This window comes from Aerococcaceae bacterium DSM 111021 (assembly GCA_020112395.1).
In the GTDB taxonomy this organism is placed as follows: domain Bacteria; phylum Bacillota; class Bacilli; order Lactobacillales; family Aerococcaceae; genus Ruoffia.
In genome coordinates this window covers 57,672-519,044 of sequence record JACCEK010000002.1, presented here as the reverse complement: position 1 = coordinate 519,044, position 461,373 = coordinate 57,672, and the positions used below count along the sequence as shown (strand labels likewise).

Genomic DNA, 461,373 nt, shown 5'->3' with positions numbered 1-461,373 from the left:
ATACAAAGATATCATCAACTTTAAGTAGAGGCTCGTCGTAAGTCGTTTCTTTACTGAACTCAACCGCTTCGCCAGGTTGTGCAGCCAAGTCTACAACGAGTGTTCCTTTTTTCATGTTTTTAACATGGTCACGAGTCAACATATGGTTTGTCGGATCAGATACCGCAATTCCGTTAATAATCACATCATACTCGTCATAGGATGCATAGAACTCATCCATGTTACTACGGTAAAACATACGGATATTATCAATGGCACCAAGTTTCGACGCTGCGTTCATTGCACCTTGCGATACGTTACCTGAACCAAGAATCGCAATATTAGTAGTTGAGCTGAATAATTTTCCATAACTCAACATCGAGTGAATCGTACCAACATAGCCAGCAGTGACACTATTTTTGTAAGTGAAATTACTTCGGATGAATGGAATAGGTTCAATCTTATCTTCAAAAGCAATCGTCGGATTTGTATTATCAATATTTAAGATAAGCAGATGTTTATCAGTTGCGACTCCTTCCATAAACGCTTTCCCTTTAGCTTGTGGATGGACCCAACCAATAATAATTTGGTTGTCTTGTAATAACTCATATTCCTCTTCAGGTATACCTTTCATCGAGTAGATCGCATCGGCTTGTGCATAAACCTCTTCTCGCGAAAGGACAGTACATCCTTTATCCTCATATTCTTTATCTGTTACTTCAAGACTTTCACCAAAACCAGCCTCGACTAATATGTCATTTTCAAAGCCTTCAATATGTTCTGGTAGTAGTGTTAATCTTTTCTCACCAGGATTGCTTGGTTTTAATATCCCTAATTTCATATAATACCTCCTATTTAAATACTCAAATCTATTATAACCTTTTTTCGAAAAAATTATAGATTACACTTTATAAGTATTATTAAAATAGATATCAAAAGTGGTTACATCAACATATTACTTAGTTAAATAAATAATATCAGATGGAACTTACTATTAAATAGTTAGGATAGTGTTGACAAAACATACAAATAGATGGTATACTTCTTTTTGTCGTTGTCACGACCAACCACTTTTTACCGACATGCCGGGGTGGCGGAACTGGCAGACGCACAGGACTTAAAATCCTGCGGTGGGTGACTACCGTGCCGGTTCGATTCCGGCCCTCGGCATAACAGTACATCAGTTTAAAATAATCCTTACTCTTAACGAGTGAGGGTTATTTTTTTGCCATAACTTATTTCAGATAAATAAAAAGCAGAACAAACTAAACTGAATGAGTTTGTCCTGCTTTATTTATTTAATTAGTTCCCATCAACTTCAAATACTTCAGCAACTTCACCATCTATATAATGTAACATTGGTGCAGATTCTACCGCATTATGGTATTCATCATATTGAAAAGCACCTGTAATTCCTTCGAATTGAATTTGTTCCATTGCATCGCGAATCGCAGCGGGATCATCTGAACCTGCTTCTTCAATCGCTTGGAAAATTAAGTGAGCAGCATCGTAACTTAAAGCATCAAACGTATCTGGTGAGTTTCCATAACGCTCTTCAAACTTGGCAACATACTCTTGTGCACCTGGATTCTCGCTCCCAGTATGGAAATGAGATGTAATATATAATTCAGTCGCATTTTGAGGGCCAGCAATTTCAATTAACGTATCACTCGCAAAACCATGACCACTTAAAATAGGTTGTGTAATCCCCATCTCGCGAGCTTGACGAACGATGATTCCTCCTTCACTGAAGAAGCCAGGAATGTATAAAACATCAAAATCCATTGCAGCTAATGACGTTAAAATACCCATAAAGTCTTGCTCGCCACCGTTATAAGAAAGTTCATCGACAATTGTTCCGCCTAAAGCTTCAAATTCAGCCTTGAAAGGATTCGCTAAACCAACCGAATAATCATTTGATTGGTCTGTAATCACAGCTGCGTTGGTTGCGCCTAATTCATCTACCGCAAATCTTGCGGCTGCTTGCCCTTGGAATGAGTAAGTAAAGGCTAAGCGGAAAATATTACTTAATACATCCCCATTATCATCTATTGTTAAATCATCTGAAGTTCCTACTGGATACATTGTTGGCAATTGACTATCTATAGCAGAAGGACGCGATGCATAAATCATATCAGAGGTTGCTGGGCCAATTACTGCTGATACATCTTCTTCTGCTAAGCGAGTAGCGATAGAAGTTGCTTCGGTTTTATTTGATGTATTATCATAATCGATGATTTCAATCATTCGTCCACCTAATAATCCTCCGGCTTCATTAATTTCTTCAGCAGCTAAAGTAAGATTATCAATAATAGGCACGCCATAAGCTGATCCATAGCCCGATAGTTCTAAGTTAGCACCAATACGAATAGGTTCTTGATCTTGAGCATTTGCAGTTGTCATAGCCGATGAGAAGCTTGTACCTAAAGTCAACATTGATAATAAAGTAATTCCAATTTTTCTTAGTTTCATAATAATAATCTCCCTTTTATAATTCAATAGAAAAAATAAAAAGCCCTATTCTATCTTGTTGGATAGAATAGGGCTTTTAAAAAGAAAACGCCTATTCTGTCAACAAACACGAATAGGACTTGGCGTATACTCGAAATTTACTCGAATAAGCTAAGTCCTGACAGCGTCGACGACGACGTTGTTTTGTTTTGTGTTTGTTAACAGATACATACGAATTCTCCTTAAAGCTTCATTGTTTTCTAATGTGAATTTAAGATAACACATAAAAAAAAGATGTGCAAGTAATATTATATAAAATATAAAAGGTCACTCTACGAACGATTTCACTTAATATTATAAATATTCATAGAAAAATCATTTCCAAACCCTCAAGTGGATGTTATAATGAACAAGTGTGGTAATCGATTACAATTACATGGGATTAATAATGTATGCCCTTTACATAATTGTAACAGAAACTTTATATATATTACACGTCTTACCAAGTAAGCTGTTTTATACTAACTTAAAGTAATAATTAAAAGAAAGAGAATATAATGAGTGAAAATATAATTAAACAAACAAAAAATGATAAAAAGTTTTTAATCATGTCCCATCGTGGATTTTGGGGTGGTAACGTAATTCAAAATACTCGCCAAGCTGCGATAACGGCTAAAAAAGCAGGTGCAGATATTATTGAAGTCGATGTATGCCGGTCATCTGACGGTGTATATTATCTGTTCCATAAACTCAGCGTAAGAATGTTATTAAACGTTGACAAAGAATTCGAAGAGATGACTTCTGAAGAGATCGATTCTTTAGTTTTACTTAATTCGAATGCGGAAAGATCAGGGTACCGAGTAGAGAAATTAAAAGATTTTTTAGACTGGCTTCCATTAAATTATATCGTCAACATTGATCGGTCGTCGGACTACTGGGAAGATGAAGCTTTTTTCGAGATGCTTGTAAGATCAGGCAAGAAAGATTTATTATTCCTTAAGGCCCCTGCAGAGCCAAAGTATTTAGAACAGTTGAATAAGGCTAATCTGAATATACCATTCGTTGCGATTGCTTACGAACAAGCAGATTTTGAACGTGTAAAAGCCTACGATAACATTCGGTTAATTGGAGTAGACTTGCGAATTGATGATTTAAATAATCATTCACTATTAGAAAGCAATTGGCTAAACAAGATGATTAATCAAGATATGATGATTATTGCGAATTCAGAACATTTAGGTAGAGAATATAAATTATTCGATGTGCTGGATGACACAGCGGCAATATTAGGTAGTGAGACCTATGTATGGAGCATTATGCGAAAATACGGGGTGAATGTTATTAAGACGGATTGGCCTAACTTCGTCAATGATTACCGCAACCGAATTAGAGAAACTAATTAGAAAAACCGCTAAAGTATTTACAACTTTAGCGGTTTTTTGCGTATTTTTGAGAATTATCGGCACAATCAGTAGCTATTGTTCCCAACCTATCAAAAAAGATTAGTTATAGTCATTAATTATTCAAATCACGTCGGTTATAAGCAACAAAACCAAGCGACGAAAGTACAATAGCTAATACGCTAATGGCCAATAAAGGGTATACATCAAATTCCACCGGAGTGTGGTGAAAGATAGATAAGTTATTTAACCATTCTGGAAACTCCATTAGATTACCTAAATAACTCACGATGAAAGAGAACGTTAAGTAAAGCCAAATCAATTGTAGGACTTTAGGAACGAATCCTAGTATGAAAGTAGTTAAACTTAATAGAAACCAAATGGCAGGGATATATAACAAGGCTATTTCTACAAAAGTTACGAGTGATAAAGGCTCATCCATCATAAAACTCGCAGAATAGTAAATACCAACTGCCATTAAAAGTTGCATCATTGCAATAAATACTAAACCGATTAAATAATAGGTCAGTAGCAACTTAGTCCTCGAAACGGATCGACTGTAAATAATGTCTAATCGTCCAACATCTTCCTCGTGTTTCAGACTCGTTATCATAGTCACAGCAGGAATACTGGTAAATAGGGACATAATTGCGAACAATAGTCGAATAAATTCCTCAGTCAAAGAGGCAGTGTCCAAATTTGGTAGAAAAGCTTGCAAAATATCCATGTCAGCAAAATATGTTTCAAGATCACCTAAAATCGCACCGAAGGCCGTTGCTATAAGGAAGACTCCTAAAGACCATGAAATTAATTTTACTTTTTCTTGACTCCAGACAAAACCAGGTAAAGTTTTCAAGAACCAAGAAGCATTTTTCTTACCAGGATATTGGGGCAACAAACCTTGGAAAATATCGCGACGATGATTTAATATAAAACCGACTCCAATCAAAAGCGCCGCCCCAACAATCAATCCAATAATTGGCCACCATTCATTAGTAGCAAATACTTCTGTTCGTACTGTCCAACCTAAAGGAGAAAAAAGGGACAATGTTTCATTACTAACGTCTCCAAAAGCACGAATAATATATGAAAGAATGAGCACAGAGAATGCGATGCTACGCGTTCCTCGAGTTGTCTCACTCAATTGAGCAGCAATAAAGGTGACACCTGAAAAGAATAATCCAGTAGCTCCAAGGACCGCCCCATATAAAAATGAAGCTTCCCAAGTAAAATCAGCATTGCCCATGAGACCCAGGCCAATAGCAATTGCTAATGTAATGGCTGCATTGAGTAAAAACATTAATAAAGTTGCAGCAGTTGCATAAGATAATTTCCCAACGGGTAATGATTGAACGAGCTCTAGTCTACCTTCCTCTTCATCCAACCGTGTTGTCGTGCTAGCCAATAAAATGTTCATAACGGCCATTCCAACTGCTGTAAATAACAACATCTCTCCAGCAAAAGCAATAGCAGCTGTGTAGTCCGCTGGTAATTGTGCAGGACCTAACATCGCAGTCATGGCAGGGTTTTGCATTGTAATTCCTAAGCCCATCAAGTCACTTTGGTTTTCGTAAATCATAGGGTAAACGTAAGCCACGCCTAAAGTCAGTCCAACAATCCCAATTAGCCAAAGAATAATATTTAGCCGATGTTGACGCAATAGCAAACTAAAAATTCGGTTAGTCTCTTTAAAAAGCTGTGTGAGCATAGACTACTGACCTCCTTGCGGATTCTCATAATGATGTAAGAATAGATCTTCCAAAGTAGGCGGTTGGCTTTCTAAATTTATCAGATTAAAATTTGAGAAATGTTGCATAATTTTATTAAGTTTAGGGCTATCAATCTGCATCTGATAGCGATTCCCATCCATTTCAATTAATTCATGAACACCCTCTAATTGAGCTAAATTATTCATCGGTTTTTCAGTTTGAACTGTTAATTTATTTCGAGTTAAATGACGCAACTCATCTAGCGTACCTGACTCAATTATTTGGCCTTTACCAATAATGGAAACACTGTCACACAGACGCTCCACTTCAGATAAAATATGACTTGATAAGAGAACACTTTTTCCATTTTCTTTAGCTTCAAAGATAAGTTCTTGGAAAAGACGTTCCATTAACGGGTCCAGACCAGAAGTAGGCTCGTCTAAAATATATAAATCCACATCTGCTGCAAAAGCGGCAATCAAGACAACTTTCTGGCGGTTTCCTTTAGAATAAGTCCGACTCTTTTTTGTAGGGTCAAGTTCGAAGCGTTGTATCAAATCCTCTAAACGTTCTTGATTCACTTGACCACCGTGCATCTTCAGCAATAAATCAATGATTTGCCCACCGGTTAGATTTGGCCAAAGATTAGTGTCTCCTGGTACGTAAGCAATGCGTCTATGAATATCTACTGATTGTTGCCAAGCATCTTGATCAAATACTTTAACCAGACCTGAATTAGCTTTTAACATACCTAATAAAACACGAATGGTAGTTGATTTACCGGCACCATTTGGCCCAATAAATCCATGGACTTCGCCTTTATTAACATTAAGATTGACCTTATCTAATGCTGTGAACTTACCAAATCTTTTCGTTAAATTTTGTACTTCAATTACGTTTGACATTTTGTCCTCCTTATTTAGAACCGTCAGTAACATATATTGGTTTGTAATATACCGTCTTCAATAAATGAATATAAGCAAAAAATTCATCATAAAGTGGTGTTAAGTCTGAGGGATTTATTTCTGTAAAATCCTTATCAGAAAAATGCGTCACAAGATTGCTGCGATAACCTTCTATCGACCAATAAATTAGATTCAATGCTTTCTCAGCATCAATATCCTCACGAAATTTTGTTAAATCAATATCTTTATTTAATACATTATCAACTTGTTGCTTAATTGTTTGATGTGCCTGTGCTAAGCCTTCATAAATAGTTGTATAACGTGAAATATTTACAAAAATATGACCTAGAAAATCAAACGTATCTTTATATCTAGGATATCCTTGACTTTTAATTTGTGAAAAATGAATAATCCGATCGAAAATATCAGTAATGTCATAATTAACCTTCTGAAAATACATTGTATTAATGCGTTTTAAAGATAATTCAATTAAATACTTAAACAAGTCTTCCTTGTTATTGAAATAATTAAACAAGCTTCCTTTACTAATATTCGCTTCCTTAGCAATCCGATTTGTTGAAGCGTCATCAAAGCCTTTTTCAGCAAATTCTTTAAAAGCTGCATTTAAAATGCGTTCTTTCTTTGCATCATCAAGTCGATTAAATTGTTGGTTTTCTAACAAGAAGCACCCACTTTCGATAAATGACCACTCTGGTCAATTTACTCACACCCTAACACACATGACCACTCTGGTCAATTATTTTACGAAGTATTATTAAGTGAAAATTGTCCATTAATTTCTTGATTTTCATTAACAATGGTCAATCTTAGTTCTTTATTATATTCTTTTCCCATATAAAAACCCCCTAAATCCTTGTCCGGATTTAAGGGGTCACTACAGTAGTGGGTTTGTTTTGGAAACAGTTTAAACAGGTGATTAAACTGATTAAACTGATTAATCGATTAGTAAGCAATTAATTGAATCGATTGTATGAGTGTAAAAAGCTTGTTGTCATTGTTTGAAGAGAAGAATTGGTAGTGTTTACTTTCTGAGAATTTATTCAAGCACAATATCCACTGGTTTTAAGTTAACATGTCCAAGTGAGTCAGGGACCATATTCAGGACGTGATCTTGCACAACATACGGATTACTGTAGTAGTAGATTGGAATAACGGGCATTTCTTCGATAAAGAGAGCCTCTGCTTCCTTTAATAGATCAATTCGTTTTTCCGAATCTAATTCACTATCTGCTTGTTCAAGTAGTCTACGATATTCTTCACTATCCCATCCTGTATAATTGTTCCCAGTAGTCGGAGTTAAGTACATGTTTAATAGTGATGTTCCATCATTATATCTTGAAGACCAACCTAAACGAGCTACTTGGTAATTTTGCGAGCCTAGATTATCGAGATGTACTTGCCACTCTGCATTCGAAAGTTCAACGTTTATACCTAAATTATCGATCCAATTATTTTGAATAAATTGAGCAACAGCTGAATGCGCTTCACTCGTATTAAAATCGAGTGAAAGGGTCAACTCACTCGGATCAGATAGACCTAATTCTTCTAAAGCTTGACTCAAAAACTCTCTTGCGGCTTCTGGGTCATTGTCTGAGAAGTAAGGTTCTTTATTTTCAAACCCATTAATTGAAGGAGGAACAAGTCCCATAGCAGGATTCTCTCCACCTTTTAATACGTTATCAATTAAACTCTGACGGTCAATGGCTAAAGCTAGTGCTTTACGCATGTTTAAGTTAGACATAATCTCGTCTTGAGTATTGATAGTGTAGTAGTAGACAGAACCTTCATCCGCAATCGTTAACTGACCATTCTCCCGGTATATCTCTAACGCATCTAAAGAAACGTAGGTAAATGGATTACCGACATAGTCAATCTCACCAGCTTGAAAGGCGTTGTTCGCTGTAGATTGTGATTCGATAATTTGCATATTTACTTGATCCAAATGAACGTTTTCACTATCCCAGTAAGTATCATTTTTACCTAATGTAATATGTCCATTATGAACCCATTCAATCAAAGTGAATGGACCATTTGATACATATCCATCACCCGCTTCGGTTGCCCAACCTGGATCCGCTTCTACCACAGATTGAAGTACAGGTGAGAAAGCTTGTCCGTTAATTAAATCTAAAAAATAAGGAGCAGGGTTAATTAAAGTCACTTCTAAAGTGTAATCATCTAAAGCTGTTACACCCACATCTTCAGCAGATCCATCACCAACATTATATTCTTCTGCACCTTCTATAATATAAAATAAAGCAGCAGATTGAGATAGAGTTTCTGGATTCAATGTCCGTTTCCAACTATACTCAAAATCATGAGCCGTTACAGGTTTACCGTTGGTCCATTGAGAACCTTCTCTTAAGTGAAACGTGTAAGTTAAACCATCTTCGCTTGCTTCCCATGATTCTGCAACCGCAGGTTGAGGAACACCTTCGGTGTCTAACCATGTTAATCGTTCAAAGGTATTACGGATAACAGCCCCAGATATATTCTCATTCCCTAAAGCTGGATCAATTGATGGAGGTTCTGAGGCGATCGCTACATTCAGAATTTTTTCTTCTTGTGCATAAGACACACTGACTGGAGTAATGAGACCGATGGATAATAAGGCGAAGGCTAATATTAAAAACGCTTTCATTTTCATCATGAATGTTCTCCTTTGTACGAGGTCATCCCAAATATGGAAGGATTATGTCGATACGTTTATTTTAAGTTAATAATTTCTTTATTCAAAATATAAGTCAATAAAATATAAAATTATAGATTGAAAGTGGTAAATATAGTAGGTATATATTAATGAAAAGTCTCCATGAAAAAACTTTTTTTCATGGAGAAAAAAGTCAGTAGTTAGATAAGTTTTTGTCGTTTTGCTTCTTTAATTAATTTCAAAGCCCGTTTACGTGTTTTAATATTGGGACTCTTTAAATCACGATAAGCGCTAGAAACAGTCATTTTTACCATAGTTAGTTTGCTCCTTTAATTGTTTTACCAGCTCGCTTTATGCACACCGGGAATTTGACCTAAATGAGCAAATTTCCGGAAATTGACACGGGACATACCAAATTTACGCATATATCCTCTTGGTCTCCCATCGATATTATCGCGTAACCGTAAGCGATTTGGATTGGAATCGAGGGGTAATTTGTTTAACGCTTCGTAATCGCCGGCTGCTTTTAACTCATGACGTAATGTAGCATAATGCTCGACAAGTGCGAGTTGTTTTTCGTATTTTGCAATTTTTGATTTTTTTGCCAAGTGTGTGTCCTCCTTATTTTTTTACTTCTGCGAATAAAGTACGTCGTCTTAATTTAGGTGAATATTTCTTCAATTCAAGACGATCAGGGTTATTACGGTGATTTTTCGTTGTTAAGTATAAACGTTCGCCAGTTTCTTTGCATTCCATTAAAATGTTGTTACGCATTGTTTACTCCTTTAAAAGATATGATCGCAAATAGTAATCGTTACTATTTAGGTATAGTATCAAGAAGGGTTAGAGATGTCAATAAAATAATTAGAATTCGAGGTAATAAAATGATTTATTTTCAAACTGAACGATTAATATTGAGAGATTGGAAGCAAGCGGATATCGAACCGTTTATCTGTATGAATCAAAATGAAGAGGTCATGCGTTATTTTCCAAAGACTTTAACAAAAGAACAATCATTACACTTTATTGAGAAAATTCAAGCTGAATTCGACGAGAGGGGTCATGGTTTATATGCGGTTGAGGAGAGAGAATCCGAGGAATTCATTGGCTATATAGGTCTTCATCAAGCTACGTTTGATGCTGATTTTACATCATGTACAGAGATAGGTTGGCGTCTCAAACGTGATGCTTGGGGGAAAGGGTATGCAACTGAAGCGGCTAAAGCTTGCTTATCATATGGATTTGACGTTTTAGATCTGAAAACAATATATAGTTTCACCGCAAAAATAAATCAGCCATCAAGAAATGTCATGAATAAAATCGGTATGAGCTTTATCAAGGAATTTAATCACCCTAATCTTTCTAGTGGGCACAGCTTAGAAAGACATGTGCTATTTAGCAAATCATCAACGGACGAGTTCATATCAAATGCACAATCTTCCTAAATCCAGTAGAATAAAGGTTACAAGGAGGCGACGTTTATGAAAGTAACTGCAGATATGATACATCCAGAACTGCGACGAAAAGGAAAATGGATACAACGATTACAACCTAAAATGAATCAATGGGCAATGAAAAAATTAGGAAAACAATCTCAACGGTCATTACGAGGTAAATATAGTGGCCCGAATCGCTTACGAGAAGTTTGGATTCCTAGAGAAGATGGAACACAACTAAGACTATGTGTTTTTCGACCGCGTCAGCGTGTGCATTCAGATAAAGAAATCTTCCTCACACAGTCTAAGAATCAGTGGGATTCAACAGATCAAGGCGTACCCGGTCTTCTTTGGTTGCATGGTGGGGGGTATTCTTTAGGTGCGCCTGAGCAAGATGCAATTTTTATTGATAGCTTTATTGAAGTGAGTGGGTGCGTCGTTGTTGCTCCCGATTATACATTATCAGGTGAAACACCTTATCCCACAGCTGTTGAAGACTCATACTTGGCGCTAAAATGGTTAAAAGATCATGCGGATGACTATGGAGTAAGAGCAGATCAACTTTTTGTCGGCGGAAATAGTGCTGGTGGAGGTTTGACTGCAGCTTTATCTCTTTTAGCAAGAGACCGTGAAGAGGTGAATATAGCTTTTCAGATGCCTTTATACCCAATGTTGGACGCGAGTATGCAGACTACTTCTGCTCAAAATAATAATGGGCCGATTTGGAATAGTCATTATAATGAATTAGCATGGAAGATGTACTTAGGTCCATTGTATCAAACCGACCAGGTACCCATCTATGCTTCACCAATAAAAGCAAAAGACTATTCAAAATTACCTCCAACTTACACACATGCCGGAACAATCGAACCGTTCTTTGATGAGACGGTAAATTATATTGGTTACTTACTTGATGCAGGTGTGCCAGTGCATTTCAAATTATTCGAAGGGGCTTATCATGCCTTCGATATTATTCAACCGAACACACTGATCGCCCAAGAGGCTCGAGCGCATCTTCTTGCAACTTTTAAATATGCAGTAAAAAATTATTTCGCAAAACAACCAGATTAATTAAGAACAACTTCGATTACTATATCGGAGTTGTTTTTTTTATTGAAATGAGACAACGTTGCCCATTTACTTTTATGATTGACTTTAAAAAGTGAGGTTGATACAATACTTATAAATTTAATTAAATCAAAGCAACTAGTTTATCACCGGATAAATTAGTCAGGCTCTTTTCCTTTTGTGTAGGTCGTAGAAACAAAAGGGAGGGGGCCTTTTTTGTTTGAGGAGGAAAATAAAATGATACAAGTTGAAGATCAAAAGACTACACAAAGATTATTTATTCAATACACTTCACTAGCCATGTTGAGTATGTTAGGGCAATCATTATTTATATTCGCTGATACATTTTTTATTGCTAACGGTGTAGGGGCACACGGTATCGCAGCTTTGAATATTGTTCTTCCAATGATTAATGTCTTTAACGGAATCGGTTGGATGTTTGGTATTGGAGGCGCAACGCTGTTTGCGATTGCCTTAGGCAAGGAGCAAGAGGATGATGCGAACCGGTTATTTAATATGACCTTATTATTCACACTAATTGTTTCGGTGATTTTTGCTGCTATCACAACGCTTTTCTCGGATTCCATATTGAGCTTTTTAGGTGCGAACGAAGAAATATTCCATCTGTCGAAAAGTTATTATGATATTTTAATGTTTTTCTCTCCTTTATTTATGCTTAATTTTGTGTTCATTTCATTTTTGCGTAATGATAACAATCCGCGCTTAGCGATGATTGCGATGTTGGCTGGGGGACTTGTGAATATTGTCTTGGATTATATCTTTATCTTCCCGCTACAGATGGAACTGCGTGGAGCTGCTATTGCGACAGTTTGTTCACCGATTACATCGATTCTAATTGCTGGGTTGCATTGGCGACGTCCAGATCATCGACTACAATTTAATAAAGTTGCACTGACATTCAATAAGTTAAAAGAGATAGTGAATTTAGGTTTTTCGTCATTTTTCAATGAGTTTTCATCCGCAGTTGTGATGTTTTTATTCAATATTGTTCTCTTGCAATTAGTGGGAAATATTGCTGTATCAGCCTATGCGATTATTGCAAATATTAATATAATTGTGATTGCGTTGTTCACTGGTCTCGGCCAAGGTTTTCAACCACTGGCAAGTAAGTATTTTGGACGAAACAAATCTAAAGAGTTGAAACATGTACTTAAATTAGCACTAATTGCTGCAAGTATCCTAAGTGTAATCATTTTTATAATAGGATTTTTCTTTCCAGATGCTTTAGTTATGATTTTCAATCGTGAACAAAATCATGAATTAGCGGCGATTGCTGTTCAGGGAATTCCTTTATACTTTGTGTCATTTTTATTGACAGGTATTAATTTTATGGTGATTTACTTTTTAGCAGCGATTAATGAAGCAAGATCATCTTTAATATTATCTGCTTTACGTGGATTCATACTCATTATTCCGGTATTACTTGTGATGTCATTGTGGTTTAATCTGCTTGGTGTATGGTTAACTTTAGTGATTGTTGAAGCGATAACTTGTGTCTTTGCTATCTATATCTTGCGAAAATCATTAAAACGATTTAGTTAATTGAAGCAAAAAATCCCCGTCAATTGTGAAATTGACAGGGATTTTTATATAATTATTTAATTAATTGAACTTGTACGTCTGAATCGATATATTCTTTTTCGCCAGCAGCTTGTTCGATTGAACCGAATGGCATTTGAGCTACTAATTCAAATGATTCTGGTAAGTTGAACATTTCACGAACTGCTTTATCGAAGCCTTGTTCGTAGCCAACGTTAAAGTGTTGTAATGATCCGCCTAAGTTCATTTCAGCTAAAGCTAACCAAGTAGCGTATTGAGAGTTAGCTGAGTTGTTTTGTTTGTATGCTTCAGTACGTTGACCTTGAGTAGGCATTGTTGCTATTGCATCGCGGTCTTCGAAGAATAGTACAGTACCGATACCATTTTTAGCACCGTGCATGATTGGTGACATGAAGTCCCAAGTGCCTTGGTCTAAAACTTCTTCTTGAACTTTTAAGATTAAATCCCAAAATTTAATGTTAGCTTCACCATTTAATACAACTAAACGTGAAGTTTGGCTGTTGAAAGCTGAAGGTACATCTTTTTGAGTTTCTTTAATTGTCGCAACAATCTCTTCGATTGAATAGTCACTGTTGTTACCTAATGCATAGATTGAACGACGATTTTTGATTACATTTTTAAATTCTGCCATGTTAAAAATTCTCCTCTTTGTTTAAAATTATTAACTTACTTAATTATTATAAGGTGTATTTGAATGAATGTAAACCTCTGATTCGAGATAATAGACACAATAGCGAAATTGTTGTTTAGTTGCATATAGAGAAGATGCTTTTTGTGTTTCTTCGAAAAGACAGAACGTTTTCCGATTAGGGAATTCATTCTGTCTCCTTGGTTTATTATTTGAAATTAATACTCTGCATTATGATACACATCAGTGACGTCATCGTCATCTTCAATGATATCAATCATTGCTTCGAATTCTTCAACTAAAGATTCATCAAGCGGAACTAATATATTTGGTTTCATTGTTAATTCTGCTTGAGAGATCGTGTAAAGTTGACTTAAAGCATCACGAACAGCTGTGAAATCAGTTGCAGCAGTGTATACTTCAACGACCTCCTCAGATATGTCCATATCTTCTGCACCAGATTCAAGGATATTCATCATTAGAGTATCTTCATCGTCTTCCAAACCTTTACGTTCAATCGCAATATAACCTTTACGTTCGAATTGAAAAGCTACCGAGCCTTTCTCTCCAAGGTTACCACCGTTGTGGTTGAAAGCCGTTCGCACGTTTGTTCCAGTACGGTTAAGATTATCTGTCAGGCCATAGACAAGTACACCAATACCGCCGGGTCCGTAACCTTCATATACGACTTCATCATAATTCGCTCCATCAGCTGAATCTGTCGCTCGTTTAATCGCACGATCTATGTTGTCATTCGGCATATTTGCACTTTTTGCTTTATCAAGCACTAATCGAAGTGCGGGATTCATATCCGGGTCCCCTCCACCTTTTGCAGCTACATAGATTTCACGTGATAATTTCTGAAATACCTTTCCTCTTTTAGAATCTTGTGCATTTTTTCGTTTTTGAATATTCTTCCACTTTGAATGTCCAGCCATCTACTCACTCCCTTTGTCATAGTCATCTAAGTAATCATATAATGAAACCCCTTAATTGTAAAATCCCATTAACCACAAAATGAACAAGAGAATCTGTTAGAATAGAATATATGTTAAATGGAAGAGGGATGAAATGAATTTAGATTTATATGACGAAGTGAATTTACTAGACAACAAAGATTTGATAAAGAAGATTAATCTATGGAGCATTGGTGTGTTACTAGCCAGTGTGCCTGTTTTTTGGCTTATATCCTATCTATATTTAGGTTTGGCTGAAGCAGACTTAAGTACAAGTGACTTCTTCGTTTCAAGTATATTATGCTTCGGAATCCTGTTTATTCATGAAGGAATTCATGGACTTTTTTTCAAAATATTCAAACCCGGTGCAAAAGTGGTGTACGGTTTTAAAGCTGGGATGGCATATGCGGGTAGTTTTGGGAATAAATATCCGGCCAATCAGTTTATTTGGATTTTATTAGCACCATTCACGCTCATTACTTTCGGTATGCTTATTTTGACACTCGTTGATGTCATGTCTGTCTATATATTTCTTTTCGTAGGAGTTATTCATACAGCCGGATGTATTGGTGATTTCTACTTTACATATCTTATATTAAATACGCCGGGTAATGTCATTGTAGAAGATACTGACAAAGGAATAAATATTTATCAAAAACTCAATATATAAACTCAAACTGATCAATATAATAAATATTTCTTTTAGACAACCGAAAAAGTGGTTGTCTATTTTTTTAGTAAGAAAAAGCATAAAACAATCATTTTACGGCTTCACTTGTTACAATAGAGATAAGAATATGCATTATGAGAGGACGATATATAAATGGAATTAGGAGTACATGATTTAGTTACAATGAATGATGGGGAAACGCCGGAGGCTGCTTTTGAGCGAACAACACGTTTCGTAAAAGAAATAGAAAAACTAAATTTTAAACGTTATTGGTTTGCAGAGCATCATAATTCACCGACACATGCGAGTTCATCACCTGAGTTATTAGCAGCCTATATGTCTGCTATAACGTCAAAGATTCGCTTAGGTACTGGTGGAACGATGATTATGCATTATTCGCCACTTAAAATCGCAGAGAATTTTAAAACGTTAACAGCCTTAGCGCCAGACCGTATTGATATAGGCCTGGGACGTGCGCCAGGTAGTGGACCCAATGAAATTGTTGCACTTGCACAAGGCAAGCCGAATTCGTTTGATGATCAATATGAAAAGATTGAAGTGATTTTAGACTATCTATCAGATCAGCAAGCAGACGGTTATTATGGTCGTACAAATGCGATGCCACAAGGAACCTTGACATTGACACAACCGTGGATGCTTGGGTCATCTGGTCAATCAGCAAGTAAAGCAGGTGAAATGGGTCTAGGGTATAGTTTTGCGAAATTCTTTGGATTAGAAACGGATCCAAAAGTATTCAAGCAATACCGTGATGAATTCCAACCGAGTCGATTCTTTGAAAAACCATCGGTTATGGTGAGTTATTCAGTAATTGTCGCAGATACTGAAGAAGAAGCAGATTACCTTGCTAAACCAACCGAATTATCACAATTAGCTTTATCACGAGGGCGTATGATTAAAAACGTGAGTCCAGAAGAATTGAAAGATTATACATACTCAGAGCAAGAACAAAACTTTTTAGATAACCACTACAATAAGCGCTTCTTAATTAAAGGAACACCCGAAAAGGTTCAAGCAATTTTAGAAGATGAGCGACAATTACTAGGCATTGATGAGTTAATGGTGTATGCGCCGATTCATGGTGAAAAGGAACGATTGAATTCATATAAACACCTAGCGAAAATGTTCAACAAAATCTAAGGCAATCTAACATGGAGGTATGTGTTAATGAATCAACAATACGAACGATTATTTAGTTCTGTTGAATTTTCGAATGGGATTAAGCTTGAATCTCGTTTTGCGATGGCCCCGATGGTAGCTGTGGGGTCGAGTTATGATGGTCAAGTTGGTGCCGACGATATTAAGTACTTTAAACGCCGAGCGAATACAGGTTCGATGTTAATAACAGGTGCAGCAAATATCGGACCTTATGGAAATGCGTTTGGTTATGGGTTGGGTATACAATCGGATAATCATACGGCTGGTATGAAGGATTTGGCAGCTAGCATGAAATCTAAAGGTGCAAAAGCGATACTTCAGATTTTCCATCCTGGTCGCCAGGCGAAGTATTCTTACAAAGATGAGGGAGCCGTATATGGACCTAGTGAGAAGCAATTCGAATTTTTAGACTATCCTGTTACGGGCTTTACGAATCAAGAAGTCTATGACTATATACAATATTTTGCAGAAGCAACACGTCGTGCGATTGAAGCGGGCTTCGATGGAGTAGAAATTCACGGAGCGAATCATTACTTACTCCAACAATTCTTCTCTGAATTGTCCAACGAACGAGAGGATGAGTGGGGTGGAACGCGAGAAAAACGAGCATCATTTCCTTTAGCAGTTGTTAAAGCTGTGCAAGACGAGGTTGAGAAACAAGCTGCTAATGACTTTATTATTGGCTACCGCTTGAGCCCAGAAGAGGTTCATGGTGATGTAGTAGGTTATACATTCGACGATGCTTTATATTTAATTGATCAAGTAGCTGAGTTAGGCGTGGATTATATTCATCTATCGCAATTTGGCCCAGAAGGCTATAAGAACAGAGTGCAATTAGGTGAACATGAAGGAGAAGTCATCAATTCCATCGTAAGAGATCTATTGGATGGTCGTACTTTGCTCATGGGTGCCGGAGACTTAACAAGTCCGGACAAATTACTTGATGCTTTGAATTACGTAGATATTCTTGCGATGGGTTCAGCTGCAATTGTAGAACCGGACTTAATGCAAAAACTCAAAGATGGCAAAGAAGATTCGATATCTTTAGATATTACAGGTCGTGTCGATGACTTAGCCTTGCCTGAACGATTCTATATGATGGTCGGGGCATTAAAGGGAAGTGGCTCTATTCCTAAAGCAACGATTGAACTGATTGAACAGTAATACAAGATAGCACTTGAATTATTTAGAGCATCACTAGCTAACAAATAGAAAAACGGCACCTAGTTAAAGGGTGCCGTTTTTTGGTGGAATTAAAGTGATGAGTCTACTCTGTTTTTATAATTATTTTCAAACTCAACCAATCGTTCAAGCAATGTTTTCAAATGATCCATACTTGAAACATAACTGATTCTGAAGTATCCTCGGCCAGCCTCACCAAATATTTGAGCAGGAGTTAAAGCAATCTTCGCTTGGTATGCTAAGTCTAGACAAAATTGATAATCGTCTTCATTATACCAATCAGGCACTTTAGCAAATAGATAAAAGGCACCTTCTGGGGTAACGAAATCGTATTGCATCTGAGTTAGGCCTTCAATCAAAAAGTCGCGACGTGCTTGATAATCTGTCAACATCATTTGGATGGATTCATCACTATGATCATACGCTTCTATGCTGGCGTACTGTACTTGGGTCGTAATGGTGGTTAAAACGGCTTGATGCATTGGGTATAATAAGTCCATTAACGCCGTAGGTCCTGCTAAGAAGGCTGAACGCCATCCAGTCATTGCGTGCGATTTTGATGTACCATTAATCAACAATGTCAGTTCTGGAATGAATTTTGCGACCGGCGTATGTTTATAGCCATAACTAAATTCTGAATAGACTTCGTCTGAAATCACATAAATTTGATGTTCTTTAATCACTTCTGCGAGTGCTTTAATTTCTTTTGAGGTATACGTTGTACCAGTTGGATTGGTTGGATGGTTTAAAATAATGGCTTTCGTTTTATCTGTAATAGCTTCACTTAAAAGTTCCGGAGTGAGTTTGAAGCCGTTCGAACTAACATCAATTGCGACAGCTTTTCCTCCAGCTAAAATAATTTGACTATTATAGATAACATAGTTTGGATCAACGACTAAAACTTCATCGCCGGGATTAACTAATCCCGTTATAGCGAGAAATAAAGCTTGAGTCGCACCAGCAGTGACGATGATTTCACTTTCTGGAGAATAGTCTAATTGATATTTGCGTTTTAGATAACGATGAATTGCTTCACGTAGTTCATACACACCACGCGAGTGGGAATAGAAACTTTGGTCGTCATTGATTGACTGGATGGCAGCTTGCTTAATATTCTCAGGTGTCGGAAAATCTGGCTCACCGATATTAAAATATAATAGATTCTCAATATGGCTAATTTCATCGTTGAAAACTCGGATTAGATTCTCCGGCGTTTTTAGTAAGTGTTTATTAATGTTTTTATAATCCATTCTCATCAACTCCTCTAATAGTATTTAACATTTTAACACAAAATTTTAAAAAATGTTTGACAAACAAAAAAGTATGTACTATTATAGTTTCAACAGATAAATAAAACGCGTTGACGTGGAAAGTAAACAAATCAAACTTTTTAGAGAGCTCATGGTTGGTGAAAATGAGTAAGTGACGATAGGTTGAAAATGGCCACTGAGCGGTCATTCTGAATGCTTTTAGCAATAAGGATGAACGGATGCACCCGTTAGAGATGCCACAGTATATGATTCGTTTAGTTTAAAATCTGTACTGGTAGAGGTTGTTTCAGTGATGGAATAACAAATTAAGGTGGTAACACGAAGTTTATACTCTCGTCCTTTTCATAGGACGGGAGTTTTTTTGTAGGCAAATGTAGATAACAATCAGGTTTATAAGTTTAAATTGAGTGGTAAATATACATACATAAAGGAGAAAATGAAAATGAGAAAATGGTTAAATGGTTTAAGTGTTGTCGGTTTAGCGGCGAGTTTATTAGTCGGTGTGAGTTCTTCAGTACAAGCGCAAGGTGAGTTTGAAGGCGAAGAAGTAACGGTCGGAATCGTTCCAGGACCAGCTGAAGAAGTTTGGGATGTTGTGGTTGAAAAAGCTGAAGCAGATGGTATCTCGGTTGAGTTAGTATTATTCAGTGACTACATCCAACCAAATATTGCCCTGCAAGATGGATCATTAGACTTGAATGCTTTCCAACACGTGGCATTCTTGGAAGATTGGAATGATGCCAATGATGGAAGCTTAACAGGACTAGGTTACACATTCGTGTCACCAATGGGTGCATACTCTGAAAACATTGCTTCATTTGATGAATTACAAGAAGGTGATAAGATTGCGATTCCAAATGACCCAACAAATGGTGGACGTGCTTTACTAGGATTAGAGTTGGCTGGAGTGATTGAAGTAGACGATGAAGCAGGTCCTTTAGCAACGGTGAATGATATTACAGATAACCCATTAAACTTAGAGTTTGAAGAATTAGATGCAGCTCAATTAGCTTTATCATTACCAGATGTGGCAGCAGCGTTTATTAATCTAAACTTTGCAACAGATGCAGGTCTTAAATTAGAAGAAGCAATCTTTGTGGATGCTGATTATCCAGAGGAATTAAATGAAGCATACAGAAATGTGATTGCTGGCCTTGAAGAAAATCAAGATAACCCACTATACTTACAAATTGTTGAGTACTATCAATCAGAAGAAGTTGCACAAGCTTTATATGACACAACAAACAATGGAGACAAACCAGCATGGGAGAATGCTCCCGTAATTGGTGAAGATGCTGAGTCAGAAGAAACAAGTGAAGAAGCAGATAGTGAAGAGTCAACTGAAGACGCTGAATAGTCAAAGATAAGAGGAGAAAAAGACATGTTAAAATTCATTAAAAAAATAGGACAAGTTGCATTAGCCAGTTCATTAATTTTAGCATCAGCTACTCAAATTGCATTCGCTGAAGATACTGCCGGTGAGTTTGAAGGAGAGACAGTAAGTATCGGAGTTGTAGGAGATAATGGTGCTGAAGTTTGGGAATATGTCGCCGACAAAGCGTTAGAACAAGAAGGTATTGAAATTGATGTCACGTTATTAACAGACTATAATCAACCTAATGAAGCTTTAGCCAATGGTTCTCTAGATTTAAACTCATTCCAACACGTTGCTTTTTTAGAGGAATGGAACGAGTCTAATGGTGAAGATTTAGCAAATATTGGCTTTACTTTAGTGACGCCAATGGGCTTATACTCAGATAAGATTACGTCTGTAGAGGAGATCGTAGAAGGCGACAGCATAGCTGTTCCTAATGATCCAACGAATGGTGGACGTGCTTTACTTGCTTTAGAAATTGCTGGGATTATTGAAGTGGATGATGCAGCTGGAGTATTGCCGACTGTAGATGATATTACAGACAACCCATTAAATATTGAAGTCGTTGAATTAGACGCAGCCCAGATTCCCCAGTCATTACCAGACGTAGCAGCTGCTGTAATTAATACAGGACACGCAGAAGATGCAGGTCTATCAGTAACTGAAGATGCTATCTTCGTTGATACAGATACACCAGAAGAATTAAGTGATACATACCGTAACATTATTGCGGCACGTTCAGAAGACGCAGAGAGCCCATTACTATTAAAAGTGGTAGAATTATACCAAACAGCAGATGTTGCAGAAGTCATTATCGAGTCAAGTAACGGTGGAAGCATACCAGCTTGGGAAGATTACGAGCCGGCAGAAGAAGGCAGTGAATCAGAAGAGTTAGAAGAATCAACTGAAGAAGACGCAGAATAATTCAAATAAAAGGAGAAAATTACAATGAAAAAATTTATTAAATCATTAGGTGTATTAACATTAGCAGGTAGTTTATTAGTTGGCGCAAGTTCAGCCGTTCAAGCCCAAGGCGAATTTGAAGGTGAAAAAGTTACGGTTGGTGTTGTAAGTGAAGCAGAAGAACAAGTTTGGGAATTTGTTGCTGAACAAGCATTAGAACAAGAAGGTATCGAGCTTGAATTAGTCTTATTTACAGATTACGTCCAACCAAACGTCGCTTTACAAGATGGCTCAACAGATTTAAATGCTTTCCAACACGTTGCTTTCTTAAATGAATGGAATGAAGCAAACGATGGTAATCTCGAATCGTTAGGCTTTTCATATGTGACACCATTAGGTGTATACTCTGAAACGATTGCATCGATAGAAGAAATTCCTGAAGATGCAGTTATCGCAATTCCAAATGATCCTACAAACGGTGGGCGTGCTTTATTAGGCTTAGAATTGGCTGGTTTAATTGAAGTGGATGATGCTGCTGGAATTTTACCTACGGTTAATGATGTAACGGATAACCCATTAAATATTCAATTCGAAGAATTAGAAGCAGCGCAAATTGCTCAAGCATTACCAGATGTGGATGCAGCAGTGATTAACAACACATTCGCATTAGATGCTGGTTTAAGTGTTGAAGATGCTATCTTCTTAGATGCTGAGAACCCAGCTGACTTGCCAGATGATTACAAAAACATCATCGCAGTGCATGGTGATAATGTAGATAATGCTTTATTCACTAAAGTCGTTGAATTATACCAAACAGATGCGGTAGCTGATCAATTAGCTGAAGCAAGTAACGGTGGAGACGTTCCAGCGTGGACTGAAGATGAAGAAGCAACAGAAGATGTGGAAACTGATTCAGAGGAAACAACTGAAGAGTCAGAAGAATCTGAGGAATCAGCTGAATAACACGTCGTTATAAAAAAAGACAAAGCTTAAAGCGTAAGTGAATTCTACATTTTAGAAAGTTATTGTAGAGTTTACTTGCGCTCTTTTTATAAAATAAGGGGGAATACAATGAAAAAGATTTTATATTCAATTATCGTTGCTGTTGTTACTTTAGTTAGCATTTTACCTACAAGTGCATTTGCCCAAGGTGAATTTGAAGGAGAGAAGGTTACAATCGGACTTGCGAGCGCGAATGCCTATGATTACTGGGACGTTGTCGTCGCGAATGCGTTGGAGCAAGAAGGAATTGAAATTGAGTTAGTTTTATTCTCAGATTACAACCAACCAAATGAAGCCTTACAAAATGGTTCATTAGACTTGAATGCAACTCAAGGTTACCCATTTTTATTCTCATGGAATGATGAAAACGACGGAACGATTACACCGATTGGTAACACATTAATTACTCCCTTAGGTTTATATTCTGATAAATATGAATCTGTTGAAGATATTCCAGAAGGCGGAACGATTGCGATTCCCAACGATCCATCAACGTATGGGCGTGCACTACAAGCTTTAGAAATTGCTGGTTTAATTGATGTTGACGAAGCGGCAGGTATCTTCCCAGAAGATAAAGATATCTTAGATAACCCAAAGAATCTTCAATTTGAATTATTAGATCCATCTATGACAGCTGTTATGTTACAAGATGTGGATGCTTCTATTATTAACACAGGGTTTGCGACAGATGCTGGTTTAACAATTGATGATGCAATCTTTGTGGATGCATCAGATTTAGACAGCGTTAACCCAATGTATATTAACGTGATTGCGTCACGTGAAGAAGACAAAGATAATCCATTATATCTAAAGATTGTAGAATTATTCCAAACAGACGAAATAGCTAAAATCATCGAAGAATCAAGTAAAGGTTCGTTGATACCAGTGTTTGAAGACTACGATATTGATATCGAAAATCAAACAGTTGGCTAAGATTCAGAGTGAAGGTTAGAATAAGAGATAAAGGTATTAGAAAGTAGGAACTAAATTGGTACAAGTTATTCCAGAAATTCAAGCAAATAAAGAAAAAATTATAAAATGGCGTCGTCATTTTCATCAACATCCAGAGCCAAGTTTAAAAGAGTATAAAACGGCTGAGAAGATTCAAGAAGTTTTAACGAGCTTAGGTGTCCCTTTTGAAAAAGTAGGCGAGACCGGAACGTTAGGTACAATTACTGGAACAAAAAATGATGCGTCTGAAACTCAACGCAATCGCAAAGTACTGCTGCGTGCAGACATTGATGCGTTAGAGATTACTGAAGCGACCGATCATGAGTTTCCTTCATTAAACAAAGGGATTATGCATGCGTGTGGTCATGATGCACACAACTCAGGACTTCTCGGTGCGGTTGAGTATTTAGCGAAACACAAGGACCAGTTTGCTGGAACAGTGTTGGTTGCTTTCCAACAAGCAGAAGAAATCGGAAGTGGAGCATACCAATTTATCGAAAGTGGTTTATTAGATGGCGTTGAACAAGCCTTTGGTATGCACGTGGAACCAGCTTTACCAGTTGGTACGGTTCAAGCAGTACCTGGTCCAACGATGGCATCGTGTGATATCTTTACAATTACCGTCACAGGTAAAAGTGCCCATGTAGCGCGGCCACATGATGGTATTGACGCCTTAGCAGCAGGAGCGAATATCGTAACAGAGCTACAAAACCTAGTCGCACGTCTATTGAATCCACTAGAACCAGCAGTAATAGGTATTGGGAAGTTCACATCTGGTACGCGTTATAATATCGTATCTAACCATGCGAAAATCGAAGGGACGTTACGAACATTAAGCCACGAAACGCGCGAACGCTTCTTAGCTAAAATTGAAGAGACAGCTCATAATGTCGCTCAGTTATTTGGAGCAACCATTGAATTTGAAAATTATCCCGCAGCCGCGCCTAACATCAATGATATTGAAGCAACTGAACGCGCACAACGTGCTGGAGCGAAAGTAGTTGGTGAGTCGAATGTTATCAAGCAAGGTGAACCAAGTATGGGCTCTGATGATTTCGCTGACTTCTTAACAACGATTCCGGGAACATACGCTAGGGTTGGAGTAAGTAGCTCTGATGATACTTCATATGGGTTGCACCATGAGAAATTCAACTTGGACGAAGACGCTTTGCCAATTATGGCGTCATTACACGTAGAGTTCGCTTTAGATTACTTGAACCAAGATTAAATAATAAAAACACGTCTTAAATGACGTGTTTTTTTTGTAATTCTGTATCCCCGTCATATGAAAATTGGTATGGGAGTTAAGAGCCTGTTTCCAGTCATATAAAAACTGGTATGGGAGTTAAGAGCGGTATTCCTATCATATGAAAACTGGTATGGTAGGCAAGAGCCGTATTCCTACCATATGAAAACTGGTATGGGAGTTAAGAGCTGTATCCCTATCATATGAAAACTGGTATGGGAGTCAAGAGTCTGTTTCCAATCATATGAAAACTGGTATGGGAGTTAAGGTCCGTATTCCTACCATATGAGATTTGGTATGGGAGTTAAGATCCGTATTCCTATCATATGAAAAAAGAAGAGGCAGAAGCCTCTTCTCTTGTTAAAACAGTCTTTGTTGAATATTAAACGTTACATCATTTGTTTCTTCGTTATAAGCTGCAATGATTTTTTCTTGATCAGGTGTTAAATCCTCATTAGGAATCTTCAGGACACTATGCAATACCTCACGAGGGTAATACAGGCGCTGTTCGCCTCTTGGAACTCCTGTTAAAGATTGCACTAGTGAGCTGACTTGTGAAAGTTCGACGACTTGATTTTGCTTAGTCACAAAGTCAATTTGCGTTCGTGTACTTGTTGCATCAGGACGGTAGAAATCATATGGCAAGTCAAAAGAACTGTTCTCCCCAAAGTAAAACTCGGGATCATAACCTTCGGCACGCATTTCATTTTGGATTGAAGAAGTTAATTCATCTCGTTGATCATCGCTAGATAACAGTGACTTAAATGGTTTTCTATTTAAGAACCTATAAGCTAAATCCCTTAGAATCTCATCGTCTTCTAGCAACCAATGTGAGAAGTAGCTACTCAGAACGTAATCATCTAGACGTAAGTAATCTTTCAAGTCCCATTTACCTTCTAAAAAAGGGATGAGTAACCCAATTGAATGTTTCATAGTATCTGGCTTGTTCTCATAGCAAAACTTTACTCGTGCTAATAAGTTGCGAAGGACTTCTTCCATACCCCGAGAAACTGGGTGGAAGTAGACTTGCATGTACATTTGATAACGACTCACGATATAATGTTCAACTGCATGCATTCCAGAGAAATCAAAGACAATCTGCTTGTTGAAAGGACGAATCACACGCAGAATACGTGTGATATCAAACGTTCCATAGCTCACACCCGCATAGTAAGCATCCCGAATTAAATAATCCATTCTGTCAGCATCGATTTGACTGGATATTAATTGAACAACTTGTTGATTTGGGTAAGTCTTATTAATGACACTCGATACTTTTTCTGGGAAATCATCGCCCATTAACTTTAATACGTGATTAATTTCAGTATCGGGTGACGTTATAATCTGTTGAGATACGAGTTCATGATCTGTATCGAACAAACCTTCGAACGTATGGGAAAAAGGTCCGTGTCCGATATCATGAAGAAGCGCAGCACATAGAGCAACAAGACGCTCACTATCATCCCATAATCCGTCACCTGGCGTTACACTAGGGTAATTTCGGACAAAATTATTAATGATGCGACGTGTGATTTCATAAACACCTAAAGAGTGATTGAAACGACTGTGTTCAGCACCGTGAAAGGTATATGAAGCTGTTCCGAGCTGACGAATACGACGTAAACGCTGGAATTCAACCGTATCAATCAACTTTAATATAATCGAATCCTGAATATGGATATAATCGTGGACTGGGTCGCGAAATACTTTCTCGCGAGGTAATATTTGTAGCTGGTATCTTTCATTATAAGTAGCCATAGTAAACTCCTTAAGGTAATTGATCAGGTTGGATTTTATCTGAACGAACTGCGGTCTTTTCAAAGGCTTTTGTATATAACGCTTTTAATTCTGGGTTTTCATAATCACCTTGGATAACCGAACCAAATTGTTCCATTGTCGAGATCAGCAGTTTTTGATAGGCATCAACAGTGATAGACTCACCGATAACGGCTTCAACCGTTGTCATAGAATTAGGATTGACCAAAGGATAATCATCGCCTGCTTCTCCAGTGCGGTAATAAGCTTGAATTAACTCAGCCCGAGCTTGTTGATTCCCGTCAACACTAATATAAGCAGCAGTTGTTACACCAGATTTGAAACGGCGTTGAGCAATCCCACCAATCTTTTGGCCATTAACAACTAAATCGAATTTCCCAGGGCAATATGAATCCGGAACTTCGTAACTTTCGACTTTAACGCCGAAAGGCTCTAAAGATTTAGCGACGAGGGCAACCATTTGTTCATAAGCTGTATCGATAGATAAGTCAAAATGACGGTTGTCGCTAACGAGTCCAAAATTGAGTACTCCTGAATCGTTAACGACAGCTAAGCCACCATGAGGACGTTGAACGAGTGTATAACCGAGATCGACTAAATATTTATTCGCATTACCTAACTCCGGAAGGCGTGTATCTTTAGCCCCAAGTAAAATGGCTGGGTAATCAAAAGGATAAAAGTGCAAGACACCATATGGAGTTGTAGAATCATCATTAAGGGCAGGAACCCAACGAATGAAACTATCTTGGTAACTGAGCGCACTGTTTGGATTCCCTTTAGCTGGATTGTCTTGTTCTGAGAACACGATCCATTGTTGGGATGATAAATATTCTTGATTTGATAGCATAGAATCCTTCCTTCATCTAGTAATAAATTTTTATGTTATGTTTAATTATAGCAAAGAATCGATTATAATAGTAATATCTATAGAATGTGTGGTGAAAATGTGCAGAGAAAAAATATACAACTTGAAGTTAGTCAAAAGATTCGCTATCATGAGCAAGCTCATACAGACGAATGGAAGCTAGAGACTAAGGGAGAATTGATTGATCTAAATACGTATTCAAAAATTTCATATATAGATCGTGAAGATATTCAAATCGAGGTCAAGTGGTACACTAATCGCGAAGCGGGTCATTTAATCGCTGAGATTAAACAACCACAGTATACTTTAACGTTCAACCCATCTAAACAAACGCGTACGTCCTATATGACACCGCAAGGTTTATGGGAGTTAGCGGTTGAGACAGATAAGATTCAATTTACTGAGACGGATACAGGTATTAAGTTAATCGTTCATTATCAAGTATTAATTAACGCAGAACCGCTAGGAGACTATGAATTTCAATTGCATTATAGCAATTAAATAGGTAATATATAAAAGAATACGAGGAAGGAAGTGGAAAGTTTGATTTTAAAACAATTCGAAAACGAAAACATTGAAGAACTTTCTTCGATTGAAGTTGCGCATGCAATTCTTGAAGAGACAGGTGATGTCTATGATTTCACTGCATTAATGGTTGCTATTCAAAATTATTTAGACTTAAGTGATGAAGATATCGAAGCGAAAATGACTCGCTTTTATACAGATATCAATATTGATGGACGCTTCATTTCATTAGGAGACAATCGTTGGGGACTACGTGCTTGGTATCCAATCGATTCAATTGATGAAGAAATCGTTAGTTCAATTGATGACGATGACTTACCACGCCGTCGTAGACGCAAGAAAAAACGTAAGTTAAACGCGTTTGATGAAGGCGATGATATGATTGATTACAACGATGACGATCCAGAGGACTTAGACGACATCTATGACGATGAAGAAGAGTTCGATGAAGAGGAAGAAGAAGTCGAAGCAGTTGTTCCAATCGCTAAAGATGAAGACGATGACGATGATGATAACCAAGAACTTGGTGTATACGCACGTGATTTATCTGAATTAGGCGACGATGATCTTGAACTTGACGAAGAAGATGAAGACTTTGATGAGGACATTGATGACGACGATTTTGATGATGACGACGAAGAAGAGTTCGACGAGGAAGAAGACGAAAAATAAAGTTTTTATTGACGAAAGCAAATAATTATCGTATTATCTAACTTGGGCACCTTTCAAGAAGAAAGGTCAATCTACTTAATTAGCACCCCTATTCCACCGGAATAGGGGGCTTTTCTATTTTATCCCGAAATATATAAAAAAGGAGCTTACAATAATGGCAAAATATATATTTGTTACTGGTGGCGTTGTGTCATCAATTGGTAAAGGAATCGTTGCGGCATCATTAGGACGATTACTGAAGAACAGAGGATTAAAAGTTAATATTCAGAAATTTGATCCGTACTTAAATATTGACCCAGGTACAATGAGTCCGTACCAACATGGTGAAGTATTTGTAACAGATGATGGGGCTGAGACTGATTTAGACTTAGGCCATTATGAAAGGTTCATCGATATTAACGTCAACGAATACTCAAGTGTAACAGCAGGTAAGATTTACGATCAAGTACTTCGTAAAGAACGTCAAGGAGACTACGATGGTGCAACTGTTCAAGTTATTCCGCACGTTACGAATGAAATTAAAGACAAAATTATGCGTGCAGCTGAAACAACGGATGCTGATATTGTTATCACTGAAGTAGGGGGAACGGTAGGAGATATTGAAGGACTGCCATTCTTAGAGGCTTTACGTCAGATGCGTACGCAAGTAGGGCATGATAATGTATTGTATATACATACAACATTAATTCCTTATTTAAAAGCAGCTGGTGAATTAAAAACAAAACCAACACAACACAGTGTAAAAGAATTACGGTCATTAGGTATTCAACCAAACATTCTTGTGGTTAGAACAGAAGAAGCACTTCCTCAAACGATTAAAGATAAGTTAGCTTTATTTTGTGATGTGACAACAGATGCGGTCATTGAATCGCGTGACGTTGAAACACTTTATACGATTCCATTAAGCTTACAAGAGCAAAAAATGGATCAATTAGTCTTAGATCACTTTGGAATTGACTTACCAGCAGCGGATATGACAGGCTGGAAAGGATTAGAACAACGCGTATTGCATCTAGAAAACAAAGTGAAAATTGGTTTAGTTGGTAAATATGTAGAATTACCAGACGCGTATCTATCGGTTGTCGAAGCATTGAAACATGCTGGTTTCGACCACAATAGTGATATTGAAATTGACTGGATTAATGCAGAAGAAATTGACGAAAACACTGTAGAAGCACGTCTTAAAGAGGTTGACGGTATATTAGTTCCTGGCGGCTTCGGAGAACGTGGTGTTGAGGGTAAAATTGAAGCCATTCGTTATGCACGTGAGAACAATGTACCATTCTTTGGTATTTGTTTAGGTATGCAATTAGCAGCGGTTGAATTCGCGCGTAATGTTGTTGGTTTAAAAGGAGCTCATTCAGCTGAATTAGATCCAGAATCACCACACAAAATTATTGCATTATTAGCAGACCAAACTGAAGAAACTGTTCTAGGTGGAACATTACGTCTTGGTTTATACCCAGCAAGATTGTCAGAAGGGTCACTTATTCGTGAATTATATGACGGAAAAGAATTAATTGAAGAACGTCACCGTCACCGCTATGAGTTCAATAATGAGTACCGTGAGGCATTAAGTGAACACGGCATGTCATTCTCAGGTTTGAGTCCAGACGGACGATTAGTTGAAATCATTGAATTGAAAGACCACCCATTCTTTGTGGCTCCTCAATTCCACCCAGAGTTCACATCGCGTCCAAATCGTCCTCAAGCAATCTTTAAAGGATTTATTAAAGCGAGTTTAGATCACCAAAATAAACGTAAATAATATTTGACATTGGAGTGAATAATCACTATAATCTCATAAAAGTAGTTAAACTTTAATCGTGTTCCGTGAGACTCGAAAGTGTTGCTAACTGATTTGTTTATATGTAATTAATATAAAGAATAATCGTCTGTCCTTTTTACAAAAGAAGGATCAGACTATAGTTATGCGCTCCTTCAAGTCGTAAACACCCGGTAACATGATATGTTATCGGGTGTTTTTTTGTACGATCAATTCAGAATAAACAGCGAAGGATGAGGATATGGATAAACAAAAACCAATTATTGCACTGGATTTCCCTGATAAAGAAGCAGTGGAAAATTTTCTAAAACCATTCGCAAATGAAACTTTAAATGTCAAAGTCGGCATGGAGTTGTTCTACGCAACTGGCATGGAACTTGTACACCTATTAAAAGAGGGTGGACATAGTGTATTTCTAGATTTAAAACTTCATGATATTCCTAATACAGTGAAAAGTGCGATGAAAGTACTGGCTCAAAGTGGTGTGGATATGGTGAATGTCCATGCAAGCGGCGGATTGAAAATGATGCAACAAGCAAAAGCAGGCTTAAAAGAAGGTGCATTAAATGGACAACAACCGTTACTAATCGCTGTTACTCAGCTAACATCCACATCGCAAGCGCAGATGAATGATGAGCAAAAAATTCAAGGGTTGATTCAAGAAAGTGTCCAAAATTATGCAACATTAACGCAATCAGCCGGCTTAGATGGGGTTGTTTGCTCGCCATTAGAAGCGCAATTAATCAAAGAAAATATATCAGGTGACTTCTTAACAATTACGCCGGGTATTCGCCTCACAGCTAAATCAACCGATGATCAAACGCGAATTATGACACCGAGAGATGCCGCACAAAATGGGAGCGATTATATTGTAGTAGGGCGACCGATTACACAAGCTGACAATCCTATTGAAACCTACAAATATATCTTAAACGAATGGCAAACAGGATTAAAAGAAACGAAGGAGAGGATATAAAGTGACTATGTCTGTATCACAACAAGTAGCTGAGAAATTGCTAGAAATTAAAGCAGTAAATTTAAAACCAAATCAACCATTTACTTGGGCGAGTGGTTTGAAATCACCTATCTATTGCGACAACCGCTTAATCATGAGTTTCCCAGAAACACGTGACTTTATTGAACAAGCACTAGCTGACTTAATAAAAAGTCAGTTTAAAGGAGTGGAAGTGATTGCTGGAACAGCTACAGCAGGCATTCCCCATGCAGCTTTTGTAGCAAATATACTGAACCTTCCAATGATTTACGTGCGTTCAAGTGCTAAAGAGCACGGTAAAAATAACGCCATCGAAGGTTACCTTAAACCAGGTAGTAAAGTCGTCATGGTTGAAGATTTAATTAGTACGGGTGGAAGTGTACTGGATGCGGCATCTAAAGTGGAACAAGCAGGCGGAGAAGTGATTGGTTGCGCAGCGATCTTCAATTACTTACTTGAAAGTGGTCAAAAAGCCTTTGACGATGTGGCTTTCCCGTTAGCAACATTAACCAACTACCGAGAATTAGTTGAACATGCTGTGAGCGATCCGGAGTTAAAAGCTTATTACGATACACTTGTTGAGTGGTATAAAGACCCAGTAAAATGGTCAAACCAATTCTAATAAGAAGAAATACAATTGACTCTTGAGTCACGATCATTATTTTAATAAAGAATGCCGAGAGCATTCATTAAAGGAGACTATACAATATGGAAAACTTAAATAAATCACAACGCAACGCGTTATTATCAGCCATCGTCGCTTCAGGAACGGATGACTTAAATGTCATGTTTCTAGCTTTTTCGATGTCTACAATTATCTCACAACTAGGCATTTCAGGTACACAAGCAGGTTGGATCGCAACGATTACGAACTTCGGAATGTTGTTTGGTGGAATTCTATTCGGAATACTAGCGGACCGCTACAGTAAATTCAAAGTATTCAAATGGACAATTTTAATCTTTTCGATTGCAACAGGTTTAATCTTCTTTACAGATAATATTTACTACTTATACGTTATGCGTTTTATCGCAGGGATTGGTGTAGGAGGAGAGTATGGTGTAGCCATTTCGATTATGGCAGGGCTTGTTCCAAGAGAGAAGATGGGACGAATTAGTTCGCTCAACGGGATTGTGGGACAAATTGGTTCAATCACGTCAGCTTTATTAGCGGGTCTGATTACTCCGATATTTGGCTGGAGAGGCTTATTCTTATTCGGTCTACTACCTATCTTGATCGTTTTCTGGGTGAGTCGTACAGTTAACGAAGAAGAATTACACATTGAAAGCAATTCCGATAGTGAGAATAAAAGTAAACAAGGAAGCATTCGAGACTTATTCAAAGACCGTCAAACGTCATATCAAACAATCGTCTTAATGGTTATGACGACGGTACAAATTGCCGGTTACTTTGGAATGATGAACTGGTTACCCACAATGATGCAACAAAACATTGGCGTAAGTGTCAGTGGATCATCAACATGGATGATTGCAACGATTATCGGAATGTGTATCGGTATGTTCGTTTTCGGTCAAATCTTAGACCGTATTGGCCCACGTTTAGCGTATGGAATGTTTTTACTGAGTTCAGCTGTATCAGTATACTTATTCACTTTTGCCAATAGCTCAGCGTCAATATTAATTGGTGGAGCAATCGTCGGATTCTTTGTGAACGGGATGTTTGCTGGGTACGGCGCTGTTATTACACGCTTATACTCTTACAAAATTAGTGCCATCGCTAACAATACTATTCTGAACGTAGGACGTGCTGTAGGTGGATTCTCATCAGTGATTATTGGATATATTCTAGATATGTCTGGAGTTCCTTTAGTCATGCTATTCTTAAGTGGATTGTATATTATCAGTTTCGTCTTTATGATTACACTCCCTCAATTAAAAGCAGATAATTATCGTACAATTAATCATGATAAATCTGAGAGTGATCCAGTTGAAGCAAAGATAAAGTATAATGATAAATTAGTTGAAGCATAAATTGAATTCAGAAGTCCGCCTTGACAGGTGGACTTTTTTTCAATAAAAGTAAAGTATCAGCGAATACAAAGTCCCCTAAAGCAGGAATTTTGTTATTTACTAGCAATAGCGCGGTTTTTGGAGTATAATAAACGTATAAAATAACATTATAGGGGGAATTTTAAGTATGACTCGTTTAGTAAGTATGACAGATATGTTAAACAAAGCAAAAGAAGAAGGGTACGCTGTAGGACAATTCAACATTAACAACCTTGAGTGGACTCAAGCAGTATTAACAGCTGCAAAAGAAAATAACTCTCCGGCTATTTTAGGTGTATCAGAAGGTGCAGCTAAATATATGGGTGGTACTAAAGTAGTAGCAGCAATGGTTAACGCTTTAATGGAAACAATGGACATTACAGTACCAGTTGCTCTACACTTAGACCACGGATCTTCATTTGACACATGTAAAGACGCAATTGACGCTGGTTTCTCATCAGTAATGATTGACGGATCTCATCACCCAATCGATGACAATATCGCAATGACTAAACAAGTTGTTGAATATGCTCACGAGCGTGGCGCTTCAGTTGAAGGTGAAGTTGGAACTGTTGGTGGAGAAGAAGACGGTGTTGTTGGTGGAGTTTCATATGCTGACTTAGCTGAATGTGTACGTATCGTTCAAGAAGCTAAAGTTGATGCATTAGCAGCTGCTTTAGGATCAGTTCACGGAACTTACGATGGTGAGCCTCAATTAGGTTTCAAAGAGATGGAAGAAATCTCTGAAGCTACAGGTACTCCATTAGTATTACATGGTGGATCAGGAATTCCAGAGCACCAAGTTAAAAAAGCAATTGGCTTTGGACATGCTAAGATTAACGTTAACACTGAATTGCAACAACAATGGACGAAAGCTGTTCGTGAAAAATTAAACACGGATGATAAAGTTTATGATCCACGTAAAGTAATCGCACCTGGTAAAGATGCAATTACTGCGACAACTAAAGAAACAATGGATATGTTTGGTTCAACGAACAAAGCTTAATTAATCATTCCCATCGATTAAATATGTACGTTTAAAATAACCGTTCTAATGGAGTTTATCTCTGTTAAAACGGTTTTTTTATTTGACTAATGAATGGAATTTGCCCTTGCCACTCCAATAGGCAGAGTGTCGTAATTAAGTCTCAAGTGCTTCTCACTGGAATTAAGCGATTAACCCCAAATAAAAACACTGTCTTGAAGACAGTGCTTAGATTACTTAGTAACCAGGTTTTGTTGGATGTTTATCAATAACAAATTGGTTGTTTGCTAAAGCTTTTTTACCCGATTCACTCAAACGCGTACCTCGAACATCAAAATACTCGCCTAATTCTTCATCAGAGTAATGTTTTTTAACTTCTTCGACAAGATCCGTTTTATTTAATTTAGAATAGCCTTTTACTTGTTTAAGTTTTAATAAACTTTTTAGTAGTGCGGCTGTAACGTGATCCATCGATTCATAGGCCGATTCCTCAATGACGTAACCTTCAATGATTAAGTCTGTTAATGATTGATGCGCATGAATACCGTAATCATACTCGAAGTATTTTGGCATAACTGATTCATTTGTGAACGTACCCAAAGAAATACGCCACAAAAGAATGATATCTCCAGGAAGTAAGCCTTCGTGAGTACGTTGCATATTACGTAGAGGTACGCGAGTTTCACTCGTTAAGCTTAAGTCGCGAATCCACTTTTTGAGATTACGCTCGGGCGAGATATAAGGCAATTCAGGATAGCCTTCATAAATGACTTCTATTTGTTTAATTTCTTCCTCTGTTCCATTGATTGGATAATTAATTTTCATAATAACCTCCTAAGATATTAAAAAATAAGCAATAAGCGAATATAATAATAAATGCACGGGATAGAACCAATAGAATGCTTTGGAGCTAAGACTTCCCTTTAATCCATTATAAAAATAGGTGATGATAAACGCTGGCATCGCAAACCAACTTCCGATAAAGGCAAAGGCACCAAGCAGTGATTGGAATAAGCGGAAATCACGGAGCACGTATAGAATAATAAGCACCGATACACCGAGTGATGAATAGTCAGTGTTTAATACGGTTACGATGATTAAGGATAAAGCCACACCGATTAATCGGTAAAATAGATTATCGAAGTGTTTAATACACCATATCGCAATCAAACCAAAGAGTAGAGTGAACATCACGTTTTGACCTGAAAAATCAAAAAAAGTATGTGATCTCGCTAAATCAAACGGAATTTCTGAGATGAGAGCGAATATCCCAAGACGCATCATGTATTTTTTCACATCGCTCGTATGTTTAAATCCTTCAACAATTAAAAAACAAAATAAAGGGAAGGCTAAACGCCCAATTGAACGGCTTGTCGTATATACGGTGCTCCATGTGTCGATATGCGCTTGTCCATTACCTGCTTGTAGCCAAGGTAAAAGAACGAATGCACCTAAATGGTCAATCATCATTGAAACCATCGCGATGATCTTTATTGTCGCACTATTTATGAATGTTGTTTGAGGCTTATTTAAAGCTTCCATAAATAAATTATCCTTTCCGAGTCAGTTCATTAGTTTTGACATATAACTATTACATAACAGTAATTAAGTTATGGTATTGTATAGACAATCTTTTTCTAAGTAAAAATCGAATTATATATATTTTAACAAGAAAAAAACGTATATAGTAGTCCTTTCTTTAAAGGGCGTGAAGCTTATGTTAGAATCATAGATGTTTATAGAGTGAATTGACCAAACAAGAGTGTTAATTAATATGAATCATTGTGATATACTCTTACTATATAAATTTTAAGGAGAATTAAGCCGTGGCACAGTCTTCCCCAAAAATAGATAAAACTCAAGTGGCGCTAATTGATCATATGTTGGAATATCGTCAATACCGCCCATTATTAACATACTTGAAAGAAAAAACCGCACTGAAAGAACCATACCTACTACACTCAATTCAGCTTGCTCAAGCGTTTATCGATGTAAACATTCGAGAGATTGAGCACCTTGCCCCAAAAGTAGAGCGACACTATTTACTCAAACCAACATTTCTAGAGCGTCGTGCTTATAGCTATTCACATTATATGAATATCCAATTTGAACGACGGGAATATATGGACTATTTTCGTGCGCTCAGTCCGTTATTGGTTGATTTGTTGCGTTTAATTATTGAGCATGATTTTATGCCAGAATTAAATGAATACATCGAACCGATAGTGAAAGAAAATGCTGAGGGTAAACCTATCTATCGTGGTCTACAATGGAAGCAGTCTGTTATCGAAAGCAAGAAGAATATGGTTTTTGAGACGTTTAATAAATACTACGGCGATCGCTTTAACTACAAGCATTATGTGAGTTCGAGTCATTTACTCAAACTGATTGATGATCATAGTAAAAATGATGAAGTCAGAGCTAAATCAGTTTCTTTACGACATATTGAAAAGTATGTTCGAAATATTGTTGCTCATGAAGTTATTTATGTGAGTGATGAATTAGTAGAGCGCAGAACGGGTATGTCAATGAAGCAAATTCATCGTCTACTCCAAGAAGCATTACTATTAGCTGATCTTAATGACAAACGTCAATGGGCGATTTTGAATGAATTAAATAAAGCAATTAAAAATAACATACAGGATATTATGAATTAAGGAGATAATCATGAAAAAATTAGTTATTCGTGGAGGAAAGCCTCTTAACGGGGAAATTACAATCAATGGTGCAAAGAACAGTACGGTGGCTTTAATACCAGCCGCAATTATTGCTGATTCACCCGTTGTATTAGAGGGAGTTCCTGACATTCAAGATGTTCATTCTTTACTTGAAATCCTTGCTGACTTTAATGTAAAGACTGAATTTAAAGATAATACACTAATGATTGACCCAACAAATATGGTGTCAATTCCTATGCCAACAGGTAAGATCCAAAGTTTACGTGCATCGTATTACTTTATGGGAGCAACATTATCTAAATTTGGTGAAGGTGTTATCGGTTTACCTGGTGGTTGTTTCTTAGGGCCTCGTCCAATTGACCAACATATTAAAGCGTTCCGTTCGTTAGGAGCAAATGTTGAAGATGAATTTGGTGTGATTACATTATCAACGCCAAATGGTTTAGAAGGATCACGTATCTACATGGACGTTGTTTCAGTTGGAGCAACAATTAATGCAATCCTTGCTTCAGTACGTGCAAAGGGTAAGACAATTATCGAAAATGCTGCGCGTGAACCAGAAATTATTGATGTTGTTACATTGCTGAACAAGATGGGAGCGAATATCCGTGGTGCTGGAACGAGCATTATCCGTATCGAAGGTGTTGATGAGATTCACGGAACAAACCATACAATTATTCCTGACCGTATTGAAGCAGGGACATATATCACTGCTGCGGTAGCGATGGGTGAGAATGTTCGTGTGACGAATGTTATCTACGAGCATATCGAAAGTTATATTGCTAAATTAGATGAGATGGGCGCTATGATGGAGATTGGTGAAGATTCAATCGATATTAAAAAATCAGATAATTTAAACATGGTGAATATTAAAACATTACCGTATCCTGGTTTTGCGACAGACTTACAACAACCATTTACACCATTACTTCTAAAAGCAATTGGTGAAGGAACAATCATGGACACAATTTATCCACAACGTGTTAAACATATTCCAGAATTAAACCGTATGGGGGCCAACATCAAAGTAGATGGCGACATTATTCGTATTAGTGGACCGTTGAAACTTTCAGGTGCACCTGTTCGTGCAAGCGATTTACGTGCCGGAGCTTGTCTAGTTATCGCTGCTTTAATTGCTGACGGTGAAACTGAGATTTCTGGAGTAGAAAATATCTTAAGAGGTTATACAGATATCGTAGGTAAACTCCGTGCTATTGGTGCAGATATTGAAATGATTGAAGACGATTCAATCGAAGAATAAGTCACGCAATGTTACTAATATTTGGGCAGAATGGATTTAAGTTCTGCCCAAATTTATTTTTATATTTACTTTTAGTCTCCATACTTACCCACTTAGTTATCTCCCCTAGTGAATTCAAGCAAAGAAAAGGAACTGATAAAATGACAGATGCATTTTCATTACCGACATTATTAAATAAAGATGTAAAAGAATTATATGGCTACGCGCGTGAACTGAAAATTCCTAATTATAGTGAATTAAGTAAAAAAGAGCTCGCTTTAGCTATTATGCGAACACAAGAAGAAAAACAAGGCTTCTTCCAAGTTGAAGGAGTTTTAGATATTTTACCCGGCGATGGTTTCGGGTTTCTACGTCCAATTAACTATTCCCCTAGTCAAGAAGATATTTACATATCAAATTCACAGATTCGTCGATTTGATTTAAGGAACGGGGATAAAGTGGCTGGACCAGCCCGTCCGCCAAAATCAAATGAACGTTATTACGGCTTGATGCAAATCTCGACTGTTAACGGTAAAGATCCAGAAGAAGCTAAGCAACGTGACCACTTCCCTAGTTTAACGCCTCTATATCCAGAGGAACAAATTAAATTAGAGTATAAGCAAAATGCCATCAGTAATCGTTTAATCGATGTGTTTTCACCGATTGGTTTTGGTCAAAGGGGCTTAATCGTCTCGCCTCCTAAAGCAGGAAAGACTTCAACGCTGAAAAGCATTGCGAACGGTGTTTCAGAAAATTATCCCGATGCTGAATTAATTGTGATGTTAATTGATGAGCGTCCAGAAGAAGTAACGGATATTGAACGAAGTGTTAAAGGTGAAGTTGTGTCATCAACTTTTGATCAAAAACCAGAGAACCATATTCGAATTGCAGAACTTGTGTTAGACCGTGCGATGCGCCTTGTTGAAGATGGACGTGATGTTGTTATCTTAATGGATAGTATTACGCGTCTGGCTCGTGCTTACAACTTAGTTGTAAAACCAAGTGGCCGTACGTTAAGTGGGGGATTAGACCCAGCATCATTTTACTTCCCAAAACGTTTCTTCGGAGCTGCGCGTAATATCGAAGACGGTGGTTCATTAACAATTTTAGCGACTGCTTTAGTTGATACAGGTAGCCGTATGGATGATTTAATCTATGAAGAGTTCAAAGGGACAGGTAATATGGAAATTCATTTATCGCGTCAACTTGCAGAACGTCGTATCTTCCCAGCGATTGACATTCAGCGTTCGGGTACACGTAAAGAGGAGTTATTAATTCCAGAATCAGAATTAGATAAGATTTGGAAGTTCCGTAAGATGATGGTAGGCAACTCACTAGAGTATACAGATCAATTAATTGGTGTGTTGCGCCATACGGATAATAATGAAGAATTCTTAGGGCAAATTGAAAAATTAGTCCAAAAATAAAATATTTGAAACAAGTAGGCGACATCATGAAAGTGATGTCGTTTTTTATGTGGGATAAATGGATTATTTCGAGGAATGGAAGCAGTTGTTCCAGTTATCTTTTATTAAATTGACTGATAGTCGAATTTAGATAAGAATAGAAGTGACATAAATGTTAAAGAGGTGCAAGATGAATGAGATAATAAAGAAACTTCAAGAAGCTTATCCTATGGGTTCAATAATCGATATAGAAAGATTAGCAAGCGGGAATAGTTCGCAAGCCCAACTCGTGAAGACACAAGAGCGACATTATATTTTGAGACAGTTAATGTCAAATGACCAAGCTGAAGCGGAGTATGAAGTGACACGGAGGTTAGCGGGTACTCATATTTCGCCTGAGATATTACTAACAAAAAATGGGGAACCGTGTATACAAGTAGGTAAATACGTTTATAACTTACAAGTATTTCTTCCAAACGAAGTCAATCATGATCAAGGCATAGACTATAGCTACTTAGGTAGAATCATTGGACTTTTTCATAAGCAAATATCGGATATGAATCCATCTTTAGGTCAACCTGATAGATTCAACTTGATAAAAGAGTGGACTAAGTTGCAAGAAACGAATGTGAGTTTACCTAAGCAAGTGGTTGATTTGATTAATGATGCGATTGAGAATCAACTACCAGTGACTGGTTATATTCATGGTGACTTAGGTAAGTGGAACTTGCTCTTTAACCATAATCGTATCCATATTATTGATTTTGGAGAAGTTCGTCAAGGAAATCTGCATTTTGATATTGCTGCTATCATGTTGACAACGTTTAATTGGCAACTACCAGATGTGCACTTAATCAATCAATTACGGTCATTCGCTGAAGGCTATCTACTCACCAACCAGCCTATCATTTGGTCGCAACTAATTACGTCTATCAATCTATGGATAGCGAGAGGGATTGTGGTGATTATTAATCAATTTGGACAGACAAATGATGTTGATGATTACATAAAAGCAGAGCTATCCAAACAAATTAGAATCCTACAATTGATAAATACATTAAAAAACGAGCAGTCTGTCATTTAACAGCTGCCCGTTTTTTTGTGGGTTTTATTCGGTAATTGATACAGAGACAAATTCGAATTTAGTTACATCAACTAAGCCCATATCGGTTATTTTAAGTGTGGGAATGACCGAAAGGGGCATGAAACTTAAGGTCATAATCGGGTCAACACGGTGAGAAATCTCCAGTTCCTCGTGTGCGACTTTGTTTAAAGCATCTTGTTGCTTCATGACTTCTTCAGCTGTTAAATCACTCATCAATCCACCAACGGGTAATGGGAGATCAGCGATAACTTGGCCGTCTTTAACAAGCACAACCCCGCCTTGGAGACGTTCCAGCTCTTCTACAGCGAATGCCATGTCAGAGTCATTCGTTCCAGCGACTACAACGTTATGATTATCGTGAGCAATGGATTGGGCGATAGCACCGTGTTTAATGCCGTAGTCTTTTAATAAAGCGACACAGACATTGCCTGTCAAGTGATGGCGCTCAATAACGGCGATTTTAACGACAGGAATTTCTGAATTATATTGGAAGTTCCCTTCGCTATCTCGGTCTACTTTTAAGATAGCTTCGTTGGTAATAACTTCTTGTTCTACGACTTCAATCGCACGAACGGTATTAGATTCTAAAGGTAAAGCTAAGCGCTCTTCACTGAAATCTTTATATTGTACGCTTGATTCAACCTCTTCGTAGCTTGTGCGTTCTAGTGGGATTAAGTACTCACCATCTTTAGCAACCAATTGTCCTTCAACATAAGTACGTCGAACAGTTAAATTATCGAGCGTATCGAATACGATTAGATCAGCTCGTAACCCTGGTGCAACAGCCCCGCGGTCACGAAGACGCGTAGCTTCAGCGGTGTTAAGTGTGGCCATTTGAATCGCAGTAATCGGGTTAATCCCTTCTTCAACACAAATGCGTAAACTATTATCTAGATGACCTAATTCTAATAGCGTCTTCGCTTGAACATCATCTCCTGATAAGAGGCACCGGCGGCTATTGTGAGCTGTTACGCCCTTAAGTAACATACGTAAGTTCTGAGTAACAGAACCTTCACGTAAGAAGACATACATCCCGCGACTTAGACGTTCATGCATTTCTTCTATTGATGTACATTCATGGTCATTTTCAACTCCAGCTGCTATATAAGCATTCAAATCTTTACCAGCGACCATCGGACTATGGCCGTCAATACGTTTGCCGTATTGACGAGCTACCATAATTTTATCAATCACACTATCTTCATTATTAATAATGCCCGGAAAATTCATAAATTCAGCTAATCCATCTACTTGGCCGGTGGCAAGTGGCTGAATCATATCATCAGCGGTAATAACTGCCCCTGAATTTTCCATATTTGTTGCTGGGACACAGGATGGCATCATGTACCGGATGTCAATCCCAACATCTTTTGATGCATTAATCATATAGTTTAATCCATTCATTCCCGCCACGTTAACAATCTCATGAGGATCAGCCAATGCCGTTGTTGTTCCATGTATTGCTAATAAACGCGCAAATTCTTCGGGAGTAACGTATGACGATTCAACATGAATGTGTGGTTCGATTAAGCCAGGTGCGACAATTTTACCAGCTAAATCATGCACCATTTTCCCGTCGTAATTGCCACCAATTCCCGCAATGATTCCATCCGTAATTGCAATATCTCCATCAATTAATTGACCTTGGTATACATCGACAATGCGTGCATTTTTAATAACGAGATCGGCAGTTTTTCGTCCTGCAGCGACGTCGATTAAATGTTTTAGTGATGCTTTATTCATGATATCCTCCTTTGAAAAAATAGCTTTCATCTATAATAGTAGAACATAGTTATTGCTTCCATTGTTATGCGGACAATGTGTATAGTATAGAGATGATTGTTCGTGTTTATTTAAGAGAGAGCTCTTATTTTGAGGTAACTTGTATTTCGGTTATAATACATAGTGTAAAGAAGGTTAAGACAGGTGATGAAAGATGGCGAAAAGGGATAAAACGAATGTTATGCGTGTTCTAGAGCAGAAAAAAGTTGAATACGCGGGGTATCAATGGGAAGATGTTGGCGAATTACAAGTTGCTTCACCGATTTTTAAAACGCTTGTCACACAGGGGAAATCAGGTGAACATTACGTATTTGTTATCCCAGTTACACATGAACTCAATTTGAAAAAAGCAGCAAAAGTAGTAGCAGAGAAAAATATTCAGATGATTAAAGAGAAGGATTTACTTCCATTAACAGGTTACATGCACGGAGGTTGTTCACCGATTGGAATGAAGAAGCAATTTGAAACCGTCTTGGATGAATCTGCAAGAGAGTATGACAAGATTTTATTCAGTGGCGGGAAAGTGGGCTTTTCTGTTGAAGTGAACCCTAGAGATTTAGTAGAAATGATTGATTTTAAACTCGCAGATATTAAGACAGAAAATTAAAGGAGAGATAACATGGCAGATTTTAAATATGAAATTATCGAACATTACGGACAATTAGGTGAGAACGCTAAAGGTTGGTCAAAAGAATTAACGAAAGTAAGCTGGAACGAGCGTGAACCAAAATATGATATTCGTGATTGGAGTCCAGAATACGACAAGATGGGGAAAGGACTAACCTTTACTCAAGAGGAATTAATATTACTTCGAGATGTATTAAACAAGATGGATCTCTAAAGATGATTGAGTATAATCGGAATCAATCTATTACTCACGAAGCATTACTTAACTTATATGAAAGTGTTGGTTGGAGTGCGTATACGAAAGACAATACTGATTTAACGAGTTTACTCAAAGGTGCGAGACACTATCTAGCAGCTTGGGATGATGACCGGTTAATTGGGTTGATTCGAGTTGTAGGTGACGGTGTTTATATTGCTTATATCCAAGATATACTCGTTCACCCAGATTACCACCGTCAAGGAATTGGTCGGCAATTAATGGAGCAAATGTTAAACGAGATTAGCTATGCAAAGCAAATCATACTAACAACAGAAGATACGCCCAAAACAAAAGCATTTTACCAGACGATGGGAATGGATGCTTTTACCGACTTAGGCACACTAGGTTTTTCAAAAAATGATAATTAATTAACGTAGAATAAAAAAAGATCAGCGTGGAGTTTATAATTGAAACAGCAAACCGAGGAGGACTGTTCAATGAGTAAGCGGAACAAAAAAGGAAATAATAGCACAGAAATAGGTATGGGTGTAGGTATAGCCCTCGGGGCAGTAATTGGTCTGATGATGGACAATCTTGCAATAGGGATGGCTATTGGTATAGCTCTAGGAGCGGGTATAGGCACTAGCGGTGCTTTTAATCAAGAGGAGAATGAAGGCGAGAAGGATGACGAAGAATAAGACTAAAATTATTATATAAAAAGTAAAAATAGTCTTTGCATTCAAATAACAATCGTGGTATTATACTGATGTTGCACGCAGATGCATAATAACTAACTGTGATTTAGCAAATAGATCACGGCAGAAAGGAAGTAGACATATGAAATCAGGAATTCATCCAGAATATACTCAAGTAGTATTCCGTGATACAACGACAGGTTTTGAATTTTTATCAGGTTCTACTAGAACATCAAACGAAACAGTAGAGTGGGAAGATGGAAACTCATATCCATTAATCCGTATCGAGATCTCTTCAGATTCTCATCCATTCTATACTGGACGTCAAAAATTCACGCAAGCCGATGGACGTGTGGACCGTTTCAACAAAAAATTCGGTTTCGCAGACAAGAACGCAAAACAAGAAGACTAATAGCATAGAAACGTTGTTAATACAACATTCAAGAGGTTTACTGTTCATAGCAGTAGACCTCTTTTTTGTTTAATGGCTAACTTTTGGCTAACTTTCACTCTAATTAGCTAAGAAATTAGCAAATTCTACAGCTGTTTTATCCTTCTGATCTTTGTTGATGTGGTTATAAATATCCATAGTCGTTTTATAATCTTCATGCCCAACTCTATCTTGAACTTCTTTAATTGGTGTTCCCATTTCAAAAAGAATAGATATGTGAGTGTGTCGAAGCTGATGAACAGTAATGTGTCTAAGTTTATTAATCTTGATGATTTTACTCATATAATAGTTTATAAAATCACTGTAGAGCAGCTCATTCTCTTCACTAGAAAAAACGAGTTGCTTCTTTCCTTTATCTTTAAGACCCCGCATGAACAGAGTTTTCTTTTGATCTAGTCTATGTTTTTTGAGTGCATTCATGGTGTTAGAATCAATCGAAATAATACGGTTTCCCGCTTTTGTCTTAGCTCCTTCACCTTCTACCTTATAACCTTCTTCAGTGCGCCCTACAGTCTTAGTAATGCTGATTGTGTTGTTATTAAAGTCTATATCAGTCCACAATAAGGCAAGGGCTTCCCCTTTGCGCATACCCGTAAAAGCAAGTAATTGTAATTGTGTTTTCACATTAGAATCAAAATCAGATTCTTGTACGCATGTTAAGAATGTGTTTAATTCTTGTTTAGTCCACCAATTAGGAACATATTCTGATTTTTTAGGCTTAGGACGAATGATATTCATCGCTGGATTATCTTTTATATATCCGAGATGAACACCATGCTGAAGAATACGATATGCCAAGTTCACGCTATTGTGGTACTTCACTAATTTATCACGTTGTTGATTAGCGTATTTTTGGCAGTGTGGGAGCTTAATTTTATCCACATACATATTCCCATAATAAGGCAATACGTGCTTCTGAATGACTGTTTTTTGTGTTTTAAACGTGCTTCCTTTTACAGTTGTCTTATAAAGTTCTAACCACTCATCGCACAATTCTTTGAATTTTATCTTCTTGTTAGCATTCTGTGAATATTCTTCATCTTCAAGCTGCACTTTAAATCTAGCTTCAGCAAGTTTAGCTTCTTTACGAGATTTAAAACCTCTTTTCTTAGTGATAATTTTTTTACCAGTTAGTGGGTTAGTCCCATAATAACCTGTGTACATGAACCGTTTAGATCCATCTTTTAAATAATATTCTTTAATCATTTTTTATCCCTTCCACCACCGCACACACCACATGTTTTTAGGTTGGGGGAAGACGTGATATTAGAGAACAGTAATAAAGTCTAGACTATTGCCTTCATTGAATATAGCAAACCCAGAGGGGAAGTCTAATGTTATAACAGAACCGTTTTTCAAGGTCACTTTACGTTCATTCGTTTTGATATATTCTGATAAAAACGCAAAGATTCTGCCTTGATAAAAGGAAAAGAAACTAGAATAAATTTCATTATAAAAATTGTTTTCTAAATCAGGCAAAAAGCTTTTTGTTGGATTACATTCCTCTCCCTCTTTAAGATAAAATGAAAAATAATAGTTCACTGCTAATTTTGTCTCGATATCAATAGGGAAAATTTTGTTAGCCACTATGTCATTTAAAAGATCAAATTCAAAATTGCACTTTAACCAGTATTTTTCATTATACTCAAATTCTAATTTTAATTCGTCATATTTTATACTCGAACCTGTGAGTTCGAAGTGTTTATAATCTTCACCTTCAAATAGGTAACGCATTGACACCCCAATATTTTTTGCTAACTTTTCGATCGTTTCTACACTAGGGCTTTTTCTATTATTTTCTAAATCACCTAAATACGAGCGTGATAATCCAACTTGTTTAGCAAATTCGGCTTGAGTTTTATTTTGTTCGAGCCTTATTTTCTTAATATTCTCTCCTATATTATACATATTTTCACCTCCGCTAAAGCTATTATACAAAAAAAGACGCCGATAGTAAATAACTATTGACGCCGTTAGAATCAAAGTGTATACTATAATTATTAAGACGCCGATAGAAAGAGGGTGAGGATCATGGATCGTGAAAAAATTATTCAAAACATAAGCGAATCGATGTTAATAGGGCGAAAAAGAAAAAAATGGACACAAAAACAATGTGCAGATGCTATTGGAATATCCAGAACGTATTATTCAGACATAGAAAACGGTAGAACGTTACCAAGTTTTAATGTGTTGTTAAAAATAAATCAATTGTTCCCCTTTTTTTTAATCAATAAAGACGCCGATAGTGAGAGGGTGATGTAAATGGCAGAAAAAACAGAAACAAAATATTTATTCGAATTACTATCCCCAGAAGTTGTGGCTACTATTCGTGATGTGGTTAGAGATACAAATTTTGAAACGATACAAGAGTTGAGTCGAAATATTGATCCGGGCAACAAATTCGTCAATCAAACAACATTAAAAAGTATGTTGGGTATAGGACAACAAGTTCTAGATGATATGTTAGCTAGTGGATTACCTTGCTATAAGGTGGGGCGACAATTGTTATTTAGATTAGAAGATGTAGAGGAAATTATTGTAAGTAAATATAAAATTTAAAACCGCTGCACACACCACGCAGTAAAAGGGAGAGATTATAGAATGGAAAAAGTTGTGAAAGTACAATTAAGCGAGGCAATTAGCAAAGTATCAAATGTTATGAATTTGATTGAGCTTTATCAAGTGGTAATGAATCTTGAAAGTATCGCAGACAAAGAAACAGATCCAAAATACCATATGCATGTGGTAGATGGAATTTTTGAATTAATGTTCGAAACAAATCAAACTTTATTAGATGATTTAGAAAAAGTGGCTTCAACATTATACGAGTTACGTGACGATGAAGAATAAAAAAGAACATAAAAAAAGACCATAGGAAGCGGCAACTAACTATGGCAGGGTTTGACAAGATAACCACGAGCGTAGGTATTTTGTCTTTCCCTAATTGTAACATAAATTGCAAATAATTAACAGCAAGCATACAAGAGGGAGAAAATAAAATGAAAAAAACAAATAAAATGACAGCGAACTTGTTGGCTTATGAGTTAGGTAGAGTGGTTTCTCAATTGATAGCAATAAATTATACGAATCGAAGTGTAATGCGAAAAATTCAAGATGATATATCAAATGGGCATGTTGATTCAGATGAAATAAATGCGGAACTTTTCACGCTAGAGCAACTGGAATTAATTGCTAATGACATTCTACATGACTTAGAGGACAGTACCTTTAGTTATGAAAATACACTCGATGGTGGAGATAACTAATTAATTAATTTCGTGAAGAAAGGAGGCGGTTTAGTGGAACTAATAGAAGAAATAACAGGTTATGAAGCTATTCCAGATGAAATGAAAACTTATCCTAATTGGGTAGTTTATAAAAAAGAAATTGCAACTGATTCGGCAAATAATCCGAAAGTAAATGAACATGGGGAGCCCAAGTACACAAAGGTACCCTATGACCCGAAAACAAAGCGCTTGGCTTCAAGTACAGACAAAAATACATGGGGCACTTTTGACAGTGCTTTAGCAGTTGAGACGGAGTTTGACGGTTTGGGCTTCATGTTTTCGGAATCGCCTTTCATGGGTGTGGATCTTGACGATGTTAGAGAACAAATTGCAGATTTTGAATCCGGCAATGAAAATAATATAGTTGGTGAGTTCCACAATCAACTCAAAACTTATATGGAGGTATCACCATCTGGGAACGGAATCCATTTTATCTTAAAGGGAACATTGCCAGATGGTAAGCGTAAGATTGGTGATGTTGAGATGTACGATAAAGCAAGATACTTTACGGTAACAGGAGAACAGATGGGTGATTATGACGAAATTAACCCTAATGGAACAGAAACTGTAAAATCTTTACATTCCAAGTATTTAGGCGCAGAAAATAATATAAGCAGCAACTTCAACAATCTCGAAGCGATACCTTCATATGGGAATGGATTGAGTGCGGACGAAGTAATACAAGCTTTGACTAAAGATCCACGAGCGGGTGAGTTTTTAGGTTTAATATTTACGGGAGACTATCGTTTATACGGTAATTATCCAAGTCGTTCAGAAGCAGAATTAGCCCTTGTGGGCAAGTTAGGTTTTTACTCTAACTATGACAAAAACGTTATGGATGAGATATATTCATCCACACAGTTGTGTGATTCGAAATGGGGGCGCACTAAAATTTATACACTTGGGCGTGTTATAGCAAATCGCCCAAAAAAAGGTGGCTACAACCCGAAGAATAAAGCTATAACAACGTTTAAAGAGAAAAAGGTATACCTATATCAACTCAAACAACATGCCCAACCCCCGAGGGCGACTGACTTTAAAAAAGTAGGTAAGTCTGTATTACCAGATGGTAATGGTGTTTTATGGTATTTGAAAGAATATAAATCCGGCGGAGACCCCGAAGTCCTTTTAGTAGAGAAGTATTATAACTATGAAAATATGGCTAAGCTTGTTACGGATATGGTTTATAACGAGTTTTCAGAAGTCGTTGAATACAAAAGTGGCGAAAAGAATGAATTGGTAGATGACGCCTATATATCCGAAATGTATCGCGATGTCAGCCGAATATATAAGGATATCCCACAACGAGATTTGTTTCATATCGTAAATAACATAGGTCGGGAACACAGTTACCACCCTATTAAACAATTAATTGGATCAGTGGAATGGGATAAGCAGCATAGGATTGACACTTTTTTCATTGATTATTTTGGTTTAGAGGATACTTTTTACCACAGAGAAGCTACACGAAAATGGTTTATAGGTGCTATTGCAAGGATCTATGACCCAGGAGTTAAGTTTGACATGGTACCTATTATAAGAGGTGCGCAAGGTGTGGGGAAAACAACAGCGATTGAACGATTATCTTTTGCGTTAGATTATTACTTATCTTTAAATGGGGAAAAGGTTAATGATAAAGACACCATGCAGTTATTGCGTGATAGCTGGTTAGTTGAATTAGAGGAACTAGAGTTCTTAAGCAATAATACCGATGGTTCGATTAAAAAGTTCTTTTCTTCTCGTGATGATAAATACAGAGAGCCTTATGGCAAAAGTCAGCGTAATTATAAGCGTCATAGCGTGTTTATTGGAACAGTGAACAATAAGTCATTCTTGAGAGATAAAACTGGGAATCGCCGCTATTATCCGCTTGTGATTAATGACAACTCACAAGGTAAGTATGAAGTGTTTAGTGATTTAACAAAAGATATTGTTCATCAAATATGGGCAGAAGGATTAACCTACTATAAAGCTAAAGAATCTTTAATTTGTTCGGTAGAAACAGAAAATGCCTTTGATGTTATCCGAGGAAATGCAATGGAAGAAGATGTTACCGAACAAGCTTTATTAGAATTTTTAGACTTAGAAATACCTCAAGAATATTATGAAGCCCCACTTGAGGAGAAACGACTTTATTTAACTGGTGTAGGTAATAGAAATTGGCACCAAGAACCAGCACTTAGACCAGATATAACCACACGAGAAATATTAACTGAATGCTTTGGGCGAGAAATTGACGCAGATTGGCGAGGGGATCAATCATCTAAAAAAATCAGCTCCATTATGGAGAATTTATCTGATTGGGCGAAAAGCAATAACATTATACGAATTGGTGTAGATGGTAAAACAAAAACTCAAAGAGGGTTTAAGAGAAAAGAATAAGACACGTAGACACTAAAAACACACGTGTGTGCGGACGTGTCTACCCTTGAAAACATTGATATATGGCTGTTTGTTTGAATGATAAGACACGTAGACACTAAAAGCATTAATAAACTTTTGGAAGTATAAGTATTGAAAATAATGTATATATAGTTTATGAGCCTATATGTGTCTGGTGTCTGAAATTGTGTATAAAGCTAATAGCAGCAAGGTTTTTAATGGGTAGACATGTCATACAGCACGTGTCTTAAAAGAAAAGGAGTAAGCTAATGTTAGAAAAATTAGAGAAACGAATTTTTAAGTTAGAAAAGGAAAATAAACAACTGTTTCATATAGTGAGTGAGATTAGTTATGACTTGTTTAAGGCGAACCAAAAGATTGATGAATTACAGGGTAATCTAGATTATTATCAAGGCGAAGTCGAACAGCTATGTGATTGAAGGAGGAATAGGCTAGTGCTAGAAAAATATAAGAATTTACCTATCCCATTTAGAGCAGGGTATCGTAAAGAAAAAAACGCTAGGAAATACTTTGAAGAAAATGATAGTCCGCTATTGTTTTATGAATTGACGAATGAACAACAAAAATCAGTAGTTGATTGGTGTAAGCAATTTGATCAGATAAAAGGGTTCCAACACCATGTAACCTCTTATGGAATGAAACACGATTTTGAACGAAGTCGTGGTGGATTCTATATGACAAACGGGGCATTTAAAGGAGCAATGGTTATAGCTGGCTTTAAAGTCGAAGATGAAACGGAACTTAATTGGTTTTTTAATATCTCGAAGAGAAGTTATTATAAAATGCGACAAGAAACATATGACTAGATTTTCAGTCTAAATATGAAGAGGAGTAGTGCTATGACTGAAGATGATTTAAGTCAATTATTGACTTTGTTGTCCTCTAGATATGTTGCCGTAACGAAAGTGAGTTGATTGTGTGGCTAACGAAACTATTGAAGATATTAAATCAGAGATTGAGTTATATATTACAATCGATGATCAGATTCAACAATTGACGGGACGGAAAAACAAAATCAGCCCCACCTTTTACGCCATGAACTCACTTACAGGTGGGATGCTTATTAGTAACGATGTGGAACAAATCTACCATAGAGCAGACACACCCGAACATATTGCTTTGACGCTATGGTCCAAAGATATCGCATTACAGCGAAGAATTGACCGCTTAAAGCAGAAACAGAGGTTATTCCATCAATGTATGGGTTGTGTGGACTTACCGAAACTACAGCGTGATTTACAGTTGTGCTATGTCACAGAACTGGAGCAGCAAGCTTATGAAGCGATTGGCGAAGTGGCTTATTACTTAGATGAACATCGTAAAACTGAAGAACGATTAAAAGGTTTTGGCTTGAATGAAGAACAACAGGCGCAGATGGCAGATGTTGGCAGTCAATTATTAAATCGAATAAAGGAGTTAGCATTATGAAAGATAGAATTTATGCGTGTAATCGAATTATGCGCCCTCTTAAATCCTATATCGAACGTGGCGAAAGTAATGAAAATGTATTGAACCTTGTCGGAGTATTGAATCAGTTGAATGATAACGAACTAGCTTTTGTGATGGCGAAGTATGTCACTTTAGCAACTTTCAGAGAAGATGGAAGAATGATTAATCAAGCGAGTTCTGCCGAGCTGAAAGAACACCTTAATTTAAAAGGCAAAGCATTTAGCAAGTTAGAGCATAGCGTTTATACAAAAGTTTATGAATTGTATTTTGCCGAAAGAATTGAAAAATATAATCAAGAAAATGCGGAGTTAGAGCGCAAGATAGCAGAGCGTGAAGCTGAAAAAGAACGTTGGAATCAGTTGAAAAAAGCTGTGTTAGGTGTCAATTAACGGACAAATCGAAGCAAAATTGTTGTAAATAATCAAAAATCATAGTTAGAAAGGAGCGGACAGCGATTAGTGAACTAACACATAAGCAAGAGAAATTCTTATTAGCCTTAATATCAACCCCAACCACACAGACAGCGAGCGAAAAGGCAGGTATTACTGAATCAACCGCTTATCGTTATATGAGGTTACCAGCATTTAAAGAAGCCCACCGTAAGCTGATGCGTGAATTAATGGCAACAGTTACAGGCAGGCTACAATATGAAGCCACCGCTTCTGTTAACGTATTGGCAGAATTGCGTGATAACCCAGAAACACCGCCATATTCACGAGTGGAGGCTTCTAAAATATTATTAGAAATGGCATACAAAACTTATGAATTAGATGATGTATTGCAACGAATCGAACAATTGGAGGAGAAATCTAAATGAAACAACTAGCTAAACGAGTACGTCTATTAGAAGAACGTGCTGGATATACAGGTTTAGAAGTCTATTTTATTGAATCAAAAGATTTAACCGAAGCGGAAATCGATAAAGAAGCACAACGAATAAAGGAAAATAACCCTAATGCGATGATATTCATTGACGATATAACAATGTGAGGTGAAGCAGTTGAATATTAAAGGCAGATTGAAAAAATTGGAAGAAACATTGTCCGTCATGGATCAAGACGAAAAAATAATCAATTTGGTTAATGCGTTAGATTATTACATTGAAGAAGATACAGAGGAAGCGGAAGAATTGTATCGTGAAGCAGTTAAGAACATGAAAAGGTGGTAACAGATGAACATTAAAAATAGGCTTAAAAAGCTTGAGGAAATGACGTTTACCGTTAATCAAGAGGATAAGATTATATCATTCTTAGATGCGGTAGAAGCTTATATTTCGGAAGATTCAAGCGGTGTTGTGAGTGCTGAAACAGCCCAACGTTTAGAAGATTCAGCAAGTGAGTTCAATTTTGGAAAAAACTTAATTAAAGGAGAGAAATAAAAATGGAATTAGAGAAACTGATGAAACGTGTGATTAGGTATGCAGAAGAAAGTATGCAAAATGTTGAAATTTATAATAATGCTTTTTCAGATATTAATATGAAAGAGCAAAGTCAAGATATTACACCTAAAAGAGCAGACGAAATGAGAGCCGAACTTCAAGCGAAAATTGCCGAAAAACGTGACACCGCCACACAGTCTATTGTGGAAATGCTGAATCAAGTTAGAGAATCAGAATTAAAGCGTATTGAGGGCAACCGCCAAACGGTCACGCAGGAAGTAATGAATGAATTGAGTTTGCTAAGTCAAATTGATGTGGATCATGATGAATTATTAGAGTATGCAGAAAAACACTCAAATAGCCCGCTGGTGTTAAGACGTATTGCTGATATTGCAAAGCAGAAAGAGATTCCCTTTGCTTTACCAGATAGCCAAGAAGTTAAACTTGAAAAAATATTAGACCGCATAAATGGGGATGTTGATTATATTGCCAAACAAATCAATGGCGGAGATTTAAAACTAGCAAGCGGTAAGTTAGCATTTCTAAACGATGGTACGGCTGAAAGTTATGATAGTATGCTTACTGATTATAGCGGTAGCAGTAAACTACTAAAGAATCACACTATTATTCAAGAAGCGAAGAAGCTTTCTGAATCGAACAATAACAAAGTACCCGTTAATGAAAATAATATTCCCGATGCTGATTCAGTTGTGGCTAAAATGCGCCTAGCTTTTGCAGAGTCGAAGTTAGAGAATGGTGAATGGGATTAAATAAATAGCAATCTTGCCTAATCTTTATTTACTTAATTAACCTATACTACATAATGTAGTGTATAATTAAGTAAATAAAGATTAGGAGGAGATTGCATGTTCGGGAAGAATTTAAAAAGTCACAGAGTTTCACGAGGAATGACACAAAAAGATGTAGCTGATAAATTGGGCGTATCTCCTAAGACAATTGGAAGTTGGGAGCGTGACAGGACGGAACCGAGCTATGATATGCAAGTAGACTTAGCTAAAATGTTTGAAACAACAGTTGATGATCTATTGGGCGCTGATTCAAATGGTAGGGTTGATTTAAAACAGTTGCTTAAATCAGGAACGATGACTTACGGTGGCGAAGAAATATCAGAACGTGACCTGAAGGTATTGGCTAAAGTAGTTGAGTCATTCTTAGATGAGGATGATGACTAATGAACCTAGTCCAGCGAACAATACACAGACTGGTTAAAGAATGCAGAACCAGCAACCCATACCGAATTGCAGAACATCTAAACATCGCAATACGCTATGCAGATACAAGCGATGCGTTTAATGGTGTGTATATTCCTGTTGATGGGAAGAAGTTAATCATATTAAATGTAGAGTTGCGACATGACCCAAAGGGTGCTTTTGTCCTAGCGCATGAGTTATATCACGCTATCAATCATGCAGAGATGGCTTACTTCTATCATAAGGGGCATAATGCCAAAGGAAAGCATGAACGAGAAGCGAATGAATTTGCAACGTATCTATTGTTAGTTGGTAAGTCGATTTATGAAGGTCAAACAGTTTTTGAAATACTTAGGAGAAATTATATACCTTATGAAATGGAGGAATTTTTATGAAAAAGTTAGTTTTGCTTGCGAGTTTGTTGCTGTTGGGCAGCTCTCCTGTGTCCGCTAAAGATAGTTTATACACTAAAGAAGATTTCAGTATATTTGAAAAGGCAGATACAAGTGTTATTGGTGTCGATGAACATGACACTGGACTATTAACCGTTGATATGGAGATGGTTAATATCATTAGTGACAAAAGCGCTATTGAAGGTTTTGGATTAGGAATATATATGTTTCTTACTTCGGACGACTTACCTGACATTCCTAACGGTGTAGTATTTAGAGGTTACCCTACCGAAGGTACGCACCAAGACACAGCAGTTGCGGTTTACTATTATAATGAAGAAACAGCTAATCGAGATTGGAACAAAGTAAATATTTCAGGGAAAGACATTTATAAATTAACAGATTATATCAGTGTTGTTTCGCCATTCTCTAGTTATCTTGAAAATTACTCAAGCACAATGACGGTAGATGAAGATGACCCTATCGACAATGCCCTAATGAGAATGACAACCATGCCTAAACCACAGGAGTGATAACATGGCTTATGCACGAGAATATAAAGGGAGATGGTACTACCGAATCAAGTATACCGATAGCGATGGTAAGAAACGAGATTTAGAACGTGGTACATACAAGACGAGAGAACTTGCTATCAGTGCAGGCGAAAAGATGGAAGAAATTCTGAGGAAAAGACCCGATGTTCTCAAAGGTGAGATGTTAGTGAGTGATTACTTTAAAGAGTGGTACGAGTTGAAGAAGAAAGGAAACATTTCGCCACGCACACAAGATAGTTACAGAAATAGCCACTCAATCATAACCGCTAAATTAAACCGAAAAATGGCGCAAGTAGACGATATTATATATCAATCACTTTTGGATGACTACTCGCAGGAGCGCACAAAAAACACTGTGGCTAAACTACATTCTCATGTCTCTGCTTGTTTTAAGTACGCCTTTAATAAAGGTCACATTCAAACAGATCCGACTTATAAAGCTATTGTTAGAGGTGCGGTTAAACCAAAATCAATAAATAGTAAGTACCTGAACTTAGGTCAGCTATCTCAGTTACTAACCGTTACATATGATGGCTTAAACCCCGATATGGGGGTTTTTGTTTTAAAAGTGGATAAATATCAAATAAAAATATTTATTTTATTCTGGTTATGTCAAATAAGTTAAAAGAGATTAAAAATAATAAAGGGGGAAATAGGGGGTGAAAAAATATATAAAAAATAACCCTCCGTCCTAATTAAGGATAGAGGGTTTTATTGTTTGAATTAAACTAATTTTTCATAAAGAGGGGCATTTTTTATCTACTATTAAATACACTCTTTGAACACATATTCGCCACCAGTTCTATCAAAAATAAAATAATGACTTTTTAGATCGCTCGATTTATGCGCAGGCAACTTAAAAAAGTTGACGTTGCTTTGTGTCATCAATCTTTCGAAGCTGCCTATCAATGAATAAAGCGGTTCTATGCCAGTGTAGTATTTTTCAAAAGCCTTTTCGAACTTGTCGAATTCTGGACCTATCATATTTATTTCCACGCTATCACCTCGTTCGTAATTATACGAACAAATGTTCTGTTTGTAAATAAATGATTGCGTAAAAAATAACCCCACTACCAATTGGCGGTGGGGTTAAAATTTAAAAAATTATACACTAACAAAATACGGGTTTTTATCATTAAATTTATTGAAATATTCTGTAATTTTCTCTAACAATGATTTTTTCTTCTCAAACACTTGTTCCTCTACTATCACTTTAGTAATCATAGCCATAATATCCATGCTCAAATTGAATTTAATTAGCATTTTGCTTGGAGAAACATTTGTTTCATAATCATGAAACTTTTTTTTGAGAGCTATACGTGCAATTATAACAATTGTAATGATGGGTAAGTAAAAATAAAAGTAATTATGACCTTCAGGGTAAATATCTAACTCTTCCATCCTGTATTTTGCTACCATAGCTTTAAAAAAATAAACACTTAAAAAGAAAATAAGAATAACAAAAAATATATATAGAATATTCATTTTTCTCACTACTTTCTACTTTTTTTCTTTACAAACTTACTCATTTTTTTACGATTTATGTTATTATCTTTAAGAGGAGAATCGGACTTCTTGTCCATATTTCTAATAAAATCAGTAATCTCGCTAGATTGCTTTTTATCGCTATTAGAAACTTCCCTATCAACTTTATAGAGTAGAAATGTGTAATACGCTCCGGAAAAAATCGTCCAAACCTTTAATAATAAAAGTATTGAATTTTTTACAATTGCAATATCTATTTGGTTAAGAAGTAATAGAATAAATGAAATGGCAGATCCCCAAAATGTTCCTTTAACTAATATGTACCTTGATTTTTTACCTTCTTTTGTTTTAGGTGTCAGAGAATATGATGTGATGCAATTAGACGTGAAAAACATAAATGATTCTGGAAAAAAAGACATCATGTTTGGAGCATTAAAAGCTGCAACAAACAAAATTATATAATTTGCGATGTGCGCAAATATAACTGCATGTTTTAGTAGGTCAATATTTTTTTCCAACGTAATTCATCCTTCTGACATTAATTACTGTAATTTTATCATTACATTCTAAAATGTAAACCATTTTGATTATTGTTACAAAAATTTAATACTCTTATTACTCCAAAAAACTAAGTACATCCTTCATATTCTAAATCAACCCCACCACCATTATAGGCAGTGGGGTTATTTCGTGGGCAAGAATAGATAATCATTTTTCTTGTCCTTATTATACCATACTATTTATTCTCTTTCAACTCGACATCATACACTGTTCCATCAATCTCAACTTGACCCTTGCCAACTTTTGGTGTGTTGCCACAACTGGTTGGTTTTCTGATACCTTATCTTGTAATTACTAAAAACATCTGGTGTGTACGGTGATTTATTTGGCTAACCGTCTGGCTAACTTTTATATAATTGTAGGCACTCACGAGAAACTAAATCGCTTCTAAAAACCGTTATATAAGCAATTGTAAATCTACAGAATATAACAGAATTTAGGCAATCAAAAAATTCGGTTTCGCAGACAAGAACGCAAAACAAGAAGACTAATAGCATAGAAACGTTGTTAATACAACATTCAAGAGGTTTACTGTTCATAGCAGTAGACCTCTTTTTTTGTTTGTTAGATAAATAACTTAAAAAATTTAAGGATGGTATTGTATTAAATTCACTATCGTGTCTATTTGTAAAACATTAAGCACGCTGGACAAACTACTTTTCATTTGGTGCGTAAAGGTGAGTTGATAACCTATCAACCGTGTTTATCTAAAAAGTGAGTCACAATTAGTCTACGGTACGTGGATTGTTAATAGAGTCAGTAAGGATTAAAATAGTCTAGAGGTGGGTATATGGATAAAAAGAGTAGAAAACAATTAATAAATGAGTATAAAAATAGAAAACCAGAGATGGGTATCATCTCCATTAAAAATAATTCAACTAAAGAACGTTTTTTAGACATATCTAAAAGTATACAAGCAGATTTAAATAGTCACCGCTTTAAGCTAAAGGCAAACTGGCACCCTAATCATAGAATACAAGTGTTATGGAATGAACATAGTGAAGCAGACTTTGAGTTCTCAGTCATTAAAGAATTAGAATATGAAGATTCGACGGTAGATTATACAGAAAAATTGGAAGCCATTTTAATGGAATGCTTGGAAGCTGATCATTATGCAAGCAGATTAAATAAAGAATAGAAGAAGGGGTAAGGAAGCGAACCATGGATAATATTAAGATAGGTAATTTGATTGCTCAATTACGACAGGAAAGAGGATTGACTCAACAAGACATTGCGAATGCGTTAAGTATTAGTAATAAGACAATATCAAAGTGGGAGTGTGGTTTAGGAGCGCCCAATATTTCACTCTGGGCAGATTTATCCACCATTTTAGGAGCAGATGTCGTTGATTTAATGGAGGGTGAAATGACTCTAAACGAACCTGATGGTGGGAATATAAATAAAATCCGCTTTTACGTCTGTCCGACATGTCACAATGTTCTAGTCAGTACAGGGAGTGCATCAATCTTTTGCTGTGGAAGAAAGTTGACTCAACTTGAAGTGGTAGAAGATGAACATGCTCCAAATATAAAGACTGAAGTGGTTGATATTGATTATTTTATAACCATTGATCATGAAATGACAAGAAATCATCACATTCTTTTTGCAGCTTATGTTAAAGGGGATAAGTATTTCTTGAACCGTCTTTATCCCGAACAAGATCCGACAGTGCGTATGCCATATATGGCAAATGGTCAGTTATATTTATATTGTATCCAACATGGATTAACTAAGTATTCTATATAAAATATCTAAGCAAACTTGGCTACCTAGTTTAATAGCAGAAACACCTGACGACCGATTTATGCGTCTAACCCAGATAGCTTAACATTTGCATCACAAGTTTTTGCGATTAATTTCCAAACTGCGACAGAGACAAATGAGTATTGAAGCTGTACTACCCATCAGAGAAGTTTAGTTCTTGATGGGTATTTTTGTATTTTCAAAACTGTATTACAAATAACTCAATACTAGCTTTCGCTTTATTGTAGCCCATTTCATTAGAATTTCATGAGCCGAAATGTTGACTTTATCATACAAAAGCGATACCATTCTGATAGATATTTGAGTGAAAAATTAACTATTATTATAGGAGGCTTTATATATGTTATTTGAAAATGTGGTTGATGCAATTGGGTATACACCAACAGTGAAGATTAATGGATTGGACGACTCATATGCAGATGTTTATGTGAAATTAGAAAAAAATAATCCAAGTGGTTCGGTAAAAGACCGTCCAGTAAAGTATATTATTCAAGATTTATTAGATAAAGGTGAATTAAAACCAGGCGGAACGATTGTGGAATCAACAAGTGGAAACACAGGTGTGGGTCTTGCGATGGTTGGAGCAGCTTTAGGAATTAAAGTGATTATCGTTATGCCAGATTCAATGAGTGTTGAGCGTCGGAAGTTAATGCAAGCTTATGGAGCAGAGTTAGTCTTGACACCAGCTTCGGGAGGAATGAGCTTAGCGGGAGAGAAAGCGGATGAGATTGCTAAAGAGAAAAATGCACCAGTCTTTGGTCAATTCATTAACGAAGCGAACGTGAAATCACATCAAGAAACGACAGCACGAGAAGTATTGGAAGACGTGCCTGACGTAGATGGTTTCGTAGCAGGAATTGGTACAGGTGGAACGATTACGGGTGTAGGACGTGTTCTAAAAGAGAACAATCCAGATACAGTGATTTGGTCAGTGGAGCCAGCAGGTTCGCCTATATTAACAAAAGGTGAAGCAGGTTCGCACAAGATTCAAGGGCTAGGAGCAAACTTTATTCCAGATATTCTAGATCAATCCGTTATCGACAAAATCGAAACAGTAACCAATGATGAAGCCATTGATACAGCTGTTGAATTAGCTAAGTCACAAGGGATTTTAGCAGGATTTTCTTCTGGAGCTAACTATGCTGTAGCATTACGTTTAGCAAAAGAATTAGGGAAAGGTAAGAAAGTAGTCGTTGTATTACCAGATAGTGGAGAACGTTACTTATCTTCAGGGTTCTTTGGCGATGGACAAGCAGAATAATTATAGCAAAGAAGCACTTGAACTGGCGCAGTATATCTATGAGAATGACCCTGCTGCAACAAGTGTCGAAGAAGTAACCGATTTATATCCCGGCTTTAAAGCTGTTGCGAATCATTTAAAAGCTCATGAACTTTACTTAGAAGGTGAAATGTATGAAGCGCGTAAATTATCTGAAGAGTCACGTACAGCAACGGGTATCGAAATTCATCCTGGGGCAAAATTAGGGAATAATATCTTTATCGACCACGGGATGGGTGTAGTTATTGGTGAAACGGCAGTTCTTGGAGACAGGGCAAAATTATATCATGGTGTAACATTAGGCGGCGCGGGTAATGAAAAAGGCAAAAAGCGACATCCAACGATTCAACATGATGTTGAAATTGGAGCGAATGCAACATTACTAGGTAATATTACTGTAGGTCATCACGCTAAAGTTGGTGCTGGAGCTGTCGTCTTAAAAGACGTCCCTCCTTATGCGACAGCAGTTGGTGTTCCAGCACGTATTATCCTCCATGATAAAAATTGGAACCGAATCGGAGAATATCAAATTTAATCGAAAAAAGACGTTTAGTTTCTTCTTTAAAAGAAGACTAAACGTCTTTTTATTTATCGTCTTTGATAATTTGAATAAATCGGTCGGTTAAATTTGCTGTGAATCCCCACAATACTTCATCTGGGATATGATAAAAAGGAATCTTCTGTCTGATTTCATTAAATGGATAGTTTGTTCCTTTATTAATCAGATGAAATGGAAATGACTTACTTTCATCATCTTTGTGTTCAAACTTTAATTGGTATAAAGTTGGGCCATTTTCCAACAAGTGGTTCAGAGGTATAGTAAACAATCTTTCGACTTCAATATTTGGATAGATGTCTTCAAAATCAATGCCGGTAACCTCTCCGACATAACAATAAATAATACGATTAGCAGCAATAATATAATCTATTTCTCCATAGACTTTAATATTTTCCTGCTTTATATTTAACTCTTCCATTGTCTCGCGAATAGCCGCCTCTTTAGGCGATTCACCTGGTTCTATACGCCCCCCAGGAAAAGATGTATCACCTGGTTGTGAGATATGTTGGCTACGGACTTCGTATAAAACATGCCATTCGCCCTCTCTTTTTATAAGAGGTAGCAAGACAGCATAGCCTCGTTGAACACCTAATGCTTGAGCATCATAATGTTGAATAATTTTTTGAATATTTTTCATATTTCATTCCCTTTACGCTTTAAAATATAGTGTTAAAACAGTGTGATTAACGGTATACTATAACTAATATCTGAAAATGAGGTGAGAGTTATGTCTTTTGGTAACGATAATAACATTTTTCGCGCGTTACAGCAATTCATTGATGAACATGGAAATGAATTCGAGAATATAGAAGAAGCAATTGAAGCATTTATGTCATTCTATCATCAAGAAGGGCTGGATGACGAAGATGAGATGGAAATGACACCAGAACTTGAATCGACTGAATTATTAGAGCTCTCAATGAGAGTAACAGATGAGGACCAACGTAAGGCCTTATTACAAGAAGCTATTGAAATTTGGCCAGAGAATTGGAATGCACATCTAGAACTAGTTGAAGGGTCATTTACAGAACAAATTGAACAAATTCGAGAATTAGAAGAGAAAGCCTTTGAAACTTGGGAAGAAACAGACCAAGTCGGCTGGCTTGATTATGAAGAGCGTCCCTACTTAAGTTTAAAATATATGTTCTCCGTGATTTTATTTAAACAGGGCTTATTACTAGAAGCACTTGAGCACTTTGAGATTCTCTATGAGATTGATGAGATGGATAGTTTAGGCGCAAGGTATTATTTAATGGCGATTTATTGCCGGACGTATGATTGGGAAAGTGCCTATGAACTGTTCTCTGATGTACCTTATCCAGCAAGTACCGATGACCGTATGATTATTCCGATGCTTATCTTATCAATTTTAACGGATAATATAACTTACGCAAAAGACTTATTTCTAGATTTAGAGGAGTCAAATAAAGAGTTATATATGTTATTTGATGATGATACTTGGCCAGTAGATTTAATCTTAAGTTATGCAGATGTTGATCAATATCAAGTGGACTCTTTTGAATCGATTGCTTTGGCGCTCAATGACATTTTGCCGGTAATTGTGAGTTCTGAGTATCTATACGAATGGATGTTAAATGAATTTGAAACAGCTGAGCCACATGAGCGTGTCAATGTGAATGAGAAAGTTATCTCATTCAAAGGGGCATCACAACACTACCGAAATCAAGAAGACGTATATGACCGTAAACCATACCTTGAAATACCCGTTCTAGATGGAGTTGTACATAACGCCGCTGTAGCCCTTCAAGCGATGGGTCTTGTATCCATTGAAGACTTCGCTGTTTACACAGAAAAAGAACTATTAGCCATAAAGAATGTCGGTCCAAAATCGATTCAACAGTTGAAAGATAATGGCGTGATATTTAAAGATTAAGTTAATGTGAGCATTTCCTACGAAAGAGTGAGTCTTTTATGGAAATGCTCTTTCTGTACCAATAAAAATATAACAGAATTTATAAGCTGTATTCATTGCTGAATAAACGAACATTCGTTGATAGTATAATTGTTTTTCGTGAGTAAAACCCTTTCAGATCCTTCTAGGATATGATACAGTAGTAATTATAAAAGAATACAGAATTTAGTAGACATAAAGCGTTGAATATAAAGGAGATTATTATGGAAAAAATCGGGAATTTCTTATTAATTACTAAAGAGGGCGACACTTATACACTTAGCATGTCGGCTGAATTACAAGATGATGTTGGAACGGTTGGATTTGTTGAATTTAACCAAGATGCTGACTTAGCTGTTGATGATGCGATTTTAAACTTAGAAGCATCGAAAACGGTCTTAGAAATCGCATCACCCATTGCTGGTACTGTTGTAGAGCGCAATACAAAAGCAGAAGATAACCCTCAATTATTAAACTCTGCTAAAGCAGACGAGAATTGGCTAGTTAAATTAACGAACGTTGATGAAGCAGCTTTCAATGCTTTAGAAGAAGCGTAAACTAAACGACGCATTTAAGTAAAAGGGCCCCCCCTTAGCTTAAGTGCGTCAACTTTATATAAGGCTTTTAATGTTAGGAGGAATGAATAGATGGCATCTATTGCAGAATTGGAATGGATGGTTCAGTATTTATCAAAAGAAGCGGATGCACCTGTTCTTGATAAAGCGGCAAAGACATTTGACGAGTGGCGACACCTAGTAAATGTTCGTCCTCCGGAAGCGATAACAGAAGAATATTTGGCGCATGAAGACCATTTTTTACAAGCTTATAATACTCAAGAAGAGTGGACAGCTTTACGTCATTTAACACCAGTTGAAAGTGAGAATATCTATTTGTGGCAAGGGGATATGACGTTACTTCAAGTAGATAGCATCGTCAATGCGGCGAACTCAGAGTTATTGGGATGTTTTATTCCAAACCACAATTGTATCGACAATATTATTCATACGAAGGCAGGTATCCGATTGCGGTTAGCTTGTCATGATATGATGATTGAGCAGGGTAAGAAAGAGCCGGTAGGAAAAGCAAAGTTGACCCCAGCTTATAATTTACCAGCGAATTATATTATTCATACAGTTGGACCCACAGCAAGTGGGCGAGTGACACGTATCAACCAAAAGCTACTGGCTCAAACATATCAAGCTTGCTTAGAAATGGCAGATCGTAACCAACTTAAAAGTATCGCTTTTTGTTGTATTTCAACCGGCGTCTTTGGTTTTCCAAATGAACCAGCAGCTGATATTGCGATTAAAACAGTACGTGATTATTTAGCCAAACATGATACAGATTTAAAAGTAATATTTAATGTTTTTGAAGATGAGGATTATACTATCTATAAAGAGAAGTTAGGAAAAGGAGACGCATGATGACAGAAATTTGGAAGACATTAGCTCAAACTACAGGAGACTTGGATGATGCGAAAGTATTACAAGGACTTATTGACGAATCCGACGCCATTGTTGTAGGTATTGGGGCAGGTATGTCAGCGGCTGATGGGTTTAAATATATTGGTGAGCGTTTTAATGATGCGTTTCCTGATTTTATTCAAAAATACGGTTTGTTAGATATGTTACAAGCAAGTCTATTTGACTTTGAAAGTGTTGAAGAATATTGGGCTTTCCAAAGTCGATTTGTCGTTTTAAATTATTTAGATCAACCGGTAGGGCAATCTTACTTAGATTTACGTGATATGTTAAAAGGCCGTAATTATCATATTATTACAACGAATGCCGACAATGCCTTCGATGTTGCGAATTATAATATGGAGAAAGTCTTCCACATCCAAGGTGAGTACGGCTTATGGCAATGTTCAAAACACTGTCACCAACAAACGTACCGTAATGACGCAATCATTCGTGAGATGGTTGATCAACAAGCAAATATGAAAGTGCCATCTGAATTAGTTCCGCATTGTCCAAAATGTGGTGCACCTTTTGAAATTAATAAACGTAATGAAGAAAAAGGGATGGTTGAAGACGGTGACTTCCACGCACAGAAAGACCGATACGAAACATTCTTAAAAGAGAATGATGGTAAGAAAATTATCTTTTTAGAAATAGGAGTTGGACACACAACCCCTCAATTTATTAAACACCCATTCCAAAAAATGACAGAAGAAAATGAGCACGCACTATTTGTCACGATGAATGAGAAAAATTATCGTATACCAAAAGCGATTCGCCCGCAAACAGTTCACTTAGCGAGCGATATTGCAACAACGATCCAAAAAGCAAAAGAGTTAGATGCAGTAAATTAATATATGAGAATTAGAAAAGCACTCAAGTGATGGGGATCAACCATCACTTGAGTGCTCTTTATTATTTACCCGAAGATGGGTGTCCTGATGGAACTCAAACTCTAATACCCATCGAGATTCGTATTAAGTATTTTTTTCGCGTTTACTATCAACAAAGCGTTTTAAACGAGCCATCGCTTCTTTAATATCTTCCATACTCGCTGCATAACTTAGGCGCACATGTCCCTCGCCGCCAATACCAAAAGCGGAACCTGGCACAAATGCAACCGCAGCTGATTCAGCTAAGTCTAAACAGAAAGCCATACTATTTTGTTCCAAATCCCAAGGAATATGAGCGAACATATAGAACGCCCCGTTTGGCTTAACAATACGAAAACCTAAGTCGGTCATAAAATTATAAATATAATCACGGCGAATAACGTATTCTTCTCGCATTGGTTGTGCATCATCCACACCGTTCTCTAGAGCTTCTCGCGCTGCTAATTGTGAGATCGTTGAATTTGTTGTTACGAGATTTTGGTGAACTTTTACTAATTGCCCCATAATATTAGCAGGTGCATAAAGTAATCCCACGCGCCAACCAGTCATCGCATGTGACTTTGACACGCCGTTGACAACAATAGTTTGCTCACGTAAATACTTAGCAATCGATACATGTTCACCTTCATAAACTAATTCACTATACACCTCATCACTAATGACAAAAATTGGCCGGTCACGTAATGCATCCGCAAAGGCTTTAGCGTCTTCTTCAGCCCACGTTACTCCTGTTGGATTCGTTGGATAATTTAATATAACGCCTTTAACGGCTGAACCGTGTTCCTCAAGCACGTCGATTAACATATCTGCCGACATAATGAAATCATTCGATGAGGTATCTACTTCGATGGGTTCACCACCTGCAAGGTAGATGATTGACGAATAAAGCGTAAAATAAGGAGAAGGGATGATAATCTTGTCTCCAGGGTTAATAATTGCTTGGAAAGCTGTTGTGATTGCTTCTGTGGCTCCAACAGTCACAATCACTTCGTCTTGCCAATGATAGTCTAAATCGTATTTTGTCTTTACAAATTTGGAAGCGGCCTGGCGAAGGCGGTTGTCTCCCGGAGTTGATAAGTATCCTGTTTGATTCTCTTTGATTGCGGCAATCCCTGCTTCTTTAATATGTTCGGGTGTATTGAAATCTGGTTGTCCTAACGTTAGTTTAATAATACCTTCAACTTTTGATGCTCGCTCATCGAAGGCGCGAATCGCGTTTGGTTTAATTTTAGTTAGATTTGTATTGAATAAGTTACTTAATTTCATTTTAATAATTCCCTCATCTAAAATTCATTTTCACATAGTTTATCATATTCGGTAGGAAGTTTAAATGACTATTTTTGCGCTATAGCCGTACGCAAAGGTTTTTTATGCTATAATGGGTAGGAATATTTTAGAGACAACAAAGGAGAATGTGTAATGATTTCTGCAGTAGACTTAAAAGCAGGTATGACATTTATTCAAGATGGAAAATTAATTCGTGTTTTAAGCGCGAGTCACCATAAACCAGGTAAAGGGAACACAGTTATGCGTATGAAATTACGTGATGTTCGCACTGGTGCGACTTATGATACAACATTCCGCCCGGAAGAAAAATTTGAACGTGCATTCCTAGAAACAAAGGATGTTCAATTCTTATACAGTATGGACGAAACAGCTTTCTTCATGGACTTAGAATCATATGAACAATATGAACTACCGACAGATACTATTGAAGACGAATTACTTTACTTATTAGAGAATATGGAAGTAAAAATCCAATTCTACGGTTCTGAAGTAATCGGTGTTGAAGTGCCTCAAACGGTGACTTTAAAAGTTAAAGAAACGCAACCTTCTATCAAAGGTGCAACGGTAACTGGATCTGGTAAACCAGCAACAATGGAAACTGGTTTAGTTGTCAACGTTCCTGACTTTATCGAAGCAGGCGAAGCATTAATCATCAGTACATCAGAAGGTACTTACCAAAAACGTGCATAATATCAAAAACTCCTTCAGCATTTTTTGCTGAAGGAGTTTTCTTTATTTCTGATTCTCATACGCCCGCTCAAACGCCGCTAATATCTCCGGATGCGTCTTCTTCAGGGAAGTTGGCCGCCCAGTTTCTGCATTGATAAAGCAATGCTCTGAAGAGCCCGTTGTCGTTAACTTACCTGTTTCTTTATTGTATATCTCATAAGCTAAATTTAAACGCATCGGTGTGAACATCTCTACTTTAACATGTACCTCAGCTGTATCGCCATAAGCTAGGGGCTTTTTGTATTTACAGTCAACAGCTAGAACAGGAATGCTGATACCTTCGTCTTCCATTCGTTTGTAGCTATAGCCAAAGTCGTCAAGCCATCCTACACGAGCCTCTTCAAACCAGCGTATGTAGTTTGAATGATGGACAATCTTCATGGCATCCGTTTCATAAAATTGAACAAGATGATTGTATGTATAAGTCAATATTAAGCACCTCTCCTATATATAATTACTCACAGATGTTATTATATATGAAAGAATAAAAAATGTAACGGAGGTGCCAATTTGCCACTTGGTCTTAGAACAATTAAAATTACTTTAGCAGCTGTCGTTGCAATATATATTGCGCAATTTATTGGATTAGAGAATTCACTTGCGACAGGTATTATTACAATACTGACATTACTAGACACACGTAAAGCATCAAGAGAGATTTCTTTGACATACTTATTGGCGACTGTTTTAGCATTTGGGATTGCGGCTGTTATTTTTCTAGTCTTTGGTTACCAAGTTTGGGCGTTTGGTCTTTATCTACTCATCTTTGTGGCCTTAGCCTATAGATTAAAGCTGTCAGCAGCCATTGCGCCGGTTTCGGTACTAGTCACACATTTTGTTATTGCAGAAAGTGTTGTATGGCAGTGGCAATTGAATGGTCTGTTGATCATGGTTATTGGAGCCGGAGTGGCAATTTTATTCAATCTCTGGATGCCCAATCAAAAGCCGGAATTACAAAAAGCAGTCGGTGACATTGAAGATAATTTTAGAATCGTATTAGAACTTATTAGTCAAAGGTTGCTGGAGAATGACTTTGATATTCCGTTAATACGGACAGAAGTTGATATTGTTAATGAATCAATTGAAAAGATGCGAAAAATCGCTGTCGATGACTATGAAAATCAATTATTCAATAAAGATGACTATTATATTCGTTACGCGGACATGCGCTTAAAGCAGCTCGGTGTTCTATCTCGCATGGTCGATTCATTGCAGCACGTTAGTTTAAAAACGGAACAAAATAAAACATTAGGAAATATGTTCAAGCTCACTTCTGATGAATTTGACCAAAGTAATAGTGGGCACAGTTTGTTGAAAAGCATTAATGAGTTGTACACATTCTACCGTAGTAGTGACTTGCCAAGAGACCGAGAAGAGTTTGAGTCTCGTGCCATTCTCTACCACATCCTAATTGAATTCGAACGCTTTCTAGAGATAAAAAGGGAATTCTACTTAGACAAACATATCCGAAAGTTTTAAAAAGAAGCGACACATTCAATGTGTCGGTTCTTTTTTAATGACTATGAATAAAGGTCTCAATTTCTTTCAATGAATCAGAGAAGAGGAACATGTCTCGGATGTCTTCTTTTAAAAAATCTTCCAGAACCATTTGGTCAAATAATGCTTTCATCGGTTCGTAATAGCCGTCAATATTGTAGAAAATTGTTGGTTTGTTAATGATGCCAATGCGAATTAGCGAGGCTATCTCAGAAATTTCTTCCAAGGTTCCAACACCACCTGGTAGTGCAATAAACGCATCACCCAGTTCAATCATGCGATTTTTACGGTCTGACATGGTCGCAACAATTTCCATATTTTTTACAAGAGGATGCTTGGCTTCAATTCCTCGAAGCACTTCTGGAATAACACCATAAACTTCGCCGTCTTGTTTCAATACTTCATCGGCAACGATTCCCATCAGCCCATTCATACTCCCACCATAGACTAGTGCATAGTTGTTTTGACCAATCCATTCCCCTAAACCCTGGGCAGCAAAGGAGAAATTCGGGTTATTTCCTGGATTTGATCCACAATAAACAGTAATATTCATTCAAACAATCCTTTCTAGTTTATATTCATGGTGTTTATTATAACGAACGAAATCCAAAAGGTTTAGTAAAAGTAGGTTTCAAGGATATTTTATTACATTACTATTACGAGTGTTTTTTTAGTGTTGTAGTATTGCACATTGGCTTCGAGGTTGGTAATATATTTAAACGAGAATATTCTAGGAGGCACCTATGAAAGAAGAGATTAATACAACAAAAATAAAATCAAAATTTGCTGCATTCTTTTTTACAGAGGATTCTGTAAAGGGAAACTTTTTATACTTAATCGCGTTTATATTTATATTATTTGGTTTATCAGTCGATCCATGGATCGAGATATGGGAAGGGTTTATAGCGATACTGCTTTCTCCAAGTAATTTAATTACTGATTATTTTGAAGTAGGTGGAATTGGGGCAACCTTTGTGAATGCTGGCTTATTAATGCTCATTAATGCCGTCGCAATCAATCGATTTGCTCCCAAAATTACGGGTCCATTAGTCGCAGCACTCTTTACGGTCATGGGTTTTGCTTTTTTTGGTAAAAACTTATATAACTCGATTCCGATTACGGTTGGAACACTTTTATATAGCAAGTATAGAAATCTACCTATTTCGGCATTTTTACTTACGTCATTATTTGCAACGACGCTTGCGCCTGTTGTGAGTATCATTACGTTCGGACAAGGCTTACCTTACTTGATAAGTGTACCCATTGCTATATTGGTTGGGATTTTTATTGGGTTTGCAATTCATCCGATGGGATCAAGTTTTTTACGTTTCCATCAGGGGTATAATCTATATAACATGGGCTTCACGGCAGGTGTATTAGGGATGATTATTGCAAGTGTTATGCGTGTATTTGACTTGACAACTACTTACGTCCCGCTTGATCATGCTTATTCAATCATTGAAGTCGAGATTTTCTTTGTGCTTTTTTCACTCTTTTTACTAATTGTTGGCTTTATTTTAAATGGTTATACATTTAAAGGCTATAAACAATTCAAAGACGATTCTGGGCGCTTAATCTCAGACTTTGTAACGGACTATGGCGTTGGGTTAACGTTTATAAATATGGGAATACTCGGACTAGCATCCTTAGCATATGTGTGGTTAGTCGGCGGTACACTAGAAGGTGCGGTAATTGGTGGTGTGTTAACTGTCGTTGGTTTTGGTACGTTTGGTAAACATATCTTTAACGTCACACCGATTGTCATTGGGGTTTTCATTATGCAAGTATTGATGGCAGTCGACGGACCGAGTTCCACAGCATCTTTACTTTCCGCACTTTTTGGTACAACTTTAGCACCAATAGCAGGTCACTATGGATGGAAGGCTGGAATTCTGGTAGGATTACTACATGCAGGATTAGTACCTAATACAGGTATTACTCATGCTGGATTGAACTTGTATAACAATGGCTTCGCTGGCGGATTCGTAGCAGCTACAGTTGTACCTATCCTAGATGGAATTAGGGAAAGGAATGAGATGCATGAGGGAATATCGAAAGATTAAGATGATTATGAATGAGTTACTGGACTACTTTTATAATAATGGTATGACGGAAGCGGATATTCATTTTGTTATCCTAGCTCACCATAGTGAAATTACAATCAAAGGGCAGCTTGATACGGAACCATCTGATATCGATCATGTCATAGAGAAGTTACGTGCAACACAACAACCAGAACTGGAAGAGTATTATGAGGACTTATTAGGATTAAGGGATGATGAATTTCATGTCGACATTTTGTCCGCATTAATTGATCAGGTCGAATATTCTTTCAAAGATAATATTTTAATGTTAAAAGTCATTCGTGACCATTGATTATAAGGAGCCATGTGCTCCTTTTTTTGTACAAAAAAAGTGCCAGTGAACGATTGCTCACTAACACTTAAACACCATTTTATTCAAAATGATAGACGATTAAGTCATCGGCTTGATGGAGTACTTTGTAGTCTGTTAATTGATATTTTGCTAGAATAGATTCGATTAAATCCTCTTGGTTGAGTAACGTGTTATTTGTATAAATAGTTAAAGGATCACCTAAATTAATCGCGTCACGTTCAGGCATCGAACTTGCTTCAGTACTTTGAAGTACCATCGGGTAGATATCATCATGAAGAGCGAGTTGCGGTGCGTATTCAGCGATTTGCCAACGCGTTGCGCTAAAAACCATGGCGGAATCAGTTGGGTTTTCAAGGATTTGTTGAGTTAGCTCACCTTGTTCTAAGTATTGAAAATCAACCGTTTCTCGTTGGAAACCGACTAGAAGAATCCCACTTAAACTAATTATCGTGACAACTGTACTCCAATTCTTATGTAAGACCGCTCGGAACGCAAAGTAAAGGATCAAAATTATCGCAGTGGCTACCACGGAGTAGATTGGGTAAATATAACGCGAAGTATGGTAATGTGATAAGTCTTGCACAAGAAAAATGTATAAGCCCATCGGAACGATTATGATAAAAATTTCTAACAAAGTGATTCGATTCAGCAATGTTTTGCTTTGAACTAAGAGGAGTAGTACTGATATAAACAAGACTCCAAAAAATATTGGCAGAGAAACATCTGCTAGCAAGTCTTCTTGCACAAAACTTAGATACAGTTTCAAATTCTCAGTGAAGTTCGCATTATTGGCGTTATTCAATACTTCTACTCCGCGATTCGATTCAAAGATATGAGAAAAGACCGCTGGGAAAATTGCCCAAGCAACGCCAATTGCCCCAACTTCAACTAAGCCAAGTAAGAAAGCTTTTTTTATTTCTTTTAAGAAAAGGAGCCCAATGCAGGTGACTGCTACAATAAAGAATGCATACAAGTAGAAATAATAATGGGTTAAAGCGCCTAATAACGTCGCAACAAAAATCGGAACAAGTAGTATTAACATGCGAGATTTCCCAGAACGACTATAGCGCAGTAGTAGGTATAACAAGCTTATAACGAAAAAGCCCATTAAATGATACATGCGAATAAACAACATAGAACTTAACCCACCCATACTAAGTCCCCAAAATAATCCAGCAAAGATGCTAACATAGAAGTTCTTTGTTAAGTAATGAATCAGAAAGGCAATCACAATAACTGTCGCAATATGCACAATTAAATTCAGAGCCAAGCCAACTAAAGGTGAAAATCCACCTTGCCAGAATGAAGCGATTGTATGAAATAATAAGTAGTATAGTGGAGGGTGAACGTCATTCACTTGATTGGACATAACCGATCCATATTCAAACTGTGTTGCATGATTAGGCATTAAATAATTTTGGTAATAAATTCCTGGCATCCATTCATTAGCTGCGGTAGGAAAGGGGTTATAGTAACTATTACTGAGCCCGTAGGAATATATTTCATCAATATGAAATCCTTGTTTGGCAAATGCAAAATTAAGCATGGCATAAACTAAAATGGCTAAAGCTGTTAATGCAACAGCTGTGCGAAATACATAATGTGTCTTGCTGATAAGAATAGCCTCCCATCAATCTTGTTTTCAAATGCAGTTATTATAAAATACTTGAAATCCTTATGCAATATAATATTGAAAGTAATGCGTGAACTTGAACTGGACCTATAATCCTTCGCAATTCTGGCGAGGGCTTATTGATTGATCAATGGGCCTTCGCTATCTTGGCGAAGGTCTGTTTGAAGCTGCTTTAATAAATGAAGCTGGTCCGAGCTCAATTATTCCAGTATATAAAGTCGTTATTCCTACCATACGAGAATCCATATGGGAGTTAAAGGAGCCATTCCTCTCATACGAGAATCCATATGGGAGTTAAAGGAGCCATTCCTCTCATATGAGAATCCATATGGGAGTTAAAGGAGCCATTCCAGTCATACGAGAATCCATATGGGAGTTAAAGGAGCCATTCCTCTCATATGAGAATCCATATGGGAGTTAAAGGAGCCATTCCTCTCATACGAGAATACATATGAGAGTTAAAGGAGCTATTCCTCTCATACGAGAATCCATATGAGAGTTAAAGGAGCCATTCCAGTCATAAGAGAATCCATATGGGAGTTAAAGGAGCCATTCCAGTCATAAGAGAATCCATATGGGAGTTAAAGGAGCCATTCCTCTCATACGAGAATCCATATGGGAGTTAAAGGAGCTATTCCTCTCATACGAGAATCCATATGGGAGTTAAAGGAGCCATTCCTCTCATATGAGAATCCATATGCCAGAGAAGAATTTATAGTCAACAAAAAAGCGCAGAAATTGGGCTAGCTACCCAAGTTCTACGCTTAAAAGCTTATTCACTCACTAATTCTATAATAACACCTAGACCTGAAGCGTCTTTGAAGCTCAATTCATTATCTTCTTGAGTATACTCAACACCTAGTGAATCTAAGTTTGCCATCACTTCATTGAAGAAGTTTTCAGACTGAGTTTGCCAAACAGCGGCTCTCAGTCCTTGTTGCCCTTCTTCAGGATGAGACATATTTTGATCAGCGAACCAATTATTATTGGCGATATGGTGATGGTAATTTCCGGAAGCTTGGAAGAATGAGTCGCCTTCAACGTAACTACGCGTATTTAAACCAAGTACTTGACTGTAAAAATCACCAGCAGCATCAAAGTCGTCTGATACCATATGGAAATGGCCAATTTTAGTGCGTTCATCTAATTGAGAGAAATCCTCTGTTGCTGATTCCATTAATTCCACATAATCTAGAGCTTCGTTTAGCATCTGCACATCCCCGTCGCCTTCGCCTTGAGGCCAGTCTTCTTCAGGGTAGTCCCAATATAACTCGATTCCATTGCCTTCAATATCAGCAGCATAGATAGCGTCACTGACACCGTGGTACGTAAAACCTTCGATGGGCGATTGAGTTTTCATTAAATGGTTCAACGCGCTCCCCATATATTCTCGGTCATTGAATAAAAAAGCCGTATGGTAAAGTCCTGTGGACAGCGTTTCTCCACGAGGGATGTCAGTCGGGAAGATTTCCAATAAAGTACGTTCATCCGAAGTTCCTAATCGATAGTAGCCGTCAGCTTCATCTAGAACCTTCATCCCCATGTTACTTTCATAAAAACCAGATAATCTATCTGAATCCAGCGCATTTAATTGGTAACGGGCTGGGTACACAATGGCTTCGTCTTGAGCCTGTACTTTAAAGGGACTGGTTACTAAAGCAAGTAAAAATAGAGCGACTATCGTTTTTAATGTTTTGTTTTTCAAATAAGTATTCCTTTCAATGGTGACTTTGGGATGCGTAAACAAGCAAAGGGCATACAAGCAAAAGCTTATATCCCCATAAGGTATAAATTATTTTACAGGTGTTAAAATAATACCTGTTCCAGCTGGATCTTTAAAGTAAAGAGTCTCGCCGTCTTTAGTGAAGTCATATGCTTTTTCTGTTAAATTTGCTTGAATTGAATTTAAATCTTCGGCTGAGCCTGACCAGATTGAGTTACGTAAACCTTGTGTTCCGTCTTGAGCAGCTGGAATATTGCGGCCATTCCAAAGATTGGCACCTAAATGGTGATGATAGTTTTGTGTCGCCATAAATAATGCAGCTTCGTTCATAATGAATTTAAGTCCTAAGCCCATTACTTCGTGGTAGAAGCTTAAAGTTGTTTCGATATCATTCACGTGTAGGTGGATGTGCCCCATAGTCGTTCCGTTAGGTACGCCAGTAAATGGTGCAGTTTGTGAAGCAAGTACGCCTTCAGCATCCATTGCTTCAACGATACCACCGATAAGTCCATTTTCTTTCATGTCCCATTTGCTTGTATCTTTATCTGCGTAGATTTCGATACCGTTACCTTCAGGGTCAGATAAATATAGTGCTTCACTGTATCCGTGATCAGATGCACCTTCAACGTTCGCTTTATTTTCAATTAAGTGACGTAACATTCCACCTAAGTCACCACGTGTTGGTAATAATAAAGCTAAGTGATAAAGCCCAGTTGTTCTTTGAGTTTTTTCTGTTGTAGTTGGGTAGATTGAGATTAATACAGTTCCATCTGGTGTACCTAGGTTATAGATTTTTTCACTTTCATCTTTGTTGATTAAAGTTAAACCAATTTTTACCTCATAAAAATTCGCTAATTCAGTAGGTTTAATTGCATTCAGTTGGATCCCAGTTGTATGTATAGTTGTTGATGATTGTGTAATTGCTTCGATAGTCATATATATCTTCCTTTCGAGTTCTGTTTTTTTGTTTGTTTAATTCATTCAAACGACAACTTGATAATAACACGGAAAAAAGATGACATCAATACGTATTCGAGATAATCAACACTTGAAGTCACATTGACGATTAACTTTTTATAACACTAGCGAATCAATATGTCATGCATAAAGCATGTGGTAAAATGAAGATATTAAAGTGAAAAAGGGAGGGATTAATGATGCGCCGAGTCGCAATTATCGGAATGGGAGTCGCAGGGGCGGCTGTACTTTTAGCTTATGGAAAAAAATATTCAATGCAAGAGCCTAAGGATTTGCGGATAGATTGTTTCGATGAGCCTGAGACATTTGGTCGGGGTGTTCCATTCAGTGAACAATCTCCTGAAGCCTTGATTAATTCAAGAAGTTTTAAGATTAGTTTTGATTATGAAAATTTAACTGAATTCCATGAATGGTTACAAAAAAACCATTCAGATGATGCGCCGGCTGATTATGTTCCTCGGTCATTATATGGGGATTATAGCTATGAACGAACAATGGATTTAATCGAAAAGCTGGGCGCAAACCCAATTTACAGCAAAGTCTCTGCGGTTGATCATATAGAAGAAACTGGTCAATGGATGGTTAAATACACGGATTCAAACGAGCCTTCTGAGACCATATATGATGAAGTTCATATTTGTGTGGGGGTAGAGGGTTATATTGACCCCTATGATTTAAAGGGTCAAGCGAATTATTTACATTATCCGTACCCACTCGATAAAGTGTGCCAACCAATAGACAAGGCGGACTCCGTGGTGATTATTGGTACGGGTTTAACAGCAATTGATTGTGCTAAGCATCTATTGAATCAAAGTGGCATTCGTGATATATCCATGTTCTCGCGGTCAAATTTTTTTCCAACAGTACGAGGTGATGATTTAGTAGAATTGGATTTTCAGCACTTAACCGATGAAGTAATTGATGAAGTAAAAGCGAATAACAATGGCAAGTTCACGTTTGACGCATTTGACCGTTTATTTAAAAAAGAGGTTAAGCATTTAAATATCGATTACCAATATTTTAAAGAGAAGCAAATGGCTCCAGGGGAACAAGGAATGCAAAACGGCTTAAAGAATCGCGATCAGTTCGGAATTATGGCATCTTTAATGAACCGAGTCAGTGAAATAATGACGATTGGTTGGGAAGCTATGCCGTTAGACGATCGTAAACAGTTTGATGAGGTTTATCAAAAAGTAGTTGAACTCACTCGCAATCCGATGCCAGACACTTCGGCAGAAGAGCTAATATCTTTTGTAGATGAAGGAAAACTTCATATACTCGACAACGTAAAAGAGATAGAATTGGCACTTGAAGGTGGATTTATCTTAAGCAATGAAGATAAAGAAGTCGTTAAAAAAGTGGATTGGGTATTGAATGCGACTGGATTAGATATGAAGTTTCAAGACTTGAATGAATTCCCTTTGCATCAGCAGTTACTAAATGACCGCTATACTCAAGTAGATTCAGCGGGTGGCTATAGCATTGTTCGTAAGACCGCATCATTAATCTCGCCACGTTACGGACAGTGGAATAACTTATATGCACATGGGTTGATTGTGAATGGTCCTATTTATCAAAACAACGCTTCGATAAAAATTCAACAACATGCAGATATGTTAGTTCGTAGAACGCCAGAGCTCGTTGCATTTTATATATAAGGCGGATTGAGGGGAGTTAATTTTCGACAAAGGACTTAATTTCTCATATAATATAATATAGAATAGAAACAAATAAAATGTCTCGGAAGGAGCATGAATATGATTTGGATAATTGTAGCAATTATTGCTGTTATCGCAATTGTTTGGGTACTTATTTATAATAACTTAATTAAACGTCGTAACTGGGTAGATGAATCATTCAGCCAAATTGACGTACAACTACAACGTCGTAATGATTTAATCCCTAATCTTGTTAACACAGTAAAAGGTTACGCTAGTCACGAAAGAGAAACGTTAGAATCGGTAACGCAAGCAAGGCAACAGTTGGTTAACTTGCCAAGTAACGCTGACCCGTCAGAGGTTAATGCGAAATCGAATGAACTATCAGGTGCACTGTCACGTTTATTAGCAGTAGCAGAACAATACCCTGATTTGAAAGCCAATACGAACTTCACGCAGTTGCAATCAACATTAGAAAAAACAGAGCAACAAATTGCAACAGCACGTCAATTGTACAATTCGACTGCAACGCAATATAATACAACTGTAGAAACTGTGCCAACCAACATTGTTGCGGGTGTGCATGGATTTAGCCGTCGAAACTTATTAGAAACGCCAGAAGAAGCACGCCAAGTACCAGAAGTACAATTTTAATTACAGTAAAGAAAGAAGAGCGACATGTCCAAATGGGACAACGTCGCTCTTTTGTTATCATCAAATTCATAAAGAGATGGTAAGCTAATAAGTATTATGAAGGATTATTGAAATGTTTCGCGTATTTCATTCTATCAATACCGAAACGAATTAAAATAATTACTAGTTACTCAAAGTCACATGCGTATCTCTAGCAATTCATTTGAGATTGATATAAAGTATTTTTATGAGAGTAAGATAATAGGGTATCATCACATTAAGATTCAAGTCGAGTGGATTTGTGTTAATTGTATAAAAATGACGAGTGATTATTATACTTATTCGTGAGTTAGCAATTAAAACAGCAAAAAAATAATTAAAATTAAACTTGTAATATAAATGTCACATAAACCGATGCTTTGATACTATTAATTTGTGAAAAAAATGGGTAGAATGAAGTGTATTAAGTTAAGAGATAAAATTGAAAGAAAGGGGGCCGCGAGTGTGAGTCGTGTAAATCTGTATGTTCATTATGATTCAGTCACCAACCACATTATGACCCGAGGCATTAATCTGGTTCATGAGGACTTTGAACCACGTTATTTACCAACTAATATGATACTTGCTCAAGCGCCTCCAGAAGTTGGGCGTTTTGATGCGCAAACAAACTTTAAGATATTGAGAAACCAAGTTGAAGTAGCGAACTACTTCGAGTCTAGTAGCAATGCAGAGCTCCGTATGTCGAATTGGATTGACTTTGAAAATATGGAGTCAATGCATCAATTGACAGCTAATGAGATTGCTGAGATTTTATATTTGTTTCATGCTAATAAAGGTTTAAAGTCAGCGTTTTTCTATAAACTTCAAAACAACTACGTATTTCTAACATTACCTAATGGATTATTGAAAGTCTTCTATCGATTCGTCACACACTTCTATGCACGTTTTCAAAGAGTCATCCAAGCAAGAATGGCCGATTTAGTGAATGAATCGCGTTCACTCTTTTTTATGCGCAAAGAGAAAGTAAATCCAATTCCACTGAATATTGTAGAACAAATTGCGCCACTATTTTCTAGTGGGCTAAAAATTAATTTTGTTCAGGCGATTCAGACAGGTTCATATTGGAAAGTGCCGCTAAATATTATTGAGGATGAGTTAACATTATTAACTCAAGACCAAATGCATAAAAATCATGTTGGTTATATAGTCTATGATACAAATGCACAACGTTGGTCGTTAGAACTCGAGTTGATTGAAGACTCTGAAGACTTAGATGATTTTGATTTGCGTAGTCAAGGGATTATGACCTCATTTGACGAGACTTGATCATCTTGATTTATTCCAATACATAAATTACAATACTGTATTATGAATTGAGGATTAAAAAAACACTATTTTTATAGTGGAAATATGGTATATTTACTATTGTTAAAAATAAAACAATTTAAATAGCATGATGAGTTTATTATTGGAGGTTTAGACTATGAAAATCACAATGCTTTATGGAGGACAAAGCGCTGAACATGATATATCTATATTATCGGCACATAATATCGTTCAACAAATTATGTTTGATATATATACTGTTCAGCCAATATATATTACCCGCCAAGGTAAATGGATTAAAGGGCCTTTGTTGGAAGGACCGAGCGAATTCTCGGAGCAATTACGCTTAGCACCAGCACAAGTAGAATCGTGGTGTGATATTGAAGAGGGATCATCTACGGGCGTTTATATTAATCCTGGTGAAATTGCGACAGAAGAAACGATTGTTTTTCCAATTCTTCACGGACCAAACGGTGAAGATGGAACAATTCAAGGGTTCTTAGAAATATTAAATCTACCATATGTAGGTGCAGGTGTTGCAGCAAGTGCAGCCGGTATGGATAAAATCATCAGTAAAAACTTATTCGAACGCGCAGGCATTCCACAAGTACCTTATATTGCGTTCGACCAGAGGGAATGGACACAAGATAAAGATAATTTAATTGCACGTTGTGAAGGAAGTCTGTTGTATCCTTTATTCGTGAAACCAGCAAACTTAGGTTCAAGTGTTGGAATATCACGTGTAGTTGATAGTACAGAATTAGTTGAAGCTGTTGAACTGGCTTTACAATTTGACCGGCGTATCGTCGTTGAGCAAGGTATTCGCGCTGAAGAGTGTGAAGTTGCTGTGCTTGGTAACGATGACGCACACGTGAGTGTCGTAGGTCAGCTTGTGAAGCAGTCTGATTTCTATAATTATGATGAGAAGTACGTCAACAACACGGTGGAAATGCAAATTCCTGCTGAAATTCCTGAACACATTGCGAATCAAGTTCAAGAATATGCACTTGATGCCTACCGAGCGATTGATGGATCAGGTTTAGCACGAGTGGATTTCTTCCTTACAAGCAATGGAGATATCTATATTAATGAGATTAATACGATGCCTGGCTTTACGCAGTATAGTATGTATCCAAATTTATGGCATGGTACTGGCTTAAGCCAACGCGATTTAATTGAAGAATTACTCCAATTAGCACTTCGACGTCATGAGAGAGACAAACAGTTAAAATTAGAATTTTAAAACGATACGAATCATTAATTTGCATTGCAATGATGATTCGTATTTTATTTTGGGGAAAATATGATATATTTAACAAGATATGATTTATAACTAGAAACGTATGGTGGGTGAAAAAATGAAAAACATTAAATTAATGGATGTTGTTAAAGCAGTTTATGCAATTGATTATACAGCACCAAACAGAGATATTGAAATGAACAATGTCGAGTTTGACTCCCGTAAGATAACACCGGATAGTTTATTTGTTCCACTGACAAGCGGACAAACTGACGGGCATGATTACATTCAAAAAGCAATTGAAAATGGTGCAACAGCAACGTTTTGGTCGAAAGAACCAACTGAAGCTCCTTCTGACAAAATTGCCTGTATTTTCGTTGATGATACACTTGATGCGATGCAACGGTTAGCTAAATATTACCGGGAGATTTTAGATCCAATTGTAATTGGAATTACCGGAAGTAATGGAAAGACAACAACGAAAGATATGACCGCTAATGCTTTAACAGCTAAGTATCATGTACATAAGACACAAGGAAACTATAATAATGAAATTGGTTTACCATATACATTACTACAGATGCCAGAAACAACTGAGGTGGTTGTCTGCGAGATGGGTATGAGTAATTTTGGTGAGATTAAAGAATTAAGCGAGATCGCTCAACCAGATATTGCTGTGATTACTTTAATTGGAGAGAGCCATCTTGAGTTCTTGGGGTCGCGAGCAGGAATTGCTAAAGCAAAATTAGAAATTCTATCTGGCTTAAAAGAATCAGGACTATTCATTTATCCAGGTGATGAGCCTTTAATCCAAAGTGAAATGCCTGAATTAAACAAAGCAATCGATACACTGAGTATCGGATTCGATGAGACGAGCGATGTTTATGCAAAGGAATTAATTGAAGAGCAAAGCAAAACGTACTTTAGAACGAACTTAGATGAGAGTGTCTTATGTATGATTCCAGTTATGGGTGCATACAATGTATCGAATGCTCTAATTGCTTTAAGTATTGCGAAAAGTATTAACGTACCAATCGAACAAGCTATCTTCCAATTGTCTCAGTTTAAATTGACAGCTAATCGTTTAGAGTGGTTAAAGACCAAAAATGGTGCACAGTTATTAAATGATGCCTATAATGCAAGTCCAACATCAATGCGAGCTGTTTTACAAGCTTTCTCAACGCTACAGATTAATGAAAAAGGACGAAAAATCGCAGTGCTAGGAGATATCCGCGAATTAGGACCTCATAGTGAACAGTTCCACCGTGAGATAGCTAATGATATTGAAACGGATAAAATTGATACAATCTATCTATTTGGCGATCAAATGCAATATTTGTACGAAGAATTAAAAGAAAGATATGATGATACACATCTCATATACGAACCAGAAAATCACCAAAAACTCATTGAATCACTAGAGAAAACGGTTAACCCCGACGATATCCTATTAGTAAAATCAAGTTTCGGGGTCGATTTATTAAAAGTCGTGACAGAGTTAACAAACAAGGAAACGCAATCATAAACAAAACAGTTGTTACGCGGGGACTATCATGTTACACTAACAAAGGTTAAAGTGAAAAATTACATAGCATCGCCTATTGACACATGCCCATTTACTGATATCGCGTAGTGTCTAGGCGTTTTTTCTTTTTAAACAAACATATAACAATAGGCAAAACAGAAAGAGGTAATACCTTAGTGAAATTTAACGAATTTAATTTAAAACCCGAACTCATCAAGACTTTAGACGAGATGGGATTCGAGGAACCAACACCGATTCAACAACAAGCTATCCCTTACGCAATTGATGGACGCGACGTAATTGGTCAAGCTCAAACAGGTACTGGTAAAACAGCTGCGTTTGGTCTTCCAATGTTGAATAAAGTACATAATAATAACAAAGGAATTCAAGGAATTGTAATTGCACCAACACGTGAATTAGCAATTCAAGTTCAAGAAGAAATATTCCGTCTAGGTAAAGATGTTCGCGCACGTGTTTTCACTGTGTACGGTGGAACATCTATCCAAAAACAAATCGAACGTATTAAACGTAACCATCCACAAATTATTGTTGGAACACCTGGTCGTGTTCTTGACTTAATTAACCGTCGTGTCTTAGACTTAAAAGACATTGAAACAGTTGTATTGGATGAAGCTGACGAGATGTTAAACATGGGATTCATCGATGATATTAAATCAATCATCCAAAAAACGCCATCAACTCGCCAAACGCTTTTATTCTCGGCTACAATGCCACCAGCAATTAAAAAGCTTGGAGAGCAATTTTTAACAGACCCAGTTCATGTTAAAATCGAAGCAAAACAAATGACAGCTGATTTAATCGAGCAGTACTTTGTTAAAATAAACGATAACGAGAAGTTCGATGTGTTAACGCGCTTTATGGATGTACAAAACCCAGATCAAGCGATTATCTTCTGTCGTACGAAAAAACGTGTTGACGAAGTTGGGCGTGGTTTAACATTACGTGGTTATAACTCAGAATTAATTCATGGGGATGTAACTCAACAAAAACGTTCAAGTGTTATTAACGAATTCCGTCAAGGACGCGTTGAAATCTTAGTTGCAACAGACGTTGCAGCACGTGGATTAGATATCTCAGGTGTAACACATGTTTATAACTACGATATCCCACAAGATCCAGAAAGTTATGTTCACCGTATTGGTCGTACAGGACGTGCTGGTAAAGATGGTATGTCACTATCATTTATTACACATAATGAAATGTCATACTTAAAAACAATTGAAAACTTAACACGTAAACAAATGAAACCATTAAGCCCTCCTACTTCAGAAGAAGTAGAAAGCGGACAAGTACAACAATTAATTGATCAAATTAATGAGGTTTTAGAATCGAATGATGCGACTAAACACCGTAACACAGCTAAAATGTTATTAACTCATTATGAGGCAAATGATCTAGTTGCTGCACTACTTAAAGAAGTTTTATCTGAAAACAACGATGTTAAAGTTGTTATCTCTCCACAAAAACCATTACCAAATGCTGGTGGAAAGAAAACAAACAACAACAAGAAATACAGCAGACGCCGTAGCAACAACCGTAATGACCGTGGTGGAAGCAGCCGTGGAGAACGTAGCGGAAGTAGTCGCGGAGAACGCGGTGGAAGTAGCCGTGGTAAACAAGGCAACAATTCCGATCGTAAAAGCAAAAACTTTAAAATTAAGTCTAAAAACGACTAATTAGCACATTCAACTGAAGTGTTTGTTAAAAAAGCAACAAATTCATTTTAACGGATTAAATTTAGGACTGTCTAAAAGTGTGAAGTAAACACACTGATAGTAAACGTATTTAATCTTTTGTTCAGCTTTTCGATGTTATAAGCTGACTTTTAACCATTATTAATCTATGATTAATACATATATATAAATATAATATAAAGTAAAGCAATGGCGGAAGCTAACGCATTTTGCTGCAGAAGCCGTATGGAACTATGTTCATACGGCTTTTGTTGTATAATAAAGAATATATGAATATTGAAGGAGAGCTAGAATGCAATTAGGTACAGATATTATAGAAATTGAACGTATTGTAGAAGCATCTGTGAGGCAACCGCGTTTTGCAGCAAAGATTCTGACAGAGCTAGAGTTAGAAATTTACAATAAGTACTCACAAATACGACAAGCTAGTTTTTTGGCAGGGCGTTTTAGTGCGAAAGAAGCTTATGGTAAGGCTTTGGGAACAGGTGTGGGAAGTAAACTAAAGTTCACAGATATAACGATCTTACCTGATGAACGTGGAGTGCCAGTTGTTACTAACGCTCCATTTACTCATCCTGTGGCAAAAGTATCGATTAGTCATTCGCGCTTTCATGCGACAGCGACTGTGATTGTTGATTTGGATGATGATGAATTAAGAAGCCGATTAAAAGAGTATTTTGATAACGAGAAGGAGACCAATAAATGATAGATTATAGCGACCATAGACCAACTCAAGCGATTGTGGATTTAACTGCAATTCGACACAATATTAAGTTAGTTGAAAGTCATTTAAAAGACGGCCAACAAATTTATGCGACAGTGAAAGCGAATGGTTATGGCCATGGTGCGGTACCAATCGCACGTGCAGCACTTCAAGCAGGAGCAACCGGTTTAGCTGTTGCGACAGTTGATGAAGGGATTGAACTACGTAGCCAAGGATTCTCACAAGTGCCGATTTTAATTTTAGGTTTAACGGATCCACGTGGTATTGCAGAAATTTTACATTATAATTTAACGATTACAGTGAGCCACTTAGACTTTTTCAAGCTCGCTTATGAACAATTGGAAGAGACAAACCAACTTGGTTTGTTAAACTTATCAAAGTTAACATTTCACTTAGCTTTAGATACAGGGATGGGTCGAATTGGCTTACGTTCTGTTGAAGAGGTAGAAACATTTAAAGAGGGAATTAAAGCTTACCCGTGGACAAATTGGGAAGGGGTGTTCACTCATTTTGCAACGGCTGGTGGTGGGCCGGTTGATTATATCGAAGAACAATATAATCGCTGGGTGGAATTAACTCAAGCAATCCCAACAGAAGTGAATATCCGTCATATTGCTAATTCTGGCATGGGAATATGGCACCTGAATTACCCAACGGATATCATTCGTTTAGGTATCTCTATGTACGGCATTGACCCTAAAGACGAATTTGATAACCCGACGACAAAAGATTTACATCCTGCTTTACAATTAGTTTCGGAATTAATTTATGTGAAAAAAGTTGAGAAGGGCGCTAAAATAAGTTACGGAGCGACTTACGAAACAGTGGAAGATGAGTGGATTGCGACGATTCCAATTGGTTATGCAGATGGTTGGTTGCGTCGTTATCAAACAATATCATTGAATGTTGATGGGCAAGCGTGCCCAGTTGTAGGGACGATTAATATGGATCAAATGATGATTCGTTTACCTCGTGAGTATCCAATCGGTACGAATGTAACGTTGATTGGAACGGATTATAAAGGGGCTAATCATGCTTCGACAATCGCTAAAGAAGTAGATACGATTGGCTACGAAGTACTGACTTCAATTGGACCACGAGTTCCTAGAGTTTATTTAGATGAGTGATTTTAGAATAATCAGGGAGGTTCAATGATATGTTAAACGTTGAAAAATTAGTTGTGGGCTTAGTTCAAGAAAATACTTATGTTATTTATAATGAAGCAAATGAAGCTTTAATTATTGATCCAGGTGATGATGCTGACCGTATTATTGCGTGGGTTAAAGAAAACGACTGGAATCCCCAAGCTGTCTTGATTACTCATGCGCACTTTGATCATGTCTTAGCTGTGGATGCGGTGCGTGATGAGTTTGGTATTGAAGCCTATGTGCATGAGATTGAAGCAGAGTTTTTTCAGCATCCTGACTTTAACATGCTGCCAAGTTTGAGTAGGGAAAACCGACCTGCCGAGCATTTATGGACAGATATTGGAGAACATACTGTAGGCTCTTTTACCTTTGATATCGCCTTAGTTCCGGGTCATAGTTTGGGTCACGTTATATATATATTCAAAGAAGATGAATTTGTAATTTGTGGTGATACGGTGTTCAGTGGTTCGATTGGTCGTACCGACTTACCGGGTGGGGATTTAAATATCTTATTAGAAGGTATCGCCCGCGATATCCTAACTCTTCCAGCAAATTATGTCTTGTTTCCAGGCCATGGAGGTTCCACCACTGTTTCGCAAGAGATTCAATCGAATCCCTTCCTACAAGGCTTCCGTGCTTAAAGATCGAATACATACGAATACAAAAATGCCCAAGTTCGATTTTGAACTTGGGCATTTTATATTTCTATTGAGAGACAACTACATAGTGAATACATTTACTTCGTACTTCCGGCGATTAAGGTCGCTCACTAATGCACGTACCGTTGAAGCGTCCAAATAATCTGGTAGCGTTACCATTAGGTAAGTTGATGTGTCATAAGACGTTTTCTCAAAAGTAATCGCCGAATTAATATCTGTTTTTCGATTGATTAGGCGAGCAAGTTTATTGAGCTCTCCTTTTTCACCTCGGGTTTGAATGGCAAGGATGTAACCAGATTTATCTGCGACCCATGCTTGGGCCAAATAATTAACCATTGTATCATGTTGAATTGTTCCAGTGAATACATTTTCGTTATTCAAGACAGCGATATATGGTAAATCATGGATAGCGAAAATTAACTGATAGAAAGTATCATTCTCATTAACAACTCGTGTCGTGTTTTTGAGAAATTGTGTTACTTTCACTTGACTAAGATCAGCGTCAGGATGATGAAATTTATATTTATAAATATGATAGCGATATATGTTCCCACGGTATAAAGTGTTTGTCGCATCAACGACAGGTGCATTACGTAATGAATGCTTTTCTAAGACTTCGATGGCCTCCAGACAATTCATTGTTTCATTAATAGTTACAATATTGTCTTTATGTTGCACGAGGTTTTTTATCATAAAGCTAAGCTCCTTGTAATAAAATTAACTGTATTTTGATAGATTCATATTAGCAAAACTAGATTAAGAATGCAAAGGTTTTCTAATTAATTTTTAATATTAAACTAATGTTAAATCGCTAATTTTAATTAGAACAACATGTTATTCTAACATATTTGGTATAAGTTATCTAGTAGTTATCAAATATAATATTGGCTAAGAGAGGTTGTAAGCTTGCATTTTAACTTCAAGAATAAATTCAGAATGTTCTAGTTAATCGCCGCAGCCGGAACAATTTTTTAATATTGTTTCAGTTAATCGTTTGGATAGATAAATTTGCTCAAATCTGACAAAAAATACAGGATACATGCATGTGTTTGAATGACAGAAACACTGAAAATAGTACAAAATTTGCTTATACAATTTAGAGCAATGATATTCAAATGTAAATATATAAGGAAAAGTGAAAAAGACTCGAGATATTCATCGTTTTTATCTTGCAATTTGGTCGTTTTTTTCTTATATTTATAAGTAAAGAAAAAAATGAATTTTCAAAAGGAGAGAAAATAATGGGTTCCTCGGGGTCCTTGTGGACACAAGTTATAGTAATTATAGTATTGACGGCAATCAATGCGTTTTTCGCAGCAAGTGAAATTGCCTTCGTATCAGTCAACCAGTCAAAGATGAGATCATTAGCAGAAGATGGGAATAAGAAAGCGCAAAAGGTATTGGATTTATTGGAGAATTCTGATGATTTCCTAGCTACGATTCAAGTGGCAATTACGTTAGCGGGATTCTTATCGAGTGCATCTGCTGCAACATCATTTGCTGACAGATTCTCAGCGATGCTGCCTACTTTTCCAGGAGCATCGACTGTAGCAATTGTTGCCGTTACGTTAGTTTTGTCATATATTACTTTAGTGTTCGGTGAGCTTTTCCCGAAACAAGTGGCTTTACAAATGCCTGAAAAAATTGCAATGGGTACAAGTGGTGTCATTGGAACGATTCAGAAGTTTTTCCGTCCCTTTATCATCCTATTATCAGCTTCAACAGGCTTATTACAACGCTTAACACCGTTGGATTTCTCAGAGAAAGATGAGCAATTCACTCGTGATGAGATGAAAGCAATCTTGGCTGAAAGTAGAAAAGAAGGTTCAATTGATCTAGCTGAGTTTTCAATGCTTCAAGGTGTATTATCTCTAGATGATAAGATGGCTAGAGAGATTATGGTTCCGCGTACGGACACAATCATGGTAGATATTGAAGACGACTATAATGAAAACATTGAAGCATTGCTAAGCACACCTTACTCACGTATTCCGATTTATAAAGGTGAAAAGGATAATGTTATTGGTGTTGTGCATATGAAGAATTTATTAAAACATGCTCGTCATGTCGGTTTTGACAATATTGATATTATTGACATTTCGAGTGAACCATTATTCGTTCCGTCAACCGTATTCGTCGACGATTTGTTAGTAGAATTCCGTCGCGAAGAGACTCACTTGGCAATTTTGCGAGATGAGTATGGTGGAGTTGAAGGGATTGTGACGCTTGAAGATGTTTTAGAAGAGATTGTTGGGGATATCGAGGATGAGACAGATATTACAACAGCAGGTGATATTCGCAAGATTGATGATAATAACTATTATGTGAATGGTATTTTACCCATTGACAAGTTTAATCATTATTTTGATGTTGAATTAGAAAATGACGAAGTTGATACGATTGCTGGGTTAATTATATATCATCTAGGTTATGTGCCTGATGATGATGAGCGTATTATATTGCGTGCAAATGATTATGTCATTACGACAAGTCATATTGATAACGGACGTATACGTGGAATCCATGTGGAGATTGATGACGATCATAAGATTCAAAGTGAATATAACCTTTACCAAGATGTTACCGCAGATGCGAGTGATATGACTGTAGAGGAATTATTAGATTTAGATATCGTAGAAGACAACTAGAAGACGAGTTAAGTAACGAACTTTCGGTACCATTTGAGTCGGCCAATTTGGACTGATCAATAGCCAAAAGTTCGTTTTTTTTTGAAAAAGTATAAAAACAGAGGAGCTTTTTAAATGTTAAACGAAATGATGCACCGCCCGATAGTTATGCAAAAGGTAGTTGATTTTATGCGTGAGGGCCAATTGGGCTTTGAAGGTGCTTTAGGTGAGATTGAAGCTTATGCTAATGAGCGTGGTATTCCAGTTGTTCCCCATGAAACAGCAACGTTTATTGATTTCTTTACAGCAACGATGCAACCAAAATATATTCTAGAAATCGGTACAGCAATTGGATTTTCAGCAAGTTTGATGGCACAACATTTACAGGCAGATGGACACTTAACAACCATCGATCGCTATGCGAAAATGTATGAACGTGCAAAAGAAAACTTTAAGAAAATGGGCTTGGAAGATAGTATTACCCTTATTGAAGGTGATGCGGCAGATGTTTTACCTACCTTAGATGGAGAGTTTGATTTAATCTTTATGGATAGTGCTAAAGCGAAATATATCGAGTTTTATCCTGAGTGTATGCGACTTCTCCGCCAAGGTGGCGTCTTAATCATTGACGATGTATTTCAAGGAGGTACAGTATTAGATGATGAGTCGGAAATTCCTAAGCGAGTGAGAAAAATTCACCGCAAGTTAAACGAATTATTCGATACAATCTTAAATGATAAAACAAACCGTTCTACGATTGTTCCGCTTGGCGATGGCCTTTTAATGGTCAGAAAGGAATCAAACTAAATGACACGAGATATTCAACTTATTGCGATTGATTTAGATGGTACATTATTAAGAGACGATAAAACGATGTCAAAAGAAAATGCAAAAGCTTTAGAAGAAGCAATCCAACAAGGGGTTCAAGTTGTTATTTGTACAGGCCGTACATTACCAAGTATTGAATACTTGTTCGATCAGCTACCTAAAGGACATGGCGATGAGTATTTAGTCTTACAAAACGGTGCTGTGGTCCACCAATTGCCTGATTTTAATATTGTGCATGAGACAAGCTTGAGCCAATCTGACCGTCAAGCCATTTATGATGTATTTAAAGAGCACCGTAGTGATGAAGTACAAATTGTTGGTTTTGACGCAGATAAGTTGTATTTAGTAGATGATACAATGGCGAATGTAACCGTTGAAAATGATGCCAAAATATTAAGCACTGAGATTACAAAAGCGAGTTTTGAAGAGATTCTCCAGTTAGAAACCTTGTATAAATTTGTGGCTTTCTCAGAGATAAAATATATTGATGAATTTTTAGCAAAGATTCCGACCACGTTATACGATGAAGTGCATATCGTACGATCATTGCCTGTAGCCATTGAATTTATTCCAAAATTAGCCAATAAAGCGAACGGCTTAAAAGCTTTGTTGAAGCAATTAGATATTAAAGCTGAAAATATTATGACCATTGGTGATGAGTTGAATGACTTAGAAATGGTTGATATGGCCGGGTTAGGAGTGGCTATGGAAAATGGGCATCCAGATGTTAGAGCCGTTGCGGACGAAATCACATTATCAAATAATAACGATGGTGTAGCTCATGCTATTAGACGTTTTGTCACACAACCGCCACACAATAGTTAAATAAAATTTATACTTTATTCACATTTGTATGCTAAAGTATATATTTGAATGAGACGTTACAGCTAAAAAATATAGATATAAAAATTTGAGGTGAACTGATGAAAAAACTAATTATCTCTGTGGTAGCAGTTCTAGCGATTATTATGGTCGCATATAGTGCTGGTATCGGTTATTACGCTGAGAAATTCCAAGCGAACACGACTTTCGGAAGTGTTGATATCAGTAACTTAACACTAACAGAAGCAGAAGCAAAAATTGAAGAAGATATTAACAGCAAAACATTCCAAATTACTGAGAATGGCCAAGAAATTGGAAGTATTCAATTAGGTGACTTAAACCCAGAATTACAAACGGGGGAAGTTTTAACGCAAACGTATAATAGTCAAAATCCTAATGAGTGGCTTACTGGTTATTTCCAATCAGAAGAATATGATAATGCATTGATGGATAATATGGACTTAGATCCACAATTATTAAATCAACATCTAGCTGATATGGGCTTAAGTAATGAAGATCGTACACCAGCTCAAGATGCATCGATTGACTATACTGAAGCTGAAGGTTACTTTGTAACGGAAGCAGAAGAAGGTAATCAATTAGATGTTGAGAAAGTTCAAGATTTAATTGTAACTGGAATTCAAAACGGTGAAGAAACGATTGAAGTGAATTCAGCATACTTACAACCAGAGGTTGCTGGTAATGACGAGAAAATTGATTCAATTATGGAACAAATTGAATCAGCTAAAAATACAACAATCAATCTAGAAATCGCGGGTAACGTTGTAACAATCCCTCAAGAAAAGATTGAAGAGTGGATTTATTTTGATTCAAACAATGATATTGTTTTTGATCAAGAATTAATCTATGAATACCTTGGAACATTAAATGATGAGTATGCGACATATGATAAACCACGTCAATTCCAAAGTACTTCTGAAGGTGAAGTTACTGTTGAACCTGGAACACTAGGTTGGTCAATTGATCGTGAATCTGAGACACAAAATATTTTAGCTGACCTCCAAGCTGGTGGAGATATTACGCGTCAGCCATCTATTGTTGGAACAGGTTATAACGCAGTAGACGGTAACGACATTGGTAATAGCTATGTTGAAATTAGTGTTGATTTACAAACAATGTGGGTGTATGTTGATGGAGAAATCGCAGTAGAAACACCCATTGTGACAGGCCAAATTGGTACAGATACTGTGCCAGGTGCTTATTCTATCTGGGATAAAGAGGAAAATGCAGAATTAAAAGGATATAACCCACGTACAGAAAGAGAATATACTCAACCTGTAAATTATTGGATGCCTTTTGATGATACAGGCCAAGGAATTCATGATGCAAATTGGCAAAGTAACTTTGGTGGAAATACGTATCAAGTATCTGGTTCATTAGGTTGTATCAATACACCACCAGAAGTAATGTCACAAGTATTTGCGGTTGCATATGAAGGTATGCCAGTTGTTATTCACTAATCCAAAAGGTTAAGATATGACTTTTTTAATAAATTAGGTTAATATGCAAAGTAGGGAATAACTTATTCAGCTACTTTGCATTTGTTGTTTATCCGGAAAAAGTTAAGAAAACCTTAATATAAGGTGTCAATTTTGACTATATCTAATAAAACTGTATAATTAGTATGATATATATTAAATTAATATTTGACACGTATGAATATTAATCCTTTATGTAAGGAGGAAGAAAACTATATGAAGAAGATACTCGTTGTCGACGATGAGAAGCCAATCTCGGATATAATTACTTTTAATTTATCGAATGAGGGATATGAGATCGTTACAAGTTTTGATGGCGAAGATGCTATTGAAAAATTTAACGAAACCAAACCTGATTTGGTTATATTAGACTTAATGTTACCTAAAAAAGATGGGCTTGAAGTGTGTCGTGAAATCAGAAAAGAGAGTGCTGTTCCGATTATTATGCTAACGGCTAAAGATTCAGAGATTGATAAAGTTCTCGGTCTTGAATTAGGAGCAGATGATTATGTCACTAAGCCATTCTCTAATCGTGAATTAATGGCACGTGTGAAAGCAAACCTTCGCCGTAATGCGTTAAGGGAAGTGGACGAAAATGAAAATAACGCCAATGAAATTAAAGTTGGAGAATTAATCGTTCACCAAGATGCTTACATTGCATCGAAATTAGGCAGAGAAATTGAATTAACACACCGTGAGTTCGAATTACTTCACTACTTAGCGAGACATATTGGACAAGTTATGACGCGCGAGCATTTATTAGAGACTGTTTGGGGATACGATTACTTTGGGGATGTCCGTACAGTTGATGTAACGATTCGCCGTTTGCGTGAAAAAATCGAAGATCAACCAAGCCACCCGACTTATATTATTACGCGTCGTGGTGTAGGATACTTTTTGAAGAATCCTGAGCAAGAATAATCTATCTATACTATATAAGCGCCTGTCGTTCAAAGATTCATTTCTTTGGATGACAGGCTTTTGTTATGCTTCTAGAGCTCATACATCGCTTACCATTTTCACTTTCATAAGCCGTACTTGAGAATTTACATTTAATTCGCATTTACCATTGCTGATAAGTGTGAAAAATGCTTAATTCGCATTTACCAGAGTTGATAAGTGTGAATAATGGTTAATTCGCATTTACCATTGCTGATAAGTGTGAATAATACTTAATTCGCATTTACCATTGCAGATAAGTGTGAATAATACTTAATTCGCATTTACCATTGCTGATAAGTGTGAAAAATGGTTAATACGCATTTACCTGAATAAATAAGTGCGAATAGTGATAATATGTCATAATAAATTAAGTTTGATTCTGGGTTGTAATTATAGCGGAAAATCAATAAACTGGGTCTATATGTATTTTAGAATCAAATTTTTGAATTAAGGAGAAACTCACATGTTATTACTGTGTTTAAAACAAAAAAATAAAGAGAGATTGGAGCAGATACGACGATGAAGCAAAGACCATTTCGCTTTTTCCAGTCTATATACTTTAAGATACCATTACTATTCGTCTTTATCTTAGTGATTACATTCCAGTTTATTGGGGTATTCTTTATTGACCAATTAGAGACACAGACGGTAGATAATTTTAAAGTTCAAATTAATACCCAGGCGGATTTTTTAACGAATAATATTACACCGATTTTATCAAACTCAGAACAAGAGTCACAAAGTGTACTCAATCAATTGAATCAGACGTTAGACACGTTTAGTTCGACCGCACCTGCAAGGCTTGAGATAATTAATAATGCACAAACAATTATCGCAACGAATCAAGGTTTAGATCAAAGTTCAATCGGGAATCAAACGACGGATTCGGATGCACGGAATGTGCTTTTATATCAAAATGAGATGCGAAGCGAGTATACAGATCCTGAAACAGCTGCACCGATTTATAAATTGATTAAGCCAATTTTTGGTGCAACACAGTCGAATTTACTTGGTGTACTAGTTATTGAAGCTAATATGGAACAGATTTATAGTCAGAATAATAATATTATTGATCTCTTTTTGCAGTCGTCTATTTTTGCGATAGGTGTTGCGTTGTTAATTTCTTTTGTGCTTAGTCAAGGGGTAACGCGTCCGATTGAGAATATGCGACAACAAGCATTGCGGATTTCTGAAGGGGTCTATAATTATCCAGCGGAAGTCTATGGTTATGATGAGTTAGGCGAACTAACGATGACGATTAATGAGCTGGCAGTGAAAGTAAAAGATGCACAAGAGTCAACAGAGTCTGAACGTCAGCGATTAGATGGTATTCTTCGTCATATGACTGATGGAGTGATTGGGACAGATCAACGTGGGCGCGTCTTATTGGTGAACGACCGAGCACTTCAATTGTTAAATATTCGTCAAGAACAGGCGATAGGGCATTCAATTTTACGATTACTTAACATTGAGTCACAAGTCTCATTAAAAGGGCTCTTGCAAAGAGATACTGAGATTATGATTAACCATCGTGACAAAGATGTGGATTCAATTCTAAAAGGGGAATTCTCAATTATCCGTCGTGAGACCGGCTTTGTGACTGGAGTTGTGTGTGTCTTAACAGATATTACTGAACAAGAAAAAACAGAACAAGAACAACGTGATTTCGTATCAAATGTATCACATGAGTTACGCACACCTTTAACAAGTATTAAAAGTTATAGTGAAGCATTATCCGACGGAGCTTGGCGTGATGAAGCCATTGCACCTCAATTTCTAGAAGTGATTCAATCTGAAAGTAACCGTATGATTCGTATGATTGCGAATTTACTGGATTTATCTAAGATGGATGGCGGACAAATTATGTTGCAGACGGATTATGTCGATTTGAAGCGAGTTATGAATCATATTTTAGATCGTTTAGAGTTTACGTTGGAATCTGATCAGACGAGTGATAATTATAATATTGTTCGTGAGTTTACGACGCGTGATATTTATGTTGATATTGATCAGGATAGAATGACGCAAGTGATTGATAATATCTTGAATAATGCTGTAAAGTATTCGCCTGATGGGGGAACGATTGGGATCAAGATGGAGGATAATCACCGAAGCGTTATTGTTCGTATTAGTGATCAGGGGCTTGGAATATCCAAGCAAGATGCTGAAAAACTATTTGACCGATTCTACCGAGTGGATAAAGCACGTTCACGTGAACAAGGTGGAAGTGGTTTAGGTCTTGCGATTTCTAAAGAAGTAATTGAACTGCATGGTGGTTCAATTTGGGTAGACAGTGTGGAAGGTAAGGGGTCAACCTTTAACTTTGAATTACCATACACTGAATTCACAGATATAGATGGAGAGTGGGGCTAATTGATGAGAAAACAAAATTCATGGATTACAGTTGTCCTAGTGTTTTTAGTGGCGCTTAGTTTTCTATTCTCATACTTTATTCTTTACAACATGGTGACTTTCGAGCGATTGATTAGTGATGAAGCAAGAGTAAGCGAGGAAGAGAGAGTCACTGATCCGATTCAAGCAACTGCAAATTATTATTCACCGACTCGGTTGAGTTTTCAAGATGTCGTTTCATCGGATCAATATATCATTCGCTTAGGACAACAATCTTATTTTATTCGTGATAAAGCAACGATTAATACATTGCGGTCCTTGATTGAAAGTAGGCCAATAACAGTGGAAGATGTGACGTTGATAGATAATCCCATGATGTTGAATAATTTATTAGACATTGATCACTTACAACTACAACTTCCAACACGGATGCCGTTGGGTGTCTATTCAAGAGTCTTATCAGTTCAAGATGATGTTCCGACAGATGTATTAATCGATCGGATTATTATCCCGCTAGCTTCACAAGAAGAACAAACCGTTTACTTAATCGATTCTACAACAGAGCGTTATATCGAAGCCCAATTATCATCAAATCTTAGAAAAGAAGAATTGCGTAATGCGGTCACGTTGGACCGATCTGATTTGATAGAAGTTATTCGTTATGATGGTGCAAATAAACCGATTTATCTTCCGGTTAATACTGTGACACTTGAGTCTGAGTTGTTTACACTTGATGTATTGCCTGAAAATATTTACGTGAGTGACTTATTTGATAATAGTGGGTTTAACACGACTGAAGTATCGAGTCGTAATGATGAAGAGATATTCCGTTATCAAAACTATATTAATACGCTTGATGTGAACCGTACAACGCAACAATTTGATTTGACAATTAGTCGTGCGGATCCAAGTGATCCACGTACAACGGTTGAGAAATACCGAAATGCATTCACGATGGTACAGAAGTTTGAGTACTGGGACGGGGATATCCGTTTATTCTCTGAAGACAATAATTATATAACTTTCAGACGATATCTTAACAATATGCCAATCTTAACGAGTTCATCAATGACTGATTATGGTGCGAATATTGTTCAAATGCGCGGGGATTTAAGTGGGGATATCTATCGATATCACCAACCTATGCTGACGTTTTACACGCATGTTGACACTGCTTCTCAAGAGTATGAATTAATGAGTCATAATGAATTGTTAATTGAGTTTCAAGAACGTGGTTATACAGTGAATGGTTTTGATGATATCTTTATAGGCTATGAATGGCAAGAGGACATGGAGATGTTTAGAAAAGCAGAACTCATACCGACTTGGTTCTTCAAATTAGGTGGAGAATACTATACATTAGAAGAAGTGCAAAGCGATTCATTTGTTGAAATATGGAATAATGAAATGCTAAATGAAGGAGGAAATGACTAATGGACTTTAAACGTATCCAAATTGTGTTAGTTTTTTTCTTCTTAGTGTTTGATGTTTACTTATTATTTATGTTATTTAGTCGAGCTGAAGTTGCGGGTACGCCTTCTGAGGAGATTGAATTAACAATTGAGGAAAATTTATCCAACCGAGGTGTATCTTTTAGCGAATTATCGACGGATAAATATCAATTGCCTTTTGTTGTATCAGAGACAAGTAATCATTTAGCTGAAAATATTTCACAACTTGAATTTCCAGAGGTGTCTGTTAACCAAGAGGGGGTATTAACGACGACCTTGTCAGAACCAATGGATTTAGGTTTAGGCTTAACGACTGAAATAACAGGTTTATCAACAGAACAACGTCAAAGTTTGCAAGATATATTGGAAGACCCAGCCTTATTCATCTCTGGAGAGATGTACCGTAATATTTGGTATGTTAACTCTGAGAAAGTAATCTATGCTCGAATGACAGCTTACGATGGGAGTCCGATAGTAGATGGAACAGCTGAAATCCGAATTAATCTTAATGATAATTTTATGATGACAGGATATTCTCAAACGTATCAGGGTAATATTGTGGAGCTTGAGAAAGAACGGTCGATATTGTCAGAGCGAGAAGCGTTGGAGATTATTGACCGACGGGTAGAAACATTAATACCTGACGATTCAACGATTCATTATTCAATTTTAGTTTATTATCGTCAGACGGAATTAGATGGATTGAATGTCTACTCACCTGCTTGGCAAATCGTTTATGATAATGCTAATGGTCGTTTCACTTTATTAGTAGATGGAATTCGGGGTAATACCGTCAATCGTAATCAATTTAATTAAATAAGTGTAACTTGAAGAACTGTTTTAGTCGTAGTGCTAAGACGGTTCTTTTTGACTATTTATTCAAAGAGAGACTTTTAGATCTATTTCACTCTTTGGTGTGCTTCTACACTATATACATGTTAAAATAAGACTATAATTAATGGAAAGTAAGGTGAGCCAAATGAAGTTAAATCGTTTGAGCCGAATTATGTTGAGCATGTTGTTCACGCTCTTTATGCTTGTGCCACTGAGTAGTCTTGAGAACGTTAGCGCACAAGATATTAGTTTTGATATAACCGAAGCAGATATTACAGGAGAAATTTCGTCGAATGGTGATGTTTCTTTTAAAGAAATTTATACATTTGACGTAGACTTTATGAATGGTGCTTACCACAATATTGACTATGGTGGATACAATATAACTGATTATCGTGTAGGGATACTTGATAAAGAAACGGGTGATATTGAATATTTAACTGAAAGTTTTGATGAATCACCGGGGACGTACCGAGTTTCAGACAATGGAGAAATCTTTAAACTGCAAGTCTTTAATCCAGCGGAAGATGAGACGGTTCATTTTGTCTTCGAATATACTCTGGTAGAGTTAATTACTAATTACAATGATACTGCTGAGATTAACCGAAAGATTGTACCTGAGAATACGGATGATAATTTTTCAGTGGATGCACGAATTTACTTGCCGGGTAATGTATCTAATCAAGAAGATTTCAGAGCTTGGGGATATGGGCCGTATGATGCCCACATTGAACCTGTGATGGAAGGCGAGAGAAGTTACGTCGAAATAACGGTACCAAATAATCCGCCTAATCAATTCGTCGAAGTCAATGCGATTTTCCCAACGGCACTCACTCCAAATAATACCAATATCGTTCAAGCTAACATGAAAGATGAAATTATTGAGCGCTCTAATGCAACGGTTGAGGCAGATGCAGAGGCTCATGAAAGCTCTAAGCAACGTCGTTGGTTATGGGTAACTTTAGCTTTAATTGGCTTTCCTTTAGTGACTGCTTTTGCTTGGGTGTACTACTTCCGTAATCACCGTAAACTTAATCCAAAGCCTGCTCAAATACCTGATCACATCTATTCGTTACCTGAAGATTTAACGCCAGCTATCATGGCAACAACAGTGTTGCGAGATAAACCAATTGCGGATGATTTCTCAGCAACGATTATTGATTTAGCGCGAAAAGGGTATATTCAAGTCGAAGAAGTGAGTCGTGAAAAACGGGGTCTCTTGAAGCGTAAAAGTGCTTCAACGATTTTAGTATCTCCTATTGAAGGTGGAGCAGATTTGTTTGACTTACAAAAGCATGAACGTTACGTGTATGAATATTTACTGCCAAATGATGAGCCGATTACGTTAAGCCAGATTGAAGAAAATATTGAAAATAATCGTAATTTTAAAAAGCAAAAATACCGTAAGTGGACACAATTTGCCAACTATGTCGCAGTAAAAGGGGAGCAAGTTAAGAATCAGCCCAGTCAATATAATACATCTGTGGGCTACGCTGTCCTTGCTATTATAGCAAGTGTTGTGATGTTGTTTGCTGTCTTATTCCTAACACTTGATTCGCCTCTTGAAGAGCATTTAGTGCCGATTCTATTGGCCTTTGCTTTGAATCTAACGCTCGCTATCGTTGTTTTATTGTTCACATTACTGCGACCAATTCGTACTTATGAACAAGACAAGATGATTAAAGAGTGGAAAGGCTTCGCGAATATGTTAGACGACATAGGGAATTTTAACATGCGGGAAGTTGCTTCATTACCACTTTGGGAAGAGTTTTTGGTTTATGCGATATCTTTAGACGTTGCGGATAAAGTCATCGAAGCAATGAATGATGAATACGGTATTGAAGAGTTAAGCCATATGAGCATGCCGATGGTTCTGTATAGTAATCCTTACTGGATTAATCAAGTTGTAAGGCCTTCGATTAGCCAATCGGTAACAAGCAGTGCGCCAGCACAAAGCAGTTACTCTGGCTCTAATACAGGCGGTTTCGGAGGGGGCTTCTCTAGCGGTTCATCAGGTGGATCTGGTGGAGGCGGAGGAACCGGCGGGTTCTAAAGCTCATACATCTGTCAGGCAACTTTTGCTTGATAGATGTTTTTAATTTGTAAGGCAATAAGCATTGCCATTGACTAATCGGAGTGATAAGCTATTAAATACGTTAAAATGAATGTAAAGAGTGATTAAATGACTGAAATAATTATACCTGGTTCAACGGCAGGTAAAGAAGATAACAATAACGTTCAAGGAGCATTTGATACGTTACAATATTCGATTCTAGCAAGTGGAAGTAGCGGAAATTGTACGTATGTCGAATCAATGAACAGCCGCATTATGATAGATGCAGGGTTAAGTGGGAAGCGAATTGAAGCTTTATTCGAACAGGTTGATCGTAAGGTTAGTGACCTTGATGCAATTCTAGTAACCCATGAACACAAAGACCATATCCACGGTGTTGGTGTTCTGTCACGTAAATACAATATTCCAATCTATGCCAATGCCAAAACATGGAGCGCCATGGAAAATATGCTTGGGAAAATTGCGCCTGAGAATCGCCAATATATCGAGCCAGATACATTAGTATCCATTGGTGATATTGATGTATTAAGTTATGGTGTGAGTCATGATGCGATTCAACCGCAATTTTATGCTTTCCAAAAAGGTAAACAGAATTTCGCAATGTTAACTGATACAGGGTATGTGAGCGACCGCTTACGTAGCCAATTGAAAAACATGTCAGCTTACTTAATTGAAAGTAATCACGAGATTGAATTACTTCGCTACGGTAAGTATCCTTGGTCTGTCAAGCAACGTATTCTAAGCGACCGCGGACATTTAAGTAATGAAGATGGTGCTTTGGCAATGAAAGACTTAATTGGTAACAAGACTAAAGATATTTATCTTGGACATTTAAGTCGTGATAACAATACGAAGCAGTTCGCAATGGCTTCTATGGAAGATATATTACGTTACAATAACTTTGCTGTTAATGAAGATTTTCTATTGCACATGACTGACCCGGCAGAAGCAACGCCATTGAAACGATTATAGAAAAAATGATACCTGTTTATTTTAGCGCAAGCTAGAGTAGATAGGTATTTTTTTGTATAGGGGAGTTATAAATAGGAAATGTGGATTTGAGTTAGGTTTCAAATCCATAAAAGAGCCAAAGATGGATTTGAGTTTGGTTTCAAATCCACAAAAGAGTAAAAGATGGATTTGAGTTTGGTTTCAAATCCATAAAAGAGCCAAAGATGGATTTGAGTTTGGTTTCAAATCCACAAAAGAGTAAAAGATGGATTTGAGTTTGGTTTCAAATCCATAAAAGAGCCAAAGATGGATTTGAGTTGGGTTTCAAATCCATAAAAGGGTAAAAAATGGATTTGAGTTGGGTTTCAAATCCACAAAAGAGTAAAAGAGGGATTTGACCTGTTTTATTAACTCAATGTCATAAAGATTAAGGTATCTTAAGGTTATAATCCAAATTTAAGTGATAAATTTTCATAAATGATTCACAAATGCTTGGTAATATATAATATGTAATATAAATATGAAAGGAAGATGCTAATGAAAAAGAATAACCAACCTACCGAAACTCAATCGTCACACTTTTGGCGAAGCGTATTTGGCGGAATTATGGGAACTGTGCTTGTATTATCATTAGTCAGTGTCCTAGGTTTTGGTCTATTACGGAATAATCAACCAACAGCTTACTCTCAAGAAGACTTAATTGAATTTGAATCGACTATAACCCAAACTGTTCAAGAAACCCAAGAGGCGGTTGTATCCGTTGGGAATTATCAAACAATCCAATCGAACCCATTTGGCCAACGCGGTTATATTGAGGGGCAAGGATTACAACTTGAAGATATACAACAAGAACCCGTTTTAGTTGGGACAGGGAGTGGCGTAGTTTATAAGGTAGATGGTGACACAGCGTATGTTGTCACAAACAATCATGTAATTGCTGGCCATGACTCACTAGAAGTAACGCTAGCTGACGGAACACAAATTGAAGCGACAGAAGTAGGATCAGATTTATTAAGTGATTTAGCTGTATTACAAATCTCATCTGAAAGCGTAACGGATGTGATTGAATTCGCAAACTCTGATGATACACAAGTTGGTAGTATTGCAATCGCAATCGGATCACCATTAGATTCATCAACGTTTGCTTCGACCGTAACACAAGGAATTGTCTCAGGGCTAAACCGTTTATTACCAATTGATACTGATGGTGACGGAACTGAAGACTGGGAAATGACATTACTACAAACCGATGCAGCGATTAACCCAGGAAACTCTGGTGGAGCACTTGTTAATTCGAATGGTCAATTAATTGGAATTAACTCAAGCAAGATTGCAACGTCAACTGTAGAAGGTATGGGCTTTGCGATTCCAAGTAATGATGTTCAACAAATTATCGAGCAGTTGGAAGCGAATGGTGAAGTCGTTCGTCCAGTACTTGGAACAACGACTGTAAACTTAAATTACTTTGCATTAGAAACGCGTGTTCAAGACCTCGGTCTAGCGGAAGATATGACTGATGGAACTGTAGTAGTTGATGTAATGGCGAATTCATCAGCTGCAGCAGCGGGCGTTGAACAATTTGATGTCATTACAGCAATCAATGACGAACCTGTCACTGATGGACAAGTTTTACGTCAATTGTTATATAAATACCAAGTTGGAGATACAGTGACGCTGACTGTTATCCGTGGTGGTGAAGAGCAACAAGTTGAAGTGACCCTAGATGCAGCGCCTACTGCGAACACTCAACCAGCACAAGAGTCACAACCACAAGATTAATACAGTAAATAAATTGAATGAACTTACCCCTCATTCAAAAATTAATTCCTATTATCACTTCTCCTAAGCGTTAGTGATATAAATAAACGAAAATAAACGGTTTAGCAATAATGCTAGACCGTTTATTTTGTGCACACTTAAATATTTTAGAATAGCTATAGGATTCTTCTTGTGAAAAGTATAAATGAGTATAAATTCATAATAGCGAGTTATCAACAAGAAAAACAGTTATAAACAGAAAACACCCCGATTATTGTGTATAACTGTTAAAAAGTGTGGATAAGTGAATAAATATATATTTAAGTAGTGAATAACTATAAAAAATATAAAATAAATATGAAAATTATACGAGTTGTCCACAGAAAAATGAGTTATACACAGAGTTATGCACAACCGGCCAGTGGATAACTCAAAAAAGAGCGCTTTATTAAATAAACCGAAATCTAATACACAAAATTCAAAATAATATTTATTTATTCCTGTTGATAACTTTAAGTGAAAATAAAAAACTCACTTCACAAAGTATGAAGTGAGTTTTTTTAAATTAAAGTTGACCCAGATAATCAAATTTTTCAAATGTATGCGTGTTAGCAATTCCAACTAGAATCACTTCTTCCGGAAGAGGCTCTGAAACATTTATCCCCGTTAAATTCTCTCCACGCTCAGAACGTTGTCCAATCAAGTTAATTTCGTATTTACGACGTAAATCAAGATCAGGGAGCAACTTACCAATCCAAGCTTCAGGTATTTCAAATTCAATAATCGACGTATCATCATCAAGACGTAGGACTTCATCGATTTTGTTGCGTAAGATTTTTGAAGCAAGACGATGTCCTGAATCCCGTTCTGGTGCAACAACTGCACTAACACCAACTTCATATAATACATCTTCAAACATTAAACTACGTGCTTTAGCTACAATCTGAGGAACGCCTAATCTCTTGCAGTGCATCACAGCTAGAACAGCACTTTCAAGGTGAGTACCGGTCGCAATCACGACGACATCACAGTTATTAATCCCAACGTTTCGCAACAAATCAATATCAGTAAAATCACCAATCGTTGCGTTAGTGACACGTTCTGCTATTTTTTGAACTTTGGCTGCGTCTGAATCAATCGCAATAACTTCACAACCGTACTCACTGAGTTCCGTTGCGACGCGCTCACCGAATATACCTAAACCAAGTACACCGACTATTTTTTTCTTCATTATGACACTCCTCCAATATTAACCAAGGAAAATATTTGTTTCTGCGTAATGTATTTCTTGATTACGTCTTTGTAGAATACCTAATAATAAGGTAATCGGTCCAACTCGCCCAGCAATCATTAAAATAACCATAATAGATACACCAATCGGATTTAAATGGACAATCGTATTGAAAGAAATACCCGCTGATCCTAGAGCATTCGCTGTCTCAAAAAGAATATCTAACGAATCGAGATGCGGATGCAGTAGTAATATCGTACCATATCCTGTAAATAATAATATGACAAAGAATAATACGATAATAACGGCTTGCTTAACCAGTCTCGAAGGGATAATACGTTTGAATGCGACAACATGATTGTAACTTTGAATCTCAGATTTAAATAAGAGAACTAAGATCGCAAAAGATGTCACTTTAATCCCACCAGCTGTCCCACCCGGTGCACCACCAATAATTGTCTGTATCATTGAGCTAAGTTTGGTAAAAGGATTCAGCTCAAAATAATTCACGGATGTATATCCAGCAGTACGAGTATTAGTTGTATTAAAGAAAGCATTCAAGAATTTTAAGCTAGGAGACATTTCTCCAATTGTATTCGGATTTGTCCATTCCGCAGCTAAAAACAACACAGTTCCCAAAATTAGAATGGCACTTGTAAACATCAAAACCACCCGCGTGTGAACCGAGAGATGTTGAAATGCCAAGCGAAATGATCGTGGATGACTTTTGAAAAAGCGAGTGACTCGCTCTACAAGTTCAAACCAAACAGAGAACCCAATCCCACCGGCAATAACCAAGGCAGACACAGTGAGTAGTATCAAAGGATTATTATAAAAACCTTCTAAACTATCTGTATATAAATTATGAAACCCGGAATTACTGAACGATGAGATTGATAGGAATAGAGCATTAAATGCCCCACGAGCAAGTCCAAAACGTGGCACAAAGTCATACATAATAATCAAAGCGCCAATAATTTCAGTTGCGATTGTGAATTTATAAATCGATAACAGAAAATCTAATAAATTTTTGTTCGTATCCCGACTTAAAGACTGTTGCAGTAAATACTGATCTTGTAATGAAAGACGCCGGTTAATATAAAAGATTCCGACGTTCAAAATCGTAATCACTCCCAACCCGCCAACTTGAATCAATAAGAGAGCTACAACTTGACCAGCGAGATTATATGTCTCAGCAATCGGTAACGCGGCCATTCCAGACACACAGACAAGCGAGATGGCTGTCAATAAGTGATCGAAATAATCCGCATCGGTTGAAGGTTGATGAAAAAATGGGAAAGACAAGATTAGGCTCCCAATAAATGCGACAAGCACAAAGCTTAATGTAAGTTGAAGAGAAGTCGAAATTTTTCGGTTCCCTATAGTAATAGCCAAACCTTTCCGCTCCTTTCGATAATTTATTCAATGTAAATATAATACAAAATATATCTGATAAATGCTATGATAATTCAGACAAAGGAGTGAAGCAATGAATATCGAAGTGATTGTTGTTGGTAAACTGAAAGAAAAGTACTTAAAGATGGGTATTGCAGAATACTTGAAACGACTCGATGCTTACGCAAATGTAAAGGTTATTGAATTAGCCGACGAGCCTACGAAAGAGAATATGAGTCAAGCAGAGGAAGAGGCTGTCTTAGCCAAAGAAGCCGACCGAATTAAGGCCAAATTAGACCCTAGTCGCAAAGTTATTGTCCTAGCAATCGAAGGTAAGCTTATCTCCTCAGAAGAGCTAGCAAGCCAGTTAAACGACTATGCAGTCTATGGACAAAGCAAAGTAACCTTCATTATCGGAGGCTCACTAGGTTTACACAAAACCCTGAAACAATCAGCTGACCTCTCCATTAGTTTTGGACGAATTACATTGCCACATCAATTGATGCGTTTGGTGTTGTTCGAGCAGATTTACCGTGCGTTTCGAATTATGAAGGGACATGCGTATCATAAATGATGATAAAATTAAAAACAATTTACAGACAAATGTTAGCGAGACCTTTACGAATCTAGCTTTTTTGTCTTCCGGTTAGGAGCAGACAAGATAGTTGCCTGGAACACAAAATTAACGTCATGTTTAGTAACAAAACTAAACAGAAAAAGTGAAATGGATCGACATGAGGGGGGTAACATGGCCTTTGATTATGAACTGGATTTCGCTCAGATAAACTTCCAGGACCAGCCTGAATTGTATCGAGTGGGCCGAGGAGAACAAGGGGTGCTTCTGGTAGAACCTTATAAAAGCGAGATACTACCACATTGGCGTTTTAAGACTCCAGAAATTGCTAAAGTATCTTCTGACAAAATCTACCAGCTGTTTTTGGATTACCAGGCAGCCGGTGATTTTGTGGGTATGGATATGAGTCGGAAGTTTCTTCAAATGGGCTACACTAGATCTAGACGTTACGCCAATTACAAAGGTGGTCGCAAATATGATGAAAATGGCGACATAAAAGAAAGAATAATAGACGAAGAAAAAGCAAAGTCAGCTACCATTTTTGAAGAGAAGTGGAAAATTGTGAGGGAAAATGAAGCGTATTTAAAGTTGAAGAAAGAACATCAGAAAAAGTACGGCTGAAAAGAAGATATTCCTAAGGAGCGAGTGGTATAATAGAGAAAATAATTCTATCAAAGGAGGGGTTATAGAACATGGTCAAGGCATTTGGCTTATTTTTTGAAGATAAACGTATTTGGCTTATTCTAGGAGGGAGCGTGCTCTTTTCTTTCATTTTAGCGATTGGTGTTATCTTGCTCGACACCAGAATGATAAATGTGGTGGACTATTTCCCGACTGTTTTTCTAACGAGCGTCAATCTGGCCAAATCAATCTTGAGCCTGCTAGCGGGTTCCCTTTTTTCAGTGGCAACCTTCACGTTTGGGACGATGTTATCGGTCATTTCGTTCTACTCATCTAATTTCAGTCCCCGGACTGTTGAGAATTTTCTCTTACAGAAAACATCTATGCAAACTTTGGGGATTTTTCTTGGTGGTTTTATTTATTGTCTTTCCTCTTTGTTTTTTATGCGCAATTCAGAAGATGAATATTTGGTTGTTTCGGCCTCCATTGCCTTATTGTACGCCCTTGCCTGCGTTTTTTATTTTACGAAGTTCGTTTATAATGTGGCAATATCCGTACAATTGAACCATCTTGTGACTAAATTGTACAAGGAGGCCGAGTCAGTTGCGGATGAAACGATTGAATACTTTCAAGAAATGCCTTTGTTGGATCATCTTCCTCAAATAGACACGCTACACATCTTCACAGTAAAGGCTAACGAGAGTGGTTATGTTGAATATATTAATTTTAATCGACTAGTTGAACTGAGCAAGGAATTCAAAGGCACCATAGTGCTACATCTAAGAATAGGAGAGTTTATTTCCGCAAATCAGCCACTAGTCGATTTATACACTAACCGAAAAGTTAAAGATGAATCACAGCTCCAAGCGGCAATAAACCGCACCCTAACTTATGAAGAAAAACCTTCTTCTATGTACGATCCAAATTTTGCTCGAGCTAAATTGATTGAAGTAGCTCTGAGGGCGGTTTCGCCAGGCATAAATGATCCTAATACCGCCATTTATATCTTAAACTACAAGGCTTTGTTGGATTCAAAATTTGCCAGTATACCAGGAAGGTTTGTGGTGATGGGCGAAGACACTGATGAGACATTTTCTTCGGGAGGTAACGTGATTTATGATTTCAATAATTTTCCAAAAGACTTATATGAAAGTTATTGGCAATTAATTCACTATATGAAGCAAGATATTTCTGGAGTGGTGGCACTGTTTGACTCTTTGTTGACAGTTGCTTATTCTGCACATCCGAAGAAGCTAAACTATATTAAGGATTACAGTAATTATCTGTTTAATCTAACGAGTCCCAATTTTACGGAAAGACTAGATATTCAAAATATCGAGGAACGCCAACAACGTATTCTAGGGATTAACCATCCTGAGCTAGAGGAATGAGCTTGAAACTGAAAACTATCTGTGTTATTTTTCGCTGAAAGGTTTATAATATTCTCTTTAGTTCAAAACACAAAGAATGCCGGTTTAGTTCAGTTGGTAGAGCATCGCACTCGTAACGCGGGGGCCGTAGGTTCGATCCCTATAGCCGGTATCACATTAATTTAGAAAGTACATCAAGGTTTAACCCCTGAGATGTACTTTTTTTCTGGCTAATATTTCCCAAAACCAAACCGTCACACATCCGTCGGTAAACTTGCTGGAAAAGAAGGTGTCGCATTATAATGGAACAGCCATACCACAAATAGATGAGGTTTTTTCGTAAAACCACAGCACAATCTGATACGGGTTCGCTCTATGATTTTAAAAGCTTGTCACATTTGTATTCAATGGTAAAGAATGAGACGTATCACAAGTAATGATAAAAATCATTCGTGAGTCCGTCATCCGTGAAGGACAAACTTAAAATAGTAGGAAGGAATGAGGATGAATGCAAAAAGTGTTGCTAACTGGTATGTCAGGGGTTGGTAAATCCACCATCTTAAATCAATTAAAAGTAGAGGGGTTTTTAACGGTTGACTTAGACAACAGTGGCTGGATTAATTATGATGTTAAAGAAGAAGACTATCTAATGGATACAACAAAAATAATAGATTTTATAACTCTTCACGAGAAAGAAGTCGTTTTTTTAGCAGGAACTACAATCAATCAAATACATATTTATCCTTATCTAGATTTTGTCATTTCTTTAACTGCCCCTCTAGAGGTTATGAAAGAAAGAATCCAAAATAGAGAGAACAATCCATTTGGAAAAACAGAAGATGAATGGTCAAAAATTGTAAGTGATAAAGTGACCTTTGAAGAACAAATCTTTAAAAGTAGTGATTATGTCATTTCAACAGACAAGCCTCTCCAAGATGTTTTAAAAGAGATTTATGAGGCTTGTAGGATTGATTTAGAAAAGAGTGAGCTAATTCATTAATAGAGAGCATCAGCTGAATGAGGAGTACTCGAATAAATAAATAATAATCAGTAATGTGTATTGAAGGAGGCAACCTTCAAATCATCACTGGTTATTTTTTTCCCGTTTAAGGATTAAGAAGTATAGTCAAAGGTCCAGCCAAGCCCCTAAGAAAAAAGTCAATATGAGTGGAATAGGAATGACAATTGAATTGTAAATTGTCGTCAGAAAAGTTGTCTTTTTATCTTGTTCGTTCATAAAAATGCGAATGTTCTTTAAGACGTATGGGAATGTTAACAAAGACAACGTTACAAGTCTTGGGAAGGTCCCAAAAATGACCGAAAAAATAATGGCGATGTAGCCGGCATAATAAAAGGATTTGAAAATAACGAGCTCTTTATCTATGCTGATATGATAAGGCAGCGTAAAGCGGCCATCTTCTATATCTTCTTCTAAATCACAAATGTTATTAGCGAGTGAGACGGACATCACCGTAATCGCTGTCGGGATGGACGCAACGATGAGCAGCGTGATTGATAGCCAGTCAAATTGAATAACGTCAAATGCATTAACATAAAGCATGGCTGTAAAAATTCCAAAGCCCATGGCCAACCCGATGAAGAAATCACCGAATGGCGTGCTCGAGATGGGGAGAGGGCCGAAGGTATAGAGAATGCCAATCAACATCCCGCCAAAGCCGATATAAAATAAGATAAGAGATGTCTGAAGAACTAAAAATAAACCAATAGCTAAAGCAACACCACCAGTAAGATAATAGGCTAACCGAATATTTTTAAGAGGTATACTTTCTTTACCCACCATTACTTCTTGGGGAGAATCTGTATTTTTATGATCTGTGATGTCATAATCCAAGTAAGTATCGCGGATGCCGATAGCCAGATAAAAGATGACGACTGTGAGTAAGCCTAAAATGGAAAAACCCAGACGGAAAGTTCCATAATTATACCAGGCATACAAGATCCCCATAAAACCAGGAAAAAAACTGGTCGTGGCGTATTCCATTTGCGAAAGTAAGATATATTGTTTAAGTGTCATAACAAACTCCTTTTTAAAATTCTCTGGTGAGTAATTGTTTAGTCAATGCGTACAACACATCTTTTTCTGGGTGACTTGGCAGCGTCTCAATGGCTGCTAAAGCTTTATCGATGTATTCCTTAGTGATAACGTGTGCGCGTTCGATACAGCCATAATCATGCAGTAAAGAAACTAAAGCAGCGAGGTCACTATCTGATAAGTTTTCACCCTTATTCAAAAGTGGCAGAAAGGCTTTTTCGTTTGTCTCTAGGCCTAAGATGAGGGGAAGCGTGTAAATACCCTGTTTGACATCATTTAAGACGGGCTTTGCGAGCATTTCAGAAGTTTGGGTGTAATCTAAAATATCATCCATCATCTGAAAGGCGATCCCAATATTTTGGCCAATCGAACGACTTTTCTCAATCGTTTCGCTGTGACATTGCCCAAAGTATGCACCTTCAATACAACTTAATTCAAACAGCTGGGCGGTTTTTCCTTTAATACTTTTTAAATAGTCTTCATATGTAATATCGGTATTGTAGACATTTGTCATTTGATTGATTTCACCCATCAATACACGTTTCATCGAACGCGTATTTAATTGAATGATTTCCATGGCGTCCGTTGCGTCTGCCAATAAGTCAAAATACACTGCAAGCAATAAATCACCTGTATAAACAGCCACATCTTTACCATGTTTGGAATGGACCGTTTCAACACCGCGACGCATATTCGAGTCGTCAATAATGTCGTCATGAATGAGGGTAGCGAGATGAAGGACCTCGGTAGATGCAGCGGCCGCAATCATATTCTCATGCGCATCTTGAGGAGCATTGCCTAATCGTGAAAAAAGAAAAAAATAAGCAGGTCGAAGTAGTTTTCCTTGTCTTGTGATCAACCCAGCGACTGTCTTTTCAATTTCAGTATTATCAATCGTCGTTTTTTCAATAATCAATTCAAGGCATTCCAATAAAAGGCTTTGGATATCAGGGAAGTTGTCCCACATTGGATGGGTTTTAACCATACCGTTCTCCTTTGTGAACCGTTAAATCTATGGTTCTTCTATTTTATTCTTTATACATACTTATTATCATTGATTTATAATTATACGTTAAAATAGGATAAAGTCGCACTAGAATGTTCAGCGAACTTTTTGATAATCAGCTATTGATTTGAAAGATTCACTATTAACAATTTTAAAAGATATTGCCTATGAAATGACAAAAGAACACGACGAGCAAAGGAGAAAACTCTTTTACTCGTCGTGTTCTTTTATTCAAATGGAATTAAGACATGGTCCAACCGCCATCAACAGGTAAGGCATGACCTGTAATGTATGAAGAAAGATCACTTCCTAAGAACAATGCAGCGTTTGCGACATCACTGGCTTCACCTAATCGTTTCATTGGGATAGGTGCCACAAATCCTTGGTAGACCTCTTCAATCTCTAACAAGTCTTTTGTCATACCGGTTATGCCTGTACCAGGACAGATGGCATTGATACGAACGCTGGCTTCTGCATAATCAACAGCCATCGCACGAGTGAATGAAATGACAGCCCCTTTAGTCGTCGCATACGAAATGGCGTCAGGGAATCCAATAATACCCCCTGCGGAAGCCGTATTAATAATATTTCCCTTTGTTTCTTTTAAATAAGGCATAGCGTACTTACTTGCCAAAAATAAAGCCGTGATATTAACATTTAATGATCGGTTCCAATCATCCATGGATGTGTCTTCCACTGTTCCTGGCGCATAAATTCCAGCATTATTAAACAAGATATCGATTTGTCCATACGTATCAATCGCCGTTTGAATAAAGTGTTTCACATCTGACTCGTTGCTGACATCCGCTTTTACAGCGACTGCCTCACCACCATTTTCTCGAATACCAGCAGCCGTTTGTTGAGCTGTTTCTTCATTATAATCCACTACGACGACTTTTGCGCCTTCTTTAGCATATAATTCTGCAGTTGCACGGCCAAAACCACTGCCAGCTCCAGTAATAATCGCTACTTTATTTTCTAACAACATTTATCTTTCCTTCTTTCATCTTTTGATGAAGTCATTATAACCTATACTTGTGAAACTATCTACATAGTTGGCAAATATACTCTTTTAATGAGTGAAAGAAATGTCCATTATTAATGAATTCCTGTACTCGAACAGTTAAAAATACGATAGTCTGATGTGGAGCTGATTGAGTATCCGTAATGATTTTAAAGGTATGACTAACCGCAGAAATAAATGATACGGGGAGCCATATCATAAGTGAGTAATGTACTTACTAAATAATCTACTTAATGAAATTTCAAAGAGAAAGTGTCTTATAGATTACAATTTATGTATAAAGAGAAAATTATTTTACAATTCTTGAATTGTAAAATTAAGCTAGAAAAAAAACAAACCATTTGTGTTACACTCAAATCAAATTTCCAACCACGAAAATTAGAGGAGTGAACACAAATGGCCTACACACATCTTACCATGAAAGAACTCGGCTGGATAGAAACTTATAATGACACTGGCTATAAAGCCTATGAAATTGCGAAAAAACTTGGACGTTCTAATCAACCTATCTATAACGTTGTCAACTTCCTTAAGCAAGGCGGTACGATTCATGAATACTTTGAACACTACAAGCAGAATAAATCGAAATGTGGTGCAAAGAAAAAAACTTTACGAGCGAACAGACGCAATACATTAAGGAGTGTGTGGCTAAAGGCTGGACACCTGATGTGATGATTGGTCGAGGAGAAAAAGATCTTGGTTGTTCGATGAGCACCCTCTATCGTCGTTTTAAAGATAGCCCACTCTTCGAAGTGACGACTTTACCCATGCAAGGGAAACGAAAACCCAATGGGCATAAAGAAACACGCGGAAGGCAAGCGGATAAAAGAACGCTTGACGACCGTAAGAAAGCGTATCCCGCATACGAAAGTGAGTTCGGCCATTTAGAGGGCGATACCATCATTGGTAAAAACCACAAGAGTGCCGTCGTTACGTTTGCCGAAAGAGTCTCTAAATTGATTATTGCTTTAGAAACCCCGGGCCGTAAAGCTAAAGATATCGAATGGACATTAAACAATTGGTTGAACCATTTGCCTAAAAATCTCTTCAAATCGATTACGTTTGATTGTGGTAAGGAATTTTCCAATTGGAAAAGCTTGAGTAATCAACAAGACATTTCAATCTTCTTTGCAGACCCAGGCTGCCCCTCTCAACGCGGTCTAAACGAACATTCGAATGGTCTGTTGCGTAAAGATGGATTACCGAAACAGATGGATTTCAATGAAGTGAGCCAAGAATTTATTTCTTCTGTCGCCTTGCACCGAAATAAAATACCTAGAAAATCTTTAAACTATAAGACGCCGTTGGAGGTCTTTATTGAGAATGTGCCAGAGTTAGATTTTTTCTAGTTTAAATTGACAAATCAAATTAAGAAAACTAGTCCATCGAACTATATGTAGGTTTTTTTGAAATCTATATGAAACTGCTTGATAAAAGGAAAACCTCCTGAAAAAATCTCATATCATAAGAGAAATTTTAGGAGGGATTGACATGATATATGCATTATCTATTCAATTCAGAACAAAAATCGCTAGACGCATCAGGTGAACACGAAGTTAGTCTGCGAGCTTTATCAGCAATATTTAAAAGACAATTGCCCCGAACTCATGCGTTAAAGAACATAAAGAAACGAAGAAACGAAGAGAATTTATTGGGTTTCATTATCATTAGTTTTTGAGAAATGAATCAGTTTGTTTAGTGTATCTGCAATTAAAAACTAAACAAACAAATGTTGAATTGCATTCAAAAACTCCTCCTTATCACACTATTTCAAGTGATAAGGAGGAGAGTTTTATGATCTAATAGAGTTGCTTTCACTTAACTTACTGACAATGCCTATAGAGTTAATCTATATAATGAAGGGATAAGAATTAAGTATACAGAGGTTTGTCATCCAAGTGGACTTATTGTCCGTATTCAATGGCCGTCTTGTGAAGCGGTAATCATTTAGAGATATCTCAGAATTAAACCTTGAGTAATTAAAGCCACGATAACAACCGAAGTATCAATAATGACTCCAGCAACCATCGGTTTGAAGCCCACCCCTGCTACCTCTTTCAAGCTAGTTTGCATACCAATAGCTGCTAATGCCACGGCTAAGAAGAATTTAGATAAAGAAGTCAGCTGTTCAACCATCAAATCTGGAACTAGGCCTGTACTTCTAATGGCAACAACAGCGAGAAAACCAAGAATGAACCAAGGGAATATTTGGACAATATTTACTGTTGGTTTATTTTTTTCAGTGGATTCTTTTTTAGCATAAACCCAAGAGAAAATCAGTACAAGTGGTACGATAAAAAGGGTCCGAGTGAGCTTCACAATGGTCGCCAATACGCCGGCTACATCTGAAAAGGCGTATCCTGCTGCAACAACGGATGAAGTATCGTTAACTGATGTCCCAACCCAGAGTCCATAACCTGTATCACTAAGGCCTAACATGTGACCAATCCAAGGGAAAGCAATAACGGTGATAATATCAAAGATAAATGTAGCGGAAATGGCATAGGCGATATCTCGATTTTTCGCTTGAATGGTTGGTCCAAGAGTTGCGACAGCTGTTCCACCACAAATTGCCGTACTTATAGAAAGTAGACTAGCGAGTTTCCAATTAATTTTAAATACTTTGTGGCAGACATAACCAATGCCGAACGCTGTTATAAGCGTAACAAAAAGAAGAACAAGTGCATATTTACCTGTTTGGGCTACTTGGGAGAAACTAAGCGAGATTCCGCCCAGAATAATTCCATAACGGAGGATTTTTTTGCCACTCCAGCTAATTCCTGGTTCAAAGCTTTCATAGTTCGCAATTATTGGGTTCAGCAACATACCTAAAAGTAGCGATAAAAGAGTTGCTCCTAGAAAATCTATCGGAAGCAAATCGTTGATCAGGTAGGCCGCAGATGCAATCATAGCGGACAGGACGACACCCGAGAGATAAGATTTTTTCTGAATCATTCTACAATCATTCCTTTCAAATATATAAATGATGACTAGAATCATTTTAACAGAGCAATTGGATAAAATAAAATTATGGATTATAATGGTAGCATTAGTTAATATTATAGGTGGAGATGAATAAGATGTTAGACTTTAGACACGAAACTTTTCTTATGCTTTGTTCTTGTGGTAGTTTTACAAAAGCAGCAGAGCAACTACATGTTACGCAACCGGCTGTATCTCAACATATTAAATATCTTGAAGAATACTATGGTTGTAAATTGATTGATACATCTAACCGAAAGATTAGAATAACTCAGCAAGGATTACGGTTAAAGGAATTTGCAACCACAATCTATTCAGATTCCCAACATTTTAAGGGGAACATACGTACATTTAAATCAGAGGAAATCCATTTTTCCTTTGGCGCAACACTGTCGATTGGAGAATATGTCATGCCGACTATTCTTTCCCGTTTGCTGGCAGCCTTTCCTGCAATAACTTTCCAGATGACGGTCGCAAATACGAAAACGCTGCTTGAACAGTTGAATCAAGGTGAGTTGGATTTTATTTTAGTAGAAGGGTTATTTGATAAGATGCAATACGATACAACGCTCTTTAGACTCGAAAATTTCATTCCTGTTTGTTCGCCGCAAGCAGAATTTGCAACTCAAGCTATTCGATTTGAATCTCTGAGAAATAATCGCTTAATTCTGAGAGAATCTGGTTCAGGAACACGCGAAATTTTTGAACATATTCTGCTAGATAGAAATTACTCACTCAATATGTTTGATAGAATTATTGAGGTTGGAAATATGGCAGCAATCAAACAGATGGTTTCAAAGGATTTAGGAATCACCTTCTTATTTGAAGTGGCTGCTAAAAAGGAAATAGCGTCCGGTGAACTTTCAAAAATTAACATTGTCGACTTTTCTGAGCAAAGAGAGTTTAATTTCGTAACATTAAAAGACAGCTTTTTCCGCGAACAGTATATGAGAATATTCCAGTTATTGAATCAGGCAGCAGCAGAAGAAGAGGAAATGTAATATAAATTGGCTGTTTACCTAGGGGTTCAGGAAGTTGCTTCAATTTAAACAAGGTCAGAAACACCTGAATTTTCTCCCAACTGATATCAGATTACAAGAGGATTCGAATGCATACGAAGTTGGATTTCTTGAATGTTCCATGATTAATCTAATCTATTTGGTTGAAATGACAATATAAGGGAGCTGTATAAAATGACTGATATCAAGACGACCGAAGCAAAACTCTCCTCAAAAGCAGAAATTATTCTTCTAAAAATCAAACTATAAAATTCACCGTCACGGTACTCACATTCGGCGACGAGATTCTTCACTTCAAAATGATAAATCCCATGCGGGCTGACCAACAAAGCATCAATCTGAATCTTCCCGATGGAATGGTCAAAGTTCAAATCATGTAAAATCCGCCAGCCGTGAGGAAGGACTTCTTGCACCACCGCCTCAAAGTCTTTCTGCCCCTTGAATCCGGTCTGCATGGCCCAAAGTTTGGTCCGGGATGGGTCCGGAAGTTGGTAGCGTGCGCTCAAAGTCTCTAAAAATTCTAAGTAAAATGGTTTGTCCATGACTGCCTCCTATAAAAGTCATAAATAGTCTCTCTATATAAAGACACCATTCATCGGCAAATCCATTATTTAATTTGAAGATTATCTAAGATACCATCAAAAAAAGTTCGAACCACCCATAAATCAGCGGTTCGAACCTTATTAAAATATATGGAGAGGCGAGGGCCCCAGTTAAGCTTAGCCAAGCTCCAACTATACCCTTTCAACAACTCTCCACTACCCCACAGAACCTTCCATCTCATATGCAATCAGACGATTCAACTCCACAGCGTATTCCAACGGCAACTCCTTCGCAAAGGGTTCCACAAACCCCATCACAATCATCTCCGTGGCGGTCTCTTCATCCAATCCACGACTCATTAAGTAAAACAATTGCTCTTCAGAAATCTTAGAGACTTTGGCTTCGTGTTCTAAAGTAACATTACTATTGTGAATTTCATTGAAAGGGATGGTGTCCGATCGCGACTTCTCATCCATAATAATGGTGTCACATTCAATGTGCGAGAAGGCTCGATCACTCTTTTTACCGAAGTATACTTGACCGAGATAGTCAACCATACCGCCATCTTTGGCGATTGACTTGGCCACGATTGTACTTGACGTATCCGGAGCCATATGGAATATTTTAGCCCCTGTATGCTGGTGTTGGTTAGCACCGGCAAAGGCAATCGTCATAACGGTTCCACGTGCACCACGACCATTCAAGTAAATGCTTGGATACTTCATTGTTTTGTAAGACCCTAAGTTACCATCAATCCATTCCAAAGTACCACCTTCATAACAGTAGCCACGTTTGGTTACGATATTATAGACGTTATTGGACCAGTTTTGGATGGTTGTATAACGACAGTAGGCGTCTTTTTTAACGACAATCTCAACAACGGCAGCATGTAAGTTGGCGTAAGAGAAGGTCGGTGCCGTACAACCTTCAATGTATTGAATACTAGCCCCTTCATCGACAATAATTAAGGTCCGTTCGAATTGGCCTGCTTTCTCATTGTTCATCCGGAAGTAAGTTTGTAGAGGGACTTTGGTTTGGACCCCTTTGGGCACATAGATGAAGGTCCCACCACTCCAGACCGCACTGTTCAAGGCAGATTGGAAGTTGTCGCCTGAAGGAACAACTTTACCGAAATATTCTTTCACTAAGTCTGGATATTCGCGTAAGGCGGTGTCCATATCGGTGAAGATAATGCCTAGTCGCTCATACTCTTCTTTCATCCGGCTGTAGACCGCTTCTGATTCGTACTGGACAGTAGCACCGGCTAAGTAGGCACGTTCTGCTTCAGGAATACCGAGTCGGTCGAAAGTCTTTTTGATCTCATCGGGTACATCATCCCAAGAACGGGCCGGCTTATTGGTCGCTTTTTGATAATAAGTAATATCATCAAAGTCAAGGCCTGACAGGTCGGCCCCCCACGTAGCAACGGGCTTTGATTTGTAGATTCGGTAAGCTTTTAGGCGGTAATCTAACATCCATTGGGGTTCGTTTTTTTCTTGTGAAATCGTTCGGATGACATCCTCATTCAAGCCGAGGCCGGTGGAGAAGATAATCTCCGCCTTATCTTGAAAGCCATATTCATATTCGCCAAGGATTGGCACTTCACTCATATCTCATCACTCTCTTTCTTATATATTGGTCGGACTCTGACTAGGCGGTTGTGTTAAAGCCATTTCACTGGCTCGCCAAGCTAGGACGCCGCATTTGTAGCGGCTAGGGAATTGTTTCAAGCTTTCTAATAAGTAGGCATCCCCAATGCGTTTCATTAATTCATCTTGTGACATAACATTCGTCTCACTCAGCCCCTCATCTAAAGGATCGCCACCAATCAAATGGGCAAAGTTGTTGATAATGTCGATCGCTTGTTCGACAGGCTTGTTCAATAAGCTTTGGCACATCATGTCTGCACTGGCCATACTAATGGCACAACCTTGGCCATTGAAGGCGATCGCTTGGATGTGGTCGTTATCAACTACCATCTCCACGACGATGGCATCCCCACAAGTCGGGTTGAGCAATTCAATGCGGTGACTAGGATCTTCGAGGGATTTTTTGTAACGAGGGTAGTTGGAGTGATCCATGATAACTTCTTTGTACAGACTACTTAAATCATAGAGTGACATGGTCAAAAAACTCCTTTACTCGGTGGGTGGAGGCGACGAATCGATTGACTTCTTCCACCGTATTGTATACACCCATACTGGCGCGTAACGTAGCAGCCGCGTCTAATTGACGCATCAAGACTTGGGCGCAATGATGACCAGCCCGGACAGCAATGCCTTCCATATCGTAGGCCGTAGCAACATCATGTGGATGAATGGCCCTAAAGTTAAAGCAGACAATGCCGTGGCTCCCTTGTGAGATGGTTGTAGGACTTTGGTACAATTCAATGCCGTCAATCGCTTGAAGCCCCTTATACAAACGTTGGGCTAGGGCGGTTTCGTGCGTATGAATAGAGTCATAACCCACTGATTCAATAAATTCCAAGGCAGCTTGCAAGGCAATCGCTTGGGCAATTGGAGGAGTACCTGCTTCGAACTTCCAAGGGGGGTTTTTATAATTGCTTTCAAAGTCACCAACATAATGGATCATCTCGCCACCGAAGTTCACTGGTTGAGTCTGAGTATGTAAGCTTTTGTTCAAATAACACACTCCAATCCCAGTCGGTCCGTAAGCCTTGTGGCCACTGAAGCAATAGGCATCCACGCCTAAGTCGCTGACATTGACTGGCATATGTGGAAGGGCTTGAGCGCCATCTACTACTACTAAGATGTCATGCTGATGGGCCCATTGGCATAGCGCCTTAATGGGCTGTTCCACACCCAAGACATTGGATACATGTTGGATAGCAATGGCTTTGACGGCTTTCAACTGGTCTTTGTCCATCGCCTTGAGCGCCTCTAAGTCAAGAACTTGGGTCGCTTCATCTAAGTCTAAGTATTGTAGATGAGCCCCAGTCCGCTTAGCGACTTCTTGCCAAGGAACTAAGTTAGAGTGATGTTCAAGCCGGCTCGTTAATATGATATCACCAGCCTCTAACAAAGGTTCGACTAAACCACGTGCGATTAAGTTAATCCCTTGTGTAGTTCCACTGGTGAAAATAATTTCACTACTATCTTGGGCACCGATAAATTGTCCGATGAATTTGCGGCTATTTTCGTAGGCGTCTGTTGCCCGCTGAGCCAACTGGTGAATGCCACGGTGGATATTGGCCTTGTAGTGGGTGTAATAATCGCTCAATGCCTCGAGAACGGCAGAGGGTGTCTGCGATGTCGCCGCATGGTCGAAATATATTAAAGGCTCATTGTTTACTTTTTGTTCCAAGCCCGGAAAGTGGGCTCGAATCGTCTTATTAATCATTTATATCACTTCAATTCTCCTTAAAGATTGCCAGGGTGTAAGAGCTGTAATTTGTTATCAATCATCTCAACCATTTGTTGCCTGACTTGCATTGATGGAATGGTCTGGATAACTTGGCCGAGGAAGCCTCGAATTAATAAGTATTCCGCATCAGTTTGTGATAAGCCGCGACTCATTAAGTAGTACAGTTGTTCAGGATCCACTTGGCCCACGCTGGCTGCGTGACCGGCCGTCACTTCGAATTCATCAATATATAAGATCGGGTTAGTATCGCCACGCGATTCTTGCGACAACATCATTAAGCGGCTTTCTTGTTGGGCGTCGGCCCCTTTAGCGTCTTTAACAATATGACCGATTCCATTAAAGCTTAGGCGGGCTTGGTCTAATATAACCCCGTGTTGGAAAATGTTGGCAGCGGAATGATGGCCGACATTTAATAATCCAGTATTTACCATTTGGGTTTGCTTGCCATTGGCGATACTAATAATATTTGTATTGGAGGCGCAACCTTGGCCTTTTAATTCCGTATAAGTGTCTAAAATCGTATTACCTTGGTTCATGGCCGCAGCGGCCCATTCAATATTGGCATCGTCGTAAGTAATGCCGTGGCGACGTACGAAGGCGCAAGTCGATTCCCCTAGAGCATCCATGGCGACGAATTTCACTTGGGCTCCGGCTGAAGCAACGACTTCGGTCAATAGGGTGGCACTGTTAGCATGGTCACCGACAGTAGTGGATCGTTCTAAGTAAGTTAGCTGACTATTTTGCTCACTAACAATTAAGATGTGCTTGTTAAATGCTAATTCATCGCGACTATCTTGAACTAATACCGTTTCAATCGGTAATTTAATCTCGACATTTTTCGGTATATAGATGAACAAGCCACCATTCATATAGGCCGTGTGATAAGCATTAATCTTATCTTCCAAGGGGGCAAGGGTAGAGAATAAGTGCTTTTGAACTAAGGCCGGATGGTCAACCAAGGCCGTGAACAAGTCTTGGATAATAACGCCTTTGTCAGTTAAATCTTGGGCGATATAGTCAAGGTAAGTTTCATTACCGTAATGGATAATTCGAGATGCCACTTCATCATTAGATAATAAGTCTAGTGTGACATCATCTAGTGGGTTGGCCGGCTGTCTCGTCCTGGTGCTAGTAATTGTTTGTGTAAAAAGCGGCCATTTCTTATAACGCATTCGTTCGATAATTGGAAGCTCTAAGCTATCCCATTGAGCAGCGGCTTCGGCTTGAGCCGTAAGGAAAAAGTCTGGCAGTTGATCAGAGTGTGTGATGAGTGATTGTTGTTGGTCTAAGCTTGTTTGTTCCAATGTCATCACCTACTCTTCCACTTCAAAGTCTAAGCCTAATTCTTCAATAATCCCTTTGTAGCCTTCCGCTTCAAGACGATGTGCTAATTCTGGACCACCCGACTTAACGACTTTTCCATCAATGACAATATGAATATAGTCCGGTGTAATGTAATTTAATAGTCGTTGGTAGTGGGTAATAATTAAGGCACCAAAGTTATCACCACGCATAGCGTTGACTCCGCGGGAGACAACTTTTAAGGCATCAATATCTAAGCCTGAATCAATCTCATCTAAGATGGCGAAGGTGGGTTCAATCATCATTAATTGAAGAATCTCATTCCGCTTCTTCTCGCCCCCTGAGAAGCCCTCGTTCAAGTAACGTTCAGCCATGGCCTCGGGCATATCTAAGATGGCCATCTTCTCGTCCAATTTTTTAATAAATTCCATGACGTTGATCTTATCATCTTCGGCACGGCGTGAATTAATGGCCGCCTTCATGAATTGGGCATTGGTTACCCCGGGGATCTCGCTAGGATATTGTACAGCCAGGAAGAGGCCAGCGCGAGCTCGTTCATCCACTTCCATCTCCAGGACGTTTTCCCCGTCAATATAGATTTCTCCTTCAGTGACCTCATAAGCAGGGTTCCCCATAATGGCAGCGGCTAAAGTAGATTTTCCGGTTCCGTTCGGTCCCATAATGGCGTGGATCTCGTTGGTGTTAATCGTTAAATTCACACCTTTTAGTATTTCTTTGTCTTCAATGGATACGTGTAAGTTTCTAATGTCTAGTGTTGTCATGTCTACCTCCAGTAATATGATTTCTTTTTATTAAATTAAGGTTGCATCAAGTTTGCAATTTCTTGGATTTGTAAGTGGGTGGATTCTAATCCTGACCCAGAAACATACCATAATTGAGATGATAAGAAGTGAATCTGATCATTTTGATAAGCCTTGGTCTCTTTGATTAGGGCATTCTCCACTAAGTCCGCATTGGCTGAGTTGCCAGAACCAATGGCTTGGGTACGGTCAATGACGAAGATACGGTCTGGGTTCAAGTCTAAGATCCCTTCAAAGCTAACCGATTGCCCATGACATTGGTCTTCGATGACGAAGTCTTCAATCGGCTGGAATCCAAGTACTTGGTATATCAATCCGAAGCGTGAGTCAGCCCCATAGATCATAACGGCTGACATGGAGTGGGCTAAGAGATCGCCAGATTGAATTCTTAATATATTAGGGATAATCACTCCTATGAAAGGAAGTGTTCCGACAACCATGACATTGACTGCTGTCGTCAATGAGACACACATAATAATAATGAGCCAAGTGGCTTGGTAGTTAATACCCAAGTTGGTAGAGAAATCCTCTCCTAATTTCACGATGGATAATCGGTGAATCAGTAAGTAACTGATGAAGATCGTAATAATATTCAAAAATAACCATTCATATCGTCCAACTTGAATCATGGCAAAGGACCCTTGCACCCAAGATTGAATATTTTGAGTCAATTGGAAGCGGTAGGCGATTGCTTGCCCGAGTCCATTAAGCAATTGACCGTAAATAATACCAAAAAGAGGTACCATCCAATCTTTCTTAATATGGATTTGCCTAAGTAAAGTAATAAACCCTAGGGTGAAAACGGCCGCACTCAAGAAGGAGAAGAAAATTTTATTCCCATTCGTAATTCCCGGTGTGATCAGACATAGGATAAGACCTAGCTTGGCGGCTTCAATAGTTCCAACGGTTGAAGGACCAGCAAACTTATTATTAGAAATACTTTGCATCAACAAGCCTGCCAAACTCATACTACTACCGACTAAGACAATGCTAAGGGTTCTGGGAAAGCGTGATTGCCAGAAAATGAGTGAGTTCAAGCCGGTTAAATTGAATCCATCTGTCCCAATAGCCAACGATAACAAACATAAAGCAACCATCACGAACTGACTAACAATATTTTTAACTGACATAACACTCCCCTTGCTTTCTAATTTAAATTTAATAAAAGACGTTAGTCTCTTATTAAAATTATTAATACTATAGCACATGCAAATTATAAAAGATAGAAATTTCTCATAATTAATTTGAAATAAATTGACTTTTTTTTGAGTTGAAATAAGATAATGGTATATTTTGAATAAGTATAAACAACTAATTATAACCGTTCTATTTAAGGGTTTAGAGTGATTGTATCAAGGTGTATCGCAATAAAATATTATTAATATCCAATGGAATAAATAGCGATAATATAATTAAACTATCATTATATAGAGCAGGATAATAACTTATAAATAAGGTTAATTAATTTATTTTATAAGTGTTGACTTTAGATATTAATTAATCCATAATGGTTCTAATTAATATTTAATAAAACGAGGAGGATAAGGCATGTTTCCAACTATTACATCAGAAGATGTACTTGCTGCGTATAAGTCATTAAGGCAGAGCGTCAACCAAACGCCGTTAATGTATGATCCCTATTTGTCAGATAAGTATAAAGCGTCGATCTATTTAAAGCGGGAAGACTTACAAATTGTACGTTCATTTAAACTGAGAGGAGCGCTGTATGCTATTAATCAGTTATCAGACGATGAGCTTGCTAAGGGGGTTATTTGTGCGTCGGCTGGAAACCATGCCCAAGGCGTTGCTTATACTTGCCAGTTGAAGAAGGTGAATGGAATTATCTTCATGCCGACCACAACTCCAAGACAAAAGATTGACCAAGTTCAATATTTTGGAGGCAAATACGTCAAGGTTGTCATTCAAGAAGATACCTTTGATAAGAGTAACGTCACTGCTCATGTCTACGCTGAAAAGCACAATCTTACCTTCATTGAGCCCTTTGACGATTTGAACGTTATCTTAGGGCAAGGAACGATTGGCGTCGAGATCCATCAAGACTTAGTGGCCAATGGTGACCAAGCGGATTACATCTTGCTACCCGTAGGAGGGGGTGGCTTAATCTCAGGAGTGAGTGCCTACGTCAAAGATGCCATGCCAACTTCCGCCATTATAGGAGTGGAACCAGATGGGGCAGCTTCCATGAAATTAGCGATCGAACAGGGAGGTCCGGTAGCACTAGAGAAAGTGGATAAGTTTTGCGATGGGACAGCGGTGGCTAAGGTGGGTGACTTAACCTACCACTACACAAAAGAATTTGTTGAAGATTTTATTACAGTTCCTGAAGGACAGGTCAGCCAGACGATATTAGATTTGTATACTAGGCAAGCGATAGTCGTCGAGCCCTCAGGTGCCTTAACGGTAGCTGCCTTAGATAAGATGGCTGATGAGATTCGAGGCAAGACCGTCGTCTGCTTAATATCAGGTGGGAATAATGACATTAACCGCATGGCGGAAATTGAAGAGCGTGCCATGGTCTACCGCGGCTTGCAAAAATATTTTATCGTCAAGTTCCCCCAACGTGCTGGTGCTTTGAAAGACTTCGTAACGGATGTGTTGAACAAGGATGATGATATTACCCGCTTTGAATATACGAAGCGGATTAATCGATCCCAAGCACCTGTCTTTATCGGCATCCAATTAGGTAAGCGCGAGAATTTAGAAAGTTTACTTCGCCGGATCGAAGCCTTTGATTCTAACTATATTAACGTCACGGAAAATCCGAGTCTGTATCAATTATTAGTGTAGTCGATGATGAATATTCGAGTGATTTATCAGAGAAAGATTTTGAGGAGGAAGAAAATGAAAGTAGTCAATTCGCCCCTAGCTCCCGATGCAGTAGGACCTTATTCTCAGGCAATCAAGACCAACGGACTGATATTTCTATCCGGTCAAATAGGGCTCGATAAAGAGACCGGCCAATTAGTTGACGGCTTAGAAAAGCAAACGCAACAAGCCTTCAAAAATATTAGCTACGTATTAGAGTCTGAAGACTTAACTTTAGCTAGTATTGTCAAAGTCACGGTCTTACTGAGTGACATTCAACACTTCGATAAAGTGAACGAGATCTACGCACAACAGTTCAAAGCCCCTTATCCAGCTCGCTCGGCCTTTGCGGTCCGAGACTTGCCATTAGGTGCCTTGGTTGAAATTGAGGTGATTGCTGAAGTTGAGAAAGGTTAATGATGGCTGAATCAGTTGCCGACCCTAAGAAAAACAAAAAAACTTGCTTCTGTAGTTGAAGCAAGTTGAAGGGCAGAATATTTAACTAATTAGGATTAATTCCTAAGGCGATCCGGCCAATCCGACTGATGTTTTGAATATTCCAAGCAGGCTCCCATACGATATTGACCTTAACGGTATCGATGCCTTCAATGCTAGTTAACTTTTCAGTTAGCTCAATGGGCACTGTGTCGACGCAACTGCAAGCCATACCGGTAAAAGTTAAGGTGATCTCACAATGCTTGTTACTATCGACCTCCATCGCATAGATTAAGCCGAGGTTGTAGATGTCCAAGCCAATTTCTGGGTCGAAAATCGTTACAAGTTGATCAATAATCGCTTGCTTTAAGTCATCGGGAAAGTTGTTTGTTTGAATATCGTCTCTCATACTTATATTACCTCCGTTGTATTATTAGTTTTAGATGTGAATTCCAATTAAAATTAATCAATTATCAATTATCAATTATCAATTATCAATTATCAATTATTTTACCGGATATATGGAACTTGTCAAAGTGAAAATGAAAGAGTCAATCTTGAAAGGATGAACGACCATGTCAAATAAAAATCTAAAAAAACGTAGTCATGTGTATGACGGTCCTGTAAAGGCGCCTAACCGGGCAATGATGCGAGCGACAGGAATGGATGATGAGAGTTTTGAGAAGCCGATTATTGGTGTGATATCTACTTGGGCTGAGAATACGCCGTGTAACATTCACCTTCATGACTTAGGAATTATTGCTAAGGAAGGCGTTAGTGAAAGTGGTGGATGGCCTGTTCAATTCGGAACGATTACGGTATCCGATGGAATTGCCATGGGAACGCAAGGAATGCGGTATTCCTTGCCCAGCCGGGATGCCATTGCAGATTCAGTAGAGATAGCCATTGGCGGTCATAACTGTGACGCCTTTGTAGCCATTGGTGGCTGTGATAAGAATATGCCGGGTTGTGTCATTGCGATGGCTAACCTGGATATTCCGTCCATCTTCGTCTACGGAGGAACCATTGCCCCAGGTAAGTTAAACGGCAAAGACATTGACTTAGTATCTGTCTTTGAAGGTGTAGGTAAATGGAATAATGGTGAGATTAGCGATGAACAATTAAAGAAAATTGAATGTAATGCCTGTCCGGGCCCAGGTGCATGTGGTGGAATGTACACTGCCAATACCATGGCGTCAGCCATTGAGGCCCTTGGCTTAAGCTTACCAGGCTCTTCCTCCAACCCAGCCATTACCCAAGCCAAAGAAGATGATGTCCTCAAAGCAGGACGCGCAGTCCTTCAATTAATTGATAAAAATATCCGACCAAGCGATATTTTAACCCGCAAATCCTTTGAGAATGCCATTACCTTAACGATGGCCTTAGGAGGGTCAACCAATGCCATTTTGCATTTGTTAGCCATCGCCCATGCCGCCGATGTTGACTTAAAGATTGAAGACTTTAATACGATCCAAGCTAAAGTGCCGCATCTAGCAGACTTGAAGCCAAGTGGTCATTATGTCTTCCAAGATTTATATGAGGCGGGTGGAGTACCAGCGGTACTCAAGTATTTATACCAAAATGGTTACATTCATGGAGATTGCTTAACAGTAACTGGTAAGACCTTAGCTGAGAACTTAGAAGATGCTCCTGACTTAGTGGCTGGACAACAAGTTATTATGCCACTATCAAATCCTAAACGTGCCGATGGCCCGTTGATTGTCCTTAGAGGGAACTTAGCTCCTGAAGGTGCTGTTGTGAAGGTATCAGGATTGAAAGTTCGCCGCCATGAAGGACCAGCTAAAGTCTATAACACCGAGGAAGAAGCCATTGAAGCGACCTTACACCATGAGATTGTTGATAACGACGTGGTCATTGTTCGATATGTAGGACCTAAGGGTGGGCCAGGTATGCCAGAGATGCTGTCCTTATCCAGTATGTTAGTAGGTAAAGGATTGAAAGTCTGCTTAATTACTGACGGTCGCTTCTCAGGTGGATCTCACGGATTCGTAGTCGGACATGTGGCCCCAGAAGCACAAGATGGTGGACCAATCGCCCTTGTCCAAGACGGTGACACCATTATCATTGACCAAGATACCAAGGAATTAACGATGGTTGTATCTGAGGAAGAATTAGCCGAGCGTCGTGCTCAGCTCGTCTTACCACCACTTGAGACACGTGGTGCCTTAGGTAAATACGCCCATATTGTATCAAGTTCATCACGAGGAGCGATTACCGACTTCTATAAGCGTGAAGAGTGGAACAATTAAGGGTGAGATCCATCGAACAAAAATTATTAAAAAAGGAGGCGTTGATGTGTGGAACCGTACAAAAATGAGCACTCAAATCAAACAAAAACAATAAGAACTGGGGCAGACTTACTCATTCAAAGTTTAATGGACAACGATGTGGATGTAATATTTGGCTATCCAGGTGGCTCAGTCTTACCAATATTTGATTCACTCTATGAGATGAATCCTAGCTTTAAAAATTATCTCTGCCGCCACGAACAAGGCTTAATTCATGCTGCGGAAGGCTATGCCCGCGTTACGGGCAAGACGGGAGTGGTTCTTGCGACATCAGGACCAGGTATCACGAACCTACTTACAGGGATTGCTGACGCCATGTTAGACTCACTTCCCTTAGTCGTCATCGCTGGGCAAGTCTCCTCGGCAGTGATTGGAACGGATGCCTTCCAAGAAGCGGATGTTATCGGTCTAACAACCCCTATCTCAAAGCACAATTATCAAATAAAAAATGTCGCAGACATACCGCGCATAATGAATGAGGCCTTCCATATCGCTTCAAGTGGCCGTAAAGGGCCAGTGGTAATAGATATTCCCAAAAATATATCTGAAGCCTTAGTGGAGGGGGATTATTCAGGCGACTTCCACTTAGCAGGTTACCAGCCAACGACTCAACCGAATGCGGGGCAGATCGAAAGAGTGCTAGAAGCCTTACTCCAGGCTGAAAAGCCCGTCTTATTAGCTGGAGCGGGTGTGCACTTTGCCAAGGCCAATGAAGAATTATTAACTTTCCTCGACCGCTATCCCATGCCGGTTGTGAATACTTTGCAAGGCATTGGGGCCCTACCAGGCTCGCACAGACTATCACTCGGCATGGGAGGGATGCACGGTAGCTACGCCTCCAACCAAGCCATTATCAATGCTGATCTCTTAATTAATATCGGGTCCCGCTTCGATGACCGACTGACGGGCAAGTTGTCAGAGTTTTCACCCCATTCCAAAGTGGTGCATATTGACATCGACCCCGCTGAAATTGGCAAAAATATCAAAGTCGACATCCCCGTCGTCAGCGACGCTAAGTTGGCTCTAGAAGCTTTACTTGAAGCGGATGCCGTTCAGGTAGACTATAGCGATTGGATTGACCATTGCCTAGCCAAGAAGGAAGATAAACCTTTCTGGTACTACAATTACGACCAACTCATCTCACCCCAATGGTTCATTGAGAAAGTCTCGCAAAAGACTAATCACCAAGCCATTGTGATTACCGATGTAGGTCAGCACCAAATGTGGGCAGCACAATTTTACTGTCAAGATAAGCCATTAAGCTTTGTCAGTTCGGGCGGTTTAGGAACTATGGGGTTCGGCTTGCCAGCGGCAATAGGTGCTCAGATTGGTCGTCCAGATGAGACGGTTGCACTCTTTGTAGGAGATGGTGGCTATCAGATGACCATTCAAGAACTGGCGACCATTAAGCAATACAATTTGCCGGTTAAGATTTTTATATTGAATAATGAGACCTTAGGCATGGTACGGCAGTGGCAAGAATTGCTTTACGACGAACATTATTCGGAGTCCTTATTCAATGACGGTAAGAATCCAGACTTCGTGAAGATTGCAGACGGTTACGGAATTAAGGGGATGCAGATCAGTCAAGAATCCATAGTCGATGAGGCTTTGGAAGAGGTCTTCGCTTATGACGGACCGGTTGTTGTTGAGGTCATGATACCGATGAAAGAAAAAGTATTCCCCATGGTACCAGCAGGTAAAGGGAACGGCGAGATGACTGGGGTGAAACCAATATGAGACACATTATCACAGCCACTGTGGAAGATGCTAGTGGGGTATTGAATCGCATCACTGGCTTACTCGCCAGACGTAGCTTTAACATCGAAAGTATTACGGTCGGCAAGACAACCGAAGAGGGGATCTCTAAGATAACCTTTGTCGTTGACTTGGACTCAGCTAATAGTGCTGAACAACTCATTAAGCAATTGAACAAGCAAATTCACGTCTTAAAAGTCAATGATATTACCCACCAAGATATTGTCGCCAGAGAATTAGCCTTAATAAAAGTCAAAACTAGCAAGTCATCTCGAGCAGAAATTCAAAGTCTGATTGAGCCATTCCGAACACGTATCTTAGATGTAGCCCGTAATTCGATTACGATTGAAGTGACTGGAGGACTTTCTAAGGTAGATGCCCTTATTAATTTAGTCAAGCCTTTCGGCATTATTGAAGTGTCGCGAACAGGCTTAACTGCCTTTGTCCGAGATACAAGTAGTAAGTAATTTATTAAAAAAACACACATAAATAAGGAGCCTTTAACATGACAAAAGTACTTTACGATACAAATATTTCAACAGCCATTCTAGAAGATAAGACGATCGCCATCATTGGTTACGGATCGCAAGGACATGCCCATTCACAAAACTTACGAGACAGCGGGTTCAAAGTAGTAGTAGGTCTACGTGAAGGTAAGTCATTCGATGCCGCAAAAGAAGATGGGTTCGATGTGAAATCTGTCGCCGAAGCTACAAAAGAAGCGGATGTTATTATGGTTCTATTACCTGATGAACGACAGGCGGAAGTATACGATAATAGCATTAAAGACAACTTAGAAGCGGGCAACGCCTTAGTCTTCGCTCACGGATTCAATATTCACTACAACCAAATCGTTGCACCTGAAGATGTGGATGTGTTCTTAGTAGCACCCAAGGGACCGGGACACTTAGTACGTCGAACTTTCAAAGAAGGTGCTGGTGTACCAGCCTTAGTGGGAGTTCATCAAGATGCAACCGGCCATGCTAAGGAAATCGGCTTAGCTTACGCGGTAGGGGTTGGTGCAGGACGTGCTGGAATCTTAGAGACAACCTTCAAGGAAGAGACCGAGACGGACTTATTCGGTGAACAAGCCGTACTTTGTGGTGGGGTATCTCACTTAATTAAAGCTGGATTCGAAGTTTTAACAGAAGCTGGTTATCAACCAGAGTCTGCCTACTTTGAAGTGCTTCACGAATTGAAATTAATCGTAGACTTAATTTACGAAGGTGGCTTAGAGAACATGCGCTACTCCATATCAGATACAGCAGAATGGGGAGATTACGTAAGTGGTCCGCGTGTTGTCACATCGGACACTAAAGAAGCCATGAAGGGTATCCTAAAAGACATTCAAGACGGTGAATTCGCACGTAACTGGATCTTAGAGAACCAGACTAACCGTCCGAAGTTCAACGCGATCAAACGCCATGAGAAAGAACATCCAATTACAGCAGTAGGTAAAGAATTACGTGGCCTCATGCCATTTATTGGAGATTCATTAGTTGATTAATATTTCCAGATACACGTCGAAACTCGGTAATAGCTCAATGCTGTTACTGGGTTTTCTTGTATATAGAAACAAGACAAAGCGATGACTGAAAGGAGTCGAGGCAGATTGAAGAAGACAATATTACAATTAGAAGAGGTGACTTGGCGACGACAAGGCCAGTCAATACTCAAAGGCATTAATTGGCAAGTTCAGGAAGAAGAACACTGGGCAGTCCTTGGTTTAAACGGCTCGGGCAAGACATCGATATTGAATATTATTACAGGCTACTCCTATCCCACTTCCGGAGCTGTTAAAGTGCTGGATACAAAGTTTGGCGAGGCCAGCTTACCTAAGTTGCGTGAAGAGATTGGTTATGTAAGTTCAGCCTTGGACCGCTTTGGCTCTACATTTAACAAGCAACGTGCGAAGCATATTATCCTCAGTGGGAAATTCTCAACGGTTGGCTTGTATAACAAGCAAGATATTACTGAGTCAGACTGGCATTTGGTTCAGGCGATTCTTGAGGAATTGCGAATTGGTTATTTAAGTGAGCAAGCTTTCAGCACCTTATCCCAAGGAGAGAAGCGTCGCGTATTAATAGGCCGGGCATTAATGAACCGCCCGCGCCTGATGATTTTGGATGAGCCTTGCTCGGGTCTAGATATCCTAGCGCGAGAAGAGTTGTTACAGCAGATGAATTCAATTGTGAAGCAAGACTGCCACTTGATTTACGTCACCCACCATATCGAGGAAATCACCCCAGCTATTACGCACATTCTATTGATCCGAGATGGGGAAGTTGTCAGCAGTGGACCTAAAAATCAAGTCCTGACCGCTGAGAACCTAACGAATACCTTCAAGGTAAACGTCAAAGTCCGCTGGGAAAACGACCGCCCTTGGATAAGTGTGGTTCATTAAGGTCTGAAATACGATAGTCTGCCAACAAAGTCGATTCAATGGCAGAGAATTACCAAAGTACACTATCACCCCCGACTCATCGACCGCCCTTGAGCAGACCCGCTAATCCTAGTCCAATGTCCACTCAATCCATTATTTAAAATAAATTATTTTGGCGGATTTTATAATGAAGTTAGCCACTTCTAAAAGTCCATAAAAAAACGCCATGTGAAATTCATGTTAATATTGAAGTTACCACAACTCTCAATAGAAAAGGATGAATTCACATGACGCAAGAACAGTTTAACACGAACTCACGAAAAGGGACACACCTATCTTATCAAGAACGTTGTCAAATTGCGATTCTTAAGAAAGAAGGTTACTCTAACCGCGCTATTGCCAAGTCACTAGGTCGTTCACCTCAAACCATTCATAATGAAGTGAAAAGAGGTTCGGTCACACAACGGAAACGTCAAAAACAAAAAGGGAAAATTTATGACTATACCTACACTATTTACGATGCTGATGCTGGAAAAGCTCATTATGACCAACAACGTCTAAATTGCGGTAGAAGACCTAAATGGGCGAAAATGAACGCCTTTGTTGAGTGGGCAGACACTAAGATGTTGGAAGACAAATGGTCGTCAGATGTGGTCGTTGGCCACGCGCGTGAAAATGAATTATTTGAGACTGCTATCATCCCTTGCACAACAACTTTATATCACTGGATTGATAGTGACGTCATGAAAACACGCAACCTGGATTTATTAGAGAAACTCTCGCGAAATACCAAGAAGAACACGAAGAAAGCCCGCCGAAACCAACGCGTTTTAGGTCCTTCTATCGAAGAGCGTCCTCAAGAAATTGAGACAAGAAAGAGTTTTGGACATTGGGAAATTGATACAGTTATTGGAAGTAAAGTTGCCTCGGATCCCGTATTGTTGACGTTAGTTGAACGCAAAACTCGCTATGAAGTCATTCTGAAAATCAAGGATAAAACGGCTCAGGCTGTGGATGAAGCAATTGAAAGTTTGCATCAACGTGCGGGTGAATCATTCTCTCAATTATTTAAGACGATTACGTCAGATAATGGGTCTGAATTTGCAGGGCTTCATACATCTTTACAAGAGGTCGTCAATGTCTATTTCACTCACCCTTATGCCTCTTGGGATCGTGGTACAAGTGAGAATCAACATAAGATCATTCGCCGCTTCCTGCCTAAAGGTCAACCGCTTGAAGCTATATGAGATAGACAATGCCTGCGTATCCAAAACTGGATGAATGATTATCCACGTAAGCAATTAGGCTACCAAACTCCACATGACTTATTCATTCGAGAATTTCATAAAGAACGTAAAGGGGAACCAGTGGCGGAACCCGTCAGTGCTTGACAACGAGCCTCATTCGGCATGATTTTATAGCTGTAAAGCTGGCATATGCCAGCTTGTCGAAGAGACTACCATGCCTCAACTCATTATCAAGCACTGACTCGATCCAAAAAGAAAATAGAGCTAGTAAATAATTCAAAGAAAAGTGGCTAACTTAAACTTGAAATTTACGGATTATTATTTACGATGTAAACAGTTGGATAATCAAGGATTAACTCACTCGTCTTGAGACTTTTGTTAATCACCTTGTTCTTTAATTGTTCAATGCCATTTAAATCGAAATTAATTTCTTGAACTAAAGATCTTGGGGTTTTAGTCATTGTAAAATTCCTTTCAATCACACGTTTTGACTATTATATCATAATGTTCTAATTAGAAGTTGACATAGAAAGCACAGGAAATCATTCAAAACTTAAGGTGGTAATAATAAATTTATGCCTTACTTATTGTAATTAAAGTAAATTAGTGAATTTATTAGCTAAGTCTAAAACATAAGATAGTAATCTTTCAAGTACATTATAATAGAAAGTAGAATATTCCAAGATTTTTAATTAGGATATAATGATAAAAGTTAAGAATAGATTAGAAAACAACTTGACAAGTGAAGAGATTAATATTAATATAGCATTAGAATAATTATTAAAGGAGAGGAATCACATGCAAACAGCTAATTATGATTCAATCATAAATTTATTATTATTACGCGCGTTATTAGACAAGTTTGATTAGTCTTTTAAGGAGCTTAATTTCTTGCTCGTTTATAAGTTTAATCAAACGGATTAAATCATTTAAGCGGGTAATAATAAACTGTTATAGCATGATGAGAACTTTCATCAAACTATTGAACAACCCGACTTAGGTGAAAACACTGAGTCGGGTTTTTTGTATGATTTGAAAAAATGTTCGTTGCTGAGTGACATGATCTAAGTAAGAAATTTAAAATTTGGGAATAGGAAGGATGTTAATCAAATGGAGAATAAACACATAAAGTGGTCAGGTAATTTACAAGAAGAAGCAGTAACCTTATTAAAAAGTGGTGGAAAAACTATCGTCTGTCCTACAAAGGTAGGCTATATTATTGCAACAATGGATAGAGTGGGCTTGGAGAGGAAATTTTCTGCTAAAAATCGAAAACGAAACAAACCTGGTGTCGTTTTAGTAGGCTCATTAGAACAGTTAGATGAGCTAGCGGAAATGACTCCCGAAATAAAAAAGATTTATGAGAAGTGCTGGGAGGAAGACGTGTTATTAGGTTGTATACTTCCTTGGAAAGCTTCAGGTAAACATTATATACCCGCCGATGGCTCCTCTGAGTTGATGTCAGATACACGCGGAACTAGTTGTTTCGTTATTAAATTCGGTGTACCTGGAGAACAAATCGCTGCTAAACTTTGGACAGATCAACAGTCACTATTATTCGCAAGTTCTGCCAATCCATCAGGAAAAGGTAATCGAGGTGTGGTAGCTGGTATTGGTGAACAAATAGAACATGAGGCAGATTTAATTATTGACGGAGATGACTACGTCAAATCTATTCAGCCAGATAAAACGGTAGATACACGTTATGAACAAGGAGTGATGATTTCTTTTGTCGATGCACACGGTCAACTCGTGCCTGAACAAGGTAATCAACGTTCTGTTGAACCAGCACCTGTCTTAATCCGTAAAGGGTTAGATTTAGAACGCATTATGTTTCATTTGTCAGAAGGTTATCATTCATGGAATTATCGCCACGGAGAGTATTATTGATCCAGTGACGCACTAGAGGAGGAAATAGGATGGTTAAGCAGATTCAATTTTTTGATACAACCTTGAGAGATGGCGAGCAGACACCAGGTGTAAATTTTAATACGAAAGAAAAAGTTCAGATAGCACTTCAATTAGAAAAATGGGGTATTGATGTTATAGAAGCTGGCTTTCCTATCTCAAGCCAGGGAGATTTTGAAGCTGTTCAAGAAATTGCAGCTCAGATAAAACATGCTACAGTTGGCGGCTTAGCAAGGTGTTCTATTGAAGACATTGATAGTGTTCGTGAGGCATTAAAAGAGGCAAATCATAAGCAGATTCATGTCTTTATTGCTACAAGTCCGATTCATCGTGAAAGTAAATTATCCATGACAAAAGCTGAAATTCTGGCGTCAGTTAAGAAACACATTACTTATGCCAAGCAATATTTTGATCAAGTTCAATTTTCGCCGGAGGATGCTACTCGGACTGAATGGGATTTTCTTGTTGAAGTGATTCAAGTGGCAATTAAATGTGGCGCAACGATAATTAATATTCCGGATACGGTTGGTTATACAAACCCAACGGAATACGGTGCTTTATTTGCGTATTTGAAAGAGAATATATCGGCCTTTGATGAAGTTATTTTTTCCTCTCATTGTCATGATGATCTAGGAATGGCGACAGCCAATGCTCTTGCAGCGATCGAGCAAGGTGCACTAAGAGTTGAAGGAACAATTAATGGGATTGGTGAGCGTGCAGGAAACACCGCTTTAGAGGAAGTTGCAGTGGCCCTACATATTCGTCGTGATGCCTATCAAGCTGAAAATCAGATCAAACTGGATGAAACTAAGAATACAAGTGATCTTGTCAGTCGTTTATCTGGAATGCCTATTCCTCGCAATAAAGCGATTATTGGCGCTAATGCTTACGCACACGAATCCGGTATTCATCAAGATGGTGTATTGAAGAATCCTGAAACTTATGAAATTATTACCCCTCAACTTGTTGGGGTTTCAAGTAATGATCTGCCTTTAGGGAAGTTATCCGGAAGACATGCCTTTGTCGATCGTATGGTGAGTTTAGGCTACGATATGTCAGATAAAGTAGTGGTGAAAGAACTTTTTGTGAAGTTCAAAGAATTAGCAGATAAGAAGAAAAACATTTCGACAACTGATTTACATGCCCTTATTGCTGGCGCAACAATTGAAGACCAAGCAAATTATGAATTAGCGAGACTTCAAGTTCAATATATTGAAGAAGGGCTTCATGCCGCTACAGTTGCTATTCGAGATCGCCAGCAGGATAATCGTATTCTGTTAGATACCGATACAGGAGCGGGAAGTGTTGATGCGATTTATAAAACCATCAATCGCATGCTGAAATTGAATATTATCTTGCATGAGTACCGGATTGATGCCATTACACAAGGACACGACTCACAAGCTCAAGTGCATGTGACGATTCAATTGCCTAATGGTTATCTATCTTACGGCACAGGGATTGATTTTGATGTACTAACTGCTTCTGCCAAAGCTTATTTACAAGCAATCAATTAGAAAGGACAGTGTTGTATGACTAAAAGAATCGTCGCCCTTGCAGGTGATGGGATTGGTCCAGAAATTATGACCAGTGCTTTAGAAATATTAGCCGTCGCCAGTAAGGGGAAGTTTGCTTACGAAGTGGTCTCTTTTCCTTTTGGCGGGGCTGCGATTGAGCAAGCTGGTATACCGTTACCGCAAGAGACTCTAATGGCTTGTCAACAAGCAGATGCTATTTTGTTAGGTGCGATCGGTGGGCCTCGGTGGGAAGGGGCTAAAGAAACACCAGAAAGTGGATTATTAGCTTTGAGACAAGCGCTTAAATTGTATGCAAATTTGAGGCCAACAAAAATGCAAACTTTTTTGGAAGAAAAGTCTCCATTAAAAGCAGACAAAGTGCGGGGAACAGATTTTGTGATTGTTCGCGAACTAATAGGTGGTTTATATTTTGGACAACCGAAATGTTATGATTCAGATGAGGCCATTGATACGATGAATTATACAAGAAAACAAATTGAACAAATTGTTCGATTGGCTTTTGAATTGGCGCTCACTCGTCGTCAAAAATTGACCTCGGTCGATAAGGCGAACGTCTTAGCAAATAGTAAGTTATGGCGACAGATAGTGCAGGAAGTTTCAGAAGAATACCCGTCAGTTGAAGTGGAACATATATATGTTGATGCAGCAGCAATGAAATTGATGATGGCTGCTCCCACTTTTGATGTCATTGTGACTGAGAATTTGTTCGGAGATATTCTAAGTGATCAAGCTTCTGTGATCACAGGTTCACTGGGGATGCTTGCAAGTGCGAGTCTAAGTATTGATGGACCAGCTTTATACGAACCAATTCACGGTTCTGCTCCGGACATAGCTGGTTTAAATATTGCCAATCCGGTGTCGATGATCTTATCTGTGTGTATGATGTTAAGGCAGAGTTTTCAGCAAATAGCTTTAGCCGATCAAATTGAGACAGCTACTTATGAGACGATTGCGGCTACTGGTGGAACGAGAGATTTAGGTGGACAATTGATGACAAGTGAATTTAAGCAAGAGTTAATTAAACGATTGGAGTGAAAAGCATGGGACAGACACTATTTGATAAAGTTTGGCAAGAACATGTTTTAGCTGGCGAGGAAGGAAATGCTCAGTTATTATACATAGATTTACATATGATTCACGAAGTAACCACACCGCAAGGTTTTGAAAGTTTACGTTCAGAAGGACGCCAGCTGAGGGCTCCTGAAAAAACTATCGCAACGATTGATCATAATGTGCCGACTAAGAATATCTTTACGATTAAGGATGCCATTTCAAGAAAACAAATTGAAGCATTACAAAGAAACTGTCGAGATTTCGGAGTTGAGTTAATGGATCACGGCAGTGAAGGTCAAGGAATCGTTCATATGATTGGACCGGAACAAGGGGCAACTCAACCTGGTAAAACCGTTGTTTGTGGTGATTCACATACAGCAACCCATGGGGCTTTTGGCGCCATTGCTTTTGGAATTGGCTCTTCAGAAGTTGAACACGTTTTTGCGACGCAGACAATTTGGCAAAGAAAACCAAAGATAATGGGGATTAAACTGACTGGTAAACTACAAGCGGGTGTTTATGCAAAAGATATTATGTTGAATCTTATTCATACGTATGGCACTGACTTTGCGACAGGTTATGCGATTGAATATTATGGCGAAGCAGTGAGTGACTTGTCGATGGAAGGACGCATGACATTGTGCAATATGGCGATTGAGTTTGGAGCAAAGTATGGCCTAGTAGCTCCAGACCAGAAAACCTTTGACTATCTTGAAGGCAAGCCAAGAGCTCCCAAAGATTTTAAACGGGCAGTGGCTTATTGGAAGACACTATATACAGACCCAGATGCTGACTTTGACTATGTATTAGAAGTATCTATCGATGATTTAGCACCTTATGTCACTTGGGGGACGACTCCTGCGATGGGGTTACCTTATGGAGAGAAATTCCCGCAAGTAAGTGATCATAATGATCAACGTGCTTATGAATACATGGATTTGAGACCTCAAATGGATGCGACGGACATCCCTATATCTTATATATTTTTAGGTTCGTGTACAAATTCTCGTCTGGAAGACTTGATTGAAGGGGCTAAATATATAAAAGGGCGCAAGGTTGCTCCTCATATTTCAGCTTGGGTAGTTCCAGGTAGTCGGCCGGTGAAACGTGCAGCCGAAGCAATGGGAATTGCTCAACAATATATAGACGCTGGATTTGAGTGGCGGGAACCAGGTTGTTCAGCTTGTATATCGATGAATGCGGATCGTGTACCGCCGGGAACGCACTGTGCCTCGACAACAAACCGAAATTTCGAAGGGCGACAAGGAAAAGGCTCACGCACTCACTTATGCAGTCCCGCGATGGCCGTCCTAGCAGCAGTTAAGGGACACTTCTACGACACAAGACTCGATGACCAGGAGGTACCAGTTTTATGAGACCTTTTATAGTTCATAAGGGAACAACCGTGGCTTTAATGGAGGACAATATTAATACCGATCAAATCTTACCAAGTGCCTTTTTAAATCGGATTGAAAAAACGGGGTTCGGTGAATTTTTATTTGATAACTGGCGCTATCTACCAGGATCAGACTATCCAAGAAAAGTTAAAGCAGAATTTCCATTGAATCATCCCGATCGCCAAGGTGCGAGTATTTTAATAACTGGTGATAATTTTGCAGGAGGATCGTCTCGAGAACATGCAGTATGGGCTTTAGATGATTTTGGTTTTAGAGTAGTGATTGCCGGAAGTTTTAGCGATATCTTTTATATGAACAGCCTGAAAAATGGGATGTTAGCGATTAGTTTATCAGCAGAAGAACGTCAAGCACTAGCAAGATTAAAGGGCGACGAACAGATTAAGATCGATTTAGAAACACAAGAAATAGTGACACCGTATGCTAAGTATAAATTTTCAATTGAAGAAGAATGGCGCCGTAAATTATTAGGTGGAATTGACGATATTACTGAAACAATGGCCTATGAAGAACAAATTAAAGCGTATGAAAGTAAGTGGGACGAGTTTTATGCTTATGACGCTATCACATAGTTAATTGATCTAAATTGGACTGAACTTTTGCCGTCCTTATAGCAATAGTTTTGGAATTTTTATACAAGATGTTGAAAGATAGATGTATATTAAAAAGCTTTTTAATTCTCAAAAGAAACGAAAGCTAATATGAATCATTCTTGCACATAGCGAGTCAACTATGTGTGAAAAGCATACTTTTTATGGGGCTTATGGTAGCTAAAGTCAGTCCCCCAGAGACACCCCCACCAACGACTGGAATGACCTTTGATACAGATTTTGCAAAGGAATTCTTAGTCACTTTTACGCCCAAATTAGCTAAAGTTTTTTTGATAATTGGATAATAAACAGTTTTTGTGAGTGCTTGTTGTGGGAGCTTCTTAACTGCTTGACCAGCTAGAGCTGATGAGATCCTTTTAACAGCTGTTCCAGCCCCACTGACTCCTAACATCACACCAAGAAAAACGATTAATGACTTTTTCCCTTCTTCGGTTAGCTTATCATCATTGTACAAATCAGGATAACCATATAAATACATCAGTTTTTGAGCTAAATTAATCGACATGCCGTAAAACTGTAGAATATCAGCAGGTATTGAAGCAACTACTGCGACACCTCCAGGCAGTCCTGAAACAAAGGATGCAGCAGATGATTTCATTGTCGTATTATTAATGGCTTTTTTAGCTGTGGAAGCAATTTGTTTCTCATCAATAATTTCAACGGGGCCATTTTCAAGTATTTTCTCAATTCCTGGTTCCTCCTTGAATAATTGATATAGGAACTCTTTACGGTCTATTTTTAAGATGCGATTTGATAAGAGAGTAGTGACAAGTTCGTTTCCTCTGTTTATATCTTTGTTATCAATTTTATCTGACATGTCATCATTCCTTTTTGTTATTTGTTAATACAGGCAGGTGCTTATAATTGATGTTAAATTTATATTTAGTAAATATATAGTAAGTTATAAATTAAAGCGTGTCCATAGAATAATGTAAATAGAGCACTTCAGGAATCCCCAGAGTGCTCTATTTGTGCATTCATTTATTTAAATTTTCGATGTATTCAAATCACCTATGGGTTGAGTGGCTCTCTGTTGATTTGATTCCCCAGCCCATTCAAAGGTTTTTTTAGCAATAAGAACAGCGATTATCTCGTTGATAAAAGCGGCTGCTGCAATTGTACCTTGAATAATGGTGGCTGTTGTAGGGTCGAATAGAGCGATTTGTGAAGCTGCAATCCCAGTAAAGGCGAGTAAAAACCCTGAGTGGGGTAATAGTGTCAGACCAAGATGTTTCGCTACTGTATCGGGTAATTTTGTGACTTTCGCTCCAATATAAGCGCCGGAATATTTACCTAAAGCTCTTGATAAAATGAAAATAGCTGTAAAGGCTCCAGCTCCTAAAAATAATTGATTATCTAGTGGAGCACCTAAGTTTAGAATTACCATCATTAACGCTAAACCTAAGGTAGGATTTAAAAGGGTCATAATTTCGTCCAATTTTTCTTCTGAGACGATATTAGCAATCGTTGCTGAAAGACCTAAGACCATGAGCATAAAGTTCATCACTGGACTACCAAATACAAGGTTATTGAATCTAAAGCCACCATTGGAATTATGTATTGGTAACAGGGCCTTTCGATTTAAACTTTTTCACAATCGATAAGGCTAGTGCTGGGACGGTAGCTTAAGCAATTTCACCAAACACAAATCCCAAATTAAATTAGAACGCCAGTAAAGTAGAAAATAACTCCAAAAAATACTGCGACGACTAAGAAAGTAGTGAGTGATTGGAACAGAGTAGTTATAATTATATTCTTTCCTGATTTTTTCAGCTTCTTAAATACATGCTCCGTACCAATCATAATCATAATCATACTTCTAAAACATTTAATTAAGCTTGATAACAGTTTGCATTCATTAATACAACGTTCATAAGACCAAGCGCGTGAGGGCCTAAAACCAAACCATCTTGCTATTAGCTACCCATCCTAATATCGCTCGCTAGAAGTCTCAATTTAGCAACCAATTCACCAGCGATGAATGCTATTGCTGGAACCGTTATATATCGAATAAACAAATTCAATCTGATCTGTCCTCTATAATTATTCCATAAAACATAATTTTTAATATTTTTTCTAATTTAACTTCGGCTCTTGAATCAGTTGAGCGTAATTTTCGTCATCTTGTGTTTGAAAATAGTAATTAAATGATTCTTGAAACACTTTAAAATATTCCATCGCCTCATCAAAAATCACATAAGTCCTTTAAATCTACAGTTTGATGGATACTTTCGTAGAAATCATAATTGAATTGATCCAGCTTTGTTTTCAGTGCTCTGATTTCTTTCTTTATGTGTAGGGGTGGATGAAAAACGGCGTTCGCAAATATATTACTAAATTTAGATTTTCGGTCAAAGAATTGTTGACGCAATGAAAAATATTTTTTAGTTGCTACTTCGATATTTTCAAAGGAAACTGACTCTTCATTAAGAAAAGTGATGAAGCTTTCGAAACATTCAGCCACACAGGCTAAATATAGATTATGTTTGTTCTTAAAATAATGATAGATAATTCCTTTAGAAAAATTACTTTCTTTAGATATTACGTTAAGTGAGGCCTCACTATAACGATGAAGGCCAAATTCAGTAATAGCACTTTGGATAATTTGTTGATTTTTTAAATTACTTTGCTTTGTTCTATTTAGTCGTGTCACCTCATTTCAATATTGACCGAGTGGTCAACGAATCGTTTCTATCATATTTGACTATCTGGTCAAAAGACTGCTACTTAAGCTTTATTACATAAAAAAGTCATCTGTACTGACTCTCTTGATCCAGAATGGGATTTAAGATTCAACGACAGGTGGCAAGTATTTTATATTCTATTAAGCAGAAGCAAGTTGTTCAGTATCATGAAGATACGGTTTAAATTGTGTTTCATACATCAATTTATACATACCGTCATTTTATAGGAGTTGCTGGTGTGTGCCTCTTTCGACTTCCTGTCCATTGTCTAAGACGAGAATTTTATCCGCATTGATAAATGTTGACAGGTGGAGGGCAATGACAAGGCTCGTTTTATTCTTAATTAATGAGCTTAGAGCGTCTTGGAATAAGCCTTCAGAGATTGAGTCAAGACTAGATGTTGCTTCGTCTAAGATGAGTATTATAGGGTCTTTTAGAAATACCCTAGCAATTGAAAGCCTTTGTTTCTCTCCAACAGATAGTTTGATTCCATAATTACCGACTTTGGTGTCATAACCGTCGGGAAGACTTGTGATAAAGTCAGGGTTATTGGCTTCTTTACAGGCTTGGATGAGTTCCTCTTCAGTGGCGTCACTTTTAGCGTAAAGGAGATTTTCCCGGATGGATACGTTGAATAAGTAGGTTTCTTGAGTAACCATTCCGATATTTTGTCTTAGGAAGTGTAAATCTAAATCTTGAATATTGTAATCACCCAGTTTAATTTCTCCTCCAATGACGTCATAGAGTCTTGGAATCAGATTAAAAAGGGTCGATTTACCTGCACCAGAAGAGCCAAAGATTGCGACTATTTCACTTTCATTTACTTGGAAACTAATAACATGAAGGAAAGGTGAATCTTCTTTGTAGTAAAATGAGACATTGTTAAAGCTCAGATTGGCTTTTATTTAGCTTGATGTGAGAGCGTTTGGTTTGTTCTGGATGTCAATGGGCATATCTAAGTAGTTAAATATACGGTTGAATAAAGCTCGCGAGCGGATAAATTCGATATGTATGTCTATAAGTTGCGTTAAAGGTCGGTACATACGAGTCATGAGGGCATCGAGGATCGTAATAACACTAACAGTCAAACCTTGATAGTGATTAATTAGAATCATAATACCTCCAACTAAGTAAATAGACAGGGGTCCTGCTTCGATAAAGGTTTGTGCAACCATTCTAAACTATCGACCGACGGTTGTTTCTTTAACTTTAACTTGTGTGAGTTGTTTAATTACTGTCTGATAGCGTTAATACTCAATTTCTTCTTTAGTGAACAGTTTAACCAGTTGTTGACCACTCACGCTGAGCGTTTCATTTAATATTTCATTCGCTTCATCGTTTAAATCATGAGATTCATTGGTTAGTGCCCAGCATTTTTTACCGACGATTTTAACAGGTAAGTCAATTAGGGGAACGATTAACATACTGATTAAAGCGAGTATCCAGTTTAGTTGGATTATCGCAATAAAAGAAGAAATTAAGACAGCTAAGTTGGATTCGGCTTGGGTTAAAGTACCGGTGTCAAAATTTTGAACAGCACTGATGTCATTGGTCATTCGGGTAATAATCTCACCTTGTTTACCAGAGGCATAAAAGCCTTGCGATAGTTTTTGAAGGTGGCCGAACATTTGATTACACATTTCTTTACCGATGTTTTGAGATAGACAAGCGCCGAGGAAACTTTAGGTGAAACCGATTAAACCGGTTAAAAGTAGGACGATGAATGATGCGCCAATCAGGGTGATTAACTGGTTAAAGTCACCACCGATGAATCGACCATCGAAGATACGACCGGTTAAAATTGCAGGTAACATACCGAGTAATCCGGCTACTAGGATGATACCATCATGAGGAAAACTAGAAGTGTGAAGGGTTTTAGGTATAAGTATATTCTTTTGGGTATTTGTAAGGTGATTGTAGGTGGTTGTTCATTTTGTTGAGTTGTGACCTTACGATGATGGACTTTTAGATGGTTAAAGGGTTCAATGATTTTTTCAAGGTAGTAATCCGGTTTCATAGACTCACTCTTTCTTATATAGTTAAGTCATTTAAGTAATTAACCTATTTTAACTATTAAAAACGTTATTATCTTTTGTCATTCATATGGAGACTTAATGGAAATTATATTTTTAAATGAGAGTTATTTGCAATTTATAATTTTTATCTAATAAAATGGTTGACAATTTTAATGAAGACGCATAGTATATAAAACAATAGATTAATAAGCGACTGTGATGAAGAGAAGAGTAGCGAAACGACTTAACAAGTACAGAGAGCCTGGTTTGGTGAAAAAGGGTGGTTTAAGCGTGAGTGAAGATGAGCTCGGAGCAGTTTAAGAGGTTAACGCTTCTTAGACGGGCACACCCGATACAGTGTGCAGTATTTATTGATACTGAATGAGCTATTATTTGTGAAGATAATAGAAAATTGGGTGGTAACACGACTCTTCGTCCCTTTTGTTAGAGATATCTCTGACAAGAGGGGCTTTTTTTATTCAAAAAAGTTGTAAGGTCTAGAATAAATAATAGTTTAAGGGAGAGAATAAAATGAAAAATATCAAACGTGTATTCGGATTCGTATTAAGTATCTTATTAATAAGTGGGCAATGGTTTTTACCAGTAGCTTCAGCGGAAGAAACAAAAGAGTTTGAAGGTGAAACGGTCATCGTCGGTGTTGTGAGTGATACAGGGCTGGAGCTGTGGGAATACGTAGCAGAGAAAGCTTTGGAAGAAGAAGGAATTACGTTAGAGTTGGTTCTGTTTAATGATTACAATCAACCAAACGTTGCTCTCCAAAATGGCTCGCTTGATATTAGTGGCTTCCAAGGTCATCCATTTATTAAATCTTGGAACGAAGATAATGACGGTACGGTGTTTGCGATCGCAAATACGTTATTAATGCCATTAGGTTTATATTCTGAAAAGCATGAGTCGGTCGAAGCTATTCCTGAAGGCGGAAGTATTTCACTTCCAAATGATCCTTCAACATTGGGCCGTTCGTTATTGGCTTTAGAAATCGCGGGGTTAATTGAGGTTGATGATGAGGTAGGTATCTACGGCGATGAGGAAGATATCACGTCAAATCCAAAGAATTTAGAAATTGTACTTGTTGAGCCAAACTTCGCAGCATTATCTTTACCAGATGTTGATGCAGCGTTAATTAATACGAATTTCGCTAATGATGTAGGCTTATCAATTCATGATGCGATATTCAATGATGCAGAAGATGTAGAGAAAGTTAACCCAATGTACATCAACACAATTACAACTTTAGAAGAGAATAAAGATAACCCAGTTTATCTTAAAATTGCAGAACTTTACCAGACAGATGATGTCGCAGAAAAAATAAATGAAGTATACAATGGCGAAACATATCCAATGTTTGACGCTCCATTACCAGAATTAGAAAATTAATATTATTCGTTCTTAGGCGAATAGAAAGGAGAATTGTATGACAAACCAACAAGAAACAGCAGTTTTAGCCGGAGGATGCTTTTGGTGTATGGTGAAACCATTCGATCAATGGGATGGTGTACATTCAGTCACTTCAGGTTATACAGGTGGTCACACTGTCAACCCAACCTATGAAGAGGTTTGTAGTGGTGAGACGGGTCATACTGAAGCGGTCAAGATTGTTTTTGACCCAACAATCATAAGTTATGATGAGTTATTGGATATTTATTGGGAGATTAGCGATCCGACAGATGCTGGTGGGCAATTTATTAACCGCGGATCGTCTTATCGACCAGGGGTATTCTACCTAACTGAGGAACAGAAACTTAAGGCAGAAGCATCTAAAAAAGCTTTAGATATTAGTGGACGCTTTGATAAACCTGTCGTAACTGAAATTACGTCCGCCAGTACATTCTACGGTGCTGAAGATTATCATCAAGATTTCTATCAGAAACAACCAGAACATTATCAAGCATATAGAGTCAGATCAGGTCGAGATAGTGCTTAAGAGCAACCAACAAGATGTCTGTTATAGAACGGACCTAAAAATATGAACAAAGTAAAAAGACTGGACACCCATCTCGGATGTTCAGTTTTTTTGTAATTTGCGTTTAAATTGTAGAAGAATATTCATCAATATTTAAGGACTCATTGAGGATTATTTGAACAGACAATATTTTTATCAATAAGAGGGTATATGGTTTGACTGTAAACCTTCATCATGTTAGGGTTTTCATAAGAATAAGTTGACTTGTTGAATCAAACAAGATGTCTTTGTGTCAATCTCCAGTAACTAAAAGCAATCACTTTCTACTATAGGCAATTCTCCGTTTCAGTGACAGAAATAAACATTAGAAAGAGAGGATAATTATGAACAAAAGCGCTTTGAGATGGTTCTTTCCTGGTGTTGCCCTTTTTATGTTTTTTACTTTATTAATCGCTTTATTACAAGACTATATCCCCCCTAATCTGCCGGAATTTTTATCGAATATTACTGGATCTTTTTCATTTTGTATTATGTTGACCCTTGTTTTAATTGCTGTTCGTCCAAAAGCGATTGAGAAGAAATTAGGTTTAACTCAAATGTATGGAATTCATGCGTGGATGGCGATGGCATTGCCCGTTACTCTGCTTATCCATGTCGGTATACGTTGGAGTGGCTTAGCCAATGTCTTTACTTTATCGTTATCAGATACGTCTATACTTGGTTATGTAGGTTTAATATCACTCATTATCGTGATGTTTACAGGTATTTTTGTCTTATCCGACACATTAATTAAAAAGTCCAAAAAGTTAATGAACTTGAAGAAGAATACTTACAAACGAAATCGACATTTATGGTTACACCGTTTGGCTATTGTGAGTATCATTGCGATTCATTTCCATATTTATAATGTGTCATATCTAGTGGGGAATATACCATTCCTATTCTTAACGACACTTTATACGGTAATTGTTCTCGGTTGGTATGCCTTGTATAAAATTCGTTTGGCAATCTTGCCAAAATACGAGATAGTAAGGCTCGATAAACCGACTCCTAAAATTCATGAAATTGAATTGAGACCAACAAAAGGCAACAAACTTGATTATATTGCCGGACAATATGGCTTCTTCCGTTTCGTTGATTCAAAAGTTACAAGTGAGGCACATCCCTTCTCGTTCTCTAGCGCCCCGACATATAATGAGGATACTGTTATGGTGATGATTAAAGAGGACGGGGATTTTACAAGTTCACTTGATCAAGTAGAGGTAGGGGATAAGGTAACGATTGAGGGGCCTTATGGTAATTTTTATCCCGAACAAGTACGGCATTCAAATGAACCGATGGTTCTGCTGTCTGGTGGTATCGGGGTTACACCAAACTTAAGTTTATTACGCGAAGAAATTGCGAAAGATTCAGACCGACGAATCATTTTCATTTGGGGAGTAGGTTATGAAGAAGAGTTAATGTACTATGATGAATTAAAAGGGTTCGCCAAGCAATATCCAAACTTTTCTCACCACATTATCTTTAGTGAAGAAGAAGTTGAAGGCTTCGCTTATGGTTTTGTTGATGAAGATTTCATCAAAGAGGAAGGGCTTGAAGAGTATTTCGAAACAGCTTCATGGCATGTTTGTGGTCCGCCACCTATGCTTGAAGCGGCGAAAGGTTTACTTTCAGACAATGATGTGACAGAAGAACAAGCAAACATTGAAGAGTTTGCGTTTTAGTTGATATATATTTGGCGCCGAGTAAACATTCAATGATGATTTTACTTTGGGGTATGTTCGTAAATTTTGAAGAATGAACAAACTTTAATTGGATAAATAGTTAACCCGATCCGATTAGAGAAATAAAAAATGAAGGTTTTAAAATGGGTAAATTAGATGGAAAAGTAGCCATTATCACTGGTGCAGCTGGCGGAATCGGTAGAGTAACGGCTAAGTTATTTTTAGATGAAGGTTCTAAAGTTGCTTTAGTTGATTTATCAGAAGAAGACTTAAATGAAGCGATAGAAGAGCTTAACTCGGATGATAATATTATAGCGATTCCAGCTGATGTATCAAAAGAAGCTGATGTAAAAAATTATGTTAATAAAACGAAAGAACGTTTTGGACGCGTTGATATCTTATTCAATAACGCTGGGATTACAGGCAAACAAACAGACATTGTCGATTTAGAAGTAGAAGACTTTGATAACTTTATGGTAATTAACGCCAGAGGTGTTTTCTTAGGATTGAAACATACCCTACCATTACTTATTGAGCAAAAAAGCGGAAGTATTATTAATACTTCTTCTGTGGATGGTCTAAGAGGTTCACCTGGACTTGCTCCGTATGCTTCATCTAAACACGCAGTTGTGGCTTTAACGAAAACAGCTGCTTTAGAAGTTGCAGAGAGTGGTGTTCGTGTAAATTCGATTCATCCTTCACCAGTAGATACGAGTATGATGGAAAGTCTGGAGTCAAATACAGGTGATGCTGATTCTGCCCAAGAAGACTTTATAGCTGGGATTCCTTTAGGTCGTTATGCAGAGGCAGGCGATATCGCTAAACTCGCATTATTCTTAGCTTCAAATGACAGCTCGTTTATTAGTGGATCACAATATCGTGTTGATGGGGCGATGGGTGCACAACAATAATTGAGTTTAAAGTTTATAAGCTTCCTCGATTTCTTGAGGAAGCTTATTTGTATTAATGAGAAAAAACTGGACAACTCAAAAAGAGTGTCCAGTTTTTGCTTTTCTATATTTATGCAGAGACGAGTTGGCTCGTATCATTGATATACGGCTTAAATTGTGTATCATACATTAATTTGTACATTCCGTTATTTTCTATGAGTTGTTGGTGTGTGCCTCTTTCCACTTCGTGTCCATTTTCTAAGACGAGTATTTTATCTGCGGATATAATAGTGGACAGGCGGTGGGCGATGACTAAGCTGGTTTTGTTTTTGATTAAAGAACTTAAGGCTTCTTGAATGAGTCCTTCAGATATGGAGTCTAAACTTGAGGTTGCTTCATCTAAAATAATGATTTTTGGATCTTTTAAGAATACACGGGCAATGGATATACGTTGTTTCTCTCCACCGGATAATTTAATGCCTCTGTTACCAACTTCGGTATCGTATCCATCAGGAAGATTTGTGATAAAGTTATGGATATTGGCATCCTTACACGCTTTAATAATCTCTTCTTGAGTCGCATCACTTTTAGCATATAGGAGATTTTCTCTAATGGATGCATTGAATAGGTAAGTTTCTTGAGTAACCATCCCGATAGTTTGTCTAAGGAAGTGAAGGTCTAGATCTTGGATATTATGGTCACCTAGTTTAATTTCTCCACCAACGGCATCGTATAGGCGAGGGATAAGGTTAAATATGGTAGACTTTCCTGCACCAGAAGGACCGACGATGGCTAAAGTTTCGCCTTCTTTCACTTTGAAATTAATGTCGTGTAGAATGGGGGTGTTTTCTTTGTAGGCGAAAGATACGTTGTTAAAGCTAATCTCTCCACGGATATTTTTTGGAAGAATGGCATTGGGTTTATTGTCGATTTCTATTGGCATATCTAGATAGTTAAATATTCGACTAAATAACGCTAAGGATCTAATGAATTCAATCTGAATATCCATGAGTTGTATTAACGGTCGGTACATACGTGTCATAAGAGCCACTAAGATTGTAATATCACCGACCGAAAGTCCTTGATAATGATTGACGAGGATCATAAATCCTCCGACTAAATATATGAACATGGGACCTGCTTCGATAAACGTTTGAGCAGCCATTCTAAACCAACGGCCTACTGTTGTCTCTCGTACTTTTACCTTCATAAGCTTGTCATTTAGATTGCTATAACGCTCATACTCTGTCTCTTCTTTAGTGAATAATTTGACAAGTTGCTGACCACTCACACTTAGAGTTTCGTTCAATATTTCATTGGATTCGTCATTTAAGTCTTGAGATTCATTGGTAAGTGCCCATCTTTTTCGGCCGACTATTTTTATAGGGAAGACTAAAAGAGGAACAATCAAAATACCGACAAAGGCTAATGCCCAATTCAGCTGAAACATCGCCACAATAGATGTTGTTAAAATAGCTAGGCTGGATACTGTTTGTGTCAACGTTCCAGTAATAAAGCTTTGAACACCACTAACATCGCTGGTCATTCGAGTGATTATTTCCCCTTGTTTGCCTGAGGAATAGAATCCTTGAGATTGTTTTTGAAGATGATAGTACATTTGGTTACGCATGTCTTTTCCGATATTTTGGGATAGCCAGGCACCTAAGTAGCTGTGAATTAAACCGACGATACTTGTTAAGATAAGTACAAAAAATGATGCGGCGATGAGCTTGACTAATTTATTAAAGTCTCCACCAATAAAACCTTCGTCGATAATTCGGCCCGTTAACATTGATGGTAGAACACCTAGTAAAGCAGCCAGAAGGATGACAGTCATAATAATCATTAATTGAAGAGTATATGGTTTCAAGTAGAAGTAAATTCGCTTTAGTAATTGTAATGTGATTTTAGGTGGCTGTTCGTTAATTTCTCTATCTAACTCTCTATTATTGAATCTTCTCAATAAATCACTCCTTTTAAAGTCCCCAACCTTGTTCATCTATGACAGTTTCTAATTCGTTGAGTACTCGTATAAATGACTCTACGTCATTTTCATCTAGTCGTTCAACGAGTGTTTGAATATTTTGTTGTTGTTTGGCTATTTTCTCTTCGACGACTTCTTTACCTTGATCACTTAACATAACAAAAACGTTCCGACGATCTTCAGGAGAGATAGCACGAACGATTAGTTTTTTAGCTTCTAATTTATTCAGAATCGCAGTGACTCTCGGTGTTGTTACATTCATTATCTTGCCTAGTTCACTTGGAATGACTTTATCGCCATTGTTGTATAGGTAAGAAAGGACAAAACCAGTGCCTCGACCCGTTTTGGGTTGGGTATCTGCTGTGCGACGTTGTATCTTTAAGTGGTTGATATGTTCTATGATTTGCTCGACATACTTATAATTAGTCTCCATCATGCTTTCCTTTCAAAATTTATTTTAGAATGACTCGATCACGACAATAGTTAATATGATTAAATAGTTAACTTATGTGAACTATTATACACTGTGAAATGCAATTTGTCAATCAAATAGGAATAGGAATGTTGTGGTGGGTAGAAATAATGAACAATAAAAAAATGTAAGCTCATTGAAATGAATCAACAAGCTTACATTTTAAAGGGTTTAAATATTATTTAGCGCGTTTGACTTCAATACGGTACCCGTCTGGATCCGTCACAAAGAAGTATGTCGGTGTGCCGCCTGTTAGACCTCTTAAATCACCGGTCTCATAAGTAGAAGCTTTACACACTTCATGCATTTTTTCTAAGTCGCTAACAGTCACACCTAAATGACTGAAGCCATCTCCAATATTATATGGCTCTGCATCATAATTGTAAGTCAGTTCAATTTGTACTGAAGATCCAGGAGAATTTAAGTAGATTAAATCAAACTTATTTTCTGGGAATTCTCTTCGACTAGCCACTTCAAAATCGAATAGGTTAGTATAAAAGTCTAAGGTAGCCTCAATATCTCTAACGCGTAGGCAAATCTCAACGAGTTCTTGTTTCATAATAATATCATCCTCCAATAGTTTCTTATTATCATTCTACCATGAACTTAGTATGGATACATGTTAAATGATTGTAGGTGTAAGCTGGTTTAAACAAATTCATCTGAAAATACTTAAATATGTCATAACATTGGATAATGATTGATTATCACTTCGAAGTTATCTCAATGCCATCTCTGTTTCATAAGTAACTAAGGCGATATGCTATAATAAACGAGAATTGGAGGGAGTCACATGGCACGCAAAAAAACCTTTACTCAAGAAGAATTATATATAGCAACGCATCAATTGATGTTAGAAGATGGATATGATCAGTTCAACTTTATGAAGCTGGCTCAAGCACTCAACGTTTCGCGCACGGCACTCTATAAATATTACAGCAATAAAGATGAATTGTTGCGCGATTATTTACTTAATCAGATGGAGGATTTTGTTAGACGAATTGAAACGACTGAGTGGCCCGAAAACTACGAAGAAAAACTGTCAGAATTATTGGACTTGGTGTTTGACTTCTCGGACACGCATCGTATAACAACTCAGGTACAAGGTCAGAGATGGACCAAAGAAAATGAACATCAACCCGACATCCAAAAGTCAAAGCAATTACATCAAACTATGTTTAAATTTATCCATGAGGTGATCACAGAGGGTCAGCAAATTGGTTATCTTGACCCTGAGATACCTTCTTTAATGTTAATTGAAACAATATTCCATAGCGTTACGTTGCCGAACCGAGCAGGATTGTCGGGTAAAAAACGTAGTTATTTCATGAAAAAACTCTTGTTTAAAGGCATTTTAAATTCTACTGAAAACTAAATAATAATTAGTGACACAAGTGTCACTTTCAGGTATACTTAATTTTGCTTTTATATAAGAAGGAAAAGAGGGTATTTTATATGTTTTTAGCACGTAAAGAACTTTGGTTCTCCAAACGCCGCTTTTTACTGATCGGCTTTATCATTGTAATCATTACATGGTTAGTTTTTATGTTGAGTGGATTGGGTAATGGCTTGGCTGATTTAGGAACGGCTGTGATCCGTTACTCGGACATGGAATTAGCTGTTTTTGAAGAAGAAGCGGAATTTAGTTTGTCTAAATCGACTTTGTCAGGTAATTTAGTCGATGATCTCATTAAGCTGGATGGGATAGAAGAAGCGGCACCGATTGCGGCTTCGGTCGGAGCTATTTTAAAAAGTAGTAGTGACAATGAACAAAACGGAAAAAAAACGAGTGTTTTGTTTATTGGGATAGAAACGGGTAGTTTCTTAGAACCTAGAGTAGTTTCAGGGGATGCACTCCAAAAAAACCAGCCGAATCAAGTATTAGTTGATTCATCTTTAATGAAGCAAGGTTTTTCTTTAGGGGATACCGTCACTTTAAGTAATGATGATACAGAATTTGAGATTGGAGGTTTTTCAAACACTCAAACATTAAATCACTTACCGGTCATTTATTTACCGATGGAGACTCTAAGGGAATTCAAATATCAAGTCCCAGGATCTGATATGGGTATTGAAGCTCCTGTTAACGCGATTTTCTTAAAAGGTAGTAACTTGAACCAGGAAACCATCTTGAACACAATCGATGGGGTAGAAGTGGCTGATAAAAAACAAACCTTAAATGGTGTTCCTGGTTATAGTGCAGAGAGCGGTACCATTTCATTGATGTTATGGTTGTTAATTTTTATCTCAGCTTTCGTGATTGCGGTGTTCTTCTATGTCTTAACGACTCAAAAAGTGAATCAATTTGGTGTGATGAAAGCGATTGGGGCAAGCAATGGTTTTGTCATTAGAACCGTTGTGGGACAAGTCTTTCTATTGTCATCAATTAGTATATTGATTGGCGTCGGCTTGACTTATTTGATGGCTTTCTTCTTACCTGAAGATATGCCATTTAACTTATTACCACAAATGACTATCAACTATAGTTTTATCTTGCTAACTACGAGTATGTTAGGTTCATTATTCTCGGTAAGAAGTATTGTCAAAATCGATCCAGTTACTGCATTAGGGAGGGCTGAATAATGAGTGGACTCATGTTAAAAAATGTGACTAAAATATATCAAGAAGGTGAATTTACAACGACTGCATTAAAAGATATATATTTAAGTGTCGATCGTGGCGAATTTATCGCGATTATCGGACCATCCGGTTCGGGTAAAAGTACCTTCCTATCGATTGCAGGAGCTTTACTACAAGCAACATCAGGTCAAGTTCTCATAGATGATGTCAACATCGCATCTCTCTCTGACAAAGAACTTTCTAAAGTTCGCTTAGAGCAGATTGGTTTTATTCTGCAAACGTCGAATTTATTGCCATATCTTACAGTACAAGATCAATTACTTGTCGTTAAGAAAATGGGGGGACAAATTAAACCAGAACATCGAAAATTAGCCAAAGAATTATTAACCAATATTGGTTTAGGTCACAAATTGAAGAAATACCCACATCAATTATCTGGGGGTGAACGCCAACGAACAGCAATTGCTCGAGCATTCATGAATAACCCAAGTATTATTCTAGCAGACGAGCCGACAGCTAATTTAGATACGAAGCGTGCCCATGAAGTGGTGTCTTTAATTTCCAAGGAAGTCAAAGAACGTAACAAAGCAGCTATTATGGTGACTCATGATGAGCGGATGCTATCTTATTGTGACCGCATCTACCGCATTGAAGATGGTGTATTAACACTAGATGATTAATTAGCATGATTAGATTCAAAGATACTCAAAGGAATACACAGTCTAGTATGGCATTACAGTAATCTGCTTTTAACTACTATCACGCCGTGTTTTGAGTTAAACATTAAAAACATATGATAGTTTAATGTTCAAAACATCTGTACAGTGCGAAGCTTGTTGTAGAACGGACTGGTGAAAATGATAGAAAGAGTTCTTGAATGGTGAGTATAAACAAAGTGATACCATGCCAAGGCACATCGTTGCTTTGGCTTTTTTAGTGTATAAATAAGTATGGAATTTATTATATTGATATCTTAGACAATGAAGGTTATGTCGATCAGTTGCTCACATAAAGCAATTTGAAGTGACAGAATATTTCTACTTTAATGAATGAGCTTGGTTATATATTTATCCACTAATGAATGAGAAAGTACTTTCATTAATTAGGGAGAAGATGTCAAATGTTTAGACTGGTATATTCGAGATAATGTATTAGCTGCAAGTGCTCTCATCATTGGTTTCTCATAGTCAAAACTCAAGGTGCAACAATCCCAGCTGTCGCCATAAAGGCTTTAATTTTTGGCGAGAAAAACTTCAGCTAGTATCGTGGGTGTGGTTGCAGGTCCCATCTTTAATGTTTATATTTTAACTTAACATCTTAAGAAGAAATTAATGCTTGGTATTTGGCTAGTTAAGAGTATCAACTGCATTGCGATAGATTTTATAGTGAGTTATGTATACCAATGAATAAAGCAAAAACTATAAATTACTCTCAACAGACACTTCTAGTCGTTCTCTCAAAATCTCCAGAAAAGTGTGAGCGATTGGTTTTAATGTGTGCATGTTATTAGTAATATAGCCGATTTCAATCGTTTCGGAAGAGACGAGTGGCCTTGCAATAATATCGCTCCCGTTCAAATCAGCATTGATAATACCTGAGCTAATCGTGTAGCCATTTAGGCCAATAGCTAGATTAAACAAAGTTGCTCGGTCACTCACTGTAATTGTTTTACGTGAAGCATAGTCGGCCAATACTTCCTCCCAAAAATAAAAGGAATTGTGGTGCCCTTGATCGTAACTTAATTTTGGATAAGTATCTAAATCAGAGAGAGCTATCTTTTCATAATCGGCTAAGGGATGATCTTTATAAATAAATACATGTGGTTTAACAGAGATAAGTGGTGTGAAATGAATGTGTTTTTTTTCTAGTTCAGCGTTGATGACTTGACGGTTATAATGACTGCGATAGATAATACCAATTTCACTTTTCAAATTAGCTACGTCTTCAATGACTTCATAGGTTCGAAGTTCTTTCAATGTCGCTTGATAGTCATGGTCTTCGTATTGTTTCAGCAGACGGACGAATGCATCAACTACGAAAGCATAATGCTGCCCTGCCACGCTAAAAATTTGTTGCGGTGCTTCATCGTCTTTATAACGGCGGTTCATCAAATTAATTTGCTCGCTAATTTGCCTTGCATATAATAGGAATTCTTCGCCTTCACTCGTAAGAGTCACACCTTTGGAACTACGGTGGAACAGCGTGATATTCATTTCCTTTTCCAACTCTTTAATCGCATGTGACAAGGACGGTTGGGAAAGATATAATTCATCGGCTGCTTTAGTAATTGAAGCCGTCTCCACAACCTTCAAGAAATAATCTATTTGCTTTAGATTCATTGAAACACCCCTTTATTATTTGGGCATAGTTAAATACTATGCTAAGCACACTAAAATAGATATTACTAATAGCTCATCATGTATTCTATACTATTAGAAACAAATTAAAAAGGAGTAATATGAATGACACAAAAAACTAAACGCTTTTTAACCGTAGGTTCATTATTAAGACCTGAGTCATTATTAGATTATAAGACAAAAATAGAACATCGCGATGATATTGCGTATCCATTCTACGATGAATTTGAAGGTTACAAGGAAGAAGAAGATCAAGCTGTGGAAACAATTGTTAATCAACAAATCGAGCATGATTTACCTGAAGTAACGGATGGTGAATATTCAAAATCTATGTGGCATCTTGATTTTGTGTGGGGTCTAAACGGCATCAAACGCTATATCGCGGATAATGGCTACTTCTTCCGTGATCTGGATCAAGAGAGCAATTATGAAACTCGTAAAGATATAGGAATCGCAATTGAAGCGCCTTTACATAGTCAGAATCACACCTTTATTGACCACTTTAATCGCTTAAAAGAAGTATCACCCCAAGGTGCAACGTTAAAGCAATGTATTCCATCTCCGTCACATATTTTTGGAGAACTTAGCTTGTCAGAGGAAATCGGAGGGAAAGTTTATCAGACGGCAGAAGAATTCAAAAAGGATTTAAGTCAAGCTTACAAAGATTTCTTAAAGGAATTCGCTGAAGCAGGTGGAACGATTATCCAATTTGATGACTGCTTATGGGAGTTATTTGCTGAAGATAACCCGCATAGTCCTTTTAGTGGTACTGACTTTGATCACTCATCAATCTTAGGCTTAGCCCAAGAATTCATTGATTTGAATAATGATGTCATTGCCTATGCCCATTCACTGGGTCTAAAAGTCTATACGCATAATTGCCGTGGTAACTATGATTCACGTAATATGGGTGGTGGAAGTTACGAGAAAATCGCGCATTTATTCTTAGAAAAACAAAACTATGACCGTTTCTACTTAGAGTGGGATGATGAGCGTGCCGGAGACTTAAGTGCGTTAAGCGTCTTTAAAAACAAGCCTGACACAGAAGTAGTCTTAGGATTCTTATCAAGTAAGTCGGCAAAATTAGATGATGAAGCTGCAGTGTATGAACAATTAGAAAAAGCTACTCAGTATGTTTCAAAAGATAATCTGTACTTATCTCATCAATGTGGCTTCGCGTCATGTGATGGAGGGAATGAATTATCTCAGGAACAGCAATGGGATAAAATCAAGCAAGGTCAAGCCATTGCTTACCGATTCTGGGGAGAGTAAGTAAAAAAGAGCGATAAACTATGTCAACTGATCAGGTAGCAAAGCTTTCTTTATTTGGTCGTTGATTGTGAGAGTATATTTATGGAATAGTTTTACTATTCTGTAGATGTGCTCTTTTTCTGTATATTGGATGCAATCTATTCATCAAGGAGGCAGGCAACTAAAGAAACAGGGATCCAATATACTTTTGCAGAACAAGAAACATCCCAAGGAGATCCTTTCGATTGTTTAGAAGAAAGCTATAATTATTTAAAAGCTCACGGATTTAATTAAAGGAGTATTTCGATGAATCAAAACAAAGTAATACAGACCTCTGAAAAAGCGGAAACAATATTTCGACAGATTGATGATAATACAAAATTAGGTGACTTACGAAAAATTGCAAAAGAAATAAAAGTTGATCATGAACTGGCGATGGAACTTTGGTCGAGTGGTAAGTTTTTACCAAGGCTTTTATCAATCTTAATTATGGACAAAAAACTACTTTCAGAAGAAGTATTAGATGAACTTGTTGATGATATGCAAATTCATACATATGATGAAAGTAACAATCTAATGGATTGGTTGTTAGCTAATCAGCTCACAAAGAATAAGAAATTAACGACACTCATGGAGTCGTGGGAGGATAGTCCATACGCACTTCAAAGGCGGACTTACTGGTATCATCAAGGACGATTAAGATGGACTGGGAAAACACCACCAAATAATACATCAGACTTGGTAACTGCAATTGAAGCTAAAATTAGTCAAGAGCAACCAGAAGTTCAGTGGGCTATGAACTTTACAGCAGGCTGGATTGGGGTTTATGAGGAACAGTACCGTAAACGTTGCGTTATAATTGGTGAAGATACAGGTCTGTACAAAGATGAGAAAGTTTCGAAAGGGTGTACGCCGAATTATTTACCAGAATTTATTATGATTGAATCAAATAAACGCGATTTGTAAAAGCGATATTTAACTTCATTCTCACTTCCATAATATCTACTTGAGACGATAATTTATTAATTATAAAACAAAGTAAGTTATCACTATCATATTGAAATTATAATGTTTAGTTTAGGATGGAGTGAATGGTATATTGTAAGTGAATAACAAACTTGAAGGAGTAGTTTAATGACGTCAAAGGGTCTTGATCTAAATGCAAGATCGGTTTGACTCAAGTTAACGTCTACAAAAAAGAGCGAGGCATATGTGCCTCGCTCTTTAACTATTTACTTCGCATTTGATGCTTCTAATACTAAGACTGTATCGCGTTCAAGAATGGTTGTATCACCATTTGGAACAATCAACTCGTTGTCATCTCTTAACACTAAAACGATAAGAGAGTCGCGTTCCAAGTGAATATTTTTAATTTCTTTGTTTACCCAGTTATGGTGTCCGTTAATTCGGAATTCTAATAAATCCGTACCAACCACATCAAAGTAAGAACGCCCTGCTAAGACGATGACGTCGCCTACTTTAAGTTGTACATCTCCGTTAGGGACAATCGTTTCTCCTTGTCGGAGGATTTTTGCAATAATGAAATCAAAGGCCAAGGTGATATCTCGAATATAAGTATCAACGAGCTCGCTATCTGCTTCTATCTTAGTTGCTAAGAAGCCGACGTCACTTTTATCTTGTAAGGAGTTGAAGTTACGTAAGGACGCATCTTCTGGGTCTACCATGTCCATCTTTTTAGATAGTGTAGGTAATAAACCACCTTGAATTAAAGAAGATAAGAGACAAATATCAAAGACAATATGGTAAAGGTCATTCATGTATGGTGTGTCTGAATTGACTACACTGATCGCGAAAGCAATCGCCGCAGCCCCGCGCAGTCCTGCAAAAGCAATGACTGGCAGTTGATTTTTATTCAACTTAAAGGGCGCCATTAAACCATATATCGATGCTGGTCGAGCAATAAATGTTATAAATAACATGATGACTAGAGCGATTGGCATCATAGCGATAATCGAACTTGGTTCGGATAATAGACCAAGTAAGAAAAATAACCCAATTTGTGCCAAGTTTGTAAAGCTATCAAAGAAAAAGACAACTTCACGTTTACCGATGAATTCTTTATTACCAACATAAATACCAAAGATATAAACAGCTAAGTAGCCGTTACCACCAATTTGGTTGGTAAATTCATAAGTGAATAAAGCAGCAGCAGCTAACAAAATAACTTCCATACCTTCTCTTGTATATAAGTAGTCTAGAAGTCGGATAAATACCCATCCTAAAGCAAAGCCAACTAATAAACCGAGCCCAACTTGTAAGATAACTAAGACGGGGACATTGACATTTTGTCCTTGAAGAAGTGTCGAGAATAGCACAACCATCGTATAAGCTGTCGGGTCGTTGGAACCTGATTCCAATTCCAGTAAGGAGTCGGTGTTGTATTTTAACTTTAAGCGACGAGAGACGAGCGCATCCGACACACTGGCGTAATCGGTCGAACCGATAATGGATCCGAGTAACATGGCCTCAAGTAAGGAAAAGTCAAAAACTAGATAGACGAAAAGACCGGTAATTAAAGCGGTGAGTATAGTTCCAAGGAAACTTAAGGTAATCGCTTCTTTGGCAACAGGCTTCGACATCTTCCATTTTGTACCAAATCCTCCATAGAAAATGATAAACATCAGAGCTAAGGAAGATACTTGATTGGAAAAATCATAATTAGTGAAATTAGCTCCAAAAAAATTAAAGGAAACACCTAAGAGCATGAACAAAAGTAATTGCGGTATCTTTAAATCACTAGAAATGCGCATAGCAATCAAGGCCATGATAAGCACAAGTGAAATGATTAATATATAAATTGAAATCTCTCCTTAAATATTATTGCTAAAGACTATTATAGCACAGTTGGGTAGAGTCCTTAGTGAAATTGCTTATAAAATTTAGTAGGAATAGTTTCTAAGCGAATACTTGGGAAAAGCTCAGAGAAAGTAGTGTGCAGTTACCTTTAGTATGAAGAATATGCTATTTGTAACTAATACGGAATTTGGCATAGATTTTATTAGATAGCGTTATAAAGATACATATATAAGTAGAGTCATTATTATTATGTATTTTTAATATATAGAAAGGGATAGAATAATAAAAAAATGACTTCATCTTGAAAGAAAAGATGAAGTCATTTAAAAATAGAAATAATATTATTTATTCATTGAAGTGGAGTTAATTATTTGCAGCTAAATGTTTTCCAGCTTTACGACCTTGATGAATTATTCCAGCAATCGCTGTTCCAGAACCTGGATAATATCCGGTTACCCAGCCACCGGCATTTAGGCCTGCTGCATAGAGTCCCTTAATAGGTTGTCCAAAAGAATTGATTACTTGCGAATCAGTATTAATACGTAATCCACCCAGCGATCCTAAGTTTGATGCCTTGTTTAACATAGCATAATAAGGTCCTGAAATTTCTTTCAATCCTTCTAAGCGGCCAAACTCTGCGTCTTCCTTATTAGCAGCAAAACTATTCCATTTTTCTATTGTTTCTTTTAAGTTAGTAGTGGGTACAGCAATTTTTTCTGCTAATTCTTCTAAGGTTTCTGCTTTGATTACCAAACCAGACTCTACATCCGCTTTTAAGCTTTCTGAGGTCCATGCGCTACCCGGTTCAGAAATTGATGATTTTCCAAAAACCATATAAGTAGGTGCATCATGTTTTTTCGTTTCTTGGAAAATCGCACGATAGTGATATGCATAAGTAGAATCTTCCCGAACAAAACGTTTTCCGATACCATTAATTAGAACCATTGGAATAGTTGGAATTTGGTTATTTGTTGCATTACCTGTTCGGCTACAAAAATCAATACAGCCTCCAAGTCCAGAAACGGCAGCACCTATTCCCATCCCCATTATAATTCCATCCCCTGTATCATAAGGTGTTGATAATAAAGTAGAATTAGAAATATCATAATATTGTTGGTCATTCAATTCTTTAGCTAGTGCGGGGTTATGATCGATAGATGCTGTTGCTAAAACAACACCACGATCTGCCTTTACTTTAACTTCTTTCCCATTTTTTTCTATAACAGCACCGATAACAGAAGAAGTATCCTTGTCTAATATTAAAGCAACTACGGGTGAATCGTACTCAATTTGACCTTCATGTTTTATGAAATCTGTTAGTAGGGTTTGAGTTAATAGGGTTCCTTCACCACCTTGACCACCATTTTTATATTGATGAATTCGATCGGCATGTAAATCATCGGTAATGTAAGGTATTTTAGCATGTCCATAAACAGTATCAAATTCTAACCCAAGTTCAACTAACCACTCAATATTGTCAGGAGCGCCTAAAGCTAAATCCCAAACTAATGATTCATCAACCCGACCTTCTCCAGCCTTAACCCAAAGTTGAGCATGCTTTTTAGGGGTATCGTCTTTAAAATCTGTAAATTCTTTTTGATATTTTGTGCCAGCTGCTTGAATAACACCTCCGGAAGCATTTGTTGTACCACCAGGAATGCCAGCTTTTTCAAAAATAATCGTTTTCAATCCACCTCGCGCTGACTCAACAGCAGCTGAAAGTCCTGCTCCACCTGAACCAGCAATAACAACATCAAATAGTTCATCAAACAAATCGGGATTATTAGACATATAAACAGGTTCTCTAGCTACAGAAGTGTTGACTTCATCGTGACTAGTTATAGAAGCACTTGATACCGTATCTACTTGATTGTTTTCACCATTTTTTAAAGTAATATTTAAATTTAGAGCATCTTCTTGACTCAGTTTACCTTTTGCAACCGAAACTGCTTTTTTAGCAGCAGTTAAATATGCATTTGTACTATATGTAGCACCTGAAACTGCATCGACATCTAAACTTTGTTCACTTTCTATTCGTTTTAATAATCGCTGAATTCCAAGGTCACCAATATATGCACTTTTTGTATGTTCACTTTCTGCTTTCAATATCTTATCATTTTCCAATGTAAGTTTAGCTGTAATCGGACCATGAAAACCTTGTGCTTTCCCCATAAAAACATCCATAAAATAACCCCTTTCAAAAATTTAAGCCTTTCAACAAGTTCATTGTATCACAATCGAAAATTAAATTAAACATCTAAATGAATGCGTTTTTATTGAGTTTAATAAAAACGAGCTGAATAAACAGTGAAAGTTTGAACATTAAAACACAAAGTAATTGAAGATAAAATAAATAATTATTACTAATTAAACTCTATGTGTATGTTTAGTCATTAGTCAAAAAAAGTAGTATGATGAAGCTACGAATAAACTATATAAGGAGTGTTATAATGACGGCATATGAATTACCAAAAGTGTGGAAATGGGAAGACGAAAATTCAGATTTAGGGGGTAACCGCCCAACTGCAGGGAGTCGTTTCGAACAAACATTGCCTGTAGGAGAAGCGCCATTCCAACTCTATTCACTAGGAACACCTAATGGAATTAAAGCAACCATTATGTTTGAAGAATTAAAAGAATTAGGTGTGGATGTTGATTATGATGTATATCTAATAAATATCGGCGACGGTGACCAATTTGGTTCAGATTTCGTTGACATCAATCCAAACTCTAAGATTCCGGCACTGGTTGATTATAGCCAAAAACCACGTTTAGAAATCTTTGAATCAGGTTCGATTTTACTTTATTTAGCAGAGAAATTTAATAAATTAATTCCAACAGATATTCATGGTCGCACTGAGACGATGAACTGGTTATTCTGGCAAATTGGTGCAGGACCTTATGTTGGTGGAGGCTTTGGACACTTCTTTGCCTATGCACCAGAACCAATGAAATACCCAATCGACCGCTTCACAATGGAAACAAAGCGCCAATTAGACTTATTAAATAAGACTTTAGGGAAACGTCCATATATTGCAGGAGACGAATATACAATTGCGGATATCGTAAACTGGTCATGGTACGGGCGTCTTGCTCTAGGAGATTTATACGAAGGATCCGCTGAATTTTTAGACGTTGAATCTTATCCAAATGTACTAGAGTGGGCTCGTCGCATTGCAGATCGTCCTGCTGTTAAAAAAGGTTTAGAAGTAGAATATCAACCAATCAAAGATTAATTAAAAAAATAGACAGTTAAAAGCATAGTTGGGCGTTAAGTAAACACCCAGTCCAACTATGCTTTTTAATATCTAAATTTATCAGCTATGAAAGGAAGATTTTCTTGTCTAATAATATATTTGATGTCATAACTCTAAGACGAAGTACTCGTGTGTTCAGTAATAAAACAGTCAGCAAAGATAATTTGGTAAAGATTGCGGAAGCTGCGAGGATGACTCCAACATCGGTTAACCAGCAAAGTAGAAAATTTACCATTGTTCAAAACGAGAAGTTAATTAAGCAATTAGATCAAACTTTAAGCGGCTATGGGTTTAGTCTTTATAATCCGAACGCGATTCTACTTATTAGTTCACCAAAAAACAATCCATATAGTCAGATTGAAACAGGTCTCGCTGTACAAAACGCCTATCTTGCAGCAACAGCTCTGGGACTTGGAACAGTGTGGACAGATCAAATCCGAGGTCGCTGTGATGAGCCAGCTATCCGTTCAATATTGAATAAGATGGGTATACCAGATAACCATATTTGTTGGTGTGTCTTACCTATTGGCGTACCTGCCGAAAGTAAAATTCCGAAAGATAGAACAGAAGAGATTAACTATATAGGCCCATCAGCCGAAGAATCGTCTGATTTCAATATTAGCTGATTCGAGGGAGTCTGAACCGTGGATGACATTGTAAGTTAAGTCTGTCGCGAAATCACCGCGAATTGTACCAGGAGCAGCGTCAAAAACGTTGGTTGGACCCATCATAGAACGCATGCCATGAACGGCTTCTTCGCCTTCAACAACCAAACCGAATACCGGACCTGAAAGCATGTAGTTCTCGAGTTTCGAATAGAAAGGTTGATCAGTTAAATGAGCATAATGATCGGCAACGACGTCTTTAGTTAATGTCATCAGCTTTGCTTGGATAATGGAATAACCTTTGTCTTCAATTCTAGAGATAATCTCACCCACTAAACGACGTTCGACCGCGTCTGGTTTGAGCATGATGTATGTTTGCTGTACCGTCATATTGTCACTCTCCTCAAGATTTTTATTAAACTTATTATAACAATTGCGGTTAAAGAAAGATAAAGATTAGAAACTTTAATCATTACTAGATTGAAAGGAGCATAAATTATGGAACACTCTAAAGGATTCCAACCAGTAGCGAACAAGCAAACACGGGTGCTTATCTTAGGAAGTCATCCAGGTGTCCCATCACTACGCAAACAACAGTACTATGGTAATCCAGGCAATGCCTTTTGGCGTGTCGTATTTAACGCCTTACAAGTAGATGATCCAATGGATTACTTGGAGCGATTAGAAACATTGCTGGCACATGGTATAGGTGTATGGGATGTTTACGCGACGGCTGAAAGAGAAGGAAGCTTGGACAGTAAGATTAAAAGTAATACACTCAATGATTTCGAGCAGGTTTTAGAGCTGGCGAATATCCAGTTGATTATAGCGAATGGAAAAACTGCCTACCAAGAAGTTTTAAAGCATCCTATCTTTCAACCTTATGAAGTTGTCAGCGCTTTATCAACCAGTGGACTGAATAACGGACGTGAGCGTGAGCGAATGGCGCAATGGACGAAAGCAATTCGATATGGATTAAGCAAGCATACACCTTTGTAGAGCATACAATGACTTGCCTCTTTGTGCTACAATAAAAGGTATCAGCTATTATTCTAATTGCTAGTTTTATGGATCAAGCATTAAAGGATCAGATTCTTTGGAAATCTTTATTAACGATGGAGATGCGGTCTTTACGAGCCGGGTCTATCCGGACCCCCAACAAGACCGGATTGAGATTAAAGGAGACGGGACAGGGCAAGTAACTTATTGGGACTTGAAGCATACTTAACAAATACAACAAGGATTTCTCCGATTAGGTGAGAAGTTCTTGTTTTTTTGCTTTATGGATGTCATTCTAAGGGATGAAACAATCAATTAGAATAGCGATGTGTTAAACTTATTTAACTAACTTTGTAAGTATATATATCAGCAGGAAAGAGGGAGTAAATATGAAAAAGGAACTATTTTTTATTAATGGTTTTGGTGGCGGACTTGAAGATGCTATCGAAATCAGAAGTCTATTAGAATCAGAAGGATACGATTTTACTTATATTGATTTACCCGGGCATTACAGTGCTAAGGATGTGACAGTGACAGATTTTGAAGAATTATTAGCTTACTTTGAAGCATTTTTTCCTGATCATCCGATTGTATTAATAGGTCATGCTATTGGCGCTGAGATTGCTGCTTACTTATCAACTCGACTCACACAAATCGAAAGCGTTATTATGTTAGATGGCGGTATTATAACAAATGAAGATTTTAATAAGACGTTTCAAGAATCAATTGAGGAAACAGAGCAACTTTTTCAAAGCGCAGAGTTAGATGATTTAGATGAAGAATCTTTGATTGAATTGTTAAAACTAAATGATGCGATGAAGTTGACCATTGCTCGGCTTGATTATGATACACCAAGTTTACTTTTATTAAGTGATTTTGAGGATGAACTAGCAATAAGAATACAGCGATTAGAAAAAACCAACAATCCTGTTTTAGATTATAAAGTGATTCCAAACGCAAGCCACGATATCTATGCAGATCAGCCAGAACAGACTGTCGAGCTGATTGTGGAATGGCTAGAGAAAGATCTCACTTTATAAAACAAGTCGTTGGTTAAGATTAAAAATTTAAAAATGAAGGATTCAATAAGGGGGCGACATTGATTGACACTGCGCCACTTCCACCGTGCGTTCCAAGTACAGGTGTAATGAATCCAACGCGAATCGGAAGTTCGGGGTAAGCTATTTGAATCTGCTCACACAATACTTGGGCGTCTTGGACTACACCTGTGTGGCCTACGACGACATAAGCGTGCTCAGGGTATTGGGCAATGTGGTCCACAGCAATGTCATAAAGACGCTTGTGCGCTTTCTTCATTGTGCGAATTTTTTCAGGCACACTGACCTTACCATTCGTATCTCTTCCCATAGTAATAAGGGGTTTAATATTGAGAGTATTCCCAATGAAGCCGCTTAAAGCACTAACGCGTCCACCTTTAACTAAATTATCTAATTTTGCTGGTGTGAAATAAAAGGCAGATTGATCAATCAGTTGGTTGATTCGCCTTATAATGATTTTGGGCGGAAATTGGCGTTGGATCAATTCAGCTAAATTCAGTGTCATGGCTTCCAAAACAAAGGAGGTCAGATGAGAATCAATTAAGTGGATATGTAGTCGTTTTCGGTATTCATTAGAAACCGCATGGACTGTCTGAAATGTGCCACTAATCTTTTCCGAAGTTAGAATAGCATAAACCGTATCGTAACCTTCTTGAATAATTTGATCAAAGAGATCGTAAACTTGTTGAGGTTCTGGTTGGGAAGTTTTGGGTAATTCATCTTCCATATCCATCCGCTTATAAAACTCATTTGTTAAGCTTTCATCTGGGGAATCAATATACACCGTACCGTCTTTGAATATCGTACTTAAGTATAATTGGAATACGTTGGCCAGATTGGCTGTTTCTTCAGTTAATCCTGCTGTGCTATCTACAATTATGGCAGCTTTCATCTTAAACATCCTTTCTTTAGTTCTATAACATAAGCTTATAGTGATTGGAGAAATAATGCAAAGATTGTGAAACAACAATAAGAAAAGAGTGGATATCATAAAAGATTGTCCACTCTTTTGAGTATGTATTATTCAGTTTCAAATTCATAGTCGACGATTTCTACGCCGGCATTAAGGCCCTTGCCGGCGTATATTTCGCCGGTTTTCTTATCTTCGAGGCGAATCGATAAAGTTCCGCTAATACCTTCTTTAACTGTCTTTTGCATCGTCCCTTTGACTGGTGCAATTAGATTCGCACGGTGGGAGACTTCAGCAGAAATGTCTAAGCGCGCATGACGGTTCTCTAGGTGCAAGGTCACGTGGTCTGAAGTCATTGAAACAATGTCACACCGACTTAAATTATACGTAGCAAAGCGGTATTCCTTCCCTTGATGAACAAGATTACAAATGAATCCTTCAAATTCGGTAAAGTGAAAGGGGATATGAGCGATAGAAAAGAATAAGCTAGTTGTTGCATCGTTGAAATGATTACTTTGCAACCAAATATAGTGTTTTGGAAAAGACGTTCCCCAATCTTTTTCAATATAGCCCTTTCCTCCTGTAAACTGTTCGATTCTATCTCCAACTAACATGTCACCTTGAAGGGAATGGTTCATACTTATCACTCCGTGGTAACACTCCATCTTAGGAATATAAGCAAAGATTCCCATAATATTAGGATGCAATCGGGACTGTTGAATCGGCATTAAATGGTCCAATTCTAAGCGACCTTTAAAAGTCATTGAATCATCTACTAAGTCAATATCGATAAACCGTTCAGTAAATTCAGACTGGCCAATTTGTACTGAAAATGGGTTGTGTTGAATCGTAAAACTTTCTAACGGAAACCTAACGTAACCCGTTTGGGTTTCCTTGCGACCGTCTTCATCTGTTTCAACTAGAATATACTGAATAAAACTATGCGGATCATGTTCGCTCAAACTAATCCCTGGAATGAAGCTTAGACTCGTCTTTTGATCTGATGAGACTTGCTTATAATACCATCCTTCAAAGTAGTTCTTCTTGTGTAAGCTCCCTTGAAAAATAATGGGGTTGCTTCGTTTTTGTGTCATAAAATACTCCTTATGCATTAAATATAAGCTGTTGAGTCAATAATAGTATCGTTTAATACGTTGATTGATGTTTATTCTTCTTGCTCAGAATTTTATAGAGCCGTCTCAAGCGTGGGCGATTGTAACGTTGAGTGATGATAAACGGTATATTAGCGATAAAGGCGTAAGCTATCATGAGCCATCCTGCCCAAGCAGGATTCCATATAAAGAAAAGCGGTGCTGGCAACATGGACAACCAATGCGTGTGCTCACCCCGTTTTGTTTCGATAATAAACTTTTGAATCGTCGCCATATCAATCGTTCGCAAATTCTTTTTGTTGTATGCATTAGGAAGAATGGATGAACTGTCTGGCAACAAACGTTTCCATGATTGAATGTTTAAAAGTCGCTGCCATATTTGTCCGTTTCTTTCCCAATTAAACGGCTCATACCAACCATTGTCACGTTCATAGTAAGCATCAGGTACTTTAAGCATAAACGTCGAAATGCACATATGAATTAAAAACCAAGCAATGATATTTATAACCAATACCCATCCAATAGGTAAATCAATTAGCACACAGTACACCTCCTACATATTAATTTTTCGACCTTTCCATGATACTTCTCGAAAGATAAATGTTTTTATTAAGGACCACCCAAACAAACCGATAAAGTAACAAAATAATAGCGGATAAAGTAACACTGCCAGCCAATGAAAGTTGCCTGCTAATCGTGTCATACGGTAAAAATGCCAAGAGAAAGCAAAGTAACCTAGAATAGAAATGACCCCATTAATCATTTGACTTTGCAAAATAAAATAAAATGGGAACATGAATGAAAGAATAGCACCCGTAATCCAGATACTCGTTGCTATGAGGATAAAAGGGTGTGTTGCTTTAGAAGCAGAAGCAAAGCTCTTAGACCATCCCTCTCCAAGATCAGATACACCACTTGGGTACATCCGAAAGTGTAATATATTTTTACCCCCGAATAGCCTGACAGGTATATCATTCTCTATAAAAACCTTCCCTAAAGCCACATTCTCCATAATGGCATCTTGAACAATTTCATGACCCCCTACAGAGAAATAAGTGTCACGTTGACACAGTAATGACGGTCCAAAAGCACCAGCGGGCTTTAAATGACTTTGCAGAAAGGAGAAACTATTCATACCAGCTAATACCATAATATTAAAGATGGCTGATAAATTCTCGTAAGGTTCCTTTATAACATGATAGGGTTGAATGGATAAAACGCCGTCACCACCCGCCTCATAAGCTGTTAAAATATGAGCCAAGCTCTCTCGGTGCGGTAAAAAAATATCGGAATCTAAAAACAACAATAGCTTTCCATTGGCGGCTTGAGCCCCGCTCCAACATGCAGCAGATTTCCCTACCCAGCCATTATCATTTCGGGTAGGTTGAATAACTTTGGCCCCAAATTTAGTTGCGATTGCTTTTGTATTATCCTGCGAGTCGTCATCGATAACAAGGATCTCCAATGGGTTTATGCTTTGCTGGGCTAAGGAAGTGAGTAGTATAGGGAGATTACTTTCCTCGTTACGGGCAGGAATGATAATGGATAGATCACTAAAGTTGTTGTGTTTATTCGGTTGATGCTTTAAATATGGAACGCGCCAAATAATAAACCAACCACTCAACAAAGCAAGTAATAAACTAATTAAATAGACGATTATCATCTTGAACCTCCTTTAAATATGCAATAAAACCAATACATCGTGGATTAAATCATTATTGACGGATGACGTATCAATCACTATTCGTTAAACTAAAAAATATACCGTCTAAAACGCTTTAATGCAGTGAGTGCACCTTGAGTATAAGGCGGAAATTGTTGATTTAAAGTGAAAGGGGTATGTTTTTGATACAGCGTCCGTGGATAGGTAAAAGCTTTATAACTAGCTAAACCATGGTAATTACCTATACCGCTATGGCCTTTTCCACCAAACGGTGCATTAGGACTGGTCACATGAACCATAACTTGATTAACACTCACAGCACCACTTTCAAGTTTACGCTGAATCGTTTGAATCACACGGTCATTTTTGGTAAAGAGATAGACAACTAAAGGGACAGGTAAAGCTTGATACTTATCAATCACTTCATCCAGTGAACGATAAGGTATGATTGGGAGAATAGGACCAAAAATTTCTTCATGAGCTAAAGGACTACCAGCTTTTATATCCACCATCAAAGTGGGGGATATAAATAAATCATCTTCCAGTACTTCCCCGCCGTAATAAACAGTGCCATCTTCTAGGAATGCTTTCAATGCATCTAGATGGCCATTATGAATAATCCGACCATAATCTGGCGATATGTTGGGATTCTCGCCGTAAAATTCGACTAAAGTTTGTTTAAACTGCTCTAAGAAAGCTTCGTAAAGACTTTCTGGTACATAGACAGTATCAGGAGCCACGCAAGTTTGACCGGCATTCAAGAATTTTCCCCATATAATTTTTTCAATAGTGTCTTTGTTAAAGGCAGACTCATCAACGATACACGGATTTTTACCGCCAAGCTCCATAATGACGGGAGTTAGGTGTTTTGCTGCAGCCTGGTAGACTTTCTTGCCTGTTTGGGGGCTACCAGTAAAAAACACGAAATCCCATTCCATACTGGTTAGTGTTTGTGCAGTCTGACTGTCTCCTTCAACGACAAATAATAAATCAGGATCTAGATATTTAGGGACAAGTTTATTCAATAAATAACTCACTGCCGGAGCTGATTCTGAAGGCTTCAATACAGCCCCATTACCTGCAGCAATGGCACCAATAACAGGAGCCAAGGCTAATTGTAAAGGATAATTCCAAGGTGCGAGTATAAGAACACTACCGTAAGCTTCATCGATCAGAGTTGTTTTCTCTAAACCACTCAATAACAATCTATGTTTTACAGTAGGTTGCATCCATCGACCTAAATGCTTAATAGTATAATCTATTTCATTTAGTAAGACTGCAATCTCACTCGCATAGGCTTCTAATGGTGGTTTATTTAAATCTTCATCTAAAGCTTTAAGCCAAGCATCTTCATTATCTAACAAGAGTTTTTTCAGTTGAGTTAAGGCCTCTATACGTAAGTCGAACCCGCCACTTCCAAGTAATTGACGACGTTTTCTTTGAAGCTCTCTGACGGCTTGAAATAAATCTGTCTTGGTTTCCGAATTCATTGGCTTATTCCTTTCTTTGACTTTTCTTGAGTTTATTTGCTTGTTCTTTTTGCATAATTTTATCATGCACTTGTTGACCACTCAGCGTAACCATAGGCATTCCAGGTCCTGGATTGACTGTCCCGCCCACAAAGTAAAGATTGTTATAGCGTTCGCTTTCTTTAGCATGCTTAAATCCTTTGTTATCTTTACGATTAGACACCGTCCCATATATTGCCCCGCGGTGAGAGTAATACATTCTTTGGATATCTTCTGGAATCCAAATATCTTTCGTAACTATCCGCTTTCTTAAGTCGGTTAGCCCCATGTGTTCTAATTTGATCAGAACCCGTTCCTCAAAAGCTTTATATTCCTCAGCTGTAAAGGGTTTATCAGGAATGTAAGGAATATGTGGTAATATCTTAATATTTTCATGTCCAGGAATAGTTTGTGTTGGATCTGTTTTATTGACATTAACTAAGTAAATCGTAGGATCCTCTGGCAATTGGTGTTTATGAAACACAGTTTCAAAGTTTTTCTTTGAATCTTTAGAGAAAAAGAAATTATGATGACGTAATTGTGGGTATTCACCCTTAACACCAAGATGAATAACTAACCCTGAAGCGGCAGGTTCAAAGTCTTTCTCTAATTTTTTGACGAATGACTGTTTCCCGTTTAATAATTTTTCATAAGCAGGAATCACTTCCATATTAGAGATAAAATAATCAGCATGGACCTGTGTACCATTTGCTAATTCAGCAGAACTAATGTGACTTTGATTCGTATTCAGGCGAGTCACTTCCGTATTTGTGTGAAATTGAATGCCTAATTCTTTACCAAGTTTTTCAAGACCTTTTGCTATGTGATGCATCCCACCAGGTACATACCATATGCCTTGTTTATGTTGCATGTAAATCATCATATTCAAAATCGCAGGCGCATCATAAGGTGAAGAGCCAACATATTTGGCAAAATAGGCTAACATATCTTGGAATTTCTGATTTTTAATGTGTTTAGATATGCTACTTTGCATGGTGGAAAGTAAGTCAAATGACTTAACCGTATCAATCACCCCATGATGTTGTAGTATTTCCGAGACTGAATCAAGCCCCATGCCAAAATAACCTTCTTCTGTGATGTCATAAAGTTTTTGAGCATAGTCAAGAAATTCTTGGTACTCTTCTATGTCTTCGTGAGTTAAAAATGAATTCTCATTAAGCATCTTTTCGAGGTCGCTATACAAATCAATGATGGTATTATCAGGGAAGAATGAACGCCATTGATGTTCCACTTGCTCTGTTGTTATATAATCAGCCATATTTTTTTCACTACGCGTAAATAATTTTTCAAATATAGGTTTCATGGTTAATATCGAAGGACCAAGATCGAAGCCAAACCCATCTTTTTCAAGTCGATTCAACTTTCCTCCTAGGTGATTATTTTTTTCATATAATGAAACCTTAAAACCACTCTGAGCTAATGACACTGCCGCAGAAAGCCCGCCTAGGCCACCACCTATAACTAATGCTGTCTTAATATTTGTCATGTAAATTCTCCTATTATCATAATTTTTAATTTAAGTATCCTACAAATTCTAATCTATGATAAGTACGATTATAAAATTATCTTACGTTTCCTATGAGATGAAGTAAAGCGTTTTAAACTGAATCAAGAAACTATTTAAAAAATAAAATCAAGGGTTTTTATTTTACATCGCACAAGATTTATCATATGATAAGTATAACAAAATTGTTGAAAGAGATGGTGAAAAAATGATTAAAAATAAGAGAGTAATTATTGTGGGAGGAGGCGTTGCTGGTCTAGCAAGTGCTGTGCGCCTACAAAAAGATGGGTATCAAGTCGAGATTTTTGAAAAAGAAAGTATGGTAGGAGGGAAGATGCATGTCATCGAAAAAGAGGGCTTCCGTTTTGATCTCGGACCTACGATTGTGATGATGCCAGAATTATATCGTGAAGTATTCGAGTATGCAGGCAAAGACCCTGATGATTATATTCCTATGAAACGCCTTGATCCGATGTATCGCTCTTATTTTAATAAAGGGACCGAGCATATTGATATATCATCTGACTTAGTTTCTTTGATGAGTACACTGGAAAGTATCAGTACTGAAGATTCGGTTGGGTTCTTGAAGTATTTGGCAAGCATTTATGAACGCTATACTGTTGCCCGTGATCATTTTATTCAAAGACCTTTCCGAAACAAACGTGATATGTATAATCCCTTCATGATAAAACAAGCACTCAAACTTAAAACATTTGACTCGGCGACCGATTCGATTGCAAAGTTTGTTAAAGATGATCGAATCCGTCAAATGTTAACATTCCAGACACTTTACATCGGAGTGAGTCCAAACAATGGACCATCGCTTTATACAATTATTCCTATGATTGAACTACTGTATGGTATTTGGTATATCGATGGTGGGATGCACAAAATGGCTGAAGGTATGGAAAGTGTCTTTAAAGAATTAGGTGGTAAAGTCCATTATAATGCCAATGTGGAAGAGATTTTGATTGAAGAGGGTAAAGCTCGAGGTGTTCGAGTAAATGGGCAGGATGAATTATCGGATTATGTTATTTGTAATGCGGACTTTCCTTATGCGATGAAGAATTTAGTTAAAAATGAAGCGGCGAAAGGAAAGTATACAGATGAGAAGATAGAGAGCCTCAAATATTCGTGTTCATGCTTTATTCTGTATTTAGGTATGGACCGTCAATATGATGAACTCGAGCATGTTCATACATTTGTGTTTTCCGAAGACTTAGACAAAAACTTGGATCAAGTATTCTCTGGTGAGCCTATTGAAGATCCTTCACTTTACGTTGTTGCGGCATCAAAAGTAGACCCAACAGTGGCTCCTGAAGACAAAGATGGGCTGTTTATTTTAGTCCCTGTAGCCGATTTAGGTACAACTCAACAAGATTGGCATGATGAGAAGACGATTCAATATTATCGTCAAAAAGCTTTGGATGGGGTAAGTCATTTGCCTGGAATGAGTAATATAGAAGAAGAAATTATCTCGGAGAGTATCATTACACCACTTGATTTTGAAAAACGATTCAATGCTTATAATGGTGCTTGCTTCGGCTTGCAGCCAACATTACTCCAAAGCAATCACTTCCGTCCTCAAGCTAAAGCCGAGGCGTGTGAGAACTTATACTTTACGGGAAGTAGTACCCACCCAGGTGCAGGCGTTCCGATTGTTCTTCAATCAGGTAAGATTGCTGCTGAAGAATTAATGTTAGATGATCAAAAATAAAGGAAGGGTGAAGCATATGTTATCAGCAAGTTTAAAAAAAGACTATGCTTATTGCGAGTCAGTTATTAAAGCCTCGTCAAAAAGCTTTTATACTGCATTTTCACAGTTACCAAAAGACAAAGCAAGGGCAGTGTATGCTATTTATGCTTTTTGTCGTCAAGCAGATGATACCGTAGACAGCTCAGATCCTTTACAAGTAAAAAAAGAGAATTTAATTGTCTTAGAAGAAGAATTAACAGCTTTTTCTCAGGGAGACACACCGGACCACCCAATGTGGCGCGCTTTACGCGATGCTTTTAAACGTTATAGTTTAGATACTGCTCCTTTTTTCGATCAACTTGAAGGGCAAAAACGCGATTTGGATTTTCAAGAAATTCAAACGATGGATGCTTTAAAGGATTACAGCTATTATGTTGCGGGTTCTGTGGGCTTAATGTTACTCCCACTTTTGGCAACGAAAAATGGTGTCACCGAGGAAATTATAGAAAGTGGTATTGCTTTAGGTATCGCTATGCAACTCACGAATATATTAAGGGATATCGGAGAAGACTACCGAGACAATCATCGCGTGTATTTACCAACAGAATTAATGGAAGATTATGGCGTGGACTTGAAGCAAATAGTGGTTAATGGACCTAATCAAAATTTTATAAACCTTTGGGAGGCCATAGCAGAGGAATCTCAAAAAGGCTATGAAACATTTTGGAAGACTATTCACCAATTCGATGAAGATTGTCAATTACCATTGCTAGTTGCGGGTAAACTATACAATGCGATTATGGATGCTGTTCGTAAAAATGACTATGATTGTCTTGGAGTAAGAAACTATGTTCCCGAACGTAAAATGATTCAACTTGTTATGGAGTCTAAAAAAATATTAAAGAAACGGTGAAAAGATGGATGAGTCTATATTTGATCGTAGGTTAGATGAACAACTTTGTTTTAGATTATACCGTGCATCAACGGGAATGAGTAAGTTATATACACAGGCTTTGTCGCTCTTTAATTTAACTTTCCCTCAATACTTAGTCCTTCTTTCCTTATGGGATAAGGATGGAATCTCTTCGACAGAGATTGGTGATCAGACAGGTATGGGGATTGGAACACTTAATCCAATCATAAAACGCTTAGAATCACATGATTGGGTATTCAAAAAAGCTCATGTCACAGACAAACGAAAAATATTGATTTTCTTAGAAGAGAAGGCAAGTCGAACTAAGAAAGAAATAAACCAAGAAATAATGAAGCAGTTAAAAGGCTTTGATTATCAAGACATTGACTTGTTAAGCTTAATGAAACAACTAGGCTTGTTGCAAAAACAGCTTGATATCTTAAATAGTAAGTAGACAACAAAAAAGGAGTGAGTATCATGAAAACAAAGACAAAAGCATGGCTAAACCTTGGGTTACTTATACTTACTTTGGGCGTGAATTTTTTAGGCGGTACAGGACGGATTAATAATCTATCGCAAGGAGATGTGTCTGATATGTATAACACCCTCCTTACACCTGCTGGTTTTACGTTTAGCATTTGGAGTGTCATCTATGGTTTGCTTTTTATAAGTTTGATAATGATGGTTATTAGACACGAGGTAGCTTACTTTAAAGAAGTTATTGAAGCAATTACGCCACTATTATGGGTGTCTTTTATTGCAAATATGATTTGGATTGTTCTCTTCTCGTATTTACAAATCGGACTGTCAACACTATTTATTTTTGTTTATTTGTTTAGTCTCGTCTTTATCCTTAAAAAGTTAAGAGGCTTAAATACACAACGACAATGGCTATTGCCTTTAACTTTCGGCCTTAACACTGGCTGGTTGTTTATAGCTTCTGTCGTGAATGTATCTGCATTTTTAGTGAAGATTGAATGGAATGGTTTTGGTATTGATGATGCTACATGGGGAATCATTATGATGGTTGTATCGTCGATATTGGCAATTGTTGTGATGTTACAATTACGCAATGCAGCTTTTTCATTACCTATAGCGTGGGCATTTTACGGTATTTATCAGTCTATTCAAACAAAAGGCTTAGATGGTACTGTAAATGTACTACCACTTATATGTTTAGTCATACTGTTAGGTATGTCAGTCTATCTATTTGTTAAAAATAATAAAGGGATATATCCTGTAGACAATACTAGATGATCTATTGAAATTTTGTACGACTAGATAATATAAATAAAAAATCCACTTTAACACACTGTGTGTTGAAGTGGATTTTTTTAGTGAGTTTAGTCAGTGGGCGATCGACAATACTATATTTAAATAGCTGAGATGAATAGGGGTAAATCTGGAGCGTTAAAAGTAAAGTAGATGAATAAGGCCCCAAAGATAACGAGAAACAGAATTACTAATATTCGGTGAATTGGGCGCGGCTGAATCACACGATAAACATGAATCCCAAGCAACTGGCCGGGAGGAACAGCGATGAAAATTGAAATGATGTTAGTCAGAGATGTTTCCACACCAAAAGCACCGTTCAATACATAGTACCAATGTCATAGATGCGAATTACCGATAATTCACACTTACCACGCTTCATAAATGCGAATTACTGATAATTCACACTTACCACGATTCATAGATGCGAATTACCGATAATTCACACTTACCACGCTTCATAAATGCGAATTACTGATAATTCACACTTACCACGCTTCATAGATGCGAATTACTGATAATTCAAACTTATCACCCTTCATAGATGCGAATTACCGATAATTCACACTTACCACGATTCATAGATGCGAATTACTGATAATTCACACTTACCACGCTTCATAGATGCGAATTACTGATAATTCAAACTTACCAGGATTCATAGATGCGAATTACCGATAATTCACACTTACCACGCTTCATAAATGCGAATTACTGATAATTCACACTTACCACGCTTCATAAATGCGAATTACTGATAATTCACACTTATCACGCTTCATAGATGCGAATTACTGATAATTCACACTTATATATCAACTCACAATAAATATCATACGAAAGAATATTGGATATTCGCTGCTGTGAACCAAGTGATAAGACTTGAAAACACTCTATAACAAAAAAACTCGCTCATTCAAAAGACGAATGAGCGAGTTAATGATTAGTATTCTAAAGCGATTAAATCTTCAAGCGTTACTTTGTCTGCTTCTTCTTCGTCGTATCCATCGACGTCAAAACCAGCTAAATTCAAGTATTCTTTCATGAAAATACTGTAGCCTGTTAAATCAGAATTAAAGTTATCGCCGTTGATTTTTTCAATCAATGTTTCAGCAGCTGCTTGAACTTTAGGGTCTAATTCCCAATTATCAGGACGTAGACGGCCTTGTTCATCATATTCAGGTTTCTCTCCGTATAACATGTCGCGGTAGATACGGTCTTGGTGCATAATGGGTGTTTCGTGAGTTCCGTTATCTTCCATGATGCGATAAATCCCCATGCAATAAACCGGGAAGAATGGAATGACTGAACTTGCCTTCGTCGTTACCGCTGTTGCGACAACAATTGTTGCTTTACCACCGATGTCAGTTAATAATTCGTTGATATTATCAGCTTTCACTTCACAGTCAGCTTTTGCTTGACCTAACGTACCGCCACCATAGTATGGACGGTTTAAATCAGAGCCTAAGTAAGAATAGTTTACTGTCTGAACACCATCAGCAAGAACGTCGGCTTCTTTTAAAGCTTCCATCCATAATTGCCAATCTTCTCCACCCATTACTTTCACTGTATCAGCGATTTCTTCTTCCGTTGCAGGTTCTAGGACATGCTCAAAAAAGTCTTGTTTTTGAATATTAACGTTGGGTCCGACCACTGTTTCACCAATTGATTTAATCACTGAATTAAATCGTTCACCTGTATCAGGGTCAACACGGACACCAGAAGCTAAGCTGTATACGACTAAATCGATTTTCCCGTCCCATTCGTCTTTAATGTAGTTAATAACATCTTGTTTAGATTCATGGCTAAAGGCATCTTGAACAAAGTTTTTAGCAACTAGACCTTCTGCTTCTGCCGCTTGTTTAAAGTAGATATTGTTATACCATCCTGCAGTTCCTAGGTTTTTTTCAGATTTAGGTCCCTTTTCAAAAGATACACCAATTGTATCTGCGTTTGCTCCGAAAGCAAGACTGATTCGAGTGGCTAAACCATAACTTGATGAAGCACCAATAATTAAAACTTTTTTAGGCCCTTCATATGAACCTTGTTCTTTAACGTAGTCAATTTGATTGTTTACTTCTTGTTTACATCCAATCGGGTTAACACCAAACGATACATTCCCCCGCATTTTATGTTCGAATTTGATAGTAATGACCTCCAATGATTAATTAAGTATCTCTAATATACTAAAATTTCACCTAATTTGATAGTTATAACCGAACTGTGGCGAATTATTTTAAAGGAATGTTAGGATTTGAATTTGGACAATGAGTTCATTGGTCCGATATGGTAATATAATGTTAAATAGATGAAGAGGTGAAGGAATTGACGACATTAAATGACATAGCGAAGCGTGCGGGTGTGGCAAAAAGCACGGTATCTCGGTATTTAAATAATGGATCTGTGAGTGATAAGACACGTGAAAAAATTCAAGCAATCATCGAAGAAACAGGTTATGTGCCGAATCAATTTGCCCAAAGTTTAAAAGCCCAGCACTCAAATATGATTGGTGTGGTTCTGCCAAGATTCGATTCCCCATCGACAAATCAAGTGTTAAAAGGGATTGATGACGTTGCGCATGAAAAAGGCTATCAGTTAATGTTAACCAATTCCAACTTGAGTATTGAACGTGAGAAAGAGAATATCTCTTTATTAAAAAGACAAAAAGTCGGCGGCATCATTCTCATCGCGAGTAAGATGGATGAGGACTTAAAGAAACAAGTAACTCAATTAAGCATTCCCACCCTCATTTTAGGCCAAAAAATTGAGGGTGTTCCAAGTCTCGTCCATCAAGATTATGAAGCGGGCAGATTGATTGCTGAACATGCCTTGGAATTAGGGCATACAAAAATATTATACGTCGGCGTCACAGAAGAGGACAATGCGGTGGGGGTTTTGAGACGAAATGGGTTTATGGATACAGTAAAAGAAGCAGGTTTTGAAGCAGCATTCCATGAGACGAGTTTCTCAAGAAAAGAAGCTTATCAACAAGCTTTAGACTATTTACCAACGACTGAGGCAACTTATATCGCGGCTGCAACGGATCATATAGCGATCGGAATATTGAATGCAGCCAACGAATTAAATCTATCTGTTCCAGATGATTTTTCTTTATCCGGTTTTGGGGGATATAGCGAATCTGATTATACATTTCCAAGTATTACAACCATCGATTACCCATTTTATGACTTAGGGATTAAAGCGTTGAATCGGATCGAACAAATGATGAAAGAGGATCCAGTTAGCTTACTGGAGACGATGCCCAATCAATTAAATGTAAAACAATCCACTAAAAAAATAAAATAACAAAAAACGCTTGCAATTTGCAAGCGTTTGCTTTACTATTTAATGGAACCGGTTCCGTTTCCGTTTCCGTTTTCAAGTTTTGTAATTATCTGGAGGGATAAACATGGGGAAATATGATAAATCAATTGAACAGTTGTTGGATGTCATTGGTGGTAAAGAGAATATAAAAAACTATGAGCACTGTGCTACGCGCTTGCGTGTTGTGCTTAAAGACGATAGTAAGTTAGATAAAGAGAAAGCAGATAATATTGAAGAGAGTAAAGGTTATTTCTTCTCAACAGGGCAACATCAGTTTATTTTTGGTACAGGAAAAGTCAATGAAGTCACTAAAGAATTAGATGAATATTTAGGAAAAACAAGTTCAGATGATGATGGGTCGATGAAAGATGATATTTATGCAAACTTAAATCCTGTTCAAAAAGTTGTTCGAATTTTAGCAGATATTTTAGTGCCTTTAATTCCAGCGCTAGTAACGACAGGGCTATTAATGGGTCTGCGTGGTTTACTAGTTGAACTTGGTCTAGAGATGACTGAAGATGTTGCAGGACTCTTTGCGATGCTAACAGATACGGCTTTTGCATTCTTACCAGTGTTAATTGCCTACAGTGCAACGCGTAAATTTGGTGGGAATCCGTTGTTAGGTATTGTTGTTGGGTTGATGATGGTAGCACCACAATTACCGAATGCCTATGACGTTCGAGGCGGCAGTGCGAGTCCGATGAATATTTTCGGGATTGATATTTATGGCTATCAAGGTTCGATTTTCCCAGCGATTCTTGCGGGTTGGATGATTAGTAAATTAGACAAATGGTTACGTACATGGGTGCCTAAAGTGATGGATCTGATTGTGACGCCGTTCTTAACGATTACGATTACAATTGGTGTCATATTATTTGTGTTAGGTCCAATCATTCAAGTAATTGAAAGTTTTGTCATTGATGGTATCGTCACTTTAATCAATGCGCCTTTAGGTATTGGCTACATAGTCTTTGGAGCACTTCAACAATTAATTGTTATTACTGGTTTACACCATTCAATTGGTTTAATCGAAATAACGTTGCTGAGTGATACGGGATTGAATGTGATTCAGCCTTTAACTACAGTGAGTATGGCAGGACAATTTGGTGCTGCAATTGGAGCAGCCTTTTTAATGAAGGACCAAGTGAAACGTACAAACATGATCAGTTCAGCGGTGCCTACTTTATTTGGAATTACAGAACCCCTATTATTTGGTGTTAACATGAGATCACTTCGTATATTTGGTTCAGGGATTGTTGCGGGTGCGGTTGGAGGATTTTTAGTTTACCTCTTCGACTTAGCAGCAACTGGTATGGGAATTACTTTTATTCCTGGATTGCTACTTTATACAAGTAGCTTATCAGCTTTAACACAATACATTATTGTGATATTAGCTTCATTCCTAGTAGGTTTCATCTTAGTTCGTTTACAAGGAAAAGCCATTCGTGAAGAAGTTTAAAATCGAGGTAAAGGAGACGAATTGATGAGTAAAAAAGCATCTATTAACTGGAAACAAATTCAAGCAGCTCAAGCAAAATTAAAGGCAAGTGTAGAGGCAGATCCATGGCGACTTAGTTATCACCAAATGCCTGAAACAGGCTGGTTGAATGACCCAAACGGGGCGGTGCAATTTGACGGCGTCTATCATTTATACCATCAATATGTTCCGGAAGACCCTAAAGGTGGCGCAACTCATTGGGGACACAAGACGTCGACAGATATGGTGCAATTTAAAGATGAAGAGATCTTTATGTCACCTGATCAAGCGTTTGACCAAGATGGTGTATATTCAGGCAGTGCCATTGTATTAGACGATAAGATTCATTTCTTCTATACAGGTAACGTTAAAAATGAGGGTGACCATGATTATACATTTAGTGGACGCGAACAAAATACTGTCCATGTAGTTTCACCCGATGGTTTTACAATTGAATCAAGAGAAGTGATCATTCCACACTCAGCATACCCAGAAGGTTTTACGGATCATATTCGCGATCCAAAAGTATTTGAATTAAATGGAAAGTATTACTTGATTTTAGGTGCGAGACGCCGTACTAATATGGGAAGCATCTTGATTTATAGCTCACCTAATTTATATGACTGGGAATATGAAGGTGTATTTCTAGAAGGGGATGAAGAGCAAGGGTACATGTGGGAATGTCCGGATTACTTTAATGTGTCTGGTAAAGATATCTTAGTTTTTTCACCACAAGGAATCCTGCCAACAACATACAACTATCATAACCCACATGCGGCCACTTACTTAACCGGGCAAGTGAACTGGGATGAGTTAAAGTTCCAAGTGGAAGAAGATTTTAGAGAGTTGGACCACGGATTTGACTTCTATGCACCTCAAACGTTTGAAGACGACCAAGGTCGCCGCATTATGTGGGTTTGGATGGGCATTGGCGATACTCAGCCGGAATACAATAACCCAACGATTGCGAGAGGGTGGCAACATGCGATGGCTTTACCGCGTGAGTTAAGCTTTGAAGACGGCATGTTAAAACAACGCCCCTTAGTGGAATATCAAACTCTGCGTGGCCAAGAACTGTCGTATTCACTGACTGAATTATCTTCTGACACACTAAGAGGTGAAGTCTACGAACTATTGATTGAATTTGATGAACGACCGAAAGATTTTGAACTACAACTGCGACAAGATACTTCGGTAACTTATCAAGACGGAGAACTAACATTAAGACATGGAGAAAGTGGCTACGGTCGTCGTAAGCGCACGCTTCCACTTGAATCACTATCGCAATTACACATTTTCTCTGATACGTCCTCATTAGAAATCTTTGTCAATGATGGTGAAGCCGTCTTTACTTCACGCGTCTATCCCGATGCGAACCAAGATAAGATACAAATAACTGGAAATGGAACCGGAAAAGTCACTTATTGGGACTTAGCGACAACAACTAAATAATTTAAAAAGGCTCAAGAACCGTGATAAATTCATCACCATTCTTGAGCCTTTATTTATGCTATTCTTTAATGCGAGTAACTTTTAATTGAGTTGCAGTTGCTTCATTGACTTGCATTAATTCAAGCATCAGCATTTCAATTTCAAGGCATGTGCCAATCTTATCTTCGCTTGGAATAATTTCGGATTTATATGTGAAGTAGCCACCAATTGTGTCCACTTCGTTGCTTGTCACAATGGTACCAAAGTATTCATTGAAGTCATTGATATTCATAATACCGTTGACTAGCCATGATGATTCGTCTAGTTTTTCTACTAGAGCATCTTCTTCGACCGTATCATACTCGTCATAAATTTCACCAACGATTTCTTCAATAATATCCTCTAAAGTAACAAGTCCCACTGTTTGACCATATTCATCTTTAACAATAGCAATATGGTTGCTCGTTTGTTGAATTTGCGAGAATAAATCATCTAATAGTAAAGTTTCAGGAACATTTAAAGGATCATGAGCTAAATCTTTTAAATCGACTTGGGTGTAATCGCCGACCAGGACACTCGCACGCAAGTAGTCCTTCACTAAAACTACACCTAAAATATTATCTTTGTCATCTTGATAAACAGGCAGTCTTGAAAATGTCGAATTGACGATGATTTCGTGATTCACTTCGCGTTCTTTATTAATATCAATCATCAATGCTTGATTACGAGGCACCATCACCTCACGAACATTTTTTCGGTTCAGTTTCAGAACACCTTGCATCATGCCAACTTCATCCGATTCAAGCGCTCCTTCTTCACCACCTCGAATCACAATTTCACGGATATTTGAGAAAGTTAATTTCTCATCTTCATTGGAAAAGTCAATCGGAAGAAGCGATTGAAAGAAGTTTAACGTGACAGTTAAAAACCAAACAACCGGTTTAAAAATCGTGTAAATCAGATTTAAAATACGTGCCGATGCTTTTGAATATTTTTCAGGAATGGCTTGCCCAATTGATTTAGGTAATAATTCCCCGAAAATTAAAGTTAATACAGTTACGATGAGCGAAATAACGATCGCCGCACCTTGTGCACCTAGATAAGGTGAAATGAATTGTGATAACCCACTCGTTGCAAAAGATGAGTTTAACGTTCCGATTAAAGTAATCGCCACTTGGACAACCGCTAAAACGCGATCTTGATTGTAATATAGCTTTAATGCGAGTTGAGCCTTTTTGCTCCCAGATTCGGCTTCTTTCTCTAATTTGTCTTTATTCGCAGTTATAAATGCCATCTCTGAACCAGAGAAAAAACCATTTAACAGAGTAAAGACAATAAGTAAAATTATGGGTGTTAACATCGCTTGCTCCTTTTTTTATTTGTTAATGAAGTGTATTGTTATGTAACCTATTATATCGATAAATACTATCTTTGGATACACTGACTTTATTAACATTGAAAAAAGTTAATAAACTGCCTCTTGAACGGCTTTCATACCACCTTCAATGACAACAGGTTTATAGCCTTTATTAGCTAGAAAAGAAGCAGCTGCAGTTGCGCGATTACCTGAGCCACATAGTGTATAAATATTCTGGTCTTTATCTAACTTTTGGTAAGTGGAAGGCAAGTCTTCAAGTGGAATGTTAATTAAATTATCCTCAGGGGCAGGGCGTGTAATCTCATCAGGATGTCTGAGATCAAGTAAAATATAGTCATCTTCTACTGCAAGAAAATCATGTACGTTGATGGTTTTGATTTGTTGTCTGCTTTCTATCGGAATATCGTGTGCTAAAATGTATCCTTGAACATCAGTAAATCCGAGTTCTTGGCTCAATAATTCAAGCTCATCAATGAAATCTTTTGATTCTTCATCAATAATAAAAATGATAGCTTGATCCGATGCGATAAATGATGAGGCGTACTTTTTGAAATTACTTGGATTAAGATTCAGCGTCTTTGGACCATGTCCAACTTGATAGTCCTGTTGTCCACGGACATCGATGAGTTGTTGATTATTTATGTGTTTGTAATTGAGTTTTTTCATGGCGATAGTCTCCTTAGATGTTTGTACCGTAAGTATAACGGAGCAATATAGATAAGACAAAATGAAACGATTCTGTTTTTAAAGTTGAGACAAAAAATGAGTATAAGCCTGCCTTAGGAACTTATACTCGTCTTCTAATAAATTATACTGCTAAATATTCTTTACATGCTGCTTCGCATTCACGACACGCTTTAGCGCATTCTTTACAGTGCTCGTGATCATGTTGTTCACATTCACTTGCACAAGTATCACAAGCTTTAATACACAACGCAATCAATTCATCTAACAAGGGACTTTGACGATGTGAGAAAGATACAACCATACCACATATATCGGCACAGTCTCGGTCTGTCCGAATACATTCCGCCATCATTTTTACGTCTTCTTCTTGTAAGCATCCATCAAAACAGTGCTCGCAAGCTTTTTGGCATGCAATTACTTTTTCGATTAAATTCTCTTTTGCTTGAACCATAATTTTCCCTCCTTATTTTTTCTATTATCTTTATTATTATTGTGCAATAAGCTTACTATGTATACGCTTTATCTGCAAATGATATCCATTTACTTAGGCGACCATTCTCGCAAAATGCACTCGTACAGTTTTTCTATCCACTAAACAGTTGTGATAAACTGAAAGGTAATAAAAGTAAAAAAATCTGGGAGGTTGATCGAATGAAAGCAGAGATTATATCAGTCAGTTCGAGTTTGTTAAAAGGCTTAGTTGAGAATAAAAATGCAGCTTTTATTGCTCGTGAGTTGACTTCTGTAGGTATGAATGTGACTCAAGCAGTTATGATTGATAATTCTAAAGAAAAGCTATTGGAAACCATTGAGAAAGCAGAGCAACAAGCAGATGTACTCGTGTTTACAGGTGGCTTAGGTCCTGATGATGACGATATCGTCAAAACAACACTATCAGAGCATCTCGATAAACCATTGGTCTTAGATGATGACACACAAAACCGAATTATTACTTACCATAAAAATTCAGACTTAATCATGCCAAAAAATAACCAACTTCAAGCGCTAACTTTACTTGATTCGATTCCGTTAGTGAATGTCACAGGTCTCGCTTTGGGAATGTTTTATCAATCTGATACCCATACGTATATCTTACTACCAGGACCAACTGATGAATTAAAACCCATGTTTACTGAGAAAGCTTGGCCACTTATTATTGAACATCTTTTGAATGAACAAGTCGTCTCAACAAAGCTTGTCCGACTATTTGGTTTAACAATGGCTCAAGCGCAGAGAAATCTCGGTGATATTTTGGTATCTGACGACACGACATTTATTGATATTTTTCCAGCGGGTTTAGAGATTGAAGTTCAGATTACTGCGAGAGGCCTTGACGCCGATGAGGTTCATCAACTCATTGCAAAGACTGAGAGTGAGATTGAAAAAAGTGTTGCTCCTTATATTATTGGCCATGGTGATCAAAATTTACCTAATATTGTAAGAAAGCTACTAAAAGAGAAGGAGCTTAAAATAACTGGGGCTGAGAGTTTAACAGGGGGCGCATTTTTAAGTGAATTGTCGAGTTTATTTGAAGCCGGCCTATTTTTTGATGGAGGGATGGTTACGTATGATGAATCCATTAAAAAAGAAGTTCTAGGTGTAGATGAGGAAGTCATTGAAACACATGGCGTAGTGAGTGCAGAGTGTGCGTTTGAGATGGCTGAAAAGGCACTTGAAACGTTTGGGGCAGATCTCGCTGTGTCCTTAACGGGAGCGGCAGGGCCGAGTTCGCTAGAGGGTGAGATTCCGGGAACAGTCTGGATTGGTGTGGCTGTTAAAGGAAAGTCTACTTTTGCGAAGAAATTCCACTTTGGATACAAGCGTAATCAGAACCGTGAATACTCTGTTTGGAGTGCATTTAACCTGATTCGACAAGTTCTTTTGGACGAAGAAATTGAATCAATAATTTATAAAGAAAAAGTGAAAAAAGATGAATAAAACGCTTGACAGGTAAACGCTTACATGATAAACTGTAGTTAGTAAAGAGAGAGATGCAACTGTAAGTAAAGAATGGCGTTTCACTCTTTACAACAGAACCGTCTTAATGGTTCGAAGTAGCTGTGAAAGAGCTACTTAGCGTATCAGGACTATCCGTTGTTAACCATAATATTAGAGGTAACTATGTAAAGAAATAGCAAAGACTAGTATGTGTTTTGAAATAACAATGGTGTTCATGTAGTAGACATGCAAGTGTGAAGAAATTTGCAATGCAACGGATAGTAACCAATACGCAGAGAGTAATGTGATTCCAAAGCGAGAAAAAGTATAAATTAACATAAGAGAAAAGCGACTAAGCGACATATCGTTTATTCAGATATATAGTACCAAATGGAATGACATTACTAAATTAAGAGGGGAAGGGCTTAATGCCCTTCCTTTTTTGTTGTTTAAATGTATATGCTGCTAAATAAAAGGAAGTTAATGTTAAAGCCACGACGATCCGTCAATACTTTAGACATTGTTAAGTATAAAGACGAGAAAATTCGAGAGATGTTTGCTAAGATTAGAGCGAGTATTAACTATAACCAAATAGGGAGTGTGTTGTATGAATATTAATCCAGTACAGGCTTTTTCTGATAATTATATTTGGGTGATTGATAATGGAACGGGTGGAATTATCGTTGACCCTGGTGAGGCACAGGATGTGTTAGCATATATAGAAGAGAAACACTTAAATTTAGAGGCGATTATCTTAACTCATAAGCATGACGATCATATTGGCGGGGTATCTGAAGTTTTGGCTAAGTATCCAGACACACCTGTCTACGGACCAAAAGAAACAGAACATTTAAATACACACCTTGTAAAAGATGGGGATGAGTTCGAGTTATTGGGGCAAACACTTAAAGTATTCAAGAGTGGTGGACATACTGAAGGACACATTAGCTACTTAATGGTAGACAACTTGTTCTGTGGAGATGCCTTGTTCTCAGGAGGTTGTGGGCGTGTGTTTACTGGCGATTATCAAGCTCAATATGATGCACTTCAGACTTTTAAAGCTTTGCCTGACAACGTTAAAGTTTATGCTGCACATGAATATACAGAAACAAATTTACGTTTTGCACATTCAATTGACCCAACGGACCAAGCTTTTACTGAAGCTTTAAAAGAAGTTGAAGCGCTACGTGCCAGTGATAAACCAACGTTACCTTCAACAATTGAGAAAGAAAAAGACATTAACTTATTTTTACAAGCAGAAAGTTTAGATACATTTATTGAATTAAGAAACCAACGAGATAACTTTTAAACGCATCTAAAAGGAGATGACAACGATGGAACTTATTTTAATTCGACATGCACAAGATGAAGATCGGGCAGGTGGATTTGAAGATCTTGAGCGTCATTTAACTGATAAAGGAAAGAAGAAGTACCATAAGCTGATGCCAGAACTCAAAGAAAAACTGGCTCCACTTAAGGACAGAACTTTGGTAAGTTGGTCGAGTCCCGCAAACTGAACTTTGGAAACAGCAGAGATTGCGGTTGAAGAGTTAGACTTAGAGGAGCCTAGCGTTCATGAGTTTATCTATATGGGTGAGTTAGAGAAGTTTCTGGATGAACTAGAAACGGTTCAAGATGATGCGACTTTACTCGTCTTTGGTCATGAATCTACCTTAAGTGAGTGGGTAGAAAAGTTCACGGGCGAATCACGTCGAATGCGAAATGGCTCGATGGTGAGTATGAGTGTGAGTCAAAAATCACCATTGAAAGCAGATTTAAATTGGCAAATTAATCCATAAAGAAATGAGTTTAGGAAGGGAGTGCGGACACTGAAACCACAATATTTACAATTACAACCAAGCGTAGCGGATGAAAAACGTTGGGTGGCAGAGATAACTGGAGATGACCCAACCTTTGTTTTAAAGCGAGATTTTCAACCTGAATCAGAACCTGGTGTCTGGGCAATGTATGATGGCTGGTATCAAATTCATGGACAAACGCCTGGTATCACTCCATTTCAAAAGGAATATGTTCGTGTGCTAGACGGGAAGATGACAAGGCGATTGAATTTTCGTTATGTTGTTGAACATGTTCCACAAATTAAAGCAGCCGAACCTGAGCGAAAAGAACGTTTAAAGCATCAAATTATATCCATCTTTGAAGAGATTAAAGCAGAAGTTCCTCACGAACAAGTTGAGGAAGCCATCATGCAACAAAAAGAAGACTTGGATATGGTTGAAACTTCAGAAGAGTTACTTGGAGGCTTGAAAGTTCTGTTAAAGCAAAAAGAGCAGATTATCAAGCGCTATAAAGAAGCCGTAGAGAACATGCGCGAAGAGTGGTGAACCTAGAAGAGCCAAGTCTGAGAAAAATCCGTGTACCCTTTGATACTTTATCAAGGGGCACACGGATTTTTTTATTGAGTTATTATCGATTGGAACTTTCACCAAAGATATATTGAGGTTCCATTTTTAATAAATAGAGCTTATTTTGGTGTGTAGTTTAATTCTTTGAATAATCCATTGAGTTCTTTATCTGACAAGTCCTTCCATTGTCCAGAAGGTAAGTCTCCAAGATGGATGTTCATTATACGAATTCGTTGCAAGTGAACGACGTTATAACCTAATGCCGAAGTCATACGGCGAATTTGTCGGTTTAAGCCTTGGGTTAAAATAATTTTGAATTCATATTTACCTAATTGCGTTAATTTTGCAGGAAGCGTTGTTGTATCTAAGATATCTACACCCGCAGCCATATTTCTTAAGAAATCTTGTCGGATGGGTTTGTCGACTCTAACGATATATTCCTTCTCATGTCGGTGTTCGGCACGTAAGATTTCGTTGACAATATCGCCATCATTTGTCATTAGAATTAAGCCTTCTGAATCTTTATCCAAACGCCCTACATGGAAGACTCTTAACGGGTGGTTGACTAGATCAACGATATTCCCTTTGATAGTTTGGTCGGTCGTACTTGTGATACCGACAGGTTTATTCAAAGCAAGATAGACTTTATTCGTCTCGACGCGAACGGGATTTCCGTCAATTCGAACAACATCTCCTTCTTCCACCACTGTCCCTAAAACAGGTAACTCGCCGTTGATTGTTACTCTACCTTCATTAATTAAGCGGTCAGCCCCTCGTCTGGATGCTTTTCCGGATTCACTTATATATTTATTAATACGCACATTGACACGCCCTTATTTTGATTTTTATTACTTACTATCATACTTGATAGCGAGTTGAAAATATAGGGCGAGTCCATTCAAATTTTTAAAAGGTGATGATGGCGGGATTCGCATTTATGGCTCGTGGTAAGTGTGAAATACGGCTAATACGCATTTATGAATTGTGGTAAGTGTGAAATGTGGATAATTCGCATTTATGAGTTGTGGTAAGTGTGAAATATGGATAATTCGCATTTATGGATCGTGGTAAGTGTGAAATATGGCTAATACGCATTTATGGATTGTGGTAAGTGTGAATTATGGCTAATACGCATTTATGAGCTGTGGTAAGTGTGAAATATGGCTAATACGCATTTATGGATTGTGGTAAGTGTGAAATACGGATAATACGCATTTATGAGCTGTGGTAAGTGCGAATTATGGCTAATACGCATGTATGGATTGTGATAAGTGTGAATTATGGCTAATACGCATTTATGGATTGTGATAAGTGTGAAATATGGCTAATACGCATGTATGGATTGTGGTAAGTGTGAAATACTATATTACGGATGCTAGTCGATTCATGGATATTATTGCATATAAATGTGAGGTTATTGCTGTAGTAATTTTAAAATATAAAATAAGTAGAAATGAATTTTAACATGACAATGTCAATGATTTGGTGTTGAGTTGCGGTAGGCAAATTTATTTATTTGTAAAGTTATACATGTTATATTTAGAACGTAAATGATGTTATGATGCAATTTAAAATGAATATAAATGTGAGGGGTTTATTATGAGTGAAATATATCAACGTGAGTTAGACGACGTTGTAGAGGAGTTTGAGACATCGATAGACGATGGATTGAGTGAATCTCAAGTCGAGAAAAGTCGAGAAGAATATGGTGAAAATAAGTTAGATGAGACTGAGACAAAATCTAAGTGGGAAATATTATTAGAAAATTTGAATAATATTATTGTATACCTACTAGGAATTGCGGCAGTGATTTCTGTGATTATGGGTGACTGGGTTGAAGCCGTTGCTATTTTGCTGGCGGTCTTAATATCAGTGTTAACTGGGTATTTCGTCGAATTAGGTGCTCAAAAGTCTGTTGAAGCCTTACAATCAATGGTTGATACGAAGGCGAAAGTCTTACGTGATGGCAAAGAGATTGAAATTGATTCAACGGAATTAGTTCCCGGAGATGTCCTTATTCTAGGTGAAGGGGATGCGATTGCTGCAGATGGTCGTTTAATTAGTGACAATAACTTTGCAGTGATGGAAGCGGCCTTGACGGGTGAATCTGAAGCGGTCGATAAAGACGCAGACGCATCATTTGATGAGGAAGAGGCTGTAGGCGATCAATTGAATATGGTCTTTTCAGGTACAGCTGTGACACGTGGTAAAGCCCGAGCAATTATTACTGGAACGGGTATGGATACTGAAGTGGGTCGGATTTCTGAGATGTTGGGTGAAGAACAAGATAATGAAACGCCTTTAGATAAAGAAATTGATCAATTAGGTAAAGCTTTAATTATCGTAGCTTTTGTCGCCGCAGCCCTCGTTCTATTAATTGGGATATTAAACGGACAAGATACAGCCGAGATGCTACACGTAGCTGTCATTCTAGCTGTTGCTGCTATCCCTGAGGCAATGCCTGCAGTTCAAACGATTACCTTATCCAACGGTATGACGACGATGGCTGAGCATGAAGCTCTTGTTAAGACCTTGTCAGCTGTTGAAACATTGGGATCAACATCAATTATCGCCAGTGATAAAACAGGGACATTGACTGAAAACCAAATGATGGTTGAGCGGTTAATTATTAAACGCGATGAAGTCTATGAAGTAACGGGTAGCGGGTATGAACCTAAAGGAGCCATCAAATATAGTGGCGAGGTCGTCGATATTGAAGCAGGAAATATTGATGATGTTGAGGACTTAAACGATAACGATCAAGTCTTGATTAAGCTAATTACAGATGGATTCTTATCAAGTGATGCTGTATTAACAAAGGTGTCTGAAGAGGATGATGACGATAATGATGAAGATATAAAAGAAGAGGATAAAGGCGAGTACAAAATTAAAGGGGATCCAACTGACGGTGCTTTAACCGTTTTAGGTCACAAAATTGGCTTATCTCCAGAGTTCTTAAAAGAGAATAACTATGAACAACTTGCTGAAATTACCTTTGATTCGGATAAGAAATATATGGCTACATTCCATAAATTCCCGAATGATATCTATCGTTTCATTATGAAGGGTGCTTTGGATGTTGTCGCAGAATATACTGATATCGATGATGATGAGGTTGAGTTTTGGACTGAAAAGAATAAACAACTGACTGAAGAAGGTAATCGTGTTATTGGACTTGCGAGTTATACTGTAAAAGATGAGGGTGAAGCGCAAGAAATTACTGAAGATATCGAAGGATGGTTTGAGAACAACCACAAAATCTTAACAATCGATGGCTTATTCGGGATTATGGATCCGCCAAGGCAAGATGTCGCTGAATCGATTCGTCAAACTCAAGAAGCGGGTATTAGAGTCAAGATGATTACCGGAGACCATCCGCGTACGGCTTCTGTGATTGCTAAAGAAATCGGTATTAACAATTGGGAAAACACGATGACAGGTAAAGAAATCGATAAGACACATGATTCGAATGATTTCATTGATCGTATCCAAGATACAGCTGTCTTCGCACGAGTTTCTCCAGAAAATAAACTCCAAATCGTACGTGCCTTACAAGATGAAGGTGAAGTGGTTGCGATGACTGGAGACGGTGTCAATGATGCGCCAGCATTGAATGGGGCTGACATTGGAGTAGCTATGGGTATTCGTGGTACTGAGGTAGCGAAAGAAGCTTCAGATATGATACTGACGGATGATCGTTATTCTACAATTGTGGACGCTGTACGCGAAGGTCGGATTATTTTTGAAAACATTAAGAAATATGTATCGTTCTTATTCGCGTGTAACATGGTTGAAATTGTGTCGATTTTATTCACAATTGTCTTCCTGCTACCGATGCCGATTCAACCATTACATATCTTGTTCCTCAACTTGTTGATTGATATCGGACCAGCCATTGCTTTAGCTTATGAAGAAGCAGAAGATGATGTTATGAGTCATCCACCTCGTAATCCTGAAAATGGTTTAGTGAATCGTAAATTCTTAAGTCAAATTATTACGAGTGGGATTTTCATTGGTTTAGGTGCCTTTGGAATATTCTTCGCATTCTATAACTTTAGTGATTTCTCATTAGAGTATGCTCAAACTGTGACGTTCTCATACATGGCCATTGCACAATTGATGCATATCTTTAACGTTCGAAAATTCAAATCATTCGGTTTAGATAAATCATTTTTCAAGAATAAATTACTTGTAGGAGCAATGGCTCTAGGTGTTGTATTACAGCTAATTGCTGTTTACACACCATTCATGAATAATGTTTTAGGGACAGAGCCGTTAACGCTTATGTCTTGGGGAATTATCTTTGGAGCGGCAGCCGTTGCAACCTTTATCGTTCATTGGTTTAAAGTATTAACCGGACAAAAAGGTGCGCAAGAATAGAAAAATAGAAAAATGAACCCACTCACGACAAATGTGAGTGGGTTTTTTAGTGTAGAAAGGTTATTACATACCTAAGGTTAAAAAGACAATCGGAAAAGCAGCGAAAGCGAAATTAACAAAGAAGTGGGCAATAATAATTGGGAAAAGTCGCTGATGAACATGGAAGATTAGGCTACTACCTAGACCCCAAAAGAAAAACGCTACAATATAAACTAATGCACCTTGCCAACTTGCCGCAAGCATAAAGTGTTGTAAGCCGAAACCAATTGACGGGATAATAATACCAGCCAATGCGCTACCATACCCTTTAGTAAACTTAGGTTGAGCGTACCCTCGGTACATAATTTCTTCAATCGGTGCATTAAGAAAAGGGAAAAAAAGTGCGATAATCGCCCCAAACCATCTAAGCCATAGAGGTGTAAGGTTTGGGGTCGTTGCTAAGTCGCCTGCAAAAATGACTTGGAACTGATTAATATAATCTGTCCCGTACATTAAAAATGCGACCCCATTAATCGCAATCGCAAATGGAATAAAAAGAACAAAAATCCATAGTATTCCCCATAATATATCCTTACCAAGTCGATGTTTTTGGTAATCGATGACATCCCATATTGTGCGATTTTCAGCCTTCAACAGATGAATCATAAAGAACAAAGATATAATATTTACAATCATAAAATATAGAACGGCGATATCAGGAGCAAAAGGAAATGATATATTCAAGATAACGCTAAAAAGTGCCATTGTCACTAATAGTAATGGTAACCGGATGAACGTAACTAACCAAGCTTTACGCATAATAGTTCCCTCCTTTGAGGAGTAGCTAAGAGACGTGTTCTGTTGATTATAATGTACCATAAAATGGAAAAAATAAAGAGCGATACTCTTTAAGGTATTATTTGACAAACCCAGGTTACACATGTAAACTGCATTTAAGTTAAGTTTACATGTGTAAACGAAAAGGAGGTTCAATGATGGCGGAAGCGATATCCCAATTCAAGATAACAGATGCAGAATGGGAAGTAATGCGAGTTGTTTGGGCTAATGGTATAGCTACGAGTCGGTTAATTATCGACATACTAGAAGATAAGCAAAGTTGGAAAACAAGTACGATAAAGACCTTAATAGGCCGTTTAGTTGATAAGGGTGCTTTAGATGCGCAACTAGCTGGAAGAAAATTCATCTATTCAGCTGTAATTTCTGAGAATGAGATAATGAGGGACTTTACCACTAATTTACTGTCTCGGATTTGTAATAAAAAACTTGGGAACGTCTTAGTGGATATACTATCTGAAGCGACTTTAAGTCAAGGAGACATAAGTGAGTTAATTTATTTTTTAGAGGAGAAGAAGATGACTGCACCACTCGAAGTGGCTTGTGGGTGTGTACCAGGACAATGTGAATGTCATTTGAATACTGGAGGAGATCTAAAATGAGTACGGACAAACATAAGCATCACGAACATAATCACAAACATATGGATCATGGTGAGATGGACCATAGTCACATGCATCATGATCATACGAACCATAGTGAAATGGATCACAGTAAGATGGATCATAGCCACACAGACCACACTCACATGCATCATGATCATGGGGCAATGGGTGGGCATGATCACCATCATCATGGGGATTTCAAGAAACTGTTCTTACGTTCATTACCGTTAGGATTAATTATTATGTGGATTTCTCCTTTAATGGGGTTAGAGATTCCGTTTCCATTCCAATATACTTTTCCTTATTCAGATATTTTAGGAACTGTTCTATCAACAATACTTATAATTTACGGAGGAAAACCATTTTTCAAAGGTGCGATGGATGAATTTAAACAAAAATCACCTGGTATGATGGCACTCGTTTCAATGGGTGTGGGTGTGTCGTATCTATATAGTGTGTACGCAGTAGTTATGCGTTATATAACGGGCGAGCATGTTATGGATTTCTACTTTGAATTTGCTTCATTGGTATTAATCATGTTATTAGGTCATTGGATTGAGATGGTTGCTTTAGGCAATGCTGGGGACGCTCAAGAGTCATTGGCCAAATTATTACCAAAAGAAGCTCAAGTAGTCTTGGAAGATGAATCGGTTGAAAATCGTCCAGTAGCAAAACTTCAAGTAGGGGACATCGTTCGAGTACAAGCGGGTGAAAATGTGCCTGCAGATGGAAAGATTGTTCGAGGAAGTTCACGTGTGAATGAATCACTATTAACAGGTGAATCAAAACCCATCGAGAAAAAAGCAGGAGACGATGCAATCGGAGGATCAACGAATGGGCAAGGTACGCTATTCGTGGAAGTCAGCCAGACAGGAGATATGTCGTTCTTATCTCAAGTTCAACATTTAGTGGCTGAAGCTCAAGGGAATCCATCGCGAGCAGAGAACAAAGCACATCAAGTTGCGGGTTGGTTGTTTTATATAGCAGTAGGCGTGGCCTTAGTTACTTTCTTCGTATGGTGGATGATTGCGGATCTACAAACGTCGATTTCTTATACGGTGACAACACTTGTTATCGCCTGTCCGCACGCTTTAGGTTTGGCTATTCCTTTAGTTATTTCACGAAGTACAAGTCTAGGTGCAAACCGCGGGCTACTAGTTACAAATCGTGAAGCGTATGAATTAACGACCAAATCAGAAACAATGATATTAGATAAGACAGGAACATTAACGACGGGTGAATTTAAAGTGCTTAAAGTTGATTCGTTGGACGGTACATATAGTGAAGAGGAGTTGCTAAGTTTGATGGCTGGTATTGAAGCTGGATCCAGTCACCCTATTGCCCAATCAATTATGAGTTATGTTTCAGATGAAATCATTGAATCAGCTAATTTTAATTCAACAGAAGTTATTTCTGGTGAAGGAGTTAAAGGCGTGCATCAAGGAAGTGAGTATGCACTAATTAGTCAAAAAGCTTATGCGGAAAATATCGATATTGAGATGTTACCAGGAGCAACGATAAGTATTTTGATTAAAGATGGCAAAGCAATCGGAGCTGTTTCTTTAGGTGATGAATTGAAAGCGACTAGTAAAGAGCTTATGGATGTACTCAAGAATAAAGGCATTACACCCATTATGGCAACAGGGGACAATGACAATGCAGCCAAAGGTGTTGCAGAAGCATTAGGTATTGAATACCGAGCCAACCAATCACCACAAGATAAGTATAATTTAGTTGAGGCACTTCAAAGTGAAGGCAAGACTGTGATTATGGTGGGGGATGGAGTGAATGATGCGCCGTCACTGGCATTAGCTGATGTAGGTGTGGCTATTGGAGCTGGCACACAAGTCGCAATTGATTCAGCAGACACTGTCTTAACACAATCAGAACCCGGCGATATTGAATCATTTATCGAACTGTCATTTAAGACGAATAGTAAGATGAATCAGAACTTATTATGGGGAGCAGGTTATAACTTTATCGCTATACCATTGGCGGCAGGACTTTTGGCACCAATTGGTATAACGATATCGCCGGCTGTTGGCGCGATTCTGATGTCACTTTCAACAGTGATTGTTGCAATTAACGCAGTGTCGTTAAATATTGAAGATTAAATATTAACACGGTTTCTAAAATAAAATAATGGAATCACTCCTTTTTTACGTATATATAATAGAGGAGTGTGATGATGATGCAAAAGAGTACAGAATTAATTCAGCTAGAAATATTGGAAGTGCGACTAGTAGATTTAGATGAGAAACAGAAAAGACGAAGTTGGTCGTTGAAACTTGGTTTTATCGGCGAAGCTGAAGTTGAGTTATGGATCAAAAAATACGGTAACAAGCATTGGCACCTGATTCATGATTATTGGTTCTATAATAAGAAAACGATGCAGGCTGATTTTTTAATCATAAAGGAGAATCGGTGGCTTGTTATTGAAGTGAAAAATTTTGATGGTAAATTTGAGTATAAGAATCATGAATGTACAATCAATCATCGATTAATGGACGATGACATTATGATGAGCATGTCGAGTAAAGTCAGCCGGTTAAAGCGAATAGCATCTGAAGTGTCTGCGGAAATTGAAGTTCTTGGTGCGATGGTCTTTATTAACGAACACTGCCAAGTTGAGATTGAACAGCATGTCGATTTTGAAATCATACTAAGAAATCAATTCAAAAACTTTCTGAAGCGGCATAATGATTTTATGGCTATGCCACTGATGCCAGATCACTTTAATCAAGTACAAAAAGTCTTGAATCGGTATGTCACTAAAAATCCATTTCAACCTACTGGCTTAACGGTGGAAAATTTTGAGTTGCTTCGAAAAGGTGTGACATGTAAGGATTGCCATAGCTTTGATGTTGATGTTTTATTGAAAAATGTAACGTGTAGGCATTGTGATTCTAAGGAGCTGAAGTCAGATGCGATACTGAGATCTGCAGAGCAATTGAGGTATGTGTTTTGTGATAATGCTGAGATGGTTACAACTAGGAATGTATATGAATTTACTGGAGGACAAATTAGTCAGGGTACTATTCGGAAGGTTTTGGCTAATTCGTATAGAAAAAACGGCTCAACGAAAGCTGCATATTATGAAATTGAATGATATGTGATAATTCACAAGAATAATAAATGATACGTGTGAATTATCGTTATTACGCACTTATGATTGCTGGTAAATGCGAAATAAGCTTAATTCGCACTTATGAAGTATGATAAATGCGAAATAAGCTTAATTCGCACTTATGAAGTATGGTAAATGCGAATTACGGATAATTCACACTTATGAAGTTATGGTAAATGCGAAATAAGCTTAATTCACACTTATGGAGTATGGTAAATGCGAAATAAGTTTAATTCACACTTATGAAGTTATGATAAATGCGAAATAAGTTTAATTCACACTTATGAAGTATGGTAAATGTGAATTACGGATAATTCACACTTATGAAGTTATGGTAAATGCGAAATAAGCTTAATTCACACTTATGAAGTATGGTAAATGCGAAATAAGTTTAATTCACACTTATGAAGTTATGGTAAATGCGAAATAAGCTTAATTCACACTTTTGGAGTATGGTAAATGCGAATTACGGATAATTCACACTTATGAAGTATGGTAAATGCGAATTACGGATAATTCACACTTATGGAGTATGGTAAATGCGAAATACGGATAATTCACACTTATGGAGTATGGTAAATGCGAAATAAGTTTAATTCACACTTATGAAGTATGATAAATGCGAAATAAGCTTAATTCACACTTATGGAGTATGGTAAATGCGAAATACGCTTAATTCGCAACTATGAACGAAAATAAATGCGAAATACATCAAAAAAGAGTCTGCACCTCAAATGCGGACTCTTTCTTTGCTTATTTATCAGAAACTACTATTAGGTTCTTTTAGAAACGCGTCTTCCTCTTCGGTTGTTTTGCGCTCTAGAATTTCATTTCGGTGTGGGTAGCGACCGAAGCGGTCGATAATATCTTTATGTAACTTTTCATAATGGAGTGTGTTCTCATCGCCTATTTCAGAGAAGATGCGTAAGGCGATTTCATGGATGTCGCGCGATTCAGAGTGCATGAAAGGCATCATCGCGAAGCTTTGTTCTTGAGTTGAAAAGTCATCTTTAAATTCACGCAAATTATATAATTCCTGCGCTAAGGTTAGAGCCATCGTATCTTGAGCGAAACTTTTCTTGTCACCACGATATAAGTTACGCGAGAACTGATCTAGCACGATAATTTCAGCAAGTCTTCCATATGCGCTTGTACGCCAGTCCCATAACAAGCCTTCACAAGCAGCAATCAAAGTATCACCAAAACGTTCTTGAATCAATGTGTCAAAGTCATCATTTTTTTCGAATAATAAATCAGCATGTTCGGGGTCAAACCAAAAGTCTAATACGTCTTGATAGTGAGCGATATTCATTGTGATAACCTCCGTTATAAAATTTGTCCTCAACAACTTCACAAATAAAATTGAACATTATAAATATAAAGATTATAATAAAGTTAAAGGAGTGAGATTAATGCAATTATACATGAAACAGAAAATGTTATCATTTAAACAAGATTTTAATATCGTTGATGCGAACCAAAAACCAGTATATAAGGTAGATGGGGAGCTGATTTCGATGGGTAGAAAATTGCATATCATAGACTTAGAAACCAACCAAGAGGTAGCTCTAGTTAAGCAAAAAGTCTTAACACTTATGCCGCACGTCGATGTATTTGTTAATGATAAACATGTGGCAGGTATTCGAAAACGTCTCACTTTTTTCAAGCCACAATTTGAAATTGATCAAATTGGATGGACGATCGAAGGTGATTACTTTGCACATGATTATAATATTTATGACCGTGAAGGCGATTTAATTGCTCAAATTAATAAAAAATTCTTTGCGATGAGTGATACGTTTGAGTTTAATATTGATAGTGACGAAGTGGATCCAGTCATGGTTATAGCAGTTGTACTAGCAATTGATACAGTGATGGATAGCAAAGACTAATTAGATTGAGGTAGAAGATGACTTTTAAAGGGATAATCAGAGAAATCATCAGCACACTTATCTGGGTGGCTGTTCTTTTTCTAGGAATTAAAGTATTTTATGCGTATGTCATGGAGCCTTTCATAGTGGACGGGCGTTCAATGGAATATACTCTGCATGATGGCGAGAAAATGTTCATGATGAAATTAAATGACATTGAGCGTTTTGATGTCGTTGTATTTCCCGCACCAGGTGGACCGGTTCAAACAGATGAGCCGGAAAGTTTATACATCAAACGCGTGATTGGTGTGCCGGGAGATTCAATTGCCTATCAAGATGATCAATTGATTTTAAACGGTGAAATAATGAATGAACCTTATCTCGACGAGATGAGAGCCGATGTTTTAGGTAACTTTACAGGCGACTTTTTATTGGAGAATGTAGCTGGAAGTGCTGTTGTTCCTGAGGGGCAAGTATTCGTGATGGGAGATAACCGCCGGAACTCACTAGACGGGCGTGCGTTTGGATTCATTGATGCTGAAGATATTATCGGTGAAGCTGATTATATCTATTGGCCGTTAACGAATATGCGTGCTTTAGAACAATACGAAATGAATGCGGCAGGAGATTCAATTGTTCAAAGAGATTGAACTTTGTTCAAAAAATCGCTATAATATAAGCATTGATAGAATAGTAGATGAAGTGAAGGTAACAAGAGAAAATCACCAAGGCTGAAAGTGATTAACCCGCTCGCTCGTCGAACCTACTATACAGTTTATGGACTCGCCTCCTTATCGGCTTTAAGCTGGTTGGCAACATGCCGACAACTGAGGTGGTACCGCGGAGATCAACTGTTCTTCGTCCTTATTTGGACGGGAACAGTTTTTATTATGCACTAAATTAAAACAGGAGGTTACTATGGTAACGAGAAAAGAAGATTTTTCAAAATGGTATATCCAAACAATTCAACAAGCTGACTTAATGGATTACTCACCAGTACGTGGTTGTATGATTTTTAAACCAAACGGTTATGAGATTTGGGAGCACATTCAAGAATCATTAAACTATCGTTTCAAACAAGAGGGTATTCGTAACGCATACTTCCCTATGTTGATTCCAGAGAGTTTCTTTAATAAAGAGAAGGACCATATTGAAGGATTCTCACCAGAATTACCGTGGGTTACGGAAGCAGCTGGAGAAAAGTTAGAAGAACGCTTAGCTTTACGCCCAACATCTGAGACAATGATTGGTGATGCATATTCTAAATGGATTAACTCATACCGCGACTTACCTATGGAGATGAATCAATGGGCGAACGTATTCCGCTGGGAAAAACGTACGATGCCATTTTTACGTACATCAGAATTCTTATGGCAAGAAGGACATACAGCGCATGCTACAGCTGAAGAAGCTCAAACACGTACGCAACGTATGTTAGATATCTATGCAGAAGTGATCGAAGGAACATTGGCTATTCCCGTATTCAAAGGAGAAAAGACACCTTCAGAACGTTTTGCAGGTGCAGAACGCACTTACTCAGTAGAAGCAATGATGCAAGATACGAAAGCAGTTCAAGCAGGAACAAGTCATTACATGGGGACAAAATTCGCTGAAGCATTTGATATCAAATATTTAAACAGTAACAACGAACATGTTCATGCATTTACAACATCATGGGGAGTTTCAACTCGTCTGATTGGTGCAATGATCATGACCCATGGTGACGACCAAGGATTAATTATGCCACCAAAAGTAGCGCCACAACAAGTGGTATTCATTCCAGTAGGACCTTGGCAAAAGAACCCAGCAATCATGGATAAAATCTATGAGCTGAATGAAGAATTAGCCAGCAAACAAATCCGTACAGTCATTGATGGAAGTGATAACCGTCCAGGTTACAAATTCAATGAGTGGGAACTACGCGGAGCGCCACTGCGAGTTGAAATTGGTCCACGAGATCTAGAAAATAATAAAGTAATTGTTAAAGCACGTGACTTAGACGAGAAAGTCGATGTTGACTTCGCGAACTTCTCTGACTACATCGAAACAGCTTTAGACGAAATGCAAACTCGTTTATTAGAGAACGCACGCGTTCGTAATGCAGAAAATATCTACACAGATATCAATACATTAGACGAACTTGAAGCACATATCGAAGCGAAAAAAGCAGCCGACGAAACCCCAGGTTGGGTATTAGCAGGTTGGGATGGAACAGAAGAATCAGAAGCAATGATTCAAGAGCGCACTGGTTTCACAACACGTAACATTCCAGTTGATGGTACAGTAGATAAGAAAGATGTATGTATCGTGACAGGTAATCCAGCAACAGAAACAGTTTGGTTAGCAAGAGCATACTAATAATTTAAAAAGATAACCTAAGTAGGGCCTGCTTTAATTTGAGCAGGGAACCTTACTTAGGTTTTTTTATTTGAAACGATCTCAAATCCATAAAAGGTGAGAATGTGGATTTGAAAGGATCTCAAATCCAAAAAAGGTGGAAATATGGATTTGAAACAATCTCAAATCCACAAAAGGTGAGAATATGGATTTGAAACGATCTCAAATCCATAAAAGGTGGGAATATGGATTTGAAACGATCTCAAATCCACAAAAGGTGAGAATATGGATTTGAAACCATCTCAAATCCATAAAAGAATGAAATGTGGATTAGAATATATCTCTAAAACCTCCAAATTAAGTGGTACTAAAAACAGCCGACCAATTAAGGTCGGCTGTTACAAGATTGCTATTTATTTAACAAAGCTTCAGTTTCAGACTTAACTTTTTGTAAGTAGCGAATCGTGTCTTCTTCGAATGGATGACGAATACCGCAACCTGGGGTTAAAATTAAGTTTTTCCCACCTGACTCAGTAATTGAACGGTAGATTTGATGACGTAAAGGGTTACGGTTATTATGTGTAATATCCATACGGGCAATCCCACCCATGACGCATTTACCAGTGTAGTCGATACCTTCTTTTAACTCAGGTAAACTTTCCCACACATGCCAGTTAAACACGTGAACAGGGTAATCTTTAACCAGATTAAACATAATATCATCACCGTGCACATGAATTGCGTTAAACCAACCAGCTTGTGCGCCTTCGAGCACTTTCAAATCATATGGTACACCATATTCGGCATAGATTTCTTCATTAACTTTATCGTAAGAACTCATTTGAGAAGCGAAGTATATACCCGCTGCACCTAACTCAATGGCTCTTTGTGCAAGTGATGCCGTTGACTGGGCAATTTTGTCTAAAGCTTGGTGAATATATCCAGCTTCATCTTGTACAAGGTGTTCAGCTAAACGGCCTTTAGATAATTTATCCGCAGTAGTCAAAGGGCTGAAGATAGTCATAATAACGGGTGCTTCACCATCTACTAAGTTCAACAGGTGTTCAAGGTGGTTAAGCTCTCTTTGCATTGCTGCTGCGCTTTCTAGCTCAAGTAACGGAAGGTTTAACCAGTCGTCATAGTGATTAATCGGTGTTTCAACCACTTTAGCCACCCCACCTTTAGCCACTTCAGAAAAATCTAATTCAGTCCTATAGTCTTCCACGGCATACATACCGTTATTCATTGTTTTAATAAAGTCTAAATCGTACTGTTTATACATATCATAAGTCGCTTGGGCAACTTCTTTAGGTAACCGATCAATTTCTGGTAAATGTGTCCAGAAAGAAAAGGGAATCGTACTTTGTTTATCACCACTAATGGCTAATTTTATACGGTCAAATTTATTCAAACATTACACTCCTTGTCTACGTGAGGCACCAAATTGAAGTTTTAATTCAACACGGTTGAAAATCATTTGTAAAATACCACAGATAAGCCAATAAACTAAAGCTGCAGCAACATAAGATTCTAAGTAGCGGTAACTTAAAGCAGCTGCGTAACGAGCTTGAGCTAGAATATCAACAACTCCAACTGTAAAGGCAAGTGAGAGACCTTTAATGTTTTTCAAAAAGGCATTTAAGAATAATGGGATGGCTACACTCATTACTTGTGGAATAATAATGCGACGTAAATTCTGACGGCGTGTCATTCCAATTGATTGACCGGCTTCAATTTGACGTGGATCAATGGATTGGAAGGCTCCACGAATATTTTCTGATTCAATCGCTGCCTCAAGTAGTGAGAACGTAGTAATAACAATCAATAAGCTTGGGAAGCTATGAGGTTGCATTGTTACTCCGAAAACCGATAAGAGTGAGCTACTAGCTTGGGGAAGGCTGTACATCATTACGAATAAATGCACAATTAAAGGAACCCCATATAGAAGAAAAAACATCCTGTGACATACGACACTATGTGTGGCATGTGCTTTACAAAATATTGAAAGCGGTGTATAATCTGTTTATGAAATACTTTTTAATAGATAGGAAGAGTGCGTAGAACATGAATATACATCGTATATTTGTTACACTATGACTTGTAATAGCTTTAAGTGTTAAAAACATTTTAGGAGAATCAGATGAAGCGTATAGGTGTATTAACAAGTGGAGGCGATGCTCCAGGGATGAATGCAGCCATTAACGGAATTGTTGATGAAGCACGCAAACATAACATTGAAGTGCGCGGTTACCTTGAAGGATACTCTGGGTTAATTGCGAACGATTATATTGAATTAACACCTAAGAATGTCAAACCGCACCACAATGTGGGAGGGACATTTTTAGGTACGTCGAGATCAGAAGAGTTTAAGAAGGCAGAAGTTCAAGCGGCAGTCGCCAAGCAATTAAAAGAAGATGAAGTAGATGGACTCGTCGTTATCGGGGGAGATGGTTCTTACCGTGGAGCGATGAGTTTGTCCAAATTAGGTATCCAAACGGTTGGCATTCCTGGCACAATCGATAATGATATTCCAATTACAGAGCTAACTTTAGGCTTCAAGACCGCAGTTCGCAATGTGGTGGATACTGTGGATATTATTATGCAGTCTGCCTCAAGTCACAAACATCTATACGGGATTGAAGTTATGGGTCGTCGAGCTGGAGATATTGCAAAGTGGACAGGACGAGCACTAGACGCAGACGGCATCATTGCTGAAGCAAGTGACTTTAATGTAGATAAAGTTAAAGAAGCGATTGAAAAGTCTCAAGCCATGGGCAAGAGATATCAATTATTCATCATCGCTGAAGGTGTCATGTCCGCGGAAGAATTCAAGGACATTGTCGAAAGCGAAACAGGTTATCCAATTCACCCGTTATTACTTGGGCATATTCAACGTGGTGGGAACCCTGTTGCTGAGGACCGAATCTTAGGACTGGACTTTGGTGAACACGCTGTGGAATTGTTGTTAGATGGAAAAACCGAGCGCTGTACAGCTGTCATTGATAACAAAGTCACTGATGTGAGTTTTGAAGAAACGTTTGCTTTAATTTAACTAATAAAAATAAGTAAAAAATAAAATAATTCTTTGGAGGAATATAATGTTTAACGAAAAAGATTTAGTAGCGGTAAATACATTACGTGCGTTGAGTATTGAACAAGTTGAGAAAGCTAATTCAGGTCACCCAGGTTTACCTATGGGTGCGGCGCCAATGGCATATGCATTATGGGCAGGTCACTTAAATGTGAATCCTGAATTATCAGACTGGCCTAACCGTGACCGTTTCGTTCTATCGGCAGGGCATGGTTCGGCATTACTTTATAGTTTATTACATATGAGTGGATTCGACGTGACGATTGATGACTTAAAGGACTTCCGTCAAGTAGGAAGCCGTACACCAGGTCACCCAGAGTACCGCCATACTGATGGTGTTGAAGCGACTACAGGTCCATTAGGACAAGGTATTGCACAAGCTGTTGGTATTGCGATGGCAGAACAACATACTGCTGCTGTATACAATACTGATGAGCATAAAGTAATCGATCACTATACATATACATTAGTGGGTGATGGAGATTTAATGGAAGGGATTAGCTATGAAGCTATTTCATTCGCGGGTCGCCAAGAATTAGATAAATTAATCGTTCTTTATGATTCAAACGATATTTCATTAGATGGAGACTTAAACCAAGCGTTTAATGAAGATATTAAAGGCCGTTTTGAGTCTATGAACTGGAACTACTTACGTGTTGAAGAAGGAACAGACTTAGATGCAATCTCAAATGCGATTCAAAAAGCAAAAGAGAACCAAGGTAAACCAACTTTAATTGAGATTAAAACAGTTATCGGATACGGTTCACCTCAACAAGGAACTGCGGATACGCATGGTAACCCATTAGGTGCTGACAACTGGACAGCAACTCGTGAAGTATACGGATGGAACCATGAAGCGTTTGATGTTCCGGCAGAAGCTCAAGAATTATTCGACGAAAAAGTTAAAAACCGTGGTAAGAAAGCTTATGAAGCATGGTTAGAAATATTTAATGCATATAAAGAAGCTAACCCAGAAAAAGCTGAAGCATTCCAACAAGGCTTCAACGGACATCTTGCTGAAGATTATGCATCAGAATTAGAATACAAAGGAACAGACGCTAAAGCAGAAGCGAGTCGTGCTTCGGGTGGAGATGCTATCCAAGCTTTAGCTGCGAAAGTACCTTACTTATGGGGTGGATCAGCTGACTTATCTGGTTCTAACAAAACAATGATTAGTGGCGACGAGGACTTCATGCCAGAAAACCGTTCTGGACGTAATATTTGGTTTGGTGTGCGAGAATTTGCAATGGCTGCTATGATGAACGGTATTGCTTTACATGGTGGTACAAAAGTTTACGGAGGAACATTCTTCGTATTTACTGACTACTTAAAAGCTGCTGTACGTTTATCAGCATTATCACAATTGCCAGTAACATATGTGATGACTCACGATTCAGTTGCAGTTGGTGAAGATGGACCAACACATGAGCCAATTGAGCAATTAGCTGGATTCCGTGCAATGCCTAACTTAAACTTAATCCGTCCTGCTGACGTTAATGAAACATATGCAGCATGGAAAGTAGCAATGGAATCAGAAAACCGTCCAACAATGTTAGTTTTATCACGTCAAAACTTACCAGTCTTAGAAGGATCAAACACGAAAGCTGAAGAAGGTGTACGTAAAGGTGGATATGTTATCTCACCAAGTGAAGGCGATACTCCTGAAGGAATCCTAATTGCGACAGGTTCTGAAGTGAATCTAGCAGTTGAAGCACAAGCGAAATTAAAAGAGCAAGGCGTAGACGTATCAGTTGTATCATTACCAGCACAAAACTTATTCGATGAGCAATCAGCAGAATATAAAGAAAGTGTTTTACCTAAAGCTGTACGTAACCGTATGTCAATCGAAATGGGAGCAACATTCGGTTGGGAACGTTATGTTGGACTTGACGGTGTAACACTCGGAATTGACCGTTTTGGCGCTTCTGGTAAAGGTGAAGAAGTGATTGAATACTTCGGCTTTACTGCAGAAAATGTTGTAAGTAAATACACTGAAGCGTTTGGAAAATAATTAAATAAGCGTTTAAATAATATGTGTCCATCAAAGTAGACCTTAGCAAAGTTGCCTACTTTGATGGACTTTTGTTATTCAAAGAAACGATTTGGTAATTGGAGGACAGTATGGAGAAAATAGGTGAAAATGACATTGTAAAGATTGCGACAATGTATTATGAAGAAGGGATGACGCAATCAGAAATTGCCCGCGAAAAAGGCGTATCGAGATCATTCATATCTAAAATGATTGTTGAAGCAAAAAGAGATGGAATCGTTGAAATTGTGATTAATAGCAGTAGTGTCTATACGGCTAGGTTAGAAAGGCAAATAGAGAAAAAATTCAAGCTAAAAAATGCCATTATCATTGATACACTAGATATTAATAAAGCTGAAGTGAAAAAAATGGCAAGCCAACAAGCTGCTTTATACTTGAAGAAAATACTTCCTTCATACCAGACAATCGGTATTTCTTGGGGGAATTCCTTAAGAGGTTTAGTGGATCATTTTCCTTATACGAATCATCAAGGTGTCACAGTCCTGCCTTTGATCGGTGGGTTAAGTGATGATTATTTTGAGATACAATCCAATCAATTGAGTTACGACTTAGCGAGGAAGATGAGAGGTAAGGCGAAATATCTTTATTCTCCTGCATTAGTATCAAATGAGTTAATACGAGAAGAGCTCAGTAGTAACAATGCAATTCAAAGTATCTTGGAAGAAGGAAAAACAGTCGATTTGGCTTTAATTGGGATTTCAAGTTTGGATCAAGAAAGTAACATGCGAAAAATAGGCTTCTTAAGTGAAGAAGATGCGACCGACTTAAAGGGGCATAATGCTGTAGGCGTTATTAATTCACGATTTTTCAATCAAGAAGGAAAAGAAGTAGATAGTGAAATAAATAAAAATGTTATTGGACTAAATCTTGAGGATTTGAGAAAGATACCTGCTATTATGACTGTGGTATATGGGGATCAGAAAGTTGAAGCAATTCGAGCGGCACTAGAAAGTGATTTGTTGAATATTATAGTTACTACGGATACGATTGCTGAAGGGTTGCTTAGCGACGATATTTAAATATACAAAATGAACACTAAAACTGTAGGCTCAGTTTTAGTGTTTTTTGTGTAGTTATAGAAGAGTTACCTTAAAATTAATGTGTAAATTTCAAGTTTAAGTTAGACACTTTATTTTTCAGTGTGTTACCGACTAACTTAACTTTTTTTATTGATTGAAGTAGTACTTGTTAATGAGTTGAGGCTTGTTGTCAAGCGCTGACGGGATTAACCATCTGTGTTACTTAGCATTTTTTTACTGATTTTTAGAGGTGGCTAATCTCATTATAAAATCCACCGATTATTATTTTAATCGTAACGTTACTGATTTTTCAACTTTTAACAGATGGAATCTTATTAAGACCGGTTAACGTTACCAACTTAATACTGCGAAATAGCCATATTTTAGTATTAGCGATTGGAATGTTAATGGTAGTATTATTAGGACATGTTGATTTATCGGTCGGATCAGTTATGGCCTTTGTAGGGGCACTATCTGCAATGTTAATGATTCAAAGAGAAATTAGCCCTTGGTTAGTTATTCCGCTATGTCTTATTATTGGTGGAGTTATTGGAGCGTGGCAAGGATTTTGGATTGCTTATGTGAAGATACCAGCCTTTATCGTAACACTTTCGGGCTTGTTATTATTCCGTGGATTAACTCAAGTTTTGCTTGGTGGAATGTCAATTGCTAATTATCCACCAATGTTTAATTTTTTAAGTTCAGGTTACTTACCAAATATTGGTGAATCTGAACTACATATGACGTCAATACTTATTGGGGCAGCCGTGGCTATTCTTTTAGCAGCAACGATGTATATGTCTAGAAAGAAAAAGAAAGATAATTTAATTAAAGTAGAATCAATGACTTCATTCGTAACGAAGTTAGTGGTAATTGTTGGAACAATTTTAACAATCACATATGTTTTCTCACAGCATAATGGATTCCCATTTGTTATGATTGTTATTGCGGTTTTAGCTGCAATTTATACATTTATTACAAATCAAACAGTTATGGGGCGCCACATTTATGCAACAGGTGGAAACTATAAGTCAGCTGAATTATCAGGTGTTAAGACTAAGAAAGTAACTTTATGGGTTTTTGTAAATATGGGTGTGTTAGCGGCTTTAGCGGGGATGATTCTTGCAGCAAGATTGAATGCAGCGACACCTCAAGCTGGTAGTGGGATTGAGTTAGATGCTTTATCAGTTGTATACTTTGGTGGTGCTTCTACTTCTGGTGGTATTGGAACGATTGTAGGTGCCCTTGTTGGTGGATTAATTATCGGTGTGTTAAATAACGGTACGTCTATTTTAGGAGTTGGTATTGACTGGCAACAAGCAATTAGAGGTTTAATTTTACTTCTTGCTGTTGTTATTGATCAATATAATAAACGTAAAAAAGGATAGTGATTCGTAATGGAAGAAGCAAAAACAGTATTATTAATATGTTCTGCTGGGATTACTACGGGACTGTTAGTTAAAAATATGAAGGATGCTGCAAAGCATAGAGATTTGGATATTCATATATACTCTGCTCCAGCGATTACAGCTGAAGATGTGTTAAAGAGACAAGAGATTGATGCGCTATTAATTGGTCCCCAATCGGAATATGAAATTACACGTTTGAAAGATTTTCTTGAGTATAACAAGGTTCCTTATAGATTAATTGATAAAGAAAGCTATGGACTTTTAGATGGTGAGAGAGTGTTGGGGCAGGCGTTACAATTGATGGAAGAGTAAGTAAAAAATATACTTAGTTGAAATGTAAACTAAGAGAAAACACAAAAAGACTTGGCATTGTGAACCAAGTCTTTTTTTGTGATTTCATATTCTTTTTATCACCTTACAAGGCGTACCAAAAGCAAGTACGTTACTTGGGATATCTTTAGTGACGGTGCTGTTAGCACCGACGACACTGTTCTCTCCGATAGTAACACCGGGAAAAATAGTCACATTTGCTCCTATCCACACATTCTTTTCGATGGTGACAGGCTTATTGAATTGTGCACCTTTCAATCGAAGCTCAGGTTCTAGAGGATGAGAAGCGGTAGAGATAGTTACATTGGGACCGATCATGACATGATCTTTAATTTCAACACGAGTATCATCAACAATAGTCAAACTAAAATTGATATAAACATTGTTTCCAATATAAGTATTCTTCCCCCAATTAGCATGAAAAGGGGGCTCTATGTACGAATTTTCTCCCATAGCTCCTAATAAGTCAGTTAATATACTTCGGACTTTTTTTGTTTCACTAGGTAAAGTATGATTGAAATGGAACAGTAAATCTCGATACTTTGCTTGATCATTTAATGTTTCTGAGTTTTCAATATATATTTCACCAGAATGCATTTTATTATAAATATCTTCTGTATTCATAAAAGTTCCTTTCTATTATTTATTTGAAAAACGATTTAAATCATACCTTCAAAAACTCCTCGCGAATAAACAAAGCCTTGTCGATTTCTTCTTCGGTTAAATTCCTGAATTGGGTTGGACTATAACCATAATATTCTTTGAACATTTTAGAGAAACTAAAGGCGTCTCTATAACCGACAGTACTAGCTATTTCTTTAACTTGGGAATTAGATCCTCGCAGTAACTGTGAAGCTTGATTCATTCTGAGTTCTTGAATGATTTGTTTAGGAGACTGACCATAGTGTTCCTTACATAATTTAAATACATAATTACGACTAATATTGAATTCTTCCGCAATATCACCTACTGTGAAAGCACTGTGAAAATACTTATAGATATAACTGTAAATTTTTTCTGCTAAACGTGGTTCTGAAAGAGCATTCGTATTTTGATGATTGGTAAGTGGAAATTCTTCATTAAGCGAGTAAAGAAAATGATATAACATACTAAATGTTTTCAAATTGTCTTGTAAATCATTCGGATCACTTTCGGATAAAAAGTATATAAATTGTTTCATTTCTTCAAAAGCTAAACTGTTTTCCTTGAAAGTTAAGACATCAACATTTGGAATCATTGAATTACTCAAATAAGTATCTAAATGGTCGCCGCCTATACCAATCCAACAGATGGTCCAAGGGTCATCTTTATCTGGATAATAATAAACATGTTGATTCTTTTTTAAAATAAAGCTATCACTTGCAGTTAATTCATAATTTTTATCATTGACAGTATGATGACCTTTTCCTTCAAGAACAATATGAAAGACTATATCATGCTTAACTTTGTAGTTATTAATTTGGTTAGTCTCATACTTTTGTAAACCGGCTTCTATCAAGGTCAGATCTCCATTATCTAGAAAAAGATGTTTCCAATAACTATTCAAAAAATAACCTCCCTCTCAATATTACACAGATAGTTTATCATATAGTAAACAAAATGACATGTTTTAGTGACAAATGAATATAGACTATTTACATTAGGAAATATAAAATAATGATTGAAAGGGCTTACTGAGTTAGATAAGTAGCAAGTTTTTTATTGAATAGAGAAATGATGTCATTTTATTACGGAGGTACATTATGGAAGAAAAAATGATAGAAAATTTAGAAGCACGGTTTAAAGAGGTATTTCAAAGCTCCTCAACATCCCAATACTTCTCACCAGGACGTGTAAACCTTATCGGTGAACATGTTGATTACAATGGAGGTCACGTGCTTCCTTGCGCAATTACCCAGGGAACAATGGGGTTAGTGAGGTTGCGTGATGATATGACGGTCAATTGTATATCAGATAACTTTAATGAATTGGGTGTTATTTCGTTTGATTTAGACCAAGAGTTGATCTTTGATAAGCAAGATAATTGGACAAATTATGTTAAAGGAATGATTAAGTTTGTTCGAGAAGCGGGGCACACAGTGGACCAGGGGTTTGACTTACTCATTTATGGAGACATCCCTAACGGAGCGGGGCTTTCGTCATCTGCATCCTTAGAGTTATTAATCGGAGTCATATTAGAATCAGAGTTTAATTTAGACTTAGAGCGATTAGATTTAGTGAAAATTGGGCAAAGAGTTGAGAATGATTTTATTGGTTTAAACACGGGTATAATGGATCAATTCGCCATTGGAATGGGTCAAAATGATTATGCCATCTATCTAGATGTAAATACGCTTGACTATACGTTAGTGCCGGCAGAATTTGGTGATAACGTCATCTTGATTATGAATACAAATAAACGACGTGAGTTGGCTGATTCTAAGTATAACCAAAGACGTTCTGAGTGTGAGGCAGCGCTAGAGGAGCTTCAAACAGAATTAAATATTCAGACTTTAGGCGATTTATCGAACGAAGCATTTGATGCTAATACTGGTTTGCTTAGTAATGAGACTTATTTTAAGCGTTCTCGACATGCAGTATACGAAAATACTCGAACACAAGAAGCAGTTGAATTATTGAAAGCAAATCAACTTGAAGAGTTTGGCCAGTTATTGAATCAATCACATATTAGCCTTCGAGATGATTATGAAGTGACTGGTGCTGAATTAGATGCTTTAGTTGAAGCGGCTTGGGATCAAAAAGGTGTGCTTGGTGCACGTATGACGGGTGCCGGTATGGGTGGTTGCGCGATTGCTTTAGTAAACAAAGAAGCAGTGGATGAAGCGATTGACCAAATAGGGCAACGATATAAAGACCAAATCGGTTATGATGCGAGTTTTTATGTCGCTGAAATTGGCGACGGCGCGAAGAAATTATAAAGCAGACTATTGATAGGAGGAATTTTGTGAGTTTGAACATTCAAAAAACAATTCATCAGTTCACGGACAAAGCGGTTCAATTAAAAGTACTGGATGCGTTAGACCGACATTATACTGTCAATCGCTTGTTGGCTATTTTAAATCTCAAAGAAGCAGGTTTACCTGAAGTGGCTCAAGCGGACGTTAGTTTGTTGGAGTACATGGACATGTTAGTTCAATATGCAAAAGATGAACGAATTATTGATGTGACGCAATCAGAGACTGAGATGCTGGAAGCGAGAATCATGGATTTAATAACACCACCCCCATCGAGCGTGAATCAGAAGTTTTGGGACAAATATCAAGCGAATCCAGAACAAGCGACGGACTATTTTTACGAATTATCACAACAAAATGATTATATTAAAACACGTAATATTGCGAAAAATATTATCTTTACAGGACAAAGCGAGTATGGGGATTTGGAAGTGACAATCAATTTGTCAAAACCCGAAAAAGATCCAAAGGAAATCGCGAAAGCATTAACTCAAGAAAGTGTGGACTATCCTAAGTGTGTGCTTTGTATGGAGAACGAAGGGTATCAAGGGCACGCGAATCATGCTGCGCGTCAAAACCACCGGATTATTCGTATTGACTTACCTGAAGAAACGTATGGTTTCCAATATTCGCCGTATGTTTACTATAACGAGCATTCAATCTTTTTGAATGAAACCCATATGCCAATGGCGGTTGACCGCAAATGCTTTAATAATATCTTAGAAATTGTGAAAGTATTACCACATTACTTTGTGGGTTCAAATGCTGATTTACCACGTGTAGGTGGGTCAATCCTAGCACATGACCACTATCAAGGTGGGCGTCACGTATTTCCGATGGAAAAAGCTAAAGGCTTTAAGACGGTACAATTAAATAAATTTGATCAGGTTGAAGCTGAATTAGTTTATTGGCCGATGTCTGTGATTCGTTTAAGAAGTAATAAAGTAGAAGATTTAGTTGAAGTATCAACGTTTATCTTGGATCAATGGATGGCATATTCAGATAAAGACCTAGATATTATCGCTTATACCGATGAAGAGCGACATAATACCATTACGCCAATTGCTCGGTTTAAAGATGGTAAGTTTGAGATGGACTTAGTTCTGCGTAACAACCGAGCGAGTGAAGAATATCCGGATGGCATCTTCCATCCGCATCAAGATGTGCATCATATTAAGAAAGAAAATATCGGTCTCATTGAAGTGATGGGCTTAGCGGTATTGCCACCAAGATTAGTGACTGAATTAGAGACGGTTAAAGCGTATCTATTAGGAAAAGGAACTATAGAAGAAGTGACACCTGTTCATCAAGAATGGGCTGTGGAGATGGCAAGCAATACGGAAGCAATTACTGAAGCGACAATCCAATCAGTGATTGAAGAGAATATGTCATTAAAATTTGCTCGCGTCTTGGAAGATGCTGGTGTATTTAAGCAGACAGATGAAGGTAGAGCAGGGTTTATTCGCTTTATCGATGCATTGAATCAAGTGTAAAGGATGTGAATAGATGAATGTATTAGTTATAGGTGGAGCGGGTTATATTGGCTCGCACGCTGTTAATAAGCTGATTAAAAAAGGCTATAACGTTAGCGTCTTAGATAATTTAGTGACGGGTCACCGCGATGCGGTAGATCAATCTGCCACTTTTTATTTGGGTGATATTAGAGACAAGGCGATGTTGAATCAAATTATTCAAGAGGAACAAATTGAGGCTATCTTTCATTTTGCAGCCAGTTCATTAGTGGGCGAATCGGTTGAGAAACCGTTGAAATACTTCAATAATAACGTTGTTGGGATGGAAGTACTACTCGAAGCCATGCAAGAAAATAATGTGAAGAAAATTATCTTCTCATCAACTGCTGCAGTGTATGGGGATGTCCAAGTATCATTAATCACAGAAGATGAGCCCAAAGCTCCAACGAGTCCGTATGGTGAAAGCAAGTTAATGATGGAGAACATGATTAAGTGGTGTGATTTAGCACACGCGATTAAGTTTGTATCATTGCGTTACTTTAATGTCGCTGGCGCATTGAGTACGGGTGGAATTGGTGAAGATCATGACCCAGAAACGCATTTAATCCCTATTGTACTACAAACGGCTTTAGGTCAACGTGATGCAATGACGATCTTTGGTGATGATTATGATACGCCGGACGGAACATGTATCCGAGATTATGTACACGTTGAAGACTTGATTGACGCACATATTCTGGCTTTAGAGTATTTAAATACGAACACTGAAAGTCAGATATTTAACTTAGGTAGTAGTACGGGCTATTCCGTGAAAGAAATTGTTGAAGCGTCACGTAAAGTAACGGGGAAAGAAATCCCAGTAAAAATCGGTGAACGACGAGCTGGAGATCCAGCAAAATTAGTAGCCGCGAGCGAAAAAGCGCGTGAGATATTAGGATGGAAACCGGACTATGAAACGATTGAGGGTATTATTCAGACTGCGTGGGACTGGCATGAAGCTAATCCTGAGGGGTATGCTAATTAAAATATCAAAAACCTTGTGGCTACACTAGCTACAAGGTTTTTTTGAATTAATAAACTAGTTTATATGTTGTTGCACTTTCGAACTGTGTTCCTTTTCGTAAGATATCATTTCCAAAAGCATCATGATTAACCGCATCAGGTATTGTCTGAGTCTCAAGTGTAACTCCAGCGTATTGTTGTAGCTCCTCACCCCAAATTTCCATTGGAGGATCTACGACATTATGTGTGTAAACGACAACTGATTCACAGTCTGTAGATACTTCGATGGAACGATTCAACTCAGGGACTGATAAGACAATAGGAGTATCTGAAGCATCTGCTTGCATAACAAAGGGGTGATCAAACCCGTTTTTCAACTCAATTTGAGCGTCATTTAATTTGAACTGATCTCCAATCTGTTTACCTTTACGTACATCAAAAGCTGTACCCTCTACGCTTGATAATTCACCAACGGGTGTTCCGTCTGCTTTAACGGGTACATACTTATCCGCTTCGATCTTTAGTTGGTGATTAAGAATAGGCACTGTATGTGTTCCATTTAAGTTAAAGTAGACATGATTGGTCGGGTTGAATAGTGTGTCTGCATCTGAAGTAGCTTTATAAGTGATTTTCCATTCATTATCGACCGTATAAGTATGGATAACTTGAGCTTCTAATGTGCCGGGGAATCCATTCTCACCATCTTGATCAGTCAAGGAGAATGTAATACTAATTTCTGAGTCTGTTTGTATAATGTCGTATTCCCAATACTTCAAATCAAAGCCATTAGGTCCACCGTGTAAGTGGTTATCACCCTCATTTAGAGGGAGCTGATAGTCGTTTCCATCAATTGAAAATTGTCCCTTGCTTATTCTTCCCGCAATTCGGCCGATGGTTGCTCCGTAATAATAGCCTTTTCCTTTTACGGCTTCTTGAGGGTTATCAAAACCCAGTATTAAGTTATCTGAGCCAATCTTCCATTGGTTGATTCGAGCGCCTAGATTGGTGAAAGTAATAATAACATCATTGTTTGTAATTTGAATTAAATCATACTCTTTGCCGTTGTATGATCCATATTTTTTAATAGTATAATCCATATGCAGTAAGCGCCTCCATTATCGTGATGTATCAAATTTAGCTTATTTAATCAACAAATACAAGAAGAAGTTATAAAATATACATTGATACTTATCAGAACTTAAGAGATCAGTAATACCTATAATTTATCTTTCTTCACCCCCAATGTTATAATAATCTCAGAACGCTTTATACATCACAAGGAGGCATAACATGAGAGTTGGATTTATCGGTTTAGGTGTCATGGGACAAAGTATGGCAGGGCACATTCTTGAAGCAGGGCATGAATTATTTGTATACAATCGAACAAAATCAAAAGCCAAGAACTTAGTCGACAAAGGTGCAACGTGGTTGGATACACCTAAAGAAGTAGCAGAAGCAACAGACATTGTCATTACGATTGTTGGCTATCCACAAGACATTGAAGAAGTGTATTATGGGGATAAAGGCTTGTTTACGGGAGCTCATTCAGGCAGCTTGTTTATTGATATGACAACAAGTACACCGTCGTTAGCGATACAATTGGCAGACAAAGCGAAAGAATTGAATGTTAGCGTATTGGATGCACCTGTAACAGGTGGAGATATTGGCGCTCGTGAAGGGCGTCTAGCTGTTTTAGTTGGAGGGAATGCAATTGATCTAGAGAAAGCGCGTCCGGTTATTGATAAATTCGCAGCCAATGTGACTTATTTTGGTGAGCATGGTTCCGGCCAACATGCCAAAGCAGTCAACCAAATTATGGTGGCGGGAACGATGTTAGGCTTGGCTGAGATGATGACGTATGCTAAAGAAGCGAATCTATCGCTAGATAAAGTCGTCGAAACAATTGGATCTGGAGCAGCGAGTAACCGTTCCTTAGCTAATTATGGGCCACGAATTATTCAAGATGACTACTCACCTGGCTTTTTTGTGAAGCATTTTGTCAAAGATTTAAAGATTGCTTTAGATGAATCAAGAAAAATGTCAATCGAATTACCGATGACTCAACTAGCTCACAAGTTATACACGCAACTTGCTGATGCAGGGCATTCGGATGAAGGTACGCAAGCGATTGTGAAGTTATGGTGGGATGGAGCGTCTAATGAGTAAGATAGAGTTAATTATTTTTGATTTGGATGGTACATTGGTGGATAGTGAAAAGGTGTATCATGAAGGCTGGTCGCACGTACTCAAAGGGTACGGCCATAAGGTTGACGCTACTGAGTTTGAAATGATGCGTGGTAGAAGTACGGAACACAATAACCAAATGATTAAAACGTATCTGGGGTCGGATGAATTAGTTAAAGAGGCCCGGGACTTGCGTGAAGAGTATTATTTTGCTGCTTTGGAAAAGAATGAAGTTGAGTTGAAAAAAGGTGCATCAGATTTAATTAAAGCAGTCCATGACAAAGGCTTTAAGTTAGCAGTTGCAACGTCTTCGTACAGCAAGATAGGCTTGGCTACTTTAAAGCAATTTGATTTATTAAAGTACTTTGACTTTACAATATTTGGTGATGAGGTAGCTCATCCTAAACCAGATCCTGAGATTTATAATAAGGTATTGGAACAAGCAGGTATAAGTTTTGAAAATGCTATTGCGATTGAAGATTCTTCGTCTGGCTTGGAGTCCGCATTAGCCGCAAAACTCGGTGTGTACTTTGTGCCGGAAGTTGAAGTGGAATTAGAGGGTATTGAAGGAGAATTTGATGTTTATCCTTCTTTAATTGAAGTGAAGCGAGAATTGTTAGGGGAATAAAATTGAGGAGGATCCGGATGGCTCCTCCTTTTTTGTTTGTGGGTTATCGTGGGACTGACGACGACCCGCACCGCACTCCTGTCGCACTGATCATCTTTAACTATATTAACCCTGCAACAATTCCCACTTCGCGGAACTGTGTACTCGCTCAGGAATTCGTCCCAAGAAACATGCAAGCGGTTGCACGTGCTGAAGAACTCATTTACTATAGAGTTACATTAAGAAAAGAGGAGTGAGTAACTATGATGCAAAAGATACAGCGATTTGGAGGAGCCATGTTCGTTCCGGTATTATTATTTTCATTCGCAGGTATAATACTTTCTTTAGCCATTCTATTCCAGAATGAGATGATTATGGGTTCCATAGCTGCTGAAGGTACATTTTGGCGCAATATATGGTCGGTCATTGAATCAGGTGGGTGGACAGTCTTTAATCAGATTGAGCTATTATTCGTTATTGGTCTTCCAGTAGGACTGGCTAAAAAAGCATCGGGACGAGCGGCACTAGAGGCATTTGTTATCTACATGACGTTCAACAATTTTATTGCAAAGATCTTAGAACTTTACGGATCAAACTTTGGTGTTGATTTTTCTGCTGATCCAGGCGGAACAAGTGGACTGAAATTGATTGGTAGTGTAAAGACGTTAGATACCAACATTATTGGTGCGATTTTAATTGCTGCGATTGCAGTTTGGATTCATAATAGATACTTTGATACAAAATTACCTGATTGGTTAGGGGTGTTCCAAGGTTCTACATTTGTTTATATCATTGGATTCTTTATTACATTACCTCTAGCATTTGCTACAGCTTGGTTATGGCCTTCAGTACAAGGTGGGATTTTCCAGCTACAAGATTGGATGGCGCAAGCCGGAGCTTTCGGAGTTTGGATTTATGTATTCCTTGAACGACTATTAATTCCAACCGGGTTACACCACTTTGTGTGGCAACCATTTATGTTAGGGCCAGCAGCTGTTGAAGGCGGACTGGAACCAGCATGGTTAAGAAGTTTAGGCGAGATTGCATCAAACCCAGCTCCATTAAAAGAGCAGTTTCCATTAGGTGGCTTTGGATTACACAACATGTCAAAAATCTTCGCACCAATTGGTATTGGAGCGGCATTTTATGCAACAGCTAACAAAGAGAAGCGTACAGAAGTGTTAGCTTTAGTTTTACCAACAGCTATCACTGCAATTATGGCTGGGATAACGGAACCATTTGAATTTACTTTCTTATTCATTGCACCCCAATTATTCTTAGTTCATGCGTTATTAGCAGCGACAATGTCTACAACCATGTACATGTTTGGTCTTGTTGGAGATATCGGGAGTGGATTAATCGCGGTATTGTCTAAGTTCATTATTCCATTATGGAGTAATCACTCAGGTGCGGTTATTACTTGGTTAGTGATCGGTATCATCTTTAGTGCGATTTACTTTATCGTCTTTAGATTTATGATTTTACGCTTTGACTACAATACTCCAGGTCGAGAGGCTGAAGATGAAGAAGTGAAAATGTATTCTAAGAAAGATTATAAAGACCGTAAAGCAGCTGAAAAAGCGAATGCAGGTAAGTCGGATTTCGCAATCAAAGCATCTGATTATATTGATTACTTAGGTGGCGAGGATAATATTGTTGATGTGAATAACTGTGCAACACGTCTACGGGTTTCAGTAGCGGATGCAAGTTTGTTAGCACCAGATTCATCATTCAAGTCATCAGGAGCGCATGGTGTTGTGAAAAACGGTAATGCCATTCAAGTTATTATTGGGCTAGACGTACCTCAAGTGCGTGACGAAGTTGATATTGAATTAGAGCGTCGTCGAGGCAACTAGCTGCGGAACAATTTCCATTCAATGAACAAACAATCAAATTACTGGAACTGGCTCAAAACTATTCGTAGATATTGTATCCGGTTCCAAAGTTGTTAAGATGAAACTAATCAATTTATAGGAGGATTTAATTATTATGAGTTTAAAACCACAATCAATTTTAGTCGCAGGTGGAGGATCTACCTTTACACCAGGAATTGTTATGATGTTACTGGATAACTTAGACAAATTCCCCATTCGTCAAATCAAATTCTATGACAACGATGAAGAGCGTCAAAATCAAATCGCAGATGCGATCGAGATTTTATTAAAAGAGCGTGCACCAGAGATTAAATTCCTAGCGTCAACTGACCCAGCAGAAGCATTCACGGACATCGACTTCGTTATGGCTCATATCCGTGTTGGTAAATACCAAATGCGTGAACAAGATGAGAAGATTCCATTAAAATACGGTGTTGTTGGGCAAGAAACATGTGGACCGGGTGGAATTGCTTACGGAATGCGTTCAATCGGTGGCGTGTTAGAATTAATCGATTATATGGAAGAGTACTCTCCAGACGCATGGATGTTAAATTACTCAAACCCAGCGGCAATCGTTGCAGAAGCGACGCGTAAATTACGTCCAGATACTAAAGTTATTAATATTTGCGATATGCCGGTAGGTATCGAGTACCGTATGGCTGAAATTTTAGGCTTAAAATCACGTAAAGATTTCGTTGTACGTTACTACGGTCTAAACCATTTTGGATGGTGGACAGATATTCGTGACCACAACGGCAATGATTTAATGCCTAAAGTTAAAGAATGGGTACAAAAACACGGTTATGTCACACCTTCAGAACTTGAAAAACAAGGAACAGAAGAAGTGGAAGCAAGCTGGATGCATACATATGAGAAAGCGAAAGAATTATCATGGCTAGATCCAGATACATTACCAAATACGTATTTGAAATACTACTTCTACCCACAAGATGAAGTTGAAGCATCAAACCCAGATTACACGCGTGCCAACGAAGTAATGGATCACCGTGAGAAGAAAGTATTCTCAATGTGTAACCAAGTTGTAAATGATGGAACAGCGGCTCAAACTCAATTAGAAATTGATGATCATGCATCATATATCGTTGACTTAGCACGTTCAATTGCTTATAACACACGTGAAAGAATGTTATTAATCGTGCCAAATAATGGTGCTTTAGCAAACTTTGACCCCACTGCCATGGTAGAAATTCCATGTATCATTACATCAAATGGTCCAGAGCCATTAGTAATGGGTGAAATTCCTCGCTTCCAAAAAGGCTTAATGGAACAACAAGTTGCTGTTGAGAAGTTAGTTGTAGAAGCTTGGGCTGAAGGTAATTACCAAAAATTATGGCAAGCTATTACATTATCAAGAACGGTGCCAAATGCACGTGTCGCTAAACAAATCCTTGATGATTTAATCGAAGCTAACAAAGATTTCTGGCCTGAGTTAGCGTAATCGCTCTCAATTTGTTTAAAATTTGTTATAATAAAAAGTGAGCGAATTTGCTCACTTTTTTTACTGTAGTTTTGGAGGCCAAAAGATTGAAATCTATAGAATCACTTTATAACGAAAATTATTCAAATCTGTCAGAAAACGAACTATATATATTCGATTATGTCATGAAAAACACGACGGCAGTGAGTCGGATTTCGATTACAGATTTATCGAAGAATCTGTCTGTGTCCAAATCAACCATTTCGCGTTTTACGCAAAAGATTGGTTTCAGTGGCTTTTCAGAGTTTAAATTTTACTTAACAGACTTAAAAAACAATCCAAAAGGTATCGAAAAGGAAAAGAGTGTCGAAATGGTCATGGATGATATTGAAGCCACGTACAAATTATTCAACCAAGCAAATGTTGAAGGGATTATCGCTGAAATTTATAACGCGAATCATATCTTCTGTTACGGAACAGGTTGGGGACAAAAAAATGCCCTCGATGACTTGAGACGGAGTATGATTATTTGTAATAAATATACGGTTGAAATCTCAGCTCATACTGAACTTGAGATGATTAGTCGTTCGGCTCAAGAAAATGATGTGTTAATTATTGCCTCTTTAAGTGGAGATGTGAGCTCATTTGAAAACGAATTGAATATTTTCAAAAGTCGCGGCGCAAAGATTATTGCGATTACGAGTATTCAAGCGAGTTTATTGGCTCGAATTGCTCAATATACCATTTACTTTCAAACGATTTCGATTCCATATAAAAGTGACGAGATGGTATCATTTCTGCCCGTAAGTCTAGTAACCAATATGCTATTTTTAGAATACTTTGATTATGTTCGAAAACTAGATCCAGTAGAAAGTTAGGAGATTATTATGATTATGTCCCAGAAGTTAATGAACCGAATGATTTATGGTATTATTATTTTATTTTGTCTTACCCCGTTCTTATTTTTTCTTTATATAAATACAACTGCAACGATGCAATCGGTGACGATTGTTGACTTACTGCAGACAACACCTGCACTCACGCTCCAAATGTTAGCGATCTTCTTGTTGCCTTTAGCGGCTTATTTATTAAAGCTAAAATGGGATAAAGTTGGTGATACAGAGAGTCAGCATATATTATATGCCAGTATTGCGCTATTAATGGTAGCACTCTTCACGTTAAATAATATCGTGCATGGTTTCTTATTATTAATTTTATTATTTTTCGTCACAAAGTATTTCAGCATTTCAATTAAAGGAGCACTGGCTACATTTAAAGATGTTAAATTCGCTTTATCAACATATAGCGGTGAGATATGTTTGATTGTTGTGTCAGTCATTGTCGGCTTAATGATGAACCGAGTTATGTAAGTCAGCAAAGTCTCTAAACTTATAATGAGTTTGGAGGCTTTTTTATTTTACACAATTGTAATAATGGAATTGGCCTTTTTTCTTGTATTTATAGAGTGGGGTGATTTCATTGAAGAAAAACTTAGAATTAAGATATTTAGAAGCGCGAAAAATTCGTGGTATGTTGGAATCGGATGAGTTAAAGAAACGATATTATAAATTGTTAATAGGGTATGAAGGTGAGAATGAAGTCTACATTTGGCTAGGTGAATTCGGCAGTTGGGAGTGGTTGATTTTTTATGACTTGTGGTTTGAGATGGGCAATGGCACGCAAGCGGATATTATTGTTGTGGCGGATACGACATGGTTTTTATTCGAAGTAAAAAATTATGATGGTCATTTCCGTTATGAAAATGGTGAAAGTTGGTTGAATAATTTACGGTTCAAAGATAATGTAATGAGTCGAATGGATCAGCGTGTGCGGAAATTGCAATACATTGCGGATGAGCTGCATATCGGGATTAAAGTTGAGGGTGCGATGATTTTTATTAATGAGCATTGTTCTGTTGAGATTGATCAAGGTTTCAATTTCGATATTGTGATGCGTAATAATTTGAAGCAGTACTTGAGAGATATGAAGCGAGCACATCCGAATCGGTTGGGACATCAATACTTAGAGTCTGTGAATAATGCGATTGGGAAATACCGAGGCGAGTCTCCTTTTAAGCCAACACCGATTGGGATGGAGACGTTTGGTGAGTTGCGTAAAGGGATTCCGTGTGTAGCGTGTAAGAGTTTTAGCACAGTTAGTCGGCACAAAACAGTTCTATGTACTAAATGTGGAAGCAGCGAAAATAAAAGTGCAGCAATTATAAGATCAGCTAAACAATTGAGGTTGTTGTATTTTGATCAGCCTGAGATGGTGACAAGGAAGAATGTGTATGAGTTTATGGGAAGTATGATTAGTGCAACGACGGTTAAAAAGACATTATCCCAACACTTTCAGAAGAAAGGTTCAGGAAGTAATCATTCTTATTACATAGAATTGTGATTATTAAATGGCGGCCACTATGGGATGAAATAGAGTCTGGTAATGCAGTTAGCGGCCACTATGGACTGGAATAGAGTCTGGTAATGCGCTTATCGGCCACTATGGTCTGCAATAGAGTCCGGTACTGAGGTTGGCGGCCACTATGGGCTGCAATAGAGTCTGGTACTGAGGTTGGCGGCCACTATGGGCTGCAATAGAGTCCGGTACTGAGGTTGGCGGCCACTATGGGCTGCAATAGAGTCTGGTACTGAGGTTGGCGGCCACTATGGGACGCAATAGAGTCCGGTAATGCTGTTGGCGGGCACTATGGGATGAAATAGAGTCTAGTAAATCAATTTTTTATGCAATGTGTTGTATACTTTATACATAACAAATCAAAGGGGAGTGCTTACATGGAAACTTTTGAAGAATACTTGAATGCAATGGGAGAACCGGAGCAAAGAGCGATGATGGCGGAGATTCTGGATTGGGTTAAGGAGAAGTATCCTGAATTGAACACAAGGATTGCATGGAACCAACCAATGTTTACGAACCATGATACGTATATTATTGGATTCAGCCATTCCAAGAAGCATATTTCGATGGCGCCTGAGGTCAAGCCAATCAAAGAGTTTAAGGATCAGATTGAAGCGAGTGGATTGAGTCATACAGACAATATTATTCGCATTACGTGGAAAGACCCGATTCCATACGAATTAATGGAGACGCTGATTGATTACAATATTGAAGACAAAGCTGGGTATACGAAGTTTTGGCGCTAGATTTCGACGGATAAACGAACAAAATTCATTTAATGTAAAAAATTTAAGTCAACTTCCTCCTATTAACACCAGGCTGTGATATACTTACAAAAATAAATTTTACAGATGAGTCGGAGGGTTATTATGGGAAAAAGAATTGTGGTCGCTTTGGGTGGAAATGCTATATTGACAGATGATCCGTCAGCGCAAGGTCAGATTGAGGCACTGCGTTATACGAGTAAAAGGCTGATTGAGCTCATCAAAGAGGGGCATCAATTAATTATTAGTCATGGAAATGGCCCACAAGTTGGGAATTTATTACTGCAACAAGCTGCAGCGGATTCTGCTAAGAACCCTGCTATGCCACTGGATACGTGTGTGGGGATGACTCAGGGAAGTATTGGTTATTGGCTGCAGAATATGATGAACGAAGCGCTCGCTGAAGCAGGGATTGAAAAGCAAGTGGCGACGCTGGTTACTCAGGTCGTTGTTGATGAAAACGATACTGCTTTTGAGAATCCGACGAAACCGATTGGACCTTTCTTATCACAAGAGGAAGCGGTGAAAGCAGCTCATGAGACCGGTGATACGTACGTAGAAGACGCTGGACGAGGTTACCGAAAAGTTGTTCCATCACCAAAACCTCAGACAATTGTGGAGTATCCGATTATTAAAAACCTGATTGAGCAAGATATTATTACCATCTCTGCTGGGGGCGGTGGGATACCAGTGAAGAAAGCAACATATGGTTATCAAGGTGTTGAAGCAGTGATTGATAAAGATTTTGCATCGGCGAAGCTTGCTGAATTAGTTGAAGCGGATTATTTAGTTATCTTAACGGGAGTCGACAATGTGTATATCAATTTCAACCAACCCAACCAAGAAAAGTTAGAAAATGTGACAAGTGCGCAGTTGAAGCATTGGATTCAAAAAGACCAATTCGCGGCTGGGAGTATGTTACCTAAAGTTGAAGCTGCGATTTCATTTGTAGAAAATCGCCCTGAAAGTAAAGTCGTGATTACTTCTTTAGAGAATATTGACGCGATATTTGGAGAAGGTTCGGCAACGGTTGTGTCAGCAAATTAATAGTTCAACAATGAGTCAATTAATTTCAGCATAGTACCCGTTATTTCAGTAGGAAAAGTTGTGAAGTGTTTTGTTAGACAACTTTAAAAGGTAAGATGAGATTTGAATCAAATATTCAAGTGTGCCAATTCTTTAATGATGCGAATTTGATTGGTGTTGTAATGAACTATGAGCGCAATATGAAGTAGATTAATTAAGCGAGTGGGGTCATAAGTGGCTCTACTCGTTTTTTATGTTTATGGGGGATTAAACGGTTGTGCGGTAATAGGATAATCCTTATCTGATACCGTTCTCAAATATGATATAATTTATTTATAACTTTCGAGGAGTTGAAGGATTGTGCTGACTTTAATTTTGTTTGAGCGTGCGGCGATTATTATCTTACTGGCTTACATATTAATGAATAATCGGTATTTGAAACAGATGCTGTTGAATCGGAATCAGCCGAAATCGATTATCGGTTTGTTTTTAATGTTTCTCGTATTTGCGATTTTGTCTAATATTACAGGTGTTCTGATATCCTTTGATCAATTGTCTTTCTATCCATTATTTGGGCAGTTAACCGATGAGGCGGTGATTGCGAATACGCGTGTGTTGAGTATTGGGATTAGCGGAATTGTTGGTGGGCCTTTTGTTGGGATTATGGTAGGAGTCCTTTCGGGGATATTTAGGTATTTTCAAGGAGGACCGGATCCGCATATTTATTTAGTGTCGTCAGCTTTAATCGGTGTTATTAGTGGCACGATTGGGCACTGGTCAATCAAGAAACGGACGTATTTGACGCCATTACAAGGTGCGGGTGTGGCGGTGTTATTAGAGCTCGTTCAGATGGCGTGTATTTATTTTCTGAGTTCAAATCAGGGCATGGGCTTTGATTTGGTGCAGGTCATTATTTGGCCAATGATGGTGGTTAATAGTGTGGGTATGAGTATTTTTCTGTCGATTATACTAAATTCGATTCAACATGAAGAGGGGTTGCGGGCGGTTCAAACGCAAGATGTGCTTGAGTTGACGAAGGATACATTGCCACTTTTTAGAAGTGGGTTGAACCGCAAGAGTGCGCAGAAGGTAGCGGAGTTGATTCACAAGACGATGAAAGTCTCGGCGGTGAGTATTACGAATCGGGAAGACATTCTCGCCTTTACTGGGGCAGCGAGTGACCATCACCGCGTAGGGTCTGATTTGGTGACTGATTTATCGAGACAAGCGATTGCGAGTGGAGAGATGCTAGTGGCGCATACTCGGGCTGAGATTGGTTGTCATAATCAGCATTGTCCTTTGGAGGGCGCGATTGTGTTGCCACTCAGTGACGGCAACGAGATTGTCGGAACATTGAAATATTATTTTACCGATGACAGTCAACTGACGGATGTTGAGCAGAAATGGGCTGAGGGCTTGGCTGATATCTTCTCAGCGCAAATTCAGTTGGGGAAAGTCGATTCACAAAAGCATTTATTAAAAGAAGCAGAGCTACGGACGTTGCAGGGGCAAGTTAACCCGCACTTTTTCTTTAATACGATCAACACAATCAATGCGGTGATGCGTTTTGATGCGGAAAAGGCACGTAGACTACTGCTAAAATTAAGTCAGTATTTCCGAGCGAATTTGACGGGCAACCGCCAAACACTTGTAAAAGTATCTAATGAATTAGAGCAAGTTCAAGCATATATTGAAATTGAAGAGGCGCGCTTTCCGGAGCGGTTTGAGATTACCTTTGATATTGAAAAAGGGCTAGAAAATGTTTTAATTCCGTCTTTCTTAATTCAAATTTTAGTTGAAAATGCGATCCATCATGCATTTAAAGACCGGGAAGCCAACAATCATATTCATATTTCTTTGCATCAGTTGGGGGAGAATATGTTGTTTTCGGTGGAAGATAATGGGTTCGGCGTTGAACCGGATCTTGTTGAGCGATTAGGCCGTGAGGTCATTGAATCAGTTGAAGGTTCGGGGACGGCTTTAGAAAACTTGAATCAGCGGTTGATAGGAATTTATGGGTCGGCTAGTCAGTTGCAGATTGCGTCAAGTCATGAGGGAACGCAGATGAGTGTTGTGATGCCGAGGAATGTGAATAAGGAGGGTGAGATGGGATGAGAATTTTACTAGTGGATGATGAGCCTTTAGCACGTCAGGAGTTGCGGTATTTAATTGAGGAATTAAGACCTGGTAATGAATTCTTTGAAGCGAGTAATATTAAGACAGCGCAAAATGTATTATTAAAAGAGGCTGTAGACGTGGTCTTTTTGGATATGAATTTACAAAATGAATCGGGCTTGGAGTTAATGGATGGAATCTCGTTTATGAGTCAACCACCATTGGTCGTTTTTGCGACGGCTTACGATGATTATGCGGTCAAAGCGTTTGAACTCAATGCGGCGGATTATATCTTAAAGCCTTTTGAATCAGAACGGATAAAGGCTGTGATGGACCGTGTTGAGGCTAAACTAGCAGTGGAGCAACCTAGGCAAGGTGAACCTGACAAGAAGTATTTGCCGGTTGAAGAGGATGACCGGATTGTGATGGTGCCGATTAGCGATATCTTTGTGGTGACGACGGAAGATGGGGAGTTACTGATTAAGACGCGGAGTAAGGAATATCGGATGAAGGATTCACTCAAAGCGATGAAAGAAAAATTACCTGCTAAGCTGTTCATGCAAATCCATCGAGCTTATATTATTAATCGTGATGAGATAGATGAAATTCAGCCATGGTTCAACCGGAATTATCAAGTGACGATGAATAATGGCTTGAAAGTGACTGTGAGTCGTTCTTATATGCAAGATTTTAAAGAAGCTTTTGGCTTGGATTGAAAACAGTGCAAACGCTTCACTGTTCAATATGTGCATTTCATTTTGATTAGTGTGCATTTCGACTTGAAACCGTTCTAGGACCCAATCTTTTAGTGTATATTTTAGTTAACAAATACACGAGGAGTTGAGAAGATGTTGACGTTATTAGGCGGTATCACATTACTAGTCATCGGTTATTTCACTTATGGAAAATTTATTGAAAAGAACTTTCAAATTGTTCCTGACCGGAAAACACCAGCAGAAGCCCTGACAGATGGTATGGATTTTGTGCCGATGTCTCGTTCGAAAAATGCTATTATTCAATTGTTAAATATTGCAGGAACGGGGCCAATCTTTGGTCCGATTATGGGTGCACTCTACGGGCCAGTTGCATATATTTGGATTGTGGTTGGTTGTATCTTTGGGGGAGCGGTTCATGATTACATGATTGGGATGATTTCTCTACGTAATGATGGGGCTCACTTGCCAGAATTAGCAAGTCGTTACTTAGGTAAAAACTTTAAACATATCGTGAACCTATTCTCGATTGTATTACTACTATTAGTAGGAACGGTTTTTGTAACAACGCCTGCAAACTTAATTAGTAGTTTAACACCTGATTTCTTAACGATTGGAATTATTACTCTGCTGATCTTTGCTTACTATGTTATCTCAACGTTACTACCCATTGATAAAGCGATGGGGAAAGTATATCCATACTTTGGAGCCATCTTAATTATCTCAACGATTGCGATTGGTTTAACATTAATCTTTGGAAATTACCAAATGCCAGAGTTAACTTTATCAGCGATTCGTTTAGAAAACTATAACGGTGTGCCAATGTTCCCAGCGATTTTCTTTACAATTTCATGTGGGGCATTATCAGGATTCCACGCAACTCAAGCACCGATGGTATCACGTACAACGACTTCAGAATCACAAGGTCGTTACATTTTCTACGGGATGATGATTGCAGAAGGTGTGATCGCAATGATCTGGGCAGCTGCTTCAATGAGTTTATTCGATGCAGGTACATTAAATGCCTTAATTAATTCAGGAACGCCATCAGCAGTTGTTAACGAAGTGTCAGTCATGTTATTAGGAAATGTGTTTGGAACATTAGCGATATTAGGAGTAATTGTACTTCCTATATCATCAGGATTATCGGCTTTCCGAAGTTTACGCGGCATTATTGCTGATTATATTAATGTTAAGCAAGACTCTGTTAAGAAAGTATTAATGTTAACAATCCCAATTTTCGCTGTGTCATTCTTATTAACTTTAGTCGACTTTAACTTATTATGGCGCTACTTTAACTGGGCGAATCAAGTGACGGCAGTGATTGCATTATTTGTTGCAACCCGTTATTTAAGATTGAAGAAACGAAATTATATTGTTGCTTTAGTTCCAGGTGCGTTCATGTTATACGCAGTCTTGGTGTATATCTTTAGTGAGCCGATCGGCTTTAACCTAGGTTTAACACCGGTGACTTATATTGCTAGTTTAGTTATTTCGATTATTATCCTTTGGTACTTAACACAAGCAGGAACCAAACAAATTAGTACGTTGGATGAGCGTTCGGAATTGGTGAATGACCATCTTCCAATTGGAACATTCTCAACTTCAAAAACAAATATTTAGATGAAACACCCAGCCGAGAGATTGGCTGGGTATTTTTTTGATTTTTAGGATGCGGGTTGTGGTGGCGATGACGACGACCTGCAAGCAATCCACCACACAACGTTCACAACACATCTAATTACTTGTAATTTATTTGTAGTAAAGATAGTCTATATTTAAGCTTATAAACATTTAAAGAAGGAGTATGGAATGGAGAAGCAAAAAATAAATTTTGAGTTATCAATCTGGGTCTTATGGTTAAGATTTATTGCCGGGTATATTAACGTCATGACAATATTATTATTTGCTCAAATGCTGGCAGGGCACACGGGAAGCTTGACGACAGCTGCGATGTTGTTTGCTGATGGTGATATTGATGCGATGTTTCAAGTGTTGTGGATGACAGCGAGTTTCTTTATTGGGACGATCGTGAGTGGGTATTTCTATCCGACCGACCGCTTCCAACCGCGACTGCAATACGGAAATTTTCTCATTGTGATGGGTATTATTTTATTATTGTTTGATTGGTTTGGCTATAGTTCGCTTATCTTTTTAACGTATATTTCATTAAGTTTAGGTATTCAAAATGGAATGTTTGTTTTTTATAAAGGGCTGGTAGTGCGAACACCATCTTAACAGGGACGATTACGGATATTGGGGTTGGAATCGGACGGAAAATCCGAGGCATGTCGACTGACCAATGGAAGATGCGATTTCATATTATAAATGTGATGTGTTTTATGCTTGGAGCAAGTTCGGCGATGGCTGTGTATCTATACACGGATTGGAGTTTGCTGGTTGTTGCCGCGGTGATTGATATTGCGATTGGGATATACTTTTTCACATTAAAAGATGATTTGATTCAAGCGATACAGGAGAGTATGCAAGGAAAATAAAGGAAGGCCCGCGGATGTGCGGGTCTGTTTTTATGGGATTGAGTTAAGATAGGGTGAGTTGGGTTGTGGTGGGATTGACGATGACTCGAAACACGAATAGCGGACACTATTCGTATAAATAGTATCTGGAAATACGAATAGCAGACACTATTCTTGTAAATAGAATCCGGAAACATGAATAGCGGCCACTATTCTAATAAATAGAGTCCGCAAACACGAATAGCAGCCACTATTCATGTTAATAGAGTCCGCAAACACGAATAGCGGCCACTATTCGTGTTAATAGTGTCCGCTTTCCATTACTAAACTCAATCGCTTATTCTTTAAAATAAGCCATTTAATTCGCTAAATTGTTGCGCAATTTTGAAGCAGAATTAGTGACGACAACCCGCAAGTGAGTTTCTGAGTACCTTAGCGCACCTTTTGTGATAAAACTTGTTATAATGTATTCAGAGTATACAAGTGAGAGAGGATTTTTGGATGGTTAGAATTGGTGTGGTTGGAAGTATTTCAACGGATTTTGTCGCGGAAGCGAATCGCCGTCCAGAGCAGGGCGAAACGGTTTTTGGGGCTTCATTTGAGACTAGTTTTGGTGGTAAAGGGGCTAACCAAGCGGTTGCAAGTGCGCGTTTAGGAGCTGAGACGGTGATGTTTGGTGCTGTGGGTGAGGATGAGTTTGCCCAGCGTTTGATTGATAATTTGAACAATGAAGGCATTGATACAGGTGCGGTTCAACAGGTGAGTGGTGTGCCGTCAGGGTCGGCGATAATTACATTAGTCGAGGGAGATAATTCAATTATTTATGTGGCGGGAGCTAATGATAAAGTTAAGCCAAGTGATATTGATAAAGAGATTGTGGCAGGCTTAGATATGGTGCTGGTTCAAAATGAAACGCCGGTTTCAACTATTGAGCATTTAATTGATGTATGTCATGAAGTCCAAACCCCCATTATTGTCAATCCAGCTCCGGCACGTGAGATGAGTGAAACTTATATTAAAAAGGTTACTTATTTAACACCAAATGAATCGGAGTTTAAGATGCTGTTTCCGGGCGAGAGTTTGGAAAGTATTTTGAAGAGGTATCCTAATAAGTTGATTGTAACTTTGGGGTCAGAAGGTGCGGTCTTTTTTGATGGGACAAACATTCAGCAAATTCCGGCTGTGGATGTTTCGGATATTGTAGATACAACGGGTGCGGGAGATACGTTCAATGGGGCGTTGGCTTTCGCGGTGGCCTCTGGTCTGGATCTGGTTGATGCTGTTCGTTTTGCGAATTTGGCGGGTTCACTTTCGATTACAAAAAAAGGGGCTCAAGCAGGCATGCCGACTTTAGACGTGTTAGAGTTGCATGAAGAGTATTATAGAGAATGGAAATTAGGGGGTAAAAAATAATGACAGTAAAAAAAGTGAGTGAGTCGCGTGTGGTGCAAACGCACTTGATTATGCCGGGGGACACGAATCGACACAATACGTTATACGGTGGGAATTTGATGCGGATGATTGATAATGTGGCGGCGATTAGTTTTACAAGGCATACACGGTCACTCGGTGTGACGGCGTCGATGGATGTGTTAAATTTTATTAAACCATTGCCGATGTCGCACTCGGTATGTATTGAGACGATGGTGTCGGGGGTTGGCAGCCGGTCGGGTGAAGTGTTCGCGAAAGTAATTGGCGAGGACTTGGCAACGGGTGAGCGCTACTTGGCTGCGACGGCATTTTTAACCTTTGTGGTGGTGGGTGAGGATCAAAAAGAAATCCCGGCGCTTGAGGCCGAGACGGAAGAGGATCGTTATGTGATGTCAGGCTACGCAGAGCGCCGCAAGAAGCGTTCCGATGATCGGATTGCGGACCGTGAATTCCAGGAGAAAATTTCAATCGAGTTTCCTTGGACAAAATAAGTGAAAAAATTGAGTCAAAGCGTTAGCTTTGGCTTTTTTGATACCCTGGATTATGGATAATCATCATCGACTTCCTCGTATTCTTCTTCATCTTGAACTTCAACGTCCACAACTTCGCGCTGGTATTCTTCTTCATTGTAGATAAATACGTTGCGGATGATTCGAAGCATGGGGCGCATGAGTAAAAAGAACCCGCCTGCCAAATAAGTGATGTTCCCGATAATCGCGGGTGCGCCGAGGAGATTAGATATACTCCCAGCAAAATACAAGCCTCCGGTTAGGATATCGTTGACGAGTTGTGGTTGAATCAACGACGACCCGCAAGCACATTTTATTCATCAAACCCGCTTATGGAACGCACCAACAAATTATGATAATATTAATGCACGTAAATACGTTGAATTAACTTATATAAATCGATTAAAGGAGGTTACTATGAAATTCATTACGTTTGATTCATCAACAAAGGCGTTGTCAGTGGCATTAGCTGAGGGCGAGCCAAGTGATTTTTCGATAAAAGCCTCAACAACAACGTTGGGGAAACGTCAGCATGGGCAGACGCTGGCACCAACAATTGATACAATTTTAAAACAGGCGGATTGGAAGATGAGTGAGATTGACGGGATTATTGTTGGAAATGGACCGGGTTCGTATACGGGGCTTCGGATTGGTGTGACGTTTGCGAAAGTTTGGGCCAATTCAAAAAAGTTGCCTTTATATAGTGTGTCGTCACTGACTTTGATGGCGGGAGCTGCGACGAGTCAGTCTGATTTTGTGATTCCGATTATGGATGCACGTCGCCAAACGGCGTATACTGGCTTGTATCATTTTGATGAAGAGATTTTAAAGGCAGTTGAACCGGATCAGCATATAAAATTCGATATTTTCTTAGCGAAGATTAAACAACATATGGGCATGAATAGTTCGGTCACATTAGTTGGGACAGAAATCGATGAATTTGTGGAAATGGCACAGCGTCAGTTATCGACGACGAATATTACTGTGATTGACGACTGGAACGCGTACCCACATGCGGTGCATGCGTTTGGTAAAGTCGAGTGGACAGAGATCGACGAGCCAACACTACTTGTTCCAAACTACGCTCACGAGACGTTGGCTGAGCAGGAGTGGGCTGAAAAAGTAGATCAAGACAGTCCGAATTCAGATGAATTAATAGATTTTAAATGATTGAGATTTTGATAGAAAGTTGCAGGTAAGTGCGATGCAGGAGATTATTAGACGAATTCAAAATGCGAGACAGGCGAATCATGTGGTCATGGACCGACTTGGGCCACTCATCGAGCAAGAGCCGTTATGGAATCATGCAGATCAGTCGTTTAGCATCCGGCTTGCTAGTGGCGAGGACTTGCCGCATTTTATAGCTTTAGAAGATGATGCCTACAATGGTTTCCATGCGTGGACAAAGCATGATTTTGAACGCGACTGGTTTAGAAATCCTTATTGTGTCTACATATTAGTGGAAGATACGACGAATAAAGAGGTTGTCGCTATGATATCCGGACGTTTTCTAGCTAAGGGAGCGCATATTAGTCATTTGTTAGTGCGGGAGAAATACCAAAACCAGCGCCTAGGTTCAAAATTGCTGAATCTTTGGATTCGCATGGCGCAAGTGGAAGAAGTGCCGCAGATTACGCTGGAAGTGCGTGAGTCGAACGCAGTGGCGCAAAAATTATATTACGGGCAAGATTTTAAGAAGGAATCAATCAAAAAGAATTATTACTCGGATAACAAGGAAACGGCGTTTTTATTGAGACGCGAGATGATCGATGCTTAAGTCGGGGGAGCGCGCGTTTATAATTGAAAGTTTACCTGACTTTGGTTGGAGTCCGGCGCAGTTTGAGAGTGAAGTGTCGAACCGTTTTATCCGGTATTGGTTTTTACGTGATGGGGAAATGCTCCAAGGATACGTTGCTGGGCAAGTGTTGTTTGGTGAATTGGAAGTGTTGCGTGTCTATATACATCCGCATTTTCGTGGACGCCGCTTGGGACATATTTTGTTGGAGAAGGCTTTGGAAGATGTGGACAGTGCTTTTCTAGAGGTTCGCAGTCAGCACAAATTCGCGATTAAATTGTACCAGAGTGTCGGGTTTGAGTTGGTTTCATTGAGGGAGAATTATTATTCGCATCCGGTGGATGATGCGGTGAATATGGTTTGGCGAAAGGAGGAATAGTGTGAGTGAATCTTTAATTTTGGCGATTGAGTCGAGTTGTGATGAGACGAGTGTGGCGGTTATTCAAGATGGGCGCGAGATTTTGTCGAACATTGTCGCTTCTCAAATTAAAAGTCATATGCGTTTTGGTGGGGTTGTGCCGGAAGTGGCGAGCCGTCACCATGTTGAGCAGATTACGCAAGTGATTGATATGGCTTTGGAAGAAAGTGGTCATGACGTTGATGAGATGGACGCAGTGGCGGTGACGCAGGGGCCCGGGCTCGTTGGTGCTCTCTTAGTTGGGGTGACTGCTGGGAAAGCTTTGGCGATGGTGCATGATAAACCTTTGTTGGCGGTGAATCACTTGGCGGGGCATATTTATGCGAGCCAGTTAGTGAAGCCACTACAGTTTCCACTGATGGCATTGATTGTCAGCGGTGGGCATACGGAACTTGTGTATATGAAAGAAGAATTCAACTTTGAAATCATCGGTGAAACGCAAGATGATGCGGTTGGTGAAGCCTATGACAAAGTTGGGCGGATCTTAGATTTACCTTACCCTGCTGGGAAATATTTAGATGAGTTGGCAGGTAAAGGGAATCCAGATGCTTACGCGATTCCGCGTGCGATGATGCATGAAGATAATTTTGACTTTAGTTTTTCTGGAATGAAGAGTGCAGTCATGAATACGGTACATAACGCGAATCAGCGCGGTGAGGAAGTTGTTCCTGCGGATTTGGCGGCGAGTTTCCAAGCAGCTGCAGTGGAAGTGCTAGTTGAAAAGACGTCGAAAGCATTGCGTGAACATCCAGAAGTGCGTCAGTTTATCTTAGCCGGTGGGGTCGCGGCCAACTCTGGCTTGCGAAGTGCGTTGACTGAGCGATTGGCCCAAGAGTTTCCGGAAGTGGAATTGATCATTCCGCCACTTAAATTATGCGGAGATAATGCTGCGATGATTGGTGCGAGTGCACATCATATGTATGCGGACCGTGATTTTAGTGAATTAGATATTAATGCGATGCCTGGCTTGATGTTGGGTGAGTAGAAATAGTGCGAGAATGGACCTCCGAGCTTAGGCTGGAGGTCTGTTTTTATGTGGTGCCAATTGGCTTCTTACCTATCATATGAAAACTGGTATGGTAGTTAAGGCTCTGTTACCTCCCATATGGCAACTGGTATGGTAGTCAAGCGCCTCGTTACCTATCATATGAAAACTGGTATGGTAGTCAAGCGCCTCGTTACCTATCATATGAAAACTGGTATGGTAGTCAAGCGCCTCGTTACCTATCATATGAAAACTGGTATGGTAGTTAAGCGCCTCTTACCTATCATATGAAAACTGGTATGGTAGTCAAGCGCCTCTTACCTATCATATGAAAACTGGTATGGTAGTCAAATCACTTTGCGGGTTGTCGTAAAACTGACGACAACCCGCAAACAGGTTACCGGGTTATCGTGAGCTCCCGCGACGACCCGAATGCGCGCATAACCCAATCTCTAATGGATATTGCCTGTTAAATATTATAAAATAAGGTTACTGAAATTTTAGGGGGCTAATATGTACGAGCAATGGATAGCGATGGAGCGTTTTTATTACGGGCATTTTGCCTGGGGCTTGTTAGCGGTAGTTATTTTGTCCGTGTTATTAGTCTCATGTCTTTATTATATAAACTTATTAATTCCGAAAATTATTTTAATTGTCACGCTGATTACATTTGCGGTGTTTGGGGTAGTCGTTGTTCATGGGTACTCGACTCATGGGGATTTGCTTCAACAAACGGGTCAGGAGACGGCAGCGATTCGTGATTTCAAGCGGACATTTTTTATGATTGATATGCCGTATTCGACGATGGAAACGAAAGCATATCGCGAGGGGTATTTTAAAGAAGCTTTTGAAGCGGTTAGCTTTTATGAGGAAGTCCAAGTGAATGAGCCAGTGGAATTCTTAGGGGAAACTCTACAAGGTGCTTATGTGTTCCGAATTGGAAACCGCGATTATATGGTGACGCAATCCTGGGTACGTTTTTCGGATGAGGTGGATCAAGCGGTGCGAGTGGGGACGCGGTATCAAGTGGAGGATCTACGCTTTGTGGACTTAGGCTTTGTTGAGCAGTCGCGCGTGTTACTAAAAGAATATGTTGTTCCGGCTCAAGCTAAGGATATGCTTGCTGAGACTGACATCTCAAATACAGCACATCTTCATGCCCGAGAATTAGTCAAAGGTTGGGTAGTACCTTAGACTTACTGAGTGTTTCATATGAATATTAGCAATTAAATAGACAAAAGGACCAGACTCCAATTGAAGTCTGGTCTTTTTGTCTATATCTCAATCCCTGGATGTTCTTCCATAAAGCTTTCAAGTTCAATACTTGCTTGTTCCCATTGTTCCATCGCACTTGATTGGCGCTCGTTGGCTGCAATCAACTCTTGGTTGAGGTCGGCTAATCTAGGTTGATCGTTGGCCTCACTGGCTGTGATCATATCCGCTTCAAGCTTCGTGATCAACTCATCCATCAATTCGCTTTCTTCCATTGACTCGTCGACTTTGGCTTGAAGTTTGCGCAAGTCTTTTTTGAGGGTCTTGGTTTCTTCGTAGCTGAATTGGTTTTGTGACATTTCTTTTTTGGGTGCTTCCGCAGTATTCTTTTCACCATTGTCTCGTAAGGCTTCTATCTCTTCAAGCTCGCGTTTTTTCTCGATATAGTAGTCGTAATCCCCTAGGTAAAGCGTTGCGCCTTCGGGTGTAATCTCCAATATATTGGTGGCGATGCGGTTGATAAAGTAGCGGTCATGCGAGACGAACAGTAGGGTCCCGTCGTAATCGATGAGGGCGTCTTCCAACACTTCCTTGCTATCGATGTCCAAGTGGTTGGTCGGCTCATCGAGTAGAAGTGTATTATCGTGATCCGTTGCTAGAAGCGCTAGACTTAAACGGGCTTTTTCGCCCCCGCTTAACATTGAAACTTTCTTCTCGACAGCTTCGCCACTGAATAAAAAACTACCTAAAATCGAGCGAACTTTCCATTCGTCTGTTGTGTCTTGAGCTTGCCAAAGCGTTTCGAGGACGGTTTGGTTGCCGTCTAATTGATTGACATTTTGGTCATAGTAGCCAATTTCGACATTACTTCCAAAGTCCACTTCACCCTCTAAGGCAGGAATTTGATTTAAAATCGTCTTCAAGAAAGTCGTTTTACCAACCCCGTTGGGTCCGACAATCGCAATCGCATCTTGGCGACGTAAGTCCATGCTTAAGTTCTCGGCAATCGGTTGGTCGTAGCCAACGGTTAAGTTGCGCGCTTCGATAACGCGGGCGCCACTTTCTTTGTTGGCACTGAATTCAATTCGCGGTGCTTTGGCGTCTTGTTTCGGCTTCTCGATACGGTCCATTTTTTCTAATTTTTTACGGCGGCTTTGTGCGCGTTTGGTTGTTGACGCTCGGACGATATTTTTCGCTACAAAGTCTTCGAGTTTTTCAATTTCGACTTGTTGCTTTTGGTAGACACGCCATTCTTGTTCAAGGCGCAAAGCTTTATCTTTCAAATAAAAATCATAATTCCCCTTGTACGTGTGAAGCGTGTTGTTACGCAGTTCGATGACTTGGTTGGCCACTTTATTTAAGAAGTAACGGTCATGCGACACGATTAGAAGCGCTCCGCGGTAACCGCGTAAGTAACCTTCCAGCCAGCTCAACGTTTCCATGTCCAAGTGGTTTGTCGGCTCGTCTAAGATTAATAAATCATAAGACATTAGTAGGATACGAGCTAAGGCCAGTCTCGTTTTTTGCCCGCCGGAAAGCGATTGGACTGGTCGGTCGTAGTCGCTCTCATAGAAACGGAAGCCATGTAAAACGGTCCGGATTTCAGATTCGACGCCGTAGGCATTGGATTCCGATAATTGATTTTGGATGCTGTCGTAAGTGCTTAAAGCATCTTGATATTCTTTGGATTCCCAATCTTCACTTAACTCCGCGACGCGCTCGGCCGCTGCTTCAGCTTTGTCACGAAGAGCTAAAGTGTCGGAGAAGACGTTCAGCATTTCATCCCAAATTGATCGGTCGGAATCAATCGACACATGTTGTTCTAAGTAGCCGACACGCAAATCGCGCGCACGGGTAATTTCCCCTTCAGAGATGGGTTCGGTTTTCATAATTTGGTTGATTAAAGTTGATTTCCCCGCACCATTTCGCCCAACTAGAGCGATGCGGTCATTGGTTTGGATATTAAAAGAAACGTTCTCGTACAGCGTCACATCAGCGAAGCGACGAGCCACGTCATTAGCTTGTAGTAAAATCATGTGATTACTCCTTCTGTTTAAACTCCCCATTATTATAGCTCACAAGGGGGTGCTTCACAAATGAATTTGGTTGGATGCAAGCTAAGTAGATAAGAAGACTTCCTAATGCGCGCCCTTGACAACGAGCCTCGACGGGTGAAGTTCCAATGCCTTAAATAAGCCGTCCAGCAGGACAGCTAAGCCAATTTAGGCTACTTCACTCGTTCTCATTGTCAAGGTTTCGCTTCGCCGCTTTGCGAATTATTTTTAAAAAAGCAAAAATAAAAATGGAAATCGACTTAAATTTTGTATCTATATATAGGTAGATATTAGTCGAGGAGGCTTTTGTAAATGGAAAAACCGATTGAATTAGTTTACATGGAGATATTGAATGAGCGGTGTGTATTAGTCGGAAGCGATAAGTGGGTGTTAGTTAATGGTCGAAATGGGTATATTGGGGAAGTACAGTTAGAAAAGATTGCTTTAGAGGTACTCCCGAATGGGGTGATTCTAATGATGGATTTAAATTTTGAAAAGAAGTACGGAGATACGCAAATTGATGCGGTGATTGTATCGAAGACAGGGATTCATATGTTTGAGGTGAAGAACTTGAGTGGCCAGTATGAGTACCGAGACGGGGTTTGGAGAAATAAAGGTTGGAAATTAAAGCGAGATTTCTTTACTCAAATGAAGCGAGCGGGAGAGATATTTGAAGGGGTAGTAAGTGAGATAAACATCCGGGCTGAAATTGAGCCTAAATTGGTGTTGATTAATGAAGAGGATACGGTGGCAATTTTTGATGAGCGAGTGGAGGGGCAGTATTTGAAGCGGTGGCAAGTGAAGGAGTACATTCGCCAATTGGACCAGGACGCTAGTTGGGGGACGAGTTGGGTTCCGGAAGAAGTGGTGAAGCGGTTAAAAGAGCAAACGACGGATCGGGTGGTTCCCAAAAAGCGGCCGGTTGAGGTGGATGTGAAAGGGGTGTACCGCGGGATTGTATGTTGTGGGTGCGGTGGGTATGAGATGGATGTTGAGTCAAAAAGGTATCATGTAAGCTGTCGGACGTGTGGTTACCAGGAGTCGAAAGAAAAGGCGGTGCTTCGGACGATATGCGACTTGGCGATATTGGATTATGATGAGCCGCTTCGAAAAACCATACTTGATTACTATAAAAATAATCAGGAAATCCAGAACACAATTAAGTTGGTATTCAAAAAACATTTTAAACTGATAAAGGTTGGTCGCTCTGCAAATTATATTAATCCTATGAAGCGAATGGATGATGCCTTTAAGGGAGTAAAGTTCAAGTATAGGGATTATGGCGACTGAGATAGCATTCGCGAAGTCGGCGAGTGCTAGATTAAGGATAAAGGAGCATTCGCGGAGTTGACGAGTGCTAAATTAGAAGTAAAGGAGCACTCGCAGCAATAGCGAGTGCATGTTTATCGGGTTTGTTTTACGATATATTCCGATTTTTTCATATTCTTATCTATTTTCACATAGAAAAAGCTTTATTATCAATACGAAATGTATTAGAATGTAAAAGTTGTGCATATTGGGGTGTTAATTCACAATGACTGTAATCGTTCAATGGTTATATTTGGAAAAGATTGTGAATGGATGCTATAATGAGCATGACTTATAGAGAACTAATGACAAACCTAGGAGGAGGCAATTTATGGCGAAAGATATTCCTAAAGCGACTGCCCTGAGATTACCCATCTATCATAGGTATTTACGTTTCTTGCAACATGCAGGAAAAAAACGTATTTCATCAACGGAATTAAGTGAAGCTGTGAAGGTAGATAGTGCGACGATTCGTCGTGATTTTTCGTATTTTGGAGCGTTGGGAAAACGTGGGTATGGATATGATGTAGATCATTTACTCGATTTTTTCTCACGGATTTTGAATCAGGACCGTTTAACGTCGGTTGGATTAGTGGGTGTAGGTAATTTGGGGAATGCACTGATTAATTATAATTTCCGAAAAAGCAGTAACGTCCGTATTGGTGCTGCGTTTGATGTGAATCCTGAGATTGTTGGAACGATTCAACAAGGTGTGCCAGTCTATTCGATGGATGAACTTGAGGAGCAGATTCGTCAACAACAGATTGAGATTATTATCTTATCCGTGCCTCAAGTTGTGGCGTCAGATATTGTGGACCGAATTATTGAAGCGGGAGTTAAAGGGATTATGAACTTTACACCACTTCGTTTTGAAGTGCCACGTAGTGTACGCGTCCAGAACGTTGACTTAACGAATGAATTACAGACCTTAATATACTTTATTGATAGTAATATGGATGATGCAGAGGATTTCTCTGATTTTGAGAAAAAGTAAGATGTGGAGCACGCCGTGGTGGGTGCTTTTTTTTCTGCAAAAAATTAAATAAAAATAAAACTCTATCGCTTGATTTTTTGACCAATTTAGACTATTATATAAACATAAGTTTAGCACTCGATTCAAAAGAGTGCTAATCAAAACAAAACTATAAACTTTGGAGGGTATGATATGATTAAGCCTTTAGGAAAACGTGTTGTAATTAAAGTAGCAGAGACAGAAGAAACGACTGCAAGTGGTTTTGTATTACCAAGTTCAGCGAAAGAAAAAGAACAATTCGGTGAGATTGTTGAAATAGGACCAGAAATTGAAGAGAAAGACGCTGTCAAAGTGGGCGACACTGTGTTCTTCAAGAATTTTTCTGGAACAGAAGTTGACTACGATGGTGAGTCATTCATGATTATCGAGCACAAAGACTTGTTAGCAGTCTTAGCATAATTTCAAATTAAAGGAGAGTATATTATATGGCAAAAGATTTAAAATTTTCAGAAGACGCACGCGCAGCCTTACTACGTGGTGTGGATATTTTAGCGGATACAGTTAAAGTAACTTTAGGGCCAAAAGGTCGTAACGTTGTTTTAGACCAACAATTTGGTTCACCAACAATTACTAATGATGGTGTAACAATCGCTCGTGAGATCGAATTAGAAGATCGCTTCGAGAACATGGGTGCACAATTAGTGATGGAAGTTGCTTCAAAAACGAACGATATTGCTGGTGACGGTACAACGACAGCAACATTACTAACACAAGCAATTGCTCGTGAAGGAATGAAAAATGTTACTTCAGGTGCGAACCCAGTTGGCATTCGTCGCGGAATTGAAATGGCAACACGTGCTGCGGTTGAAGCTTTACAAGCATTATCTCAACCTGTATCTTCTAAAGAATCGATTGCACAAGTGGCATCTGTTTCTTCTGGAGACGATAAAGTTGGGCAATTAATCGCGGACGCTATGGAAAAAGTAGGACAAGATGGCGTGATTACAATTGAAGATTCTCAATCAATCGATACGGAGTTATCAGTGGTTGAAGGAATGCAATTTGACCGTGGTTACTTATCACAATACATGGTCACAGATAACGAGAAAATGATCGCGGATCTTGAGAATCCATACGTTCTAATTACAGACCGTAAAATTACAAACATCCAAGATGTACTACCTTTATTAGAGAGCGTAATGCAAACAAGTCGTCCGTTATTAATGATTGCGGAAGATATTGAAGGGGAAGCATTACCTACATTAGTCTTAAACAAATTACGTGGAACATTAAACGTGGTTGCGGTTAAAGCACCAGGTTTCGGTGACCGTCGTAAAGCAATGTTAGAAGACTTAGCTATTCTTACAGGTGCGACAGTTATATCTGAAGAATTAGGCTTCGAATTGAAAGATGCGACACCAGATCACTTAGGTACGGCTGGTAAAGTATCTGTAACTAAAGACAACACAACAATTGTTGAAGGTGCTGGTTCGAAAGAACAAATCGAAAACCGTGTTGGTTTAATCCGTGCACAAATCGAAGACACAACAAGTGAATTTGACCGTGAGAAATTACAAGAACGCTTAGCTAAATTAGGTGGCGGGGTTGCGGTAATCAAAGTCGGTGCAGCAACTGAAACAGAACAAAAAGAAATCAAATTACGTATCGAAGATGCTTTAAATGCTACTCGTGCAGCTGTTGCGGAAGGTATTGTTGCGGGTGGTGGTACTGCTTTAGTTAACGTACAAGATGCAGTCAACGCACTTGAAGCTGAAGGCGACGAAGCAACGGGTATCGCAATTGTCGCTCGCTCATTAGAAGAGCCAATTCGCCAAATCGCTGAAAACGCTGGAGCAGAAGGTTCTGTAGTCGTATCAAAAATCCGTACATCTGAAAAAGGTATCGGATACAATGCGGCAACTGGTAAATTTGAAAGCATGATTGAAGCAGGTATCGTGGATCCAACTAAAGTAACACGTACAGCTTTACAAAATGCAGCTTCTGTAGCAGCATTATTATTAACAACTGAAGCAGTTGTAGCAGACATCCCATCAGATATGCCTGAAATGCCAGGCGGAATGGGCGGCGGAATGCCAGGTATGATGTAAGCTCAGCTTAATCATTAATGTAAATTGAATTAAATAGATTAATGGGCCTCTCGGCCTACTTTATCCATGTGATGAAGTAGGGCGGGAGGCTTTTTTGGTGGAGTGTTGATGCGGGTTGTGGTGGGATTTATGACGACCCGCAAGTGGAAAAGTCCAGCCTAATGTGGTGTGATGACCTGAAAGTTAAGTTTCAATTTCAGCAATAACTATCCCACAACAGGGCGATTTACATAAAAACTCAAATAATCTAGTAATATATTTTATTAATGTTTGCCAATTTTCGTTCACAATCAATTCATGGAAAGTGCTATTATATATACTTTTGGCAACGCATGGTTTCTGTATAGGAAATAACTTATAAATAAAATAGTTAAAATTTAAACTTTTATACTTGTAACCGTTTTATTCTCTGTTATAATAGGGTTTATAGAAAGTCGTCTGATGACAAAGTTTCTTATTAGGAAAGTCGGCGAGTAGGTTTGGGTTAGAAGTTCGAGAGAAATGTATAAAAAAGACTACAGCAATACCTGGAAAGCATACTGTAGTCCTTCGTGAAGTTTGCAAAAAAGTTTGAGTATTGGCGTACTCAATAAATTTTCGCAACTTCCATTGTATTCAAATAAAGTTGAAAAATCAACTTTTAAAAAATTTCGAGGAGAATATATATGGAACAGAATGTGGAATTAAGAAAAGGCAAGCGTCCTTTTGGTAAACGTGACTTGATTGGGTATTTTTTCGGAGACTTTGGATGTAACATGAGTTTTGCTTTACAATCGACGTATCTATTTATCTTCTATACGCAGCACATTGGAATTCGTTTAGAGCATTGGGCTATTATTATTTTAATTACAAAGATTTTTGATGGGATTAACGATCCGATTGCTGGGTTCTTGATTGATAAAATTGGTGCACGTGCTAAAGGTGACAAGTTTAAACCTTGGATTAAATACGGTGGGCCGGTACTAGCGTTAGTACCAATGTTAATGTTTATTGATTCATCGGGCTGGAGTTATGTTGCACGATTAGGAATTTGTTTTGTGACTTACTTAGCTTGGGACTTAGCGTATACAGTTGTTAACGTACCTTATGGTGCTTTAAACTCAGTTATGACAACGGATCCAGTTCAAAGAACACAATTATCGACTGTTAGAAGTTACGGTGCGATTCTTGCTTCGTTACCATTAGGAATTATCATTCCAATGTTTGTATATGAGAATCAAGCAGTGAATGGGGAAACAGTAAGTATGTTCGTTGGACAAAACATGTTCATTATCGCTGGAGCATTAGGACTTGTGGCTTTAGCATCATTCGCGATTCTATACTTTAACGTTGAAGAGCGTGTGGTTGTAGAACCTGAATTGAATGAAGACGGTGAAATCGTTGAAGCCGGCGTAATCAGTACAGTTAAAAGTTTAGCGAAGAACCGTCCTTTCTGGGGAATGATGGTGTCAGCTGTAGGTTTATTATTATTCACAATGGGTGCCAACCAGTTATACCAATTAACACTTCAAATGTATTATAACGATGGAACGTTATCTTCTTACTTAACATTAATGTATATTGCACCGCTTGTGTTTGGTGGAATCTTTGGAACAGCTTTAGTTAAGCGTTTTGGTAAGAAAAATGTGTCATCGTATCCATTAATATTTGCAGCAATCTTACTAAGTGGCGCATATTTTATCGAAATACCAAATCCATATGTATACTTAGGGATTATCTTAGTAGCAACAACAATTGGTTTCGGACAAACATTATATACTTGGGCTTTAATGTCAGATGTTATTGATTACCAAGAATATATTAGTGGCTCACGTAACGAAGGGTCAGTGTACGCACTGTATTCAATGGGACGTAAAATGATGCAAGGTATCAGTAGTTCGGTTGTACCTTTCGCAATTACAATGATTGCACCAACATTAGTGGCAAATGACCCATCAACGTGGACAACTCAAAGTTCTTTAGGTATCCGTAACTTATCAATTATCTTCGCAGTTATAGGTAACGTGATTATGTTTATTGGTTTCCACTTTATCTATAACTTAGATAATAAGAAATTGGAAGAAGTTAACGCTGAATTAAATGCACGTCGTAACAAAAAAGCGACAGCAAATGTTGGTGTTGAAGTCGTTCCAGAGCCTGTTGACGGAGGCTTAGTGACAGCTGTAGAAACTGTTTAATATTACTAAAATGCGAGAGAAGTATGCCTGGCATGCTTCTCTTTTCTATACAAAATGAAGGGGCGGTAAAATGGAACAATCATTGGTTGAGCGAGCAAGTGATGCAATTACTAAGTTAATTATCGAACAAGATTTAGAGCCGGGAGATAAATTACCTAATGAGTATGAATTGGCCGCGTCTTTAGATATCGGACGCGGGACGTTAAGGGAAGCGGTGAGAGCCTTAGTCTCGCGGAATATTCTTGAAGTCAAGCAAGGGTCAGGGACTTACGTGAGTCAAAACTTAGGTGTCTCGGATGATCCATTAGGCTTTTCATTAATTAAAGATACCGCAAAACTCACTGAAGACTTGTTCGAGTTGAGATATATTCTAGAACCAGAAGTAGCACTTCTAGCGGCACAAAAGCGAACACCCAAACAACTTGAGCGCTTAGAAGATATTGCCAATCAGATTGAAGAAACCATTGAACAAGCCAAACACATTCATATCGGCTTGGATATAGAATTCCATGCCAAACTTGTCAAAATGAGTGGCAATCACGCGATGAACCATTTGGTGCCAATCATTAATCAATCGATTACCTTATACAATACTCACTACACGAGTACACAAAATAAACAGGATGCGATCAATTCGCATAGGGAAATTGTAGAAGCCATCCGTAATCAAAATCTGATGCAAGCGAAATATTCAATGCAGATGCATATTGCAAATAATCAAAGGCAATTGAAAAAGAGACGAGAGAGTCTTATTGCCTGGCGTTTTGAAGCAGCTGAGAAAAGGCTGTAGGATAAGGATAGGGGTTAATAGGCCTTCGCGGGATTTGCGAAAGGCTATTGAGGGTTCATCAGTCCTTCGCGGGATTTACGAAAGGCTGTTGGGAGTTCATTAGCCCCTCGCGGAATCGACGAAAGGCTGTTGAGGGTTGATCAGTCCTTCGCGGGATTTGCGAAAGGCTATTGAGAGTTCATTAGCCCTTCGCCACCTTCACCACAATCCGCAAAAAGTTTACCGGGTTATAGCGCCCCCTCACGATAACCCATTCAGGACCTTCCGGTTAGTCGTGCCCCCCACGACAACCTGCAAGTAAACAGAAAGACCACTGTTAACTTGAAACAGTGGTTTTTCGCATTGGAAAAATATGAGATAGTTACCTTGGAAGGGGTTAGAAAACTTTCTCAGTTTCGGCTATACCTATCGAGATTTATGAAATTTAAAAAAATTCTAGGCGGACCGTCATATGAAAACTGGTATGCCAGTCAAGTTCACGCTCCGGATTATCATAGAATCCACGACGACCTGCACCCGTAACCACGCAAAAAGCCCACTGTTAACTAAAACAGTGGGCTTTTTCAATTCAATTCTATTCACTCTCATCTGTTACTGATGAATTGTCATTAAAGTGGTTAGTACGTTGTGAGTAAGATGAAGCTTCATCTGGTAGAGACGACTCTTCTGGCGCAGAAGGTACCTCACTTGACGGCTCTTCATATGAAGAGCCAGGTTCTTCATAGACAGGCTCTTCGTATACAGGCTCTTCGTATACAGGTTCTTCATAAACCGGCTGTTCAACGACTGACTGTTGAGCGTTGTTGATCGCTTGTTGCACTGCAGTTGCGAATAAGTTAAAGTCGCTCACACCATCATAAGTTGGCAGACCGTATTCAATTGCCAAGTTATTCCAGTAAATTAACTCATCTTCTGTATAATCTAGCACTTCTTCCACCACTTCAATCGGTAAGTACACCATTAATTCAGGCGCTGGCACAAAGATTGCCATACCAAGTTGTACCTCATCTTCCGATTCCGTAACTACTTCAGAAACTTCTTCAGTCTCAACTGCTGATTCAGAATCTGTTTGTATTTCTACTTCTTCATTTTTATTATCATTTCCATCTTGGATGGGTTCGTGTACGTAGTCCTCTGTTTTTCCAGCTGGTGGTTCTGAGTCCAAGTACCCACACCCGCCTAATATAAATAAAGAACTAAATAAGATTAATTTTTTCAACATTCATCCCCCTATGGTCAGACCATATTCATTAATATATCTAATGTACAGTTATCGGTAATAAAAAGCAATATCCTCTTGAAAATATCATATTCTCTTCACATTTGTGTTACATTTCACACCTATAAAATATTTTTATAAAAGCGAATCCATGTGCTATAATTGAAAGGAATAAAGAGCGAAGGAGTGTTTAAATTGGAAGTAAATGATATTATGCAAATTTTAGAAAAAGATATGAAAGTGGCTGTCTTTGCAACTGTGGACACAAATGGAAAACCACATGCCAGACATGCCCATATCGGGGTTGCCAACGAACAGGGCGTCTTTTTCATGACTAGTCCAACGACAAATTTTTATCAGCAACTCGAAAACAATCCCAAAGTAGCAATCACAACAATGTCCGAAGATGGCTACCTCGTCCAAGTCATTCGAATCGAAGGAAAAGTGCGCCAAGTCGGGAAAGAGCGCCTGCAAGAACTCCTTGCCAACAATCCTTATGTCGAGCAAGTCTATCCAGATGACAATATCAGACAGGGCATGCAGGTGTTTCAGCTGTATGAAGGAGACGGATTCTATCATAGTATGTCACAAGGGCATAAGTATACATTCAAGATAGGCAAATAAAAAAGCCATCGCACTCATGTACGACGACCTGCAAACCTATACTTTAACGACGGAAATCAATCGCCAATCCTTTTAAGAAATTACGTACATAACGGTCGCCGCACGGTTTATAATTGCGGTGGCCTTCTTTGCGTAACACAGCGCTCAATTCACTATTAGAAATCTCAACACCAGCTTGGTCTAATATATCTAACATATCATCACTCGTTAATTTCAACGCAATCTTGACTTTCTTCAGCAACAAATTATTCGCATTCCCGGCGTTTAACTCTAATTTTGGCTCACTCGCGCCGTCTTTAGCTCCGCGTTGAGAGGTGATTAAACCGTTTAAAAAACGTTCAAACGCCTCATCACTCAACTCGCGAGTGTATTCATTGTCAGCCAGCTTATCATCTTTTGGTAACTTGTCTAAAAACTCGAGTAATTCATCTTTACTCACCGTTAAACCACCCAAAGAGAAGATGGTTAACATGTCGTCGTCTTTAATATCCAGCGCATAGCGCAAGCGTGTTAATCGATCATTGTTATTCATAATTTGCCTACCTTTCATCTTGTAGGGTGATTATACCAAACTTACGAGATAATTTCTGCTATACTATTATCAACAATAAGTTAAAGAAGAGGTGAGTTGAATGAACAAACATATGACCTATTACACAACCGAAGAAGCAACCGAATTACTCAAATTTATGATCGACGAATTAGCACCCAAAAGCCGTAACAATGTTAAATCCATGCTAGCGCGCGAGCAGTTCTTTGTCGATGGAAAAGCAGTCACACAATTTAATCATCCCTTGAAAAAAGGGCAAAAAGTCGGCGTTCTATCTAATGAAGGCGCGAAAAAGACCGCAGCGCTTGAAGGCGTGAAAATCTTACATGAAGACGATGATATTATAGTCATCCATAAAGATGTAGGGATTCTCTCAGTCGCTGGACAAGACCGAACACAAGACACAGCCTACCGCCAAGTCACAAAATACGTGCAAGAAGGTAACCGCCGAAACCGCATCTTCGTTGTGCACCGCCTTGATCGCGACACATCCGGCGTCATGATCTACGCCAAAACCGAACAAGTCAAAGAAAAGTTACAAGAAAACTGGCATTCAATTGTTAAAGAGCGGACATATACAGCGCTCGTTGAAGGTGTAGTCCGCAAACCCAAAGGCCGGATCGAATCGTGGTTGACTGAAAGTAAAACAATGAAAGTCTACTCAAATGATTACGATAACGGTGGTAAGCACGCGATTACCCACTACATAAAAAAACAAAACAGTGCCAACTATACACTGCTTGAAGTTGAACTCGAAACTGGACGCAAAAATCAAATCCGTGTTCATATGGAAGAGATAGGACACCCAGTTGCCGGTGATAAAAAATACGGTGCAAGAACGAATCCATTAAAGAGGCTTGGACTGCACGCAACAACCATTGCATTTACGCACCCAACAACAGGTAATTTAGTTCGTTATAGTTCGCCTGTTCCAAAGAGCTTTATGAAGTTGTCGAGATAAAGCAAAAGTCATCCGAAAATGTAGAGACCCCCTAAATCCGGACATGGATTTAGGGGGTCTCTACAAATGTGTCGGCATTTTTTTACTTGAGTGTTGTTTGTTAAAGAATCCGTGCGATTCTTTATAGTGTAAAGGTTGTTTCAGTGAAAGAAATGTTCAAGCACATAAAGCATTATTAAAGGTATATACTAGACTAAGTGTGAAGAAATTGTAAAACTACACTAATATAAAAGGTTTCACAGATTAATATATGAAGTTTACCCTTTATATTGTCCAAAATACTCAGTATAATCAGAGTATTCGCATAAAGGTGAATTTAAACACGAGACTGTAAAGTCTAGAGACAAAATTATATGATATAATTAATATATATAAAAATTACCTATAACCTAAAAATAAAGGGAAATTATCGAATTGAAAAATTAATACATATGTCGGTTTATTACCTTTATTAAATATATGTTTTAAGTATAATAGAATTAAAATTGAATTTACCATGGATAAACTATCCATAGAGGAGAAAAAGAAATGAAAAAATTTACACAGAACTTTTTAGTTATATTTTTTACAATCGCATTCACGTTGACTCCGAGTGTGTTTGTTGAGGCAGAAGACGTTGAGGAGTCAGACTCAGGACATCTATCCTTCTTGTTTCTTGGTGTTGATACGGGAGATTTAGATCGAGTAGACCAAGGGCGTTCAGATACGTTGATGGTATTGGATATAAATACAGAGACGAATCAAGGCGTATTAGCAAGTATACCCCGCGATGCTTATGTTGAAATCGAAGGCTACGGAATGGATAAAATTAATCATGCCTATGCATTCGGAGGATTGGAATTAAGTCTAGACACTGTTAATAGTTTCTTAGAGACAGAGATTAACGATTACGTTGTGGTGAATATGGGTGGGCTAAAAGAAATTATAGATGCGGTTGGAATCATTGAAGTGACACCACCTACATCATTCTCTATTGGCGGCTATTCGTTTACTGCTGGGGTGCCAGTTGAGTTAGATAGTGAGATGGCATTAGCGTATGCTAGAGAACGTTATACATCTGGCGGAGACTATGCGAGACAAGAGCGCCAACGTGAAATCGTTCAAGCAATTATTCAAAAAGTAGCATCGGTTGAGTCAATTATGAACTTTATCCCAATGTTCTCTGCCTTATCGAACAATATCGAGACCAACTTAACGTTGCCACAACTCTTCGAGCTATTCCAGTTGTATAATGCTGACATGAGTATCCAAGAATACCAATTAGAAGGTGCTGGCGAAATGATTGATGGCATCTATTATGACCAGATTAATAGCGATTCGTTAGCCGAACTAAAGGGGCTATTACATAATTAATTTGCCCAATAATTTTAAAGAGATACAACTTATTGCAAAAGCAGGAGCTCACTTAAAGAGTTCCTGCTTTTTTGTCACTCCAAAAAATACGCATGATAGAAAGTGCTATGTAAAGTTTATGTAAATTTTGGAGGATTTGAATAAATTGTGAAGAAATTGGGGTATAATCGAAATTATATTAATATTTTCAGATGTAGAATGAAAAAAATTCATATATTAAACATGAATTGTAAATTTGCAACGATATAAACGTTTTCAATGACTAATATATGACTATTCACCCTTTATCTTATTTCAAATACTCAGTATAATGAGAATAATCTCATGAATAATAGATTATTGACGGTATGAATAGATGTTGACTAGACAAGACAAGATTTTCTTGTAATAAAGCTGTAAGGATAAAAGCTCATTTCAACATCAAAATATCTTAATATTATGTTAAACTTATTAAGTAAATTAAAATAAATTATAAAGTTGGTGACTTGCGTGGAAAATCGAAGTTTATCCACTCGTTTTGTAAAGTGGATAGAAAATTTAAATAATTTTCAAAAATCAGCAGTATGGGTATTGTCGGACTTCTTATGCTTCTGTATCGGATCGGCAGCAGCTTATATCTTCTATACAGGGATGATTAATCCTCGGATTGAAGGCTACTTTATGTTTACCATGATTGCGTTCCTCATTAATATCGTTGTGAGTCGGGTATTTAATTTGAATACACGAATCAACCGATATAGTGGAATGCGGGACTTATTCTCATTATTTCTATCATTCTTATTAAGTGGGTCATTAAGTGGGTTAATCACTATTTTTTTTGACTTTATTATTGCCCTTCGTTATATGGTGCTTGCAGGGATACTGGCAGGGCTTGCAGCAGTAGGCCTAAGAGTATTATGGCAGAATATCTATCTGCTTAAAGACCGTCGAAGAACCAAGAATGGCGACACAATCAAACAAGTGATTGTGGTGGGTGCAGGGGACGGCGGCTCGCTCTTTGTTGAGAATCATAAGCGTCACCCCGAGGATATCGAAGTGGTTGCGATTCTAGATGAAGACACGAAAAAGCGTGGAAAAAATATCTCAGGGATAAAGGTAGCTGGAGACTTATCAAGTCTGAAAGAACTGTCAGAACGCTATGATATTGAAAAAGCAATCATTGCGATACCAAGTTTAACGCCTCAAGATTATGAGCGTATTATTACTGAATTAAACAAATATGACATTAAGCCGTTTAAGATGCCCAAAGTTGAAGATGTGATTACTGGAGTCTACCAAGTTGATCAAGGAACTAAGAAAGTTGAGATTGGAGACCTGCTAGGTCGTCAAGAAATCCAACTCAACGAAGATCGATTAAGAAGTGAGATAGAAGGTAAGACCATTGCGATCACCGGAGCCGGTGGATCAATCGGGTCAGAAATTACTCGTCAAATTAGTCGCTTTAATCCAAAGCGTGTCCTACTCATCGGACATGGTGAGAACTCAATCTATTTAATCTATCAAGAACTTCAACAATTAGATACAATGACTGAATTCGTTCCTGTGATTGCGGATGTTCAAGATTATGAACGCATCCTTCAACTATTCAAAGAAGAAGAAGTGGATATTGTCTATCACGCTGCAGCTCATAAGCATGTTCCTTTAATGGAATGGAATCCAGAAGAAGCCTTAAAGAATAATATTCTAGGGTCTTACAATGTAGCCCGAGCAGTTGATCAAGCTAAAGTCGGTAAGATGGTGATGATATCAACTGACAAGGCAGTTCGCCCACCCAATGTGATGGGAGCAACAAAACGTGTTGCTGAATTAATCGTAACAGGCATGAACAAACAAAGTGAATCCATCTTCTGTGCTGTTCGTTTTGGTAACGTACTAGGAAGTCGAGGAAGTGTGATCCCGCTATTTGAAAAGCAAATTGCGGCAGGTGGACCCGTAACAGTGACAGACTTTAGAATGACTCGTTACTTTATGACGATACCAGAAGCAAGCCGATTAGTAGTCTTTGCTGGTGCGCATGCAGAAGGTGGAGAAGTATTCATCTTGAATATGGGTGAGCCCGTGAAGATAGTGGATTTAGCACGTAAGTTAATTCTACTAAGTGGGCATACGGAGTCACAGATACCAATAGTAGAATCAGGTATTAGACCTGGTGAGAAGTTATATGAAGAATTACTAACATCAGGCGAAATGGTAGAAGACCAAATTGATGAGAATATCTTTATCGGTAAAGTGGTTGATACATCAATGAGTGAAACAATCGAATTTGTTGAAAGTCTACATGAATTGGATTCAAGACAATTAAAACAGGCTATTATTGAATTTGCGAATAATAGTGCTGAATAAAAAAGAGGTTAGTGGAGGATATATGGAACAAGAAATTAGTTTATTAGATTTATGGAATCTTTTTCGTAAGTACTTTGTGCGTATAGTTGGAATGACAGTGATTGGGGCAGCCTTAGCAATTGTCTTTATGATGTTGTTTGTTGACCGTGAGTACCAATCACAAGCTCAATTAATCGTGAACCAAAGTTCAGGCCAAGATACAGCGATACAATACAGTGAGATTCAATCGAATGTCTACTTAGTGAATACGTACCGTGATATTATTCAAGGTCAAGCAGTATTAGAAGCAGTCAATGATAACCTTGGTAATGTATTCACTACTGGTGAATTACGTGATGCGATTAGTGTGGAACAATCGCAAAACTCACAAGCATTCTATATCACGGCTACACTAGGGTCACCAACTGATGCACAAAATGTCGTGAACAACTTAGTGACTGAATTTGAAAACGCACTGAGAGAAGTCTACACAGACGATGTCTCAGGGGTCTATGTGATGTCATCAGCTTCATATAATCCAAATCCTACATCACCAAGTATCATAATGTATGGATTAATTGGAGGAATGTTAGGGTTTATTGTCATGGTAGGTATCGCATTAATTAGAGAATTAATGGATAATCGAGTTAAATCCGTGGACGACTTAACGAATATGGGCTTGATCCGCTTAGCAGAGATTAATGAATTGACGCCAAAACAAGTAAAAGACAACCGTTACCGTATTGAAACAACTGACAGACAAAGCAGAAGGAGAGTGTAACATGTTCGGACTCGGAAAAAATAAGTATAAAAGAAGTGAAAAAGAGCAACGTTTAGGCGCTCCTTTAGTGACGTATTATGAACCTAAGTCAATCATCTCAGAACAATACCGTACCCTTCGGACGAACTTAGAATTTGCTCAAGTCGGTAACCAAGTCAAGTCAATTGCGATTACGTCAAGTATGCCGATGGAAGGGAAGTCAACAACATCTGCCAACTTAGGTTATACGATGGGACAAACGGGTCGTAATGTCTTGATTGTAGATAGTGACTTACGTAAACCGACGGTTCATAGAACATTCAAGTTGAATAATGAGCAAGGCTTAACGACTTTACTAGCGAATCAAGAATTAAAGTTTAATCAAGTGGTTCAAAAGTCTAAAGAGTTAGGATTGTACTTCTTACCATCAGGACCGATTCCGCCCAACCCAGCGGAGTTGATTGCGTCACCGCAGATGTCGGCATTAATGGAAGAATTGGGTGAGAACTTTGATATGGTCATTTATGATACGCCTCCAGTCAACTCTGTTACAGATGCACAAATTATTTCGTCACGTGTAGATGGTGTGATTATGGTCGTACGTCAAGATTACGCACGTAAGGATCAAGTCAGAGAAGCGAAACAAGCTTTAGAGAATGTGAATGCGAATATACTTGGGGTTATCTTGAATAATGTTCCGTTTGAAGATGGTAAAGGTTATGGCTACTATGCCTATGGTTTAGAGGACGAAGAAGCATGATCATCGACTTACATTCTCATCTGATTCCTGGTGTGGATGATGGGGCTCAAACCATCGAACAATCCATTGAACTAGCCAGGCAAGCGGTTGATGAAGGTGTGGAACATATGGTTCTAACCCCTCATCACCGTAATGGTAAGTATATTAATTATAAGACAGATGTACTTGGAGCAGCGAATGCTCTTCAAGAAGCATATAACCAAGCTAACGTGAATCTAAAAGTCTATGCTTCCCAGGAAATTCGTCTAACCGACAAGTTCCTGGATGATTTGTATAATGGGGAATTATTATCGCTAGATGCAGCTGGAAAGTATTATCTGATTGAGTTTCCTTCAGACAGAGTACCTTCCAATGCCAAGCAAGTCTTACAAGAATTAATCGATGACGGTATTACCCCTGTGATTGCGCACCCTGAAAGAAACCATGAGTTATCCAGTAATCTACATCTGTTGTATGAACTAGTCCAGATGGGGTGTTTATCGCAAATTACAACATCAAGTTATTCAGGTTACTATGGTGAGACACTGGTCGCGAACAGTCAACAAATGATTCAACATAATCTAGCTCACATATTAGCTTCTGATGTCCATCATATGAAGCACAGACCGATGAATGTGCAAGTTGCCTTTAAGCGGTTAGAGAAAGAATACGGACAAGAAGCTGTCCAATACATTAAAGACAACGCACGAGATATCTTTAACGGAGATCCAGTGAAAAAAAGGAAACCGATAGAGCCAGAAAAACCTCATAAGAAGTGGTTTGGTTTATTTTAAAATAGTTTTAGGAGGATAAAATTATGGATAGAATCTTATTAGCATCACCTCACATGAGTGAACAAGGGTATGAAAAAGGCTTTATTAAAGAAGCTTTCGATACAAATTGGATTGCCCCACTTGGGAAAAACGTTGATTCTTTTGAAGAAGAGTTAGTTGATATGGTAGGAAGTAAACATGCAGCTGCCTTGTCATCAGGTACTGCAGCAATACATCTAGCACTAAAAGCAGTAGGCGTAGAAAAGGATGATATTGTATTCGTTCAATCATTAACGTTCTCAGCTACCGTCAATCCAATTATTTACCAACACGCTAAACCAGTCTTTATTGACTCGGCACCAGGGGATTGGAATATGGATCCAGAAAAGTTACGCGAAGCGTTTAAGAAATACAAACCTAAAGCTGTGATTGTAGTTCACCTCTACGGATTATCAGCACGTATTGATGAGATTAAAGCAATTTGTGAAGAACATAATGTTCCCTTAATTGAAGATGCTGCTGAAAGTCTAGGAACTATCTACAAAGATCAATGGACAGGAACATATGGCGATTATGGAATCTATTCATTTAATGGGAATAAGATAATTACAACTTCAGGTGGAGGGATGTTAGTTTCTGACAACAAAGAAGGTATAGAAAAAGCTCGATTCTGGGCAACTCAAGCTCGTGAGCAAGCTGTACATTACCAACATGAGGACATTGGATATAACTATCGACTAAGTAATGTACTTGCTGGTATTGGACGAGGTCAATTAATGGTACTGGAAGATAGAGTCGAGAAGAAACGTCAAATCTTCAATCGCTATGTAGAAGCCTTCAAGGATATTGAAGAGATAACATTCATTAAAGAAACAGAAAATGAACGAGCTAACTATTGGTTAAGTGCGATTATTTTAGAATCAAATACAATTACACCTACTATGATTATGGATGCCTTAAACAAAGAGAATATTGAATCACGACCAATATGGAAGCCAATGCATATGCAACCAGTATTTGAGCAATATGATGTTATTGGTGGCGAAGTATCTGAATCTTACTTTGAAAAGGGTCTATGTCTTCCAAGTGATACTAAGATGACTGAGGAAGAACAAGATAGAGTAATTGAGATTATTAAATTGATGTGGAGCTAAGGATGAAAGAAATGAATTTATTTTTAAAAAAAACACTGGACTTTCTTGGAAGTTTTTTTGGGATAGTTTTATTATCACCATTACTTTTAATTATTGCCATCATGATCAAAATAGATTCGAGCGGACCTATTTTTTTTAAACAGGATAGAATAGGAAAAGATGGAGTTACGTTTGAAATTATTAAGTTTAGGACGATGGTAACTAATGCCGAAAAATTGGGAGATGGACTAAGTATAAAAAGCAAGTCAGACTCAAGAATTACAAAAGTAGGTAGTTTCTTAAGAAACACTAGTTTGGACGAATTACCACAATTATTTAATGTGATAAAAGGCGATATGAGCTTAGTTGGTCCGCGTCCACCCGTAACTTATCATCCTTATAAAGGATTTGAAAACTACCCTAAATGGACTCAATCAAGGTTTAAAATGTTACCGGGGGTAACAGGCTTAGCGCAAATTACAGTTAGAAATTCAGTGAGTTGGGAAAAGAGAATAGAATGGGATGTAAAATATATTAATACATTCACATTTTTACTTGATATCAAAATAATAATTAAAACAATTTTGAAGTTGTTCAAATCAGAAGATATATACATGGATTATGATAAATAGTTAGGAGAAACTTATGATTAATGGAGAATTTATCTATTTAAGACCTATCATTAGGAATGATTTGAAGCATTTGAATGATTGGAAAAATGATGAAGAAACTTATAAGTTTCTTGGAGGAGGATTTATGCCTATCTCCATAGATCAGCAGGCCAACTGGTTAGATAATATGATGGATCTTACCGGAAATAATAAACGATATATAATTTGTACAAAATCAAAGGATGAACCAATTGGAATGATTGGGCTGTATGGAATAAATTGGATTCATAGAACCGCTGAGGTAGGGTTATATATTGGTAATAAAAATGAGCATAGAAAAGGTTACTCTAAAGAAGCTTATATGTTATTAGAGAAGTATTTAAAGGACTATTTAAATCTAAGAAAAATCAACTTAAATGTTGTAGATACAAATGTAAAAGCAAAACTGATGTGGGAAAATTATGGTTTCCAAGTTTGTGGGAAGTTAACGGAAGAAAGATTTATCGAAGGAAAATATTATGATTTATTAATAATGGAGAAATTTATTTAATAAAGGAGCAAACATGAATATATTAATATTAAGTGTAGGAACGAGAAACAAAATTGTTCAATACTTTAAAAAAGAGTTAGGCACTCAAGGAAAAGTTTTTGTGACTGATTGTAGTCCACTTGCTCCTGCATTATATGAAGCAGATGAGTATTTTTTAGTGCCACGGATTACGGAGCCAGGGTATATAAAAGAAATTTTAAAGATTTGTAAAGAAAATAATATTACGGGTGTCTTATCGTTAATAGATCCTGAATTGACTTTATTATCTGAAAACTATGACAAATTCAAAGAAATAGGTACAACACCTATAATATCTGATGCAGATATAGTTAGTTTATCTTTTGATAAATTTGAGTTTAGTAAATTTGTAACGAAATTAGGCTTTAACGCTGTAAAAAGTTATAAAGAATTTGATTCGTTCAAAGTAGACTATGAAGTAGGAGCGATAGATTTTCCGGTTTTTGTGAAGCCTATTACAGGAAGTGCCAGTATAAATATTAATAAAGTTACATCAATGGAACAGCTTGAAGACTTATTTAGTAGATATGATGACTTACTGATTCAAGAATTAATGGATGAGAAAGAATATGGGATTGATGTATATATTGATCTGATTTCTCAGGAACCAGTGAGCATTTTTATTAAAGAAAAATTAGCAATGAGAGCAGGAGAAACTGATAAATCCGTCTCTGTAAGAAATAAGAAACTATTTAACATTATCTTTAACTTTGTGAAAAAAGCAGGTTTCGAAGGTATTATTGATATTGATGTTTTTGAAAAAAATGGAGAGTTTTATATATCAGAAGTTAATCCGCGTTTTGGTGGAGGCTACCCCCATGCGTATGAGGTGGGAATTAACATACCGAAACAAATAATTAGTAATTTGAAGAAGGCTAAAAATGAAAAAATGTTTGAGTATGAACAAAATGTATTTATGATGAAGTTCAATGAAGTGAAAATTCAGAAAAAAAATGATAGTCGAGGTGTTAACTAGTGAAAGTTTTGTTCATATCGCTAGGAAGACTTGAGAATATTGATATGCCAGGAATTTACACAGATTTGATGAGAGAAATGCGTGATAATGGCCATGATGTATATGTTGTTTCGTCAAGAGAAAGACGTTTGAATCAATCGACGACATTAGAAAACCAATCAGGGATTCATATACTGAAAGTAAAAACAGGGAATATTAAAAATACGAACATTATTGAAAAAGGACTATCAACACTTTTAATAGAATATAACTTTCTAAAAGCAATAAAACATAATTTAGCTAATGTGAAGTTTGATCTCGTCTTGTACTCAACGCCACCTATTACCTTTGAAAAAGTTGTAACATATATTAAAAAAAGAGATAATGCCACTTCGTATTTACTATTAAAAGACATATTTCCACAGAATGCTGTGGATTTAAATATGTTTAAAGAAAATAGCTTGATACATTCTTTTTTTAAGAAAAAAGAAAAAAAATTATATGAGATATCTGATTATATAGGAACGATGTCACCAGCAAATAGTGATTATATACTCAGTAATAATCCTGAAATAGACCCTTCGACTATTGAGGTTTGTCCGAATACCATTACACCTATAGACATAAATATATCTATAGAAGAAAAAACCAGGTTACGAAAAAAATATAATATTCCAACTAATAAAATATTATATATTTATGGTGGTAACCTTGGAAAGCCACAAGGAATTGAGTTCTTAATCGAATGTTTAAAAAAGAACGAACAGAACACTGAAACATTCATATTGATAGTAGGTTCGGGGACAGAATTTAAAAAGTTAAAGAATTATTTTGATATCTATAAGCCGCAAAATTCAAAATTAATGAATGCACTTCCTAAAGAAGAATATGATACTCTAGCAAACTCTGCGGATGTTGGATTAATATTCTTGGATCATAAATTTACAATACCCAATTTCCCTTCAAGATTGCTATCGTATATGCAAGCATCATTACCTATAATTGCTGCAACTGATAAAAATACAGATATTGGTAAGATTATTGAAGAAAATAAAATGGGTTTTTGGAATGAAAGTACGGATGTAGAAGGCTTTAATGAAAAAATATTAAAGTTTACGGATAAATCTTTACGAGATAAATACGGTAGAAATGCTATAAATTATCTTAATGAAAATTACACAACAAAAATTGCTTTTGAAATAATAATGAATAGAATGAAAAGAGGATAATTTATGTTTGAAAATAAAATATTATTAATTACAGGTGGTACAGGATCATTTGGTAACGCAGTATTAAAACGTTTTTTGGATTCAGACTTTAAAGAAATACGTATTTTCTCTAGAGATGAAAAGAAACAAGATGATATGCGAAAGAAATATAATAATGACAAGATTAAATTCTATATTGGTGATGTCCGAGATATTAATAGCATCAAAGATGCCGTCCGTGATGTAGATTATATCTTCCACGCAGCAGCATTAAAACAAGTACCATCATGTGAATTCTTCCCTATGGAAGCTGTTAAAACGAATGTAATCGGGACAGATAATGTATTAACTGCTGCAATAGAAGCAGGAGTTAGTAATGTTGTATGTCTATCAACTGATAAGGCAGCTTACCCAATCAATGCAATGGGAACGTCTAAGGCAATGATGGAAAAAGTAATTGTAGCGAAAGCAAGAAACATCGACCCAGAGAAAACACGTATTAGTGCGACTCGTTATGGAAACGTTATGGCATCTCGTGGTAGTGTTATACCATTATTTATTGAACAAATTAAAGCTGGCAAGCCTCTTACATTAACCGCTGGTGACATGACTCGCTTTATGATGAGTTTAGATGAAGCAGTTGATTTGGTATTATTCGCATTTAACAATGCTGAGCAAGGTGATATTATGGTTCAAAAAGCTCCGGCAAGCACAATTAATACACTTATCCAAGCAATCGGTAAGATATTTAATGTAACACCAGAAGTTAAAGAAATTGGTATCCGTCACGGTGAAAAAATGTATGAATCATTATTAACAAAGGAAGAAGCAGTACGAGCATTCGATATGGGAGACTTCTACCGTGTACCATCGGATAAACGTGATTTGAACTACGATAAGTACTTTGATGAAGGTAACCCAACAGGATTACTAGATGAGTATAACTCAGATAACACTGAACAATTAACGGTAGATGAATTAGCAGAAAAATTATTAGAATTAGACGAAGTACAAGTTGAACTTGCAAATTGGGAGGGTTAAGATGAATATTCTCGTAACTGGAGCCAACGGTTTTGTAGGAAAAAACCTAGTTGCAACATTGGAGCAAAACGATGACTACCAAATCCTTAAAGTAACGCGTGAAACAGCTACTGATGAACTAAAGGAACTAGCAAAACAAGCTGACTTTATCTATCACTTAGCTGGAGTTAACCGTCCTGAAAAAGAGGAGGAATTCCATGAAGGGAATGTAGACTTTACTCAGACTTTATTAGACGCATTAATTGAAGCTGGAAATAAAGCTCCAATATTAATCACTTCATCAACTCAAGCAGCTAATGATTCATCTTACGGAAAAAGTAAAAAAGCTGGGGAAGACTTAGTGTTCCAATATGGAGCCGATAATGGTGTTGAAACCTATGTATACCGTTTGCCTAACCTATTTGGAAAATGGTCTAAACCAAATTATAATACTGTGATTGCTACATTTAGCCATAAGATTGCAAGGGACGAAGAAATAACAGTTAATGATCCAAATGTAAAATTAACATTAGTATATGTAGACGATTTAGTAGAGGAATTTGTAAGAGCACTTAATGATAATGGAACGAAAGATGGTAATTATTATCAAGTACCAGTGATTTATAAAGAAACACTAGGACATATTGCTGACCTACTTAAAGAATTTAAAGAGTCACGCAACACACGTGTTGTTTCTAATCTAGATGATGATTTTACACGTAAATTGTACAGTACTTACTTAAACTTTTTACCTACTGATCAATTTAGCTATCCTTTAGTAATGCATGAAGACCCACGTGGTTCTTTTACTGAATTTGTTAAATCACCCAATGCTGGTCAAGTATCAATTAATGTTTCTAAACCAGGGATTACAAAAGGTGAGCATTGGCATCATACTAAGAACGAAAAATTCTTAGTTGTATCAGGACAAGGTGTGGTTCGCTTTAGAGATTACTTCTCAAATGAAGTGATTGAATATGAAGTGTCAGGTGACAAGTTAGAAGTTGTTGATATCCCAACAGGTTATACACACTCTATAGTTAATAATGGTGAATCTGATATGGTAACCGTTATGTGGGTGAATGAAATGTTTGATCCTAATAATCCCGATACATTCTTTTTGGAGGTTTAATTAAATGAAAAAATTAAAAGTTATGACAGTTGTGGGAACACGACCAGAAATTATTCGATTATCAGCGGTTATTCAAAAATTAGAAGAATCTGACGCGATTGAACATATACTAGTACATACTGGCCAAAACTATGATTACGAATTAAACGAAGTGTTCTTTGAAGACTTTGGCTTAAGAAAACCCGACTACTTCTTAAATGCAGCAGGTAACTCACCAATGGCTACGGTTGGACAAATCCTAGCGAATATCGATCCGATTCTAGCTGAGGAAGCCCCAGATTCATTCTTAGTATTAGGTGATACAAATAGCTGTCTATGTGCGATTGCGGCGAAACGTCATCAAATACCTATCTTCCACATGGAAGCAGGAAACCGTTGTTTCGATCAACGTGTTCCAGAAGAAACAAACCGTAAGATTGTTGACCATACTGCAGACATCAACTTAACATATTCTGATATTGCTCGTGAGTACTTATTAGCAGAAGGTTTACCAGCAGATCAAATCGTTAAAACAGGAAGTCCAATGTTTGAAGTATTAAACAATAAGATGGATGATATAATGAATGCAGAAAGCTATACAAAGTTAGGCTTAGAAAAAGGTCAATACTTTGTTGTATCTGCTCACCGTGACGAGAATATTAACTCAGAACGTAACTTCATGAACTTAGTTGATTCATTGAACGAGATTGCAGAAGTATATCAGATGCCAGTCATCGTTAGTACGCACCCTAGAACACGTAATATGATTGAGGAAAAAGGTGTTGAGTTTAATGAGTTAGTTCAATTAATGAAACCAATGGGCTTCACTGACTATAACAACTTACAAGTAAACTCAAAAGCGGTTCTAAGTGATAGTGGTACGATTAGTGAAGAGTCTTCAATCCTTAAGTTTAAAGCACTGAACTTACGTGAAGCACATGAGCGTCCAGAAGCAATGGAGGAAGGTGCAGTAATGATGGTTGGGCTTGAGAAAGAAAGAATAATTCAAGGGCTAACAGTGTTAGATACACAAGAAGAAGATACGTTAAGATTAGTTGCTGATTATAGTATGCCGAATGTATCTGAGAAAGTATTACGAATAATTATTTCATATACTGACTATATAAACAGAATTGTCTGGAATAAAACAAAGGAAAAATAAAAATGGAAATAACTTTTTTAAGTGGAATATTTACAGAAAAAATGGAAAAAGAAATCCTTAATAAATCAAATGGTCCGGTTCAGTATGCAGCTAATAATTTTCAAAAAAATATTGTAAAGGGATTACATGACAATAATGTTCAGAATGTTAAAGTCATTTCAGCACCATTTATTGGAAGTTATCCAAAAACCTACAAAGACTTTCACTTCAAAGGAGAAAAGTCGGAAACACTCTTAAATTATCCCTTAGCAATTGTTGACTTTATTAATTTATGGGGGTTCAGAAATATCTCAAGAAAGAAAAAAGTATATAATAAATTGTCCAATGAACAAAGTGATGAAAAAAAAATATTGATGATTTATTCCCTACACACACCGTTTGTATCAGCAGCATATGACTTCAAAAAAAAATATCCTGATACTGAAATCTGTTGCATCGTACCGGATTTACCACAATATATGATGTTAAATAAAAATCGGAATAGCTTTTATAGATTTTTTAAATCAATAGATATAAAAATATTGGAACGCAAGCTAAGTTCGATAGATTCATTCGTATTTCTTACAGAAAACATGAATGAGGTCGTGAATACACATAACAAACCATATACTATAGTAGAAGGAATAGTAAGTGATATTAGTGATCAAACACAAAAACATAAAGAAGAAATAAAAGATAGAAAATTTCAAATAGTATACACAGGTACACTTTCTGAAAAATACGGGATACTGAGTTTAGTTGAAGCAGTTTTACAACTAGATTTAAAAGATGTTGTTTTAAAAATTTGTGGACGTGGAGATGCTGAGAAAGAAATAGAGAAGTTGTCAAGAAAACACTCTAATTTAGAATATTATGGACAACTATCAAATAATGAAGCTCGACAAATGCAACAAGAAGCTAACATAGTAGTAAATCCTAGAAAAAATATCGGAGAATATACAAAATATTCATTTCCCTCTAAAAATATGGAATATATGTTAACCGGTAATCCTTTGATTGCATATAAATTAGATGGAATCCCAGAAGAGTATGAAAAATATATTCATTTTGTAGATGATAATACAGTAAAAGCACTCAGTAATAAGATAGAGCAAATATATAATCAAACTGAAGAAGAAAGAAATATTTTTGCTGAAAAAGCAAAAAAATATCTTATAGAGTTCAAAAATCCTAAGATAACTGTGAGAAAAATATTACAATTAATAAATAGCCATAATGATGAAAGAAGGTAAATATATGTTAGCACCAGTAGTTTTATTTGTTTATAATAGACCAGAACATACAAAAAAAACTATAGAAGCTCTTTCAAAAAATACATTAGCAAAAGAAACTGTATTATATATTTTTTCAGATGGAAAAAAGGAAGAAGATAATTCAGATAATGTAGAAAAAACGAGAGCATATATTAAGAGTGGTAAGGATTTAAGTGTCTTTAAAAAAGTGATAATCTCTGAATCACAAACGAATAAAGGTTTAGCAAAATCAATTATTATTGGTGTGACCCAAGTATTAAATGAATATCAAAAAGCAATAGTTATGGAGGATGATTTGATTTCACATCCAAAATTTTTATCGTTTATGAATGCAGCATTAAACGAATATGAAAGATCGGATGATATTTGGTCAATAAGCGGTTATACAATCCCGATAAAAATACCAGAAGATTATCAAAAAGATATATTTATTACCCCTCGAGGATCTAGCTGGGGCTGGGGAACATGGAAAAATGAGTGGGACTTAGTAGATTGGCAAGTGAAAGATTATGCTGAATTTAAGCATGACAGAGCTAAAAGGCATAAATTTAATAGGGGAGGTAGGGATTTAACCTATCTATTAGATGATCAGATGAATGGGAAGGTAGATTCGTGGGCAATAAGATGGTATTATGCTCAGTTTGTTCATAATAAATATACAATATATCCAGTTAATTCATTTATAAAAAATATTGGTTTAGATGGAACTGGAACCCATAGTGGGAAAAACAGAAAATATCGAGTAGAGTTTAGTGAAAGTACAGAGCAATTTAATGATATGAAGTTTAATTTGGAATATCCAGAGTTTGATGAAAAAATATTAAAGAGATTTAGGAAGTATTATCTATCTTACAAAGGATTTATTTATAGAAAAATTAAACATTTAATTGGAAATAATAATTAACTAATAATAATTTTTAGTTAATTATTATTTAGGTCTGTACTAAGAAAAATTTAGATTATGAGAATACCATAAGTTATCTTATAAAGCTAAAATAAATCATATAGAAAAGGAATTCGAAATTAAATGAGTAGTGTAAATAACTTAAAATTAAATACTAAAATATCTTTACTGAATCAAATAGTAGTTTTAATATCAGGTATTATTCTACCACGCTTGATATTAGTGCATTATGGATCAGAAACAAATGGACTTGTAGCTTCAGTAAACCAGTTTTTAGCTATAATTATTTTTTTAGAAATGGGTGTAGGTTCCGTAGTGGAGTCCGCACTGTACAGACCCATAAACGAAAATGACTATTCAAAAATCAATTCTATAATGACTTCTGCAAAGCAATTCTTCAATAGAATTGCTTTGATACTCGTTGCATATGTTGGTTTTTTAGTGATTTTATTTCCTATTCTAGTAGACAGTCCATATGATTATTTTGGCACTGTTTTTTTAATAATAGCAATGTCGATTAGCTCATTTACTCAATATTACTTTGGTATTGTAAACCAGCTATTTTTAAATGCTAATGAAAAAAATTATATACCTTTATTAGTAGCAGTTTTTACAACAACTATAAATATTATAATTACAGCCTTACTTATTGTAAATGGATTTTCAATTCAGCTAGTCAAACTATTGACTAGTTTATTGTTTATGCTAAAACCTTTATATTTATTTTTTTATGTGAAGAAAAACTATGTAATTGATTTTAATATAAAGGATACTAAAAATTCGTTGCCTCAAAAATGGAATGGAGCAGCACAGCATATTGCCTATACTGTAATGAATAGTACAGATACGATATTGTTGACTTTATTCTCTACACTTGAGAATGTCTCAGTTTATTCAGTTTATTTTACAATTTTTAATGGTTTAAAGTTATTAATCACAACTATTTCTGTAGGATTTAAATCGTTCTTTGGTAATTTACTTGTAAAAAATGATTTAGTTGAAGTTAACAATTATTTTACAAGAATAGAGTGGATAATTCATACCCTTGTTACAATTATTTTTGCTATGACATCTGTTTTAATAAATTCATTTATAAGTTTATATACAGCTGGTATTAACGATGTTAATTATATTAATCCAATTTTTTCTACAATTCTAATCATATCAAATGCTATATTCTGCTTAAGAGTACCTTATAATGCTATGATTTTTGCGGGAGGACATTTTAAAGAAACTCAGAGAAGTTCATTTTTAGAAGCGAGCATTAATATAGTAATATCGTTAATTTTAATCAGGCGTATGGACCTTATTGGGGTAGCATTGGGAACATTAATTGCCACTTTATATAGAACAATTTATTTAGTATTATATTTATCAAAAAATTTAACAAAAAGAAAAATTAGTATTTTTATAAAACAAATATGTGTAAATATTATTATTTTTATATTAATAATAATAACTAGTACACTGCTGCCTAAAGATTCTACGACTTATTTTGAATGGATAATTAATGCATCTCTTTTAGGAATGATATCTATAGCGATTTCCTTATTAGTGAATTTCATATTTTATAAAGAAATAGTTGTTAATTTAATAAAAAAATGAAAAATATGTTTTACAGAATATAAATCATAATAGAAGTATCAAATATGATTAGAAATTAAAATGGAATTTGGTTGTTTGCTCCATAGAAAAATGGTTGAGTTATATTAAGAGAATAAAAGGAGAAAAAATTGAAAAATAAAATAAAAACTGACTTTCCTTTATTATATGAGTTCTTATATAGATTGAGGAATTTTAAGAATAAAAAAACAATGTCCGAATATAAAAAATATAATATTAATCAACAAAAAGCAGAGATAGCTACTATATTTAAAAAAAGAACAGGACAAAATTTAGATTGGGAAAACTTAGTAACTTATAATGAAAAAATGCAATGGGCTAAATTATTTGATAAAAACCCTCTTAAGACAAGACTCTCTGATAAGTATTTAGTTAGAGAATGGGTTGAAAATAAAATTGGAAGTGAATATTTAATTGATTTATTAGGTGTTTGGAATAATTTTGAAGAGATTGAATTTGATGAATTGCCTAATAAATTTGTGTTAAAAACAACAAACGCTTCAGCTACAAATGTAATTGTACATGACAAAAAAAAGGTTAAAAAAATTGGACTTAAATTTAAATTTAACAGATGGTTAAAGTCAGATCATGCTTTATTGTCATTTGAATTACATTATTCCGATATACAGCCTAAAATCATTGCTGAGAAATTTATAAATGATAGTAATAATCAATTAAATGATTATAGATTTTTATGTTTTGCTGGTAAACCGTATTATTGTACTTTTGACGATGGTTCCCATGAAGGTCATCATAGAAATATTTATGATATGGAGTGGAATATTCAAGATTTCCAACAAGGTAATTTTACAAATACTGAAACTCAAATACCCAAACCAAAGAATTTTGACAAAATGATTGAAATTGCTACCATTTTGTCTGAAGGTTTCCCGCATGTAAGAGTTGATTTATACAATGTAGATGGGAAAATTTATTTTGGAGAAATGACATTTACTAATTCTAGTGGTTTTCAATTGATTACCCCTCATAAAATTAACGAAGAATTAGGACAATTATGGGAATTACCGACTGAAGATATAATAGAATAACAATAATTTTACATGAATATACAATGTATTTTAAAGAGAAATACGCTAAAGAATTGTATGTTTTTTGAAACTTGTTAATAATACAGAGTCAAACTTAGAGTAGAGTTTCTCAAATATCTTTAGTGTTATTTACTCATTAAATATTATATTAAATTTCAATAGTGTAAATGTTCAATATTGACTAATAATGATTTACTCTAAATTAATATAATAAGTTGTTAATGAAGGGATGTTATATTTAATGGTGATGTACATATTTGTTAATATATCAATCATTTTTTTTGGTTTTTATATTACTTTAATTAATGAAAAAAAATATATGGATATCGAAAAAAAACAAGCAATTACTTATTTATGTATCATTTTTATGTTTTTATTGTTATTTGTTGTCTCTGCTTTTAGAGGAGATTTTACTACCGATTATAAAAACTATACTTATTTATTTAATTTATATAATCAATTTGATTTTTTTGAAACATTTAAAATAGGGCAAGCACAAGAATTTGGATTTGTATTTTTGAGTAGATTTATTGGTTTGTTCACCGATAATGCGTTATATCTATTTATTGTTACTTCATTTATAATTTTATCTGGCCATTTCAAGCAATTTATTAAGGATTCACCTTACCTATGGTTGAGTATTTTATTGTTTACTACAATAGGTTCTTTTTATACCTCATTTAATATAATACGACAAATATTAGCAGCAACCATAATATTTTCAGGTTCAAAGTATTTATACGAACGAAAAATAATGAAATATATTCTGGTTGTTATAATAGCTTCGCTATTTCATAAAACAGCGTTTATTATGATTCCATTCTATTTTATACTTAACTTTAAATTTAGTTTGAAAAATTTAATTGTAATGTTTTTTGGTGCAAGTATTGTAATGCTTTATTTAAATAGTATTCTTGCTTTTTTCCAAAAATATTTTTATACAATTTATGATGAATCCTCTTACGGTATGACGGGTTTTTCATTTTCAAATGCACTAATACCTTGCACACTATTAATATTTAGTATCATCTATGAAAAAAATATTAATTTTAATAATATTAAAGAAAGAATTTGGTTTAACGCAGTCACATTCTATGCTTTTTTTAATATCTTAGGTTTACAGGTTCAAATGATTGAAAGATTTTCTGAATATTTCGCTCCGTACGCATTATTATTAATACCGCAAATATTCAATAAGATGGTAAGGAATGAGAAGAAAGTTTTATATTTTATAGTTTTACTTATTTTACTTATATTATATAATTTTATAATCTTAAAGGGATCAGGATATGATCCATATTATTTTATTTGGGAAGTTAATTAGACATTATACACCTGTTTAATCATTATAAATTCTCTACTTTAAATATTACTGTGTTGTCGTTATTATTACTTGTCTGATTAGATTAGGTATTAAAAATATTCTTACGCAAAAAACTTAAGCTGGATTAACGTCACAATATATTATTAACTACAAATGACAATATTATGTTAAGAAATTTATTATTGGATTATATGATTAATCATATAAAAAACAATTTAGTAATAAATCTAAGCACTACCCAGTTAAATCTTCGCTTAGAATATATCCCAGTCGTGCTCATTCTGATTGTCAAGGCGCAAAGTAACTGGTATGACTTTAGACGCGAGTGTGTATATGGTTTATGCTCCTCGCGAAGACGGATACATTAATATACGTAGTATCGATTTTCCTGATAAAGAGTACTTCCATCTAACACATGATTTAGAATATATCCCTGGTTTCTGGGGAAATTATATCCGCGGTGCTGTTCAAGCACTTCAACAAGATTATGTCTTAAAAGGTGGACTGAATGCTATGGTCAGTGGGAATCTTCCAATTGGAGGATTGAGTTCCATCTGCTGCTGTTACTACCGCTTACTTAATGGCTCTATGTGAAGTAAATGGAATAGAGTTCACACAATACGACATTATTAAATACAGCCATTGGGTTGAAACAGAGTTTATTGGTTTAAAGAATGGTATTTTAGACCAATCAGCTAATGTGTTAAGCCTGAATAATCAATTGATGGTCATGGATTGCCAAAAATGGGAACATGAGATGATACCTAAAGGAAATGAATTCCCAGAGTTTGAAGTTACAGTAGTTTTTTCCGGTATCACAAAGAATTTAATAGGAACAGACTTTAATAACCGTGTTGATGAAGTTCGTGTAGCGGGTTGGATGCTTCAAGAGATAGAGGGAATGCCACTACCTAAACTAGATGATGTTATGCTCAGAGACATTCCAAGAGAAGTCTATGAAAAGAATAAAGGTCAATTACTAGAACGCTTCAGAAAACGTGCTGCTCATTTCTACACTGAACAAGACCGTGTAGAAAAAGGGGCAGAAGCATGGGCGAATGGAGATATTGAAACCTTTGGGCAATTAATGTTTGAATCAGGTCACAGTTCATTCTACCAACAAGAGTCAGGGATTCCAGAGATGGAGACCATCTATAACATACTGAAAGAAACTGAAGGTGTATACGGTGCTCGACCAAGTGGGGCAGGTTACCGTGGGGCTGTTATTGGTTTGGTTAATCCAGAGTTTAAAGACCAGATTAAAGCTCGTATAGATGAAGTATATCCTAATAAACATCCAGAATATAAAGATGTATATGAAGTGAATTTCTGTAAGACTGATGATGGTGCAAGATTTGTAGATCCAAAGGAGTTTGAATAATGAAGGCAATTGTACTGGCAGCTGGATATGCCACTCGCTTATATCCATTAACTAAGAATCAACCTAAACCACTACTTAAGGTTGGTAATAAAAGTATCTTAGATCATATCATTGAGAAGATGGATAAAGTTGAAGAACTCGATGAAGTCTTTATTGTAACGAACGATAAGTTCTCGACTCACTTTGAAGAATGGAGACAGAATGCTGATTACCGTATCAAACTAACAGTCGTTAATGATGGAACATTATCCAATGAAACTCGTTTGGGTGCTTTAGGGGATATTCAGTACGTCATTGATACACAAGCTGTACAGGATGACTTAATGGTTGTTGCTGGTGATAACTTATTTGGATTTGAATTAACTGACTTTGTTGAATTCTATAAAGAAAAAGATGAGAATATCATTTCTTTATACAAAGAAGAAAATTTAGAACAATTAGTCCGATGTGGAACAGCTGATATTAATGAGCTTGGTGAGATCATTGGTTTTGAAGAGAAGCCAAACACCGTCAATTATCCTTACAGTGTTCCAACATTCTATATTATTAAAGCTGAACATATTGGTCTACTTGCAGATTACATCGAAGAAGGTAATAATGCAGATGCGAATGGAAACTTTATTCCATATCTATTAGAACATGCGAAAGTGTATGGTTATATCTTTGATGAATATCGTTATGATATTGGGACATTGGAAAGTTATGAAGTTGTACAAGAATTATTTGCCGAATAATAGAAGATTTAATTAGCTCAATAGTCATACAAAATGATTATTGAGTTTTTTTATTTAATGATTAGCATTGCTTTGTATAAAGTATTAAATTTAGATATAATGTTAAAGATATGTTAAATTTTTAGCTATTTTGAGCTTATATAAACAAAAGGAGATTGTCATGAATATAACTGTTGTAGGATTAGGATATGTTGGTTTATCAAATGCGGTATTGTTATCACAACACAACAATGTGCGAGCATTAGAATTAAGCCAAGAAAAAGTTGATCAGATTAATGAAGGTAAGTCACCCATAGCTGATAGAGAAATTGAGCACTTCTTAGCTGAGAAAGAATTAAACTTAGAAGCAACAACGGATAGAGACTATGGTTATGGTCACAAACCTGAATTTGTAGTTGTGGCTGCACCAACGGATTACGATGACGAAAAAGATCACTTTAATACAGTCGCTTTAGAGAGTGTATTAGAAGATGCATTAAAGTATGCTCCAGAAGCAACAATTATTATTAAATCGACGATACCAGTGGGTTACACACGTCGAATTAATGAAAAGTATCAGACATCAAATATCATCTTCTCACCTGAATTTTTACGTGAAGGGCAAGCTTTACATGATAATTTATATCCATCGCGTATTATAGTTGGAGATAAATCAGAACGTGGGCAACAATTTGCGGACTTAATGCTTGAAGGTGCTAAAAAAGAAGATGTTGAAGTCTTATTAATGGATTCAACAGAAGCTGAAGCTGTTAAGTTATTCTCTAATACATACTTAGCTTTACGTGTATCGTACTTTAACGAATTAGATACATATGCTGAAACTAAAGGATTAGATACGAAGTCAATTATCGATGGTGTAAGTTTAGACCCACGTATTGGAGATTACTATAATAATCCATCATTTGGTTACGGTGGTTATTGTTTACCAAAAGATACCAAACAAATGCTTGCCAACTACAAGGATGTTCCTAATAACTTAATTCGTGCGATTGTTGATTCAAATGACACACGTAAAGGATTCATTTCTAAACAAGTCTTAGCGAATGACCCTAAAGTTGTAGGTATTCACCGTTTAGCAATGAAGACAAACTCAGATAACTTCCGTCAAGCAGCCATCTTCGATATAATGAAAGAGATTCGTTCTGAAGGAGTAGAAGTTGTTATTTACGAACCAACGATTAAAGAGAACCGTTTTGAAAGTTATCGTATAGTGAATGACATAAGCGAATTCAAAGCAATTACTGATGTAATCTTGGCTAACCGTGTATCAGAAGATATTCAAGATGTGAAGAATAAAGTTTATACGCGTGATGTTTATAACAATAACTAAAATTGTATCAATAACGAGTATAGTTACAATAGAGAAATAAAGAAGATTCCAGGAGGATATACATGTCGAAAGTACGTAAGGCAGTTATACCAGCAGCAGGGCTGGGAACACGTTTTTTACCTGCAACAAAGGCGATTGCTAAAGAGATGTTACCGATAGTAGATAAGCCAACGATTCAGTTTATTGTTGAAGAAGCCATTGCTTCAGGTATCAAAGATATCATTGTTGTAACAGGTAAAGCAAAGCGTCCAATTGAGGATCATTTTGATTCGAACTTTGAATTGGAATATAACTTAAAACAAACAGGTAAAGATGAATTGTTAGCTTTAGTCGAAGAAACAACTGAAATTCGCTTACACTTTATCCGTCAAAAGCGACCTAAAGGATTAGGGGATGCAGTATTACAAGCGAAAACCTTCGTCGGTAATGAGCCATTTGTTGTTATGTTAGGTGATGACATCATGGTAGATGAAGTACCTTTAACAAAGCAATTAATGAATAACTACGATGAGCGTAAAGCATCGACATTAGCAGTCATTCCAGTACCTCATGAAGATACATCTAAGTATGGAGTTATTGAACCTGTTGAAGAAGTATCTGAAGGAATCTATTCAGTGAATTCCTTTGTTGAGAAGCCTGAACCAGAAGATGCGCCAAGTAACTTAGCAATTGTAGGACGTTACTTATTGAAGCCAGAAATCTTTGATATACTTGAGAAACAAGGACCTGGACGTGGTGGTGAGATTCAATTAACCGATGCGATTGATACGTTGAATAAAACACAACGTGTGTTTGCCTTAGAGTTTAAAGGTAAGCGATATGATGTAGGTAATAAGTTAGGTATGTTGGAAGCGAACATTGAGTATGGATTAAAACATCCGGAGTTGAAGGAAGAATTGAAGGATTACTTAACGGCATTGGTGGAGAGTTTTTAGAATTGGAGATTGAATAAATTAAAGCAAAGACAGTTGAAAGTTTAGTCTTTGTGAATGGGGTTGATGACCAGGGAAATGGTTGTCAATCCTATTTGTTTTGGAAACGAATAGATAACTTTTTTCATGGATGGATACGGCGTTGGGAATCGTCCATCTGAGTATTGTGGGTTTTTTAACTAGCAGTGTAGTTCTTTTTACTTGAAGAATGAAAAATACTATTGAATTTAGTTGTGATAGTGTACAATATAGTTAGATAGTCTTAAATGACTAATAAAGATAGGAGGCGATGACATGGCAGTGTTGACAACGAATACTAAGATTAAACCTATGAATTCATCAGATAAGAAAGCAGTTAAAGAAGCGTTTAAAACAGAACATACTATGTCACAAAGTGCGATCCTTAAGTTTAAAAAGAATTCTTTGAGAACTAAAGAAATTAGTATTAAAGTTTTATAGATAAATGTTTGATTTTATATATCACTTCGATGAGAAGCAACTAGCAATGACGCTAGTTGCTTCTTTTTTGTGTATTACAACATCTCAGTTAACAAAGTCGACTATTGAATCGGATTTAATTCAGCTGCCGTAAAAAGGGCTATTTACTCGATTATAGACAAATGGCAGATTATATCCGCCTCCATATTTTGCTAAAAAAACGGATATTTCTTCAAATAACACTTTTTTCTTCGATTTATTTCCCATCAAATCATAAATTTTACTCCCAAAATTAGCGTCGATTGGTATTGACTTTTTCAATACCACCTCAAAACCCTCTATTACTTAAAATTTTAACTATTTACGTTAAATTTACATTAAAATATATTGATTAAAATTTTTATGATTAAATATAAAATTATTAATAAAGTAATTTAATGTTAGTTCAATAAAACCCTTTTTTTAACATATTTAAAATTCACGAACAATAATATAATAAAATATAGTGATATATTGAGAATCATAAACTTTTGAATACTGAAAACCTTATCTTTACTTCGGAGTTACCGAAATGGTAATTTTTTGTTGCTTATAAGATACAATTAACTCCTACTTAACGGTAGTTGACCATAATCATATCGCAATAATTTTACAATTTATTTGACAATTCATCGGCTCGGTTTTACATATTATTATTTCAATTTATTATTATCGGATTGTAAAGTTTATGTAAATTTCACAAAAAATATTGCTTTGTTTTTTATTTAGTTTAATGTTTTAAGTAAGTTAAATATGTCTTTTATATGAAAATATTTAACTAAAAAGATATTGGGAAAAGGAGAATAATATGACAACTATTAATGTCAAGTTATTGAATAAACATATTAGGATGTGCGGCTTGTCCAAGCGCGAATTAGCGAGAAGGACGGGTGTCCATCCCTCAACCATTACCAACATTACACGCGGCCATCGTTATCCAACGTTTCAAGTATTAAAGTTAATGTATCACACATTAGACTTAACAGATCAAGCGTTTTTTGAGATATTCTTTCCCAATAACCTAGTCATGTCACTCAATGAGGAAGAAGAAAATCTATAGACTTATTCAGTCAATATATGATGGGATATTGTTGCATGAAGTTGAATTAATTTGTTGAATTTATCCAAATAAAACACCCAAAGGGGATTATAAATATGGCAAAAGTTAGAGTTGTAAATATATCGTTCTGGCAAGATAGCTTCAAGATGGATCATTACTCTCCAAAAGAACGGTACTTTATGTTATACCTCATGACCAATCCAAAAGCTACACAAGCAGGTATTTATACGCTATCAAAGAAAGTGATGGCCTTTGAAACAGGCTTTGCACTTTCGTATGTCAATGAGCTACTCGATAAATTTATGTATGAATACAAGCACATCATCTTCAATCATGATATTCAAGAGGTAACGCTGATTTCTTCTTTGTCTTACAGTATCTTAAAAGGTGGTAAGCCCGTAACAGACTGTCTTAATAAAGATCTCGACAAAGTTCAAGATACAAGCCTTATGCTTGCGACATATCAACACATGTTGGAGTTCTGGGAATTATCACGCCGCAAGTATGACAAGACGGTCAAGGGAATCTTCGAGACCCATCTTGCTAAAAGGGGAATCTTGAATCTCATGAATGACAATGACAATGACAATGATAAAGAGATTGATAATGACAATGAAAATGAGAATGAGAATGATAATGACAATGAAGAATCGTCCCACGATACGTCTAACGATACGTCTAACGATACGTCCCACGATTCATATCATCCAGTCGATGCCTTAACGCAACTCGTTCGGGAGAAGTTAAACTTAACGGATGACGTCCAAGCCAGACCCATTACGTTTACCGGTGAATTCACTGAGAATGAACTGAATGCCATTAAGAACTTCCGAGGTCGATTACCAGATGATGTGATTCAAATTGCATTAGACCGCTCTGTCGATAAGGTGAATCCGATTATTTATGCTTTAAAGATTATGGAGAATTGGACTCAAGCAGGCGTATCTGACTTAGACGGTGTAAAACGTCATGACCTTAACTTCCAACGCTCTACGAATCCGAACTTATTTTAATTAAATTATTAAGAATGGCTAACTGTCTGACGTTGGTCATTTTTTATTGTCTCAATGTCAATTTCGTTAGCGCCGATTGATACAAAATGTGAACCGATTGGTATATCATTTTATCGATAAGGGTCTTATAATTATAAGTGTCGGAAGTTGCTTTAGAGTTTACAGAGGAGGGTTTTACATGGATTCACACAAACATCAAGAAGAACAATTATTATTGCAATTCGAGCCGTTATTATTCAAGACTTTGGGTCGGTTGAACATCCGTCGGGTGAATGCGGATTATGATGATTTTCTCCAGGAGTTGCGGTTGAAGTTGTTGACGATTGCGGATAAGTTTGATGGGGATCCGTACAAGGAGGATGTGGTTCGGTTCTTAGGCTTTGCGAAACAAGGCTTGTACCGGTACACAATTGACTTGTTGAAGAAGTCGAAACCGAAAGCGGACGTTGTGGGTTCAGATGTCTCTGAACTGAGTGAGCTCCTCCATAGTGACTTGGTGTTTGGGATTAATCCAGAGGTTCAAGAGTTTATTGGACGAGCAAGTGAGGTTTTGTCAGATAAGGAGCGCCGGATTTTTGCCTTGTTGGTTCAAGGGGGTTATACAGGACAGGAGATGGCGGATGAGTTGGGTGTGAGTCGTAAGACAATGAATAAGTATAAGAAGCAGATTCAGGAGAAGTTGGATCCGTTGAAAGATATATTATTATTTGGGGTGACACTTTTGTGTTTGAATTCGTTTATAGGGGTGTAAGTTGTTTGAGCTTACAAGAGCGAAACAAGGAGGAGGGGGATTATGAACAAGGAATTCTTATCTGCGAGTTTAAAGTTCACGACGGTGGATCCGGTGACGGAGAAGAAGACGACTGTGACGTTGAATGATCTAACGGAAGATGCATCAGCAGATGATGTGTCGGCAGTGCGTCAGGCTTTGCAAAGTTTAGTTGATGAGCCGATTGGTACGACTCAAGCTGTTGTGACATATGCCTTTGCTTAAAGGGTGTTGATGATCGAGAAAAGGGGGTGGAATAAACATGGAACAAACAAATAACTTAGAGTTATTATTCAAAGATGCAGCGGGTTCTAGTAAGAAAATCACGTTGCGTAATCCACAGGAGGGGTTGACGTCTCAGGTGGTGCAAGGTGTGTTGGATGTGATTGCTGGAGCGGAGATCTTCGTGGGGGATAACGGAGATACGTATGCGCAGGGTGTTGGTGCGAGGTATGTGCGTCGTACTGTTGAGGATGTGTATGTGGCTGCGTAGGTTGGGTTGAGTGATTATCGGCATTAGATAGTCAGCTTATTACAGTGAGAACGGTTCGGTGACCATAGTGAGACCGACTTCAGCTCAATCACTTCGGCTTTCGCCAAGTGACTGAGCTTTCGTCTCGCTGTTCTACTGATTTCGTATGTCGCTTTGCTCCTACGACTTCATGTGCGTCCAGTCGTCTTTTACACTATGGTACCGCACCGTTCTCACTTTCATAAGCTTGGACTGGAGGATTGAATCTGTCAAGCAAACCTACTGTTTTGGTGGGAGAGGGTGGGAATTGATGTGGGGTTTGAAATGGGTATAAGAGTTTTAAGGCGTGTCCTGAGGGATGCGTCTTTTTTGTTTTGTATGGGATTGCGGGTTGTCGTGGAGGTGGGGGATGAGCAGGCAAGGTAGATAGTTGAATTGTCTTGACTCCTACAATCTAGCTTGACTTAAATTATTTTCAGTCAGATAATATAAAATACTTAATGAAATCGTTAAATTATCTCGAGGAAGGAAGATTTAATGCAATATCGTGATTTAACCATTCAATCACTTGGAAGAGAACAGTTAGTTATTGCTTGTGATACTTCCGCATCGATTGGTCATAAAGTGAATGATACCTTGGAAGTTGACCCAAAACTGACTAGTGCGATGTGTGTGAGAGTACCACTTCTGGAATTATTATCGATTGGGGCGGAGCCTTTTGTCATTGTTAATTTATTCGGTAATGAGATGAAGCCGACGGGTGAACAGTTGTTAAAAGGAATCAGAAGTGAGTTAGTGAAGGCTGGCTATTCTGACTTAGAAATGAACGGGAGTACCGAAGAGAATATGGAAACGACGATGACTTCTCTCGGAGTGACTTTGATAGGGAAAGCATTAGAAGATGACTTGCTTTGGAAGCGGGTAAAGCCGAGGGATGTTGTTTATCAAATTGGTTATCCTTATGTCGGATCGGACTTAATTGAGCATCGTGAAGAGATTGTGTCTTATGATGATGTTCGATGGATTCAGTCAATGGGTGAATTAGTTTCTGAGATAGTACCAGTCGGTTCTAAGGGGAGCTGGAATGAAGCAGAACAAGTGGCCAAGATGAATGAGTTAAGCTTTACACCAAGTGATGACTTAGAATTAGAGTCACTTTGCACCCAGTCTGCTGGGCCAAGTACGACCGTTTTAGTGGTTGGGAAAGTGGAGCTATTACACTCGTTCAATGAACGGTTTAAGCATGTCTTCGTGATAGGTGAAATGGGAGGGAAAGCGCATGGGTAATATAACACTGATATCAGGACCAGTTAAAAGTGGCAAGTCAAACTATGCAGAAAGTATTGTAAAGTCTTATCAAGATGAAAGGGTGGCTTATATTGCGACTCAAGCCAACCAGTTTCTAGATAGTGAGATGGAAAGTCGCATAGAAAAACATCAATCTGACCGACCAGATAGCTGGGTAACGATTGAAGAATATAAAGATTTAGACCAAATGATTAAAGAAAGTAATGACTATGAAAGTATCTTAATGGACTGTGTTACTTTATGGGTAAATAACTTATTCTTTGATGAGATTGGACGCTATTACGTTGCGAAGCATCAGTTGGCGAAATTGCCTAAAGACTTTGATGTGGATGCTTTTATTAATGAGTTCACGAAACAAGATACAGATTATATGCAAGAATATCTGATGGGGAAAGCTAATCTGCTGATTAACGCAATGAAACAAAGTGAGACCAAGTTTGTTGTTGTAACCAACGAAGTGGGCTGGAGTATTACACCACCAACAAAATTGGGGAGAATCTTTGCGGACTATTATGGAATTATTAATCGCCATTTTGCTAAACATGCAGACAATGTATATATGGTCGAGTTAGGTATTGCGAGGCAATTGAAGCCATGATTCGTTCAATCATTAATTACTTTCAATTCTTTACAAGAATCCCCATCAATTATAGGATTGATGATCCGGTCGAAAGCTTTAAAAAAGGGGTTCCCTTTATGGGCGTGTTTGGCTTAGCATATGGACTGCTATTTGTCGTTCCTTATTACTTGCTGCGCTTACGAGTCGGGATATTAGAAGCTTGGCTGATTGTGTTGTTACTTGATGTGATTTATACGGGGGCGTTTCATCATGATGCGCTAGCAGATGCGGCGGATGGTCTATTCTCAGGCAGAGATAAAGAGCGGAAATTAGAAATTATGAAAGACTCAAGAATAGGATCTAACGGCGTTGTTGCACTGATTATGTATTATTTGATTGTTGTCTTTTACGGGGGGCTAGTCTTAGCAGCAACAGGGGATGTCATGAATGAAGTTGTCATGATTCTGACTCTCTATATTATATCAAGAAGTGCGCTGACGATGACCTTCCGTCAGTCTACTTACCAAAGTAAGACAAAGAATGGCTTAGGAAGTATATTGACCGGTATACCTACTTATCGGATATTAATCACTCAATTATTAGCCGTCAGTTGGTCGTATCTTTTTTGGGATTTGAAGGGTGTTATGACCTACCTTATAACTATATTATTAATTGAATTATACCGGAAAGGTGTCTACAAATTAGTCCAAGGGATTAATGGAGATACAGCAGGTGCATCGATCTTAATTAGCCAAATTATCTGGTTGATTGTGTGGCAAATTCTATAAAATAACCGAATCGGCGAACATTTTTGTTCACTGATTCGGTTATTTTTATTGTTTAAATTTAAGATGTGTATAATTTGTCTGCAATGTGTTCCAAGCTTTCTTGTCCATCATTTGAAGCTTTTCTTGCATGTAATAAAAGCTGTCATGTTCACTGATTCGTATGATTTTATCCTCACTTAAGTGTGGGATACCGTGATCAGATACAGCATGGTAAATTGAGACTGCGAGTGTATATTCTTTATCAGGGATAAGTAAATCATGTGTACTTGAATCAATAACCCGGCGAACGCGCTGGTAAACAGGTGCGGATAAATCCGCTTCACATTCAAAACCACTGAATGAAAAAAAGTGATAATGATGCTTATAAGGCGTTGTGAAGTCATAATTAAAGTGAATGTTGTTGTCTTCAATATTAAAGACAGCCAAGTTATATTCCATCATGTCAATTAATTCATTCCCTGTAATAAGGAGTGTCGCAATCTTATTGTAAAAAGGAAAGCTCTTGAGCAGACTCTCATTGGTTATTCGTCCCACAAAGTGGTTAAAGGCATCATTGGGTACAGGTGTTAAAGAGAAATCAGCCTGGCCAACTTGTTGTTGAACTTGATTATGCAGTTCATAGAAAAGGTGGTTGGATAAACTTGCTTCTATATGCGTTTGAGGTAAATTTTTTACTGTTGGAATATGAGTGAGCGCTTGTGTAGCCCAGTCTTGTAATCTTTTTTGACTTTCAAGTGTTATGAAAGGCAATTGCTTTTCTGTCTTAGGGATTAATGGCACTTCATGTATTGTGCACTCAGTCTGAAGTAGCCCGTTTGTATCTTTATGGATTGTAATCTCGAAAAGATAGCTTCCTTGACTTCCTGTTTGGATTAATAACGTATCTCCAAGTTTTTGATTCAAAGTTAAGTGTTGATGTCCGGTTATTAAAAGGTCTACATCGGGAAAGTTTTTGAGTATTTCCAAACCTTGATTTTCTCCGGGAGTCATATCATTATATTCGAGTGTATCTAAATCCCCCTCTACACCGCCGTGATAAGCCACAATAAGATAATCAACTTTATCTTTAAGTTGTTTGATATGCTTTTCCAGTACTAATAGGGGATCCACAAAAGTTAAATGATGATAATTTTCTTTTGGTTCCCAATGGGGGATAAAGGCAGTTGTTAAGCCGATGATTCCAATTGAAAGGTCATCTACTTTAATAATATCGTAAGCTTGCCCTAAGAATGGTTCATTTGATTCAGTGTCAATAATATTGGCATTTAACGTTTTAGAGTTCAGCTTTTTAATAATATGTTCAAGATGTTCTCGCCCGTGATTGAATTCATGATTGCCCAATAATTGATAATCGACATCCAAAAAGTTTTGAGCTTGCGCAAAAAAATCCGGTGATTTTTGAATGGTACTATAATAATAAGCTGGCAGACTACCTTGGGTAAAGTCACCGATATCAATCGACCAGACGGGATTATCCGATGCTTGTTTAATGGAATCGGTTAGTTTCTTGAGCGGTTGATATTGCTTAAATTGTCCGTGTAAGTCACCCGTAATTAAGAATGTTATGGGTTCGATATAATCATCTCCTAGAAAAATCTTGCATTATAATATTATATATATTATTATAACTGTGATAGAAATACCATGTGAAACTAATATTCGGAAATTTGGTTTGATTCCAATACGGTCCCGCCACTGTAATAGTATATCATTATACTTAGTCAGATCTTTATATTAGTTTGCTAATTAGATACGCGACTGCTTCGAGGTAAAGTAGTGCCGTGAGTTATGCAAAGAAGCATAGAAACTAAAGTAGGCTCATTTTTTAGCAAAATGGGAGTCTCTATCGAATGGATTCATGATATAGAGTGTGTCTGATTTTCGATGAGGAATTAAAAACTGATGGAGGTTTGTCAGCCTATATCATGGTTAATTTATGTTTTCTATTTCTTTGTTAACATATAAATAAAGTGTGTGTCCTGCTGTTATTTTGACAGTGGGATTTTTTTGTTGCTTTATTTTACCGTTGACAATGTCAAACTAATTACATAATATGAACGTGTGTTGTTGCGCTTTCATAAAAAAGTGAGGTGCCAAATTGGAAAAGTTAGATCGAAAGATATATGAATCAGTACCAGGGAAACAGGTAACGATGTCACACGTTATCGCTAATCCAGATAAGCGGGTATTGGATAAATTAGGTTTTACGGATAAACCATTCAGTGCCATGGGTATTATGACTATAACACCTGGCGAAGCTGCAATTATTGCTGTTGATATCGCTAAAAAAGCTGGAGATGTAGAAATTGGTTTTGTTGACCGGTTTAGCGGATCTGTCGTTATTTTGGGAGATATTTCGAATGTTCGCAATGCTTGTGAAGCGGCTAATCATTACTTGAGTAGTCAGCTTGGCTTTACCGTGTCAAAAATTACGACGACTTAGAAGGCAGTGTGAATAAATATGTCAAATGTTAAAAAAAGAAGAATGATGTTTATCGGGCCTGTTGGGGCTGGAAAGACAACATTGAAACAAGCATTGTATAATGATGATTTTACTTATGATAAGACTCAAGCGGTCGAATTTCATGAGCAAATAATTGACACACCGGGTGAGTTTATCCAACATCGACATTTTTATAGTACGATTCAAAACTTATCTGCAGAAGTGGATATCATTGCATTTATTTCAAGTGGTATCGACACTAGCCAAGTTTTTTCTCCGGGATTTGCGCATATTTTTGTCAAACCTTGTATTGGAATTATTACAAAAACAGATATAGCATCTCAAGACCAACTTAAGCTCGTACGGGATAATCTAAAACTTGCAGGTATTGAGAAGATATTCGAAGTATCTTCAGTTGAGCAAAGAGGGACTAACGAGATATTAGCATTCATAGAGATGGAGGATTAGTCATGCAAATTTATACGAGAACAGGTGATAAAGGGTATACACGCCTCATTGGTGGATCGCAAATTGCGAAAGATTCAAAGCGTGTAGTTGCTTACGGTACAGTGGATGAATTGAATAGTGTTGTTGGTATTGCAGCAAGTATGTCTGGTAAGTTCAATGACTTACAAAAGGAATTAAATACCATTCAACAATATTTATTTGATTGTGGGAATGACTTAGCCAACCCAGCGATTGATGCGACGTATCGAATGACGAAAGAGAATACGTTGTGGTTGGAAGAACGAATTGATTTCTATTCTGACAAAGCACCCACTGTTGAATCTTTTATTCTACCAGGAGGGACGACCTTAGCAAGTTATCTTCATTTTGCTCGCACGGTCGCTCGAAGAGCAGAGCGAGAAATTGTTAGTTTCCAGTGGTCGAATGACACGAATCCAGAAGCAGTGAGATTTGTGAATCGATTATCGGATTATTTCTTTGCTGTAGCGCGCTTTGTGAACGCAGAAGAAAATGTTAAAGATATCCTTTATGAGCGCAGTGGAAAAGTTTTCCATACGGAAATAAGCAAAGAAGATTTAAAAAAGATGTAAAATTATGATTGACAAGTAATTTGATTAAATGTATTATGTAAGCAGTTACTTACACAACGACGTGTAATAAATTCAAGTGCAATGAGGCCATGAGTATATATGTATCTACTATGTAGATGCCTATTATCTTGTGGCCTTTTTTTGTAGAAAGGGGGATGAAATGATTTCGGTAAATTTTGGTACGAAGATTTATATAGGCGATGATAGTCTAGATAGATTGAGCCATTTTGATCATGAAAAAATTTTAATTATTACGGATAACTTTATTTCTACTTCTGACTTGATGGTAAAGGTTAAGAGTCATATCAATGACTCAAATGATATTGAACTATTCAATGATGTGATACCCGATCCAACGATTGAGAATATTATTGCGGGGATTCAAGTCGCAAAAGAATTCTCACCAACGCAGTTAATTGCATTAGGTGGCGGTTCACCGATTGATGCAGCAAAAGGGATTCTCTACTTCGGTAAGGAGACTGGAGGAATATCGGATATACCACTGATTGTTATACCGACAACGAGTGGGACAGGGTCGGAAGTGACGAACTTTTCAATTATAACGGATGCTGAAAAAGGTATTAAGTACCCATTGATCTCAGATGAGATCTTGCCAAGTGAGGCTATTTTAGATTCGAGTTTATTGAAAGGGCTTCCGAATACATTGACAGCGGATACAGGTATTGATGTACTCACGCATGCGATTGAAGCGTATGTATCAGTGAAGGCCAATGATATATCTGATGCCTTAGCTGAAAAAGCCATTGCTTATGTATTCAAATACCTATCTAGGGCTTTTGTAGATGGAGCGGATATGGAAGCTCGCGAGAAGATGCATATCGCATCGTGTATGGCAGGACTCGCATTCAATCAAGCTTCATTGGGGTTAAACCATGGTATTGCTCATGCTGCGGGTGCGAAATTCCATATTGCTCATGGTCGCTTAAACGGGATCTTATTACCGGAAGTGATTAAATATAATAGTGGCTTAACAATGAAACTCAATAAAGATGTAGCAGAAAGATATCGTCAAATAGCAGAGTTACTAGGTCTGACTGCAACGAGTGCAACCATTGGAACGAGAAGTTTAGTCAACGAGATTACGAAGTTACTTAAAAGCTTAGATATTCCGTTAAGTTTTAAAGCGTTCGGGCTTGAGAAAGATGTATTTGAAGCTAACAAAGAGGCAATCGCAAATGACTCATTAAAAGATAAATCAACTGATACGAACCCGATTGTTCCAACAGTTAATGATGTCCTGGGTATCTTAGAACGTAGTTACTAATCTGTTTTGAAGGAGGGAGAAATTTTATGGATATAGAAAGAGTTATCCAAGAATACGTTCCTGGAAAGCAGATTACTTTAGCTCATATTATTGCGAATCCAGATGATGAGGTCTATGTAAAAATTGGTGTGACTCAATCTAATAAAAAAGCAATCGGCATTATGACGATTACACCAAGTGAAACAGCAATTATAGCGGTGGATCTGGCAGTTAAAGCAGCTGATGTAGAAATAGACTTTGTTGATCGATTTACTGGATCGTTAATTATTAGTGGGGACATCTCATCAGTAAAAGAAGCGTTTCAAGAAGTAACTAAAGTGCTTGCAAATGTGTTAGAGTTTAACATAAATTCAATAAGTGTGAGTTAATATTTTTAGAGGTGAAAAAATGAAACGGATTTTAATTGTTGATGATGAACCATTATTAAGACTAGATTTAAAGGAAATGTTGAAACAAGCTAATTATGAAGTAGTTGGCGAAGCGACGGATGGTTTTGAAGCCATCGCAATGAGTAAAGAATTGGAACCAGATCTTATTATTATGGATATCAAAATGCCGCTTTTGGATGGGTTAACAGCATCAAAAAAGATTATGGCAGAAGGAACAACGTCAGGCATTATATTACTAACAGCTTATAGTGATGATGCATTCATCCAAAAGGCCAAAGAATTTGGTGCTTTAGGCTATTTAATTAAACCATTACACGAAAGAGCTTTGATTCCAATGGTTGAGTTATCTCTATCTAAAGGTCAAGAATTCAAACGTATGTCTGGTGAAATTAAACGTCTGAATACAAAGCTTAATGAACGAAAAGTCATTGAAAAAGCAAAAGGTAAGCTGATGGATCTAGAGAATATATCTGAAGATGAAGCATATAAAAAGATACGTGAAATTAGTATGAATAAACGTGTGTCAATGATGGAGATAGCTGAAACACTGGTGCTAATTGATGAATAATAAGTACTCAAGTCAAGGACAAATTATGGAAGATATTCAACGATTAGGACGTAAATATACAGCTCTATCGAACAATGAAATTGAGTATTTAATCAATTATGCCAATAACTTAGAATTAGGGCCAGAATATCAAAAACACGATGTTTTTATTGATGTCTGGAATCCGATTGCGAATGAAGCGATTGTCGTTTGGCACCGTAAACCATTCCAAAGTAAGTCAATTTATAAAGAGAAGATTGTAGGACGAATTGCCTTAAGAAAAGATGAACCAGGTCCAATAAGAACATTATTGACTGGTCAACCATCGATGAATTTATTCGCAGTGTCTCAAGAAGGCGTGTCAATTAAGCAAACTGCTTATCCGATTCATTATCAAGATAAAGTTCTCGGGGTTATTATCTTTGAAGAAGAGTACTTTGATGAGATGGATTCAAAACACACAGAGCGCGAACAAGTTGATTTAACAACACTTCAACGTGTCACTAGTCATACTATATTCGATGAACTAGATGAAATCATCATGATATTCAATCCAACAGGAAAGTTAGTTTATTATAACCGTGAAGCTCAAAAGTTCTATAAAGAGATAGGTTATTTGAATCCAATCCATGATTTAAACTATGATAATTTGGCTTTAGATTTCTCTAGATTCAACAAGATTAAACAGTTAGAAGATGGAGAAGTTAAACAGAGTGAAGTAGTTTTCTGGAAGTTTTACTTATCTAAGAAGATTTATAAAGATGGTATGGGAAATTTTGTTCAAATCTTAAACAATAAAACAAAACAAAAAGAAACTGAAATGATTATTGAAAAAGAATTAGTGACCGTTCAAGAGATTCACCATCGGGTGAAGAATAATCTTCAGACAATTGTTTCTCTATTAAGATTACAAGCACGTAGAACAGATTCACAAGAAGCGCAGAAGGCATTAGATGAAAGTATCAATAGAGTCTTATCAATAGCAACAACACATGAGCTATTATCTACTAAAAAAGTAGATACGATCAATTTAAAAGAAGTCATAAATTCTATTGTAAGTAATTTATTGTATTCCTTTGCTTCTAAAAAGTATGTTCAAATTATTAAAGAGATTGAGGCAACGATTGATCTAGACTTTGATTTGGCAGTGCCTGTTGGTTTAATCATTAATGAGATTGTCCAGAATTCATTAGAACATGCTTTTGTGGGACTTGATCCGAGCGCCAAAGAGTTTGAAGTTAGAATTAAGATTGTTGAAGAGGATGGCCTAATTCGAATGAACATCTCAGATAATGGTATCGGTTTCGATAAGAAGAAGGTATTCAAACATAATCTAGGACTGCAGATTGTGACGAGTTTTGTCGAAAGTAAGTTGAATGGGTTAATTGTATTTGAGCCAAATAATCCAGGAACATTTGTAAGAATTAATTTTAAAAATACAACTAGCAAAGTTAAAAGAGTGATATAAATGGCAAAATTGTTAAGTGTTGGAATTGATATTGGAACATCGACGACACAGATGATTTTATCTGAGCTTGTTATTGAAAATACGTCATCATCATTTTCTGTTCCAAGCATTAGTATTACAGATAAAGAAGTTATCTATAAAAGTGATATTATTTTTACACCTATTGGTGATGACAATTTAATTCAAGCGGATAAGATACAACAGTTTGTTTCTGACCAATACAAGAAAGCAGGTATTACGTCAGAGGAAATTCAAACGGGTGCGATTATTATTACAGGAGAGACGGTTCGAAAAGAAAACTCAAGAGCCGTCGCGGATGTGCTAAGTGGTTATGCAGGTGACTTTGTGGTCGCAACTGCAGGACCTGACTTAGAAAGTATTATTGCTGGTAAAGGATCAGGAGCTTATAGCTACTCTGAGAAGAATCGGTGCGTCACGATGAATTATGACATCGGAGGAGGAACAACTAACTTAGTTGTCTTTGATGATGGGGTAACCATTGATACAGCATGTTTTGACATTGGCGGTCGCTTAATTAAAGTGGATAAGCAAAATGTAATCGGCTACATTTCACCGAAGTATACCGACATTATTAATAAAGAAGGTATTCAGCTTAAAGTGGGTCAAAAAATAGACCTCGCTGAATTAGATAAGCTGTTTGATATTGTCGTTGAAGTGTTGGAGAACTTAGCAGGTATTGGTGAAAAAAATAAATATTTCGACTTATTAGTGACGAATAAATCATTGAAAACCTTACAAGTTCCAGATTACATATCATTTTCTGGTGGGGTAGCAGATTTCATTGATCGTGAGAAGAAAGATAATCTTTTTCAGTTTGGAGATGTTGGTATTCTTCTTGGTCAAAGAATAAAGAAATCCAAGATATTCAATCAGTTCAATGTATTAGAAAGTGCAGAAACCATTCGAGCGACTGTTGTCGGTGCAGGATCACATACAACAAGTGTGAGTGGCAGTACCATAATGTACAAAGGGGATTTATTCCCCCTAAAGAATATACCTGTTGTTAAGATATCACCCGAAGAAACGTCGCAAGCGAATCTTTCAGAAGTCATTGATCAAAAAATTCAGTGGTTTGAAGTAGAAGAAGATACGAAAACAGTTGCGATTTCTTTTGAAGGAGATAAGAATCCAAGTTACGCCTATATACAACGTTTGGCAGACAGTATCGTTGATGGTGTTGGGAAGTTAATTCAACAAGACTATCCGATTATTATCATTATTAAAGAGGATATGGCAAAAGCTTTAGGACATAACTTATTCTCAAAATTACCTAAGGGTTATCAATTCATCTGTATTGACAGTGTTATCGTTAATGACGGGGATTATATCGATATTGGTCAACCGATATCGAATGGGCAAGCTTTACCAGTTGTAATAAAAACTTTAGTGTTTAACTAATATTGGAGGAAAGCAAATGATACTAAAAACAAAATTGTTTGGCCGTGTTTATGAGTTCAAAAGTGTATTAGAAGCGCTGGCTAAAGCAAACGAAGAAAAATCAGGCGATGAGCTTGCGGGATTAGCGGCTGAGTCGGCAGAGGAAAGAGTTGCAGCTAAGACAGTTGTTGCGAATCTAAAGCTATCGGATATATTTAATAATCCTGCTGTGCCTTATGAAAAAGATGAAGTCACTCGTATTATTATTGATAGCGTGAATTTAAGAACATACGAGAAAATCAAAAACTGGACAGTCGCAGAGTTAAGAGAATGGATCTTGAGTAATGATACAACAAACTTCGATATTCACCGGATTTCTAATGGATTAACATCTGAGATGGTTGCAGCTGTAGCGAAAATCATGACGAACATGGATTTAATTGCAGGAGCACAAAAAATTATCGTTGAAAAAACTGCCAATACGACAATTGGTAAAGCTGGAACATTCTCAGCAAGACTGCAACCTAATCACCCGACTGATAACATAGATGGCATTATGGCTTCGGTCATGGAAGGATTATCTATGGGAATTGGGGATGCAACGATTGGTCTTAACCCTGTAAACGATGGAACTGAAAGTGTTAAGCGAATTTTACATGAGTTCAATGATTTCATTGAAGAGTGGGACATCCCAACTCAGCACGTAGTGCTTGCCCATGTGGCAACACAAATGCAAGCAATGGAAGAAGGAGCGCCAACAGGCCTTGTCTTCCAATCAATTGCAGGATCTGAAAAAGCGAATACGGCTTTCGGTATTGACGCGAACATGTTAGACGAAGCGCGTGATATGGCATTAAAAACTGGGACTGCAGTTGGACCAAACGTGATGTACTTTGAAACAGGGCAAGGATCTGAGTTATCATCTGACGCTCACCACAACATTGACCAAGTAACGATGGAAGCAAGATGTTATGGCTTTGCTAAGAAATTTGATCCATTCCTAGTTAATACAGTGGTTGGATTCATAGGACCAGAGTATTTATATGACTCTAAACAAGTTATCCGTGCTGGTTTAGAAGATCACTTTATGGGTAAACTGACAGGCATTTCGATGGGTGTTGACGTTTGTTATACAAACCATATGAAGGCAGACCAAAATGATGTGGAGAATCTTGCCGTTCTACTTGGTGTGGCGGGTGTTAACTTTATTATGGGTATCCCGAATGGTGATGACGTTATGCTTAACTACCAAACAACAGGGTTCCAAGAAACAGCGACAATTCGTCAATTATTGAATAAACGTCCAATTAAAGAATTTGATGAGTGGCTGGAAAAAATGGGATTCAGTGAAAATGGCCAGTTAACTGACTTAGCTGGAGATGCGTCTGTATTTCTTACTAAATAAATGAAGGGGTGTAAGAGTGGAACAAGTAGAATTAAAAGAACTTATTCGTTCAATATTAGTAGACATTGTTGACGATGAATCCGTTTTAAAGTCATCGAGTCATAATTCTAGTAGCCATGACGAAGTAAAAGAAGAAGCACCTGTCGATGTTGATGACATTAAAGTGCCTAATAAGACACCGGACAATGTTGAGATAGAAGACGGTTTTATTGATGATATTACAGAAGTAAACATTCGTGAACAATACTTAGTAGATAATCCAAATGATAAAGAAGGCTACCTACGACTGAAGAAAAATACACCTGCTCGTTTAGGCTTAGGTCGTTCAGGAACGAGATATAAGACTGAACCTGTCTTAAGATTTAGAGCGGATCACGCAGCAGCGCAAGATGCCGTGTTCTCTTATGTTGATGATGAATTAATTGAAGAGATGAACTTAACTGCGGTCGAAACACTATGTGGAGACAAGGATACGTATGTAACTCGACCTGACTTAGGAAGAAAATTCTCTGATGAAGCGAAAGCAACAATCAAAAAGACAATTCCTAACGGTGCAGACGTAGCAATTGTTGTTGGAGATGGCTTAAGTTCAGCCGCAATAGGTGCCAACATTAAAGATATTATCCCAGCAATTCGTCAAGGATTAAAAACATATAACTTAGACTTTGGAGATATTGTCTTCGTTAAACACTGTCGTGTACCAGCAATGGATCCAATTGGAGATATCACGGGTGCCAAAGTTGTATGTCTATTAATCGGTGAGCGACCAGGTCTAGTAACAGCTGAATCGATGAGTGCATATATTGCCTATAAGCCAACGGTAGGAATGCCAGAAGCTCGAAGAACAGTTATATCAAATATTCATAGTCAGGGAACTTCGGCAGTTGAAGCTGGAGCATATATTGCTGATGTTATTAAGGAGATACTCGATGCAAAAGTATCCGGTGTCGAATTAAAACGAGTTTCTAAGGAGGAATAGGAATGAGAAACGAACGTCTTGGTGCAGAGGTTTTAGCTGTGAGGATTATTCCCAATGTAGATGAGGGTCTTGCAAAACATTTAAAATTAAAAAGTAACCAAAAGAGCTTAGGTATAATTACCTCAGATTCAGATGATGTGACTTATGTTGCCCTAGATGAAGCAACTAAAAAATCATCTGTCGATGTTGTCTACGCAAAAAGTTTTTACGGTGGAGCAGATAATGCGAATACCAAATTAGCTGGAGAAGTCATTGGAATTATTGCTGGACCTTCGCCTGATGAAGTGCGTAGTGGGTTAGATGCAGCAAGGCAAGTTATTGAAAGAGACGCAAGTTTCTATAGTGCAAATGATGACAATTCGATCATTTATTTCGCTCATAACGTATCTAGAAGTGGGACTTATCTATCCGAAGTTGCTGGTGTAAGAGAAGGTGAAGCGATAGCTTACCTAATTGCTCCACCGCTAGAAGCAATGATTGGTTTGGATGCAGCGTTAAAGGCAGCAGATGTGGAGATGAAAGTGTTATATGAACCACCTACTGAAACGAACTTTGGTGGCGCATTACTAACAGGGAGTCAATCAGCTTGTACTGCGGCATGTGATGCATTTGCAGCAGCTGTTCAAGCTGTTGCAGACAATCCACTCGCATATTAAAGGGGATGAGTAAGTGGCCATAAGAGCACTAGGTTTAATTGAAGTTAGTGGAATGCTTTCAGCGATTGTGGCAAGTGATGCAGCTTTGAAATCTGCGGATGTTAATCTATTAGGGAATCGACGAATTCGTGGCGGATTAACAACCGTAGAATTATATGGAGATGTTGCAGCAGTTCAATCAGCAGTTGAGGCAGGTGTTAGAGCATTGGAAGGGACGAATAATTTGATTTCAAGCCATGTCATTGCAAGATTAGATGAGCAAGTTGAAAACATGTTATTAAAAAGCATAAAGACAAAGAAACCGAAGGAATCTGAAGTCATTAAAGAAACTCAAGAAGAACCAGTCATAGAAGAAAAGCCTATGATTGAGGAAACCGAAACAGGATCTTCAATTCAATTGTTTTCAGCTGAAGAACAACCTGAAGAGTCAAGTCAAAGTGAAGCCGATTCATTCACTAAAGAATCCTTAAGTGAATTGAAAGTAACTCAACTAAGAGCTTTGGCATATAAACAACCGCTCTCAGGAATTGAAGTATCACAGATAAAAAATGCTGAAAAAGACAAATTAATTGAAGCATTAGTCAATGAAGGAGGTAATAATTAGTGAGTATTGAATATAAAGATTTAGCATCCATTCAAGAAACACGGCAATTACTTGCAAAAGCGAAAGAAGCACAATTAAAATTAGCGCAATTATCTCAAGAAGAAATTGACACAATTGTTAAAGTGCTATCTAAAGCTGCTTATTCACAACGAGTACCATTAGCGAAAATGGCAGCGGAAGAAACAGGCTTTGGTAAATGGCAAGATAAAGTCATCAAAAACGCCTTTGCATCAAAGTATGTGACTCAAGCAATGGAAGATATGCGAACAATTGGAATTATTAATGAGACAGATACTGTCACAGAAGTGGCTGTACCAAAAGGTGTCATTGCTGGATTAATTCCATCAACGAATCCTACTTCTACAGTTATCTATAAAGCATTAATTTCAATTAAAGCTGGGAATACAATCGTCTTTTCACCGCATCCAAGTGCATTGAAATCAATCATTGAAACTGTAAAAGTAATGAATGAAGCGGGAGTCAAAGCCGGCTTACCGGAGAATTCGATTAATGTTATTACAACAGTGACGATGGACGCGACGCAAGAATTAATGACGAATAACGATACAAATCTTATTCTTGCAACAGGTGGATCAGCAATGGTTAAAGCTGCCTACTCATCTGGAACACCAGCTATTGGGGTAGGACCAGGTAATGGCCCTGCATTCATCGAAAACAGTGCAGATGTACCACTAGCAGTCAAACAAATTATGGAATCGAAAACATTCGACTACGGAACTGTTTGTGCCTCTGAGCAATCAATCATTGTTGAGAAAAACAATAAAGAGCGTGTAGTTAAAGAGCTAGAAAAACAAGGTGCCTACTTCTTACCTAAAGCAGACGCTGAGAAATTAGAGAAATTTATTCTAAGACCGGATGGTCGAATGAACGCCAAAATTGTGGGTAGATCACCACAATATGTAGGGGACCTGGCAGGGATTGATGTTCCTGTGTCAGCTAAAGTGTTAATTGCTGAAGAATCACGCGTTGGTATTCATGCACCATATTCTCGTGAAAAACTGAGTACAATCTTAGCATTTTATACCGTTGATACTTGGAAAGAAGCGTTAGAATTATCCATTAATATATTAAACCAAGAGGGTGCAGGGCACACAATGGGACTTCATTCTAAAAATGACGCAATCATTAAAGAGTTCACATTGAAAGCACCAGTATCTCGCTTGTTAATAAATACATCTGCAACATTAGGAGGGATTGGCGCAACAACAGATATTTTCCCAGCAATGACTTTAGGATGCGGTTCAGTTGGAGGAAGTTCAACTTCTGATAATATAAGTCCAATGAATTTATTTGATATCCGTAGAGCAGCTAAGGGAGTCAAAGAATTAGACGACATTAAACGAGCTGAAAACATTAAAGTAGATGATGTAGCAACAGACACGAGCAAAGTAGATATAAATGAAGACCAATTATTAGACTTATTAGTAGAAAAAGTATTACAAAAACTAAAATAAAACAAACAAATTCTAGGAGGAATTAATTATGGCAAGCGCACAAGCATTAGGAATGATCGAAACACGTGGTTTAGTAGCATCGGTAGAGGCAGCAGACGCAATGGTTAAGGCAGCAAACGTTACACTTATTGGTAAAGAACATGTTGGTGGTGGATTAGTAACAGTGATGGTACGCGGAGATGTTGGAGCGGTTAAAGCAGCAACAGACGCAGGTGCAGCAGCTGCTGAAGCAGTTGGAGAATTAGTATCTGTACACGTAATTCCACGTCCACATACAGAAGTAGATGCTATTTTACCAGAATACAATAGTGGTGAGTAATAATAGAATAATATTCACTCAGTCCATTATGCGGACTAAAATATTCAAAAGACTGAGACAAAACAAGTGTTTCAGTCTTTTTTTATAGGAAGTGTGCCAATATGAAACTTCTTACCGAATTAAAAATAAGAAAGTTAATGAAAGAGACAGATTTAAAGAAATGTAAACGACTAGAGATTCAGGCTGATACAATCATTACACCTGCTGCACGTTCTTTTCTCAATGAACATAAGATTCAGTTGAGCACTGAAAGTGAAACGAGTGTCAGTGTTGTACAGGAATCAACGTTACCTAATGTTGAAGAAGGTCATTCGACACTCTTTAAGGTCAGTCAAGATAATAGGTCCCAGTTAGGTATTGAGTTAGACAGAAGCATTCTAGACATTATCTTGCTTCAAAAAGACAATCTAAAGCACCAAACATTTGTCTTAGAGTTAGAAGCATTAAAGCAGATATTAAAAGAAGTGAAACTCAATCTACAGAATAAAGAGAGCCAAACTGATTTGTCTAAAAAAAGACATGAATTTTATATCGGCAACTCAAAATTTGTCAAACAATATTCTGATGGTACCGAACCTAGCTATACTGACTCAACGCAGTCTTTACAGTTATTTAAAATTTATCTAGATTTAAAGTCAGGTGTTTATAAAGTAATCAATGATCAAGAAATGACTCTGAGTAGTGATTGTATACACTTAATTGTTTGGTTATTAGATTTTACAGTGACTTTAATTGAGAAATACAAAAATTATGTGTTATAAATTACTAGGAAACAAAAGGAGCAAATGCATATGAAAATGAATGAGCTCATCGACAAAGTTGCAGAACGTGTGAATAGCGAACTGAGCAATACTTTTGAAATTGAAGCAAGTGGTAGACATATTCATCTATCACAAGAAGCTGTTGACGTATTGTTTGGCGAAGGGTATAAACTCACTCCAATGAAATACTTATCCCAGCCAGGTCAATTTGCTTCGCAAGAACGAGTTACAATTGTAGGGCCTAAAGGTGTTCTGCATAATGTGAGTATTTTAGGTCCAGTTAGAAAAGAAACCCAAGTTGAAATATCATTTACAGATGCACGCCCATTAGGAGTAAGAGCACCTCTAAAATTAAGTGGCGATATTGATGGATCTCCCGGAATAGTGTTAATGAATGGGTCTCGCACATACTCTATCAATGAAGGCGTCATCGTGGCGAAAAGACATATTCATGTAAATGATAAAGACGCTGAACAGTTAGGTGTAGTGGATCAAGAAGTTGTGAAAGTTAAAGTACTAAGTGGTAGACCCTTAATATTCGATGATGTTGTAGTCAGAATAAGCCCGAAATTTAGAACGTTTATGCATATTGACTATGATGAAGCGAATGCCTGTGGTTTTACGAAAGGTACGCGAGGTAAAATTATAAGATAGGATGATGGTATTATGAATCAATTTGATGATTTAGTTGATGAGATTGCAAAAAGAGTGATGTCGTCTTTAAAAGAAAAAAATGTAAACGATTCAAATACACTTAAACAAACGAATACGATTCAATTAAAAAGTTACGCAATGATAGGTGAGAATACAATTGTTGAGGAATATTATAAGAAACAAAACTTTAAATCAACTAAAGAATATTCCAATGCTTTGGTCGATGTATTAGTCATTTCTGAAGTGAATTTATATTCTATTCCAAGATTAGCTAATCTTCTATCGGTTACTAAAGAAGAAGAAGCCATATTAAACCACATATTGAATAATAAGAAAGTTATTCTTTTAGCAGAGGCAGTACAAGGAATTGAAAAGACAGAAAATAAACCATTTAAAGCTTTATTCCAAAAGCATTTAAATGAGGTTTCAAAAATGGGCATTGAAATAGTTCATTTATCTCATTTCAATGAGGAACCTAAAAAGGCAGACGTACAATCACAAAAATCAATTAAAAAGAAATTAATTACCTTAAAATCTGTCCAAGAACTTGAATTGGACCGAGGCGAAGTATTCGTTATTGAACCCAATGCAATCATCACAGCATTAGCTAAAGATTATTTGAATGATTTATCTATTGTTGTTGAGAGAAGAGGGATGTCATGATAATTGGTAGGGTTGTAGGAAATCTTTGGGCGACGAGAAAAGATGAAAAGCTAAATGGCTTAAAGTTTTTAATCGTTGAAAAGCAGATCAACAAAGATGTGTTTAGTGAGGAATTAATTGTAGCGGCAGATAACGCAGGTGCCGGTATAGGTGATGAAGTTTTGATAACAACTGGTAGTTCTGCACGACTATCTATTGAGAATAAAGTAGTTCCAGTAGATATGGTTATTGTTGGGATTATCGATAAAATCGATTATAACTCAAATTGAAAGGACTGAAACCGAAATGAGCTTAAATGAAATAATTGTGTGGATTATGGTTATCATCATGATCCTCGGTGGCATTGATAAAATATTGGAGAACAAATTTGGTTTAGGTGAGCAGTTTGATGAAGGTATAATGGCAATGGGTTCATTAGCTTTATCAATGGCAGGTATTATTGTATTAGCACCTAAATTATCTGACTGGTTGAGTCCAGTTATTGTTCCATTGTTTGAACTCTTTGGGGCGGATCCTGCGATGTTTGCAGGTACCATTCTAGCGAACGATATGGGAGGTTACTTCTTAGCGCAACAATTATCTAATGACCCAGCTATTGTAGGGTTTTCTGGGTTAATTCTTGGAGCGATGTTAGGACCAACACTCGTATTCTCAATTCCTGTTGGACTTGGAATTATTGAAGCTGAAGACAGACCAGCCTTAGCACAAGGTATCTTATACGGCGTCATTACAATTCCACTGGGAGCTATCGTAGGTGGGTTAATGACTGGCTTAAGTATTGGAGTTATTTTAACTAACTTAATACCTATTATTATTATTGCTTTACTGATTGTGATCGGATTATGGGTTATCCCAAATCAACTAATCAAAGGTTTTATTGTATTTGGTAAGATCATTGTAGCAGTTGCAACAATTGGGTTAGCCATTGGAACGCTTGAGTTACTAGTCGGCGTAAAAGTGTTTGAAAATCAAGATTCACTAAGTGTCGCTTTTGAAACAGTTGGAGGTATTGCTGTGACATTAGCCGGAGCTTACGGACTTGTTTATATTATTACTAGATTATTTGAAAAGCCATTACTTAAAGTCGGGAATTTATTAGGGATGAATGATATTGCTGCAGCAGGTTTAATTGCTACTTTAGCTAACAACATCGCTATGTTTAACAATTTAAAGAACATGGATGAGCGTGGTAAAGTGATCAACGTTGCCTTTGCAGTTTCGGCATCATTCACAATCGGAGACCACCTTGGCTTTACTGCTGGTGTTGCACCAGAATTTATTACACCGATGATTGTTGGAAAATTAGTTGGTGGGGTAACGGCTGTATTAGTGGCATTATTCTTTGTTAACCGTGTATCTAAACCAGAAGTAAGCACACAACAAGAAATGTAAGGTGGCTGAAATGGGTGAAGTCAACAATCCTTTTATTTTTAAACAAAATTTTCAATTGAATAATAGACTAGTTATGGCACCCATGACAACGAGCAGTGCAGAAGGAAATGGTGCAATATCCCAAGAAGATCTCGATTTTTTTGACAGAACATCGAAAGATTTCGGCGCTATTATAGTCGGTTCTCAGGCAGTGTCTATCTTAGGCACTGGCTTTGAACGTGGATGGAAGATATATGATAAAGCTGTAGATAGTTCATTAAAGACACTTGCTGACGTCATCCATGGGAATGGTTCCAAAGCCATTCTACAGTTGTACCATGCTGGTCGAATGGCAGAACCCTTCTTAATTCGTCATCACCAGCCTGTTTCACCAAGTGAAATACCGACACCGAGAAGCTTTGCGTCGTTTCCAAGGCAATTAGCGCATCTTGAAATTGAACAAATTATTGATGACTTCTGTATGGCTACGAAAAAGGCAATCGACTTAGGTTTTGACGGTGTTGAGATACATGGTGCCAATACATATCTTGTACAACAGTTTTTCTCGCAACACTCGAATCGTCGAACCGATCAATGGGGCGGTACGAGAGAAAAACGTATGAGATTCGCCACCGAGCTAATTAAAAGAATGGCAGCAGTCATTGATAAACATACAAATGATGACTTTATTCTAGGTTACCGCTTCTCGCCAGAAGAGTACGAAATACCTGGTATTCGGCTAAGAGATACGAAGAAACTATTAGACGTGTTGGATGAGTTACCGGTAGATTATTTTCACTTGTCTGTATCAAGTTATAAGAAGAAATCACTTGATGGAGAAGATATCCTAGATGAATTATTGAATCAAAACTATAAGGCGCCTTTGATTGCTTGTGGTGGCGTTAGAAATCATGAAGATATCAAAGAAGTGTTGGCTAAAGCGCCATTCGTTTCTGTAGCGAATGCACCGGTGATTGACCCGAATTGGGCTAGTAAAATTCTGAATAATGATGCGACTATCAATGAAAAGATATTAATTAGTGACTTAGACAAATTGAAATTGCCTAGTGGGTTAAAGAAATTAGTCACTTCGTACCCAACAGTGTATTTAACCGCTGATTAAATGGTATGATATGTAGAAATAAAGAATGGACAATGGAGTGAAGTTATAGTGAAAGTTAAACAATTAACCTTGGTGAGTCTGATGATTGCTTTGAGTGTGTTAGGTGGTTACTTTAAAATATTTGGATCGATTGCCTTAGATACAGCGCCAGCAATTTTAGGGACGATATTACTGTCTCCGACTTATGGAATTGTCTTAGCCTTTCTTGGTCATATGAGTTCGGCTTTGTTATCTGGATTCCCTTTATCTTTGCCAATCCACTTAATTATTGGGGTGATGATGAGTCTGACATTATTTGTCTTTGGTAAAGTGCGAGGGAAACGTACAAATAAGAAGACTATGATTATGAGTGATATTGTATTATTTATTTTTAATGTATTTGTGGCTCAAATTCCTTTGATTCCAATTTTAGGCTTTGGTGTTTTGTCCACTCTCTTAGTACCGCTTTCTCTAGCGACAGTAATTAATATTGTTGCAGCAGAGGTCATTTACTACGCCTTGCCTGATCGATTAATTATGGATTTTCAACCAGAATGAAAATATACTTTTTAAGACATGGTGAAACGGAGTTGAATGTTCTCCGTAAATATTACGGTGTGACCGATGTGTCGCTAACTGAGCATGGGCGCTTGCAGATGCGAGAAGTCGCTCGAGACATTCAGGGGTTAGAGATAACGCGTGTTATTGTATCCAGTCTGAAGCGTACTACTGAAAGTGCCGAGATTATTATGAAAAAGAACAACTTGAAGAGTTTAAAGAAAGAGAGTTGTTCTTTTTTTAATGAAAGAGACTTTGGCGCATGGGAAACCTTGGACGCCAATGAAGTGGAAGCAGCCTTTCCAAGTGACTGGCGAGCCTTTATTGAGGATCCATTCTCTGTGACGCCCAGTGGCGGTGAAACGTATCTTGCCTTTCAAAGGCGAGTATTAGACGGTTTCGAACAGCTGTTGAAAGCGTCCGTTGATACTGACCATATCTTGTTCATCGGACATGGTGGCGTCATTCGAGAGCTTGTGGCTAATTTCTTTGAGCCGGATAAAAGTTATTGGGATATCGTAATTAATAATGGCCAGTTGTATGAGTATGAAGTGAAAAAAATATGTGAGTGTAGAGTGTTTGGTTATAAAATGTGATTAATATATATTCGCTTAACAGCCGATGTAAATCGAGGGAATCAGATGCAAATTCTGAACTAACCCAGTAACCGTGACGTTGACGAACGAATCAAACAGCCACTGTAGAGATACGGGAAGGCGATTCAAGTAGGATGAGACTAAGTCGGGAGACCTGAATATATAAGAAAGCAATCGTAAAATTTATATTTTACCGCTGGGGATAGGTGTAAAATTAATCAATTAAATATTAACATCTATTCCTTCTATATTAAGAGGAGGAAGAATTATGAAACAAAGTAGAGCATTTTTTTCTAAAAGTGTATGGGTGTTTTTAACACTATTAACGGGGTGCATTCTGTCTGGTTTTTCGAGTGGTTTGAGTGTTCTGGCTGAAGAGGCGAGTGAGATTGTTGTTACAGATATGGCTGATCGGGAGATTGAACTGAATGGACCTGCTGAGCGAATCGTTGTTTTGCAACCATCCAATGCAGAAATCCTTTTTGCCATAGAATCTGGAGACATCATTGTTGGACGTGGTGAGTATGTTGACTACCCGTTTGAGGAAGTTAAAGATATTCCTCAAGTATCAACAGGTGAAAGTATTAACATCGAAGAAATCATCGCACTAAATCCTGATGTCGTCATAATGACAACAATGAGTCAAACAGAAGACCAAATCAATCAGATCGAAGCAGCAGGTATTAAAGTTGTTGCCACTGATGCTTCAAATATTGAAGAAGTTTATGAATCAATTGATTTAATTGGAGCAGTTGTTGGACACAAAGAACAAGCAGAGCAATTAATTGCTGATATGGAAGAAACCTTTGCTGACTATAGTCAACAAGCAGATGAAGCAGGAGAAGAGGGTCAAAGTATTTACTTTGAAATCTCACCTCTTGAGTATGGTATTTGGACAGGTGGACAGTCTACCTTTATGAATGAGATTGCTGAAATGCTTAACTTAGAGAATATCTTTGCCGATGTCGAAGGATGGGGCGAAGTGTCTGAAGAACAAGTTCTTGAAAGAAATCCAGATTATATCATTACAAGTACAATGCCAATTGATGGCTTTAAACCAGTTGAAGAGATATTAGGACGTGATGGCTGGGACACTGTGTCCGCTGTTAAAAATGAGCACGTGTTTTTAGCAAATTCGGATGAATTTACTCGACCTAGTCCAAGATTAACTGATGCAATTAAAACGTTATATGACATTGTTTATGGCGATTAAATAACGAATTGGCCTGTTTTTCGACAGGTCTTTTTGTATAGAAGAAGGTTTATATGATATGAAAAAAGTAATTATAGCAGGTAGCATTTTTATCATCGCTTTTATACTGTGTGTCAGTATAGGAAGTGTAAATGTACCAATTATTGATATATTAAATTCTTTTAAATCCCTCATCCTTAATCAGCCATTAAATAATCAATATGATCGTATTATATATTATGTCCGGATTCCACGAGTGATTGTATCGGCATTAGTCGGAGCTGCATTGTCTCTATCTGGAGCGATTATGCAAGGCTTGTTAAAGAATCCGCTAGCGGATGGATCGACACTAGGGATATCAAGCGGTGCGTCGTTAGGAGCAGTTGTAGCGATTGTAAGTGGGCTTAGTTTACCCTTCTTACCATTCGATGGGACCGTTGTATTAGCGGTTCTGTTTGCGTTTGGTTCGTTAGTGTTAATTTTAACTTTAGCGCATCGCATTGATAAGGCCATCTCAAATAATACGGTGATTTTGATCGGGGTTATTTTCTCAATGACGACGAGTAGCTTGATTAGTTTATTGATTGCGATATTTAATGAAAATATGCAACAAATTATCTTTTGGACAATGGGTTCACTTTCCGGTTCAAACTATCATAATGCGTTGTTGCTGTTTGTTTCAGTCTTAGTATTTGGTGGTCTGGCAATGACGAAAGTGAATGAAATGAATGCTTTTTCTTTAGGGGAAGAGCAAGCGAGAAACTTAGGTGTGAATGTGCGCCGAACGAAGTTGTTATTATTCTTATGCTCATCAGCGCTGATTGGAACGGCTGTGTCAGTAGGAGGAAATATTGGCTTTGTTGGCTTGATTATCCCACATACGACGCGAATCTTATTTGGTTCGAATCATAAAGTTGTCTTACCCATGACAGTATTTATTGGGGCTATCTTTCTGATGGTGATGGACTTAATTTCACGTACAATTATAAGTCCAGCCGAAATACCAATTGGTGTTATTACAGCATTATTGGGGTCTGTTTTGTTTATTATGATTTTTTCAAGAAGGAGAGTCTAACATGTTTCAAGTGAAAAATTTGACATTAAACTACGGGAGTAAACTCATTCTTGATGATGTAAACTTTGAAGTTAATCAAAATGATTGGTACATGGTTGTTGGGCCAAACGGTGCTGGTAAAACGTCGATTGTTCGAGCGATTTCAGGTGCGGTTCCTTATAGCGGAATGATTGAGTATCAAGGGAAAGATATTCAGACATTATCTTCAAAGGAAAAGGCTAAGAGAATTGGTGTGCTGACTCAACATCATAATCCGATATATCATTATTCTGTTGAGGAGATTGTTGAGCTTGGGCGTTATGCTCATAAGAAGGGTTTGTTTGGTCATATGACTAAAGAGGATATAGAGAAGGTGGATGAGGCGATTCAAATAACGGGCTTGGAGAAGCATCGGTATTCGTCAATTTTGTCACTTTCTGGTGGGGAATTGCAACGAGTCTTTCTAGCGCAAATTATTGCTCAGGATCCCAATATCATTATATTAGACGAGCCAGCGAATCATCTTGATTTGGCGTATCAAGAGCAGATTTTTAAGACGATTCAGGAGTGGGTCAAGGAGCCTGGTAGGTGTGTCATTAGCATTATTCATGATTTGTCGGTTGCTAAGTTTTTTGGTAATCGTGGGTTGTTGTTGAATAATACGCGGGTGATTTCTGAGGGTGAAATTGATTGTGTGTTGAACACGAAGAGTTTGGAGAAGGCGTATGGTGTGGATGTGGAGAAGCTGATGCATGATCGGTATGCGTTGTGGGTGTAGATTCTGTTATTTGGCATTAGCGTATTGTAGTGAAAACGGTTCGGTTAAGTACCAATTATAAAACTTTCTATTGATGTATTAATAGGAACTTACCGAGAAACATATAGGCAGTTAGACGACATAGTAATTGGATAGAAAGAAATAATCTCTCACTAGACTTGACATACCAAAGTTAAATGAGGGATTATTTTTATACCTTGCCTGCCTTAAAACCAACGACATTTATGATTCTTCTGTTGAGTTCTATCGGCGCGATGAAAGAATTTGCACTTGTTCAGTCATTAACCAATGGTGGGCCGGGAACGGATAATGTCTTTATTGTCCAATATATTTATCAGACAGGATTTGAACGAAATCGAGTCGGTTATGCAAGTGCAGCGTCGATGGTTTTATTTGTCGTTTTATTACTTTTCGGGCTATTACAATTAAGATTAGGGGGACAAAGAAATGAAGAATAAAAAAACATATAATCTTTCCAAGTTACATGACAAAACAGCGACCACTTTATTGACCATTGCTTTAATCATTGTCTGTTTACTGTGGTTGTTTCCTCTTTTATGGTTTATTCTGAGTTCATTTAAACCCGGATCAGAGTTATTTACCTATCCATTAAGTATATTGCCTGAGAATCCAACGTTTTCAAATTATGTTGACGCATGGAATACGTTAGAGTTTCCGCGTTTATTTATGAATACTATGATTACGACGGTAGTTACCACTATCTTAACAATCATAGCCAGTGCAACAGCGGGTTATGCATTTGCGAAGTATGACATCAAATGGCTGAACTTTTTCTTTATTTGTATTATAGCCACAACCATGTTGCCAACAGAAGTGATTATGAATCCAATTTTTATTGTCATTCGCGAGCTTGGACTTTACGATAATTTAGCGGGAATTATTATCCCATCCATTAATACGGCGACTGGGATTTTTATGTTTCGGACGTTTTTTGTTTCGGTACCGGATGAGTTGATTGAATCTGCTCGAGTAGATGGGGCATCGGACGGTCAAATTTTCTTTGATATCATGTTACCTATTGCTAAGCCAGTTATTTTTACATTAGCTATCTTTTCGGTGCAATGGAGATGGAATGATTATATCTGGCCATTAATTGTCTTAAACAAACCGAAAAACTATACTTTGCAGGTAGCTATAAGGGGATTAGTAGGAAGTGAAAACATTAATTGGACAGTGATGCTTGGAGCCTCTGTGATTTCGATCATTCCTTTGGTTATTGTTTTTATTGTTTTCCAACGCTATATTATTGACTCTAACGTATCTGTTGGGATAAAAGGGTAGGGGAATCGATACTTGTTAGTGGATAAAAAGTGTTTGATTTAAATGAAGCTAAATAATGAAGGGGCTAGGTAATCTAGTCTCTTTTTTGATGAGGATATTCATGATCAATGTGATAATATGAATCTAAAGAAATACTCAACACGAACAACAGGAGGAATCACATGACCAGAATAGAAAGAGACTCAATGGGAGATATCGATGTGCCGTCTAGTGCACTTTGGGGTGCTCAAACGCAAAGAAGTTTGGAGAATTTTGAGATAGGTTCAGAGAAGATGCCATTGGAATTAATAGAGGCTTTGATTCAGATTAAGCGCGCTTGTTCGGTAGTCAACCAAGAAGAGAGTAAGTTGAATCAAGAACAGGGCCAACAGATTCGTGAGGCCTGTGATTTACTCTTATCGGATCTATCTGAGTATGCTTCGCATTTCCCGTTGAGCTTATGGCAGACGGGGAGTGGAACGCAAACGAATATGAATGTGAATGAAGTGATTGCGCGTTTGGCTTCTCCTGAAGGGTTGGTTCATCCTAATGACCATGTGAATCGTTCGCAAAGTTCAAATGATGTGTTTCCAACGGCGATGCATTTGGCTGCTTATCGTCAAGTTCATCAGGATTTATTGCCTGAATTAGAGCGATGGCTTGCTGAGTTGAGTCAGCTTATGGAAAGCAATGGACAAATTATTAAGATTGGGCGCACGCACTTACAAGATGCGACGCCGATTACTTTGGCTCAAGAAGTGAGCGGGTGGAAGAGTATGATTGAACAGAGTTTAGTAGCGGTTAGACAAAGTAGTGAGTCTTTACTGAAGCTTGCGATTGGTGGAACGGCTGTTGGAACTGGGTTGAATGCTTCTGAGGATTTTGGTGAGAAAGTGTCTCAAGTTTTGGCTGAGGTAGTTGGTTTTCCTTTTGTATCCGATTCGAATAAGTATTTTGCTCTAACGAGTCATCAGCCTTTATCTTTTGTGCATGGATCGGTTCGCGCTTTAGCTGGGGATGTGATGAAGATCGCCAATGATATTCGTTGGTTGGCGAGTGGACCGCGAAGTGGTTTGGGCGAGTTGACATTGCCAAGTAATGAGCCTGGGAGCTCGATCATGCCTGGTAAAGTGAATCCGACTCAAGCAGAAGCTTTAACGATGGTTGTCACGCAAGTGATGGGCAATGACACAACCATTCAAATGGCTGCGAGTCAGGGGAACTTTGAGTTGAATGTGTTTAAGCCAGTCATCATTTATAATTTTATGCAAAGTGTTGGCTTGTTAACGGATGCGATGCGTTCCTTTAGAAGGAAATGCTTGTCGGGGCTAGCGGTTAATGAAGCTCGAATGAAAGAGTTGCTGGATTCGTCGTTGATGTTGGTGACGGCTTTAACGCCCCATATTGGCTATGACAAAAGTGCTGAGATTGCGAAGAAGGCGTTGGAGGATAACACGACCTTGGAAGTTGCGGCATTGGCGTTGGGTTATGCGACGAAGGATGAATTGAAGGAATGGATGGATCCACGGGGGATGGTTTAGTTGAATCTGTTCAGATTAGAACGTTCGATTTGAATGCGAGAAATTATAAAAAAGTGGATACGTTGGAGGGGTTAGTTACTCAATCGGTCAAAAAAGTTGTGTTCGCATTAGTTAGTGGGGAATTATAGTAGAGAAATCATCATGTAAAGGCTTTACAATCAACATCTCCGTCTAAGGTCTGATTGTAATTTGAATGATATTTTTATATGATGTCCTAGTTGAATAATACTAGGAGGAAACCAAAATGAATCAAGATAAAGATATACAACGTAGCGATGGGTTTTGGGCTGGGTTTATGCGAGTTTTGTCGAAGTTGTTTAAGGGTGTTGGTCTGATTGTTTTGACTTTATTCGTTCTAATGACAGTCGGTGTGGTGTTCTTATTTAGTGGTTTTCAAACCGAAGCAGAACCGACGATTAATAGTGATTTAATTGAACATCAAATTCAAGAAGCGCAAGAATTAACGACGACAAAATATCATTATACCAATGCGGGTGCGTTTGAGAATCAAAATACGTACCATGGTTGGAACGTGCCTTTTACTAAGAAGAATTTTATTGTGAGTTATTCGGGGTTAATCCATGCCGGGATTAACTTGGAAGACGTTCAAGTGGATGTAGAGAATTTAGATATTATCGTTTCTTTACCTGAACCATCTATTCTTTCGCATGAAATTGATGAAGAATCGATCAATGTATTGGATGAGGATAGTTCAATCTTTAACCCGATTAAGGTTGATGATTATAAAGAGTTCTCGATTGATCAAGAGGGGATTGTGGAATCTCAAGCAATTGAAAGAGGATTGTTGGAGACCGCGGCGGGACAGGCTCGCGATGCGATTACGACAGTGCTCGAATTAAATCCGGAAGTGGAGAGTCAAGGATATAGTGTAGTGTTTAAATGATAATTAGAATTGAATTGAATAATGATGATGCGAAAAAGCCTTGGCTACTTGAATGAGAAGTGGTTGAGGTTTTTTTGAAACTATTAAAAAATGGGAATAAGAAATTAGAAATAATGATAAGGGCATTATTTAGTAGTGAATTTAGTATTTGATGTTAAATTAAATAAAAAAATTAATTACAACATTTAACAATCATATACATAAATAAATAAATATATATATATATATATAATTAGCTAAGTAACACCTTCAGATACAACGATACTTTAACATATAGGGTGAAAAATTAGTGAATTTTAATTAAATTATTATAATCATATTCATGGATTAATTTGCCTCAATTTAATTTGAAAAGGGTATAAACCTTGCTCTAACAGACCTAGTGTCTATTGCAAAATCATTTTTTTTGATGTATATTTACTATGTGAACATTTATTCCTCATAAATGTATCAGTTTTTAATTTCTTTCACCACATTACAATTAGCTCTCACTATTGCTTACTAGAACTTCTCTAGTATTTATTTTATGTTACTACTCTCGCCAATTAATTTCTCTAAAATTTCAATCCATTCTTAATACTTTTAGCATGCCCTGAATATGGAAAAAATTAGTGTATCAGAGGCGTTTTTGGCTTACATAAATGTAAGCCCTTACAAACAAGAAAGCAGGTGATATTATCACACAAATTGAAAATCAGTGTGACAATTGTATGATGTTACTGCTTGGTAATTCTTTTAGTTAACTGACAGGATTATCTTCCCTCCATGAAAGGAGAGAAATCATGAATAAGAAAGAAGTAGAAAATAGAGATGAATCAAGCACTCATTGGCTTAGGCGAATGAAACAGTTTGTCTCGTTATGGAGTACTATATTTATCTTGTTGCAGACGACGTTGCCAGTAATTATTGCAGCAGAGTCTTTGAATGACAATGATGTTTCGATGACAGAAACGATTGACACTCCTATTATTTCAACCGAAGAGTTAGAGGAAGCTCAAGTCGTTGAAGAGTCCGTTGATAATAATCAATCTAGTGAGCCTATTGCAGAATCAGAGATGCCTGAGGAAGCATCTACTGAAGAGGAATCGGTAGAGCCTACATATATGGACTTTAAAGTGTCAATAGTATGGCAAGATCAAGATGATATTGATGGGGTACGGCCAGATTCGCTGACTGTCTATCGTTTAGACAATCAAATTAATCAGGGCAATTCAGTCACCTTATCGAATGACAATAATTGGACACATACGTGGTATGAAATTCGAGATGATGTAGGATATTCGGTTGAAGCATTAAAGCTTCCGAGCGGTTATTCATCTACGATAGATAATAGTCATCCTGCTCATATTATTATTACTAATTATTATACACCTAAGCCAAAAGATTCGTCTTCCGAAGTATCTAAAACTGAAGAGAACGCGTCAGAAGAGAGTTCTGATGAATCAGATGGAGGAGAATCAGATGAAGAGCCTGACTCCGATTCTGAAACAAATACAGAATCAACGGACACTTCCGATGATTCATTAGAAGAAGCTCCCGATGAAGAGCTAAGCGAAGATGAGACCGAATTAGAACCTTCGATGGTTGGCCCGTTTAATATTACGCCTCCTAATGAGGATCGAGCGATTACATATAATTTCTATCTTGATGGCAGTAATTCAACTATCTTTCAGACACAAATTATATTAGATCAAGAATCGTTGGTTATGCCAGAAGTTCCAAGTGGTCAAGGTAATTTTATAGGTTGGTATGTACTTGAGAATGGTCAAGAAACATCTATTGCCTTTGGTTTACCGATTACAGTGACAGAGGAGAGTCCAGAGACAGTTGATGTGTTTGCTAAGTTTGAGAATAAGCATCATGTTCAGTTTTTACAACAGAATATTGTGATTATGACAAAGGTAGTGGATGACGGAGCAATAGTAGATACGAGTGATGTGCCTGTGATTGAGGATATTGAAGATGGTCTTGTATTCTCACATTGGTCGACAACACCAGGCGGGCCTGAATATGATTTATCACAACCTGTCCATGATGACTTAATATTACATGCTGTCGCTACGGCACGTTATAAGATAGAATTTAATTCAGATGGTGGTACATCGCAGTTGCCGATATTTGTTCCAGAAGGGGATACCATTGATTTTTCAAGCGTGAACGTGATTAAAGAAGGGTATACGTTTGATCATTGGGCGTTGCCAAATGGAGATCCATTTGATTCACAAACAGCTATTATGCATAACTATCAATTAAAAGCTGTTTGGGTTCCTACGCTTCAAGAATATACAGTAGTATATTGGCACGAGAATGCGAATGATACGGGGTATAGCTTTAAAGAAGCGTTAACGGAAACGGGTAACACGGGGAGCGTCGCTACATTTGAGCAAAGAACGTACACTCACTATACCTATTCACATGCGGATCAAAATGTGTTGGTCAAAGGGGATAGTAGTACACAATTAAATGTATTCTATAGTCGTGATACGTATCGGTTAAGATTTAGAACTGGTAACAATAATAATACTTCAATTGTGGACGTTCAAGTTAAACATGGAGCATCCACACAAGTACATTGGGACAATGCTGTAGTTCAACAACCAAATGTTAACTGGTATGACATTTCGAATAATTTTACACAAATTGAAGCACCGATTATGCCACAAAGGAATTTAACTCTTCAGTCAACAACGACAGGAAATAGAGTAGCAACAGTTAATTTTGTTGAAACGGGTGTTAATCAAATCGTTAAAACGGTGACGTTTAGAGTAGGGAATAACACGTCGTTCAATGGTGGACGAGAAGTTGTTGGGTTTACTTGGCAGTATGTAACATCGCCAGGACAAGATTCTGATATATTTACAAATAGTAATAACTATACCATTCGCACCTATTATGACCGTAACAACTATAATATTGAGTTTATTACGAATAATCCCTATGATGTTGGGGTTATTAATGTCAACGATATTCCATATGAACAGAACTTGACTGGAGTAAATCCTCAAAGTTATGTTCTTGACGAGACTACAATTACTGTCGATGGCATTCGTTACGTTTTTAAAGGTTGGTGGAACAATGAATCTTTAGGTGGCCCGATATATCCTTTCACAGGGAATTCAATGCCAGCGCATAACTTAATTATGTATGCGAAATGGGAACCTGAGAATTTCACAGTAATCAATCACTTTGGTGATGGTGTTAATTCTAAAGGGATTACAGTTGAACCCGGCGAAGCTGTTGATCAGACTCAACTTGAGATGATTGACAATGAAAATGAGTTTGTAGGTTGGTATTGGTTTGTAAACGGGCGTTACGTAACCTTCGATTTATCGATGCCAATCAATCAAGATGGTATTGAAATATACCCTGAGTGGATCGATAATGAGGTATCCATTCTTTATGATGCGAATGGTGGATCAAATCCTCCAGTTGACAACAATACGTATAAGGTAGGCGTGAAGGCAACTACTAAATCAAAAGAATCAATGACTCATGATTCACGTCAATTTATTGGATGGAATACAAAAGCGGATGGCAGTGGTACAAGTTATATACCGAGCCAAATTATCGAGTTAACGGCAAATGAGATACAAAGTGGTTTCTTAACGCTTTACGCACAATGGAGCGAGTTGAATGAAACGACGTTAACTTATGATCCGAATGGGGCGGCAGGTAATCCATTTATCTTTGATTCGTTACCGAATAATTCGGTGCAAACAGTACTAGGGTCAACGAATGCTGATTTTAGTTTTGTGTACGATGGTTATACTTTTGCAGGATGGATGACAGGCGACGGTGATTCTTATGCACCGGGTGAGACTATTCGAGTGAATAATGCGGATCCGGCGGGTAATGTGTTATACGCACAATGGATTCAGCAAACGGAAGTCACTGCTCAAAAAGTATGGGTAAATGGCCCTCAAACACGACCAACTATTTGGTTCCAACTATATCGTCAACTAAGTTCAGGGGCTCGAGAAGTCGTTCCTAATGCAGAAATTCTTGCATTAGAAAGTGGGACAACAGAAGTTAGTTGGACGAACATTGATGCCAATCATTGGTTAGACGGACCGTATACATTCTCGGTCGAAGAGGTTGATGCTCAAGGTAATCTCTTTACACCTGAGAATTATACAAGTGAAGTATCTGGGTTAACGGTGACGAACACTTACTTTAATGATGAGACAATGACTCTGCAAGGAGAGAAGGCTTGGGTCGATTATGACAATCGACTAGGTACAAGACCGATAGAGATACAAGTTTCATTGCTCCAAAACGGAGATGTTATAGAAACGCGGACTGTCTCGGGCGTGTCCAACTTATGGACATTTAACTTTGAGAATTTGTTAAGGTATGACCTTAATGGAGAGGAATATAGTTATACGCTTGAGGAAGTAGCGGTTCCGGATTATACGACAGTTATTGAAGGAACGAGAATCACTAATACATATGAGAATACAGAAACAAGAACGATTGAAGGAAGTAAAACGTGGAACGATGGTGATAATCAAGATGGCGAGCGACCAGATACAATTATTGTTAACTTATTAGCAAATAATGTTCCGGTGGATAGCCAAGAAGTAACGGCAGCAAATGATTGGAGCTATAGTTTCTCTGATTTACCTGTCTATGCTGATGGCTTTGCTATTACATATACCATTGCAGAAAATTATGTTCCAGGTTATTCTTCAATGGTGAATGGGTTCGATATTACAAACAACCGGACCCCGGATGAAGTAAGTATTAGTGTCTTTAAATCATGGATTGATGGAAACAATCAAGATGGTACGCGACCAGAAAGTATTCAGGTTCAATTAACAGCTGATGGTGAACCGACTGGCGCACCAGTTATTTTAACGGGAAGTGATAGTTGGTCATATACTTGGTCAAACTTACCGGAAAATAATGCTGGAAATCCAATCGATTACTCGGTGGTCGAATTGAATGTGCCTGCAGGGTATATCTCAACTGTCGAAGATAATGATGTTGGTAATTTACTAATTACCAATAGTTATACACCAGAAATAGTAACAATTAATGGTGTCAAAAGTTGGGATGATGCAGATGATCAAGATGGAATGCGACCTGATAGTGTCATTATTCGCTTGTATGCGGATAACTTAGAAGTAGATAGTCAGATAGCAAATGAATTGACCGATTGGGCTTATAGCTTTGAGGACTTACCTGTCTTTGCTGCCGGTCAGCGAATAAATTATTCAGTGACAGAGGATAATGTGCCTGGATACTCTACTAATATAAGCGGATTCAACGTGATTAATACGCGTACACCTGATCAGACGAGTGTAAGTGTATTCAAGTCCTGGGTAGATGGTAACAACCAAGATGGTCTTCGTCCAGAAAACATTCAAGTTCAATTGGTTGCTAATGGTGAAGATACTGGAGAGCCTGTTACATTAGTGGCTACCGGAGACTGGTCATATACGTGGCTTGGTTTGCCAGAGAATGATGGAGGAGCTCCGATTGATTATACTGTAAGAGAATTAAATGTCCCGGCAAATTATGTATCACTTGTTGTAGATAACAACGACGGGAATCTACAGATTATTAACACATATACACCTGAGACTATAGCGATTGAAGGTGTGAAAAGCTGGAATGATGCAGATGATCAAGATGGCGAGCGACCAGAAACGGTTATGATACGCCTATTTGCTAATAATGTAGAGGTAGCGAGTCAAGAAGTTTCTGGAACAGATGGTTGGGCATATAGTTTTAATAACTTACCGGTCTTTGAAACAGGTCAACGCATTACTTATCGTGTGACAGAAGACCATGTTCCTGGTTATTCTTCAGTGGTTAGTGGGTTCAATATCACCAATAACCGCACACCAGACGAAGTAAGTATTAGCGTCTTCAAGTCATGGTTAGATCAAGGTGACCAAGATGGTATGCGTCCAGAAAGTGTTCAAGTTCAGTTATTGGCTGACGGGGAAGCTTCGGGAGACGTAGTTACATTGACGTCAACGGGCGGTTGGATGCATACTTGGGCTGGTTTACCAGAAAATCAAGACGGCAATCCAATTGGTTACTCTGTTGAAGAGTTAAACGTTCCGGCAGGTTATACATCGATGGTCACAGATAATAATGATGGTAATTTACTCATTACGAACAGTCATACCCCGGAAACACGCAATATTTCTGGTATGAAGTACTGGGACGATGTAGACGATCAAGATGGCCTTCGTCCAGAGTCTGTAATAATTAGACTTTTTGCGGACAATGTTGAAGTATCAAGCCAGAATGTTACGGAAACAGATGATTGGATCTATAATTTTAATAATTTACCTGTCTTTGCGAATGGTCAAGCAATTAATTACTCAGTGACAGAAGATTCTGTTCCTGGATATTCTAGCTCTGTAGACGGCTTTGATGTATTCAATCAAAGAACGCCAGGGGAAGTAAGTATCAATGTCTTTAAGTCATGGTTAGATAATAATAACCAAGACGGCTTGCGTCCAGAAAGTATTCAAGTTCAGTTATTGGCTGACGGCGAAGCTTCAGGAGACGTGGTTACACTGACGTCAACGGGCGATTGGATGCATACTTGGGCTGGTTTACCAGAGAATAATAATGGTACAGCTATTGACTACTCCGTTGAAGAGTTAAACGTTCCGACAGGTTACACATCGATCGTCACAGACAACAACGATGGAAACTTGTTGATAACGAATAGCTTTACACCAGAAATCACAGAAATTAGTGGAACGAAAACATGGAATGACAACGAGGATCAAGATGGTCTGCGTCCAGAGTCTGTAATAATTAGACTGTTTGCGGACAATGTTGAAGTATCAAGTCAAACTGCGATGGAATCCGACGGTTGGTCTTATAGCTTTACGAACATGCCAGTCTTTAATAACGGTGCTCGTATTGCTTATACAATCACTGAGGATTACATTCCAGGTTACTCACCTGTCGTGAATGGTTTCGATATTACCAACAACCATACACCAGATGAAGTAAGTATTAGCGTCTTCAAGTCATGGTTAGATAGTGATAATCAAGATGGCTTGCGTCCAGAAAGTATTCAAGTTCAGTTATTGGCTGACGGCGAAGCTTCAGGCGACGTGATTACATTAACTTCAGCAGGAGGATGGATGCATACTTGGGCTGGTTTACCAGAAAATCAAGACGGCAATCCAATTGATTACTCTGTTGAAGAGTTAAACGTTCCGGCAGGCTATACATCGATTGTCACAGACAACAACGATGGAAACTTGTTGATAACGAATAGCTTTACACCAGAGATCACAGAAATTAGTGGAACGAAAACATGGAATGACAATGAGGATCAAGATGGTCTGCGTCCAGAGTCTGTCGTTATTAAATTATTTGGAAACAATGTAGAGGTAGCACGTCAAGTCGTTACTGAAGCCGGCGGTTGGAGTTATAACTTTAACAACTTGCCCGTGTTTGCGAATGGCCAACCAATCAATTACACGATTACGGAAGATTATGTTCCGGGTTATTCAAGTCTGATTGATGGTTTCGATGTCTTTAATAACCGCACCCCAGACGAAGTAAGTATTAGTGTTTTCAAGTCATGGTTAGATAGTGATAATCAAGATGGTCTTCGTCCAGAAAGTATTCAAGTTCAGTTATTAGCCGATGGTGAAGCAACTGGGGAACCAGTAACAATATCATCAGCCGACGGTTGGACATATACTTGGGCTGGTTTACCAGAAAATAATAATGGTACAGCTATTGACTACTCCGTTGAAGAGTTAAACGTTCCGGCAGGTTATACCTCAATTGTTCAAGATGATGATGATGGTAACTTAATGATAATTAACAGTTACATCCCGGAAACTTCAACAATTGAAGGTACGAAGACTTGGAACGATCAAGACAATCAAGATGATATCCGACCAGATTCAATTAGAGTTAATTTATTCGCCAATAATGTCGAAGTGGCGAGTCAAGTAGTGACCGAATCAGATGGTTGGACGTATAGCTTTACGAATATGCCAGTCTTCATAAATGGTCAACGAATCACATACACTATTGCGGAAGATTACGTTCCAGGCTATTCTCCGGTAGTAGAAGGCTTTGATATTACCAACAATCACACGCCAGACGAAGTAAGCATTAGTGTCTTCAAGTCTTGGCTAGATCAAGGTGACCAAGACGGAAGACGTCCAGAAAGTGTTCAGATTCAATTGTTAGCTAACGGTGAAGCCATAGGTGATCCAGTCACGTTAACATTAGCTGGCAACTGGGCATACACTTGGGCTGGTTTACCAGAAAATCAAGATGGTAGTGCGATTGATTATTCAGCGATTGAACTAGATGTTCCAGAAGGTTATACATCTATCGTACGCGATAATGATGATGGTAACTTAATGATTACAAATAGTTACATACCTGAGACACTAGTGATTAACGGTACGAAATCATGGAACGACGCAGATAATCAAGATGGTCTGCGACCAGATCAAGTAACGATTAATCTATTAGCGAATAATATTGAAGTAGCGAGTCAGATTGTTACAGAAGCAGATGATTGGAGCTATAGCTTTACGAATATGCCAGCATTTGCAGAAGGTGAGCGAATTACTTATAGCGTGACGGAAGATTATGTTGCTGGTTACTCGTCTGAGATGGATGGTTATGACGTAATAAATAGCCGAACACCAGATCAAGTAAGTATTAGCGTCTTCAAGTCTTGGTTGGATCAAAACAACCAAGATGGCCTGCGACCTGAAAGTATTCAAGTTCAATTATTAGCGGATGGCGAAGCTATTGGGGAACCAGTGACTTTAACATCAGCAGAGGGCTGGGCTCATACTTGGACAGGGTTAGCAGAGAATAATAATGGTACACCAATTGAGTACTCAATACTTGAGTTAGATGTACCAGAAGGTTACACATCCATCGTTCACGATGACAGTGAAGGGAACTTGATGATTACCAATAGTCATACACCAGAGACCACTCAAGTTGAAGGAAGTAAGACATGGAATGATCAAGAGAACCAAGATGGAGCACGACCTGAAGCAATTACGATTCATCTACTTGCCGATGGTATTATCGTTGATACGATTGTTGTAACGGAAGCGGATGATTGGCACTATGTATTTGATAACTTACCAACTCATAAAGATGGTGAGCGAATTGTCTACACAATTACTGAGAATGCGGTGGATGGTTACTCGAATTCCATTGATGGATTCGATATCATTAATACGCGTACTCCAGACGAAACAAGCGTTACCGTAACTAAATCATGGTTAGATCGAGGCAATGCAGAAGGTCATCGACCAGATAGTATTGACGTACAGCTCTTAGCCAATGGTGAGGTAGTAGGTGACCCTGTAACAATCACTGAAGCAGATAACTGGACTTACGTTTGGTCTAATTTACCTCAGCGATTTGACGGTGAGACGATTATTTACTCAGTGTCTGAGTTGAATCTTCCAGTAGGATACACATCAACAATTAATGATTCGAATCATGGTAATATTATTTTGACCAATAATTACACGATTCAATCTACTACGATAAGTGGAGAGAAAATTTGGCGAGATGACTTTGATAATCACTTCGAGACACGACCAGAATCGATTACGGTTCACTTAATACGTGATGGTGAAGTGGTTGATACCCAAGTTGTTACACCGGATTCATCTGGTAGATGGCTGTATAGATTCGAAAATGTTGATAGGTTTGATAATGATGGTAATCGATATGAATACACAGTAGGTGAAGTAGCGGTTCCTGAATACACGACAACGTACAACGGAACAACGATTATTAATACTTACAATGTATCTCATACGGTAACAATCGCAGGTGATAAAATCTGGGAAGATGATAACGATAAGTTAAATAAACGACCAGATTCAATTACAGTTAACTTAATTGCATATGGTCAAATTATTGACACTCAAATAGTGACAGCAGATGCATCAAGCAACTGGAAATACTACTTTGCAGACTTACCAATGTACAATAACAATGGCGAAGGAATTCAATATACAGTCGCTGAAGTTAGTGTGACAGGTTATAGTACAACTTATGTAGATGGTAATATTATTAATACGCTAATCCCAGACGCACCGGTAGCACCTGAAGAAGAACCTCCAGGTGAAGAAATTCCACCGGCTGAAGGATCAAGCGACTTACCAGCAACAGGTGATGTTGAAGTGAGTTGGCTGTTGGGTATGAGTGTGTTACTTACTGGATTAATTGTTGTATTCAGTGAAGGGAAATGGCGTCGGAAAGAAGATGGAGAGTAAGGTTTGAAATGAGGAAATATAAGAGCTGAAGCGACAGTTTAGTCGCTTCGGCTTTTTTGAATGCGATCAAACATATTACATCATTCTATACTAGATAAGAGTTTTGAAGTTTACACAGATATTCAAAAGCGTTAAGTTAAATTTTATTGTTCAGAGTTTAAAAGTGAAAATGATTAAAATAATGATAATAAGATTAAAATGTGTTAAAGTATATTTTATGTAAAAAATCTATTTAGAGGTGATGTTATGGAATCTGTTTTAATTTTGATAGGGATTATTCTAGCAGTATATTTAGGGAATAAATTTGCGGTAAACACAGGAATACTCGCTTTAGGTTTTGCTTATCTGATTGGGGCGTTTGTAGTAGGAATGTCGCCTAGCGATTTATTAGGAATTTTCCCAACGAAGTTATTCATGGTTATTTTTGGGTTGTCTATGTTCTTTAATTTCGCAGTCGTGAATGGAACTTTAGATAAGTTAGCCAAGCTCCTTTTATATTATGCACGTAACTTTACGAAATACTTACCGATTTTGATTTATTTAATCTCGGCTTTAGTATCTGGATTAGGGGCGGGCTTCTTTGCAACGGTTGCGGTTATGACAACCATTGCGATGGCGATATCCAATGAAGCAGGCTTGAATAGATTATTAGCTGCGATATCCATTTCACTTGGTGCTTTGAGTGGGGCAAACTTTATGGTTAGCTCTCATGGTGTTATATTTAGTTCATTATTAAGTGAAACAGCTCTAGTTGGCGATTCACAACTGATTACACACAACATCTTCTGGGTAACGTTCCTTTATCCTTTTTTTGTTTTATTATTCTTAATCTTTATGTCTTCCAGAAGCAACCAAGCAGAAACAATTCAAGCAGTGTTTAAAAAACCAGAAGCTTTTACGCCTAAACAAAAACTAAACCTTCTATTGATTGGGTTATTCATGGCAATTATCTTATTTGTACCGATTCTTTCGAGAGTCTTTTCTGGAAATACTGTATTAGAATTTGTGAATTCAAGAATTGATATTAGTTTCTTAGCGATTGTCTTTGCGATTGTCGGATATTTGACTCATTTAGCTGAGGATTCAAAAGCAGTTACAGCGAATGTGCCTTGGAATACGATATGGTTGGTAACGGGGATGAGTATGTTAATTTCGGTTGCGGCTGAAGCGGGGACGATTGAATTATTAGCCTCAGCGATTGCTCAAATGCCAGATGCTATTATACCAATTGCGATTACAATTATTGCTGGAATCATGTCGATGTTCAGTAGTACGATCGGTGTTGTTGCGCCATTGATGTTCCCGATGGTGGCAGAAATATCTGGAGCATCTGGGCATAGTGCAACGTTGTTAATTATTGCGGTGATTGTCGGTGCACAATCAACTGCCATCTCACCCTTCTCAAGTGGAGGCAGCTTAGCATTAGGCAATAGTATGTTGGTTGGGGAAGAGCAGGATCAATTTTTCAAAGATCTGTTATTTAAAGCAACGCCTTTAGGGCTGATCTGTTCGACGTTGACGATTATTATCTTGATGTTCTTTATATAAAGGGAAGGTGTAGTGTATGCAGAAAATATTTGATAGTCACTTTCATATTATTGATCCTAAGTTTAAGCTGATTGAAAATAATGGGTTTGTACCTGATTATTATACTGTCTATGATTATAAGAAGGAATTAGAAGAGTTAGGGCTTGTTGCTGTTGGTGGGGCGGTTGTTTCGGGGTCGTTTCAAGGGTATGAACAGGATTACTTTGATGATGCATTACAGCAGTTAGGTAATCAATTTGTTGGGATTACTCAGTTGCCACTTGATACAACAGATAATGAATTGAAACGATTGAATGATATTGGTATTCGTGGGATTCGCTTTAACTTGTACCGAGGACTGAATCAATCGTTGAAAGATATTAAAGAATTGTCTCTTCGCTGCTTCAAATTATATGGCTGGAAGACGGAGTTTTACGTGGATTTGGCGGCAATTTCAAGTGAGTTAAAGGCACTGATATTGGAGTTACCAGCGGCGTCGATTGACCACCTTGGAATGACTCGGGTGTCTGAAGAAGCGTTATTTGAATTTATTCAACAAGGTGTACCTATTCGATTAACAGGTTTTGGTCGTGTTGAGTATAGTCGAGATGAAGTGAAAGGCTTGATTCGTTCTTTATATGACGCTAACCCTAGGGGGTTAATATTTGGAACTGACTTGCCATCGACACGAGCAGAGTATCGATTTTCAAAAGATGATATTCAACTGATTCAAGACGTTCTGACTGAGGAAGAGTGTGAGCGAGTATTTTGGCAGAATGGTGTTGATTGGTATTTGGGTGGGCAGTAGTTTTTTCCTGAAAGTACATAAAAAGCTCGGAGTCTAGAAAGTTAGGCTCCGAGCTTTTTATCTGCAGTTCAAATTACTTAAGTAATCTGATACATCGACAGAAACCATATCCTTTCGTAATCAATCCCCTGAGTAGTAAAGCAATGGCTCGAACGATGATGAAGTTGTTTGAAAATCCAGAGATTGTTCAGCAGGCTAAGGAAGAGCTAGCGGACAGATTGGTAGCGGAAGCGAAGTTATAGTAATGAGGAGAACACTCTGAGGGGTGTTCTTTTTTTGCAATTATATAGGTAAATTTTTTGATTACTAGGAAAATTAACAAAAACTTTATCAAATATATTTCATTCTTAGTTTAAATATTAGAGTATTCCCTTTTTTTCTAATCTTGAGTGTGTTTGTATCGATTTTATATTATCTATTTTATATGAAATCAGGTCTGTTTACTATTCTGATAAGAATAAAATGACACTTAATTGCTTAGGTAATTAAGTTGTTTGAATGAAGTTGTTAACGTTTTCTAATACGAGTATTATTCATTCATGATAGGTGAATTAGCGTAGGGTATCTTGTATTGTTGCTATCAAGTTTATTTAAAATGACTATATTTTATTGTGAAATTTACTTTATTCCTCTATACTATCGTTATATGATTTTTTGGTAAGTTAAATGATAAGGGGATTAAAATGGTGATTATAGATAAAATTAAAAAGTGGTTTTTAGCGACAATACTGATTGTAACAGCTGTTATGGGTGGTTTAAGTTTCGGGATGCCGGCGGTGCATGCTCAAGATGAGGGTGAGACTTATGTTATCGCAACAGATGCGACATTCGCACCTTTCTCGTTTGTTGATGTAGATGGGGAATTGGCCGGAATTGATATTGATGTGTTTAAAGCGGCGATGGAAGTAGAAGGGCTGAACTATGAGTTTATGCCAATGTCATTTAGTGCAGCGCTTCAAGCTTTAGAGACTAAACAAGTGGATGGGATGATTGCAGGGATGGCCATTACGCCAGCTCGTCAAGAGACCTTTGATTTCTCAGCGCCGTATTATATTAGTGGGAATAGTTTTGCGGTACGTCCTGATAGTGATGTTGAAACTTATGAGGATTTAGAAGGCCGTAATGTTGCTGTCAAGACAGGTACGACTGGTTTTGCGATTGCTGAGGATATGGCTGATGAGTACGGGTTCGATATTACAATTTTTGAGGATTCGGCTAATATGTATGAAGATGTTATGGTTGGAAATGCCGATGCTGCGATTGAAATCTTCGCTGTCATGGCTCACTCAATCAATACGGGGCAAGTTGATTTGAAATTCATAGGAGAAGAATTGTCACCAAGTGAGATGGGCTTTGCGGTTCATAAGGATTTGAATGGTGAATTATTAGATGCATTTAACCGAGGTCTTGTAACGATCCAAGAAAACGGAACGTATGATGAGATTATTGAAAGTTATTTAGGTGAGGAAGCGCAACAAGAACAGGCTTCAGAAGGCTTCTTAGCTCAGCTACAACAAAATGCACCAGCTTTAATGAGAGGTTTATGGACGACGATTGTTGTATCTGTTCTATCTATTGTCTTCGCAACGGTGATTGGTGTGATTTTAGGACTGATGCGTGTATCTCATAGTAAGCTATTGAAAGGTTTAGCTATCTTCTATATTGATGTCATGCGTGGAATGCCGATGATTGTGTTTGTATTCTTTGTTTACTTTGGAGTGGCTCAATGGATGAATATTAACTTTACGCCTGGAACGGCGGGGGTACTTGCTTTAAGTATTAACACAGCAGCTTATGTGGCAGAAATTGTTCGTGGTGGTATTCAAGCTGTGGATACAGGGCAGAGTGAGGCGAGTCGAAGTTTAGGGTTAGATTACTCACAAACGATGAGGAGAATTGTCTTACCACAAGCGATCCGAATTATGACACCGTCGTTTATTAATCAGTTTATTATGACGTTAAAAAATACGTCGATTCTGTCGGTGATTGGTTTAGTGGAACTGACGCAAACAGGTCGTATTATTATTTCTCGTACTTACCAATCGGGTAATATGTGGTTAATCGTGGGGTTAATCTACATTGTCATTATTACGATCCTGACGTATATCTCACATTACGTTGATAGACGTTTGAACTCAGGTCAATAGAAAGGAAAGGCATATGGCAACAGTAAAAGTTAGAGAATTAAAGAAAAGTTTTGACGATAATGAAGTCTTAAAATCAATTGATATGAACGTCGCATCAGGAGAAGTTGTTTGTATTATCGGTCCATCAGGATCGGGTAAATCAACTTTACTAAGATGTTTAAATCGTCTTGAAGATATTAATGGTGGTAGTGTGAATATTAATGGTATCGATGTGAGCCAACAAGAAACGAATATCAACAAGGTTCGTGAGAATATCGGGATGGTGTTCCAGCATTTTAACTTGTTCCCGCATTTGACTGTTAAAGGAAACATTACATTAGCGCCAGTTGAGACAGGTAAATTATCAAAAGCAGAAGCGGATGAAAAAGCACTTGCGCTACTGGATCAAGTAGGTCTATCAGACAAAGCAGATGCATATCCAAGTTCGTTATCAGGTGGGCAAAAGCAGCGTGTCGCAATTGCACGTGCATTAGCGATGGATCCAGATATTATGTTATTCGATGAGCCCACGTCTGCGCTTGATCCAGAGATGGTTGGAGATGTGTTGAATGTTATGAAGGACTTAGCAGCTCAAGGTATGACTATGGTTGTTGTGACGCATGAGATGGGCTTCGCCCGTGAAGTTGGAGACCGCGTTATCTTTATGGATGGTGGGTATATTGTGGAAGAAGACGACCCAGATGTGCTATTCACAAATCCAAAAGAAAGTCGTACGAAAGAGTTTTTAGATAAGGTGCTTTAATATAGATAGTAGAAGAGAGCTGAGGCTCTCTTTTTTTGTGGGTTTGAATAGGTTTGAGCCCAACTTGCGCCAAATGGAGTGCGATAAGTCGTGAGTTGATTGAACTATAGAAGAATCGAAGAGCGATAATTCCCGAGTTGCCCCAACTAGCGCCAAACCAAGAGCGATAAGTCGCGAGTGTGACTCGAACTCATACTTTCTCGGCGAAATAGAGTAAACTGCTACTCAACTTATTTTTGTTCTTGATTATTCCCCCAAAAAAAGACCCAACCTCAGCAAAAGCCGTGGCAAGGTCTCAAACAAATATTAATTTCAGCCTCAACAATCAGTCGTAACAAGAACTAATACCTAAAATACTTAGTAAATTAAGTATTGATTATTTATTCAATTCTTCTACTTCTTGGATCGCACTAATTACCATCTCGCGTGTGATTTCGTAGGGAGATACAGTGATGTCATCCATTGTCATGCATTTGTCTAACATTTTATTGAAGTCTTCTTCGGTTGTTAATTCAAGCTGCTCTAAGTTGGTTGATAAGTTAATGCTCTTCATAAATTCGAATAGCGTATCGCGTTCTTCGTATTGCTTGTCCATTGTTAAAAGAACGAGGGCACCGTAACATGTCCACTCGCCGTGCAAGTGAGTTTCGCCTGATTCAGTTGCGGTCGCGCCGTAGTAAAGAGCGTGGGCTAAGTTCGAGTTGTAGTCATTATCTACTAACACTGAAGTTAGGGCCGTTGTCCCGATAATTTCTTGTAGGACTTTATCGATAGCTGGACTCGCTTTATGCTCATGCGCCGCATCCATAGCTGCTTTTCCGTTTGCGATTAAGCGTTCGTTACAGCCTTGAACAATCTTAACCCCTAAGTCATTTTCGAATGACAAATCACGTCCTCGTGCTGAGAAAGTTGATTCGATTTCTTTTGTAATCGCATCGCCAATTCCGGCCCATAAGTATTCTGTTGGAGCTTCCGCAATGACTACGCTATCCGCAAAAGAATGCACAGGTGGCTGTGGAATTAGCTGCACGCCGTGCATCTCGCCGTTATCTTCATATAAGACACAGACTGCTGAAGTTGGGGCACACGTTGAAGCAATCGTTGGGAAAGAGAAAACGGGCTTATCTAACTTATATCCCGCTGATTTTACAGCGTCAATTGCCCGCCCGCCGCCGACTGCGAACAACATATCCGCTTCTTGAACTGACTCAATGCTAGCGATGCGATCAATATTCGATAAGTTTGCATTTTCGCCGTACCAAACAGTATCTACAACTTCTAGATCGGTTGATGTAATAGCATCTAAGATTCGGTCTTGACTTGCTTTCAAAGCTTTTTTACCACCGATAATTGCTACTTTATTTCCAAAAGGCGTACAGTAAGTTGCGATTTCGTCGTAGGCATTTTCGCCGATTGTAAAATTAGGTAAGTTAACAGTTAAAGTCATTCAATTCACTCTTTCGTTTATTAGAATTTTTTAATCTTAATTATAGAGTAATTTAATAAATAGGGCAAGTCAAGAAAGTCGTAAAAAAAAGCTTAGAAATGGGGGAGGGCCACTTCTAAGCTAATATGTTATTTGTTACGTAAAACTGACAGGGCATCGCTCCACTCTTTGACTTCGCCAATTAAAGTGTGAAGACGTTTTGTATTGAATTCTTGTGGGTTGAAACCCTCTTTCGTGAATTCGGTGAAGATATTCATTGTGACATGTGCGCGAACCGTTGGCATACGTAGTTCAGCCGCGATTAATCGAACGTGCTCCGCTGCTCGAACACCGCCATCTAAACCATATGATACGAGACCGGCTGCTTTATTATTAAATTCTGTGTAGTAATATTCAAAAACATTTTTCAGTGAGGCTGAAATACCATGGTTATATTCTGATACGACAAAGATGTAGCCGTCTGCGTCCGATAAGCGCTGGTGTAATGCGTTTAAACGGTCATATTCAGGCTCGGATCCACCGTAACTAGAGAAATTCTTTTTGAATAGAGGTAAGTCGTAATCTTGGATATCGATCAAGTCGAATTCGATATCTGGATAATCGCTGCTATGCTTCATGATGGCTTCTCCCACAAGAGGTGATTTACGACCTTCACGCGTGCTTCCAAGTACAATGGCTAATTTCATATTAATAAGCTCCTTTTAAGTTTAAATGTATTGTCTCGTATTCGAGATGTCCGTACTTAAAGTATAGCATAGGTTTTAAAATAATCAAGTGTTCGTTTGAGTGTTTGGGGAATCATTAAATATCTGCTATCGGACTCAACACTTAATCAGGTAGCCGCTGAATTGGGCGATGAGTATTCTTTATCCAACTTATAACCAAACTGAAGTTGGACCAAGTCAAGGTGTGAATTTATCTATACTAACAAGTAGTCTAGTACCACCTAATCCATCTGTATTACTTTCATCAAATCAGATGAGTAAATTAATGACAGATCTGACAGACAAATTTGATCTTATTATCTTTGACACACCACCATTAGCTTTAGTGACGGATGCAAAACAACTAGCAAGACAGACGCTGTCTTGCTAGTTGTTCGAGAGAATTATACGAAAAAGAAAGGCTTAATTTTGCTAAAAAAGAACTGGATGCTGTAGAAACGATTATACCCGGTCAAGTTCTCAATGATACGCATAAAAATAAAAAATGCTATTACTACAATCAATATAGTAAATAATATACAAATTAAACAGACCTCTAAATCAAAAATGCTTTAAGCATCATTGAGATAGAGGTCTTTTTGGCTTTAAATAAATTGTTCCCGTGCGGGTTTACCTAAACCGAAAGCCGTAAATGATAAGATAGCTTGCATGATGACGAATAATAGATTTCCTGGAAGTAAGATAAGCGCAATTGTATAAAAAAGTGCGCCTGTGAGAATAAACCAACGTGAATTAAACACTAAGCCAACCCCATTCATGAGAAGTGCTAAGCCGGTTAAGACTACATGCGGTGTGAATTGTTTCGGTAAAGCGGCTGAATCAGGTGACGATTCATAAATAACTATATAAAGGTAAACAAGATACATAATACTTAGAACAACAGCAATAGTGGCAAGGATACGACCGGTTTGTCTCATAATATTGCTCCTAACTTTGAAGGTTGATAGTGAGTTGATAAATGAAAGCGAATATAGACATAGTAAGTAGCTGTTTATTAATTTAAGATTGAGTTTTTACTACTAGAATACGGTTATTGGAGGTTGTATCCTATATCTATATTCAGCTTCATACATATTATACTACATAAAATTAGATTATGAACATAAATTAATAATTAATCTCATAGAATTTTAATTAATCACGTAATTATTTGCAACAGTGACTGGACTCTTATCATTAACACAAGGTGCAAGGCTACTTGCATTTAATAAGAAACGAAAAAACGCACGAAAGAACAACTAATAAAACTTAATTAGTTGCTGGCTTAAATCAGAGCTCTCTATATGATGTGTGCAAATCCACACATCATATAGAAGGCTTTTTTGATTTTAGAGTAACTCAACTTTATCGGACCGGATTCAATTCAAGTTTGCCCAATTCAAACTTTATCGGTGCGAATAGAATTCAAGTTTCACGTAACTTTACACCCATCCAATCAACCAGAACAAACGTTTGGTTTGGTGTCTATGTTATGCTATAATCGTGGCGTATAGTTTTTAAAAAGGGAGTGTATTTAATGGCGGTGAAAGTTAGACGTAAAGATGCAGACAATATCATTAAAGCTTTGGAGGCTGGTGTTGTTCCAACGAGAGGAATTGAACATCTACTAGTGGGCCGACGCAACGAAGTTGAGGAAGTTATTCGCATCTTAGAATCTGTTTCAGAGGGAAATAGTGATTTGCGAATTTGGGTTGGGGATTTTGGTAGTGGAAAAAGTTTCATGCTACAAACGATTGAAAATTTAGCCCAACAAAAAAACTTTGTTAGTTCGACTGTTGATTTAACACCAAACCGTCGTCTTTATGCAAGTGACGGTAGTGCGGTTGCTTTGTATAAAGAGATTATGGATAATTTAGTAACCAAATCAGCTCAAGCTGGGAATGTACTCAACACCATTATTGAAGAATGGATTATGACGGTGCTTCAAAAAGTAGGAGCAAAGCGTGGAGTCACTCAAACTGAGATGATGGATGTCGCTTACGCGAGTGATGTTGAGAATGAGATATTAGACATTACGACGTCATTTCATTCAGTTGGTTTATCTTACGAAGTTGGACAAGCGCTTATCCAGTATTATCATGGCTTGATCAATAACCAGCGCCAATTGACGGTTCAAGCGATTCGGTGGTTGCGAGGAGATATTCGCACTGTAACTGAAAGTAAGAAAGAGCTTGGCATTAACCGAGTGATTAAAGATGATAATTGGTATGATGCTCTCAAGACAATGGCTGAATTATTCTTAGATATTGGCTACAGTGGCTTTGTTGTGAACTTTGATGAGGCAGTCAATATGTACAAGTTGGCGAATGGTATTTCGCGTGAACGTAATTATGAACGTGTCTTAAATATATATAATGAATGTAAATCAGATATAGCTCGTGGTTTATTTGTAAACTTTGGTGCAACGCGTAAAACGGTTTACGACCAGCGACGTGGAATGGCGAGTTACGGGGCTCTTCAAGGAAGACTAGGCTTAGAGGAAAGTTTGGATTCAGAGTATGTGAATACAGACCGCACTGCTTTAGCATTAAAACCTTTAACAAATGAGGAGATTTATACTTTACTAGCCAACTTATTGAATGTTTATCAAGTGAATTACGGGATTGACATTGATTTTTCAGAAGAGGCTATTATCCGTTATATGGAAGCTCAATTGAATCGTCCCGGAGCAGCAGAGTTTTTAACACCTAGAGCGGTGATTAAAGACTTTATCGAGCTTTTAGCCATTATGCGTCAAAACCCAGGTGTCAGTGCAGAAATGGCACTCAATAATAAGTTTGGCGAAATCGCCACGCCGGTTGAAAAAGATGAAGATGACGATGATGATTTGATCGAGGTTATTTAATATGGATGCTTTTTCACATTTGAACCGGTCGCTTAGGGAATATATTTATCAAAGTGGGTGGCAAGAGTTGCGTCCAATGCAGAAGAAGGCGATTATGTTTGCCCAACAAAGTGAGAATAATTTTGTGATCGCAGCGCCAACTGCGTCGGGTAAAACGGAGGCTGCATTTCTTCCGGCTATGAATAGTATTCAAGATTTTGATAGCGGTGTGCGGATTTTGTATATTTCGCCACTGATTGCTTTGATTAATGACCAGTTCAAGCGGTTAATGTCTTTATGTAGTGATATGGATATTACTGTGACAAGCTGGCATGGGGAAGCGAGTTCGACAAAGAAAAAGAAATTGCTTAAACAACCTAATGGTGTGATGTTGATTACGCCGGAATCGATTGAAGCGATGTTAGTCGGGCGTCCTCACGAGGCGCGCGTTTTATTTGCGCAGACAGATTGGATTATTATCGATGAGATCCATAGTTTTCTAGGGGAGAACCGAGGTATTCAATTGATGTCACTATTAAACCGACTCAATCAATATACTGAACGCGACCCGCGGTGTATTGGGCTTTCAGCGACATTGAATCAAGAAGACTATATCTCTTTGAAAAGCTTCTTTCAAAATGGACGGGACACGAGTATTATCGTTGACCGAGGCACCAATCAGAAGGAACATCAGGTTTACTACTATCCTAAAGCACAAGGTGAGCCCTATTCATTTAGACAAGAGATGGACGTGATTTACCAGGCTTCGTTGAATGAATCGATGTTAGTCTTTCCTAATAGTCGTAACAAAGTCGAGCGAATTGGTTCTACCTTGAATCAACGAGCTGAGACTGATACGCAAAATTTTACATCGTATTTCGTTCACCATGCCTCTTTACCTAAGGAAACTCGCTTGTTTGCGGAGCAATTTGCGAAGGAAAGTCGGGGGCGAAAATTTACCATTACGTGTACGTCGACATTGGAATTAGGTATTGATATTGGATCCGTTGACAGTGTGGTTCAATACGGTGCTCCGCCGAATGTGTCGACGTTGTCTCAACGGATTGGGCGTAGTGGTCGCCGGACCGGTGTCAATAAACTGCGCTTTATTGCCAATGACCCGTGGAGTCTCTTGCAAGGTTTAGCGACGATTGAACTGTTAGAAGAAGGCCAGTTGGATAATACACCTGCCGTCAACAAACCATATGACGTTTTGGCGCATCAAATTATTTCGATTTTAATTGAACATAATGGCTTAATCCGCTCTAACTTATTAACAGAGCTTCGTCGAGGGCATATATGGGCAAATGTAACAGATGAAGAAATTAATCAATTAATCGATAGTATGCTTCAAGAAGAATACCTCGAATTACTCGACAATTTTGAGCTGATTGCCGGTCACGAAGCTCAACCGCTTCTTCGCATGGCTGAGTTTTATACTCAGTTTTTTACTGAGCCGGAATTAAGGGTGTACCATCAACTCCAACATTTAGGGACGATTGCTTTAGAACCGGGACTAAGGCCGGGAGATAACATTCTATTGAGCGGGAACGTTTGGCGAATTTTAGGCATTGAGTTTGATCAAAAACAAGTCCATGTGATGCCAGCCAAAGTTGGGGATGCGTATTTTGAATCCCGTGGGCGTCAAGATGTATCGAATATTGTACGTGAGCGGATGCAAGAAATACTGTACCGGGATGATCAGTCTCATTACAAGCCAGAAGTTCGTGCTGCTTTAAACCAATTAGCAGATAAGATTGTTCGACGAGACGGCTTTTATTATCAGTTAACGGATCAAGGTGATCCGTGGTTAGTGACGTTTCTAGGATCTAAAGCGAACCGTACTTTAGCTTATATGATTGAATTATATACCGGGCAACGAGTGCGTGTAAACGACAGTTCGACTTACCTGATGGGGAAAGATTTGGATTTAACTATCCAAGAAATTAGAGATATGCTTGTGACTTACCAGCAGTTTTATGATTTCTTTGAGCGTGAAGATATTTTACTGTTGAGTGAAACCGCGCATCTCAAATACCAAAACCTTGTTCCGCGGTCATTAATGATTGATTATGTTATTGAAAATCAACTGGACTTATTGACAGTTTTTGATTATCTTAGTAGTACTTAAAAGGCGAATGGTTGAAAGGTAGGTGTTCTATGAAATTCATTAGCTATGAATCGATTAAAAATTGGAAGAGTAATAATATAGAAGATATTATTGATGTCACGGATGAAGTGCCGGAAAAGATTCAATTTGCGAAACCAATTGATAAAGAAATCGATTGGTTACAGTTTGTTGAGGTAGATCGGTATTACGATGAGATGGTAAATTCTGGTGAATTTCAAGAACTTACGACTACTTTTTATTTGAACGTTATGGATGCTTTAGAACAACATTTTAAAAATAAACAAGCGAACTTGAGAAAGTTTATGCGTCGTTCAACGGGTTATACATTTGATAATAATTATCTTTTTCAAGCTTTATTCAAGCATCTTCGAACTCAGATTATTCATCATTACCGACCAAGTTACGAAACATATTCAAGTTATGACACATACTTACTGGAACAAGCTTTTGGTAAAGATGATGTGAATGTTATTATTGGAGTTATTGAAACATTTCTAGCTAAATTACCACCCGCTAGCCCAGAATTTCAAGCAATATTTGGCCTGACTCAATACGGGACGGAGCAAGTTTGGTGGGATATGGACGGTGAGTACCGCAAGCAGCATAAGATGACAGAGGCTCAAGTGAATATTATGCAATCAACCACACCTCGTTCGACCAAACCTTGGACGGGTGAGTATAAAGGAGATATCATTGCCCTTTACTTAAGTTATTGGAAGATTATTACGTCAAATAAGTGGGTGGATGGGCCAACAAAAAGCGAGAAGCGTAATCGATTCATCGCAAGAATTGTGAAACGTCCACTGAACCCTTCTTCTGAAAATAAATACCACCGCTTTATCACATCGCTTTTGAAACTAGCGGAAAATACGATTAGACAAAAACATAAAATACGTGCGATCAAGATTGAAGGCGATGAAGATAATATTCGTCGACGCTTTCGTAAAGATGTGTATGAGGAGATTATGACTGCTAATAGGTTGATACTTGAAGAAGAGAATAAGCTACAACCAAAAGTCATCCGGTTGAATCGAGAAAAAATCACCGATTCGCAAGCTGATCTAACAACAATTGTGGACCTAATTGGTGAGTTTGTTGGAGAAGAAGAGGATTCGGATGAGGAAGCTATGGAAGTTGTTTCGGAAATAGTTGAAGTAATGACTGAATCAACAGACGAAAACAGCTTGTATACTGAATTTATCCGTCGTCTGGTTGCTGAGACCTCTATTGACGCGAGCGATGCTGCTAATTATTGTCGTCAAAACGGTTTATTATTGAATGCATTTATAAACGATGTCAACCAGTTCTTATATGACTTTATTGATGACCAAGTAGTCATTAATGAAGGCGATAAGATTGTGATTGATGAATTTTATGTTGAAGAGTTGCAAGAAATTGTTGAGAATAATTTTAAGGAAAAATAAATCACTTCCCTTTACTTTTTATAATCCAATGGTGGAATTATAGAGTAAGGGGATTTTTTGGCAGGAAATTTTTATTAAAATCTAAGTAAAAATATAATTAGCTATTCAATAAGCGTGTAGTGTATATTAATAAAAGAGAACTTAGTAAAAAAGTCATGAATGTTAGAGGTTAATAGCAACAGATTAAAGTGAGGGTTAAAATACATGGTTAAGAGTTTACTTGCGAACATTGGAATTATTTTACTGAATGTTTATTTTGTTTGGAAACTGGGGATTGGGTTCACCGAATCCAAGCGATTTACATTTAAGCAAGTGATTCAATTTATTACTTTAGAATCCTTGATGGGGATTAGCTTGATTGTCAATTCATTTCCGGTTCTAGAAACACGCTTTGATTTTCGATCCATTTTATTTGCGTTTTCTATGAAGTATCTTGGTCCTAAAGTAACGCTGCCGACTATTATGATTGTAGCTTTATCCCGTTTTTTCTTTCAAGGAGCGCTAAGTTCTTCATTGAACATGGTGGTTTCAGTAATTTTTGTTCTAACAATTGTTCCAATATTTGAATGGTCGAAAAAACACTTCAAAGGTAGAGGCCAGTTATTGACGATAGGGTACTATTTTATGTTTCTTACTTTGCCTATCATTTTTTATACTGTGGGAGGGGTAAGACATTCTGTTATTTTGTATTCGATTGTTATTGCCATTGGGACGTTACTCATGTTAATCGTCAATGGGGTGATGCGTGATTTAGAACGCTTGTCTAATCTTTCCGTCATTGATGGGTTAACGAACTTATATAATTCTAGGAAGCTACATCAAGACTTGGAACAATTATCTAAACATCGCCGCCGTTACTCTTTAGTTGTTTTAGATATTGATAACTTCAAGCAGTACAATGATTATTATGGGCATTTAATTGGGGATAAAGTCATCCTTGAAGTCAGTAAGAGGTTGGAGAAAATCTCAGAGAATGACTCTCGATTTTATCGCTATGGTGGGGAAGAGTTCGTCACAATTATTGAAACCGAAGATGATGGAAAAGAAGCGTATAAAATCGCCACGCAGGTGCAAAAAGAAGTTCAAGCCATACAGATTATTCTTGAAAACGGTGAAAAGTTGACCGCCACAGTTTCTATAGGCATAGCATATCAATGGCATGAAGAGCCTTTATTATCAACATTCGATCGAGCGGATCAAGCGCTCTATGTTGCGAAATTAAATGGAAAAGATCAAATTATTATTGGATAAGATAGCTACGAACATTATTAAGAGTAAATTGTTATTGTTGTATTTATATTGTAATTACAATTATAGTATACTATAATTGTACAGCACAAAAAACTTTAAGGGGGCAAGACGTTGGAAAATCGAACCCAGCCGTTAAAGAATGAGTTATACCTTGTATTTCAGCCGATTATGCATATTATATCTGATGATAAACAAGAAATGTCTGAGTTTGAAGTACTATTGCGTTCAAAAAAAACTCACCGTTATCCAATGGATATGATGGATGAGTTTATATTATTCGAAGAAAAAAACAAGGAATTACTGGATTGGTATGAAGAAGAGTTAATTTATTTTTGTCAAAAATATCCAACATATACGTTTAATTTTAATATTCATCCCCAACAATTTTTTCATCAGTCAACCTGGAATTTTTTAATCCGACTAAAGAAATTTTCCAAGCAAATAAATATTGAACTCACTGAGAAACCAATTGTCACTGAGGCATCCCAAACAAGTATTCAATATTATATGGAGCGCTATACTAGTCAAATTAGATCACTAGGCTACAAGATTTGTTTTGATGATATAGGATCTGGACAAAACACTTTGGAACTTATTTCAAGAAATATCGAAGCGATTACTTGTTTGAAGTTTTCGTTACAAGCATTTAAACAAACGGATATGAAAATATTACGTCAATTTTTAATTGCCTGGCAGCAGTTAGCCTGTAAGTACCACATTCGTTTAGTTGTTGAAGGAATTGAAGATAGAGAAGTCTCTAAAGAGCTTTTTAATCAAGGTATACATTGGCAACAAGGCTACTACTGGGCTAAGGCAGTTGACTTATAATTGAATACTCAAAGAATCTCACCTACTTCTCTAAGTGGGTGATTTTTTTCATAGAATTTTGTTGACTCACTAATACCAACTAAAAACCTCTGCTACACTGTCGTTCCCATGGCCTAAAAATGTAGATATTAACTTAGCTTTTATACAAAAAAACTTCACAATAAAGTGAAGTTTCGGGTGTTTGACTATCATTCTTTTTCAATGCCTACTAGTCCAATTGCACCAGGGCCACCATGACTGGAGATAACAGCACCTGTTTCATGCCATCGATTCGTTGTTGCTCCATGATTCTTTAATAGATCATAAGCCAATTCTTTGTGTTCAGCATCAACACCGGGTGAACCACCGATTAGAACAGTGGACGGATCAATGTTGTAGTTATTAAAGAAGTCAGTGATCGTTTTCTTAATACAGCGGTCAAAGTTTCCACGGTATTTCTTCCCTGAAACTAAGTAACCATTATCCAAAACAATCGTTGGATGGATATTCAATAAGGTAGCGCCATGAAAAGCTAAGTTAGATACACGTCCACCTGCTTTAAGGTATAGAAGCGTCTGAGGCAGAAAGATAAAGCGTGTACGTTCACGGATATTTTCAACAAAAGCAATAATATCTTCAGGAGTTGTATCTGGGTTGTTTTCAATATATTCGGCCGTTGCTTTCAAAATAGCAGTTTGTCCAATTGACACATTCTTACTATCGACAAGATGAATGTTATCAAATTCTTCCGCTGCAATTCTTGCGGCATTGAAAGAAACAGTTGTTACTGCAGAGTAAGCAATATGAATAATCTGTGCATCTGGGTTTGCGTCCCTAATTTGACGAAAGGCATTCGCATTATCATCGGGCGTTGTGCCAGCTGTTTTTGGTAAAGTGCCCGTCTTATCATAGAAATCAAAGACTTCTTCGACTGGAAAGCTACCATCAGGGCGCGTCTTATCCCCCATGGTTACGTGCATTGGAATAATGTGTATATTATAGCGGTCAGCAATATCTTGGGGTAGATCTGAACCACTTTCAGTTGTAATGATAAATTTTGTCATAATAGCCTCCAAAGTTTAGTTGAATTGTGAGTGAACTTGAGTTCATAATAACACAATTAGAAGGCTTAAGGAATTCTTGCAGTGATTAGATATTATAATATCTCAACAATTTTTTTGATTCGATGATCAATAAGTTTATAGTATATCTTCGTACCATCACGGCGAGTTGATACAGCATTAACTTGTTTTAGTTTCATCAGCTGTTGTGAAACGGTTGTTTGAGGTAAGTTCAATGTATTTTGAATTCCACTTACACACATCTCTTCACAATCCGAAAGTAATTTCACAAGGGAAAGTCTAACAGGATGACTGATAGATTTTAGTAAAATAGCATTTTCTTTATAATTCATACTATATCCTCCTTATATGTCATATAGTATATCATAATAATATTGTTATAGATGAAATTTTATGTATTTATTATGATAAAAAATATGTATTAGGAATAACTAATATCTATCAATTTGAAAACTGAACTCCGAGGCTTCAGTTAGTAAATCTAAATCAGTGGCAAGAATTTCCATTGCTCTGTCTTTAATTTCGTCATTCACTAATCCCGCTGTATTCTCTAATTCAAGTTCTATGTGACCAGAAAAGTTGATCGTTACTTTAGCATTTCTCATAAGTAAATCCTCCAAGTTCTTGTAATTTATTATAACTTAATAATACGTTAGCAGAGGGGAGATAGCTATGGAATTATACTATTAAATGTTAAATTGTATCAAAGCGTTTTGATAACCATGTTTGGTTGAGGATAATAAAAGAATCAAGGCATCTCAATGCATGGTTTCAGTCATTTGTACTCCTCCACTCCTAACAATTTTGGGTAAAAAAAGTGTAAATATTTCCACTGCATTAACGTGTATTTCGGGTGTTTTTTTAAAAAAGAGTTGGTAATAGTAATGAAATAGGATCAGCTGGGATAATGAGTTAAATATCGTATATATAATGGGGTAGCAATATACATTGAGTTCATTTATGTAATTCATATACAAAGTACTTATTATTGTTGTTAGTATAAGGTTAAACGCGATTATTAATGCATTATCATATTGTGTTTATTTGATGAATAAAGTATACTTTATTCACTATATTAGTATGGTTATGAGTAAGATTCAATAAAAAAGTAATAGGAAGGGAAAGTTTCTAATGAATTCAAAACGTAGATTATTGGTTGCGCTTACGATAATGTCTTCCACCGTGTATATTATTTGGCGAACTGTTCGAACGTTACCGTTTGAATATGGCTGGCTTTCGATCGTGTGTGGTTTAATATTACTGGCTGTCGAAGGTATGGGCTTTTTTGAAATGATCGTCCATTTCCACCAATTGTCTGATCCTTTAGAACTAGAAGAAGTACCTGAGATTGAATCGGAAGAGTATCCTCACGTCGATATTTTTATCTCAACTTATAATGAGCCGGCTGAGTTATTATTTAAGACGATTAATGGGTGCTTGAATATGGAGTATCCTGATAAGAGTAAGGTCCATATCTATTTATGTGATGATGGAAATCGTGAAGAGATGGGTGTATTGGCCCGGGAATTGGGTGTGACCCATTTAGTTCGTGATACGCATCGCCATGCCAAGGCAGGGAATTTGAATCATGCGATGAGCGTAACAAATTCGCCTTATATTGTCACTTTTGATGCCGATATGATTCCTAGAAGACACTTTTTACTCCATACTATTCCGTATTTTGTTCGGGATGAGTCGATCGGATTTATCCAAACGCCTCAAACTTTTTATAATCCAGATTTGTTCCAATACAATCTTTATTCTGAGAAACGGACACCGAGTGAACAAGATTATTTCTACCGTGATGTTCAAGTCATGCGAAATCGCAGTAATTCTGTGATTTATGGTGGGACGAATACCATTCTTTCTCGTAAAGCATTAGAGGATGCTGGCGGTTTTTTTGTTGGGGTTATCACTGAGGATTTTGCTACTGGAATGATGATTCAAAGTAAAGGGTATCAATGTTACGCCATTGATGAAGCGTTAGCTGTTGGAATGGCTCCAGAAGATTTAAAGAGTTTAATCAACCAAAGGCGTCGTTGGGCGCGTGGGTGTATCCAAACCGGTCGGAAAGTCAATTTATTCAAGGTTGAAGGATTAAATCTGGCACAAAAAGTGAGTTATTTTACATCGATTACCTATTGGTTGGGGCCTATTAAGCAGTTATCGTATGTGGCTGCTCCATTGTTGTATGCTTTGATGAATGTCATTGTCGTGCGAACATCATTCATTGAAGTATTGATTTTTTGGTTACCGATGTATTTATTCAATAACTATACGTTAAAGAAATTATCTGACAACATTCGTAACACACGTTTGACGAATATTTATGACATGATTCTTTTTCCAGTCTTATTACCCGCAGTCATTCTTGAGATGTTTGGAGTCACTCAAACACAGTTTAAAGTGACTCGTAAAGATAGTGGACAGAAATTAGAGGGAGATGATTGGGGATACAAATTCAAAGTTGCCTTACCGCATTTAATTTTTGCACTGTTGAGTGTTTTAGGTATTTTAGTGAGTGTCAGACAGACATTTGTGACTGAAACACCTGCTTATATTATTATTATATTCTGGCTATGTGTGAATTTATATAATTTGACGATGTCAATTTTCTTTATGACGGGTCGTAAAGCCCATCGTCAACATGAACGATTCTTGGCAGAGATAGATTGTGTCATTCGATTCAATCAACGGATTATTAGAACAACGACTTATGATATTTCTGAAGGTGGTTTATCTGTACAATTACCGTTTCCTGAATGGTTACCGCCAAATGAGGTAATCGATATTGAGTTAATTACACCATATTACTATGCTAAATTTACTGGGACGCTTGCGAATGTATTCCAGACGAATGTAGAAGGTCGAGATGTGTGGCGTTATGGTTTAATCATTACGCCTAAAACCTTAGACGACAAGCAAGAATTCTTACAAATTATCTATGATCGTGAACATTCACTACCTAAATATATGGTGGACAATTATAGTAGCACGCAAGATTGGATAACCAACTTACAGTCACGATTAAGTAAAAAAACGATGTTTAGCCGGAAATTACCTCGGGTAAGTTTACATCAGCTCGTTCGAACTGATCAAGGTTATTATGTGACGTTGCGTGACTTTAATTACCAATTCATTACGATTTGGTTTGATAGCAATCAAGAGCCACCAAACCATTTGGTTCTTCATGAAGGTGGGTTTGATATTGAATGCGAGCGAGTTGAAAGTTTAGCGACACGTGATTCAATTGCATATGAAGTGACCAATTATGAAAAATTGGTTAGTCATGAACTGTTCCGAACGTTACTGGCGTCTTGGATTCGCTTCTATGAAGAGAACCGAGAAGAGAGTTTTGAGTTGGAATCAGAAGTAAAAGACTATATTGAGCACTCTTATTTATAGTCTATCTAATAATGCAGCAATGGGCTAAGAAATTAGGGATGGAAGGTAAATGAGATGTATAAGTCGAACTGGGTTTTAAGGGGCGGACTTTGTTATTTAATATGTATGATGTGCCTGCTAAGTTTCACTTCTGTTAGGGCCGTGGCTCAAAGTGAAGAAGATAATGAGACAGAAGAGCGTGTTCTTGTTGGAACCAGTGACGTTAACCAAGGGATCATTGATATTCAAAGAGCGGCTCAATGGGATGATGGCGTCGTATTGAATAAGACTGATTTAGAAAATGGACATATTGACATGAGTGTTTCGCCTGATGAAGCGAGTCAAACGGATTGGAATACATTGTTTATGTATGATTATACTGAACGTGACATTGAGGATTATGATGGTGTCAGATTTTATATTAAAAATACAAGCCATCAACTTCTATATATTAGCGTTGTTTTAAATTCTACAGGCAGTCAACAATATGAAATTGATCTTGGTAAAAGTGCTTGGTTGCAAGCGGAGAATCAAGATGATTTGGAAGTTGTTTATTATGAAGATGGTGGCTTTGGAATTCCAACGGGTTTTTCAGGTGAGTTTTATTTGCCTTTAAGCGCGTTTAGCGATTCTGGGAGGAATCCTTTTACAGAAGTAGAGACGATAGGTGTTACTTTCTACGTTCCTTCAGAGTCAGATGTCTTAAGTTTTGAGATGGGGGATATTCATCTATTGGAGGATAGTGTGGAAGGTTATGGTGATACACTCCAGCAGCTGTCTATCTCAGGGGAAGAAGCGATAACGATTCCTAATACGGGTGCTGTCATGACTTTTTATGATGCGACCATTGAAGAGGCAGAGCTAGAGGCGGAGCCAATAATGTTCTATCTGGCTGAGGAATATGACGGTATAAGTATCAGCCCAGCTGGAAAGTTAGAGGTTTCTTCGAGTGAAGCGATGCTTAACTCAATAGTTATATATGCTCAAGAACCGACGACCGGTACATCAGTGCGTCAAACCATTCAGTTGACTCCAATGCATCCAAGGACCGCTGAAGTCTGGGTGCCTCAGCCGAGTGAAGTCGAATCATACAGCAGTGAGTGGTTTATGAAACTGGTCGATATCTCACCCATGTTAAGTATTGTGATTGGATCAATCGCATTCCTCTTTGGAGGGCTTGTATGGTATTGGTGGGGAACGTATAAACAGTATCAGTCAGTTAATTACCAACTACTTAAACATCAAATAACTCAGAGAAAGAGGTTAAGATAATGGCATTTTCAAGTATTGAGTTTTTATTTTATTTTTTGCCGTTAAGTATCGTTTTATATCACCTTTTCTTTTTCTCTCGAGCAATGCAAAATATCCTTCTCGTTCTATTAGGCTTTGTCTTTTATGCTTGGGGCGAGCCGTATTATGTGCTGCTTTTTATTGTGACCATTGTCTTTAATTATGTATGCGGCTTGTTGATTTCAGCCTTGCAAAAGCATCAACGGCTTAGAAAAATGGCCGCAACCCTTGGTGTTGTCGTAAATGTGTCTATATTAGTATGGATGAAGTATATCCCGTTTCTCTCTGGGAGTTTAAATACTGCGACGAGTGGCTTAACGCCGGTGGTCCATTGGGCTTTGCCGATTGGTATTTCGTTTTATATCTTTTCTGGGATTTCATATCTCGTGGATGTGTATAAAGGGGAAGCTCCAGTTGAGAAAAATATATTGAATTTAGCCCTTTTCTTTAATTTCTTTCCTAAGATGAATCAGGGACCTATTATGCGTTATGTTGATTTTAAACCACAAGTGACTACACGCGGGGTGAATGTTGTAAAGTTTTCGGATGGTGCAACGCGCTTTATTACGGGTTTAAGTAAAAAGGTGCTGATCGCTAACCAAATGGGAATTGTGACAGATCGAATCTTTGCATTGAACCAGATGGATACGATGTCACTGACATTAGCGTGGCTAGGTATCATTGCTTATACTTTACAAATTTACTATGATTTTTCTGGTTATTCTGATATGGCGATTGGAGTGGCTCAGTTGTTTGGTTTTGAGTTGCCGGAAAACTTTAATTACCCTTATATATCACAATCAATCTCAGAGTTTTGGCGCCGTTGGCATATGACTTTGGCGGAGTGGTTTAAGCACTATGTCTATTTCCCGCTTGGCGGGTCGCGGGTGAGAAATCAAGATATTTTAATTCGAAATATGAGTGTTGTTTGGTTGGTAACAGGCTTGTGGCATGGTGCTAACTGGACCTTCTTAATTTGGGGGTTATGGAATTTTATATTTATTGCGTTTGAGAGAATCATCGAATTCGATGAATTGAAGTTGAGTCGGCGAATGAGACATATTTATGCCATGTTTGTTGTTATGATTGGCTGGGTGATTTTCCGCTCAGGTTCTTTAATGGAAGCTGGAAGTTATTTGATGAGTATGTTTAATTTTATTACGCAACCAATCGTCAATGATTATGTGTGGATGTTTTTACGGGAGTATGGCATTTTTTATCTTGTTGGCATCATCTTTACGATGCCGATTGCCCACCGTGTCAATGATTGGTTTGTTAATGGAATCACTATTCGCCAACGTTTTTCGTCTCACGGTGGTATCTCAAATCATCGATTAAGTGAGTCCGTTCAATTCAAGACTTTGATTAATATTCTGTATCCAGCCGTCATGTTCATTCTTCTCCTTGTATCCGTCTCGTATCTCGTTAAAGGGACTTACAATTCCTTTATCTATTTCCAATTTTAGGAGGATGAAAGATGATACCATTAAGAATTAAAAAAATAGTCACAGCGTGTTTATTTTTTGCTTTTATCTTTTATTCTGCCTGGGCAAATATTAAGGAAAACCATGAGGTTATATTGAATCATGTGGAAGCATTTTTCAATCAAACTGAAGATGAAGTTGATGAGCTTCCGAATTTTGTCAATGATATGAGCGCTTTGTTAAATGATCAAGTCTCTGATCGATACCTTTATGTAGAAGGCTATGGTTATATTCAAAAGTTGCTTTTAAAACACGAGGTGAGTAATTTTTCTTCTGTTCGTGATGATGAGGGGAATATGCATTATACTTACTTTACGACGGGGCCGAACGAAACGATTGAATTAGCCTCTCGGATGGGTCGATTGAATAGTGTTGCTAAAGACTTAGGCGCTGAAGTCATTTACTTAATGACACCAGATAAGTTTGAAGTCGGAGTGACAAATTTTGATACGGGTATTCCTTATAATTACGCGAATGAGACAGCAGATCAATTTTTAAGTTATTTGGATGATTTTCAAATTACCTATATTGATTACCGTTCTTTGATGAAAGAGCAAAATATAAGTATAGCAGACAGTTTCTATAAGACAGATCATCACTGGAAGACGGATGTAACTTTTTGGGCGTTTACACAGTTAGTGAATGAATTAGAAGAGCGGTATGGGTTTGAATTCAATAATAAAGAGATAACAACAGACTTAACTAATTATAACCAAATTGTTTATGAAGACGCGTATCTCGGTTCAATGGGGCGAAGTGTAGGACAGTTGTATACTGGCATTGATGATTTTACTTTAATCTATCCAAAATTCGAAACCAACTTTCATGTTTACGAACAGTCCTCGACTCTAGACATAACCCGACAAGGTCGTTTTGAAGAATCATTATTGAATACGAGTATTTTAAGATCGGGCAAAAATAAATATGACCCGACGAGTGATAAATTCTTTACCTATATGGATGGGAATCCTGGCATTGTTCAAGTCACTAATTTACAAGATGACAGTGAAGAGATGCCTAAAGTCTTGTTTATTAAAGATTCGATGATTGTTCCTGTTGCGTCCTTTTTAAGTGTTGGTACTCAACAAACAACGATGGTTGATCCTCGTTACTATGGCGGAAGTATTGAAGAAATTATTGAGGATGGGGATTATGATTATATATTTGTGACTTATACGCCTCAGAACTTAACTGAAGAATTTTTCCCGTTTTATCGAAGCGAATAACTAAAGAGGTAGATATTATGAATGAAACAATGCAATTAAAACGTGCTTGGATCGGTGGATATAATCGACAAGATGTTCAAGAGTATATCGATGACTTATATATAGATATGGAGAAAAAGCACCGTGAAATCGCTGAGCGTGCTGAGAGTGTCAGCCAAGAAAATCAATTACTCTTACAATATATTAATGAGTCCGAAGCGATGAGTGATGTGGTTGAAGAATTGAATTTAACGACCGATATAACGGATGACAAGTCTTTATTTAACTTGCCAGAAGGTGTTTATCAAGTGGAGGACCAGCAAAAAATTGTCCAATTAGCGACACCTCATGCAGATGTGAAAGCACATTATCACAGCGATGTGATTAATTTATCGGATATCAAGCAAAAGACTGAGACGGCGAATAAGGCTTCTCAGTCAATTTATCAAAAAACACAACCGGTAGTCGAAGAGAAAGCGAGTCTGCGACCTGAACCTCAAGTGTCTCGCGAACCGATTGAGCAAAGTTATGTTGAAGAGCCACCTCGACAAGAACCAGTAGTTGAAAGAGTTAAGCTGCCACGGACAGTCGAGGAGCAAAGAAATGTTACTACCAATACTCGAAAACAAACAGATTCTGAACTTGAACATAGACTTGTAGCTTTAGAAGAGGAAAACATGCAATTGAAAGCGAAGCTGGCTTTTGCGAATGAATTGTTGAAAGATTTGTATAAGCAGTAAATTCGGCCTCTAGGTGCTAATGAGTTCGTCCATCGCACCGCTTCAACGGCTTGCTGGCGGTACATTTTCGATGAATAAGGTGTTGGCGAATGGTGGATTGAATAAAGGAGTCAATTGGATATGATGAATATACTCAAACTTGTTGTTTTGCTAAGTATGATAGTCCAGCAACAAACCAATATATCAGGGGAGTCAGTCTCAATGACATACGTGAATAATTTAGGCAGTGGTTGGAACTTAGGGAATACGTTTGATAGTCACGATATTGAGGCTGATTTGGGTGAACAAACGTGGGATAATCCCAAGGTGTCGCGCGAATTAATTCAAGCGATTAAAGCAGAAGGCTTCCAAAGTATTCGCATACCCCTGACTTTGCATTACCGAATGGATTCAGAGTATATGATTGATTCTGATTATTTGGATAGATATGAAGACGTAGTCAGATGGGCGTTAGAAGAGGATTTATACGTTCTGATTAACCTTCATCATGATTCGACAGAATGGCTGAATCAATGGGACGGACAGGAAACAAGTGATGAATACAAACGTTTTGTAGCTATTTGGACACAGTTAGCTGACCGATTTAGCGAATATAATCACCACTTATTTTTTGAGTCGATTAACGAACCTTCCTTTGAAGCGGAAGAATCTGAACAATATACTCGCTTAGCAAAGATTAACCGTGCATTTCATTCGGTAGTTCGTGAATCTGGCGGCTTGAATACACAACGGATGCTTGTCTTGCCGACCTTACTATCGAAAAGTCGACAGGCAGATTTAGATGCTTTATTGAGTGAGATCCAACAGCTAAATGACCCCTATTTAATAGCATCGATTCACTATTACGGGGAATGGGAATTTAGTAATAATATCGGTGTGACCATGTTGGATGACCCCTTTAGAGATGGAAAGACTCAACGAGAGTTGAATGAGGAATTAATTGGCCAATTAGAGAGAACCTTTACGGATCAACAGATTGGTGTGCTGATTGGGGAATATGGTTTACTCGGTTTTGACCGTCATCCTGAAGTGAATAATGTCGGCGAAACGTATAAGTTTATTGAACAAATGAATGGTCTGACTCGCGATAAACCGATTGCTTTAATGTTGTGGGATAATGGCCAGCATTTCAATCGCGTTACCTTCGGTTGGGGACCAGAAAAACTTGGCGATATCGTTGTTCAATCAATGTTTAGTAGTTCTGCATATGGTTCTTATATAGATATGACTTTTATTAAAGACATTCAAGGCGAATTGTTTGTTAACTTAGAATTTAACGAAACTGAATTACAAGAGGTTTTGTTTAATGGTGAGAGAATGCTAGAGGGACAAGACTATGAAAAAAACGAGGACGGTGTTTATTTCTTTCCGCAAGTTATAGAGAGGTTGTTGGGAGAGGTTGAAGCGATGGGTAATGTAGGTACGCTAACCTTTCGCTTTAATACGGGAGCGACTTGGAACCAGGATGTATATTTATTTGACCAGATGATTCTTGGCGAGAGTCAAGACACTGAAGTCGGGCAAGCGGTGTTGATTCCAGTGGATTACGCTGGCAATCAAATCAAGCGAGTATCCATTGTAAGTCAAACGGGTGAGATGGTGACAACATTAGACAATTGGCCATATTTAGTTTACTTGGAAGACTTTATACCCGATTATCAGAAGGGACAGCTCATTCTAGCAGAGCACGTGACATCCTTACTGAACGAGGGGGATTATACAGTGACAATTGAAACACATTCTAACGATACGTATCAGTATGTCTTGACTATTCAAGATAGTGTCATAGCGGGCCATTCTGTAGTAGGTTTGGATGATGACTGATTCAAAAAGGCAATACTATAGCAATTTATTGGAGGTATAGAAATGATTGTTAGTTTGTTAGCTAACATCGGGATTATATTACTAAACATTTATATTTTATGGAAATTAAATGTAGATTATTTCAATGTAGAAAGGCAAACTAGAAAACAAACGGTCATCTATATCGCATTAGAAACCTTAGTAGGTGTTTTACTACTCAATTTCTCGGTCGTTATTTTAGATGTCCATTTTGATTTTCGATTGGTTCTTTTCGCTTTAATGATGAAATACTTAGGTGACAAAGTTGCCTTGCCAACTATTTTTTTATTAGGGATGTTTCGTTTTCTTCTTGAAGGTTTTTTACCAGCGTCATTAAACTTAGTTATTGTGATCATTTTATTATTAACTTACACGCGTGTATTTGAATGGTCCAAGAAACATTTTTCAGGTATAGGTCAAATGTTAACGTTAGTTTATTATTATATAGCAATCGCATTCCCATTAAGTATTATATTACTTAATGAAATCATGCAGTCCGTGATTATCCATTCAATTGTTCTGGTTACTGCCACAGTTACCATTATTATTGTTCACAATGTGATGAAAGATATTCAATATTTATTCAATTTAGCTGAAATTGATAATTTAACCAATTTATATAATTCGCGAAAGTTTCGTGAGGATTTAGAAAGGTTATCATTTATAGACGGAAGCTTTGCTTTACTGGTCATTGATATTGATGACTTCAAGTGCTTCAATGATATTCATGGTCATTTAGTGGGTGATGCTGTCATCCGAGAGATTGCGATGGTTTTATCAAGCATGCCACAGGAAAAACAATTTTTCTATCGTTACGGCGGTGAAGAGTTTGTCGCTTTGATAGAAGACTGTAGTGATGGAAAAGTAACACAGCTAGCTCAAAATATTCACAAACGAATTAGAGATTTGCGTATTCCTACTGCTGAAGGGGAATTATTAGAAGTGACTGTATCCATTGGTGTTGCGCACCGATCGAGCAAAGAAGAACTTACCTCAACTTTTAAAAGAGCGGATAGTGCACTTTATACGGCCAAGGAAAATGGAAAAGATCAAATCGTCATTGGATAAACTAAACTGAATAGAGGTGTGTATGATTGATAATTCAATATGAGACACAAAAAAATGATTTTTACTTAGAATTTCAACCCATCATTCATGTTTTGCCAGAAGGCAAATATGACATGACTCACTTTGAGGTATTATTACGTTCTCGCCAGAACCACCGCTATCCAGAAGACTTACTAGATTTTTATATTTCATGTGAAGAGAGAAATCACTTATTAGTTGATTGGTACGCTGGGCAGCTCATGGTCTTGTGTGAGAAGTACCCTCAATATACCTTTAACTATAACATTCATCCGCAACAATTTATTTACGAATCAACATGGAGGTATTTGGATCAGTTAAAAGACTATTCTAAGCAAATCCATATTGAGATTACAGAAAAACTCGTTCCCGTTGATTTTGCTGTTGAAGGTGTCTCATTTAAAATGGAGACATTTATTCAAAAAATCCATGGTCTAAGTTATAAAGTGAGTATTGATGACGTAGCGACTGGTCAAAACACTTTGGAACTCGTCATGAATAATATTGACTGTATATCAAGTTTAAAATTATCATTGCTGTCGTTTAATAATTTAGATGTCGAGACTCTGGGCTTGTTTTTAGATGCCTGGCAAAGTCTCGCCCAAAAACACGGTATAAAATTTATAGTCGAAGGCGTTGAGAGCCAAGAAGCTTCAGAGAAACTCTTCGAGCGTGGCATCGTTTGGCAACAAGGTTACTATTGGGCTAAGTCAGTCGAATTATAATATGAATTTACTGGTCACTTTTGTGGTGGCCTTTTTTATTTGCAGTTTTTTAGAAATAAATTAATGGAAATGAGCATTTTTCTTGTATCTATATATGGAGGTGCTGAATGAAAAAAAGTAAAGTATTACAACAGTTAGACATATGCAAAATCCGTGAGGCGATTTTAGATAAAAAAATGGAAAGAGAACACTATAATTTGAATGAAGGGCATGTTGGTGAGGCGGAGAATTATCAGAGGTTTAAACAGTTTGGTAGTGAGTACTGGCGCTATGATTTAAATTACTGGTTCAACCACGGCAAGCGGATGGAGGTTGATATGCTTGTAATCGCCGAGAATCAGTGGCTAGTTATTGAAGTAAAAAATTATAAAGGCCTCTTTGAATATAAAGATAACGAATGTTTTATCAATGGACGCTTGATGAGTGACAATCAAGTCACAAAGATGAATCACCGAGTCAACCGAATTCGCCATATGGCGGCTGAAGTGAGTTCTGAGATTGAAGTGATTGGAGCGATGGTGTTTATAAATGAACATAGTGATGTGAAGTTGGAAAGTGGTAACGAATTTGATATTGTGATGCGGAATCAATTACAACGGTATATTCGCAAGTTCCGCGAGAACAATCATTTCGCAATGTATGACCAAACGCTAAATCGTGTTTATCAAGTTTTAGAAAGGCACCGCGACCAGACCCCATTTGTACCTAAGTCGCTATCGTTGGAAGTATTCGAGCAGTTACGAAAAGGGATAACATGTAAAAGCTGTGATAGTTTTGATGTGCAAATGAGTTACAAATATGTCGAGTGTAAAGGGTGTTGGACCAATGAGTTAAAGTCTGAAGCCATACTTAGAACCGCTTATCAGTTGCGATACTTGTACTATGATCATCCGGAGATGGTGACCCGTCGAAATGTGTATGAGTTTTGTGGGGGAATGGTGAGTGAAAGAACGATAAATAGAACACTTGCCAAGAATTATGAGAAAATCGGTGCAACTAATAATTTGTACTATGAAATACAACTACCACAATAACAACTCACGCCAAACGGGGTGTGATAAGTCGCAAGTTGGCTCAACTCACGCCAAACGGGTATGTGATAAGTCGCAAGTTGGCTCAACTCACGCCAAACGGGCATGGGATAAGTCGCAAGTTGGCTCAACTCACGCCAAACGGGTATGCGATAAGTCGCGAGTTGGTTTCAACTTGCTTCACCAGTCGATTGCTAACTCAAACTTTAGTATAATAGGCGTACTGGTTGGTTTTAAAACAGGAGGAATATAAATGAATGAAATTAAGTGTCCACATTGCGGGACGTTGTTTACAATTGATGAGGCAGGGTACGCAGATATCTTGGCTCAAGTTCGAACAAAGGAATTCAATGAAGAGATTCATGAGAAACTGGAACAAATTAATGCTCAACACGAAAGTAACCTTGCGCTGGTTGAGGAGAAGACGAAGAATACGTTTGATAAGCAAGTGTCGGAAAAAGATAAAGAGATTGCGGAATTAAAAAATAAAACAACTGCGCTTGAAAAGGATAAAGAATTAGAATTACAACAAGCTTTAGCCGCGAAAGACAAAGAGTTGACGGAACTCAACGCGCGCGTACAAGCGATTGAGAACGAGAAGAAATTAGAACTTTCAGAAATTAATTCGGCAAAAGAGAAAGCACTTATGGAATTAAATTCGAGAATTTCACTTCAAGAAAAAGAACGCGAGTTAGAGCTTAATTCGCTTAAAGAGAAATTTGATACGGAAATCAAAATGAAAGACGAGACGATTGCTTTTTACAAAGATTTTAAAGCAAAACAGTCCACGAAGATGGTAGGGGAGACGCTCGAACAACACTGTGAGATTGAGTTTAACCGCCTAAGAATGACAGCTTTCAAAAATGCTCAGTTCGGCAAAGATAATGATATTAAATCAGGAAGCAAGGGAGACTACATCTATCGTGAGCATGATGAGTACGGAAATGAGATTATCTCCATTATGTTTGAGATGAAAAATGAAGGCGATGAAACGGCAACGAAGAAAAAGAATGAGCATTTTTTTAAGCAACTAGATAAAAACCGAAATGACAAAAAATGTGAATATGCGATTCTTGTCTCAATGTTAGAATCTGATAATGAACTCTATAATAATGGAATTGTTGATGTGTCGTATGAATATGAGAAGATGTATGTGATTCGTCCACAATTTTTTATCCCGATTATTACACTCCTTCGAAACGCAGCGATGAATTCGCTAGAGTACAAGCAAGAAGTAGCTTTGATGCGTGAACAAAATATCGATATAACAAATTTTGAAGAGGATCTCGATACATTCAAGTCGGCATTCGCTAGAAATTATGACCTGGCAAGTCGGAAATTTAAAACAGCGATTGATGAAATTGATAAGACGATTACGCATCTACAAAAAACAAAAGATGCCTTAGTCTCTTCCGAAAACAACTTGCGATTAGCCAATAATAAAGCGGATGACTTAACGGTTAAGAAATTAGTTCGAAAGAACCCAACAATGAAAGCGAAATTTGATGCATTAAATTAAAAAAGAAGCGCTTGGAGTATATCCAGGCGCTTCTATTTTTTTAAATTTTAATTCCATTTAAAAATAAATCGATAATATTTTCAGTTGAGACGAATTTATGAGTTTGCATATCCGGACTGATGTAGGGGGCAATCACTAGAAAATAATGTGAAGCGATTTGTTCAGCAACAAGATCCGAACGTAGTTTTGTAATATTTTCCTCAAATAAATCTATAAAAGGTTGTTGGTAGCCTTTCAAGAAGATGGTATACAATTTGCTCTTGCTCTCAGCAGAAAGATCGGAATCCATATCTTTCATCATCGTATAAATATCGATGGGATCGTTATTTTGGAGGTAGTTGGTCATAAGGTTGAGGCTTTCTTGTAGAGATAAGTCACTGTTATGAGCAATATAACTCAATTGATTATTTACTTCGTTTCCAACTTGTTCTAGGACCGAGATGTACAAAGTTTCTTTATTTTGAAAATGATAATAGAGATTCGGCTGGGTAATCCCTACTTCTTTTGCGATGTGACGCGTTGAAGTTGCCTTGTAACCGTCGGTCATAAATTTTTTACGGGCAGTATCTATAATCATTTGTCTCGTTGAAATCTCTTTAGAGGTCAATATACTCGCTCCTTCCTTCTTTAGTATTATACATCGAATTGTTGAATTTACTAGGTGAATACCCAAAAATATCTTGCATATGAAAAAATTGACTGATATACTTATCAGGTGATAAGTATAATATAAAATTAGAGGTGAAGATATGTTTTTAGCTTGGAAAGAAATTAAATACGCCAAGACGCGTTTTTCATTAATCGTCGGTGTATTAGTATTAGTGAGTTATTTAGTTTATTTTTTAACTGGCTTAGCCTTCGGTTTGGCTCAAGATAACCGAACAAGTGTGGATAAATGGGAAGCACAAGCAATTGTATTGGCAGACGAAGCCAATTCAAATATTAATATGTCAATGATGCCACAAGGTTTAATCAATGATATTGAAGCTGACGAGATAGCCGTTCTAGGACAAACTGCAAGTGTTGTGAGTCGCGACGATCAGACTGAAGCTGAACAAGAAGAGAATAAAATTTCAGTGACATTCTTCGGAATTGATTCAGAGCAATTTATTGCACCAAATATCGTTGAAGGTGAGATGTTTCAAGAAGACTTTCAAGTTGTGGCAGATATTAGTATCCACGAAGAGTTTGGTATTGAAATTGGTGACGTTTTAAATCTTGCGGGAAATGATGAGCAAGTTGAAGTCGTTGGTTTTACCGACAACGCGAAATTCAATGTCGCTCCAGTACTATACACAACTGTTTCAACATATCAAGACGTGCGGTTCGAAGCAATCGATGATTCGGATGAAGGGCGTGTGAGTGCCTTTATTATTCGTGATGATGATTTAGATAGTGTCGAGTTGGATAATGAAGACTTAGAGCTGTCAACAATCTCTGAATATATTGAAGAAATCCCTGGATACACAGCCCAAGTATTGACGTTTGGTTTAATGATTATTTTCTTAATTATTATTGCGGCTGTTGTGATTGGGATATTCATGTATGTGTTAACTGTACAAAAATCAAGCATGTTTGGGGTGATGAAAGCCCAGGGTATTTCTACGAAGTACATTGCGACATCTGTTGTGAGCCAGACATTTATCTTATCAGTCATTGGTGTAGCCATTGGCTTGGTGCTTACAATGGGGACAGCGATGGTGTTACCGAGTACGGTGCCATTTGCCTTTAATATGTACTTTATCTTAATTATAACCGTATTAATTGTCTTGTTTGCCTTATTAGGCGCGTTCTTCTCAGTAAGAACGGTAGCCAAAATTGATCCGCTAGAAGCGATTGGATAGGAGGGGTTCTATGAAGAAAGCAATTGAAGTAAAAAATGTGTCCAAAACATTCGATGATGGACGTAAAGAGATTACAGCCTTAAAAGATACGAACTTTTCGGTTGAAGAGGGAGAATTTGTAGCGATTATCGGACCAAGTGGTTCAGGTAAGAGTACATTTCTAACGATTATTGGAGGCCTTCAAGCGCCTAGTAAAGGGGAAGTCTTGATTAATGGCAACAAGTTCAGTGAAGAGAATGATAAGAAACGAACGAAGCTACGCTTTAAAGAAATCGGCTTTATCCTACAAGCATCTAACTTAATACCTTTCCTAACAGTTGAGGATCAGTTGCGTCTTGTGAATAAAATCGAAAAAAAGGCATTCGAAAAAGATCGAGTGGATTCCTTATTAGAACAATTAGATATTACGGACTTACGGGATAAATATCCGAGCGACCTTTCAGGTGGAGAACGCCAACGTGTAGCGATTGCGCGTGCCTTGTTCCATGATCCGTCAGTGATTTTAGCCGATGAGCCAACAGCTAGTTTGGACTCGAGTCGTGCGTTTGAAGTGGTTGAAATATTGGCCAAACAAACAAAGGAACAGAAAAAAGCAACGATTATGGTTACCCATGATGAGCGTTTAATCAAGCATTGTGATAAAGTTTATTACATGGAAGACGGCGAGTTGCGCTTAGATACAGATAATAACAAATAGGTTAAATCGAAAGAAAGAGAGCATTTTATGCAATCTTTCTTTTTATTTTTAGTATGATAAATCAAAAGACAAAGGAGTCGCTTATGAATCAAGATGTAAGAATCGGCTACGCGTGTTTGAATCCCGATATTAGCCAAGGATTCAAGACGTGTCGTTTTGATAATTTAACACATGACAAATGGATTGAATTGATTGAGTGGAATCTGGCGACATTGGAAGAGATGATTGCTTATACAGTCGATCACGGAATCGGTTTACTACGTTTATCGAGTGACCTCATTCCTTTTGCGACGAAGCCTAAAGAGGGTGTGGACCTGGATTGGAAAGAGTATTTTGAATCAACGTTCAATCGTATTAAAGACAAAATACAATCAACTCAGTTACGTATATCAATGCATCCAGGGCAATATACGGTCTTGAATTCCATGGATATGAATGTAGTCGATCGAGCGATTGACGATTTGGAGTACCATGCTGAGGTTCTTGAACTACTTGGAGGCAATCAGGCAAACAAAATCATTATCCATATTGGTGGGGTGTATGGTGATAAAGAAGCCGCCATGGCACGCTTTATTGATCAAGCTAATCAGTTGTCAAAACGCGTACGCGCGCACTTAGTCATTGAAAACGATGAGCGTTTATATAGTATTCATGATGTTTTGACTATTAGTGAACAAACTGGATTGCCCGTCATTTTCGATAATTTGCATCATGAAGTTCGCCGGCCCGACGACCCAACACCCATGGCTGAGTATATTCAAGTAGCAGGGCAAACATTTCAAGAAGCAGATGGTCGTCAGAAAATTCACTATAGCCAACAAGCCCCGGTAAAAAAAGCTGGAGCTCATTCCCAAACGATAGCGATCCAACCTTTTATCGCTTTTCTAAAGCAGCTTCCTGATATGTATCCTCTCGATATTATGTTAGAAGTTAAAGACAAGAATCGGTCTGCTGAAAAGATTCAAGTATACTTGGACCAAGATGTGGCTGCTGCGGAGAAACTGTGGGCGAAGCGGAAGTATTCCGTTCTGGCTAAGTCTGCTGGGATCTATCAGAAGATACGGGATGTTTTAAAAGATAAGCAACATGTTAATTTTCTGCTGTTCATTCAACTGCTGGAAGAGGCTGAGGTGATGTCAGAGAATGTGGGCGCAGAAGTGAATGCAGCACAACATATTTGGGGTTACTTCAATAAGCAGGCAACGAGCAAAGAGACAGCGACGTATCAAAAAAATATCGCAAGGTATCAAGCAAATGAAATAACTTCGCGTCAATTACGTCAGTTCTTTAAGCGGTTGTTGAAGAAATATCCTAATGATTATTTGGAGAAGAGTTTGTATTTTAATGAATAAAAAATGTGGAATTAAGAGAGGGGAGATATTACCGATTTTTAGCCGACGCGCATAAAATAACTGCTTCTCAACATAAAGAAATTAAAGATCTCATTGGCGAAAGTGTCGAAGCGGGTAAGAGTTTGTTCATTTATACTTCATTCGATATTGATTATTAATAACGCAAACACACACCCGTGAAATGATTCATGGGTGTGTTTGACTTTTAAAAGTAATCTTTTTTCTTTAAGAAGATAGCCATTGAAGCAGTTGAGATAACAACCAAAATGAGGACTCCAAGTGTTCCGTAATCAGAATTTTCTCCTGGTAAGCCTCCGGCGTTAATTCCCCAAAACTCGGAAATTAAACTGGCTGAAGCGAGAACAAGTGAGAGCGAGTTTAAGAATTTCATTAATTTATTTAAGTTGTCGCTGACAAGATCTGAAAATAAACTGCTGACACTATCTAATAAGTCACGGTAAACGTGGACAAGCTTCATGACTTGACGGTTATACCACTTAAGGTCGTACTCAAGTGCTGAGTTGTTAAGTTTGTTAGTGAATGTTTCAGTTGCTAATAACTCTGTTACCGTCTCATCCAAGGTTTCAATAGTATGTTCTAAAATAACGAGATTCCGTTCTGTATCAGCTACTTTTCGAAGGACATCTCCACTCGTAGAATTTTTGGCTTTGTTATTTAAATCATCGATGGCTGCTTTTTGCTGTTGCAATTCATCGTGTAAATTAGAATACATCAAAATTCCCGCATAGACTAAGATACTTGCAAGGCTATCAAACTTTTCCTTGTATTAATGTAATAAATTTTGGTCGAATGTCGATCCTTCCTTTAAAAAAAGGAGTAGCATATCATCTTGCAAAATAAAGGTCAGTGTTTCGAGTCGGTCTTCGACAGGTATATCTTTGTTGCGGCTCGTGACGTTGGATAAAACAACAATTAATGAATTGTCCGCATCTTGTTAAGGGATTTCTTCAAACCTTGGCGCGACGGAAGAAATATCATCGAGAGCAAATACATCATTAGGTAAGTTGAATTGATTGACATAGTCCTGTTCATCTTGATGGGAGTCGGAATGGAAGATGAGAAATTTTGCTTGCTCACTATCATCTAATTTAAATGTTTGAACCATTTTAATACCCCTTTCTTTGTTAGTTTGATTTTAAACCTTAAAGTAAGTTGTAGCAACAAAAGCGTTTATTAGTATTAAATATATAGAAATATTAATGAAAATATTTTATATGAAATATTGTCTTAATAGGTAAGCTAGTGGTTTCTATAAAAATGTTTTCTTTTCTGAGTTCAATTATTTTACATATAGAGAGCGTTTTTATATAATAGGGTTATGTCAGACGAAATGTTTCAAAGGTCATTCCTGAGGAGGATTAATTATGAAAAAATCATTACGTCAAATGTTATTAGTTAGTTTAAGTGCTTCGTTATTAGTAAGTGTTGCACCTCTTGCCTATGCTGAGGATGTAAGTAGCGAAGAAGAAACTAGTGAAGTCGTTGAGACAACTGAAGAAGAAACATCTGAAGTTGCTGAAGAGTCTGCTATGGAAGAAGAAGCAGCAGATGTTGAAGCAAGTGATGTACAAATGGGTCTTGAAGAAGCTGTAACGATGTTAGAGGCAGAGTATCCAGACGCAGAGATTGAAGAAATTGATGTAGCATACGACCGTGACGAGCAACGTTACGATATTACGGTAAATGCATTCAATGCTGAAGAAGATATTGAATTAGAAGTTGTATGGCAAGACGGTGAAGTTACAGAAAGTGGCTTCAACGAAGGTTTATTCGGCTTCTTAGATGGTGACGATGCAGCTGATGAAGCAACAAACGAATCAGCTGCCGATGATATGATGGACGGCGATGTGGCTGATGAAGCGGATATCGTTGAAAATGAAGGCGAAGCTGAATTATCAGACGACTCTGTTGTCGAATCAGCTCCTGCCGATGAATCAGTTGCAGATGATGCTGAAATGGATGATGCTGCAACTCAAGAAGCAACACCATCAGAAGAAGAACGTCCAACATTAGATATGGATAGTGTCATTACAATTGATGAAGCGACTGAATTAGCTTTAGCAGAAGTTGAAAATGGCGAAGCTGTAAGTTGGAACTTAAATGCTGATACATCTGAATTCTGGGACTTCTTACAATCTGAAGAAGAGCAAGAAGATGGTCCAATTTGGACAGTTGAAGTTGAAGAAGCAGATGCTATGATGAGTGAAGAAGTAACGATCGACGCTCTAGCAGGAACGGTTATCGACAGCCCAGCTCAAGAAGAATCAGAAGAGTCTGCTGAAGATGCAGCTGATGAAGCAGAAACGACAGAAGAAACAACTGATGCTCCAGCTGAAGACGCTGCTGAGACAGAAGAATCAAGTGTAGAATAATAGTTTAAACTAAATAACCAGAGATAATGGGTTATAGTTATAAAATAGGTAAACGAGCCTGGATACTGAAGAGACTCAGTGTCTAGGCTCGTTTTTTTATGAGAGTTGTAATTACCTGAACTCGCGCCAAACGGCCCTGCGATAGGTCTCAAGTTTGCCGAACTCACGCCGAACGGAGAGCGATAAGTCGCAAGTTGGTCTAACTCACGCCAAATGGGTATGCGATAAGTCGCAAGTTGGCCCAACTCACGCCAAATGGAGCGCGATAAGTCTCAAGTTGCCCTAACTCACGCCAAATGGGTATGCGATAAGTCTCAAGTTGCCCTAACTCACGCCAAATGGGTATGCGATAAGTCTCAAGTTGCCCTAACTCACGCCAAATGGGTATGCGATAAGTCGCAAGTTGGCCCAACTCACGCCAAACGGCCCTGCGATAGGTCTCAAGATCCTTACCAACTCACACCAAAAACCCTTCAAGCTAGCATTGCTTCTGCTAGCTTGAAGGGCTTTCATTATTAACTTACAAGGCATCGAGCCTGTTTAATAAATCTTTTTGTTCTGACCCATTTCCTACTGCGAGTGGTTTGAATTGGAGTTTGTAATTGCCACCTTGTGTGTTGATGACAGCTTTTTTAATCATCGTTCCTGATACTTTTACTGAATTGACTTGTGATAAGGGGATGGCGGTAACATCTTTTTCTTTGAGGCCAAGAGTCATTTCAACCAGCGTTAAGTTTTCTTCATCCAATATAACGACGTAATACTTCGGCAGACCGATGAATTTAGGCTCTTCGGCAAAACCAGCGGCAGCTGATGCGTTCGAGTACTTTTCTTTGTATCCATTAATGTCGTCGATACTTAATCTTAGTTTCATATTTATCCCTCTTCTCTTGTTTAAAATTATAGAACAGGTCAGCTCGCAAGTCCAAAGATATGAAGTTTAAGAGCAAGGAATACTCAAACGATTGCATTAAGCAAATATATCGATAGTCTGTTGGAAGGCTATTAAAAGCAGTTGATTTTACTCTTTAAACTAATTTTTGTATGAATATATTGTAATAATGTTCATTATTCTATATAATTTAGTAAAACGTTTGCAGAAAACGATTTCAATACAAATAGGAGGCAGATGAATGGTTAGTAGTCGTAACAAGAAACTGTTGATGGAGAAGAGCGGGCAGAAGGTTCAAAAGTTTGGGATTAAGCGCTTGAAGGTTGGTGTGGTATCCGTTGCTATTACAGCAGGATTATTGGTGAGCCACAATACCTTACAACAAGTTCATGCTGAGGAAGTTGCTGATGAGCATGTCGTAGAGCTTGTTGAAGAACCGGTTGAATTAGCCGAGACAGATGAAGTAGTAGAAGAAACGATTCCCGACGAAACGTCTGAGGAAATAATTGAAGCCGAGCCACCAGCTGAAGAAAGTGACGTCTTAGACGAAGAGACACCTTCCCAGGAGCTTCAAACGGCTTCTACATTCAACACAATGGCTACTTTACCAGAAATTGCGGAAGGTGACTTCCGTTTACATTTTGATGAATTACCTGAAGGTGACCCGAGCTCAATGGGGCTTTGGATGTGGGGCGATGTTGAAACACCGAGTGATCAATTAGGTGGTTGGCCCAACGGGGCGACGAATTTATCTGAGTTGCTTGAATCGGAATATGGCTATTACTTAGATGTTGCGGTAAAAGACAACGCGCAAATTATTAACTACTTAATCAATACAGTGACGGGTAACAATGTGACTGAAGACCAAGCGGTTCAGATAGCTCATTCGGATATGAACCAAGTTTGGATTGATGAAGCGTATGAACAACATCTGTACGAACCTTTAGAAAATGACAGTCTAATCCGCATTAACTATGAGAGAGAAGACGGCGACTACGAAGGTTGGGGCTTATGGATTTGGGGTGAGGTTGACGAAGCGAGTGAAGATCTTGCTGGTTGGCCAGACGGTGCGTTTGATTTTGTGAACGAAGGGCCGTTTGGTCGCTACGTTGATGTCGCTTTATCAAATGGACTCGACAGTGATATTCAATTCCTCTTAGTGAATAAATTAACCGGAGAACAGGCTGGTGATATGTCTTTTGCGGACCGTGCTGAAGACAGTCAATTATTCTTAAGAGATTTGGATGCGACTGTTTACACATCACCTTATACAGCTGGAGAAGAACGACTGACTGATGCGGAAATGGTCGCAACAGACCAAATTATTGTTTCGCTTTCTTCTGTAAGTGCCATTATGGATGGAAATCCTTCGGAGCTATTTACATTAACAGATAGTGACGGAAATGTCATTCCACTGGAAAATATTGAGATTGATGAAGAAACGAATCAGGTTATTATATCTGGAGATTTTAGTGGCACATCTGGTCAATATACGGTTTCATATGGTGAGAATTCAACAACGGTTCGTTCATCATGGCGTTTAATGGACGATCTTTATGCCTATGATGGTGATTTAGGTTCACAACTGTATGAAGATGGAACCGTTGAGATGAACTTATGGGCACCAACAGCTGAAGCGATCCGGGTTGTGTTATACGACAAGAACAATCAAGATGAAGTTCTTGGAACATACGATATGGCAAGAAATGATACTGGCGTGTGGAATTTATTATTAGATGAAGACGCGACAGGGTTAGGCAGCCATCAAGGTTACTACTATCACTACGAAATCACGCGTGATGGCGAGTCGGTATTAGCATTGGATCCTTATGCGAAATCCTTGGCAGCTTGGAATAATTTAGAACCTGGTGCACATGTTGCTAAAGCAGCGATTGTTGATCCATCAACGATTGGGCCAGAGTTGGATTATGCAAATATCCCTGGTTATACGAAGCGTGAAGATGCGATTATTTATGAGGCGCATGTTCGTGACTTTACATCGGATCCAAGTATTTCGGATGAGTTAACAAGTCAATTTGGAACCTTTAGTTCTTTTGCTGAGCGTTTAGATTACTTGCAGGATCTAGGTGTGACACACATCCAGTTATTGCCGGTGATGAGCTATTTCTATGCGAATGAATTTGAAAACGGGAAGCGCGAATTAGATTGGTCGGCTTCGGAAAATAACTATAACTGGGGTTACGACCCGCAAAGTTACTTTGCTTTAACGGGGATGTATTCCGAAAATCCAGAGAATCCAGAACAACGCATCGCTGAGTTTAAAAACTTAGTCAATGAGATTCATAAGCGTGATATGGGTGTTATTTTAGATGTGGTCTTCAATCATACGGCGAGAACTTTCTTGTTTGAAGATTTGGAGCCAAATTATTATCACTTTATGGATAAAGACGGAACGCCACGTGAATCCTTTGGTGGTGGGCGTTTAGGAACAACTCATCATATGTCACGTCGGGTTTTAGTTGATTCGATAAAATATTGGGTGGATGAATTTAAAGTGGATGGGTTCCGCTTTGATATGATGGGAGACCACGACGCTGAAGCGATTCAAATGGCCTATGATGAAGGGGCTAAATTGAATCCAAATATATTGATGTTAGGGGAAGGATGGATTACCTTTGCTGGAGACGAGGGCAACCCGTTACAACCGGCCGATCAATCGTGGATGAACCAAACGGATGGGGTAGCGGTATTCTCAGATGAGATTCGTAATATGCTGAAGTCAGGTTTCGGAAGTGAAGGGCAACCCAAGTTCTTAACAGGTGGGGCGCAAGTTCTGGAAGACATTTTCAATAATATTATTGGGCTGCCAAGCAATGTAAATGCGGATGACCCAGGAGATATTATTCAGTATATTGCGGCGCACGATAATTTAACTTTACACGATGTGATTGCGCAATCGATTAAGAAAGATCCTGCCAAATTTGCCGAAGAGATTCACCAAAGAATCCGTTTAGGTAACTTGATGATTTTAACATCTCAAGGCACACCGTTTATCCATTCAGGGCAAGAGTTTGGTAGAACCAAGCAATTCCGTCACGAAGATTATATAACGACGGTCGATGAGGCGCCATACAAGACAACCTACCTTGTAGATGAAAATGGAGATCCATTTGAGTATCCGTATTTTGTCCATGATTCGTATGATGCGACGGATGCTGTGAATAAATTTGATTGGAACATGGCCTTGAATGAGGAAATGTATCCAATTCATACACAAACGCAACAATATACAAAAGGCTTGATTCACTTACGCCGTTCAGTCGATGGATTCCGCTGGGGGACGCAAGAAAAAGTGGAGGAAAATGTTCGCTTTATTGCATCACCTGAAATGGGAGAAACCGACTTAGTAGTTGCTTATGAAGTGACGGATTCAGATGGAAATCGTTATGCTGTCTTTATTAACTCAGACGAGACAGACCGTGAGTTTACTTTCCCAGATGGTTTTGAAGTGATTGGAACTGGAGAGGTGATAGTTGATGCGCTTCGTGCTGGAACAGACGCGATTCTTAATCCAGAAGGTGTCGTGTTAGGTGATGGATCAATTACACTTTCACCATTAACTGCCACAATTATTCGTTACGCTGCAGATGGAGGACCGGTTGAAAGCGGAGATGACAGCGAAACACCTGGTGTACCGGGAGAAACGGAAACGCCAGACACACCAGAAACGCCAAGTGAACCGGGAGAATCAGAAGGCGAAGAAGGTTCAGAGGAACCAGGTGACACTGAAACACCAGATGAAGGATCGGATGATTCAGGTGAAACGGGCGAAGAATCTGAAGAGGTTGAAGATGAAGAAAGTTCAATCCAAGTCGACAACACTGACGTTGACCAAAGTAGTGTCGGATTATTACCAGCTACCGGTGAAGAGAAACAATATGCAATCTTCTCAGCAGCCGCTTTAGCAGTGCTTTCAGGAGTAGGACTAATCGCAAGTTCAAGAAAGAAATCAGAAGAAGTATAGAAAATTAAATAAAAAAAGAGTAGCCATGTTTGTTAAACAAGCATGGTTATTTTTTATGATGAAAGTTATCCGAACTCGGGAAGAATGGGTGTCGATAAGTCTCGAGTTATCCGAACTCGGGAAGAATGGGGTGTCGATAAGTCTCGAGTTATGCGAACTCGGGAAGAATGGGGTGTCGATAAGTCTCGAGTTATGCGAACTCGGGAAGAATGGGGTGTCGATAAGTCTCGAGTTATGCGAACTCGGGAAGAATGGGGTGTCGATAAGTCTCGAGTTATTCAAACTCGGGAAGAATGGGGTGTCGATAAGTCTCGAGTTATGCGAACTCGGGAAGAATGGGGTGTCGATAAGTCGCAAGTTGGCCCAACTCACGCCAAACGGGTATGCGATAAGTCGCAAGTTGGCCCAACTCACGCCAAATGGAGCGCCGTTTGGCCTAAGTCACCACCCAAATCAACTACATACAAAAAAGCATCTGGAATCTAACTTTCCGGATGCTTTTCTTATGCCTTAAGCTACTTTAACTTTTGACTTAACAACAGGGTAACCCATGTCTTGAATTGCTTTTTCGATATCTTCAATTGCAAGTACGTTTTCATCAAACTGAACTTTAACTTTGCTTGAGTTGAATAGAACTTTGATGCTGTCTTGATCAACACCGTTCAATGATTTAACGGCACCTTCGATTTTTTGCATACATGATGGACATGAAAGAGTTTCTAAAGTAATAATTCCTTGTGACATATTATATTCTCCTTTTCTTTTGCTTGTTACTCGACTTTATATATATAGTTTAACGAATAATGAGTGACTTGTAATTGATGGCAATCAAGTTTTAAGATAGATAGATTGAATTCGCTTCTTTTAACATATTATAGACAGCCGCAAAAGTTTCGCAGACGTCCCCAGGGATTGTGTAGTTGTCTGTAATTTCACGAAGTTCAGTGAATTCTGAATTTAAATCCGGTTGATTTGGCTTCGCAGCGTCGGTTTTTTCTTTTAAATCAACGTACATGTCGCGAACATCAAAGGCTTCAGGATGATTTTTTCCATGAGCGCGTGTGATGGCTGTTGTGTATAAGTCTAATTTCTCTGCATGTGTATCGATATATTGAGTGAACGTATTCATTTTTATACCTCTTTCTTTAATTGGTTGATTCAACTATTTGTTTACTTGTTACGACTTGGCTTGTTGTTTGTTTAATTCTGTATCTTAATAACCGCATCCCATTGAAAATAACGACTAGAATACTCGCTTCGTGGACTAACATTCCAATTGACATATTCATCCAGTCACTCAAGAATAGACTTGTGACTAGGACGGCAACGACGCCAATAGCGATGATAATATTTTGCTTCATATTACGAGCAGTTGCACGTGTTAAACCTAAAGCGTGTGGCAGGCGGCTGAAGTCAGAGTTCATTAGGACAACATCCGAAGTTTCAATCGCAACGTCTGTTCCACTTCCCATAGCAATTCCGATATTAGCTAAGGCAAGTGACGGGCTATCGTTGACACCATCTCCGACGAAAGCAACGATTTGACCTTGTTCTTGTAGCTTCTTGATAAAGGCTGATTTATCTTCAGGTAACATATGACCGTGTGCTTGAGTTAAACCAAGTTGTTTCGCTACTAAATCAACGGTACCTTGGTTGTCACCAGATAACATCACTAAGTTTTTTACGCCGAAGTCTTTGAGTTTTTGTAGATCTTGTTTGACGCCGGGACGGATTTGGTCACGAATTCCCATGATATATTTCACAACGCCATCAACAGCTGTAATCACAATTGAATTCCCATTTCTCTCAAGACGATTAATATCTGCTTGCATCTTGTCAGTTAAAGTAATCTGTTGTTTCACCATTAAAGCTGGGTTTCCGACTGCGACACGTTTTTGGTCTATGTGAGCGACAATCCCGCCACCTTTAACAACGTCAGTTTGGTCAACAGGTAGGAATGACACTGAGCCAATATCATTTAAAATCGCTTTAGCTAGCGGATGATCTGATTCGTTCTCAACACTTGCTAAGTAACTCAGGGTTAAATTATCGTCATCTGCGTAGCTTATTTGTTCAGCTACTTCTGGGTTTCCAATCGTTAGTGTTCCCGTTTTATCAAAGACAATTGTATCAACGCGACTAAAGTCGTGAATAACTTCACTCCCTTTGAGTAAAATTCCGTTACGTGCACCGTTCCCGATACCAGCAACGTTTGACACAGGTACACCGATGACTAAGGCACCTGGACAACCAAGCACTAGAATCGTGATGGCTAGTTCAACATTTTGTGAGAAAATCCAAACGACAAACGCCAGGAGTAATACAATGGGTGTGTAGTATTTTGAGAAGCGGTCAATAAAGCGCTCAGCTTCAGACTTAGAGTCTTGGGCTTCTTCCACCAGTTCGATAATTTTACCGAAAGTTGTATCTTCTCCAACTTTATCTGCGCGGATTTGTAGTGTCCCATTTTCTAAAATCGTTCCGGCAAAGACTTCTGAATCCAGTTGTTTTGTAACAGGAACAGCTTCACCAGTAATACTTGCTTCATTAATATGTCCTTCTCCACTTAATACGGTCCCATCAACGGGAATTTTTGCTCCAGTCTTAACGAGTAGAGTGTCGCCTTCATCGACTTCATCCACATCAACCATCTCAAACTCGCCGCTGTCTGTTAAAAGTAACGCACTCTCTGGCGCCATATTTGTTAATTCTTTAATTGCAGAACGCGTTTGATTTAAAGTTCTTTGTTCTAGATATGATCCGAATAGGAATAGAAAAGTTACAATCGCTGACTCTTCAAAATTTTGGATTAAGAAAGCTCCAACAACTGCAATCGTAACGAGCACATCAATACTAACGACTTTTACCTTCAAGGCTTGATAGGCCTGTATAGCAATCGGTAGAACACCAAGAATCGAAGCAATAATGAAAGTAACATTGAATAACATCACATTATTCAAGACAAAGTGACTAAAGAAACCAATCGCAATGAATATCCCACTTAACAAAGTGATCATCTTTTTCTGACTCAAAATATATCTTTGCATGTTTATTTACCTCCAAGTAATATTTGTTTGCTTTACAAATACTAGTATAGAGGGAGTGGCATTATTAAGAATTGACCAACGTCAAGATTTCAAAAAGAATTTGGTGGTATACTATCTATAAAGAAAAGAGTATATATAGGAGGAATTAATTTATGAGTCAACATCATCATCACCATCATGAACCAGGAAACCATGCAGCCTGTATTCGCCTAGTGCCGATTTTTAATCATTTAGAAGGTGAGGCTATGGATAAAATAGCGGAGCGAGCGACGACAAAAGAGTTTAAACGAAGTGATTACTTATTCCGAGCGCAAGAAAAAGATGATACATTATATATAGTCAATAGAGGTAAAGTCCGAATCTTTCTATTATCGGATTCAGGAAAAGAACAACTGATTCGGATTCTGCACCCCGGTGATTTTATGGGAGAGTGGACTATCTTTAACCCAGGCGGCGTCCACGAAGCCTATGCACAAGCAACCCAAGATACTGTTGTTTGTACGATTCACCAAGACGACATCCAAGCGTTCTTAACAGACTATCCAACCATTACGATGAAATTGCTCGTAGAAATGTCACAAAGACTTGAAAGTTCTGAAAGACAAACAGCTAAAGTGGCCGAAGACCAAGTGGGTACCCGACTGACGATGTTTTTAGCTGAAAATGTTGCGGGACAAGATCCTGAACAAGTGATTGACCTAGAGATGACGCGAAAAGATATTGCTTCATACTTAGGAACAACGCCTGAAACCATCAGTCGAAAATTTAAGGAACTTGAAGAAGCAGGTTTGATTCAACAAATGACCCCCAAAAAAATAAAAATATATGATTTAGACGACTTATTACTCTACAGCGAGTCGTAAAAATTATAGAACATTACCCCTTATTCCCATGGAATAGGGGGTAGTTTGGTGTATAATATCATTAAGGTATAAAAAATATATATAACTAAAAGGATGGGATGATAATGGTTAATTACATGTTAAAACACCGTGAAGGCCAGTTTCTGATGATTGGGACGGTGTTTTTACTTCTGGGGTTTATTTCATTCGCTAATCTTTTCCTAAGTCGCACATTCTTCTATATCGCGATTTTTTTCCTAGGCTTCTTTGCGACTAAGGATGCGATTATCGAAACGTTGAGAGAGCGCTCGCCCAATGTCGATTTGTTAATGGTCATGGCAGCTGTGGGTGCCATGCTTATCGGCTACGAATCAGAAGGTGCGATGTTACTATTCATCTTCGCTGGGGCTGAAGTTTTAGAAGACTTTGCGATGAATAAATCAACCAAAGCCATCGAAGAGCTCATGGGACAAGTACCTGATACAGCCCATTTATTAAAAGAAAACGGTGACGTCGTAGAAGTAGCCACGTCAGAATTGACGGTCGGTCAAGTTGTTGTGGTAGCCAAAGGGGATCAAGTGCCGATTGATGGAATTCTTGACCGGACAACGCTTGTCAACGAAGCCGCACTCACAGGTGAGTCGCTTCCCGTTGAAAAAAATAAAGACGACGAGGTTTTTGCTGGGACAATTAATGAAGGTAATTCTTTCTATCTAACAGTCAATAAAACCAGTCAAGAAACTGTTTTCTCGAATATTGTCCGGATGGTAGAAGAAGCCCAAAGCCGTCCTTCTCAGATTTCGCGAGTCATTGACCGCCTTGAAGCAAAATATGTGATAGGTGTCTTGACTGCCGTGCCTCTATTTATTATTGCATTAATGTTTATAACTTCAATGAGTTTTCAAGAGGCATTTTATCGTGGGATGGTTTTATTAACCGTTGCGAGCCCTTGTGCTCTAGTCGCATCGGCGACGCCAGCTACCTTGTCTGCCATTAGTAATGGAGCTAAGAATGGGATTCTGTTCAAAGGTGGGGCAGCTATGGAAGCATTGAGTACGATGGATGTCCTGCTTTCTGATAAAACGGGGACGCTAACTGTCGGTGAATTCAAAGTGGTAGATTTTCAAGTGTCAGAGGACGTTTTGAAAGAAGTTGTTTTTATGGAACAAACTTCCAGTCACCCGATCGCTGAAGCAATCAGTTCTTCCTTTAGTGAATTGAGTTTAAAGTCTGTTGATCAAACCGAAAGTGTTGAAGAAATCATTGCAGTCGGAATGCGTAAAGGCGATATTATTGTCGGGAAGCCGTCTTATTTTGAACAATATAATGATCCGCAGGCATTTAAAAACCTTGAAACAAAAGGTTATACCGTGATTTTTATAGGTCAAGCGAACGAATTGATTGGATACTTTTTCTTAGCTGACCAAGTTCGCGAGGAGGCAAAATATGCGGTTCAAAGTTTTCAAAACCAAGACGTCGATGTTCAACTCATTACCGGAGATAATGCAGAGGTGGCGAAGTTGGTGTCTAATGAAGTAGGGATTGAGATTTATCAAGCCTCTTGCTTACCTGAAGACAAGATTAACTATGTTCAAACAGAGCAAGCTGCCGGACATGTTGTCGGTGTGATTGGCGATGGGATTAATGATGCGCCCGCTCTAGCAAGTGCTGATATTGGAATTGCGATGGGTTCTGGATCATCCGTTGCTATGGAATCAGCTGATGTTGTTATTGTGAAAAATAATCTAGCCAAGTTATTCTATAGTTACCAACTGAGTGAGAAATTAAATCGGATTATTAAACAAAATATAGCCTTCTCAGTTTCAGTTATTGTTATCTTAGTCTTTTTGAATATTATTGGATGGCTTGATTTACCAATGGGCGTCGTCTTCCATGAAGGATCAACCATCTTAGTGATTCTTAATGGCCTGCGTTTATTGGCGGAGAAAGATCTTGATGAAGTTAGATAGGAGAAGAGAGTAGACCACAGTCGGATGGCTGTGGTTTTTTAATAGGTATTTATGCCTAACTCACCTAATAAAATTGAATAAAACGAGGAAATGTGAATAGCGGCCACTATGAATGTAAATAGAGTCCGGTAATGTGAATAGCGGCCACTATGAATGTAAATAGAGTCCGGTAATGCCGTTAGCGGCCACTATGAATGTAAATAGAGTCCGGTAATGCGAATAGCGGCCACTATGAATGTAAATAGAGTCCGGTAATGCGAATAGCGGCCACTATGAATGTAAATAGAGTCCGGTACTGCCGTTAGCGGCCACTATGAATGTAAATAGAGTCTGCTAATGCTGTTAGCGGCCACTATGAATGTAAATAGAGTCCGGTAATGCTGTTAGCGGCCACTATGAATGTAAATAGAGTCCGGTAATACGGATAGCGGCCACTATGAATGTAAATAGAGTCCGGTAATGCTGTTAGCGGCCACTATGAATGTAAATAGTGTCTACTAATTAATATTAAATTTAACTTTTGGCACGTTCACTAATTAGATGTATAATAAAGACGATTGAATTGAACGGAAACACAAACTATTTCATTGTAGAAAGGGTGTCACAATGAAAGATAATTATTATACAACGAACAAAATGTTTACTGATATTGAAAATACTGTGCTTAAGTATATCGATAATAATCAGACTTTGTTAAAAGACATGACGATTCAAAAGTTAGCGGATGAGACGTTTACTTCGAAGTCGACAATTTTTAGATTAGCTAAGAAACTCGGATTCGATGGGTTTACAGATATGATTTATCACTTGAGTCGTCAGCAAACCAAGACAGATGACGGCGAAGTTGATGCTTATGTTGGTAACTTATCGATGAGTATTCAGAAAATATTTATACAAAATGAAGTGAATTTACTAGCCTTTATCGAGCGGACAAAAAAAGATGACCGCTCACTTTACATTATTGGAACAGGCTATTCAGGAATTATCGGAGAGTACTTATATAAGAAAATATTAGGCCAAGGTGAGTTGGTTTATTACTCTAATGGGGCCGATACCAATGCATTATTTCTAAATAATGTGCATCGAATCTCAGATATTATTTGTATTTCCAAAAGTGGAGAAACGGAGCTCGTGAATAGTAAGGCAGAAATTGCAAAAGAAAAAGGTTTAGGTGTTATTTCATTTACACATTCGAATGATAATTCACTCGCAAAACTATCGGATATTGCTTTTACGATTGATGATAATCAGTTTTTAGATCGAAATAATATTAATTCCACACAATTTTATTCGATGTTATTACTCTATTTAGAGTATCTTATTGAAAAGTCTTTCTAGATTATAGAAAAACTTTTCTTTTTTTTGGAAAAAATTTCTAAGAAGCCCCTACCTATGTTCATGAAAGCGTTTTGATGTTAGAGTATATTTACAAAACAAAAGGAGGTTCATGTATGAACAATGGACAAAGTATTATGGATGTCATGCAAAAATTCTCGAAAGCCATGTTTATTCCAGTGTTAATTCTACCGATTGCTGGTTTACTAATTGCGATTGGAAATATATTTACGAATCCAAATTTACTAGAGGTGGTGCCATTTTTAGATAATCCGTATACAGTCGGTTTTGGAACAATTATATCAGGTTCACTTGTAACAATATTACAAAACTTAGGTATTATATTCTGTGTCGGAATTGCGGTTGGTTTAGCTGACAAGAAAAAAGGTGAAGCTGGTTTCACAGCTATGTTAGCTTTCCTTGTTTTTATTAATGCAATGAATAAATTCATGGAATTAAATGGCACGTTAGCTGATCCTGAAGCGTTAAGAGGAACTGGACAAAGTGTTGTTCTAGGTGTTCAAGTTTTAGATATGGGTGTATTCGCCGGAATTTTACTTGGAGTTATCATTGCATATGTATTCAATAAATATGCAGATATTGAATTTAATAACGCCTTTAATATTTATGGTGGAACACGTTTTGCATTTATTATCTTAATTCCAGTTGTTGTTATTTTTGCGATAGTGATGACTTATATCTGGCCATTCTTCCAAAGTGGTATCAATTCACTAGGTGGTTGGATTCAACATGCCGGGAACTTTGGTTTGTTCGTATATGGAGCGCTGGAGAGATTACTTATACCAACAGGTCTACATCACTTAGTTTATACACCATTCTTGTATTCATCACTTGGTGGGACGGAAGTTATTGGAGAAGCGGTATTCGAAGGGTCTCGTAATATTTATTACGCGGAGATGGTTGAACCGTCAATTCGTCAATTATCTGAAAGTGTTATCTGGGATGCGCGTGGTATTTCGAAGATGTTTGGTCTAATCGGAGCGTGTTTAGCAATGTACGTTACTGCAGATCCAGATAAGAAACAACGTGCGAAAGCTATTCTTATTCCGGCAGCCTTTACTTCATTTATCGCTGGAGTTACTGAGCCGATTGAATTTTCATTCATGTTCATCGCACCCATTTTATATGTTGTGCATGCGGCTTTAAGTGGTTTAAGTATGGTTGTATTGAACATATTCAATGTTCGCTCAATTGGTCCTAATGGTTTCATTGATTTTCTATTAATGAATGTGCCTTTAGGGATCGAAAAAACGGGTTGGCCAATGTACATTCTTGTAGGACTCGTGTTCTTCGTTATCTACTTTGTGGTCTTTAGACTTTTAATTAAAGTCATGGACTTGAAAACAATCGGACGCGAGACAGACGGAGCAGACACAAAATTATATTCGAAAAAAGATTACTTAGATAAAAAAGCAAACCTTAGCCATGAAGATGATGTTGACGTTGCGGCTAAAGAACGTGGAAGCATCGGAGTGACTGTGGTTGAGTTGTTAGGTGGAGCCGACAATATCGAATCCGTTACAAATTGTTATTCAAGACTTAGAACCGTATTAAAAGATCCCGAACTTGTTGATCAAGCGGGCTTAAAGAACGAAACTCAAGCGAGTGGTGTTGTTGTCAAAGGGAACAATGTCCAAGTGGTATACGGGGTTCAAGTTGGATCAATTAGAAAATCAGTCGATGAAGTATTAGGCTTCAGTTCAGAAGATTAGTCATTAGGAAAGGACGTCATTAAATTATGAAAAAATTCTCAGTTGTTATTGCAGGAGGCGGAAGTACGTTTACGCCAGGTATTGTTAAGATGTTACTTGAAAATATTGAAAGGTTTCCATTAGAAAGACTATACCTTTATGATAATGATGAAGCGCGTCAGGCGATTTTAGGTGAAGCGATTGAAATCATGTTAAAAGAAGAAGCGCCAGAAATCGAGTTCGCTTATACTACAGATCCAGAGAAAGCCTTCACAGGAATGGATTTTTGTATGGCACACATACGTGTTGGAAAGTATGCAATGCGTGAACAAGATGAAAAGATTCCATTAAAACATGATCTAATTGGACAAGAAACATGTGGACCCGGTGGTATGGCTTACGGTATGCGTAGTATTGGGGGAATGATTGAGTTAATAGACTTAATGGAAGATTATGCTCCAGATTGCTGGATGCTAAACTATTCAAACCCAGCATCAATCGTCGCAGAAGCTTGTCGCGTCTTAAAACCAGAATCTAAAGTATTAAATATCTGTGATATGCCAGTTGGTACGTTACGTCGTATGTCTCAAATCTTAGGTATGACACCGGATGAATTAGAAGTGGATTACTTTGGTTTAAATCACTTTGGTTGGTGGACGTCAATCCGTGGAAAAGACGGAACAGACTATACTGAACAAGTTAAAGCCTATGTAAAAGAAAATGGTTACTTGAACCAAGTAGAGATTGATACGCAACATACGGATCCAAGCTGGCAAGACACACATAAGAAAGCGAGAGATTTATTCGCTGTCGAACCGCGCTTTTTACCAAACACTTACTTACAATATTACTTATTCCCAGACGAAATGGTAGAACATTCTGATCCAGATTTCACTCGGGCTAATGAAGTCATGGCAGGCCGTGAGAAAGATGTATTCGATACTGCCAAGGGGATTATTGCGGCGGGGACTGCTAAAGAGAATGGTTTCCATATTGATAGTCATGCGTCATTTATAGTAGACTTAGCACGAGCTATTGCGTTTAATACACATGAACGAATGATCATGATTGTAGAAAATAATGGGGCGATTGCGAACTTCCCAGATGATGCGATGGTTGAAGTTCCATGTATTATCGGATCAAAAGGACCAGAACCTTTAGCACAAGGAAAGATACCAATGTTCGAACAAGCGTTAATGTTCCAACAAGTATCCTCTGAGAAATTATTAGTAGAAGGCTTTATTGAAGGTAGCTATCAAAAAGTTTGGCAAGCTTATACATTATCTAGAACAATTCCAAGTGCAACAAAAGCACGTGAAGTATTAGATGATTTAATTGTTGCCAATGGAGATTTCTGGCCAGAATTAAACTAAGGTGGTTTTTATGGAAATTACAATAATTGGATTAGGAAAGATGGGCTTATCGCTCGCAAAGCAATTGAATAAGCAAGGTCAGACCATTAACGGATTCGATATGAATCCGTTAATTTCTGATGATTATTCAGATAAACGTTTAAATTATTTGAGTAGTATTGATGAGTTAAGCTTGTTTCAAGATACGAAAAATCTCGTGTTTCTAGTTCTACCATCAGGTGAGCCAACTAAAGCAACGATTCATGAACTTTCAAGACTTTTGAAAAAAGATGATATGATTATTGATTTTTCAAATTCATTCTATAAAGATTCGATTGAAAATTTTGAAGCACTGCGTGATTTAGGTATTAAATACTATGATTGTGGCTTATCAGGTGGGGTTGAAGGGGCAATGTATGGAGCATGTATGATGTTAGGTGGACCGGCTGATACTGATGAAGCCTTGCTTGCATTGTTGGAATCGCTTTGTGTGCCAGATGGTTTTGATTTTTATCCTCAACCAGGTAGTGGACATTACTTGAAGATGGTTCACAACGGGATTGAATACGGGATGATGCAAGCTATTGCTGAAGGGTTAGAGTTATTGAAAGTACAAGGCCAATTTGAATTTGACTTGAGTAAAGTGACGCGTAATTGGAGCCATGGCTCGATCATTGAATCCGCGCTGTTGTCAAATATTCATGAAGAATTGGTTGGGGATAGTGAGTTGAGTCAATTTGGACATAAAGTTCATGCATCGGGAGAAGCAAAATGGATGATTAGTGAAGCCTTGCAGGAAGAAGTTCCTACACCTGTCATTTCACTTTCATTAATGAAGCGAAATGCATCACTGCGCGATGTAGCTTTCTCAAATCAAGTTATATCCGCAATGCGCTATAACTTTGGAGGACACAAAGAATATTGATGAATCATATAGCAAGTATCGATGTAGGAACAACGAATATAAAGATAAACTTGTTTAATGAAGCTCACGAAGTGATTGATACGGTCAAATACCCGCACTTAAAGATTTATAGTACGGATGACATATTTGAAATGAATTTAGATGAGATTTGGGAACATATTCTAGATGGTTTAAACATATTAATTAAACGTCATCAAGTGATCCAATTGGAAATCATTCTTACAACAGCAATGCATAGCGTTCAACTAATGGAAAAAGACTTTTCTTTAGTTGGTTCGATGATTGCTTGGGCTGACAAACGTGGCGCGAAGGCATTACAGGGCATGACAGCGAAACAATTGGAAGACCAATATGAACGAACGGGAACGCCCAATCATAGTATGAATCCTTACTTCAAGCTTATGGATTTACGTGCTTTACTTGAAGAAGATACCTTAGTTGGCTCGTTGAAAGATGTCCTATTCTATCGATTAACAGGGGAGTGGGTGGTTGATTTAAGTAATGCGTCAAGTAGTGGATTATTGAATTTAGATACATTAACTTGGGATAAAGAGTCGCTTGATGCTATTGGGTTGGCAGTAGGACAACTCCCACGCATTGAAGCAGTAAATTATAATGTACCAGCCTTGACTTCACTTTTAGATGTTGAGACCACTGTATCTATAGGGACATCAGATGGGATTTCATCGAATTATGTATTCGGTGATTTACCTAACTCAGCAGTCTTGTCCATCGGGACCAGCCACGCAGTGCGAGTTGTTCACAAGAAGCCTCAATTAAATAACGCGTATCAGAATTTTTCTTATGCGATTGACTCAGAGCATTATTTAATCGGTTTGCCTAGTAATAATGGAGCAGATGTCTTGTCATGGACAAACCGTGTGTTTAACAGTACATTCGAGGAATTGAACGATGTTGCGAGACTTAGGCCACCGACTGAATCCGTATTTGTTCCCTATCTAAATGGAGAGCGCGCGCCGATTTGGAATGAGTTTGCGACAGGAAAACTCTATGATTTAACGCGTGTGAGTACGCGCGAGTCCGTATTATTCTCGGTGATTCTTGGGATGGTATTCAACATCAAGCATAATGTTGAACTACTTGAGGAATTGGTTGAGTTTGAATCGATTGGTCTCGTTGGTGGCGTGACCGAGATGACTGCTGTTTCGCAATTAATTGCGGATGTGCTAGGCTACACGCTATACATTCCTGTCGTTGAAAATGCGGAAACACTTGGAAGTATTGCTGTGGTTAAAGGCATTACGTTCGAGAATGAGTATGAGATTGTGAAGCCGAATGATTCAGTTGATTATAGTGATTTATATGAGAAATATTTAGTAGTCGTTAAAGTTAATTAAAGAGGAGAACCATGTTCGTTGAACGGACATGGTTTTTTGCTGCGAAAAATTGAATAGCGGCCACTATTTTTTTAAATAGAGTCCGGTAATGCCGTTAGCGGCCACTATGAATGTAAGTAGAGTCTGGTAATGCCAATAGCGGCCACTATGAATGTAAATAGAGTCTGCTACTGCTGTTAGCGGCCACTATGAATGTAAATAGAGTCTGCTACTGCTGTTAGCGGCCACTATAACTGTAAATAGAGTCCGGTAATGCCAATAGCGGCCACTATGACTGTAAATAGAGTCCGGTACTGCCGATAGCGGCCACTATGAATGTAAATAGTGGCCGCTACCTCTGGCAATATATCTTAAACTTTGTTATCATGCATGGAACTTATTTTATGTTATGCTTGTTAGAAAGAGGTGATTTTGATGGATAATAAAAATTTACTGCTTAAAACGACGTTGTTGGCGGGGCGGATTATGATGGAATCTGGTTCGGAAGCGTACCGAGTTGAGGATACGATGCAGCGAATTGCACAAAATAGTAAGAAATTCGACACAGAAAGTTACGTGACTGCGACTGGGATCTTTATGAGTATTAATGATGAGTCGACGTCTCAAATGACTCAAGCTCGAAACCGGTCGATTAATTTAGAAAAAATTGATGCGACCAACCGCTACTCCAGAGAATATGCTGAGGGTAAAATTTCTTTGATATATCTTTATAAAGCGTTGCAATCAGTGGATTTGCAGACACCAGAATTCAATAAATATTACCGGATGTTAGCGGCTGGATTAGCGAGTTTTTCACTGATGCTTTTATTAGGTGGAACATATAGTGATGTGCTGACTGCTTTTATTATCGGATCATTAGGTTATTTTACCTCGAATCGTATCTATGTGCGAACGGAGATGAAGTTTATAAACGACTTGATTGCGTCGTTTATGATTTCACTCGCTTCAGTAATATGCTATCGGATGGGTTTTGTGGCTAATCTGGATAGTTTAATCATCGGCTGTATTATGCCATTAGTTCCTGGGCTGGCGATTACGTCAGGAATGCGAGATTTGTTTGAAGGGCATTTACTAACGGGAATTGTTCGAACGGTAGAAGCACTTCTAATCTCTGCTGTGATTGGGATTGGGATTGCGATGACTTTACAATGGTTTTCTTAAGGAGATAGTATATGACTGAATTTATTGAACAAATTATCTTTAGTTTCATTGCGAGTGTGTCGTTTGGTATTATTTTAAATGGGCCTCGAAGAGGTATTTTATTCGGAGGAATTGCTGGGACTTTGGGCTGGATGAGTTTTTGGGTGATTAATCAAGCAATCGGTGATTTAGCGATATCGAATTTTGTGGGCTCAGTTGTGATTGGTTTAATCTGTATTTTCCTATCCAGAAAATTAAGATTACCAGTCATCACGTTGAATACGCCTGCCATTGTACCCCTCGTACCCGGTGGAGCAGCTTATATGGCAGTCCGGTCAGTTGTGGAGGAGAATTATATCGACGGCGCAAACTACATGATGGATGTGGCGTGGACAGCGGGTGCGATAGTTTTAGGCTTTATGGTTGTAAAATTAATCGAAAACGAAATTAAAGCGAGACGATTGAAAAAAATGGAAAAATCAATAAACAGCTAATTAAAGTACCTCAAGTCCTAAAAAGATTTGGGGTCTTTTATTTTGCTAAATTGTACAAAATAAGTTGTTTTATTGGAGCAGGTACTGGAATTGGTAAAGGAATCGCATTTGGTTTAGCTAAACAAGGTAAAAAAGTCATCGCAGGCGTTGAGACTTTATCTGAGGTATCCGCAATAAAAAATGAAGCAGCAGAAAAAGAGCTGGAGCTTCGAGTTGAAAAGTTGGATATTACAAGCGAAGCAGATAGAGAAAGAGCAGGCGACTGGGAAATTGATGTCTTAGTAAATAACGCAGGTGTATCCATTGGAGGCTCTTTAGTAGATATTCCAGAAGAGCACTTGCGCCGTCAATACGAGGTCAATGTTTTTGGGACGATTTTTCTAACTCAACACATTGTCCGTAAAATGGTTAAGAAACAACAAGGTAAAGTAATCTTTGTGTCGTCAATTTCAGGATTGATGTCAGACCCACTTTCAGGTCCATATGGTAGCTCGAAGTTTGCTATCGAAGCGTTTGCGGAATCGTTGAGTGCTGAATTGCAAGAGTTTAAGATCCAAGTTGGAACGATTAATCCAGGACCTTACTTGACTGGTTTTAATGACCGTGAATTTGAAACTTGGAGATCATGGCGAGATAACCCTAACGAGCGTATCTTTGATTATGAACAACTCGCATTTCCATATGAACAGCTGGATCCAGAAGGTGTGATTGAAGAAGCGATTAAAGTTGTGACTGGTGAAGTGAAACAGTACCGTAACGTTATCTCAGCAGCGATGAGCGCTTTAGCGAAGAAGCGTGAGAAAGAGTTATGGGATAAGAAAATGGATGATAACTTAGGCGAACGACATGAATTGGTTCAAAAATCGATGGACATTGACCCAGAAACATCCGTAGGTAAGAGTGTCATTAATAAAATAAAAGATTTAATATAACGGTTTGCCTCAAGTCACCACATACCCCTTATCGAATCCAATCGATAAGGGGTATTTTTCGTGCAATTAAATCCTTTTTAAAGAGGCATTTAAGCAGCTATGATTAAAAGTTCCACTTCATAGTGGAAAATGACAGTTTATGAAAACCCTTACATCAATGATTGTGAGGCCTACAATTTACTTAACGCAAAAATAATATGACTTTATAAAAAATGCTTTATAAAGATTGTTAGAATGGTAGGTGGAGATTAAACTAAAGTTAAATAATGGAATAAGAGAGAGTCGAATGATATATGAATAACATACAACGCATACAATATTAAGAAAAACCAATACTTGATTGGCCTGCCAAGTAATAATGGAGCAGATGTATTATCTTGGACGAATAAAGTTTTCAATAGCAATTTTGATGAGTTGGACCTAGTTGCAGCAAAACGTCCACATACGGAAAGTATATTTGTGCCATATCTAAACGGGGAACGCGCACCGATTTGGAACGAAGCAGCGACAGGGAATTTGTTTGATTTAACTCGAGTCAGTTCTAGAGAGTCGGTTCTGTTCTCGATTATCCTTGGAATGATATTCAATATTAAGCACAATGTGAGTGTCCTAGAAGAACTCGCCGACTTTAAGGCGATTGGCTTAGTGGGTGGTGTGACGGAACTCGCAGCATTCCCACAATTAATTGCGGATATCTTAGGTTATAAATTATATATTCCAGTTATGAAACATGCAGAAACACTGGGCAGTATCGCAGTCGTTAAAGATATTGAATTACCGAGGGATTACCGTATTGTCGAACCTCGATTCGGTCAAAGTTATGATGCGTTGTTTAAGAAATACTTGGGGAAAGTGTAGAATTAATAGAGAGTCGGGCCCAACTCACGCCAAACGCGAGTTGATTTGACGCAAGTTAGCGCAATTCAACAAAAAACCATCTAGTCTAAACATCAGAGACTAGATGGTTTTTTATTATGATACTTTTGCGATAAGTTGCTTTAATTTAGCAGGTGAGACTTGGCCTCGCACGACTTCAATCACTTCGCCATCAGAATCTAACAAAGCTGTGAGGGGTAACATGTTCGCAGCGAATTCGATTTGATTGCTTGCGTTATTGTCGAAGTAGATTGGCATAGACAAGTTCATCTCATCAGCGAACTCTAAAGCTGCTTGTTTCGTTTCTGTTGGGCGACTTTCTAAGGCATTCAACATAACAAAATTAATATCTGATCCGTGTTCTTGATAAGACGATTCAAAGTAAGGCATCTCGTCACGGCACGGCGGACACCAAGAAGCCCAGATGTTTACAATAGTTGGTTTGCCAAGATTTTGTGAAAGTCGAATAATATCTCCATCACTATCAACGTAAGTTGTTGATGGACCTTGCCAGACTAGCTGGCTTTCACTCTCTGATTCAACAGACTCCTCAGAAACTTCAGAAACTTCAGAAACTGACGTAGAGTTGGTAGGTGCTTCCTCACTTTCGCTACTTGATTCAACTGATTCGACAGATTCGACAACTAAGTGTTCTTCGGTCAAATCCTCTGAGACAGCAGGACTGTCGAGGTTGCTTTGATAGATAATAAAAGCAACGGCAAACAGGGTAACAAACCCGATTAAATATAGATAGATTTTTTTCATAATTACTCCTAACTAAGATAGATTAAGGCCATTTCTAACCAACCGAACATCGTTGAAATCCCCATAACAATTAAAAATAAAGCGGACACAGTTTGAATGATTCGGTAATGTTGTTTGATCCACGTGAGTACGTGATTCATTTCGTTAAGTAATAGAGCACTCAAGACAAAAGGAATTCCTAAGCCAAAAGAAAAACTTAACAATAAGGTCACTGATTCAAGGTAAGAGCCAGAGGTTGCTGCATATGAGAGGGCACTGGCTAGAAAAGTCCCGACACACGGCGTCCAAGTAAGTGAGAAAATCATGCCGAAAACAAAAGAATTTGTTTGCTTTAAAGAACTGCCAGGCATAATATTCAATCGGTTCATAACTGGGTTCCCAAACAGATAATCAATTCCAAGGAGTATCATAAATGACCCCGCGATAAAATGAATCAGTGTGCGATTAATTAGTACAAACCGCCCGATTGTTGTGACGAATATTCCCATAAGTATAAAGACAAGCGTGAAACCTAGGACAAAAAATATGGCTTGTAAAAGGAGGGAGCTTTTTTGCTTGTCGGATTCTTTCTCCGATTGCCCAGTTAAGTAAGCAAAATATATTGGAAGCATCGGTAATAAACATGGTGAGATAAAGGTTAAAACCCCTTCAACTCCTAGTAATAAATGTTGCACTAACTCGAACTCCTTCCTAAAGTAACGATTACATTCATATAAATATTAGCACAGCTCTACGGGAAAATTAAGAAGAATACGTGTTTAATTGGTTAAGAATATAGGAAGATGATATATTTGTTTATTTATTTAATGCCTCTTTCAATCCCACAAAGCCATTAGAAATCTTACGGCTTTTTTCTTTACCTTTTTGATTGATAAAGGCTACTTTAAATTGAGTATAGCCATTCTCAATGACGCGAGAATTTTTCATCTGTTCGATTAACGCACCCTGTTTAGAATAAGTCTGTATATTTTTTCTGGGATTTTCTTTGAGATGATGAATAATGTCCTCTATAAAAGTGTCTTTATCATTAATGTAGCGTTGTGCTTGATTCGCTTTGTAATGTTTTCCTGGGGCATTGAATCGATTAATAAGGTTGGTTTCTTTGTGGATAGCATAATCAGCCAAACCTTGTAAAAATAACGACCATAAGACGCCATCCTCATCTAGTACATAGATTGAATCACTTTTGAAGTTATGAAGAAAGACAAAGATAGTGAGGGCAATGGCTAGAAAAAATAATACAATTACAAAAATAACGGCTGATACAGGTGTCGGCTGGAAATAAACAAAGAAAATAACGAGTAACGCAAAGATGACCATTGCAATGAAAAACGCCGCAATATATGGGTTCCAGTAAGTTTTATCTTTATTTTTGTGATGAAAAATTTGCATGTGATTTCTGCCTCCTTAAGTGAATGTATCATACCATTATTCTAATTTTTGTGAAAATACTTTCCAAGCAAAAAGATAATTAAAGCACTTGGTGCAACAGTTGTACTCGAAGTAAAAAACGGAGTACTAGCAAATTATGGTGGTAAGTTAGATTTATACAGTCAAGAAATAAATTAGATATTGGGTAATGATGAGTAGAAAAAAATTGTGAACAGATATATGGACAAACATTTGTTCATATAACCAGCTCAAGATCTTTGCACAAAATTATTCACTATCTGTTATAATAATCACGTATCTAAACAGAATTTAACTATATATAATCAACAAGGAGAACGAAACATGAATATAACAGTAGTGGGATTAGGTTACGTTGGACTTTCAAATGCGATTTTACTAGCACAACACAACAACGTTCGAGCATTAGAAATCGTCCAAGAAAAAGTCGACTTAATTAACCAAGGTAAATCACCGATAGCGGATAATGAAATTCAAAATTACTTAACAAGTAAAGACTTAACTCTGGAAGCAACCACAGATAAAGAGCATGGTTTCGGTCATAAACCAGAATTCGTTGTCGTAGCAGCACCGACGGATTATGATGACGTGAAGGATCACTTTAATACAGTTGCTTTAGAAAGCGTCATTGAAGATGCGTTAGAGTATGCACCCGACGCGACTATTATTATTAAATCAACCATACCAGTAGGTTATACTCGTCGAATCAATGAAAAATATAAGACGAATAATATTGTCTTCTCGCCCGAATTTCTTCGTGAAGGAAAAGCGTTATTGGATAATTTATATCCTTCAAGAATTATTGTTGGAGAAAAATCAGAGCGCGGTCAAGCTTTCGCAAATTTAATGTTGGAAGGTGCGATTGCGAATAATGTTCAAGTTTTATTAATGGACTCCACAGAAGCAGAAGCAGTGAAATTATTCTCAAATACCTACTTAGCATTACGTGTATCTTACTTTAACGAGTTAGACACGTACGCTGAAACAAAAGGGCTTGATACGAAAGCGATTATTGATGGGGTGAGTTTAGATCCTCGAATTGGTGATTACTACAATAATCCATCTTTTGGTTACGGTGGATACTGCCTACCAAAAGATACGAAGCAATTGTTAGCTAACTACAAAGATGTACCGAATAATCTAATTCGCGCGATTGTAGAATCGAATGCAACACGTAAAGGTTTTGTGGCGGACCAAGTCCTATCACGTGACCCACAAGTTGTTGGGATTTACCGATTAGCGATGAAAACTGATTCGGATAATTTCCGTCAAGCTGCCATCTTCGATATTATGAAACAAATTCGTGCAGAAGGTATTGAAGTTGTCATCTATGAACCAAGCTTGAAAGCTGAGTCATTTGAAGGCTACCGAGTTTTAACTGACATTAATGAATTCAACTTAACGTCGGATGTGATTTTAGCCAACCGAATTTCAGATGAAATTAAAGAAGTCAGCGAGAAAGTTTATACTCGTGACGTCTACAACGAAAACTAATTAAAGACCACTCATTTCATTTAGAAGTGAGTGGTTTTTTACGTGAAATAGTGTTTGCGGATCATGGTAGAACTGACGACACCCCGCAAGTTCGATTGCGGATCATGGTAGAACTGACGACATCCCACAAGTTCGTTAGCGGATCATGGTAGAACTGACGACAACCCGCAAGTTCGTTTGCGGATTATGGTGGAACTGACGACAACCCGCAAGTTTGTTTGCGGATTATCGCAGAAAAGACGACAATCCGCAAGCGGTGATCACACACCTAATTCCCAATTAATCTATATATCCGAGTGCAAATATTTAACGCTCATTGATTCATCATGCTACACTTTATGTATCTTAGCAAAGGGAGGACAATATTATGACAAACAAGAACATTGAAGATCCGAGAACAAAACATTATACAGAAGGTTTCTCAGAAAAAAATGAAGAAGTCGCAAAGTCACCAGCGCTACAAAAGGATATGAAACCAAAACCAGATTGTGGGGAAGAATCATATAAAGGTAAAGGACGATTAGAAGGTCGTCATGCGTTAATTACGGGGGCAGACTCAGGGATTGGCCGTGCAGCGGCAATTGCGTATGCTCGTGAAGGAGCAGATGTTGTGTTCCAATATTTTCCAGGTGAAGAGCCGGATGCAGAAGAAGTTCGCCAATTAATTGAAGCAGAAGGTCGTAAGGCTGTTTTAATTCCAGGCGATTTACGTGAAGAGGGTGTGGCAACCGAATTAATCAACAAAACCGTGAAAGAATTCGGTGGGATTGATATTTTAGTGCTGAACTCAGCTCAACAAATTGCCCAAGAGAAGTTAAGTGACCTATCTATGAAACAAATCAATGATACGTTCAAAGTAAATATCATTAGTATGTTTGAAGCGGTGAAAGCTGCTGAACAACACTTGAAACCGGGGAGTGCAATTATTACGACAACTTCTGTTCAAGCAACAGGTCCATCACCGTCCTTATTGGATTATGCGTCAACTAAAGGTGCGATATCTAACTTTACAGTGGGGATGTCTAAGTACTTTGGTGAAAAAGGCGTGCGTGTGAATGCAGTAGCACCTGGTCCGATTTGGACGCCGCTTCAATTAGATGATGGAAAACTTGAAGGTGACTTAGAAACATTTGGACAAGATGAGACGCTTAAACGCGCAGGTCAGCCAGTTGAGTTAGCGCCAGTGTATGTCTTTTTAGCTTCAGAAGAAGCAAGTTACGTCACTGGACAAATCTACGGTGTGACAGGTGGTACGGCTATTAGTTTATAATGAGTATTATATATAAGTTAAACTAAATATAGTGATTAAAATGAAGAGAGATACTTTGTTATATATAGATAACAAAGTATCTTTTTTTCTACTCATATCATGAGGAATTGAGTCACCACAAGGTGTATCATTTTACATTGTGATATCAGATGATATACTAACTATAGAAATTATAAAATTTTAAGGAGGAAATAATATGGATTTTTCAGCATTTTTTGCGACATTAGGCGCGATGTTGCCAGGTATCATAGGCGCGTTATTATTATTAGTTTTAGCTCTTCTATTAGCTTGGGGACTTAAGCGTTTAACAATTAAAGGGTTAGAAAAACTTAACTTTAGTCGTCGTACTCAAGCTTGGGGCATGGCTAAGACAGAACAAGAAGGTCAGCAATATACAGAAACGGTTGGTTCAATCGTTTACTTTGCGACATTGTTATTCTTCTTACCGGGTATTTTAAACGGATTAAACGTCGGTGGCGTTATGGATCCAATTGTGAACATGTTTGACAAGTTCTTCAGTTATATTCCTAACATCTTAACTGCTATCGTTATCTTAGTCGTTGGAGCGTACTTCTGTAAGTTTATTAAAAAGCTTGTTCGCAATCTTTTATTAGGTTTAAATATTGATAAGTGGTATGCAAAACTGACTGGTAACACGACAGGCGTTGATGTGAACGAAGGTCAAATTGCTGATGTACTTGCTACAGTCGTTTACGTATTACTGTTTATTCCAATTTTAACGGTTGCACTAGAAACACTAGGTATCCGTTCAATCTCAGAACCAATCGTAACGGTATTAAACCAAATCCTAAGTGCCATCCCTAATATCATTACAGCCGCTGTACTATTAATTATTGGTGGCGTTGTAGCGAAATTACTTGGTGACTTAATTGAGAATTTATTAAGAACAACAGGTGTTGATAGATACTCACGTTACTTAAACTTCCGTTCAGAAACATCTGAAGTGAAGATTTCGAATGTAACAGCGACAGTTGTTAAAGGTGTGTTAATGTTATTCTTCTTAGTTGAAGCTATCTCAGTCTTAAACTTAGACGTTCTTAATACAATCGGTGCAGCAATTATTGCTTACATCCCATTAGTATTAAGTGCCATTATCATCTTAGCTATCGCGTTAATCGGTGGGAACATCTTAGCTAACTTTATCGCAAAAGCAACAGGTAACAGAGCGTTTGGTGAAGTTGTTCGCTACGCGATTATTATCCTAGGAGCATTCATGATCTTGGAACAATTACAAATTGCTCAAACAATCGTGAACGCTGGATTTATTATTATCCTTGGTGCTGTTGGTCTTGCAGCTGCTTTAGCCTTTGGTTTAGGTGGGCGCGACTTCGCGGCTCGTCAATTAAACAAAGCTGACAAAGCAATTCAAGAAGAGTTAGACAAACCAGATGATAATATCAACCAAATCTAGAAAACGTATAAAGAAGTCGACTTTATTCATAAGTCGGCTTCTTTTTTTGCATGCATTTCAGGTGCAATGCGTTCAAGAAAGGGTATAATATGTTAAAACAATAATGGAGGAATGACTATGCCTTATGTACGTATTCAATCGAAAGCAGGACGCACACCGGAGCAAAAAGAAGCACTGGCTCAAGCAATTATTGAACAAATGGTAAATCAAGACTATGCGAGTAAAGAGTCTATTCGAGTGATTTTTGAAGATATGGCTAAGGAAGATTTTTATAGCGGAGCGGATGAGTAATCTAAGGATAATAACTTAGTGCTAACAATCAACAAAGTCCTAAGAGCTTGGCTCTTAGGACTTTGTTTGTTCGTTTAGTATATTTTGCATTGCTTGATCAACAGATGATTCATACGTTCCACCAAACTTATACAAATGAACCATTAACAAGTATAAACGGTAATAGTTGATTCTTAACTGTGCGCCATCCGCCAATGGGTATGCTTCATTATAAGCGGTGTAAAATTCTTCGGTAAAGCCACCAAATACTTGGGTAGCACCTAAGTCAAACTCTCGGTCTCCATACATTGAAGCCGGGTCAAATAGGGCAGGACGACCGTCTGATAGAAACATATAATTACCTGCCCATAAATCCCCATGAAGTAGAGACGGTTCACTTTTGTGCTTGGACAAGTTATCAACAATAATTTGGCGAACATGTTGATAAATCTCGCTTTGATTTTGAGTCCATTTGTCGTCAGCTACCAATTCAGTGTGTAATTTATCAAGGCGCCTTTCCACAAACAACTCAATCCATGAATCGGTCCATGAATTGTCGAAGCTGATATCGGCTCCTTCATAAGGCGCAGCAAAGCCGAATTGTCCGTTAGGCGAATGATATTGATGTAGCTGTGCAACCATCTTACCTAGTTCACGTTGACTTCCTTGATGTCCTTCATCAAGGTAACTGAGTAAAAGATAAGCATCACCGTTATTTTCACCACTATCAATGACGCGCGGAACAGTGATTCCTACTTTCGTCATTTCTTCTAGACCAGCTATTTCGCCTTTGTAAAAGTCCGCACTTCGTCCGGGTTGAACGAGTAAGAAGTAGGGGGTATTATCAGTGTCTACACGAAACGCTTGATTGACATCGCCGCCTGAAACGGGTGTAATGTGTTGAATGGAATCTAGTGGTAGTAACGCTTCCCAATCCTTTGTAAACATATTACAAGCTCCTTTTTAGTCGATAAATTCATCTTTCGTTAATACGTCATCGGGTGTTTCAAAGCCTTCTCTTTGATCTTGTTCAAAGTTATCTTCAATGATTTGTGGCGTACTAATCCGTTTCGTCCAGAAACCGCCGTGAATATATTTGGCATCATATGAGATGAAGAATGCTCTTGGGTTGAGTTCATTGATGGTGTTACGTAAAGCAACTTCTGTTGAACGGGGTGTTAGAATTGTTAAGACTAACCGGTTACCGTTACGGCCATAACCTGGTTGAATCGTGACTCCATAACCACGTTCTCTCAAGGATTCAGCTAACACATGATTATCATCTTCGGTAAAGACTTGCATGACAGAATAGCCCAACGCAATCCGATCTTCAATCAACATACCTAAGTAGATGCCAACTCCAAAGCCCAAGGCATAGAAGATTAAGTAAAGCACATTTTCTTCAATGTAAGACATAACCATTGATAATCCAAGCGTGTAGATTGTAATCTCAATGATTGCCAAGATGGGCGCAACGTGACGATAACCACGCATGGTTAATAACGTTCGGATTGTGTTGAGCATAATGTAGACTAAGTTGATTGTGAAAATTTGTCCTAATACGAGCCAGTTCATAAAGTAGTGGCCTCCTTTTAATAATCTCTAAAGTAAATGTTACAGCAAATTAAATTTTATGTAAATTAACTCGCTGTTTATAGCTATATTCAATGATTATGATAGAATAAGTTATCATTTGAAAAGAGGGAAAAGCTATGAAAAGAAGATTAAAACAATTAATCGTTCTAATATTATTGTTTTGGTCATGGCACGCTGTGTGGCTGTATTTCAACTTAGATGTTGGGGAAACGCCGGTGTTGAGTGATGTGATTATCGTGCCTGAAGGCGGGGACGGGCGTGAGGACCAATCCGCAAAGCTTTTATTGGATGGCTATTCACTGTCAGATAAGATTATTGTCTCGCCTCTTTATGGAGAAAATTTAAATCTTTTACCTCACTACCAAAATGCAGGCGCTAGAGAAGACCAACTGATTGGAGAAAATGAAGCGACGAGTACGTATACAAATGCGGTTAATACTTTACAACTTATGCAAGAAAATGGGTGGACATCTGCCTTAGTCGTTACATCTGATTACCATACACGCCGAACGCGTATGATTTATGAGCGGGTGAATCAGCATTTTGGTTATGATTTAACTTATATATCTGCTTATGTTTATACGGATGAAGGCGAGGTTATCACTTATTTTGATACACCAGGACTTCGTCGGGCAGGACGACGAGAAATTTACAAATATTATGGATACTTAATTGGTTTATATCATTTCTTTGATTTTGAATAAAATTCATATTCTTAGACATTTCGATTAAGAAAGGGTACTATATATTTTCTAAAAAAATTTGAATAGGGGATTATATGTCAAAAAACTACAATATTGATAAGGTGAAGTTTATTGCCGCGATTGGTGTGGTACTCATTCATGTATTCGCATTTATCGATTCGGCATATAATGAACCTTTGATTGAACTTCAATGGCCTCGTGCTATTTTTAACTATGCAGTGCCTTTGTTCTTTGCGATTACAGGTTACATCCTGTCATCACGGACAAATGATTATATGTTAAAATATGCGGGCAGTATTTTAAGATTATTTATAACTATATCGCTGTTTTATTATGTCGTATCACTGTTTATGGCTGGGTTTGAAGCTTGGCTTTATCAAGAGCCAGTCATGGATGCTGTGATGGTTATATTTCGTTCTAAAACCTGGCGTCAAATTGTCCAAGGAACGATTGGTTCTTACCATTTATGGTACTTATGGGCGAGTTGGATCGGCATACTCTTACTTTATGTACTGAGAAAGATTAATTTAGCGCCAAAGGCTTTAATAGGGGTTGTCTTCGTATCCTACCTGTTGTCACTGTACTGTATGGAACATGGGATACTCACTGATGTGCTTCGCTACGGAGGCTTTCCAAAGGCGTTGATGTATACGACAATCGGCTACTATGTAGGTGTTCAAGGTGATTACTGGAAGTACAACTTGCGAGTGTTAATCGGATGGATGGTCGTTTATGTTGTTACTTTTGGTTTTTTCTATCAAGGGAAATATATCGAACTATTATTTATTCCGACGGTGTACTTAGTGATTACTTTCTTGAATCGATATAAAGGTAAAAAAACGATGATGGCAAAATTGGGTGATTATTCCGATCAGATTTATCTATTACATGCTTTAGGTATTAATGTGTATGGTTTATTGATGTTCATATTGCCAGAAGTATTAATTCATTCATTGCCACTACGGGTTATTGTGATTACATTATTTGCGGCAGTCTTTTCGCTTCTATTGTATATCCCATTAAACCGCTTCTACATGCAACCAATGCAGAAGGGCTTAAAGAAGTTGTCATTTAAGAAAGACAAAGATAAAGACGAGCAAATCCAAATTCCAAAAAACACTTCTTACATATAGTAGGAAGTGTTTTTTTGGTTGTCTGATGATTTATAAGGTAAGAATATTGATTTTTCAACCTTTGGATGAATCACTTATCTAAAAGCAATAAAAGTTATCAGACCACTATTTTATTGAAAAACAAACTAAAACGTTTTCACAAAAAGTGCTTATCTAATGCGGTTGTACTTAAGATTTTAAGTGGTATAATTGTTAACGGTTTTATAGAAAATATTATATATTTGAAAGGGGATTCGTTTATTTATGAACGGGAAATTCTTTAACCTAATGCAAACATTAGGTCGGTCATTCATGTTACCGATTGCTTTATTACCGGTAGCTGGTTTATTTCTTGGTATAGGTGCAACCATTACTGGGGAAGCATTTATCGCACAGTGGGGTCTTGAAACTCTACTTGGGGAAGGCACTGTCCTTAATGGTATTCTAAGTATTTTAACTGATGTTGGAGATATCGTATTTGGAAATCTAGCACTATTATTTGCTATAGCGGTGTCAAGTAGTTTAGCAACTGCTCGTAAAGAAGTTGCTGCACTATCAGCCGTGATTGGTTACTTTGTTATGTATCAATCAATTACGAGTACATTAGCAAACTTTGGAGATATTGAAGCACTAAAAGATATCAACGGTTTAGTTGGTTCTGTATTAGGTTTCGAAGAGACATTGAATACTGGAGTATTCGGAGGAATTATTATTGGTTTAGTAGTCGCTTACTTACACAATAAATTCTACCGTGTTAAATTCCCAGATGCGTTGTCATTCTTTGCGGGAACTCACTTTGTTCCAATTATCTCAACCGTTGCTGCATTAATTGTTGGTGCATTGCTAGCATTCCTATGGCCATTCATTGGTGGAGGAATTGCTTGGTTGGGTGAGACAATCGCAGGTTCAGGTCCAATTGGTGGATTCTTCTACGGTTACGTATATCGTGCATTAATTCCATTCGGTTTACACCACGTATTCTACTTGCCATTCTGGCAAACAGCTATGGGTGGATCGATTGAAGTTGCTGGGCAAGTTGTTCATGGAGCACAAAACATTGTCTTCGCTCAATTACAAAATGGTGACGTTATTAGTCCAGAAGCGGCTAAATACTTCTCATTCGCATTCCCAATGATGTTAGTTGGTTTCCCAGCTGCAGCATTAGCAATGTACCATACAGCTAAACCTGAACGTAAAGCTGATGTTAAAGGTCTTTTAGTATCAAGTTCATTAACATCATTTGTTACAGGTATTACTGAGCCAATTGAATTCTCAATTTTATTCGCTTCACCAGTACTTTACTTTGGTGTTAACGCGGTATTAGCTGGTTTATCAGTAGTAGTGGTTGAATTATTAAGTATCGGGGTTGGGTTTACATTCTCAGCTGGTTTCTTAGACTTCTTCCTATATGGTATGTTACCGGGTAATGAACGAACAAACTGGATTATCTTAGGTATCTATTCACTTATTTGGGGATTAGTATACTACGGACTATTCCGTTGGGCGATTACGAAATTCGACCTAAAAACACCAGGTCGTGAAGATGATGAAGAAGAAACACGTTTACGTGGTAAAGATGAGTACCGCCAAGAGCACGGTATTGGTCAAGCTGCTAAGACAACAACATCAACGACTGGTGCTTTAACTGACGAAGAAGTTCGTTCGCAACAAATATTAGAAGGTCTTGGTGGACAAGCTAACTTAACTACATTCACTAACTGTGCTACTCGTTTACGGGTAACAGTTGAAGATGGAAAACAAGTCAACCAAGCTCAATTACGTCGTACGGGTGCTGCTGGAGTGACAGTAAGTGGTCAATCAGTACAAGTTATCTATGGTACTCAAGTTGGCGGAATTGCAACTGACTTAGAAGAATATATCGAACGTGTTAATAAAGGCGAAATTACAGTAACTGAAGCTCCTGTAGCTGAAGAAGTTGTAGCCGAAGAACCAAAAGCAACACCTGCTAAAGAAGAAACTAAACAAACTGCTGAAGGAATCGCAAGTCCATTAACAGGACGTGTTGTTGCTTTAACAGATGTTCCAGATGCAGCTTTCGCGAGTGAAGCATTAGGTAAAGGGGTAGCAATTGAGCCAACTATTGGTGAAGTTGTTTCACCAGTTAATGGTAAAATTGTAACAGTATTCCCTACAGGACATGCTGTTGGTTTACAAACAGAAGGTGGAGCTGAAATTCTAATTCATATCGGTCTTGATACTGTTAAATTAGATGGTAAAGGCTTCAACGCATTAGTAAAAGCAGACGATCAAGTTACAGTTGGACAAAAACTGGTTGAATTTGATATGGATGTTATTAAAGAAGCTGGTTATTCAACAATAACACCAATTGTTGTTACGAATACAGCAAACTATAATAGCGTTTCTGCTTCTAACTTAGAAACAGTTAATGCAGGAGACGAGTTAATCAAAATTGATTAATTATTCAATTAAACAATTAACGAATTAATAGAAACCGCTAGTATCGAATAAGGTACTAGCGGTTTTTGTGTCTTTATAGAAAGATTGAGTTGTTTGTTGGCTAGTCTGAGGTTGTTAACTGAAAGGATCTGATATTATTGTTCCAATTACAACGAATACCACAGAACAATCCATTTATCCTAATGTTTGACTTTCCGCTTCATAGAGGAAAATGTTTAACCTTGAAAGCATTTACAATTAGGCGTGTGAGAAATAGAATAGGGTTATAAGATGTAACTGAATTCAATTCAACTGCTTGATTTTAAAGCGGAAGGATTCACATGAGTAAGTTATAAATTCAAGGAGGGCACGTTTATATGTATAAATTTCCAGATGGGTTTTTATGGGGAACATCGACTTCAGGACCACAAAGTGAAGGAATTCAACCAGGCGATGGAAAAGGGATGAGCAATTGGGATTATTGGTTTCAAGAAGCTCCAGAGAAATTCCATAACGGTGTTGGACCAAGTCAAACGTCGACATTTTATAAGAATTATATAGATGATATTGAGTTTCTAGAAAAGACGGGACACACAACCTTTAGAACGTCGATTCAATGGTCAAGATTAATACCTGAAGGTGTAGGCGAAGTAAATCAACAAGCAGTTGAATTTTACCGAGATGTATTCAAACGCATCAACGACAAAGGCATCAAGTTAATGATGAACTTATATCACTTTGATATTCCTTTTGCACTACAAGAAAAGGGTGGCTGGGAAAATAAAGAAACAGTGTATGCTTTCCGAGATTATGCAGCGACGTGTTTTGAATTGTTTGGTGATTTAGTTGATACGTGGTTTACATTCAATGAACCCATCGTTCCAGTTGAAGCAGGTTACTTAGGTGACTTCCACTATCCAGCGAAGAATGACTTTAAAGCAGCAATTCAAGTAGGATACAACACACAATTAGCAAGCTCAATGGCAGTTGAAGCGTGTCACAGACTTAATCCGAATCACCGTATTAGTGTGATACTAAACTTAACGCCAGCTTATCCAAAAAGTGATAGCCCAGAAGATAAGAAGGCAGCGCGCATTGCTGAATTATTCCAAGCGAAAAGCTTCTTAGATCCATCAGTGAATGGTGAGTATCCAGCTGAATTAGTTGAAATAATTAAAGAAGCAGATGCATTACCAGACTACACACAAGAAGAATTAGACATTATAAAAAACAATACAGTTGATTTCCTAGGCGTCAACTACTACCAGCCACTACGTGTTCAAGCACCGTCACATACAGGTGATTTTGACGTCGCGTTAGGGTTAGAAAATTACTTTGATAACTATATTATGCCAGGAAGAAAAATCAATCCGCATCGAGGTTGGGAGATATACGAGCAAGGTATGTACGACATTGCGATGGATATCAAAGATAACTATGACAACATCGAATGGGTACTAACTGAAAATGGTATGGGTGTTGAAGGTGAAGAGAAATTTAAATTAGATGGTATGATTCAAGATGATTATCGAATTGAATTTATTCAAGATCATTTGAAAGAATTACATAGAGCCATTCAAGACGGAGCAAACTGTCATGGTTATATGTTATGGACATTTATTGATTGTTGGTCATGGTTGAATTCATATAAAAACCGTTATGGTTTAGTGGAATTAGACCTAGACACGCAAGAAAAAACAATGAAAAAATCAGGTTACTGGTTTAAAGAACTGAGCGATAATAACGGATTTTAGGCCAGTTTACCTTTAGAAGGTGAGAGTTAAACGTGAGTAATTTACCAATTAATAGTAAAGATGCTCAAATTATACAGTATTTATATGAGAACTCAGATGATTATTTATCGAGTAAGTTGATTGGAGACCACATTAATGTGTCGGACCGAACAGCGCGTAAATACATTCATAATATCAAGCAGCTATTGCCCGAATACGGGGCAATGATCGAAACTAAAAAAGGTTACGGATTCAAATTGAATGTAACCAACGTCATAAAATTTAATCATATATTTGAAGAATTAAGTTCTAAAAGGAGAAGTGCTTCGGATGTGTTCGCAATAACTGAGGCCAAGGATCGTGAACGGTTTATCTTAAATAAGATATTTTTAGAGAATCAGCTTCTAACGGTCGATGAATATGCAGTAGAACTATTTGTAAGTAAATCAACCATTATGCATGTGTTGCAGAACATCCGAAGTTTCTTTAGTCAATTTGATTTAATGTTACATAACAATGTCAATGAAGGGGTATCCGTTGAAGGACCAGAAATTGAAAAGCGTCGCTTTATTTTGAATTACTTTTTTGGAACAAAGCAGATTGGATACTTTATGGACTTTAACAATGAACATCTAGAAAATTTAGATTTTTCCATTGAGACGCTCTTTATTATCGTGTTAGAGGAATGCCAAAATGCGTTGATTCAACTTTCGGATTATGTGATGCAGAACCTCGTTCTACATCTTGCCTTAGCGATTATTCGAATCAAGGCGGGTAAGACCATTGAGTCATTCAGAAGTAATCAAAACTTAGACATGGGTTACGAAATTGAGATTGCGAATCGTATTGTTAAGCGTGTTGAAGCAACGGCAGACATCAACTTTCCAAGTGACGAAGCCAAGTATATTGCTTTACATCTGAAGTCCAAGTCGAATCAGAACAAATCGGAACAACCAAGTACTAGTGAAACGGAATTACAAAAACAGATTATAGATGTACTCTCTCAGATTGAGGCGCACAGTGAGATGCAATTCAGTATGGATACGATGCTGCTGATGGGCTTAGAAGCACATTTTGAGCCTTTAATTACACGGCTAAAGATGGATATTCCGCTAAAGAATCCATTGTATGAAGAAGTTTATGAAAAGTATGCGCCCGTTTTTAACGAAACGAAGCGCTACTTCAGTCAGATGCCTCTGCTTTTTGACTATAAGATTGATAACCATGAATGGGCGTATATCACGCTTCATATGCTAGCTTCGGTAGAGCGTTTCCACCAGAGTCAAAGGTTAAAGGTTATTGTCATCTGTTCAACCGGTCTCGGTAGTGCACAGATGTTACGTAACCGCTTAGAGAATGAGTTTGGTCAAAGCATCCAAATTGTCGATGTCATTAGTTATTACCAAATGAGTGAAAGCCAACTAAAAGACGTCAACTTAGTTGTATCAACGATTGATATCTCAGTGTCATTCTTCTCGATACCGGTTGTTCGCGTTAGTGTATTTTTAAACGATTCTGATATCGCACAGATTAATCATTATATTAAAGATCATAGTCAAACGAACGTTCCGAATACGAAGGAATTAATTGCAGAAAACCATGCGCTTCGCTTGTTTGAAACGTACTTTAGCGAAGAACGTTATATGGTGATTGATAAACCAGTCACTCGAGAAACATTATTGCCTGAGTTGATTAGTCGTTTAACAGATTGCCAAACACCGTCACAGATTAGTGAGTTTATTAACCATATTGAACTTAGAGAACGCTTTGGTTCCTTAGCTTTCTCAGACTCAATTGCTTTCCCGCATCCATCGATTCCATTAGGTGTCCATAGTGAGGTTGCTGTCGCAATTGTGCCAGAAGGTGTGGCTTGGGATGATGATCATCCAGATGTGAAGTTTGTCATTTTGATGTCACCTTCGAAAGTAACGAATAAAGGCTTGGCTCAAGTCACAGATTATTTTGTTGAGTTAGTGTCTAACGAAGCGTATCAATCAATGTTACTGGAAGATCCAAGTTTTGAACATTTTAAAGAAAAATTTATAAAAAATCATACAGATATAAAGGAGAAATAGATATGAAAGAGATTATGTTAGTTTGTAACGCAGGTATGTCAACAAGTATGTTAGTAACAAAAATGCAAAAGGCCGCTGAAGCACAAGGTGTCGATGCGAAGATTTGGGCAGTTTCGTTATCGGAAGTAGACGAAAACATTAAGAATAACAATATCCAAGCAATCTTAGTTGGACCACAAGTTAAATTTGTGGTTAAAAAATTCAAAGCAGCATACGAACCAGACATTCAAGTCACTGACATTCCAATGACAGATTACGGAAGAATGGATGGAGAGAAAGTTCTAGGATTAGCACTTTCAATCATCGACTAATAAAAAAATATCGGATAGATAGGAGACCAGGCAAATGAGTGAACCAGTAAATTTAGAAGCAGTAATGGGATTAATTATGTATGGTGGCGACGCTAAAGGTAAAGCCATCGAAGCAATTGAAGCAGCAAAAGCATATGATTTTGATACAGCTGAGGTAAAAATGAAAGAAGCGAATGAATCATTAGTAACTGCTCACCAATCACAAACTAGCTTATTAACAAGTGAAGCACAAGGCGAGTCGATGGACGTGTCATTATTATTAATTCACGGTCAAGATCATTTAATGAATGCGATTACCTTTATTGATTTAGCTAAAGAAGTGATTGAAATTCATAAAAAGTTCGCGTCATTAGAAAAGTAGGTGAGTGAATTGGAAATGACGAAAGTCTATGATGCACGGGCTGATGACTTTTTTCATCTGCTAAGAAATTCATTTAAAGCAGATTATCAAAGTAATACAAAAAAATTAATAGATGTTAAAGATATTAAACCAGGACTCAAGTACAAAAAGAGTTTCGGCAAAGATAGTAAACAAGCGGTATTGATTGAAGTGGAAGAGATGAAATTTCCACTTCATTACCGTGTCAAATTATCATCGAATCGAGGCGACAATATTATTGAATATCTTGTTGAGTCTCAAAAAGAAGATGAAATTGAAGTCACGTATCGTGAAGAGTATGTAAACACTGACTTTTTCACAAAATGGAATAACAAGATTTTGTATCCACTTTTCAGAAAGAAATTTGAGAAGAGAATGGAAGCACAAGTCGATAATTTAATTAGACATTCTAAAGTAAGGAAGGAAAACTAATGACAATCAAGAACTTTCCAAAAGGCTTTCTATGGGGATCTGCCTCAGCAGCGTATCAAGTAGAAGGTGCCTGGGACAAAGATGGTAAGAGTGAATCAATTTGGGACCGTTATGTTCGTATTCCAGAAACGACATTTAAAGGAACCAACGGAAACTTAGCCGTAGATCACTATCATCGTTATAAAGAAGACGTTGCTTTAATGGCTGAACAAGGATTGAAAGCTTACCGCTTCTCAATAGCTTGGACACGTATTTTACCTAACGGACGCGGTGAAGTGAACCAAGCTGGGATTCAATTCTACTCGGACTTAATTGATGAGTTAATCGCTCATGATATCGAGCCAGTTGTTACAATCTATCACTGGGATTTACCACAAATTTTACAAGATGAGTATGGTGGATGGGAATCACGTCAAATCGTTGACGATTTCGTTAATTATGCAGCGGTTCTATTCGAAGCATACGGAGACCGTGTAAACTATTGGGTCACATTAAACGAGCAAAACATCTTTATGACATTAGGTTACGTACAAGAAGTGCACCCACCTAAAGTTCACAGCTATGATCGTATGTATAACGCAAACCATATTGCAAACTTAGCGAATGCCTTAACGATTAAGAAATTCCGTGAGATGAACATACCGGGACAAATTGGCCCAAGTTTCGCTTACAACCCAGCTTACTCAATCGATTCAAAACCAGAGAATATGATTGCGACTGAAAACTATGAAGCATTCAACAGTTCGTGGTGGATGGATATGTATATCAATGGAAAATACCCAAGAACGGTATTGAAAGCGCTTGAAGGAATGGATGTCACAATCGATATTCAAGAAGGCGATGACGAGATATTAGCGAATGCACGTCCTGATTTCTTAGGAATCAACTACTACCAAACAAATACAGTCGCATACAACCCAAAAGATGGTGTATCCGTAGGTAAGATGAATACCACAGGTGAGAAAGGTTCCTCAGAAGAATCAGGAATGCCTGGTTTATTCAAACGTGTTCAAAATCCACACGTAGAGCGCACGAATTGGGATTGGGAAATTGATCCTCAAGGATTAAAGCTAGGTATTAAACGTATTACAAACCGATACGATATTCCAATTATGATTACTGAAAATGGCCTAGGAGAGTATGACAAATTAACGAAAGACAAAGAAATCCATGATGACTACCGTATTAAATATATTAGTGATCACGTGGATGCGATTGGTGAAGCTATTGCAGAAGGTTCAGAAGTGATTGGCTATTGCACTTGGTCTTACACTGACTTATTGTCATGGTTGAATGGTTATCAAAAACGTTACGGTTTCGTCTATGTTGACCGTGAAGAAGATGACGAGACAGCTAAGTTAACGCGTTACAAAAAAGATAGTTACTATTGGTATAAAAATTTAATAGAAGAATATAATAAGGAGGTAAATTAATATGTCGTTTAAAGATAATTTTACAGACAAATTTATGGAAATCTCAGGTAGAATCGGATCTCAACGTCACTTGGTAGCAATCCGTGACTCATTCATCGCAGCAATGCCAATTACGATGGCAGGATCAATTGCTGTATTACTGAACGTATTCTTACGAGACTTACCAACAAGTTTAGGTTGGGACAGTTTCGCGGCTGCCGTGGCACCTATTGTAGAAATCAATGGTTACGTAAATGCTGGGACAATCGGTGTCATGGCAATGTTCTTTGCTTTTTCACTGGGGTCAAATTTATCTGAAAGTTACGGAGTCAATTCACTTGCAGGTGGATTAATCTCATTTGCTAGTTTTATCGTTGTGATTCCTCAATCATTAAATATTACAACAGAATTAACTGGTGTTGACAATACAATCATTCAAGCGTTAATTCAATCAGGCTTTAACATTACAGAGGCTGATGGAGTATCCTCGCTTGCAACGAGTGGTTCTGGGCTTTCATTAGGTTATCTTGGCGCAACTGGTTTATTCAGTGCTTTGATTATCGGGATGGTTTCGACCATGATTTACTCATACTTAATGAGAAAAAAAATTACAATCAAGTTGCCTGATTCAGTTCCGCCTGCTGTAAGTAAAGCATTCGCTGCTATCATACCAGGTACTGTAGCTATCTATGTTTCAGCAATTATTGGTTTTATCGCATTACAATTAACAGGCCTATCACTAAACGATTTAATCTCACAATATATCCAATTACCATTAATGGGATTATCACAAGGTATCGGAAGCGTTATCTTACTTACATTCTTAGTTCAATTACTATGGTTCTTTGGTTTACACGGACACAATGTATTGGCTCCAATTATGGATGGGGTATACGGTGCAGCCTTAAATGAAAATACAGTTGTATATGAAGCAACACGTGATATCGCTCAATTACCATGGGAATGGACACGTGGATCATTCGATGCTTATGCACAAATGGGTGGTTCTGGAGCGACTTTAGGATTAATCATTGCGATTCTTTGGTTATCTAAACGTGAAGAGCACAGAACAATCGCTAAATTATCGGCACCGATGGGGGTGTTCAATATTAATGAACCCGTAATCTTTGGTATGCCAATTGTATTAAACCCACAATTCGCTATTCCTTGGTTGATTACACCACCAATCTTAGTAACAATTGCATACTTAGCAACTTCATGGGGCTTAGTACCACCAGTGTTCTTAGCTGTTCCATGGATCACACCTCCAGGAATCTATGCTTTCCTAGCAACAGGTGGTAGTTTTGCAGCTGGAATTTTAGCCTTATTCAATATGTTTATTTCATTCTTAATCTATGTACCATTCGTACTTGCTGCGAATAAGGTAAAAGTTGAGGATGCTGGCGACTTTGAAGTAGCTGAATAACATGAACGCAAAATGGAAAACGGCGATTGTCGCTATCGGGTTCGCTTTAATTTGCTTAAGCACAACCGTTGACAATAACATACCAACAATTATTACAGGGATAACATTCATTTGTTCTGGTTGGTACTTATTAAAGAAAGATAGCAAAAAATCAAAAAATAACTAAGCAAAACAATTCGATCTATTAAATTTTTACACTTCACCTCAACTTGGGCTTAACTAGCCAGTTGAGGTGTTTTTTTGTTGGGTAAAGTGAACTGGGGTATCGATATATCGCGAGTTGGCAGAACTCACGCCAGAATGGCGAAGGAATGAAGCATATTTTAATATTTAAATCGAATGCTCAGTTATAAATTCTTTCCAATTTATTAAAACGCTTGCAATTATTTTCAATGTGGGTATAATAGCTTTATAAGGATTGTTACTGGTTATGCAGGCAAAACCTAAATGTATGCGAGTTAAAGAAAAGCTGGGTTAGACACCTCTTTTATTTGCATATGTTTAGGTTTTTATTTTTGGAAAGGATTGCTTATGAACTTATGCGGATACAAAAAATTCTAAATAATAATGTTGTTCAAACAAGTAATAAGAACAAAGATGAATTAATCGTCATGGGACGAGGCATTGCTTTTCAAGGTAAAGTCGGTGATACCATTGATGAAGAAAAGATTCAAAAAACATTTATACTAAAAGATGATGACTCTATGTTTGCGGATATCTATAAAGAATTATCAACGGAAGAAATTGATACCGTCTTTTCAATTGTGAAACTAGCTGAAGAGAAGTTGCAACAAAACTTCGAAAGTCATGTCTATATTACTTTAGGCGATCACTTGCACTATGCAATTGAAAGGCAGAAAGATAATATGCCGCTAACAAATCCATTAGCTTGGGAAGTTAGACGACTTTATAAAGCAGAATATCAAATTGGCGTTCAAGCACTAGATATTATTGAAGAACGGACAGGTGTTCGTCTAGTTGATACTGAAGCATCAGCAATCGCTTTGCATCTAATTAATGCTCAAAAAGAAGGGCATAGGATGGAACAAACGATGCGTGTGCTAAAAATTGTACAAGGTGTTTTAAATATCGTTCGTTTGCATTTCGGCTATGACTTTGATGAAGATTCCTTTGCGTATCAACGCTTTGTCACCCACCTTCAATATTTTGCTCAAAGGGTTAATTCTAATTTACAACAAGGATCGAATGATTCATTCTTATTCGAACAAGTTAGAGATACTTACCCTGAATCATTTAAATGTTCTGAAAAAATCAAACAGTACATCGAATCGACGTATGATTTCCCAGTGGGTCGAGAAGAACAAGTGTACTTAACGATTCATATTCAAAAATTAACAACTAAATAATTCAATCTACTTTAGGATTGTTACTGATCAAGCAGGCAAAACCTAAATAGATAGTATGAATGCACACCCCCATTTTACGGGCTGAGTGTTGTCTAATTCGTATTATCTATTTAGGTTTTTTCTTTTGATCAAATTCGATGAAAAGGAGGAACATCAAAAAAATAAAACTAAATAATATACAGGTAAAGAGACAATAATTGTTTAAAAAATAAGGAGGAAGAAAAAATGGCAAAAAATTATGATGAATTAGCAAAAGATATCGTTGCCCATGTAGGTGGGGAAGAGAATGTTTCGAGTTTAGCGCACTGTATTACAAGATTACGCTTTAAATTGAAAGATGAGAGTAAAGCAGATACAGATTATTTGAAAAAACGAGAAGGTGTCGTAACAGTTGTTCAAAGTGGTGGTCAATATCAAGTCGTTATCGGGAACCATGTACCAGATGTATATGCTGCTGTCCAATCTGTAAGTAATATTGGAGGGGCTGGTGAAGTAGATGCAGACGAGGAACCAACTGGCAATATGTTTGATCGTTTTATCGATTTAATTTCTGGATTATTCCAACCATTCCTTGGTGTCTTAGCCGCAACCGGGATGATTAAAGGTGTCGTAGCCATCTTAGCTGCAATGGGGATGTCGGCTGAAACAAGTGGTCTTTATGCAATTTTAAATGCCGCAGGGGATGCGTTTTTCCAATACTTACCAATTATGCTCGCTTTAACTGGAGCTAAGAAATTCAAACTAAACCAGTTTACAGCTTTAGCCATAGCAGGAGCGATGATCTATCCGTCATTAATGGATATCACTGCAGGAGACCCGTTATACACTCTCTTTGCAGGAACCATTTTTGAATCGCCAATCCATAGTACCTTTGCAGGGATTCCAATCATTTTACCTATGGGAGGTTACTATCAAACAGTAGTTCCAATTATTTTAGCTGTGTACTTAGCTTCAAAAATTGAGAAGAAACTACGTGAGGTTATTCCTGATGTCGTGAAATTATTCTTAGTTCCATTCTTTACCATTCTGATTGTAGTGCCATTAGCTATATTAGTTGTTGGACCAGTTGCTACTTGGGCTTCTAATCTAGTCGGGGCATTCTTTAGTTCAGTTTATGATTTTAGTCCTATCTTATTAGGAGCTCTATTAGGAGGCTTCTGGCAAGTGCTGGTTATGTTTGGATTACACTGGGGCTTGATTCCAATTGCATTATTACAGTTCGCTCAATATGGATTTGGGACACTATTAACTGCATCAGTAGCCGTATGTTTTGCTCAAGTGGGAGTGCTTTTAGCTATTTTAATTCGTACAAAAGAGTCTAAAGTTAAACAATTAGCAGTACCAGCAGCAATTTCTGCCGTATTTGGTGTAACCGAACCGGCTATCTACGGTATTACTTTACCGATGAAGACGCCATTTATCATTACTTGTATCGCAGGAGCTATACAAGGAGCGTATCTAGGTTGGATGAACGTTATAAGTTATTCTATTGGTGGCTTAGGAATCTTTATTATTCCTTCATACATTGATCCAACAGGGGACATTCCAATGAACGTGTGGCATATGGTTATTGCCATGATAATTTCATTAGTTCTAGCATTTGTCATGATGATGTTTGTAAAAGTTCCAACTTTATTTGAAGACGAACCAGAATTAGCTACAACTAATGGTGCTAATTATACTGATTCTTCTAACGCAAATTTAGTAAAAGAAACAGCTAGTGAAGATGGTACAGCCGCTCAAGAAATTATCGCAAGTCCTGTTACAGGGCGAGCAATGTCATTATCAGAAGCACCTGATGAAGTTTTTGCTAGTGGGGCAATGGGTAAAGGGATTGCTGTTGAACCCACTGAAGGTGTCATTTATGCACCGGTAAATGCGACTGTGACAACTATTTTCCCAACGGGTCATGCGATCGGTTTAACAACTGAGAATGGGGCAGAAATTCTTATTCACATTGGATTAGATACTGTCAATTTAGAAGGTAAGGGATTTGAGAAACTTGTTGAAAATAATGAACAAGTTGAAGCAGGACAAGAGCTAGTTCGTTTTGATATCGATTTAATTAAAGAAGCAGGTTATGAAACAGTGACACCTATTGTAGTGACTAATACTGGAAATTATTCAGATGTTCTAGTGACGAATGATTCTGAAATTCAACAAGGTGACTATTTATTCACAACAGTTAAATAGTTTAAATTCACTTTAATGTGTCAGTCTTACACAAAACCACTCATTTATCTGTGAGTGGATGTGTAAGGCATTTCAATAATAGGCAAATACTAGAGAGTGACGACTAAAAAAGTTACAATAGCATTGTAGGGTTACAAAGACAACAAGGAGGAATGGAAATGGGATTTAGAGATGATTTCTTATGGGGTGGCGCAACTGCCGCTAACCAATGTGAAGGTGGATATGATGAAGGTGGCCGTGGTTTAGCCAATGTGGATGTTGTTCCAATTGGCGAAGACCGTGGACCAATTATTACCGGACAAATGAAGCATTTAGATTTTGATGATGCGCATTTTTATCCAGCTAAAAAAGCGATTGACATGTACCATCATTTTAAAGAGGATATTGCTTTATTTGCTGAGATGGGCTTGAAGACATACCGCTTTAGTATTGCTTGGACACGTATCTTCCCTAAAGGCGACGAGCAGGAGCCAAATGAAGCAGGGCTTAAATTCTATGAAGAATTAATCGATGAATTACTCAAATATAACATCGAACCGCTTGTGACAATTACTCATTTCGATATGCCAATTCATTTAATTAAAGAATACGGTGGCTGGAGAAATCGTGAAGTTGTAGGCTTTTACGAACGTTTAGTGACTGTATTATTCAAACGTTTTAAAGGAAAAGTAAAATACTGGTTAACTTTTAACGAAATTAATATGATCTTACATGCGCCATTTATGGGAGCGGGACTTGTATTTGAAGAAGGTGAGAATCAAGAACAAGTAAAATATATTGCGGCTCATCATGAACTACTCGCAAGTGCGATCGCAACAAAAGTAGCTCATGAAGTTGATCCTGAGAATATGGTTGGATGTATGATTGCGGCCGGACAACATTATCCAAATACGCCAAATCCAGCCGATGTTCGCCAAGCTCAAGTGGATAATCAAGAGAACTATTTCTTTATTGATGTACAATCACGTGGTGAATATCCAGCTTACGCATTGAAACAATTAGAGCGCGAAGGCATTGAGATTCCTTTCGAAGCAGGCGATAAAGAATTATTAAAAGAGCATACAGTAGACTTTATATCATTCTCTTATTACTCATCACGTGTATCGTCTGCTGATCCGAAAGTAAACGAGAAGACGGAAGGGAATATTTTTGCATCAGTTAAGAACCCATATTTGGAAGCAAGTGAGTGGGGATGGCAAATTGATCCACTAGGATTCCGAATTACAATGAACGAATTATACGACCGTTACCAAAAACCGTTATTCGTTGTTGAAAATGGACTAGGAGCTGTTGATACACCAGACGAAAATGGGAAAATTGTAGATGATTACCGTATCGATTATTTAAAACAACACGTGGAGACAATGAAAGAAGCCGTTGAATTAGACGGCGTTGATTTACTTGGTTACACAACTTGGGGTGTCATTGATTTAGTGTCAGCAGGTACGGGAGAAATGAAGAAACGCTACGGCTTCATCTACGTTGACCGTGATAATGAAGGAAACGGTACGTTAGCCCGTTCTAAGAAAAAATCTTTTGACTGGTATAAACAAGTAATTGAGTCAAATGGAGAGGACTTAGATTATACGAAAGGTTAATTTAGATCGATTTTTGTAAAGGGGAGAGGATATGTCACGATTATATTTAATGCGGCATGGTCAAACTTTATTCAATGAGTTAAAACGAATTCAAGGAGCCTGCGATTCACCACTAACAGACTTAGGTAAATCACAAGCCGAAGAGGCTAAAAAGTATTTCGAGAGTGAGTCACTTTCCTTTTCGGGTCTTTATTCATCAACACAAGAGCGTGCGTCTGATACATTAGAAATTGTGAAGCCAGATGAGGCTTATACGCGTCTGAAAGGTTTAAAAGAATGGAACTTTGGTATCTATGAAGGGTCTCCAGAATACTTGAATCCACCCGCTCAAGAAGGGCAAGAAAGTTATGGGGATTACTTCAAGACATATGGTGGTGAATCAGTGACTGAAGTTGAGAAGCGCATGTCGGAAACATTAACGGAGTTGATGGAACATCATCAAGGCGGGAATGTCCTGGCAGTGAGTCATGGAGGTGCTTTGTATGCTTTTTATTTAAAATGGCGCAAAGCAGAAGACATTCGTCCGAGCTTCTCAAATTGCTGTATCTTAGTGTATGACTATGAAGATGGGAAATTTGATCTGGTCGAGAGTATCAATCCCGGACAATAAGGAGAATTATGTGAGCAAATATATTTTTTTAGATGTAGATGGGACATTAGTGACGTATGAAAACCACTTGCCGGACTCTGCAGTCAAAGCAATTAAAGCGGCGCAAGCTAAGGGGCATAAAGTGTATACAGTCACAGGTCGCAGTAAGGCTGAGATGTATCAAGAGATTTTAGATATTGGTTTTGACGGTTATATAGGTGGTAATGGGAATTATATTGAAAGTGACGACGAAGTACTTGCACACCGTACTATGAGCGCTGAAGATACCAATCGTATTGTTAATTGGTTACATGAACGAGGTTTAGAATTCTACCTTGAGGCAAATAGTGGTTTGTATGCAAGTGGGAAGTTTGAAGAACGCGGACTACAGACTATGAAAGATTATATCGCTTATAAAGGCAAAGAAGATAATTCAATGACTGTTCGTAAAGCTTTTCCAGAGATGTTATTCGGTGAAAGTTTAGAGCATTCTGATATTAACAAGATCAGTTTTATTCTAGATAGCTACCAAGATTTCAAAGATGCGGAAGCTGAATTTTCAGATTTTAAAGTTGGAACATGGGGCGGTCGCGGTGAGAAAGCTTTATTTGGGGACATTGCTTTAGCTGGAATTAATAAACAAACGGCCCTTGATTTCTTATTGAAAGAAAAAGGTATTGACAGAAAAGATACCTATGCTTTTGGTGATGCTAATGTGGATATTCCAATGTTAGAATTTTGTGAAGTTGGCGTTGCGATGGGTAGCGGTGGTGACGGTATCAAAGCAATGGCTGATTATGTGACAGATGCAACTGAAGATGACGGCTTATATAATGCTTTCAAGCATTTTAATTTTATTTAAAAAAGGAGAATCATTTAATGACTGAAACAGTATTTCCAAAAGGATTTTTATGGGGTGGCGCAACAGCTGCTAACCAATATGAAGGTGCATATAATGAAGATGGTAAAGGTTTAAGCGTTCAAGATGTGCTACCGAATGGTATGAAAACACCGCCGACAGAAGAACCGACAGAAGATAACTTAAAGCTTGTAGGAATTGATTTCTATAACCGTTTTAAAGAAGATATTAAACTATTCGCAGAGATGGGCTTTAAAACATACCGTACTTCAATCGCTTGGTCTCGTATTTTTCCCAAGGGTGACGAAACTGAACCGAATGAAGCAGGTCTAGCTTTCTATGATGCGGTTTTTGATGAGTGCCTAAAATATGGTATTGAACCATTAGTTACTTTATCCCACTATGAAACGCCACTTCACTTAGCTCGCGAGTACGATGGTTGGGCAAGTCGTGATTTAATTAAATTCTATGAGCGTTACGCAGAAACTGTCTTTACTCGTTATAAAGATAAAGTGAAATACTGGTTAACATTCAACGAAATTAATTCAGTGCTTTTTGAACCCTTTATGAGTGGAGGGATAAGTACTCCTAAAGAAGAACTATCAGAGCAAGACTTATACCAAGCAATCCACCATGAATTAGTGGCAAGTGCTTCTGTGACAAAAATCGCACATGAAATTAACCCAGACTTCCAAATCGGATGTATGGTGCTTGCGATGCCGGCGTATCCGATGACACCAAACCCTGAGGATGTATTAGCAGCCCGTAAATTTGAAAATAACAACTACTTGTTCTCAGATATTCACGTACGTGGTGAGTATCCAGGTTATGCTAAACGCCTTCTCAAAGAAAAAGGTATTGAGATTCATTTTGCTGAAGGTGATGCAGAATTATTAAAAGAAAACACAGTGGACTTTATTTCATTCAGTTACTACATGAGTGCAGCAATGGCACATAATATGGAAGAATATGATTCTGGTGAAGGAAATATTATGGGTGGGATCAATAACCCTTACTTAGAAAGTTCTGAATGGGGATGGCAAATCGACCCAGTTGGATTACGCATTGTGCTAAACGACTTCTGGGATCGTTACCAAAAACCACTATTCATCGTAGAAAACGGTCTAGGTGCTAAGGATGTTCTAGTTGAAGGTGCCGACGGAGAGATGACAGTAGAAGATGATTACCGAATCAACTACCTTGAGAAACATTTACAACAAGTTGGTGAGGCAATCAAAGACGGTGTTGAGTTGATGGGTTACACAACTTGGGGATGTATCGACTTAGTGTCAGCTTCAACAGCAGAATTAAGTAAACGTTACGGCTTCATTTACGTTGACCGTAATGATGACGGAACTGGGACATTAAACCGCTATAAGAAAAAGTCATTCGACTGGTATAAAGAAGTTATCGAAACAAATGGAGAAAGCTTATTTAAATAAGCAATTAAAAGCTATCTACTTATAAAAGTGGGTAGCTTTTTTTGTTAGGATTATGTTTGAGTTTTCAATATTACTTGCAACTCTAGAAGAACCACTGATCCATTCTTCTCAAGTTCGTCCAACTCTAGAAGAACCACTGATCCATTCTTCTCAAGTTCGTCCAACTCTAGAAGAACCGCTGATCCATTCTTCTCAAGTTCGTCCAACTCTAGAAGAACCGCTGATCCATTCTTCTCAAGTTCGTCCAACTCTAGAAGAACCGCTGTTCCATTCTTCTCAAGTACGTCCAACTCTAGAAGAACCGCTGTTCCATTCTTCTCAAGTTTGCACATACTCTGAACTATCTTCATTAAATATTATGAATTTTACGTCATATTCACCTGTAATTGATTGAAATCGCTTTCACTGAATGGTAGACTTTTCTTGTAGAGCAATTTTAAAGTGGAGGAGGAAGAAAGATGGTAAGTATTATATTGGCGAGTCATGGCGAGTTTGCTGAAGGATTATTGCAATCGGCTCAGATGATCTTCGGAGAACAAGAACAGATTACGACAGTGACGTTCATGCCAGAGGAAGGGCCGGATGATTTGAAGGCGAAGTTGGAGTCGGCGGTTGCATCTTATGATGCGGATGCAGAAATATTGTTCTTAGTTGATCTTTGGGGAGGGTCGCCGTTCAATCAAGCGAATATTCTATTCGAGAAAATGTCGGACCGGGCAGCGATTGTATCGGGAATGAATTTACCGATGTTGCTAGAAGCATTGGGAACACGTATGGGAATGGATAAGGCTCACGACGTTGCGTCTCATATTCTTGGTAAGGAGCAAAGTGGAATTCGAGTTCGACCTGAGGAGTTAGTTCCTGAGCCAGAGGCGAGTGTTGTTTCAGAAGCAACTGGGTCAGCTCAACTTGATCCTGGAACAGTGATTGGTGACGGGAAGATTAAGTATGTCTTGACACGTATTGATACACGTCTTTTACATGGGCAAGTGGCAACTGGTTGGGTGAAGAGCGTGAATCCAACCCGTATTATTGTAGTATCAGATAAAGTAGCAAATGATGAGATGCGTAAGACGTTAATTAAACAAGCAGCGCCACCGGGTGTGAGAGCGAATGTGATTCCCATTGCTAAGTTAGCAGAGATTAATGAAGACCCAAGATTTGGTGGAACAAGAGCATTATTATTATTCGAAACTCCACAAGATGTGCTTGAAGCAATTAAACTAGGTGTTGAACTCGATGAAGTAAACTTAGGATCAATGGCTCATTCAAAAGGGAAGGTCATGATTAATAATTCTGTATCCGTAGATGACGATGATGTGAAGACGCTTATGGCATTAAAAGATAAAGGTGTAAAATTCGATGTGCGAAAAGTACCAGCAGATTCAGCACAAAATCTAGATCGGTTACTTAAGAAAGAAAAATTAATATAGATTGAGGAGGATTCAAAATGACAGATATGACAATAATTCCAGTTATACTTATTATTTTAGTGGCACTTTTTGCCGGGTTTGAGAGTGTACTGGATCAATTCCAATTACATCAACCCATCATTACATGTACGCTGATTGGACTTATTACAGGTAATTTAGCCGAGGGGCTTTTATTGGGTGGGCAATTACAATTGATTGCCTTAGGTTGGATGAATATTGGAGCAGCGATGGCGCCAGATGCGGCTTTAGCAGGGGTAGTTTCTGGGATTCTAGTGCTAGTCCAAGGAGCATCAATGGGTGAAGGGATTGCCGTCGCAATTCCACTAGCAATCGCTGGTCAAGTGTTAACAATTTTTATAAGAACGGTTGCGGTAGGTCTATCTCACTATGCTGACCGTCAAGCTGAAGCAGGTAGTTTAAGGGGTGTAGCTTCTGCCAACATTATGGCATTGATGTTACAAGGTCTACGTGTTGCTGTTCCAGCAGGTTTAATTTTAATGGTTTCAGCTCAAACTGTTACTGATGCATTAAATGCGATTCCAGATGTTATTACTGGAGGATTGAATGTTGCTGGTGGAATGATTGTTGCGGTTGGTTATGCCATGGTTATTAATATGATGGCATCAAAAAGCTCATGGCCATTCTTCTTTATGGGATTCGCCTTAGCAGCAGTGACTGAATTGAATTTAATTGCGATGGGTATTATTGGTTTAAGTATTGCTTTAATATATATTTCGATTGCACCACAGTTTAATGCAGGTTCTGGCGGTGGTGGAAGTTCAGTGGAAGCTGCTTTAGATGATATTTTAGAAGACTATTAGATAGGAGGGACATAAAATGACTGAAGAAGTAAGACAAGATCGTATTAAATTAACAAAAGCCGATCGGATGCGTGTGTCATGGAGAATGACTTTTATTCAAGCATGTTGGAACTTTGAACGTATGCATAATGTTGGTTGGGTCTATGCTTTAATTCCAGCAATTCGTAAATTGTATACTACTAAAGAAGATAGAAGTGCTGCACTTCAACGTCACTTGGAATTTATTAATACTCACCCGTACTTAGAAGCACCCATTGCCGGTGTGGTTCTTGCACTAGAAGAAGAAAGAGCGAACGGGACTGCGATTGATGACCAAGCGATTCAAGGGGTAAAAGTTGGTATGATGGGACCTCTTGCTGGTGTAGGAGATCCAGTGTTCTGGGGAACTTTAAGACCCGTATTAGGGGCATTTGCCGCTTCACTGGCATTATCTGAAAGTATTTTTGGACCCATTATATTTTTCTTAGCATGGAATATTATTCGAATCCTTTTCTTATGGTATTCACAAGAATTAGGATACCGATCAGGTAACGAAATTACGAAAGACTTGAGCGGGGGAATCTTGCAAAAAATTACGCAAGGTGCATCAATCCTTGGAATGTTTATTATGGGGGTATTGGTACCGAGGTGGACAACAATGAATTTCCCACTCGTGCTTTCACAAGTAGAGAATAATCCCGATACTATGGTTGATTTTCAGGCATTGACGGATCAAGCAAATAGTAATGCGCTTTCTGTTGATACAATTCGAGACTTGATACTACAAGTTCAATCAGGCTCGAATGTGGCAACCGAAACGACTATGACTTTAAATGATGTATTTAATGCATTACTACCGGGCTTAATGCCACTTATCTTAACGTTCGCATGTATGTGGCTACTTCGTAAAAAAGTGAGTCCAATTACGATTATTGGTGGAATATTTGTCTTAGGTATTGCACTATATTCAATTGGAATTATGGGATAAAGTGTGATGAGTACTGAGTTTTTAAACACAACAATCGAATACACGACGCGTGCCAATGCATTGATTAACCCAATCCTCCCAAAGTCAGGATTATTTCTAATGGGCGAAAAAGGGCTTGAATTTCGTTCAGAAAAAGGACCAGGCTTCATACAAATACCTTGGACATCTGTTGAAAATGTTTTTGTGCAGATGTTGTTCGCTGGCCGTTACGTTCGTGGCTTTACAATAGAAACGGATGAAGGGCAGCACTTTGAATTTGTTGTGGATGATGCTAAAGATACATTGAAATACATGCGCAAGTATCTTGAACGGGAAACTTTTCAAGCAAATAAAAGCAATATAAGTAAGGTATTAAAACAATTCAAGAAGTAATTTGAGAGGGGCTTTTCCAAGCCCCTTTTTATTATGGATAAAACAGCCTAATCATGCACTCGCCAATCCCGCGAATGCTCGTTCCAGCTTAATCATGCACTCGCCAATCCCACGAATGCTTGTTCCAGTTTAATCATGCACTCGCCGATCCCGCCAATGCTCAATATAAGCAAAAAAGCTGAGGAGCAAGATGCTCCCCAGCTTACAGTTATAAATGTTAAAGTTATTATCTTAAAGTATCGTTATCTTCTCTTAAGCGACCTGTTTCGTCATCGATATCTAATTCTTCACGGCGAGTCGTTTCTGTCACTGTTTCACTATCTGTATGTGTTGTTTTTTCAACTTCAATTTCATCAGTTATAACAGTGTCTTTGTCTACAACGACTTCGTCTTCAGATACAGGAATAACAATTTCTTCTTCAACGAAGGCGTCATCATCGCCTGTAGTACGCTCATTAGGGTCAGTATGGCGAATATGAATTTCTTCACGTTCAACCGGAACTTCGACTGTTTTTGTATCTTCCACGACTTCTTTAGTGATTGAGACATCACCTAGATCTTTTTTACGCGTTTCGGCATGAACTTGTTCTTCGTGTAGACGAATACGCTCTGTATCCGTATCAGTTACACCAACGGGTTCGCCTTCTGCTTCGATATGCGTTTCTTCACCAACGATATGTGGATCGTAATCATTATCTTCTACATTCACGTCATCGTAACCTTTATCTGTGTCAGTATCAACATCAACGTAAGTCTCATTTGGATCTACCACTTCTGAAGTATAATCCGCAGCAACTGTATTTCCAGCTACGAATTCTGGGTCATCTTCTATTACACCTGTTGTCGTACCAACTGCCCCAGTGAAGGCTGCAGTTTCAGCATTTACAGTATCCGTAGTAGGTTCATTACCAGTTAGAACATTGTCTGTTCTTAATTCGTCAGTTTCTCTTGTATCGAAAGCGGGAAGTTGACTCTCAAATTCTTGGTCCACGAGTAACAATAGTTCGTCGCGATTTAAAGAATCTTCGTATTCAGTAAAATCAACGTTTTCATATTCATCATCGTTATCGTCATCGTCCCAGCCGAATAACTTAGCAAAAAATCCACGATTGTCTTCATGTTGCTCTTCTAACAATTCACCGTAAGAGATGAATTCAGCTTCACCAACATATGCGTGAGCACGTGTACCGACTAATGCAACACTCTCGCGAGGTACACCTTGATTTACAACATTTGTAACTGCATCCTCAGCTTCAACGACCGTAGGGTAAACACCATAAACGTATTTCTTAACCATAAAACAACTTCCTTTCTATTTTTGAGAATCTTTTATGATTTAAGTATAAAACAAAATTGAAGTAAATATAAAGCAAAATGACTTGGAAAGGTAATACTATTTTATTAGTGATCATAACAATTTAACTATATTTATTTTTTATAAAGGTGAATATAGAGGTATTCTCTCATTTTACCTTTATCAAATATTAACAAAATACAAAATTAAATAAAAATAAAAAAACCAGTGCAAATGCACTGGTTTTGTATAATTTATAACCTCCAGAAGCTATAACCAGCTTCAATGAAATCTTCTTTATTTAAAATACTTTTTACATCCAAAATAATACGTTTGTCAGCAGGCAAGTCTTGGTTGAATAAGTCAGTGATATCCTTAAACGATAGAGCTTTAAATTCATTATGTCCTACAGCTAAAAGAATTGCATCCGCATCTTTTACTTGAGATAACTGAGTAAGTGACACACCGTATTCGTGTTGAGCATCTTCTTCGCTAGCCCATGGATCTACAATGGTTGGATTAATATCGTACTCGCGTAATCGCTTAACGATGTCATTCACTTTTGAATTACGTGTATCAGGTGTGTGTTCTTTGAACGTTAATCCAAGAATAACTACTTTAGAATCAATGGGGGTTTTACCTGTACGAATTAATTCTTTGATTAATTTATCAGCAATGAATTCACCCATGCCGTCGTTAATTTGACGACCATTGCTAATAATTTGACTGTGGTAGCCTAAGTTCTCAGCTTGGTAAACAAAGTAATATGGATCGACTCCAATACAATGTCCGCCTACAAGTCCTGGTGTGAAACCAAGAGCGTTCCATTTTGTGTTCATTGCATCGATCACATCTTTAGAATCGATTCCCATCAGGTCAAATGCTAGAGCTAATTCATTCATAAAAGCGATGTTAATATCACGTTGTGAATTTTCAACGACTTTAGCTGCTTCAGCAACTTTAATACTTGGCGCTTTGTGAACGCCAGCTTTGACTACAATCTCGTAAACTTTACCAATCTCATCCACGTATTCCGGAATCGATGATGACACAATTTTTGTAATTGTTTCGAGTGTATGTACTTTGTCACCTGGGTTAATGCGTTCTGGCGAGTAGCCGACAACGAAGTCTTCACCATGCTTTAAGCCCGATTCTTCTTCCAAGATAGGAATGCATACATCTTCAGTTACGCCTGGATAAACAGTTGATTCATAAACGACAATCGAACCTTTAGCGAGGTTTTGACCAATCGTACGCGTCGCACTTGTTACAGGTGTTAAATCCGGTGTCTTATCATGATTAATCGGTGTTGGCACAGAAACAATTAAGAAACATGCGTCATTTAATTTCGTTGCATCGTTTGTAAACTCAAGTGTCGTTTCTTTAATAGCGTCATCGCCGACTTCTTTAGTTGGATCAATGCCTTTTTTGTAAAGATCGATTTTATTTGGATTATAGTCGTATCCAATTGTTTCAATGTGTTTAGCAAAGGCAATGGCAATTGGCATACCAACGTATCCAAGTCCGATAATTGCAAGCTTCGCTTCTTTGTTAATTAATTTGTTATATATTTCCATGAGTTTCTCCTCTATTCATTATATCCAAGATATTATAACAGAAAATGATTAGATTGTTGAGTTATCTGTGCAGAATATACCTGTAGCAAACTGATATTAAATTAGATATACTATTATTGTATGAGAAAGAGGAGGTCTGAATATGTCAAAAATTCGTAAAGCAGTTATTCCGGCGGCCGGATATGGAACGGGATTCCTACCAGCAACGAAGGCACAGCCTAAGGAATTATTGCCCATTGTTGATAAGCCAATTATTCAATTTATTGTAGAAGAAGCCTTTGCTTCAGGGATTGAAGAGATATTGATTATTACAGGAAAACATAAACGATCAATTGAAGATCACTTCGATTCAAACCCCGAGTTAGAAGACAATTTAGAGAGTAAGGGGAAAGACGCTTTACTTAAGCTTGTAAAAGATACAACAAAAGAGAACTTATTCTTCGTACGTCAATCTTATCCAAAAGGATTAGGTGATGCGATTGGGCATGCACGTGCTTTTGTAAATGATGAACCTTTTGTTGTAATGCTCGGAGACAATATTATGAATAGTGAAGTGCCAGTAACGAAGCAATTAATGGATTTATATGATAAGAATAAATCAGCAAACTTAGCGGTCGTTGAAGTGCCGGATGAATTAACTTCAAAATACGGTATGATAGAAATCGATCGTCAAGATGAAGAAGACGACACAGTTTACAGTGTATCGCGCTTTATCGAAAAACCAGTTGCAGAAGAAGCACCTAGTAACTTAGCCATTGCTGGACGTTATATCTTAACACCAGAAATTTTTGATATATTAGAAAAGATTGAACCGGGTGTAGACGATGAATTACAACTGACCGATGCTATCGATCAGCTAAACAAGACTCAACGCGTCTTTGCTAAAAAGGTTGAAGGCAAGCGTTATGATGTTGGAAATAAAATCGGCTATATGAAGATGAGTCTTGAATATGGTTTAGAACATCCTGAGACGGCTGAAGAATTTTCTGAATACATTATTAAACTAAGTACAGAATTAGAAGCTGAAGACACGAACACTTTATAGAAAAAGAGCTAATATCCCAACAGGGTATTAGCTCTTTTTTATTTCATATTATTATATTCGCTTTTACCGAATAAACGTTTATGCATCTGAAAAAGTGTCAAACGCGTATCGACAGTTTCATACTGACGCTGGGTGGTATGTTTCAAGTAATGATGTATTTTATTGTATTTATTAAACTGATCTAAATCAAGCTTGGCCTTTAATTGTTCCTTATAAGAAAGTCGTTTCTCTGAGAATAATTTAAAAGCAGGATTTCCAATATACGCTTGGAGTGGGGCGGGTTCAAAAATCATATCCGACTGAAATTCATACCATAAATTAACCAATTGAAAAGCATAGCCAATTTGCGAGAGTATTAGTGATGTGCGCTCACTGATTGAGATAGAAAGTTTAGCTCCGTCAGCAATATTGAAAATAAAATTAATTTTCTCAATTTCAACGGTGTTATTAGTTTGCGTAAGGATATTTATATCTTTTAAAAGAGTTAAATTTATCCAATCAGAATGTTTACGGTTAGGTTGTTGGACTCGGATAAACACTTTATTTTTATTTACGTATGGGAAAATCGTCCTGGGACGGTTGAACGTAGTCTTAAGAAACTGTGCCCATCTTTGGTAGTTATAGCCAAACTCTGAAAAGAATTCATTAATTAAACGTGTGGTTGACCATTCACTTTTGTATATATTCCCATCATGATCGATAACTAAACTACCATATGTTTGGCTCATATGGCGAATGTCCATGATATAAATAATGAGTAACTGGTCGAGCTCCATATGATTTAAATCGGACGCTTTATCTAAATAAGATCGAATTGAAAAATCAGTTTGTGCTTGAGGGTGAAAATGAATCATCTAAATAATTTCCTTTCAGGATAATTAAAAATTGTATTATATAATATAATAAATATAGCACATTAATAATCATATTCAATAAACTTAATGTAAAGATTATGTAAATTTAATGTAAACAAATATAGAACGTTTACACAAAATTTTATGTAAAATCAGAAGTATATTTTTATATCACTTTTTTGGGGATAGTAAGTAATCATATGGTTTCTAGAGTAAAACATGGTATTATTAGAGTAGTAAAAATTAAGTGAGGAGGTAGTGCTTTGGCTAGTCGTACAGCAGTCATTCAATGGTATTTGGATCGTGAAGGCGAAGTGACCTATGCTCAAACCAAAGCAAAGCGCTGCGGACCAGAAAGTTACGATAGTGCGAGTGCCATGTTTAGTGCACTTATAGCGGGTCGTTTTTTACCTTATGGATCTGGTCTAGGTACCATGTCTTTACTCGTTCAATTGGAGAATGTTTTGTTGCATGAAATTCGACGTAATGAGATTCAAGCTGGAGATATTTTTATTGCTGGTTTCAATCGAGAGCATTTATCAGAACATGCTTATACAGGGGTCGCTTTGGATTTTCATCATGTTATATATTGTATTGAAGATGCGAATGGAATTACCCGTGCAACAAATCATGGCTGGTCGAATCGTTCCGTTAGATGGTACCGGTTAGCGGAACCCATTGATACGAATTTTAAACCAAGTCAGCGCATATCAGGGAAAAGGGTCTTTGTCAGATGAGTTGGACTTTTTAATGTATACTGTAGTATAATGATTAACTCAAGAACAAAAGGGATAAGAACTATGTCTGAATAATTACAAGTTTGTAAAACGATTGTAATTTCTTTATTGATTAGAAATTTGATGATAGAATGACTAAGAAGAGTTTTAATAGTTCAAGAAGGAGCGTAGTGACATGAAATTAAATAAATTTAAAAGATTAGGAAAATCTTTATTATTATTATCGGCTATTGCGTTAGCACCAGTTTCAACAGCGATAGCTCAATCAACACATACCGTTCAAAACGGAGAGTGGCTATGGGGAATCGCTAGACAATATGGTGTCACAGCGGGCGATATTATGGCTGCCAACGGCTTAGGAAGCGAATGGATCGATGTTGGAATGACATTATCAATTCCTGCATCAGGTGGTGGAGTGACTGACAACGGAGGCTATTATACAGGTGCTCAGTCAGGTGTACATACTGTATCATCAGGTGAATACTTAGAAAGTATCGCTTATATGTACGGCGTTTCAGTGGACCAATTAATGGCATGGAATGGCTTATCAAGTACATATCTTGATGTAGGTGATCAACTTGTTCTCTATGGTGCAGCAGATGCCACATCGGATTATGGGTATGATTATCACTATGATTACGGACAAAATTTCGACAATTGGTATACAATCCAACCAGGAGATACTTTATCAGGCATCGCAGCCGTTTATGGTGTGAGCGTTTCAGAATTAATGGCATGTAATGGCCTTGGTTCAGATTGGTTGGTTGCTGGAAATAAAATTTCAGTTCCTAATGGTCCAGTTGACTATCAAGCGCCTCCAGCATGGACAAAAGCAACAGCAGAGAACGGTGTTCACATTGTTCAATCAGGTGATATTTTATCAAGTATCGCTTTAACGTATGGTGTGACTGTTGAAGAATTACGTGCATGGAATGGTTTAAGTTCAGATTGGTTAGACGTTGGTGACAAGATTTATGTTGTGCCAGCAGGTGGACCTGTTCAAACAGCACCCGTCACTGAAACAGAACCAACAAGTGAATCATCAACAGACTCATCATCTGAAACTCAAGAATCAAGTGATGAGTCAGCAACTTCAAGCGAAGATGCTGAAGAAAGTGAAGACGAAAGTCGCACCATTAACTTAGCTGAACTTCCAGAAGCGGCCCGACCAGAAACACATGTTGTGGCAACAGGTGACAACGTTTGGCGTATTGCTGAGCAATACAGTATTTCTGCAGATAGTTTACGTAACTGGAACAATTTAGAAAACGATAGCCTCATTGTAGGTGATGAATTATTTGTTTCAAACCCAGCTTTAATACCTGAAGTACATGAAGTAGCTGAAGGTGAAAACCTTTATACTATCGCAATGGACTTTGGTACTACGGAGCAGTTAATTATGGAATGGAACGAATTAGAGTCAAATGAAGTCGTTGAAGGCGACATAATCGTTGTATCTGATCCACGTCCTGAAACGCATGAAGTAGAACCAGGGCAAACGTTAGAAGACGTAGCTGCCTTATACGAAATTACTATAGAAGAATTACGTGAGTGGAATGGTATTCCAGAAACGGTTACAATCGTTAACGGAACATTAATGGTATCGAATCCAACAGGAACAGATGCTGAAGCGGTTAACAATATTGAGCCAGTTGAATCAACTGAAGTATCAGAAACTTCAGAAGAAGCTCCGACAGATGAGTCTATAGAAGAGTCGGCTGAATAAGTAAATTTAAATCAAAAATAGAAAAGCGCCGGAGAGTTGTTATCAACTTTCCGGCGCTTTTTGAATTCATATTTGATTAGATTTCTAAATTAAGCAAAACTACCCCAAGCTGCATATTGTCCTGCAATCGTTCCTGTCACAAAGGCTGCTGTAATATTATATCCACCTGTATAGCCATTAATATCTAACAACTCGCCACAGAAGTATAAGCCTTGCATGAATTTTGATTCCATTGTTTTGGGATCAATTTCTTTTGTTGAGACACCGCCACCGGTTACGAAACCTTTTTCAATCGGTTGCGAACCTGTTGATGTTAGTGGGAAGGCTTTAATTTTATTCCATAAAGCTTCAACTTCACTATGAACTAATTGCTTGTAAGGTTTAGTAGGATCAACTTCTGCTAATAAACAGACGACTTCAGCCATACGTTCTGGCATCCATTGTTTGAGTATATTTGTCAATTGCTTCTCACGTGCTTCTTCAGCAAATTGTTTCATATCTTCTAAAGTTTCATTAGGAGCTAAGTCAATCGTTAAGTGAGCTAACTCCGCACCAGTCGCATGAAGGTACTGGTTAACGTGGCCACTACAACGAAGAATGGCTGGACCTGAATAACCAAAGTGAGTAAAAATCATATCCATTTGATGATTTACAATGGCTTTCTGACCAACTTGCCCGTCCCATACTGTGACATTTACATCCCGAAGTGATACACCACGGAGCAATTTCTCCGTAATTATACGATCATCTGACAATAGAGGGGACTCGGTTGGGTATAAGCGTTCAATTGAATGTCCAGCTTTTTTAGCCCAAGCATAAGCATCTCCGGTTGCGCCAGTTTTTGGATAAGCACGACCGCCAGAAGCTAATACAATTGAGTTGGCTGTGATAGTTTCACCAGCTACTGTTTTTAGACCTTTAACCCGCTTTGTTTCTCGATTGTAAATCAGTGAATCAACGGGATCTTTCATTCGAATCGTCACATTTAAGTCATTAATGATATCAACTAGAGTATCTAAAATCGTTCGCGCACGATCTGTCACTGGGAACATACGTCCGTGATCTTCTTCTTTCAACTCAACTCCAGCTTGGTTGAAAAAAGAAATAATATCCTCTTGATCAAACTGATTTAAAGCACTGTATAAGAACTTTCCGTTTCCGGGGATGTGCGTAATCAAATCTTCACGTGTAGTTCTGTTGGTCACATTACAACGTCCGCCACCTGATAATAGTAGTTTCCGACCTAATTTTGGGTTCTTTTCTATCAATAGTGTACGGGCACCTTGTTGCGCAGCGTTAATTGTTGCCATTAAGCCACTTGATCCTCCACCAATAACTATTACATCATAATCTGTCATGTGTTCACCTACTTCTATTTATTCTAGGTCATTATAACAGAAAATGATTCTTAAAGTTCAACTTGTACGAATTTCACTCGTGCACGCTTATCCAAAGTACGCGTAAAGCGGTAACTCATCTCGAAATCAATCATACCGTGGATTAACGTTCCAACACCGACTAAGATAATTAAAGTGAATAAGAAATTATCTGAAGAGCCGCTCACGCCTGCTACAGTTAAGATGTACACAACGATGACTTCAGCAATCGCATGGATTAAGTTAATGAAAAAGCTGAACAAAGTACGTGATTTGACATCGACTAATACACCGGCAACTTTTTTTAGATAAACGGCTCCAATCGTTGCGAAAATAATATGGGATAAGGCACGCAAGACAATAGTGATTGGATATCCAGCAGCAACAAATCCTAAAGTTGTTCCAACGGCAACAAATGAAGCAATTTTAGGAGAGCGAAACATAGCCATTGTAATCGGAATATGACTACCGAAAGTATATGAAGCTGGACCGAGTATAATTTTAATTGGCATAATCATTGGAATTAAAATACCTAAAGCGGTTAGTAAACTCGAGATAACTAAATCGCGTGTTGTTTGTTTTTGTTGTGTCATGTTATTTCTCCTTAAAAAGTTTCTGTAAGTATAACGCAACTTGAAACGAAGTGTCAAGACACCTGTAAATGTTTTGCTCAAATATCCATTTGAATCAAGAAACTTTATTTTATTGACTGTTAGGGTTATAATGAGGTATAGAAAAGGAGTGATGTTCATGCCACAATTAGCTTATGAACCTTTGACGGAGCCAACTTTAACTTGCGAAAAGACATTTTCAGTCCAAACGATCTACTCAATGAAACAATTACAAAAGTATTATGATCAAGCTTCAATTAGTCATTCAGCTATCGGACATGTTATTTCACTTGATGAAGAACAAATTATATTAATGACCTCGGATGAGCCAGTTGACAATCCAACGGTTACCCAACATTTGTTGGAAGACTTACAATTTGAATTAGGAAAGTTAGTCAAGCGTGAACCATCATTAGATGTGTTGAGAAGACAACACCGCTTAATTAATAAGTACGATCGAATTATTGATGCGATTGAAGCATTACCCGAGACAAGCGATGTCACCGTCGATCGGGATCTTATAGCTGAAAAGCTATCGTGTTAACCAATCGTATTGATTGGTATAATATAAGAACAGACAAGGAGCGATATATTTGGCACAATTAACGTATGAAGGTTTAGCAAACTCAAATTTAGCATGTGAACTGGGATTTCAAAAGAAAAACGTAGAATCAAAAGAGCAATTACAAAACTTTTACGACCAAATTTCTAGAAGCAATTCAGCAGCTGGGCATGTAATTGGTTTAGACAAAGAGCAGGTTATGTTAATGCTAGAAGATGCGCCAGCTGGTGAATCTAGTGTTCAAAAACATATGCTTGAAGACTTACAAAGAGAATTAAGTAAACAAGTGAAACGCGAACCCAGTTTAAGTGGTGTGAAGCGACAACAACGTATGATTAATCGTTATGCTGATATTTTAGAGGCGATTGAAGCACTACCTGAGTCAAGTGATGACGCAGTTATCGAAGAACTTACAGTTTCAAGTGTACATGAATAAACAAAAAACCGCTCTTGGGCGGTTTTTAATTTTCATTGAGTAAGATGCCTGCCTCGTTGAGTGCGGCTTTAATTTGGTCAAACTCTTTTTTAGAAGGTGTGGTAATCGTATGAATGTGTATGCCGTTTGTTAATGAACTAAGCATTTCACCTTCATGTTGAGACATTTGATAGATAAAGTCTTGAATATCTTCATCAGAATTAAGGCGTAGAGACGCTTTTAACACACCATACACAGGATGCTCAACTTCAACATCTTCAATGGTACCGCCAGCATCAATGATAATCCGTAGTTCTTCTTCGGCTTGTTCAGCAGTATGAAGGCAAGCAATTTTTCCGCGGTAACGACCTGAAGCAGCGGCTTTCATCGTTGCAGCAAGAATATAGCCTTGATTGGTCGCAATAATGTCAATATTACGAGCGCGAAGTAATGCGATATCACCAACGATTACTTGTCTACTCACCGCAAACTGGGTCGCTAAGTCCGTTGCTTTAATGGGTGTAGTTGATTGTTCAAGTATAGATACAATAGCGTCACGTCTATCCATTGCTTTCATTGAGAGACCCTCCAATTAGATATTTATAAGTAGTATAACATATAGAAAAAAAGTTAAACTATTTAACGTAACATGCTTGACTAAAGAGGGCGTTTAGTAGTACAATTACTGACGGTATTGTTTACCACCACTAGAGAGCCCCGGAAACTCAATAGTAATGTAAACAACTAGTTTTATAAATGGAGGAAAATAACGTGCGTCAAACATATATGGCTAAGAAAAATGAAACAGACCGCAACTGGGTAGTTGTAGATGCAACTGATATCCCATTAGGACGTCTATCAACTGTAGTGGCTTCAATCTTACGTGGTAAAAACAAACCAACTTTTACACCACACGTAGATACTGGAGATTTCGTAATCGTAATCAATGCTGAAAAGATCGCTTTAACAGGTAAGAAAGCATCTGACAAAATGTATCACCGTCACACAGGTCACCCAGGTGGATTAAAATCTACTACTGCTGGTGATATGCGTGAAAACAAACCTGAGCGTTTAATCAAATTATCTGTAAAAGGTATGATCCCTGATAACCGTTTAGGTCGCAAACAATTAACTAAATTACATGTCTATCGTGGTGCTGAGCATGAACATGCTGCGCAACAACCAGAAGTATTAGACATCACAAACTTAATTTAAGGAGGGAAAATTTATGGCTAAAGCAGAATATTTAGGTACAGGTCGTCGTAAAAACGCATCAGCTCGTGTACGTTTAGTGCCAGGAACTGGTGTATTCAACATTAACAACAAATCACTTGAAGAATACATCCCATTCCCTCACTTACACGAAGTAATGAAACAACCATTTGCAGCTACAGAAACTTTAGGTAGCTACGACGTTTTAGTAAACGTTCATGGTGGTGGAGTTTCAGGTCAAGCAGGAGCAATCCGTCACGGTATCGCTCGTGCACTTTTAAATGTTGATCCTGATTTCCGTTCAACATTAAAATCAGCTGGTCTACTTACACGTGACCCACGTATGGTTGAACGTAAAAAACCAGGTCGTAAAAAAGCGCGTAAGAGTTCACAATTCTCAAAACGTTAATATTTATATATTTTACGATTTCAAGGCATCTTCCAATTGGAAGGTGTCTTTTTTTGCGCAAATATAGATCAGTGTCCTTGAAAAACTCTCAGGGACACAAAAGCAGTCAAACGTGCGCTTGAGAAATCCTCAAGGACACAAAAGCAGTCAAACGTGCGCTTGAGAAAACCTCAGGGACACAAAAGCGTCCAAATGTCCGCTTGAGAAATCCTCAAGGACACAGTAGCAGTCAAACGTGCGCTTGAGAAATCCTCAAGGACACAAAAGCGTCCAAATGTGCGCTTGAGAAATCCTCAAGGACACAAAACTACTTAACTATTTTATCTTTGTAACGATATATCTTATTAGGTTGGTAATACTCAATGAGTTTACGTGGGTTTTGATAACCTCTACCATATTTTGTAAAGTTTCGGCGAAGACAGCTATTCAAAAACGACTTATTAAACAGCCCATCAAAATACTCAGTTAACTCATTCAAATAAATATCCTTATGGTGATACAAAACACCATATTTACAAATTTCTTCAACAGCAAACTTCTCTTTTGAAAAAGAGCTACCGCAAGAGCAAAGGAAATGTCTATTTCCATTATCGAATTCGCGTGATTGGCAAGCAGGGCATTTCCAACCGCGGTGCATCAACTTTTTATCCAGTATTGGCGGCAAGTAGGGGCATTCCAAATCATTTTTCAAAAAGGCATTTATAATCCGTTCAGATTTATGTGAACGAGGGTGAATTTGGATATTACGAAGGTAATTCCGTATTTCATTTGGCATCATGCATTTGATCTCAGTATTTGGTACACCACTTAAACTAGCATGTTGATTTATAAATATTAAATTTCCATTTATCTGAACTTCAGGCAGATTATTCCGGTATAGCCATTCTTTCATAAAGCGGACATGTTCCTGTGCTTTAGGTAAGGGATTTTTAAGTACTTCATTATTATTGACGAAAAACGTTTCTTTATCAAAATGCAGCGACCCCTCAAAATTCTTGATATCAATAAGTTCAATTGTTTTGTGATTGAAAATAACGAAGTCAATTTGATGGTATTGATCAAATACATTAAACCAAAAATCTTTGAATACATATGCATCTTTATGCAAATATTTAGGAATCCAATCGTTTTTAAACTGTCCTTCACCAACATTGCCTAATAAACCGATGTGTAATTTATATTTATCTGAAGCATCTAACTGATTAAATTCATTCATAACCATAAGCCATTGTGTTTGTAATGTTTTCATAAATAGCTACACCTCCATATATATATACAAAATTTTTGCCTGATTCCATTAATTTATTTTTCGATTTATAAAAAATGTTTAACGAAATAAAGGACTAATACTCGTTATGTGTTAGAATTAATACAACTGTGTTAGGCAAAGGGAGAGTAGCTTTATTTGCTAGACCAATCAATAAAAGTTCTATAAATATTGGATAGAAGCAATCTTGAATGAGTACACCACATTAGAATCATTGAACTGGAGATAATTATGTCAAATATTATGTTAGTGAAATTACAAGAGAAACATTTTGAAAAACTATTTAAATTTGAACTTGAAAACAGAGGTTATTTTGAAGAAATGGTTCCGAGCCGTGGGGATGATTATTATAACTTAGAAACATTTATACAAAGAAACAAAGCTTTAATCGACGAACAAGATCAAGGTTTATCTTATTTTTATTTAATTATGAATCAAGAAGGTGTAGTTCTTGGAAGAATGAATTTAGTGGATATCGAACAACCAAAGAGGCGTGGTCATGTCGGCTATAGAGTGGGGAAAGCATATACTGGAAAAGGAATTGCTAACAAGGCGTTGAGGATACTATTAGATACCACCAATCAGTTAGGCATCAGACAGATATCAGCGAAGACAACTACAATTAACATAGCATCCCGAAAAATCTTAGAGAAAAATGAATTTCAATATATTGAAACAGCCAAAGATGAATTTAAAATGAATGGACACTTATTATCGTTTATTTATTATAGGTGGGAGAAATCATAGATAACTTATCGTGTAAGAAGTTAGTAATCGTGTCTTAATCGCTGATAGAAGTTATTGTCTGTAATATTAATTCGCATCAAAATAGTTTAAGCAGAATAGACCATCACTGCTGAACGAGGTAAAGGAAGTGTGTCAATGAAAGATTTTTACACAGCATTATCATATATAAATGAAAAGATTTATAAACCAAACGGCATTGCGATTTCATCAATCCAAGAAGAGAAACAAAATGCTAAGTACGGAGCAGGTATCTTTAAAGTATCTTCAACATCAGTCCGTTTTAGAGTCGCAAATATTACACTAACAAAAATAGGTCAATTTGTTGCCATTTGGGAAAAAGATGATAATAATAAAAACCAACCTTATAAATACTCAGCGGCACCTGATTTATTAGTTGTTACGGTATTTAAAAGTGATAATGAATTTGGCCAATTCATTTTACCAAAAGAAGAGCTTTTCAGACAAAGCATCCTCAGTTCAAGCTCTACAAAAGGGAAAATGGCATTAAGAGTTTACCCAAGTTGGGATATACCGACTAGCAATCAAGCGACAAAAACACAGCAATGGCAGCTACCTTATTTCGTTGATATGAGCGATCCAGGTAAATTAGATATTGAAAAACTGATGAGACTGTATTCCGTTTAAATAAAAAGTTGTTACTTGACAATTTATCAGGTAAAATGAATCATTGTGAAAATAGACAGAGGTCAGTGGCGTCACGAGATGAGTTCTGCGAATGCAACAACAAACTATAAACCCTTAATATAAACAGAGTGTGTAGAAGAAAAGATGAAGGTGGAGGAAGAATGAATTCAAAAGAGAAAATGTTAGAGATTATTAAAAAGAAACAGGTTGGTGGCGGAAGATCTAAAAAAATGGCCGAGCCAAAAAATAATATAAAAAACATGCGTAAAGGGCCAAAGATATTTAATAAGTAAGCTAAATATCCCTGTCACGTGCAGAAAGATACCTCTTATAGATTAGGAAGGTATTTTTTTATGCGAAAAATGATGGTGGTTGAGGATGGAAAAGAAATAACCTAAACCATTATTGAATATGCTACAATAAAGTTGAATGAAATGATAGCGGTTTCTAGGAGGAAGTATGAATGGGAGAACATGAAGTGATTGAGCAAGATAAAAGCAAATTTATAGACTCATTAACAGTTCACTTGAGCGAGTTAAGTCGAAAGATGTTGAAAATTGATACACGAGAAGAAGTATTAAAGTATATAACGGATTCATTCTTGAATGTTTTCAATTGCGATGTTGTCGCAATTGGAATAATCGAAGGAGATCAATTAGTAATGAACTCGAGTGGAGAAGAATCTTCTAAGCTCGATGTATTATTTCCATTTCCAGCTAAAGATATTAATCCATTATTATTAGAAGGAAGTATGACAAAAGAAAATGATTTATTAGCACACGACTCGGTATTAAGAAATTATTTTGACGACAACAATTTTTCAACGTGGTTTACAATGCCAATCTCAGATGAAGATATAGCTCACGGTCTCGTTATTGTAGGATACCAAGAAGATACGATACTATATGATGAGATGCGAAGTCATTTTGATGAATTAGGTGAGTATGTAGCGATTGTATTAGATTTGATTAATCGAAACAAACATAAAAGAAAATCAATGTTTGATATGCACTTAATAGCTAATCAAAAGGATCATGATACAACAGTGGATGAACTTGTATCGATTGTTACAGGATTTAGTGGAAGGGAATCACAGTCAAATTCTGCAGCTATTTATCTCTTTAATGAAGAAAAGAACAGTTTAATTATGCAACCAGCAACTTATGGATATGTAAAGAAAGATAGTATTATCGAATTAACCGAAGATAATTTATTGAATACATACTTTCCAAACGTAGAGCGAGTGGGTCACCATTCAATAACGGTTCCTTTAACCGTAGATATGGAATTAATTGGCGTTTTATATGCTGAGAAAGACTCAGAGCACATCTATACTGGCTATGATTTAGATCAATTAGAAATATTTGGAAATTACTTTTCAGTTAACTATGAAAATATGCAACTGATTAATAAAGAGAAAGAACAGAAGAAAGCATTAGAGAATATGCTTAAGGTTCAACAAGAAATGATGAAATTTACAATAAAATCAGATGGCTTTACAGAAATGAATGAGAAGTTAGGGGAACTACTTAATAGTAGTATCATCTTATATGATCGCTTTTTCAATGTGATAGATTTTTACTTACACGATGATGATGTATTTTCAAAGCAAGCAGTTAAAGAAGCTGGAATGTACGCTAGAAAGAATCGCACATTAAAACAAGTGACGTTTGATTTTGTTATTAATGAAGATTATATTTTTGATGGTATGCCAATATCTGATGGTAAAGAAATACATGCTTATATTGGAATTGCTTTGCCAGATAATTTTGACATGGAACTCCTAGCCTTGACTATTAATATGATTAAAAACGTATATTCTTTACAATTTACAAAACAAAAAATTGCAATCAATGCTCAAGAACAAATAAAAGGATCATTTGTAGAGCGTTTGTTGTACAAATCTATTGAGGATGTACAGGACATTTTAGAATATGCCAATTTATTTAACTGGGATTTGTATATGCCCTATAGAATTTCAATCTTAAGAATAAGCTTACCAGAGTATTCAGCTCAGAATATCATTGAAGAAAAGGCAAAAACCAATAAACATATTGATCTTATGCGTGTATTGATTACAAATTATAATAGTAAGGTCATTACAGCAGTTATCGAGGATCAATTAGTGATTTTTACACCCGTAACTAAAGTAATTTCGAAAAACTACTGGGAGAATCAATACAATTACTTGAAGCGTTCTATAGAAGAAAATGGATATGCGATAGACTTTGTCATTGGAATCGGTGGGGTTGCTGAAATACCAAGTCAATATTATGAAAATTATCAAAAAGCCCAACAAGTGACGAATATTTTACTAAAATCTGAATTTGAACAACCATATGCTTTTTTTGACCAAATGGGATCTTACACAATACTTAATTGGGTCAAGGAGAATCCAGCGTCTGAGTTGTTTGTTAATAATTATCTAAAAAAGTTATATGAATTATCAGATAATCAACAAGTTGATTTGTTCGACACATTGAAAGTCTTTTTAGCGAATAATGGTAATGTGAGTGCGACAGCTAGTGAATTATACATTCATAGGAGTTCGTTAAATTACCGTCTAGAAAAGATTCAAGGAATTTTAGATCTTGAACTTGATAATTTCGATGAACGATTTAATCTTGTCTTAGCATATAAATTATATGAACTTCATGGAAATGATATTTTTAAATAAGATGATTATAGAATAAGCTTTGCTTTAATAGCGAAGCTTTTTTGTATCTCTTTGACTGTTTTGAAAACGTTTTCCTACAAAGTGTTCAAAAATCAAAATTTTTTTCCGCATAACCTACAATGATACCGCTTTCAGTTAAAGGTATTATATGAGTATAAATAAGATAACTGATATGAAAGGCGGAAGTAAAATGGCAAATATTAAAACAATTGGAGTGGTTGGAGCAGGAGCAATGGGAGCAGGAATTGCGAATGTGATGGCTACTAATGGCTATAAAGTAATCTTAAGAGATATAAAAGAAGAGTACGTACAAACTGGTTTAGATCGAATTAGCAAATTCATGGATAACAGTATTAAGCGAGGTAAGTTAACAGAAGAAGGTAAGCAAGAAGTTCTAAATCGAATTACAGCAACAACTTCACTACAAGATATGAAAGATGTTGATTTAGTTATTGAGGTTGTTATTGAAGATATGGATATCAAACAACAAGTATTTAAAGAGTTGGATGAGATTGTTCGTGAAGATGTTGTATTAGCAACAAATACTTCATCAATGTCAATTACTGAGATTGCTTCAGTAGTTAAAAATCCATCACGTGTTGCAGGAATGCACTTCTTTAATCCAGCACAAATTATGAAGTTAGTTGAAGTTATTCGTGGATTAGAGACATCAGATGAAACAGTCGAAACGTTACGCCAAGTAGCTGAAAGTGCTAAAAAAGAAGTTGTAGAAGTGAAAAAAGACGTACCCGGATTTATTGTGAATCGTATCATGATTCCACAATTTATTGAAGCGATTAAAGTCTTAGAAGAAGGTATTGCATCAAAAGAAGATATTGATAAAGCAATGCGTTACGGATTAAACCATCCAATGGGTGCATTTGAGTTACAAGATTATGCAGGTGTAGATATCGGATACTTTGTGATGGAGTACTTCCAAAAAGAGTTTGCTGACAACCGTTGGGCTCCACCTTTATTAATGAAAAACATGATGCGTGCAGGGCGTAATGGTAAGAAAGCTGGTAAAGGATTCTACGACTACGAATAATTTAAATCAAATCAAGTTCAAAAAAATGTTTAAAGTAATAAAACATTAAAGGAGAATTTAAATGGCAAAAAAAAGTAAAGTGATTTCTTATTTAGAGGCAGCCAAGTTAGTTAATGATGGGGATTTATTAGCTACAGCAACCTTTGGACTCGGAGGATTACCAGAACAATTATTAGTAGGAGTTAAAGAACGTTACGAACAAGAACAACATCCTAAAAATATTACGTTTATGTGGTCATGTGGAATTGGTAATAATACACCTGGAAGAGGTGCAGACCACCTATTAGCAGATGGTTTATTAAAACGTATCATTGCAGGACATGTTGGATCATCTCCAAACACAGTAAAAGCAATTGTAGACAATAAACTTGAAGCATACTTATTCCCTCAAGGAGTATTCACTCAATTATATAGATCAATCGCTGGTGGGAAACCCTTCTTAACAAAAGTTGGATTAAAGACATTCGTGGATCCGCGTTTAGAAGGTGCTAAATCAACACCAAAGACGACTGAAGAGCTAGTTCGATTAGTTGAATTCGATGGAGAAGAGTGGCTAAAATATCCAGATTTCGATATTGACGTTGCATTCATCCGTGGTACATACGCTGATGAGAACGGGAACTTAAACGTACAAGACGAGACATGTAAATTAGAGCAACTTGAGTTAGCTATGGCGACTAAAAAAAAGGGCGGTATAGTTATTGCTCAAGTTAAAAAAGTCGTTGAAAATGGTCAACTTCATGCTAAAGAAATTCTTGTTCCAGGTGGTTTAATTGATTATATCGTTGAATCTGAACCAGAATATCACTACCAAACAATGGGTACGTATTTTAATCCAGAGTTCTCAAACGATGTAAAAGTACCATTAGGATCTGAGAAACCATTACCGTTAACGACACGTAAGATTATCGGACGTCGTGCTGCAATGGAATTATCTCCAGATTCATTAATTAACCTTGGTATTGGAACACCAGATATGGTTGCATCTGTAGCATCTGAAGAGGGAGTAGCAGATGAGTATACAGTTACTTTAGAGATGGGATTATGGGGTGGTAAGCCAAATAGTGGCTTAGACTTCGGAGGTGCACGCAACGCTGAAGCATCAATACCAATGGCAAACCAGTTTGATTTCTATGATGGTAACGGTCTGGATTTATCAGTTTTAGGTATTGGTGAGATTGATGCAGAAGGAAATAATAACGTAACAAAATTTGGACCTAAAGTACCTGGCCCAGGTGGTTTCATTAACATTTCGCAAAATACGCATCATTTAGTTTTCGTTGGAACATTTACAATTGGTGGAAAGGCTCACATTAAAGACGGAAAATTAGTTATTACTGATCAAGGTAAAGGACCGAAATTTGTTAATAAGGTTGAGCAAGTCAGTTTCTCAGGTAAGTACGCTACTGAAAATGGACAAAAACTTCTATATGTAACAGAGCGAGCAGTTTTTGATTTGCATGATGGAAGAATCAGATTAATTGAATACGCACCAGGTGTAGATGTTCAGAAAGACATTTTAGATTACATGGAATTTGAACCTTTAATTTCAGAAGACTTAAAAGAAATGAACCCAGATATTTTCCAAGAAAATTGGGGCGGTTTAAAGGACATTATTAAAGAAAATAGTTTGAAGGCATAATACATATTCAAGATACAAAGCACAAAACATTAGGAGGACTTACAAATGGTTAAAGAGTCAAGAGCAGATAAAGATTTTCAAGAAGAAAAGTTATTCTATTCAGATTTATATAACTATTCATCAAAATTAACAGAGGGTGAAAAAGAAGTTTTAGCTGAATTAGAAGAAGTATTAAAAAATGACTTACACCCTGTATTAGCAAAGCATTGGCATGATGCGACGTTCCCATTAGAAGAAGTACAGAAAATTTTAGACTTAAATTTAATGGACGATCCTCGTCTATTAGAAGGCCGCGAAGATGGTTATATTTCTCAATTATTCCGTGGATTCCGTTCGTATACCATTGCAAAAACTGACCCAGTTTTAGGAACGTTCTATACACAAAATGGTGGATTATACCATGAATGTGTTCGTTTAGGTGGTAGTGAAGAACAGGTAGCAGAATTAATGCCAGGTGTCCGCTCTTTTGATAACTGGGGAGCATTATGTATGACAGAGCCAGATCACGGATCAGACGTCGCGGGTGGTATGGCAACAACTGCAACACGTGACGGTGATACGTGGACACTAAACGGTCACAAAAAGTGGGTTGGAGGCGCATCAATTGCTGATATGTTAGCAATATTTGCACGTGATACTGAAGATGGTCAAGTTAAAATGTTCTATATTCCACGAGAAACAGAAGGAGTAGAGACCTTTGTTACACCAGAGAAAGCATTTTTCCGTTCGATGCCAAATGCGGAGATTATTATGAAAGATGTAAAAGTACCTGAGTCTCAACGTGCTCAAAAGATTAACTCATGGAAAGACGTTGCTAAAATCCTTCGTAATACACGCTCAGACGTAGCATGGTTACTAGCTGGAGCAACAGCAGGAGCATTTGAAGCTGCATTAAAATATACACGTGAACGTGAACAATTTGGAAAACCAATTGCTAGTTTCCAATTAATTCAAGAGAAATTAGCTCGTATGGCAATGAACGCACAAGCGACATTAGCCTTTGCTTACCGTTTAGCTGAGCAACAAGAAGAAGGTATCTATAAAGAAGAAGCGTCATCAATGGCTAAGTTACATAATGGATTAAGAGCAAGAGAAACAGCAGCATTAGCTAGAGAAGTTGCTGGAGGAAATGGCTTATTACTTAAATATGATATTCCAAGATTCTTCGCTGATATAGAAGGTATGTATACATATGAAGGAACACATGAAGTGAATTCATTAATCATTGGACGTTACTACACAGGTATCGGGGCATTTATTTAAGCCATTAAGACTGACATTTAAAGCCTTGTATATGTTCGATATACAAGGCTTTTCTTAAAAAATATTCGAATCATTGTACTAGGAAAGGGAGAAAAACATGTTAAAGCAAAAACAAGAAGAAATTGTAATCGTTGGAGCAGCGCGTACACCTGTAGGAGCGTATTTAGGAGACTTAAAAACAGTTCCAGTTGAAGACTTAGGAGTTATCGCATTAGAAGAAGCAATTAAGCGTGCTAATGTAGCTAAAGAAGATATTCAAGAGGTTATTGTTGGACACGTTACAGGGTCACAAACAACGAATAACTTGGGGAATATTATCGGAATCAACGCCGGCTTATCTAAAGCCATGACAGGGATGACAATTAATCGAATTTGTGGATCAGGTATTCAATCTGCCGTTTCTGCAGTACAAGAATTATTATTATCGAACAAAACGATGATTGCCGCTGGAGGAGCAGAATCTTTATCTCGAGCTCCATTCTACTTACCAGAATCAGTTCGGTACGATGGATTTAAAATGGGAGATCAAACTCTTATTGATGCTAACTTAGAAGGACACCGTTCTGCATCTGGTAAAGATTCTGGAGTTGGGCATATGGGTAACACTGCTGAGAACGTAGCGCGTAAGTATTCAATTACACGTGAACGTTCAGATGAATTCGCCGTTGAGTCTCAACGTAAAGCAGCTAAAGCTTTAGAAGATGGGCGCTTCGCTCAGGAAATCGTTCCAGTTGATGTACCAGGTCGTCGTGGGAAAGTTACAACTGTAGAAACAGATGGTCACCCTCGTCCAGGTACAAGTATGGAAAGCTTAGCTAAGCTAAGACCAGCTTTTGAAAAAGATGGCGTTGTAACAGCAGGGAATGCATCAGGATTAAATGACGGTGCAGCATTCGAAATTTTTACAACACAATCAGTTGCAGAAGAGAAGGGTCTTGACGTTATGGCTCGCGTTGTAGATTATCAAATTTCTGGGTGTGCACCTGAAGTTATGGGGTTAGGTCCCGTTTATGCAATCAAAGACTTATTAGAGCGCCAAGGCCTTGATCTGGAAAAAGATATTGATGTTTTGGAAATTAATGAAGCATTTGCGGCTCAAACCATTGGATGTTTAATTGAATTAGGTATTGAAGAAGATTCAGACTTCTACAAGAATAACTTTAACCCACATGGTGGTGCAGTAGCATTAGGACACCCATTAGGTATGTCTGGTGCACGTATTATTACATCGTTATTATATGAATTTAAAAACCGTCCAGAAATTCGCTATGCTATCGCATCTGCATGTATTGGTGGAGGACAAGGTATTGCATTGTTATTAGAGAATGGAAACTACAAGAAATAATCAAGCGCTATATTAGTTTGGCTTTCGAATAGAGGGTCAAACTATATATTTTAAAAATAAATAGCGAGGCAAAATTATAGGAGTGAGAATATGAGTGAGAAATTTACAGCTGCGATTATCGGTGCCGGTACAATGGGGTCAGGGATTGCTCAAAAAATAGCTCAAGAAGGTATCCCAGTAACTTTAGTGGATGTGACTCAAGAGCAAGTAGAAAATGGACTTCAAAAGATTAAAGACATGCTGAATGAAGGAATTGAACGTGGTGTATTTAATGAAGCGTATGTAGAAAAGACGTTGAATTTAATTACACTAACAACAGATTATAATGATTTAAAAGACATAGATTTTATAGTTGAAGCAGTATTTGAAAATATGGACGTTAAGACTGCTGTATTGAAACAATTGGATGAAGTTTGTAAACCGGAAGCAATTCTGAGTTCAAACACATCTAGTTTTTATATTCGGGATTTAGCTAAAGTGACGAACCGACCTGATCGTTTTATTGGAATGCATTATTTTTTCCATCCTGCTAAGAATCGTTTGTTAGAAATTATCTCACATGATGGAACGAGTGAAGAAACAGTAGCGATTGCTAATAAGTTTGCAGATTTACATAATAAAACAGCGATCGTTGTAAAGGATTCACCTGGTTTCGCAGTTAACCGATTTTTCGTACCTTGGTTAACCGAGAGTGTACGCTTATATGAAGAAGGTGTAGCAAATAAAGCAACGATCGATAAAGCAGCAGAGAAAACATTCAAAATCGGTATGGGACCATTCACTTTAATGAATGCTTCTGGTATTCCAATTGCGTATCATTCTGCTAATACTTTAGCTGCAGAAATTAGTGAATTCTATTCTCCACCAAAAACATTAGCTGACCAAGTAGAAGCGAATGAGTTCTGGGATGTGGAAGATGGTGAAGTGGATGAATCTAAATTCGATATCATTGCAGAACGCTTGTTAGCAACATCGATTGGTGCAGCAACGGCATTAGTTGATGAAGGGGTCGCTTCGATTGAAGATACGGACCGTGGAGCTGTTGTTGGACTTAGATGGAAGACAGGTCCATTCCAATTAGCAAATAAATACGGTGTTAAGTACATTTACGATATTGTAAAAAAATTAAGCGATTCTAGACCTGGTTTCCCAGTAGCTGGAATATTAAGTAAGCAAGCAGAATTGGATGAGCCATTCGACTTCAATTTTATCGATTATAAAGTGGCTGATGGCATTGCAACGATTACAATCAATCGTCCTGAAGCGATGAACGCTTTGAACCCTACAGTTGTTGGACAATTAGAAGATACATTCAATAAAGCTGAAGCAGATGAGAGCGTCAAAGCCATCGTATTCCGTGGTGCAGGGAAAGCATTTGTAGCTGGAGCCGACTTGAAGTTCTTCCTTGACGGAGCAGTGAATGATAAAGTTGAAGATATTGTTGAATTTACAGCAAAAGGACACAAATTGTTCCGTCGTATGGAAACATCTGACAAATTAACGATTACAATTTTAGATGGTTTATCACTAGGTGGGGGCTCTGAATTAGCATTATCTACCCAAGCTATTATCGCAACAGATAAAGGTTCATTCGGATTCCCAGAGAGTGGTTTAGGAATTTATCCAGGTTATGGTGGAATGTTACGATTCAATAAACATTTAGGTAAAGAATTAACTAAATACTATGTATTAACAGGACGCGGTATTACAGCTCAGCAAGCTCATGAATTAGGAATTGTATCTAGTTTAGTGAAGCCAGCTGAAATCAACCAAACGATTAGCGATTTAGTTGAAGCAGGACAATTTGATAAGTACGCTGATCGTGAAATACCTACAGATTACCAAGAAATACTAACAGCCTTTTCGGATGAAAATATTGAAAAAACATTAGCAGGTGAAGCTGCTGATGGTGTATCTGAAGAGTTTGCACAAAAGACTGCGAAAACGATTGGTTATAAAGGACCAAATTCAGTTAAAGAAATTAAACATATTATTGATGAGCAAACTAAATTATCCATTGATGATGGTATCGATTATGAATTATCACGCTTATCTGACATATTTAAATCTGAAGAAGCTTTAGTAGGCTTAAAAGCAACGATTGCTGGAAAACGCGCAGATTTCAGTCAGTTTAAATAGATGTATAAAAAATAAAATAAGGAGGATTCGTTGCAATGAAAATTGATTGGTTAGCTGGAAGAGCAAATTTAACACCAAACCGAAATGCTGTTGTGGATCCGAAATTTAATAGAAAATGGAGTTATGAACAGTTAAATCAAAGAGCGGTTAACTTAGCTGCGTATTTAAGACAACAAGATGTAGGATACGGTGATCGGGTAGTTCTCATTGCTCAAAACAGTATAAGTCATCTAGATTTTCTCTTTGCTTGTACTAAACTAGGCGCGATATTTACGCCTATAAATTGGCGATTAAAAGAAAATGAATTAATGTCTATACTTAATGATAATCAACCAGTAATCGTTGCATATGAGTCAGACTTTAGATATCCATTTTATTATCAAACGGAACACTTTAGATTGATTGACGTGGATAGTGTTAAATATGACATTATCGTAAATAATGATAAGACAACAGAATTCAGAAATTATCCAGTTCAACAAGAAGATCCGGCAGTTATTATCTATACAAGTGGTTCAACAGGGCAGCCGAAAGGGGCTATGATTAGTCACCGAGCTATGATTAGCAATGCATTGAATTCTTTACCAAGTTGGGGAATAACGAAAGATGATCGAACGATAACAATCACGCCTATGTTCCATACAGCCGGATTATTTAGCTTGGTTACACCGCTGTTAATGGCTGGAGGTGAGCTTATTATTCAGCCGACATTTGAAGCAACACTCACTTTTGAGTTAGTGAAAGAATATCAACCAACGAAAATTTTCATGGTTCCAACAATGTACTATGATTTAATGAATACACAAGAAATAGATATCTCTGAGATGACATCAGTTGATTTATTTGTATCTGGAGGCGCACCGATGTCAAGTGATGTCTATGATGCTTTTAATAATGCCGATTTACCTTTGATTGATTCATATGGTTTAACAGAAGCTGGACCAAATAATTTTTGGATAGCACCAGCAGAAGCTTCTACAAGAAGAGGATCTGTTGGAAAACCCATTATGTTTAGTGATATTTTACTCGTTGATGAAGCAAATGAAGAGGTAGCTCCGGGTGAAATTGGTGAGTTACTAATCGCTGGAAATCATACGTTTAGCGGGTACTGGAATAATGAAGAAGCTACAAAAGAAGCATTTTACAAACACTACGTCCGAACAGGTGACTTTGCCAAAGTGGATGAAGAGGGAAATTACTCGATTGTTGGTCGAAAAAAAGAAATGATAATTACTGGTGGGGAAAATGTCTACCCATCTGAAGTAGAAGAGGTCGTGATTCGACATCAACTGATTCATGATGTCATAGTTGTAGGATATCCTAATAAAAAATGGGGAGAATCTGTAGCTGCAGCTGTCATACTCAATGAACCGAGTGTAGATGCAGCAATGATCCTAGCAGAGTATTGCAAGACTCGATTAGCAGTACATAAGGTTCCAAAGTTTTACTTAGAATTCAATGAATTTCCGAGAAATTCAGTTGGTAAAATCGACAAACCTAAAATTACTAAGATGATTCTAGAAGCAGTTGAAGGACAGAAAGTTTAAGTAATTCATAGAATATGAAGGTAACATGATGCGTTTAATTTTAATTAGAACAAATAGGGGTTGATATAGATATGACTCTTCAATCCCTGCTTGTTTTGAAAACTAAATAAGGAGGTTTCTGATGGAAATCTTAGGAATTTTAGGTATTGTAGTTGCAATTATAGCTATTATTGTGATGGCTGTTAGAGGTTTACATATTGTTATTGCGGCTCCACTTGCCACATTAATCGTTATTTTAACGAATCGGATGGATATTTTTGCTAGTCTAATAGGACCAGAACAATCTTATATGGCTGGGTTAGCTGGCTTCTTAATTAATAACTTTGCTATCTTCTTGTTGGGGGCGATATTAGCCCAGTATATGGAGAAGAGTAATGCAACGATCTCCATTGCTAATTTTATTTTAAGCAAAGTTGGGCTTAAAAATAAATACGCAGTAATGGTAGCGCTATCATCGATTGCTGCTATATTAACCTATGGTGGAATTAGTTTGTATGTGGTGATGTTCGCGCTTGTACCATTAGCTAGACCGATATTCAAACGAATGGATATTAACTGGGAACTATTCCCGATTCCATTATTCTTCGGTATGGCGACATTTACTATGTCAATGTTACCTGGAGCACCATCTGTTCAAAACGCCGTCCCTACGACTGCTTTAGGAACAACATTAACATCTGCTCCTCTCTTGAGTATCGTAGCAACAGTTGTCATGATTTTGTTCGGATTGCTTTACATGAAGTTTGAATTAAATAAAAGTGTTCGAAAAAATGAAACATTTTATAGTTATTTAGGTGAAGGTAAGCAAGTCGAAATGGCAGAAGAGGTTGAAGTGAATGAAGATAATTTGCCAAGTGTCATGCTTAGTTTAACACCGATCATTAGCTTAATCGCGATTATTTTAATCTTTAGTAAAGTACCACATATAATCTTGATTGCATTGACTGTAGCTATTATTCTAAGTGCTTTGTTATACAATAAATATATAGAATCTCAAAATACTGTTCTTAGTAATGGTGCTGCTGGATCGGTCATGCCAGCATTCTCTACATCAAGTTCAGTGGCATTTGGTTCAGTTTTAACAAGTGCTTCAGGATTCGCTATCATCCAAGATATGATTATGGCTATACCCGGTAATCCTATTATCGGCTTAGCTGTCGCATCATCATTACTCGCAGGTATAACGGGATCATCTTCTGGTGCGTTAGGTATTGTAATGGAAAGTTTTGCGCCTAATTACTTAGAAATGGGAATCAGTCCTGAACTTATTCACCGAGTTGCTGTTATAGCATCAGCGACATTAACGGCAGTGCCACAATCTGGTGTAACGATTACGTTCAATAACTTAACAGGTTTATCAATTAGACGTGGATTCAAACATCAATTTATTATAATAAATGGTGGGCACTTGCTCGCATTAATTGCTGTCTTAATCGTTTCAGCGTTCCTATATTAAAATTTAATGAGTATAATCCTTGTTAATTAAATAATACATGGTATATTGTAATTAACAATTATCAAGGAAAGGACGAATCCAAATGAATTCTCTAACACATCTACAATTGAATCCATTTACAGTAAGCTTCTGGTGGAGTACGACTCCATCTGTGTGAAGCTTGATTCGTCATGCTTGCATAGATTTAAAAATCTATGCGAGTTTATAGGATAATAGTCTATTATTATCTATTTTCAGAGAACCCGCTTAGATTTTTTCTAGGCGGGTTTTTCTTTGGAATTGAATATTAATAATAGAGGGTGGAAAGATGAAACGTAAAATAGCTTATGCAGTAAGTTTATTCATGTTGATTGGATTGGTTATCTCAGTTTTTTCGTCGAATCAAACAACAGCGACTGAATCGAAACAGACACTAAATTTAGCAACAGCGAATGAACCTGTTGTTGATCCCGGCTTAGCAACTGATAAAAATTCTATTGCACTAATCGCGAATATCTTTGACGGATTGACGCGTCCAACAATCCAAGGAAATGTTGAACCAGGGATTGCAGAGAGTTGGGATGTGAGTGAGGACTTATTAACTTATACGTTTCACTTAAGAGAATCATCTTGGAGTGATGGGACTCCTTTAACAGCAGAGGATTTCGAATATGCATGGAAACGAGTCTTGAACCCAGAGACGGCTTCCCCAGGAGCCTTTGAGCTTTACATGATAGAAGGTGCAGAAGCTTATCATCAAGGGGAGGGAGTAGCAGATGATGTCAAAATAATAGCAGTGGATGATTTGACATTGGAAGTAACATTAAACCAGCCGACACCACAGTTTTTAGAGTATACGGGTAGATTACCTGAGCTATATCCTGTCCCTAGGCATATTGTGGCAGAGAATTCAGAGTGGGGACAAGAGGTTGGAGAGTTATTCTTAAATAACGGACCATTTATGTTAAGTGAATGGAATCATCAAAGTGATTACACAATAACGAAGAATCCGACGTACTGGGATAGTGAATCAGTCCAATTGGAGACGATTCACGTTCAAATTGTAGAATCAATGACGACTGCGAATACAATGTACTTAAATGGGGATTTGGATTACTTAGGTATGCCATTCCATACTATTTCGCCAGAGATGATTGATATTCATAAAGAATCTGGAGAATTAAAAGTGTCAGATATGGCGGCTTTTTATAATTATGCGATGAACATTAATGACCCGCATTTATCGAATGTCAACATTCGAAAAGCGCTCGCGTTGGCTGTGAATCGTCAAGGGCTCATTGAGAATGTAACGAAAGCAGGTCAAACCCCTGCACTTCGGATTGTGGGTCCAACAGCGACGAATGCCACTCAAGACCAAGCTTATATTGAGGACGCTGATTTTGATCAGGCGCGAAAGTATTTAGCAAAAGGGTTGGAAGAATTAGGTTTGAATCAACCAAGTGACTTGCAACTATCTATGTCAACAAATGTAAGTGAGGAACATTCAGCGGTAGCCCAGTTTATTCAAGCAGGTTGGATTGAAGAATTAGGCATTGATGTAACAATTGAAACGACGGAATTTCAAGTTCACTTATCCAATATGAGTCAATTGGATTATCAATTAGGACGTCGCGGTGAAGGGTATGAATACTCAGATATCGCATCATTTATAGAACAGTATTACTCGACGAGTAATGGACGTAATCATACGGGATGGGAAGATGAGAATTACCAGCGATTAGTCCAGGAAGCACAATCTGAAAAAGATATTCAAAAACGAGAATTGTTATTATTAGAAGCTGAAGCAATATTTATGGATGCCATGCCGATTATCCCCTTGTATTTTTATACAAATGCATATGTCGTTAAAGATAATGTGCATAACATGGAGATGGACACTATTGGAGTCATTCAATTCAAAGATGTTTACATAGATTAGGAGCGATTAAATGAAAATACTATACAAACAAATATCAGATTATATGTCTCAACAACACGGTACCATGGTAACGCTACTTGAACAGCTCGTAAATATTGAAAGTGGGCCAGAACAACCAGAAGGAATTGATGCGATCATTGAGGTGTTTAAAAGGGAGTTCGATCAACTAGGACTAGAATCCCGAATTATTGAAATGGAACGCGCAGGTAATACAATTGTGAGTGTATACAAGCCAGAAGGAGTTGAAAGTGATAAGCCTATTGTATTGAGTGGTCATATGGATACGGTCTTTCAACCTGGTGTCTTAAGTGAACACAGCTTCAAGTACATGGATGACCGCTTTGCTAGAGGAGCTGGAATATCCGATATGAAAGGTGGCTTAGTTATTGCTCTTTACACATTGAAAGCACTCATTCATTTAGGCTATAAAAAGCATCCAGTTAAAATGCTCTTTATAGGAGATGAGGAAACTTTACACCGTCATTCCAATACCCGCCAAGTGATGTTAGAAGAACTGAAGGGAGCTGCGATGATGTTAAACTTTGAACCTGCAACCGAAGCCCAACACCTGGGAGTGAGTCGAAAAGGTGGGGCGATGGTTACGTTAGAAGTGGATGGGATTGGGGCGCATTCAGGAGGCGGAGCAACTATTGGGCGCAGTGCAATTGTCGAATTAGCATATAAGATTATTGAATTGGAATCCAAGACTGATATCCAGCGCGGTAAACTGATTAACTGTGGTTTGATTGAAGGGGGCGTAAGTACGAATACCATACCAGCCTATGCGAAAGCTAATATCGCTATTCGCTTTTCAAATCAAGCTACAAAAGATGAGATTCTTCGTGACCTAGAAAATATTGTTACGACATCACACATACAAGATACCACTTCCCGTTATACGGTAGAGTCATTTCTAGATGCGATGGAGTTTACACTGGAAGTAAGTCAATTAGCAGACCATTTTATTAAAGTTGGATCTGAGTGCGGTTATGGACCATTAGTTAAAAATAAAAGCGAAGGTGTAAGTGATGCTTCACTTGGTGTAGTTGCTGGAGTACCAACTTTATGTAGTATGGGCATTATTGGTTCAGGCGCGCACACAATGGAAGAAGAAGCTGATTTAGATTCATTAGTCGGTAAAGCAGTATTAGCAGTCAGCGGTATTATTGCATACTAATAAGAGCTATTGGAGCCTAGACTCGTTGTCTGGCTTCTTTTTATTCTAGAGAAATAGATTGGCGGGGTTAATTGGATTGGGCTATTATCACCAAACCAATTTCCGTACGCCGGTTAACCGCCCGATTCCCGTCATACCCGATTCCATATGCCGGTCAACCGCCCGATTCCCGTCATACCAGATTCCATATGCCGGCCAACCGCTCGATTCCCGTCATACCAGATTTCATATGCCGGTTAACCACTCGATTCCCGTCATACCAGATTCCATATGCCGGTTAACCGCCTCGATTCCATTAAACAATCGAACTTTTTTTAAAGCTAGCTAGCTTTTTGGCTTATCTATAATATAATACCAATATAACAATCAAATTGATTGAGATAGATAGGGTGAGAGCGTGAAACGGAACGTTGATTATTTTAAAAATGGTTTAAAGGATTCGATTCCTTTGGCTATTGGATATTTTTCGGTGGCATTTACTTTAGGTATTGCAGCGAGAAATGCAGGCTTAACGCCATTACAAGGCTTTTTAAGTGCCTTATTATTAAATGCATCAGCAGGGCAATATGCTGTATATAATTTATTTGAATCAAATGCGGTTGCGCTTGAAGTAGTATTAGTTACAATTGTTGTGAATGCGCGTTATATTTTAATGAGTTTAGCCTTGAGTCAACGTGTTCATCCTGACAGTCCATTGGTTCATCGTTTTTTAATTAGTTTAGGAATTACCGATGAATTATTCGGCTTATCAATCGCAGAAAACAAATTCGTTCAACCGTATTACTATTATGGAACAATGACTTCATTACTTTGGTGGGCGGTTGGAAATTTCATTGGTGTTATCGCAGGTAATATACTTCCATTAAGTGCTGTGAGTGCTTTAAGTGTTGCATTATATGGAATGTTTATAGCTGCAGTCATACCTTCAGCCAAAATAAATCGTACAATAGCTTTCTTCGTTATACTTTCATATTTGGCGAGTTTTATGGCTGATGCTATTGGTTTGGTGGAACGTTTTTCATCTGGAATGGTAACGATTGTGCTGACGCTGATTATCGCAAGTATTGCAGCTATCTGTTATCCGATTGAAGATGAGGTGATTCATGATGAATAATGTATATCTTTATCTACTACTTAGTGGAGTAGTACTTTATATGATGCGAATGATTCCGATGACATTAGCAAGAGAGCAAATTAAACATCCATTTATCCGATCATTTTTATACTATGTTCCTTATGTGACTTTATCAGTCATGACGTTTCCAGCTATACTGCAAGTCACTCAAACGCCGATATCAGGGTTGATTGCTTTACTCGGAGCTATTCTGATGTCATGGCGTGGAGCGAATTTAATTCAAGTTGCGGTGACGAGTTGTATGTTAGTGTTTATCGTAGAATTGTTTCTGATTTAAATGATAGTCGAATCGTTTCAAACATTTTAAGCAAACTGCTAAGATGAAGTTATAGCAAAGAGAGAGGAAGAGACGATGACTGATAAGACAAGCATGCCAATTCAAGTGTATTCAGAAATTGGTCGATTGAAACGTGTAATACTCCATCGACCGAGTATTGAGTTAGAAAATTTAATTCCTGCAAATCTTGCAACTTTATTATTTGATGACATTCCCTTTTTAGAAGCAGCGCAAAAAGAACATGATGCATTTGCTCAAGTATTAAAAGAGAATGGTGTCGAAGTGCTTTATTTAGAAAAACTAGCTGCAGAAGCAATTGATTTTGGCAATGTAAGAGATGAGTTTATTGCTGAATGGTTGAGTGAATCGGGCTTAGAACCAGGCGCGCATTATCAAGCTGTTAGAGACAAGCTTGATAATATCGAAGGTTCTTATGAATTAATTCTTAAGACGATGGCTGGATTTAGGAAAGATGAAGTGGATGTTGAAGAAGGGACGACTTTGCTTGATACATTGGAGAAGGATTATCCTTTATTAATTGATCCGATGCCGAGTTTGTACTTTACCCGTGACCCCTTCGCGACGATTGGGCAAGGAATTTCACTGAATCATATGTATTCTGAGACCCGCAAACGCGAAACGATTTATGGAAAGTATATTTTCAAATATCATCCCGCCGTGAAAGATAATCCCGTGCCCTTATATTATTTTCGAGAAGAGTCGACTTACATAGAAGGGGGAGATATCTTAGTGTTATCCGAAGATGTCTTAGCTATTGGGATTTCACAGCGAACCGATGCTCGTTCTATTGAAAAACTCGCTCGAAATCTATTCGAAGATACAGACTATAGCCAAGTGTTAGCATTTCTAATTGGAAGTAACCGTAAGTTTATGCACTTAGATACAGTCTTTACAATGGTTGATTATGATAAATTTACGATACATCCAGAAATCGAAAACCAGTTAAAAGTCTATACGATAACAAGTCAAAATGGTGAAGTGAACATTAAAGAAGAAACCAAACCTTTAGAAAATATATTAGAAGCAGCGCTCAAGGTGGAGAAAGTAACGCTCATTCGTTGCGGAGGGGACGACCCAGTAGCTTCCGCACGCGAACAGTGGAATGATGGAGCGAATACGTTAGCGATTGCTCCAGGCGAGTTGATTGTCTATGATCGTAATCCAGTTACGAACGCTTTGCTTGAAGAGGCGGGAATTAAATTACATAAAATTCAAGGAAGCGAACTGGTTCGTGGACGAGGTGGACCACGTTGTATGTCGATGCCGATTTACCGGGAGCGGTTTTAATAAATATTAAGGAGTTAAAAAGGTGAGTTTTATATTGTTTTATCCTTTAGCGACATTTAAATTGATGTGTTTGTGCTAAATAGAAGTACTTTAAACTACAATAAAAAAGGAGACTTCTATGATTCAAACGATTTTATCTGCAATAGGTGTTTATATTTCAACGAGTATTGATTACTTAGTGATTTTGATTGTGCTTTTGACTCAATCAGATATATCGCATATTAAAAAACATATTTATGCTGGTCAATTTCTTGGTACGAGCATATTATTTTTCTTGAGTTTTATAGCCGCATACATGGTGAACATTTTGCCAGAAGACTGGATTATTGGCTTACTTGGTTTAATACCAATCTATCTTGGAATCCGTTATATAGTGGGTGAGGGCGAAGAAGATGATGAGGAAGAGGTTATCAATCGATTTAATCATAATCAAACCAATAAATTCTTCATCACTGTCGCATTAATCACAATCGCAGCTGGAGCAGATAATCTAGGTGTTTACGTTCCATACTTTGCTTCATTAAATGGGATGAGTATATTGCTTACTGGGATTGTTTTTTCAATTGGAATTATTGTATTATGTGAGTTGAGTTATAAACTATACTCATTACCGATGATTAATGAAACAATTGAGAAATACGAGCAAGTAATTGTACCACTTATCTTTATACCATTAGGTATTTATATACTGATTGAGAATGGCACCCTACAACATATTTGGTCTACCTTAATTGGATAAATGAATTAGACAAGCTGAATAACAAAAAACGAGTATAGCCACTGTTATGTAAACTGTAAAATTATCTAATGGAATTGAAATGCCAATCTTAGTTTTTGGTGTCTTTCAAATTGGGGAATTAGACGAATGTGAACGCGTAGTTGGTGAAGCGATAGAAGTCGGTTACCGTTCAATAGACACAGCTCAATCATATGGAAACGAAGAGGCAGCCGGGAATGCCATTGCTAAAAGCGGCGTATCGTTTGTTTTATGTGAAGAACTAGGTATTGGCTTTGTAGCCTATGGCCCATTAGGGACAGGCTTCTTAAGTGGAAAATACAGTTCACAAAAAGAGTTTGGTAATGATGATTATCGAAGTTTCATGGGACGCTTTAAACCTGAAGTAATGGAGAATAAACAGGCAGTATTGGATTTATTAAGTAGCATTGCTGAAGATAAAGGGGCAACATCTGCTCAAATTGTCTTGGCTTGGGAACTAGCTCAAAAAGATTTTATCGTACCGATTCCAGGGACGACGAAAATACACCGAGTTGAAGAAAACTTAGGTGCCATGAAGATTGAATTTACACAAAAAGAGTTAGCTGCGATTGATTCTGTATTAGCAGATTTAGAAGTAGACACAACTTACTATTAGAATAGAAAAAGACCTGAACGATTTTTCATCGTTCAGGTTTTTTTGTAGCAATAATCAATCTATAATTTTTTAATATAAAATTAATGTGGGCAAGAAAAAATATTTACTTGATGGTAAACTGTATATAGTTAGAATATATCAAAGGAGTAAACTTAATTATGCAGAAGCCGGATTATAAAGAAGCAAGTCTTAATATAAGTCAGTTTCAAGAAATATACCAGTCTATTTCTCAGATGATTATGTCAATCGAGAATATTAATAAACAGGCAGAGAATGGAATAATCAACCTTAAACAGCCTATCGTTCAAGAAAAGTTAAACGCTATGAAAGAAAACCAATCAGATGGAAATAGTCATTCAGAGGGTGAAATATTCCAGTTAACAGATATATTATTGGGAAATAATTTAAATAATGACCAAGCAAAAATTAAAAAAATGATTTATATCAATAAACACTACGATGAAGATATTCAAATAATCTTGAATAAAAAAGATCGAATAAATTCTGTTGACTCGACTATACACCAATTAAAATTTAATGCATTATTCAATATAAAATGGTTTGTTATGACAAAAAAACAAAAACAAATGATTATATCTCAACTTGATCAAGCTGAAAATTTTATTAATGAATTTCAAGAAATGTTTGAAAAACAGATTCCAAAACTAAAGAGTGGAGTTGAAAAAGGAAACGAGCAAATCAACTTAGATTATGAACAAAATGAGTCAGAATACTATTTATTTTTGAACAAACAATTTAAAGTAGATAAGGCATTAATTACAAGACAAGAATTTGAAAACTTCAGGATCAAGCACGATAATTTAACAACGATACATACTAATATTATGCAGAATTATCGAGATGAATCATCTTATAACTATCAAATAAAAGAGCTCATTAAAAAGGTAAAAGTAAAAGAAGTTGAAGAAGAATTTTATAATACAACGATTAATGAATTCTCCGAAATATATGATGCATCAAAAATGCGGGCAGCAATATTAAAAGAGAATAACATCATTTCTCTATATGATTTAGTTAGCTTTGAACCATTAGAAACAATCGATGGAATTGGCTTTGTAACTGGAACTTATATAAGAGAAATACTTGAACAGTATAAAGATAAAATTCAAGATTCAGTGGGCATACAGTTTAATATATCAGAAAAGACACATGCCCAAACAGAGTTATTGAGATACTTATATCCTATTGTCCACAATAAAAATATTTTTAATGAACTTAAGGAAGCGCATGAGTACTATAGACGACAAAATATATATGTATTATTAGAGCAAGTTAATATACGGACTGAGTGGGACTTACAACAAACTTACAAAGATGAGAAAAACTTAGTCGGGTTTGAAACCATACTTTTAAAACTTCAGAAAGACTTAAAGGATATAAACTTAAAGTCAGAAAGATATAAACTCTTAATCAGTAATAGTAATAAAGTATCGCCAACTATTTTGTGGGAAGACTTTACGAAAAATGCTGGCGATTATTATGCAATTCTTGAAAGAGAATTTAATCAGAATAAAGTACAAAAAGAAGAGCAGATGAAGAAATCTGCTTTATCTCAAACTATTATAAAAAAGATTGAAGATTTTAAATTAAACGAGAATAATTTAAATGGAACATTAAGAAGTTGGCAGGACTTCGGTGCAAAATACAGTCTTATTCAGAAAAAGGTATTAATAGGAGATGAAATGGGATTAGGGAAGACTCTGACCACCATTGTAAGCATGGTACATTTAGCAGAGCAAGGTAAACGGCGTTTCTTTGTAATTGTACCTGCAAGTATTATAGTAAATTGGAAACGAGAAGTTCAAAAATTTTCAAACTTATCTGTGTATATTATTCATGGATTGAATCGTGATTCTTTATTAGATACTTGGTACGAAAATGGTGGTGTGGCTGTCACGACTTATGATACAGCTTGGCGACTTGATTTTGATGATATTTCTCATATTGATATGGTGGTAGCTGATGAAGCACATTATATAAAAAATCCACAAGCAAAGAGATCAAAAATTGTTTATGAATTGACTGATAGGAGTGAATATGCGACATATCTTTCGGGAACTCCGCTAGAAAACCGTGTCTCAGACATGACCAATATCATCAAACCGCTTCAGCCAACAATAGCATATCAATTGAAAATGCCTCGTGTAAAAGAACGAAATGAGGTATATCGTAAAACAATCGCACCAGTGTATTTAAGAAGAACCATAGAGGATGTTAAACTAGAACTTCCAGATTTAAGTCAAATTGAAGAGTGGGAAGAATTTGGGAAAGAAGAGCTAGATTATTATAAGGAAGCAGTTGCTAGAGGTAATTTTATGATGATGCGCCGAGCAGCTTGGATGGGCGGCTCACCAAATAAGAGTCCGAAATTAGAACGCTTAATAGAATTATGTAAAGAAGCCAAAGAAAATAATCAAAAAGTTTTAATATTTACTTTTTTTAGAGATGTCATTGAAGTCATTACTGATGCACTTGATGGTCAAATTGTAGAAGCAATCCAAGGTGGTGTATCACATGAACGACGTCAAGAAATTATTGATGAATTTAGAGATTCCACAGAAAAAAATGTGTTAATAGCGCAGATTAATACAGCTGCTCATGGATTAAATATACAATTTGCGAATATAGTAATATTTTGTGAACCACAAATAAAACCATCGTTAGAAAGTCAAGCAGTGGCTAGAGCATATAGAATGGGACAAGTTAATAATGTATTTGTTTATCGTTTATTAACAGAGAATAGTATTGATGAACAAATGATGGAAATGTTAGGAAATAAGCAAGCATTATTTGATGCTTATGCGCATAAAGCTTATATTACTGAGGAGGCATTATCGCAAGATACAGATGAGGAAGTAGAGATTGAGGAAAATATCCAAACGAAGATAATCGATTTAGAGAGACGTCGACTTGGTGTCCAACCAAAAGAAAATACGGATGAATTATTAGTTAAATAAGAATAAAAACGAGTATAGTTACTGTTCAATAACAGTAACTATACTCGTTTTATTAGTCATGAATGACTTCAGCCGATTTAATATGTTGTTGAGGGTTTACTTTTGATACCCCAGTTTGTTTCTCGTAAAAGTTATCTAGTAAAGTCATTGCCACTGTTGTTAATACACCAATAACTGCAGCGTCGTCAGCGAAACCTAAAGGACCAAAGATATCTGGCAGGACATCCAAGGGGAAGATCGTATAGGCTAAGGCCACTCCGACAATACCTTTAATATACGTTGGTGTTTCTTTTTTGAATAGGGCTTTGATGAATTTACCTAGAGTTGTTTTCGATGATTTTGTTGTTTTCATAAACACACACCCTTTCTTGATTATATACAGTATAACGCGCATCATAATAACATTTATCAGTCTTAAGGATGATATTTTATTGCAACAAGATTATCTCATTAAACCTTCAAGATCCAGTGGATTGATAGTGTTTTAACCCAAAGCGCCACATCCCATAACAAGGAAAAATAAATAAACAGGCAATCAGCGGCACAAAGACAAAGAAAGTATTCTGGCTACGCCCCAGTAAAAAGAGAAGAGGATAATACTGAACTAAGGCTAAGGGCACAATAAAGGTTAGAAATTTTAAAACGGCTTCCCCGTAAATACTAAAAGGGTATTGGCCAAATTCACGCCCACCATCGGTAAAAATATTGATAAATTCCAAGCCTTCAATCGTAAAAAAGCATAAGCTCGCATAGAGTAAAAATAAGGAAGAAAAGACAATAACTCCACCGATAATCATAAAGCACAGCGTGAGTAATTTCAGACCTGTCCATTGAATGTCACTATTAGGTAAAACATAGCCAAAAATCAATAGCGCTTGAATCAAGCGACCAATTCGAGATAACTCATTTCGTGAACCTAATACTTGGAGCACTAGATTTTGAGGACGAACAAGCATCCGATCAAACTCGCCATTACCAATGAGAATCGCGAAACTATCAAAGCCACGAGCAAACATTTCTGCTAAAGCAAAGGCTAGAGTAATAATTGAAAAACTGATTAATACTTCATTCAAAGTAAAGCCATCAATTTGTTGGAAGCGTGCCATCATGTAATACATCCCTAAAAAAGCGGTGAACGTTGCTAAAAATTGTCCAACAATGAGCATCAAGAAAGATGTTTTGTGTTGCATCTGACTTTTTAAATGAATCATAAAGTAACGCCAATATAATTTCATCCTCTAACCTCCTTGAATGACAACGCGTTTGAGCGCATGATTTATCATCCATTGCCCAAGACTTATTAAAGCAATCAACCAAAATAATTGAGGTAAGACAACTGTCCATGAGGAAAGGTCTCCACTATAAACACGCAGAGGAATATTTTGCATCGCACCAAAAGGCGTTAATTCAATCCCTTTTTGTAATGAATTAGGCAAAAATGGTAAAGGAATAATAGCCCCTGTTAAGAACTCACCTATCGTCATAACAAGCATTCGGATGCCAGTTGGTGACAACAAGTAGAAGTTTGCGATATAAATTAACATGACAAAAGCGATAACGAGAAACATGCTCAGTATTAACGTGACGAAGAATAAAGGGAAGTGACTGGATATACTTAAGCCATAAGGTGCTGGGAGTAACAAAGCGATAAGAAGCGTTGGAAAACACCGAAGTATTGTCCGAGCTAAACGCATCGCTAAGTTTTTCGCAAACCAGTTATTGTATAAATCCAACGGACGAATCAACTCATAAGCTACTTGACCGTCTGTCACACTTTGAAATATTTGATTATCAAAAATCCATAGAGCAAACAAATTCAGCAAAGCTTGTTGTAACCAAATATAGTCCGTAACACTATCCAAACCCATCGGGAAAGCAACTGGGTTAGACTTGTAGAAAGCACTAAACATTAGAACCAACATGGAACCCCAAGCAAACTGAGTAAGAATACCAGCAAAAGCAGCTAAGCGGTATTGAATCGTCGAAATAAAGTGAACGCGAAATATACTCAAGTATGCTCTCATATCTCAAATTCCTCATAGAGGTTGACAACTAACTCCTCAGCACTGGCTTGCTTCACTGAAATCGTATTGATATCTAATTGCTGTGCCAAGATTTCAATCGCACGCGACGTTGACATCAGGTGAGTATCGACAGCAAAAATACCACGATTTCCTTGTTGATCAATCAATGCAAGTCCTTTAAGTGGTTCGAATTTCCCGCTATGGAATTGAGCAATGATTTGTACATGCTGACTTTGTTTTTCTTTTAATTCAGATAAAGAACCGTCTAATAGAATTTGACCATTCCCAATGAGTAAGATCCGATTTGTTAAAGCTTCGATATCTTGCATGTCATGTGTCGTTAAAATAATCGTCGTTTGCTTCGTCTTATTCAGTTCCTTAATAAATTCTCGCACCGCGATTTTTGATACAGCATCTAAACCAATCGTAGGTTCATCTAGAAATAAAATGGAGGGAGAGTGTAAAAGTGACGCAGCAATCTCACAACGCATTCGCTGGCCTAAACTCAGTTGACGCGTAGGAGTATTAAGTAAGTCGCCTAGATTCAATCGTTCAGTTAGATTATTTAAAGTCGATTGATATTCATTATTGTCAATATTATAAATATCTCTCAATAATTCAAAAGAATCGATGACCGGCACTTCCCACCAAAGTTGAGAGCGCTGACCGAATACAACTCCAATATCACGAACATGTTCCTTACGATTTTCCCAAGGAGTTAGCCCATTAATTAGACAACTTCCAGAATCAGGGACTAAGACACCACTCATAACTTTTATCGTACTACTCTTTCCCGCTCCATTCGGGCCGATGTAGCCGACAATTTCTCCCGGTTGAATCGTAAAAGACACATCTTGTAAGGCGTTGACTTCTGTATATTCTTTTTTAAACAGTGCTTTAGTAGCATTTAAAAAGCCTGAAGACCTCTTTGCGATTTTGAAACTTTTATTAATATTCTTGAGTTCAATCACTTGAATCACTCCTCTCAAAATAATTGCTTTGATATTATAGCACAGATCTTTGAGGTGATTATAATGAAGTGGCCGTGTGCCTATCATGTGCTATTAACAGGGTGCTGTGCTACACTTATAATAATAAAATACTGATGATATGAAGGAGGCTAATCATGGCAAAGAACTATATTGTAGAAGAATTTGATGCAAATGGCGGTGTATTTAAAACACAAACAACAAAGCTATACCAAGAAATAGCCGATTATGCGAACAAGAAAAAATTAACGATTATCAAAGTCAGTGACATGGATGAAAAAGGCCGTTGTGCTGTTATCTTTGAAGAGATGTAAAATGAAATGAGTACGAGAGTAACGACAAACGTTGTTATTTTCGTCTTTTTTTGTATATAAAGTTATATTTCGCACTATTATGAATTGTTGCATGTGAATTATCAACCATTCATACATACTCATAACTATAAATGCCAATAAGAGATAATGTTATCCACATGTTCATAACAAAGACTGATTCAATATATTTATCCAGAAAATTGACGTAAATATCACTTGTTATACACAAATACACAGTGAGACCTGTTGATTATGCATATGTATGAACAAAAAAAGCAGCTTGATTAATTTTATTTAATTTTAACTTGTTTTAATTGTATTAAGAACCAGCGTGAGTACATCACAAAAGCCATTATTAAGACAGCCCCTGTCATTAAAATCAGCACATTCGCAATCACAATATTCATTGTTGGAAAAGCAACTAAAAACAAGGCGCATCCATAGAATGTAAACGTTGCGACCTTACCATACCATAGTGAACCATCCATCATTACACCTTGGCGGTACAGAAGAATATTACATAAAACTAAACTTAGTTCTTTAAAGACAAATAAAGCAACCAGCACACCCATATATTTCCATGTGGCAATTAAACAAATGACAATGGCTAGTTGAGTTAATTTATCTGCAAATGGATCTAATACTTTACCAAGATTCGTAATCAAATTGTACTTACGAGCAATATAGCCATCTAAGTAATCAGTGAATCCAGATAAGAGGATGATAAAAGCAGCAAATAAATAATCCGCTTGAGTTTCTGCTTTTAAATAAAAGAAGACAAAATAAGGGATTAATGCTAATCGCAACAAAGAGAGTAAATTTGGTATAGCCAACCATTCTGATTTTTTCATTGAATTCCACCTTTTTCAAAACTAAATTTTATATTCCTTGAAGTATGATGAGTGGCATCAGCCTCAAGGAATATTCGATAATTAAATCATACCATATCTATTATAGTGAGAGCATATTATATTGTTTCAGCTCACAAGACGAGAGTGATATACTAAAGATGTAAATGATTAGTCATAATCTGAGCGAGAGGTGAATCTGATGAAAAAGAATGTACAAGGTATTTTACTGGAGCGACTTGGTATTATTAAAGCACGTTACGTTGACTATTCTAACAATCCTTTTGATAAGGAAATCACACATGATTTACGTGTAAGTATTAGAGAACTGCGAGGTTTATTGAATTTTGTAAAACCGGTTATCGGACAAGATACTTATGATGAGATGAATGATGCGCTTCGCGGCGGCGCACAAATCTTTGGAACAGTTCGCGAATTGGATGTTTTAACCGAATTAACTGAAGAAGTTGCCTTAGAACAACCTGATTTGAGTGAGCATTTTTATGAGGCGTTCAATCTATTAGAAAAGGAACGTCGCAAGGAAATGCGCCGGACATTTAACAAAACAAATGTCCAATTAATCAACGATGCTATAACAACGATTCAAGAGACACTTGAGGAATTAGAGTTGGATAGTGAGTTGGATTGGGACAAATATATTGCCAAACGCTTAGAGAAAAAGAACAATACACTTCAAAAAGCGTACGAAAAAGTAGATAAATCTGATTATGAAGCTGTTCATGATATTCGAAAAGAAGCTAAGAAAAATCGATATTCCGCTAAATACTATAAAAAAGTTACATCGACTAAGACGAAACCATATAGAAAATCAGCTGAAGGAATTCAAGATGAGTTTGGTGAGATTACGGATGCTCATGTTAATTATGACTTATTAACAGCTTTTGCAAATGAAGTAGACCAGAAGGAATTAAAAGATTTATTCATGCAAATTCGTGATATGGTCAAAGAAAAAATAACTAAAACATCATAAAAGGAGAATTGAATTGGATTTATTTAAAGCATTAGTTGTACGAAAGTCAGATGAAGAAGTAAGTTATGAGATTGAATCAGTTGAGCAAGGTTTTTTAGATGAAGGAACTGTTCTAATTAAAGTGAATTATTCATCGCTTAACTATAAAGATATGTTAGCAACCCAAGCTAAAGGTGGAGTGATTCGTCAATACCCAATGATTCCAGGAATTGATTTGAGTGGTGTAGTTGTCGAGACAAAGGATGACTCACTTCAGGTTGGGCAAGAAGTTCTAATTACTGGTTTTGACTTAGGAGTTAAACATACAGGGGGCTTAGCTGAATACGCACAAGTTCCAACAGAATGGGTTATTCCTTTACCAGAAAACTTATCGCTAAAAGACGCTATGATTTATGGTACAGCAGGTTTTACAGCAGCGCAATCTGTACGTGCGCTTGAAGGACAAGGAATGTCGCCAAAAGATAACCCAAACATCTTAGTGACAGGAGCAACGGGTGGGGTCGGAAGTATTGCCTTGGCTATTCTAGTCAAAGCTGGCTACAACAACATTACAGCGATGATTCGTAAAGACTATCAAGAAGCAGTAGCTAAAGAATTAGGAGCACATGAAATTCTATGGGCAGATGATATTGGTGAGAAGAAAGCATTAGCTTCACAAAATTATGACTATGTTTTAGATACAGTCGGAGGCGATGTTGCAGCAACTCTAATTCCACAAATACAAGAAAATGGTAGTATGAGCTTATGTGGAAATGCGGCTGGAATTAAGTTAGATACAACTGTCTTGCCATTTATCTTAAGAGGGGTTAATTTGCTAGGAATAAACTCTGTTACAGCAAGTCATGAGGAACGTCAAACTATCTGGAGTAACTTAGCAACGGATTGGAATGTAGTTGATAACTTGAAAATTAACACGGTTAAGTTAGAAGATGTTTCGGAAACAATTAAGTCCTTAAAAGAAGGTTCGCATATTGGGCGTACAGTTGTAGAGATGGATTAAAGAGTATAAAGGGAGAGCTGTAGTTTAAAAGAGCTCGGCTCTCTTTTTGACTTTTTTTAAAAAAATTTAATTCGGTAAGAATTAGTAAAAGATAGTTCTCGAGTTTGAAACTTAAACACAATCGCTTGAGATAAGGGTTGAAATTAGCCCAACTCCATCCACCACCCACCAATCCAAGTTTCCTTTACCAAAGCGGAAGAAATTAAAACGCATTAACTTAACAAATATTTTCAACCCTTTGAATAATATGATAATATTAGCATTTGAAAGCGTGTTCGATATATCTTATATAATAAATCAGAATGGAGCTGTTAATGTGGAGCCGATTTTTTTAAAACCTGTTTTACAAGAGAAAATATGGGGTGGTAACAAGTTAGAAAGTGAATTTAAATTTGACTTACCAAGCGATAACATTGGAGAATCTTGGTCAATTAGTGCGCATCCAAACGGAGTATCTAGGATAGAGTCCCCAGAAGAATTCAAAGGAATGCCTTTTGATCAATTTTATAATGAGCACCGAACATTTTTTGGTGATTTAAACGATGATGTATTTCCATTGTTAATTAAAATTCTTGATGCTAAAGAAGATTTATCTGTTCAAGTTCATCCAGATGATGTTTATGGAAAAGAGCATGAAGGTGAATTAGGCAAGACTGAGTGTTGGTATATTATTGATGCAGAACCAGGTGCTCAGATTGTTTATGGACATAACGCTCAGACAAAAGAAGAATTCCAACAATTAGTTGAAGAAGGCCGTTGGGATGAGTTATTGCGCCGCGTACCTGTGATGCCAGGTGAATTCTATTATGTACCTCATGGAACGATTCATGCGATTGGTGGTGGCGTCATGATATTAGAAACTCAACAAAGTTCAGATACAACTTACCGAGTGTATGATTACGGGCGAACTGACGATCAAGGTAATGAACGTGAACTTCATATTCAACAATCCATTGATGTTTCATTAATTCCGCATCAAGACCCAGACCAAGTGGCAGATGCAACAGAACAAGAGGGCGGTATAATCACTCATTTCCTCACGAATGATTACTTTAAAGTATTCAAATGGGAAGCATCAGGTGATTTAAATGTTCCAGTGACGAATGACGTGTATTTAGCAACTGTCATTGCTGGTGCGGGAGAGTTAATCGTTGATGGAAAAGCATACCCATTAATAAAAGGTAATTCATTTGTGACACCAGCTTCAGCATCAGAAATTAAAGTTAAAGGTGAGAACATCACATTAATCGCATCAAACCCAATTCATTAAACAAAGCAGGAGTGATTAGCTATGACAGTATTAGGAGCAATTGAAGCAGGGGGCACAAAGTTCGTCTGTGCTGTGTCAGATAATGCATTAAATATCATTGAAAGAGTATCCATTCCAACAACCGTTCCAGAAGAGACGATGGAAGAAGTGGTGCGGTTTTTTAAGCAATACGATGTGGATAGCTTTGGTATAGGGTCATTTGGACCGATTGATGTAAGTACAAACTCAGAAACCTACGGGTACATCACATCAACGCCAAAGCCAGGCTGGAATCAGTTTGATTTCGTTGGTTATATGAAGCAAGCGTTCAATAAACCCATCTACTGGACAACAGATGTGAACGCCGCAGCTTATGGAGAATACAAATTAGGAGCTGCGCGGGGTATTCCTAGTAGTATGTATTTAACGATTGGAACAGGAGTTGGTGGGGGAGCTGTTATTAATGGCGAAATCTTTAATGGGTATTCTCACCCAGAGATGGGGCACATAAAAGTCCAACGACATCCCGATGACAACAAGAAAGGGGCATGTCCTTATCACGGTGATTGTTTGGAAGGGCTAGCAAGTGGCTCAGCAATCGAAAAACGATTTGGCCAAAAAGGGACAGACTTACCCGAAACACATGAAGCGTGGGAGTTTACAGCTTACTATTTAGCTCAAGCTTTAATGAATTATTCATTAATCTTGTCTCCAGAACGCATTATTTTAGGTGGAGGTGTGATGAAGCAAGCTCACTTATTACCTATGATTCAAGAGAAGTTAGAAGAATTAATGGCTGGATATATGGTATTACCGCCTATGTCTGAGTATGTTCAAACACCAGGATTAAAAGACAATGCCGGGATTACTGGTTGTCTATTGTTAGCTCACAAAAGCATTTAACTAAAAATCTCAGTAACGATTGATGAAATCATCAAAGTCGTTACTGAGATTTATTTTTCTCTCATGATATCTGTACTAATTCGACGTGAATCAAAAGTTTGCCCTACTTTAATGATGTGATCTAAATTACCATCATAATCATGGGTGAAGACAACTGCATATAATAAATCTAATAAGTAGATAATTGATGTGTTGGAAGTGAAATTTGCAATCTTAGAGTACAATTTCTCACGGGTTGTAATGTGCAAAGTCACATCACTCAGTTTAGAAATCGTATTGTCCCCAATACTTGTTAGACTAATGACTGAAGAACCGCGCTCTTTTAACATATCAATACATTTAAGCATAGTATCATTCTCACCAGTATATGAAATAACAATGGCGCATGTATCTTTAGTCGAATGATAAGCTTCATAATCGATGTAGTGGTAGGCAGAAGCAATTGAAACATTCCGATTAATGCGGCGCATCTTTGTAACAAAATCTTGAGAAATCATAGCATTCGTATGACTTCCAAAAATCTTAATGTCTTTTGCTTTCAGAAGTTTCTCCTGTGCACGTAACAAGCTTTGGTAATCCAAAAGTGACAATGTATCTTGAATCGTATTGTGTTCAAGTGTAGCTAACTTGTTCGCAATCGATAGCAAGTTATCTTGTTTCTCAAAAGGTAGGTTGGCATCAATGGAATTATAGTGACTGTTTAAGTAATGCCATTCCTTTAAGTAGGCATCCTTCAGGTCGGTCCAACCTTTGAACCCGAGCTTCTTAGCAACTCGAATTAAGCTTGTTGGGTTCGTATGAGTAATTTGAGCGAGGGCAGTCGTTGTCATATTCTCAAGTGACTGTGGATTATCTGTCATGTAATCTACTAACATTTGTTCAGCATCTGAAAAATGCTCTAATTTCATTTGTTCGACAATTAGCATTGAATCCTCCTAGGTTATTCATTCTACCTCCAATCTTAAGTTATTCTAACTCTTTTCACAACTATAAACATATTTTGTGTCAGAGTGACACAAGTAAACAACAAAAGACACATTGATTTGTGATAAGGCTTACAACTTATCCTGAAGCTATTGTAAAGGGTTTAGTATAAGGGTAATCTGAATATACAAACAATTAAGGAGGCTATATATTTATGGCTAAAGGAATTAAAATTGTAACAATTGGTGGCGGGTCAAGTTACACCCCAGAACTGATTGAGGGGTATATAAAACGAAAAGATGAATTACCTATCGACGAAATCGTCTTAGTAGATATTGAAGCTGGAAAAGAAAAATTAAATATCGTTGGGGCAATGGCTAAGAGAATGATTAAATCAGCCGGACTTCCTTGGAAGGTAACCTTAACCTTAGATCGATTCAATGCTTTGAAAGATGCGGATTTTGTAACGACACAATTTCGAGTAGGCTTACTGGATGCACGTGTTAAAGACGAACGAATTCCATTGTCTCATGGCATTCTAGGGCAGGAAACAAATGGTGCTGGTGGAATGCTTAAAGCGATGCGTACCATTCCAGTTATCGGTTCAATCATTGAAGATATGCGCCAACAATGTCCAAATGCTTGGTTGATTAACTTTACGAATCCGGCAGGTATGATAACCGAAGCGGCAATTAAAGAATTTGGTTGGGATCGTACGATCGGTTTATGTAATGTGCCCATCACACATTGTATTGATATATCAGAGAAATTAGATGTAAAACAAGAAGACTTATTCTTCCAGTTTGCCGGAATCAACCACTTCCACTGGCACCGAGTTTGGGATAAAGCTGGGAATGAACGCACTCAAGAACTGATTGACTTACTATATAAAGAAGATGAAAATACACCAGATAGTGCACTCAAGAATATTCATGATGCGGGTTTTAACATAGATCAAATTCAAGATTTAGGATTGTTACCATGTGGCTATCACCATTACTATTATTCAGCAGATGAGATGTTAGAACATTCCATCGAAGAATTCAAAAACGGTGAGACGCGTGCTCAAGTGGTTAAAGAAACTGAAAGAGATTTATTCGAATTATACAAAAATCCTGAATTAGATTACAAGCCAGAAGAATTAACGCTAAGAGGCGGAACGTATTATAGTGATGCGGCTTGCGAAGTCATTGCATCAATCTACAATGATAAGCGAACACCCATGGTTGTATCAACACAAAACAAGGGAGCCATAGCAGATTTACCTTATGATGCGGTCGTTGAAATTTCAGCAGATATTACTTCGCATGGCGCTGTTCCTTACAACTTTGGATCATTCATGCCGGCTGCTCGAGGAATGTTACAGTTAATGAAAGGCATGGAAGAGACAGTCATTCGTGCGGCCGTTGAAGGTAATTATGGTGCTGCTTTACACGCCTTTACTATTAACCCACTTGTACCAGGTGGAAGGACTGCTAAGCGTGTCCTTGATGAATTATTATATGCCCATAAGGAACACTTGCCACAGTTTGCAAAGAAGATTAAAGAGATTGAAACAAAACAACCTGACGTCGTTGAATCAGTTAATGAATTAATGAAAACAAACGGCTAAGATAAAAAATGAAAGTAGCGCCTAAGATTTGGTATCATACCGAATCTTAGGCGCTACTTTTTAAGCTCGAATATAAGCGTAACCGTCTTCTTGGCGATCTATCAATTCAACGACACCACTTGGGACATATGTAAAGTTGATTTTATTAACCTGTTCTTTCGTTAAACCTTGAGCTGTCAGTGCATGACCGCATAATTCAAAAGTTGCACCTTTCTCAAGTAAAGACTCAGCCATCTTAACAATTTCAGGCTGATTGACAATTTGTACAGCTGAACCGTTTCCGAGAAGGACAACGTCAACGTTAACAAAATCTTTCATTGCATTCGTTGCGCTAGCGATAACTTTTGACCAATCGTCTAATTCATGTGCGTGAAATAATACTTTCTTCATATACTTACCTCTTTACTTTAGTGATAGTAATCAAAATAACAAGCTTATAAAGGCAAAACTTCAGCTAGGAAAAGTTTTTGATCGTATAAAACGATCCCTCGAGTCTTTGTTTTAATCAGCTGCAATGGTTTAATCATTAAACTTTAAGCGTCATAAAAAATTAAGCGTCAAACGCAACCGTTCAAACATGTTATAAATAAACAAAGACACTACCAAAAGGCTTTAAATTTCAGTGGATAATTCAATCGTTATAATCGATTGTGCGTTAGATTGATCAATGAGAGAAGATATTTTATTCACTTCTTTCGTTAGACGATCAATGTCTTCGCGAATCGATAACTCATTATAAGCACTGTATTCAACTATACCAACACCCGTTTCAACACGTGTTTCTTGACGTTGAATTAAGTTTTCAAGTTGTGTAATTAGAAATCTAGTTTGACGCACCCATTCGAGTTGATAAGTGACACTTTGATTATCAACAATTAGCTCATTATTCGCTTGAGCAATGGAATGGCGTAATGCACTAGTATCGGTAATTAGTTTTTTGTATTTAATTAATTCATCCTCATTCGACTGTGCTTTATCTGCGTGAGGAATAGGCTTGCCGTCAACTTTGATAGGACCGAAAAAATTAGAATAGAAGCGACGATTCAATTGTTCAATTTGTTTATTGAAATTTGATAAAGTGAAAATGGCTTCTTGAATAGTGAATTGATATTGCATAATTACCTCCAACTATGATGTTTAATGAGTAGCAGCCTCTAACTCGCTAATGATGATTTTCTTCATACCCATCAGAGCTTGAATCTGTGCGTCAGTTTGTTGTAATTGTTTCAAATTATCGGGAATAATTTGCCAGGATATGCCGTAAGTATCTTTGACCCAACCGCATTGTTCAGCTTGGGGAATGTGAGATAGTTTCGACCAGTAATGGTTAATCTCATCTTGGTCCGCACACTCTTTAGTAAAAGAAATGGCTTCATTAAACTGAAAAGAGGGACCACCATCAAGGGCAATAAATTTTTGACCGTTCAAGGAAAACTCTGCATTAATTACTTTACCAGACATACCTTTAAAGTGTTCACTCAAAGCTTCTTTAGGATAATATTCGAGGCTTAAAATTTCAGAGTTAGGAAAGACAGACACATAGTAATTTATAGCTTCTTTACAATTGTTATCTGAGAACCATAACGACGGGACAATGCATTTCACAATGAACACTCCTCATTTTTCTTTATTTTAACACGCAAATTTGATAAAACATAATGATAAAGGTGGCAAAGCGAACGAAAGTCATCGTATTCTAATTAGTTTCTAATAAGCGTATAAAAAGGGTTGTATTTGTATTATAATAACAACATAACGAAGCGAGGTGAGTTGAATGCTCAAAACAAATAATCTAATCAAAATCGCACTCTTGACTGCGTTGACGACGGCTATCTCGATACTTTTTATTATACCGGTTCCTGCTATGAATGGAATTGTCACCTTATGTGAGGCGGGTATTTATTTGAGTGCAGTATTGCTAGGGCCAGCAGGTGGACTTTGGGTTGGTGCTTTAAGTGGTGGGTTGATTGATATGTTATCAGGCTATCCGCAATGGGCTTTATTCTCAATTATTATTCATGGTATTCAAGGCCTATTAGTTGGATATATGTACCGTCGTTTACCTAAATCATTTGATCTTATATTGAGTTTAGTGATAGGTAGTCTAATAATGATTACAGGTTATTTTATCGCGACGATAATCCTATACACTTGGCCAGCAGCGGTAGCATCAATACCAGGTAATCTTATTCAAAATATATTTGGTATGTTAGTCACTTTGCCTGTCGTGAGAGGACTCGGAAAGATTAACATTATCCCAGTAAAAGAAGGTAATTAGATGAATCAAGAAAAATTAAAACAAGATTTAAAAACGATTGTACAAGATGTACTCGACGTAGCTCTATTACAAAAAGGCGATACATTTGTCTTAGGATGTAGTTCAAGTGAAGTTGTTGGGGGTATGATTGGTAAGAATACAAGCGAAGACGTGGGGGATTTGATCGTTTCAACGATGAAAGAACTTTTAGATCAAGAACAAATTAATCTAGCCGTTCAAGGATGTGAGCATTTAAATCGCTCACTCGTAGTAGAGCGCGCTTATGCTAAAAGTGCTGGTTTAGACGAAGTATTCGTTATCCCAGCATTGAATGCGGGAGGGGCGGCTACAGTCGCAGCATTTAAATACTTTGAAGAACCAGTGGTGGTTGAACATATTGTTGCTCAAGCAGGTCTTGATATTGGTGATACAGCTATTGGTATGCATGTAAAATACGTCCAAGTACCAGTCAGACCAAGTATTAAGGAATTAGGCTCAGCCCATGTAACGGCATTACGCTCAAGACCGAAGTATATTGGGGGACCACGCGCGCAGTATAATAATTAATCCATGAAAGTAAAAATTATAAGGAGTGGAGATAATGAGTGTTTTTTCAAATGAAGATAAATTATCTATATTAAAAGACTTAGTCGCTTTTAAATCAGTCAATGGTAACGAGTTAGAAGTAGCGAATTATTTGCACGATGTATTAACAGAATACAATATTGAATCGAGTGTGATTGAATTAGAATCGGGCAGAGCGAATTTAGTCGCAGAAATCGGAAGCGGAAGCCCGTTTATTGGTATATCAGGACATATGGATGTCGTGTCTGAAGGGGACGCTTCTGATTGGAAATTTGACCCATTCGTCTTAACAGAAGAAGATGGTAAGTTATACGGACGCGGTTCAGCTGATATGAAAGCGGGCTTAGCAGCTCTTATGATTGCGATGATTGAAATCAAAGAAGCAGATTTGTTACCAAAAGGAACAATCCGTTTATTAGTGACATCAGGTGAAGAGAGTACTCAACTAGGCTCAAAGCATTTGCGTGAAGCAGGGTATATGGATGAAGTAGAAGCGATGATTATCGCGGAACCAACAGGTCAAGTCATTAACTATGCTAACAAAGGTTCAATGAACTTTAAGGTAACGTCTCGGGGTAAAGCTGCTCATAGCTCAATGCCTAAAGCAGGTAAGAATGCGATTGAACCCTTAATGAGCTTTGTAGATCATGTGCTTGGAACATTTGAAAGTGTGAATAATAGTACTGAATTCTCAAGCTTTGACTTTATGCCTGTGATTGAGAATTTTGGTGGTTCGGCTCATGATCCAACTGGGAATAAAGACTTAGCTGATTTTCTTAAGCGAGCTGTCTTAACGAATACAATGTTCACAGGTGGTTCTCAAATTAACTCAGTGCCAGATCGCGCTGATGCTTTCTTTAATGCACGAACAGTGACTGAGTTTGATAACGAACAGATGCGAGATATCTTCAATCAAGTATTAGCCCAGTATGAAGGAACAGGAGTGGATTTGTCGCTTGAAATGCTGTTGGACTTAGAACCAGTCATTACAAATCCTGATAATAACCTAGTGAGATTAGCTAAAGAAATTGGTGATTCAACACTTCAGACGGAGTTACTTGTTGGACCAACAACTGGGGTGACTGATGCGTCAAACTTGTTAATTGATAAAGACGAATCGTTCCATTTTATTATATTTGGACCAGGTGAGACCAGTTTAGCTCATCAAGTGAATGAATATGTTTATAAAGAAACGTATCTAGACTTTGTTGATATTTATATTGAGTTAATAACAAGATATGCACAAGAGGTCTAAAAAAGCTGTGCACAATATTTAAAATAAAGGAATGAATTCAATGACGGTTAGATATATTCAATCAGAAAGAGCACAAGAATCCCTTGAACGTATTGATGCATTAATCGATGCTCATACGTTAGAGACATATCCGGAACTGAAGGACTTAGACTCGCACCTTTATGCGGTTCAAGCTTTCGATGAATTAGACTTTGTTGGAGGGATAGCCTTTAAAAAGCAATATGAGACAGTTCATATCAATGCCTTGGCAGTTAAAGAAGCTTACCGAGGTCATCAGATTGGCTCTGGATTACTTAAAGAAATGGAACAATTAGTGGAGTCAATGGGTGTCCATACAGTATCTTTATCGACCTTAAGTTATCAAGCGCTCGACTTTTATAAGAAGCTAGGTTATTCATTATCAGGTGAGATGAAAGATTACCCTAGACGCGGAGTGACAAAATATTCATTGTACAAACGTCTACCAAATTATTAAAAACAACAAAAAAATTACTAGAAGCAAAGAAGTCTTCTAGTAATTTTTTTGTTGTTAATAAGTTGTAGGATTCTCATAGAACATAACAATTGTTGCGCTTGTTTTTAAGAGTATATCACCATTTTGATTAGTCGCGTGCCAATCAACACTGACAATGGCTTGGTAAGGTTTTGATTTAGAGGGTTTAATGTTTAGTATTTCAGTTTTCACATTGAGAATATCACCCGGACGAGTTGGCGCAGGCCATGTTACATTAACCATTGCACCAATCATACCATGTTGAATATTGAACGTGCGAACAACAAGGCCCATAGCTATTGAAGCCGTATGCCATCCACTTGCAATTAAACCACCGAATTGATAATTCTTAGCAGTATCCTCATCACAATGGTAGAACTGTGGATCAAATTTCTGAGCAAAATCAATAATTTCATCTTTAGTTACTTGATATGAACCGTTGTCGATAGTATCCCCAACATTTAATTCATCTAATCGATATACTTTTTTATTCATCTAAACCCTCTTTTAAACCTTCATTTTATTCTTTTTAAGTAAATGCACCGATTCCAGTTAACTCACGACCAACGATTAATGCGTTAACTTCGTGTGTACCTTCATATGTATAAATAGCTTCTGCATCTGCAAAGAAGCGCATTACATCTGATTCTAAAGTAATACCGTTACCACCACATACTTCACGAGCTAAAGCTACTGTTTCACGCATTG

At 37.7% G+C, this 461,373-nt stretch carries 440 protein-coding genes, 2 tRNA genes, 4 pseudogenes, 1 riboswitch and 1 other annotated feature (2 of these 448 running past the window's edge); of the genes and pseudogenes, 328 read left to right on the top strand and 118 right to left on the bottom strand.

The window, feature by feature from the left end:
- Positions 1–820, bottom strand: partial view of a N(5)-(carboxyethyl)ornithine synthase gene (locus HYQ40_08670; protein ID MBZ6527852.1) — the 5' portion only. It extends 140 nt beyond the left edge of the window; the window shows 820 of its 960 coding nt (coding positions 1–820); its start codon is at positions 818–820; its stop codon lies beyond the left edge, outside the window.
- A gap of 243 nt (positions 821–1,063) precedes the next feature.
- On the opposite strand from HYQ40_08670, the gene HYQ40_08665 reads away from it, so the two are divergent.
- Positions 1,064–1,149 (top strand) — tRNA-Leu (locus HYQ40_08665).
- Between the two features lie 132 nt (positions 1,150–1,281).
- Here HYQ40_08665 and HYQ40_08660 read toward each other — a convergent pair.
- Entirely contained in the window at positions 1,282–2,451 is a 1,170-nt protein-coding gene (locus HYQ40_08660; GenBank protein ID MBZ6527851.1) for an ABC transporter substrate-binding protein, read from the bottom strand.
- A 536-nt stretch (positions 2,452–2,987) separates the two neighbouring features.
- Here HYQ40_08660 and HYQ40_08655 point away from each other — a divergent pair.
- Positions 2,988–3,833: a glycerophosphodiester phosphodiesterase family protein gene (locus HYQ40_08655; GenBank protein ID MBZ6527850.1), complete on the top strand. Its 846-nt coding sequence runs from the start codon at positions 2,988–2,990 to the stop codon at positions 3,831–3,833.
- A gap of 112 nt (positions 3,834–3,945) precedes the next feature.
- Here the strand turns inward: HYQ40_08655 and HYQ40_08650 are convergent, their stop codons facing one another.
- The 7 genes from HYQ40_08650 to rpmG form a co-directional block, all read right to left on the bottom strand.
- On the bottom strand, positions 3,946–5,538 hold the full coding sequence (locus HYQ40_08650; protein ID MBZ6527849.1) for an ABC-2 transporter permease: 1,593 nt from the start codon (positions 5,536–5,538) through the stop codon (positions 3,946–3,948).
- A 3-nt stretch (positions 5,539–5,541) separates the two neighbouring features.
- Positions 5,542–6,444 carry an ABC transporter ATP-binding protein gene (locus tag HYQ40_08645; protein ID MBZ6527848.1) on the bottom strand — a complete coding sequence of 301 codons (903 nt, stop codon included), beginning with the start codon at positions 6,442–6,444 and terminating at the stop codon, positions 5,542–5,544.
- Positions 6,445–6,454: 10 nt separating this feature from the next.
- Positions 6,455–7,126 (bottom strand): TetR/AcrR family transcriptional regulator, encoded by a 672-nt coding sequence (locus HYQ40_08640; GenBank protein MBZ6527847.1) that lies wholly within the window; start codon positions 7,124–7,126, stop codon positions 6,455–6,457.
- Between the two features lie 375 nt (positions 7,127–7,501).
- On the bottom strand, positions 7,502–9,106 hold the full coding sequence (locus HYQ40_08635) for a peptide ABC transporter substrate-binding protein (protein ID MBZ6527846.1): 1,605 nt from the start codon (positions 9,104–9,106) through the stop codon (positions 7,502–7,504).
- 209 nt (positions 9,107–9,315) lie between these two features.
- Entirely contained in the window at positions 9,316–9,429 is a 114-nt protein-coding gene (locus HYQ40_08630) for a putative metal homeostasis protein (GenBank protein MBZ6527845.1), read from the bottom strand.
- Between the two features lie 24 nt (positions 9,430–9,453).
- Positions 9,454–9,723: a 30S ribosomal protein S14 gene (gene rpsN, locus HYQ40_08625; GenBank protein ID MBZ6527844.1), complete on the bottom strand. Its 270-nt coding sequence runs from the start codon at positions 9,721–9,723 to the stop codon at positions 9,454–9,456.
- Positions 9,724–9,736: 13 nt separating this feature from the next.
- On the bottom strand, positions 9,737–9,889 hold the full coding sequence (gene rpmG, locus HYQ40_08620; protein ID MBZ6527843.1) for a 50S ribosomal protein L33: 153 nt from the start codon (positions 9,887–9,889) through the stop codon (positions 9,737–9,739).
- 110 nt (positions 9,890–9,999) lie between these two features.
- On the opposite strand from rpmG, the gene HYQ40_08615 reads away from it, so the two are divergent.
- The 3 genes from HYQ40_08615 (at position 10,000) to HYQ40_08605 (ending at position 13,182) form a co-directional block, all read left to right on the top strand.
- Positions 10,000–10,560 carry a GNAT family N-acetyltransferase gene (locus tag HYQ40_08615; protein ID MBZ6527842.1) on the top strand — a complete coding sequence of 187 codons (561 nt, stop codon included), beginning with the start codon at positions 10,000–10,002 and terminating at the stop codon, positions 10,558–10,560.
- Positions 10,561–10,596: 36 nt separating this feature from the next.
- Positions 10,597–11,622: an alpha/beta hydrolase gene (locus tag HYQ40_08610; protein MBZ6527841.1), complete on the top strand. Its 1,026-nt coding sequence runs from the start codon at positions 10,597–10,599 to the stop codon at positions 11,620–11,622.
- Between the two features lie 234 nt (positions 11,623–11,856).
- On the top strand, positions 11,857–13,182 hold the full coding sequence (locus tag HYQ40_08605; GenBank protein ID MBZ6527840.1) for an MATE family efflux transporter: 1,326 nt from the start codon (positions 11,857–11,859) through the stop codon (positions 13,180–13,182).
- A gap of 52 nt (positions 13,183–13,234) precedes the next feature.
- On the opposite strand, the gene HYQ40_08600 is transcribed toward HYQ40_08605, so the two are convergent.
- On the bottom strand, positions 13,235–13,831 hold the full coding sequence (locus HYQ40_08600) for a nitroreductase family protein (GenBank protein MBZ6527839.1): 597 nt from the start codon (positions 13,829–13,831) through the stop codon (positions 13,235–13,237).
- Positions 13,832–14,046: 215 nt separating this feature from the next.
- The gene (locus HYQ40_08595; GenBank protein ID MBZ6527838.1) at positions 14,047–14,766 is read right to left on the bottom strand and encodes a YebC/PmpR family DNA-binding transcriptional regulator; all 720 of its coding nucleotides are present in this window, start codon (positions 14,764–14,766) and stop codon (positions 14,047–14,049) included.
- 133 nt (positions 14,767–14,899) lie between these two features.
- Here HYQ40_08595 and HYQ40_08590 point away from each other — a divergent pair, with 133 nt between their 5' ends.
- The 3 genes from HYQ40_08590 (at position 14,900) to HYQ40_08580 (ending at position 17,794) form a co-directional block, all read left to right on the top strand.
- The gene (locus HYQ40_08590; GenBank protein ID MBZ6527837.1) at positions 14,900–15,454 is read left to right on the top strand and encodes a DUF3267 domain-containing protein; all 555 of its coding nucleotides are present in this window, start codon (positions 14,900–14,902) and stop codon (positions 15,452–15,454) included.
- Between the two features lie 153 nt (positions 15,455–15,607).
- On the top strand, positions 15,608–16,612 hold the full coding sequence (locus HYQ40_08585) for an MsnO8 family LLM class oxidoreductase (GenBank protein MBZ6527836.1): 1,005 nt from the start codon (positions 15,608–15,610) through the stop codon (positions 16,610–16,612).
- Positions 16,613–16,639: 27 nt separating this feature from the next.
- On the top strand, positions 16,640–17,794 hold the full coding sequence (locus tag HYQ40_08580; GenBank protein MBZ6527835.1) for an NADH-dependent flavin oxidoreductase: 1,155 nt from the start codon (positions 16,640–16,642) through the stop codon (positions 17,792–17,794).
- A gap of 89 nt (positions 17,795–17,883) precedes the next feature.
- Here HYQ40_08580 and HYQ40_08575 read toward each other — a convergent pair whose 3' ends face one another.
- A complete protein-coding gene (locus HYQ40_08575; GenBank protein ID MBZ6527834.1) occupies positions 17,884–19,062 on the bottom strand; it encodes an aminotransferase class I/II-fold pyridoxal phosphate-dependent enzyme in 1,179 nt (392 codons plus the stop codon).
- Between the two features lie 101 nt (positions 19,063–19,163).
- Positions 19,164–19,427 (top strand) — a binding site (T-box leader).
- Positions 19,428–19,525: 98 nt separating this feature from the next.
- Here HYQ40_08575 and HYQ40_08570 point away from each other — a divergent pair.
- From HYQ40_08570 to HYQ40_08550, 5 genes are all read left to right on the top strand, one after another.
- Positions 19,526–20,440, top strand: coding sequence for a MetQ/NlpA family ABC transporter substrate-binding protein (locus tag HYQ40_08570; protein MBZ6527833.1), 915 nt, complete (start codon positions 19,526–19,528; stop codon positions 20,438–20,440).
- Positions 20,441–20,464: 24 nt separating this feature from the next.
- Positions 20,465–21,382, top strand: a complete 918-nt coding sequence (locus tag HYQ40_08565; protein MBZ6527832.1) for a MetQ/NlpA family ABC transporter substrate-binding protein — start codon at positions 20,465–20,467, stop codon at positions 21,380–21,382.
- A 24-nt stretch (positions 21,383–21,406) separates the two neighbouring features.
- Positions 21,407–22,324: a MetQ/NlpA family ABC transporter substrate-binding protein gene (locus HYQ40_08560; GenBank protein MBZ6527831.1), complete on the top strand. Its 918-nt coding sequence runs from the start codon at positions 21,407–21,409 to the stop codon at positions 22,322–22,324.
- A gap of 108 nt (positions 22,325–22,432) precedes the next feature.
- Positions 22,433–23,296 (top strand): MetQ/NlpA family ABC transporter substrate-binding protein, encoded by an 864-nt coding sequence (locus tag HYQ40_08555; protein ID MBZ6527830.1) that lies wholly within the window; start codon positions 22,433–22,435, stop codon positions 23,294–23,296.
- A gap of 55 nt (positions 23,297–23,351) precedes the next feature.
- Positions 23,352–24,542: an amidohydrolase gene (locus HYQ40_08550; GenBank protein MBZ6527829.1), complete on the top strand. Its 1,191-nt coding sequence runs from the start codon at positions 23,352–23,354 to the stop codon at positions 24,540–24,542.
- A gap of 378 nt (positions 24,543–24,920) precedes the next feature.
- On the opposite strand, the gene HYQ40_08545 is transcribed toward HYQ40_08550, so the two are convergent.
- Positions 24,921–26,318, bottom strand: coding sequence for an HD domain-containing protein (locus tag HYQ40_08545; protein MBZ6527828.1), 1,398 nt, complete (start codon positions 26,316–26,318; stop codon positions 24,921–24,923).
- 10 nt (positions 26,319–26,328) lie between these two features.
- A complete protein-coding gene (locus HYQ40_08540) occupies positions 26,329–27,183 on the bottom strand; it encodes a hypothetical protein (GenBank protein ID MBZ6527827.1) in 855 nt (284 codons plus the stop codon).
- Between the two features lie 99 nt (positions 27,184–27,282).
- Between HYQ40_08540 and HYQ40_08535 the strand changes: the two genes are divergently transcribed.
- From HYQ40_08535 to fba, 7 genes are all read left to right on the top strand, one after another.
- Positions 27,283–27,702, top strand: a complete 420-nt coding sequence (locus HYQ40_08535) for a DUF1934 domain-containing protein (GenBank protein MBZ6527826.1) — start codon at positions 27,283–27,285, stop codon at positions 27,700–27,702.
- Between the two features lie 42 nt (positions 27,703–27,744).
- Positions 27,745–28,398: a DNA-directed RNA polymerase subunit delta gene (gene rpoE, locus HYQ40_08530; GenBank protein ID MBZ6527825.1), complete on the top strand. Its 654-nt coding sequence runs from the start codon at positions 27,745–27,747 to the stop codon at positions 28,396–28,398.
- Between the two features lie 154 nt (positions 28,399–28,552).
- The gene (locus tag HYQ40_08525) at positions 28,553–30,166 is read left to right on the top strand and encodes a CTP synthase (protein ID MBZ6527824.1); all 1,614 of its coding nucleotides are present in this window, start codon (positions 28,553–28,555) and stop codon (positions 30,164–30,166) included.
- 259 nt (positions 30,167–30,425) lie between these two features.
- Positions 30,426–31,160 carry an orotidine-5'-phosphate decarboxylase gene (gene pyrF, locus HYQ40_08520; protein ID MBZ6527823.1) on the top strand — a complete coding sequence of 245 codons (735 nt, stop codon included), beginning with the start codon at positions 30,426–30,428 and terminating at the stop codon, positions 31,158–31,160.
- A 7-nt stretch (positions 31,161–31,167) separates the two neighbouring features.
- Entirely contained in the window at positions 31,168–31,800 is a 633-nt protein-coding gene (locus HYQ40_08515) for an orotate phosphoribosyltransferase (GenBank protein MBZ6527822.1), read from the top strand.
- 86 nt (positions 31,801–31,886) lie between these two features.
- Positions 31,887–33,167 carry an MFS transporter gene (locus HYQ40_08510; protein ID MBZ6527821.1) on the top strand — a complete coding sequence of 427 codons (1,281 nt, stop codon included), beginning with the start codon at positions 31,887–31,889 and terminating at the stop codon, positions 33,165–33,167.
- A gap of 166 nt (positions 33,168–33,333) precedes the next feature.
- Positions 33,334–34,191, top strand: a complete 858-nt coding sequence (gene fba, locus HYQ40_08505; GenBank protein MBZ6527820.1) for a class II fructose-1,6-bisphosphate aldolase — start codon at positions 33,334–33,336, stop codon at positions 34,189–34,191.
- Positions 34,192–34,407: 216 nt separating this feature from the next.
- Here fba and HYQ40_08500 read toward each other — a convergent pair whose 3' ends face one another.
- Both HYQ40_08500 and HYQ40_08495 read right to left on the bottom strand, forming a co-directional pair.
- Positions 34,408–34,995, bottom strand: a complete 588-nt coding sequence (locus HYQ40_08500; GenBank protein ID MBZ6527819.1) for a hypothetical protein — start codon at positions 34,993–34,995, stop codon at positions 34,408–34,410.
- A 9-nt stretch (positions 34,996–35,004) separates the two neighbouring features.
- Positions 35,005–35,712 (bottom strand): hypothetical protein, encoded by a 708-nt coding sequence (locus HYQ40_08495; protein MBZ6527818.1) that lies wholly within the window; start codon positions 35,710–35,712, stop codon positions 35,005–35,007.
- 284 nt (positions 35,713–35,996) lie between these two features.
- Between HYQ40_08495 and HYQ40_08490 the strand changes: the two genes are divergently transcribed.
- From HYQ40_08490 to HYQ40_08475, 4 genes are all read left to right on the top strand, one after another.
- A complete protein-coding gene (locus tag HYQ40_08490) occupies positions 35,997–36,827 on the top strand; it encodes a hypothetical protein (GenBank protein MBZ6527817.1) in 831 nt (276 codons plus the stop codon).
- Between the two features lie 10 nt (positions 36,828–36,837).
- Positions 36,838–38,109 carry a UDP-N-acetylglucosamine 1-carboxyvinyltransferase gene (locus HYQ40_08485; protein MBZ6527816.1) on the top strand — a complete coding sequence of 424 codons (1,272 nt, stop codon included), beginning with the start codon at positions 36,838–36,840 and terminating at the stop codon, positions 38,107–38,109.
- Positions 38,110–38,249: 140 nt separating this feature from the next.
- Positions 38,250–39,515 carry a transcription termination factor Rho gene (gene rho, locus HYQ40_08480; GenBank protein MBZ6527815.1) on the top strand — a complete coding sequence of 422 codons (1,266 nt, stop codon included), beginning with the start codon at positions 38,250–38,252 and terminating at the stop codon, positions 39,513–39,515.
- A 169-nt stretch (positions 39,516–39,684) separates the two neighbouring features.
- On the top strand, positions 39,685–40,578 hold the full coding sequence (locus HYQ40_08475) for a phosphotransferase (GenBank protein MBZ6527814.1): 894 nt from the start codon (positions 39,685–39,687) through the stop codon (positions 40,576–40,578).
- Between the two features lie 24 nt (positions 40,579–40,602).
- Here the strand turns inward: HYQ40_08475 and ade are convergent, their stop codons facing one another.
- Positions 40,603–42,342, bottom strand: a complete 1,740-nt coding sequence (gene ade, locus HYQ40_08470) for an adenine deaminase (protein MBZ6527813.1) — start codon at positions 42,340–42,342, stop codon at positions 40,603–40,605.
- 193 nt (positions 42,343–42,535) lie between these two features.
- On the opposite strand from ade, the gene HYQ40_08465 reads away from it, so the two are divergent.
- The 5 genes from HYQ40_08465 to HYQ40_08445 all read left to right on the top strand — a co-directional run bounded on the left by HYQ40_08465 (position 42,536) and on the right by HYQ40_08445 (position 44,314).
- Positions 42,536–42,988 carry an aminoacyl-tRNA deacylase gene (locus tag HYQ40_08465; GenBank protein MBZ6527812.1) on the top strand — a complete coding sequence of 151 codons (453 nt, stop codon included), beginning with the start codon at positions 42,536–42,538 and terminating at the stop codon, positions 42,986–42,988.
- A gap of 12 nt (positions 42,989–43,000) precedes the next feature.
- The gene (locus HYQ40_08460; GenBank protein ID MBZ6527811.1) at positions 43,001–43,222 is read left to right on the top strand and encodes a hypothetical protein; all 222 of its coding nucleotides are present in this window, start codon (positions 43,001–43,003) and stop codon (positions 43,220–43,222) included.
- A 2-nt stretch (positions 43,223–43,224) separates the two neighbouring features.
- Positions 43,225–43,635 (top strand): GNAT family N-acetyltransferase, encoded by a 411-nt coding sequence (locus HYQ40_08455; protein MBZ6527810.1) that lies wholly within the window; start codon positions 43,225–43,227, stop codon positions 43,633–43,635.
- A gap of 69 nt (positions 43,636–43,704) precedes the next feature.
- Positions 43,705–43,905, top strand: coding sequence for a hypothetical protein (locus tag HYQ40_08450; protein MBZ6527809.1), 201 nt, complete (start codon positions 43,705–43,707; stop codon positions 43,903–43,905).
- A gap of 139 nt (positions 43,906–44,044) precedes the next feature.
- Positions 44,045–44,314: a type B 50S ribosomal protein L31 gene (locus HYQ40_08445; protein ID MBZ6527808.1), complete on the top strand. Its 270-nt coding sequence runs from the start codon at positions 44,045–44,047 to the stop codon at positions 44,312–44,314.
- A gap of 99 nt (positions 44,315–44,413) precedes the next feature.
- On the opposite strand, the gene HYQ40_08440 is transcribed toward HYQ40_08445, so the two are convergent.
- Together HYQ40_08440 and HYQ40_08435 are read right to left on the bottom strand one after the other, a co-directional pair.
- Entirely contained in the window at positions 44,414–45,559 is a 1,146-nt protein-coding gene (locus tag HYQ40_08440; GenBank protein ID MBZ6527807.1) for a site-specific integrase, read from the bottom strand.
- Between the two features lie 60 nt (positions 45,560–45,619).
- Complete coding sequence (locus HYQ40_08435; protein ID MBZ6527806.1) at positions 45,620–46,261, bottom strand: helix-turn-helix transcriptional regulator; 642 nt, start codon at positions 46,259–46,261, stop codon at positions 45,620–45,622.
- A 123-nt stretch (positions 46,262–46,384) separates the two neighbouring features.
- Between HYQ40_08435 and HYQ40_08430 the strand changes: the two genes are divergently transcribed.
- The 18 genes from HYQ40_08430 (at position 46,385) to HYQ40_08345 (ending at position 55,652) form a co-directional block, all read left to right on the top strand.
- Positions 46,385–46,615, top strand: coding sequence for a helix-turn-helix transcriptional regulator (locus tag HYQ40_08430; GenBank protein MBZ6527805.1), 231 nt, complete (start codon positions 46,385–46,387; stop codon positions 46,613–46,615).
- Complete coding sequence (locus tag HYQ40_08425) at positions 46,616–46,912, top strand: helix-turn-helix domain-containing protein (protein ID MBZ6527804.1); 297 nt, start codon at positions 46,616–46,618, stop codon at positions 46,910–46,912.
- Positions 46,913–46,954: 42 nt separating this feature from the next.
- Complete coding sequence (locus HYQ40_08420) at positions 46,955–47,203, top strand: hypothetical protein (GenBank protein MBZ6527803.1); 249 nt, start codon at positions 46,955–46,957, stop codon at positions 47,201–47,203.
- A 149-nt stretch (positions 47,204–47,352) separates the two neighbouring features.
- Positions 47,353–47,619 (top strand): hypothetical protein, encoded by a 267-nt coding sequence (locus HYQ40_08415; protein ID MBZ6527802.1) that lies wholly within the window; start codon positions 47,353–47,355, stop codon positions 47,617–47,619.
- A gap of 33 nt (positions 47,620–47,652) precedes the next feature.
- On the top strand, positions 47,653–50,022 hold the full coding sequence (locus HYQ40_08410; protein MBZ6527801.1) for a hypothetical protein: 2,370 nt from the start codon (positions 47,653–47,655) through the stop codon (positions 50,020–50,022).
- 269 nt (positions 50,023–50,291) lie between these two features.
- A complete protein-coding gene (locus HYQ40_08405) occupies positions 50,292–50,462 on the top strand; it encodes a hypothetical protein (protein ID MBZ6527800.1) in 171 nt (56 codons plus the stop codon).
- Between the two features lie 15 nt (positions 50,463–50,477).
- Positions 50,478–50,849 (top strand): hypothetical protein, encoded by a 372-nt coding sequence (locus HYQ40_08400; protein MBZ6527799.1) that lies wholly within the window; start codon positions 50,478–50,480, stop codon positions 50,847–50,849.
- A 112-nt stretch (positions 50,850–50,961) separates the two neighbouring features.
- On the top strand, positions 50,962–51,471 hold the full coding sequence (locus HYQ40_08395; protein MBZ6527798.1) for a hypothetical protein: 510 nt from the start codon (positions 50,962–50,964) through the stop codon (positions 51,469–51,471).
- A complete protein-coding gene (locus tag HYQ40_08390) occupies positions 51,468–51,881 on the top strand; it encodes a hypothetical protein (protein ID MBZ6527797.1) in 414 nt (137 codons plus the stop codon). The genes HYQ40_08395 and HYQ40_08390 overlap by 4 nt, the downstream gene beginning before the upstream one ends.
- Before the next feature lie 218 nt (positions 51,882–52,099).
- Positions 52,100–52,309 carry a hypothetical protein gene (locus tag HYQ40_08385; GenBank protein MBZ6527796.1) on the top strand — a complete coding sequence of 70 codons (210 nt, stop codon included), beginning with the start codon at positions 52,100–52,102 and terminating at the stop codon, positions 52,307–52,309.
- Positions 52,306–52,482 (top strand): hypothetical protein, encoded by a 177-nt coding sequence (locus tag HYQ40_08380; GenBank protein ID MBZ6527795.1) that lies wholly within the window; start codon positions 52,306–52,308, stop codon positions 52,480–52,482. The genes HYQ40_08385 and HYQ40_08380 overlap by 4 nt, the downstream gene beginning before the upstream one ends.
- A 10-nt stretch (positions 52,483–52,492) precedes the next feature.
- Positions 52,493–52,660: a hypothetical protein gene (locus HYQ40_08375; GenBank protein ID MBZ6527794.1), complete on the top strand. Its 168-nt coding sequence runs from the start codon at positions 52,493–52,495 to the stop codon at positions 52,658–52,660.
- A 3-nt stretch (positions 52,661–52,663) separates the two neighbouring features.
- Entirely contained in the window at positions 52,664–52,870 is a 207-nt protein-coding gene (locus tag HYQ40_08370; protein ID MBZ6527793.1) for a hypothetical protein, read from the top strand.
- Between the two features lie 2 nt (positions 52,871–52,872).
- Positions 52,873–53,640 (top strand): hypothetical protein, encoded by a 768-nt coding sequence (locus HYQ40_08365; protein ID MBZ6527792.1) that lies wholly within the window; start codon positions 52,873–52,875, stop codon positions 53,638–53,640.
- A gap of 96 nt (positions 53,641–53,736) precedes the next feature.
- Positions 53,737–54,063, top strand: coding sequence for a helix-turn-helix transcriptional regulator (locus HYQ40_08360; protein ID MBZ6527791.1), 327 nt, complete (start codon positions 53,737–53,739; stop codon positions 54,061–54,063).
- Entirely contained in the window at positions 54,063–54,476 is a 414-nt protein-coding gene (locus tag HYQ40_08355; GenBank protein ID MBZ6527790.1) for an ImmA/IrrE family metallo-endopeptidase, read from the top strand. The genes HYQ40_08360 and HYQ40_08355 overlap by 1 nt, the downstream gene beginning before the upstream one ends.
- Positions 54,473–55,006: a hypothetical protein gene (locus tag HYQ40_08350; protein MBZ6527789.1), complete on the top strand. Its 534-nt coding sequence runs from the start codon at positions 54,473–54,475 to the stop codon at positions 55,004–55,006. Before HYQ40_08355 ends, HYQ40_08350 begins: the two co-directional genes overlap by 4 nt.
- Before the next feature lie 4 nt (positions 55,007–55,010).
- On the top strand, positions 55,011–55,652 hold the full coding sequence (locus HYQ40_08345; protein ID MBZ6527788.1) for an Arm DNA-binding domain-containing protein: 642 nt from the start codon (positions 55,011–55,013) through the stop codon (positions 55,650–55,652).
- Positions 55,653–56,131: 479 nt separating this feature from the next.
- Here HYQ40_08345 and HYQ40_08340 read toward each other — a convergent pair whose 3' ends face one another.
- Together HYQ40_08340 and HYQ40_08335 are read right to left on the bottom strand one after the other, a co-directional pair.
- Positions 56,132–56,521, bottom strand: coding sequence for a hypothetical protein (locus tag HYQ40_08340; protein ID MBZ6527787.1), 390 nt, complete (start codon positions 56,519–56,521; stop codon positions 56,132–56,134).
- On the bottom strand, positions 56,521–57,030 hold the full coding sequence (locus HYQ40_08335) for a hypothetical protein (protein ID MBZ6527786.1): 510 nt from the start codon (positions 57,028–57,030) through the stop codon (positions 56,521–56,523). The genes HYQ40_08340 and HYQ40_08335 overlap by 1 nt, the downstream gene beginning before the upstream one ends.
- A gap of 833 nt (positions 57,031–57,863) precedes the next feature.
- Here HYQ40_08335 and HYQ40_08330 point away from each other — a divergent pair.
- The 4 genes from HYQ40_08330 to HYQ40_08315 all read left to right on the top strand — a co-directional run bounded on the left by HYQ40_08330 (position 57,864) and on the right by HYQ40_08315 (position 60,651).
- Positions 57,864–58,211, top strand: a complete 348-nt coding sequence (locus tag HYQ40_08330) for a GIY-YIG nuclease family protein (GenBank protein MBZ6527785.1) — start codon at positions 57,864–57,866, stop codon at positions 58,209–58,211.
- A gap of 23 nt (positions 58,212–58,234) precedes the next feature.
- On the top strand, positions 58,235–58,819 hold the full coding sequence (locus tag HYQ40_08325; protein MBZ6527784.1) for a helix-turn-helix domain-containing protein: 585 nt from the start codon (positions 58,235–58,237) through the stop codon (positions 58,817–58,819).
- Between the two features lie 358 nt (positions 58,820–59,177).
- Entirely contained in the window at positions 59,178–60,098 is a 921-nt protein-coding gene (gene cysK, locus HYQ40_08320) for a cysteine synthase A (protein MBZ6527783.1), read from the top strand.
- A complete protein-coding gene (locus HYQ40_08315) occupies positions 60,082–60,651 on the top strand; it encodes a serine acetyltransferase (GenBank protein MBZ6527782.1) in 570 nt (189 codons plus the stop codon). Before cysK ends, HYQ40_08315 begins: the two co-directional genes overlap by 17 nt.
- 49 nt (positions 60,652–60,700) lie before the next feature.
- Here HYQ40_08315 and HYQ40_08310 read toward each other — a convergent pair whose 3' ends face one another.
- Positions 60,701–61,312: a CoA pyrophosphatase gene (locus HYQ40_08310; protein MBZ6527781.1), complete on the bottom strand. Its 612-nt coding sequence runs from the start codon at positions 61,310–61,312 to the stop codon at positions 60,701–60,703.
- A 90-nt stretch (positions 61,313–61,402) separates the two neighbouring features.
- On the opposite strand from HYQ40_08310, the gene HYQ40_08305 reads away from it, so the two are divergent.
- From HYQ40_08305 to HYQ40_08290, 4 genes are all read left to right on the top strand, one after another.
- On the top strand, positions 61,403–62,569 hold the full coding sequence (locus tag HYQ40_08305; GenBank protein MBZ6527780.1) for a hypothetical protein: 1,167 nt from the start codon (positions 61,403–61,405) through the stop codon (positions 62,567–62,569).
- 242 nt (positions 62,570–62,811) lie between these two features.
- The gene (locus HYQ40_08300; protein ID MBZ6527779.1) at positions 62,812–63,144 is read left to right on the top strand and encodes a glycine cleavage system protein H; all 333 of its coding nucleotides are present in this window, start codon (positions 62,812–62,814) and stop codon (positions 63,142–63,144) included.
- 90 nt (positions 63,145–63,234) lie between these two features.
- The gene (locus HYQ40_08295) at positions 63,235–64,011 is read left to right on the top strand and encodes a protein-ADP-ribose hydrolase (GenBank protein MBZ6527778.1); all 777 of its coding nucleotides are present in this window, start codon (positions 63,235–63,237) and stop codon (positions 64,009–64,011) included.
- Positions 64,011–64,901, top strand: a complete 891-nt coding sequence (locus HYQ40_08290) for an NAD-dependent deacetylase (GenBank protein MBZ6527777.1) — start codon at positions 64,011–64,013, stop codon at positions 64,899–64,901. The genes HYQ40_08295 and HYQ40_08290 overlap by 1 nt, the downstream gene beginning before the upstream one ends.
- Positions 64,902–65,024: 123 nt before the next feature.
- Here the strand turns inward: HYQ40_08290 and HYQ40_08285 are convergent, their stop codons facing one another.
- Positions 65,025–66,206, bottom strand: a complete 1,182-nt coding sequence (locus HYQ40_08285) for an aminotransferase class I/II-fold pyridoxal phosphate-dependent enzyme (GenBank protein ID MBZ6527776.1) — start codon at positions 66,204–66,206, stop codon at positions 65,025–65,027.
- A 153-nt stretch (positions 66,207–66,359) separates the two neighbouring features.
- Here HYQ40_08285 and efp point away from each other — a divergent pair, with 153 nt between their 5' ends.
- The gene (gene efp, locus HYQ40_08280) at positions 66,360–66,917 is read left to right on the top strand and encodes an elongation factor P (GenBank protein ID MBZ6527775.1); all 558 of its coding nucleotides are present in this window, start codon (positions 66,360–66,362) and stop codon (positions 66,915–66,917) included.
- Positions 66,918–66,959: 42 nt separating this feature from the next.
- Here the strand turns inward: efp and HYQ40_08275 are convergent, their stop codons facing one another.
- Positions 66,960–67,337: an acyl-CoA thioesterase gene (locus HYQ40_08275; protein ID MBZ6527774.1), complete on the bottom strand. Its 378-nt coding sequence runs from the start codon at positions 67,335–67,337 to the stop codon at positions 66,960–66,962.
- Between the two features lie 129 nt (positions 67,338–67,466).
- Between HYQ40_08275 and HYQ40_08270 the strand changes: the two genes are divergently transcribed.
- Positions 67,467–68,435 (top strand): aromatic acid exporter family protein, encoded by a 969-nt coding sequence (locus HYQ40_08270; protein MBZ6527773.1) that lies wholly within the window; start codon positions 67,467–67,469, stop codon positions 68,433–68,435.
- A 34-nt stretch (positions 68,436–68,469) separates the two neighbouring features.
- Here HYQ40_08270 and HYQ40_08265 read toward each other — a convergent pair whose 3' ends face one another.
- Positions 68,470–69,006 (bottom strand): TIGR00730 family Rossman fold protein, encoded by a 537-nt coding sequence (locus HYQ40_08265; GenBank protein ID MBZ6527772.1) that lies wholly within the window; start codon positions 69,004–69,006, stop codon positions 68,470–68,472.
- A gap of 190 nt (positions 69,007–69,196) precedes the next feature.
- On the opposite strand from HYQ40_08265, the gene HYQ40_08260 reads away from it, so the two are divergent.
- Together HYQ40_08260 and HYQ40_08255 are read left to right on the top strand one after the other, a co-directional pair.
- Positions 69,197–70,516, top strand: coding sequence for a DUF1576 domain-containing protein (locus HYQ40_08260; GenBank protein MBZ6527771.1), 1,320 nt, complete (start codon positions 69,197–69,199; stop codon positions 70,514–70,516).
- Complete coding sequence (locus HYQ40_08255) at positions 70,494–70,829, top strand: hypothetical protein (GenBank protein ID MBZ6527770.1); 336 nt, start codon at positions 70,494–70,496, stop codon at positions 70,827–70,829. The genes HYQ40_08260 and HYQ40_08255 overlap by 23 nt, the downstream gene beginning before the upstream one ends.
- A 79-nt stretch (positions 70,830–70,908) precedes the next feature.
- On the opposite strand, the gene HYQ40_08250 is transcribed toward HYQ40_08255, so the two are convergent.
- The 3 genes from HYQ40_08250 to HYQ40_08240 form a co-directional block, all read right to left on the bottom strand.
- Positions 70,909–72,396, bottom strand: coding sequence for a hypothetical protein (locus HYQ40_08250; protein ID MBZ6527769.1), 1,488 nt, complete (start codon positions 72,394–72,396; stop codon positions 70,909–70,911).
- Positions 72,397–73,255: 859 nt separating this feature from the next.
- Positions 73,256–74,188, bottom strand: coding sequence for a VOC family protein (locus HYQ40_08245; GenBank protein MBZ6527768.1), 933 nt, complete (start codon positions 74,186–74,188; stop codon positions 73,256–73,258).
- Positions 74,189–74,275: 87 nt separating this feature from the next.
- On the bottom strand, positions 74,276–75,142 hold the full coding sequence (locus HYQ40_08240; GenBank protein MBZ6527767.1) for a VOC family protein: 867 nt from the start codon (positions 75,140–75,142) through the stop codon (positions 74,276–74,278).
- A gap of 218 nt (positions 75,143–75,360) precedes the next feature.
- Here HYQ40_08240 and HYQ40_08235 point away from each other — a divergent pair, with 218 nt between their 5' ends.
- From HYQ40_08235 to HYQ40_08195, 9 genes are all read left to right on the top strand, one after another.
- Positions 75,361–76,842 (top strand): FAD/NAD(P)-binding protein, encoded by a 1,482-nt coding sequence (locus HYQ40_08235; GenBank protein ID MBZ6527766.1) that lies wholly within the window; start codon positions 75,361–75,363, stop codon positions 76,840–76,842.
- A gap of 99 nt (positions 76,843–76,941) precedes the next feature.
- Positions 76,942–77,496 (top strand): LemA family protein, encoded by a 555-nt coding sequence (locus HYQ40_08230; GenBank protein ID MBZ6527765.1) that lies wholly within the window; start codon positions 76,942–76,944, stop codon positions 77,494–77,496.
- A 483-nt stretch (positions 77,497–77,979) separates the two neighbouring features.
- A complete protein-coding gene (locus HYQ40_08225) occupies positions 77,980–78,801 on the top strand; it encodes a hypothetical protein (protein MBZ6527764.1) in 822 nt (273 codons plus the stop codon).
- A gap of 157 nt (positions 78,802–78,958) precedes the next feature.
- A complete protein-coding gene (locus tag HYQ40_08220; GenBank protein MBZ6527763.1) occupies positions 78,959–80,044 on the top strand; it encodes a D-alanine--D-alanine ligase in 1,086 nt (361 codons plus the stop codon).
- 115 nt (positions 80,045–80,159) lie between these two features.
- Positions 80,160–81,566, top strand: coding sequence for a UDP-N-acetylmuramoyl-tripeptide--D-alanyl-D-alanine ligase (locus tag HYQ40_08215; protein ID MBZ6527762.1), 1,407 nt, complete (start codon positions 80,160–80,162; stop codon positions 81,564–81,566).
- Positions 81,567–81,742: 176 nt separating this feature from the next.
- Positions 81,743–83,263, top strand: a complete 1,521-nt coding sequence (locus tag HYQ40_08210; GenBank protein MBZ6527761.1) for a DEAD/DEAH box helicase — start codon at positions 81,743–81,745, stop codon at positions 83,261–83,263.
- A 310-nt stretch (positions 83,264–83,573) separates the two neighbouring features.
- On the top strand, positions 83,574–83,987 hold the full coding sequence (acpS, locus tag HYQ40_08205) for a holo-ACP synthase (GenBank protein ID MBZ6527760.1): 414 nt from the start codon (positions 83,574–83,576) through the stop codon (positions 83,985–83,987).
- On the top strand, positions 83,984–85,132 hold the full coding sequence (alr, locus tag HYQ40_08200) for an alanine racemase (GenBank protein MBZ6527759.1): 1,149 nt from the start codon (positions 83,984–83,986) through the stop codon (positions 85,130–85,132). Before acpS ends, alr begins: the two co-directional genes overlap by 4 nt.
- A gap of 29 nt (positions 85,133–85,161) precedes the next feature.
- Entirely contained in the window at positions 85,162–85,794 is a 633-nt protein-coding gene (locus HYQ40_08195) for an MBL fold metallo-hydrolase (GenBank protein ID MBZ6527758.1), read from the top strand.
- Between the two features lie 78 nt (positions 85,795–85,872).
- On the opposite strand, the gene HYQ40_08190 is transcribed toward HYQ40_08195, so the two are convergent.
- The gene (locus HYQ40_08190) at positions 85,873–86,505 is read right to left on the bottom strand and encodes a CBS domain-containing protein (GenBank protein ID MBZ6527757.1); all 633 of its coding nucleotides are present in this window, start codon (positions 86,503–86,505) and stop codon (positions 85,873–85,875) included.
- Positions 86,506–87,053: 548 nt separating this feature from the next.
- On the opposite strand from HYQ40_08190, the gene HYQ40_08185 reads away from it, so the two are divergent.
- The 11 genes from HYQ40_08185 (at position 87,054) to HYQ40_08135 (ending at position 101,971) form a co-directional block, all read left to right on the top strand.
- Positions 87,054–88,460 (top strand): HlyC/CorC family transporter, encoded by a 1,407-nt coding sequence (locus HYQ40_08185; GenBank protein MBZ6527756.1) that lies wholly within the window; start codon positions 87,054–87,056, stop codon positions 88,458–88,460.
- Between the two features lie 114 nt (positions 88,461–88,574).
- Positions 88,575–89,246 carry an O-methyltransferase gene (locus HYQ40_08180; GenBank protein MBZ6527755.1) on the top strand — a complete coding sequence of 224 codons (672 nt, stop codon included), beginning with the start codon at positions 88,575–88,577 and terminating at the stop codon, positions 89,244–89,246.
- Positions 89,247–90,092, top strand: a complete 846-nt coding sequence (locus HYQ40_08175; GenBank protein ID MBZ6527754.1) for an HAD family phosphatase — start codon at positions 89,247–89,249, stop codon at positions 90,090–90,092.
- Positions 90,093–90,190: 98 nt separating this feature from the next.
- A complete protein-coding gene (locus tag HYQ40_08170) occupies positions 90,191–91,570 on the top strand; it encodes a L,D-transpeptidase/peptidoglycan binding protein (protein MBZ6527753.1) in 1,380 nt (459 codons plus the stop codon).
- A gap of 234 nt (positions 91,571–91,804) precedes the next feature.
- Positions 91,805–92,509, top strand: coding sequence for a response regulator transcription factor (locus HYQ40_08165; GenBank protein MBZ6527752.1), 705 nt, complete (start codon positions 91,805–91,807; stop codon positions 92,507–92,509).
- Between the two features lie 540 nt (positions 92,510–93,049).
- The gene (gene walK, locus HYQ40_08160) at positions 93,050–94,903 is read left to right on the top strand and encodes a cell wall metabolism sensor histidine kinase WalK (protein MBZ6527751.1); all 1,854 of its coding nucleotides are present in this window, start codon (positions 93,050–93,052) and stop codon (positions 94,901–94,903) included.
- A gap of 3 nt (positions 94,904–94,906) precedes the next feature.
- The gene (locus HYQ40_08155; protein ID MBZ6527750.1) at positions 94,907–96,316 is read left to right on the top strand and encodes a hypothetical protein; all 1,410 of its coding nucleotides are present in this window, start codon (positions 94,907–94,909) and stop codon (positions 96,314–96,316) included.
- The gene (locus HYQ40_08150) at positions 96,316–97,149 is read left to right on the top strand and encodes a two-component system regulatory protein YycI (GenBank protein MBZ6527749.1); all 834 of its coding nucleotides are present in this window, start codon (positions 96,316–96,318) and stop codon (positions 97,147–97,149) included. Before HYQ40_08155 ends, HYQ40_08150 begins: the two co-directional genes overlap by 1 nt.
- A 163-nt stretch (positions 97,150–97,312) precedes the next feature.
- Positions 97,313–99,220 (top strand): DUF2207 domain-containing protein, encoded by a 1,908-nt coding sequence (locus tag HYQ40_08145; GenBank protein MBZ6527748.1) that lies wholly within the window; start codon positions 97,313–97,315, stop codon positions 99,218–99,220.
- Positions 99,221–99,349: 129 nt separating this feature from the next.
- Complete coding sequence (locus tag HYQ40_08140) at positions 99,350–100,213, top strand: MBL fold metallo-hydrolase (protein MBZ6527747.1); 864 nt, start codon at positions 99,350–99,352, stop codon at positions 100,211–100,213.
- 516 nt (positions 100,214–100,729) lie between these two features.
- The gene (locus tag HYQ40_08135) at positions 100,730–101,971 is read left to right on the top strand and encodes a trypsin-like peptidase domain-containing protein (GenBank protein ID MBZ6527746.1); all 1,242 of its coding nucleotides are present in this window, start codon (positions 100,730–100,732) and stop codon (positions 101,969–101,971) included.
- Between the two features lie 544 nt (positions 101,972–102,515).
- Here the strand turns inward: HYQ40_08135 and HYQ40_08130 are convergent.
- Together HYQ40_08130 and HYQ40_08125 are read right to left on the bottom strand one after the other, a co-directional pair.
- Positions 102,516–103,181, bottom strand: a complete 666-nt coding sequence (locus HYQ40_08130; GenBank protein MBZ6527745.1) for a TrkA family potassium uptake protein — start codon at positions 103,179–103,181, stop codon at positions 102,516–102,518.
- An 18-nt stretch (positions 103,182–103,199) separates the two neighbouring features.
- A complete protein-coding gene (locus HYQ40_08125; protein ID MBZ6527744.1) occupies positions 103,200–104,576 on the bottom strand; it encodes a TrkH family potassium uptake protein in 1,377 nt (458 codons plus the stop codon).
- A 94-nt stretch (positions 104,577–104,670) separates the two neighbouring features.
- Here HYQ40_08125 and rlmH point away from each other — a divergent pair, with 94 nt between their 5' ends.
- From rlmH to HYQ40_08100, 5 genes are all read left to right on the top strand, one after another.
- Positions 104,671–105,150, top strand: a complete 480-nt coding sequence (gene rlmH / locus HYQ40_08120) for a 23S rRNA (pseudouridine(1915)-N(3))-methyltransferase RlmH (protein ID MBZ6527743.1) — start codon at positions 104,671–104,673, stop codon at positions 105,148–105,150.
- A 174-nt stretch (positions 105,151–105,324) separates the two neighbouring features.
- Positions 105,325–105,771, top strand: a complete 447-nt coding sequence (locus HYQ40_08115) for a DUF4385 domain-containing protein (GenBank protein ID MBZ6527742.1) — start codon at positions 105,325–105,327, stop codon at positions 105,769–105,771.
- A gap of 71 nt (positions 105,772–105,842) precedes the next feature.
- Positions 105,843–107,162, top strand: a complete 1,320-nt coding sequence (locus tag HYQ40_08110; protein MBZ6527741.1) for a DUF2254 domain-containing protein — start codon at positions 105,843–105,845, stop codon at positions 107,160–107,162.
- A 78-nt stretch (positions 107,163–107,240) separates the two neighbouring features.
- Positions 107,241–107,313 (top strand) — tRNA-Thr (locus tag HYQ40_08105).
- A gap of 336 nt (positions 107,314–107,649) precedes the next feature.
- Positions 107,650–108,141 (top strand): AAA family ATPase, encoded by a 492-nt coding sequence (locus tag HYQ40_08100; GenBank protein MBZ6527740.1) that lies wholly within the window; start codon positions 107,650–107,652, stop codon positions 108,139–108,141.
- Between the two features lie 126 nt (positions 108,142–108,267).
- Here HYQ40_08100 and HYQ40_08095 read toward each other — a convergent pair whose 3' ends face one another.
- The 3 genes from HYQ40_08095 to HYQ40_08085 form a co-directional block, all read right to left on the bottom strand.
- Complete coding sequence (locus tag HYQ40_08095) at positions 108,268–109,176, bottom strand: UbiA family prenyltransferase (GenBank protein MBZ6527739.1); 909 nt, start codon at positions 109,174–109,176, stop codon at positions 108,268–108,270.
- A 13-nt stretch (positions 109,177–109,189) separates the two neighbouring features.
- Positions 109,190–110,179 (bottom strand): polyprenyl synthetase family protein, encoded by a 990-nt coding sequence (locus HYQ40_08090; protein MBZ6527738.1) that lies wholly within the window; start codon positions 110,177–110,179, stop codon positions 109,190–109,192.
- A 262-nt stretch (positions 110,180–110,441) separates the two neighbouring features.
- Complete coding sequence (locus tag HYQ40_08085) at positions 110,442–111,188, bottom strand: SDR family oxidoreductase (protein ID MBZ6527737.1); 747 nt, start codon at positions 111,186–111,188, stop codon at positions 110,442–110,444.
- Positions 111,189–111,620: 432 nt separating this feature from the next.
- Here HYQ40_08085 and HYQ40_08080 point away from each other — a divergent pair.
- Positions 111,621–112,573 (top strand): annotated as a pseudogene (locus HYQ40_08080) (IS30 family transposase).
- A 598-nt stretch (positions 112,574–113,171) separates the two neighbouring features.
- Here HYQ40_08080 and HYQ40_08075 read toward each other — a convergent pair.
- Positions 113,172–114,179, bottom strand: coding sequence for a putative sulfate exporter family transporter (locus HYQ40_08075; protein ID MBZ6527736.1), 1,008 nt, complete (start codon positions 114,177–114,179; stop codon positions 113,172–113,174).
- Positions 114,180–114,304: 125 nt separating this feature from the next.
- Between HYQ40_08075 and HYQ40_08070 the strand changes: the two genes are divergently transcribed.
- On the top strand, positions 114,305–115,207 hold the full coding sequence (locus HYQ40_08070; protein MBZ6527735.1) for a LysR family transcriptional regulator: 903 nt from the start codon (positions 114,305–114,307) through the stop codon (positions 115,205–115,207).
- Between the two features lie 143 nt (positions 115,208–115,350).
- On the opposite strand, the gene HYQ40_08065 is transcribed toward HYQ40_08070, so the two are convergent.
- The 7 genes from HYQ40_08065 to HYQ40_08035 form a co-directional block, all read right to left on the bottom strand.
- Entirely contained in the window at positions 115,351–115,767 is a 417-nt protein-coding gene (locus HYQ40_08065; GenBank protein MBZ6527734.1) for an NERD domain-containing protein, read from the bottom strand.
- Positions 115,768–115,983: 216 nt separating this feature from the next.
- A complete protein-coding gene (sufB, locus tag HYQ40_08060) occupies positions 115,984–117,378 on the bottom strand; it encodes a Fe-S cluster assembly protein SufB (protein ID MBZ6527733.1) in 1,395 nt (464 codons plus the stop codon).
- Positions 117,379–117,396: 18 nt separating this feature from the next.
- The gene (locus HYQ40_08055) at positions 117,397–117,891 is read right to left on the bottom strand and encodes an SUF system NifU family Fe-S cluster assembly protein (protein MBZ6527732.1); all 495 of its coding nucleotides are present in this window, start codon (positions 117,889–117,891) and stop codon (positions 117,397–117,399) included.
- The gene (gene sufS, locus HYQ40_08050) at positions 117,878–119,128 is read right to left on the bottom strand and encodes a SufS family cysteine desulfurase (GenBank protein ID MBZ6527731.1); all 1,251 of its coding nucleotides are present in this window, start codon (positions 119,126–119,128) and stop codon (positions 117,878–117,880) included. The genes HYQ40_08055 and sufS overlap by 14 nt, the downstream gene beginning before the upstream one ends.
- A 20-nt stretch (positions 119,129–119,148) precedes the next feature.
- On the bottom strand, positions 119,149–120,462 hold the full coding sequence (sufD, locus tag HYQ40_08045) for a Fe-S cluster assembly protein SufD (GenBank protein MBZ6527730.1): 1,314 nt from the start codon (positions 120,460–120,462) through the stop codon (positions 119,149–119,151).
- Between the two features lie 3 nt (positions 120,463–120,465).
- Positions 120,466–121,236: a Fe-S cluster assembly ATPase SufC gene (gene sufC / locus HYQ40_08040; protein ID MBZ6527729.1), complete on the bottom strand. Its 771-nt coding sequence runs from the start codon at positions 121,234–121,236 to the stop codon at positions 120,466–120,468.
- 35 nt (positions 121,237–121,271) lie between these two features.
- On the bottom strand, positions 121,272–122,405 hold the full coding sequence (locus tag HYQ40_08035; GenBank protein MBZ6527728.1) for an iron chelate uptake ABC transporter family permease subunit: 1,134 nt from the start codon (positions 122,403–122,405) through the stop codon (positions 121,272–121,274).
- A 418-nt stretch (positions 122,406–122,823) separates the two neighbouring features.
- Between HYQ40_08035 and ilvA the strand changes: the two genes are divergently transcribed.
- A complete protein-coding gene (gene ilvA / locus HYQ40_08030) occupies positions 122,824–124,083 on the top strand; it encodes a threonine ammonia-lyase IlvA (protein ID MBZ6527727.1) in 1,260 nt (419 codons plus the stop codon).
- 54 nt (positions 124,084–124,137) lie between these two features.
- Entirely contained in the window at positions 124,138–124,518 is a 381-nt protein-coding gene (locus HYQ40_08025; protein ID MBZ6527726.1) for a RidA family protein, read from the top strand.
- A gap of 85 nt (positions 124,519–124,603) precedes the next feature.
- On the opposite strand, the gene HYQ40_08020 is transcribed toward HYQ40_08025, so the two are convergent.
- The gene (locus tag HYQ40_08020) at positions 124,604–124,945 is read right to left on the bottom strand and encodes a DUF59 domain-containing protein (protein ID MBZ6527725.1); all 342 of its coding nucleotides are present in this window, start codon (positions 124,943–124,945) and stop codon (positions 124,604–124,606) included.
- Positions 124,946–125,111: 166 nt separating this feature from the next.
- On the opposite strand from HYQ40_08020, the gene ilvD reads away from it, so the two are divergent.
- The 6 genes and pseudogenes from ilvD to HYQ40_07990 all read left to right on the top strand — a co-directional run bounded on the left by ilvD (position 125,112) and on the right by HYQ40_07990 (position 132,377).
- The gene (ilvD, locus tag HYQ40_08015) at positions 125,112–126,806 is read left to right on the top strand and encodes a dihydroxy-acid dehydratase (GenBank protein MBZ6527724.1); all 1,695 of its coding nucleotides are present in this window, start codon (positions 125,112–125,114) and stop codon (positions 126,804–126,806) included.
- A 126-nt stretch (positions 126,807–126,932) separates the two neighbouring features.
- Complete coding sequence (ilvB, locus tag HYQ40_08010; GenBank protein MBZ6527723.1) at positions 126,933–128,585, top strand: biosynthetic-type acetolactate synthase large subunit; 1,653 nt, start codon at positions 126,933–126,935, stop codon at positions 128,583–128,585.
- A complete protein-coding gene (gene ilvN, locus HYQ40_08005; protein ID MBZ6527722.1) occupies positions 128,582–129,070 on the top strand; it encodes an acetolactate synthase small subunit in 489 nt (162 codons plus the stop codon). The genes ilvB and ilvN overlap by 4 nt, the downstream gene beginning before the upstream one ends.
- 38 nt (positions 129,071–129,108) lie before the next feature.
- Entirely contained in the window at positions 129,109–130,110 is a 1,002-nt protein-coding gene (gene ilvC, locus HYQ40_08000; protein ID MBZ6527721.1) for a ketol-acid reductoisomerase, read from the top strand.
- A gap of 81 nt (positions 130,111–130,191) precedes the next feature.
- Positions 130,192–131,007, top strand: coding sequence for an ABC transporter ATP-binding protein (locus tag HYQ40_07995; protein ID MBZ6527720.1), 816 nt, complete (start codon positions 130,192–130,194; stop codon positions 131,005–131,007).
- Between the two features lie 266 nt (positions 131,008–131,273).
- Positions 131,274–132,377, top strand: a pseudogene (locus tag HYQ40_07990) (IS30 family transposase).
- A gap of 164 nt (positions 132,378–132,541) precedes the next feature.
- On the opposite strand, the gene HYQ40_07985 reads toward HYQ40_07990, so the two are convergent.
- A complete protein-coding gene (locus HYQ40_07985; GenBank protein MBZ6527719.1) occupies positions 132,542–132,694 on the bottom strand; it encodes a hypothetical protein in 153 nt (50 codons plus the stop codon).
- A gap of 649 nt (positions 132,695–133,343) precedes the next feature.
- On the opposite strand from HYQ40_07985, the gene HYQ40_07980 reads away from it, so the two are divergent.
- From HYQ40_07980 to leuD, 5 genes are read left to right on the top strand one after another with little or no spacing between them, the layout of a single operon-like run.
- Positions 133,344–134,123: a Sua5/YciO/YrdC/YwlC family protein gene (locus HYQ40_07980; protein MBZ6527718.1), complete on the top strand. Its 780-nt coding sequence runs from the start codon at positions 133,344–133,346 to the stop codon at positions 134,121–134,123.
- Between the two features lie 29 nt (positions 134,124–134,152).
- A complete protein-coding gene (locus tag HYQ40_07975) occupies positions 134,153–135,658 on the top strand; it encodes a 2-isopropylmalate synthase (GenBank protein MBZ6527717.1) in 1,506 nt (501 codons plus the stop codon).
- 15 nt (positions 135,659–135,673) lie between these two features.
- Positions 135,674–136,714, top strand: coding sequence for a 3-isopropylmalate dehydrogenase (gene leuB / locus HYQ40_07970; GenBank protein ID MBZ6527716.1), 1,041 nt, complete (start codon positions 135,674–135,676; stop codon positions 136,712–136,714).
- 5 nt (positions 136,715–136,719) lie between these two features.
- The gene (leuC, locus tag HYQ40_07965) at positions 136,720–138,108 is read left to right on the top strand and encodes a 3-isopropylmalate dehydratase large subunit (protein ID MBZ6527715.1); all 1,389 of its coding nucleotides are present in this window, start codon (positions 136,720–136,722) and stop codon (positions 138,106–138,108) included.
- The gene (leuD, locus tag HYQ40_07960) at positions 138,105–138,719 is read left to right on the top strand and encodes a 3-isopropylmalate dehydratase small subunit (GenBank protein MBZ6527714.1); all 615 of its coding nucleotides are present in this window, start codon (positions 138,105–138,107) and stop codon (positions 138,717–138,719) included. Before leuC ends, leuD begins: the two co-directional genes overlap by 4 nt.
- Before the next feature lie 154 nt (positions 138,720–138,873).
- On the opposite strand, the gene HYQ40_07955 is transcribed toward leuD, so the two are convergent.
- From HYQ40_07955 to HYQ40_07930, 6 genes and pseudogenes are all read right to left on the bottom strand, one after another.
- A complete protein-coding gene (locus HYQ40_07955; protein MBZ6527713.1) occupies positions 138,874–139,575 on the bottom strand; it encodes a bacteriochlorophyll 4-vinyl reductase in 702 nt (233 codons plus the stop codon).
- 168 nt (positions 139,576–139,743) lie between these two features.
- A pseudogene (locus HYQ40_07950) lies at positions 139,744–140,782 on the bottom strand (potassium transporter).
- Positions 140,783–140,943: 161 nt separating this feature from the next.
- Complete coding sequence (locus tag HYQ40_07945) at positions 140,944–141,411, bottom strand: TetR/AcrR family transcriptional regulator (protein MBZ6527712.1); 468 nt, start codon at positions 141,409–141,411, stop codon at positions 140,944–140,946.
- Between the two features lie 252 nt (positions 141,412–141,663).
- The gene (locus HYQ40_07940) at positions 141,664–142,347 is read right to left on the bottom strand and encodes an ATP-binding cassette domain-containing protein (protein ID MBZ6527711.1); all 684 of its coding nucleotides are present in this window, start codon (positions 142,345–142,347) and stop codon (positions 141,664–141,666) included.
- Entirely contained in the window at positions 142,348–142,617 is a 270-nt protein-coding gene (locus tag HYQ40_07935; protein MBZ6527710.1) for a hypothetical protein, read from the bottom strand.
- Between the two features lie 72 nt (positions 142,618–142,689).
- On the bottom strand, positions 142,690–143,082 hold the full coding sequence (locus tag HYQ40_07930; GenBank protein MBZ6527709.1) for a hypothetical protein: 393 nt from the start codon (positions 143,080–143,082) through the stop codon (positions 142,690–142,692).
- A 906-nt stretch (positions 143,083–143,988) separates the two neighbouring features.
- On the opposite strand from HYQ40_07930, the gene HYQ40_07925 reads away from it, so the two are divergent.
- The 4 genes from HYQ40_07925 to HYQ40_07910 all read left to right on the top strand — a co-directional run bounded on the left by HYQ40_07925 (position 143,989) and on the right by HYQ40_07910 (position 148,016).
- Positions 143,989–144,855 carry a hypothetical protein gene (locus tag HYQ40_07925; GenBank protein ID MBZ6527708.1) on the top strand — a complete coding sequence of 289 codons (867 nt, stop codon included), beginning with the start codon at positions 143,989–143,991 and terminating at the stop codon, positions 144,853–144,855.
- A gap of 37 nt (positions 144,856–144,892) precedes the next feature.
- Positions 144,893–145,402 (top strand): peptide-methionine (S)-S-oxide reductase MsrA, encoded by a 510-nt coding sequence (gene msrA / locus HYQ40_07920; protein ID MBZ6527707.1) that lies wholly within the window; start codon positions 144,893–144,895, stop codon positions 145,400–145,402.
- Positions 145,403–145,764: 362 nt separating this feature from the next.
- Positions 145,765–147,105 carry a hypothetical protein gene (locus HYQ40_07915; protein MBZ6527706.1) on the top strand — a complete coding sequence of 447 codons (1,341 nt, stop codon included), beginning with the start codon at positions 145,765–145,767 and terminating at the stop codon, positions 147,103–147,105.
- Positions 147,106–147,248: 143 nt separating this feature from the next.
- Positions 147,249–148,016: an SDR family oxidoreductase gene (locus HYQ40_07910; protein ID MBZ6527705.1), complete on the top strand. Its 768-nt coding sequence runs from the start codon at positions 147,249–147,251 to the stop codon at positions 148,014–148,016.
- A 109-nt stretch (positions 148,017–148,125) separates the two neighbouring features.
- On the opposite strand, the gene HYQ40_07905 is transcribed toward HYQ40_07910, so the two are convergent.
- From HYQ40_07905 to HYQ40_07895, 3 genes are all read right to left on the bottom strand, one after another.
- Positions 148,126–149,994 carry an ABC transporter ATP-binding protein gene (locus tag HYQ40_07905; GenBank protein ID MBZ6527704.1) on the bottom strand — a complete coding sequence of 623 codons (1,869 nt, stop codon included), beginning with the start codon at positions 149,992–149,994 and terminating at the stop codon, positions 148,126–148,128.
- Positions 149,972–150,412 (bottom strand): MarR family transcriptional regulator, encoded by a 441-nt coding sequence (locus tag HYQ40_07900; GenBank protein MBZ6527703.1) that lies wholly within the window; start codon positions 150,410–150,412, stop codon positions 149,972–149,974. Before HYQ40_07900 ends, HYQ40_07905 begins: the two co-directional genes overlap by 23 nt.
- Before the next feature lie 217 nt (positions 150,413–150,629).
- Positions 150,630–151,010, bottom strand: coding sequence for a VOC family protein (locus HYQ40_07895; protein ID MBZ6527702.1), 381 nt, complete (start codon positions 151,008–151,010; stop codon positions 150,630–150,632).
- A 234-nt stretch (positions 151,011–151,244) separates the two neighbouring features.
- On the opposite strand from HYQ40_07895, the gene HYQ40_07890 reads away from it, so the two are divergent.
- The 3 genes from HYQ40_07890 to HYQ40_07880 all read left to right on the top strand — a co-directional run bounded on the left by HYQ40_07890 (position 151,245) and on the right by HYQ40_07880 (position 153,711).
- Positions 151,245–151,826, top strand: coding sequence for a TetR/AcrR family transcriptional regulator (locus tag HYQ40_07890; GenBank protein MBZ6527701.1), 582 nt, complete (start codon positions 151,245–151,247; stop codon positions 151,824–151,826).
- Positions 151,827–151,906: 80 nt separating this feature from the next.
- The gene (locus HYQ40_07885) at positions 151,907–153,034 is read left to right on the top strand and encodes an ABC transporter permease (protein MBZ6527700.1); all 1,128 of its coding nucleotides are present in this window, start codon (positions 151,907–151,909) and stop codon (positions 153,032–153,034) included.
- The gene (locus HYQ40_07880) at positions 153,034–153,711 is read left to right on the top strand and encodes an ABC transporter ATP-binding protein (protein MBZ6527699.1); all 678 of its coding nucleotides are present in this window, start codon (positions 153,034–153,036) and stop codon (positions 153,709–153,711) included. Before HYQ40_07885 ends, HYQ40_07880 begins: the two co-directional genes overlap by 1 nt.
- 738 nt (positions 153,712–154,449) lie before the next feature.
- On the opposite strand, the gene HYQ40_07875 is transcribed toward HYQ40_07880, so the two are convergent.
- Positions 154,450–155,370, bottom strand: a complete 921-nt coding sequence (locus tag HYQ40_07875; protein MBZ6527698.1) for a LysR family transcriptional regulator — start codon at positions 155,368–155,370, stop codon at positions 154,450–154,452.
- A 123-nt stretch (positions 155,371–155,493) separates the two neighbouring features.
- On the opposite strand from HYQ40_07875, the gene HYQ40_07870 reads away from it, so the two are divergent.
- Together HYQ40_07870 and HYQ40_07865 are read left to right on the top strand one after the other, a co-directional pair.
- Positions 155,494–156,660, top strand: coding sequence for a 5-methyltetrahydropteroyltriglutamate--homocysteine methyltransferase (locus tag HYQ40_07870; GenBank protein ID MBZ6527697.1), 1,167 nt, complete (start codon positions 155,494–155,496; stop codon positions 156,658–156,660).
- Between the two features lie 285 nt (positions 156,661–156,945).
- Positions 156,946–157,605 (top strand): DNA alkylation repair protein, encoded by a 660-nt coding sequence (locus HYQ40_07865; protein MBZ6527696.1) that lies wholly within the window; start codon positions 156,946–156,948, stop codon positions 157,603–157,605.
- 266 nt (positions 157,606–157,871) lie between these two features.
- Here the strand turns inward: HYQ40_07865 and HYQ40_07860 are convergent, their stop codons facing one another.
- Positions 157,872–159,458 carry a potassium/proton antiporter gene (locus HYQ40_07860; protein ID MBZ6527695.1) on the bottom strand — a complete coding sequence of 529 codons (1,587 nt, stop codon included), beginning with the start codon at positions 159,456–159,458 and terminating at the stop codon, positions 157,872–157,874.
- A gap of 361 nt (positions 159,459–159,819) precedes the next feature.
- Complete coding sequence (locus tag HYQ40_07855; protein MBZ6527694.1) at positions 159,820–161,640, bottom strand: FAD-dependent oxidoreductase; 1,821 nt, start codon at positions 161,638–161,640, stop codon at positions 159,820–159,822.
- A gap of 266 nt (positions 161,641–161,906) precedes the next feature.
- On the opposite strand from HYQ40_07855, the gene yghU reads away from it, so the two are divergent.
- Together yghU and HYQ40_07845 are read left to right on the top strand one after the other, a co-directional pair.
- The gene (yghU, locus tag HYQ40_07850) at positions 161,907–162,692 is read left to right on the top strand and encodes a glutathione-dependent disulfide-bond oxidoreductase (protein MBZ6527693.1); all 786 of its coding nucleotides are present in this window, start codon (positions 161,907–161,909) and stop codon (positions 162,690–162,692) included.
- A 104-nt stretch (positions 162,693–162,796) separates the two neighbouring features.
- The gene (locus HYQ40_07845; GenBank protein MBZ6527692.1) at positions 162,797–163,339 is read left to right on the top strand and encodes a nitroreductase family protein; all 543 of its coding nucleotides are present in this window, start codon (positions 162,797–162,799) and stop codon (positions 163,337–163,339) included.
- On the opposite strand, the gene ndk is transcribed toward HYQ40_07845, so the two are convergent.
- The gene (gene ndk / locus HYQ40_07840; GenBank protein ID MBZ6527691.1) at positions 163,304–163,708 is read right to left on the bottom strand and encodes a nucleoside-diphosphate kinase; all 405 of its coding nucleotides are present in this window, start codon (positions 163,706–163,708) and stop codon (positions 163,304–163,306) included. The two genes, HYQ40_07845 and ndk, sit on opposite strands and share 36 nt — an antisense overlap.
- A 108-nt stretch (positions 163,709–163,816) precedes the next feature.
- Between ndk and HYQ40_07835 the strand changes: the two genes are divergently transcribed.
- The 3 genes from HYQ40_07835 (at position 163,817) to HYQ40_07825 (ending at position 165,357) form a co-directional block, all read left to right on the top strand.
- On the top strand, positions 163,817–164,317 hold the full coding sequence (locus HYQ40_07835) for a DNA-deoxyinosine glycosylase (protein MBZ6527690.1): 501 nt from the start codon (positions 163,817–163,819) through the stop codon (positions 164,315–164,317).
- Between the two features lie 97 nt (positions 164,318–164,414).
- Entirely contained in the window at positions 164,415–164,546 is a 132-nt protein-coding gene (locus HYQ40_07830) for a GH32 C-terminal domain-containing protein (GenBank protein MBZ6527689.1), read from the top strand.
- A 160-nt stretch (positions 164,547–164,706) separates the two neighbouring features.
- Complete coding sequence (locus HYQ40_07825) at positions 164,707–165,357, top strand: alpha/beta fold hydrolase (protein MBZ6527688.1); 651 nt, start codon at positions 164,707–164,709, stop codon at positions 165,355–165,357.
- Between the two features lie 19 nt (positions 165,358–165,376).
- Here the strand turns inward: HYQ40_07825 and HYQ40_07820 are convergent, their stop codons facing one another.
- The 6 genes from HYQ40_07820 to HYQ40_07795 form a co-directional block, all read right to left on the bottom strand.
- Complete coding sequence (locus HYQ40_07820) at positions 165,377–166,267, bottom strand: DegV family protein (protein ID MBZ6527687.1); 891 nt, start codon at positions 166,265–166,267, stop codon at positions 165,377–165,379.
- Between the two features lie 128 nt (positions 166,268–166,395).
- Positions 166,396–167,379, bottom strand: coding sequence for a hypothetical protein (locus tag HYQ40_07815; protein ID MBZ6527686.1), 984 nt, complete (start codon positions 167,377–167,379; stop codon positions 166,396–166,398).
- Between the two features lie 52 nt (positions 167,380–167,431).
- Positions 167,432–167,932: a glycosyl-4,4'-diaponeurosporenoate acyltransferase gene (locus tag HYQ40_07810; GenBank protein ID MBZ6527685.1), complete on the bottom strand. Its 501-nt coding sequence runs from the start codon at positions 167,930–167,932 to the stop codon at positions 167,432–167,434.
- Between the two features lie 18 nt (positions 167,933–167,950).
- A complete protein-coding gene (locus HYQ40_07805) occupies positions 167,951–169,060 on the bottom strand; it encodes a glycosyltransferase family 2 protein (protein ID MBZ6527684.1) in 1,110 nt (369 codons plus the stop codon).
- 89 nt (positions 169,061–169,149) lie between these two features.
- Positions 169,150–170,550 carry an aldehyde dehydrogenase family protein gene (locus HYQ40_07800; protein MBZ6527683.1) on the bottom strand — a complete coding sequence of 467 codons (1,401 nt, stop codon included), beginning with the start codon at positions 170,548–170,550 and terminating at the stop codon, positions 169,150–169,152.
- 4 nt (positions 170,551–170,554) lie between these two features.
- Positions 170,555–172,075, bottom strand: coding sequence for an NAD(P)/FAD-dependent oxidoreductase (locus HYQ40_07795; GenBank protein MBZ6527682.1), 1,521 nt, complete (start codon positions 172,073–172,075; stop codon positions 170,555–170,557).
- Positions 172,076–172,301: 226 nt separating this feature from the next.
- Between HYQ40_07795 and crtI the strand changes: the two genes are divergently transcribed.
- From crtI to HYQ40_07775, 4 genes are read left to right on the top strand one after another with little or no spacing between them, the layout of a single operon-like run.
- Complete coding sequence (gene crtI, locus HYQ40_07790) at positions 172,302–173,810, top strand: phytoene desaturase (protein MBZ6527681.1); 1,509 nt, start codon at positions 172,302–172,304, stop codon at positions 173,808–173,810.
- A gap of 16 nt (positions 173,811–173,826) precedes the next feature.
- The gene (locus HYQ40_07785; protein MBZ6527680.1) at positions 173,827–174,702 is read left to right on the top strand and encodes a phytoene/squalene synthase family protein; all 876 of its coding nucleotides are present in this window, start codon (positions 173,827–173,829) and stop codon (positions 174,700–174,702) included.
- A 4-nt stretch (positions 174,703–174,706) separates the two neighbouring features.
- Positions 174,707–175,156, top strand: coding sequence for a MarR family transcriptional regulator (locus tag HYQ40_07780; GenBank protein MBZ6527679.1), 450 nt, complete (start codon positions 174,707–174,709; stop codon positions 175,154–175,156).
- A 23-nt stretch (positions 175,157–175,179) separates the two neighbouring features.
- Positions 175,180–175,959, top strand: a complete 780-nt coding sequence (locus HYQ40_07775) for a tryptophan-rich sensory protein (protein MBZ6527678.1) — start codon at positions 175,180–175,182, stop codon at positions 175,957–175,959.
- 958 nt (positions 175,960–176,917) lie between these two features.
- On the opposite strand, the gene HYQ40_07770 is transcribed toward HYQ40_07775, so the two are convergent.
- Positions 176,918–178,102 (bottom strand): trans-2-enoyl-CoA reductase family protein, encoded by a 1,185-nt coding sequence (locus HYQ40_07770; protein ID MBZ6527677.1) that lies wholly within the window; start codon positions 178,100–178,102, stop codon positions 176,918–176,920.
- 197 nt (positions 178,103–178,299) lie between these two features.
- Between HYQ40_07770 and HYQ40_07765 the strand changes: the two genes are divergently transcribed.
- The 3 genes from HYQ40_07765 to HYQ40_07755 all read left to right on the top strand — a co-directional run bounded on the left by HYQ40_07765 (position 178,300) and on the right by HYQ40_07755 (position 182,227).
- A complete protein-coding gene (locus tag HYQ40_07765) occupies positions 178,300–179,280 on the top strand; it encodes a LacI family DNA-binding transcriptional regulator (GenBank protein ID MBZ6527676.1) in 981 nt (326 codons plus the stop codon).
- A gap of 103 nt (positions 179,281–179,383) precedes the next feature.
- Positions 179,384–180,757: a PTS transporter subunit EIIC gene (locus tag HYQ40_07760; protein ID MBZ6527675.1), complete on the top strand. Its 1,374-nt coding sequence runs from the start codon at positions 179,384–179,386 to the stop codon at positions 180,755–180,757.
- A gap of 21 nt (positions 180,758–180,778) precedes the next feature.
- Positions 180,779–182,227, top strand: coding sequence for a glycoside hydrolase family 32 protein (locus HYQ40_07755; GenBank protein ID MBZ6527674.1), 1,449 nt, complete (start codon positions 180,779–180,781; stop codon positions 182,225–182,227).
- Positions 182,228–182,285: 58 nt separating this feature from the next.
- Here the strand turns inward: HYQ40_07755 and HYQ40_07750 are convergent, their stop codons facing one another.
- From HYQ40_07750 to HYQ40_07740, 3 genes are all read right to left on the bottom strand, one after another.
- On the bottom strand, positions 182,286–183,566 hold the full coding sequence (locus tag HYQ40_07750; protein ID MBZ6527673.1) for an HlyC/CorC family transporter: 1,281 nt from the start codon (positions 183,564–183,566) through the stop codon (positions 182,286–182,288).
- Between the two features lie 105 nt (positions 183,567–183,671).
- A complete protein-coding gene (locus HYQ40_07745; GenBank protein MBZ6527672.1) occupies positions 183,672–184,250 on the bottom strand; it encodes a rhodanese-like domain-containing protein in 579 nt (192 codons plus the stop codon).
- Positions 184,251–184,392: 142 nt separating this feature from the next.
- The gene (locus HYQ40_07740) at positions 184,393–184,722 is read right to left on the bottom strand and encodes a four-helix bundle copper-binding protein (protein ID MBZ6527671.1); all 330 of its coding nucleotides are present in this window, start codon (positions 184,720–184,722) and stop codon (positions 184,393–184,395) included.
- Positions 184,723–184,922: 200 nt separating this feature from the next.
- Here HYQ40_07740 and HYQ40_07735 point away from each other — a divergent pair, with 200 nt between their 5' ends.
- From HYQ40_07735 to HYQ40_07715, 5 genes are all read left to right on the top strand, one after another.
- Entirely contained in the window at positions 184,923–186,209 is a 1,287-nt protein-coding gene (locus HYQ40_07735; GenBank protein MBZ6527670.1) for a CinA family nicotinamide mononucleotide deamidase-related protein, read from the top strand.
- Between the two features lie 607 nt (positions 186,210–186,816).
- Entirely contained in the window at positions 186,817–187,518 is a 702-nt protein-coding gene (gloB, locus tag HYQ40_07730) for a hydroxyacylglutathione hydrolase (protein MBZ6527669.1), read from the top strand.
- A gap of 25 nt (positions 187,519–187,543) precedes the next feature.
- Positions 187,544–187,726: a hypothetical protein gene (locus tag HYQ40_07725; protein MBZ6527668.1), complete on the top strand. Its 183-nt coding sequence runs from the start codon at positions 187,544–187,546 to the stop codon at positions 187,724–187,726.
- Positions 187,727–187,729: 3 nt separating this feature from the next.
- Positions 187,730–188,008 carry a hypothetical protein gene (locus tag HYQ40_07720; protein MBZ6527667.1) on the top strand — a complete coding sequence of 93 codons (279 nt, stop codon included), beginning with the start codon at positions 187,730–187,732 and terminating at the stop codon, positions 188,006–188,008.
- 30 nt (positions 188,009–188,038) lie between these two features.
- On the top strand, positions 188,039–188,554 hold the full coding sequence (locus HYQ40_07715; protein ID MBZ6527666.1) for a hypothetical protein: 516 nt from the start codon (positions 188,039–188,041) through the stop codon (positions 188,552–188,554).
- A 140-nt stretch (positions 188,555–188,694) separates the two neighbouring features.
- On the opposite strand, the gene HYQ40_07710 is transcribed toward HYQ40_07715, so the two are convergent.
- Complete coding sequence (locus HYQ40_07710; GenBank protein ID MBZ6527665.1) at positions 188,695–189,396, bottom strand: pseudouridine synthase; 702 nt, start codon at positions 189,394–189,396, stop codon at positions 188,695–188,697.
- A gap of 778 nt (positions 189,397–190,174) precedes the next feature.
- On the opposite strand from HYQ40_07710, the gene HYQ40_07705 reads away from it, so the two are divergent.
- Complete coding sequence (locus tag HYQ40_07705; protein ID MBZ6527664.1) at positions 190,175–192,955, top strand: HAD-IC family P-type ATPase; 2,781 nt, start codon at positions 190,175–190,177, stop codon at positions 192,953–192,955.
- A gap of 63 nt (positions 192,956–193,018) precedes the next feature.
- On the opposite strand, the gene HYQ40_07700 is transcribed toward HYQ40_07705, so the two are convergent.
- Positions 193,019–193,753, bottom strand: a complete 735-nt coding sequence (locus HYQ40_07700) for a CPBP family intramembrane metalloprotease (protein MBZ6527663.1) — start codon at positions 193,751–193,753, stop codon at positions 193,019–193,021.
- Between the two features lie 176 nt (positions 193,754–193,929).
- Between HYQ40_07700 and HYQ40_07695 the strand changes: the two genes are divergently transcribed.
- From HYQ40_07695 to HYQ40_07685, 3 genes are all read left to right on the top strand, one after another.
- On the top strand, positions 193,930–194,391 hold the full coding sequence (locus HYQ40_07695) for a CopY/TcrY family copper transport repressor (protein ID MBZ6527662.1): 462 nt from the start codon (positions 193,930–193,932) through the stop codon (positions 194,389–194,391).
- Positions 194,388–196,508, top strand: a complete 2,121-nt coding sequence (gene cadA, locus HYQ40_07690; GenBank protein MBZ6527661.1) for a cadmium-translocating P-type ATPase — start codon at positions 194,388–194,390, stop codon at positions 196,506–196,508. Before HYQ40_07695 ends, cadA begins: the two co-directional genes overlap by 4 nt.
- 74 nt (positions 196,509–196,582) lie before the next feature.
- Positions 196,583–197,503 (top strand): NERD domain-containing protein, encoded by a 921-nt coding sequence (locus HYQ40_07685; GenBank protein MBZ6527660.1) that lies wholly within the window; start codon positions 196,583–196,585, stop codon positions 197,501–197,503.
- 778 nt (positions 197,504–198,281) lie between these two features.
- Here the strand turns inward: HYQ40_07685 and HYQ40_07680 are convergent.
- Positions 198,282–198,833: a DUF924 domain-containing protein gene (locus tag HYQ40_07680; protein ID MBZ6527659.1), complete on the bottom strand. Its 552-nt coding sequence runs from the start codon at positions 198,831–198,833 to the stop codon at positions 198,282–198,284.
- 100 nt (positions 198,834–198,933) lie between these two features.
- Here HYQ40_07680 and HYQ40_07675 point away from each other — a divergent pair, with 100 nt between their 5' ends.
- The 3 genes from HYQ40_07675 to HYQ40_07665 all read left to right on the top strand — a co-directional run bounded on the left by HYQ40_07675 (position 198,934) and on the right by HYQ40_07665 (position 201,750).
- A complete protein-coding gene (locus HYQ40_07675) occupies positions 198,934–199,413 on the top strand; it encodes an LURP-one-related family protein (GenBank protein ID MBZ6527658.1) in 480 nt (159 codons plus the stop codon).
- A gap of 17 nt (positions 199,414–199,430) precedes the next feature.
- Positions 199,431–200,042: a signal peptidase I gene (gene lepB, locus HYQ40_07670; GenBank protein MBZ6527657.1), complete on the top strand. Its 612-nt coding sequence runs from the start codon at positions 199,431–199,433 to the stop codon at positions 200,040–200,042.
- Positions 200,043–200,310: 268 nt separating this feature from the next.
- Positions 200,311–201,750, top strand: a complete 1,440-nt coding sequence (locus HYQ40_07665; GenBank protein ID MBZ6527656.1) for a proline--tRNA ligase — start codon at positions 200,311–200,313, stop codon at positions 201,748–201,750.
- Between the two features lie 388 nt (positions 201,751–202,138).
- On the opposite strand, the gene HYQ40_07660 is transcribed toward HYQ40_07665, so the two are convergent.
- Positions 202,139–203,140: a uroporphyrinogen decarboxylase gene (locus tag HYQ40_07660; GenBank protein MBZ6527655.1), complete on the bottom strand. Its 1,002-nt coding sequence runs from the start codon at positions 203,138–203,140 to the stop codon at positions 202,139–202,141.
- A 3-nt stretch (positions 203,141–203,143) separates the two neighbouring features.
- Positions 203,144–203,686 carry an ABC transporter permease subunit gene (locus tag HYQ40_07655; GenBank protein ID MBZ6527654.1) on the bottom strand — a complete coding sequence of 181 codons (543 nt, stop codon included), beginning with the start codon at positions 203,684–203,686 and terminating at the stop codon, positions 203,144–203,146.
- 183 nt (positions 203,687–203,869) lie between these two features.
- Here HYQ40_07655 and HYQ40_07650 point away from each other — a divergent pair, with 183 nt between their 5' ends.
- The 5 genes from HYQ40_07650 (at position 203,870) to HYQ40_07630 (ending at position 209,610) form a co-directional block, all read left to right on the top strand.
- The gene (locus tag HYQ40_07650) at positions 203,870–204,781 is read left to right on the top strand and encodes an ATP-dependent 6-phosphofructokinase (GenBank protein MBZ6527653.1); all 912 of its coding nucleotides are present in this window, start codon (positions 203,870–203,872) and stop codon (positions 204,779–204,781) included.
- Positions 204,782–204,827: 46 nt separating this feature from the next.
- Entirely contained in the window at positions 204,828–206,831 is a 2,004-nt protein-coding gene (gene tkt / locus HYQ40_07645) for a transketolase (GenBank protein ID MBZ6527652.1), read from the top strand.
- Positions 206,832–206,941: 110 nt separating this feature from the next.
- Positions 206,942–207,889, top strand: a complete 948-nt coding sequence (locus tag HYQ40_07640) for a sugar-binding transcriptional regulator (protein ID MBZ6527651.1) — start codon at positions 206,942–206,944, stop codon at positions 207,887–207,889.
- Between the two features lie 278 nt (positions 207,890–208,167).
- Entirely contained in the window at positions 208,168–209,277 is a 1,110-nt protein-coding gene (locus HYQ40_07635) for a sugar ABC transporter permease (protein ID MBZ6527650.1), read from the top strand.
- A gap of 9 nt (positions 209,278–209,286) precedes the next feature.
- Complete coding sequence (locus tag HYQ40_07630; GenBank protein ID MBZ6527649.1) at positions 209,287–209,610, top strand: PTS sugar transporter subunit IIB; 324 nt, start codon at positions 209,287–209,289, stop codon at positions 209,608–209,610.
- Between the two features lie 84 nt (positions 209,611–209,694).
- On the opposite strand, the gene HYQ40_07625 is transcribed toward HYQ40_07630, so the two are convergent.
- Positions 209,695–210,252 (bottom strand): sugar O-acetyltransferase, encoded by a 558-nt coding sequence (locus HYQ40_07625; GenBank protein ID MBZ6527648.1) that lies wholly within the window; start codon positions 210,250–210,252, stop codon positions 209,695–209,697.
- 40 nt (positions 210,253–210,292) lie between these two features.
- Entirely contained in the window at positions 210,293–211,174 is an 882-nt protein-coding gene (locus tag HYQ40_07620) for a helix-turn-helix domain-containing protein (GenBank protein ID MBZ6527647.1), read from the bottom strand.
- A 196-nt stretch (positions 211,175–211,370) separates the two neighbouring features.
- On the opposite strand from HYQ40_07620, the gene HYQ40_07615 reads away from it, so the two are divergent.
- The 3 genes from HYQ40_07615 to galE are packed head-to-tail and all read left to right on the top strand — an operon-like array spanning position 211,371 to position 215,078.
- A complete protein-coding gene (locus HYQ40_07615; GenBank protein MBZ6527646.1) occupies positions 211,371–212,546 on the top strand; it encodes a galactokinase in 1,176 nt (391 codons plus the stop codon).
- A gap of 32 nt (positions 212,547–212,578) precedes the next feature.
- On the top strand, positions 212,579–214,075 hold the full coding sequence (galT, locus tag HYQ40_07610; GenBank protein ID MBZ6527645.1) for a UDP-glucose--hexose-1-phosphate uridylyltransferase: 1,497 nt from the start codon (positions 212,579–212,581) through the stop codon (positions 214,073–214,075).
- Positions 214,076–214,088: 13 nt separating this feature from the next.
- Positions 214,089–215,078 (top strand): UDP-glucose 4-epimerase GalE, encoded by a 990-nt coding sequence (gene galE / locus HYQ40_07605; protein ID MBZ6527644.1) that lies wholly within the window; start codon positions 214,089–214,091, stop codon positions 215,076–215,078.
- Positions 215,079–215,124: 46 nt separating this feature from the next.
- Here the strand turns inward: galE and HYQ40_07600 are convergent, their stop codons facing one another.
- Positions 215,125–216,153 (bottom strand): galactose mutarotase, encoded by a 1,029-nt coding sequence (locus HYQ40_07600; GenBank protein ID MBZ6527643.1) that lies wholly within the window; start codon positions 216,151–216,153, stop codon positions 215,125–215,127.
- Positions 216,154–216,346: 193 nt separating this feature from the next.
- On the opposite strand from HYQ40_07600, the gene HYQ40_07595 reads away from it, so the two are divergent.
- The 15 genes from HYQ40_07595 (at position 216,347) to HYQ40_07525 (ending at position 232,591) form a co-directional block, all read left to right on the top strand.
- Positions 216,347–217,222 (top strand): NAD(P)-dependent oxidoreductase, encoded by an 876-nt coding sequence (locus HYQ40_07595; GenBank protein ID MBZ6527642.1) that lies wholly within the window; start codon positions 216,347–216,349, stop codon positions 217,220–217,222.
- Positions 217,215–217,868, top strand: coding sequence for an HAD family phosphatase (locus HYQ40_07590; protein ID MBZ6527641.1), 654 nt, complete (start codon positions 217,215–217,217; stop codon positions 217,866–217,868). The genes HYQ40_07595 and HYQ40_07590 overlap by 8 nt, the downstream gene beginning before the upstream one ends.
- A 242-nt stretch (positions 217,869–218,110) precedes the next feature.
- The gene (locus HYQ40_07585; GenBank protein MBZ6527640.1) at positions 218,111–219,703 is read left to right on the top strand and encodes a PTS transporter subunit EIIC; all 1,593 of its coding nucleotides are present in this window, start codon (positions 218,111–218,113) and stop codon (positions 219,701–219,703) included.
- Between the two features lie 133 nt (positions 219,704–219,836).
- Complete coding sequence (locus tag HYQ40_07580; protein ID MBZ6527639.1) at positions 219,837–221,180, top strand: 6-phospho-alpha-glucosidase; 1,344 nt, start codon at positions 219,837–219,839, stop codon at positions 221,178–221,180.
- 86 nt (positions 221,181–221,266) lie between these two features.
- Entirely contained in the window at positions 221,267–222,037 is a 771-nt protein-coding gene (locus HYQ40_07575; protein ID MBZ6527638.1) for a MurR/RpiR family transcriptional regulator, read from the top strand.
- 9 nt (positions 222,038–222,046) lie between these two features.
- The gene (locus HYQ40_07570) at positions 222,047–222,529 is read left to right on the top strand and encodes a hypothetical protein (GenBank protein ID MBZ6527637.1); all 483 of its coding nucleotides are present in this window, start codon (positions 222,047–222,049) and stop codon (positions 222,527–222,529) included.
- A 109-nt stretch (positions 222,530–222,638) separates the two neighbouring features.
- Positions 222,639–223,559: an NERD domain-containing protein gene (locus tag HYQ40_07565; protein MBZ6527636.1), complete on the top strand. Its 921-nt coding sequence runs from the start codon at positions 222,639–222,641 to the stop codon at positions 223,557–223,559.
- Positions 223,560–223,951: 392 nt separating this feature from the next.
- Positions 223,952–224,320 carry a DUF1801 domain-containing protein gene (locus HYQ40_07560; protein ID MBZ6527635.1) on the top strand — a complete coding sequence of 123 codons (369 nt, stop codon included), beginning with the start codon at positions 223,952–223,954 and terminating at the stop codon, positions 224,318–224,320.
- 123 nt (positions 224,321–224,443) lie between these two features.
- On the top strand, positions 224,444–225,385 hold the full coding sequence (gene arcC, locus HYQ40_07555) for a carbamate kinase (protein ID MBZ6527634.1): 942 nt from the start codon (positions 224,444–224,446) through the stop codon (positions 225,383–225,385).
- Between the two features lie 399 nt (positions 225,386–225,784).
- Positions 225,785–227,479, top strand: coding sequence for a sensor histidine kinase (locus HYQ40_07550; GenBank protein MBZ6527633.1), 1,695 nt, complete (start codon positions 225,785–225,787; stop codon positions 227,477–227,479).
- Positions 227,476–228,195 carry a LytTR family transcriptional regulator DNA-binding domain-containing protein gene (locus tag HYQ40_07545; protein ID MBZ6527632.1) on the top strand — a complete coding sequence of 240 codons (720 nt, stop codon included), beginning with the start codon at positions 227,476–227,478 and terminating at the stop codon, positions 228,193–228,195. The genes HYQ40_07550 and HYQ40_07545 overlap by 4 nt, the downstream gene beginning before the upstream one ends.
- Before the next feature lie 132 nt (positions 228,196–228,327).
- On the top strand, positions 228,328–229,815 hold the full coding sequence (locus HYQ40_07540) for a carbon starvation protein A (protein ID MBZ6527631.1): 1,488 nt from the start codon (positions 228,328–228,330) through the stop codon (positions 229,813–229,815).
- Between the two features lie 189 nt (positions 229,816–230,004).
- A complete protein-coding gene (locus HYQ40_07535) occupies positions 230,005–230,430 on the top strand; it encodes a DUF1275 domain-containing protein (GenBank protein ID MBZ6527630.1) in 426 nt (141 codons plus the stop codon).
- A 740-nt stretch (positions 230,431–231,170) separates the two neighbouring features.
- Positions 231,171–232,082 (top strand): ribokinase, encoded by a 912-nt coding sequence (locus tag HYQ40_07530; GenBank protein ID MBZ6527629.1) that lies wholly within the window; start codon positions 231,171–231,173, stop codon positions 232,080–232,082.
- Complete coding sequence (locus tag HYQ40_07525; GenBank protein ID MBZ6527628.1) at positions 232,082–232,591, top strand: acyl-CoA thioesterase; 510 nt, start codon at positions 232,082–232,084, stop codon at positions 232,589–232,591. Before HYQ40_07530 ends, HYQ40_07525 begins: the two co-directional genes overlap by 1 nt.
- Before the next feature lie 50 nt (positions 232,592–232,641).
- Here the strand turns inward: HYQ40_07525 and HYQ40_07520 are convergent, their stop codons facing one another.
- The gene (locus tag HYQ40_07520) at positions 232,642–232,902 is read right to left on the bottom strand and encodes a YrhK family protein (GenBank protein MBZ6527627.1); all 261 of its coding nucleotides are present in this window, start codon (positions 232,900–232,902) and stop codon (positions 232,642–232,644) included.
- Between the two features lie 124 nt (positions 232,903–233,026).
- Between HYQ40_07520 and tsaB the strand changes: the two genes are divergently transcribed.
- The 5 genes from tsaB to HYQ40_07495 all read left to right on the top strand — a co-directional run bounded on the left by tsaB (position 233,027) and on the right by HYQ40_07495 (position 237,001).
- Positions 233,027–233,779, top strand: a complete 753-nt coding sequence (gene tsaB / locus HYQ40_07515) for a tRNA (adenosine(37)-N6)-threonylcarbamoyltransferase complex dimerization subunit type 1 TsaB (GenBank protein MBZ6527626.1) — start codon at positions 233,027–233,029, stop codon at positions 233,777–233,779.
- 34 nt (positions 233,780–233,813) lie between these two features.
- The gene (gene rimI / locus HYQ40_07510) at positions 233,814–234,386 is read left to right on the top strand and encodes a ribosomal protein S18-alanine N-acetyltransferase (protein ID MBZ6527625.1); all 573 of its coding nucleotides are present in this window, start codon (positions 233,814–233,816) and stop codon (positions 234,384–234,386) included.
- Entirely contained in the window at positions 234,379–234,783 is a 405-nt protein-coding gene (locus HYQ40_07505) for a GNAT family N-acetyltransferase (protein ID MBZ6527624.1), read from the top strand. Before rimI ends, HYQ40_07505 begins: the two co-directional genes overlap by 8 nt.
- Position 234,784: 1 nt before the next feature.
- On the top strand, positions 234,785–235,807 hold the full coding sequence (gene tsaD / locus HYQ40_07500) for a tRNA (adenosine(37)-N6)-threonylcarbamoyltransferase complex transferase subunit TsaD (protein MBZ6527623.1): 1,023 nt from the start codon (positions 234,785–234,787) through the stop codon (positions 235,805–235,807).
- 513 nt (positions 235,808–236,320) lie between these two features.
- Positions 236,321–237,001 carry a hypothetical protein gene (locus HYQ40_07495; protein MBZ6527622.1) on the top strand — a complete coding sequence of 227 codons (681 nt, stop codon included), beginning with the start codon at positions 236,321–236,323 and terminating at the stop codon, positions 236,999–237,001.
- A gap of 80 nt (positions 237,002–237,081) precedes the next feature.
- Here HYQ40_07495 and abc-f read toward each other — a convergent pair whose 3' ends face one another.
- Positions 237,082–239,055 carry an ABC-F type ribosomal protection protein gene (gene abc-f, locus HYQ40_07490; protein MBZ6527621.1) on the bottom strand — a complete coding sequence of 658 codons (1,974 nt, stop codon included), beginning with the start codon at positions 239,053–239,055 and terminating at the stop codon, positions 237,082–237,084.
- A gap of 330 nt (positions 239,056–239,385) precedes the next feature.
- Between abc-f and HYQ40_07485 the strand changes: the two genes are divergently transcribed.
- The 6 genes from HYQ40_07485 to HYQ40_07460 all read left to right on the top strand — a co-directional run bounded on the left by HYQ40_07485 (position 239,386) and on the right by HYQ40_07460 (position 246,429).
- Complete coding sequence (locus HYQ40_07485) at positions 239,386–240,363, top strand: NERD domain-containing protein (GenBank protein MBZ6527620.1); 978 nt, start codon at positions 239,386–239,388, stop codon at positions 240,361–240,363.
- A gap of 349 nt (positions 240,364–240,712) precedes the next feature.
- Positions 240,713–241,375, top strand: coding sequence for a redox-sensing transcriptional repressor Rex (locus tag HYQ40_07480; protein ID MBZ6527619.1), 663 nt, complete (start codon positions 240,713–240,715; stop codon positions 241,373–241,375).
- A gap of 171 nt (positions 241,376–241,546) precedes the next feature.
- Complete coding sequence (locus HYQ40_07475) at positions 241,547–241,813, top strand: co-chaperone GroES (GenBank protein ID MBZ6527618.1); 267 nt, start codon at positions 241,547–241,549, stop codon at positions 241,811–241,813.
- Between the two features lie 26 nt (positions 241,814–241,839).
- Complete coding sequence (gene groL, locus HYQ40_07470) at positions 241,840–243,462, top strand: chaperonin GroEL (protein ID MBZ6527617.1); 1,623 nt, start codon at positions 241,840–241,842, stop codon at positions 243,460–243,462.
- A 665-nt stretch (positions 243,463–244,127) separates the two neighbouring features.
- A complete protein-coding gene (locus HYQ40_07465; protein ID MBZ6527616.1) occupies positions 244,128–245,639 on the top strand; it encodes an MFS transporter in 1,512 nt (503 codons plus the stop codon).
- Between the two features lie 70 nt (positions 245,640–245,709).
- Positions 245,710–246,429 (top strand): FadR family transcriptional regulator, encoded by a 720-nt coding sequence (locus HYQ40_07460; protein ID MBZ6527615.1) that lies wholly within the window; start codon positions 245,710–245,712, stop codon positions 246,427–246,429.
- A 574-nt stretch (positions 246,430–247,003) separates the two neighbouring features.
- Here HYQ40_07460 and HYQ40_07455 read toward each other — a convergent pair.
- The gene (locus HYQ40_07455; GenBank protein ID MBZ6527614.1) at positions 247,004–247,651 is read right to left on the bottom strand and encodes a hypothetical protein; all 648 of its coding nucleotides are present in this window, start codon (positions 247,649–247,651) and stop codon (positions 247,004–247,006) included.
- A gap of 192 nt (positions 247,652–247,843) precedes the next feature.
- Between HYQ40_07455 and HYQ40_07450 the strand changes: the two genes are divergently transcribed.
- Positions 247,844–248,272, top strand: coding sequence for a pyridoxamine 5'-phosphate oxidase family protein (locus tag HYQ40_07450; GenBank protein MBZ6527613.1), 429 nt, complete (start codon positions 247,844–247,846; stop codon positions 248,270–248,272).
- A 43-nt stretch (positions 248,273–248,315) separates the two neighbouring features.
- Here HYQ40_07450 and HYQ40_07445 read toward each other — a convergent pair whose 3' ends face one another.
- The gene (locus tag HYQ40_07445; protein ID MBZ6527612.1) at positions 248,316–248,804 is read right to left on the bottom strand and encodes a DUF1456 family protein; all 489 of its coding nucleotides are present in this window, start codon (positions 248,802–248,804) and stop codon (positions 248,316–248,318) included.
- 100 nt (positions 248,805–248,904) lie between these two features.
- Here HYQ40_07445 and HYQ40_07440 point away from each other — a divergent pair, with 100 nt between their 5' ends.
- The 33 genes from HYQ40_07440 (at position 248,905) to HYQ40_07280 (ending at position 280,474) form a co-directional block, all read left to right on the top strand.
- Positions 248,905–249,783, top strand: a complete 879-nt coding sequence (locus tag HYQ40_07440) for an RluA family pseudouridine synthase (protein MBZ6527611.1) — start codon at positions 248,905–248,907, stop codon at positions 249,781–249,783.
- Positions 249,784–250,311: 528 nt separating this feature from the next.
- Complete coding sequence (locus tag HYQ40_07435; GenBank protein ID MBZ6527610.1) at positions 250,312–251,136, top strand: LCP family protein; 825 nt, start codon at positions 250,312–250,314, stop codon at positions 251,134–251,136.
- A 489-nt stretch (positions 251,137–251,625) separates the two neighbouring features.
- Positions 251,626–253,479 carry a polysaccharide biosynthesis protein gene (locus HYQ40_07430; GenBank protein ID MBZ6527609.1) on the top strand — a complete coding sequence of 618 codons (1,854 nt, stop codon included), beginning with the start codon at positions 251,626–251,628 and terminating at the stop codon, positions 253,477–253,479.
- Between the two features lie 22 nt (positions 253,480–253,501).
- On the top strand, positions 253,502–254,239 hold the full coding sequence (locus HYQ40_07425) for an LPS chain length-determining protein (GenBank protein MBZ6527608.1): 738 nt from the start codon (positions 253,502–253,504) through the stop codon (positions 254,237–254,239).
- 1 nt (position 254,240) lies between these two features.
- Entirely contained in the window at positions 254,241–254,978 is a 738-nt protein-coding gene (locus HYQ40_07420; protein ID MBZ6527607.1) for a CpsD/CapB family tyrosine-protein kinase, read from the top strand.
- Positions 254,975–255,751: a hypothetical protein gene (locus HYQ40_07415; GenBank protein MBZ6527606.1), complete on the top strand. Its 777-nt coding sequence runs from the start codon at positions 254,975–254,977 to the stop codon at positions 255,749–255,751. Before HYQ40_07420 ends, HYQ40_07415 begins: the two co-directional genes overlap by 4 nt.
- Positions 255,752–255,771: 20 nt before the next feature.
- A complete protein-coding gene (locus tag HYQ40_07410) occupies positions 255,772–256,884 on the top strand; it encodes a DegT/DnrJ/EryC1/StrS family aminotransferase (protein MBZ6527605.1) in 1,113 nt (370 codons plus the stop codon).
- A gap of 2 nt (positions 256,885–256,886) precedes the next feature.
- Complete coding sequence (locus HYQ40_07405; protein MBZ6527604.1) at positions 256,887–257,495, top strand: sugar transferase; 609 nt, start codon at positions 256,887–256,889, stop codon at positions 257,493–257,495.
- A 13-nt stretch (positions 257,496–257,508) separates the two neighbouring features.
- The gene (locus tag HYQ40_07400) at positions 257,509–258,024 is read left to right on the top strand and encodes a GNAT family N-acetyltransferase (GenBank protein ID MBZ6527603.1); all 516 of its coding nucleotides are present in this window, start codon (positions 257,509–257,511) and stop codon (positions 258,022–258,024) included.
- Positions 258,025–258,037: 13 nt separating this feature from the next.
- Positions 258,038–259,018: an ATP-grasp domain-containing protein gene (locus HYQ40_07395; protein MBZ6527602.1), complete on the top strand. Its 981-nt coding sequence runs from the start codon at positions 258,038–258,040 to the stop codon at positions 259,016–259,018.
- Positions 259,018–260,226: a glycosyltransferase family 4 protein gene (locus tag HYQ40_07390; GenBank protein MBZ6527601.1), complete on the top strand. Its 1,209-nt coding sequence runs from the start codon at positions 259,018–259,020 to the stop codon at positions 260,224–260,226. Before HYQ40_07395 ends, HYQ40_07390 begins: the two co-directional genes overlap by 1 nt.
- Before the next feature lie 3 nt (positions 260,227–260,229).
- Positions 260,230–261,246 (top strand): polysaccharide biosynthesis protein, encoded by a 1,017-nt coding sequence (locus HYQ40_07385; protein MBZ6527600.1) that lies wholly within the window; start codon positions 260,230–260,232, stop codon positions 261,244–261,246.
- Position 261,247: 1 nt separating this feature from the next.
- On the top strand, positions 261,248–262,357 hold the full coding sequence (locus HYQ40_07380; protein MBZ6527599.1) for an SDR family oxidoreductase: 1,110 nt from the start codon (positions 261,248–261,250) through the stop codon (positions 262,355–262,357).
- A 4-nt stretch (positions 262,358–262,361) separates the two neighbouring features.
- Positions 262,362–263,498, top strand: a complete 1,137-nt coding sequence (wecB, locus tag HYQ40_07375; GenBank protein MBZ6527598.1) for a UDP-N-acetylglucosamine 2-epimerase (non-hydrolyzing) — start codon at positions 262,362–262,364, stop codon at positions 263,496–263,498.
- Between the two features lie 2 nt (positions 263,499–263,500).
- Positions 263,501–264,730 carry a glycosyltransferase gene (locus HYQ40_07370; GenBank protein MBZ6527597.1) on the top strand — a complete coding sequence of 410 codons (1,230 nt, stop codon included), beginning with the start codon at positions 263,501–263,503 and terminating at the stop codon, positions 264,728–264,730.
- A gap of 4 nt (positions 264,731–264,734) precedes the next feature.
- On the top strand, positions 264,735–265,655 hold the full coding sequence (locus HYQ40_07365) for a sugar transferase (GenBank protein ID MBZ6527596.1): 921 nt from the start codon (positions 264,735–264,737) through the stop codon (positions 265,653–265,655).
- 123 nt (positions 265,656–265,778) lie between these two features.
- On the top strand, positions 265,779–267,260 hold the full coding sequence (locus HYQ40_07360; GenBank protein ID MBZ6527595.1) for a polysaccharide biosynthesis C-terminal domain-containing protein: 1,482 nt from the start codon (positions 265,779–265,781) through the stop codon (positions 267,258–267,260).
- Positions 267,261–267,469: 209 nt separating this feature from the next.
- Positions 267,470–268,327, top strand: coding sequence for a glycosyltransferase (locus HYQ40_07355; GenBank protein MBZ6527594.1), 858 nt, complete (start codon positions 267,470–267,472; stop codon positions 268,325–268,327).
- A 241-nt stretch (positions 268,328–268,568) separates the two neighbouring features.
- Positions 268,569–269,651, top strand: coding sequence for an EpsG family protein (locus HYQ40_07350; GenBank protein ID MBZ6527593.1), 1,083 nt, complete (start codon positions 268,569–268,571; stop codon positions 269,649–269,651).
- A 285-nt stretch (positions 269,652–269,936) separates the two neighbouring features.
- Positions 269,937–270,245 carry a hypothetical protein gene (locus HYQ40_07345; GenBank protein MBZ6527592.1) on the top strand — a complete coding sequence of 103 codons (309 nt, stop codon included), beginning with the start codon at positions 269,937–269,939 and terminating at the stop codon, positions 270,243–270,245.
- Positions 270,232–271,032 (top strand): hypothetical protein, encoded by an 801-nt coding sequence (locus tag HYQ40_07340; GenBank protein MBZ6527591.1) that lies wholly within the window; start codon positions 270,232–270,234, stop codon positions 271,030–271,032. The genes HYQ40_07345 and HYQ40_07340 overlap by 14 nt, the downstream gene beginning before the upstream one ends.
- Positions 271,032–271,766 carry a nucleotidyltransferase family protein gene (locus HYQ40_07335; protein ID MBZ6527590.1) on the top strand — a complete coding sequence of 245 codons (735 nt, stop codon included), beginning with the start codon at positions 271,032–271,034 and terminating at the stop codon, positions 271,764–271,766. Before HYQ40_07340 ends, HYQ40_07335 begins: the two co-directional genes overlap by 1 nt.
- Positions 271,767–271,926: 160 nt before the next feature.
- Complete coding sequence (locus HYQ40_07330) at positions 271,927–273,096, top strand: nucleotide sugar dehydrogenase (protein MBZ6527589.1); 1,170 nt, start codon at positions 271,927–271,929, stop codon at positions 273,094–273,096.
- A 62-nt stretch (positions 273,097–273,158) separates the two neighbouring features.
- Complete coding sequence (gene galU / locus HYQ40_07325; GenBank protein MBZ6527588.1) at positions 273,159–274,031, top strand: UTP--glucose-1-phosphate uridylyltransferase GalU; 873 nt, start codon at positions 273,159–273,161, stop codon at positions 274,029–274,031.
- Positions 274,032–274,322: 291 nt separating this feature from the next.
- Positions 274,323–274,487, top strand: coding sequence for a hypothetical protein (locus HYQ40_07320; protein MBZ6527587.1), 165 nt, complete (start codon positions 274,323–274,325; stop codon positions 274,485–274,487).
- An 826-nt stretch (positions 274,488–275,313) separates the two neighbouring features.
- Entirely contained in the window at positions 275,314–275,565 is a 252-nt protein-coding gene (locus tag HYQ40_07315; protein MBZ6527586.1) for a helix-turn-helix transcriptional regulator, read from the top strand.
- Between the two features lie 95 nt (positions 275,566–275,660).
- Positions 275,661–276,578, top strand: a complete 918-nt coding sequence (locus HYQ40_07310) for a DnaD domain protein (GenBank protein ID MBZ6527585.1) — start codon at positions 275,661–275,663, stop codon at positions 276,576–276,578.
- 178 nt (positions 276,579–276,756) lie between these two features.
- On the top strand, positions 276,757–277,329 hold the full coding sequence (locus HYQ40_07305) for a sigma-70 family RNA polymerase sigma factor (GenBank protein MBZ6527584.1): 573 nt from the start codon (positions 276,757–276,759) through the stop codon (positions 277,327–277,329).
- Between the two features lie 42 nt (positions 277,330–277,371).
- Complete coding sequence (locus HYQ40_07300; GenBank protein MBZ6527583.1) at positions 277,372–277,572, top strand: hypothetical protein; 201 nt, start codon at positions 277,372–277,374, stop codon at positions 277,570–277,572.
- A 37-nt stretch (positions 277,573–277,609) separates the two neighbouring features.
- Positions 277,610–277,840, top strand: a complete 231-nt coding sequence (locus HYQ40_07295; GenBank protein MBZ6527582.1) for a DUF2922 domain-containing protein — start codon at positions 277,610–277,612, stop codon at positions 277,838–277,840.
- 516 nt (positions 277,841–278,356) lie between these two features.
- Positions 278,357–279,106: a hypothetical protein gene (locus tag HYQ40_07290; GenBank protein ID MBZ6527581.1), complete on the top strand. Its 750-nt coding sequence runs from the start codon at positions 278,357–278,359 to the stop codon at positions 279,104–279,106.
- Positions 279,099–279,725 carry a bifunctional adenosylcobinamide kinase/adenosylcobinamide-phosphate guanylyltransferase gene (gene cobU, locus HYQ40_07285; protein ID MBZ6527580.1) on the top strand — a complete coding sequence of 209 codons (627 nt, stop codon included), beginning with the start codon at positions 279,099–279,101 and terminating at the stop codon, positions 279,723–279,725. Before HYQ40_07290 ends, cobU begins: the two co-directional genes overlap by 8 nt.
- Positions 279,722–280,474: an adenosylcobinamide-GDP ribazoletransferase gene (locus tag HYQ40_07280; GenBank protein ID MBZ6527579.1), complete on the top strand. Its 753-nt coding sequence runs from the start codon at positions 279,722–279,724 to the stop codon at positions 280,472–280,474. The genes cobU and HYQ40_07280 overlap by 4 nt, the downstream gene beginning before the upstream one ends.
- A 45-nt stretch (positions 280,475–280,519) precedes the next feature.
- Here the strand turns inward: HYQ40_07280 and HYQ40_07275 are convergent, their stop codons facing one another.
- Positions 280,520–281,815, bottom strand: a complete 1,296-nt coding sequence (locus HYQ40_07275) for a bifunctional metallophosphatase/5'-nucleotidase (protein ID MBZ6527578.1) — start codon at positions 281,813–281,815, stop codon at positions 280,520–280,522.
- 811 nt (positions 281,816–282,626) lie between these two features.
- On the opposite strand from HYQ40_07275, the gene HYQ40_07270 reads away from it, so the two are divergent.
- The 35 genes and pseudogenes from HYQ40_07270 to HYQ40_07100 all read left to right on the top strand — a co-directional run bounded on the left by HYQ40_07270 (position 282,627) and on the right by HYQ40_07100 (position 322,438).
- The gene (locus tag HYQ40_07270) at positions 282,627–282,917 is read left to right on the top strand and encodes a BMC domain-containing protein (GenBank protein MBZ6527577.1); all 291 of its coding nucleotides are present in this window, start codon (positions 282,627–282,629) and stop codon (positions 282,915–282,917) included.
- 18 nt (positions 282,918–282,935) lie between these two features.
- Positions 282,936–283,385, top strand: coding sequence for a EutP/PduV family microcompartment system protein (gene eutP, locus HYQ40_07265; protein MBZ6527576.1), 450 nt, complete (start codon positions 282,936–282,938; stop codon positions 283,383–283,385).
- 2 nt (positions 283,386–283,387) lie between these two features.
- On the top strand, positions 283,388–283,975 hold the full coding sequence (locus HYQ40_07260) for a cob(I)yrinic acid a,c-diamide adenosyltransferase (protein MBZ6527575.1): 588 nt from the start codon (positions 283,388–283,390) through the stop codon (positions 283,973–283,975).
- 160 nt (positions 283,976–284,135) lie between these two features.
- On the top strand, positions 284,136–285,260 hold the full coding sequence (locus HYQ40_07255) for an iron-containing alcohol dehydrogenase (protein ID MBZ6527574.1): 1,125 nt from the start codon (positions 284,136–284,138) through the stop codon (positions 285,258–285,260).
- 26 nt (positions 285,261–285,286) lie between these two features.
- A complete protein-coding gene (gene eutS, locus HYQ40_07250; GenBank protein MBZ6527573.1) occupies positions 285,287–285,628 on the top strand; it encodes an ethanolamine utilization microcompartment protein EutS in 342 nt (113 codons plus the stop codon).
- A gap of 19 nt (positions 285,629–285,647) precedes the next feature.
- Positions 285,648–286,217, top strand: a complete 570-nt coding sequence (locus tag HYQ40_07245) for a response regulator (protein ID MBZ6527572.1) — start codon at positions 285,648–285,650, stop codon at positions 286,215–286,217.
- A complete protein-coding gene (locus HYQ40_07240) occupies positions 286,210–287,664 on the top strand; it encodes a histidine kinase N-terminal domain-containing protein (GenBank protein ID MBZ6527571.1) in 1,455 nt (484 codons plus the stop codon). Before HYQ40_07245 ends, HYQ40_07240 begins: the two co-directional genes overlap by 8 nt.
- On the top strand, positions 287,665–289,083 hold the full coding sequence (gene eutA / locus HYQ40_07235) for an ethanolamine ammonia-lyase reactivating factor EutA (protein MBZ6527570.1): 1,419 nt from the start codon (positions 287,665–287,667) through the stop codon (positions 289,081–289,083).
- 16 nt (positions 289,084–289,099) lie between these two features.
- On the top strand, positions 289,100–290,467 hold the full coding sequence (locus tag HYQ40_07230) for an ethanolamine ammonia-lyase subunit EutB (GenBank protein ID MBZ6527569.1): 1,368 nt from the start codon (positions 289,100–289,102) through the stop codon (positions 290,465–290,467).
- Between the two features lie 16 nt (positions 290,468–290,483).
- A complete protein-coding gene (gene eutC / locus HYQ40_07225; GenBank protein MBZ6527568.1) occupies positions 290,484–291,446 on the top strand; it encodes an ethanolamine ammonia-lyase subunit EutC in 963 nt (320 codons plus the stop codon).
- Positions 291,447–291,448: 2 nt separating this feature from the next.
- Entirely contained in the window at positions 291,449–292,102 is a 654-nt protein-coding gene (gene eutL, locus HYQ40_07220) for an ethanolamine utilization microcompartment protein EutL (protein MBZ6527567.1), read from the top strand.
- A gap of 52 nt (positions 292,103–292,154) precedes the next feature.
- Entirely contained in the window at positions 292,155–292,706 is a 552-nt protein-coding gene (locus HYQ40_07215) for a BMC domain-containing protein (protein ID MBZ6527566.1), read from the top strand.
- Positions 292,706–294,181, top strand: a complete 1,476-nt coding sequence (locus tag HYQ40_07210; protein MBZ6527565.1) for an acetaldehyde dehydrogenase (acetylating) — start codon at positions 292,706–292,708, stop codon at positions 294,179–294,181. The genes HYQ40_07215 and HYQ40_07210 overlap by 1 nt, the downstream gene beginning before the upstream one ends.
- 28 nt (positions 294,182–294,209) lie before the next feature.
- A complete protein-coding gene (locus tag HYQ40_07205) occupies positions 294,210–294,500 on the top strand; it encodes a BMC domain-containing protein (protein ID MBZ6527564.1) in 291 nt (96 codons plus the stop codon).
- Positions 294,501–294,601: 101 nt separating this feature from the next.
- The gene (locus HYQ40_07200; GenBank protein MBZ6527563.1) at positions 294,602–295,261 is read left to right on the top strand and encodes a hypothetical protein; all 660 of its coding nucleotides are present in this window, start codon (positions 294,602–294,604) and stop codon (positions 295,259–295,261) included.
- A gap of 30 nt (positions 295,262–295,291) precedes the next feature.
- Positions 295,292–295,915 carry a phosphate propanoyltransferase gene (locus HYQ40_07195; GenBank protein MBZ6527562.1) on the top strand — a complete coding sequence of 208 codons (624 nt, stop codon included), beginning with the start codon at positions 295,292–295,294 and terminating at the stop codon, positions 295,913–295,915.
- Positions 295,916–295,927: 12 nt separating this feature from the next.
- The gene (locus HYQ40_07190; GenBank protein MBZ6527561.1) at positions 295,928–296,578 is read left to right on the top strand and encodes a hypothetical protein; all 651 of its coding nucleotides are present in this window, start codon (positions 295,928–295,930) and stop codon (positions 296,576–296,578) included.
- Entirely contained in the window at positions 296,575–296,847 is a 273-nt protein-coding gene (locus tag HYQ40_07185; protein ID MBZ6527560.1) for a EutN/CcmL family microcompartment protein, read from the top strand. The genes HYQ40_07190 and HYQ40_07185 overlap by 4 nt, the downstream gene beginning before the upstream one ends.
- A gap of 16 nt (positions 296,848–296,863) precedes the next feature.
- Positions 296,864–297,970, top strand: coding sequence for an ethanolamine utilization protein EutH (eutH, locus tag HYQ40_07180; protein ID MBZ6527559.1), 1,107 nt, complete (start codon positions 296,864–296,866; stop codon positions 297,968–297,970).
- 10 nt (positions 297,971–297,980) lie between these two features.
- Positions 297,981–299,072 (top strand): NADH-dependent flavin oxidoreductase, encoded by a 1,092-nt coding sequence (locus HYQ40_07175; GenBank protein ID MBZ6527558.1) that lies wholly within the window; start codon positions 297,981–297,983, stop codon positions 299,070–299,072.
- Positions 299,073–299,120: 48 nt separating this feature from the next.
- Entirely contained in the window at positions 299,121–299,609 is a 489-nt protein-coding gene (locus HYQ40_07170) for an ECF transporter S component (protein MBZ6527557.1), read from the top strand.
- Entirely contained in the window at positions 299,606–300,205 is a 600-nt protein-coding gene (locus tag HYQ40_07165) for a histidine phosphatase family protein (GenBank protein MBZ6527556.1), read from the top strand. Before HYQ40_07170 ends, HYQ40_07165 begins: the two co-directional genes overlap by 4 nt.
- Positions 300,196–300,382: riboswitch (cobalamin riboswitch) on the top strand. Its footprint overlaps the gene before it by 10 nt.
- A 91-nt stretch (positions 300,383–300,473) precedes the next feature.
- Positions 300,474–301,418, top strand: coding sequence for an ABC transporter substrate-binding protein (locus HYQ40_07160; protein MBZ6527555.1), 945 nt, complete (start codon positions 300,474–300,476; stop codon positions 301,416–301,418).
- Positions 301,419–301,488: 70 nt separating this feature from the next.
- A complete protein-coding gene (locus HYQ40_07155) occupies positions 301,489–302,472 on the top strand; it encodes an iron ABC transporter permease (GenBank protein MBZ6527554.1) in 984 nt (327 codons plus the stop codon).
- A 1-nt stretch (position 302,473) separates the two neighbouring features.
- On the top strand, positions 302,474–303,229 hold the full coding sequence (locus HYQ40_07150) for an ABC transporter ATP-binding protein (protein ID MBZ6527553.1): 756 nt from the start codon (positions 302,474–302,476) through the stop codon (positions 303,227–303,229).
- 194 nt (positions 303,230–303,423) lie between these two features.
- Positions 303,424–303,687 (top strand): annotated as a pseudogene (locus HYQ40_07145) (sugar ABC transporter permease).
- Entirely contained in the window at positions 303,677–304,531 is an 855-nt protein-coding gene (locus tag HYQ40_07140; protein MBZ6527552.1) for a carbohydrate ABC transporter permease, read from the top strand. Before HYQ40_07145 ends, HYQ40_07140 begins: the two are co-directional and overlap by 11 nt.
- Positions 304,532–304,692: 161 nt before the next feature.
- Entirely contained in the window at positions 304,693–306,051 is a 1,359-nt protein-coding gene (locus HYQ40_07135; protein ID MBZ6527551.1) for a class II fumarate hydratase, read from the top strand.
- Positions 306,024–306,179, top strand: a complete 156-nt coding sequence (locus tag HYQ40_07130) for a hypothetical protein (protein MBZ6527550.1) — start codon at positions 306,024–306,026, stop codon at positions 306,177–306,179. Before HYQ40_07135 ends, HYQ40_07130 begins: the two co-directional genes overlap by 28 nt.
- A gap of 116 nt (positions 306,180–306,295) precedes the next feature.
- The gene (locus HYQ40_07125) at positions 306,296–306,955 is read left to right on the top strand and encodes a DUF4230 domain-containing protein (GenBank protein MBZ6527549.1); all 660 of its coding nucleotides are present in this window, start codon (positions 306,296–306,298) and stop codon (positions 306,953–306,955) included.
- Between the two features lie 782 nt (positions 306,956–307,737).
- Entirely contained in the window at positions 307,738–317,214 is a 9,477-nt protein-coding gene (locus HYQ40_07120; GenBank protein ID MBZ6527548.1) for a Cna B-type domain-containing protein, read from the top strand.
- A 246-nt stretch (positions 317,215–317,460) separates the two neighbouring features.
- The gene (locus tag HYQ40_07115) at positions 317,461–318,762 is read left to right on the top strand and encodes an SLC13 family permease (protein MBZ6527547.1); all 1,302 of its coding nucleotides are present in this window, start codon (positions 317,461–317,463) and stop codon (positions 318,760–318,762) included.
- 16 nt (positions 318,763–318,778) lie between these two features.
- Positions 318,779–319,549 carry a 2-pyrone-4,6-dicarboxylate hydrolase gene (locus HYQ40_07110; protein ID MBZ6527546.1) on the top strand — a complete coding sequence of 257 codons (771 nt, stop codon included), beginning with the start codon at positions 318,779–318,781 and terminating at the stop codon, positions 319,547–319,549.
- A gap of 683 nt (positions 319,550–320,232) precedes the next feature.
- Positions 320,233–321,696, top strand: a complete 1,464-nt coding sequence (locus HYQ40_07105; protein MBZ6527545.1) for an ABC transporter substrate-binding protein/permease — start codon at positions 320,233–320,235, stop codon at positions 321,694–321,696.
- A gap of 13 nt (positions 321,697–321,709) precedes the next feature.
- Entirely contained in the window at positions 321,710–322,438 is a 729-nt protein-coding gene (locus HYQ40_07100; protein MBZ6527544.1) for an amino acid ABC transporter ATP-binding protein, read from the top strand.
- A gap of 376 nt (positions 322,439–322,814) precedes the next feature.
- On the opposite strand, the gene HYQ40_07095 is transcribed toward HYQ40_07100, so the two are convergent.
- Together HYQ40_07095 and HYQ40_07090 are read right to left on the bottom strand one after the other, a co-directional pair.
- Positions 322,815–323,885: an iron-containing alcohol dehydrogenase family protein gene (locus HYQ40_07095; GenBank protein MBZ6527543.1), complete on the bottom strand. Its 1,071-nt coding sequence runs from the start codon at positions 323,883–323,885 to the stop codon at positions 322,815–322,817.
- A gap of 128 nt (positions 323,886–324,013) precedes the next feature.
- On the bottom strand, positions 324,014–324,571 hold the full coding sequence (locus HYQ40_07090; protein MBZ6527542.1) for an NAD(P)H-dependent oxidoreductase: 558 nt from the start codon (positions 324,569–324,571) through the stop codon (positions 324,014–324,016).
- A 169-nt stretch (positions 324,572–324,740) separates the two neighbouring features.
- On the opposite strand from HYQ40_07090, the gene HYQ40_07085 reads away from it, so the two are divergent.
- Positions 324,741–324,980 carry a hypothetical protein gene (locus HYQ40_07085; protein ID MBZ6527541.1) on the top strand — a complete coding sequence of 80 codons (240 nt, stop codon included), beginning with the start codon at positions 324,741–324,743 and terminating at the stop codon, positions 324,978–324,980.
- Between the two features lie 214 nt (positions 324,981–325,194).
- Here the strand turns inward: HYQ40_07085 and HYQ40_07080 are convergent, their stop codons facing one another.
- Complete coding sequence (locus tag HYQ40_07080) at positions 325,195–325,527, bottom strand: hypothetical protein (GenBank protein MBZ6527540.1); 333 nt, start codon at positions 325,525–325,527, stop codon at positions 325,195–325,197.
- Between the two features lie 599 nt (positions 325,528–326,126).
- Here HYQ40_07080 and HYQ40_07075 point away from each other — a divergent pair.
- The 5 genes from HYQ40_07075 (at position 326,127) to HYQ40_07055 (ending at position 333,068) form a co-directional block, all read left to right on the top strand.
- Entirely contained in the window at positions 326,127–327,455 is a 1,329-nt protein-coding gene (locus HYQ40_07075; protein MBZ6527539.1) for an ATP-binding protein, read from the top strand.
- A 76-nt stretch (positions 327,456–327,531) separates the two neighbouring features.
- On the top strand, positions 327,532–329,565 hold the full coding sequence (locus tag HYQ40_07070; protein MBZ6527538.1) for a DEAD/DEAH box helicase: 2,034 nt from the start codon (positions 327,532–327,534) through the stop codon (positions 329,563–329,565).
- 29 nt (positions 329,566–329,594) lie between these two features.
- Positions 329,595–330,989: a hypothetical protein gene (locus HYQ40_07065; GenBank protein ID MBZ6527537.1), complete on the top strand. Its 1,395-nt coding sequence runs from the start codon at positions 329,595–329,597 to the stop codon at positions 330,987–330,989.
- A gap of 204 nt (positions 330,990–331,193) precedes the next feature.
- Positions 331,194–332,240 carry a diguanylate cyclase gene (locus HYQ40_07060; GenBank protein ID MBZ6527536.1) on the top strand — a complete coding sequence of 349 codons (1,047 nt, stop codon included), beginning with the start codon at positions 331,194–331,196 and terminating at the stop codon, positions 332,238–332,240.
- A gap of 111 nt (positions 332,241–332,351) precedes the next feature.
- The gene (locus HYQ40_07055) at positions 332,352–333,068 is read left to right on the top strand and encodes an EAL domain-containing protein (GenBank protein ID MBZ6527535.1); all 717 of its coding nucleotides are present in this window, start codon (positions 332,352–332,354) and stop codon (positions 333,066–333,068) included.
- 188 nt (positions 333,069–333,256) lie between these two features.
- Here HYQ40_07055 and HYQ40_07050 read toward each other — a convergent pair whose 3' ends face one another.
- The 3 genes from HYQ40_07050 to HYQ40_07040 form a co-directional block, all read right to left on the bottom strand.
- Positions 333,257–334,111 carry a DegV family protein gene (locus HYQ40_07050; protein MBZ6527534.1) on the bottom strand — a complete coding sequence of 285 codons (855 nt, stop codon included), beginning with the start codon at positions 334,109–334,111 and terminating at the stop codon, positions 333,257–333,259.
- 92 nt (positions 334,112–334,203) lie between these two features.
- The gene (locus HYQ40_07045) at positions 334,204–334,461 is read right to left on the bottom strand and encodes a helix-turn-helix transcriptional regulator (GenBank protein ID MBZ6527533.1); all 258 of its coding nucleotides are present in this window, start codon (positions 334,459–334,461) and stop codon (positions 334,204–334,206) included.
- A 99-nt stretch (positions 334,462–334,560) separates the two neighbouring features.
- A complete protein-coding gene (locus HYQ40_07040) occupies positions 334,561–334,734 on the bottom strand; it encodes a hypothetical protein (protein ID MBZ6527532.1) in 174 nt (57 codons plus the stop codon).
- Positions 334,735–335,260: 526 nt separating this feature from the next.
- Here HYQ40_07040 and HYQ40_07035 point away from each other — a divergent pair.
- The 10 genes from HYQ40_07035 to HYQ40_06990 all read left to right on the top strand — a co-directional run bounded on the left by HYQ40_07035 (position 335,261) and on the right by HYQ40_06990 (position 348,435).
- Positions 335,261–337,534, top strand: a complete 2,274-nt coding sequence (locus tag HYQ40_07035; protein ID MBZ6527531.1) for a glycosyltransferase — start codon at positions 335,261–335,263, stop codon at positions 337,532–337,534.
- Positions 337,535–337,675: 141 nt separating this feature from the next.
- Positions 337,676–338,785 (top strand): hypothetical protein, encoded by a 1,110-nt coding sequence (locus HYQ40_07030; protein ID MBZ6527530.1) that lies wholly within the window; start codon positions 337,676–337,678, stop codon positions 338,783–338,785.
- Positions 338,785–340,269, top strand: a complete 1,485-nt coding sequence (locus tag HYQ40_07025; GenBank protein MBZ6527529.1) for an MBOAT family protein — start codon at positions 338,785–338,787, stop codon at positions 340,267–340,269. Before HYQ40_07030 ends, HYQ40_07025 begins: the two co-directional genes overlap by 1 nt.
- Positions 340,270–340,280: 11 nt before the next feature.
- Entirely contained in the window at positions 340,281–341,513 is a 1,233-nt protein-coding gene (locus HYQ40_07020) for a hypothetical protein (protein ID MBZ6527528.1), read from the top strand.
- A gap of 17 nt (positions 341,514–341,530) precedes the next feature.
- Positions 341,531–342,232: a hypothetical protein gene (locus HYQ40_07015; GenBank protein ID MBZ6527527.1), complete on the top strand. Its 702-nt coding sequence runs from the start codon at positions 341,531–341,533 to the stop codon at positions 342,230–342,232.
- Positions 342,233–342,433: 201 nt separating this feature from the next.
- On the top strand, positions 342,434–344,056 hold the full coding sequence (locus HYQ40_07010) for a glycoside hydrolase family 5 protein (GenBank protein ID MBZ6527526.1): 1,623 nt from the start codon (positions 342,434–342,436) through the stop codon (positions 344,054–344,056).
- A 42-nt stretch (positions 344,057–344,098) separates the two neighbouring features.
- Positions 344,099–345,142 (top strand): GGDEF domain-containing protein, encoded by a 1,044-nt coding sequence (locus HYQ40_07005; GenBank protein MBZ6527525.1) that lies wholly within the window; start codon positions 344,099–344,101, stop codon positions 345,140–345,142.
- Between the two features lie 26 nt (positions 345,143–345,168).
- Positions 345,169–345,885, top strand: coding sequence for an EAL domain-containing protein (locus HYQ40_07000; protein ID MBZ6527524.1), 717 nt, complete (start codon positions 345,169–345,171; stop codon positions 345,883–345,885).
- A gap of 107 nt (positions 345,886–345,992) precedes the next feature.
- Positions 345,993–346,919, top strand: coding sequence for an NERD domain-containing protein (locus HYQ40_06995; GenBank protein ID MBZ6527523.1), 927 nt, complete (start codon positions 345,993–345,995; stop codon positions 346,917–346,919).
- 250 nt (positions 346,920–347,169) lie between these two features.
- The gene (locus HYQ40_06990) at positions 347,170–348,435 is read left to right on the top strand and encodes a DUF2130 domain-containing protein (protein MBZ6527522.1); all 1,266 of its coding nucleotides are present in this window, start codon (positions 347,170–347,172) and stop codon (positions 348,433–348,435) included.
- A 40-nt stretch (positions 348,436–348,475) separates the two neighbouring features.
- On the opposite strand, the gene HYQ40_06985 is transcribed toward HYQ40_06990, so the two are convergent.
- The gene (locus tag HYQ40_06985) at positions 348,476–349,042 is read right to left on the bottom strand and encodes a TetR/AcrR family transcriptional regulator (protein MBZ6527521.1); all 567 of its coding nucleotides are present in this window, start codon (positions 349,040–349,042) and stop codon (positions 348,476–348,478) included.
- Positions 349,043–349,184: 142 nt separating this feature from the next.
- On the opposite strand from HYQ40_06985, the gene HYQ40_06980 reads away from it, so the two are divergent.
- The 3 genes from HYQ40_06980 to uvsE all read left to right on the top strand — a co-directional run bounded on the left by HYQ40_06980 (position 349,185) and on the right by uvsE (position 352,328).
- Entirely contained in the window at positions 349,185–350,279 is a 1,095-nt protein-coding gene (locus tag HYQ40_06980) for an ABC transporter permease (protein ID MBZ6527520.1), read from the top strand.
- A gap of 10 nt (positions 350,280–350,289) precedes the next feature.
- A complete protein-coding gene (locus tag HYQ40_06975) occupies positions 350,290–350,976 on the top strand; it encodes an ABC transporter ATP-binding protein (GenBank protein MBZ6527519.1) in 687 nt (228 codons plus the stop codon).
- Between the two features lie 83 nt (positions 350,977–351,059).
- Complete coding sequence (uvsE, locus tag HYQ40_06970) at positions 351,060–352,328, top strand: UV DNA damage repair endonuclease UvsE (GenBank protein ID MBZ6527518.1); 1,269 nt, start codon at positions 351,060–351,062, stop codon at positions 352,326–352,328.
- Between the two features lie 205 nt (positions 352,329–352,533).
- On the opposite strand, the gene HYQ40_06965 is transcribed toward uvsE, so the two are convergent.
- Both HYQ40_06965 and HYQ40_06960 read right to left on the bottom strand, forming a co-directional pair.
- The gene (locus HYQ40_06965) at positions 352,534–353,061 is read right to left on the bottom strand and encodes a magnesium transporter CorA family protein (protein ID MBZ6527517.1); all 528 of its coding nucleotides are present in this window, start codon (positions 353,059–353,061) and stop codon (positions 352,534–352,536) included.
- A 222-nt stretch (positions 353,062–353,283) separates the two neighbouring features.
- A complete protein-coding gene (locus HYQ40_06960) occupies positions 353,284–353,454 on the bottom strand; it encodes a hypothetical protein (GenBank protein MBZ6527516.1) in 171 nt (56 codons plus the stop codon).
- A 259-nt stretch (positions 353,455–353,713) separates the two neighbouring features.
- On the opposite strand from HYQ40_06960, the gene HYQ40_06955 reads away from it, so the two are divergent.
- Entirely contained in the window at positions 353,714–354,721 is a 1,008-nt protein-coding gene (locus HYQ40_06955) for a hypothetical protein (protein ID MBZ6527515.1), read from the top strand.
- A gap of 199 nt (positions 354,722–354,920) precedes the next feature.
- Here the strand turns inward: HYQ40_06955 and HYQ40_06950 are convergent, their stop codons facing one another.
- A complete protein-coding gene (locus tag HYQ40_06950; protein ID MBZ6527514.1) occupies positions 354,921–355,133 on the bottom strand; it encodes a hypothetical protein in 213 nt (70 codons plus the stop codon).
- A 108-nt stretch (positions 355,134–355,241) separates the two neighbouring features.
- On the bottom strand, positions 355,242–355,595 hold the full coding sequence (locus tag HYQ40_06945) for a hypothetical protein (protein MBZ6527513.1): 354 nt from the start codon (positions 355,593–355,595) through the stop codon (positions 355,242–355,244).
- Between the two features lie 259 nt (positions 355,596–355,854).
- Here HYQ40_06945 and HYQ40_06940 point away from each other — a divergent pair, with 259 nt between their 5' ends.
- Together HYQ40_06940 and HYQ40_06935 are read left to right on the top strand one after the other, a co-directional pair.
- Positions 355,855–359,598, top strand: a complete 3,744-nt coding sequence (locus HYQ40_06940; protein ID MBZ6527512.1) for a pullulanase — start codon at positions 355,855–355,857, stop codon at positions 359,596–359,598.
- A gap of 42 nt (positions 359,599–359,640) precedes the next feature.
- The gene (locus HYQ40_06935) at positions 359,641–360,084 is read left to right on the top strand and encodes a hypothetical protein (GenBank protein ID MBZ6527511.1); all 444 of its coding nucleotides are present in this window, start codon (positions 359,641–359,643) and stop codon (positions 360,082–360,084) included.
- A gap of 24 nt (positions 360,085–360,108) precedes the next feature.
- On the opposite strand, the gene HYQ40_06930 is transcribed toward HYQ40_06935, so the two are convergent.
- The 3 genes from HYQ40_06930 to HYQ40_06920 all read right to left on the bottom strand — a co-directional run bounded on the left by HYQ40_06930 (position 360,109) and on the right by HYQ40_06920 (position 362,645).
- Positions 360,109–360,342 carry a cation transporter gene (locus HYQ40_06930; protein MBZ6527510.1) on the bottom strand — a complete coding sequence of 78 codons (234 nt, stop codon included), beginning with the start codon at positions 360,340–360,342 and terminating at the stop codon, positions 360,109–360,111.
- Positions 360,343–360,433: 91 nt separating this feature from the next.
- Positions 360,434–360,727, bottom strand: a complete 294-nt coding sequence (locus HYQ40_06925) for an iron-sulfur cluster repair di-iron protein, ric (GenBank protein ID MBZ6527509.1) — start codon at positions 360,725–360,727, stop codon at positions 360,434–360,436.
- Positions 360,728–360,743: 16 nt separating this feature from the next.
- Complete coding sequence (locus HYQ40_06920; protein ID MBZ6527508.1) at positions 360,744–362,645, bottom strand: heavy metal translocating P-type ATPase; 1,902 nt, start codon at positions 362,643–362,645, stop codon at positions 360,744–360,746.
- Positions 362,646–362,890: 245 nt separating this feature from the next.
- Here HYQ40_06920 and HYQ40_06915 point away from each other — a divergent pair, with 245 nt between their 5' ends.
- The 11 genes from HYQ40_06915 (at position 362,891) to HYQ40_06865 (ending at position 375,563) form a co-directional block, all read left to right on the top strand.
- A complete protein-coding gene (locus tag HYQ40_06915) occupies positions 362,891–363,508 on the top strand; it encodes a Crp/Fnr family transcriptional regulator (GenBank protein MBZ6527507.1) in 618 nt (205 codons plus the stop codon).
- Positions 363,509–363,612: 104 nt separating this feature from the next.
- On the top strand, positions 363,613–365,457 hold the full coding sequence (locus tag HYQ40_06910) for a heavy metal translocating P-type ATPase (protein MBZ6527506.1): 1,845 nt from the start codon (positions 363,613–363,615) through the stop codon (positions 365,455–365,457).
- Between the two features lie 606 nt (positions 365,458–366,063).
- On the top strand, positions 366,064–366,795 hold the full coding sequence (locus HYQ40_06905) for a MurR/RpiR family transcriptional regulator (protein ID MBZ6527505.1): 732 nt from the start codon (positions 366,064–366,066) through the stop codon (positions 366,793–366,795).
- Positions 366,796–366,929: 134 nt separating this feature from the next.
- On the top strand, positions 366,930–368,525 hold the full coding sequence (locus HYQ40_06900; GenBank protein MBZ6527504.1) for a PTS transporter subunit EIIC: 1,596 nt from the start codon (positions 366,930–366,932) through the stop codon (positions 368,523–368,525).
- Positions 368,526–368,551: 26 nt separating this feature from the next.
- The gene (locus HYQ40_06895; protein ID MBZ6527503.1) at positions 368,552–369,877 is read left to right on the top strand and encodes a 6-phospho-alpha-glucosidase; all 1,326 of its coding nucleotides are present in this window, start codon (positions 368,552–368,554) and stop codon (positions 369,875–369,877) included.
- Positions 369,878–369,887: 10 nt separating this feature from the next.
- Complete coding sequence (locus HYQ40_06890) at positions 369,888–370,781, top strand: NADP-dependent phosphogluconate dehydrogenase (GenBank protein MBZ6527502.1); 894 nt, start codon at positions 369,888–369,890, stop codon at positions 370,779–370,781.
- A complete protein-coding gene (locus HYQ40_06885) occupies positions 370,778–372,139 on the top strand; it encodes a hypothetical protein (GenBank protein MBZ6527501.1) in 1,362 nt (453 codons plus the stop codon). The genes HYQ40_06890 and HYQ40_06885 overlap by 4 nt, the downstream gene beginning before the upstream one ends.
- Positions 372,140–372,553: 414 nt before the next feature.
- Positions 372,554–373,300 (top strand): threonine/serine exporter family protein, encoded by a 747-nt coding sequence (locus HYQ40_06880; protein MBZ6527500.1) that lies wholly within the window; start codon positions 372,554–372,556, stop codon positions 373,298–373,300.
- 11 nt (positions 373,301–373,311) lie between these two features.
- On the top strand, positions 373,312–373,773 hold the full coding sequence (locus HYQ40_06875; GenBank protein MBZ6527499.1) for a threonine/serine exporter family protein: 462 nt from the start codon (positions 373,312–373,314) through the stop codon (positions 373,771–373,773).
- A 50-nt stretch (positions 373,774–373,823) separates the two neighbouring features.
- Positions 373,824–374,705 (top strand): SDR family oxidoreductase, encoded by an 882-nt coding sequence (locus HYQ40_06870; GenBank protein ID MBZ6527498.1) that lies wholly within the window; start codon positions 373,824–373,826, stop codon positions 374,703–374,705.
- Between the two features lie 336 nt (positions 374,706–375,041).
- Positions 375,042–375,563 carry a hypothetical protein gene (locus HYQ40_06865; GenBank protein MBZ6527497.1) on the top strand — a complete coding sequence of 174 codons (522 nt, stop codon included), beginning with the start codon at positions 375,042–375,044 and terminating at the stop codon, positions 375,561–375,563.
- 114 nt (positions 375,564–375,677) lie between these two features.
- Here HYQ40_06865 and HYQ40_06860 read toward each other — a convergent pair whose 3' ends face one another.
- From HYQ40_06860 to HYQ40_06850, 3 genes are all read right to left on the bottom strand, one after another.
- Positions 375,678–376,346, bottom strand: a complete 669-nt coding sequence (locus HYQ40_06860) for a TlpA family protein disulfide reductase (protein ID MBZ6527496.1) — start codon at positions 376,344–376,346, stop codon at positions 375,678–375,680.
- A gap of 8 nt (positions 376,347–376,354) precedes the next feature.
- Positions 376,355–377,020: a sulfite exporter TauE/SafE family protein gene (locus HYQ40_06855; protein ID MBZ6527495.1), complete on the bottom strand. Its 666-nt coding sequence runs from the start codon at positions 377,018–377,020 to the stop codon at positions 376,355–376,357.
- A 121-nt stretch (positions 377,021–377,141) separates the two neighbouring features.
- On the bottom strand, positions 377,142–377,738 hold the full coding sequence (locus tag HYQ40_06850; GenBank protein MBZ6527494.1) for a hypothetical protein: 597 nt from the start codon (positions 377,736–377,738) through the stop codon (positions 377,142–377,144).
- 342 nt (positions 377,739–378,080) lie between these two features.
- Here HYQ40_06850 and HYQ40_06845 point away from each other — a divergent pair, with 342 nt between their 5' ends.
- From HYQ40_06845 to HYQ40_06830, 4 genes are all read left to right on the top strand, one after another.
- Positions 378,081–379,250 (top strand): nucleotide sugar dehydrogenase, encoded by a 1,170-nt coding sequence (locus tag HYQ40_06845; GenBank protein MBZ6527493.1) that lies wholly within the window; start codon positions 378,081–378,083, stop codon positions 379,248–379,250.
- A gap of 367 nt (positions 379,251–379,617) precedes the next feature.
- Entirely contained in the window at positions 379,618–380,520 is a 903-nt protein-coding gene (locus HYQ40_06840; GenBank protein ID MBZ6527492.1) for an SDR family oxidoreductase, read from the top strand.
- A 196-nt stretch (positions 380,521–380,716) separates the two neighbouring features.
- Positions 380,717–381,952 carry a mechanosensitive ion channel gene (locus HYQ40_06835; GenBank protein ID MBZ6527491.1) on the top strand — a complete coding sequence of 412 codons (1,236 nt, stop codon included), beginning with the start codon at positions 380,717–380,719 and terminating at the stop codon, positions 381,950–381,952.
- A gap of 117 nt (positions 381,953–382,069) precedes the next feature.
- Entirely contained in the window at positions 382,070–382,243 is a 174-nt protein-coding gene (locus HYQ40_06830) for a tautomerase family protein (GenBank protein ID MBZ6527490.1), read from the top strand.
- Positions 382,244–382,297: 54 nt separating this feature from the next.
- Here the strand turns inward: HYQ40_06830 and HYQ40_06825 are convergent, their stop codons facing one another.
- Complete coding sequence (locus HYQ40_06825) at positions 382,298–383,170, bottom strand: fructosamine kinase family protein (GenBank protein MBZ6527489.1); 873 nt, start codon at positions 383,168–383,170, stop codon at positions 382,298–382,300.
- A gap of 15 nt (positions 383,171–383,185) precedes the next feature.
- Positions 383,186–383,797: a DUF2179 domain-containing protein gene (locus tag HYQ40_06820; protein MBZ6527488.1), complete on the bottom strand. Its 612-nt coding sequence runs from the start codon at positions 383,795–383,797 to the stop codon at positions 383,186–383,188.
- Positions 383,798–383,934: 137 nt separating this feature from the next.
- Between HYQ40_06820 and HYQ40_06815 the strand changes: the two genes are divergently transcribed.
- The 17 genes from HYQ40_06815 to HYQ40_06735 all read left to right on the top strand — a co-directional run bounded on the left by HYQ40_06815 (position 383,935) and on the right by HYQ40_06735 (position 403,868).
- Positions 383,935–384,522, top strand: a complete 588-nt coding sequence (locus tag HYQ40_06815) for a YdcF family protein (GenBank protein ID MBZ6527487.1) — start codon at positions 383,935–383,937, stop codon at positions 384,520–384,522.
- Positions 384,523–384,596: 74 nt separating this feature from the next.
- Positions 384,597–385,655 (top strand): acyltransferase, encoded by a 1,059-nt coding sequence (locus HYQ40_06810; protein MBZ6527486.1) that lies wholly within the window; start codon positions 384,597–384,599, stop codon positions 385,653–385,655.
- Positions 385,656–385,898: 243 nt separating this feature from the next.
- Complete coding sequence (locus HYQ40_06805; GenBank protein ID MBZ6527485.1) at positions 385,899–388,073, top strand: PTS transporter subunit EIIC; 2,175 nt, start codon at positions 385,899–385,901, stop codon at positions 388,071–388,073.
- 356 nt (positions 388,074–388,429) lie between these two features.
- Entirely contained in the window at positions 388,430–389,806 is a 1,377-nt protein-coding gene (locus tag HYQ40_06800; protein ID MBZ6527484.1) for a glycoside hydrolase family 1 protein, read from the top strand.
- A gap of 32 nt (positions 389,807–389,838) precedes the next feature.
- A complete protein-coding gene (locus tag HYQ40_06795) occupies positions 389,839–391,860 on the top strand; it encodes a BglG family transcription antiterminator (protein ID MBZ6527483.1) in 2,022 nt (673 codons plus the stop codon).
- Between the two features lie 2 nt (positions 391,861–391,862).
- Positions 391,863–392,171 carry a PTS sugar transporter subunit IIB gene (locus tag HYQ40_06790; GenBank protein MBZ6527482.1) on the top strand — a complete coding sequence of 103 codons (309 nt, stop codon included), beginning with the start codon at positions 391,863–391,865 and terminating at the stop codon, positions 392,169–392,171.
- A 34-nt stretch (positions 392,172–392,205) separates the two neighbouring features.
- Positions 392,206–392,532, top strand: coding sequence for a PTS lactose/cellobiose transporter subunit IIA (locus HYQ40_06785; protein MBZ6527481.1), 327 nt, complete (start codon positions 392,206–392,208; stop codon positions 392,530–392,532).
- A 9-nt stretch (positions 392,533–392,541) separates the two neighbouring features.
- Positions 392,542–392,982 carry a DUF3284 domain-containing protein gene (locus HYQ40_06780; protein ID MBZ6527480.1) on the top strand — a complete coding sequence of 147 codons (441 nt, stop codon included), beginning with the start codon at positions 392,542–392,544 and terminating at the stop codon, positions 392,980–392,982.
- Entirely contained in the window at positions 392,982–394,415 is a 1,434-nt protein-coding gene (locus tag HYQ40_06775) for a glycoside hydrolase family 1 protein (protein MBZ6527479.1), read from the top strand. The genes HYQ40_06780 and HYQ40_06775 overlap by 1 nt, the downstream gene beginning before the upstream one ends.
- A 34-nt stretch (positions 394,416–394,449) precedes the next feature.
- Positions 394,450–395,820, top strand: coding sequence for a PTS sugar transporter subunit IIC (locus tag HYQ40_06770; GenBank protein ID MBZ6527478.1), 1,371 nt, complete (start codon positions 394,450–394,452; stop codon positions 395,818–395,820).
- 1 nt (position 395,821) lies between these two features.
- Positions 395,822–395,986 carry a hypothetical protein gene (locus tag HYQ40_06765; GenBank protein MBZ6527477.1) on the top strand — a complete coding sequence of 55 codons (165 nt, stop codon included), beginning with the start codon at positions 395,822–395,824 and terminating at the stop codon, positions 395,984–395,986.
- A 373-nt stretch (positions 395,987–396,359) separates the two neighbouring features.
- On the top strand, positions 396,360–397,187 hold the full coding sequence (locus HYQ40_06760) for a PRD domain-containing protein (protein ID MBZ6527476.1): 828 nt from the start codon (positions 396,360–396,362) through the stop codon (positions 397,185–397,187).
- A gap of 225 nt (positions 397,188–397,412) precedes the next feature.
- Positions 397,413–399,380: a PTS glucose transporter subunit IIA gene (locus HYQ40_06755; protein MBZ6527475.1), complete on the top strand. Its 1,968-nt coding sequence runs from the start codon at positions 397,413–397,415 to the stop codon at positions 399,378–399,380.
- A gap of 158 nt (positions 399,381–399,538) precedes the next feature.
- Entirely contained in the window at positions 399,539–400,978 is a 1,440-nt protein-coding gene (ascB, locus tag HYQ40_06750; protein ID MBZ6527474.1) for a 6-phospho-beta-glucosidase, read from the top strand.
- 31 nt (positions 400,979–401,009) lie between these two features.
- Positions 401,010–401,588 carry a histidine phosphatase family protein gene (locus HYQ40_06745; GenBank protein ID MBZ6527473.1) on the top strand — a complete coding sequence of 193 codons (579 nt, stop codon included), beginning with the start codon at positions 401,010–401,012 and terminating at the stop codon, positions 401,586–401,588.
- Positions 401,545–402,429: a Cof-type HAD-IIB family hydrolase gene (locus HYQ40_06740; protein MBZ6527472.1), complete on the top strand. Its 885-nt coding sequence runs from the start codon at positions 401,545–401,547 to the stop codon at positions 402,427–402,429. The genes HYQ40_06745 and HYQ40_06740 overlap by 44 nt, the downstream gene beginning before the upstream one ends.
- A 17-nt stretch (positions 402,430–402,446) precedes the next feature.
- On the top strand, positions 402,447–403,868 hold the full coding sequence (locus tag HYQ40_06735; GenBank protein ID MBZ6527471.1) for a glycoside hydrolase family 1 protein: 1,422 nt from the start codon (positions 402,447–402,449) through the stop codon (positions 403,866–403,868).
- 50 nt (positions 403,869–403,918) lie between these two features.
- On the opposite strand, the gene HYQ40_06730 is transcribed toward HYQ40_06735, so the two are convergent.
- Positions 403,919–404,200, bottom strand: a complete 282-nt coding sequence (locus tag HYQ40_06730; GenBank protein MBZ6527470.1) for a hypothetical protein — start codon at positions 404,198–404,200, stop codon at positions 403,919–403,921.
- Between the two features lie 126 nt (positions 404,201–404,326).
- Between HYQ40_06730 and manX the strand changes: the two genes are divergently transcribed.
- The 4 genes from manX to HYQ40_06710 are packed head-to-tail and all read left to right on the top strand — an operon-like array spanning position 404,327 to position 407,461.
- The gene (gene manX, locus HYQ40_06725) at positions 404,327–405,301 is read left to right on the top strand and encodes a PTS mannose transporter subunit IIAB (GenBank protein ID MBZ6527469.1); all 975 of its coding nucleotides are present in this window, start codon (positions 404,327–404,329) and stop codon (positions 405,299–405,301) included.
- Between the two features lie 26 nt (positions 405,302–405,327).
- A complete protein-coding gene (locus HYQ40_06720) occupies positions 405,328–406,122 on the top strand; it encodes a mannose/fructose/sorbose family PTS transporter subunit IIC (GenBank protein MBZ6527468.1) in 795 nt (264 codons plus the stop codon).
- 16 nt (positions 406,123–406,138) lie between these two features.
- Positions 406,139–407,089, top strand: a complete 951-nt coding sequence (locus HYQ40_06715; GenBank protein MBZ6527467.1) for a PTS mannose/fructose/sorbose transporter family subunit IID — start codon at positions 406,139–406,141, stop codon at positions 407,087–407,089.
- 6 nt (positions 407,090–407,095) lie between these two features.
- Positions 407,096–407,461, top strand: coding sequence for a DUF956 family protein (locus HYQ40_06710; GenBank protein ID MBZ6527466.1), 366 nt, complete (start codon positions 407,096–407,098; stop codon positions 407,459–407,461).
- A gap of 226 nt (positions 407,462–407,687) precedes the next feature.
- Here HYQ40_06710 and HYQ40_06705 read toward each other — a convergent pair whose 3' ends face one another.
- The gene (locus HYQ40_06705) at positions 407,688–408,758 is read right to left on the bottom strand and encodes a YsnF/AvaK domain-containing protein (GenBank protein MBZ6527465.1); all 1,071 of its coding nucleotides are present in this window, start codon (positions 408,756–408,758) and stop codon (positions 407,688–407,690) included.
- A 251-nt stretch (positions 408,759–409,009) separates the two neighbouring features.
- Positions 409,010–410,332, bottom strand: a complete 1,323-nt coding sequence (locus tag HYQ40_06700) for a nucleotide sugar dehydrogenase (protein ID MBZ6527464.1) — start codon at positions 410,330–410,332, stop codon at positions 409,010–409,012.
- Positions 410,333–410,474: 142 nt separating this feature from the next.
- Here HYQ40_06700 and galU (HYQ40_06695) point away from each other — a divergent pair, with 142 nt between their 5' ends.
- Complete coding sequence (gene galU, locus HYQ40_06695) at positions 410,475–411,377, top strand: UTP--glucose-1-phosphate uridylyltransferase GalU (protein MBZ6527463.1); 903 nt, start codon at positions 410,475–410,477, stop codon at positions 411,375–411,377.
- 38 nt (positions 411,378–411,415) lie between these two features.
- On the opposite strand, the gene HYQ40_06690 is transcribed toward galU (HYQ40_06695), so the two are convergent.
- Entirely contained in the window at positions 411,416–412,231 is an 816-nt protein-coding gene (locus tag HYQ40_06690) for a hypothetical protein (GenBank protein MBZ6527462.1), read from the bottom strand.
- A gap of 263 nt (positions 412,232–412,494) precedes the next feature.
- On the opposite strand from HYQ40_06690, the gene HYQ40_06685 reads away from it, so the two are divergent.
- Together HYQ40_06685 and HYQ40_06680 are read left to right on the top strand one after the other, a co-directional pair.
- Complete coding sequence (locus HYQ40_06685; GenBank protein MBZ6527461.1) at positions 412,495–412,968, top strand: hypothetical protein; 474 nt, start codon at positions 412,495–412,497, stop codon at positions 412,966–412,968.
- A gap of 175 nt (positions 412,969–413,143) precedes the next feature.
- A complete protein-coding gene (locus HYQ40_06680) occupies positions 413,144–414,694 on the top strand; it encodes a LysM peptidoglycan-binding domain-containing protein (protein ID MBZ6527460.1) in 1,551 nt (516 codons plus the stop codon).
- An 89-nt stretch (positions 414,695–414,783) separates the two neighbouring features.
- Here the strand turns inward: HYQ40_06680 and HYQ40_06675 are convergent, their stop codons facing one another.
- Together HYQ40_06675 and HYQ40_06670 are read right to left on the bottom strand one after the other, a co-directional pair.
- Entirely contained in the window at positions 414,784–416,052 is a 1,269-nt protein-coding gene (locus tag HYQ40_06675; protein MBZ6527459.1) for an NAD(P)/FAD-dependent oxidoreductase, read from the bottom strand.
- A gap of 50 nt (positions 416,053–416,102) precedes the next feature.
- On the bottom strand, positions 416,103–416,663 hold the full coding sequence (locus HYQ40_06670; GenBank protein MBZ6527458.1) for a hypothetical protein: 561 nt from the start codon (positions 416,661–416,663) through the stop codon (positions 416,103–416,105).
- Positions 416,664–416,820: 157 nt separating this feature from the next.
- On the opposite strand from HYQ40_06670, the gene HYQ40_06665 reads away from it, so the two are divergent.
- Together HYQ40_06665 and HYQ40_06660 are read left to right on the top strand one after the other, a co-directional pair.
- Positions 416,821–417,225 (top strand): hypothetical protein, encoded by a 405-nt coding sequence (locus HYQ40_06665; protein MBZ6527457.1) that lies wholly within the window; start codon positions 416,821–416,823, stop codon positions 417,223–417,225.
- A 49-nt stretch (positions 417,226–417,274) separates the two neighbouring features.
- Positions 417,275–417,679, top strand: coding sequence for a hypothetical protein (locus HYQ40_06660; protein MBZ6527456.1), 405 nt, complete (start codon positions 417,275–417,277; stop codon positions 417,677–417,679).
- 25 nt (positions 417,680–417,704) lie between these two features.
- Here HYQ40_06660 and HYQ40_06655 read toward each other — a convergent pair whose 3' ends face one another.
- Positions 417,705–418,235 carry a transcription repressor NadR gene (locus tag HYQ40_06655; protein MBZ6527455.1) on the bottom strand — a complete coding sequence of 177 codons (531 nt, stop codon included), beginning with the start codon at positions 418,233–418,235 and terminating at the stop codon, positions 417,705–417,707.
- Positions 418,236–418,429: 194 nt separating this feature from the next.
- Between HYQ40_06655 and rplM the strand changes: the two genes are divergently transcribed.
- Together rplM and rpsI are read left to right on the top strand one after the other, a co-directional pair.
- Positions 418,430–418,873 (top strand): 50S ribosomal protein L13, encoded by a 444-nt coding sequence (gene rplM / locus HYQ40_06650; GenBank protein MBZ6527454.1) that lies wholly within the window; start codon positions 418,430–418,432, stop codon positions 418,871–418,873.
- Between the two features lie 13 nt (positions 418,874–418,886).
- A complete protein-coding gene (gene rpsI, locus HYQ40_06645) occupies positions 418,887–419,279 on the top strand; it encodes a 30S ribosomal protein S9 (protein MBZ6527453.1) in 393 nt (130 codons plus the stop codon).
- 307 nt (positions 419,280–419,586) lie between these two features.
- Here the strand turns inward: rpsI and HYQ40_06640 are convergent, their stop codons facing one another.
- Positions 419,587–420,528: an NERD domain-containing protein gene (locus HYQ40_06640; protein MBZ6527452.1), complete on the bottom strand. Its 942-nt coding sequence runs from the start codon at positions 420,526–420,528 to the stop codon at positions 419,587–419,589.
- Between the two features lie 249 nt (positions 420,529–420,777).
- On the opposite strand from HYQ40_06640, the gene HYQ40_06635 reads away from it, so the two are divergent.
- From HYQ40_06635 to HYQ40_06550, 18 genes are all read left to right on the top strand, one after another.
- Positions 420,778–421,293, top strand: a complete 516-nt coding sequence (locus tag HYQ40_06635) for a GNAT family N-acetyltransferase (GenBank protein ID MBZ6527451.1) — start codon at positions 420,778–420,780, stop codon at positions 421,291–421,293.
- 135 nt (positions 421,294–421,428) lie between these two features.
- Positions 421,429–421,938, top strand: a complete 510-nt coding sequence (locus HYQ40_06630; protein ID MBZ6527450.1) for a MepB family protein — start codon at positions 421,429–421,431, stop codon at positions 421,936–421,938.
- A 463-nt stretch (positions 421,939–422,401) separates the two neighbouring features.
- The gene (locus HYQ40_06625; protein ID MBZ6527449.1) at positions 422,402–424,615 is read left to right on the top strand and encodes a helix-turn-helix domain-containing protein; all 2,214 of its coding nucleotides are present in this window, start codon (positions 422,402–422,404) and stop codon (positions 424,613–424,615) included.
- A 190-nt stretch (positions 424,616–424,805) separates the two neighbouring features.
- Positions 424,806–425,663, top strand: a complete 858-nt coding sequence (locus tag HYQ40_06620; protein MBZ6527448.1) for a 3-hydroxybutyryl-CoA dehydrogenase — start codon at positions 424,806–424,808, stop codon at positions 425,661–425,663.
- Between the two features lie 61 nt (positions 425,664–425,724).
- On the top strand, positions 425,725–427,305 hold the full coding sequence (locus HYQ40_06615) for a malonate decarboxylase subunit alpha (protein MBZ6527447.1): 1,581 nt from the start codon (positions 425,725–425,727) through the stop codon (positions 427,303–427,305).
- Positions 427,306–427,350: 45 nt separating this feature from the next.
- Positions 427,351–428,568, top strand: a complete 1,218-nt coding sequence (locus tag HYQ40_06610; GenBank protein ID MBZ6527446.1) for an acyl-CoA dehydrogenase family protein — start codon at positions 427,351–427,353, stop codon at positions 428,566–428,568.
- A 97-nt stretch (positions 428,569–428,665) separates the two neighbouring features.
- On the top strand, positions 428,666–429,913 hold the full coding sequence (locus tag HYQ40_06605) for a thiolase family protein (GenBank protein ID MBZ6527445.1): 1,248 nt from the start codon (positions 428,666–428,668) through the stop codon (positions 429,911–429,913).
- Between the two features lie 90 nt (positions 429,914–430,003).
- The gene (locus tag HYQ40_06600) at positions 430,004–432,052 is read left to right on the top strand and encodes an enoyl-CoA hydratase/isomerase family protein (protein ID MBZ6527444.1); all 2,049 of its coding nucleotides are present in this window, start codon (positions 430,004–430,006) and stop codon (positions 432,050–432,052) included.
- Positions 432,053–432,087: 35 nt separating this feature from the next.
- Positions 432,088–433,599 (top strand): AMP-binding protein, encoded by a 1,512-nt coding sequence (locus tag HYQ40_06595; GenBank protein MBZ6527443.1) that lies wholly within the window; start codon positions 432,088–432,090, stop codon positions 433,597–433,599.
- A 121-nt stretch (positions 433,600–433,720) separates the two neighbouring features.
- Positions 433,721–435,055: a GntP family permease gene (locus HYQ40_06590; protein MBZ6527442.1), complete on the top strand. Its 1,335-nt coding sequence runs from the start codon at positions 433,721–433,723 to the stop codon at positions 435,053–435,055.
- Between the two features lie 307 nt (positions 435,056–435,362).
- The gene (locus HYQ40_06585; GenBank protein ID MBZ6527441.1) at positions 435,363–436,973 is read left to right on the top strand and encodes a peptide ABC transporter substrate-binding protein; all 1,611 of its coding nucleotides are present in this window, start codon (positions 435,363–435,365) and stop codon (positions 436,971–436,973) included.
- Between the two features lie 10 nt (positions 436,974–436,983).
- A complete protein-coding gene (locus HYQ40_06580; GenBank protein ID MBZ6527440.1) occupies positions 436,984–438,150 on the top strand; it encodes a M20/M25/M40 family metallo-hydrolase in 1,167 nt (388 codons plus the stop codon).
- 397 nt (positions 438,151–438,547) lie between these two features.
- Positions 438,548–439,264 carry an AzlC family ABC transporter permease gene (locus tag HYQ40_06575; protein MBZ6527439.1) on the top strand — a complete coding sequence of 239 codons (717 nt, stop codon included), beginning with the start codon at positions 438,548–438,550 and terminating at the stop codon, positions 439,262–439,264.
- Positions 439,254–439,562, top strand: a complete 309-nt coding sequence (locus HYQ40_06570; GenBank protein MBZ6527438.1) for an AzlD domain-containing protein — start codon at positions 439,254–439,256, stop codon at positions 439,560–439,562. Before HYQ40_06575 ends, HYQ40_06570 begins: the two co-directional genes overlap by 11 nt.
- A gap of 75 nt (positions 439,563–439,637) precedes the next feature.
- Entirely contained in the window at positions 439,638–440,870 is a 1,233-nt protein-coding gene (arcA, locus tag HYQ40_06565) for an arginine deiminase (protein MBZ6527437.1), read from the top strand.
- A 118-nt stretch (positions 440,871–440,988) separates the two neighbouring features.
- Positions 440,989–441,609 (top strand): CadD family cadmium resistance transporter, encoded by a 621-nt coding sequence (locus tag HYQ40_06560; GenBank protein ID MBZ6527436.1) that lies wholly within the window; start codon positions 440,989–440,991, stop codon positions 441,607–441,609.
- A 79-nt stretch (positions 441,610–441,688) separates the two neighbouring features.
- Positions 441,689–442,243 (top strand): aldo/keto reductase, encoded by a 555-nt coding sequence (locus HYQ40_06555; GenBank protein MBZ6527435.1) that lies wholly within the window; start codon positions 441,689–441,691, stop codon positions 442,241–442,243.
- A 158-nt stretch (positions 442,244–442,401) separates the two neighbouring features.
- On the top strand, positions 442,402–445,221 hold the full coding sequence (locus HYQ40_06550; GenBank protein MBZ6527434.1) for a DEAD/DEAH box helicase: 2,820 nt from the start codon (positions 442,402–442,404) through the stop codon (positions 445,219–445,221).
- A gap of 52 nt (positions 445,222–445,273) precedes the next feature.
- Here HYQ40_06550 and HYQ40_06545 read toward each other — a convergent pair whose 3' ends face one another.
- The 4 genes from HYQ40_06545 to HYQ40_06530 form a co-directional block, all read right to left on the bottom strand.
- Positions 445,274–445,573, bottom strand: coding sequence for a DUF1232 domain-containing protein (locus HYQ40_06545; GenBank protein ID MBZ6527433.1), 300 nt, complete (start codon positions 445,571–445,573; stop codon positions 445,274–445,276).
- A gap of 106 nt (positions 445,574–445,679) precedes the next feature.
- Positions 445,680–446,456 carry an ABC-2 family transporter protein gene (locus tag HYQ40_06540; GenBank protein MBZ6527432.1) on the bottom strand — a complete coding sequence of 259 codons (777 nt, stop codon included), beginning with the start codon at positions 446,454–446,456 and terminating at the stop codon, positions 445,680–445,682.
- Between the two features lie 3 nt (positions 446,457–446,459).
- Positions 446,460–447,245, bottom strand: a complete 786-nt coding sequence (locus HYQ40_06535; protein ID MBZ6527431.1) for an ABC-2 family transporter protein — start codon at positions 447,243–447,245, stop codon at positions 446,460–446,462.
- Positions 447,242–448,216 carry an ATP-binding cassette domain-containing protein gene (locus HYQ40_06530; GenBank protein MBZ6527430.1) on the bottom strand — a complete coding sequence of 325 codons (975 nt, stop codon included), beginning with the start codon at positions 448,214–448,216 and terminating at the stop codon, positions 447,242–447,244. The genes HYQ40_06535 and HYQ40_06530 overlap by 4 nt, the downstream gene beginning before the upstream one ends.
- Before the next feature lie 155 nt (positions 448,217–448,371).
- Between HYQ40_06530 and HYQ40_06525 the strand changes: the two genes are divergently transcribed.
- Positions 448,372–448,548, top strand: a complete 177-nt coding sequence (locus HYQ40_06525) for a hypothetical protein (GenBank protein MBZ6527429.1) — start codon at positions 448,372–448,374, stop codon at positions 448,546–448,548.
- Between the two features lie 290 nt (positions 448,549–448,838).
- Here HYQ40_06525 and HYQ40_06520 read toward each other — a convergent pair whose 3' ends face one another.
- The gene (locus HYQ40_06520) at positions 448,839–449,399 is read right to left on the bottom strand and encodes a CDP-alcohol phosphatidyltransferase family protein (GenBank protein ID MBZ6527428.1); all 561 of its coding nucleotides are present in this window, start codon (positions 449,397–449,399) and stop codon (positions 448,839–448,841) included.
- 199 nt (positions 449,400–449,598) lie between these two features.
- On the opposite strand from HYQ40_06520, the gene HYQ40_06515 reads away from it, so the two are divergent.
- The 4 genes from HYQ40_06515 (at position 449,599) to HYQ40_06500 (ending at position 453,539) form a co-directional block, all read left to right on the top strand.
- Positions 449,599–450,387 carry a CHAD domain-containing protein gene (locus tag HYQ40_06515; GenBank protein ID MBZ6527427.1) on the top strand — a complete coding sequence of 263 codons (789 nt, stop codon included), beginning with the start codon at positions 449,599–449,601 and terminating at the stop codon, positions 450,385–450,387.
- A gap of 13 nt (positions 450,388–450,400) precedes the next feature.
- On the top strand, positions 450,401–451,387 hold the full coding sequence (locus HYQ40_06510) for a YhdH/YhfP family quinone oxidoreductase (protein MBZ6527426.1): 987 nt from the start codon (positions 450,401–450,403) through the stop codon (positions 451,385–451,387).
- Positions 451,388–451,634: 247 nt separating this feature from the next.
- Positions 451,635–452,657, top strand: coding sequence for a mannose-6-phosphate isomerase, class I (manA, locus tag HYQ40_06505; protein ID MBZ6527425.1), 1,023 nt, complete (start codon positions 451,635–451,637; stop codon positions 452,655–452,657).
- Between the two features lie 21 nt (positions 452,658–452,678).
- The gene (locus tag HYQ40_06500; protein MBZ6527424.1) at positions 452,679–453,539 is read left to right on the top strand and encodes an ROK family protein; all 861 of its coding nucleotides are present in this window, start codon (positions 452,679–452,681) and stop codon (positions 453,537–453,539) included.
- A 50-nt stretch (positions 453,540–453,589) separates the two neighbouring features.
- Here the strand turns inward: HYQ40_06500 and HYQ40_06495 are convergent, their stop codons facing one another.
- Entirely contained in the window at positions 453,590–454,465 is an 876-nt protein-coding gene (locus tag HYQ40_06495; GenBank protein ID MBZ6527423.1) for a MurR/RpiR family transcriptional regulator, read from the bottom strand.
- Between the two features lie 212 nt (positions 454,466–454,677).
- On the opposite strand from HYQ40_06495, the gene HYQ40_06490 reads away from it, so the two are divergent.
- Entirely contained in the window at positions 454,678–456,075 is a 1,398-nt protein-coding gene (locus HYQ40_06490; protein ID MBZ6527422.1) for a 6-phospho-beta-glucosidase, read from the top strand.
- Positions 456,076–456,135: 60 nt separating this feature from the next.
- On the opposite strand, the gene HYQ40_06485 is transcribed toward HYQ40_06490, so the two are convergent.
- The 3 genes from HYQ40_06485 to HYQ40_06475 form a co-directional block, all read right to left on the bottom strand.
- Positions 456,136–456,465, bottom strand: a complete 330-nt coding sequence (locus tag HYQ40_06485; GenBank protein MBZ6527421.1) for a DsrE family protein — start codon at positions 456,463–456,465, stop codon at positions 456,136–456,138.
- A 222-nt stretch (positions 456,466–456,687) separates the two neighbouring features.
- Positions 456,688–457,191: a hypothetical protein gene (locus tag HYQ40_06480; protein ID MBZ6527420.1), complete on the bottom strand. Its 504-nt coding sequence runs from the start codon at positions 457,189–457,191 to the stop codon at positions 456,688–456,690.
- Positions 457,192–457,212: 21 nt separating this feature from the next.
- Positions 457,213–457,683, bottom strand: coding sequence for a VOC family protein (locus HYQ40_06475; GenBank protein ID MBZ6527419.1), 471 nt, complete (start codon positions 457,681–457,683; stop codon positions 457,213–457,215).
- 166 nt (positions 457,684–457,849) lie between these two features.
- On the opposite strand from HYQ40_06475, the gene HYQ40_06470 reads away from it, so the two are divergent.
- The 4 genes from HYQ40_06470 to HYQ40_06455 are packed head-to-tail and all read left to right on the top strand — an operon-like array spanning position 457,850 to position 460,647.
- The gene (locus tag HYQ40_06470) at positions 457,850–458,353 is read left to right on the top strand and encodes an ECF transporter S component (protein ID MBZ6527418.1); all 504 of its coding nucleotides are present in this window, start codon (positions 457,850–457,852) and stop codon (positions 458,351–458,353) included.
- Positions 458,354–458,899 carry a TIGR01440 family protein gene (locus tag HYQ40_06465; protein MBZ6527417.1) on the top strand — a complete coding sequence of 182 codons (546 nt, stop codon included), beginning with the start codon at positions 458,354–458,356 and terminating at the stop codon, positions 458,897–458,899. It begins immediately after the preceding gene.
- A 34-nt stretch (positions 458,900–458,933) separates the two neighbouring features.
- On the top strand, positions 458,934–460,172 hold the full coding sequence (locus HYQ40_06460) for an ArgE/DapE family deacylase (protein ID MBZ6527416.1): 1,239 nt from the start codon (positions 458,934–458,936) through the stop codon (positions 460,170–460,172).
- 40 nt (positions 460,173–460,212) lie between these two features.
- On the top strand, positions 460,213–460,647 hold the full coding sequence (locus HYQ40_06455; GenBank protein ID MBZ6527415.1) for a GNAT family N-acetyltransferase: 435 nt from the start codon (positions 460,213–460,215) through the stop codon (positions 460,645–460,647).
- 54 nt (positions 460,648–460,701) lie between these two features.
- On the opposite strand, the gene HYQ40_06450 is transcribed toward HYQ40_06455, so the two are convergent.
- Both HYQ40_06450 and HYQ40_06445 read right to left on the bottom strand, forming a co-directional pair.
- Positions 460,702–461,160, bottom strand: a complete 459-nt coding sequence (locus HYQ40_06450) for a MaoC family dehydratase (protein MBZ6527414.1) — start codon at positions 461,158–461,160, stop codon at positions 460,702–460,704.
- A gap of 34 nt (positions 461,161–461,194) precedes the next feature.
- On the bottom strand, positions 461,195–461,373 hold the final stretch of the coding sequence (locus HYQ40_06445; protein ID MBZ6527413.1) for an acyl-CoA dehydrogenase family protein. The gene runs 1,027 nt beyond the window's last position; only the last 179 of its 1,206 coding nucleotides appear in the window; its start codon lies off the right edge, out of view; its stop codon occupies positions 461,195–461,197.

Bases quoted from the DNA above. Each gene is read 5' to 3' on its own strand.
- HYQ40_08660 (MBZ6527851.1), bottom strand. From the start codon at position 2,451: ATGAAACTAAGAAAAATTGGAATTACTTTATTATCAATGTTGACTTTA.
- HYQ40_08655 (MBZ6527850.1), top strand. From the start codon at position 2,988: ATGAGTGAAAATATAATTAAACAAACAAAAAATGATAAAAAGTTTTTA.
- HYQ40_08650 (MBZ6527849.1), bottom strand. From the start codon at position 5,538: ATGCTCACACAGCTTTTTAAAGAGACTAACCGAATTTTTAGTTTGCTA.
- HYQ40_08645 (MBZ6527848.1), bottom strand. From the start codon at position 6,444: ATGTCAAACGTAATTGAAGTACAAAATTTAACGAAAAGATTTGGTAAG.
- HYQ40_08635 (MBZ6527846.1), bottom strand. From the start codon at position 9,106: ATGAAAGCGTTTTTAATATTAGCCTTCGCCTTATTATCCATCGGTCTC.
- HYQ40_08630 (MBZ6527845.1), bottom strand. From the start codon at position 9,429: ATGGTAAAAATGACTGTTTCTAGCGCTTATCGTGATTTAAAGAGTCCC.
- rpmG (MBZ6527843.1), bottom strand. From the start codon at position 9,889: ATGCGTAACAACATTTTAATGGAATGCAAAGAAACTGGCGAACGTTTA.
- HYQ40_08615 (MBZ6527842.1), top strand. From the start codon at position 10,000: ATGATTTATTTTCAAACTGAACGATTAATATTGAGAGATTGGAAGCAA.
- HYQ40_08610 (MBZ6527841.1), top strand. From the start codon at position 10,597: ATGAAAGTAACTGCAGATATGATACATCCAGAACTGCGACGAAAAGGA.
- HYQ40_08605 (MBZ6527840.1), top strand. From the start codon at position 11,857: ATGATACAAGTTGAAGATCAAAAGACTACACAAAGATTATTTATTCAA.
- HYQ40_08600 (MBZ6527839.1), bottom strand. From the start codon at position 13,831: ATGGCAGAATTTAAAAATGTAATCAAAAATCGTCGTTCAATCTATGCA.
- HYQ40_08595 (MBZ6527838.1), bottom strand. From the start codon at position 14,766: ATGGCTGGACATTCAAAGTGGAAGAATATTCAAAAACGAAAAAATGCA.
- HYQ40_08590 (MBZ6527837.1), top strand. From the start codon at position 14,900: ATGAATTTAGATTTATATGACGAAGTGAATTTACTAGACAACAAAGAT.
- HYQ40_08585 (MBZ6527836.1), top strand. From the start codon at position 15,608: ATGGAATTAGGAGTACATGATTTAGTTACAATGAATGATGGGGAAACG.
- HYQ40_08580 (MBZ6527835.1), top strand. From the start codon at position 16,640: ATGAATCAACAATACGAACGATTATTTAGTTCTGTTGAATTTTCGAAT.
- HYQ40_08575 (MBZ6527834.1), bottom strand. From the start codon at position 19,062: ATGGATTATAAAAACATTAATAAACACTTACTAAAAACGCCGGAGAAT.
- HYQ40_08570 (MBZ6527833.1), top strand. From the start codon at position 19,526: ATGAGAAAATGGTTAAATGGTTTAAGTGTTGTCGGTTTAGCGGCGAGT.
- HYQ40_08565 (MBZ6527832.1), top strand. From the start codon at position 20,465: ATGTTAAAATTCATTAAAAAAATAGGACAAGTTGCATTAGCCAGTTCA.
- HYQ40_08560 (MBZ6527831.1), top strand. From the start codon at position 21,407: ATGAAAAAATTTATTAAATCATTAGGTGTATTAACATTAGCAGGTAGT.
- HYQ40_08555 (MBZ6527830.1), top strand. From the start codon at position 22,433: ATGAAAAAGATTTTATATTCAATTATCGTTGCTGTTGTTACTTTAGTT.
- HYQ40_08545 (MBZ6527828.1), bottom strand. From the start codon at position 26,318: ATGGCTACTTATAATGAAAGATACCAGCTACAAATATTACCTCGCGAG.
- HYQ40_08540 (MBZ6527827.1), bottom strand. From the start codon at position 27,183: ATGCTATCAAATCAAGAATATTTATCATCCCAACAATGGATCGTGTTC.
- HYQ40_08525 (MBZ6527824.1), top strand. From the start codon at position 28,553: ATGGCAAAATATATATTTGTTACTGGTGGCGTTGTGTCATCAATTGGT.
- pyrF (MBZ6527823.1), top strand. From the start codon at position 30,426: ATGGATAAACAAAAACCAATTATTGCACTGGATTTCCCTGATAAAGAA.
- HYQ40_08515 (MBZ6527822.1), top strand. From the start codon at position 31,168: ATGTCTGTATCACAACAAGTAGCTGAGAAATTGCTAGAAATTAAAGCA.
- HYQ40_08510 (MBZ6527821.1), top strand. From the start codon at position 31,887: ATGGAAAACTTAAATAAATCACAACGCAACGCGTTATTATCAGCCATC.
- fba (MBZ6527820.1), top strand. From the start codon at position 33,334: ATGACTCGTTTAGTAAGTATGACAGATATGTTAAACAAAGCAAAAGAA.
- HYQ40_08500 (MBZ6527819.1), bottom strand. From the start codon at position 34,995: ATGAAAATTAATTATCCAATCAATGGAACAGAGGAAGAAATTAAACAA.
- HYQ40_08495 (MBZ6527818.1), bottom strand. From the start codon at position 35,712: ATGGAAGCTTTAAATAAGCCTCAAACAACATTCATAAATAGTGCGACA.
- HYQ40_08485 (MBZ6527816.1), top strand. From the start codon at position 36,838: ATGAAAAAATTAGTTATTCGTGGAGGAAAGCCTCTTAACGGGGAAATT.
- rho (MBZ6527815.1), top strand. From the start codon at position 38,250: ATGACAGATGCATTTTCATTACCGACATTATTAAATAAAGATGTAAAA.
- HYQ40_08475 (MBZ6527814.1), top strand. From the start codon at position 39,685: ATGAATGAGATAATAAAGAAACTTCAAGAAGCTTATCCTATGGGTTCA.
- ade (MBZ6527813.1), bottom strand. From the start codon at position 42,342: ATGAATAAAGCATCACTAAAACATTTAATCGACGTCGCTGCAGGACGA.
- HYQ40_08465 (MBZ6527812.1), top strand. From the start codon at position 42,536: ATGGCGAAAAGGGATAAAACGAATGTTATGCGTGTTCTAGAGCAGAAA.
- HYQ40_08460 (MBZ6527811.1), top strand. From the start codon at position 43,001: ATGGCAGATTTTAAATATGAAATTATCGAACATTACGGACAATTAGGT.
- HYQ40_08455 (MBZ6527810.1), top strand. From the start codon at position 43,225: ATGATTGAGTATAATCGGAATCAATCTATTACTCACGAAGCATTACTT.
- HYQ40_08450 (MBZ6527809.1), top strand. From the start codon at position 43,705: ATGAGTAAGCGGAACAAAAAAGGAAATAATAGCACAGAAATAGGTATG.
- HYQ40_08445 (MBZ6527808.1), top strand. From the start codon at position 44,045: ATGAAATCAGGAATTCATCCAGAATATACTCAAGTAGTATTCCGTGAT.
- HYQ40_08440 (MBZ6527807.1), bottom strand. From the start codon at position 45,559: ATGATTAAAGAATATTATTTAAAAGATGGATCTAAACGGTTCATGTAC.
- HYQ40_08435 (MBZ6527806.1), bottom strand. From the start codon at position 46,261: ATGTATAATATAGGAGAGAATATTAAGAAAATAAGGCTCGAACAAAAT.
- HYQ40_08430 (MBZ6527805.1), top strand. From the start codon at position 46,385: ATGGATCGTGAAAAAATTATTCAAAACATAAGCGAATCGATGTTAATA.
- HYQ40_08425 (MBZ6527804.1), top strand. From the start codon at position 46,616: ATGGCAGAAAAAACAGAAACAAAATATTTATTCGAATTACTATCCCCA.
- HYQ40_08420 (MBZ6527803.1), top strand. From the start codon at position 46,955: ATGGAAAAAGTTGTGAAAGTACAATTAAGCGAGGCAATTAGCAAAGTA.
- HYQ40_08415 (MBZ6527802.1), top strand. From the start codon at position 47,353: ATGAAAAAAACAAATAAAATGACAGCGAACTTGTTGGCTTATGAGTTA.
- HYQ40_08405 (MBZ6527800.1), top strand. From the start codon at position 50,292: ATGTTAGAAAAATTAGAGAAACGAATTTTTAAGTTAGAAAAGGAAAAT.
- HYQ40_08390 (MBZ6527797.1), top strand. From the start codon at position 51,468: ATGAAAGATAGAATTTATGCGTGTAATCGAATTATGCGCCCTCTTAAA.
- HYQ40_08385 (MBZ6527796.1), top strand. From the start codon at position 52,100: ATGCGTGAATTAATGGCAACAGTTACAGGCAGGCTACAATATGAAGCC.
- HYQ40_08380 (MBZ6527795.1), top strand. From the start codon at position 52,306: ATGAAACAACTAGCTAAACGAGTACGTCTATTAGAAGAACGTGCTGGA.
- HYQ40_08370 (MBZ6527793.1), top strand. From the start codon at position 52,664: ATGAACATTAAAAATAGGCTTAAAAAGCTTGAGGAAATGACGTTTACC.
- HYQ40_08365 (MBZ6527792.1), top strand. From the start codon at position 52,873: ATGGAATTAGAGAAACTGATGAAACGTGTGATTAGGTATGCAGAAGAA.
- HYQ40_08360 (MBZ6527791.1), top strand. From the start codon at position 53,737: ATGTTCGGGAAGAATTTAAAAAGTCACAGAGTTTCACGAGGAATGACA.
- HYQ40_08355 (MBZ6527790.1), top strand. From the start codon at position 54,063: ATGAACCTAGTCCAGCGAACAATACACAGACTGGTTAAAGAATGCAGA.
- HYQ40_08350 (MBZ6527789.1), top strand. From the start codon at position 54,473: ATGAAAAAGTTAGTTTTGCTTGCGAGTTTGTTGCTGTTGGGCAGCTCT.
- HYQ40_08345 (MBZ6527788.1), top strand. From the start codon at position 55,011: ATGGCTTATGCACGAGAATATAAAGGGAGATGGTACTACCGAATCAAG.
- HYQ40_08330 (MBZ6527785.1), top strand. From the start codon at position 57,864: ATGGATAAAAAGAGTAGAAAACAATTAATAAATGAGTATAAAAATAGA.
- HYQ40_08325 (MBZ6527784.1), top strand. From the start codon at position 58,235: ATGGATAATATTAAGATAGGTAATTTGATTGCTCAATTACGACAGGAA.
- cysK (MBZ6527783.1), top strand. From the start codon at position 59,178: ATGTTATTTGAAAATGTGGTTGATGCAATTGGGTATACACCAACAGTG.
- HYQ40_08315 (MBZ6527782.1), top strand. From the start codon at position 60,082: ATGGACAAGCAGAATAATTATAGCAAAGAAGCACTTGAACTGGCGCAG.
- HYQ40_08310 (MBZ6527781.1), bottom strand. From the start codon at position 61,312: ATGAAAAATATTCAAAAAATTATTCAACATTATGATGCTCAAGCATTA.
- HYQ40_08305 (MBZ6527780.1), top strand. From the start codon at position 61,403: ATGTCTTTTGGTAACGATAATAACATTTTTCGCGCGTTACAGCAATTC.
- HYQ40_08300 (MBZ6527779.1), top strand. From the start codon at position 62,812: ATGGAAAAAATCGGGAATTTCTTATTAATTACTAAAGAGGGCGACACT.
- HYQ40_08295 (MBZ6527778.1), top strand. From the start codon at position 63,235: ATGGCATCTATTGCAGAATTGGAATGGATGGTTCAGTATTTATCAAAA.
- HYQ40_08290 (MBZ6527777.1), top strand. From the start codon at position 64,011: ATGACAGAAATTTGGAAGACATTAGCTCAAACTACAGGAGACTTGGAT.
- HYQ40_08285 (MBZ6527776.1), bottom strand. From the start codon at position 66,206: ATGAAATTAAGTAACTTATTCAATACAAATCTAACTAAAATTAAACCA.
- efp (MBZ6527775.1), top strand. From the start codon at position 66,360: ATGATTTCTGCAGTAGACTTAAAAGCAGGTATGACATTTATTCAAGAT.
- HYQ40_08275 (MBZ6527774.1), bottom strand. From the start codon at position 67,337: ATGAAGATTGTCCATCATTCAAACTACATACGCTGGTTTGAAGAGGCT.
- HYQ40_08265 (MBZ6527772.1), bottom strand. From the start codon at position 69,006: ATGAATATTACTGTTTATTGTGGATCAAATCCAGGAAATAACCCGAAT.
- HYQ40_08260 (MBZ6527771.1), top strand. From the start codon at position 69,197: ATGAAAGAAGAGATTAATACAACAAAAATAAAATCAAAATTTGCTGCA.
- HYQ40_08255 (MBZ6527770.1), top strand. From the start codon at position 70,494: ATGAGGGAATATCGAAAGATTAAGATGATTATGAATGAGTTACTGGAC.
- HYQ40_08250 (MBZ6527769.1), bottom strand. From the start codon at position 72,396: ATGCTTAATTTTGCATTTGCCAAACAAGGATTTCATATTGATGAAATA.
- HYQ40_08240 (MBZ6527767.1), bottom strand. From the start codon at position 75,142: ATGACTATCGAAGCAATTACACAATCATCAACAACTATACATACAACT.
- HYQ40_08235 (MBZ6527766.1), top strand. From the start codon at position 75,361: ATGATGCGCCGAGTCGCAATTATCGGAATGGGAGTCGCAGGGGCGGCT.
- HYQ40_08230 (MBZ6527765.1), top strand. From the start codon at position 76,942: ATGATTTGGATAATTGTAGCAATTATTGCTGTTATCGCAATTGTTTGG.
- HYQ40_08220 (MBZ6527763.1), top strand. From the start codon at position 78,959: ATGAAAATCACAATGCTTTATGGAGGACAAAGCGCTGAACATGATATA.
- HYQ40_08215 (MBZ6527762.1), top strand. From the start codon at position 80,160: ATGAAAAACATTAAATTAATGGATGTTGTTAAAGCAGTTTATGCAATT.
- acpS (MBZ6527760.1), top strand. From the start codon at position 83,574: ATGCAATTAGGTACAGATATTATAGAAATTGAACGTATTGTAGAAGCA.
- alr (MBZ6527759.1), top strand. From the start codon at position 83,984: ATGATAGATTATAGCGACCATAGACCAACTCAAGCGATTGTGGATTTA.
- HYQ40_08195 (MBZ6527758.1), top strand. From the start codon at position 85,162: ATGTTAAACGTTGAAAAATTAGTTGTGGGCTTAGTTCAAGAAAATACT.
- HYQ40_08190 (MBZ6527757.1), bottom strand. From the start codon at position 86,505: ATGATAAAAAACCTCGTGCAACATAAAGACAATATTGTAACTATTAAT.
- HYQ40_08185 (MBZ6527756.1), top strand. From the start codon at position 87,054: ATGGGTTCCTCGGGGTCCTTGTGGACACAAGTTATAGTAATTATAGTA.
- HYQ40_08180 (MBZ6527755.1), top strand. From the start codon at position 88,575: ATGTTAAACGAAATGATGCACCGCCCGATAGTTATGCAAAAGGTAGTT.
- HYQ40_08175 (MBZ6527754.1), top strand. From the start codon at position 89,247: ATGACACGAGATATTCAACTTATTGCGATTGATTTAGATGGTACATTA.
- HYQ40_08170 (MBZ6527753.1), top strand. From the start codon at position 90,191: ATGAAAAAACTAATTATCTCTGTGGTAGCAGTTCTAGCGATTATTATG.
- HYQ40_08165 (MBZ6527752.1), top strand. From the start codon at position 91,805: ATGAAGAAGATACTCGTTGTCGACGATGAGAAGCCAATCTCGGATATA.
- walK (MBZ6527751.1), top strand. From the start codon at position 93,050: ATGAAGCAAAGACCATTTCGCTTTTTCCAGTCTATATACTTTAAGATA.
- HYQ40_08155 (MBZ6527750.1), top strand. From the start codon at position 94,907: ATGAGAAAACAAAATTCATGGATTACAGTTGTCCTAGTGTTTTTAGTG.
- HYQ40_08150 (MBZ6527749.1), top strand. From the start codon at position 96,316: ATGGACTTTAAACGTATCCAAATTGTGTTAGTTTTTTTCTTCTTAGTG.
- HYQ40_08145 (MBZ6527748.1), top strand. From the start codon at position 97,313: ATGAAGTTAAATCGTTTGAGCCGAATTATGTTGAGCATGTTGTTCACG.
- HYQ40_08140 (MBZ6527747.1), top strand. From the start codon at position 99,350: ATGACTGAAATAATTATACCTGGTTCAACGGCAGGTAAAGAAGATAAC.
- HYQ40_08135 (MBZ6527746.1), top strand. From the start codon at position 100,730: ATGAAAAAGAATAACCAACCTACCGAAACTCAATCGTCACACTTTTGG.
- HYQ40_08130 (MBZ6527745.1), bottom strand. From the start codon at position 103,181: ATGAAGAAAAAAATAGTCGGTGTACTTGGTTTAGGTATATTCGGTGAG.
- rlmH (MBZ6527743.1), top strand. From the start codon at position 104,671: ATGAATATCGAAGTGATTGTTGTTGGTAAACTGAAAGAAAAGTACTTA.
- HYQ40_08115 (MBZ6527742.1), top strand. From the start codon at position 105,325: ATGGCCTTTGATTATGAACTGGATTTCGCTCAGATAAACTTCCAGGAC.
- HYQ40_08110 (MBZ6527741.1), top strand. From the start codon at position 105,843: ATGGTCAAGGCATTTGGCTTATTTTTTGAAGATAAACGTATTTGGCTT.
- HYQ40_08100 (MBZ6527740.1), top strand. From the start codon at position 107,650: ATGCAAAAAGTGTTGCTAACTGGTATGTCAGGGGTTGGTAAATCCACC.
- HYQ40_08095 (MBZ6527739.1), bottom strand. From the start codon at position 109,176: ATGACACTTAAACAATATATCTTACTTTCGCAAATGGAATACGCCACG.
- HYQ40_08090 (MBZ6527738.1), bottom strand. From the start codon at position 110,179: ATGGTTAAAACCCATCCAATGTGGGACAACTTCCCTGATATCCAAAGC.
- HYQ40_08085 (MBZ6527737.1), bottom strand. From the start codon at position 111,188: ATGTTGTTAGAAAATAAAGTAGCGATTATTACTGGAGCTGGCAGTGGT.
- HYQ40_08075 (MBZ6527736.1), bottom strand. From the start codon at position 114,179: ATGATTCAGAAAAAATCTTATCTCTCGGGTGTCGTCCTGTCCGCTATG.
- HYQ40_08070 (MBZ6527735.1), top strand. From the start codon at position 114,305: ATGTTAGACTTTAGACACGAAACTTTTCTTATGCTTTGTTCTTGTGGT.
- HYQ40_08065 (MBZ6527734.1), bottom strand. From the start codon at position 115,767: ATGGACAAACCATTTTACTTAGAATTTTTAGAGACTTTGAGCGCACGC.
- sufB (MBZ6527733.1), bottom strand. From the start codon at position 117,378: ATGAGTGAAGTGCCAATCCTTGGCGAATATGAATATGGCTTTCAAGAT.
- HYQ40_08055 (MBZ6527732.1), bottom strand. From the start codon at position 117,891: ATGTCACTCTATGATTTAAGTAGTCTGTACAAAGAAGTTATCATGGAT.
- sufS (MBZ6527731.1), bottom strand. From the start codon at position 119,128: ATGATTAATAAGACGATTCGAGCCCACTTTCCGGGCTTGGAACAAAAA.
- sufD (MBZ6527730.1), bottom strand. From the start codon at position 120,462: ATGACATTGGAACAAACAAGCTTAGACCAACAACAATCACTCATCACA.
- sufC (MBZ6527729.1), bottom strand. From the start codon at position 121,236: ATGACAACACTAGACATTAGAAACTTACACGTATCCATTGAAGACAAA.
- HYQ40_08035 (MBZ6527728.1), bottom strand. From the start codon at position 122,405: ATGTCAGTTAAAAATATTGTTAGTCAGTTCGTGATGGTTGCTTTATGT.
- ilvA (MBZ6527727.1), top strand. From the start codon at position 122,824: ATGTTTCCAACTATTACATCAGAAGATGTACTTGCTGCGTATAAGTCA.
- HYQ40_08025 (MBZ6527726.1), top strand. From the start codon at position 124,138: ATGAAAGTAGTCAATTCGCCCCTAGCTCCCGATGCAGTAGGACCTTAT.
- HYQ40_08020 (MBZ6527725.1), bottom strand. From the start codon at position 124,945: ATGAGAGACGATATTCAAACAAACAACTTTCCCGATGACTTAAAGCAA.
- ilvD (MBZ6527724.1), top strand. From the start codon at position 125,112: ATGTCAAATAAAAATCTAAAAAAACGTAGTCATGTGTATGACGGTCCT.
- ilvB (MBZ6527723.1), top strand. From the start codon at position 126,933: ATGGACAACGATGTGGATGTAATATTTGGCTATCCAGGTGGCTCAGTC.
- ilvN (MBZ6527722.1), top strand. From the start codon at position 128,582: ATGAGACACATTATCACAGCCACTGTGGAAGATGCTAGTGGGGTATTG.
- ilvC (MBZ6527721.1), top strand. From the start codon at position 129,109: ATGACAAAAGTACTTTACGATACAAATATTTCAACAGCCATTCTAGAA.
- HYQ40_07995 (MBZ6527720.1), top strand. From the start codon at position 130,192: ATGACTGAAAGGAGTCGAGGCAGATTGAAGAAGACAATATTACAATTA.
- HYQ40_07985 (MBZ6527719.1), bottom strand. From the start codon at position 132,694: ATGACTAAAACCCCAAGATCTTTAGTTCAAGAAATTAATTTCGATTTA.
- HYQ40_07980 (MBZ6527718.1), top strand. From the start codon at position 133,344: ATGGAGAATAAACACATAAAGTGGTCAGGTAATTTACAAGAAGAAGCA.
- HYQ40_07975 (MBZ6527717.1), top strand. From the start codon at position 134,153: ATGGTTAAGCAGATTCAATTTTTTGATACAACCTTGAGAGATGGCGAG.
- leuB (MBZ6527716.1), top strand. From the start codon at position 135,674: ATGACTAAAAGAATCGTCGCCCTTGCAGGTGATGGGATTGGTCCAGAA.
- leuC (MBZ6527715.1), top strand. From the start codon at position 136,720: ATGGGACAGACACTATTTGATAAAGTTTGGCAAGAACATGTTTTAGCT.
- leuD (MBZ6527714.1), top strand. From the start codon at position 138,105: ATGAGACCTTTTATAGTTCATAAGGGAACAACCGTGGCTTTAATGGAG.
- HYQ40_07955 (MBZ6527713.1), bottom strand. From the start codon at position 139,575: ATGTCAGATAAAATTGATAACAAAGATATAAACAGAGGAAACGAACTT.
- HYQ40_07935 (MBZ6527710.1), bottom strand. From the start codon at position 142,617: ATGGTTGCACAAACCTTTATCGAAGCAGGACCCCTGTCTATTTACTTA.
- HYQ40_07930 (MBZ6527709.1), bottom strand. From the start codon at position 143,082: ATGTGTAATCAAATGTTCGGCCACCTTCAAAAACTATCGCAAGGCTTT.
- HYQ40_07925 (MBZ6527708.1), top strand. From the start codon at position 143,989: ATGAAAAATATCAAACGTGTATTCGGATTCGTATTAAGTATCTTATTA.
- msrA (MBZ6527707.1), top strand. From the start codon at position 144,893: ATGACAAACCAACAAGAAACAGCAGTTTTAGCCGGAGGATGCTTTTGG.
- HYQ40_07915 (MBZ6527706.1), top strand. From the start codon at position 145,765: ATGAACAAAAGCGCTTTGAGATGGTTCTTTCCTGGTGTTGCCCTTTTT.
- HYQ40_07910 (MBZ6527705.1), top strand. From the start codon at position 147,249: ATGGGTAAATTAGATGGAAAAGTAGCCATTATCACTGGTGCAGCTGGC.
- HYQ40_07905 (MBZ6527704.1), bottom strand. From the start codon at position 149,994: ATGAACAAGGTTGGGGACTTTAAAAGGAGTGATTTATTGAGAAGATTC.
- HYQ40_07900 (MBZ6527703.1), bottom strand. From the start codon at position 150,412: ATGGAGACTAATTATAAGTATGTCGAGCAAATCATAGAACATATCAAC.
- HYQ40_07895 (MBZ6527702.1), bottom strand. From the start codon at position 151,010: ATGAAACAAGAACTCGTTGAGATTTGCCTACGCGTTAGAGATATTGAG.
- HYQ40_07890 (MBZ6527701.1), top strand. From the start codon at position 151,245: ATGGCACGCAAAAAAACCTTTACTCAAGAAGAATTATATATAGCAACG.
- HYQ40_07885 (MBZ6527700.1), top strand. From the start codon at position 151,907: ATGTTTTTAGCACGTAAAGAACTTTGGTTCTCCAAACGCCGCTTTTTA.
- HYQ40_07880 (MBZ6527699.1), top strand. From the start codon at position 153,034: ATGAGTGGACTCATGTTAAAAAATGTGACTAAAATATATCAAGAAGGT.
- HYQ40_07875 (MBZ6527698.1), bottom strand. From the start codon at position 155,370: ATGAATCTAAAGCAAATAGATTATTTCTTGAAGGTTGTGGAGACGGCT.
- HYQ40_07870 (MBZ6527697.1), top strand. From the start codon at position 155,494: ATGACACAAAAAACTAAACGCTTTTTAACCGTAGGTTCATTATTAAGA.
- HYQ40_07865 (MBZ6527696.1), top strand. From the start codon at position 156,946: ATGAATCAAAACAAAGTAATACAGACCTCTGAAAAAGCGGAAACAATA.
- HYQ40_07855 (MBZ6527694.1), bottom strand. From the start codon at position 161,640: ATGGATGTTTTTATGGGGAAAGCACAAGGTTTTCATGGTCCGATTACA.
- yghU (MBZ6527693.1), top strand. From the start codon at position 161,907: ATGACGGCATATGAATTACCAAAAGTGTGGAAATGGGAAGACGAAAAT.
- ndk (MBZ6527691.1), bottom strand. From the start codon at position 163,708: ATGACGGTACAGCAAACATACATCATGCTCAAACCAGACGCGGTCGAA.
- HYQ40_07835 (MBZ6527690.1), top strand. From the start codon at position 163,817: ATGGAACACTCTAAAGGATTCCAACCAGTAGCGAACAAGCAAACACGG.
- HYQ40_07825 (MBZ6527688.1), top strand. From the start codon at position 164,707: ATGAAAAAGGAACTATTTTTTATTAATGGTTTTGGTGGCGGACTTGAA.
- HYQ40_07820 (MBZ6527687.1), bottom strand. From the start codon at position 166,267: ATGAAAGCTGCCATAATTGTAGATAGCACAGCAGGATTAACTGAAGAA.
- HYQ40_07815 (MBZ6527686.1), bottom strand. From the start codon at position 167,379: ATGACACAAAAACGAAGCAACCCCATTATTTTTCAAGGGAGCTTACAC.
- HYQ40_07805 (MBZ6527684.1), bottom strand. From the start codon at position 169,060: ATGATAATCGTCTATTTAATTAGTTTATTACTTGCTTTGTTGAGTGGT.
- HYQ40_07800 (MBZ6527683.1), bottom strand. From the start codon at position 170,550: ATGAATTCGGAAACCAAGACAGATTTATTTCAAGCCGTCAGAGAGCTT.
- HYQ40_07795 (MBZ6527682.1), bottom strand. From the start codon at position 172,075: ATGACAAATATTAAGACAGCATTAGTTATAGGTGGTGGCCTAGGCGGG.
- crtI (MBZ6527681.1), top strand. From the start codon at position 172,302: ATGATTAAAAATAAGAGAGTAATTATTGTGGGAGGAGGCGTTGCTGGT.
- HYQ40_07785 (MBZ6527680.1), top strand. From the start codon at position 173,827: ATGTTATCAGCAAGTTTAAAAAAAGACTATGCTTATTGCGAGTCAGTT.
- HYQ40_07780 (MBZ6527679.1), top strand. From the start codon at position 174,707: ATGGATGAGTCTATATTTGATCGTAGGTTAGATGAACAACTTTGTTTT.
- HYQ40_07775 (MBZ6527678.1), top strand. From the start codon at position 175,180: ATGAAAACAAAGACAAAAGCATGGCTAAACCTTGGGTTACTTATACTT.
- HYQ40_07770 (MBZ6527677.1), bottom strand. From the start codon at position 178,102: ATGCGGGGGAATGTATCGTTTGGTGTTAACCCGATTGGATGTAAACAA.
- HYQ40_07760 (MBZ6527675.1), top strand. From the start codon at position 179,384: ATGGGGAAATATGATAAATCAATTGAACAGTTGTTGGATGTCATTGGT.
- HYQ40_07750 (MBZ6527673.1), bottom strand. From the start codon at position 183,566: ATGTTAACACCCATAATTTTACTTATTGTCTTTACTCTGTTAAATGGT.
- HYQ40_07745 (MBZ6527672.1), bottom strand. From the start codon at position 184,250: ATGAAAAAACTCAATTACAAACACATAAATAATCAACAACTCATCGAT.
- HYQ40_07740 (MBZ6527671.1), bottom strand. From the start codon at position 184,722: ATGGTTCAAGCAAAAGAGAATTTAATCGAAAAAGTAATTGCATGCCAA.
- HYQ40_07735 (MBZ6527670.1), top strand. From the start codon at position 184,923: ATGAAAGCAGAGATTATATCAGTCAGTTCGAGTTTGTTAAAAGGCTTA.
- gloB (MBZ6527669.1), top strand. From the start codon at position 186,817: ATGAATATTAATCCAGTACAGGCTTTTTCTGATAATTATATTTGGGTG.
- HYQ40_07725 (MBZ6527668.1), top strand. From the start codon at position 187,544: ATGGAACTTATTTTAATTCGACATGCACAAGATGAAGATCGGGCAGGT.
- HYQ40_07705 (MBZ6527664.1), top strand. From the start codon at position 190,175: ATGAGTGAAATATATCAACGTGAGTTAGACGACGTTGTAGAGGAGTTT.
- HYQ40_07700 (MBZ6527663.1), bottom strand. From the start codon at position 193,753: ATGCGTAAAGCTTGGTTAGTTACGTTCATCCGGTTACCATTACTATTA.
- HYQ40_07695 (MBZ6527662.1), top strand. From the start codon at position 193,930: ATGGCGGAAGCGATATCCCAATTCAAGATAACAGATGCAGAATGGGAA.
- cadA (MBZ6527661.1), top strand. From the start codon at position 194,388: ATGAGTACGGACAAACATAAGCATCACGAACATAATCACAAACATATG.
- HYQ40_07685 (MBZ6527660.1), top strand. From the start codon at position 196,583: ATGATGCAAAAGAGTACAGAATTAATTCAGCTAGAAATATTGGAAGTG.
- HYQ40_07680 (MBZ6527659.1), bottom strand. From the start codon at position 198,833: ATGAATATCGCTCACTATCAAGACGTATTAGACTTTTGGTTTGACCCC.
- HYQ40_07675 (MBZ6527658.1), top strand. From the start codon at position 198,934: ATGCAATTATACATGAAACAGAAAATGTTATCATTTAAACAAGATTTT.
- lepB (MBZ6527657.1), top strand. From the start codon at position 199,431: ATGACTTTTAAAGGGATAATCAGAGAAATCATCAGCACACTTATCTGG.
- HYQ40_07665 (MBZ6527656.1), top strand. From the start codon at position 200,311: ATGGTAACGAGAAAAGAAGATTTTTCAAAATGGTATATCCAAACAATT.
- HYQ40_07655 (MBZ6527654.1), bottom strand. From the start codon at position 203,686: ATGTTTTTTCTTCTATATGGGGTTCCTTTAATTGTGCATTTATTCGTA.
- HYQ40_07650 (MBZ6527653.1), top strand. From the start codon at position 203,870: ATGAAGCGTATAGGTGTATTAACAAGTGGAGGCGATGCTCCAGGGATG.
- tkt (MBZ6527652.1), top strand. From the start codon at position 204,828: ATGTTTAACGAAAAAGATTTAGTAGCGGTAAATACATTACGTGCGTTG.
- HYQ40_07640 (MBZ6527651.1), top strand. From the start codon at position 206,942: ATGGAGAAAATAGGTGAAAATGACATTGTAAAGATTGCGACAATGTAT.
- HYQ40_07630 (MBZ6527649.1), top strand. From the start codon at position 209,287: ATGGAAGAAGCAAAAACAGTATTATTAATATGTTCTGCTGGGATTACT.
- HYQ40_07625 (MBZ6527648.1), bottom strand. From the start codon at position 210,252: ATGAATACAGAAGATATTTATAATAAAATGCATTCTGGTGAAATATAT.
- HYQ40_07615 (MBZ6527646.1), top strand. From the start codon at position 211,371: ATGGAAGAAAAAATGATAGAAAATTTAGAAGCACGGTTTAAAGAGGTA.
- galE (MBZ6527644.1), top strand. From the start codon at position 214,089: ATGAATGTATTAGTTATAGGTGGAGCGGGTTATATTGGCTCGCACGCT.
- HYQ40_07600 (MBZ6527643.1), bottom strand. From the start codon at position 216,153: ATGGATTATACTATTAAAAAATATGGATCATACAACGGCAAAGAGTAT.
- HYQ40_07595 (MBZ6527642.1), top strand. From the start codon at position 216,347: ATGAGAGTTGGATTTATCGGTTTAGGTGTCATGGGACAAAGTATGGCA.
- HYQ40_07590 (MBZ6527641.1), top strand. From the start codon at position 217,215: ATGAGTAAGATAGAGTTAATTATTTTTGATTTGGATGGTACATTGGTG.
- HYQ40_07585 (MBZ6527640.1), top strand. From the start codon at position 218,111: ATGATGCAAAAGATACAGCGATTTGGAGGAGCCATGTTCGTTCCGGTA.
- HYQ40_07580 (MBZ6527639.1), top strand. From the start codon at position 219,837: ATGAGTTTAAAACCACAATCAATTTTAGTCGCAGGTGGAGGATCTACC.
- HYQ40_07570 (MBZ6527637.1), top strand. From the start codon at position 222,047: ATGATTATGTCCCAGAAGTTAATGAACCGAATGATTTATGGTATTATT.
- HYQ40_07560 (MBZ6527635.1), top strand. From the start codon at position 223,952: ATGGAAACTTTTGAAGAATACTTGAATGCAATGGGAGAACCGGAGCAA.
- arcC (MBZ6527634.1), top strand. From the start codon at position 224,444: ATGGGAAAAAGAATTGTGGTCGCTTTGGGTGGAAATGCTATATTGACA.
- HYQ40_07550 (MBZ6527633.1), top strand. From the start codon at position 225,785: ATGAATAATCGGTATTTGAAACAGATGCTGTTGAATCGGAATCAGCCG.
- HYQ40_07545 (MBZ6527632.1), top strand. From the start codon at position 227,476: ATGAGAATTTTACTAGTGGATGATGAGCCTTTAGCACGTCAGGAGTTG.
- HYQ40_07540 (MBZ6527631.1), top strand. From the start codon at position 228,328: ATGTTGACGTTATTAGGCGGTATCACATTACTAGTCATCGGTTATTTC.
- HYQ40_07535 (MBZ6527630.1), top strand. From the start codon at position 230,005: ATGGAGAAGCAAAAAATAAATTTTGAGTTATCAATCTGGGTCTTATGG.
- HYQ40_07530 (MBZ6527629.1), top strand. From the start codon at position 231,171: ATGGTTAGAATTGGTGTGGTTGGAAGTATTTCAACGGATTTTGTCGCG.
- HYQ40_07525 (MBZ6527628.1), top strand. From the start codon at position 232,082: ATGACAGTAAAAAAAGTGAGTGAGTCGCGTGTGGTGCAAACGCACTTG.
- tsaB (MBZ6527626.1), top strand. From the start codon at position 233,027: ATGAAATTCATTACGTTTGATTCATCAACAAAGGCGTTGTCAGTGGCA.
- rimI (MBZ6527625.1), top strand. From the start codon at position 233,814: ATGCAGGAGATTATTAGACGAATTCAAAATGCGAGACAGGCGAATCAT.
- HYQ40_07505 (MBZ6527624.1), top strand. From the start codon at position 234,379: ATGCTTAAGTCGGGGGAGCGCGCGTTTATAATTGAAAGTTTACCTGAC.
- HYQ40_07495 (MBZ6527622.1), top strand. From the start codon at position 236,321: ATGTACGAGCAATGGATAGCGATGGAGCGTTTTTATTACGGGCATTTT.
- abc-f (MBZ6527621.1), bottom strand. From the start codon at position 239,055: ATGATTTTACTACAAGCTAATGACGTGGCTCGTCGCTTCGCTGATGTG.
- HYQ40_07485 (MBZ6527620.1), top strand. From the start codon at position 239,386: ATGGAAAAACCGATTGAATTAGTTTACATGGAGATATTGAATGAGCGG.
- HYQ40_07480 (MBZ6527619.1), top strand. From the start codon at position 240,713: ATGGCGAAAGATATTCCTAAAGCGACTGCCCTGAGATTACCCATCTAT.
- HYQ40_07475 (MBZ6527618.1), top strand. From the start codon at position 241,547: ATGATTAAGCCTTTAGGAAAACGTGTTGTAATTAAAGTAGCAGAGACA.
- groL (MBZ6527617.1), top strand. From the start codon at position 241,840: ATGGCAAAAGATTTAAAATTTTCAGAAGACGCACGCGCAGCCTTACTA.
- HYQ40_07465 (MBZ6527616.1), top strand. From the start codon at position 244,128: ATGGAACAGAATGTGGAATTAAGAAAAGGCAAGCGTCCTTTTGGTAAA.
- HYQ40_07460 (MBZ6527615.1), top strand. From the start codon at position 245,710: ATGGAACAATCATTGGTTGAGCGAGCAAGTGATGCAATTACTAAGTTA.
- HYQ40_07455 (MBZ6527614.1), bottom strand. From the start codon at position 247,651: ATGTTGAAAAAATTAATCTTATTTAGTTCTTTATTTATATTAGGCGGG.
- HYQ40_07445 (MBZ6527612.1), bottom strand. From the start codon at position 248,804: ATGAATAACAATGATCGATTAACACGCTTGCGCTATGCGCTGGATATT.
- HYQ40_07440 (MBZ6527611.1), top strand. From the start codon at position 248,905: ATGAACAAACATATGACCTATTACACAACCGAAGAAGCAACCGAATTA.
- HYQ40_07435 (MBZ6527610.1), top strand. From the start codon at position 250,312: ATGAAAAAATTTACACAGAACTTTTTAGTTATATTTTTTACAATCGCA.
- HYQ40_07425 (MBZ6527608.1), top strand. From the start codon at position 253,502: ATGGAACAAGAAATTAGTTTATTAGATTTATGGAATCTTTTTCGTAAG.
- HYQ40_07420 (MBZ6527607.1), top strand. From the start codon at position 254,241: ATGTTCGGACTCGGAAAAAATAAGTATAAAAGAAGTGAAAAAGAGCAA.
- HYQ40_07415 (MBZ6527606.1), top strand. From the start codon at position 254,975: ATGATCATCGACTTACATTCTCATCTGATTCCTGGTGTGGATGATGGG.
- HYQ40_07405 (MBZ6527604.1), top strand. From the start codon at position 256,887: ATGAAAGAAATGAATTTATTTTTAAAAAAAACACTGGACTTTCTTGGA.
- HYQ40_07400 (MBZ6527603.1), top strand. From the start codon at position 257,509: ATGATTAATGGAGAATTTATCTATTTAAGACCTATCATTAGGAATGAT.
- HYQ40_07395 (MBZ6527602.1), top strand. From the start codon at position 258,038: ATGAATATATTAATATTAAGTGTAGGAACGAGAAACAAAATTGTTCAA.
- HYQ40_07385 (MBZ6527600.1), top strand. From the start codon at position 260,230: ATGTTTGAAAATAAAATATTATTAATTACAGGTGGTACAGGATCATTT.
- HYQ40_07380 (MBZ6527599.1), top strand. From the start codon at position 261,248: ATGAATATTCTCGTAACTGGAGCCAACGGTTTTGTAGGAAAAAACCTA.
- wecB (MBZ6527598.1), top strand. From the start codon at position 262,362: ATGAAAAAATTAAAAGTTATGACAGTTGTGGGAACACGACCAGAAATT.
- HYQ40_07370 (MBZ6527597.1), top strand. From the start codon at position 263,501: ATGGAAATAACTTTTTTAAGTGGAATATTTACAGAAAAAATGGAAAAA.
- HYQ40_07365 (MBZ6527596.1), top strand. From the start codon at position 264,735: ATGTTAGCACCAGTAGTTTTATTTGTTTATAATAGACCAGAACATACA.
- HYQ40_07360 (MBZ6527595.1), top strand. From the start codon at position 265,779: ATGAGTAGTGTAAATAACTTAAAATTAAATACTAAAATATCTTTACTG.
- HYQ40_07355 (MBZ6527594.1), top strand. From the start codon at position 267,470: ATGTCCGAATATAAAAAATATAATATTAATCAACAAAAAGCAGAGATA.
- HYQ40_07350 (MBZ6527593.1), top strand. From the start codon at position 268,569: ATGGTGATGTACATATTTGTTAATATATCAATCATTTTTTTTGGTTTT.
- HYQ40_07340 (MBZ6527591.1), top strand. From the start codon at position 270,232: ATGGCTCTATGTGAAGTAAATGGAATAGAGTTCACACAATACGACATT.
- HYQ40_07335 (MBZ6527590.1), top strand. From the start codon at position 271,032: ATGAAGGCAATTGTACTGGCAGCTGGATATGCCACTCGCTTATATCCA.
- HYQ40_07330 (MBZ6527589.1), top strand. From the start codon at position 271,927: ATGAATATAACTGTTGTAGGATTAGGATATGTTGGTTTATCAAATGCG.
- galU (MBZ6527588.1), top strand. From the start codon at position 273,159: ATGTCGAAAGTACGTAAGGCAGTTATACCAGCAGCAGGGCTGGGAACA.
- HYQ40_07320 (MBZ6527587.1), top strand. From the start codon at position 274,323: ATGGCAGTGTTGACAACGAATACTAAGATTAAACCTATGAATTCATCA.
- HYQ40_07315 (MBZ6527586.1), top strand. From the start codon at position 275,314: ATGACAACTATTAATGTCAAGTTATTGAATAAACATATTAGGATGTGC.
- HYQ40_07310 (MBZ6527585.1), top strand. From the start codon at position 275,661: ATGGCAAAAGTTAGAGTTGTAAATATATCGTTCTGGCAAGATAGCTTC.
- HYQ40_07305 (MBZ6527584.1), top strand. From the start codon at position 276,757: ATGGATTCACACAAACATCAAGAAGAACAATTATTATTGCAATTCGAG.
- HYQ40_07300 (MBZ6527583.1), top strand. From the start codon at position 277,372: ATGAACAAGGAATTCTTATCTGCGAGTTTAAAGTTCACGACGGTGGAT.
- HYQ40_07295 (MBZ6527582.1), top strand. From the start codon at position 277,610: ATGGAACAAACAAATAACTTAGAGTTATTATTCAAAGATGCAGCGGGT.
- HYQ40_07290 (MBZ6527581.1), top strand. From the start codon at position 278,357: ATGCAATATCGTGATTTAACCATTCAATCACTTGGAAGAGAACAGTTA.
- cobU (MBZ6527580.1), top strand. From the start codon at position 279,099: ATGGGTAATATAACACTGATATCAGGACCAGTTAAAAGTGGCAAGTCA.
- HYQ40_07280 (MBZ6527579.1), top strand. From the start codon at position 279,722: ATGATTCGTTCAATCATTAATTACTTTCAATTCTTTACAAGAATCCCC.
- HYQ40_07270 (MBZ6527577.1), top strand. From the start codon at position 282,627: ATGTCACACGTTATCGCTAATCCAGATAAGCGGGTATTGGATAAATTA.
- eutP (MBZ6527576.1), top strand. From the start codon at position 282,936: ATGTCAAATGTTAAAAAAAGAAGAATGATGTTTATCGGGCCTGTTGGG.
- HYQ40_07260 (MBZ6527575.1), top strand. From the start codon at position 283,388: ATGCAAATTTATACGAGAACAGGTGATAAAGGGTATACACGCCTCATT.
- HYQ40_07255 (MBZ6527574.1), top strand. From the start codon at position 284,136: ATGATTTCGGTAAATTTTGGTACGAAGATTTATATAGGCGATGATAGT.
- eutS (MBZ6527573.1), top strand. From the start codon at position 285,287: ATGGATATAGAAAGAGTTATCCAAGAATACGTTCCTGGAAAGCAGATT.
- HYQ40_07245 (MBZ6527572.1), top strand. From the start codon at position 285,648: ATGAAACGGATTTTAATTGTTGATGATGAACCATTATTAAGACTAGAT.
- HYQ40_07240 (MBZ6527571.1), top strand. From the start codon at position 286,210: ATGAATAATAAGTACTCAAGTCAAGGACAAATTATGGAAGATATTCAA.
- eutA (MBZ6527570.1), top strand. From the start codon at position 287,665: ATGGCAAAATTGTTAAGTGTTGGAATTGATATTGGAACATCGACGACA.
- HYQ40_07230 (MBZ6527569.1), top strand. From the start codon at position 289,100: ATGATACTAAAAACAAAATTGTTTGGCCGTGTTTATGAGTTCAAAAGT.
- eutL (MBZ6527567.1), top strand. From the start codon at position 291,449: ATGAGAAACGAACGTCTTGGTGCAGAGGTTTTAGCTGTGAGGATTATT.
- HYQ40_07215 (MBZ6527566.1), top strand. From the start codon at position 292,155: ATGCTTTCAGCGATTGTGGCAAGTGATGCAGCTTTGAAATCTGCGGAT.
- HYQ40_07205 (MBZ6527564.1), top strand. From the start codon at position 294,210: ATGGCAAGCGCACAAGCATTAGGAATGATCGAAACACGTGGTTTAGTA.
- HYQ40_07200 (MBZ6527563.1), top strand. From the start codon at position 294,602: ATGAAACTTCTTACCGAATTAAAAATAAGAAAGTTAATGAAAGAGACA.
- HYQ40_07195 (MBZ6527562.1), top strand. From the start codon at position 295,292: ATGAAAATGAATGAGCTCATCGACAAAGTTGCAGAACGTGTGAATAGC.
- HYQ40_07190 (MBZ6527561.1), top strand. From the start codon at position 295,928: ATGAATCAATTTGATGATTTAGTTGATGAGATTGCAAAAAGAGTGATG.
- HYQ40_07185 (MBZ6527560.1), top strand. From the start codon at position 296,575: ATGATAATTGGTAGGGTTGTAGGAAATCTTTGGGCGACGAGAAAAGAT.
- eutH (MBZ6527559.1), top strand. From the start codon at position 296,864: ATGAGCTTAAATGAAATAATTGTGTGGATTATGGTTATCATCATGATC.
- HYQ40_07175 (MBZ6527558.1), top strand. From the start codon at position 297,981: ATGGGTGAAGTCAACAATCCTTTTATTTTTAAACAAAATTTTCAATTG.
- HYQ40_07165 (MBZ6527556.1), top strand. From the start codon at position 299,606: ATGAAAATATACTTTTTAAGACATGGTGAAACGGAGTTGAATGTTCTC.
- HYQ40_07160 (MBZ6527555.1), top strand. From the start codon at position 300,474: ATGAAACAAAGTAGAGCATTTTTTTCTAAAAGTGTATGGGTGTTTTTA.
- HYQ40_07150 (MBZ6527553.1), top strand. From the start codon at position 302,474: ATGTTTCAAGTGAAAAATTTGACATTAAACTACGGGAGTAAACTCATT.
- HYQ40_07140 (MBZ6527552.1), top strand. From the start codon at position 303,677: ATGAAGAATAAAAAAACATATAATCTTTCCAAGTTACATGACAAAACA.
- HYQ40_07135 (MBZ6527551.1), top strand. From the start codon at position 304,693: ATGACCAGAATAGAAAGAGACTCAATGGGAGATATCGATGTGCCGTCT.
- HYQ40_07130 (MBZ6527550.1), top strand. From the start codon at position 306,024: ATGGATGGATCCACGGGGGATGGTTTAGTTGAATCTGTTCAGATTAGA.
- HYQ40_07125 (MBZ6527549.1), top strand. From the start codon at position 306,296: ATGAATCAAGATAAAGATATACAACGTAGCGATGGGTTTTGGGCTGGG.
- HYQ40_07120 (MBZ6527548.1), top strand. From the start codon at position 307,738: ATGAATAAGAAAGAAGTAGAAAATAGAGATGAATCAAGCACTCATTGG.
- HYQ40_07115 (MBZ6527547.1), top strand. From the start codon at position 317,461: ATGGAATCTGTTTTAATTTTGATAGGGATTATTCTAGCAGTATATTTA.
- HYQ40_07110 (MBZ6527546.1), top strand. From the start codon at position 318,779: ATGCAGAAAATATTTGATAGTCACTTTCATATTATTGATCCTAAGTTT.
- HYQ40_07105 (MBZ6527545.1), top strand. From the start codon at position 320,233: ATGGTGATTATAGATAAAATTAAAAAGTGGTTTTTAGCGACAATACTG.
- HYQ40_07100 (MBZ6527544.1), top strand. From the start codon at position 321,710: ATGGCAACAGTAAAAGTTAGAGAATTAAAGAAAAGTTTTGACGATAAT.
- HYQ40_07095 (MBZ6527543.1), bottom strand. From the start codon at position 323,885: ATGACTTTAACTGTTAACTTACCTAATTTTACAATCGGCGAAAATGCC.
- HYQ40_07090 (MBZ6527542.1), bottom strand. From the start codon at position 324,571: ATGAAATTAGCCATTGTACTTGGAAGCACGCGTGAAGGTCGTAAATCA.
- HYQ40_07085 (MBZ6527541.1), top strand. From the start codon at position 324,741: ATGAGTATTCTTTATCCAACTTATAACCAAACTGAAGTTGGACCAAGT.
- HYQ40_07080 (MBZ6527540.1), bottom strand. From the start codon at position 325,527: ATGAGACAAACCGGTCGTATCCTTGCCACTATTGCTGTTGTTCTAAGT.
- HYQ40_07075 (MBZ6527539.1), top strand. From the start codon at position 326,127: ATGGCGGTGAAAGTTAGACGTAAAGATGCAGACAATATCATTAAAGCT.
- HYQ40_07070 (MBZ6527538.1), top strand. From the start codon at position 327,532: ATGCAGAAGAAGGCGATTATGTTTGCCCAACAAAGTGAGAATAATTTT.
- HYQ40_07065 (MBZ6527537.1), top strand. From the start codon at position 329,595: ATGAAATTCATTAGCTATGAATCGATTAAAAATTGGAAGAGTAATAAT.
- HYQ40_07060 (MBZ6527536.1), top strand. From the start codon at position 331,194: ATGGTTAAGAGTTTACTTGCGAACATTGGAATTATTTTACTGAATGTT.
- HYQ40_07050 (MBZ6527534.1), bottom strand. From the start codon at position 334,111: ATGACAAAATTTATCATTACAACTGAAAGTGGTTCAGATCTACCCCAA.
- HYQ40_07045 (MBZ6527533.1), bottom strand. From the start codon at position 334,461: ATGAATTATAAAGAAAATGCTATTTTACTAAAATCTATCAGTCATCCT.
- HYQ40_07040 (MBZ6527532.1), bottom strand. From the start codon at position 334,734: ATGAGAAATGCTAAAGTAACGATCAACTTTTCTGGTCACATAGAACTT.
- HYQ40_07035 (MBZ6527531.1), top strand. From the start codon at position 335,261: ATGAATTCAAAACGTAGATTATTGGTTGCGCTTACGATAATGTCTTCC.
- HYQ40_07025 (MBZ6527529.1), top strand. From the start codon at position 338,785: ATGGCATTTTCAAGTATTGAGTTTTTATTTTATTTTTTGCCGTTAAGT.
- HYQ40_07020 (MBZ6527528.1), top strand. From the start codon at position 340,281: ATGATACCATTAAGAATTAAAAAAATAGTCACAGCGTGTTTATTTTTT.
- HYQ40_07015 (MBZ6527527.1), top strand. From the start codon at position 341,531: ATGAATGAAACAATGCAATTAAAACGTGCTTGGATCGGTGGATATAAT.
- HYQ40_07010 (MBZ6527526.1), top strand. From the start codon at position 342,434: ATGACATACGTGAATAATTTAGGCAGTGGTTGGAACTTAGGGAATACG.
- HYQ40_07005 (MBZ6527525.1), top strand. From the start codon at position 344,099: ATGATTGTTAGTTTGTTAGCTAACATCGGGATTATATTACTAAACATT.
- HYQ40_06995 (MBZ6527523.1), top strand. From the start codon at position 345,993: ATGAAAAAAAGTAAAGTATTACAACAGTTAGACATATGCAAAATCCGT.
- HYQ40_06990 (MBZ6527522.1), top strand. From the start codon at position 347,170: ATGAATGAAATTAAGTGTCCACATTGCGGGACGTTGTTTACAATTGAT.
- HYQ40_06980 (MBZ6527520.1), top strand. From the start codon at position 349,185: ATGTTTTTAGCTTGGAAAGAAATTAAATACGCCAAGACGCGTTTTTCA.
- HYQ40_06975 (MBZ6527519.1), top strand. From the start codon at position 350,290: ATGAAGAAAGCAATTGAAGTAAAAAATGTGTCCAAAACATTCGATGAT.
- uvsE (MBZ6527518.1), top strand. From the start codon at position 351,060: ATGAATCAAGATGTAAGAATCGGCTACGCGTGTTTGAATCCCGATATT.
- HYQ40_06965 (MBZ6527517.1), bottom strand. From the start codon at position 353,061: ATGTATTCTAATTTACACGATGAATTGCAACAGCAAAAAGCAGCCATC.
- HYQ40_06960 (MBZ6527516.1), bottom strand. From the start codon at position 353,454: ATGGTTCAAACATTTAAATTAGATGATAGTGAGCAAGCAAAATTTCTC.
- HYQ40_06955 (MBZ6527515.1), top strand. From the start codon at position 353,714: ATGAAAAAATCATTACGTCAAATGTTATTAGTTAGTTTAAGTGCTTCG.
- HYQ40_06945 (MBZ6527513.1), bottom strand. From the start codon at position 355,595: ATGAAACTAAGATTAAGTATCGACGACATTAATGGATACAAAGAAAAG.
- HYQ40_06940 (MBZ6527512.1), top strand. From the start codon at position 355,855: ATGGTTAGTAGTCGTAACAAGAAACTGTTGATGGAGAAGAGCGGGCAG.
- HYQ40_06935 (MBZ6527511.1), top strand. From the start codon at position 359,641: ATGGTTATTTTTTATGATGAAAGTTATCCGAACTCGGGAAGAATGGGT.
- HYQ40_06930 (MBZ6527510.1), bottom strand. From the start codon at position 360,342: ATGTCACAAGGAATTATTACTTTAGAAACTCTTTCATGTCCATCATGT.
- HYQ40_06925 (MBZ6527509.1), bottom strand. From the start codon at position 360,727: ATGAATACGTTCACTCAATATATCGATACACATGCAGAGAAATTAGAC.
- HYQ40_06920 (MBZ6527508.1), bottom strand. From the start codon at position 362,645: ATGCAAAGATATATTTTGAGTCAGAAAAAGATGATCACTTTGTTAAGT.
- HYQ40_06915 (MBZ6527507.1), top strand. From the start codon at position 362,891: ATGGATAAAATAGCGGAGCGAGCGACGACAAAAGAGTTTAAACGAAGT.
- HYQ40_06910 (MBZ6527506.1), top strand. From the start codon at position 363,613: ATGGTTAATTACATGTTAAAACACCGTGAAGGCCAGTTTCTGATGATT.
- HYQ40_06905 (MBZ6527505.1), top strand. From the start codon at position 366,064: ATGAAAGATAATTATTATACAACGAACAAAATGTTTACTGATATTGAA.
- HYQ40_06900 (MBZ6527504.1), top strand. From the start codon at position 366,930: ATGGATGTCATGCAAAAATTCTCGAAAGCCATGTTTATTCCAGTGTTA.
- HYQ40_06895 (MBZ6527503.1), top strand. From the start codon at position 368,552: ATGAAAAAATTCTCAGTTGTTATTGCAGGAGGCGGAAGTACGTTTACG.
- HYQ40_06890 (MBZ6527502.1), top strand. From the start codon at position 369,888: ATGGAAATTACAATAATTGGATTAGGAAAGATGGGCTTATCGCTCGCA.
- HYQ40_06880 (MBZ6527500.1), top strand. From the start codon at position 372,554: ATGGATAATAAAAATTTACTGCTTAAAACGACGTTGTTGGCGGGGCGG.
- HYQ40_06875 (MBZ6527499.1), top strand. From the start codon at position 373,312: ATGACTGAATTTATTGAACAAATTATCTTTAGTTTCATTGCGAGTGTG.
- HYQ40_06860 (MBZ6527496.1), bottom strand. From the start codon at position 376,346: ATGAAAAAAATCTATCTATATTTAATCGGGTTTGTTACCCTGTTTGCC.
- HYQ40_06850 (MBZ6527494.1), bottom strand. From the start codon at position 377,738: ATGCAAATTTTTCATCACAAAAATAAAGATAAAACTTACTGGAACCCA.
- HYQ40_06845 (MBZ6527493.1), top strand. From the start codon at position 378,081: ATGAATATAACAGTAGTGGGATTAGGTTACGTTGGACTTTCAAATGCG.
- HYQ40_06840 (MBZ6527492.1), top strand. From the start codon at position 379,618: ATGACAAACAAGAACATTGAAGATCCGAGAACAAAACATTATACAGAA.
- HYQ40_06835 (MBZ6527491.1), top strand. From the start codon at position 380,717: ATGGATTTTTCAGCATTTTTTGCGACATTAGGCGCGATGTTGCCAGGT.
- HYQ40_06830 (MBZ6527490.1), top strand. From the start codon at position 382,070: ATGCCTTATGTACGTATTCAATCGAAAGCAGGACGCACACCGGAGCAA.
- HYQ40_06825 (MBZ6527489.1), bottom strand. From the start codon at position 383,170: ATGTTTACAAAGGATTGGGAAGCGTTACTACCACTAGATTCCATTCAA.
- HYQ40_06820 (MBZ6527488.1), bottom strand. From the start codon at position 383,797: ATGAACTGGCTCGTATTAGGACAAATTTTCACAATCAACTTAGTCTAC.
- HYQ40_06815 (MBZ6527487.1), top strand. From the start codon at position 383,935: ATGAAAAGAAGATTAAAACAATTAATCGTTCTAATATTATTGTTTTGG.
- HYQ40_06810 (MBZ6527486.1), top strand. From the start codon at position 384,597: ATGTCAAAAAACTACAATATTGATAAGGTGAAGTTTATTGCCGCGATT.
- HYQ40_06805 (MBZ6527485.1), top strand. From the start codon at position 385,899: ATGAACGGGAAATTCTTTAACCTAATGCAAACATTAGGTCGGTCATTC.
- HYQ40_06800 (MBZ6527484.1), top strand. From the start codon at position 388,430: ATGTATAAATTTCCAGATGGGTTTTTATGGGGAACATCGACTTCAGGA.
- HYQ40_06790 (MBZ6527482.1), top strand. From the start codon at position 391,863: ATGAAAGAGATTATGTTAGTTTGTAACGCAGGTATGTCAACAAGTATG.
- HYQ40_06785 (MBZ6527481.1), top strand. From the start codon at position 392,206: ATGAGTGAACCAGTAAATTTAGAAGCAGTAATGGGATTAATTATGTAT.
- HYQ40_06775 (MBZ6527479.1), top strand. From the start codon at position 392,982: ATGACAATCAAGAACTTTCCAAAAGGCTTTCTATGGGGATCTGCCTCA.
- HYQ40_06770 (MBZ6527478.1), top strand. From the start codon at position 394,450: ATGGAAATCTCAGGTAGAATCGGATCTCAACGTCACTTGGTAGCAATC.
- HYQ40_06765 (MBZ6527477.1), top strand. From the start codon at position 395,822: ATGAACGCAAAATGGAAAACGGCGATTGTCGCTATCGGGTTCGCTTTA.
- HYQ40_06760 (MBZ6527476.1), top strand. From the start codon at position 396,360: ATGCGGATACAAAAAATTCTAAATAATAATGTTGTTCAAACAAGTAAT.
- HYQ40_06755 (MBZ6527475.1), top strand. From the start codon at position 397,413: ATGGCAAAAAATTATGATGAATTAGCAAAAGATATCGTTGCCCATGTA.
- ascB (MBZ6527474.1), top strand. From the start codon at position 399,539: ATGGGATTTAGAGATGATTTCTTATGGGGTGGCGCAACTGCCGCTAAC.
- HYQ40_06745 (MBZ6527473.1), top strand. From the start codon at position 401,010: ATGTCACGATTATATTTAATGCGGCATGGTCAAACTTTATTCAATGAG.
- HYQ40_06740 (MBZ6527472.1), top strand. From the start codon at position 401,545: ATGGGAAATTTGATCTGGTCGAGAGTATCAATCCCGGACAATAAGGAG.
- HYQ40_06735 (MBZ6527471.1), top strand. From the start codon at position 402,447: ATGACTGAAACAGTATTTCCAAAAGGATTTTTATGGGGTGGCGCAACA.
- HYQ40_06730 (MBZ6527470.1), bottom strand. From the start codon at position 404,200: ATGTGCAAACTTGAGAAGAATGGAACAGCGGTTCTTCTAGAGTTGGAC.
- manX (MBZ6527469.1), top strand. From the start codon at position 404,327: ATGGTAAGTATTATATTGGCGAGTCATGGCGAGTTTGCTGAAGGATTA.
- HYQ40_06720 (MBZ6527468.1), top strand. From the start codon at position 405,328: ATGACAATAATTCCAGTTATACTTATTATTTTAGTGGCACTTTTTGCC.
- HYQ40_06715 (MBZ6527467.1), top strand. From the start codon at position 406,139: ATGACTGAAGAAGTAAGACAAGATCGTATTAAATTAACAAAAGCCGAT.
- HYQ40_06710 (MBZ6527466.1), top strand. From the start codon at position 407,096: ATGAGTACTGAGTTTTTAAACACAACAATCGAATACACGACGCGTGCC.
- HYQ40_06705 (MBZ6527465.1), bottom strand. From the start codon at position 408,758: ATGGTTAAGAAATACGTTTATGGTGTTTACCCTACGGTCGTTGAAGCT.
- HYQ40_06700 (MBZ6527464.1), bottom strand. From the start codon at position 410,332: ATGGAAATATATAACAAATTAATTAACAAAGAAGCGAAGCTTGCAATT.
- galU (MBZ6527463.1), top strand. From the start codon at position 410,475: ATGTCAAAAATTCGTAAAGCAGTTATTCCGGCGGCCGGATATGGAACG.
- HYQ40_06690 (MBZ6527462.1), bottom strand. From the start codon at position 412,231: ATGATTCATTTTCACCCTCAAGCACAAACTGATTTTTCAATTCGATCT.
- HYQ40_06680 (MBZ6527460.1), top strand. From the start codon at position 413,144: ATGAAATTAAATAAATTTAAAAGATTAGGAAAATCTTTATTATTATTA.
- HYQ40_06675 (MBZ6527459.1), bottom strand. From the start codon at position 416,052: ATGACAGATTATGATGTAATAGTTATTGGTGGAGGATCAAGTGGCTTA.
- HYQ40_06670 (MBZ6527458.1), bottom strand. From the start codon at position 416,663: ATGACACAACAAAAACAAACAACACGCGATTTAGTTATCTCGAGTTTA.
- HYQ40_06665 (MBZ6527457.1), top strand. From the start codon at position 416,821: ATGCCACAATTAGCTTATGAACCTTTGACGGAGCCAACTTTAACTTGC.
- HYQ40_06655 (MBZ6527455.1), bottom strand. From the start codon at position 418,235: ATGAAAGCAATGGATAGACGTGACGCTATTGTATCTATACTTGAACAA.
- rpsI (MBZ6527453.1), top strand. From the start codon at position 418,887: ATGGCTAAAGCAGAATATTTAGGTACAGGTCGTCGTAAAAACGCATCA.
- HYQ40_06640 (MBZ6527452.1), bottom strand. From the start codon at position 420,528: ATGAAAACATTACAAACACAATGGCTTATGGTTATGAATGAATTTAAT.
- HYQ40_06635 (MBZ6527451.1), top strand. From the start codon at position 420,778: ATGTCAAATATTATGTTAGTGAAATTACAAGAGAAACATTTTGAAAAA.
- HYQ40_06630 (MBZ6527450.1), top strand. From the start codon at position 421,429: ATGAAAGATTTTTACACAGCATTATCATATATAAATGAAAAGATTTAT.
- HYQ40_06625 (MBZ6527449.1), top strand. From the start codon at position 422,402: ATGGGAGAACATGAAGTGATTGAGCAAGATAAAAGCAAATTTATAGAC.
- HYQ40_06620 (MBZ6527448.1), top strand. From the start codon at position 424,806: ATGGCAAATATTAAAACAATTGGAGTGGTTGGAGCAGGAGCAATGGGA.
- HYQ40_06615 (MBZ6527447.1), top strand. From the start codon at position 425,725: ATGGCAAAAAAAAGTAAAGTGATTTCTTATTTAGAGGCAGCCAAGTTA.
- HYQ40_06610 (MBZ6527446.1), top strand. From the start codon at position 427,351: ATGGTTAAAGAGTCAAGAGCAGATAAAGATTTTCAAGAAGAAAAGTTA.
- HYQ40_06605 (MBZ6527445.1), top strand. From the start codon at position 428,666: ATGTTAAAGCAAAAACAAGAAGAAATTGTAATCGTTGGAGCAGCGCGT.
- HYQ40_06600 (MBZ6527444.1), top strand. From the start codon at position 430,004: ATGAGTGAGAAATTTACAGCTGCGATTATCGGTGCCGGTACAATGGGG.
- HYQ40_06595 (MBZ6527443.1), top strand. From the start codon at position 432,088: ATGAAAATTGATTGGTTAGCTGGAAGAGCAAATTTAACACCAAACCGA.
- HYQ40_06590 (MBZ6527442.1), top strand. From the start codon at position 433,721: ATGGAAATCTTAGGAATTTTAGGTATTGTAGTTGCAATTATAGCTATT.
- HYQ40_06585 (MBZ6527441.1), top strand. From the start codon at position 435,363: ATGAAACGTAAAATAGCTTATGCAGTAAGTTTATTCATGTTGATTGGA.
- HYQ40_06580 (MBZ6527440.1), top strand. From the start codon at position 436,984: ATGAAAATACTATACAAACAAATATCAGATTATATGTCTCAACAACAC.
- HYQ40_06570 (MBZ6527438.1), top strand. From the start codon at position 439,254: ATGATGAATAATGTATATCTTTATCTACTACTTAGTGGAGTAGTACTT.
- arcA (MBZ6527437.1), top strand. From the start codon at position 439,638: ATGACTGATAAGACAAGCATGCCAATTCAAGTGTATTCAGAAATTGGT.
- HYQ40_06560 (MBZ6527436.1), top strand. From the start codon at position 440,989: ATGATTCAAACGATTTTATCTGCAATAGGTGTTTATATTTCAACGAGT.
- HYQ40_06555 (MBZ6527435.1), top strand. From the start codon at position 441,689: ATGCCAATCTTAGTTTTTGGTGTCTTTCAAATTGGGGAATTAGACGAA.
- HYQ40_06550 (MBZ6527434.1), top strand. From the start codon at position 442,402: ATGCAGAAGCCGGATTATAAAGAAGCAAGTCTTAATATAAGTCAGTTT.
- HYQ40_06545 (MBZ6527433.1), bottom strand. From the start codon at position 445,573: ATGAAAACAACAAAATCATCGAAAACAACTCTAGGTAAATTCATCAAA.
- HYQ40_06540 (MBZ6527432.1), bottom strand. From the start codon at position 446,456: ATGAAATTATATTGGCGTTACTTTATGATTCATTTAAAAAGTCAGATG.
- HYQ40_06535 (MBZ6527431.1), bottom strand. From the start codon at position 447,245: ATGAGAGCATACTTGAGTATATTTCGCGTTCACTTTATTTCGACGATT.
- HYQ40_06525 (MBZ6527429.1), top strand. From the start codon at position 448,372: ATGGCAAAGAACTATATTGTAGAAGAATTTGATGCAAATGGCGGTGTA.
- HYQ40_06520 (MBZ6527428.1), bottom strand. From the start codon at position 449,399: ATGAAAAAATCAGAATGGTTGGCTATACCAAATTTACTCTCTTTGTTG.
- HYQ40_06515 (MBZ6527427.1), top strand. From the start codon at position 449,599: ATGAAAAAGAATGTACAAGGTATTTTACTGGAGCGACTTGGTATTATT.
- manA (MBZ6527425.1), top strand. From the start codon at position 451,635: ATGATAATATTAGCATTTGAAAGCGTGTTCGATATATCTTATATAATA.
- HYQ40_06500 (MBZ6527424.1), top strand. From the start codon at position 452,679: ATGACAGTATTAGGAGCAATTGAAGCAGGGGGCACAAAGTTCGTCTGT.
- HYQ40_06495 (MBZ6527423.1), bottom strand. From the start codon at position 454,465: ATGCTAATTGTCGAACAAATGAAATTAGAGCATTTTTCAGATGCTGAA.
- HYQ40_06490 (MBZ6527422.1), top strand. From the start codon at position 454,678: ATGGCTAAAGGAATTAAAATTGTAACAATTGGTGGCGGGTCAAGTTAC.
- HYQ40_06485 (MBZ6527421.1), bottom strand. From the start codon at position 456,465: ATGAAGAAAGTATTATTTCACGCACATGAATTAGACGATTGGTCAAAA.
- HYQ40_06480 (MBZ6527420.1), bottom strand. From the start codon at position 457,191: ATGCAATATCAATTCACTATTCAAGAAGCCATTTTCACTTTATCAAAT.
- HYQ40_06470 (MBZ6527418.1), top strand. From the start codon at position 457,850: ATGCTCAAAACAAATAATCTAATCAAAATCGCACTCTTGACTGCGTTG.
- HYQ40_06465 (MBZ6527417.1), top strand. From the start codon at position 458,354: ATGAATCAAGAAAAATTAAAACAAGATTTAAAAACGATTGTACAAGAT.
- HYQ40_06460 (MBZ6527416.1), top strand. From the start codon at position 458,934: ATGAGTGTTTTTTCAAATGAAGATAAATTATCTATATTAAAAGACTTA.
- HYQ40_06455 (MBZ6527415.1), top strand. From the start codon at position 460,213: ATGACGGTTAGATATATTCAATCAGAAAGAGCACAAGAATCCCTTGAA.
- HYQ40_06450 (MBZ6527414.1), bottom strand. From the start codon at position 461,160: ATGAATAAAAAAGTATATCGATTAGATGAATTAAATGTTGGGGATACT.